Consider the following 448,632-nt stretch of genomic DNA (forward strand, 5'->3'; position numbering starts at 1 on the left):
CGGTCACCGTGGCCCACGCCGCGTCGCTGGACCCGGCTGACCTGCAGGCGGCCATCGGGCATCTGCGCGAGCAGGCCGTCGAGGGGATCGTCGTGATCGCACCGCAGCAGCGGGTTCAGGATGCGATGGGCCAGTTCTCGCTCTCCCTGCCGTCGGTGACCCTGCACGGCGCGGGCGGCGCCGGCGACGAGGGCGTCTTCGTCGATCAAGAGCTCGGCGCACGGCTCGCCACCCGTCATCTCCTGGCGGCCGGCCACCGCCGCATCGCGCACCTGAGCGGACCGGGCGACTGGACGGAGGCGCGCGCCCGGCGCGACGGCTTCCTCGCCGAGATGGCGGCCGCGGACGCCGACGCCGTGGTGTCGCGCGAAGGCGATTGGACGGCAGCCTCGGGCGCCGCCATCGGCGCTGAACTCGTGGCCGACCGATCCATCCGCGCCGTCTTCGCCTCGAACGACCAGATGGCGCTCGGCGTGCTGCATGCTGCGCGGGTCGCCGGGCGGTCGGTGCCGGACGATCTGGCCGTCGTCGGCTTCGACGACATCCCCGAGGCGGCGTTCTTCGCGCCGCCGCTGACGACGGTCCGGCAGGAGTTCGCCGAGCTCGGTCGCCGCTGTGTCGCGCGCCTGGTCGCGCTGCTGGAGGGCGGCGACCTCGCGTTCGAGGAGCCGGTGGCTCCGGTCCTCGTCGTCCGCGACTCCGCCTGACCCGCGCGCACCCTCCGCCGCGCGAGATTTGCGCCAAATCTTCGTCCCGCCGGTGCCCCCCGCCGCCCAGATTCGTGCCGAATGTGCGGAATGCTCGCGCCATTGCGCACATTCGGCACGAATCTGCGCGGCCGCCATGGGAGAAGCGGCGCCACGGGAGAAGGGAAGCAGCGCCCGGGCCAGCGGTGCCCGCGCGGAGTGGCGCGCCGACGGGCAGGTGCCGTACACTCGAACCGTCAATGTGACCGGTCACAAAGGAGTGGATGCCACCATGGTGCCAGCCGACGCCGCCCCCGCGGCTTCCGGAGACGCAGCCGCCGCCCGCGCCCGCGACGCCATCGAGTCGGGGCGCACCGCGCTCGGGATCGAGTTCGGCTCGACCCGCATCAAGGCCTGCCTCGTGGATGCGGACGCCCCGTCGGTCGTCCTCGCCGTCGGCGCCCACGAGTGGGAGAACTCCTACGTCGACCGCCTCTGGACTTACCCGATCGAGGAGGTCTGGTCCGGCCTGCAAGAGGCGTACGCCGCCCTGGCCGCCGACGCACAGGCCCGCCACGGCGTCGCGCCGACAACCGTGGGCTCTCTGGGCGTCTCGGCGATGATGCACGGATACCTCGCGTTCGACGAGGCGGGCGAGCTGCTTGTGCCGTTCCGCACCTGGCGCAACACGAACACGGGAGCGGCGGCGCGTGAGCTGACCGACCTGCTCGGCGTCAACATCCCGCTCCGCTGGTCCATCGCCCACCTGCACCAGGCCGTCCTCGACGCCGAGCCGCACCTCCCGCGCGTCCGGTCCGTCACCACGCTGGCCGGGTACGTGCACCGCCGGCTCACCGGGCGGCACGTGCTCGGGGTCGGGGATGCGTCAGGCATGTTCCCGATCGACCCGACTACCGGCGACTACGACGCCGAACTCGTCGGCCGCTATGACCGGCTCGCCGCCGGCCGCATCCCTCCGCTCCGCGACCTGCTGCCCGAGGTCCTCTCCGCCGGAGAGCCCGCCGGCGACCTGACCGCCGAGGGCGCTGCGCTCCTTGATCCGTCCGGCGCGCTACGTCCCGGCGCGACCCTGTGCCCTCCCGAGGGCGACGCCGGCACCGGCATGGTCGCGACCGCATCCGTCGCACCGCGCACCGGCAATGTGAGCGCCGGCACCAGCATCTTCGCCATGGTCGTGCTGGAGCGTCCGCTGGCCGAGGTGCACGACGAGCTGGATGTGGTGACCACCCCCGCAGGCGACCCGGTCGCCATGGTCCACTGCAACAACGGCGCCAGTGAGCTCGCCGAGTGGGCCGGACTCTTCGGCCGGTTCGCCGCCGCGTCCGGCCGCCCCATCGATCCCGACGCCGTGTTCGACACCCTCCTCACGGAGGCGCTGACCGGCGACGATGACGCCGGCGGTCTGCTCGCCTATAACCACCTCGCGGGCGAGCCCATCGCCGGGCTCACCGAGGGCCGTCCGCTGCTCGTCCGCACGCCGGGCAGCCGCTTCACCCTCGGCAACCTGGTGCGCGCCGAGGTGTACGGCGTGTTCGCCACCCTGGCGCTCGGGATGCGCGTCCTCGCGCAGGAGGGCGTCGCGCTCGACCGGATGCTCGCGCACGGCGGCGTGTTCCGCACCGCCGGCGTCGCCCAGCGTTTCCTGGCGGGCGCCCTCGACGCCCCCGTGTCCGTCGCCCACACCGCATCCGAGGGTGGCGCGTGGGGGATCGCGGTCCTCGCCGCCTACCTGGGCGCACGGGCCGAGGGCGGCCAGGACCTCGACACCTACCTGCGCGAGCGCGTGTTCCGCGACATCGTCTTCGAGACCTCCGAGCCGCAGCCGGAGGATGTCGCGGGCTTCGCCGCCTACCTCGACCGCTACGACGACGGCCTTGCCGTCGAGCGCGCGGCCGTCACCGCCCTCCCCGACACCACCGCCTCCGCCGATCGCCCCACGGAAGGATCCGACCAGTGACCGACGCCCAGACCCCGAAGGACGCAAGCGCCGCGGCCCCGGCCCGCGCGACCGCGGCTCCCACCGAGTCCCCCGCCGTCCGCGCCGTCCGCGAGCGCGTCGCCGCCCTCCACGCCGAGCTGGTGCGCTACCAGCTGGTCGTCTGGACCGGCGGGAACGTCTCCGGCCGCGTGCCCGGCGAGGACCTCTTCGTCATCAAGCCGAGCGGCGTCGATTACGACGACCTCGCACCGGAGAACATGATCCTCTGCACCCTCGACGGCGAGGTCGTCCCCGGGTCGCTCGGCTCCGAGCGGTCGCCGTCGTCGGACACCGCCGCCCACGCCTTCGTGTACCGCAGCATGCCCGAGGTCGGCGGCGTCGTGCACACGCACTCCACCTATGCGACCGCCTGGGCGGCGCGCGCCGAGCCCATCCCGTGCGCCATCACCGCGATGGCGGACGAGTTCGGCGGCGAGATCCCCGTCGGACCGTTCGCGATCATCGGCGACGACTCCATCGGCCGCGGCATCGTGTCGACGCTCACCGGCCACCGCAGTCGCGCTGTGCTCATGCAGAACCACGGCGTCTTCACCATCGGCTCCGACGCCCGCGACGCCGTGAAGGCCGCCGTCATGGCCGAGGACGTCGCCCGCACGATGCACATCGCGCGCCAGGGCGGCGATGTCGTCCCCATTCCTCAGGAGGCGATCGACCGCCTCTTCGACCGCTACCAGAACGTCTACGGACAGACCCCGGAAGGACCCACCGCCTGATGCCGAAGCTCACCACCTCCCTCGACGTCTACGAGGTCTGGTTCCTCACCGGAAGCCAGCACCTCTACGGACCGGAGACCCTCGCGCAGGTCGCCGAGCAGTCCCGCGCCATCGCCGACGAGCTGGGCGCGTCGCCCGACGTGCCGGTGAAGATCGTGTGGAAGCCGGTCCTCACCGACGCCGACGCCATCCGCCGCATCATGCTGGAGGCGAACGCCGACGACCGCGTGATCGGCGTGATCGCGTGGATGCACACCTTCAGCCCCGCGAAGATGTGGATCGCCGGCCTCGACGCGCTGCAGAAGCCGCTGCTGCACCTGCACACGCAGGCGAACGTCGAGCTGCCCTGGGCCGAGATCGACTTCGACTTCATGAACCTCAACCAGGCCGCCCACGGCGACCGCGAGTTCGGCTACATCCTGACGCGCCTCGGCGTGCCGCGCACCACGGTCGCCGGACACGTCTCGAACCCGGTCGTCTCGGCACGCGTCGGCACGTGGATGCGCGCAGCGGCCGGCCGGGCCGCCACCCGCACGCTGAAGCTCGCCCGCTTCGGCGACAACATGCGCTTCGTCGCCGTCACCGAGGGCGACAAGACCGAGGCCGAGCACGTCTTCGGCGTCCAGGTGAACACGTGGGGCGTGAACGAGCTGGCGGATGCGGTCGCCGCGGCGCCGGCCGACGCCGTCGACGCGCTCGTCGCCGAGTACGAGGAGCAGTACGACGTCGCTCCGGAGCTGCGGCGCGGCGGCGACCGCCACCCGTCGCTGCGCGACGGCGCGGCGATCGAGCTGGGCCTGCGCTCCTTCCTGGAGGAGGGCGGTTTCGGCGCGTTCACGACCAGCTTCGAAGACCTCGGCGCCCTGAAGCAGCTGCCGGGCCTCGCCGTCCAGCGGCTGATGGCCGAGGGCTACGGCTTCGGCGCGGAGGGCGACTGGAAGACCGCCGTCCTGGTGCGCGCGGCCAACGTGATGGGCGCAGGCCTGCCGGGCGGCGCGTCCCTCATGGAGGACTACACGTACGACCTGACGCCCGGCGACGAGCGCATCCTGGGCGCGCACATGCTCGAGGTGAGCCCGTCGCTCAGCTCGGTGACCCCGACGCTCGAGGTGCACCCGCTCGGCATCGGCGGCAAGGACGACCCGGTCCGCCTCGTCTTCACGGCGGACCCGGGTCCCGCGGTCGTCGTGGCGCTGTCGGATGTGCGCGACCGTTTCCGCCTGGTCGCCAACGTGGTCGAGGTGGTCGAGCCGTCGGCTCCGCTGCCGAAGCTGCCGGTCGGCCGTGCGGTGTGGAAGCCGCAGCCCGACTTCACGACGTCGGCGACCGCCTGGCTCGAGGCCGGCGCGGCGCACCACACGGTGATGAGCACCGCGGTCGGGGTCGAGGTCTTCGAGGACTTCGCCCGCATGCTGCGCACCGAGCTCATCGTCATCGACGACACGACGACGCTCCGCTCGGTGCGCCGCGACCTCGACGCGAACGCCGCCTACTACCGCCTCGCCCGCGGCATCTGAGGCATCCATCCCAGCGGCCGGAACGGATCCTCCGTTCCGGCCGCTTCGCGTTAACCGGACCCCGCGAACTGGGGGTAATCGGGGTACAAACAATGTCCTCATTAATGGGGACTTTTGGGGATGACAAGCGTAGCCTCAGGCCAGATGAGAAATCCTCATCTCACCCGACGTCCGGGTGGAGTCGCATGAGACGCTCCTGGGGGAGTGCCGGAAACGGCCGTCATGATCGCGCACGCCGCACCCAATCACCGCTGGCATCGCCGTACACCGAAGGAGCCGCGTCGCCGGTCGGTGGTCTCGATCGTCGCGACCACGCTGCTCGCCGTGGCCACCGTCGTGGCGGGCTCCGTGGTCGGCGGAGGGTTGTACTACGCCGGCAGCGTCGCATCGACCTTCAACTCCACGGTGACGCACATCCCGCGCGCCTTCCCGCCGGCCGCGACCCGGCCGACCCCCGTCTCGACCGGCGCCATGAACATCCTGCTCATCGGCTCCGATTCGCGCGGAGACCCGACGACCGTCGGGCAGAGCACCGAGTCCGACCAGCGCTCCGACACCATGATGCTCGTGCACATCGACGCCGACCGCAAAGACGTCTACATCATGTCGATCATGCGCGACCTCTGGGTCCCGATCCCCGGCAAGGGCACGGCCAAGATCAATGCTGCGCTCGCCTGGGGGGGCACTCCGCTGGTGATCCAGACGGTCGAGCAACTGCTCCAGACGCACATCGACCACGTCGCGATCATCGACTTCCAGGGCCTCGAAGGGATGACGGACGCGCTCGGCGGAGTGGATGTGGACAGTCCGGTCGGCTTCACCACGGTCAAGAAGCCGCACTACACCTTCGTTCAGGGCATGAACCACCTCGACGGCGCCCAAGCCCTCGCCTTCGCCCGGGAGCGGTACGCCTTCCCGACGGCCGACTACCAGCGGGTGGCCAACCAGCAGGCGCTCCTGCGGGCCATCGTCGCCAAGCTGCTCAGCCGCGGGACGCTGACCGACCCCGCCGCCGTGACGTCGTTCGCCGGTGCGACCGGCCGATACCTCAGCCTCGACGAGCAGTTCGACCTCCCGACGATGATCGGGCTCGCGGCGAGCATGCGTCTCGACGGCCCCTCCAGCATCCATGCCTTCACCATGCCCACTGCCGGAACCGGAACCTCACCCGACGGGCAGTCGATCGTCAACGTGGATGAGGGATCGCTCCCGGCTCTCCGCTCCGCCCTCGCGGACGATGCGCTCGGGACGTTCACCTCCGTTCACTGAGGCCGGACGGGCTCAGGCCCGGCGCAGCATCCGCAGGCCGGCGGGAACCGACAGGGCGGCGACCGCGGCGACGAACACCACCAGTACCGGCACGAGCGGCCAGAAGATGAGCGCCACGCCGACGAGCAGCACGGGTACCGCCAGACCGATGTACGCGATGAGGAAGATCGCGGCGAGCACCTCACCGCGGCGCTCCGGGGCGGCGAGCGAGGCCGCCGCGGCGATCGCCGAGCGGAACTGGAGACCGACACCGGCGCCCGCCAGCACACCGCTGACCAGGAAGACCGCGAACGAGGCCGTCAGCACGCCGGCCGCGAGGCCCGCGAGCCCGACGAGCATGAGGACGAGGGCCAGGATCAGCTGCGCACGGGAGGAGATCCGGGCGAAGACGATCTGCGAGATCGCCGAAGCTGCGAACACCGCGAACGGAACGAATCCGGCCAGCAGGTGCGAGGTCTGGTGGAGAGTGACGACGAGCACGCTCGGCGCGAGGGAGGTGAACAGCCCGAAGACGGCGAAGCCGGCGAAGGCGGCGACGGCCGCGGCGGAGAACGCTCCTCGCGCTTCGGCCGGCAGCGAGATCCGCTGCGGGCGGTACGCGGGACGCTCTTCCGCGCGCTCCACCGTCTCGGGAACGAGGGCGACGGCGACGGCCGCGACCGCGAGCACGACGAGGAACACCGCGTACGGGAGCAGCAGCGGCTCGGGCAGGAACTGCGCGAACGCTCCGCCGATCAGCGGGCCGAGCGCGAGTCCGCCTGTGTTGACGACCGTGGAGACCGTCCCGGCGGTCGCGGGGCCCTCGTCCGGTCGGGCGACGGCGCGCAGCTCGCTGAGGTGCGCGGTCGCGCTCGCCGTGAGGGCGCCGACGCCGATTCCGGAGAGGGTGCGCGCGACGATGAGGCCGGCGACGTCGTTCCAGACCAGGAAGAGGGCGGCGGAGACGATCTCGATGAGCACGGCGATCAGCACCATCCTGCGTCGCCCGGCGATGTCGCTCAGGTGGCCGATGAGGAAGAGGCTGGCGATGACGCCGACCGCATACGCGGCGAAGATCACGGTCACCACCCAGGTCGGGAAGCCGTCGCGTGCCTGGTAGAAGGCGTACAGCGGAGTCGGAATGGTGGAGAAGGCCATCACGGCGAGGAACGCCGCCGCGATGACCCAGAAGCCGGCGCCATGGCGCAGGCGGAAGGGACGCCGGGTGCTGGTCGGTCCGGTCTCCAGCCGAGGGGTGGAGCCGGTGGGGGCGGAGAAGTCGAGCGTGCTGGTCATGCTTCGATAGTGCTCCTCGGCGAGCATCGAGTCCAACGGAAATAGCCGATGCTGACGATCGATCGGAGCGATCACCGACGCTAGGCTGCATCCATGGACACGCGCCAGCTCGAGTACCTCGTCGCCGTGGCCGACGAGCTCAACTTCACGCGCGCCGCTGCCCGCGTGTTCGCGGCGCAGTCGACCGTCTCGGCGGGCATCCGGAGTCTCGAATCGGAACTCGGGACGGCACTGTTCGAGCGGGACGCACACGGCGTCCGGCTCACCGAGGCGGGCCGGACCGTGCTACCCGAGGCGCGCAGTGCGATCGAGGCCGTGGAGAGGATGCGCGAGTTCACCGACGAGCACGGCCCACTGCGCGGCACGGTCCGGGTCGGCATTTTCACGAACCTGACCACCATCGACCTGCCGGGCATCATGGGCGAGTTCCACCGGCGGCATCCGCACGTGGACCTCCGTCTCGGCCCGTCGCCCAGCGGATCCACCGGCCTGGTGGAGGAGGTGCGCCAGGGGCGGCTCGACATCGCGTTCCACGGTCTGCCCGACGCGGTTCCCGACCTCATCATGCGACCGCTGGTCGACTCCCCGTTCCTCGTCGTGCTGCCAGAGGATCACCCGCTCGCCCGCCGCCGGACTGTCGCGCTCGCCGACCTGGCGGAAGAGGCCTGGGTGGACTCGCGTGCCGGCTTCGGCAACCGCGTCACCCTCGATCGCGCGCTGCAGGCCCTCGGCCTGACTCGTCGGGTGCCCACCGAGTTGTCCGACCTGGGCGAGATTCCGCGCTTCGTCGCCGCGGGACTGGGCGTGGCCGCCTTGCCGGAGCTGACCATCATCCCGGCAGAGGGAGCCGTCGTGCGCCCCCTGACCGAAGCCGTGGACTGGCGGCTCAGCGCCATCGCCCGCCGGCGGCCCGGCCGTGCGGCGGAGGCGCTGCTCGACCTGCTCACCGAGCGGATCGGCGGCCTCTGAGGCCGATCACTCTCCCGCCGCTCGCCGCGGCCGTCGTGTCGGCGCTGTGACGCTCACCGGCCAGCTCACCGGCCCTCACCGCTGCGGACGCGCGTCCGAGCTGAGCTCCGGTTCGTCCTGGATCTCGGCGCGGCGGTCGCCGCGCGTCTTCAGGAGGCTGGCCGTCGCGGCCACTGCGATCGTCGCTCCGATGAAGAGGAGCGAGAACCAGGTCGGGATCTCGGGGATCCACTCCACGCGCCGGCCGCCGTTGATGAAGGGCAGCTCGTTGACGTGCAGTGCGTGGAAGACGAGCTTGACGCCGATGAAGCCGAGGATGACTGCGAGGCCCTGCGACAGGTAGACGAGCCGCTCGAGGAGCCCGCCGATGAGGAAGTACAGCTGGCGGAGTCCCATCAGGGCGAAGGCGTTGGCCGTGAAGACGATGTACGCCTCGCTGGTGAGCCCGTAGATGGCCGGGATGGAGTCGACGGCGAAGACGACGTCGATGAGGCTGATCGCGATGATGGTCAGCAGCATCGGGGTGACGAAGCGGCGCCCGTCCTTCTTCACCGTGAGCCGGTCGCGGTTGTATTCGTCGGTCACGGGCAGGTGGCGGCGGATGAACCGCATCACCCGGTTGTCGGTCGGGTCGGAGTCGTGGGAGCCGAACGCCTGACGCCACGCCAGGAAGAGCAGGAGGGCGCCGAAGAGGTAGAAGACCCACGAGTAGTTCTCGATGAGCCCGGCTCCAACGGCGATGAACGCGCCGCGGAGGATGAGCGCGATGATGATGCCGATCATCAGCACCTTCTGCTGGTACGCCTTGGGCACGGCGAACGCCGACATCAGCAGCAGGAAGACGAACAGGTTGTCGACCGAGAGCACCTTCTCGGTCAGGTAGCCGGCGAAGTACTCGCCGCCGTAGGTCCAGCCGGAGACCATGCCGATGCCGACGCCGAACAGCAGCGCCAGACCGATGTAGAACGCGGACCAGCGGGCCGACTCGCCGATGGTCGGCTCGTGCGGCTTGCGCACGTGCGCGAAGAACTCGTAGACGAAGAACGCGATCGTGACGGCGATCGTGATGATCCAGATGAGCGGGGTGACCTGCACCGGGGACTCCCAAGGGGTAGGCGGAACGTCTCGCCAAGGTCTCCTCCGCCCCGACCGGATCGACGATCTCAGTTCGGGACCAGTGGCCCGGGATGCGATGGCGCATCCGTAATGACGGGCTCACTGCCGACGGGAGTACTCCCCTTGTTGTCCTCCAGCCTACCGGGAATCGTCCTGGCAGAGTTCTGGGAACCCGAAGGGAACTCGCTGCGGCCCAGCGGTCACAGGTCGGTGCCGGTGTGATCCCTCAGCGCGGCGACGACCGCATCCTGGAACGCTCGATCGGTCGCGGCCGGATGCGGTCGCTGCTGCCGCTGGTGGTGCCAGTACGCCGATGTACGGGTCTCCGGGTCTTCGCCCTCGGCGAGCCAGACCTGCGTGCGGTGACCGAGCTCGAGGTCGTCGGGCGCGTTGCGGCCGCCCATCCGCGTGGGCACCCAGCCCGGGTCGACCGCGTTGCTGAACACGCCGGGGCGGAGGCGGGGGAGCGCCGCGGCGAGCGCCGTCGCGATCAGCTTGCTGTCCGAGTACGACGCGGTGCGCGTCCGCCCCGACCAGTCGAGACCGTCGAGCGTCGCGTGGCCGCCGCGGTGCATTCCGCTGCTGAGATAGACGTGGCGTTCGGCCGGGACCAGCGCGGTCAAGAGGTAGGGGGCGACCACGTTGACCGGGAGGATGCCGGCGCCGTCGATCACTCCGGCGTTGTTGATGACCGCGTCCACGCCGCCGGCATCCGCCACCTGATCGGCGAGCGCCCGGACCTGCTCCTCGTCGGAGAGCTCCGCCGCCAGGATCACACCGTCGCCCAGGGCATCCCGGAGTTCGCCCGCCCGGTCCAGGCTGCGGACGTGGCCGACCACGGTGTGGCCGTGCTCCGCCAGCTCGCGTGCGGCACCCAAGCCCAGCCCGCTCCCTGCGCCGGTCACCAGAATCTTCGCCATCTCACGCCTCCTCGTCGCCCTCCACGCTAGACGCGACGACGCGTCATTACGATGAAGACGACCCCCTGCCTTCTCGCCGACCCTGGAGTCCTCCTATGAGCACGTTCTCGGACGAGTCCGCGCACTCGTTCTCCGCGGGTGCCGACCCCGAGCCCGAGAGCGCCGATGACATCCGGCTGACGATCGACCGGGACGTGCTCCGGCAGTTCCAGCAGGCCGTCGACGCGGAAGATTACGACGCCGCGACGGTCGTGGTCCGGGACCACTGGTTCGACGTCGCCATCGGGATCCGGCAGGGCTTCGCGCAGGTCGCCGAGCGCATCCCGGCGGGCGAGCTTCACACCCGGCCACTGCTCATGATGATGCTCGGCATCGCCTACAACCTCCAGCCGAACCGGAGGATGAAGGGGCTGCGTTACTTCGTCGGAGCCGCCCGGGCCGCCCGTCACGGCATCGAGCGGGTGGGGCCCGTCGACCGCGCGCTCATCCTGGCGAGCGAGAGTGCCGCCTACCGCCTGATCGGGCGCCCGCGCCTCGGTATCACGCCGGCGCGCAAGGCCGTCGCCGCACTGGACGGACTCACGCTGGATCAGCGTTCCGCCGTGCAGGCGCTGTCACGCATCTACGCACACGTCGGCACCACCCAGTACTACGCGGGGCAAGTCGAGTCGGCCCTGGAGACGTTCGAGAAGGGCATGGCCGAATCGCCGCCCACTGGCTACTCCTCCGGCTTCGCCAACATCGCGATGGCGGCCGGCATCCACGCGGTGAGGGGCGATATCCACGAGGCGATGGCGTACATCGAACTGGCTCAGGACGAGCAGTGGACCGACCAGCAGCGCTCCTGGTATCCGGGTACGTTCTACCGCGTCGCCGAGGCGGTCGTGGCGCTGGAGCGGTTCGACGCCGAGGAGGCTCGCACGCAGCTGGCGGCGATGGTCCATGATCGCCGGACGATCGAGCACTGGCGCGCCATCGCCGCGACCGAGGCGCTCGTCGATCTGGTCGCAGGCCGACCCTCCGCTGGTCTCGCGGGGATCGACGCCTACGCCGCCCTGCGGGGTGCGGAGGGTCGCGGGACGGCTGCCCGTCGCGAGCTCGCACCGCACCGGGCGTTGCTGCACATCGCGCTCGGCGACCTCACCTCCGCGTCGACGGTCCTGCGGCAGCTCGAGCCGGGCAGCGCCCAGCGCCACGTGGGTCTCGCGCGCGTCGAACTGGCCCTCGGCCGCACCGGCGCCGCGCTCCAGCAGGTGCGCCGGGTCGCCGGAGCACCGCTGGATGCCCGCACGCACGCGGAGGCGCTGGCCCTCGAGGCCGCGGCGCTGCTGCGCTTCTCGAGCGGACCTCGCCGCACATCCGTCGTGGACCAGCTGGGCGAGCTTCTCCGCGCGACCGGCCAGCGGCTCGCCGTCGCGCTGGTGCCGGTCGAGGACTTCCCGCAACTGCTCGGCGCCTTGGAGGGTGCGGGATTCGGCGACGTGCTCGCCGACATCCCCGCCCGCTCCCTCTTGTTGCCGCTCCCGGAGGGTGAGGCGCTGAGCAAGCGCGAACTCGCCGTCCTCGAGGCCTACCTGCGCACCCCGCGCGTGCCTCAGGTGGCGGAGGAGCTCGGCGTCTCCGTGAACACGGTCAAGAGCCAGATCCGCAGCATCTACCGGAAGCTGGATGTGTCCAACCGGGACGAGGCCATCGCCGTCGCGCTCGACCGGCACCTGGTGCGGCTGCCCGACTGACGTTCGTCGACGGCGTCACCCCCAGCGCCGGAGCTTCTCCGGATCGGCCACGATCCACAGATGGTCGACGGCCCCGACAGCACCGTCCGCGACAACGACGGCGAAGACGCGTCCGTCACGGGAGGCGACGAGTCCTGATCGGCCGTTCATCGGCCGGACGTCCAGACCGAGCGATGCAGGGTCGCCGAGCAGGCCGTGCAGGAGCGTCAGGCCCGAGGCGAAGTCGATAGCCACCGGAAGGGATGCGTCGCCGCCGCGGTCGACCACCACGTGGACGTCCGGACCGAGCAGCCGACCCACGGCCGGTGCGTCGCCGGCGAGGTAGGCGTCTCGTAGCGCCGCCGTCAGAGCGGCGGCCGCAGCGGCCGCGTCGGCCTCACGCCGCACCCGCCCGCGTTGCGGCCACCGGGGCCTCCTCGCTCTGTGCGATCGCCTCATCCGTTCGTCCTCCGGCGACGACTTCGTCGCGGGTCAGCGGGCCCACCGGCTCCAAGCGGTCCTCGAAGAACACCCGGGCGAGAGCCGCCCGGAGCCGTTCGGTGGGCCGGAGCCGCCCGTCCTCGTCCGGCCTGGCGTCGACCGGGTGCACGGCGACCGGGCCGGCGAGGCGGTACCGCTCGGCCGCATCCACCGAGCCGTGGACCTCCACGTACTCGCCGCCGGGCAACCGGACGATGCGCCCGGTCTCGTAGCCGTGCAGCAGGATGTCGCGGTCGCGCTTCTGCAGCGCGAGGCACACGCGCCGGGTGACGACGAACGCCACGACCGGGCCCAGCACCACGAGCGCCTGGTAGCCGGCCACCACCGACTCCACCGTGAGGTGGAAATGCGTGGCCACGAGATCGGCGCTCCCCGCGCCCCAGAGCGCGGCGTAGAAGACGATGCCCGAGACGCCGAGGCCGGTGCGCGTCGGCTCGTTGCGCGGGCGGTCGAGGAGGTGGTGGTCGCGGTGGTCGCCGGTCACCCACTCCTCGACGAACGGGTACACAGCGATCGCGAGAAGGTAGAGCCCGACCACCGCGAGGGGGATGAGGATCGCGAGCGTCCAGGTGCGGCCGAGCCACTCGAACTCCCAGCCGGGCGGGACGAGGCGGAGCGCTCCGTCGAGGAAGCCCGTGTACCAGTCCGGCTGGCTGCCCGCCGACGCGTCGCCGGGGGAGGAGGGCCCGTACAGCCAGATCGGGCTGATCGTGACCGTCGCGGCGATGAGGACGATTGCGCCGGTCACGATGGCCAGGAGACCGCCCGCGCGCGCCGCCAGGTTTGGCAGCATCGGGACCCCGACGATCCGCTCCTCCGTCCGCCCCGGGCCGGCGAACTGCGCCGGCTTGTCGAGGTACGCCCGCCGTGCCCGTGCCGCAAGCAGCAGCACGAGCAGCGCCGGCACCACGGCGACGTGGATGGGGTAGAGGTTCTCGATGATCCGCCCCGGGAACTCGCCCCCGAACAGCAGCGCGGACAGCCAGGTGCCGACGACGGGGATGCCGAGAACGATGCCCTCTACGATCCGGAGTCCCGTGCCGGACAGCATGTCGTCCGGGAGCGCGTACCCGCTCCATCCGCCGAGCAGGGCGGTGATCAGCAGGCCGAACAGCAGCACCCAGGAGAGCCGTCGGGGACGGCGGAACGCGCCGGTGAAGAACGACACCGCCAGCTGCAGCATGATCGCGGCCGGGAGCAGGAGGCCCGCCCAGTGGTGCGCCTGGCGCACGAGCAGGCCGCCGGGCACCTCGAACGTGATCGCCAGCGTCGACTGCAGCGCCTTCGACATCTCGGCGCCTGCGAGCGGCACGTACGGGCCGTCGTAGGTCACGCGCGTGCCCGACGGCGTGTAGACGAACATGAGGATGAAGCCGGTCACGAACAGCACCAGGACGCACGCGAACGCGATGACCCCGAACATGTTCGTCCAATGCAGCGGCACGCGCCGAGTCCGGAGTTCGTCGCGCAGTGCGGCGACACGGCGTCCCGCAGCGCTGTTCGAGACGACTCCGGCGAGCCGTGCCGTCGCGGACGGCCGCTGTCTGCGGTCGACGGGCATCAGGCGGCCCTACCGGCGAGCTCTCGCGCGTCGGACGCTTCCGGTACGCCGCCCCCGACGAACGCCCGGCGGGGATGCTGCACCGAGAGCAGCGACACGATGTCGCGCCCGAAGAACACCGCGCTCGCCCAGATCAGCAGCACCCGCACCTTGCGCTCCCAGGTCGGGATCGCGAGCACGTGATACCCGCGGTGCATCACCCAGGCAAGGAAGCCGGTGATGACGATCCCGCGCCACTGGAAGATGCCCGTGCCGAGGCCCAGGGTCGCGACGACCCCGAGGCTGTGGTGCACGTAGTCCTTCGGCTGCTCGCCGCGCAGGGTCGCGACGATGTTCTTCGCCAGCCGTTTGGCCTGCCGCACGGCGTGCTGGGCGTTGGGAACCGTGACGGCGCCGTCGATCGGCGACGCCAGGTCCGGCACCGCCGCGTCGTCGCCGGCCGCCCAGGCGTCCGGCACGATCTTCTCCGGCGTGCCCACTCGCAGGTCGGCGCGGACCATCACCGATCCGCGCGCCGTGACCGGCAGGTCGGTGTGGTTCGCGACGACCGGGTTCGCGCCGTTGCCGGCGGTCCACACGATGGTGTGCGCGTCGAACTCCGCACCGGTCGAGAGCACCAGGTGGCCGCCCTCCGCCGAGACGAGTTGCGCGTCCAGATGGATGTGGGCCCCGCGGCGTTCCAGAGCCCGCACCACCCAGCGTCCCGGCTCGTCGGTCACCTCGGGGAGGATGCGGTTGCGCGCCTCGATCAGGTGGAACGAGAGGTCGGAGAACGTCAGCTCGGGATACGACTTCAGCAGCGCGGTGGCCAGCGAGAGCGTCTCGCCAAACCCTTCGACGCCCGAGAACCCGCCGCCGACGAAGGCGACCGTGAGCAGGCGGCTCCGCTCCCTTCCGGGCGGCAGCACCGAGGCGCGGTCGAAGGCGTCGAGCAGCCGGTCGCGGATGGCGACGGCCTCCTCGACGTGCTTCATGCCGATCGCCTGTTCGGTGATGCCCGGGATGGGGAACGTGCGGGTGACGGCGCCGGCGGTGACGACGATGATGTCGTATCCCAGCGGGAACGGCTCGCCGTCCTTCGGGAGCACCGTCACCGTCTTCGACGCGTGGTCGATCCGGGTCACCGACGCGTGGATGAGGCGCGCGCGCTTGAGGTGGCTGCGGAGCGAGATGGCTGCATGCCGCGCCTCGATCGACCCCGCTGCGACCTCCGGGAGGAACGGCTGGTACGTCATGTACGGCCGGGGGTCGATCACGACGATCTCGGCCTCGTCCTTCCGCAGTTTCTTCTCCAGCTTCCATGCGGTGTAGAAACCGGCGTAACCGCCGCCCACCACGAGGATCCGGCGCATGAGTGCCTCCTGTCCGGCCGATGAATGTGCCTTCACCCGTTAAGACCGGACAGCATCCCCATCTGTGACAGCGGGGCGGGAGCTCATGCCGGGACGGGGAGGCGTTCCAACTTCTGCGGGTTCAGCACCCACTGGAGGCGGCGGATACCGTCGGCCGTGACGTCGAGCGCGATGAAGGCGACCACGGCGCCGTCGCGGACGAGCACGGCCGCTGGGCCGCCGTTGGCCTCGACGAGGTGGACGGTGCCCTCCCAGAACCGGTTCGCGAAGGCGTGGACGTACTTCGCCACCGTCTCGCGGGTGAAGACGGGGATGCGCGACGCGCGGGCGAGACCGCCGCCGTCGGAGTAGCTGACGATGTCGGCGGTGAAGATGCGCTCCAGCTCGGCGATGTCGCCGGACTGTGCGGCGTCGAGGAAGGCCTCCAGCATCCGCTTCTGCTGCGCGTGGTCGACCTCGCGCACGTGCCGTTCCTCTGCGAGGTGCTTCCGCGCCCGGCTGACGAGCTGCCGCGCGGAGGCCTCGGAGCCCTGGATGATCTCCGCGATCTGCGCGTACGGGTAGTCGAAGGCCTCCCGCAGCACGTACGCGGCACGTTCGGTCGGCGTGAGCTTCTCGAGCAGCACGAGCACCGCGAACTCGAGCGCTTCACCGCGCTCGGCACCGAGGGAGGGGTCGGCGCTGGTGTCCACGGGCTCGGGCAGCCACGGCCCGATGTACGTCTCGCGCTTCGCCCGCGCCGACTGAGCCTGGTTGATGGCCAGCCGGGTCGCCGCGGTCGCCAGGAAGGCCGCCGGCTCGCGCACCGCCGAGCGGTCGGTGCGCTGCCAGCGCTCCCAGGTGTCCTGGACGATGTCCTCCGCGTCCGCGACGGTCCCGAGCATCCGGTAGGCGATGCCGAACAGGCGCGGCCGCACCGCCGCGAACGTCGCCGTGGCGGTGTCGAGGTCGTCCTGCTCCACTGGCCCCGTCATGGTGGAATGCTAGTGGCGGTCCTCCAGCCAGCGGGAGAACGTCGTCCCGCCGAACCGGTGGTCGGTGATCGCGGGGTCGTTGCCCGGCGTGAGCGAGCGGTCGTCGACCCGGCCGCCGTAGTATCCGGCGTCGGGATCCGTCGAAACGGTCCGCGGATCGCCCGTCGCGGAGAACAGCCGGCGCGCCAGTTCGTCCAGCCGCAGCGGCTCCGGGCCGGCCAGCTCCACGATCCCGTTCAGGGGCGCGGCGACGGCCACCTCGGCCAGGGCGGCCGACACGTCCGCCGCGGCGATCGGCTGCATCAGCACGTCCGACAGCACGGCCGTGCCATCCTTCGTCGCCCCGTCGGCGAGGGCGCCGATGAACTCGAAGAACTGCGTCGCGCGCACGATCGTGAACGGCACGCCGCTCTCGCGCACGATGCGCTCCTGCATCACCTTCGCGCGCATGTAGCCGATGTCGGGCATGCGGTCGGCGCCCACGATCGAGAGAACGACGTGGTGGCGGACGCCCGCGGCCTTCTCCGCTGCGACGAGGTTGGTGGCGGACCGCTCGAAGAACTCGTGGACCGGGCCGTCCTCGAACGACGGCGCGTTGGGTGTGTCGACGACGACGTCCGCACCCTCGAGGACCGCGGCGAGCCCTTCGCCCGTGACCGTGTCCACGCCGGTCGACGGCGATGCGGCGACGACGTCGTGGCCCGCCTCCTGCAGACGAGAGACGATTCCGCGGCCGATCAGGCCGGTTCCGCCGATGGCGACGATCTTCATGTGCTGCTCCGTTTCTGCGCGGACGCTCCGCGCGTCACCAGCTCTGACCGGACAGGTGCTCGGGATGTGACAGCGACGGGCGAAGTCGTCGCTCAGCGGAGCAGAGCGTGGTGACCGGACACCTCGGCCCCGGCCGGGTCGCCGCCCACCCCGCGAGGGTTCCGGATGCCGGCCGCCGAGATCAGGCCGCCCGCCGCGAGCGCGATGGCCGCCGCACCGGCGAGTTCGTGGAACCCGGCGACGGCCGACATCGCCGCCCCCGCTGAACCGGCGAGGGCCACCGCGACGAGGCCCGCGACACGGGACACCGCGTTGTTCACGGCCGACGCGATCCCGGACCGTGACGGATCGACGGCACCCAGGATGGTCGCCGTCAACGGAGCGACCGTGATCGCCATGCCCAGGCCGAACACGACGACGGCAGGCAACACCTCGGTCAGGTAGTCGGCATCGCGCGAGATCCGCAGCATGAGAGCGAAGCCACCGGCCGCGACCAACGGTCCGACCGTCATCATCAATCGTGGCCCCACCCGGCCGCTGAGGCGGCCGAAGTACGCCGACAGGGCGATCAGCACGATGCTGGACGGGACCATCGCGAATCCGGCGAGGGTCGCCGAGTACCCCGCTCCCTGCTGGAGGAACAGGGCGAGCGCGAAGGTGCCGACGGCGACCCCGCCGTAGATGAAGGCCGTGGCCACATTCCCCACGGTGAAGTCGCGTGCCCGGAAGATGGTGAGGGGCAGCATCGGCTGCGCCGCCCTCCTTTCACGCAGGAGGAAGGCGACGAGCGCCGCCGCGCCGACCGCGAGCGAACCGAGGATCAGCGGCGAGCCCCAGCCGTATCGCGGATGCTCGATCAGGGCGAACACCGGCAAACCGAGCCCGAGCACGCCGAGGCCCGCACCTGCCCAGTCCACCCGGGCGCCGGGCCGGTGGGGAGCATCCGCGGGAAGGGCGCGGACGAGCAGCAGTGCGGCCGCGATGGGGAGGAGGTTGACGGCGAAGACCCACCGCCACGAGAGGACGTCCACTAGCACACCGCCGAGCACCGGCCCCGCGATGCTGGCGAGCGAGGTGATCGCCGTCCAGACGCCGATCGCCCGGCTCTGCGCTGCGCCGCTGAACGTGCCGAGGATCAGGGCGAGGGAACTCGGGACGAGCAGGGCGCCGGCGACGCCCTGCAGCCCGCGAGCGAGCACGAGGATTCCCGAGGTGGGCGCGAGAGCGCACAGGGCCGAGGCGAGCGCGAAGCCCACGAGGCCCCAGAGCAGCACCCGACGGCGCCCGAACAGATCGGAGAGCGACCCGGCGAGGAGGATGACCGATCCGAGCGTCAGGAGGTACGCATCCACCACCCACTGCTGGACGGCGAGGCCGCCACCCAGCTCCCGCCCGATCGCGGGGAGGGCGACCGTCACGACGCTGCCGTCGAGGAAGGCGATGAAGGTCGCCACGACGGCCACCGCCAATACCGTTCGCTGGGGTGCCGTCATCCATCCGCTCATCGTCTGTCGTCCGTTCGTCGTGATGCCGGGAAGGTCCCGGCTCCGGCTTTGACCGGTCGGCCCGCCGTTCTGTGACGAAGGGGCCGAACTGCGACCTGTCACATTCCCGACCCCTGCCCGGTCGTAGTGGGTGACGGCCGCACACGGCCGCCGGTCCGGTCGAGCCGTGAGGTAAGAGCGGGAACACCGGGTTTCAGGCGGCCCGCTCCCCGGGTATGCGCCAAGCAGACCGCGGCTGGTCCCTCCCGCCGCCGGACCTTTCACACCCGTTGCGAGAGAAAGGCGTTCCCATGTCGATGACAGCGCGGCTGCCCTGGCTACCTTCGGTGCTCACGCGGAGGCGACAGCTCGTCAGCGAGTTGCGCGCCGCCACCGCTGCCCGCGATGCCCGACGTGTGCGACGACTCCTCGACCCGGACGTCGCCGTCGTGGTCGACGCCGGGGAGGGCGATCGGGCGAAGGTCCGCGTGGTGCGTGGAGTGGAGGACGCCGCGCTCCTGCTCGCCTACGGCCTCGGCGACCGACAGGGACGGGAGGTGGTTGAGCGCCCGGTGAACGGCCGCCCCGGCCTGCTGCTCCAGCGAGATGGGAAGCCGACCGCGACGATCGCCGTCGATGTCACCGCGGGGATGGTCAGCGTCGTCTGGGTGCGGCTCGACGGCACGGTGCTGCGACGGGGCAACGCCGTACTGCCCGTGTGACGCCGCTGCGGCGACCCCGTCTTAGATGCCCCGGTCGTGCGAGGTCCCGGCGCAGAGGTCGCCGTCCTCATCCAGCACGATGAGGCCCCCGTTCGAGTTGGCCGCGTCGGTCAGGCGGCGCAGCCATTCGCGGTTGATCGCGGGCGGCCGCGGGCTGTCGTAGTGGAAGCGGATGGGGAGCGTGGAATCGAGCCAGATCGTGCTCCGGCCGCTCCCATTGGCCCTCGACTCCCGCCAGGTGAGGGCGAACGACTCTTTGCGCTGGAGCTTGGCGATGATGGCGACCTCCAGGTGTGCGAGGACGACGTCGTCGAAAGACACCCGCGCTGAACCGTCGTAAGCGAGGTACCCCATCGGACCCACCTCCTGGCCCTACCGTATCCATCCCGACCGGTTCCTCGGCCTCCCCATTTCCCGCATCCGGGCTGCCGTGCCTACTATTCGGGGATGAAGAAGCCAGCTCGTATCGAGGACGTGTCGATCGGCGGCGACGCGATCCGCCTCGGGCAGTTCGTGAAGTTCGCCGGACTCCTCGACTCCGGCGGGAGCGTCAAGGAGGCCATCGCCGACGGCGATGTCGACGTCAACGGCGAGGTCGAGCTCCGGCGCGGGCGCCAGCTGCAGGTCGGGGATGTGGTGACCTTCGCCGGTCACGCGGTGCGCGTCGCCCCCTGAGGTCACTTTCCCGGTCGAGGGCGAACGCTGGCCGGCTCACCATCCCTCGGAGGTCGTAGGCCATCGCGACCAGCGACTGATTCGCCTCGGGCCAGCGGTCCGTAGCGTCGAGAAGGTGACCGCATCCCTCTCTCTCCGACCGGCGCGTCCGACGCGCACCGCTCCGCGATCCCTCCCGGCCGTGCTGTTCGTCGTGTACGTCGTCCTCCTGGTCTGGGCCGTGCTGTGGAAGTTCCACCTGCCCGACTTCAGTGGAGACGGCGTGCGCGCCGTCAAGCTCGTGCCGTTCGTCGCGAGCGAGGGGTTCGGCGTCAACCGGCCCTCGGAGATGCTGGCGAACGTCGCCCTGTTCGTTCCCTTCGGCGTCTATCTCGGGGTGCTCGCGCCGCGCTGGCGCGTCTGGCCGGTCGTGCTCGTCGCGGCGTTGACCAGCTGCGCTCTCGAGGCGGCTCAGTATGTGCTTCCGTCGGGGAGCTCGGATGTCACCGACGTCATCCTCAACACGTCCGGTGCTGTCGGAGGCTTCCTCGTCCTGTCGCTCGCCCGGTGGGCATCGCGCGGTCGAGCCGTTCCCGCCGTCTACTGGGTGTGCTTCATCGTCACGGTGGCGGCGGCGCTGTGGGGCGCGTCCTTGCTCGGGTCGCCGCTCCATTCAGTGTCCCCGCTGCCGCCGTTGCATCGCTGACGACGCGCACCGGGCTCGCATGCTCGCCGGCGCCGGCGGCGAACGGTGACGCTGAGTCCTACGCGGCAGGTTCGCCGCCTTCAGGCGGCCCAGGCGCGGAACAGGATCGTCTGCACCGGGATGGTCGTCGGTGCGGGCCCGTACTCCGCGGCGAGCCGGTCGCCCACCGTGCGGACGAGCGCATCCAGATCGCCGGAGCGCGCCCGCACCTGATCGGAGACCGGGTTGCCGCGGATCAGGCCGTCCGCGAAGTCCGGCCACGAGGAGACGGGTGCTTGGTGCGGCAGCACGTCGATGCGGAGCGTGCCGAACCCGCTGTCCTGCGCCAGCCTCCGCAGCCGCTCGACGTCGCTCATCCCGAACGGCACTCGGTAGAAGGGCGGAGGATCGTCGGGGAACGTCTCTGTCAGCAGCCCATCGACGATTGCGGCGAACCGGTTGCGGTCGTGACTGTCCCAGACGCTGAACACGTACACGCCGCCGTCGGTGAGCACGCGCCGCGCCTCGCGGAATCCCGCGCCGACATCCGGCAGGAACATGATGCCGAACTGGCACGCCACCGCGTCGAAGCTCGCGTCCTCGAACGGCAGCGCCTGAGCATCCGCTACCTGCATCCGGGTTCCGGCCGGCACCTTGTCACCCGCCCGCTGCAGCATCGCCTCGTTCAGGTCCGTGAGGACGAGCTCCGCCCCGGGATTGTGCACAACGATCCCTGCCGACGAGATCCCGGTCCCCGCCGCCACCTCGAGGATGCGCCCGGGCGCATCCGACGCCACCGCTTCACCGAGCACGTCGGCGTAGTGGCGGAAGAGCACCGGTCCGAGCCCGGAGTCGTAGAACTCGGGGATGGACCCCTGGAACCGCGCGGCATCGTCGTCCACGGTCGAAGGGTACCGCCGCGCGTGCGCTTCGTAGAGGCTTGTTTGCCGCCCCCGAATGGGGGTCCCCGATCACAAGCCAGTGGACGATATGGTGAATCTGCCTGTGGGTTCGATGCGCGGGCGTTTCGAAGTTCGTCCGTCCTCCGCGGCCGGTCGACGGAGTGCGGGGAGGCCGTCGATGTTCACTCGTGCGCGGGGGGAACGTCGGCGCTTGCGGGCTATCTCTCGGCTGCTCGTCCCCATGATCGCCGTATCTGTCGGTGTCGTCGGGCTTCTCGATGTGGGCGTCACCGGAGGATCCCCCGCTGAAGCCGCTTCGACAGCGATCTCCGACTTCAGCAAGGCGGGGACGGATCTAACGAATCCCTCGACCGCGACGCCGTCGTCCCCGGGTGCAGCGACGGCGGGCGACACGATTCAGTGGGTGCTCAGCTACCGGAACAAGACCGGTGCGGACGCGTCGGTGACCGTCAAGGATGCGATCACGGCCGGGCAGAGCTATGTCGCGAACTCGTTGCAGGTGCCCCCGAACATGACGGGAAGCTTCTCGGGGAACACGGTGTCCGCGACGGGGTCCATCTCGTCCGGAACGACGAGCGGGCAGATCCCCATGTCGACGCCGACGTCGATCAATTTCACAACGCCGGGGGGTGACGGGTACTCCGTCGAGAACTACGGAACGAACGTCTATACGGTGTACCACCACAATTCGTCCGGAACCGTCGTCTTCTGCTCGACGATCTCGAACACGAAATGCGCGAACTGGCCGACGAACGCCTCCGCCAGCTATGTGAGCCCCGTGGCAGGGACGCCCATCGGCACCGGCGCGGCCGGAATGATCTCGGCCCACAACAACGGTTCGTTCATCGTCGGGGGCAAGCTGTACTGGGAGGCCGGGACAACCAGTCCGACGGGCGGCACCTACGGGGTGGGCGTCATGTGCCTCGACCTGACGGCGACCCCTCGGGCGTTGAGCTGCGGCTTCACCCCTCTGGATCAACTGACCACTGCGCCGGGGGCCGCGGCGCCGATCGCCAGCAACGGCCTTCCGGCCGCGGACGGCAACTACTACCTGTTCGACCGTCCCGGCAACATGCTCTGCTTCAACCCTGCGTCCGGTGCTTGCGGCTCGGTCAACGTCACCGGCGGCCGGGTCACCTCCAGTCCGATCAGCGGGATGATCACGGCGGGCAACTATGTCTACGCGACGTTCGTCACAGCAGGCACGCTCTACCTCGCCTGTTATGACGTCTCAGCGCACGCCTCCTGCTCGGGCAGCTATCCGATCAACGAGGGCGCGGCGCCCAACGCCAGTTACCCCGACACGATCGCTCCGGTGCTCGACCCCGCCTCGGGGACGCTGTCAGGCGTGTGCGACCTGGCCAAAGCGTCGTGCTACGCGCCGTCGGGTGCGGTGCTCTCCAATCCCTACCCCGGCATCACCGGGATCGGCTACCCCTCCTCCTCCACCGGTTACGGTGACGGGCTCATCGTCGGCACGAAGTTCTACGCGGCGCCCCGCAACGACATCGTCACGTGCTGGGACTTCTCGCTCCGAGTCGGGAATGGCGCCGTCCCGCGGTGCGCGGGGTTCTCCGGCCCCACCAATGGAAGCAACTACACGGTCCGTGCGCTGACCGGCGATCTCGAGGGATGCGGCGCGGCCGATGGGGACGCGGGCCAGATCAAGATCTTCAACCTCGCCTCCGGCGGCGGCTGCAACGCCGTCCAGGCGGTCTCGGTGAGTCTCTCGCCGTCGACCTATTACTGCGATGGACGAGCAGGCCATGCCTCCGCGTGGGGGGCCGTCACGCTGAACGGCTTGACCGCTTCCGACTACGTCAGTGCGCGCCTTACACTCACCGACGTCAACGGGAACAACGTTCCCGGTTGGGTGGATGTCCCATTCCCGGCCAGCGGGCCACAGAGTATCGACATCTCGTCGATCCCCGTGTCGGGAACGACGGCGACGCTGGCGGCCCATGTCACGATCGCCGGCTCGACGAATCCGACGGCGATGTCATCGGCGCGGCTGTCCATGTCGTGGTCGGGGGATGGGATCCAGATCTGCTATCGGACCACCGTGGCGGCGGTCCCCTGTCTGACGACCGCGCCGGTGTCGAACACCGCGACCGCGGTGACCACCGCCGGCGCCACCACGGATGGGCCGACGGGGAACACCAGCGGGACGGTCACGTTCACGGTCTCGAACCCGCCGTCGGCGTGCCTGCTGCACCTGACGAAATCGGCCTCGCCGAACCCGGCGAGACCGGGAGACACCGTCGCATACACCGTGACGGTGACGAACACGGGCACCGCGCCCTATGCGGCCGCCAACCCGGCGAACTTCACGGATGACATCAGCACGGTCCTCGCGGATTCCTCATTCAACGCGGGAAGTCTGAGCGCGAGCACGGGCGCAGCGAGCTACAACCCGACGAGCCGCGTGATCTCGTGGTCGGGACCGCTCGCCGCCGGGGCGACGGCGACCGTGACGTACACGGTGACGGTGGACGATCCGGACACGGGACCGCACTCTCTAGTCAACCGTGTCGTCACCCCGACAGGGGTGCCGTCGAATTGCGCTGCGGGCTCGAGCGATCCGGCCTGCCAGGTGACCGTGCCGGTGCAGTCGTTCCGGGTGGCGAAGTCGACGACAGCCACCCAGGTCGTCCCGGGCCAGGTCGTGCCGTACACGGTCACGGTGACGAACACCGGGCAGGTCGCCTACACTAACGGGTCGCCGGCGAGCTTCACCGACGACCTGAGCAGCGTGCTCGACGATGCCGCCTTCAACGGTGACGCGACGGCCGGCGCCGGCTCGGTCGCCTATTCCGCGCCGGTGCTTTCCTGGTCCGGCCCGCTCGCGGTCGGTGCCAGTGTGACGATCACCTACTCCGTGACGGTCAACACCCCGGACACGGGAGACAAGGTCCTCCTCAACACCGTGGGGACCCCGACCGGCTCGGGCGGCAACTGTGCGACCAGGTCGACGGACCCCGCCTGCCGCGTCCAGATCCCCGCGAAGACCTTCTCCGTGGCGAAGACCGCCTCCGCACCCGTAGCGGATCTCGGCGGCATCGTCACGTACACGTTGACCGTGACGAACACCGGGCAGTCGGCGTACACCGCCGGTGACCCCGCATCGCTCACCGACGACCTCAGCGGCGTCCTCGACGACGCCACCTACCGCAACGACGCGTCCGCCACCGCCGGGACGGTGAGCTACGCGAGCCCGTCGCTGTCATGGTCCGGGCCGCTCGCGGTCGGCGCGACCGTGACCATCACCTACTCAGTGACGGTGCACGATCCCGACACGGCCGATCATCAGCTCGACAACTCCGTGACCAACCCGCCCGAGTCCGGCGGCAGCTGCGTGCCCGGCAGCACCGACCCGGGATGCCGCAGCATCGTCCCGGTCCGCTCGTACACGGTCGCCAAGACCTCGCCCTCGACGGGAACCGTCTATCCGGGCGACACCGTCGCCTACGTGATCACGGTCACGAACACCGGCGCCGCCGCCTACGCGTCGGGCGACCCGGCCACGGTGAGCGACGACCTCGGCGGTCTGCTGGATGACGCCGTCTACAACGGGGACGCGACGGCGACCGCCGGAACCGTGTCCTACGCCGTCCCGACCCTGACCTGGTCGGGCCCGCTCGCCGTCGGAGGCGCCGTCACGGTCACCTACTCGGTGACCGTCGACAGCCCCGACACGGGCGACGCGACCCTCACCAACGCCGCACTGCCGACGGGCGACGGCGGCCGCTGTGCGGACAACAGGGCGGCGCCCTGTTCACCGGTGGTCCTGCCGGTCGGCTCGTACACCGTGACCAAGACGTCGTCTCCCAGCGGCATCGTCCACCCGGGCGACACGATCATCTACACGATCACCGTGCACAACCCCAGCTCCGGCGACTTCACTGCCTCAGCGCCCGCCGCCTTCAGCGACGACCTGGCCGCGGTGCTGGATGACGCCACGTATGGCAACGACGTCTCAGCGAGCGCCGGATCCGTCGCATACACGGCACCGAGTCTGACCTGGTCCGGCCCGCTGGCCGCAGGCGCAACGGTCACCGTCACCTACTCGGTCACCGTCAGAGACCCTGATACCGGCGACCACCTCCTGACCAACGCCGCCACCCCCAGTACCCCGGGCGGTCTCTGCCCGGGTGGCTCACCTGCGCCGTGCCCCCCGACGGTCAACCCTGTGCAGTCCTTCGGGGTCACCAAGGTCGCGTCGACCGCCGGCCCGCTGCACGCCGGTGACATCGTCAGCTACACCATCAGCGTGGTCAACACCGGCCAGGCGGACTACACCGCCGCAGAGCCCGCGTCGCTCTCCGACGACCTCAGTGACGTGCTCGACGACGCCGACTATCACGGCGATGCCTCCGCGACCTCGGGCACGGTGAGCTACACGCGTCCGACGCTCTCGTGGGCGGGTCCCCTCGCCGTCGGCTCGACCGTGACGATCACCTATTCAGCGACGGTCAAGAGCCCGGACCCCGGCGACCATCTGCTGACCAACGCCGTCGTGACCCCGCCGCGCACGGGTGGCAACTGCAGTCCCGGTTCCGTCGATCCTGCGTGCTCGGTGACCCTTGCAACGCGCGCCTACCATGTCCAGAAGACGACGAGCGCGGCCAGCGTCTCGGAGGGCCAGACGGTGACGTACCGGATCACCATCACGAACACGGGCACGGCACCCTTCACGGCGACCGAGCCGGCCGCGTTCGTGGACGACCTGAGTGCGGTCCTCGATGATGCCACCTATGCCGACGACGCCACCGCAACGTCCGGGACGCTCTCCTACAGCGCGCCCGAGCTCTCCTGGTCGGGAGAACTCCCGGTCGGCGGGAGCGCAGAGGTCACCTACACCGTGACCGTGAACACGCCCGAGAACGGGGACCGTTCGCTCCGCAATACCGTGGCGACGTCCGTCGATGCCAACTGCGCGACCGGCTCCCGCGATCCGGACTGCCGAACCACGTCGGTCGTCGACCCGCGGACGGTGATCTCTGCACCGCCGAGGCCTGAGAGCCCGCTCGCGGGGACGGGAAGCGACAGCCTGCCGCCGACGATCCTCGGTGCACTCCTTGTGGCGGCGGGCCTCACCCTCTTCGCCGGTGCCCGGTACCGTCGTCGCCGTCGCGAGTGCAGCTAGCGCGAGCCTGCGTGGCCGACGCCTCCCTGTGACTCAGCGGAGGTCGCGCCCGGCCATCTCTTCGGCCAGCCGCACGCCGAGGAGTTCGCCGAGGACCGGTCCGAAGCGAGCGAGCGCACGGCGATGGACATCCATCGACGCATCCAGCACGGGCGAAGAGACCGAGCCCGCTCCGGCGAGCGCCGCCACCGCGTCGAGCTCTTCGACGACACGATCGATGCCGAAGGTCGTCAGGTAATCGCCCCGGAACACCGCAGGCAGGTGCTCCGCCAGCGCCGTGCTGCTGCTCGCACTGTCGGCGAGGAGGGCGTGCAGGTGCTGAGGCGCGAGACCGTGGCCTGCGCCGATCAGCAGCGCTTCTCCGGCTGCCACGGCGTTGGCGAACCACAGGGCGTTCGCGAGAAGTTTCACGACGACCCCGTCACTGGGGCGCGGGCCGCACCGGCGAATCCCGCCGTCCGCCGACAGCCGGTTCAGGATGGGCGTGGCACGGCCAACCGCGTCGGGCGCCCCGCCGACGTAGAACGTCAGAGTCCCCGCGGCGGCATCTTCGGGGCCACCTCCCATCGGGGCGGCGACGACCTCGATGTCCTGCTGGGCCGCGGCCTCAGCGAGAGCCGACGTCCTGCCCGGGTCCCCCGACGTGAGATCGATCCAGACCGCTCCGCCGCGGAGTGCCGGGAGCGCGTGGCGCATCACCGCGTCCGTCTCGTCGGGTCCCGGGAGCACGGTGACGAGCACGTCGCTCGACCGCGCGAGCGTCGTGATCGACTCCATCCAGGTGGCACCCGCATGTTCCGCGGCTCCGCGGCGGGCACGATCGATGTCGAACGCCGCCACGGGACCCAGCGCCGTGAGCCGACCGACGATGCCTGTGCCCATCCTGCCGATGCCGATGATGCCGATGCGCTGCTCGTCCATCGAGTCACCTTCCTGTCGCAGGCATCGGCCTGTGCGCCGATCCCGTCGCGCGTCGCCGTTGCAGCAGTGTCGCACACCGCCTGTCGTTACCCGCGCCGCAACAGCGTCCGCCGGACCCCGGTATGCTCCGGACCATGCGAAGTCGGGGGGCACGCGCCGTTGCCGTGATGCTGATTGCTGCCGGAGCGCTCGCGACCGCGGGGTGCTCCAGCTCGGGGTTTCCCCGCTATGCGTCGTGTCTTCCCGCCCGCATGACCGTAGATCCTGCGATCGTCGCGCCGGGTGGCGTCGTGACCGTCTCCGCCGGTCCGCCCGAGTGCGATCTGAACTATGAGCCCGGCCACCAGTACACGATTCGGTTGCGCACTGTCGGGGTGAGTTCGCCACCGATCGCGGCCGATGTGGATCGGGACGGGCGCTTCTCGACGGCACTCCCCATCCCCGCCGACTTCCCGGTGGGCTCGGCGATCATCGAGGTCACGGGGAGCCCGTACGACGAGTGCGGCAAGAACGGGTACGGCTCGTGCGCGGGATACTGGGTGTCCGTCGAGGTGGAATGAGAGCCGCAGAGACTCACACGCCCCCGCCGCCTCCGCCGCCCCCACCGCCGCCGGAGAACCCACCGCCGCCGGTTCCGCCGGACGACGAGCTGCTCGTCATGGTCGTGCTGGAGGAGATCCCGCTGACCATGTGGGAGAGCACGGCCGCGTTGAATGCCGTCTGCCCGGAGTACCAGGTCGGACTCTGCCCGGTCTCCTCGTAGAACCGTCCGACCTCGGCGAGCCACTTCTTCTCCTCGCCGAACAGCACAGCCCAGGGGAGGAGGCGCTCGGTGAGGCTCAGCATCTCCCGCGGGTCGTTCACGGCGACGGGCACGCGCTCCGCCCCCTGCGGTGACTGCAGGTAGCGGATGCGGTCGGCCTCGGCGAGGTGCACGTACATCTCGAGGCCCTCCACGTACTCGCGCAGGGTGCTGCCCGTGGTGCTCAGGGGCGAGTGCGACAGCAGGATGGCGCTGACGATGAGAAGCAGGATGGCACCGATGATGATGCCGACGGGGAGCGCGCCTCCGAAGATGCCCGCGAGACACAGCACCGCGCCGACGATGGCGAGGAGGGTGGCGCCCAACGCAGTGAAGAACACCGCGCGGACCGCCCCGCGCGGTCCCGTCCTCCGGTAGCCGTAGCGGGTGGCGTCCTTGTGCACGCGCTTCAGCAGCGCGGCGATGGCGCGCGCGACACGCGAGTTGGACGAACCGAGTTCGAGCGTCGTCCCGGGCGCGGCCGACGTTCCGAAGAGGGCCTGAAGGAACTGGAGCTCGTCCGTCGTCGGGTCCGCTTGGCGCAATGCCTGGCGGCCGGTCGCCTGGGTCGAGACGAACTCCAGCGTGTACGAGGAGCGGCCGAAGAATCCCGTGCTCTGCAGCACGCGCACCCGACCCGATACAGCGAGGTCGAGCGTTTGGGCCGCGACCACCTTCTTGCCGCCTCCGGCGATGTCCGCCGCGAGGAGGAGCCCTTCCTTCGGCGGAACGTACTCCGGGATGATCGTGCCACGCCCGGGAGCGTCGCGCAGCAGCCGCACGCGCACGACGATCGCGCCGATGAGGGCGAGGATGCCGAGCAGCAGGCCGGCCAGGGCGGCGAAGCCCCAACCGGTGTCGAACAGTCCGTCGGCGCGCGCCGTGAACGTGCCCGCCGCGAACCCGATGGTGAACGTCAGGTTCTCGCGCGGACCGAGCGTGTCGGCACGGAAGCGGAAACCGTCGTCCGTGCGCTCCACCGTCGCGGCATCCGTTGACCCCTGGGCGCCTCGGTACGCGGACGGGTCGCCCTTCAGCGCCTCGGCCAGGTCGGGCGCGAGGTGCACGGTCGCCGTCACGCGGTCGAACGGTTGCGCCCACGCCGTGCCGTTCGTGTCCCAATACAGTTCGTCGTCGCCGGTGTCGCCGAAGTAGCGCGTGACGTTCGTCTGCCGGTAGGTGATGACGTAGGTCTGATCGCCGCGCACGTAGTCTTTCGCCGCGATCGTCAGCGAGAGGATGCCGTCTTCGGAATCGCTCGTATACGGACGCGGCGTCCCGTTCTGGTCGGTGACCGACACGACCTCCAGGTCGGTCGGGTGGCCGTCGTAGTCCTCGACCAGCTGGCGGCGGATGCCGTGGTTCTGGTCCGTCTCGGGGAACCGGGCCACCAGCGTCTCCACGGTGGTGAGCGCCGAATGCCCCTCCGCGTCGCGGCCGAGCCGGTAGTCGCCGTCGAAGCTCGCGAAGGTGAAGTCGTCGACCCCGGTTGGGGCGACGGCGCCGACGGCCGTCGGGGCATCGGCGCTTGCGCTCACGGGACTCCCCGCGAGGATGAGTGAGCTCACTGCCACGGCGAGCGTCGTCGCGATGAGTCGCCCGGCCCATCCCAGCGGCCGTCGGCTTCGAGCGCGGACCTTCATCTCCCTCGCCGTCCTCCGCCGCCGGCGGTTCGCGTCGGCCGCTGGCCCTCCCGGCGGCACGCGTCCCATCCTGACACGGCTGTGTCCGGCGCGGGTCACGCCCGCGAGACCGCCATCGTCTCCCCTGATCCGCGAGCCCCGCACCGTAACCGCTCAAATCGGTTGCAGCGCACGAAGTCACCAGTTAGGGTGGTTACATGCACGCTTTCCCCTGCGGTACGTCCGCTCTCGACTTCGTCGGCACGCTGCGTGCTCGGCGCAACGACGTACCGACGGAGAAGCTGGGCTCGCCGGAGGCGCTCGATGCGTGGTTCCTCGAGGCCGGCCTGATGGATCGGTCCCCCCGCGCCACCACCGCCGACCTCGAGAAGGCGGTCGAGCTCCGCGAGGCCGTGTACCGCGTCGTGCACGCCCGCATGATGGGCGCGCCTCTTGCGGAGGACGACCTTCGCGTGCTCAACTCCCACGCCGCCGGGCGCCCGATCACGCTCCAGCTCGACGAGAGCGGCACGATCGATCGCGCGGCGGACATCGCGGAGGGGCTGTCGCAGATCGCTCGGCAGACCGTCGAGATCGTCGGCGGAACCGAGGGCGACGTGCTCCGCGAGTGCGGCCGCCCCGAGTGCACGCAGGTCTACCTCGACCACTCCCGCGGCCACCGTCGGGAGTGGTGCTCGATGAAGACCTGCGGCAACCGGATGAAGGCGACCGCGTTCCGCGCCCGGCAGAAGCAGCCCGCCGCGACGGCGTGACGCCTAGATTTCGGTGAGCTCACCGCCCGGGCCGAGCTCGAGAGTCATCGTGAGACCGAGTCGGGCGAGGAATCGGTCGTCGTGGCTGACCACGAGCAGTGCGCCCCGGTAGTCGGCCAGCGCATCCACGAGCTGATCCACGCTGCTGACATCGAGGTTGTTCGTCGGCTCATCGAGGATGAGGAGCTGCGCGGGCGGGTCGGCGAGGAGCAGACGCGCGAGCAGGACGCGGAAGCGCTCGCCGCCGCTCAGTGCGCCGACCGGTCTGTCGACCGCGTCGCCCTTGATCAGCAGACGGCCGAGCCGGTTGCGGATGAGCGAGTCGGGGACATCCGGCGCGACCCGGCGGACATTCTCCAAGGCGCCCACGCTTTCGTCGACGCCGTCGAACCGCTGCGTCAGGTAGCCGACCCGGTCGGTGTGCAGCACTCCACCGGCGCGCTCGGGCTCCGCGTCACGGCGGTGGAGCAGCGACTCGAGCAGAGTGGTCTTGCCCACGCCGTTCGCACCGACGACGGCGACGCGCTCCGGCCCCTGAAGAAGGTAGGTGCGGTTGCTCCCGTGCAGCTCCGCGATGCGGCGACCGGCGGGTACGTCGGGGTCCGGCAGCTGCAGGGTGATGCGCTGATCCGGGCGGATGCGCGCCGCGGCCTGTTCGCGCGCCGCTTTGGCCGCATCCACTCGGTCGTCCAGTCCCGAACGCAGTTTGCCCGCGGAGGCCTCCGCGCGCGAGGCGAGCCCGTTCATCAGGATCTTGGAGCCCTTCTTGTTCTCGTTGGCCGTCTTCGCGTTCCTGGCACGCTTCGCCAGCCGGCTCTCCGCCTCGGCGCGCTGCCGCTGCTCCGCTTTGACAGCGTGCTGTGCTGCCGCGGCCGCCTGCACGGCGTTCGCCTGCTGCTGGTCGAGTGCCGCCTTCCACTCGCTGTACGGGCCGCCGAAGGTCGTCAAGCGGCCGCCGTACAGCTCGGCCGTCTGATCCATCCGCTCGAGGAGGTCCAGATCGTGGCTGACGACCACGAGGGTTCCCGGCCAGTCGTCGAGCATCCCGGCGAGGAGGGCCTTCGTCGGGCGGTCCAGGTTGTTCGTCGGCTCATCCAGCAGGGTGATCGGAAGCTCCCGCACCCGCAGACCGGAGATCGCGATCAGCATGACCTCGCCGCCCGAGAGGGTTCTCACCGGGCGGTCGAGGTCGGCCGCCGAGAAGCCGATCGCCTGCAACTGCACCTCCGCGCGCGACTCGATGTCCCAGTCGTCGCCGATGGTGTCGAAATGCTCCACGGAGGCGTCGCCGCCCTCGACGGCCCGGATCGCGTCCAGCACGGGCCCGATGCCGAGGAGGTCGGCCACAGTGGCTGTGTCGTGCCAGGTCAGCGACTGCCGAAGGTAGCCGACATCCCCCGCGGTGGAGATGCTGCCGGTGGATGGGGTGAGCTCGCCGGCGATGAGGCGCAGCAGGGTGGACTTCCCGGCGCCGTTGTCACCGACGAGGCCGGTGCGACCAGTGGTGAACGACCCGGAGACGCCCGAGAGGGCGGCCTGGCCGTCCGGCCAGGAGAAGGAGACGTTGGAAAGAACGATGGCAGACGTGCCAGTAGACATGTGAAGACCTTGACGAGAGAGAGCGGACGAATCAGAACGCAGTCGGCCGCGCGGTGGCGTTTGCAGAAGCCACCGGTGACCGGTGGCTACGCTCTGTCGATCTCGTCAATCAGCACCATGACATGCTACCAAAGCCCGCCGGCCCGACCTCTGGCCTCCTTGCCTCAGCGGCCAGGGGCTCGCGTCACGATCTGCTGGATGGTCCAGCTGTTGCCGTCGGGATCGCTGAATGACGCGTACGTGCCGTAGCTGTCTGTCGCCGGGTGGGGACCGGGGACCCGGTTCGTCTCGTCGGCCCAGTGGAAGATGCCGTCCGCGTCGTGCCAGAGCTCGCTGACCGCGACTCCGTGTTCGATGAGCGTGTTGCGCGCCTCGACGATATCCGGAGTGATCAGGTGCACGCCCTGCGCCGTGCCGGGCTCGGCCGTGGTGAGGTGGTCGCCGAAGATGACGGATGCCGCCGATCCGGGGGGAGTCACCTGAACGACCCGCAGCCCTTTGTCGGTGGAGAAGTCGGCGTCGAGGCGGAAGCCGATCCTCTCGTAGAAGTCCTTCGCGCGGTCGGTGTCGGCGACGGGGATGACCACGATCTCGAGCTTGAGTTCCATGCGCAGAGCCTTTCGATGAATAACTGTTTAGAACGGTTATGACCCTCTCATGCGGTTGCATAACCTGTCAAACCAGTTATTTTGAGCAGCCGGATGTCACCGCCGGGACTCTTCCTCGGCGGTCAGCTCGGCGCGGGCCGGCTCACTCCAGGACGTCAGGATGCGCAGCCCGTCGCTGGACGGGCTGCCGTTCTCTGCGGTCAGCACCATCAGGCGCTGGCCGCTGCCGTCGGGACTCTGCCACGTGTCGCAGTCGAGGGTGAGATCGCCGACCGTGGGATGCCGGTAGTGCTTCGTCCCGTAGGTCGCCGAGTTGACGTGGCGTTCGGCCCACCAGGTGCGGAAGTCGGCGTCGCGGAGCGACAGTTCCCCGACCAGCGCGGCGAGCTCCGGGTCGTCGGGATCTGTCGCCGCCTCCATGCGCAGGGCGGCGACCGCATCGCGGGCGTCGTGGTCCCAGTCGAGGTGCATGGCGCGGACACCGGGATGCAGGAAGAGCAGCCGCAGGTAGTTCCGCTGGGCTGCGGGCACGGCGCCGAAGTCCGTGAACAGCGCTGCGGCCGCACGGTTCCACTGCAGCACGTCGAGGCGGCGTCCGAGCACGAGTGCGGGGGTGTCGGTCAGCTGCTCGAGCAGTCGCCGCATCGCCGGTCGCACTGTCTGGCGGCTCCTTCGCCGCCGAGGGGCTGCGTCGGCCTTGTGCGCGACCTCGTAGAGATAGGCGCGCTGGTCGTCATCCATTCGGAGTGCGCGTGCCAGCACGCCGAGCACCGCCGCGGAGGCTTGGACGCGTCCCTGCTCCAGTCGCGTGTAGTAATCGACGCTGATCGACGCGAGCACAGCCGCCTCCTCCCGCCGGAGTCCAGCGACGCGTCGATGATCTCCCGTCTCCGGGAGGCCGACGTCCTCGGGCCGCAGCCGCGCGCGGCACGCCTTCAAGAACGCCCCGAGCTCGTGGAGCTCCGCCGAATCACTCATGGATTCAGTCTCCCGTCCGGAGCGATCGTGTGGGAGGGAAGGATTCTTCCCCGGCAGATTCCTGCTGCTTACCCCTGACTCGGCGGCGCAACAGCATGGGATCCGTCGCGGCAGCCGCCGCACGGAACCCCATCGAGAACGGACCCACCATGACCACACGAACCGACGTCACCTTCGAGAGCGCTGGCATCCCCATCGCCGCCCACCTCTATGTTCCGGACGGAGCCGTCGCCGGTTCGCCGGCTCTCGTCGTCGGGCATCCCGGTTCCGGGGTGAAGGAGCAGGCCTCGGGCCTGTACGCATCGCGGCTGGCGGACGCCGGCTTCGTGACGATCGCCTACGACGCGGCCTACCAGGGTGCGAGCGGCGGAACTCCGCGCGGTCTGGAGGATCCCGGCCAGCGCATCGAGGACATGAAGGCGGCGGTGTCCTACCTGACGACCCTCGACCTCGTCGATCCCCGGCGAATCGGTCTCCTCGGCATCTGCGCTTCCGGCGGATACTCGCTCGCGGCGACCGCCAGCGACCACCGCATCCGGGCGCTCGCCACCGTCTCGCCTGCCGACGTCGCCCGTCAGTTCCGGTACGGCGCCGACGGCGCCCAGGATCCGGCGGTGTTCCAGGGCATGCTGGATGCGGCGGCCGCCGCACGCACGGCGCAGGCCGCGGGCGAGGATGTCGCCGGAATCCCGCTGTTCCCGGAGACGATCGAGCAGGCGCGCGCCGCTGGAGGCGAGCACGGCGCCGAGGGCTTCGACTACTACTGCACTCCGCGGGCCGCACACGACCGCGCCGCCCGGACGTTCGACTGGTCGAGCGTCGACAAGCTCGCCACCTTCGACGCCTTCACCCAGGTGCCGCTGATCGGCGACCGCCCCCTCCTCATGGTCATGGGCTCACGGGCGGTCACCGCCTGGATGGGGATCGACGCCTTCCAGCGCGCGGTCGGCCCGAAGGAGCTCGTCTGGGTGGACGGCGCGAGCCACGTCGACCTGTACGACCGCGACCCGTACGTGGCGACCGCCGTCGAGCGCCTGGCCGACTTCTACGGTCGCACGCTGGCACCGGCGGTCAGAGAGGGAGCCGATCCCGCTGGCCCATTGCTTTGAAGATGCTGAGTGCACTAGCGTTTTTCTTAATTCGAGCCTATGGGCGGGTTGCGTCACGGGCGTAGGAATGACGGTGCCGTCACGGCACGGGGACGTGGTGCGAGTGATACGACGCCAGGCGAAGGCTCGCGGCCGGAGCGCGAAGGACCACAGCGCAGCTCATCGAGCGGTCGCTGCCGCTCTGGCGACCCTGCTGGCTGTCGCGGGCTTCACCGTCGGCGTCGCGCCCGTGGCCGCGCCACCCGCGGCTGCGGCGTCGACCGGATGCGGCTACGCGAACTCGTCGGCGAACAACGGGAAGTACGCGTCGACGATCTGCTGGTTCGATTTCACGGCCTTCGATGAGACGACTGCACGGCAGGATTCGGGCCAGCCGCTGCAGATCACCCTCGATGGCGGCCTGGTCGCGAGCTTCATCGTGAAGGTGACCAAAGTCGGTACCACCCCCCTGATGAGTTTCGAGAAGCGGTCCACGCCGCTGGAGACGCGATTCGCGTTCGGCACGGATGCGTATCGCGGTATCCCCGGTCTGAACGCGCTGTACAGTCTCGCCGCCCCCGCGGGACTGAAGGCCGCCAAGATCTCCTTCGACAACATCCAGGTCACCGACGCACAGGGCCACCCCGTCGCCGGCTACTCCTTCATCGCCGCCGACGCGGAGGACAACGTGTCGGGGGAGAGCTTCGCCTGGAACTCCGATAAGCCGTTGAAGGAGATCGAACGGCTCGCACCGAACGGCGGCTGGGGCTGCAAGAATCCGGTCGGGATGGGGACGACCTCGGTCACCTGCGCGGGGACCGGATCAGGAGGCACGACGATCGCCGGCGGCAAGTCGACGGCACTGCTCGTCGCCGCCGACTCGCCCACGTCGTTCGCGACGACCTGGGCGACCGGCGCGCGGTCTGCGATCGCGATCGGCGTGCAGACGGCGAAGCTCACTGTGACCAAGCAGGTGACCAGTCGCATCGCTGGCGCGGACGCCTTCACCGTGACGGCGACGAACTCCTCGGGGACCGTCGTCGGTCAGGCGAGTACCGGTACCTCCGCCTCTGCCACCACCGGTGCGCTCGTCGTCGCGCCCGGCGGCACCTACACCGTGGGGGAGACCGCGGCAGCCGGTTCTCCGGCCGACCTGGCGAACTACGCCCCGTCGTGGAGCTGCGTGAATATGGCGGCGACAAGTCCGACGGTGCTGCCCTCCGGGCCGGGACTGACCCAGACCGTGGTCCCGGCTGCGGGTGACGACATCGTCTGCACCGTGACCAACACGGCGAAGAGCACGGGGATCTCACTTCAGAAGATCGCCGCACCGCCAGTGGATGTCAATGGAAACGGCATCACCGACGCCGGCGACACCATCGCTTACTCGTTCCAGGTCACGAACGTCGGTCAGACGGATATCGAGACGGTGGCCATCGCCGACAACAAGGTCAGCACCGTCACCTGTCCAGCCGGCCCCGTGGCGCCCACGGCCTCCGTCACGTGCACGGCCGACGATCCCTATCTGATCACCGCGGCGGATGTGACGGCCGGCGCCGTCGTCAACACCGCCACCGCGACGGCTCACCCGCTGGGCTCCGCGACAATCCTGACCTCGAACCCGTCCTCGACCAGCACCCCCACGGTCGCTCCGGCCCCCGCTCTGAAGCTCACCAAGTCGGCGTCCCCGTCCACCTCCGCCTCCTACGTCGCCGGGCAGCTGATCACGTACAGCTTCGTCGTGCGCAACACCGGAAACGTGCCGGTCGACGGCATCACCATCGACGACAGCACCTTCACTGGGACGGGAACGCTCAGCGCCCTCGACTGCCCCGCCGGGTTCGGGACGCTCGCCCCGAACAGCGAGGCGACCTGCAACGCCACCTACACCCTGACCCAGCCCGATGTGAACGCGGGTCAGCTGAGCAACTCGGCGACCGCGACGGGCGTTCCGAACGGCGGTCCCGCGACCGTCACGACCGCGCCGTCCGGGGCCGTCATCCCGATCGACCCGGCCGCAGCCGTCACACTGACCAAGCGGGCGAACCCCAGCACGGCCGAGTTCCCAGGCGACGTCATCACGTACGAGTTCGACGTGACCAATAGTGGCAACGTGACGCTCAGCGATGCAGCGATCACCGAGACGGCCTTCTCCGGAACCGGAGGCCACCCCGCGCCGGCCTGCCCGCCCGGATCCTTCATTCCCGGACAGACGATCACCTGCACCGCCGCTTACACGCTCACGCAGGCGGATGTGAACGCGGGCACGGTCACGAACACGGCGACCGCTTCCGCGACTGCTCCGAGCGGACCGAACCCCGTCTCGGCGGCATCCACCGCGACCGTCATCATCGCCGCAGACCCTTCACTCGCCCTGGTGAAGACGGCTGCTGTCGCCGGGAGCGGGGTCGCAGGCGACGTGGTGACCTACTCGTTCGTGGCGACCAACACCGGCAACGTCACCCTCACGGGCGTCGCGATCGACGAGACGGCCTTCAGCGGCACCGGCTCTCTTACCGGGATCGTCTGCCCGGACCCGACACTGGACGCCGGCGAATCGACCACCTGTACCGCGACATACCCGCTGACTCAGGCGGACGTGAACGCGGGTTCCGTGACGAATACGGCGGTGGCGACCGCGACCCCCGTCGGGACCTCGGCCGACATCGTGTCGCTGCCCGCGCAGGCGGTCGTGGCTACCCGGTCGGAGGCCGGCATCACGTTGCAGAAGTCGGCGAGCCCCGGTTCGGCGGCATCCGCGGGCACGGTCGTCACCTACTCGTTCGTCGTCACGAATACGGGAACGGTCGACCTCGCCAACCCGTCCGTCGACGAGACCGCCTTCACCGGAGCGGGCACGCCCCCGACGGTGACCTGCCCGCCGGCGCTCCTGCACCCCGCGGGCACGGCGACGTGCACCGCCTTGTACACCCTCACGCAGGCCGACGTGGATGCGGGAAGCGTCGCGAACACGGCGACCGCCACCGCGACCGCTCCGTCGGGCATCGCGGCACCCGTATCCGCCTCCTCCTCGGCGACCGTGACGATCGCGCCGGCGCCCGCCCTGACCCTGGTCAAGTCCGCCTCACCCAGCACCGCGGCGGACTTCACCGTCGGCCAGGTGGTCACCTATTCCTTCGCGGTGACCAACACCGGCAACGTGACGCTCACCGATGTCGTGGTCACCGAGGGCTCCTTCACCGGGACGGGCACCCTGCCGCCTGCTACCTGCCCGGCCGGCGCGGCAGTGCTCGCGCCCGGACAGCAGGTCGTCTGCACCGCGGAATACACACTGACGCAGGACGATATCGACGCCGGCTCGGTGACGAACGCCGCCACTGCCACCGCGGACCCGCCGGGCACCACGCTTCCGCCAGTGTCCCCCGGTTCGTCTGTCACCATCCCGGAGTTGGCGAAGCCGGCGCTGAGCATGGTCAAGACGACGCCGACGACCGCGATCACTACCGCGGGCCAGGTGGTCGGCTACACCTTCACGATCACGAACACCGGCAATACGACCCTCAGCGACCCGAAGGCCGTCGAAGGGTCCTTCAGCGGCACCGGGAAGATGTCCGCCCCGGACTGCCCGGCCGTCCCGCTGGTCCCCGGCGCGACCACGGTGTGCACGGCGTCCTACACGGTCCAGCTCGCCGACCTCACCGGCGAGCCGCTCGTGAACACCGCGATCGCGTCCGCGACCGATCCCGGCGGCGCGACCGTGGGGTCAGCCCCGTCGACCGCACGTATCACCGACGTGGTGGCCGCGCCCATCGCCGCGCAACCGACGCCGTCCGGGCTCGCGTCCACGGGCCTCGCCGTGGGCGGCTCGGTCGCTGCCGCCGCGATACTCCTCTTGTCCGGGCTCGCGCTGGTGTTCGCGCGCCGTCGACGGAGGCTCCTGGCGTAGGCCTCGCGCCTTCCTGGGCCATTCAGGGGTGCCCGAGCGGGGCCTCGGCTTCTAGCCTGTGCGCATGGCAGAAGAGGTCGAACGCGAGCACCGGTCAAAGCTCACCGAAGCAAAGGGATTGGTCCGCCGACATTTTCAGGAGATCTGGAACGATCGCCGGTTGGACGCGTGCGACGAGCTGATGGCGGACGACTTCTTCGAGCACGCCCCCGCCCCGTTCAGCCAGACCCCGCCCGGCCGCGTGCACGGCCCGTCGGCGATGCGCGGAACGGTCGCCTGGCTGACCGGCCAGTTCCCCGACCTGCGAATGGATGTCGAAGCTCTGATCGCCGAGGACGACGTGGTCGCAGCGCGGGTGGTGGCGCGCGGGACGTTTCTCGGGCAGACCGCCGGCGGCCCGCCGCCGACGGGCAGGTCCTTCGAGGCGCGACAGACGCACTGGTTCCGCGTGGCGGGGGGTCAGCTCGTCGAGCACTGGGCGACGCGCGACGACCTGACCACCATGATCCAGACGGGGATCGTCCGCCCGCCGGCCGGAGGCCCCCCGGCGTGAGCGCCTCGCGGAGACCGACAACTGGTGTCACGTCTCGCGCTGATTGGGCATTTTTAAGCTAGTTGGGCGCGCGCCGGCCCAAGCTCGCGCATGGTCTGCTCGTTTCGTCTTTCAGTGCTGCCGCCTGCAGTGGACAAGGCGAACGGCGATGCGACCGGCCCCGCTTGTCCGCAACTGAGATGCTCAAGTCATGAGTGCTCTTTCCGAGGTGGCTGGTCGGTACAAGCTTGCTTCGTATTGGTGGTTGGCGAGTGAACTGGTGCGACGCAATCCCAAGCTCGAACTGAGGGAGACGTATCCGAACGACGGGTTCTACGACTGTCTGTCGCTGTTCGGGGATGGCTCTCACGGCCCCGTACATATCGACTTGAACCGTGTTGGCAGCGTGCATGTGCACCCCGACCACATCCACTTCACCGAGGTCGGTGAGTTGATGTCCCAGGAGAATCCTCATGAGGCGGTCAAGCGGATCGAGGAAGTCGCTGGTCTGACGCCCGCGATCAAGGCTCCGGCGAGCAGCGCTCGGGTCGTGACTCTGCGGGTAATGGCGGCCCTCATGAATTACCTGGTCAACGATCGGTCACGATGGGACCTGAGGATGCTGACACCCGGCTCCTCTGGCTATGCGATCCCGATTCTCGACACGATTGGCATGGATCAGAACAAGTCGCCGTTACCTGAAGTGTTTCGCGACGTTGCCGATTTCCACGCATTCCTGATGAGTTCGCGCTTCGCAGAGTTTTTCGTGCCGGGCCGATTCTGGGCGCTCAGACGCGGCGACGACGTGGTGGCCGTGTTCGATACCCAAGGGTTCGTGCACACCGCAGACGCACGAACGGCCTTGCGTCCTTTGTACGCGCGCACGGGACGCAACATCACGCAAACGATGGTGACGGCGCTCGCAGGCCTCCTGCCCTAGGTTGTCGTAGTCGCCGACCGTGGGCCGTACTCGCCGACGCGCCTCCCCAATCCTGGGGCCACGGCCCACCGATCACCCTTCGCCCCGGCATGATTGCTGTTATGCGTGAGGAAGAGGATTTCGAGGCCGCACTGACCGAGGAGGCGGAGGCGACGACTGACCGAGCCAATGTCGCCCTGTACGGCGCCACCGGCGCAGGCAAGTCGACCCTGCTCAATGCCATCTTCGGCGAGCAAGTGGCTGAAACCGGTGTCGGCGAGCCAGTGACCGACAAGACGGAGTTGTACGTCAACGCCGCCGGAACTCTCGCCGTCTACGACGGCGCCGGCCTCGAGATCGGGGACAAGTCTCCGATCCGGGACATTGCACGACGGCTCGGCCGTAACCGTAAGGGCGACTTGGCTGCACTCATCCATGTCGCCTGGTACTGCGTGAACAGCAGGACGGATCGACTCGAGGAGGGACAGCGGAACGTCATCGAGAAGATCGCCGCGCATGGGATCCCGGTCGTCCTCGTTCTGACGAAGGTCAACGTGCGCGACGGGCAGGTTGACCCGGCGGCGCAGGCTCTTGCAGACGCGATCGAGAACATGAAGCTGCCCATCGTCACCGGCCGTCCGGTGATGACATCTGCCGTCGATGACAAGTTCAACGGCACTGGCCAGTACGGGCTCGAAAGTCTCCTCGACGTCACGTACCGCGTTGTGCCAGAGGCCCAGCGCATCGCCCTCGCCTCGGCGCAGAAGATCGACCTTTCGATCAAGGCGCGCTACGCGCGGTCCTGGATCGCCGGTGCAGTGGCCTTCGCAGGCGGCGTGGGCGCCACCCCGATTCCGCTTGCAGACGCGGCGCTCCTCGTCCCGGCACAGGCCGCCCTCATGGCGAAGATCGCGGGCATCTATGACATCCCGAAGGAGAAGGCGGCCAAGTTGCTGGCGGCCACGCCAGTCGCGGCTGCCGCGGGCGGCAAGATCGCTGCAGCCAACCTGATCAAGCTCGTACCGGGAGTCGGTCTCATGATCTCGGCCGGAGTCGCAGCGGGCATCACCGGTGTGCTCGGAGAGAGCTGGCGCGTCACCACGGAGAGGATTTTCAAGGGCGACATCGACCTCGACAATGTCGAGAAACTGGTCGACTTCGCGAAGATGTTCGCGGAAAACGTCAAGAACGGCACGGGCGCCCGGGAAGCCGATCCCGTGAGCCCACTGGCGCTGGGAGAAAATGAAGCGTGATTACGGGAGAACTGAAGAGCAGGGTCAACCGCGTCTGGGACGCATTCTGGGCCGGAGGGATCAGCAACCCGCTCGAAGTGATCGAGCAGATCACCTATCTGTTGTTCATCCGGCGCCTCGACGACCTGCAGACGCTCGCCGAGAAGAAGGCGCGGGTCACCGGCGCGCATGAGCGCAGCATCTTCGGCCCCGACCAGCAGCACCTGCGCTGGAGTCACTTCAAGAACGCTGAAGCCGACCAGATGTTCAAGGTCGTCGGGGAAGAGGTCTTCCCTTTCCTGCGCAACCTGGGCGGCGATGGGTCCACTTACTCGGAGCACATGAAGGATGCGCGCTTCACCATTCCGACGCCCGCGCTACTGAGCCGCGTCGTGGACATGGTCGCGGAGATCCCGATGGACGAACGCGACACCAACGGCGACCTCTACGAGTACCTGCTCTCGAAGATCGCCTCGGCCGGTACCAACGGTCAGTTCCGCACCCCGCGGCACATCATCCAACTCATGGTCGACCTCATGGCTCCGCAACCCGGCGATGAGATCGTCGATCCCGCGTGCGGCACGGCCGGTTTCCTGGTGGCAGCCAGCGAATACGTGCGGGAGCATCACGCGGACGCGCTGCTGGACGCGACTCAGCGAAAGCACTTCCACGAGTCGATGTTCCACGGCTACGACTTCGACCAGACCATGCTGCGCATCGGCTCGATGAACATGCTGATGCACGGCGTGGAAGCCCCCGACATCCGCTACCAAGACTCCCTATCCGGTGGTGCGGACGTGGCGAAGTTCAGCCTGATCCTCGCGAACCCGCCCTTCGCCGGCAGCGTGGATGCGGAGGGCATCGCCAAGGACCTCACCCGGGTCGCGAACACCAAGAAGTCTGAGCTGCTCTTCCTCGCGCTCTTCCTCAAGGTGCTCAAGCCTGGCGGCCGCGCCGCGGTCATCGTCCCGGACGGCGTGCTCTTCGGCTCGACCAAGGCGCACAAGGCTCTGCGCCAGGCACTGATCGACGACCAGAAGCTGGATGCCGTGATCAAGCTGCCCAGCGGTGTGTTCCGCCCGTACGCAGGAGTGTCGACGGCGATCCTCTGCTTCACCAAGACGGACTCAGGCGGCACGGACGACGTGTGGTTCTACGACGTGCAGGCCGACGGCTTCTCCCTCGACGACAAGCGCAACCCGGTGGAGGCGAACGACCTGCCGGACGTGCGCGCCCGCTGGGTCGAGCGCGCCGGCTCGGAGCGCTCGCGGGAGCGCACGGAGCAGTCGTTCACCGTGCCCAAGGCCGACATCGTCGCGCAGGGTTACGACCTGTCGATCAACCGCTACAAGGAGGTGGTGCACGACGAGGTCGAGCACCGCGACCCGATGGAAATCCTGGCCGACATCGAGACGCTCAACGCGGAGATTGAGGCCGGGGTCGCGGAGTTGAAGGGGCTGCTGGCGTGACAAGACTTGGTGAGATGCTCCGGCCGGTGGACGACCCAGTACGCGTCGATGATCCGGCCACCGTGAAACTCATCTCGGTGAGGCTGCACGGTAAGGGCGCTGTACAGCGAACGATCGGCGACGGCAAGGCGCCGAAGCCATTCATCGGCAACCGCGGTAGGGCGGGGCAGTTCGTCTTTTCGCGTATCTGGGCGCGTCGGGGCGCGATGGCCGTTATCCCAGCGGAGCTCGACGGCGTGGTTGTCACCAACGAGTTCCCGATCTTCGAAATAGATCGAAGCACGTTGAACCCAACCTTTCTTAGTTTCTTCGTGCAGACGCCTCGGTTCCGTCGTGAACTTGAACGGATCAGCGCGGGAGCCTCCGGACAGAACCGTGTGAAAGAGGCTTCATTTCTTGCCCTAGACCTCGCCATCCCGTCACTCGACGAGCAGCGCCGCATCGCCGCCATCCTCGATGCTGCTGACGTGATCCGCGCGAAGCGCGAGGCCACCCTCGCCCGCCTGGACGCCCTCCGTTTGGCGCTCTTCGTGGATATGTTTGGAGGCCTTGAGGCATCGGTGCCGTTCGGCGAGTTAATCAGCGACGGCCCCACCAATGGGCTCTACAAGCCAGCGGCCGACTACGGATCAGGCTCACCGATTCTCCGCATCGACAGCTTTGACGCGGGAGTCATTCACGCCGAGCGATGGCAGAGAGTCCGCCTGTCAGAGAGCGAGACATCTCGCTTTGGCCTTCAGGCCGGCGACATCATCATCAATCGGGTGAACGCCCTATCGCATCTCGGTAAGTCAGCTCTCGTCCGGCGCCTGGAAGAACCTTCTGTCTACGAGTCCAATATGATGCGTCTTCGAGTGGATTCCGGGAAGGTGTTGCCAGGATTCATCGTGGCTTGGATGCAGACGGATTCATACAAGCGACAGGTGCTACGCAAGGCGAAGAAAGCGATCAACCAGGCAAGTATCAACCAGACGGACGTGCGAAGCCTGATGTTGGCCGTCCCAACCCTCGACTCCCAGCGGACGTTCGCAGCTCGCGCAGAGCGCATCGACGCCCAACGCGACGCCGTTCAGCGCGCCCTCGCCGCCGACGACGAGCTGTTCGCCTCCCTACAATCACGGGCGTTCTCTGGGAAGCTCTGACCGTGAGTAACTTCGCGTTCGTTCGCGACGCCCTGCCTGAGCTGCATGCCGAGTGCGCCCATGCGGAGTCGTATCTCACGACCGATCCGCGGTCAGCGTGCTTCTACGGTCGCCGGGTGGTCGAGCAGCTGGCCGACTACCTCTTCGATGTCATGGGGTTGCCTCTTCCGTATCGTGACGATCTGGCGGCCAAGACGAATGACCCGGCGTTCAAGGCGAAAGCCGGACCGGCGGTCGTGGGCAAGCTGAACCTCGTCCGACGGCTGGGCAACGACGCAGTGCACAAGGCGGCTCCGCCGTCCACACGCGACGCGCTCGGCGCATTGCGTGAGGTCTTTCACCTGATGGTCTGGGCCGGGCTCCACTACTCGGCACGTCCAGAGGCGGTTCCCACCGGTGCGCAGTTCGATCCGTCCCTTGCCGAGAAGGCAGCCCCGCTGACGCGTGATCAGGTGCGGCAGCTGGCCGCGAAGTTCCGTCAGCAGGACGAAGCGCACGCGAAGGCGCTCGCCGAACGCGATGAGCTCGCCGCCGCCAAGGACGCAGAGATCGAGGCACTGAAGGCGCAGATCGCCGCCGCCCAGGCCGCCGCGAAACCGGACGACCACGACTATGACGAGGCAGCGACACGAGACCTCTTCATCGACCTCCTGCTGCGCGAGGCCGGCTGGCAGGTGCTTGGGTCGGACGCTCCCGGCCCGTTCAGCGACGCGGCGTCGGTCGAATATCGCGTCGCGCCCGTCCCGAGCCCGCAAGGCTTCGGATTCGCGGACTACGTCCTCTGGGGTCCCGATGGTCTACCGCTGGCGGTCGTGGAAGCCAAGCGGACGAGGAGATCGGCTCAGGCCGGCCAACGCCAGGCAGAGCTGTACGCCGACGCGCTGGAGGGGATGACGGGGCGCCGCCCGGTCATCTACTACACGAACGGCTATGAGCACTGGCTCTGGGACGACGCAGCCGGATACCCGCCACGAGCCGTCTCGGGTTTCATGACCAAGGACGAACTCGAGCTCGCGGTGCAGCGCCGACAGACACGACTCCCGCTCTCGTCGGCCATGGTCGACGGCGCCATCGTCGAGCGGCCGTATCAGCTTCGCGCCATCAAGGCGGTCGGAGGCGCCTTCGACAAGAAGGAACGTTCGGCACTTCTCGTGATGGCGACCGGCTCGGGTAAGACGCGCACCGTCATCGCGCTGGTCAAGCAGGTTCAGGAGCGTGGCTGGGCGAAGCGGGTGCTGTTCCTCGCCGACCGCACCGCGTTGGTGAAGCAGGCGGCCCGCGCGTTCCGGGAGCACCTCCCCGGCTCCACCACTGTCGACCTGGTTACCGAGAGAACCGCGGAGGGACGCGTTTACGTCTCGACATACCCGACCATGATGAACCTCATCGACGAGGTAGACGACCGAGGCCGCCGATTCGGCCCTGGCTATTTCGACCTCATCGTCGTCGATGAGGCGCATCGCTCGATCTACGCCAAGTACGGTGCGATCTTCCGGTACTTCGACGCCATGCTGGTGGGCCTCACCGCAACGCCGAAGGATGAGGTGGATCACAACACCTACCGCCTCTTCCACCTCGAGAACGGCGTCCCCACCGACGCGTACGGCCTGGACGAAGCCGTCCACGACGGCTACCTCGTGCCGCCTCGCGCCATCGCGGTTCCGACGAAGTTCATGCGCCAGGGCATCCGGTACGACGACCTGACCGAGGAGGAGAAGGACCAGTGGGACAGCGCCGACTGGGGCGAGGACGGCGTGATTCCGTCCGAGGTCGGTGCGGCCGAGTTGAACAGCTTCCTCTATAACGACGACACCATCGACAAGGTACTGGAGACGTTGATGACGCGCGGGTACCGCGTCGCTGGCGGTGACCGGCTGGGCAAGACCATCATTTTCGCCGCCAACCAGCGGCATGCCGAGCGCATCAAGGAGCGTTTCGACATCGCCTATCCGGAGTCCGCGGGTAAGTCGGCGCAGGTGATCACTTACCAGGCTTCGTACGCGCAGTCGTTGATCGACGACTTCTCCCAGCCGGGCAAGCAGCCTGACATCGCGATCAGTGTCGACATGCTCGATACCGGTATCGACGTTCCCGAGGTGCTCAACCTTGTCTTCTTCAAGGCGGTCCGGTCCAAGGCCAAGTTCTGGCAGATGATCGGCCGGGGAACCCGGCTGAGTCCCGACGTGTTCGGGCCTGGTCAGGACAAGCGGGACTTCCTGGTGTTCGACTTCTGCGGCAACCTCGAGTTCTTCAGCCAAGACCTCCCGGGAGCGGAGGGGCAGGTTCAGGCGTCGCTGTCGCAGCGGATTTTCGAGGCGCGTGTCGCACTCGTCGGAGCCGTCGGCGATGTCGACCCGAAGCTCCGGGCGGCGACCGTATCCGGCCTCCGCGAGACGATCGCGGGGATGAACCTTGAGAACTTCCTCGTGCGCCCGCACCGGATGGCTGTCGAGCGGTTCGCGTCCGCGCAGGTCTGGGATTCGCTCTCTGCCGCCGACGTCGAGCTCGCTGCATCGCTTGCCGGGTTGCCAAGCGCAGTGCGGGAGAGCGACGAACTGGCGAAGCGACTCGACCTCCTCATACTGCGCCGCCAGCTCGCGCAGCTCGAGGGCGACCAAAGCCATTCCGACCGTCTTCGACGGACCGTTCAGGACATCGCTGCCAGGCTGCTGACCAAGACCGCTATCCCCTCGGTCATGGAGCAGGCGGTCCTGCTCGAAGCGGTCGCAGGCGACGATTGGTGGGTGGATGTGACGGTCGGCATGCTGGAGCTCGCTCGCCTTCGCCTCCGTGGACTCATGCGATTCCTCGAGCCAAGCGGCCGGGACCCGGTGTACGTCGATCTGGAGGATGTGCTCGGCGAGGCCACCGAGATCGCGTTGCCCGGCGTCACTCCCGGAATGGACTTCGATCGGTTCCGGTCGAAAGCCCAGACGTATCTCCGTGCGCATGAAGATCATGTCGCCCTGCAGCGGCTCCGCCGCGGACGCCCGTTGACCGAGACGGACCTGCAGGCGCTGCAGTCGATGCTCGCCGATGCCGGGGGAAACGAAGCGGACATCTCGCGCGCGGAGGCCGAGACCGGTGGCCTGACAGCGTTCATCCGTTCCTTGGTCGGCCTCGACCGCGACTACGTTCGCAGCACCTTCGAGCGCTATCTGGACGGCAGCGCCTTCACGGCCGAGCAGATCCGCTTTGTCGGCCTCATCGTCGAGGAACTCACGAGAAATGGCCGGATGGACCCCGCCCGCCTGTACGAGTCGCCGTACATCGACCACGCGCCTGCGGGGCCGGATTCGTTGTTCCCGGAGTTCGACATCGACGAGATCGTCGGGATCCTGCGGCGGATGAACGGAGACGGCGACAGCGAAGTCGCCTGACGTCCGCCGGCTTCGTATCGCCAACAGAGAGGTTGAGCAATGCCGAATCGCGTCTCGGGAGTCCGAGTATGCAAGACGTGTGGCCAGCATGTGCGGATCGGTGAATCCGGTCGGGTTCCCGCTCACACGAAGAAAGGGAAACCGTGCCTAAGCGCAGGCAAGCTGGCCGGCTCGGTCACCGAGCCCGTCAAAGTCGCCGAAGAACGACAGCGGCGTGCCAAGGAGCAGGTTCTGCGGGACGCGGAGCGCGCCCGGCACGCGGGATCGCTGGCTGAGAGAGCGACCATCCGTGAGTCGGAGCGTGCCGAGAGAGAGCAGCACCGGACGCGCTTGCAGGACGAGCTCGGAGGCTCGCAGAGCGTGCGGGCGTCGAGCGGCGGACTTCCGACCTTGGGGAGGCGCTAGACCCCGGCAAGATCGGCGTCGAGCTCATCGAGGTCCGTCGTATCGAGGTCGTCCGTCGGCGCCATGAGAGCGGTCGACAGCACGTCTTCGACGGGCTCGATCTCGGTGACCTCGACGGCGCGCAGCTTCCGCTCGACCGCGCGCGTTCGTCTGCCCGCCTCGTCGACTGTCTTCTGCGCGGTCTGGAGCTGCTTGCCCAGCTTGTCCCACACCTGGCCGTACTTCTGAAACTCCGTCTTTGCGGCGCTCAGCACCTGCCACACTTCCGAGCTGCGCTTCTCGATGGCTAGCGAGCGGAATCCCATCTGGAGGCTGTTGAGGAGCGACATGAGCGTCGTCGGGCCCGTCACCAGGACGCGCAACTCGCCTTGGAGCTTGCTCGCCAGACCGGGTTGACGCACGACTTCGGCGAACAAGCCCTCCGTGGGGAGGTACATGATGGCGAAGTCGGTTGTCTGCGGCGGGTCGATGTACTTCGATGCGATGATCTTCGCCTGCGCCAGGACGGCACGCTCCAAGCCCTTGCTTGCGGCGTCGATCTCCGCCTTCTCCCCGCGCTCCTGGGCTTCGAGAAGCCGTTCGTAATCCTCCTGCGGGAACTTTGAGTCGATCGGCAGGTACACCGGCCGCTGGTTGTCGTCTCGTCCCGGGAGCCGAACAGCGAACTCGACGCTCTCCTGCGTGCCCGCCTTGATGACGACGTTCTGCTCGTACTGACCGGGAGTGAGGATGTCGTCAAGCTGACGTGACAACTGGACCTCGCCCCAGCTTCCGCGGTTCTTGACGTTCGTCAGGACGCGCTTGAGGCCGCCGACATCGGAGGCGAGATTCTGCATCTCGCCCAATCCCTTCTGAACCTGCTCCAGTCGTTCGCTCACCAGGGCGAACGAGTCGCCGAGACGCTTCTCCAAGGTCCCTTGCAGCTTCTCGTCAACTGTTTCGCGCATCTTCTCGAGCTTGGTCTCATTGCCCTGTCGCATCTTCTCGAGTTCGTCGCGAAGCAGTGACTGGATCTCGATGTGCTTGGCCGCGTGGGCGGCAGTCAGCTCCTGGATCTTGGCGGCGTTCTCACGAAGAGACTCGCTCAGGGTTCCCTGCAGCTTCTCGTCCACCGTGCCTCTGATCAGTTCCAGTTTCTCGTCGAGGAGTGTTCGCTGGGTGTCGAGGCGAGACTCGATAGAGGTTCGGAACTCGGTGTTCGATGCGCCCACCGAGCGGGAGTTGGCGTCCATCCGTTCCGCGATCTCGGCCAGCCCGCTGGTAAGGCTGGCGTCTAGGCGCTTCTGCGCTTCCACCCGCTCGGCGCGGTCGCGCGCGAGTTCGTCCGATTGCGCCTGTGACGAGCTCATCAGACGCTGCTCCAGTTGCTGCTGAACGCCCATGATGACCTCACGAAGCTCGTGCCGCTGAGCAGACAGGTCACTTCGCAACTCGCTCTTCAATGCAAGGGCGTCCTCGCGAACGGGCGCCAGGTCGGTCGCTTGGCCCTGACGAGAGCGGAACGAAACGATGAGCACGCCCAGGACGATGAGCAACAGAACGTTGACGACGCCAAACGTTGCAACAAGCATTTCCACCACGGACTCCAATCGCGAAGGCTCAGTGCTTTGAGCAGTGGATCAGCTTATGGGCAGCGTGCGACATTGCAAGCGCTTGGCTCGGTGGCGCGCCGAAGGCGGCGCTGGATCGTGCAGAGAATCCCCTCAAACGGAACCAGAGACGAGTTTCCGCTGACTAGTAGCGATGACGTGGTGCGTCTGGATGCTTGTCGCCCAGGCCCAACAAGACTGTGAAAAGCCCAGATAGCTCAAGAACTGACAACTGGAGCGAGTGACGGGAATCGAACCCGCGCTATCAGCTTGGGAAGCTGAGGTTCTACCATTGAACTACACTCGCACGGCCCGGAATCCCAGTAAAACACTGGGAAGTAAGGCTGCCGCCCAGACTACCCGCTCAATGGTTATTGGCCAAACTCACCGTTTACTCACCGCTTTGAGAATGGTGACAGCCGGCGAGCCAGCTCGTCGATGTCTTAAACGACTCCGCGACGGTGGCTCGGCGCTATCGGCTGGAACAACCGAGTGTCCTCGTTCCCGCGCATGGTCAAGAGGCTGGCGCACCTGCGAAGAATGCGACCGCCTGCTTGACCTGAGAGTTGATGCTCCAGGTGCCGCCCGGAATCGCGGTGGCGGGCACGATTACGCAGACGACCCCCGTCGCTGTCGCGCCGCCGTACATCGTGCCGAGGCTTCCGTAGTTCACCTCCGGTGAAGCAGGCGTGCATCCCTGATCCTGGTAGGTGTTTCCGTCGTTGCCGACGTAGGCGATACGGAAGCTGCTACCCGGGTCCGCACCGTTAGCCACCTCGGGGGTGTTCGCCAAGGAGATGGTGAACTTCGTCTTCACGTAGGTCTGGCCGGCCAGCGGCGACTGGTTGAACTGGTTACCCGCGATTACCTCAGCGGTGGCGTCCGGGTTCGTGGCCTGACCGGTGAACGTCCAGACCGAGGCCGGGTCGTATTTGCCCGGGGTGCCGACGGGGAACGGGTTCGCTCGACTGCCGAGAGCGGCCTGCGGCGCGGGCGTCGGTGTGGGGGTAGGCGTTGCGGAGGGGCTCGCAACGTGAGACGAGACCGCGACCGGCCCGTTCACCGCACACCCTGACAACGCGAGCGTCACGGTGGTGAAAGCCGCTGCGGTGGCGAGGCTGTGAGTCTTCATAGGATCGATCGTATGAGTAGGTGACGAATCCTCGGCAGTCCCCGTACGGGTGCCCGACGTCGGACGTCTATGTCGCGTTGCCCGCGTCTCTTTCAGCGCCCGAACCTTCCGGTAGTGCGTCTGGATTCCCACCGCTCGAGTTGGTGCAGCTCCGCCTGTGAGTGACCAACCGCCGACATGGCTTCCTTGATGCGCGCGAGCGAGAGGCCCTCGGCGGCGGCGCGTTCTAGCAGCCTAGGCATCATCTCGTCGGCTTGCCCGTTTCGATCCCACCCGTTGTTACCGATGAAGTGCAGCGACTCGAGGAGCTCGTGCTGATCCTTGGTGAACCCGATCCAAGAGACGTGCGCGGGCGGAGGTGTCATGGATACATTCTCTTGTCTAAACGTCCCCAAGCGGATCCCTTACAGCGACTCCCACGATGCAGCTAGTGACCATAGTGTCGTCCGCTCGCGGGATCGGCTTCTACCGGTGCTTCTTGTTTCTGGGATTCAACCGTTTCGTCGCCCTCCGGGCAGACGGTGGCACGGGACGCCCCATGACCTCGACTGGCACAAGCCCGATAGTCTCTCCGAGCGCATCAAGCTCGCGATGTTCGCCGGGCGGAGCGTTGTCATAGCGAACGGATCGGATGTTTCCGCGCTGATCGAACAGGACCATCAACGCTCGATCGGATTTGATCTGATGCTTCTTAGCCGTTCCGTATGTCGCTAAGGAACGGCTGGCATCGCTAGGGGACATTTTCGTGGGCATGGTACCGATGAAGAGAGTTGGGTAGCCCCAGGCGCCAGCCAGCCCGACGAAGTAGTGGTGGGGCCGGCTATCAGCTTTGGTCGCGGCGATCAGATCGTTGATCCCTCGCGCGAGTCGTTTTTGCGATTCCCCGACGAGATTTAGTAGATCTGCCGAGAAGCGGAACCACCCCGGCTTGTTACCGTCCTGCAGAAAATCGACGAGTTCAAGCACGCTGCGGTGGGATTCGAACTTGGGTTTGGGTGATGGCTCACGTACTGACCCTTCGTTGAAGTAGATCCATGCGTCAAGTGGATCGGTGTGCGTCATCACCCGCGTCGGAACGGCGTTGCTGCGATATCTTTGCCGATCGCCGTTGGTTGGGCGGCGCACGCCCAGGAACTCCTCGCTGATGCGATCCGGATCAGGCTCCACGTATTGTTGCCCCGATAGGAAGAGCATGAACAGGTCCAGTTCATCGATGGCCCAATAGTTCAGCGAGACTTCAGACTCGGTGCGGCGTCGAAGGTAGAGCAGGAATTCTGCCGGCCGATCGAGCACCTCCGAGATGATCGCGAGGTCATGGAGAGAGACGATCCACGGGAACCGATCGGACTTGATGACATTGCCGCGGACCAACTCGTCCAGCGCGGTCCCCAGCGGCCCCATATCGTCGAGGCAAACCGCAACCGATCTCACCTCCCGGACCGCCGACAAGTCGAGCCACGTTTGGTCCTCAAGCCAGAGCCCGCCGTTGGTGCGGATTAGCCCCTCGAGCCGCAGGGCCTGGTCCGTAGCGTCGCCCACCGTGGCTCTAAGGTCACCAGTCAGTCGCTGGACATGGCCCCCTCGAGCCTGATGTGAGACGCTCCGCCCTTTGACTTCGACGCAGATCGCGACATCTTCGACGAGGAACAGGGCGTCGGCCTCCGTCTGCTCGGCGATTGACGTGATGTTCGTTGCGGCCGACGACAATTCGCCACGACTCACCCCGGGGTTGGGTCGGAAGTACTTGAGGTTCACGTGCGCCGGATCCGTGCCGAGCAGTTCGGTCATATACCTGATGGACGACTGCTCACTTACGATCATCCGGTGCTTCTCATACCGCCGCCATCGTGCCGCGTGGCCCTTGAGCCCCGCCTCGACCACCTGACAGAGACAATCAGTCCCAATCGGGACGTTCATTGTGATGTAGTTGCCGGCACCGTCGGTGATTAGGGACGCACTCCGGAAAGGATTATCTCCGGCAAGGAACGACGCGACCGCAGCGACCGGATCGCCCTCCCCGCCTAACGCGACGCTGAAGCGTTCCAAAACCCGCTCGACACGGCCCAAGGGGACTGCAGAGGCATCGGCGATCTCGGCTGCAGTGAAACTCGCCCGCTCTCCAGGGAAGAACATCAGATCGTCCGCCGCCGCCCTCCCCTGCTCGACCCGTTCCGGCGCCTGGTCGCGTCGACCGCTCGCCTCCCACTCCCCAGAAACTTCTCCAAGCGTGTCTCGGGCCGCGAAGAAGCGATCCAGATAAACAGTTCGGATTGCCTCGCGAACTAGCAGAAAGTCCTCGTACGCAAAGCCGAGGGATTCCACCAGAAGCGCGCCGAGGTGCTCGCTGCTGAACAGAGCATGGTTCAGTCCGTCGTGGATGTGCGCGTACTGCTTGAACTTCACATTGAGCTCGTGGCCCACGTAAGTGGCGGCCAGGCTCGTCAAAGGGCCAAACTTCTCGGCCTGCCCGTCCGACAAGAGCATGAACTGCCCCAGGCTGAGCAATGTCCCCGTCCTGTCATGGATGTCGGGTATCGCTCTTGCCGGGTGCGCTGCGCGCGGATCGACGCCTGGCGGCACGCGCATTCCTCGCGCCAGCAGAATCAATGCGACGAGCTCGACAGCCGCGGGTCGCTGATCTGAAAGACTCTCGCGGTAGCCCTCGAGCACGATCGGGGTCTCGCGGAGCCGCATCAGTTCGATGACATCGAATGCGTCCGCCTTACGGACGGCCTTTGCAATAGCTTCGACTTGTTCGCGTATTACGTCTGGTCCACGCGCTACCAGGTCAGCAAGCGTCTCACCGGCGCGAAGGCTTGCCAGGGATGACGCCATGCTCTGGATAGCGAACTCCAAACCTTTTTCGTCGGCGGAAATGATCCGTCTATCGGGGCCGCTGTCGTTGTGGTTTGCCACTCCAGTCACTTTCGTTTGGTTGCTGAACGTTAGCGTGGGCCGCCGACAGTGTTTGGGCCATCGCATCTCCAAGCGAGCGCTCCATCTGTTCGTGCCCGTGCGTGTCATCTACGAAACGCTCACCTCGTCGATATAAGACGACGCGAAGAGCGCGAGCGCGAGCGCAAGTCGCGGGGCAACTTCACACTTTGACGAACAGAACTTGAGTTGAGGCCGGGGGTGTCAGGCACACTGGAGGGGTGGAGCGCGAACCACCCCGACCGAGGCCCTCTGGAGTGTCGGACGAAGAAGCAGTTGAGTTGTGCAGAGAGTGGATGATCTATCTCGGCGCAGCTGACTCGGTCGTGGCCGCTGGGGCCGCACGAAACTCATGCGATCTCTATAGCTCTCGCTACCTGGGCTGGGTTGATAACAGCCGTGGAAACCTCGACGTCGATGCTGTGGAGAAGGCTGCGGCGTTGGCAGCTACAGATGGGCGTCAGCCGCTCATCTTCTTGCGCGGCGGTGTGCGCCCAGTCGCGCAAGAACGGGCCGACGTTCTTGGGGTGGCGCTCCTCAATTATCGGGAACGGGACCGAGCGCTCGACGGCAGAAGCCGTCTCGGGCGGGAGATCATCGCGACGGGGCTGGCCGAGTAACGGCCGGGCTGTCGGATCATCGAGACAATGTGGGCGACGGTGCGCCGACGGTCGCCAATGGTCGTGCGGCGCCGTTCCTCGCGGCACGGGCCAGTTCCTCCCGAGCGGCGAGTCGAGACTTCTCGATGGTTTCTTCTCTTAGCTGTCGCTGCATCGTGGCAGCCAGTTCCGTCCTTGCGGCCTCGACCGACGAGGCGATAACGACGGCATCGTTTCGCGACCGTCCGCGAGTAAGCCCGACGTAGAGGCCGGCGGCGTCGACGCCGGGACCAACAATGGCACGATCCGTGGTTTCGCCTTGGACGCCGTAGACAGTGCTGGCGTAGCCGAGGTGAAGATTGGCGCTTGCGTATTCGCGTGTGATCCGCCGCAGCGAGCTTGAGTCGGAAGTGCACGCCAGTGTGAGGTGCTCGTCCGTGATGCTCCTAATGATCCAGTTCTGGCGATTCTCTACTCCGGACGCATTGTCGTTCCTGCGGGTCTGAACCACATCGCCAACCAACACAGGCTGCCCCGACTGGCCCACTGCGAATGTTCGTGTGTCCAAAGCCCCAGACTCGATTCTCCGTGCCTGAATCGCTTCGTTGACCCGTTGAGCTTCTGCGTGCGTACCCGTCACTAGCGCGATCGTCTGCGCCTTGCGCGATGACTCGAGCCATGCGGCAACCATCGTTTGGTGTGCTTCAGCTTCGCTCGTGACGAGCATGAGATGCCCCGCCTGTTCGATCTCTTCTGCGATCGCGCGAGACTCCGCGAGACCACGTGAGTCGCGTATACGCGCGGACAGGTCGGCCCATTCTGGGTCGCGGAACCGGTGGATCTCGGTGAGTTCGATCTTCTCAAAGGCGGACCGGCGGAAGAGAGCCATCGCGCCGGAGTGCCCAACGGGGAGGGCCTGGTAGTCGTCGCCGACGACTGCGACGGTCGCGCCCGTACGGTGGATGACGTCGATGAGCGCGTTAGCGGCTTCGAGGTCGAGCATGCCGGCCTCGTCGACAACGATCCGATCACCAGGGCGGATCCGGGTTCGTGGGCCCCGGTAGTACTGCCCGGTCGTGGGGTCGGTGTCGCCGGGCTGGAGCAATTTCCATTCCGTGTTACCGGCGATGCCGGTGTTCCATCGCCAGCCGTAGTCATGAAGGAGCTGGTGGAGGCTGGAGGCGGCGCTGTGGGTTTCGCGTCCGGCGACGGTGGAGGCCTTCTTGGTGGGGGCGACGATGATCATGTTTCGCCCGTGGCGGCGCAAGGTAGCGCCGGCGACTTTGAGCATGGACGTCTTGCCCGTGCCAGCCCCCCCGGTGATGGCGACGACGGATGCGGTCCCGGCAATAGCCGATGCGCCATCGGTTTGATCGTTGTCCAGGAGTCGCTCGGGGTCGAGCACGTGAGCGATAGCGGTGATTTCCTCGACGGGGGCCGCGGTGCCGGGCGCGGAGAGTGCTTCGATTCGGTTGGCGATCGTGGCCTTCAGTGCAGCGGTGGAGGTGGCCATTCTGGACTTGATGTGTGAAGGAACATCGGGCTGGTCGAGCAGCGTGACGGTGTGTGCTCGTGCGGCGGCGATGACCTGCTCGGCTATGGTCGCGAGTTCTGTGAGTTCGGCGATGACGCCGGTCGCCGCGAGGGCGCGGAGTGCGCCGGCGCGGACGTCCATCAGGCTGAATCGGCCACCGGTGCCGGTTGCTCGAGCGTCAGCATCGACGATGGCTTTGGCGGCGAGGAGCTCGATGTCGAGATCCTCGATCGATGCCCAAGCCGCCTCGATACGAGGGCGCGCCGAAAGGAGCGCGGGGTCAACGGCAGCGAGTTCTTCGCGGACGAGCGCGGCCCAGTCGTCTTCGTTCAGATCGCCGGGCTTGTTGGGTCGGTTGGCTGCCCACGCCCACCGGTCGATCTGGTTCAACACGTCGTGGGAGGGTTCCTGTCCGGGGTGATGCTGCTTCCACCAGGCGGTGCGGGCGATCTTGTTGGCTTCGATCTGCGCGGACCGCTTCGACAACGGTCGCACCAGGTGCTGCAACTGGGCGATTTCCCCACTCTCGTTAAGGGTGAAGCCTTTCGCTGCCAGAGCGGTGGCCCAGGCGGGGTCGGTGCGGGCGGCGAGGTCGCCTTCGGCATTGATGACGTTCTGGAACCGCAACGCAACCCGAGTGTCCACGTTCGACCACCTCCCGTCGAGGCCTTGGACTTTCACGTTCAACCACAGGTGCCGGTGCTTATGCGGATCCAGCGAGCGGGAGCGTTCATGCTTGAGCTCGACCACCTCGACCCGAGCGAGGTCTTCCCTGATGCAGCCGCCCTTCCCACGCCGAGCGTTTAGCTCCTCCTGCCAGAGGTGGATGATCCGGTCCCTCAGTCGGTCCTGGAGGTCCTCGTACGCAGCGTTCAACTCCGGATCCAGCATCGCCGCAATGCTGAACGACTTCGGCGCGTTGATCGTCGCGTCCAACACCAGATCCGCATTGGGGGAGGACATCTCGAACCCGCGATGCTCACCGGTGAGTGGGTCGCTGCCATCGACCCAGGTGCGCAGCTGCTTCCGGGTGAGCAGATCATCGCGGATGGACCCGTCCTCCACGACGTACCGGGTCATCACCGCACCCGCGTAATCCGCCGCCGCGAGCACCCCTTCCGCGGTCTTCGCCGTCAGGTGCGAGTCGCAGACACCGCCGAACGCATAAGCGATCGCTTGCCTCACCCCCTGTGAGGCAACCCCTCGTTTCCACCGCGCCACACCCCCGCGCATGCCGCCCACGATACTCGCATTCCACAAAAAGTGCCTGCGTGCATTCACTCTTTTGCTGTTCGGCTCTGTCTCCCTTCTCTCGGCGTCGTCCTCACTTCGTTCGCTACTTTGTCGGTCTCGTCCGTGTCGCTTTTATCTCTACTTCGACTTGGTGCTTCCTGCTTCGTCTGTCGCCTATCCAGAAGCGCTCGCATCCTGAGTTGACGCGTTTGAGCATGAGGAAACCCCGGACCATTTGGACCGGGGTTTCCTGAGCGGGACTTATGCGTGGTGCTCGATGGCTTCTGCGATGGTGTGCGCTGTTCCGAGCACGCGCACGGCAGTCGCGCGGATCGCGTTGGTGTCTTCATCCGCCCAGCCCGTGATGTATCCGATGCTGTAGGCGCTGGTGTCGAACCCGTTCATGCCGCCGACGATGTATGCGACTGATTCGGCTTCGACCTCCATCTGTCCGCGGTGCGTGCGGTAGTCGTCGATGTCGTCGATGTGGCGCAGCTCGATGTGCGCGGTCTCGTGAATGAGAGTCTTAGCCGACTGTTCGGGGGCAAGGTCTTTGGCGAGGACGACGCGACGCCGCTCAGGGTCGGTGTACCCGCTCGCGATGGTGAGCGGCTCGCGTTGGATGCCCCATCCGTGGCCCGTTAGATAGCGGGTCAGGGGGGCGATGAGGCCGTGGTCGTCGTCCCCGATCAGCCGTCGGGTTGGGTCCTCGGGGAGCGGCTCCGCTCCCTCGATCGGGTCGGTCTGTGTGATGTCGAAAACGGATAGTGTGGGGAAGGACCGGACTACGCGTTCGTCGTCCTCGGTCGCTTTCTTCTGGTCGTCATCGTGAGCGAATCTCTTCTCCCGGTATCCGAAAATCTTGATCGATTTCTCGCCCCGGCGTACTTGTCGTCCCTTGGCCTGCCACTGACGAAATCCGGCGACATTGGTCGCCTGCGGGTTCTGCGACAAGATCAGCAGGACGTTGTTGAGGCTGTAGGTGTGGAAGGAGCGGGCGAACTCTAGGAACGCGCGCCACTGGCCGCTGTCGCTAAGTTGCTGGACTTGCTTCACGATCGACGCCTGCAGTGCCTCCGCCTCGGTCCGTCGATCTTCTGCGCTCCTTGTGGTGCTCTTGCCGCCCATGACCCCGACCTCCCTGATCGCTCTTCTTGCCGTTCCGGCACAGGGATCAAGAGCGAGCGGAAGCGGCGCAGTGCCCTGAGGAAGCGGTTGCTAAGCGCAGGGAGCGAAGCGAGCGCAGTCTGCAAATAGCGAGCGGAGGGAACGGAGCCGTCGGAGGTCGCTATGATCGGCTGCCGGATCGGAAAGAAGCCCAAGGGGGCAGCACGCCGAGGGTGTCCCGCCCAGGCCGCTTGTCCTCGTGAAGGCCGTTCCTCAGTTGCGTATGCGCCAGGAGTGAGTGCGGTGTACTCGAGGTGTCAGGGCGTCCAGAGTGGCGTCCACTGCACTCCCATGTCCGCGGTCGCAAAAATCCCGCGGTCTGTGGCGAGAATGACGCGGTCGTCGGTAGCGGTGAGCGCTTGGGCTGTCCCCGGCAGGACCTCGCCGCGGGTCCACGCGGCTCCGGCGTGCTTCCAGAGGTATCCGTCTGGCCCGATGCCGTAGACGGTGCCTTTGCCGGCAATGGCGAGCTGGTTGAGGATGGGGGCGCTGGTGTCCGTTTTGAATGTGCGGCCGCCGTCGGTGCTGATGGCGACTCCGGCTCGGGTGGCGGCGTAGATGGTGTCAGCCTTCCCGGGGTAGGCGGCGAGGTCGGTTGCTTCCAGAGTTGCGCCAACGGACCAGGTGTCGCCGCTGTCCTGGCTGTGCAGGAGCGCACCGGAGGCTGCGTCGACGCCGTAGAGCTGAACCGTCGTATCGACCCGGGCGGAGGTGAGTGCGTGGAAGTCGGTACGTCCGCCGAGTGATGTGTTGGTCCACTCATCGGCGTCGCCGGAGACGCGCATCAGTCCAACATTGGGCGCTTGGAAAGCTGCCGGGGAATCACTGCCGGGGTGCCCTGAGGCGAACGTGGTGTCGCCGACGGTGGTGAATGACATGGCATCGAAGCGTGCTCCGCCGAGCGGCCCAGTCAGCTCCGTTCCGCCGGCGATCTCGGGGAGGCGGTAGATGCCGTCGTGTGTTGCGACAAGAACGCGTTGCTTGTCGTCGATGGCGAGGTCGTGGACATGGGCGAGCGCGGCGACTGGATCGACGGTCCGCTGGGATGGTTCGCCGGTCGGGAGAGTGCACCCGGTGAGCAGCAGCCCGGTAACGATTAGACCTGCAGTCAGGGCAAAGCGGATGGGGGCGCTCACGAGCCGACCTTCTCTTTCATGTAGGGGTACGGGTCGATGAAGGCGCGATCGCGCATGATTCCGAAGTGGAGGTGGGCGCCGGTGCTCATGCCGGTGCTGCCAACCTGTCCGACGATGTCGGTGACTCGGACTTGGTCTCCGACATTCACGCGAAGGGAACCGGCGAGCATGTGAGCGTAGAGGCTGCTGATCCTTTCCCCGTCGATGACATGGTCGATGATCGCGTAGACGCCGAGTTCGCCGCTGGGGTTGCCGATTTCTGAGACCACACCGTCCGCGATGATTTGGATGGGGGTGCCGCGGCCTGGGTTCATGTCGATGCCCTGGTGCTTGGAGGAGCAGCCGGCGCAGGGTGCGCTGCGGTATCCGAACCCGTCGCTGATGGGCACGCCCTGAGTGAAGGGCCACTGGACCGGGGAGGCCGGGTTGTTGGTGAACGTATCGGCCGTGGAAGCGTAGCCGCCGGTCAGCGCTTGAGGGGCGGGCACGAGTGGTGGGGGTGGTGGTGGCGTGGTGACTGTGTAGCCCTCGCGCGTGATCGCCACGCCGGTCGCGTCCGCGTTGATGCTGACGGTCTGGGCTTGCTCGAGCACGCGGATCACGTCGATAGCGTCCGGTTCGGCAGAGTCGGCGAAGGCGGGGAGGGCAAAGGGTGCGGCGAGCAGAGTGGCGGCCGCGGTGGCGATGATGGTCTGCCAGGGTCGGTTCTTCCGGCGCGCGGATTTCGGCGCCACGTTGCGGCGCTGCGATCGAAGATCGCGTCTGCGTGAGTACGAAGGGGTTGGGGAGGTCATGGCTCTTCCGACGGGAGGCGAGGGGAGGAAAAGGACGGGTGCCGCCGCTGCAGGGGGGATTGGGGGATGCGGCGACACCCGCCCGTCGGTGGGACGGACTACAGGCTGCTGAGCAGGTCCTTCATCGTGGCGATCTCGGCGGTCTGATCTGTGACAATCTTCTTCGCCAGGGCCACGGCATCCGTGTTCTTCCCCGTCTTGACTTCCTCGTTCGCCATCTCGATGGCGCCCTGGTGATGCTGAATCATCTGAGTGAGGAACAACTTGCTTGCGTCCGCACCGGAGGCGTCCTTGAGGTCCCTCATGTCGGATTCGGACATCATGCCGCCCATGTCGTGGGACATGCCCATGGACACGTTCCAGCTGTTCAGCCAGCCGTTCATCGTGTCGATCTCCGGCTGCTGCGCGGCCTTGATCTTCTGCGCCAGCTCGGTGACCTTTGCGTCGACGCCGGTCTTGGCAAGGACCATGTCGGACATTTCGATGGCCTGCTGGTGGTGCATGACCATGTTCTGGGTGAACGATACGTCGGCGTCGTTGTGCTCGCTCGTGGCGGTGCTGGTGGCGGAGGATCCGCCCATGTCCATTCCGGAGTGACCGCCGGTGGTGGGGCTGGAGCAGCCAGCCAGGATGAGGGCGGTGGCCAGGGCGGCGCTGGAGGCGAGCGCCATCGTCTTGATCTTCATGTGCGTACTTCTCTCTTGCTCGAAAACTGATTCGTCAGACCGGCCGGTGGGCAGGCCTCGGTGCCCGGAGCAGGGCCGGGGACGGTCGAATCAGGTTCGGCTGATGGAGAGAACGTGAAGAGAGGGTGGTGAGGGAGGCGCCAGTACGGCGGGGAGGGCGGCGGTCAGCGCGGCGACGAGCCGGTGCAGGTCGTTGCCCCATCGGCTGAAGATCACCCGCAGGGTAACGACTAGCGTGAGCACGAGTAGTGCGAGCAGGCAGACCATGTTCGCCATGTTGTGGCCGGAGTCGCAGGTGCCGTTACAGTCGCTCGTTGGGCCGGGCATGCCCGTCATGGCGTTGTCGGCAATGGCGGCAGGATGTACTGCCGCCGTTGCGGTGGAAGCCACCGCGGCGTGGTCGTAAGTCGCTGCGGCGGTGGCGTGGTGGGTGATGTGGTCTCCGGCGACCGTGGTGAGCGTGTGCATGGCGAGGAGACCGACGACGATGCCGGTCACGGCGAGCAGCAGCACGACGATGCGCTGCATCCCGCTGAGCCGTGGCAAGCGGATGCTGTTGCTGACCACGACACCTCCTACGACGTTTCGACCGGATTCACGGTTCAGGGTACAGGCCCACGGGCGACGATGTTCTGGGAGTACGAGGACGCACGCGACGGCCGTGTACGGGTGGCGCTCCTAGGAGCGAACGAGCCGGGCGATGGCGTCGCTGGCTTCCTTGATTTTCGCCTGTCCTTCCTCGCCGCCGAGTAGGACGGCGTCGGCGACGCAGTGTTTGAGGTGGTCGTCGACCAGGCCGACGGCGACGCTCTTGAGGGCGGAGGTCAGCGCCGAGATCTGGGTGACGATGTCGATGCAGTACTGCTCTTCATCGACCATCCGCGCGATTCCGCGGGCTTGTCCCTCGATGCGGCTGAGGCGGCGCATGTAGCTGGCTTTGTCGGTGATGTAGCCGTGTTCGTGTTCGTGTTGTGTGGCGGTTGCGGTGTCGTTCATGGAGCGCTCCAAGGAGGGTTAGATGCGGGAGGCGGGTTGCGGGGTCTCAGGCAGAGTACGGGATCGTTCGAGGGCGGTTCGCGCGCTTGTCTCGGGTCGCAGGTCGAGTCGGCGCAGCAGTTGGGCGTTAAGCGCGACGACGATCGTGGACAGGGACATCAGGATGGCGCCGACGGACATCGGGAGGACGAAGCCGATCGGCGCGAGGACGCCGGCAGCGAGCGGCACGGAGATGAGGTTGTAACCGGCCGCCCACCACAGGTTCTGCTTCATCTTGCGGTAGCTGGCCCGGGAGAGCTCGATGACCGAGAGCACGGAGCGGGGGTCGTCGCTGGCGAGGATGACTCCTGCGGAGGCGATGGCGACATCGGTGCCGGCGCCGATGGCGATGCCGACGTCGGCTTGGGCGAGGGCGGGGGCGTCGTTCACGCCGTCGCCGACCATCGCCACCTTGCGGCCTTGGGCCTGGAGTTCTTTGACCTTGGCGGACTTGTCCTCGGGTCGGACTCCGGCGAAGTACCGGTCGATGCCGAGGTTGGTCGCGACTGACTTGGCGACAGCGTCGGCGTCGCCGGTGATCATCACGACCTGCACGTGCTGCGCGTGCAGCGCGTCGACGGCCTGCCGGGACTCCTCGCGGATCTCGTCGGCGAGCTTCAGCGCGCCCGCCACTTGCCCGTCGACGAGGACGTGCAGGATGATCGCGCCATCCTCCCGCCAGGCGTCGGCGACTCGAAGTTCCTCAACGCCCGCCTCATTCAGTAGGTTGGGGCCGCCGACCTGGATATGGTGGCCGTCGACCGTCGCCGACACCCCGACGGCCGGCGACGACTCGAAACCGCTCGCCGCACTCACCTGCAGGTTGCGTGCCGCGGCGGCGTTGACGATCGCCCGCGCGAGGGGGTGCTCGGAGTCTGCTTCGGCCGCCGCAGCCAGGGCCAGCAGCTGATCAGAGGTGGTGCCGTCGGTGGTCTCGATGGCGGTGACGGTGGGTTCGCCCTTGGTCAGGGTGCCGGTTTTGTCGAACAGGACCGTGTTGACGGTGCGCATGCTCTCCAGGGCAAGGCGGTCCTTCACCAGGACGCCACCGCGGGCGGCGCGTTCGGTGGCGATGGAGACCACCAGCGGGATGGCCAGCCCGAGTGCGTGCGGGCAGGCGATCACCAGAACGGTGATGGTCCGTACGACGGCCTCATCGGGGAGCCCGATCATCGTCCACACCAGCGCGGTGATGACGGCGGCGCCGAGGGCGAACCAGAACAGCCATGCGGCTGCGGTGTCAGCGATCCGCTGGGCCCGAGAGGAGGAGTTCTGCGCGTCGCTGACGAGGCGCTGGATGCCGGCGAGGGCGGTATCGTCGCCGACAGCTGTGATCTGGACACGCAGGCCGGAGTCGGTGGCGACGGTGCCGGCGACGACGGCGTCGCCGACGTCACGGCGGACGGTGCGGGATTCGCCGGTGATCATCGACTCGTCCATGCTCGCCGACCCGGAGACGATCCGCCCGTCGGCGGGGATGCGCCCGCCGGGGCGGACCACGACCACATCGCCGACCTGAAGGTCAGAGGGGGCCACCTGCACGGTGGTGTCGCCCTCCACACGCTCCGCCTCGTCGGGTAGCAGGGCGGCGAGCGAGTCGAGGGCGGAGGTGGTTTGCGCTAGGGATCGCATCTCGATCCAGTGCCCGAGCAGCATGATCACGATCAGGAGCGCGAGCTCCCACCAGAAGTCGAGTTCGTGATCCAGGATGCCCAAGCTGGCGCCCCAGGAGGCCAGAAACGCGACCGTGATCGCCAGCGCGATCAGAAGCATCATCCCTGGCTTGAGGGCTCGCAGTTCGCTGACCGCGCCGGTGAGAAAGGGTCGGCCGCCCCACGCGTACATGACGGTGCCGAGGACTGGTGAGATCCATGCCACCCAGACCGCGTCCGGCAGCGGGTATCCCAGGATCATGGCGAACATCGGAGAGAATCCGACAACGGGGATGGCGATGATCAGCATGATCCAGAACAGCCGCCGGAACTGGCCGACGTGGTCACCGTGTCCGGCGTGGCCGCCCATCCCGCCGTGTCCGGCCTTGTCATGTCCGGAGTGCCGGGTCATGTCGTGTCCAGCGTGCTGGCGCGCGTCGTGTCCGCTGTCACTCAAGTCTCCGGCGTGCTGCTGGTGAACAGATTCGGTGCCGGTTGGAATGACGTGGCCGGCGTGGTGGTCGTGCCCGTTGTGGTCGGTCATGGTGTTAGCCCTTCACTTGGGTGATGTGCTGGAGTCCGCCTGTGCCGGGCGGTGACGGTTACGCGGCGACGTAGCGTGCGGGATCAGCGTCGAAACGGGGTGCGCAGCCGGCGCAGCAGAACCAGTACCGCTCACCGTGGTAGTCACGGTAAAGGCCGGCTGCTTCTGCTTTCGCCTTGCTGACGGTGCTGCCCTTCATCACGACGCACTCGGTGAGGTCGTCTGCGCCGGCGCCGCCGAGGAGGTTGGTGGCCCCGGCGGGCATGGCGGCGTCGTCGTGGTGGTTGCTGGTGGTGCTGCAGCAGCTGTCGCTCATGGTGGTGTTCCTTTTCGTGGGTGGTCAGGCGGTCTCGAGGACGCGGGTGGGGGTGTTGGTGGTCGGAGTGGTGGCTGTGCCGCGGGGGCGGAAGCTGCGGAGGCGGAGGCTGTTGCTGACGACGAAGACGCTGGAGAATGCCATCGCGGCTCCGGCGATCATCGGGTTGAGCAGGCCTAGAGCGGCCAGGGGGATCGCGGCGACGTTGTAGGCGAACGCCCAGAACAGGTTGGTCTTGATCGTGCCCAGCGTTCGACGGGCCAGGCGAACCGCATCAGCGGCGGCCCGCAGGTCGCCGCGGACAAGCGTGATGTCGGCCGCTTCGATAGCGACGTCGGTGCCCGTCCCCATCGCGAGGCCCAGATCGGCGGTTGCGAGGGCTGCCGCATCGTTCACGCCGTCACCCACCATCGCCACGGTCTTGCCTTCGGCCTGGAGCCGGCGGATGGTCTCGGCCTTGTCTTTGGGGAGCACGTCGGCGATCACCGTTTCGATACCGACGGCGTCGGCGACCTCTCGGGCGACGGTGGCGTTGTCGCCGGTGAGAAGGATCGGAGTGAGCCCGATCTGCTTGAAGGCAGCAACCGCCTCATGGCTGGTCGGTTTGACGGCGTCAGCGACTACAAGCAGGCCGCGGGCTTCGCCGTCCCAGGCCACACTGACGACCGTCCGGCCGGCCGCTTCCGCAGCGTTCTTGGCGGCGGTGAGGGCGTGGTCGAGTGTGATCGACCAGCCCTCGAGAAGGGTGGCGCGGCCCACCAGCGCGAGGTGGCCATCAACGACGCCTTGCACTCCGCGGCCCTCGATGTTCACGAAGGATTCCGGAACTGGAAGCGTGCCGCTCCGATCCGTCGCTGCGGCGGCAACGGCGCGGGCGATGGGGTGCTCCGATGCTGCTTCGACGGCGCCCGCAACGCGCAGGAGCTCGGTCTCGTCGACCCCCGGAGCCGTCACGACGTCTATCAGTGTCATTTTTCCGGTGGTGACGGTTCCGGTCTTGTCCAGCACGATGGTGTCGACGGTGCGGGTGGACTCCAGTACTTCCGGTCCTTTGATCAGGATGCCGAGCTGCGCGCCGCGACCCGTCCCGACCAGCAACGCTGTCGGGGTGGCCAGGCCGAGTGCGCATGGGCAGGCTATGATCAGCACGGCCACCGCGGCGGTGAACGCTGCAGCGACCGGGTGGCCGGTGATCAGCCACGCGGCCAGAGTGATCACGGCAATGCCGAGTACAATGGGCACGAAGATTCCGGAGATTCGATCGGCGAGGCGCTGCACCTCGGCCTTGCCGGACTGGGCATCCTCGACCAGCTTGGCCATCTGAGCCAGCTGGGTGTCGCTACCCACCCGGGTGGCCCGCACGAGCAGGCGGCCGCCGGCGTTGACGGTCGCACCGGAGACCGTATCCCCGACGGTGACCTCGACCGGCACCGATTCGCCGGTCAGGAGGGACATGTCGATCGCGCTAGCACCGTCGATGACGACACCATCCGTGGCGATCTTCTCGCCGGGCCGGATGATGAATTCGTCACCGACCTGCAGCTTCTCGATCGGGATGCGAGTCTCTTGACCGTCCCGCAGGATCGCGACGTCCTTCGCGCCCAACTCCAGCAGCGCTCGCAACGCGGCGCCAGCCTGCCTCTTGGACCGCTTCTCGAAGTAGCGCCCGGCCAGGACGAACGTGGTCACCCCGGACGCGACCTCAAGGTAGATGTTTCCCGCACCGTCGGAGGCAGCGACAGTGAAGCTGAACCCGTGGGTCATACCCGGCATCCCAGCGGTGCCGAAGAACAGCGCATACAGCGACCACGCGAACGCCGCGAGGGTGCCGATCGAGACGAGGGTGTCCATGGTCGCCGCCCTGTGGCGGGCGTTGATGAAGGCGGCCTTGTGGAACGGCCACGCGCCCCAGACCACGACGGGTGCAGCGAGGGCGAGCGAGAGCCACTGCCAGTAGGTGAACTGCAGAGCGGGGATCATCGCCAGCGCGATGACCGGAACCGACAGCGCTACGCTTCCGATCAGGCGGTTGCGCAGTCCGGTCAGCTCCGGGTCGTCGTCTTTCTCCGCTGCGCCCGGCTCCGCAGTGGGCAGCGCTGCGGTATATCCGGTCTTCTCGACCTCATCGATGACCGCCGTGACATCCATGCCGGCCGGAATCGTAACGCGAGCTTTTTCAGTGGCATAGTTCACCGTCGCCGTCACGCCGTCGAGCCGGTTCAGCTTCTTCTCGATCCGCATGGCGCACGACGCGCAGGTCATCCCGCCGACCTCGAGTTCAAGGGTCGATCCGCCGGCGGCGGTGGTGGGAGATGCTGACACGTTGGGCTCCTTGCGGTGGTGAGAAGAGGTCTAGGTATTACTTGCGGACGGCGGCGTAGCCGGCCTCGTCGACCGCGGCGAGCACCGCCGCGTCGTCCACTCCGGTTCCGGTAGTGATGTGCAAGATGCCGTCGCTCGCGGAGACCTTCACGCTGTCCACGCCGGCCACCTGACCGACCTCGGTGGACACGGCACGCTCGCAGTGCTCGCAGGTCATCCCTGTCACCTGGTAGTCGATTGTTTTCATCGTTCCTCCATCGATTCGTGCATACCCGGGGAGGGTATCACCGCTTACCAACAGGATACCCCTGGACGGTATTCCCGCAAGTCGCGATTGCGGGTGGAAAACGGCGATGTGGCGGGTACCGTCGCATGCGCAGGCGGGATCAGTGAAGAGGAAGGGCAGTCACCATGTCGACCGCAACGCGAATGCTCGAGACATATCCGGCGGATCTCGGAGGCGTGGACCGCGACAAGCTGGGCAGCTGTATCGAGGCATGCATCGAGTGCGCACAGGCCTGTACAGCCTGCGCGGATGCATGCCTCAGCGAGGAGATGGTCGCCGAGCTCATCAAGTGCATCCGGACGGATCTCGACTGCGCAGACATCTGTGCTTCGACCGGCAATGTCCTCTCCCGTCATACCGAATATGACGCCAACGTCACGCGGGCGGCGCTTGAATCGTGCCGCACCGTATGCGGCGCCTGTGCGGATGAATGCGAGAAGCATGCCGACATGCACGAGCACTGCCGAATCTGTGCTGAGGTATGTCGGCGCTGCGAACGGGCGTGCGCCGCACTGCTCGCCGCTATGTGATAGCGGCGTGGCGAAGGCGCCATCCCCATTGGCACCGCGCACGGGCGGTTGCATGAGAGAACCTTCTTTTCGATGAAGCGCTGGCACGAACCAGTGTCTGTGCAGTGGCGCGTCTCGCCGCTTTATGCGGTGATTGGCTACCCCGGGTTCTGCCCTGACGGTGCCCGCGCTCGGAAGACGCCGGCCGTGCAAGCTGACAGCAACATCCATGCTCCCGCGTACGTGAACGCAGCGGCCGGAGAGACTGTCGCATAGAGTGCCCCCGCAACAACCGTTCCGACGATGTTCCCCACTGCCTGGATTCCTCCGACGACGCCGAATCCGCTGCCTCTGAGCTCATCCGGGAGTATCCGAGCGATGAGAGCGGACTCAGCTGTCTCGGCCAGGCCGATGCCCGCTCCTGCGAGCAGGAAGCCCGCGACGGCGAACCCCCAGTGGATCGAAGCGTGGGCGATGAGCCCGTACGCGAGGACATAGGCGATCGCCCCCGACGCGAACACGCGCCGCGGCCCGACGCGGTCGAGCCAGAAGCCTCCCAGAAGGGCGATCAGGGCGGCGACGGCATTGTGGCCCGCGTAGAGCAGGATCGCGAGCGAGGCAGCGTTTGCGAACCCGAGGGTCGTGAACAGGTCCGTCGCCCGCAGGATCAACAGCGTGGTTGCGAGATTGCCGCACTCGAAGAGCAGCACGGGCAGAAGCGGCCTTCCGATCCCGGCGCGGCGGAGCCCCCGAACGTCCAAGCGCATTGGGCGACGCACTCCCGTCGTGGGTCCTCTCGCTTCACGGGCGGCGACGATGATGGCGATGGCGGCGAGCATCCCAGGGACGAATGCGAACCAGATCGCCGGTCGAAGACCGAGCCACGCGACGAGCACAGCCGCCAGGAGCGGCCCTACCACGGCGCCGAGGTTGTCGCCCGCGCGTTCAAGACCGAACGCCCGTCCGAACGTATTCGGTCTGGCAAGGGAGCCGAGGAGCGCATCCCGGGCGGGTGATCGCACCCCCCGAGCTGCCCAGGCGAGGGCTCGAAGCACCCCCACCTGCCAGACCGCTGTGGCGAACCCGAACGCGGCGGTGGCTGCAGCGGTGACGATGTACCCACCGGTGGCGAGCTTGCGCCGCCGTGCAGGGTCGTTGGCGAGCGGGCCGCCGATCACTTTCATGGTGCCCGTGAGTGCGTCGCTGATGCCCTCGATGAGGCCGAGAGTTGCTGCGCTGCCGCCGAGGACGGAGGTGAGGAACGCGGGCATGACGCTCGTCGCGATTTCATGGCCGGCATCCGAGAAGAAGCTGGCCGCACCGATGGAGGCGACTCCCGGCGTGAGCCACTTCGCGTCCTCGTCCTTGCGAGCGTTATGCGGCGATGTCACCGGCTCTCCTTCAGTCCAAACGAGGGGGAGCGCCTCGGTGTGAAGGCGCTCCCCCTCTCACTCCCGCGCCGGGTCACGTGGATAACCCGATGTGGGCGGAAGTGTTCTCAGGGCTCCAACGCCACCTCGGGTGCGTGGGTGGGAGCCAGCTCGAGACCGTAGGGGAGGGACTTGTTGTCCAGCTCGATGTCGAGCAGTCGGTTGTACTTGACGACGCGCTCTCCTCTGGCGGGGGCGCCGGATTTGATCTGCCCGGTTCCTGTTCCGACGACGAGGTCGGCGATGAAGGCGTCGGTTGTCTCGCCGGAGCGGTGGGAGACCATCGATTGCATGCCGAGTCGACGGGCGGTTGCGATGGCGTCCAGCGTGGAGCTGACAGTGCCGATCTGGTTGGGCTTGATCAGTGCCGCGTTGGAGTAGTGGTTGCGGGCGCCGTCGGAGATTCGCCGGGGGTCGGTCACGTAGAGGTCGTCGCCGACGAGTTGTGTGCGGTCGCCGACGGCGTCGTAGAGCAGCTTCCATCCGGCATGGTCGTCTTCGGCGAAGCCGTCCTCGATGGAGCGCAGCGGGTACTCGTCGAGGAGCTTGATGTAGTAGTCGACGAGCTGGTCGCGACCCAGGAGCTTTCCGGCGATCTTGTACTTTCCTTCCCGCTCGTAGAAGCCGTTCGCTGCAGGGTCGATGGCGATTGCTACGTCGTTCAGACCGGGGGTGTACCCGGCGTCCTGGATGGCTTGCACCAGGAGTTCCATCGCTTCTTCTGGGCTGGCAATGTCGGGGGCGAAGCCGCCTTCGTCGCCGAGGCCGGCGGTGTGGAATCGAGCCTTCACCCGGGCGGCGAGGGCGTGGTAGATCTCTGCTCCGGCCTCCACTGCGGCTGCCTCGTCCGCGGCCCCGACGGGGGCGATCATGAACTCCTGGAACTCCAGCGGGTTGGCCGCGTGAGCGCCGCCGTTGAGTACGTTGAAGTGCGGGACGGGGAGTCTCTGCGCACTGTCGGTGACCCGAGCAAGCCACACATGCAGCGGAACTTCCGAGGCGTGTGCGAAAGCGCGGGCTGCGGCGATGGACACCGCCACCACCGCGTTGGCGCCGAGGCGAGCGAGGTTCTCGGTTCCGTCGAGTGTGCGGAGGGCATCGTCGAGTTCGCGCAGCGTCGTCCAATGGCGGGCCGCGAGCAAGGGCGAGATCTCCGCCTCGACGCCGGCGACCGCACGGTGGACGCTTCGACCGGAGTACGAGGGCCCGTCATCCCGGAGCTCGACGGCTTCATACGCCCCCGTCGATGCTCCGGCGGGCGCGGAGGCAGAGACCCGCGTGCCATCGTGCAGGTGGAGCGTGACCGAGACCGTTGGGTAGCCGCGGGAGTCGAGGATCTGGCGGGCGGTGACTTGCTCGATAGCGACCGGGTGCGTTTCGGGGTGGCTGATGTAGTGGCCCTGGTGGGCGGCGTCGATGTGGCCGGTGTAGCCGTGCTCGTGCATGGTGTCTCCTATCTCCAGGCGTGCGTGATCGCGTGAGATAGGGACTGTTGTCGGCATCGAAGTTGGTGTCGGCGAGCCCCACCGCCGAAGCGCCGAAGCGCTGGTTGGGAGTGTGGCACACAATCGCGGAAAACGGAACACCGTGCGGATGGTTTTCTCATACCAGCCAGCCGATCCACAGGCCGAGCCCCGCGGCGAGCAGAGCGCCGGCGAGCATGCCGACACTGTTCACGGCTGCGGCACGATACCGGCCCTCCTGCGCGAGACGGACGGTCTCGAAGCTTGCGGTGCTGAATGTGGTGTACCCGCCGAGCAGTCCCACTCCGATGATGGCCCGCCACTCCGGTGCAAGCAGCGCCAAGGTGGCGAGACCGGTTACGAGCCCGAGCAGGAACGACCCCGAGATGTTGATGATGGTCGTGCCGAGTGGGAACGGGATCGTCACTCGTGACTTCACGATGCCGTCGACGACAAGTCGGCTGGCCGCGCCCACTCCACCGGCGGCGGCGACCGCGAGGGCAACCAGGAAGCCGGTCATCGGGTCCCTCCGCTCGCGCGGCGGTTGATGGCCGTGCCGAGGGCGATGCCGGCGAGCGAGGCGAGCGCACCGACGAGGAGGGTCGCGACGGCGTACGCGATGCTTCCCGCGATGTTGGAGGCGACGATGAGTCCATCGGTGTCGACAGCGAAGGAGCTGTAGGTCGTGAACCCGCCGAGTACCCCTGTCCCGACGAAGAGCCGCACAACTCGTCTCATGCCTTGGTCCGGCCCCCGGGAGAGACAGGCGAGAAGCCAGCCCAGGGCGAACGCACCCACCACGTTGATCGCGAAGGTGATCACGGGGATCCCGTCGACGGTCGGAACTGAAAGCGACAGGAGATAGCGGATCGTGGTGCCGATGGCGCCGCCGGCGAACACGAGGCCGATGTATCTCCAGTGGAGGTGGACAGGGCGTGTCCGCCTCGCCGGGACATCGTCGGCGACGACGTCGGGATCGACGGGCATGGTGTGGCTCTCGGTATTCAGGAGCCGGCTCCTTTCACGACGGGACACCATTCAGGTACCCCCTTGGCTTCGAAGGACATCCTCGGCGTAGGCCGCCGCCTCGGGGTCGAGGTAGGTTGCCGACCGCAGCCGGAAGCGGCCGCGACTCAGCTCGAACCGGCAGCGCAGCGGGTGACCGGTTGGAATGTTCAGCTGCTCGACCTGCTCGCGCGTCAACTGCTGCACCACGAACAGCAACGCGCGCAGGGAGTTGCCGTGCGCGATCACCAGGATCGGGCGGCCGGCGCCGGCCGCAGGGAGAAGTACATCGTCGAGAAACGGTGTGATCCGGCGTACGACATCGGCGAGAGATTCTGTGGCTGTGAGCGCCTGGGACGGCAGCCGATTGAACGGCGGCCTGCGACGGAGTCGGGCCATCTCGGCCTCCGACATCGGCGGCGGTGCGACGTCGTAGGAGCGTCGCCACTCCCGGTAGCGTGCCTGGCCTGCACGTCGGGCGACCTCCGTCTTCGAGAGTCCGGTCAGGGCCCCGTAGTTGCGTTCGTCGAGTCGCCATTCGACTTCGGCCCGCGGCAAATCCATGACCGCGCCCATTTCCTGCGCGGTCTCGATTGTTCGCCGCAGCGCTGAGCAGAACGCCCGAGTGGGACGGACGCCGGCTTGCGCCAGGAGCATCGCAGCGCGTCGCGCTTCGTCCCGGCCGAGTTCACTCAGCCCCGGGTTCAGGACACCGGTGAATAGTCCTCGCGCGTTGGCCGTGCTCTCACCGTGGCGGAGCAGGTAGACCTCGGCGACCCGTTCCCTCACTCCCACGGCAAGGCTCGGCCATCGTCGACCGGGGAGAGCGGTACGACGAGGACGGGTCGGTGTTGCCGGTGAGCGAGATGAACAGCGACGGAGGTCCGGAAGAACTCGCGCATGCTGGTGCGCAGCCCGGCCTCGTGGGTTCCCACGACGATCATCCGGGCATCGAGCTTCTCCGCAAGGTGGCCGAGGGCACGCGCGGGATCGCCGGCGAGAGTGCGTGTGCTCCAGGAGACCCGCGTCCCGGCGAGCAGCTTCTCGATCCGGCGGGTCAGTGCAGGATCGAAGACATCCTCCTCGAACTCCGGCAGATCAGGGTCGATCGGAACGGAGCGGACCGTGCCGTCGGCCCCTTCGTCGACGGCATAGCGGTTCGGGTCCACCGTCGCGCAGACCAGGTCACAGCTCAGGTCCTCCGCCAGGCGCGAGGCGACGACCAGGACGGCGTCCGCGAGATCCTTCGCCACTCCGACGAGGATTACGCCGTGCGGGGGCGGTTCGGGCCTGTGATCGGTCATCGTGCTCCTATCTCCGGGCGCACGGGCGTGCGCGTCTCCTGAGATAGGGACCGTTGTCGGCGAAGCCGAGGTTGGTTGCGGCGAGCCCCACCACCGCGACGGCGAGCCGTCAGATCCCATCATGCCAGAACTGGTGGCGGGTACAAGTCCGGATGCGACGGTGTTATGGTTACGGCACGCACCACGGTGATGAGGCTCACCGGCAACCGCGGGTCCCCGCTGATGGCTTCTACCTGAATGTGACGCTGCACGCGTCCGGGTAGAGGAGCGCCGATGACCGACCGCGAGGTAACGCCCACCAGTCTGCTGTTCCCAACCGGCCAGCCGAAGCAGCTGGCGGAAGAACAGCCGGGATGCTTCCCTGATCTCGGCCTGGATCAGATCGTCACCGACGTGCTCGGCGACGACCCACTAGAGCTCGCCCCGGTGTTCTGGACGGCGGCCGATGCACCCACGGTCGAATACCGCCACGGCGTTTTCTCCGACCTCGACACCCCAGAGGTGATCGCCGCCTGCCGCACGTTTGTCGCCGGCATGGCGGCGGTGCGTGAAGCTCTCGGCCTCGCCCGGAGATTGCGGTATCCACGTCAGGCCCAGCGGGTTCTGTTGGATGCCGCCCGTCAATACGCCGGCGTCGTAGGCACCGCCGCCGATGCTCTGACCAGGTGCCCGCTCCGCTCGGAAGCGTTGCAAGCCGCCGCACAAGTACTCGCCGAGTATGTTCGCTCTGAGCCATTCACACGCCTGAGCATGGATGCCCGCTCGGTCGCTGCACAACTGGACGCGGTCAAGTACGACTTCCACATTCAAGGCGGAAGCGTCACCGTTCTGGCAGACGCAAGCGGCACGGATCAGAGTGCTGCTGTCGCCGGCGCCTTCGCCCGCTTCAAAGAGACGGACGCGGGTTCGCATCGCACACGGTTCGTAGACACTGTCGAGATGAACCGCGTCGAAGCGGGCGTCCTCGACCTCGTTGCGGAAGTCTTCCCCTCCGCATTCCAAGCGCTCGAACGCTTCGCCGGCGAGCATGCCGCATTCCTAGCCACGACTGTCGCGCGATATGAACGCGGACTGCACCTGTACCTTTCCGTCTTGGATCACCTGAAGGCGGCGGCCGGAGAGACACTACCTACCTGTTTGCCCGAACTCACCACGGACCGAAGCGTGCAGGTCGTCGACGGCTACGACCTGCAACTCGCCGCCCAACCGAAAACCCGCGCGTCCATCGTCCCGAACGACATCCGTCTTGCGCCGGGCGAGCAGTTCCTTGTCGTCACCGGGGCCAACCAGGGTGGCAAGTCGACCTTCGCCCGCGTGTTCGGTCAGCTGCACTGGATGGCCGCGCTCGGGTTCCCGGTCGCCGCACGCACCGCACGGCTGGCTCGCTTCGATCTTCTACTGACGCATTTTGAGCGTCAGGAGGACCTCGCTCTGCTGCGAGGCCGCCTCGAAGACGACCTCATCCGCGTACGGGACATCCTCGAGCGCGTTACCTCAAACTCCATCGTCATCGCGAACGAGCTCTTCAGCTCGACCACCGCCCAGGACGCGCTCTCCCTGAACGAACGCGTCCTCCACGCGCTGCTCGACGCCGGCGCCATTGGGGTCACGGTCACTTTCCTGGACGAGCTGGCGGTGATGACGCCGTCAGTGGTCAGCGTCGTGGCCGAGGTCGCTGCGGACGACCCCACGCGCCGCACATTCCGCATTGTCCGCCGGCCACCGGATGGGCTCGCGCACGCCACCGCGATCGCCGAGAAGTACGGATTATCGCCACAGCGCATCCGAGAACGGGTCCTCTCATGAGGCCGCGACTGCTGTATCGCGACCGTGACGCCACGGTCGAATACCAACCTGATGAGCTTGCGCGCGACCGATTCGTCGACCTCGCGCTTGGCGCTCTCGTGCGGGCGATGGCCCACGACGATACGACCGTCGAGACCGTCGCGACGGCGATGCTGCACCAACCGCTCAACGACCCAGCCGCCATCGCCTACCGACAGGCGGCGGTGCGGGACGCCCTAGCGAATTCCGAGACGATCCTGGAGCTCTATCAGGCGCCGAAGCACGCCCTGGACGAGGTCAAGAAGGCATACGGATGGGGACTGTTCACGCCCGCCGGGGTGGTGCATCACTCCATCGAGGTGCTCCGCATCCACGTTCGGCACCTCCAAGCACTGCGCGAACTCGCACGCGCGAACGCCGCGACATTCCAGTCGCAGGCGTTCACCGATTTCTTCGCTGCACTCGAACAGGACGTGTCGGACGAGTGGCTCGAGCAAGTCACCGTGCTGCTCACTGAGTTGACCTTCCCCCACGGCGTCGATGCAGCCGCCACGCTCGGCACCGCGAACAAGGCCACCGGTATCACCCTGACTCGGCCACCGCTGACCCGACCCCCGCTCCTGGTGCGCCTGGGGTTCCGACGCCCCGACCACACCTTCACCCTTCCCGACCGTGACGAAGCAGGATACAAGGCGCTCAGCGAGCTCAAGGACCGCGCACTGGACCCGGTCGCGGACGCGCTCGGCCAGGCGGCCGATCACCTCACCGGCTTCTGGAACGCCCTACGGACAGAGGCAGGTTTCTTCGTCGGCGCGTGCAACCTTCACAATGCGCTGAATTCCTTCCAAGAGCCCGTTGCATTGCCAACCTTCCACGCGTCCCCGGGATTCACCTGCACCGGTCTCTATGACGCGGCGCTGGTCCTGTTGTCCGGGTCACCGGTCGTCGGGAACACGCTGGACCTGAACCACACCACCGTGACCGTCATCACCGGCGCGAACAGAGGAGGCAAGTCCACCTTTCTCCGCAGCCTCGGCCAGGCCACCTTGCTAGCGCACTGCGGCCTGTTCGTGCCGGCCGAGTCCTTCTCCACAGCCTTGCGCACCACCATCCACACCCACTTCACCCGCGAGGAAGACGCCGCGCGAACCAGCGGTCGCCTCGACGAGGAACTGGCACGCATGAGCGCCACCGTCGATGCAGCCCAACCGGGCGGGCTCACCCTGCTCAACGAGTCCTTCGCATCGACCAACGAACGCGAAGGCTCAGAAATCGCCCGAAACGTCATCGGGGCGCTCCGGGACAGCGGAGTCTCCGTCGCCTTCGTCACCCACTTGTACGAGTACGCGAGCCGTGCTCACGAGGAGAAGCGAACGGACACCGTCTTCCTCCGTGCCGGCCGGGAGGACGACGGACACCGGGACTTCCGCATCCAACGGGGCGTCCCACTGCCCACCAGCTTCGGCGCCGACCTGTATGAACGGATATTCGGGACGACACTGGACCCCGACGAACTGCAACCGACACTCCCATCCCAGGGAGCGAGATGAACGACGGCCCGCACCCGCTCCTCCTCGTCCGGCACGGCCAGACCGCCCTCAACGCCGAAGGCCGACTGCGCGGGCTCGCCAACCCGCCCCTCGACGAGACCGGCATCGCCGAAGCGCGTGCTGTTGCCGAAGCGCTCGCCTCTCGTGGAGTCGTGGAAGTTCGCTCCAGCCCCCTCGACCGCGCCGTCACAACAGCGCGGATCATCGCTGAACGCTGCGGTTGCGCGGTGGAGACCGACTCAGCGTTCAACGACCGCGACTACGGGCCTTGGACGGGCCAGGTCAAGCAGGAGGTCGTCGCAGAGTTCGGTAGCGTCGACGCCGCTCCGGGCGTGGAGCCCCTCTCCCGTATCCTCGAGCGGGCCATGTGCGCGCTCGATCGGCTTGCGGGAGCGTCCGACGGGGCGGTGTGCGTCGTCACCCACGATGCGGTCATTCGACCGCTCCTTGAAGCCATCGACCCGGCAAGTCGGACCGCACGTGTGCGTACGGGATCCTGGAGCGAACTGCTGCTCGAGCACGGCGTGTGGTCGGTTGTGCAGCTGGACCAGGAGCCGATTCTCGGCACGGCGTGAGGTTTCGCGCACAACTGACCGCCTTCCTCGGGCCCGTCGCCCCGTCTTGTTCCGATCTGCGTCGATCAGCGTCCCGGGAGGACATCGAGAACTCGCTGGACCGCGGAGGTCTCGCGGTCGCCGCGCCAGATCGCGGTCAGGGGCCGCACGATCCGCATTCCGCGCAGAGTCACCCGGCGGAGGACGCCGGTGGCGAGCTGCTCGCGAACCGCCAAGATGCTCAAAACGGCGGGGGCCTGCCCGGCGGCGGCTGTGGAGCGGATGGCGCCGGCTGTCGACAGCTCTGCGGCCGGGTCGACCGGCGGGTGCCCGGCTTCGGTCAGGGCACGCTCGAAGGCGAGGCGGGTGCCGGAGCCGCGCTCGCGGGAGAGCACGGGAGTGGAGGCGAGTTCAGCGACTGTGACGCCGGATCGTCGGTTCGCCCACGGGTGCGTCGCACCCACGACGACGATCAGCTCGTCGGTGGCGAAGTTCTTGAAGGCGAGGTCGTCGGGGATGTCGGGTGTCTCGATGAACCCGATGTCGACGTTGCCGGCACGGACGCTCTCCGCAACGGTGGCGCTGTTCAGTGCGATCAGCTCGATCCGGAGAGCCGTATCGGCCGTGCGGAGTGCGACGATCCAATCGGGTGCGAGGTGCTCGGCGATCGTCAGGCTGGAAGCGATGCGCAGACTCGTGGACGATGTCGACCGGAGCGTGGTGGCCGCCCATGTGAAGCGGTCGGCGGCTTCCAGCAGCGGTAGGGCCCATTCCGTCACCAACACCCCGGCTTCGGTCAAGGAGGTCCCCTGCGGCGTCCGGTGGAGGAGCGTGATGCCGATCTCTCGTTCCAGCGAGGCCATCCGCGCCGACACCGCCTGCTGCGAGACGCCGTTCTCGCGGGCGGCGCCGGAGAGGCTCCCGGACCGTCCGATCTCGGTGAGCAGGCGAAGGGTGTCGATGTCGACCCGATTGGACATGCGACCCCCCGATACAAGAACGCCTTGTGACGTTACAAGCGTAGGCCCGTCGCGCTCGACCGCGATGACCGACAGTCTGGAAGCATGAAATCGGTCACCCTCTCGCCGGCGCCGGCGCCGGTCGCATCGCGACGGTTGCTCCTTCGCGACCTCGTGCACCCAGCGCAGGCGTTCTCGAACATCACCCCGAACTGGTTCGCGTCGGTTATGGGAACCGGTATTGTCGCGAACGCGGCTGCGACTCTCCCGATCATCGCGCCGGTGCTGCGCATTCCGGCGACCATCGTCTGGGCAGTCGCTGCCCTGTTGCTGGTGGCACTTGTGGGCGCTACGGCGGTTCATTGGCTCCGCCACCGCCAGACGGCGCTCTCTCACCACCTCAACCCGGTGATGGCGCACTTCTATGGCGCCCCGCCGATGGCGATGCTGACGGTCGGCGCGGGAACACTGCTGGTGGGGAAAGACGTGATCGGCCTCCCGGCCGCCGTGACCGTCGACTCGGTGCTGTGGGCCATCGGAACTGTGCTTGGCCTGTTCAGCGCGATCGCGGTGCCCTACCTCACGTTCACGCGGCACGAGATCGCCGAAGACTCGGCTTTCGGCGGGTGGCTGATGCCGGTCGTCCCGCCGATGGTCTCAGCGGCGACGGGTGCGCTGCTGCTGCCGTACGTCCCCGCCGGCCAGCCCCGACTGACGATGCTGCTCGCGTGCTATGCGATGTTCGGCCTGAGCCTTGTGGCTTCGGTGATCGTCATCACCTTGATCTGGGGGCGCCTCGCCCGGCACAAGGTCGGTGCGGCGGCGGCCGTCCCGACACTCTGGATCGTGCTCGGGCCGCTCGGGCAATCGATCACTGCCGCGAACCTTCTCGGGGGAAACGCCCACCTCGTCTTCTCCGGGACCTTCGCTCGCGGCCTGGAGCTGTTCGGCATCGTCTACGGCGTCCCGGTCCTCGGCTTCGCACTGCTGTGGGCCGCGCTGGCGGGTGGGATCACACTCCGGACGGCGCGCGAGAAGCTGCCGTTCTCGCTGACCTGGTGGTCGTTCACCTTCCCGGTCGGGACCTGCGTGACCGGCATCACCGGCCTCGCCCTCCACACCGGGTCTGTGGTTCTCCAGGGGCTCGCGATCATCGCGTACGCAGGACTTGTCACGGCGTGGATCACAGTCGCTGTGCGCACCTTCCACGGCAGCGTCATCCGGGGGACTCTCCTTGCCCCGCCGATGCCGGTGGCATGAAGGAGGCCGCACCTCGACCCATGGACACGGCACTCACCAGTTCGAAGACGCAACGAGAGCGGGATCCGCACGTGGCGCCGCTCAACCGACTGGTGGAATCGTGGCGGTCAGCAGACACCCGACGATTCGTTCCGTGGTTCGACCCCGATGACGGTGGGGTGAACGCCCGGGTGCTGGTCCTGCTGGAGCGGCCTGCGCCCAGCACAGTAGCGGCGGGCTCGAAGGGCTTCAGCTCTGAGGACAACGCATCCGCAAGCTCGCGTGCATTCCGGGCGGCGCGGATGGCGGCAGGCGTGGATCGCGGAGACATCCTACGGTGGAACATCGTTCCGTGGGTTTCGACGGGTAGCCTGTCGCCGCTCCGGATCGCGGAGATCGACGAGGCGCGGGACGCGCTGCATGTGTTGCTGTGTGCGCTTCCGCGGCTTCGCGGCATCGTCGCCCTCGGCTCTGCGGCGCTCGCCGGCAGCATGCGCTATCTCACCCTGCACGACGGGCCGGTGGTGCTGCCGGTCTTCGCGGCACCGCACCCGTCGCCGGCCAACGCCGCGCGCCGTGCCGAGCGGCCCATCCGTATCGCCAACGCGCTGCGTCGTGCCCGCGACTGCTCCGATTGACAGTGTGCCACCGGCGACCGGAATGGGATGGTCGCCAGGGGCACCGGATCATGGGTCCGCAGCTGTGACTGCGACTGAGGGCTCGTACACAGTGGAATGGATCGAGCGGAAGAGGTGACCGCCGCGGTTAAGCTTCCAGAGCCGCGCTTGCGGAGTCCGCCGAGAGGAGTCTGCCGATGAAGACCAGCATCCCCAGCCCGCCGCCGGAGTGGGCTCAGTTCCAGCTCGGGCCCGTGACCATCCATACCTACGCACTGTGCATCCTCGCCGGTATCGTCGCCGCGGTGCTCATCACCGGGCATCGGCTCGGCCGGCGCGGAGTGCAGCGAGGGGTGGTGCTGGATGTCGCCCTCTGGGCGGTGCCGCTCGGCATCATCGGCGCTCGGTTCTACCACGTCTTCACTCACGTCGGCGACTATTTCTTCCCCGGCGCGAATCTGTGGAACGTTCTCGCGATCTGGGATGGCGGAAACGCCCTCTACGGTTCGCTTCTCGGCGGCGCTCTCGGCATCCTGATCGCGTGCCGCCGGACCGGACTGCGGTTCTGGGCGTTCGCCGACGCACTCGCGCCCGCTCTCCTGGTCGCTCAATCGCTCGGTCGTTTCGGCAACTATTTCAACCACGAACTCTTCGGACTGCCCACCACCCTGCCGTGGGGACTGCAGATCGAGGCAACGAACGCGAAGTTCCCGCCCGGGCTGCCGGCGGGAACACTCTTCCACCCGCTGTTCCTTTACGAGATCATCTGGAACCTGGTCGGGGTGGCGCTCATCCTGTTCCTCGAGCGCAGCTTCCAGCTGCAGTGGGGCAAGGTTCTCGCGCTCTATCTCATCTGGTACGGGTTGGGGCGCAGCTGGCTGGAGGCGATCCGGATCGACCCGACCTCCGACGGGTTCCTCGGCATACCGGCCAATGTGTGGGCATCGTTCGTCGCGGTCGTGATCGGTGTTGTGCTCTTCATCGTGCAATCCCGTCGCCACCCAGGTGTCGAGCCGTCGCCGTTCACCGTCCGGGACTCGCCCGCCGCCGCGGGGCTCTCCTCCGCCGTGATCACGGCTGGGGCTGAAGCGCAGGCGCAGCGCTGACTGCGCACGTAAGAAGCAGCTCCCGGAGGCACGGTCACGGCTTCTCGGCGGACCGGGACCGGGGATGCGGTTCGTGCGCGTTTTTACGGGCGCACGTACGCCCAGCCCTCGCGCTGGCGTATGACCAGGTGGGCGACTCCACTCGGCACGACCACCGCGCCGGGCAGGAGCCGCTCCCGGGCGATGTTTGCACCGCTGAGGGTGTTGCCGCATGCGTCGACCGTCAGGCCGCGATCCTGCAACCCGCGGACGTCCTCGCTGTGCGGGCTGCCCTCGAGGAGGAGGTCGATCCCGGCTCCGTGGACGACGAGCTCGACCCGAGTCTGCGGGCCCAGAGTATCGAGCAGGTTGCCGAGATTTCTCAGCACCGACGCGTGTTTCGCCGGGTCGCCTTCGTCGAGGTGGACGACGACGCCGGTGCTGGATTCCGTCACGGTCTCAGGCGAGCGTCATGAAGAGCTTTTCGAGCTCTTCGACGGTCATCGGATCGGTGGTGTCCTCCGGGTCGTTCAGGCATTTCTGCATGGCGGTGGAGATAATCTGAAAGCCGGCCTTGTCGAGTGCGCTGGAGACCGCGGCCAGCTGGATGACCACGTCGCGGCACTTGCCGCCGCCCTCGACAGCAGCAATCACGGCGTTCAACTGGCCCTGTGCGCGGCGAAGCCGATTCAGGACGGGCTTGATGTCGGCTGGGGTGGTGTTCTCTGCCACGGTGTCCTACTCTCTGCGTACCCACCAGGGTATAGCGACCGCTCAGGCTTGGGCGGCGGGGGCCGAAGTCGATGACCGAATGCTCTAGGACGCTCCTTCGCGCTCAGCCTCGGCCGAAGAGGCGTCCCAAGAACCCGCGGCCGGAGACGGCCGCCCTCTCGGCGTCGGTGTGGGTGCCGTTGCACCACTGGTTTGCGGGCACAGCGCGGCGCACGTCGGAGACATGCTGCCCGCAACCGCTCCAAGTCGTCTTGCCACAGACCTTGCAGGTGACGGGATAACACATGGATTCATCCTCTCGATGAGCGGCTTCGGGTCGGTGCAAATATACCCTCCCCCGTATAGTACGATACCCGGGAGGGTATAACAAACGACTCTCGGGAGGAGCTCGCAGAATGAGAACGATCATCGTCGGCGGCGTCGCCGGAGGCATGTCGGCCGCCACCCGGCTGCGCCGGCTGGATGAGACGCGCGAGATCGTCGTCTTCGAGCGCGGCCCCTACGTCTCCTACGCGAACTGCGGCCTCCCGTACTACGTCGGCGGGGTCATCCGCGACCGGTCGTCGCTGCTGCTGCAGACGCCGCAATCACTGGCGTCCCGGTTCCGGCTGGACGTCCGCACCGGGCACGAGGTGCTGGCCGTCGACGCCGCGCGGCGCACGGTCACGGTGCTCGACGCCGCGAGCGGCGAGACGTCGACCGAGGGCTACGACGAGCTGATCCTCGCGGTCGGCGCGTCCGCGCGGGAGGCGGCGGGGCACCCCGGCATCCCCACGCACACGCTGCGCACGGTGGAGGACGTCGACGCGATCGGCGCGCTGGTGGCGTCGGCGGCCGACAACCCCTCTGCGCTGGTGGTGGGCGGCGGCTTCATCGGGCTGGAGGCCGTGGAGAACCTGGTCCGCCGCGGCATCCACGTCACGCTCGTCCAGCGCGGTCCGCACCTCCTCAGCCCGCTGGACGCCGAGATGGTGGCGCCGTTGGAGGCGCAGTTGCGCAGCCACGGCGTCGACGTGCGCACCGCCGTCACGATCGACGCGGTGGAGGGCGGCGTCGTCGTGCTCGACGACGGCAGCGCGCTGCGTCCCGACTTCATCGTCGACGCGTCCGGCGTGACGCCGAGCGTGGACCTCGCGCGCACCGCCGGCCTGCGGCTCGGCCCGACCGGCGGGATCGCGGTCGACGCGCAGAACCGCACCAGCGACCAGCACATCTTCGCGGTCGGCGACGGCGTCGAGAAGGTCGACGCACTGTCCGGCGACGCGGCCCTGGTCACGATGGCCGGCCTGGCCAACCGGCACGGCCGCTCGGTCGCCGACGTGATCGCCGGCCACGACGAGCGGAACACCCCCGCACTGGGCACCGCGATCGTGAAGGTCTTCGACACGGTGGCCGCGAAGGTCGGCTGGAGCGAGCGGCAGCTGGCGTCCGCCGGGCACAAGCACCGCGTCATCCACACCCACCCGACCTCGCACGCGACGTACTACCCGGGGGCGCAGCCGATGTCGATGAAGCTGCTGGTCGACCCGGTGACCGACCGGATCCTCGGCGCCCAGATCGTCGGCGGCGAGGGCGTGGACAAGCGGATCGACGTGATCGCGGTGGCGATGGCGGGCGGCATCACGGCATCCGGGCTCGCCCGCCTCGAGCTCGCGTACGCGCCGCAGTTCGGCTCGGCCAAGGACCCGGTGAACCAGCTGGGCTACGTGGCCGACAACCTCCGCACCGGCGCCACCCGGGCGATCCAGTGGCACGAGCTTGACGCTGCGGTCGCGGCCGGTGCGACCCTGGTAGACGTCCGCACCGGGGGAGAGTACGCGGCGGGCGCGATTCCGGGAGCGCTGAGCATTCCTGTCGACGAGCTGCGCGACCGGCTCAGCGAGTTGCCGGCCGGACCGGTCGTGGTGCACTGCCAGGTGGGGCAGCGCGGGCACACCGCTGCCCGCATCCTCGCCCAGCACGGCTTCGAGGTCGTCAACCTCGACGGCGGCTACCGCACCTGGGTGGCAGCGTCCGCCGAGTCGGGCCGCCGATTGGATGCGGTGTGATCGCGGTTGCGTGTGGTGAGCCGGCGGTTTTCGTCGTCACATGCGCTCCTTGATTCCGGCCCGGATGAGCAGCCAGTTGACGGGGTAGGCGGTGGCGAATCCGAGCAGCATGGCCCACTGCATGGCGAACCAGAATTCGGGGGAGTCCACCGGCGCACGGCCGCCGAACAGGGCGGGAAACAAGAGGAGCTGGACGAGCGCCATCGCGCCGTACATCCCGACCTGCCAGGAGGTAATGGAGGCGGCGTCGGCTTTGAGCGCTTCGGTCAGACCCTTGCGGAGCCCGAGCCCGCGCATGGGAGCGATGGCGAAGTACTGGAAGACGATGCCGAGTCCGAAGGCGAGGATGAAGTCGAGGATCCAGACGGCGAACATCTTGTCCTGGAAGAGCCAGCCCCAGCCGAGGCGACGGCGACGGCCGGGAACAGGAAGGCCACCCATTCGGCGATGAGGTCTCCAAGGGCGCAACCGGCGCCACAGTGGTTGGCGCCGGTGCCGACGGCCACGGCCATGGGGGTCTGCGCGTCGTCGGAGTTCGCGGCGGGCGTTCGGCCCCAGCGGAGGTAGCCCCCCAACCAGAGCACCCCTCCGAAGAGCATGGACACCGGCCAGACGACGTTCATGACGGCCATCTTCTGAGGACGCCGCATCACGTCCACGGTCACGCCGAGCGCACAGGCGATCCCGAGGGACAGTGAGGCCCAGGCGATGAGGTTGAGCCACGTGGGGAAGTCGCCGAGCGCAGGTGTCATACCTTCCTCCTTACCCGGATGTCGAGTCGAGTTGTACCCATTGAGATCGCCCGCCGTCCCAGGGCCACCAGCCGCTCCTGCTATCGATCTGCGGCGGTTGGGCGGCCTTGAGATTCAGGCGACCGGGATGCGCAGCTCGACCACCGTGCCGCTCACTCCCGTGGAGGCTACCCGGACGTCGCCACCGTGCCCGGTCGCGATCTCGCGCACGAGGGCAAGTCCTATGCCGTAGCTGGAGCGCTCGTGTCGCGGGTTGTTCGGCTGGGCGCGGGCGAATCGGTCGAAGATCCGGGACGGGTCGATGCCGGCGATGCCGGTACCCTGATCGGCGACACGGAGGAGCGCGTCGTGACCGTCGCGAGCCACCGTCACGGTCACCTTCGTACCGGCCGGTGAGTGGGCGAGGGCGTTGTCGATCAGGGCCGTCGCGCAGCGCTGGATACTTGATGCCGGGACGCGGGTAGCCAGGAGCGCCTGCCGTTGGAGCACGAGTTCCACCCCTGCCTCGGCCGCAAGGACCTGTAGCGCCTCGACGGCGCGTTCGACAGCTTCCGTGAACGATGACGGCGGCGTGTCCGTGGCTGGGCTGGTGCCAGCAGCGAGCAGCAGGTCGTTGACGACCTCGATGAGGTTGTGTGCGTCAGCGCGGAGCTTGGCGACCGTAGGTGCAGACGGGTCGTCTGGAGGCAGGCTCCGCTGGAGTGTTTGCAACCGCAGGTCGAGGACGGCGAGTGGTGTGCGGAGCTCGTGGCTGACATCCGCCACGAAGTCGCGCTGGAGCTGGAGGGCGCGCCCGAGTGGCCGCACTGCCCTGCGTGTCACGATCAGGCTCATCATGCCGGCGACAATCACGGCCAGGACGCCGACGACGATCAGAGCCGCCATCGCTTCGGTCGTGTCGATGTAGATCTTGTGCTCGCCGGGCTTGGGCGGCTCGTTGACCTCCGAGGGTCGGAGCTCGTCCAGGATGACGAAGAAGGCGATGCCGATGACCGCCACCGCCAGGGCTCCGGAGGCGAGGGTGAGCTGCAGCCCGACGATCCTTGACGCCCGTCGGACCTCACGTGAATCGCTCTGACGGGCGTCGCTCACGGCTGGCCCAGCCGGTAGCCCTCGCCACGCACCGTGGTGATCATTTCGGGGTCGGTCTTTCGGCGCAGGTAGTGCACGTAGGTGTCCACAGTCCCAGGCTGTTCGTCTGCCTGGAACACCGCGTCCAGGATCTGGGATCGGCTGAAGATGCGCAACGGGTTCTCGGCGAAGAGCTTCAGCAGCGAGCTTTCGCGTTCGGTCAGCTGAATGCGGTCATCGTAAGGGGAGTAGATGCAGCGGCTGTCCGGGAACAGCCGCCATTCGCCGATGGTCAGCTCACGGCCTTCACCGGTGAACGTCCGCGTCAGGGCGCGCAATCGTGCTAGCAGTTCGTCGAACTCGAACGGTTTGACGAGGTAGTCGTTGGCTCCAGCGTCGAGCCCCTCGACCCGATCGTTCAGAGCGCCGAGGGCTGTCAACATCAGGATGGGGGTCACGATGCGCCGCTGGCGGAGCATCCGGACGATGTTCGCGCCGCCCATTCCGGGAAGGCGACGGTCGAGGATGATCGCGTCGAAGACACCGGTGAGGCCGTGCTCCAGGCCGGACGGTCCGTCGCTCACCCGGACCACGTCGTAAGTCTCGGCGAGCATGTCCTCGATGAGCGGGCCCAGCTGCGGATCGTCCTCGACCAGGAGGAGGCGGAGGCGATCGTCATCCATGGTTTCAACCTACCGCCGCGGCCCGAAGACGCCTCTAAGACCCCGACCCGACGGCGGCTTAGAGATTGCTTAGTGGCGAGCGGATTGACTAGCTCGGCATGTCCTCGAGAGGAGCCCACATGAATCCCCCCCTGCTGCGCACGCCCCGTCATTGGGTCGTGTGGACCGTCGGCCTCTTCGCGGCGACCTTCCTCCTCGGATTCGCTGCGAAACTGGTCCCGGCGCTCCGGCTCGACGGTCTCGCCGCGTCGGTGAATGCGGTGAACTCCCCCCTCCTGGATCGCACAGCCCTGCTCCTGGACCAGCTGGATCACGTGCTCGTCGCCGGATGCATCCTCGCGGTCGCCTTCGTCGTCGTCCTCTTCGTGAAAGGTTGGCGAAACGCTCTTGCGGTCTGCCTGGTCGCCGGCTTCGGATGGATCACGACGCTGGTCGTCAAGGCGATCGTCGCCGAGCCGCGACCGACAGCCGCTCTCGCGCATCAACTGGCCGTCGCCCCGTCGACGCTCAGCTTCCCGAGCGGGCATGTCGTCTTCGCCGTCTCGCTCACCGCTGCGCTGGCGATGGTCTGCCGCAGCGCCGGGTCGCGCGGCGTGGTGATCGTCGTCGGTGCCATCTTCGTGTTGCTGGTCGCGTGGTCCCGGCTGTATGTCGGAGTGCACTATGGCGCGGACGTGGCCGGATCCTTTCTGAACGGCGTCGCCGGGGCCATCCTGTTCGCCGGGCTGTGGAACCTGGTTGCCGCACGTCTGCTCGTCGATCGTCGGCGACAGGTCCCGATCTCGTCGTGACGCGGCCTTCGTACTGAGGCCGGCCCCGACGATCCAGCCCCCCCCGACAGAAGGGATCGAAATGATCTCGCACGCTTCCATCCCGCTCCTCGATGCGTCGACCTGGCTCCACGCTTTCGGTCCATGGGTCCTCGTCGGCATCGCTGTCGTCGTCTTCATCGAGTCCGGGTTGCTCTTCCCCTTTCTGCCGGGTGACTCGCTTCTGATCACTGCAGCTATTCTGGCGCCCCAGCTCGGCATCCAGGTCTGGCAGGTTGCTGTCGTGGCCGCGGTCGCTGCCTTCGCGGGCGACCAGGCCGGCTACTGGCTCGGAAAGCGATTCGGGAGGCGGTTGTTCAAGCCGGATGCCCGTGTCCTGAAGACCGAGCGGCTCGAAGCCGCAGAGGCGTTCTTTGCGAAGTACGGCGGACCCTCGCTGCTTCTCGGCCGCTTCGTCCCCTTCGTTCGCACCTATGTGCCGCTCTCGGCCGGGATCGCCGCCATGCCGTACCGAAGGTTCCTGATCTGGAATGCGCTCGGCGGCGTCGCCTGGGTGGCGGTCATGGTCCTTCTCGGGATCCTGCTCGGCGGGATACCGTTCATCGCGAACAACATCGACGTGCTGATGATCGTCGTCGTGGCAGTCTCCGTGCTTCCCGTCCTGATCAGCGCGCTGCGTCGCCGCGCCAGGACGCGCCGCGACGCCCGCCTCCGCACAGAGAGCGGGCACGCCGACACGTCCAAGATCTCATAGCGACGGATGCATCGAGACCCGTGGCCCGCCCGACGTAGGCTCGGCCAGTGCTGATCCTGCGCGAGTTGCTCCCTACCCTGTTCGGAGTATCCGTCCTGGCGCTCATCGCGACGGCCGTGCTCGCTGGTTACCGTGTCCCTCACCGGTGGGCTCCGCTGTTCGCCATCGTGCGCGGCGCCGCCCAGCTCGCCATCATCAGCCTCGTGCTCGCTGGCGTGATCACCAACCCGCTTTGGGTCGCGCTCGCGCTCCTGGTGATGTTCGGTGTGGCCGCAGCCACCGCGACGCACCGGGTGGGCTGGTCGGGCGACCACGCCTTCATGATGGTTACCGCGATGGCTGTGGGCGTGGTGGTCACCCTCACCATCGTGTTCGCATCAGGAGCGCTCACGTTCTCCGCCCGCTACGCGCTCGCGATCGGCGGCATCATCATCGGTAACGCGATGAGCATCGCCACCCTCAGCGGCCGCCGCTTCACCGAGGCGGCCGGCGACCGCTGGGACGAGGTCGAAGGATGGCTCGCGCTCGGAGCCACACCCCGTCAGTCCACGCAGCAGTTGGCGCGCACCGCGGTGTACTCGGCGCTCATCCCCTCGGTCGATCAGACCAAGACCACAGGTCTCGTCACGCTCCCCGGTGCGTTCGTCGGAGCCATCTTCGGCGGCGTCTCACCGCTGGAGGCCGGCCGGTTCCAGGTCGTGGTACTTGCGGCCATCATGTGCGCGGGATCGATCACAGCGGTCACGGTCGCAGCCTGGCTCGCGCCGGTGCGAGTTCGTCCTCCGTCGCTTCGGTAATGCCCTTCGCCGTCAGAGAAGGACCTCCGCGGCTGAGCACGTAGACCCGTCAGCGCAGCTGATGCTGCGCCACTGAGGCCCCGGGAGCCCGCCGATCTGCCGCGAGATAAGCCCGAAGGGCGCGTGGCAGACCGGCGGGAACGACAACGTGCGTCAGCGATCACGATGACGGACCCGGACAGGTCACCAACAGCCACCACAACCGTGCTGCGGTGGCAGCCCCATCAACTTCACCAGCCGCTGTGACCGCGGGCATCGATGTGACAGCAGACCAATGTCGTCGGGTGCTGTTGTGGGTGGAGCCGCCCGCGGGCGGCGCTGCGTCAGCCGTCTTGTTTGTCTTTCCGCCGGCCGATCGTAGCTCGTTCCGGTGCTCCGTGCCGGGCTTTCGCGGCATATCCTCACTCGCTTCGCTCCCTCCGGTATTCCACGGTCCTGGCACTGCGTCACCTCCCACTCGCTCTCGATCTCTCCGCCCGAAGGCAAACAAGAACGAGAGACAGGGGAGTGATCATCATGCGGGTAATCGTCATGGACACCAGAAACATGCGTCCGGAACTGCAGAGTGGGCTGATCGGTGTGGTCGGCTCGTTCAGCCCGAGCCTGGAAGAGAAGAAGGAGTGCGTCGAGACCGTCAGCCGCTATGCGATGGATGGATGGGCGATCGCAGCCGACCCGCTCACGCCGATCGGACGATTGGCAGCGCTGACGGCAGAGGCGGCGTGCGTTCCATTCGTTCGCCTCAACGACCCTCGCCGACCCCAGCAGCGCGCGCGTAACATGGGGGCCACGCGTAGTCCCGAGCGGGATTCCGCTGACCTCGACGGATCGCCGTTTCCCGCGCTGACACCCGAGCTCCGCAACGGCGGAGCCGGGCCGACTGGCTCGCGTATCGAGAACGGGGGTCGCTGATCATGTCCCGTCCTCCTTTGGTCTCCGAGACGTGGGGCACCGTCACCACGCGCATGCTTACGCAAGGCCGCTGGGCCGCGCGTGCCCGCTATCGCGACGTCGATGGTCGCACACGACAGATCGAACGCATCGGGCGCACCAAACAGAAGGCCGAAGCACTTCTCCGAGAAGCGATGCGGGATCGCATCAAGCCGCTCGGCGACGGCGAGCTCAACCCGGAGACCCGGCTCGCCGACCTGGCGATCGTCTGGTGGGACGAGTTCAGCCACACCTCCCGCTCGAACGGAACACTGCGTCGTTACGAGGCGGTCCTGGACAAGTACGTCGTGCCGAATCTCGGCGGTTGGATGATCCGTGAGGCCTCCGTCTCGATGTTGGATCGGTTCATCAAGCAAACCGCCCGGCTGAACGGCTACTCGAACGCGAGCATCGCCGTCGTCCTGCTCACAGGGATGTTCGCCATGGCCGCCCGGCATGATGCCATCGAGGCCAACCCGATGAAGTCGGTCGCGCCCGTTATAGAACCGGACCACGAGGTAGCCACGTTCACGCTCGAGGACGTCGCAGAGCTGAGGGAGATCCTCGCTCGTTGGGACGCCGGCCTCGACGCGTCCGGCCGTCGCCGCGGTACCGACCTTGCGGATCCGGTGGACTTCTTCCTTGGCACGGGGTGCCGACCGGGTGAGGTGTTCGCGCTGATGTGGGAGGACGTCGACTTCACCATTCAGCCGTTCACGGTGGACATACACCGGACCATGGCGAAGAACCGTGAAGGCCGCTGGACCGTTCAGAACAAGACAAAGACCGGAGGTGGACGCCGCCTCTTCCTGCCCACCTTCGTCGGGAAGATGCTCCTCCGTCGACGGGTCGAGTCGTTCTCAGAGCTCGTCTTCCCGTCCTCGACGCTCACGCCGCGCATCCCGGACAACTTCCGTCTTCAGTGGCACATCGCTCTGAAGGGAACGCGGTTCGAAGGGCGGGTGCCGAAAGAGTTCAGATCCACTGTCGCGACCGCGATCCGCGACGCGGCCGGTCTCGAGCGGGCGCAACACCAGCTGGGCCACTCGACGTACGCGACGACCGAGCAGTCCTACCTCCCACGGGTGGTGCAGGTGCCCGACTCGACGGCGATCCTCGAACGCTTCAATGTGCGCGGCGATTCAGGAGCCGGGCTGTCGTAGCTCACCGTTTACTCACCGCTTTGGGCGTGATCCACGGCGTTTCGTCGACATCACAGGAGTACGTCAATAGTAGGAAAAGCCCCGATCAACGGGCCATAACAGGTCGAGGGGGACTCTCTGATATCCAGAGTGGTAGAAGCTGAGGTTCTACCATTGAACTACACTCGCGCGGCCCGCGAATCCCAGTAAATCACTGGGATGTCAGGCTGCCGCCCAGACTACCCGGTCGACGGTTTTTGGCCAAACCCGGCCGAGCACCGGCCGCGTGTCTTCACACCTTGCGCGCCTCGATGAGGTGCCGGCTCGAGTACGTGACGAACACTCCGTCGCGCCGGATCACCTCGTCGAGCTCGCGCAGCCGGTCGCGGTACGCATCGACGCTGAAGCCGGGCACCCACCAGATGACCTTCCGCAGCAGGTAGACGACCGCGGCGATGTCGAAGATCTCGATGCGCATGCGCGCCGTCTGCAGGTCGACGATCTCGAGGCCGGCACGCCGCGCGGCCGCTGTCTCGTCGTCCGGGTGACGCCCGCGACGCGCGTCGGGTAGGGGGCCGAGGAAGAACTCGATGAGCTCGAAGGCGCTGGCCGGTCCGACGTGCTGAGCGAAGTAGGTACCGCCCGGCGCGAGCACCCGGGCGATCTCCTCCCACCAGATCGTCGCGGGGTGGCGGCTGGTGACCAGATCGAACGCGTCGTCGGCGAAAGGAAGCGGCGGCTCATCGGGGTCGTGCACGACGACGACTCCGAGGGGATGCAGCAAGCGCGTCGCCTTGACGACGTTAGGCGGCCACGACTCCGTGGCGACGGCCGTCGGCGGAAACGTGCCCGCCTGCGCCAGCACTTCTCCGCCCCCGGTCTGGATGTCGAGGGATGCCCGCGCGTCGGCCAACCGTTCCGCGAGGCGGCGCGCATAACCCCAGGGAGGCCGCTCCTCGGTCGCGCGCCCGTCGAGCCACGAGAAGTCCCATCCGGTGACGTCGACGCTCTCGCTTAGAGCGATCAGCTCCTCGAAAGTCGGTTCTCCCATACGAGGATCATCGCAGGGCGGGTCCGTCGATGGTCGTCAGTCCGCCGCGTCCTGCACCTCGTTCTCCAGCTTCTCCTCGTCGACGGCGATCTCCCTCTTGGTGATGCCGGTTGCATTGGTCAGCAGTCGTTCGATCTCGCCCGCCTCGCTGGGATCGACGACGACCACGATGCCGGAGCTCCCCGCGTGCAGGGTCTCGCTGATCGCCTTGAGGTCTTGCGCGGACGACTTCTTGGAGATGTGGCCGGCGAGCGCGCCGATGCCCGCCCCCGAACCGCCGCCCACGAGGAGCGCGCCCCCGAGCGCGACGGCCGGGAACAGCGCGACGACCAGGCCGCCGGCGAGCCCGATGGCGAGGCCCTTCCTGCCGCCGTGGTGCTTTCCGCCGTCGTCCCGCTTCGGGATGGAGACCTTGCCCTCCTTGTCGCGCACCACCACCGCCGCGTCGAACGAGGCATGGTGACCACGCTCCTTGTAGTGGGCGTGGAGACGGTCGAAGTCGGCCACCGCCTCGTCCTCGCTCGCGTACTGGGCGGCGATCGCCACATACGGTTGATCGGTCATTTTCGTTCACCTTTCCGTTGATTCGACACTCAGTCGTCCGGGGTCTCGACCTGCTCGAGCTTCTCGCCGTCCGGCACGGTGCCCGGCACGGTCTTCTCGTAGAGGAAGGCCGCCGCCTCCGGCCACGCGCTCGCCTCCGCCAGCCGGTAGACCGCGACGGCCTGGGCCCCCGCGTAGGTCGTCGCGGCCCGGATCAGCGCGGGCGGAGCGGAACTGACCACGGGGAGCTGAGCGCTGAAGTCGTCCTCATCCTCATCCGGGTGCAGGAAGAGGGCTCGGTACGTCTCAGCGCTCACGCGACACCTCCGGGCGGCTAACGGCGCAATTCGCGCCCGTGCACCGTGACCGCGTAGATCACGAGCACGTCGAGGGCGATTGCGATGATCGACCACCACGGCTGCGCAGGCAGCGACATCACATGCGAGACGGCACTGACTGCGGCGATGATCACGACGACGACGCGTGCCCAGGTGGCTCCCTGGAGAAGGAAGACACCGGCGAGCAGCAGCAGCACGCCGACGATCAGTGTCCACCACCCCCACGCCGCCACATTGAACGACGCAACGCCGCCGCCGGAGCCGACGAAGTAGGCCGTATTGGGGCCAATGATCGCCATGATCCCGTAGAACAGGTCGATCGCCGCCCCGATGAAGAGCATGACCGCCGCGAAATAGGCCCAACCGACCCAGCCGGTTGTTCTGACGTCCGACATCTCGCACCTCCCAGTGATCCTGTTGGCGGAATGGTGCGCCCCCCGGAGTGCTTCTGGCTATGCACCACTTCGCCGGACCCGGGTGAATCGGCGGCAAATTGATGTCTAGCCGCGGGAGGCCCGGGAGGTTCACACTTCCGCCATGAGTGAAGCCGACATCACGGCGCCCACCACACTCGGTCCCGGCTGCGTTCCGGGTGGGATGCCGTTGAAGATCCATCTCGGCGAACCGGAGTACGCCGCCCTGGTCCGCATCGCGCAGCATCGGCACACGACCGCAGCGAAGATGGTGGAGGAGCTGGTGCTCCACGCCCTCGCGCGGGCCGACGTCCCGCCGCCCGTGCAGGGGCCGATCAAGCGCCCGCACACCACCTACGACGACGCTACCCAGGGATTCCGCCGAGACTGAGCGCACCAGAAGAGACGGCCGAGAACGACGGGTGCGCGACCACGCCCACCCGATAGGCTGGCCACGTGCTTCTCTCCGATCGCGACATCAAGGCCGAGCTGGGTGCCGGGCGGATCTCTCTGGAGCCGTTCGAGGCGGAGATGGTCCAGCCCTCCAGCATCGACGTGCGGCTCGACCGGTTCTTCCGGCTGTTCGACAACCACAAGTACCCCTTCATCGACCCGGCAGAAGACCAGCCGGAGCTGACGCGGTTCGTCGAGGTGGATGCGGACCAGCCGTTCATCCTGCACCCCGGCGAGTTCGTGCTCGGGTCGACGTTCGAACTGGTGAGCCTCCCCGACGACGTCGCAGCGCGGCTGGAGGGCAAGAGCTCGCTCGGCCGGCTGGGACTGCTGACCCACTCCACCGCCGGGTTCATCGACCCCGGTTTCTCAGGTCACGTGACACTGGAGCTCAGCAACGTCGCGACGCTCCCGATCAAGCTGTGGCCGGGAATGAAGATCGGCCAGATGTGCTTCTTCCGCCTGTCGTCCGCCGCCGAGCGGCCGTACGGATCGGCGGAGTACTCGTCCCGGTATCAGGGGCAGCGCGGGCCGACGGCGTCCCGGTCGTACCTCAACTTCCACCGCACCGACGTCTCCACCACCGAGGCGGGTCGTCCCGCCTGACCCGCACGCCGACCGAGAGGGGCACCATGAGCGAGACCACCGACGCGGCCTTCGCACGGGCCCTGATCAGTTCGGGTCCGATGCCGGAGAACCCGCAGCGGATGCACCTGTTCGGCCGTCTGGTCGGAAGCTGGACCGCCGACGTCCGGCTGCTCGACGAGCGGACCGGCGTGTGGAGCGAGTCCACCGACGAGTGGATCTTCGCGTACACGCTCGGCGGCCGGGCGGTGCAGGACGTCCTCGTCATCCGCGACGAGAACGACCCGGAAGGGACCCGCGGGCGCGGGTCGACGGTCCGTGTGTACGACACAGCTCTCGGCGCCTGGCGGGTCAGCTGGTTCGGGGCGGCGGCCGGTGACTTCTGCACCCTCGTCGCGACGCCGTACCGTCGCGACGGCATCCGGCAGGACGGCACCCAGACCGACGGGCGTCCTATCCGCTGGAACTTCTCCAACATCACCGACGATTCGTTCGAATGGGACGGGTGGGTCTCCGACGACGAGGGCCGCACCTGGTGGCTCGAGCAGCACATCGACGCCACCCGCACGGGATGAGGTCCGAGCGGTGTTCGACGACTTCGACGCGCCGCAGCTCGACCGCTCGGTCTGGCTGCCGCACTACCTGCCCGCATGGAGCTCGCTCGCCGAGACGCGCGCGAACTACCTGATCCACGACTCCCACCTGGAGCTGAGCATCCCGCCGGAGCAGGGACTGTGGTGCCCGGACGACCACCAGCCCCCGCTGCGGGTCTCGGGGATGCAGACGGGCAACTTCTCCGGACCGGTCGGTTCGACTGTCGGGCAGCAGCCGTTCCGTGCGGGGCTGCGGGTGCGGGAGGCGCAGGAGGAGTTCCGAGGCTGCCTGGTCGACCGCGGAACGGTCGGCATGCGCGCCTCTCTCTATCTCGGTCAGCGGTCGATGGCATCGCTCTGGCTCGTCGGCTTCGAGGACGAATCGGAGCGCAGCGGCGAGCTCTGCGTGATGGAGGTGTTCGGCCGCGACGTCGAGGAGGACGAAGCGCTGGTCGGGATGGGTTTCCACGCGTTCCGCGACCCGCGCCTCGCCGAGGATTTCGAGCGCATCCGACTGCCGATCGACGTGACCGAGCCGCATGCGTACGAGGCGCACTGGGACGGAAACGAGGCGACATTCCGGGTGGACGGCCGAGTGGTGCGGAGGCTCGATGCGCCCCCACAGTATCCGCTCCAGCTCATGCTCGCGGTGTTCGACTTCCCGGAGTGGCCGGACGACCGCGCGGGCGGCGGGGTGTTCGTGCCGACACTGTCCGTCGACCGGGTGTGGGCGAACTGATTCGTGCCGGCAGGGATGCCCGTCCGGGCATACGACCAGCTAGTTATCCACAGTCAATTTCACAGGTGGAAAATATGAGCAGGACTCACAGCTGACCCGAAGCTTCGAGACTCTGGTCGGCGTACAGCGCCGGGAGCTGCAGGGTCAGCCAGGGGCTGAACGCCCACGGCGTCTCGTCGACGGCCGAGAGCAGCGAACGCGGATCCGCCCAGGCCCACTCGGCCACCTCGTTCGCGGCCGGGGAGAGCTCGCCGACGATGGTGGCCGTGTAGACCGGGCACACCTCGTACTCGACGATGCCGGCCGCATCCACCGCGCGGTAGCGGAAGTCCGGCAGCGCGATGGTCAGGTTGTCGATGCGGGCGCCGAGCTCGTGCTCCGCGCGCCGGACGACCGCATCCTCGATCGCCTCGCCGGGGCCGGGGTGCCCGCAGAACGAGTTGGTCCAGACCCCGGGCCACGTCTTCTTCGTCAGAGCGCGGCGGGTGACCAGGATGCGACCCTCCCCATCGAAGAGGTGGCACGAGAAGGCGAGGTGCAGGGGAGTTGCCTCCGTGTGCACCGTCGCCTTATCCGCCGTGCCGATGGGCGTGCCGTCCTCGGCGAGCAGCACGACCTCTTCGCGGGGTGGCGTCATGCGTCCATACTAGGCGCGCCATCCTGCGACCCCACCGGGCGTCCCGGCTGCCAGCCCAGGTTGCGCGCCATGGTCTCGAGCGTGCTGATCGTGGTGGCGTAGTCCTGCTCGGAGATGCCGTTCGCGAGCTCGGCGCGCACGGACTGGACGCGAGTGAAGGCCTCGTCGTGAGCGGCGCGTCCCTCATCGGTCAGCGTGGCGCGGTCGCCGTCGAACCAGACCCAGCCGCGCTCGACGAACTCGGCGAGGGTGCGGTGGATGCGGTGGGCGCCCCGGCGTCCGCCGCGGCGATCGCGGTCGAACGCGTGGTGCCGGTGGCCCCACGTTCCGCCGAAGTCGCGAGCGGGACCCGGGAACGGGTATCCGCCGGGGAAGGGGCCGCCGGCGTGCGGCGGGTAGGGGGCCGCGAACGGCAGCCCCGCGCGGGCGGTGCCGAAGGCGAAGCCGCGATCGAAGCCGCGCTCGTAGCCGCGCTCGAAGGCGTTCGGGTGGTCGTGGCCGCCGTGGTGGTGATGTTCGTCGCCGTGGTGGTGATGTTCGTCGCCGTGGTGCTGGTGCTGGTGCTGGTTGCCGTGCTCGGGGGAGGGGGCGGCGGGGCGCTCGTCGCGCGGCTCCTGGCCGCGCCATCCCGGGTGGAACCCGTGGCCACGGCCGAAGCCTCGCCCGTACCCGCGGTCACCGGGCTTCTCCGGTCGGCCGCCTCGGCTGCCGTGCGGCATCCGGGCAGCGAGCTCGTCCGGCGTCGCCGGACCGTCGGCGAGGGTGTGCAGGATGCGCCAACTTCCGCGGCGGAGTCCCAAATCGGCCAGCGCGTCGCGCATGCGGTCGTGCAGTCGGCCTTCGATCACGCCGAACCAGTATCCGGGCGGCGTCTGTGCTGGTGGTGTCTGTGCAGATGGTGTGGAGTCGTCGATGTTCGCCATCGTGGACTCTCCTTTCGATGTATGTACTGTTACAAGTAAATGTATAGTTACATGCATGAGCGATGGACGTCAAGAGGATCAGTCGATTCCGCCAGAGGCGGACATCGTCGCCCTGGTCGAGAACGCGCTGCTCGCTGTGCGCCGCGACCAGTCGCGGAGGCGCCCGCCGTGGGCCGAAGGCATGCCCCACGGTCACGGCCACCACGGCGGTCGCGGCGGCCATTGGGGCGGCGGGCCGTTCGGCGCCGGCCCGTTCGGGACCGGGCCCTTTGCACCGGGGGCGGGCGCGGCGGGCGCGGCGCCGAGTGGTTCCGGCGTGCCGGGCGGCGCCCCCTTCGGCGACTCCGCGCGTCCCGGACCCGGCCGCCGGAGCCGCGACGGCTCCCTCGGCCGTATCGCCCGCGTGCGGATGCTCGAGGCGCTGGAGGCGGCAGAGGCCGAGGGTCGCAACCTTTCGGTGAGCGGGGTGGCCGGGGCGATCGGTGTCGACCAGCCGCGCGCGAGCCGCCTGGTGCAGGAGGGAGTGGAGCGGGGCCTCGTCCGTCGGGTGCCGGACCCGTCCGACGCCCGGCGCGCGCTCATCCAGCTGACCACCTCGGGCAAGGCGCAGCTGACCGAGTTGCGATCACACCGCCGGTCCGCGGTGGAGGCCGCGCTGTCGGCGTTCACGCCAGAAGAGGCGCGCACCTTCGCCGAGCTGTTCGACCGCTTCGTCCGGGCGTGGCCGCGCCCCGGCGAGACCGAGTCTGAGAGCTGACCGGGCCCTCTTGCCGCCGCACCGGCCGCTCCCTATCCTGGGGCCCTCCCGGCTCGCGGGCGACGGCGCACCCGGTCGCATGGACCGCCTCTCCTCGCTGCGCTGACGATGGTCGTCGAGCGGTCGGGGAACCCAGAGACGAGACGTCCGATGACCGATAGCGCCGCTTCCTCCCCCACCGTCGTGCTCGTGCACGGCGCCTTCGCCGACGCCGGCAGCTGGGCGGGGGTGGTCGAACTGCTGCTCGCCGAGGGCGTGAAGGTGCAGGCGCCCGCGAACCCGCTGCGCGGCCTGGCCGCCGACGCCGCCTACGTCCGCAGCGTGATCGAGCAGATCGAGGGTCCGGTGCTGGCCGTCGGCCACTCCTACGGCGGTGCCGTGATCACGAACGCCACGACCGGTCTCGCCAACGTGCGCGGCCTCGTCTACGTCGCCGCGTTCGCGCCGGACGAGGGGGAGGCGCTCGGGGATGTCGAGGCCGGCTCGACGGACAGCGTGCTGAACGCGGCGCTCAAGCCGGCGACGTATCCGACCGACGGCGAGCCCGCTCCAGAGCTCTACGTCGACCCGGCGCGGTTCCACGAGGCGTTCGCCAGCGACCTGCCGCCGGACCAGTCGGCCGTGCTCGGGGCGTCGCAGCGGCCCGTCGCCGCGGCCGCTTTCGCCGAGAAGACGGGGTCGCCCGCGTGGAAGACCCTCCCGTCGTGGGCCGTCGTCGCCTCGGGCGACAAGGCGGCCGGCGCCGACGTGATCCGCTCCATGGCCGAGCGGGCGGGCGCCGACGCGATCGAGCTGGAGGGCTCGCACGTGATCATGATCTCGCAGCCGCGCGCCGTGACCGACCACATCCTCCGCGCCCTCAAAGCGGTCTCGTGATGTCGGATGCCCTCGCCGGCAAGCTCCGTCGGACGGAAGTGCAGCATCAGCCCTCCTCGATCCCCGGGCGCGAGATCGTGCAGGTGCTCACCGAGATCCCGGTGGGCGTGGAGTCGGGCTGGCACATCCATCCGGGTGAGGAGGTCGGCTACATCCTCGCCGGGTCGGTCGAGATGCGCATCGACGGCAGGCCGACGCTGCACCTGAACGCGGGCGACGGTTTCCTCATCCCACCCGGAACGCCGCACAACGCGCTGGATGTGGGGCCGGGCACGGGCGAGATGCTCTCGACGTACATCGTCGAGGTGGGGGAGCCGCTCGCGGTCTTCGTCGACGAGGGCTCTCCCGTCACGGGCTGAGCCGCCCCCGCCCACTGCCACAGTCGGAAATCCCGCCGGTCTCGCTCCGTATCTCCATCCGCACCGCGGTGGGTCGGATTTTCGAACGTTTCATACCTACGGAAGCGCCGCAGTGTCCGTCGCTGGCGGGCGGTGGGCCCGCCCGGCGGGTGGATGCGCCCGGCGGGTGGATGCGCCCGGCCGGAGATTCCGCCCGAACCGCCCCGCATCTCCATCCGCACCGCGGTGGGTCGGATTTTCGAACGTTTCATACCTACGGAAGCGGGCGACGTAGACGAGGCGCCCGACTCAGGCGGCCGACCGGCGCGGCGCCCGCACGGGAAGGAGCAGCGCGAGCCCCGCCGCCAGCACGAGCACGATCGCGAGGATGCCCCAGTACTGCGCCCCGCCGACCGCCACGAACACCGCGAACAGCGTGGGCGCCAGGAACGACACCGCGCGACCCGTCGTCGCGTACAGGCCGAACACCTCACCCTCGCGGCCGGCCGGCGTGACCCGTGCGAGGAACGTGCGGCTGGCCGACTGCGCCGGCCCGACGAACAGGCAGAGCACGAGGCCGCCGACCCAGAACGCGGCGGCGCCGAGGTCGTGCGTGAAGAACACCGCCAGGCCGGCGACGATCAATCCGATCAGCGACGTCACGATGACCGACTTCGGGCCGAATCGGTCGTCGAGCCGCCCTGAGAGCAGGGTGCTGACGCCGGCGACGACGTTGGCCGCGATGGCGAAGATGATGACCTGGCCGCTGGTGAACCCGAAGGTGCCCTGCGCCAGGATGCCGCCGAAGGTGAACACGCCGACCAGCCCGTCCCGGAACAGGGCGGACGCAATCAGGAAGAGGACCGTGTTGCGGCTCTCCTTCCACAGCTTGCCGATATCGCGCACGAGCACCGCGTACGACCGGAAGAAGCCGACGCGCGGAGTGCGCGCGTTCGGCGGGATCTCGGGCACGACGAACAGCACGGGGAGCGAGAAGATCAGCGTCCAGGCCGCCGCGATCAGCGCGATGATGCGGATGTTGAGGCCGTCCTCGGTCGGAACATGCAGCAGGCCGCCCGAGCCCGTCACCATCCCGAAGTACACGATGAGGAGCAGGACGATGCCGCCCAGATACCCGGCCCCCCAGCCGAATCCGCTCACGCGCCCAACCGTCTTCGGCGTCGACACCTGCACCAGCATCGCGTTGTAGTTGACGGTCGCGATCTCGTAGAACACGGTCCCGATCGCCACAAGCGCCACGCCGAGCAGGAAGTACGACGGTTCGCCGACGACGAAGAACATGGATGCGGTGACCAGCACCACCACGCCGGTGTTGACGCCCAGCCACAGCTTGCGGCGCCCCGATCCGTCCGTGCGCTGGCCGAGCACGGGCGCGAGCAGGGCGACCACCGCCCCGGCGATCCCGACGCCCCACGCCAGTCCGCTCGACAGCACGGCGACGGCGGCGTCGTACGCAGCGTGCGCCGGTCCTGAACCGCTCGTCTCGGCATCCCGAGCGGCAACGATCGACGGCGAGACGAAGAGGCTGCTGGTCAGGTAGACGGTGAACACGAAGGTCGTGATGACCGCGTTGAAGGCGGCGCCGCCCCAGTCCCAGGCGGCCCATGCCACCACCCAGCCACGCGGGATGCGGCGATCGGTGGCGCTGTCGGCGAAGAGCGGGCTCGTGGTCGTCACCAGGGCGTCGCCGTCGACGCCGCGGGGTTCGGCACCTGTCATAGCCACAGCGTAGGGCGTGGCGGGGAACGGCCGGTGAACGGCGCGGCTCCGCGACCGCACGGGCGGCCTTTGGGTGGCCGCACGGATTCAGCTCACCGCTGGGCCACCGGTATCGTGACGAGCACCCGACCCGTGGAGGTTCCATCGTGAGCACCGCCTCGTCCGCCCCGAACCCGTACGCCTGGGTACGGCACCTGCTGCCCCGCGTGGTGATCGGCGCGCTGATCGCCGCCGCCCTCGTCGGCGTCTACGCCGTCATCCTCGGCCGGTTCGACGACACCTGCTGGCGGCTGATCGGCACCATCGCCCTGTTCGTCTTCTTCGCCCTGATCTCCTGGTACGACGCCGATGTCTCGGCGCGCCGGGCGCCGTGGTTCGGCGCGGTCAGCGTCGTCACGTCGGTGTACCTGTTCGGGATCGGGCTGTGGAAGGTGTGGGCACCGGACGTGCAGCCGGCCGACGGCGTGTACGGGGCCGACGGCTACGACCCGTGGTGGCAGCCGTTCTCGTGGTTCCTGCTGGTACTGGTGACGCGGATCGGCCTGCTCCACATCCACCTGGTGCTGAACACGCAGCGCCGGTTCACCGGGCCGATCATGAGTAAGGTGACGGTGGCGACCCTCGTGCTCGTCGGGTTGCTGACCGCCGGACTGTCGCTGCCGCTGATCTGGACGCACGTCGACTTCGGCGAGACGTACTGGCGTCTGGTGGCCGTGGTGGCGATTCTGGATGCTCTCGGCACGGTGCTCATCCCGCTCACGTACTCGCTGTTCGGGCCGAAGGCGGTGCGTCCCGCGCCCGCGCCCTATGCCGGTCCGGGCGCGATGCCGTACGCGCCGCCGCCGATGCAGGCTCCGGCCGAGGGCTCGACGTTCGCGCCGCCCGCAGCGCCGGCTGCGACTCCCGGCTGGACGCCGTCCGCGCCGCCCGCCCCAGCGGCAGCACCCGCACCCGCCGCCGCTCCCGCCTCCGCCTACCCGCGCCTCGATGCGTCCGCCGGACTCCGCCTGGAGTGGCCGCGTTACATCAACGGCCAGCCGCTCCCCGCGCGTCCCGACGGAACACCGGACTTCACCGGGGTGGTCGGCTACTGATCGCTCAGCGCGACGCGGGGAGGCTGTAGACGGTTCCCCGGTCGTCGCCGCGCACCTGCCGGTGCAGATCTTCCATAGTGAGGTCGAGCTGGTTCGCGGTGCCCGCCGCCGCGGTGAGGTCGCGCAGCAGTCTTGCCGGCACCTCGCCGTCGTACTTGTAGTAGATCTTGTGCTCGAGGCTTGCCCAGAAGTCCATCGCGACGGTCCGCAGTTGGATCTCGACCGGTACCAGCACCGGCCCCTCACTGAGGAAGACGGGCACCTCGACGATCACGTGCAGACTCTTGTACCCGTTCGACTTCGGGTGTGCGATGTAGTCCTTCACCCGCAGCACCCGCACGTCGTCCTGCGCGGTCAGCAGGTCGAACACCCGGTACACGTCCGAGACGAAGCTGCACACGATCCGGATGCCGGCGATGTCGGTGATCGCCTCCCGGATCGCTTCGAAGCTCGGCTCGCAGTTCTTGCGGATCACCTTCTGCTCGATGCTCTCCGGCGACTTGAGGCGGCTCGAGATGTGCTCGATCGGGTTGTAGTCGTGGAGCTCGGCGAACTCCTCGCGGAGGATGCTCACCTTGGTCGAGATCTCGTCGATGCCGAACTTGTACGGCATGATGAACCGCGCGAAATCGTCCCGGAACGCCTGCACCTCGCTGAGTGTCGCGGGGTCGATGTTCTGCAGCGCCTCGATGGCGCGAGTGGAGAGGAGCGGGGCGGCGGCGGGATCCGTTTCCATAGTCCCGACGCTAGCGACGGTGCTTGTGCGGCCGGTGTGAATCGCAGCCCGCGCAGTCCGGCGACGGGCAAGACCTTCCACGGCCGCCCGCCGGTTCACAGCACGTCTCAGCGCCCGCGTGCGGGACGCCGGACATCCCGGCGCTTGCGGAGACTGTGCCCGACGAAGGCGAGACCAACGAGCGCCATCGCCAGTCCCGGCCAGGCGCTGATGGGCGGCCGCCCCCCGGTGGTCGCGAGCGCCGAGACGGCAGGTCCGCCCTGCTGCGCGTCTGCCGACTGCCCGTCCGCGGGGCCCTCCACCTGCGGGTCGCCGGGCGATACCGGCGGGATGAGGACCGCGGGAGCGACAGGGATGCTCACCCCCGCCGGCTCGGACGCTACGTGCAGCCCGAAGAGTGTGTCGCCGGTCGCTCGCGCGATGTTGTCGACCGACCCGGCGGCGGCATCCCGCTCCGACACGATGTGTGGACGTCGCGCGTGGCACACCGTCGTGGCGCCGGGGGCGAGCACGGTGACGTCGCACTCCACCGCCCCTCCGAGCGGGTCGGTTACCGCGACGCCGGCGATGGTGGTGGCCCCCGTGTTGCCGACCACGAATGACCACTCGATGCTGGTGCCCACCACCACCCGGCCGTGCTGATCGGCGGCGTCCGGCGTGCCGGTCTTGGTGAGGCTGAGGGCGGAGACGGGCGCGAGCACCGCGACGCTGGTGGATCTGCTGACCGGCACGGGCGCTCCCTGCGGGTCGACGGCCGTGGCCTCGGCGGTGTTGGCGATCGTCGTCGCGCCCGAGTCGATGTCCGCCTGGTCCACGGAGTAGGTCCCGGCGCAGGTCGCGGACTCCCCGGGGCTCAGCGACTGCGCACCGAGTGCCGAGCAGTCCAGGATCACCGCACCGTGGCCGTCGAAGGCGACCTCGGTCAGGACGAGCGATGAGAGGGTCACGTTCCCGGTGTTGGTCAGGACGAAATGATAGGTGAGCGCGTCCCCGGAGACGAAGACGGCAGGCACCGGCCAGGCGGAGGTCACGGTCTTCTTCAGCTGAATGGCGGGCGCGGCGGCCGGTACGCCGAGCTGCGCGGTCGACGGGTCGGTTCGCAGTCCGGTGTCGGTCGCGTCCATCGCGGTCGCATGCGCCGTGTTCGCGATCAGCGATTGAGCGTCCACATCATCCTGGGTGACGGTGTAGACGGCGGTGCAGACCAGCTGCTGGCCGGCGTAGAGCGTCTCCTCCGGACATGTAGGGTCCGGCGCGGTTCCTGTTCCGCTGAAAGAGTCCTCGACTACCGCGATCGAGTGCAGTGCTTCATTGCCGGTGTTCGTGATCGTGTAGCGGTAGGTCGCCTGCGCCCCGGCGCCGGCGGTCGCCGGGGTCACAGTCTTCTCCAGCGTCGCCGACGCGAAGGGCGCGGCCGGCACCACGACCGTGCTCGGGGCCGAGGCCACACGCGCACCGGTCGTGGTGGTAGCCGAGGCGACGGCGTCGTTGCGGAGCGCACCCGCCGCGACATCCGCCGGCGTGATGGTGTATTCGGCGGTGCAGGTCAGCTGATGGCCCACCGGGAGGGGGGCCACGAGACCAGGACAGGAGGGCACGGGCGCCGACCCGCTGCCCGTGAATTGCGTCTCGTCGACGGAGACGTCCGTGAGCGGGACGTTGCCCGAGTTGGTCACGACGAAGAAGAAAGTGATGGTGTCTCCGGCCACATACTGCTCCTCCGTTGTCACGCTCGACGACTTGACCAGGGTCAGCGCTGGGGTCGCCGCGTCCACCCCGAGGGTCGCGGAGGCCGGTGCGGCATTGCCGACTCCGTCCGCCGTGCTGACCGCGCCCGCCGGGATGGTGTTGACGTAGGTCCCGGCCGTGTCCGAGGTCACCTGCACCTCGATCGTGCAGGACCCGGGGAGGGTCGCGGTCGCGGCGGGGATCGTCCCGCCGCTCAGCCGCACTTCGGATTGCCCGGGCGCGGCCGACAGGACTCCGCCGCAGGTGTTCGCCGACGGTCCCGCTGAGACCACCACCCCGGGCGGAAGGCTGTCCGTCAGCTCCATCCCGATGAGAGGCCCCGTGTTCGGGTTGGTCAGCGCGATGCTGAGTGTGGCCGAGTCGCCGGCGACGATGTGCGCAGGGGTGAAGGCCTTGGTCACCGAGGGTGCGGCAGAGAACTGCAGCACCACCAAGCCGTTTCCTCCCGCCTGCAGACCGCCGCCGCCGGTTCCGACGCCAGAGACATAGTGCCGGTCGTCCGTGTGGGCGGGCGCAGCGCCCGTCGCGGCGATCGTGAAGCCGCCCTGGACCCCACCCACGTAACCCGAACCGCCGCCCCCGGCACCTTCCTGCGCACAACCGTAACCATTGCCCGCGCCACCCCCTGCCCCGAAGTAGCCGCCGCCTCCGCCACCGCCTGCCCCGGCGTTCGACCGGGAGGACGGGCCGCCCGCACCTCCCAGGTACCGGGTGCCCGCGCTTCCGCCCCAACCGGCGGCACTGATCCCGCCTGCGCCTCCTGCGTCTTGGGTCCCGCCCCCGCCGCCGGCGCCCGGCACGGGCTTGCAGCCGCCGCTGCCGCCCGGACCGTTGCCGCCTCCGCTCTCGCCGACGAGTCCCCCTCCTCCTCCTCCGTTGCCGATCGGTGGGATCACGGCCGTCGCGCCGCCCTTGCCGCCTCCTCCGCCCGCGGTGATGGCGTCCGCGCCCGCCTGCAGTTGCACCGCCGACCGACCGCCTCCGCTTCCACCGCGATAGGAGCTGTAGGGGTCCGGGCCGCCGGCCCCGCCGCCGCCGTACGCACCGACCGGTGCGGCGCTGCTGCGTCCGGACGACCCGCCGGAACCGACGATCACGAGCAGGCTGTCGCCGGGAGAGACGGCTAGCTCGCCCTCCGCGTAGCCGCCTCCTCCACCGTGGTTCACGGTGCTCGGCTGCGCTTCTCCGCCGCCGCCCGCCCCCCACAGCTTGATGAGGATGCTGCTCACGCCGTCGGGGACGTCGAAACGCTGGTCGACGCCATGCGAGGCGAACACGACGCAGGATGCGAACCCGGGGTCGGGTGCGCAGGCCGGCCCCGCGGCGCCTGCAGGCGACCCGACGGACGCCAACGCACCGGCGACGGAAAGAGTGGCGGCGAGTGCGACACCGATGCGGGCGACTGTGGATGCCAGCGTGCTCACCATACGTCTCCGCTTCGAATGTGGAGCAAGCCTACGGGATGGCGCGGGTCGCCTGATAGCAGGCGGCGTCGGGCCTATGGTGTCGCTATGGCTCACACCCTCACCGGAGACGCCGACCTGTTCCTGCCGGAGTTCGACGACCCGCCCGCGGAGCCGGGCGGCCTGCTCGACGAGTGGGTCCGCCGGGCGAAGGAGCGCGGGGTGCGTGAGGCGCTCGCGGCGACCCTCGCGACCACCGACGAGGACGGCGCGCCCGACGCGCGTACCGTCGCTCTCAGACGCGTGACGGCCGAGGGTGTCGAGTTCGGCACATCGTCGGACAGCAGGAAGGGGCGCCAGCTCGCCGCCGACCCGCGCGCAGCCGTGGTGCTGTACTGGCGCGAGCTCCTTCAGCAGGTCCGCGTCACCGGTCGCGTCGAGCGGCTCGGCGACGCCGAGTCCGACGACCTCTTCGCGCGTCGCACCCGCGAGGCGCAGGCCGCCACGATGGTGAGCGAGCAGGATGCGCCCCTCGACGACCTCGACCAGCTCCGCGCCGCGGTCCGCGACGTCCTCGCCGCTGACGGTCCGATCGGCCGTCCGGAGCACTGGTACGCCTACCGTGTCGTCCCCGACCTGATCGAGTTCTGGCACGGCAGCCCGGACCGCCTGCACCGTCGCCTCCGCTATGAGTGGGCCGACGGCGGCGGGTGGACGGTCGCGCGCGTCCAGCCGTAGCGGTCCGGGGTGGAAGCGGTGCCTGCCTCGGTGCGCCCGGTCCTCATCCTGTACTGCGGGCTGCCCGGAGCCGGCAAGACGACGGCTGCGCGCGAGCGCGAACGGGAGACGGGGGCAATCCGGTTCAGCACGGACGAATGGATGGCCGACCTGGGCCTCGAGTACTTCGACCCGCTGCGCGACCGGCTCCAGGCGCGGCTCGATCGGCTGTGGCGAGACCTGCTCGAACACGGGCAGAGCGTCATCCTCGAAGACGGCTCGTGGACGCGGGCGGAGCGCGACGAACTCCGGTGGGTCGCGCGGAGCTCCGGCGCGATCACCGAGTTGCACGTCTTCGACATACCCGTCGAGGAGCTGTGGCGGCGACTCGAAGGGCGGAACGCGGGTCCCGGACACGGCGAGGTGCCGATCACTCGAGAGCTGCTCGACGAATCCCGGGCGCGGTTCGAGGCCCCGGACGAGGCGGAATGCGCGCTGTTCGATTGCTGCGTCGTGCACAGGTAGCGCGTCGATTCGCGAGCCGGGATGGGAATACGACTCCGCTCTCCAAAGTTGAGTCTGGTGTACTCAAGTTTTGGCCTTGACGTCTTGACAGCATCCCCATGCGGATGACAGTCTTGAGTCGTCGAGGCTCAAGTCTTGACCACAGACTTTCACGGCCACAAGCCAGCAACAAAGGAGAGAAGCACACATGTCACGTGCAGTAGGAATCGACCTCGGAACCACCAACTCCGTCGTCTCGGTGCTCGAGGGCGGCGAGCCCACGGTCATCGCGAACGCGGAGGGCTTCCGCACCACCCCGTCGGTGGTCGCCTTCACCAAGGACGGCGAGGTCCTCGTCGGCGAGACCGCGAAGCGCCAGGCGGTCACGAACGTCGACCGCACGATCTCGTCCGTGAAGCGCCACATGGGCACCACCTGGACGCAGGAGATCGACGGCAAGAAGTACACGCCGCAGGAGATCTCGGCCCGCATCCTGCAGAAGCTGAAGCGCGACGCCGAGCAGTACCTGGGCGACACCGTGACCGACGCGGTCATCACCGTCCCGGCGTACTTCAACGACGCTGAGCGCCAGGCCACCAAGGAGGCCGGCGAGATCGCGGGCCTCAACGTGCTCCGCATCATCAACGAGCCCACCGCTGCCGCGCTCGCGTACGGCCTCGACAAGGGCAAGGAGGATGAGCTCATCCTCGTCTTCGACCTCGGTGGCGGCACCTTCGACGTCTCCCTGCTCGAGGTGGGCAAGGACGACGACTTCTCGACCATCCAGGTGCGCTCCACCGCCGGTGACAACCGTCTCGGCGGCGACGACTGGGACCAGCGGATCGTGGAGTGGCTCATCAAGCGCTTCAAGGACTCCACCGGAGTCGACGTCTCCAAGGACAAGATCGCGCTGCAGCGCCTGAAGGAGGCTGCAGAGCAGGCCAAGAAGGAGCTGTCGTCGAGCATGTCGACCAGCATCCAGCTGCCGTACCTGTCGCTCACCGAGAACGGCCCGGCCAACCTCGACGAGACGCTCACCCGCGCCCAGTTCGAGCAGATGACCAGCGACCTCCTCGACCGCACCAAGAAGCCGTTCCAGGACGTCATCCGCGAGGCCGGCATCAAGGTCTCCGACATCGCGCACGTCGTGCTCGTCGGTGGATCGACCCGCATGCCCGCCGTCTCGGAGCTCGTGAAGCAGGAGACCGGCAAGGAGCCCAACAAGGGCGTGAACCCGGACGAGGTCGTCGCCGTCGGCGCCGCCCTGCAGGCCGGTGTCCTGAAGGGCGAGCGCAAGGACGTCCTCCTCATCGACGTCACCCCGCTGTCCCTCGGTATCGAGACCAAGGGCGGGATCATGACCAAGCTCATCGAGCGCAACACGGCCATCCCGACCAAGCGCAGCGAGACCTTCACCACGGCCGACGACAACCAGCCGTCCGTCGCGATCCAGGTCTTCCAGGGTGAGCGCGAGTTCACCCGCGACAACAAGCCGCTCGGCACCTTCGAGCTGACCGGCATCGCCCCGGCTCCCCGCGGCATCCCGCAGATCGAGGTCACCTTCGACATCGACGCCAACGGCATCGTGCACGTGTCCGCCAAGGACAAGGGCACCGGCAAGGAGCAGTCGATGACCATCACCGGCGGGTCCAGCCTGCCGAAGGAGGACATCGACCGCATGGTGCGCGAGGCCGAGGAGCACGCGGCGGAGGACAAGAAGCGCCGCGAGTCCGCCGAGACCCGCAACCAGGCCGAGCAGCTCGTCTACTCGATCGAGAAGCTGATCAAGGACAACGAGGACAAGCTCCCCGAGGACGTCAAGAACGAGGTCCAGGGCGACGTGGACGGCCTCAAGACCGCCCTCGCCGGCGACGACGACGAGGCGGTGAAGACCGCGTACGAGAAGCTCAGCTCCAGCCAGCAGAAGCTCGGCGAGGCGATCTACTCCTCGGCGCAGCCGACCGAGACCCCGGCCGGTGAGGCGGGCGACGGCCAGCAGGCCGGCGAGTCCTCCTCCGACGATGAGGACGTCATCGACGCCGAGGTCGTCGAGGACGAGGAGAAGAAGTAATCATGTCGGACCAGAACGGCGGCTCCCCGGAGCCAGAACGCGAGGATCCGATCATCCGCGACAAGCGGAGGATCGACCCCGAGACCGGGAAGGTCCGGCAGCCCGAGGGTGAGCAGAGCGACGACGGCTCCGACGCCGGCGAGCACGACCTCGCGCACGAGGAGCTCGTCGACGTCGGACCGGCCGAGAGCCAGGAGGAGGGCCCCATCCTGAGCGATGACGACCTCGACATCCTCTCCGGCCAGACGACCGCCGAGCAGCTCGCGGCCGAGCGCCTCGCCGACCTCCAGCGGGTGACCGCGGAGTACGCGAACTACCGCAAGCGCACCGAGGCGAACCGCGAGATCGAGCGCGAGCGCGCGGTCGGCGACGCGGTGAAGGGGCTCATCCCCGTGCTCGACGACCTCGAGCGCGCGGAGAAGCACGGCGACCTGGGGGAGGGCAGCGCCTTCTTCACCATCGCCGCGAAGCTCCGGACCGCGGTCGAGCGCCTCGGCCTCACCCCCTACGGCGAGAAGGGCGAGCCCTTCGACCCGCAGATCCACGAGGCGATCTTCCAGCAGCCCACCCCCGGCGTGACGGCCGACACCGTCGCCGAGGTGGTCGAGACCGGCTACCGGCTGGGCTCCACCACCGTCCGGGTGGCGAAGGTCGTCGTCGCGGTGCCGGCCTGACCCGGCGACACGGCGCACGGCATGGCGGAGCGGCGGGGAACGGTTCCCGCCGCTCCGCTCGGCCCGTGCGCGCTCGATCTTTCATGCAGACTTCATCCACGAACACCGACAACGACTTGAGAGGAGGCGCCCGTGGCTAGCCAAGACTGGTTCGACAAGGACTTCTACAAGGTCCTTGGCGTCTCCAAGGACGTCAGCGAGGCGGACCTCAAGAAGACCTACCGCAAGCTCGCCCGCAAGTACCATCCCGACTCCAACCCCGGCGATGCCGCCGCGGAGGCGAAGTTCAAGGAGATCAGCGAGGCCTACTCGGTGCTCAGCGATCCGGAGGAGCGCAAGGAGTACGACCAGATCCGCGCCATGGGGACCGGTGCCCGGTTCACGGCGCCGGGGTCCGGCGCCCAGGGCGGCTTCGACGACGTCTTCGGCGGGATGTTCGGCCAGGGCGGCGCGGGCGGTCAGCGCCAGTATTTTCCAGGAGGAGGGGGGTTCCAGCAGGGCGGCGGCGACTTCGACGACGTCTTCGGCGGGCTCTTCGGCAACGGCCGGTTCGGCACGACGACCGGCGGATTCCGCGGCTACGGCGGCCCGACGCGCGGCCGCGACGTGACCGCACACACCACCATCGACTTCGTGACCGCGACGCGCGGCGAGACCATCACGCTGCAGGCGTCCGACGGCAAGCCCATCAAGGTCAAGATCCCCGCCGGTGTGGCCGACGGCCAGAAGATCAAGCTCCGAGGCAAGGGACAGCCCAGCCCCGACGGCGGGGAGGCGGGGGACATCGTGCTCACCGTCTCGGTGCGCAAGCACCCCGTCTTCGAGCGCGACGGCCTGAACCTCCGCGTCAACGTCCCGGTCACCTTCGCTGAGGCCGCGCTCGGCGCGACCATCGAGGTGCCGACGCTCGGCGGCGAGCCCGTCAAGCTGCGTGTGGCGCCGGGCACCCCGAGCGGCCGCGTGCTGCGCGTCAAGGGGCGCGGCGTCGAGACCAGCAAGGGCACCGGCGACCTGCTCGCCGTGGTCCAGGTCGCCGTCCCGTCGCACCTGTCCGCCGACGCCAAGGAGGCGCTCGAGGCGTTCGCCGCGAAGCTCCCCGACGAGAACCCGCGCGACGACATCCTGGCCAAGGCCCGGAGCTGACGATGGACGAGCACAGCCAGGTCTTCGTGATCTCGATCGCGGCGGAGCTCGCGGGCATGCACCCGCAGACGCTCCGCCAGTACGACCGGCTCGGACTCGTCAGCCCCAGCCGGACGGCCGGCAAGTCGCGCCGCTACTCCATGCGCGACATCGAGAAGCTGCAGGAGATCGCCCGCCTCGGCTCGGAGGGCGTCAGCCTGGAGGGCATCCGCCGCATCCTCGAACTGGAGGACCAGGTGGGGGAGCTCCGCGGCCGCGTCCGGGAGCTGGAGAGCGCCCTCGCGGACGAACTCCTGAACCGCCCCGGCCGCCGCGTCTTCGCGGCCGGCTCCGAGGGCGAGGTCGTCTCGATGCGCGCCGGGACCCGCGTGCGCCGCAGCAACCAGCTCGTCGTCTGGCGCCCCCTCGAGCGCTGACCTCTTCCGTCGAAGTGCACGTCGTGGCTGCTAAATCCCCGAAATAGCCGCCACAACGTGCACTTCGGTGCCGGGGTCAGAGCGAGGAGACGCCCTGGCCTACGTAGAGGGTGTTCTGGATGTTGTGCGCCTCGGTCGCGGCGATGTCGTCGTCGATCCCGGCCCGCACCTCGCGCATGAGCTTGTGCAGTTCGGCGTGCTTCTCCGGGAGCCGTGCGTGGCCGGTGCTGTCCCACAGGTTCGACACCGGCAGCGTGTCACCGGCCTCGACCGCGAGCGTCCACTCCTCCGTTGTGGCGACGGCGGCGAACTCCGACTGCATCGTCACCAGCACGCTGCGGTGGAGGGCGTCCGCCGAGATGGCGCCGGCCTCGTTGACGAGGTCGAGCGTGCCCGTGGCATCCGACAGGAACTCGACGGTGAACCCGAGCTCGGACGCATCCCGAGCCGTCCCCGCGCAGCAGTGCTGCGTCATGTAACCGGCGATGGTGACCGTGTCGACAGCGTTCGCACGCAGCCAGCTCTCAAGATCGGTGCCGGGGAACGCGGAGACGCTCCCCTTGGTCACCACGTGCGCGGACGTGCGGTCGATGATCGTCTCGTGCAGCGCGGCGCCGTCCGAGCCGCGCGCGAAGACCGGCGACCCTTCGTCCTCGATGTGCTGCACGACGACGACCGGCACCCCGTGGTCGTCGGCCGCGTCCCACGCGACCTCGATGTTGGGGATGGATGTCATCAGATCCGGGTAGCAGATCTTCAAATTGCCGGTGACGTACTCGTTCTGCAGGTCGATCACGATCAGCGCGCGCTTCATGGCTGAACTCTAACCCTCGCCGTCCCACGGCTGGTCTAGGCTTTTGCTCGGCCGCCCGCGCCCACAAGGCGCACCGGCGGCCGAGCGATGAAGCACACCGACTCCCACGAGGAAGCGACGATGAGAGCCCTGTTCAAGAGCGAGGCCGGACCCGGCCTCGAACTGGTGGATGTCCCCGAGCCCGAGATGGGTCCGGAGGATGTCCGGATCCGCGTTCTGCGCACCGGCATCTGCGGCACCGACCTGCACATCCAGCGCTGGGACGACTGGGCGGCGTCGGCCGTGAAGGCCCCGCTCATCCCCGGCCACGAGTTCTTCGGCGAGGTCGTCGAGGTCGGACCGCTGGTCCGCGATGTGGAGGTCGGCGACCTGGTGTCCGGCGAAGGGCACATCGTCTGTGGCACCTGCCGCAACTGCCGAGCCGGCCGCCGTCAGATGTGCATCCGCACCCAGGGTGTCGGAGTGCAGCGCGACGGCGCCTTCGCCGAGCAGCTCGTCCTTCCCGCCACGAACGTCTGGGTGCACCACAGCGCCATCGAGCCGGAGGTCGGCGCCCTGTTCGACCCGCTCGGCAACGCCGTCCACACCGCGCTCGCCTTCCCGGTCGTCGGCGAGGATGTCCTGGTCACGGGATGCGGTCCCATCGGCCTGATGGCCATCGCGGTCGCCCGCCACGTCGGCGCTCGCTTCATCGTCGGCACCGACATCAGCGCTCAACGGCTCGAACTCGCGCGCGGGATGGGCGCCGACTTCACCGTGGACGTGTCGCAGCACGACATCCACGAGGCGCAGAAGGCGCTCGGGATGCGCGAGGGCTTCGACGTCGGCTTCGAGATGAGCGGCGCCCCCACCGCGCTGCCGTCGATGATCGAGAACATGAACCACGGCGGCCGCATCGCGATGCTCGGCCTGCCGTCGTCGCAGATCGCCGTCGACTGGGGCATCGTGGTCACCCACATGCTGACCCTCAAGGGCATCTACGGCCGCGAGATGTTCGAGACGTGGAACGCCATGGGCGCGATGCTGCAGACCTCGGTCGAGCTGCACGACGCGATCGCGTCGATCGTCTCCGACCGCTTCCCCGCCCGCGACTGGGAGAAGGGGTTCGCCGCCGCTGCGTCCGCAGGTGGGGGCAAGGTCATCCTCGACTGGACGGAGGTCTGAACGTGTACGGAGCATTCCGGGAGCACATCGCGACGCAGCTGCAGGAGATCGAGGAGGCCGGCCTCACCAAGCGCGAGCGCAGCATCCACGGCCCCCAGTCGGCGCTGATCACCGCCGACGGCCAGGAGGTGCTCAACTTCTGCGCCAACAACTACCTCGGGCTCGCCGACCATCCGGCCCTCCGCGACGCCGCCAAGACGGCGCTCGACGATTGGGGCTACGGGATGGCGAGCGTGCGCTTCATCTGCGGCACCCAGGAGCAGCACCTCGAGCTGGAGCGGCGGGTGTCGCGGTTCCTCGGCACGGAGGCGACCATCCTGTTCTCCTCCTGCTTCGACGCCAACGGCGGCGTGTTCGAGACGCTGTTCGGCCCGGAGGACGCCATCGTCTCCGACGAGCTGAACCACGCATCCATCATTGACGGCATCCGCCTGTCGAAGGCCCAGCGGTACCGCTACAAGAACCGCGACCTGGCCGACCTGCGGGCGCAACTGGAGGCGGCGCGGGATGCGGGAGCGCGCTTCACGGTCATCGTCACCGACGGCGTCTTCTCGATGGACGGATACATCGCCCCGCTCGCGGAGATCTGCGACCTGGCGGACGAGTTCGGCGCCCTGGTCTTCGTCGACGACTCGCACGCGGTCGGTTTCGTCGGGGAGCACGGCCGCGGCACGCCCGAGTTCTGCGGGGTGTCCGACCGCGTCGACATCTACACCGGAACCTTCGGCAAGGCGCTCGGCGGCGCCTCCGGCGGCTACGTCTCGAGCCGCCGCGAGATCGTCGACATGCTGCGCCAGCGCTCGCGGCCGTACCTGTTCTCGAACACCCTCGCGCCGTCCATCGTCGCGGGCACGCTGGCGGCGCTCGACCTGCTGGAGCAGTCCGACCACCTGCGGGCGCAGCTCGTGGCCAATGCGGAGCTGTTCCGGCGGCTGATGACCGAGGCGGGTTTCGAGTTGCTGCCGGGCGCGCATCCCATCGTCCCGGTCATGTTCGGGGATGCAGCGCTCACCGCGCGCATGGCCGACGAGATGCAGCGCCAGGGCGTCTACGTGACCGCCTTCTCGTACCCGGTGGTGCCGAAGGGCCGCGCGCGCATCCGCGTGCAACTGTCGGCGGCGCACACGGAGGAGGAGATCCGCCGCTGCGTGGATGCGTTCGTCGCGTCGCGGGAGGCCGTCGCCGCGTAGCGGGCACCGCCGCGCGCTCCGTCTGCGGTCGCGGGGTCTGCCTCCCGCGTGCTGTCTGCGGTCGCGGCGGTCCGCTCCGGTGACGAACGGAGGTCCTGGCGGTGGGACCGCCCGCGATGTCCTCCGTTCCCTGCATCGGCCCGGCGCGTCGGGCGGGATCGCCTCCGTTTCCGACCAGCCGACGAACCGGGCCGCGTTCCCGCCGCGGCCGTGTCCGCCGTGGAAACGGAGGAGAAACGCCCGGTCCGGCCGCTCAGCTGCGCGAAAGGGAGGAGTCGCGGCGAGGGAGGGCGCCTATCCTCCTCCGTTTCGCGTTACGACGCGCGGCGCGCGAAAGGGAGGAGTCGCGGCGAGGAAGGGCGCCCATGACCTCCGTTTCGCCGGGCGCAAAGCGCCGGACCGGCTCAGTCGTCGAGCGACGCGCGCGGCCGGCGCAGCGTCACACCGCGGCGGGCAAAGAACAGGGCGAGCGTGATGATCAGGAACACCGCGAGCACCGACAGGTCGACCATTGCGACCGTCCCGCCGACCGCCGCCGCCTGCGTCAGACCGCACGCCCGGCCGGTCTGGTCCGCCGAGCAGAGGAACCGGTCGCCCTGGCCTGTCGCGCCGGCCTTCACCCACGGTCCGATCAGCTGGTTGTAGCCGGTGGCCAGGCCTTTCACCAGGGTCGGACCCGAGTGGCCCTCGCCGGGGACCGCCCAGTAGGTGACCTTCCAGCCGGCGTTCTCGGCGGCAGTCGCCGTGTCCTCGACCTGCTGCCGGAAGTGCGGGTCCTCCGCACCGGCGACGAAGATCCCGACCGTCGGCTGGGGGTAGTCGTTGGCCGCGAGGATGTTCACGGGCCAGGTCTTCTCGTACGCCACCTGGTCGCCGCCGAAGTAGCGGTCGCGGGTGACGGCCGGCCGGTACTCGCCCGGCTTGTCCGGCCCGGACACGTCGATGACCGCGCCCCACTTCTGCGGATACTTCGCACCGAGGTATGCCGCGCACTCGCCGCCGTGCGAGAAGCCGGCGATCACCCGGTCGGCGCGGTCCGGCGACGCAGGGAGGTTCGCGTCGATCCAGGCGGGGACATCCTGCGACAGGTAGGTGTCGAGCTTGCCCCCGGGGGTGTCGGCGCATGGCGGGTTCTTGTCGACGGCGCCGAGTTGGTCGACGACGAGCACGAACGGCGCCTGGTCGAGCCGCTGCTGCCCGAGGCTGTGCAGCGCATCGAGCGTGGCGCCGAGCGTCGGGTTGCCGGGCTGCCCCATCATCATCTCGACGACCGGACGCGTGCCCGACGGGTCGCGCAGCCAACCGGGCGGCACGAACAGGTGCGCGGCCCGCGCCTCGAAGCCGGACCGGGTGGCCGGGATGCGCACCGCCAGCTGGTAGCCCTCGGCGAGGGTCTTCGCCGTGATGGGGATGCTGCGGCCGGCGACGATGGGCCGGGCGAACGCCGGCTGCACGGCGACCCCGACCACTCCGACCGTCAGCACGACTGCGACCGCGGCGACAGCGATGCGCACACCCCGCCGTCCGGCGGACTGCAGCGCATCGCCGATCGCGAGCGGCAGCACGGTCGCGGCGAGCAGCACGGCGAACCAGCCGACGCCGGTCAGATCCGGGCGCGGGAGCAGGACGACGCCGAGCACGACGACGGCGAGTCCGACGAGCTGCCCGGCGATCACCGCGATGACGGTCGCGGTCGCGCGGAACCTCCAGGCCCGGCGCGCGAACCGGTACGCCGGGTACGCGCCGACCACGACGAGGGCGGCGGCGAGCCAGGCGAGCGCGGACATCCTTGTCAGTCTAGGTGCGCCCGCGTCCGCGGTCCGGGAGGGGCCCGCTTCGGGCGTACGGTTGCTCAGGAAGGAGGCGCGATGATCGTCGACAACGCCGTATACGTAGACGGCATCCGCACCGATCCGCCGTCTCTCGAGGAGACCAGCGAGACGGTGCGCGATCGCGGAGGCTTCGCGTGGATCGGGCTCTACCGGCCGAATGAGAGCGAACTGGCCGCCGTAGCGAAGGAGTTCGATCTGCCGCCGCTCGCCGTCGAGGACGCCCTCTCCGGTCACCAGCGCGCCAAGATCGAGAAGTACGGCGACATGCTCTTCGTCGTGCTGCGACCGGCCAGCTACGTCGATGAGACGGAGAAGGTCGAGTTCGGGGAGGTGCACGTCTTCCTCGGCGACGACTTCGTCATCACGGTCCGGCACTTCGAGACACCCGATCTTGCGCGCGTCCGCAAACGGCTCGAGGGTGACGCCGCGCTGCTGGCGCACGGTCCCATCGCGGCCCTGTACGGCATCCTCGACGAGATCGTGGACGAGTACGCGCCCGTCGTCGCCGGGCTCGAGGACGACATCGACGAGATCGAGGATCAGCTGTTCTCCGGCGACCGCGGGGTGTCGCGGCGCATCTACGAGCTGTCCACCGAGGTGATGCACTTCCAGCGCGCGGTGGACCCGCTGAAGGATGTGCTGCGCAGCCTGCGCGAGGGGCTGATCGCTCACGAGGCCGACGAAGGGCTGCGGGATGCGTTCCGCGACATCGAGGACCACGTCCTTCGCGTCACCGAGCGCGCGGACGGCTTCCGTCAGATCCTGCAGAACGCGCTCAGCGTGCACACGGCGCTCGTGGGCCAGCGGCAGAACGACGAGGTGAAGAAGATCTCCGGATGGGCGGCGATCCTGTTCGCCCCGACCCTCGTCGGCACGGTCTACGGCATGAACTTCCGCGTGATGCCCGAGCTGCACTGGGCGTTCGGCTACCCGTTCGCGCTCCTGCTGATGGTCGGGATGGGCGTCGGCCTCTACGTCGTCTTCAAGCGGAAGGGCTGGATCTAGCCCCGCGTCATCCCACCGCCACGCGAACACGCTCGTAGCGCGCGCGCAGGCCGTCGAGGAGGGCGGAGAGCCCGGTCTCGAAGGCCGCATCCGCCGGCGCGGTCGCGGTCGCGTCGAGTGCGCGGGCGCGCGCCGCGTATGCCGAGGCGAACGACGGGACCTGGTCCTGTGCTCCCGACGGGTCGAACATGTCGGCGGGTGCGACGGCGTCGAGCGCCGACCCGAGGATGAACGACTCGACCGCGACAAGCGTCGGCAGTACCTCGGGCTCGGGCCAGCCCGCGCGCACCATCGCGGCGACGACCGTGTCGTACATATGCATCGTACGCAGCGCGCCGGTGAGCGGGAGGATGGCGAGGAGCGCGATCGTCGGCGGGTGGGTGGCGAAGGCGAGGCGATACGAGTGCGCCCAGTCGAGCATCGCGGCGTCCCACGGGAGCGTCTCGAAGGCACTGACGTCGATGCGGTCCGAGATGAGCTCGCGGACGCCGGCGATGACGTCCTCCTTGCCGTCGACGTGGTTGTAGAGGGCGCTGGGCCGCACGCGGAGCGCCTGCGCGAGCCGCACCATCGTGAAGCCGTCTGCGCCCGATTCGTCGAGCAGTCGGAGGGCGGCCTCCGCGATGAGATCACGGGTCAGCACGGTCGTCTTCGGGCGCCCCACTCGACGCGCCGGGCGATCGATCTCGGCCATCCTCTTCCCCTCCGGCTCGATCACACCCTAGTATCTGACGAAATAAAAGAACGCCGTTCATTTATCCGTAACACGGAGGTTGCATGAGCACGACCGTCTTCACCGGTGGCACCATCCTGAGCAGCTATCGCTCCGACGCCGTCGAGCACACCGCGGTCGCGGTCGAGGACGGGCGCATCATCGCCGCCGGCGCCGAGGCCTTGGCCCTGCGCGACACGGCGGACGAGGCGGTCGACCTGCTCGGCGGCGTCCTCGCGCCCGCGTTCGGCGACGGTCACGCGCATCCCCTGCAGGGAGGACTGGAGAAGCTTGGGCCGCAGGTGCGGAGCTGCGCGTCGGTCGACGAGATCGTCGCGTGCGTGCAGGAGTGGGCGGACGCGCATCCCGAACAGGAGTGGATCTACGGCGGCAGCTACGACGCGACGCTGGCGCCTGAGGGGATGTTCGACGCGCGCTGGCTCGACGCCGCCGTCCCCGACCGGCCGGTCGTGCTGCGGGCGTGGGACTACCACACGGTGTGGGTGAACTCCGAGGCGCTGCGCCGGGCCGGGATCGACGCGAGCACGCCCGAGCCGGCGCTGGGCCGCATCCCGCGCCGGGCCGACGGGTCTCCGCTCGGCATCCTGCAGGAGCCCGGGGCCGTCGACCTCCTGATCCCCGCCGAGCCCGGCCGGACGCACGACGAGCGCGTCGAGGCCCTGCGGCTGGCGACCGCCGAGTACGCCGACCTCGGGATCGCCTGGGTGCAGGACGCCTGGGTCGAGCCGGCCGAGGTGGAGGCCTACCTCGAGGCGTCCGCACGCGGGCTGCTGTCGACGCGGGTGAACCTCGCCCTGCGCGCCGATCCCGTGCGCTGGCGCGACCAGGTGCCCGAGTTCGTCGAGTCTCGCCGCCGCGTCGAAGAGCTCGACGACCCGCTGCTGACCGCGGGCACCGTGAAGGTCTTCGTCGACGGCGTCATCGAGAACCACACCGCGGCGATGCTCGCCGACTACACCGACACCCCCGGAGACCGCGGGCTCCCCAACTGGGATGCGGCCGAGCTCACCGCGGCGGCTGTCACGTTCGACAAGCTCGGCTTCCAGTTGCACCTTCACGCGATCGGCGACGCGGCGACGCGGACCGCCCTCGACGTCTTCGAGGCGGTCGAACGCACCAACGGCGCACGCGACCGCCGGCCGGTGATCGCGCACGTCCAGGTCGTCGACCCGGCGGACCTCCCCCGCTTCGAGCGCCTCGGCGTCATTGCGAACTTCGAGCCGCTCTGGGCGCAGCTCGACTCGATGATGCTCGACCTGACCATCCCGCGCCTCGGACCCGAGCGCGAACGGCTGCAGTACCCCATCCGCACGCTCCTCGAATCGGCGACCGTCTCCTTCGGGAGCGACTGGCCCGTCAGCAGCGCCGACTGGCGGCCCGGCGTCGCGACGGCGGTCACCCGCCAGACCGAGCAGCGGATTCCGGAAGCCGGATGGACCCCCGCCGAGCGCATCCCGCTCACCGACGCGCTGGAGGCCTACTCCTCCGGCGTCGCCCGCCAGGCCTTCGCGCAGCATGCGCGCGGTGAACTGCGTCCGGGGTCCTCCCCGGACCTGGTCTGGCTCGACACCGACCCGCGTCACGTGGACCCGCACGACCTGCGATCCGTCCGCGTACTCGGAACCTGGGTCGCCGGCGTCCGCCGCGCGACCACCGTACGGAGCTGATACCCACCCCCGATTGCACCACTCCATCCCAGAGAGGCAGCACCACATGACCACGACCGACCTGCCGCCCCAGCCGCGGCTCAAGAGGGCGCTCGGCCCGACAGCCCTCGTGCTGTTCGGCCTCACCTACCTCGCCCCTGTCACCGTCTTCACGACCTATGGCATCGTGACGCAGTCGACCGACAACCACCTGCCCTCCGCCTACGTCGTCGCGCTGGTCGCGATGCTGTTCACGGCACTCAGCTACGGCGCGATGGCGCGTGCGTTCCCGGTGTCCGGTTCGGCGTACACGTACACCCAGCAGACGTTCGGCGGTCACGTCGGCTTCCTGACCGGGTGGACGCTGATGCTCGACTACCTGTTCCTGCCGATGATCAACTTCCTGCTGATCGGGCTGTACCTCAACACGCAGTTCCCGGACGTCCCGGGCTGGGTGTTCGCGCTGGCGTCGCTGCTGCTGGTGCTGCTCTTCAACGTGCTCGGAATCACCCTGGTCAACCGGCTCAACGTCGCGATCGTGGCTCTGTCGGTGCTTCTCGTGGTCGTGTTCGCTGTGCTCGCCATCAAGGAGCTGCTGACCAACCCGTCGTCCGAGACGCCGAGTCTGATCGAGCCGTTCCTGCCCGGCAAGGGCGGCCTGGGTCCGATCTTCGCGGGCGCCGCTGTGCTCGCCCTGTCGTTCCTCGGCTTCGACGCGGTATCGACCCTGTCGGAGGAGGCGAAGAACCCGAAGCGCGACATCCCGCGCGCAATCCTGCTCACCACTCTCATCGGCGGCGCGATCTTCATCGTCGTCTCCTGGCTGGGCGCCCTCGTGTACCCGGACTGGCGCGACTTCGCGGAGGTCGACTCGGCCGGCGTCGACCTGATGGCCAAGGTGGGCGGCACGTTCTTGACGTCGTTCTTCGTCGCCGTCTACGTGGTCGGCGCGTTCGGATCGGGAATGACGACCCAGGTCAGCGTCTCGCGCATCATCTACTCGATGGGCCGAGATGGGGTGCTCCCGCGCATTTTCGGCACGCTCCACTCGCGGTTCCGCACGCCGTGGGTGGCCGCGCTCGCGGTGTCCGTCGTGTCGCTCCTGGCGCTCGTGCTGACCCTGGATCAAGCCGCGACGATGATCTCGTTCGGCGCGCTGGCGGCCTTCTCGATGGTCAACCTCTCGGTGATCAAGCACCACCTGTTCCCGAAGGGCGGGCGCACCGCTCCCTCGGCGGGCGAGCGGGTGCGCTACGGCGTGCTGCCCGCGATCGGGTTCGTCCTGACCGTCTGGCTGTGGACGTCGCTCACGGCCACCACCTTCATCGTTGGCCTGTCGTGGATGCTCGTCGGTGTGATCTACCTGGCCGTCCTGACGCGCGGATTCCGCCGTAAGCCGCCGACGATGGACTTCTCGGAGAAGGAGGAGCTGGAGCAGGAGGCCGCCCGGGCCTCCTGAGCCCCTCCCCTGATCCGCGCGGGGTCACGCCCTCCGGTCGCCTCTGATTGACTTGGGGGCGTGACCTCCGCGACGCCCGACTTCCCGTATGACCGCCTGCGGCGGTGGCCGGACGTCGAGGCGCCGAACCTGTTCGCCGCGGACGCCGCCGACCGCCTGCTCTCGGACCTCGCCGGCGATGCGGTGCTGCAGCCGGGTCTCGTGGTGTTCGGCGACGGTTACGGAGCGCTGACCCTCGCGGCCGCCGCTCGCGGCGCCCACGACATCCGCGTGCACCAGGATGCCCTGACCGGTGAGCGCGCCCTCGACGCGAACGCCGCCGAGCTGGGGCTCAGCGGCACGTACGAGCACCGGCCGCTCGATGAGACGCTCGTGCGCGGAGCGCGCACCGTCCTGCTCCGGCTGCCCCGCAGCCTGGACGCCCTGGCCGAGATCGCGACACTGATCGCCGAGCACGCGCGGGCTGACGTGGTCGTCTACGCGGGCGGAATGCTGAAGCACATGACCACGGCGATGAACGACGTGCTCGCCGAGGTCTTCGGCTCCGTGGAGGCGTCACTCGCGCGCCAGAAGGCGCGGGTGCTGACCGTGCGCGAGCCGCATCCCGCCGCCGCCACCGTGCTCGACCGCTGGCCGGAGCGCGCCCGCGATGCAGCCACGGGGCTGTGGGTGTGCGCGCACGGGGCGGCGTTCGCGGGCGCGTCGATCGACATCGGAACGCGCTTCCTGCTCGGCGTTCTCGATGCGGCCGTCCCGGAGGCGCGCACGGCGATCGACCTCGGCTGCGGGACGGGCGTGATCGCGTCGGCGCTCGCCGTTGCGCGTCCCGGCCTCCGCGTCATCGCCACCGACCAGTCGGCGGCTGCGGTCGCGTCGGCCGCCACGACGGCGACGGCCAACGGCGTCGCGGAGCAGGTCGCCGTCGCCCGGGATGACGGGCTGTCGTCGCAGCCGGACGCCTCGGCGGACCTCGTGGTGCTGAACCCGCCGTTCCACATCGGAGGAGCCGTCCACACCGGGATCGCGCACCGGCTCTTCGCGGAGGCGGGCCGGGTGCTGGTTCCGGGCGGTGAGCTCTGGACGGTGTGGAACTCGCACCTCGGCTACCGCGCGGCGCTCGAGCGCGCGGTCGGCCCGACGCGGCAGATCGCCCGCAACCCGAAGTTCACGGTCACCGCGTCGCGCAAGCCGGCCTGACGGGACGTCTCAGCTGCGCAGTACCTCGCGGACGCCGGAGACGACCATCCCCCCGGCGCCCAAGCCGAGGGCCTTGTCGGCGGCCGCACGCGACGGGACGATGTGCGCGAGCACCGGCTTGCCGCTCCCGGTGAAGGTCCGCCAGGCGTCCTCGCCGCCGTTGTAGTCGAGCCCGAGCCAGCTCCAGCGCTCGGCGGTGGAGGCGAACAGCTGCGGGTCGGAGGCGAGTTCCGCCCCGTAGTAGTACCCCCAGGTGCGGAAACCGCGGCCGCCCGCATCGACGGGCCACTCGCGGGCGGTGCAGTAGCCCTTGGCGACGAACGTGTTGGTTGCATGGTCGACCGTCGCCATGAGCGCGAAGAGCTCACCGAAGTGCTCGACGGGGACCACCTTCGGGTCGACGAAGATCGTGTGCGTCGCGGCATAGGCGGCGATGAGCTCCTCGAAGCGAAGGTATGGCTGCGGAGCCTGGCGTGGATCGTTCGTTTCGGCGGCCGAGATGCGGTGCTGCCGGACCTCCTTCCAGGTGTGCTCCGCCGCGACGAATCCGGACGTGCCCGAGGTGCGGTCGAGCGTCTCGTCGTGCAGCCCGAACCAGACGCCGTCCGACGTGCGGGCCAGCGAGATCTCGAGCGCGTTGACCCCGGCCGCCACCGAGTTGCGGTACGCCTCCATCGACATCTCCGGCCAGTCGAGGGAACCGCCGCGGTGGGCGACCGTGAAGCCCTTCCGCTCGATGAGACGGTCGACCAGGAGGCCGTCCTCCGACCCGCGGAAGATCCGCGGAACGACATACGCACCGCCCGCGACGGCTGCCGCGCCGAGAACACCGCCGACGACGCCGCCGATGAGGGCTCTCCGCGAGACGCGTCGGGCAGGCGGGGCGGCGGTCTCCTCGTCGTCGGGCATGCGCAACCCTAGGCATCCCGGTCGTCGCCGATCAAGCGACCCGCTCGGGGGGTGGAGCATGGTGTCGAGCGGGAAAGGCAACCCGTTCCGTTGCGGATTTGGATATTCACAACGTTTTCAGGGTGCGATCAGTAAAACGGCAACCGAATCCGTCGTCATTCGCTTGTCCTTCAGGCCGGATGTTGCTAACGTCCCCCTGTCGCACACCGACGTCGCGCCCCCGCCCGTCGACCAGCGACCCTCGAAGCCAGGGAGAGCAATGACGCAGACCAGTTCCCGGCCGGACGCCTCGCACGGAGGCGACGCCGACCACCACCGGGGAGACCACCACGCCCTCGCGGCCGACGGCGTGAGCGCCGCCGGATCCATCGTGATGGCCGTCGCGGGCAGCGCACCCGCCTACTCGATCGCCGCGACGACGGCGACCCTCGTCGGGGCCGCCGCCCTCGGCGCTCCCGCAGCGCTGCTCTGGTGCGGCATCCCGATGCTCGGCATCGCCTGGGCGTTCCTGTACCTCGGACGGCTCGACGTGAACGCGGGCGCCGCCTACTCGTGGGTCGCACGGGCGCTGCACCCCATCCTCGGCTTCCTCTCCGGCTGGGCGCTGGTCATCTCGGCGACGATCTTCATGGTCGCGGGAGCGCTGCCCGCCGGGGCCATGACGGTCACGCTGTTCGCTCCGGAGCAGGCCGAGAACGTTCCGCTCATCACCGGTGTCGGCGCGCTCTGGTTCCTCGTCATGGCGGCGTGCGTACTGTTCGGCGTGCACGTCACCGCGCGGGCACAGTGGATCATGTCGGTCATCGAGGTGGGCATCCTCGTGCTCTTCGCGGTACTGATGATCGTGCGGGCCGCCACCTCGGCTCACGCCGGACCGTCGTTCTCGTGGGACTGGCTGGGCTTCCAGCACCTCACCGGCCAGGGAGTCTTCGTGTCGGCCGCGCTGGTCGCGGCCTTCTACTTCTGGGGCTGGGATGTGTCCGCCAACCTCAACGAGGAGACGAAGGACGGCCACAAGAACGCCGGGTCGGCCGGCATCATCGGTGTCATCATCGTCTTCCTGCTGTTCGAGATCTTCACGATCGCGACGCTGGTGATCCTGCCGCAGAAGACGATCGAGGAGCACAGTGCCAACGTGCTGTCCGTGCTCGGCGACGCCGTGTGGCCGGGCATCGGCGGAAAGGTGCTGGTGATCGCCGTCGCGCTGTCGACCATCGCGACGCTGGAGACCACGCTCATCCAGGTCACCCGGACGCTGTTCTCGATGGGACGCGACAACACCATCCCGAAGGCCTTCGGCCGCATCCACCCGAAGTGGCGCACGCCGGCCTTCGCGACGCTCGTCGTCGTCGGGGTGTCGATCGTGCTGTTCGTCGGATCGAACTTCGTCGGCAACGTCGGCGAGATCATGAACAACGCGATCCTGTCCATCGGCATCCAGATCGCGTTCTACTACACGCTCGCCGGAGTGGCCGTGGTGGTCGCCTACCGGAAGGTGCTGCTGAAGTCGGTGAAGAACTTCCTCCTCATCGGGTTGTGGCCGGCGGCCGGCGCGGTGTTCATGGGCGTGATGTTCGTCATGGGGATCGTGCAGAACTTCCAGGACGACGCGATCGTCGTCAACATCCTCGGGCTCGGGCTGATCGTGCTCGGTGTCGTGCCGATCGTGCTCTTCTACCGCAAGGCGCGCGGGTACTACACGCGGCGCCCGCTCGAGCTCCCCGACGAGCTCGACGCCGCTGCCCCCGCGAACGTCGACGACCGGGACCCCGCCGCTCGCTGACCCCCCGGCGCTCAGGCGGGGGCGACGGTGGGGGACGGGAGGGGACGCGGGCGGAAGGTGAGGATGGCGGCGGCGGCCAGGAGCGCCGCGACGGCGATCGTCCAGCCCGCGGCGAGGAAGGCGCCGTCCGGACGGACGATCGACTGCCCCGCGAGCGCCTGCACGGTGACGAGAGGGAGCACGGCCGCGTAGGCGGCGGTCGCCACGACGACGAGGCGCGTGCGCACCCGGTCGTCGGCCAGGGGATGCCAGCGCCGGCCGAGCCACCCGAGCAGCACCGCGAGCAGCGGCAGCAGCTGCAGGGCGTGCATCCCGATGAAGTGCGGGATGCGCAGGTCGCCGCCGACGGTACTCCAGCCCAGCACCGGGAGTCCCGGTCCGCCGTCGGCGAGTCCGACAGTGTGGGCGCCGGCGATGCCCCGGAAGTCGGCCAGCTGTGCGGCGGTCGGCCCGGTCATCAGGTAGGCGAGCCCCATCCCGGCCAGCGCGAGCAGGGCGCCGGCGCGCACGGCGAGGGTCGTCGACCGCGTGCTCAGCCGCAGGAAGAACACCGCGATCGTGGTGACGAACGTGCACACGTAGAGCGTGGTGATGGAGATCGCCATGACGCCCCAGACCGCGCTCGCGAGAGGCGTCGAGACGTTGAAGTGGCTCGTCGTCCCTGCGGCGGCGGCACCCACGATCAGCACCTGCTCGACGATGAGAGCGACGGCGACGACGGTCCCTGCGGCGTGCGCGATCCGGCGCCACCGCGGCAGGTGTGCGATGAGCCAGGCCCAGGTGACGCTGTACAGCAGGATGGAGAGGGAGAACTTGAGCGGCTTGGCCCACGCCTCCATACCGGTGATCTGGCGCGGGTCGACCAGCAGTCCGACGAGGCAGACGATCGTGCTGACGATCATCAGAGCGGCCACCGTCATCAACGGACGGTGCCAGGCGAAGACGGCCTTCATGAGCTTCTTCTTCTTTCTTCGGTGACGACGGCCTGCGCCATACGACGCAGGCCGAGCGAGAGGGTGTCGCCGAGCACGGTGCCGATCACCATGAGCTCGGTCATGCGCGACGGGTCGGGCAGGGTGGCGACCGCACCCAGGTCGGCTTCGGCGTGGATGCGGGCGGCGGCGGCGTAGCGGTCGAGATAGTCGTCCGGGAGAGGGAACCCCGAGCCGGCGAACGCGTCGATCACGCGGGCGGCGATCTCGCGGCCGATGTTGTCGTCGCAGTCGGTCCATCCGGCGCGGGCGGCTAGCGCATCCACTCGCGCGAGTGCCTCGGGCGTCGGTTCGGCGACGTCCGAGACGGCGGAGCGCGAGAGCGCCTGCTGCGCGACGTCGAAGGTGTGGGCGATGGGGGCGCCTGGCTCATCCAGTGCGTTCAGGATGGTCTTGACGGAGGCGATGGACAGCTTGCCCACCTCGAGCATGGCGCGGATCAGCCGCAGCCGACGCTGGTGCTCCTCGCTGTAGATGGTGCGGTTGCCGCCCACGCGTTCGCCCGCGGGCAGCAGCCCTTCCCGCACGTAGTACTTGATCGTGGCGGCGGGAGTCGAGGAGCGTTCGGCGAGTTCGGTGATCAGCACGGCCTGATAGTAACACTACCGGTAGTGGCGCTACCAGTGGGGGAATGGATCAGGCGCTAACGTGGGAGGACCCGAGGCGAGGAGACATCGTGGGCAAGACCGTGCTGTACGCATCCGTGTCGGTGGACGGCTTCATCGCCGACGCGGACGACCAGCCCGGGCCGCTGTTCGACTGGTTGCTGGGCGGAGACGTGCCGTTAGACGACAGCGGCGTGTTGAAGGTGTCGCAGGCCTCGTACGACTACGTCCGGCCCTACTGGGACGGGATCGGAGTGACCATCGTCGGTCGCCACGTCTTCGACATGACGGACGGGTGGGACGGGGTGCCGCCGGGCGGCGTCGAACACGTCGTCGTCGTGACCCACCGGGGCCGGCCGGAGGGCTGGTCCCCCGACGCCCCGTTCACGTTCGTCGACGGCATCGAGGCGGCCATGCGCACAGCCCAAGGACTCGCAGGGGACCGCGTGGTCGAGGTCGCAGCGGGAGCTGTCGGCGGCCAGGCGCTCGCCGCGGGTCTGATCGACGAGGTCCGGATGGATGTGGCACCCGTCGTGCTCGGCGCCGGGAAGCGCTTCTTCGGGTCCGTCGCAGCGCAGCATCTCCTCGAGGGACCGGAGGACGTCGTCCAGGGCGACGGCGTGCTCCACCTGCGCTACCGCGTGCGTCGGTGACGATGCGCTGATCCGGAGCCGGACGCCCGCGTCACGCCTCGTCGTGCTTGCGGCGCGACGGCGAGTCGAGCAGGGACAGGACGAAGAGCAGCGCCAGCAGGGCGAAGATGCTGAGCGCCGCGATGAGGTCGCTCCAGGTGAAGGGGATGAGCGCGCCGTCGATCGAGAGGACGAAGACCGTCTCGACCACGCCGAACGCGATGAAGAACAGTCCGAGCAGCACGCGGGTCGTCCGGATGTTGCGACCACGGCGGTGCACCTCCACGCGCCGCAGCTCCACCATCAGGGTCAGCAGCAGCAGCGGCAGCACCTGGGCCAGGGTCGCGGCCGTCTGGCTGTCCATCAGCACCACGCGCAGGTCGGCCGGATCCACCATGGCGACAGGCTACCGCCCCGTCGGCGTCGTGGTCCCCGGCTGGGGCACCATCATGGGCGCGCATCCCGCCAGGATGCGGTCGATCGCGTCGTGCTCGGCCGGTGCGACCCACAGGTGATACCGGGCCTTCACGGCGACCTGCGCCGCCACGTACTCGCACCGGTACGGCTTCACCGGCGGAAGCCAGGTGGCCGCATCCCCGTCGGACTTCTTCGCGTTCGTCGGCCCGTCGACCGCGACGAGGTTCAGCGGATCGTTCGCGAGCTGCCGCCGTTGCTCGAAGGTGAGCTGCTGGGCGCCGGTCTGCCAGGCGTTGGCGAGCGGTACGCGGTGGTCGATCTGCACCTCGGCCGAAGTCGCGACGCCGCGGCGGAAGCTGATCGTCTTCCCGGTGTACGGGTCGTGGAGGGTGCCGGAGGTGACCTTGCAGGGGCCGTCCCGGACGATGTCGGTCAAATCGCGGGCGAGGATGAGGTCGCGCGTCGAGCACGCCTGCCCGGGCAGATCCCACGCCGGTCCGAAGTCGCCGACCCGGTCGTACCCCGTCTTCGGCGCCTTGCCCTTCACTGGGAGCGTGGCCAGCAGCGCTCGGGCGTCGATGGACCCGGCCGGCGCCGCCGACGCTGGCGCGGTCGCCGGCGGAGCCGACAGCGCTGACACCGGCGGAGTCGCAACCGTGCCCGCCGGCTCCGCGGCGCTCACGACGACGGAGCACCCGGCCAGGAGCAGAGTGGCGGCGACAAGCGCGGAGGCGGACAGCCTCCGCCTCGTCCGTTCTTGATCCGTCTGGCGCACGAGATGCGATCCTATGGGCCGCCTCCGACACCGGGCGGCGGCACGCCAGGGGTCGACGCGAAGCGTTTCCCGAGGGGGGACGATCGCGACCCGTTCAGGCGCCAACGTGGAGCGATCTGTCCGGTGTGACCGCTATGGGCAGGTCATGCGGCTCGCATGATACGTTCCGATATGGCATGAAGAATATGATGACTTTGTTGTCAGAGTGGAGAACGTTCCGATGAAGGTGAGGCAGGACCGGAACGCGTTGGAGCAGACCCACATCGGTGTCCGGAAGTCGGCCGACACCGTCCGAGAGAACTGGAGCGGCGTGGCCGCCCGGGCCGCCGCCGCTACCCACGAGGCCCTCCTTGCCAGTATTCTCGCCAAACGCGCTGCGCTCGAGAGTGCGCTCTCCGCTTGCCAGGCGTACCAGGACGCGCACGAGGACGTGAAGGATCGGGCGCGGGTCTGGGTGGAACAGCTGGCCGCGGCCCGCCAAACGATCGGTTCGGCGAACGCCATGGTCACGGGGCCACTGACTGCACCGGGCATGGGCGACCTGATCGCGTTGGCGACACGGAGCAAGACCGCCGCCCTCGCGGAAGAGGCGGAGGCCTTGGCTCGACTCAAGACGTTGTACATGACCAGAGTCGAAGCGCGAGCGGCGTTCCGTGCCGCGATCAGCGATATCATCGACGCGTCGGCAATCAGCGCACGCGTGATCGACAAGCAGAAGCCACATCCCCAGCCGAAGCCGAACAACTCGACGCCCTGGGAGCTCGGACAGCAGTGGCTGACCGGAACCGGGCCGCGTCACCAAGAGTTCACCGACGACGATCCCTTCACCATGATGCTGCGCGAGCACGACCACGTCAGAGCAGTGGAAGACAGACTCCGGAAAGCTTTGAAAGCAGGCACACTTCGTGTGGGCGAGATCCCGGAGGACTTCTCGTACCATTTGGGCGGCGCTGACGGGGCCGGAAAGTACGTGGCGGACTACTCCACTCTTGCCACAGGTGGGGCAACGGGGAACCTTGCGGTGACTTTCTTGGGATCCTACGAGCTCCATCCCGAGGTGCTGTCGATCAACCCTGATGGAAGCGCGACGGTCCGATTTGTCGTGACCAACGAATCGGACATCCAATCGGCTACTCATCCCCCCGTGATCGGCTATACGGACTGGTGGAGTCAGCTAATCGGGAACCCTCTCGACTCGGTGTTCAAACACCTGGGACCGATGGCGCCGACGAGTCAGACCATCACCTGGACCGAACCAATCCGGCCGACGAAGTGACGTACAAGCGCACGTGCTTCGGTGTCATGGCACTGGTGTTGATGGCTGTTCTTCTTGTTGGTTGTAGTGTTCAGTCGGTCCATCGCACGGACGTGATCGGGTTGTGGAAACATCCTGCGGACACGAGTCAATCGGTCGATATTCGGCAGGACGGAACGTTCTTGATTCGCAACGTCTCGAAGGGGGCGCTCAGCGGTAAGGCTCCTGCCGCGTCGGCCCCGTATACGCAGATCGGCACGTGGCAGCTCGAGCGGCATCGCGGAAGCCACAGGTCTTACCTCTTGTTGCTGGGGGTGGATGGCTCCGATCATTCCTTCATCTCCACGTTTGAGATCGTCGGCTCTGGCGCGAGTCTTACCATCTACTTGCCGCTCGGCGGTCGCTATGAAGGGCGGCGATTCGAGTTCACGCGGTGAGGTGCGCACGAAACGCGGCGCATCCTCGGCCTTCCCGTTAGCGGCCCTGGCGCGACGTCGCTTTCCACCCGCAATTCGTCGTCCGCCGGGGGCCAGCTTTCGGCTCAGAAATCGGAATATCCCCTCGCCGATCAAAGTTGAGCCTAGTAGACTCAAGTTTGCCCACAGAGAACTGGGAAAGGAACCACATGGCGAACATGCAGGGTGCGCCCTCCACGCAGGAGGAGGCGAAGAGCGCTCTCGAACAGTACGGCGTGAACCTCACGGAGATCGCCAAGAGCGGCAAGCTCGACCCGGTCATCGGGCGGGATGCCGAGATCCGGCGTGTCAGCCAGGTGCTGACCCGTCGCACTAAGAACAACCCCGTGCTCATCGGCGAGCCCGGCGTCGGAAAGACCGCGGTCGTCGAAGGCCTCGCCCAGCGCATCGTCGCGGGGGATGTGGCCGACTCCCTCAAGGGGAAGCAGCTGGTCGCACTCGACCTCTCCGCGCTCGTCGCGGGAGCGATGTACCGCGGGCAGTTCGAGGAGCGGCTGAAGGCCGTCCTCAAGGAGATCAACGACGCCGAGGGCCGGATCATCACCTTCGTCGACGAGCTGCACATCCTGATGGGTGCAGGCGGCGGGGAGGGTTCGGTCGCGGCCTCCAACATGCTGAAGCCGATGCTCGCCCGCGGTGAGCTGCGCCTGATCGGCGCGACGACCCTCAACGAGTACCGCGAGTTCATCGAGAAGGATGCGGCCCTCGAGCGGCGCTTTCAGCAGGTCTACGTCGGCGAGCCGTCCGTGGAGGACACCGTCGCGATCCTCCGTGGGCTGAAGGGCCGCTACGAAGCCCACCACGGCGTGACCATCGAGGACTCCGCCCTCGTCGCCGCCGCATCCCTCTCGAACCGGTACATCACCGCCCGGCAGCTGCCGGACAAGGCGATCGACCTGATCGACGAGGCCGCCTCCCGGCTGAAGATGGAAATCGACTCGGCGCCGGTCGAGATCGACACCCTGCAGCGCCAGGTCGAGCGCATGAAGCTGGAGGAGTTCGCCCTCAAGAAGGAGAAGGACGACGCCAGCAAGGAGCGCCTCGCGCAGCTCCGTGAGCGCCTTCACCAGCAGGAGGACGAGCTGGAGGAGCTGCAGGCCCGGTGGCGCGCCGAGAAGGCATCGCTCAACCGCGTCGGCGAGCTGCGGTCGCAGCTGGAGGAGGCCAAGACCCGGCGAGACGTCGCCCTGCGCGACGGCCGGTACCAGGAGGCGTCCCGCATCGAGTACGAGACCATCCCGGGCATCGAGCGGGAGCTTGCGGAGGCCGAGCAGGCCGAGCACGAGCACCCGCGCATGGTGAACGAGCAGGTCACGGCCGACGACATCGCCGCCGTCGTCGCGGCGTGGACCGGCATCCCCGTCGACCGCCTCACCCAGGGCGAGACCGAGAAGCTGCTCAATCTGGAGCACGAGCTGGGCCGCCGCATCATCGGTCAGAAGAAGGCCGTGCAGGCGGTGTCGGATGCGGTGCGCCGCACCCGCGCGGGCATCTCCGACCCCGGGCGCCCGACCGGCTCCTTCCTGTTCCTCGGCCCGACCGGTGTCGGCAAGACGGAGCTCGCGAAGGCCCTCGCGGCGTTCCTGTTCGACGACGAGAAGGCCATGGTCCGCATCGACATGAGCGAGTACGGCGAGAAGTTCTCCGTCTCGCGGCTCGTCGGCGCCCCTCCCGGATACGTCGGCTACGAGCAGGGCGGTCAGCTGACCGAGGCCGTTCGTCGTCGTCCGTACTCGGTGATCCTGCTCGACGAGGTCGAGAAGGCGCACCCGGAGGTCTTCGACGTGCTGCTGCAAGTGCTCGACGACGGCCGGCTGACCGACGGCCAGGGCCGCACGGTCGACTTCCGCAACACCATCCTGGTGCTCACCTCGAACCTCGGCAGCCAGTTCCTCGTCGACCCGACGTTGAACCCGACCGAGCGCGAGGAGGCGGTGCTTCAGATGGTGCGGCAGGCGTTCAAGCCGGAGTTCGTCAACCGACTGGACGACATCGTCGTCTTCTCCGCCCTCACACAGGAGGAGCTGGGCGAGATCGTCGAGCTGGGCATCGACCACCTGATGCAGCGCCTCACCGAGCGGCGCCTGGAGCTGGCGGTCACCCCGGACGCCCGGGCGTGGCTGGCCGAGCGCGGGTATGACCCGATTTACGGCGCCCGTCCGCTCCGCCGGCTGATGCAGCGCGAGATCGAGGACCGTCTCGCCACCGCGCTGCTCGCCGGCGAGGTGCGCGACGGCGACCTGGTCCGGGTCGACCTGGATCGCGATGCCGACCACCTGACGGTCGCGGCCGTCCGCGAGTAGTACGCACGACGAAGGGCCCCCACCCGATCCGACGATCGGCTGGGGGCCCTTCGCGTAGGCTCGAACCATGCGTGCTGCTGTCATCCACGGAGAGCGCGATGTGCGCCTCGAAGACGTCCCCACCCCCACCCTCTACACCGGTTCGGGCTCCGACGGCCTCGACGCCGTCGTCCGCGTCGTCGCGGCCTGCGTCTGCGGCAGCGACCTGTGGCCCTATCGCGGCGTGACGCCGACGGCCGAGCCGCGGCGGATCGGTCACGAGTTCGTCGGAGTGGTCGAGGAGGTGGGCGAGAACGTCCGCACCATCCGGCCGGGCGACTTCGTCATCGCGCCGTTCTACGACTGCGACATGACCTGCGTGAACTGCCGCAACGGCGTCAGCACGTCGTGCCTGCACGGCGGCTGGTGGGGCGCCCAGGACCGCATCGGCGGCTTCGCGGACGGCGGCCAGGGCGAGTACGTGCGCGTGCCGCACGCCGACGGGTCGCTCGTCGCCACCCCCGAGTACCCGCGCGCCGAGCTCATCCCGAGCCTGCTGACGCTGTCGGATGTGATGGGCACCGGGCACCACGCCGCGGTCTCCGCCGGAGTCACCGAGGGGAGCACGGTCGTCGTGGTCGGCGACGGCGCCGTCGGGCTGTGCGCTGTGCTGGCCTCCGCGCGGCTGGGCGCGTCGCGCATCGTGGCCATGTCGCGGCACGAGACGCGGCAGGCGCTCGCGCGCGAGTTCGGCGCGACCGATATCGTCGCCGAGCGCGGCGACGCGGGTGTCGCGGCGGTCAAGGAGTTGTTCGACGGGATCGGCGCGGACTGCGTGCTCGAGGCCGTCGGAACGAAGGAGTCGATGGACCAGGCCATCCGCTCGGCCCGTCCGGGTGGCATGGTCGGTTACGTCGGGGTTCCGAACGGCGGCCCGGAGCTGCCGGTCCGCCCGCTGTTCCAGAGCAACATCGGCGTCAACGGCGGGGTCGCGCCCGTGCGGAACTACGTGGAGGACCTGCTTCAGGACGTCTGGTCGGGCGCCATCGAGCCGGGTCGCGTGTTCGACCTCGAGGTGCCGCTGACCGACATCGCCGAGGCGTATGCGGCGATGGATGAGCGCCGGGCGATCAAGACGCTCGTGCGCCCGTAAGGGCCGCCACAGTAGGGTCTGACGCAGACAGAACGGCGCCCGCCGGAGGATGAACACATCCCGGCGGGCGCCGTGTCGTTTGCGGTCCGGAGCGGATCAGCCGTGCACTTCGGCGATCTCGTCGAGCGGGCGGCGGCTGCGCGGCGCGGCCTCGCGCGTCCGCAGCGGCTCAGGCAGCGTCTCGGCGTCGCCGAGCACGCCCAGTGCGGTGACGGAGACCGGCACGAAGCGCTCGCCGAGCTGGAAGGCCTCACGCAGCGCCTCGGCGTCGAAACCGCCCATCTGGTGCGCGTGGAGCCCGTCGTGGTGGGCCTGGATCGTCAGGTGCGCGACGGCCTGACCGAGGTCGTAGGTCGCCCACCGGCGCTCCTTGCCCTCCTCGTCGACGACCTCGGCGGCCGCGACGATCAGGACGGCCGCGGATCCGGCCCACACGGTGTTGAAGCCGGCCAGGTTGGCGACGATCGTGTCGAAGGCCTCGGTGCCGCGCCGCGCGACGATGAAGCGCCACGGCTGGGTGTTCGCGGCCGACGGCGACCAGCGCGCCGCCTCGAGGGCGGAGCGCAGCGTGATGTCGTCGATCCCGATCGAGGGGTCGAAAGCGCGCGGGCTCCAGCGCTCGGCGAGTGCGGGGAGCAGCGGGGCGGACGTCTCGGCGACGCGCGCGGTGGCTTCGGCGATGGACATGGAACTCCTCCAGGGTGTTCGTTCAGGATCTCTCGGCTCCATTGCCTGGCTATGTCCATGTAAACGCATCGGATCCGAGGAAATTCCCGCTGTCTATCCGCGGCGGCATGGCGCACGGGATGCTGTGCCCGACCGCAGGTTTGGGCGGTTCAGACCGAGAGGTGGATGCGATGTCCGAGGTGCAAGTCCGTTCCGGATGGGTGGGGTGGGCGCTGTTCGCAGCGGTGCTCCTGCTCATCGCCGCGATCCTCGACGTGTTCTACGGGATCGTCGCCCTGCTCGGGCCGTCGACCGGGTATTTCGTGTCGTCGTCGGGCATCCAGACGTTCAGCCTCACGGCGTGGGGATGGTGGTCGATCGTGCTCGGCCTGCTCATGCTGATCGCCGGCCTGTCCCTCATGCGCGGCGCCCTGTGGGCCCGCATCTTCGCGGTGTTCATCGCGGCTCTCCACGCCATCGGGCAGCTGATCACGTTTCCGGCCCAGCCGTGGTGGTCGATCGCGATGGTGACCGTCGACCTCCTCATCATCTACGCGGTGACCGTGCACGGAAGGGAACTGCGGCGCAACTGACGGCGCAACCGACCGGGGGGAGACAGGGGGCGAACGCCCGTCGGCACACCTGCCGACGGGCGTTCCGTGTGAACGGCACATGTCGCACGTGTAAAAGTTCGTAACATTCAGAAAGCCCCCCGACGACCCTCCTCCGGGGTACAAGATTCACGCATCCCGGGCGTGCCGCGCTTCACCCTGGGGTGAAGTCGACATGCGTGCATTTCTGGCTGCTGATCGGCCTCTCTATCTCGCGACTCTCGTTGAGAGGTGCTCATCACGGATGCCCTCCCGGCTGTCCGCGTGTCTGCGGACACCACCCCGAGGGGGACGACGCGACACGCTTAGGATGCCCGTTCCACCCCCACTTGCGGGGGCGCTCCCACGCCCCGTAGAACTGACCTCACCCGAACCCGACCAGATCCCCAGTGCTGTGGATGCCACCCCCACCCCACCGTGAGAGGTCCCGTCCGTGTTCATCTTCCTGTTGCAGCTCCGCCACATGCTGGGCGGGCATCCCGAGTTCTACCTCTTCGCGATCTACTCGGCGCTGATCTGGGTCATCTGGATCGTCAAAGTGCTCATGTCCCGCCGCTACCGCGCCTACACCGGCGAGTTCACCGGCACGACCAGCGTGGTCGTCCCGGTCGTCGACGAGCCGCTCGACCTGTTCCGCGACGTCCTCGGACGCATGGTCGAACAGAAGCCGGGCGAGATCATCGTCGTCATCAACGGCGCCCCCAACCCCGAGCTCGCCGAGGTGTGCGAGGAGTTCGCGCCGCTGGTGCGCTGGGTCCACACGCCCATTCCGGGCAAGCGCAACGCCGTCATGATCGGCACCAAGATGTCGACCGGCGAGATCACGGTCCTCGTCGACTCCGACACCATCTGGACCGAGGGCACGCTGGCGGAGCTCGTCAAGCCGTTCGCGGACGACCGCGTCGGCGGCGTGACCACCAAGCAGCGCATCCTGGAACCCACCCGCAGCTGGATCACCCGTTGGGCGGACTGGCTGGAGAACTCGCGGGCCCTCTACTCCATGCCCGCGCAGAGCGTCGTCGGCCAGATCGGCTGCCTCCCCGGCCGGACGATCGCCTTCCGCCGCTCGATCCTGATGCGGGTCATGGACAAGTTCATGACCGAGAAGTTCCTCGGCGTCTTCCTCGAGGTCTCCGACGACCGGACGCTGACGAACCTCACGCTGAAGGAGGGCTACCGCACCGTCTACCAGCACACCAGCCTCGTCTACACGGACGCCCCGCTGAAGGTGAAGAAGCTCTTCAAGCAGCAGCTCCGCTGGGCGCGCGGCAGCCAGTACAACACCCTCCGCATGCTCCCGTGGATGCTCGGGCACGCCCCGGTGCTGGCGTTCTTCTTCGTGATGGACATCATCCTTCCGTTCATGCTGGCCGGTGTCATCGGCGGCTGGATCTACCGCTCGATCACCGGCGGCGGCTACAACTTCTACGAGGGCTTCCTGAAGTCCTACGGGATCGAGGGCGGCATCCTCACCGTCGTGGCCCTGATGGTCGCGTCGTCGGTGATCAGCATGTCCATCCGGCAGATCCGCCACCTCTCCGAGAAGCCGAGTGACTTCTTCCGCCTGCCGGTGTTCATCATCGTGTCGACGTTCTTCCTCATGCCGATCCGCCTGATCGGGTTCTTCCGGATGGCGCACGCCAGTGGATGGGGCACCCGCGCCGGCGCCTATGCCGGCGGTCCCGCGGAGATCAGCTCCGAGGAGGAGATCGCGGCGCACGCCACCGCGGCCGCTCCGTCGGGTCACACGCCCGCCCTGCTGCCGGACTCCGTCGGCGGGATGACCACCGCGACGGCCCTGGCCACCCGCACGCAGCTCGCCACGCGGGCCGAGGTGAAGGCGGCAGCGTCCGCTCCCGCCGCCAAGCCCGCGAAGGCCAGCCGCCGCAAGCTCAACCCGCTCGCCGCCATCCCGTACCTGATCGGAATCGCGATCCTGACCCTGGAGGCTCTCTTCCTTGTCTGACCAGACCGCCCCCGCACGGGCCGCCGCCTGGTGGTCCCAGTCCAAGTCCCGCTCGCAGGCGACCGCCGTGGCCGCCCTCGTGCTCACGGCCGTCCTCGTCGGGATCTCCGCCTACGTCTGGGTGTCGCCGACCGGCGCTCCGCTCCGCAAGGCCGTCGACCAGGCGGCGACGGCCGTCACCCCCTTCGCGGCCCAGAACGCCGAACTCAAGCGCAATCTCGACAAGGCCACCGAGACGATCGCCTCGCAGAAGGGCAAGCTGACCGCGCTGCAGAAGGCGACCCTCGCCGCCCAGGCCGCTGCCGCCAAGCAGCTCGCCACCGCCCAGCAGAAGGCCGCAGCAGCCGAGAGCCAGCTCGCCAGCGTGAAGGCGCAGCTGTCCGCCGCCCAGGCGAAGGGCACCTCCGGCTCGACCGCGTCGGGCTCCACCGCGTCCGGTCACAGCGGCTCCGGTTCGTCCGGGTCGTCCGGCGGAGACGCCGCCGCCCCGATCACCGCGCCGGCCCGCGCCGACCTGGTGAACCCCGCCAAGCGCTACTACGGCATGTACACCGAGCAGGCCCCGTTCAACTGGGCCACCTTCGACGCGACGAGCTCGAAGGTCGGCGTCTCACCCAACATGGTCGGCTACTTCAGCGGCTGGGATGAGACCTTCCGCGCCAACGCCGTCACCCGCTCGTGGCAGCAGGGCAGGATGCCGATGATGACCTGGGAGTCGCGGCCCATCGACGCGGGCAACGACACCGTCAACGCGCCGGCGTACTCGCTGCCGAACATCATCCGCGGCGACTTCGACTCGTACCTGCACCAGTACGCCAAGGACATCGTGGCCACCGGCCTGCCGCTGGCGATCCGTCTCGACCACGAGATGAACGGCGTCTGGTACCCGTGGGCCGAGACCGACGGTCAGGGCAACTCCATCAACGGCAACAGCGCGGGCGACTACGTGAAGATGTGGCGCCACGTCCACGACGTCTTCCAGCAGGAAGGGGCCAACAACCTGGTCGTCTGGGTCTGGGCGCCGAACATCGTCAATAACCTGCCTGCCGCGCACAAGGCGCCCGGCTACCTCCAGTCGCTGTACCCGGGCGACGCGTACGTCGACTGGGTCGGACTCTCCGGCTACCTGCGCCCGCCGTACAAGCCCGACAACGACTTCAGCTTCGACTACACGTTCAAGACGAGCCTGAACGAGCTGCGCTCCATCACGAGCAAGCCGATCATCCTCGCCGAGGTCGGGGCGTCGGAGACGGAAGGCCACAAGGCCGCCTGGATCACCTCCTTCTTCCAGGCGCTCGCGAAACCGGAGAACGACGACATCATCGGCTTCTCGTGGTTCAACCTCGCGGTGACCAGCTACGTCGAAGGCGTCCGCGCCACCAACGACTGGCGCATCGACTCCCGGGCGGACTCGCTCTCCGCCTTCATCACCGGCCTGACCAGACCTGAGGACGACTTCGCCCTCACTCCCGCTCTCTGACCACCAGAAAGGACGATCGCCATGACCGCTCCCAAGAAGTCCAAGGACCAGCCCGCTCCCCGCATCAGCGTGATCGGCACCGGCTACCTCGGCGCCACCCACGCGGCCGCCATGGCCGAGCTCGGCTTCGACGTCGTCGGCGTCGACACCGACCCGCGCAAGGTCGAGGAGCTGAAGGAGGGACGCGCTCCCTTCTTCGAGCCCGGCCTCCCGGAGCTCATCCGCCGGAACGTCGCCGCCGGGCGCCTCACGTTCACGACCGACCTCGCCGAGGCCGTCGCCGTCTCCGATGTGCACTTCATCTGCGTCGGCACGCCCCAGCAGTCGGGCTCGTTCGCGGCCAACCTCTCCTACGTGGAGGCTGCGGCCCGCGGCATCGCCGAGCACCTCACCCACGACGGGCTCATCGTGGGTAAGTCGACGGTGCCGGTCGGGACGGGCGCGCGGCTCCGCGCGATCATCGCGGACGCCGTGCCCGCAGGGATCGACGTCGAGCTCGTCTGGAATCCTGAGTTCCTGCGCGAAGGCAAGGCGGTGGACGACACCCTCTCGCCCGACCGTCTCGTGTTCGGAGGAACCTCCGCGAAGGCCGAGGCCACCCTCCGCCGCATCTACGAGAAGCCGATCTCCGAGGGCTGCCCGGTCCTGGTGGCCGACCTGCCGACGGCGGAGCTGGTGAAGGTCAGCGCCAACGCCTTCCTCGCCACGAAGATCTCGTTCATCAACGCGATCGCCGAGGTCTGCGACGCAGCCGGGGCGGATGTCTCGCTGCTCGCGGACGCCCTCGGCCACGATGTGCGGATCGGCCGCCAGTTCCTCAACGCCGGCCTCGGCTTCGGCGGCGGGTGTCTGCCGAAGGACATCCGCGCTCTCATGTACCGCTCCAACGAGCTTGGTGCGCACGCGGCGGTCGGCCTGCTGCAGCAGGTGGACGAGATCAACATGGGTCGCCGTCAGCGGGTCATCGACCTGGCTCTGAAGGCGCTCGGCGGTTCGGTGCTCAACCGTCGCATCGGCGTGCTGGGTGCGGCCTTCAAGCCGCACACGGACGACGTCCGCGACTCGCCCGCGCTCAACGTGGCGGCGGCACTGCACCTCCGCGGTGCACAGGTCGTGGTCTACGACCCGCAGGCCCGCGAGACCGCCCAGCGGCTCTATCCGACTCTCGGGTATGCCGACTCGATGGAGGAGGCCCTCACCGGAGCCGACCTGACGGTCGTGCTCACCGAGTGGGACGAGTTCACGACGGCCGACCCTGCCGCCCTGCGTGAGCTGGTCCGGGGCCGGACGGTCATCGACGGCCGCAACTGCCTCGACGCCGCCGCGTGGAACCGCGCCGGGTGGAGCGTGCTCGCGATGGGCACCGTGCCCGAGCTCGCCCCGCTGGCCGACGACCTCGCCGCCCTCGCCCCCGTCCGCTGACCCGACCCCGTCCCCACCTTTCGTCGAGGTGCACGTCGTTGCGCAGTCGCACGGCGTGTCGACCGCAACAACGTGCACCTCGGCGAGGAAGACAAGGAGAACGACCATGACCAGTTACGTGACGAAGGCGGTTATTCCGGCGGCGGGATTGGGAACGCGCTTCCTGCCCGCGACCAAGGCCATGCCGAAGGAGATGCTCCCGGTGGTCGACAAGCCGGCCATCCAGTACGTCGTCGAGGAGGCCGTCACCTCGGGCCTCAACGACGTGCTCCTCATCACCGGCCGCAACAAGAACGCGCTCGAGAATCACTTCGACCGCAACGCGGAGCTCGAGGACGCCCTCGAGAAGAAGGGCGACCGCGACAAGCTGCTCAAGGTCAGCTACTCCACCTCGCTCGCCGACATGCACTACGTGCGGCAGGGCGACCCGAAGGGCCTCGGGCACGCGGTGCTCCGCGCCAAGATGCACATCGGGCACGAGCCGTTCGCCGTGCTCCTCGGTGACGACATCATCGATGCCCGGGACCCGCTGCTCGCGCGGATGCTCGAAGTGCAGCACGCGCTCAACACGACCGTCGTCGCCCTGATGGAGGTGCCGCCGGAGTCCATCCACCTCTACGGCGCCGCCGCGGTGGTCGAGACGGACGACGAGGATGTGGTGCGCATCACCGGCCTGGTCGAGAAGCCCAGCCGCGAGAACGCCCCGTCGAACTACGCGGTCATCGGCCGGTACGTCCTGCGGCCGGAGATCTTCGACATCCTGGAGAAGACGGAGCCGGGCAAGGGTGGAGAGATCCAGCTGACGGATGCGCTCGAAGGGCTCGCGACCGCTCCGGCGTGGACGGGCGGCGTGCACGGCGTCATCTTCCGCGGCCGTCGCTACGACACCGGCGATCGGCTCGACTACCTGAAGGCGATCGTGCAGATGGCCGTCGCTCGGGAGGATCTCGGTCCCGAGCTCCTGCCGTGGCTCAAGGAGTTCGCTATGAACGCAGGGCCGGCAGAGACCGCGCCGATCCCGACCTTCCCCGCGCTCCCGGTCGCCGTTCCTGCGCCAGCCGCGGCCGCCGCGCCCAAGCCTCGGGTCAAGACCGCGGCCGCCAAGGTCGCTCCGACGCGCGAACTGGTGCCCGCTCCCGTCGCCTGACGGCCAAGCGCGCCTTCGCATCGGCCCGAGCCGTGACCACTATCACGACTCGGGCCGAGTCGCGCACGCGTCGCACGTCGGCTAGTCGAGACCCAGTCGCTTGAGCGTGTGCTTCTCGCTGTGGCCGGGGTCGGTCTCGATCTCGTCGATCGCGATCGGGATGCTGGGCCCGACCGCCAGCCAGACGAAGCCGTCGCGGTGCACCAGCGGGACGAGATCCGTCGTCCCGTCGCGCAGCAGCGTCCTGACGCGCTTGAGCAGCGCGTAGCCCTCGGACGGCTTGGTCACGTAGGTCTTCCGCCGATAGTGGATGACGTGGGCGACGGTCTTCGCGCTCAGCCCGGCGATCTCGCTCTCGGTCAGCGCTTCCGCGGCCGGGCTGTCGGCCAGGGACTCGGTTCGGGTGTCGGTCATGCGACGCACGGTACGCCGCCTGCGCTAGCGTCGACAGGTGCTCCTCCCTGACGCCGCCTCCCTCGACCGCCTCGCCGACCAGGGCTGGCCGGCGCTCGAGCGCGAGCAGCTGGAAGGGTGGACGCTGCGAGCCTCCTCCGGCGTCACCAACCGGGCGAACTCGGTGCTGACGTCGGGCGCCGTCGACGACCTCGACTCCGCGGTGGATGCGGCCGAGCGCTGGTACGCGGCACGGTCCCTCCCTCCGGCGTTCCAGGTGAGCCCCGCGTCGTCTCCCGCCCTGGCCGATGTGCTCGGCCGACGCGGGTATCGCGACCACTCGCCGACGGACATCCTCGTCGCCGGCCGTGCCGCCGCCGCGGTGCCCGCGGTCGATCCCGCCGTGCGGATCACCGACCGTCCCGACGAGGCGTGGCTCGACACCTGGTGGTCCGTCGATGGCCGGGGCGGAGCCGCCGAGCGCGATGTCGCCGCGCGCATCCTCCGCGGCGGCCCGGCTCTGTACGCCGAGCACGGCGACCCGGCCGCGCCGGACGCCGTCGCCCGGCTCGCGCTCGTGGGCGGGTGGGGAGGGCTCTACGCCGTCGCAACGCGGCCCGCGGCCCGACGCCGCGGGCTCGCCCGCACGCTCGTCCAAGCGCTCGCCACCGCATCCGCCGAGCACGGCGTCCACGGCCTGTGGCTGCAGGTGCTCGCGGACAACGCCGTGGCTCACGCCCTCTACGCGCCGCTGGGCTTCCGGCCGGCGTCGCACTACTCCTACTGGTCCTGACCCCCGCCGAGTGGGTGGGCCAGGTGGGGGGGAGCCGCCCCCGCCCCCCCAACCGCCCCCCAAAAGCGGGGGGGCGCGCCCACCCCCCCCCCCCCGCCCCCGGGGGGGGGCCCGGGGGGGGGGGGGGGGGGGCGGGCGCGTGTGCCCCCCCGCCCCGGGGGGGCGGGGGGGCGGCCCCCCCCCCCCCCCCCCCCCCCCCCCCCACGAATCTGGCGGGATGCCGCTAGACCTCCGCGGCGCGCTCCGGGCGGTAGGAGGCCAGGAAGGTCCCTGCGTACAGCGCGGCCGCCACGAGGAAGCCCACAGCCATCACGTACGAGGCCCAGTCGCTTCCGATCGCGATCGTCAGGACGCCGGCGAGAAATGTGACCGCCATCACGATCAGACCCCACAACGCGAGACGTTCGCCGACACCGGCCGCCCGGGCCGCGAGCAGGACGCGGACGCTCACGACGACGAGTCCGATGGCGATCAGGATGTGCAGGATGACGATGATCGTGTCGACCACACGGACGAACGTGCTGTCCGGCTCCCCGATCAGGTTGGCCGCCATGCCGAGCAGATACTGAACGGCGAGGGCGGTCAGAGCCTCCCGGGAGCGGCGACGGAGGTGCGCGGCGGGAGTCACCGCGGCGGCGGATGCAGACATGAACGCTCCTCGAGGAGAGAGACGGTTACGGCGTCGGCGTCATTCTGCTCTTCCCCGGCTCCACGGCACCAGGGGCGATCACGCGCCGAAGATCGCCCGCAGCTGCTCGATCGGGGCCTTGGGGCGGCGGTCCTCGAAGACCAGCCCGTTCGTCTCCTGACCGGTGTCGGCCAGCTGCGTGTAGCAATAGCCTGCGAGAGGAGCGGACGAGCGCACGGCGCCGACGAGGGCCCGCAGGCGCTCCACGAGGTCCGCGGTGCTGGTCGCCGTCGAATAGCCCCAGGCATCCTCCGGCCCGTTCTCGGTGAACGAGATGCCGCCGAACTCCGTCAGCATGATGGGGGCGTCGAGCCGCTGCTCGACGTCGACCACCAGTCGGCGGCCCGGGAGCGTGAACGGCGCCCCGAGAATCCCCTCGCGCGTCGCGTAGCGCTCGCGCACCCGCTCCGGGTCGTGGTCGTAGTCGTGGATGGACAGGATGTCGGACGCCGCGTGCTCCCAGCCGTCGTTGGAGATGACCGGCCGGCTCGGGTCGACCGTCTTGGTGAGGTGCACGAGCGCCTTCGCGTACGACACCATCCGCGGGTCGTGGGCGACGTGCTGCACGCCCCAGCTCTCGTTGAGCGGAACCCAGGTGACGATCGAGGGATGCGACCGGTCGCGGTCGAGGATCGCCGACCATTCGGCGATGCTGCGTCGCACGGCCTCCGGGCTGAACGCGTACGCCGCCGGCGCCTCGCCCCAGACGAGCAGGCCCAGCTTGTCGGCCCAGAACAAAAAGCGGGGGTCTTCGTACTTCTGGTGCAGGCGCGTGGCGTTGAAGCCGAGGTCGAGGATGAGCTGGGCCTCGGCGCGCAGGGCGTCCGCGCTCGGCGCCGCCGAATGCGACTCGGGCCAGTAGCCCTGGTTCAGCACGGAACGCAGATAGAGGGGTCGGTCGTTCAGCAGGAACCGGCCGCCCTCGACCGCGGTAGACCGCAGCCCGAAGTAGGACGCGACGACATCGCCCGCACCCTCGGGGCCCTGCAACGTCACCGTCGCATCCAGCAGCGTCGGGTGCGCGGGCGACCACAGCAGTTCCTCGTACGCCTGCCCGTTGGTCTGGCGGTGGATGCGGAACGGGATCTCCACCTCGCGTCCGGCGATCGCGGTCTCGACGCTCGCGAGCGGTTCGCCGCCCAGCTGTACCGTGATCCGTGCGGTCGTGCCTGCCGGTGCCGACCGGCTCAGGCGGAGCTGCGCCGTGACCTCGCCCGCGGGCACGTCGGTCACCCAGTGCAGCTGCTCGACGCGGAGTGCGGCGGCCGCCTCCAGCCAGACCGGCTGCCAGATCCCGGTGGTGCGGTGGTACCAGATCGAGTGCGGGTGGTGCCGCCAGTCCTGCTTGCCGCGCGGCTGCGCGACGTCGGCCGGGTCGTCCTGCGCCCGCACGGTGACCGAGAAGTCGCCGTCGCCGACGAGGTCGGTGATGTCGAGGGAGAACGGGGTCGAGCCGCCTTCGTGCCGTCCGGCCGATCGGCCGTCGATCCAGACCTCGCAGGCGTGGTCGACCGCGCCGAAGTTCAGCAGCAGGCGCTCGCCCGCCGGCACCTCGTCGCGCAGGACGGTGCGCTGGTACCAGACGACCGGGTGGAAGCCCGTGTCGCCGACGCCCGACGCATCCGACTCGAACGGGAAGGGAACCTGGATGACGCCGCCCAGCGACCGGGACGACTCCCAGTGCTCGCCCAACCCGCGGTCGTCGTCGTCGAACGCGAAGGTCCACGGACCGGAGAGGTCGAGCCAGTCGGCCCGGACGAGCTGCGGCCGCGGGTAGCGGCCGTCCTGGGCGGTGGCCGCATCCGTGCGGCGTTCCTCGGTGAGCATCCCATTAGCATGCACGATTCGTGCAGCGCTGTAAAGTCGGAAAATCCGCGGGTCAGGGGAGGGTCGGTGCGCTCTCGCGGGTGACCAGCGAGAAGGGCGCGAGCTCGTGGCGGCCCATGCCGTCGAAGCCGCCGACGCGCTCCAGCAGCATCTCCACCGCGCGGGATGCGAGACCGCGCATGTCCGGCGCGACCGAGGTGATCGACGGGTAGGTGACCGCCGTCATCGGCGTGTTGTCCCATCCCGTCACCGCGACGTCGTCGGGCACGTGGATGCCGCGCTCCTGCAGGGCGCGCAGGGCGCCGATGGCGGCGAGGTCGTCGCGGCAGACCAGGCCGTCGAAGCGCAGGCCGGCGTCGAGTGCGGAGCCGACGGCGCGCACGGCGTTGCCCGCAGAGACGGCGATGCTCGAGATGAGCAACTCCGGTTCCGGAGTGATGCCCGCATCCTCGAGCGCCTGCTGATATCCGGCGATGCGGAGCTTCGACGTGCGCGTCGGCCGGACGCTCTCATGCCCGGCGAACGCGATGCGCTTCCGCCCGAGCGACAGCAGGTGCTCCGTCGCCGTACGGGCGGCCTCCACGTTGTCGATCATGATGCGGTCGACGGTGAGCGGAGCGGCGTTCTCGCCGAGCACCACGAGCGGGATGTCGGTGCGCGACTGCGCCAGCTCGGCGGAGTTCATGACGCTCGGCTGGAAGATCATGCCGTCCACCAGTCCCGACTCACCGGCGGAGACGACAGCGCGCTCCCCCTCGATGGTCCCCTCGGTCTGCTCCAGCAGCACGCGGTATCCGCGGCGCTCGGCCTCGTCGGCGACGACGCGCGCCAGTTCGGCGAAGTAGGGCAACGTCACGTCGGCGAAGGCCAGGGCGAGCAGGCCGGTGCGACCGGTCGCGAGCCGCCGGCCCATGATGTTGGGGCGGTAGCCGAGCTCGTCGATCGCGCGCTGTACGCGCTCCCGCATCGCCGGGCTGACGTGCGCGTAGTTGCGGACCACGTTCGAGACGGTCTTCATGGACACGCCCGCGTGCTCCGCCACATCCTGAAGCCTGACGGCCATGGCGCCTCCTTCCGCGTCATCGATCGCGTGCCTGCGGGGTCACTCTACAGGGAGCCGCCCAATGCAGACATTGTGAGGTTGACACGCTGTGTTCAGCGCTGTAAATTCGCCAAGCATGCCGAGTGTATCCGGCTCCAGCACCACCGATCACGCCGCCGGCCCGATGGAAGGGCAGCGTGAGAGGCTCACTCAAGGGAGAGATCACATGAAAAAGCGATTCGCCGCACGTGCGATCGCAGTGGCGGTCACCGCGGGCCTCGGGCTCGCGCTGACGGCCTGCGGAAGCAGCAGCTCCGGAGGTGGCGGAGACGTCTCCTCCGCCGACTACACCGGACCGAAGGTCAACATCAGCTTCTGGAACGGCTGGACCGGCGGTGCCGCTCCCGTGCTCGTGCCGAAGCTGATCGAGAAGTTCAACTCCGAGCACAAGAACATCGTTGTCAAGGATGTTCCGATGGAGTGGGCGGACATCGCCCGCAAGATGCCCCTGGCCGTGAAGGCCGGCAAGGGCCCGGATGTCGCGGTCGGCCACGGCGACGACATCGCCACCTATGCGGCCCAGGGCCTCGTGCTCAAGGCGGACAGCATCGTGAAGTCCCTCGGCTACAAGGCGAGCGACTTCCCGGAGGGGCTGCTCGACGCCGGCAAGTACAACGGCAGCCAGTACGCCGTGCCGTGGAGCATCACGCCGCTCGGCCTGTACGTCAACAAGGACGTGCTCCAGTCGGCCGGAGTCGACCCGAACACCATTCCGCAGGACAAGGACTCGTACCTGGCGGCGCTCGAGAAGCTGAAGGCCGCGGGCGTCCAGGGTGAGTGGGTGGACGGTTACGTCTTCACCGGAACCTTCGAGTTCGAGAGCCTCCTCTGGCAGTACGGCGGAGACCTCTTCAACAAGGATGTCTCGAAGGCGACCTTCAACTCGGAGGCGGGCGTCAAGGCGCTCACCTGGATGACCGACCTGATCAAGAAGGGCTACAGCCCGGCCGACGTGGCCCAGGACGGCAACATCAACGCCCTCATCGCCGGCAAGACCGCCTTCAACTGGAACGGCGTCTGGCAGACGACCAACACCGCGTTCGACAAGCTGAAGTGGCAGGCGGTCGCCGTGCCGCAGATCGGCGACGAGAAGGCCGTCTGGTCGAGCTCGACCCACTGGATGTTCATGAACAACAAGGGTCAGGACAAGAACAAGACCGCCGCCGCTGCGACGTTCGTCAAGTGGATGAACGACAACTCGGCGGACTGGCCGAAGACCGGTGAGCTGCCCGCCAAGAACTCGGTTCGCGACGACCCGAAGCTGGTGCAGACCTACCCCAACTTGAAGCCGTTCCTCGACGAGCTGCCCTACGCGCACTACGAGCCCATCGCACCGGGCATCACCACGGTGGAGGCGACGATCACCGTCGCGGTGAACGAGGCCATCACCGGCAAGAAGGATCCGAAGCAGGCTCTGGACGACGCGGCCGCCAAGGCGGACACCCTGCTGAAGCAGAACAAAGAGAAGTACGGTGACTGACACCGCTTCGATCGTGGCGCCCCGGGAGACCGGGGCGCCACGCCCGTCCCGCTCCGGCAGGAAGGCCGGCAAGCGGCCCGGCGCCCCCCGGCGCACCGGCGTCGCCTACCTCTTCCTGGCGCCGTTCCTCATCCTGTTCATCGTGTTCGTCCTGGCGCCCGCGGTGTTCGGCCTGTGGATCAGTCTCACGAACTGGAGCCCGTTCCGGGCCACCCAGAAGTTCATCGGACTCCAGAACTACATCGACCTGTTCACCGCCGGCAGCGCGACGTCGGGTGACTTCTGGCAGTCGATGGCCGCGACCGGCATCTTCACGCTCGCCAGCGTCCCGTTCCTGTTGCTCATCCCGCTGCTGATCGCGGTGCTGCTCAACCAGAGGATCCGCGCCGGCTCGTTCTTCCGCGGCGTCTTCTTCGCCCCCTACGTGCTCGGCGTCGCCGTCATCAGTGTCATCTGGAAGTACCTCCTCGACACCCAGTCCGGCATCATCAACCACCTGCTGGGGATGATCGGCCTGCCCGACAACCTGCCCTGGACGGTCGACGTGCCGTGGGTGTGGGTCACGCTGGCGGGCGTCACCGTGTGGTGGACCATGGGCTTCAACACCGTCATCATCCTCGCCGGTCTGAAGGGCATCAGCCCCGATCTCTACGAAGCAGCCGCACTGGACGGCGCAGGCGCCTGGCGCCAGTTCATCAGCGTGACGCTGCCCGGCCTCCGCCAGGTCATGACCTTCGTCATCACCATCACCATCCTCGCGAGCGCGAACATGTTCGGTCAGTCGTTCCTCATCACGAAGGGCGGTCCGGGCAATACGACCCGCACGGCGATCATGTACATCGCCGACCAGGGCCTGTCGCAGAACAACCTCGCGGCTGCGGCGGCGATGAGCTACGTGCTGTTCGCCTTCCTCGCGATCATCAGCATCATCAACTTCCGCCTCCAGCGGGAGCGGGCAGAGAAGAGCGCCTCATGACGACGACGGCCCCCGAGAAGACGGAGACCCCGCGGGTCATCCGCGCCCGGCGCAAGCAGACACCGCAAGCGGCGGCCCGCAAGACCCTGCTCTACGCCGTGCTGATCGTCCTGGCGCTGGTGGTCATCCTCCCGCTGGCGTGGATCCTGCTGACCTCGTTCAAGACCGACGGCGACGCCATCCGCAACCCGTACTCGGCGATCCCGAACCCGTTCTCGACCGAGGCCTACACGACGCTGGCCAGCGGTCAGCAGCCGGTGTTCCGCTGGTTCCTGAACAGCCTCGCGGCCGCCGCGCTGCAGACCGTGCTCATCCTGATCACGGCGAGCATGGCCGCCTACGCCCTCGCGCGCCTCGAGTTCTGGGGCAAGCGCATCGTCTTCGGCCTGATCATCTCCACCCTGCTCGTCCCGCCGGTCATCTTCCTCATCCCGAACTACCTGATCGTGCAGAACCTCGGGTGGCTCGACACGCTGTGGGCGATCACCATCCCGGGTGCGGCCAGCGCGTTCGGCGTGTTCTTCCTCCGGCAGTTCTTCGTGGGACTTCCGGCGGAGATCGAGGAGGCGGCGCGGATCGACGGAGCGGGTGACATCCGGATCTTCCTGCAGATCGTGCTGCCGCTCGCACGCCCGGCGCTCGCGACGCTCGCGGTGCTGAGCTTCCTCGCCAACTGGAACGACTTCCTGTGGCCGGTGTACGTGCTGCTCAGCCCGGAGAACCTGACGCTGCAGCCCGGTCTGTCGCAGCTGCAGGGCGCGTACTCCACGCACTACGCCATCGTGATGGCGGGTGCCGTGATCGCGTCGGTGCCGGTGCTCATCCTGTTCTTCTTCGCGCAGAAGCAGATCGTCGAGAGCGTCGCCACCAGCGGGGTCAAGGGGTGAGGATGCGCCGCCCGGCCGCCGTCGCCGCGACGATCATCGCTCTGGCGGCGTCGCTGGTGGGATGCTCGGCCGGCTCCGAGCCCAGTGCGTCGCCGTCGACCGAGGTCGCACCCTTCCAGATCGACAGCGACTTCCCTGATCCCGGCGCGCTCGTCGTCGGCGACCGGGTGTACGCCTACGCCACGAACACCGCGGCCGTGAACGTCCAGGTCGCCACATCTGACGACATGAAGACGTGGACGCTGAGCGACGAGGATGCGATGCCGCAGTTGCCGTCGTGGGCGATCAAGGGAAAGACCTGGGCCCCCGGCCCGGCTCAGCTCGGCGACGGGCGGTTCGCCCTGTACTTCACAGCATCGGACGCCGCCAGCAAGTTCCAGTGCATCGGCGTCGCGTTCGCCGACCGTCCGGAGGGGCCATTCACCTCGACGGCGGACAAGCCACTCGTCTGCCCGGAGGACGAAGGCGGTGCGATCGACGCCAGCGTCACCGCCGACGAGAACGGCCAGCGCTACCTGGTGTGGAAGAACGACGGCAACTGCTGCGGCTACGACACGTGGATCTCGGCCCAGCCGCTCTCGGCCGACGGCGCCTCGCTGACCGGGGAGCCGACCCGGCTGATCAAGCAGACCGAGTCGTGGGAAGGCCAGCTCGTCGAAGCGCCGGTGATCGTGCGGCACGACGGCGAGTACGTGCTGCTCTACTCGGCCAACAACTACGCCGACTCGTCCTACGTGACCGGCGTCGCCACGGCGAAGAGTCTGCTCGGCCCGTACACCAAGGAGAAGGAGCCGCTGCTCTCGACCCCCGGCTCGAAGGGGCGCTACCTCGGCCCCGGCGGCGAGGACCTCGTGACCTTCCAGGGCAAGGACTGGATGCTGTTCCACTCGTGGGACGAGGCGTTCGCCTACCGCGGCATGCACGCCGTCCCGGTGACGTGGAAGGGCGGACTGCCGGAGCTCGCGCCGTGACCGGTGACATCCTTCGCGTGGCCCGGCACTGGGGTCCGGTGTGGGAGGGATACTTCGCGGACCCGTTCGTGCTGCGCCTCCCCGACGGCGGCTACGTGGCGTACGGCACCCACCCGGACGCCGACGGGGACCGCGTCTTCGAGGCGCTGCGCTCGCCCGACCTGGCGCAGTGGGAGAGTGCCGGGGCCGTGCTGGAGCGCGTCGACGACGCCCTCGGCGCGGACTACTGGGCGCCCGAGGTGGCCCACGCGCATGACGCCTACTGGATGTACTACTCGGTCGGCCGCGGCATCGAGGGCCACCACCTGCGCGTGGCACGTTCGGACTCTCCTGTCGGCCCCTTCCGAGACGTCGGCGTCGACCTGACCCCCGACGAGCTCTTCGCGATCGACGCGCACCCGTTCCAGGACGCCGACGGCCGCTGGTACCTCTACTTCGCGCACGACGTGCTCGACCACGAGCGCCCGGGAACCCACCTCGCCGTCGCCCCGCTCGACGAGGGGATGACGGCCCTGGCCGGACCGCCCCTTCCGGTGCTCGCGCCCAACGCCGACTGGCAGCTGTACGAGCGCGACCGTCTCATCCACGGTCGCCGCTTCGACTGGCACACGCTCGAGGGGCCCGCGGTGGTGCATCGCGACGGCCGCTACTGGCTGACGTACTCCGGCGGTGCGTGGACGGGGCCCGGGTACGCCGTGGGCGTCGCCGCCGCCGACCATCCACTCGGCCCATGGAGCCACGTCGACCAGCCGCCGCTCCTGAAGAGCGGGGGCGACCTGCGGGGTCCCGGCCACAACTCGCTCACCGTCGCGCCGGACGGCACCGACGTGATCGCGTTCCACTCCTGGAACGCGGATGCGACGGCGCGTCAGCTGCACCTGGGCGCCCTGCGCATCGAACAGCACGCGCGGAGCGGACAGCCCGCGCCGATCACCACCTGAGAGGAACGACGACCATGGACGACGCGGTTCCGCACGTCACCCCCACCCTTCCCGACACCTCCGGCCTCGAGCCCGAGTTACAGCAAGCCGTGGAGACGATCTACACCGACGGCATCATCGGGAAGAAGGCCGCATTCTCGACCGAGTGGGCCGACCGCCTGCGCGAGGACATCGAGGTCGCCTTCGACGAGGCCCTCGGCCGCCCGGGCGGCGCGGTGGGTCGCGGCACCAAGCGCTACTACGTGGAGATCCACCCGGAGCAGATGCGCGGGTGGCTCGAGCTGGTCGACCACCCCTGGGTGCGCGGCGTCTGCGAGGCCGTGCTCGGCCCCGACTACCAGATCGTGGAACTCGGCTTCGACGTGCCGGGCCCCGGCGCAAAGGACCAGCCGTGGCACCGCGACTTCCCGATGCCGGAGGAGACCATCCGCACCGGGCGCCTGACCTCGCTCGCCTTCAACCTGACCGCCGTCGACACCGCGGAGGACATGGGTCCGTTCGAGATCGCTCCCGGCACCCAGTGGGACCTGCCGGTGGGCTTCGAGCACGACATGTTCCCGTCGTCGGAGCTCTACCCGCGCTTCCTGGAGCGGGCGGTGCGCAAGTATCCGCAGCGCGGCGACATCTCCGCTCGCTCGGCGCTCACCCTGCACCGCGGCACGCAGAACACGTCCGACAGGTCGCGTCCCGTGCTCGTGCTCGGCGTCGACGCGCCCGGCGCTGGGAACGCTGAGCACCACGACATGGCCGTCACGCACGGCTTCTACGAGTCGCTGCCGGAGCGGGTGCGGCGTCACCTGGTGTGCCCGGTCGTGGATGATCTCACGCCGATCACGCAGAAGCACACCATCGAGGGACTGATGATGGGCGACGCCTGACGGAGCGTGTGCTCGCGAGGTGCTGTGCCTCTGCCGTTAAACCACGATGCCGGGCTGCGGGAAGACTAGGGTTTCTTCTCACGGCCCGGCATACGTTTCGGGGTTACGCCGGATGGATATTCGGGTTCCTCCGCCGCTCTTCGAGACTACAGGAAAAGTCCTCGTTGTGTAGGTCGAATGGAGGACATATTTGTACCCCGGTCTGTCCCCAGTGCGAGGGGCAGGTCTGCGTCAGGCCGCGAGTTCCTGCGTCAGAGCAGCCACGAAGGCGTCGATGTCCTGTTCTGTGGTGTCGAAGGAGCACATCCACCGCACCTCGTTGTTCGCCGCATCCCAGTCGTAGAACCGGAAATGCTCCCGCAGCCGGTCGGCGACCCCGGCCGGCAGGGTCGCGAAGACGCCGTTCGCCTCGGTCTTCTGGCTGAAGCCGACGCCCCGGATGCTGCCGTCGTCGATGCCCGCCTCCAGTGCCGTGCGCAACCGGGTCGCCATCGCGTTGGCGTGCGAGGCAGACCGCAGGTACAGGTCGTCGGTGAGCAGTGCGATGAGCTGCGCCGAGATGAACCGCATCTTCGACGCCAGCTGCATGTTCAGCTTGCGGAGGTAGACCATCCCCTCCGACGCCTGCGGGTTGAGCACGACGACGGCCTCGCCGTACAGCATGCCGTTCTTCGTCCCGCCGAAGCTGAGCACATCCACTCCGGCGTCGGTCGTGAACGCCCGCAGCGGCACGCCCAGGGTGGCCGCCGCGTTCGCGATGCGGGAGCCGTCCATGTGCAGCTTCATGCCGAGCGCGTGGACGTGGTCGGCGATCGCCCGGACCTCCTCCACCGTGTACGCGGTACCCAGCTCGGTCGTCTGCGTGATGGACACGACCAGCGGCTGGGCACGGTGCTCGTCTCCCCAGCCCCACGCCTCGCGGTCGATGAGCTCCGGGGTCAGCTTGCCGTCCGGCGTCTCGATCGGGAGCAGCTTGATGCCGGCCACCTTCTCGGGGGCACCGCCCTCGTCGGTGTTGATGTGCGCCGTCTTCGCGCACACGACGGCGCCCCAGCGCGGCAGCATCGACTGCAGGCCGACGACGTTCGCCCCGGTTCCGTTGAACACCGGATACACCTCGACGCCCTCGCCGAAGTGCTCGGCGAACACTTCGTGCAGGCGGGCCGTGTAGACGTCCTCGCCGTAGGCGATCTGGTGGCCGTTGTTCGCGGCCGCGATGGCGTCGAGGATCTCGGGGTGCACGCCCGCGTAGTTGTCGGAGGCGAAGCCGCGGAGGGTGAGGTCGTGGAGTTGAAGCGTCACGACTCCATCCTTCCAGGCTCGAGGGGGATGCGTCGGCCGTTGACCGCCGCCGCCTCCTGCTCCCACAGGCGCACGACCTCGTCTCCGAGCTGCGGCTCGAGGCCCTCCAGGGTCTTCACGACGAAGACGGTCGCCGCCGACTGGGGCGCCTGCTTGGCGAAGCCCTGCGCGATCGCTCGGACCCAGGCGTCCGCCGCCGCCTTCGCCGCAGCGTAGTTCGCACCGCCCGGGTACGGCTTCTCGACCGCGGTCGACGAGACGATCGCCAGCCGTCCGGCGGGCGAGGCGGCGAGGTCGTCGAAGAAGATGCGGGTGGTGTTGCGGAGGGTGCGGAAGCCTCGCTCCAGGAACTCCCAGTCCTCGTCGCTCTGGCCCGCGATCCCGCCGCCGCCGCGCCAGCCGCCCACGAGGTGGATGAGGCCGTCGATGTGCCCGAACTTGAGGTGGACGCGCATGGCCAGCTCGGCCACCGCATCCCGGTCGGCGAGATCGCACGGTCGCGTCTCGACGCCCGGGACGGCGGCGGCCAGCGCATCCAGCGCCTCCTGCCGGGTTCCGACCGCCAGGACGGTCGCGCCGGCCGCGACCAGCGCACGGGCGACCGCCTCGCCCGACGCGCTGGTGGCGCCGGCGATCAGCACCAGGCGGCCGCGGGCGGAGTCCGCGCCGAGCGGCCCGGCCTCCGAAGAGGGCCGGGCCGCCTGGTCCGCCGAGAGGGCGTCCGTCATGCCGCGTCCGTGGTCCCGGTGATGCCGGCCGTCGACTCGATGACGGTCGCCATCTTCTTGTTCAGCGCCTCGTAGAACATCGAGAGCGGGAACTCGTCGTCCAGCACCTGGTCGGTGTAGCCCTTCGGCGGCCCGGCCAGGACCTCGTCCGACAGTCCGCGAGCCCAGTTGGAGGCGGGGTGCGGGGTGAGGGTCTCGGTCAGCATCTCGTAGGCGGCCAGCCAGTGCGCCACCTTCGGCCGGTCGATGGAACGCCAGTACAGCTCGTTGATCCGGTCGCTCAGCGCGATGACCACGTCCGGAACGTTCTCCCAGTCGATGGTGAGCTGGGTGTCCGTCCAGTGCAGGACGTCGTGCTGGTGCATCCACGCGAACAGCAGCTGGCCGCCGAGCCCGTCGTAGTTGCGCACGCGGCTGCCGGTGATCGCGAACCGGAAGATGCGGTCGAAGATCACCGCGTACTGCACCAGGTGCGCGTGGTCGCGGATGGCGCGCTGCGCCTCCGAGAGCTCGGCGTCGGGCAGAGCGCTGAGCTCGCGCTCGAGCTTCACCGACTCGCGGAACGCGGTCAGGTCGCACCGCAGCTCCTCAAGCGAGTACAGGAAGAACGGCATCCGCTGCTTGATCATGAACGGGTCGAACGGCAGGTCGCCGCGCATGTGGCTGCGGTCGTGGATGATGTCCCACATCACGAAGGTCTCCTCCGTGAGGTGCTGGTCGTCCAGCATCGCGGCCGCGTCGTCCGGCAGCTCCAGCTTCGTGATCTCCGCGGCGGCGCGGACCACGCGGCGGTAGCGTGCCGCCTCGCGGTCCTGGAAGATCGCGCCCCAGGTGAACGCCGGGATCTCGCGCATGGCCACGGTCTCGGGGAACAGCACAGCCGAGTTGGTGTCGTAGCCGGGCGTGAAGTCGACGAACCGCAGGGCGACGAACAGCTTGTTGCCGTAGTCGCCGGCCTCCAGCTCCGCCACGAACTCCGGCCAGATCACCTCGACCAGCAGCGCCTCGACGTGGCGGTCGGAACTGCCGTTCTGCGTGTACATGGGGAACACGACCAGGTGGCCGAGCCCATCCACGCGGTGCTGCTGCGGCTGGAACTCGTTCAGCGAGTCGAGGAAGTCGGGGACGCCGAAGCCCTCGTCGGCCCAGCGCGTGAAGTCGCGCTGCAGCGCAGCCAGGTAGGACGCGTCGTGCGGGAACGCCGGTGCGAGTGCGGCGATCGAGTCGACGATGGTGCGGACGTGCTCGGCGGCTGCCGGGCGGTCGGACTCCTGCTCGACCGATCCGTCCTTCACCTGAAGTGCCTGCAGCGCGACGGCGGCGTCTTTGAGGCGCAGCCAGGCGGGATCGTTCGCGACCTCGCGGACCGGGCGGCCGTCCTCGACGACCTCGGGCTCCCCGACAATGGCGTCTGCGGTGAAGTGCTGGACGAATTGAGACATGACGAACCTCCCGTCGTTGGTCGGCCGCTCGCACGCGGCAGTGGTGTGGACGTTTAGAGCCTATCCGGGGATCGCGAGCGTTTTGTTGTCTATTCCGGCGGAAAACTGCGCCGATTGCTGGGGATGCGCAGCGAATCGCTAGTCGGCCGCCGGGTAGACGAGATGACCGTCGACGACGTGGGCGTGCGGGTTGAGGACGGCCGGACGCACCGACCGCTTGGAGAGGATGTCGAACACCTCGACGCCCGCGGTGATCAGGGCGTCGGTGACGAGGCGCCGATGGCACCGCCAGGGCACGGCCTCACTGCACATGATCGCCGGCCGGAACTCCTGGGCCAGCGCGAGCAGCTCGTCCATCCCCTCCGCGAACTCGGCGGTGGCCATGTAGTCCGCATACGCGCGGAACGCCGCGACCTGCCAGTACCCGTTCGGGCTCTCCGTCCCGGCCGGTGTGTGACGCCGTCCGCCCAGCTTCTCCAGCCAGCGGTAGCCGATGCCGGGCGGGAGCGCCTCGACGATCGCGTCCTGGTTCCACTGGGGGAGGCGGCGAGACGACGGGAAGTGGCGGATGTCCACCAGCATCGTCACGTCGTTCTCGCGCAGCATCCCGAGCACCTCCGCGAACGCCCGGTTCGAGTGCCCCACCGTGTACACCACGCTCACGCCCCGCACCCTACGCCCGCCGATCCTCCCTCCGCCCACCGTCGAGTCCGCACATCTTGCACACTGAACGCCGCGCGGGCGTGCAAAGTCTGCGGACTCGACGGTGGGGCGGAGGCGGGAGCAGACGCGCGGGGCGGACGCTGCGATGATGGGGGGATGGCGAGAACGGTTCGCGGGGCGCGTGTGCTCATCACCGGGGCGGCGTCGGGCATGGGGAGGCTGTACGCCGAGCGCGCCGTGCTCGAGGGCGCACGAGCGGTCGTGCTCTGGGACCGCGACGAGGCAGCGCTCAGCGAGTTGACGCATCGGCTGCGGCGCGAGGTGCTCGCCGGGCGCACAGCAGCGGCCTGGGGAGCGCCGCCACGGTCACCGAGCTCGGCAGCCGGGAAGGCATCCACCAGCGTGCTGCCTTACGTCGTCGACCTCGCGGAGCTCGGGGCGATCGCGCAGAGCGCCCAGGCGGTCCGCAAGGAGCTCGGCGGCATCGACATCCTCATCAACAACGCCGGCATCGTGCGCGGCAAGTACTTCTGGGAGCACGACAACGGCGACGACACCCGCCCGACCATGCAGGTCAACGCTCTCGCCCCGATGTACGTCACGCGGGAGTTCCTGCCCGGGATGCAGCAGAGCCCCCGCGAGGCCCGCATCGTGAACATCGCGTCGGCCGCCGGCACGATCTCCAACCCGCGCATGAGCGTCTACGCCGCGAGCAAGTGGGCGGTGATCGGCTGGAGCGACAGCGTCCGCCTCGAACTGCAGCAGCAGGGCTTCGGCCACGTGAAGGTCACGACGGTCGCGCCGAGCTACATCGACACGGGGATGTTCGAAGGCGCCCGCGGGCCGCTCCTGACCCCGGTGATGAGCCCGGGGTACGTCGTCGACCGCGTGTGGCGGGCGATGCTCGCGGGTCGCCCGATGCTCATGCTGCCGTGGACGGTCGGGCTGGCGCGGACCCTCCGCGGGGTGCTGCCGACGCGTGCGTGGGATGCCGTCGCAGGCCGCGTCTTCGGTGTCTACGACTCCATGGAGGGGTTCACCGGGCGGCAATAGCGGACGCCGGGACTCCCTTTTCTGTACGAACTCACATACAGTGGCTCCCCGAGCGAACGTCGAAGGGAGCCGATCGTGAGCGATCCGTCGTGGACCCAGGTGGTCAAGACCGTCGAGCCGGAGCAGCCGGAGCTGAAACGGGCCCTCGGGCCGGGGCTGCTGCTCCTGTTCATCGTCGGCGACATCCTCGGGACGGGCGTGTACGCCCTGACCGGGCAGGTCGCGGCGGAGGTCGGCGGCGCCGCGTGGCTGCCGTTCCTGCTGGCGTTCGCCGTGGCGACCGTGACCGCTTTCTCCTACCTGGAGCTCGTCACGAAGTACCCGCAGGCCGCGGGCGCCGCGCTGTACACGCACAAGGCGTTCGGCATCCACTTCTTCACGTTCATCGTGTGCTTCATCGTCATGACCTCCGGCATCACGTCGGCGTCGACGGCATCGCGCGCGTTCGCGGTGAACCTCACGGTCGGCTTCGGCATCCCCGACGACAACGTCACGACGCTGCTCATCGCCCTCGCCTTCATCGTGCTCATCATGCTGGTGAACCTGCGCGGTGTCTCCGAGAGCGTGTGGCTGAACGTGGTGCTGACCCTCGTCGAGCTCTCCGGTCTGCTGCTGGTGATCTTCATCGGCCTCTGGGCGATCGGCGGCGGCAACGCGGACTGGTCGCAGGTGGTGGCGTTCGAGACGCCGGAGGACAAGGGCGTGCTGCTGGCGGTGAGCACGGCGACCTCGCTCGCGTTCTTCGCGATGGTCGGCTTCGAGGACTCGGTCAACATGGCAGAGGAGACCAAGGACCCGAGCCGGATCTTCCCGAAGATGATGCTGAGCGGTCTGGGCATCGCCGCGGTCATCTACGTGCTGGTCTCGATCACGGTCGTCGCGCTGGTCCCCATCGGCGAGCTGGCCGGCAGCGAGACCCCGCTGGTGCTGGCCGTCGAGGCTGCGGCCCCCGGCTTCCCAATCAACGACCTGCTGCCGTTCATCTCGATGTTCGCGGTGGCCAACACCGCCCTCATCAACATGATGATGGCGAGCCGTCTGCTCTACGGCATGAGCCGGCAGAACGTGCTTCCGCCGTTCCTGGCGAAGGTGTCGCACACGCGCCGCACGCCGTGGACGGCCATCCTGTTCACCACCGCGCTCGCCGTGGCCCTGATCATCTACGTCTCGCTCGACCCGAAGGGCTCGATCGTCGCGCTGCTCGGAGGCACGACATCCCTGCTGCTCCTCGCGGTGTTCGCGGTCGTCAACGTGGCCGTGCTGGTGCTCCGCAAGCAGCCGGTGGACCACAAGCACTTCCGGTCGCCGACGGTGCTGCCGATCATCGGCGCGATCACCTGTCTGTACCTGGTGTTCCCGTGGACCTCCGGTCGCCCGGTCGGCCAGTACACGATCGCGCTCGGCCTGCTCGGCATCGGCATCCTGCTGTGGGTGGTCGAGCGGATCTACTCCGCGGTCGCGCGACGCCGGACGACCCACGAGAAGGTCGACTCGACGCGCTGAGGCGTTAGCGGCGCCTGATCGCGGTCGGGATCAGGCGTCGCCGGCGCGATGACCCGGGTCGCCGCGCTCGATGATGGCCGCCGGGTCGAGGTCGTCCTCCGGCGGCACGGGGATGTCTCCCACGTCGTCGGGTCCGCCGGTGCCCGGGCGCACGGCTGCGCCGTCCGACTCCTCCTGCTTGACCTCGGTCTCGCGCTCGCTCGCTGGGCTGTAGGAGCGGTCCTTCGCGGTCTGGTCGGCGTCGCTCTGGTGCTCGTCGGGGGCGTCCGGTGTCGCGTTCATTCGAGGGACGGTACGCGCACATCCCGGGCCGCCCAAGCCCCTGACGAAGGCAGCGGGCGGGTGTTGCGTGAAGGTACACGAATGGAGGTCGATGGATGTCTTTCCCTGAACAGCAGCAGCAGCCGCCCGGAACCACCGACGCGATGGAGCCCCGCCCGGACCACGGCGAGGAGAGCTACCGTGGCAGCGGCAAACTGACCGGCAAGGTCGCTCTCATCACCGGCGCGGACAGCGGCATCGGCAAGGCGGTCGCGATCGCCTACGCCCGCGAGGGCGCCGACGTCGCCATCTCGTATCTGAACGAGGACGACGACGCGGAGGACACCGCCAAGTGGGTGCGGGAGGCGGGGCGGAAGGCGCTCCTGCTCCGCGGCGATGTCTCCGACCCGCAGCACTGCCGCGACATCGTGGCGAAGACGGTGGAGGAGCTCGGCGGCATCGACGTGCTCGTCAGCAACGCCGCCTACCAGATGACCCGCGAGTCGCTGGAGGAGATCCCCGACGAGGAGTGGGACCACACCATCGCGACGAACATCTCCGCCTTCTTCCACCTGGCGAAGGCGTCCGTGCCGCACATGAAGCCGGGCGCGAGCATCATCGGGTCGTCGTCGGTGAACTCCGACATGCCCTCCCCGACACTGCTTCCGTACGCGGCGACGAAGGCGGCCATCGCGAACATGACGGCGTCGCTCGCACAGCTGCTCGGGGACAAAGGCATCCGGGCCAACAGCGTCGCACCCGGTCCGATCTGGACGCCGCTCATCCCCTCGACCATGCCGGAGGAGAAGGTGAGCCAGTTCGGGAGCGATACCCCGCTGGGGCGGGCGGGGCAGCCGGCCGAGCTGGCGCCGGTCTATGTGCTGCTCGCATCCGACGACGGCTCGTACATCTCGGGTGCGCGGATCGCCGTCACCGGCGGGCGCCCCATCCTCTAGGACGCAGACAGAGAGAACGGCGCCGGTGCAGATCGCACCGGCGCCGTTCTCGTCGCTCCGGGGGGAGGAGCGGACGGATCAGACCGTCTCGCCGCGGTCCACCTCGCCGCGCCAGGCGCCCGTCTCGGTGCCCTGCGACTCGATGAACTTCTTGAAGTTCTCGAGGTCCTTCTTGACGGCGTGGTCGTCGAGGCCGAACACCGACCCGATCTTCTCGAGGGCGTCGGACGGCGCCCACTCCAGCTGCACCGTCACCTTCGTCTCGGTGTCGGAGAGACGGTGGAATGTGACGACGCCCGCGTGCTCGGTGTCGCCGGCGACGGACTTCCACGCCACGCGCTCGTCCGGAAGCTGCTCGGTGATGACCGTGTCGAACTGGCGCTCCGCACCGCCGATCTTCACCCGCCAGTGGTTGGTGGTGTCGTCGACCTGGCGGATCTCCTCGACCTCGTCGAGGAAGTGCGGGAAGGACTCGAACTGGGTCCACTGGTTGTACGCCGTCGAGACCGGCACGTTCACGTCGATGGACTGAGTAACTGCAGCCATTACGGCTCCTTTCGCTTTCTTCTGGGTTCTGGGCCGACGGTAGGCCCGGCACCGGATGGGTATAGACCCTGGACTTCACAGGTGGATCGTGCGACGGGAAGCGCGCTGCAAGGTCTTGCGACCCGGCGAGATCGGGGTACGCGTGGACTCGTTCACTCACGAGCGGAAGGAGACGGACATGGCCGATCGGCCCATCCAGATCGACGTGCAGAAGTACCTGAGCGGGGTCGACTACCCCGCGAGCAGAGCCGACCTCGTCGGCAGGGCGCAGGGCCAGGGAGCGCCGAAGGAGGTCATCGACGCGCTCGAGGGCCTGCCCGACCGTGACTTCGAGAGCCCGGTGCAGGTGACGGAGGGCATCAGCGACAGCTGACGAGCGGATGCGGCACGCCGCCCCGGGAGGCAGCACTCAGCGGGGCGGCGCTCAGCCCCAGCGGCGCGCCGTCCACCGCTCGAACAGGCCGAGCAGCGAGTCGGTGATGATGCCCAGGATCGCCAGCAGGATGATCGCCAGGAAGAGCCGGTCGGTGCGGCCGTTGTTCTGCGAGTCGATGAGCAGGAAGCCGAGCCCCATCGACGACGCGATCAGCTCAGCGGCGACGAGGAACAGCCACGCCTGCGCCATCGCGAGCCGGAGACCGGAGATCACCGACGGCAGCACGGCAGGGAGCTGGACGGTCGTCAGCAGCCGGACGCCGTTCAGCCCGAACGCGCGTCCCGCCTCCACCAGGTGCCGGTCCACGTGGTTCAGCGCGGCGGCCACGGTCGTGTAGACCGGGAAGAACGCGCCGATCGCGATCAGGATGATCTTCGAGTCCTCGCCGATCTTGAACCACAGGATCAGCAGGGGAACCCAGGCGAGCGACGGAACCGCCCGGATGGCGGCGAGCGTCGGGCTGAACAGCACATCCGACCAGCGCGACAGACCCACCAGAGCCCCGAGCAGCAGCCCGAGACCCGCCCCGAACGCGAAGCCGATCAGCACGCGCTGGGTCGAGATCGCCACGTACTGCCCCAGCAACCCGCGCTGCGCGAGGTCGACCGCGGCCTCCCACACCATCGCCGGCGAGGGCAGCTGCGACGACGTGAACGCACCGGAGGTCGACGCCAGCTGCCACATGGCGAGCAGCACGACGGGGATGATGAATCCCGCGGCGATCCTCACCCCGCGGCGCGACAGCGGGGACGTGCGGACGGCCGCCGTCGTGACGACCTCCGGTGCGCTCTGGACGGTCATGGGATGCGTCAGCCTCCGATGGCGCTCGGGTCGGCCTTCTTCGCGAAGGTCGGGTCGAGCAGCGAGTCGAGTGCCTTGTCGATGTCGGTCTGGGACTTCACGTCGCCCGACTCGACGAAGATCGGGCCGACCTTCTTCAGCACGGCCAGCTGCGCCTTGCCGGGGATGTTCGAGACGTCCAGGTTGGTGCGCTCGGTGATCACCGTGGTGGCGACGGCCGGGTCGATGCCGGCGACGTCGGACAGGATCGTGGCCGTCTCGTCCGGGTGCTTCTCGGCCCAGGCTCGGGCGTATTCGTAGGTGTTCACGACGGTCTGGGCGACATCCGGCTTGGAGTCGAGGAACGACTCCGTGGCGTTGAGGAAGCCGTAGGTGTTGAACTTCACGTTGCGGTAGATGAGCTTCGCGCCCGACTTCTCGGCGTTGGCCATGATCGGGTCGAGGCCGCTCCACGCGTCGACCGAGCCGTTCTGCAGGGCGGCCCAGCCGTCGGCGTGCTGGAGGTTCTGGATGGTGACGTCCTTCGCGGAAAGACCGTTCGCCTCGAGCGCCTGCAGCAGGAAGAAGTACGGGTCGGTTCCCTTCGTGGCCGCGACCTGCTTGCCCTTGAGGTCCTTCACCGACGTGATGGTCGAGTTCGGGCCCACGACGATGGCCGACCACTCGGGCTGCGAGAAGATGTCGATGGTCTTGATCTGCGAGCCGTTCGAGCGGGCCAGCAGCGCCGCCGAGCCGGCGGTCGAGCCGACGTCGATGGCGCCGGAGCGGAGGGCCTCGTTCGCCTTGTTGGAGCCGGCGGACTGCACCCAGTTGACCGTGATGTCCTGCTTCTTCAGTGCCTTCTCGAGCCAGCCCTCCTTCTTGATGACGAGGCTGAGCGGGTTGTAGGTCGCGAAGTCGATGTTGAGCGTGCCGCCCTTCGTCACTCCGGCGGAGTTGGTGGCGCCGGAGGCGGCGCCCTCTCCGGCGACGCAGCCGGTCAGCAGCAGGCTGGCGGCCGCGACGATGCCGGCGGCAGCGGTCAGGATGGTGGGTCTGCGGCGCATGATGCCTCTCTCGGGGGTGTGGGGGAGCGGGTGGTGCAGCTGTGGTGATGCGATGGCGGGTGCGGTTCAGTACGGGAAGACGGGGACGGTCACCCGTTGCTCGTCGCGGGCGCGGCCGTGACGGTCGATGCCGAGGCCGTCGAGCAGCTCGGCCCGCAACTGGGCGAGCTCGGCGGAGCCGCGGTCGCGCGGTCGGGTGCCGGGCACGGTCGTGACGCTGCGGATCGTGGAGCCGGGCTGACCGTCCTCTGCGCCGAGCAGGACGACGCGGTCGGCGAGCTGCAGGGCCTCGTCGACGTCGTGGGTGACCAGCAGGATGGTGGCGGGCGCCGCAGCATGGATGTCGAGAAGCAGGTCCTGCATCTTCAGACGGGTGAGCGCGTCCAGAGCGCCGAACGGCTCGTCGAGCAGGAGGACGCCGGGGTTGCGGGCCAGAGCACGGGCGAGCGACGCGCGCTGCGCCATGCCACCGGACACCTCCCGAGGTCGGAGGGTCGCGGAGCCCGTCAGTCCGACGAGGTCGAGAAGCTGGGCGACCCGCTGCCGCCCGGCGTCGCGGTCGAGGCCGCGGGGCAGGCCGAGCGCGACGTTGTCGGCGAGTGACCGCCAGGGCAGCAGCCGCGGCTCCTGGAACCCGACGGCGCAGCGGGCGTCGAACCCTGCGACCGTGGATCCGTCGATCAGGGCGGCTCCGCCGGTGGGCGCGTCGAGTCCGCCGGCGATGCGCAGCAGGGTCGACTTGCCGCATCCACTCGGGCCGAGGATCGCGACGACTTCGCCCGCGCGGATCCCGAGGGACACATCCCGAAGCACCGTACGCGTGGTCGGAGCGGACGCCTCGCGCTCACGATCGCCCTGGGTGCGCTTCCGGGAGCGCCGGTTCGGCGCCGGGAACGAACGCGCGACGCCGTCGAACTCGACGGGGTAGGCGGAGGACGAGGCGGTCATGGTGCTCTGACGCTACCGACGCGAGCCACGCGCCCGCTGGCCCGGCGCAACGCTTCGTAACGAAAGTTGGCGCGGCCGGTTCGGATGCGGTGGAGGAACGCGACTAGAGGGACGCTCCCGGCACGCCGGAGATGACGAGCGCCGCACCGCCGACCCACACGCCCACGGCGAGCAGGATGCCGACGATCGGGACCCAGAAGGCGATGCGCCGGACGATGAGCAGCACGACCGCGACGATCACGGTGATCAGGGTGACCACGCCCGGTCCGAACAGCGCGATGACGAAGCCGATGCCCATGCGATCGGTGTCGCACACCGTCGACGCCCCACAGGGGTCGCTCGCGAACGCGAGGAAGAACGCGGCGAACGTGAGGATGGCGGCGACGACGACCGCGAACACCAGCAGGATGATCGAGGTCACCAGATCCCAGACGACCACCGGCCGGCGCGCAGGCGCGGGCGGCGGGAAGCCCGGCTGAACCGGGTATGCGGAGTAGCCGGGTGGCGGCGGCGTGCTCATCGGTGCTCCGTCAGCCGAAGATCATGGGTCGGTCGTCATCATCGTCGGCCGCCGCGACGGGCGCCAGTTCGACCAGCACGGGCACGTGGTCGCTGGGGGCGTCGCCCTTCCGCTCGTTGCGATGGATGCTCGCATTCACCACCCGGTCGGCGAACGCGCGCGAGCCGAGGATGAAGTCGATGCGAAGCCCCTCGTTGCGCGGGAATCGCAGCTGCTTGTAGTCCCAGTACGTGTAGCCGTCCGGCACGATCGGCCGGACGACATCGGTCAGACCGGCCTTCTCGAACGCTGCGAACGCCGTCCGCTCCGGCGGTGAGATATGGGTCGAGATGCCGGGCACCAGGCTCGGGTCGCCGACGTCGGAGTCGAGCGGGGCGACGTTCCAGTCGCCCATGAGGGCGAGTTGGAGGGTCGGGTCGTCGGCGAGCCAGTGCTGGGTGTCGGCGGCCAGCGCTGCCAGCCAGTCGAGCTTGTAGACGTAGTGCGGGTCGGCGAGCGACCGGCCGTTGGGCACGTACAGGCTCCAGAGCCGGATGCCCTCGACCGTTGCGCCGATCGCGCGGGCCTCCTTCGGCAGGTCCGGCCCGTCATGGTCTTTCAGGAAGCCCGGCATGTCGGGGAAGCCGATTGTCACGTCCTCCAGCGGCAGGCGGCTGGCGATGGCGACGCCGTTCCACTGGTTCAGGCCGTGCAGAACGACCTCGTAGCCCGCGTCCTCGAACGGCTGGTAGGGGAACTGCTCGGGCTTGCACTTGATCTCCTGCATGGCGAGCACATCCACGTCTTCGCGGACCATCCAGTCGACGACGCGGCCCACGCGGGTGCGGATCGAGTTCACATTCCAGGTCGCGACGCGCATGCTCCGATCGTATCGGCCGCCGCCGACGTCGCCCGAGTCCGGAGGCATCGGTGGAACCAGGACGCCTGTGGAGAACTCCCGAGGCGCGGCGGGTTCCCCTCTAGAATCGTGGATGTGACCGACGCACGACAGCAGCTCATCGACTACATCGCCGCCGAGGCCGTGTTCCACGGCGACTTCACGCTCACCAGCGGCAAGAAGGCGAGCTACTACGTCGACCTGCGCAAGGTCAGCCTCGACCACCGCGTCGCGCCGCTCATCGGCCGCGTCATGATCGACCTCATCCGTGACATCCCCGACGTCTTCGCCGTCGGCGGCATGACGATGGGCGCCGACCCCGTCGCCGCGGCGATCCTCCACCAGGGCGCCGCTCAGGGCCTCACCTACGACGCGTTCGTCGTGCGTAAGGAGCCGAAGGACCACGGCCGCGGCAAGCAGGTCGAAGGCCCCGACCTCGAAGGCAAGCGCGTGATCGTGCTCGAAGACACCTCCACGACCGGCGGCTCCCCGCTCAAGGCCGCGGAGGCGCTGCGCAAGGTCGGCGCCGAGATCGCCGCCGTCGCCGTCGTCGTCGACCGCGACACCGGAGCCCGGGAGGCCATCGAGGCCGCGGGCTACCCCTACTACGCCGCCATCGGCCTGAAGGACCTGGGGCTGGCATAGTGTCCGACGAGCGCGGGCGGGGCGCTGCGGACGACGAACGTCCGTACGAACGACAGGATGCGCCCGAGGTTCCGGCCGAGCAGTCGGAGGCGGAGGAGCCCGAGTTCGGCAGCGCGGACTGGCTGCTGCAGCAGTTGACCGGCGGTCGTCACGTCGACCGTCCCGCCGATGCGCCCGTCGCGCCCGCCGCGCCCGAGGCTGCGGCAGGCGACGCGGAACCCGCAGCCGTCGCGGATGCGGGTCCTGCGCCGGTCGCGCCCGCAGCTCCGTTTGAGGCGGATGCCGCTCCCATTGCCGCATCGTCCTCGTCAGCACCCGATGTGCCCGCGTCGGACGAGCCGTCGCCGTTCGACGAACTGCTCGGCAGCGCCATCGAAGAGCCCGAGGTCGTCGAAGAGCAGCCGACCGAGTTCCCGGTCGCGTTCAACTGGAACCTCACGCCGGGGGTCGGAGGGGATCCTCTGGTCGAGCAGGAGGAGACGCTCGGACCGGCGGAGGCCGGCACGGCTCCCTTCGCCGCGGCGACGAGCGAGTCGGAGCCGGCGCGGGCCGATCCGACGACGACAGCGCTCTTCGAACCGATCGGAGGCGGGGCGTCGCCGACCGAGCCCGACGGGCAGGCCGAGCCGGCCGAGCGAACCGAGCCGACCGAGCCGACCGAGCCCGACGGGCAGGCCGAGACCATCGCGGCCGAACCGCCCGTCCCTGGGGCCGACGCCGCTCCCCCGCTCGTGCCGCCCGTCTTCCGGTCGACCTTCGTAGAGCCGAAGACTCAGAGTTCTGCCGGGATCTTCGCCCCGCTCGCCACACCCGAGGAGCCGTCGACGGACGAGACGTCCTCGACCGATTCCGTCTCCGGATCGCCGGAGGACGAACCGCCCGCCGCCGTCCGCTCCTGGGTGATCGAACCCGCGCTGCCGACGCCCGCGCCCGAACCCGAGAAACCGCGGACCATCTTCGACCCGCCGGAGATCCCCGCTGACGACGAGGACGAGACGGGCGAGCCGGAGAGCCATGGTCTCGCCGCTCTGCTCGGCTTCGGAGCTCCCGAGTCCGATGCTCCGTTCGGCCGGTCGGTCATCGGAGACACGACGAGCGTCATCCCGATCGACCCGTCCGCGTTCACCCGTCCGCCTGCCGCCTCCGAGCCGCCGGCCATGCCTCTCGCCGACGCGATCCTTCCGCCTGCCGAGGACTCGCCCGCGGCCCAATCGCCGTTGCACCAGCCGGTCCTTCCCCCGATCGACGCGGCGGCGCTCTTCGAGCCACCGGTCGAGACGCCGGCGCACCAGCAGGACGCTGCACAAATCGCCGACCTGCTGCGGGCGTCCCACGAGGAACCGGAACTCGCCGCGCCGCCCGCGCCGCCGTCGGCGTATGAGCCGCCTGCAGTGTTCAGCGCCCCGGAGGACGTCGACACTCCGACGCAGCAGCTCGACACCTCCGAGATCGCAGCCCTGTTGCGTGACGAGCCCGTCGAATCCCTGCCGTCGGCTCCGGCGTTCCCGGCCGCGGAGGCCGAACTGGCGATGGGTGGGCTGCCGTCGCCCGCCACCAGCCCGATCGACGCCGAGAGCATCGCCAGCGCCTCGGAGCCGGAGCCGTTCGCTTTCGCGTCGGCGACTCCCGAAGCCGACGACGACGCCGGCGCCGGCGCCGATGCTGCACCCGACGACGTCGAGGCAGAGGAGTCCGACGGACTGGCCGAGCTGTTCGGCGAGGCGGCAGAGGAGCCCCAAGCCGGCCCCGTACTCCCGACCGACGCCGACCTGCTCGCCGAGCGCGGCGACGAGAGCCCGAACGAGCCGATCGACGAAGCGCCGGAGGCCGCGGCCGGAGTCGAGGGGCCGCAGCTGACGGCGACCACGCCTTTCACGTTCACGCAGGCCGTTCCCGTCGAGTTGCCCGACGCGACGGCCGTCGCCGCGGAACCGGCCACCGGCCCGGCGCGGGAGCTGCCGGTCGCCGCGGGCGCGACGACCGCGGCCGCCTCCGCCGCGACGACCGGGCAGAGCGGGGCGGCTGCAACCAGTACCCCCGCCTCAGCATCCACCGCTGACACCACTGCCGTCCCGACCCGCCCGGGCGGCGGCGACTTCTGGAACTCGCGCAACAACCGCATCCTCCTCATGGTCGGCGGGGCACTGGCCGTCGTGCTGGTGCTCATCGGCCTCTTCGCGATCGGGACACGCATCCCGTCGTGGCTCGGTGCCGCGAAGCCAGCACCGGTGGCCGCCACCCCGTCCACCTCGGCGAAACCCAGCACGACCCCGACACCGACGCCCACTCCCGTGCCCACAGTGACGCCCAAGCCGGCCGCCGCCGTCGGCCCCGGCACGCACCCGTGGGATGCGCTGGGCGGCGGCGAGTGCATCCAGCCCTTCACGACGGTGTGGGCGGAGGAGTTCGCCGTCGTCGACTGCGCTTCTCCGCACACCGCGCAGCTCGTCTACACCAACCTGCTCTCGGCCGACCCTGCTGCGCCGTACCCCGGCGCGGACGCGCTCGCGCAGCAGATCCCGGGCCTCTGCACGGCGGGCGGCATCGTCGACCTCGGAGCCGCGGGCGCCTACCCGGACCTCCAGGTCGTCGGCTCCTTCCCGGCCACGGAGCAGCAGTGGAAGGACGGCCAGCGCTCGTACTACTGCTTCGCCACCCGCGCGAGCGGCGAGCCGCTCACCTCGTCGGTCGCCGGTCCCGGCCCTGCTGCCTGAGCGACCCGGACGTCAGCCCTCCGCGCCGCCCGTCGCGGACAGCGATGCCTCGTACCGCGCGAGCGCGCCCGGCGGGTTGATTCGTCGCGCTGATGCGACCAGCTCCTCCTCGGTGTCGTGACCGGGCGTCGTCACGTTCAGCACCACCGCGTCACGCGAGACGCCAACGCCGAAGAACCCCTCCGCGTCCAGGTCCGCGAGGGCTCCCGCCATGGCGTCGTGCAGGTCCGCGTTGAGCTCCGGCGAACGCTCGTACGGGCTTCCGAGCGCGTCGAACAGCGGCTCCACCTCGGCGAACAGCCGGTCGCCGTACAGGTCGTAGGGGGAGTCGTTGACCGCCCAGCGCAGCTCGTCCGCATCCACATCCAGACCCTCAGCTCGGCACCGCTCGACCGCGCGCTCCAGACCCTCGAGCGAGCACGCGGTCGGGGCCGGTCTGTGGGCGAGCGGCGTGGTCCAGAGGCCGAAGTAGTAGAAGGTCTCGGAGCGGCGTTCGGCACGGAGCGCGGTCCACGCCGAGCGGGCCGCCGCGCGGAGGGCGGAACGGATGTGCGCGACGTCGTCCACGGTGGAGCTCAGAGTCCCGTGCGCCGGGCTGCTCAGAGCTCGGTCTCGATGGGTTCCCGCACGACGAGCTCGTCGACGCCCCGCAGCACCTCGTCCGGCCGGAACGGGTACCGCTCGATCTCGGTGCGATCACTGATCCCGGTCAGCACCAGGATGGTGTGCAACCCGGCCTCGATGCCGGCCACGACATCCGTGTCCATCCGGTCGCCGATCATGGCGGTGTTCTCCGAGTGCGCGCCGATGCGGTTCATCGCCGACCGGAACATCATCGGGTTCGGCTTGCCGACGACGTAGGGGTCGCGGCTGGTCGCCTTGGTGATCATCGCCGTCACCGCGCCCGTGGCGGGGAGCGGACCCTCGGCACTGGGCCCGGTGGCGTCCGGGTTCGTGGAGATGAACCGCGCGCCCTTGCCGATGAGGCGGATCGCCTTGGTGATCGCGTCGAACGAATAGCTGCGCGTCTCCCCGACGACGACGTAATCCGGGTTCGTGTCCGTCATGATGAAGCCGGCCTCGTGGAGGGCCGTGGTCAGCCCCGCCTCGCCGATCACGTAGGCCGTGCCGCCGGGCATCTGCGACTTGAGGAAGTCGGCCGTGGCCAGTGCCGAGGTCCAGATGGACTCCTCGGGCACGTCGAGGCCGGAGGTGCGCAGCCGTGCCGCCAGGTCGCGCGGCGTGAAGATGGAGTTGTTGGTGAGCACGAGGAACGGGGTGCCCTGGTCGCGCCACTGCTGGATGAGGTCGGACGCTCCGGGGAGGGCCTGGTTCTCGTGGACGAGGACGCCGTCCATGTCGGTGAGCCAGCATTCGATCTCGTCGCGACGCGTCACGTGGGACCCCTTTCACCGGGAAGCGGATGCTTCCAGCTTAGGGGCCGCGCCTCTCTCGCGGTGAGGCGGGCGGCCGCGGTGGATACGCTGAACCTGTGGATGAGACGGCGAACCCGACGCACGAACTGACGACCAACGGTGTCGGTCCGTGGCCGGGAGAATGGCCGGACGACCCGCGTTTCGACGCCGAACTGCTGCGCCACGGCGACACCCGCAACGTGATCGACCGCTACCGGTACTGGACCATGGAGGCGATCGTCGCCGACCTCGACGAGCACCGGCACCCGTTCCATGTGGCCATCGAGAACTGGCAGCACGACATGAACATCGGGTCGATCGTCCGGAGCGCCAACGCGTTCGCGGCCGACACCGTCCACATCATCGGGCGGCGGCGCTGGAACAAGCGAGGTGCCATGGTCACCGACCGCTACCAGCACGTCGTGCACCACGACGATGTCGCCGGGTTCGTGGCATGGGCGCGCAGCGAGGGTCTCCCGGTGATCGCGATCGACAACGTGCCCGGGTCGGTCAGGATCGAGACCTTCTCGTTCCCTCGGGAGTGCGTGCTGCTGTTCGGGCAGGAAGGACCGGGTCTGTCACGGGATGCGCTGGCCGCGGCCGACGCGGTGGTCGAGATCTCGCAGTTCGGCTCGACCCGCTCCATCAACGCGTCTGCGGCGGCGGCCGTGGCGATGCACGGCTGGATCCGCCAGCACGTTCCGTTCGACTAGCGGTTCGCCCGCCGCCAGACGAGTTTGAGCCCGGACCAGTCCTCGTCCAGCGCCGCGACTTTGACGTCCACCAGTCCGCGCTCGAGCGCTGCGTCACGGATGAGGTTCTCCGAGATGTCGCTCACGTGCCCGGCCGCTTTCCGCGGCCAGGCCGCCCACACCATCCCGTCGGGGCGGATGCGTCCCCCCCAGGTCGTCGAGCTCGCTCAGGAACGCCGCCGCCTCCCGGTAGAACGCCAGGATGAGTCCACTCGGCCCCTCGTCGGTCCACTCCACGTCGGGCCCGTCGTCGAGGGGGATGCTCCACCCCGGGTCGGCGTGGAGCACGGCGGCGCGCATCCCGGGCTTCAGCCCCAGCTTCTTCCAGAGCGGCGTGCCCGAGTAACCGGCGGATGTCATCGCGGCCATCCGGCGTCGTCGGCGATGCGCTGGATCGCCGCGGCATCCAGGTCGTACACCGTCTCGCCGTCGTCGGGCGCCGGCGCGGACACCAGGTGCGCCCGGATCGGGCCGTCGTCGGGCAGCTGCACCCAGGCGAAGCCGGCCCCCCGCACGGCACGCTCCCGCGGCGCCGGCCAGAGCACGTCGGTCGTGTTCGCGACCGCGGGTGCGACCACGACAGGGATGCCCGCCGGTCCCGCCTCGGTGATGAGGCCGTGGTGGTAGTGCCCGGCGAGGATGAGCCGCACATCCCCTTCGCTGAGCGTGTCGAGCAGCGGCTGGGAGTCCACGAGCCGCAGCGACTCGAACAGCACGGTCGTCGGCGTCACGGGCGGGTGATGGAGGACGACGATGGTGCCGCTCTCCGAGCGAGCGGCGAGCAGGTCGCGCAGGCGGTCGAGCTGCGCCTCCTCGACGCGGCCGTACCCGGCGAGCGGAACGCTCGTGTCGACGGTCACCACGCGGAAACCCCGCACGGTCGTCTCGGTCTCGCGCGCCCCCAGAACCTCTTCGAACCCGTCGGGGAGGTCGTGGTTGCCCATCGCGTAGACGACGGCCGCTCCGCGCTCGGCCGCCCACGGCTCGAGCGTGGCCTTCAGCTTCCGGTACGACGCCGCCGAACCGTCGTCCGACAGGTCTCCCGACGCGACGATCAGGTCGACCTGCTCGAGCGACGACGCACGCGCCAGCACGCGATCGAGCGCGGCCAGCGTGTCCACGATCCCGTAGTGCAACCGGCCGTCGCCGTACAGATGCGTGTCGGAGAGGTGGAGGATGCGCAGCGTATCGGTCACGCCGCCACCCTAGCGCCGGCCACTGTCGCCGGACGCCGTCCCCGACGCCGCCGCGCGGGGCGCCGTCGCGTCACTCGGTGTCGAGCGCTTCGATGATCGAGTCGACCGCGGTGATCAGGTTGTGCAGCGCCTGCCGCTCGATCGAGTCCTCCGGCAGCTTCTGGATGTCGTAGCTGGCGGCGCTCGCCGCCTGCCGGGCCTGCGCGAGCGCTGCCTGGACTTCGAGATCGGCCATGTCGTCCTCCTCGGTTCGGGTGCTGTCTGCCGCCACCCTAGTGCGGGCGGCGGCCGGACCACCAGAGGTGCGCTGCCCCCCTGGTCCGCCTACCCGATGAGCGACGGGCGCAGGTCGCGCAGCGTCCGGAAGTGGGTCATCCGCGTCACGCCGATGGCCGCGATGAGCAGCGCGATCAGCATCCACAGCGCCAGCACCCCGGCGTCCGCCCAGGCCGTCGCCGGGTTGCCGCCGTACATCAGCTGCCGGATGCCGTCGACCGCGTACGACATCGGCAGCACGTGGTGCAGCGACGCCAGTGGCCCGGGGAGGGTCTGCCAGGGGAACGTGCCGCCGGCGGTGACGAGCTGGAGCACCATCAGCACGAGGCCGAGGAACTGTCCGACGCTGCCGAGCCAGACGTTGAGCGCGAGGATGATCGCCGCGAACGTGATGGACGCCAGGCCCATCAGCCCGTACATCCCGACCGGGTTGTCGATGCGGAACCCGAGCGCGCCGGAGACGATCGCGAACAGCCCGATCATCTGGATCGCCCCGAGAAGACCCGGGGTGAGCCAGCCGGCGAGGGTGATCTTCACGGGCGAGTGCAGCGCGGTGATCGCCCGGCGAGAGACCGGCTTCACGATGAGGAACAGCGCGTAGATGCCGATCCACGCGGCCAGTGCGACGAAGAACGGTGCGAGGCCGGCGCCATATGTGCCCGCGGAGGTGATCGAGTCGTTCTTCAGGTTCACCGGGTCGGCGATGGTGGACGCCTGCTTCTTCTGCAGGCTGGGCGAGTTGTCCGGGATGCGGTCGACGCCCTGCTTCAGCCCGTCGCGCAGCGTGGTGGTGCCGTCGTGGAGGGTCGTCAGACCGTCGCGCAGCTGGGCGGCGCCGCTCGCGGCGGTCGAGGCGCCGGAGGCCAGCTGGGAGGCGCCGGAGGCGGCCTGCTGCGAGCCCGACGCGACCTGCGACGCCCCGCCGGCGACCTGGTCCGCACCGGCGGAGAGCTGGTCGATCTGACCGACGGCGCCCTGGATCTGCTCGTTGCCGGACTGCACCTTCGTGTCGAGGTCGCCGAGTACCGCCTTCACCTCGGCGAGCTGCGCCTCCGTCGCCCCGGCGGCCGCCAGCCGATTCAGCAGGTCCTGCTGGGCGGCGGGTGCCGCCGCGGCGATCTGGGCCGCCGCTGCGCCCGCCTCGTTCGCCTTCGCGGCCAGCTGCTGGTTGCCCGCGGCCACCTGGGCCGCGCCGTCGCTCACCTGCTGGGCGCCGGACGCCAGCTCACCGAGCTTGCTCGCGAGCTCCTGAGAGCCGGAGGCGAGCTGCGACGTGCCGTCCGCAAGCTGCGAGGCCCCGGACTGGGCTGTGGCGCTGCCGTCGACCAGCTGGTTCGCGCCGTCCACGGCCGTCACCAGGTTGGAGCGGATGTCGGCGAGCCCGACGAGGAACTGCTTGGCCGCCTGCTCGTTCACCTGCTTGACGATCGACGTGCGGATCTTCTCCGCCGCCTGCGTGCCGATCGTGGAGGCGAGGTAGCTGTTGGTGTCGTTGGTCGTCAGCGTGACGACCGCGCGATGCGGGCTCGTGCCGGAGGCGGAGTCCAGTGCGGAGGAGAAGTCCTTCGGGAAGGTGATGCTGAAGTCGTACTTCGAGTCGTCGACCCCGCTCGCGGCGGAGCTCTTCTCGACGCGGTGCCACTGGAACGAGCCGTCCTCGATGAGCTGGTCGGCCACGTCGTCGCCGTAGTTGACGGTCTTGCCGTCGACGGTCGTGCCCGCGTCATCCACCACGATGGCCGCCGGGATGCGGTTCAGGTTCGCGTACGGGTTCTGGTTGGCCCACAGGTAGAGGCCTCCGTACAGGACGGGGACGCACATCAGTGCGATGAGCGCCACGATCGACATCGGGCTGGCGGTGAGACGGCGGAACTCCGCCGCGATCATCTGCGGGATCTTCATGCGCCTTCTTCATTCGGCTGGGTCACGATCAGGTCCGGGAGATCGTCGGTGTCATCCCGGCCGGGGTCTTCGTCAAAGGTGTTCGGGCCGGTCTCGTCCATTCGGGAGACCAGGGAGGCGGCGGCGATGGCCGCGGCGGAGGCGTCGCCGGCGACGATGAGCACGGCGATGTCGCGGCCGGCCAGCTCGCGGGCGAACCGCCACCATTCGACCGGGTCGCCTCCGTGCCGGTCGGGGGAGACGATGACCAGCGCATCCACGCCCTTCCGGAGCAGTGCGAGCTCGGCCATCAGCCGGATGCGCACGGTGGGCGGCACGGTGCCGATCGAGGAGCGCGCCCACTCGGAGGCGCCGAGCTCCTTCAGGGAGCGGGACACCGCGACGGGATGCGACGCCCGCCCGGCGAACATCAGCTCCTCGGCGACGATGCCGGCGACGGTCACGTCCGAGGCCGGCTCGGAGACGTCGGGGGCGTCGATGAGCGCGATCCTCCGGCGCATCGCGGAGTAATCGGTGCTGCCGTCGATCGTGACGCTGCCGGCGTCGGGCCGCATCCGCCCGGAGGCGATCAGCCCCAGGACGGTCGGCCGCTGTTCGGTCTCGGCGCGGGCGAGGGACGCGCGGCCGGTCTCGAACGTCGCGGACGTCGGCGGGAGGGCCGCACCCTTGGTGACCTGATCGAGCACGACCTTCATCGCAGCGCACCTCCGTCGTTCGTCTCCGTGGGCGTGAAAGCGAGTTCGGGAGTCGAGGCGATCAGCTCGCCCGCCTCGCGCCAGCTCATCCCGGCGGCGCCGAGCCCCGCCAGCATGACCAGGCGGTGGCCGGCCTCGGGGCTGAGTCGGGCGCGGGTGGCCTCGTCGAGCACCGAGACGGCGGCGTTCTCGATGAGGCGCGTCGTGGTCTCGCGGTCGAGGTCGGTGCGGATGCGGCCCGACTCCATGCCGCGCCGCACGGTGTCGCGCAGGCGCTCGCGCGCAGGGTCGAGGGCCGTGCCGACCATCTCGCGGTGCGGACCGCGGACGGCCAGCGCCGCGCTGACGCGGACGTGCTCGACCTCGGCCCACAGGGTCGCGCCGAACAGCGCGATCTCGACGAGGGGGTCGGGATGCGACACAGGGTCGAGCAGGGCGGCGAGCCGACGGGCGCCGCGGGTGAACACCTCGACCAGCAGCTCGTCGCGGGTGGCGAAGTGCCCGTAGACAGCGCGGCGGCTGAGGCCGGCGCGGGCGGCGATGCTCTCGAGCGACGCGTCGATGTCCTCATTGAGGGCGATGGCCGCGGCTCCGAGGATGGCCTCGCGGTTCGCCGTGGCGTCGCGTCTCGGTGCGCGGGTGGAGGGGGTGGGCATGCATCCAGTGTACGCCCTTCTTGCACAGTTGTGTGCAACTTTACGGGTCGCGATAGGATCGAGTGCGACGGTCGTCCGCGTGGCGCCGACGTGTTCCAACCACCGAGAGGACGTGAGACGTGCCCGCGATCGTGATCATCGGCGCCCAGTGGGGTGACGAAGGCAAAGGCAAGGCGACCGACGTCCTCGGCAGCCGGATCGACTACGTCGTCAAGTTCAACGGCGGCAACAACGCCGGGCACACGGTCGTCGTCGGCGACGAGAAGTACGCCCTGCACCTCCTCCCCTCCGGCATCCTGACCGAGGGCGTCACGCCCGTCATCGCGAACGGCGTCGTGGTCGACATCGAGGTGCTGTTCGAGGAGCTCGACGCCCTCATCGCCCGCGGCGTCGACGTCTCGCGCCTCAAGGTCAGCTCGAACGCGCACGTCATCACCTCGTACCACCGCACCATCGACAAGGTGACGGAGCGCTTCCTCGGCAAGCGACAGATCGGCACCACCGGCCGCGGCATCGGCCCGACGTACGCCGACAAGATCAACCGCGTCGGCATCCGCATCCAGGACATCTTCGACGAGAACATCCTCCGTCAGAAGGTCGAGGGCGCCCTCGACCAGAAGAACCACCTGCTCGTGAAGGTCTACAACCGCCGCGCGATCACGGTCGACGAGGTCGTCGAGCAGCTGCTCGAGTACGCCGAGCGCCTGCGTCCGATGGTCGTCGACAGCTCCCTCCTGCTCAACCAGGCGCTGGAGGAGGGCAAGTACGTGCTCTTCGAGGGCGGCCAGGCGACCATGCTGGATGTCGATCACGGCACCTACCCGTTCGTCACCTCCTCGAATTCCACCGCCGGCGGCGCTGCGACCGGCTCGGGCATCGGCCCCAACCGGATCGACCGCGTCATCGGCATCGTCAAGGCGTACACCACGCGCGTCGGCGCCGGTCCGTTCCCGACCGAGCTGTTCGACGAGTGGGGCGAGTTCCTGCGCGAGCGCGGCTTCGAGTTCGGCACCACCACGGGCCGTCCGCGCCGCACCGGCTGGTACGACGCCCCTGTCGCCCGCTACACCGCGCGCGTCAACGGGGTGACCGACTTCGTGCTCACCAAGCTCGACACGCTCACCGGCATCGACCGCATCCCGGTCGCGGTCGCCTACGACGTCGACGGCGTGCGCCACGACGAGGTGCCCGCCTCGCAGAGCGACTTCCACCACGCGAAGCCGATCTACGAGGAGTTCCCCGGCTGGACCGAGGACATCAGCGGCGCCCGCACGTTCGAGGACCTCCCGAAGAACGCGCAGGACTACGTGCTCACCTTGGAGCGCCTCTCCGGCGCGCGCATCTCCGCGATCGGAGTCGGCCCGGCCCGCGACCAGATCGTGGTGCGCCACGACCTGATCGACTGAGTCAGGCGCGGGCCGCGCGGCCCGCGATCCGGCGATCCAAGGCGCTGAGTTCGTCGATGATCGCGGTGACCGCCCAGACCCGATTGCGCTGCCGGTTGGTGATGGGGTGGATGATTCCCGCCTTCTCCAGCCGATCGAGCGCGTCGTAGACCGTCGAAGTCGGGCGGCCGATGCGATCCTCGGCGGTCTCCGCGTCGAACACGGGGTGCTCGAGAAGACCGTCGACGAGCGCCGCGAGCGCACTTCCGGGTCGGGGCGTCACCATCGTCGACCACTCGCTCGGCAGCTCCCGGATCGCCCGGATGGAGACGAGGGATTCCTCCGACGCGATCCGGGTCGCGCGCGCGAGTTCGCGGACGATCGGGCCGGCGTGACCGGCGCGGTACTCGGTCAGCAGATCGAAGTAATGGCTCTGCTCTGCGGCAAGTGCAGAGGCGATGGGGGGTGTGGCGACAGTGGTGAGGCCGCGCCGGCGGAAGATCGCGCCGATGAGGGCGCGGCCGATGCGGCCGTTTCCGTCCGTGAACGGGTGAATGGACTCGAACTGCGCGTGCGCGATGGCGGCCTGAGTTATGACCGGAACGTCGTCGCGGTTGGCGAAGTGAAGAAGGTCGGCCATGAGGGTGTCGAGGCGTTCGGGAGTCGGCGGCACGTGCACGGCGTCGATCGGCGAGAAGTCGCTTCCGCCGATCCAGTTCTGCATATCGCGCATCCGACCGGCGTAGGCGCCCTCTGCCGGGTCGTCGACCATCAGTGCGCGGTGGGCCGTGAGCAGCGACTCCATCGAGATGACACCGGTGCGACCGGCCTCCGCGGTCATCGCGCCGATCGCTCGCGCTGCGGAGACCATCGCGCTGGCGCTGCTGTTCGCGCGGACACCGGCCAGGGCGCGAGCGAAGTCCTCCGTCGACGCGTCGATGTGCTCGATCTTCGAGGAGGCGATCGACTCGGTCCGGATCAGGAAGGTCGAGATCGCCGTCGCACCCGCTCGGGAATCGGCGTCCAGCTCGGCAAGCGCCCTGATGGCGCCCTCCTGGTCGACTTGTGCCGCGGGGTCACTCGTCAGGGCCAGTCCGCCGATGAGCGGTGGGACAGTCGCGTCGACCGAGGCCAGCGTCCGATCGGTACGCGAGCCTCGGCCACTGCGATTCCGCCACGGCACCGTCTCCACGCCGTGAGCGGGCCAGTCGTCATCCATGTTCCGAATATATGGCAGAAACCGGAACAACGAGGAACTTATTCCGGTTTGGCGGCCGTATTTCGGAATAACCAAGGGCTATTCCGGGCTACCGGACCACGACGCCCGTCAGAACCAAGTGCTCAACCGCGGCGGGACGGCCGTGCGGAAGAGGCGGTCCAGCGCATCCACGTCGCCCTGGATGCGACCCGCCAGACCGAGCCCGCGCGCCAGGCCGTGCCCGAGGTAGACGCTGCCGAGGGACGCGACCGGCAGGGTGACATCGGCCGCGTCGTCGGTCGGGGCGACTTCGGCGTGTCCGTCTGTCACGGTGAGCCGGAAGCGGCCGGCGGCGAGGCCCAGGTCGTCCGTGACGTCGAGCACGAGGGAGCCGTCGCGTTCGTACGTCCGTGCCCGCAGGGCCGCGGGAACGTCGAGGATGCGCACCCAGAGGTGGTCCTCGAGGTCGGTGACCCGCGCGCCCCGGATGTCGGAGACCAGAGCGGGGAGGGACTCGTCGACCCCGCGCGTCCACACCTTCACCGTGGCGACCAGGTCGAGGTCGAGCAGGTAGCGCCAGAGCGCGGTGAGCGCCTCATCCGTCGCCGCCGCCAAGTAGTTCACCTCGACGGTGTGCCGCGTGAAGTCGTCGTCGCCCTTGACCACGTACGAGACGAAGCCTTCCGGCTCGCCCGACGGGGAGTCGTAGCGCACGAGCCGGTATTTGTCCGCGTCGGAGCTGCCCTTGAGCGGACCGATCAGACGGTGGGCCAGGTACGGCTCCAGCCCGATTTCGCCGGGCCGGCCCGCCATCACCGCATCGAGGACGCGCTCGCCGGTCTCGCGGTACTCCTCCGGCTCGGCGAAAGACAGACGACCGGGCGTCTCGGCACCCGCCCAGCGGACGCGCTTGGTGTCCACGTTCCAGGCGGTCGCGAAGGTCGCGGGGCCGAATCCCCAACGCCCGTAGATGACCGATTCGGAGACGGTCAGAATGGCGAGCGGCACGCCGACCGCGTGAGCGGTGCGCAGTTCGCCGCCGAGGAGGGCGCGGGCGATGCCTCGCCGGCGGTGGGTGGGCGCGACGGTGACGGAGCTGATGGCCCACGATCCGATCCGCTCGCCGCCGGGAACGGTGAGCGGCGCGACCCAGGAGTTCACGGTGCCGACCGGCTCGCGGGCGGGGATCGCGTCGTCGTAGACGCCCGTGGTGCGACGGCCCCCGAGGTAGCCGCGCGCCTCCTCCAGCACCTCGTCCTTCGGGCGTTCGCCGTGAAAACCGCGGAAGTCAGCGCGGATCCAGCCGTCGAACGCGGCGGGGTCGGCGGTGTCGACGAGAGTCAAGCGGAGTCCGCCCGCCTCGAGGTCGCTCGCAGAGGTCGGGTCGATGGGCTGGGTGAGGTAGTCCATCCCTTCACCGTATCGGGCCGGGCGTGACAGCGGCAGGTCTGCGGTCGGCTAGCGTGGAGGCATGAAGGTGCGCGGTCTCATCCAGAGCAGCGAGACGCAGGAGCTGACGGCGGAGGCGGACGACGCGCAGTCGGCCCGTGCGCTCATCGAGGAGCAGGTGCCCGAGGGGTTCGACCTGCTGCAGGTGCACAACGCGATGCCCCGCGGCGGTCGTGTGATCGCGAAGGCGATCATCCGCGAGGCCGCCATCGAGGAGATCGAGGCGGAGGGCGCCGACTACGCCGCCGCCCGAGACGCGCTGCGCGCCCGGATCCCGTCCACCCACCGTCTCCTCTCGATCGTCCCGCTCGACTGACCCCTCGCCCCCCACCGTCGAGTCCGCAAATTTTGCACGCTCGGGGGCTCCGAAGCGTGCAAAGTTTGCGGACTCGACGGGGGGCGGAAGCGGGTCAGAGGCGGAAGGGCTGCGCGGCGGCGCGCTCGAAGAGCGGCCAGAGGGCGGCGCCGAGGCGCGGGGAACGGGATGCCCGGGTCGCCGGCGCGTGCACCGGAGCGCCCTTCGTCCACAGCGCGGGCCCGAGGTAGTCGCCGCCCGAGATGGTCGGGTCGAGCACCGCGCGGACGGGCACATGCGCGCCCGCGTCCTTGCCCTGCGTCCACGCCGCCTGCAGGTTGTCGGCGAACCGCTTCAGCCGCGACGGCTGGTTGACGCCGCGGATGCCGGGAGTCCGCCCCGAGGTCGAGTAGCCGGGATGCACCACGATGCTCTGCACGTCCGCCCCCGCTGCCCGCAGCCGGCGATCGAGCTCGAACCCGAACACCTGCGCCGCGATCTTGGAGCCCGCGTAGGCGCGCCACGCGGTGTACGACCGCTCGAGCTGGAGGTCGTCGACACGCACACGACCGAGTCGCGACGCCAGCGACCCCAGCGTGACGATGCGTGACCCTGGGGTCTGCTGCAGGGCCGCGAGGCTGCGGGCGACCAGGCGGAAGTGCCCCAGGACATTCGTGGACAGCACCAGCTCGTTGCCGTACTCGTCCGTCTGCCGGGTGCGCGGCGGGTGCACGATTCCCGCGTTCAGCACCAGCGCATCCACCCGCTCGTAGGCCAGGAGGGCGTCGGCCGCCGCGTCGATCGATCGTCGGTCCGTCACGTCCAGCGGCAGTGCCTCGACCCGGGCACTCGGCACGCGCCGGCGGATCGCCGACACCGCGGCTTCCGCGCGCTCGGGGTCGCGGCAGCCGAGCACCACCCGGGCGCCGGCCCCGGCGAGCTGCTCGGCGGTGAAGTACCCGACGCCCGCGTTCGCACCCGTGATGACGACCGTGCGTCCACTCGAGTCCGGCAGGGGCGACGCATCCCAGTCCATCCGCTACTTGCCGTTCTCGCCGGCGATGCGCTCGTGGTGGTGGATGACCTCCGCGATGATGAAGGTCAGGAACTTCTCCGCGAAGGCGGGGTCGAGGTGGCTCTCCTCAGCCAGGGCCCGGAGGCGCTGGATCTGCTCCTTCTCGCGCTCCGGGTCGGCCGCCGGGAGCCCGTGCTCGGCCTTGAGCGCACCCACCTGCTGCGTGAACTTGAACCGCTCCGCGAGCATGTGGATGACCGCGGCGTCGATGTTGTCGATGCTCTGCCGGATGCTGTGCAGCTGCTCAAGCGCAGCCGCCACGTCGCTGTTTTCGGGCATGCTTCGACCCTACTGGGTCACAGACTGGGCGACGGCTCCGCGAGCACCCGCGTGAGAACCGGCCGCGTGGCCCGCAGAGCCGCCCACACGAGCAGCACGCCGGCGGCCAGGCACGCCGCCACCGTCACGAGCGTGAGCGGGGACAGCAGGAGGCTCATCCCGGTGAGCGGCAGCACCACGACCGCCGCCGTGACCGCCGACCCGATCGCGGTCACCCGCAGGGGCGACAGGACGGCGCGGCTGCGCGCCGCGTTCATCTCGGCGACGGGCATCCCGATCCGGTCGAGGCTCACGTAGAGGTCGCGGCGGTCGAGGATGGCGGCCGCCTGGTTGACGCCGGCCGAGCACGCGACCATCAGGAACGACGCGATGACGGTGATGAGCACGCCGGTGCGGATGTCCGCGACCAGCAGCCGCGACTGCGGGTCGCCCGAGTCGCCCGCCGCATCCATCAGGGCGACGCCGACGCCCGCGAACACGGCCATGAAGCTGGTCATCGCGACACCGGATACCTGTCGCCAGGCGGCCTTCGGCGACTCGAGCACCGCGCGAGCCGCCAGCAGGCGTCGGGCGGTTCGCGCCCGACGGGCCTGCCCGGAGGCGACCAGCCGCAGGACCCACGGGCCGATGAGGTTCAGAACGGCGATGCTCCCGCCGAACCCGACGGCGAGCACGGCCATCACGATCCCGATGTCGGCCACGGCCCGCAGCGCGGTCATGGCGACAGCGACGACGGCCACCACGCCGACCGTGATGAGGACGCGTACCCAGTGCACCCGCGGCGCCTGCTGCCGCGTGCGCACGCCGAGGGGAGACAGGATGACGCCGCGCAGCCCGACGACGGCGCTGACCGCGGCCAGGACCCCGATGCCGGCGACGGCGACGGCCACCGACAGCGGGGACAGCAGGATGGACATCCCGAGCGGCTCGCCGCGGAACGGGATGAGCGCCACCAGTGGCGAGACGAGCAGCGCCACCAGGGCACCGGCGATCGCCCCGACGAGCGCCAGCACGGTCGATTCGATGACCGTCAGCGCGGTCACCAGGGCCGGTGTCGCACCGAGCAGCCGGAGGCTCGCGAGCCGGTCGTCCCTCCGCCGCGCCGAGAGCCGTGCGGCGGAACCGCCGAGCGCGACGAGCGGCACCACGAGCAGGGAGAGGGCGATGACCGCGAGCACCTGGTAGAGGCCGGCGATGTCGTCCGTCCACGAGAAGAACGCCTGAGCGCCACCCGCGACGATCAGGAGCAGCGCCGTCACGACAGCAAAAGCCACGATCGGCAGGATGACGGTGGAGCGGGCGGAGACGCTGCGCCGTCCGAACAGCCACGCGAGTCGCAAAGTCGTCATCGGGCGCTCACCTCGTCCACGATGCGCCCGTCGGCGAGGCGGAGGACGCGCGAACACCGTGCGGCGACGGTCTCGTCGTGCGTGACGACGACCAGCGACCGGCCGCGATCCGTGGTCGAGCGGATGAGCGCATCCATCACCTCGGCGGATGTCTGCGAGTCGAGGGCGCCGGTCGGCTCGTCCGCGAACACGACGGCGGCGCCGGTGGTCTGTGCCCGGGCGATCGCCACGCGCTGCGCCTGGCCGCCGGAGAGCTGGCCGATGCGGCGCGTCTCGTACCCGGCGAGGCCCAGGGCGGCGAGCCACATCGCGGCCGTCTGCTCGGCGGCGCGGCGGTCCGTCCCGGTCAGCATCAGGGGCAGTGCCACGTTCTCGATCGCTGTCAGCTCGGGCAGGAGCAGCCCCTGCTGGAACACGAACCCGAATGCCTCGCGCCGCAGTCGCGACCGACCGGCCTCATCCAGCGTCGTGATCTCGAGCGGGCCGGTCGCGGTCGCCAGCGATACCGATCCGCTGTCGGGCGTGACGATGCCGGCCAGGCAGTGAAGCAGCGTGGTCTTACCCGATCCGGATGCGCCCATGATGGCGACGGACTCGCCGGGGGCGACCCGGAAGTCGACGCCGGCGAGCGCGACGGAGGGGCCGTAGGACTTGGTGAGTGCGGTGGCGACGATGGCCGGCGGCGCAGCAGCGGGAACTGAGGTCATGCCTCCAGCCTGGCCGCGGGACGGAGAGCAGGCATCGGCCCGGAGACTCATCGCTGCGCAGCCGTGTCATCCGGAGGATGTCATCCCGCGGTACCACGTCAGCCTGCGGCGACCCGGCCGACCTTCTCCGTCTTGTCCCAGCGTGCCTCCGCGCCCGCGAGTTCCTTGAGGTACGAGTCGAATGTGATCGCGCACAGCAGGGACCCGTATCCGGCCAGGTAGATCAGCGCCGGCGACAGCCACCGGCCGGCGCGGACCTTCTCCGCCTTGCGCGCGAGCCAGGCGACGACCATGGAGAACGGGATCCAGATGTAGATCGCGAGCGTGATGGTGAACAGGCCCGGCTCACTGAGGGTCACGCCGAACAGGGCGGGGAGCCACACCAGCATGACCGGCGGGAACAGGGCTGTGATCATGACGAGCATGTTGATGATGCCGGGGAACAGCAGGACGTGACCCAGCTCGTGCCTGGTCGACCTCCCGTCGGTCTGCGCTCCCAGGATGAGGACGAAGAGGTAGGCGAGCGCGGCCGAGATCCACAGGATGCGGAACACCGTGGTGGCGACCCCGTCCTGCAGGAACAGCAGCCCGGCGAGGCCGATCGACGACAGGATCATGATCAGCGGGAGCAGCCACAGGCTGAACCAGACGATGCCGAAGCTGATGCCGCCCAGGTGGTGGAGGCGGGACGGCCGGAACCACACTTTGGAGTACCGCGCGGTGACCGTCACGTTGCCGCGCGCCCAGCGGAGCCGCTGCTTCCAGAGGGCGTCGACCGCGCGGGGCTCCTCGGCGAGCACGTGACCGTGCGGTTCGAAGACGACCTTCTTGCCGAGCAGCTGCGTCTCGAACGTGGTGATCGTGTCCTCCGCCAGCGAGGACGTGTCGATGCGGCCGCCGATCGCGAGCAGGTTCTCGCGGGTGTGCAGCTGGGCGCCGCCGGCAAGGCACGCCTGCGCGCCCAGCACGTTCTGCGCGCGACGGGCCGCCGGCTGCGAGAGCACGTACTCGACGCTGATGAACTTAGTGAGGTAGTTGCGGTCGCTGCTGCCCTCGCTGATGTACGCCGACACGGCGCCCACGTCGGGGTCGGCCAGGTGCCGGGTCATGCGCCGCAGCGACTCGGGGGTGTAGATGACGTCGGCGTCCATGATGAGGAGCGCCTCCATCCAGTCGTCCTCCAGCACCTTCGCGATGCCGTGGTTGAGGGTGTGCGCCTTGCCCTGGCCGCCCTGTTCCCGGCGGAGCAGGTGGACGTTGCCCGGATACAGCTCGGCCCGGGCGCGGACGACGTCGGGGGTGTCGTCGGTGCTCGCGTCGTCGACCACGTAGATGCGCAGCGCCTCGCGCGGATAGTCCAGCTTCATCAGGCGGTCGATGGATGCGCCGATCACCGCTCCCTCGTTCCACGCCGGAACGACGATCGCTACGCGCGGGAGGTAGGGGGCGGCCTTCTTGTAGTGGTTGATCCAGGCGTGGAAGGGGATGACGATGAAAGTCGCGGCCGCGGCGATGACCGGGATGAGCCCGGTGAGCGCCAGGATGAGGCACACGATCACGCCGATCGTATGCAGCACGCTGAGAATGTCCAACCCCAAGACCTCCCTGTTCTACCCCGACCCTATCGCCCCGGCCCCGCGCGGCAGCGAGCCGCAGGGCGGGTGGCGCGGCGGCGTGTTCGCGAGGGGAAAGGCACGCGGCCGTGCGGGACGTTGATCGGGCTCCGGTCGCTCGTTAGGGTGAGTCGAGTCGAGTCGAGTCGAGTCGGTCCGGGTTTCGGGTGCAGAGGGCCGGCCTCAGGGGGGCGTCATCCAGTCATGAGCGGTGCGACGACGCTTCGGCCGACGGACGAAGCCCTGCTCCGCGTCACGACGCTCGACGAGAGCGACCGCCCGGTGCGTCTTCTGACGGACGACTGGAAGTTGGTCGACGAGCTCGACGTCGCCGTCGAGCGGGCGCGCTCGCCGTTGCGTCGCGCATCGATTACCGCGCGCCTCGGCGACGCGGCGGTCATTCTCATGGCGTTGGCCGCCTGCATTATCGTCGGCATTTCGGCCGTTCCGAACCCAGCGAAACGGCCGATCATCGTCGCCGTTTTCGTGCTGGCGGCGGGTATTGAACTAGTCCGCCTCGAGTATCCGGGCTACCACAACAAGCGGGCACGGATGCGGGGGCCGAGCAACGCGCGTCCGGTCTACTTCGCGGGCGGTTCGCCCTACTCCCGCCGCCGGCTCGTGCTCGGTCGGCGTTGCCTCTTCCTGATCTCGGAAGACGGTCGCATCTCCCAACTCCCGTGGAGCGACATCTCGGTGGTCGGGCTGGATTTCCGCATGTCCGGAGCCGTGATGGTGATGGCGGTGGACGGTCGATTTCTCCCGCTGGCGACCTCCGGGCGCGTCGGCGGTGCGTTATCGCTGGTGTGGGGCGGAAATTGGTGGGGTCGGCACGAGCAGTTCCGGACGTCGCTGAAGGACGACCTGGAACGCACCGGCGTACCCGTCGCCGTCATCGACTGGTCGGCTGTCGCGATCTGAGCCTTGCCTGGCCGCACACGACGACGCGCCCCGGTCGCCCGGGGCCCGTCGTTCCGTCATGCTGCGCTACTTGCGCGTGCCCGGCAACGTCCCGCCCGCGGCGAGGCGCATGAGGTCGGAGCCGAGGTCGATGCCCAGCTCGTTGCCGCCGTTCGCGGGCGGCGCGGTCGATGCGCTTGCCGAGGGCCTTGTCCTGCCAGTCCTCGGTCGATGCGAACACCGAGGTCGGCGTGGTCATCGTCCGGAGGAAGGCGAACAGCGACCGCATCTCGCCGTCGACGACGAGCGCGTGACGGGCGGTGCCCGCGGTCGCGCCGAGCACGACCGGCTTGGCGATCAGCAGGTCGTTGTCGAGCACCTGGAAGAACGAGGTGAACAGCCCGCTCGGTCCCGCCTTGTACACCGGGGCCGTCGCGATGATGCCGTTGCTCTCTTACGGGACCGACTGACTCGGCTTCGCCATCTCGTCATCGCCGTCGCGTTCATCGGCCCGCTGCGCGATCCGATCGGCGACATCTGGGTGCTGCGCTTCGGGATGATCGCCTGCGTCATGGTGATCCCGTTCCCCTTGATCGCAGGCACGGTGCGCGGCATCCCGTGCGGCTGGCAGCTGGCCACACCGCTCCCGCGATCTGAACACCCCTTCGACCGGTGAGTCCCCGCTGAGCATGCGCAGCGTCGAGCGTTGCTCAAAAAAGTCCACGGCTCGGCGTCATGAACTGAGGCTGGCTGTGTCTAAAGGAGTAACAGGCCTAACCGACCAGGAGTAGTGAACTGCCGACCGTTCCGGTTTGCCGGGTGACGGACAACCCCAGTTCATTTCGTTCGGTGTTGAACGAAGAGAAAGACTCAATGAAGAAGTTTCGTGTACTGATGCCAGCCGCAATGCTGGCCGGGGTCTGCGTTATCGCGGCAAGCCTGACCGGGTTCGCCGCGCTGGACGCTGAGGAGGTCAACGCAGTGGATGCGGTGGCCGCGATCCAAGGTGTCGCGCCTGAGTCGCTTTCCGGCCTTGCCGCGACGAGTAGGGACAGCGTCACCGCCGCGGCTGCCACCGTCGAGGGCGGCAGGGTCGTGGTCCCGGCTGACCCGACCGACGGTCTCTCGCTCGGGGACTCGGTTCAGATCGGGTTGCCGTTTGCCCAGCACGCGTCCGACGCGACGGACTCGCAGCTTCCGGGCGTCGTGGCGTACGACAACAAGAACGGCTCGACCACCGTCCCGCTCATCAAGGCTGACGGAGCCCTGCAGATCAATACGGTGATCGACAATGCCAACGCTCCGAGACGGTACGACTACCCGATCGGCGTTCCCCAGGGGGCGACCCTCACGCAGGATGCGAACGGTACTGTTGCGGTTGTCGCAGCGGACGGGTCGCCGCTGCGGGTTTTCGGTGAAGCCTGGGCGAAGGACGCCAACGGCAGCCCGGTGCCGACCCGCTACGAGGTGCACGGGAGTACCCTCACCCAGGTGGTCGAGTTCAGCGAGCACACAGCGTTCCCCGTCATCGCTGACCCGTCGACCGGTGTGTACTCGTACAACTGCGTGCTTCAGAACGGCAGCAGCTACTTCCTCAAGCCGGGGACCGCGCTCAACACATGCAAAGGTTCGTATCTGCAGAAGTACATCAACGGCGCAAAGGTCCAGACCATCGCGCTTACTGGCTACGGGACCCCCGCGAACCCCGAAGCGTTCGGCACCCCCGACTGTTACATTGCGATCGGTGTTGGGCTGGGAACGCTCTATGGTCCCGGCTGGTTGGTCCGCTTCCTTTCCGGTGCGATCGGATACGTTGCTACCCAGGGACTGCCCAATATCACTGCTTGTCGAGGATGAAGAATGAGTAAGTCGCATGACCTTCCCCGTTGGATGAGGTGGTCGTTTGGTTTGCCACGGCTCTGGACCGGATTCGCTTGGCTTGGTCTTGCAGCATGCGTGACCGTCTTTGGTATCACGGCCAACAACACCGCTTCGTATGTTTTCGCGGGGTTGGCCTGCCTGTTTGGTGTGATCTTTATCGTCATCGCCACTCACGATAAGAAGTACAGGGTTGGGCGATACCGGCGTCTCGACTGACCGCCTGTCACCGCGCAGCCAGCCCCCTGGACACGTTGTCCGGAGGGACTGTGCTGTTTCTACTACCATGCGCGAGCTGGTGCCGAGGCCGGCCTGTGGTGCGCATCTCCCCGGCTGCGATTGCAGCTGCGATGGGAAGGGCGGAAGTTCGCGGGAGATTCCTCGTACTGCGGGTGGATGCTGACGGGGAAGTAGTGGTCCGGCTCGAAGGCGTCGTAGCCGTCGCGCAGCAGGTAGTCGATAGCTCCTCCGCACGGCCAGCAGCGGGCGGCTTGGCACAGCAGCCGAAACTCGGTGCGCAGCATGGCCATGCGCCTACCTCGCCTACTGGCTCGCCCGGCGCCTGGAACGCGAACAGGCGCCCGCCCGCGAGGGCGAGCGCCTGCCGGTCGCCGGTCAGCGGGTGGTGGGAAGCGTTCCGCCGGCGGCGAGGCGCATGAGGTCGGAGCCGAGGTCGATGCCCAGCTCGTTGCCGCCGGCCGAGCCGAACTCGTGCTGGTAGCTGTCCCACGAGGTGTCCGTGATCTTGGACTCGACCTCGGACTCCATCAGCACGACCAGTTCACGGGCGGCGCGGTCGATGCGCTTGCCGAGGGCCTTGTCCTGCCAGTCCTCGGTCGACGCGAACACCGAAGTCGGCGTGGTCATCGTCCGGAGGAAGGCGAACAGCGACCGCATCTCGCCGTCGACGACCAGCGCGTGACGGGCGGTGCCCGCGGTCGCGCCGAGCACGACCGGCTTGGCGATCAGCAGGTCGTTGTCGAGCACCTGGAAGAACGAGGTGAACAGCCCGCTCGGCCCCGCCTTGTACACCGGGGCAGTGGCGATGATGCCGTCGGCCGACTTCAGCGCCTCGATCGCCTTGGTGAACTTCGGTCCCAGGTGGCCGGACGCGAGGGCGGCGCCCAGCTCCGGCAGGAGCTCGCGCAGGTCGAGGTTGAGCGTCTCGACCGTGCGGCCGTCGCGCTGGGCGGCGGCCTCCACGCGCAGCGCGAGGCGGTCGGCGAGCATCTTGGTGGACGACGGGTCGCTGACGCCCGCGTTCACCACGACGACGCGGAACGGCCGCAGGTCTGATGTGTTCATGGTCTGTCCTTGTCTCGATCGATGGTCGGTGGATGCTGCCCGGCGTCAGAGCGCCGGGTAGCTCACCTCGACCTGCTCGTCGGTGTCCTGGTAGGGGGAGGCGCCGGTGACGTTGTCTCCGCGGTTCGCGTTCGGGCGCGGCTGGCGCGGGTCCGCGTCGCCGTACTTCGCCTTCACGAGGGACGCGTGGGTGGGGGCGTCCGGCGTCTCCGGGTCCTTGCGCGCCTCGGTCTCCTTGCGGAGGACGGGGATGACGTGCTCGCCGAGCAGGTCCAGCTGCTCGAGCACCGTCTTGAGCGGCAGGCCGGCGTGGTCCATCAGGAACAGCTGGCGCTGGTAGTCGCCCGCCCACTCGCGGAATGTCAGCGTCTTGTCGATGACCTCCTGCGGGCTGCCGACGGTCAGCGGGGTCGCGTCCGTGAACTCCTCCATCGTCGGACCGTTGCCGTAGACCGGGGCCTCGTTGAAGTACGGGCGGAACTGGTTCTTCGCGTCCTGCGAGTTCTTCGCGATGAAGGCCTGGCCGCCGAGTCCGACGATCGCCTGCTTGGCGGTGCCGTGGCCGTAGTGCTCGAAGCGCTCGCGGTAGAACGCGATCAGACGCTGGAAGTGCTCTTTCGGCCAGAAGATGTTGTTGGCGAAGAACCCGTTGCCGTAGAACGCGGCCTGCTCGGCGACCTCCGGGGTGCGGATGCTGGCGTGCCAGACGAACGGCGGCACGTCGTCGAGGGGGCGCGGCGTGGAGGTGAAGCCCTGCAGCGGCGTGCGGAAGCGTCCCTCCCAGTCGACGACGTCCTCGCGCCACAGGCGGTGCAGGAGGTTGTAGTTCTCGAGCGCGAGCGGCAGGCTCTGACGGATGTCCTGGCCGAACCACGGGTACACCGGGCCGGTGTTGCCGCGCCCGACCATGAGGTCCATGCGGCCCTTCGACAGGTGCTGGAGCATCGCGTACTCCTCGGCGATGCGCACCGGGTCGTTCGTGGTGATCAGGGTGGTGGATGTGGTGACCGTGAGCCGCTCGGTGAGGGCAGCGATGTGGGCCAGCAGGGTGGTGGGCGACGAGGAGAAGAACGGCGGGTTGTGGTGCTCGCCGATGGCGAAGACGTCCAGCCCGACCTCCTCCGCGTGCTTCGCGATCTTCACGATCGCGTCGATGCGCTCCGCCTCGCTCGGCGTCTCACCGGACACGGGGTCGCGGGTGATGTCGCTGACGGAGAAGATTCCGTACTGCATGACTGGCTCCTCAGGTTTGTTCTCGCCGTTTCTATGCAAACGCATACAACGCGACAGGGGGCGAGGTATTCCCATCCTGGCGCGCGCGGTCGCATGGGGGTAGGCCGGCGGTGTGAAACCGCAGGTCAGAGGGCTTGAGGATCGAGGTTCAGCGACTGATTCTCGAGCAGGTTGAGGCTGCCGTCGTACGCGCGACCGCTCGGGTTCAGCCAGAGCAGGTCCTGCGAGGTGATGCCGAACCGCTGCGCGACGCCGTCGAACGTGTCTCCGGCCGCCACCACGTACCGCGCGGGAGCACCGGAGGGGGTGGTCTCCGCAACGCCCCCTGCCGCGCCCGCACGCGCCCCGCCGTCGACGGGATGCACGTTGGTCGCGCGCTCGGGGATCGACCAGCGGACGGTGTTCACCGCGAGCACCTTGTCCGGGCCGAGCTCCACGGGGACGCCGTCGGGCGACGCGACGGACGAGTAGGTCACCAGGGTGCCGAGGTATGACGGGTTGCCGACGTAGCCCAGCGGGACCGTCGAGGCGGCGGCCGCGCCGGCCGTGGGGCCGCCGAGGGCGTGGTCGGCGACGCCATGCCAGGTGAGGCCGTCCCCGACCTGCGGTGGGACGTCGAGCAAGGTGACCGAGACGGGCACCGGGACGCTCGAGGTGAACCCGCTGTACTGGATCGAGTACGTGTTGTCGCCGTTCGACACGATCCGGTAGTGGAAGTGGATGCTGCCCTTGGGCGACGCGACACTCGCCTCGGCGACGGTGGTGCCCGACGGGACGGGAGCGAGCGTCGGTGGCGGAGGCGGCGGTGCCGTCGGCGTCGGTGTCGCGCTGGGCGTCGGCGACGGCGGCGCGGAGTGCGTCGGCTTCGGCTTCGCCGTCGTGTGCCGCGCGACCGGCTTCGCCTGCGCCCCTCCGTCGAAGAGCGCGCAGCCGGACAGCGCGATGGCGAGCGCGACGAGCATCCCCGCGGCCGCAACGGTGCGATCGCGCCTATTCGTTCGAAACATGTTCCCCCCTCCGGGAACGCTACCAAATACCGGCTGGCCGGATCTCATCCATCCGTGTCCGATTCCCGCACGCGCGGGGTCGGTGGCACCCGCTAGCGTCGACTGGGTGAAGGTCGCTGTGCAGTTCGTCGCCATGGGGCTCGTGTGGGGCGCCAGCTTCCTGTTCATGAAGGTGGCCCTCGAGGGCGTGAGCTTCGGCCAGGTCGCGTGGGCGAGGCTCGTGTTCGGTGCGCTGACGCTGGGCATCATCGCGCTCATCATGCGCGCGCGACTGCCGCGGGAGCCGATCGTCTGGCTGCACTTCACGGTGGTCGCGGTCACCTACTGCGTCATCCCGTTCCTCCTGTTCGCATGGGCCGAGCAGTACGTGTCCTCCAGCCTCGCGAGCATCTACAACGCCGTCACGCCGATCACGACGGCGATCCTCGTCACCGCCGCGTTCCGGGTCGAGAAGCTCAACCGTGACCAGGTGCTCGGCGTGCTGATCGGTGTCGTCGGCGTCGTCGTGGTGGTCGGGCCCTGGGCGGTGGATGCGCTGGCCGGCAGCCTCTGGGGCCAGCTCGCCTGCCTCGGAGCGGTCACGTGCTACGGCTTCAGCTTCGGCTACATCCGCACGTTCATCAGCCCGCGGGCGGTGTCCGCGACGACGAGCGCACTCATGAACATCGGGCTGGCGGCGGTCATCATGATCCTGCTGACGCCGGTGGTGGCGTGGCACCCGATCACGTTCAGCTGGCCGGTGCTGCTCTCCCTGCTGGCGCTCGGCGCCCTCGGGACGGGCGTCGTCTACATCTGGAACATGAACGTGCTGCGCGCGTGGGGCCCGACGGCGACGTCGGGTGTCACCTACGTGACGCCGGTGGTGGGCGTGGCCCTCGGCATCCTCGTGCTCGGCGAGCACCTGACGTGGAACGAACCGGTGGGCGCCGTGATTGTGTTCGCCGGCATCCTGCTCACCCAGCAGCGCGTCCGGCTGTTCACCCGCCGTCAGGCCGAGCTGGCCGCCCAGGAGGCCGCGGCGCGTTAGCTGTGGGCGCGGAGGAAGGCGATCGTCGCATCCAGCGCCGTGTGCGCCTCCGCGAACTTCAGGTGGAACTGGTACTCGTGCGGCAGCGCGGGCTCGTGGTCGGCGGGCCAGAACAGCTCGGTCACGTCGACGCCCTTCGCGCGCAGGGCGGCGGCCATCGGCACGGACTGCGTCCAGGTGAGGCCGTCGCCGTTGCCGCCGGAGATGTAGGTGGGCGGGAAGGCGGGGGTGACGTGCTGGATGGTCGACATCGTGGACCCGACATAGGTCTGGGACCAGTCCTTCGTGCCGCTGTACGACCACAGGGCCGTCTTGAAGCCCCAGCCGTCGATCCCGGTCAGGCTGGCGAGCGCGTCGAGGTCGTAGACGCCGCAGTTGAGCACGACGGCCGACAGCTGGTCCGGCTGGAGTGCGGGTGCGATCCCCATCAGGTTCGCGTATTCGGGGCTGGTGGTCAGGACGGCGAGCTGGCTGGCGAGCTGCGACCCGGCGGAGTCGCCGGCGAGGATGATGCGGCTGGGGTCGATGCCGAGCGTCTCGGCGTGCGCGTCCAGGTACGCGAGCGCGTCGTTGAGCTGTCGGACGGCGGTCGGGTAGGTCGCCTCGGGTCCGACGGTGTAGTTGAGGCCGACGGTCGTGAACCCCTGGTCGGCCAGGATGCGCAGGTAGGGGTCGACATTGGAGCTGGCGCCCGAGATCCAGGCGCCGCCGTGGATCCAGACCACGGTGGGGAGCGGGTCGGTGGCGCTGCCGGGGCGGAAGATGTCGAACGTCGTGTCGGGCGAGCCGGGTGCGTACCGCAGGCCGGTCTGGGCCGTCACCCCGGTGGTGGGCACGAACGGCTTCATTTCGGCGACCGTCTCGGCGGCGCCCTTCTCGAAGACGCTGCGGATCGCGAGGGCGGACGGCCACGGTGACGACGACGCGAGGCTGGCGAGGATGAGCACGCACAGCAGCACGATGGCGGTGACGGACACGACGCGGCGGGCCCGCCGTGAGAGCAGTGGAGGCGTCGGCAGCTCGTCGGCGCGGGCACGGGTCATGCCCTCACCGTAGCGACCCCCGCCGCCTGCTCCGGAGTTTTTCGCCCTCAGACCGCGTGTCGGGGGCGAAAAACTCCGGAGCGGATGGCTGGGGAGGTGGTGCGGGGTTACGCGACCGTCGGGCCGAAGCGCTCGGGGAGCGTCGAGCGGTGCACGCCGCGCAGCTCCTCCAGGCCGATCGTGAAGAGGTCCTGCACCTCGAGCACGGGCTGGGCGCCGACCTCGGCGTCCGTCACGCCGATGCGGAGCGCGGGGATGCCGCGACCCTCGCACAGGCCGCGGAACTTCACGTCGTCCTCGCGCGGGACGGTGACCAGGACGCGTGCCGTCGACTCCGAGAAGAGCGCGGTCGCCGCATCCACCCCGTCGCGCTCCTCGATCTCGGTGAGCCACACGCGGGCGCCGACGCCGAAGCGGATGACGCTCTCGGCGAGGGCCTGCGCCAGGCCGCCGTCCGCGAGGTCGTGGGCGGACGAGACCAGACCCTCCAGCGAGGCCGCGTGCAGCGCCTCGGCGAGCGAGCGCTCGGCGTCCAGGTCGACCGCCGGCGGGTGGCCGCCGAGGTGGCCGTGGATGGTGCCGGCCCAGGCCGAGCCGTCCAGCTCCTCGCGGGTGACGCCGAGGAGGTAAATGTTCTCGCCCTCGTCCTGCCAGCCGCTCGGGATGCGGCGGGCGACGTCGTCGATCACGCCGAGCACGCCGACCACCGGGGTCGGGAAGATCGGGGTGTCTCCCGTCTGGTTGTAGAAGGAGACGTTGCCGCCGGTGACCGGGATCTCGAGCTCCAGGCAGGCGTCGGAGAGTCCCTCGACGGCCTCCGAGAACTGCCACATGACCTCGGGGTTCTCCGGGCTGCCGAAGTTGAGGCAGTCCGTGACCGCGACGGGCACCGCGCCGGAGGCGGCGACGTTGCGGTACGCCTCGGCCAGCGCCAGCTTGGCTCCCTGCTTCGGGTCGAGCTGGCAGTAGCGGCCATTGGCGTCGGTCGCGATGGCGAAGCCGAGGCCCGACTCCTCGTCGACGCGGATCATGCCCGCGTCGTCGGGGAAGGCGAGCGCGGTGTTGCCGCCCACGAAGTAGTCGTACTGGTCGGTGACCCAGCCCTTATCGGCGAGGTTGGCACTGCCGAGGAGGGCGAGCGTCTGCTCGCGCAGCTCGTCGCCGGTCGTCGGGCGGGCGAGCACAGAGGCCGAGTCGTCCTGCAGCGCGTCGATCCAGGTCGGGTAGGCGACAGGACGCTCGTAGACCGGACCATCGACCGCGACGGTGCGCGGGTCGACGTTGACGATCTCCTCGCCCTTCCAGTTGATGACGAGGCGGCCGGTCTCGGTGACCTCGCCCAGCACGCTGGTCTCGACATCCCACTTGGCGGTGACGGCGAGAAAGGCGTCGAGCAGCTCCGGCTTGACGACGGCCATCATGCGCTCCTGGCTCTCCGACATGAGGATCTCCTCAGCGGTGAGGCTCGGGTCGCGCAGGAGCACCTTGTCGAGCTCGATGAACATCCCGCCGTCGCCGTTGGAGGCGAGCTCGCTGGTTGCGCAGGAGATGCCGGCGGCGCCCAGATCCTGGATGCCCTCGACCAGCTTGTCGCGGAACAGCTCCAGGCAGCACTCGATAAGCACCTTCTCGGCGAACGGGTCGCCGACCTGCACGGCCGGACGCTTCGTCGGGCCGCCCGCGGAGAACGTGTCGGACGCGAGGATGCTGGCCCCGCCGATCCCGTCGCCGCCGGTGCGCGCACCGAACAGCACGACCTTGTTGCCCGCGCCGGACGCGTTCGCCAGGTGCAGGTCCTCATGGCGGAGCACGCCCACCGAGAGGGCGTTGACCAGCGGGTTGCCCTGGTACACCGGGTCGAAGTAGGTCTCGCCGCCGATGTTGGGCAGGCCCAGGCAGTTGCCGTAGAAGGAGATGCCGGAGACGACGCCGTGCACGACGCGCGCGGTGTCCGGGTTGTCGATGGCGCCGAAGCGCAGCTGGTCCATCACGGCGACCGGGCGGGCGCCCATCGAGATGATGTCGCGAACGATGCCGCCGACGCCGGTCGCGGCGCCCTGGAACGGCTCGATGTAGGAGGGGTGATTGTGCGACTCCACCTTGAAGGTGACCGCCCAGCCCTCGCCGACGTCCACGACGCCGGCGTTCTCGCCCATGCCGACCATGAGGTTCTTCTTCATCGCCGGGCTCACTTTCTGCCCGAACTGCCGCAGGTAGATCTTCGACGACTTGTAGGAGCAGTGCTCCGACCACATCACCGAGTACATCGCCAGCTCGCCGCTGGTCGGGCGGCGGCCGAGGATCTCGCGGATGCGCGCGTACTCGTCCTCCTTGAGCCCGAGAGCCGCGAACGGCTGCTCCCGCTCCGGGGTCTCGATCGCGTTCGCGACGGTGTCGACGACGTGGGCGGTGGCGGTGTCGGTCACGCGGGCACTCCAGGCTGGGCGGGGCTGGGCGGGGATGTGCTCCAGTCTACCGGGCGTCACGCCGGGCAGAACTCGCTCGGAATGACAGACACAGGGCTCACCATGATCACGTCGACGCGGTCGTGAAGCGTCCTGAAGACGATCCACGTGCCCGCGCTGTCCTGGAGTCCGTAATTGTCGGCCACCTCGTTGTACGTGCCGGTGAGTGCGATCCCCGGGTAGGCGGCGAGCAGCTCCTCTGTCGTGCTTCCGATGCCGATGCCCCGATCGGTGCGCGGCGTCACGGGAGCCGGGTCGCCGTAAATCGTGAAGTTGTAGTTCAACAAGAGCGAATCCACTGTGTCCGGCTGCTGCTGCGGCGAGAACGCGGAGATGCCCAGATGATCCGATGCTACGAGGTCGACCTGCCGGGGTTTGCATCGCTCATCCGTCTCATCCGCGAAGCCTGATGCGGCGGAAGGGACCGACACGATCGGCATCGACAGCCGGAAGGGGCCGACTCCGTTGAAGTCGATCGTCCAGGTCGATGGGTCCGCGGGATCGGGGGCGGCCGCCGTCGGAGTCGGGGTCGGCGTCGGCGTGGATGTCGGTGTCGGCGTCGGCGTTACCGTCGGCGTCGGCGACGTGGTCGGTGCGACCGGCGCGGGGTCGAACAGCCCGGTGCCGAGCGCGTACGCGACCGAGCCGCCGGAGATGGTCAGGGCGAGCACGACGAGCGTCGCCACGAGCGCGGTGCGCTTGCGGCCGCCGGCACGTCCGGGGTGGGCGGCCGCGTTGTCGACCACGAGTTCGCGGATCGCCGCCTTGCGGCGCGGGTCGAAGGTCGGCTCGTCGCTCATCGCTCTCCTCCGTTCATCAGTTCTGCGAGTCGGGACTTGGCCCGGGACAGGCGCGACTTCACGGTTCCGGGCGCGATCCCCAGCGCCTCGGCCGCCTCGGCTGTGCTGAGTTCTTCGAGCACGCAGAGAGTCAGGATGTCCTGGTCGCGTCTCGGCAGTGTCGCGAGCGCCGTGCGCAACGCGGCGCGGCGCGCATCCCGGTCGATGCGGTCGTCCACGGCGGCCGCGTGATCGGGAGAGTGCTCCGGGGGTGGCAGCTGTCGCAGGCCGTCCCGATACCGCCGCGAGGCACGTGCGTAGTTGCGGAAGACGAAGTTCGTCATCACCAGCAGCCAGCCGATGACCGAGCCGTTCACGACCCGCATCGAATACCGCCGGCGCCACGCCTCGAGGAACACGACAGCGGTCACGTCCTCCGCGTCGTGGATGGATGCGGTCAGCCGGACGGCCTGGCGGAACACGCGGTCGTGGTGCAGGTCGAACAGTGCCCCGAACGCGTCCGGATCTCCGGCGTTCACGCGTTCAAGCACGTCCGGCTCGTCGATTCGGATTCCCCTCACATCTATGAAGTGTCCACGACGGAGGTCGCGGTTCCCGAATGTGGTGAAAGCGAGCCGTCGGGCGGTCGGCGTCCCACGCTAAGGTGTCCCGCGAGGAGGCCGCCATGTATGTCCGACGCCTGTCGAAGGAGACCGAGGAGCTGTTCCGCTCAGTGGTGCCGGACGCTCCGGACGCGCCCAGCGGGGCGATGCGCGAATCGGCGCATCCCTCCGACAATCGCGAGCCGGGCGCAGAGTGACCGGCATCCGCGAGGCTGTCCACCGAGATCCGATCTGGCGTCGGCGACAGGGTGGAGGTCGATGCCGACTTCCTCGTGCGGAGGGTCGTACATCCGTCTGGTCGTTACGTGTTCCGCGTCCATTTCGTACGGCCGGAGTCGCGGTTCCGTGAAGAGGTCGTTCGCGAGTTGACCGAGCGAGGTGCACTCGTGGAATGGTCATCCGCCGGAATGTTCGCAGTCGACGCACGGGATGCGGGGCACGCCCAGCAGATCGCGGATTATCTGGCTCAGCAGGAGCACCTCGGCCGACTCGCCTACGAGACGGGGAGGACACAGTGACGGAGACGAACCGCAGGGAGAGGAGCCGAAATGAAAAGTGCCCACGTGGTCTCTGAGGACAGCGATCTGTTCGAGAAGTTCGCATCGATGCTCGCCGAGAACGGCGGTCACCGCACTCCGGATATGGCCCAACTCGTCGATGCCGAGGGCCGCATGCTCACCGTGTTCGCCATGACGTCCGACGAGTGGCTGGCGGAGTTGCAGCTGCCTCCGGAAACGCCGGAACGCACTGTGGGGCGTCCGCCTGTGTCGCCGCTCTCGTCACTCACTGCCTGCACGGTGGAGTGTCGTTGGGAGACGGTGTTCGTATCCTGGGTCCAGCGGCTTGCGCAGCAGAGTTCGGCCGACGTGTGGGTGCTCGACGGGGATGACGTGCTCTGGGCATCCGACCAGCTCGACGCCGACGGGTTGCGCCTGTGAGCGGTACTAGCCGCGGCGGCCTTTATGACAGAGGGCGCACCTCGGACCACGATTCGACGATTTTGGGGCGGCAATGACGACGTTTCGGATGCTGTCGGCCGACACCATCGAGGACCCGTCCGGATCGACCGTCCAGATCCTTGGCAGAACCGGTCTGCGGGTCACACTGCATGGCGACACGTACACGATCGACTCCGAAATGCTCGCGCTACCGATGAGCATCGTGTTGTATCGGAACTCGGTCGCGCCCGAGGCTGCAGACAGGTCACCTGGAGTGTTCCAGCTGGCCGTCGATGCACTCACCTGGGCCGGGTTCGCGGTCGAGACGATCTGAATGAGCGTCTACTACCTCAGCTCCTTTGACAGCGCGCTGTTCGAGGCCGTTCGGCGATGCACAGTGATCACGGCGCTCGCCTTCGATACCGGCAGATCGGCGCTCCTGGTCGACCTGGATCCCGCGGTCGTCGGGCAGCACTTCAACGTCGGAGAAGATCTGCGCCGCTTCATTCTGACATCGCGGTTCCACGGCGACGATGTGGCGGCAATCGACCGCTTTCCGTTCTTCGCGTACATCTGTCTGCCCAAGAAGGGATGGCCGGAGCTCGAGACTCCTCTGCACGCCGCCGATATCGATATCGTCGGCTGGGTCGAGCTCTACCGCACAGCGACGGACGCCTCGGCGCACCGGTTCGACCCGTAGACCGTGAGGACGAAGAGGAAGACGCATCGGAGGGTGGCAGTGTCGCATGAACTCGACTTCGGCAACGCGATGGCGGATGTGACGGCCGCGATTCTCGCGTCTGGCACCGACCGGATCTATTCGGTGCTCATGGCCGCCGGCGGTCGCTTCAGCGACCTCATGGAGTCCCGCCACGGTCCCGCGGCCTACCGAGTCTGGATGAACATCAGCGACCTTGTCGACGACCCCCGCGGTCCGCTGTCCGAGGAGGAGGCGCTGTCCGTCGCAACGCAGGCGGCACGAGAATGGCAGACACTCGACACCCGGTCGCACGAAGAAGTGGACGACTATTTCGCCCGCTGGTCTGAGAGAGTCTGACGTCGTTGTGCAACGGGCGGTTCTGCGCGGGTAAGCCGGATGGCCGTGCCACGACGCCCCGCGCTATCGTGTTCCGCGAGGAGGCCGCCATGCACGTTCCGCGCCCGTCGAAGGAGACCGAGGAGCTGTTCCGCTCGGTGGTGCCCGACGCGCCGGATGTGCGCGTCCGGCCGATGTTCGCCAACCTGGCCGCGTTCGTGAACGGCAACATGTTCGCCGGGCTGTTCGGCGATCAGGTCGGGGTGCGCCTGCCCGACGCGAGGGTGCTGGACGAGCTGCTGGCGATCGACGGCGCCGGGCCGTACGGGCCGCCCGAGCGGCCGATGGGTGGGTACGTCGCGATGCCGGAGGCGTGGAAGTCGGAGCCCGACCGGCTGCGCGAGTGGATCGGCGTGGCGCTGGATCAGGTCAGGGCGATGCCGCCCAAGGCTCCGCAGAGCCCCGCGGCGAACTGAGCCGTTACGCCTCGACGAGCGCCGAGCGGATGACGGAGGTGAAGAACGTCAGGCCGTCCGTGCCCGAGCGCATCGCGTCGGGGGTGTCCGGGCCGAAGCCGGGCTCGACCGCGTGCTCGGGGTGCGGCATGAGGCCGACCACGTTGCCGCGCTCGTTGCGGACACCGGCGATGTCGTCGAGCGAGCCGTTCGGGTTGACGCCCGCATAGCGGAAGACCACGAGGCCCTCGCCCTCGAGACGCGCCAGCTCCTCGGCCGACGCGATGAAGCCGCCCTCGCCGTTCTTCAGCGGGATGACGATCTCCTGGCCCTGCTCGAACCCGCTCGTCCACGGCGTCTGCGTGTTCTCGACCGTGAGGTGCTGGTCGCGCCGGATGAAGGTGCCGTGGTCGTTGCGGATCAGGCCGCCGGCGACGAGATGCGCCTCCGCCAGCATCTGGAAGCCGTTGCAGATGCCCAGCACGGGCATCCCCTTCTCGGCCGCGTCCACGACCTCGGTCATGATCGGCGAGAGGGAGGCGATGGCGCCGCAGCGCAGGTAGTCGCCGTAGCTGAAGCCGCCCGGCAGCACGAGGGCGTCGACGCCCTGCAGGTCGTGCTCGCCGTGCCACAGCGCGACCGGCTCGGCACCGGCGAGACGGACCGCGCGCAGTGCGTCGCGGTCGTCGAGCGAGCCGGGGAAGGTGATGACGCCGATGCGCATCAGGCGTCCACCTCGGCGGGGTAGTGGATGCCCACCACGTCTTCGATCACGGAGTTGGAGAGGATCTCGTCCGCGATCTCCTGCACCGTCGCGCGGACCGCGTCGTCGATCGGGCCGTCGACGGTCAGCTCGAAACGCTTTCCGACGCGCACTCCGCTGACGACGCCGCGACCGGTGCGGGCGAGCGCTCCGGCGACCGCCTTCCCCTGCGGGTCGAGCAGCTCAGCCTTGGGCATCACTTCAACAACGATTGTCGGCACGGGGACACTCCGCTCACTCGGGCGCAAAGGGTGGGGGTTTCGCGTCGATTCTACCGTGCGGAGACGGGGATGCGGTCCGGTGCCGCGACAGCTGCTGCGTGGGAGACGGCGCGCTCCTCCAGCTCTGCGCGCAGTCGGCGGAACAGCTGCGCGGAAGCGGCTCCGGGCCAGTCCGGCGCGATGGCGGCGGCGGGGAGTCCTGGGTCGCGGTATGGGATCACGCGCCACTCGTCGAGGGCGCGCATCCAGGTGGCGAAGGCCTGGGCGTCGTCGAGGGGATGCGGCAGGTCGCCGAACCGTGCGAGGAACGATTCGTGCGCGGCGCGGATCGCCGGCAGGTCGTACCAGCGGGCGAGCCCGGCGGCGAGATCTCCGCGCGGGGCGGCGTCCGCGAACATCGCCACGACCGGCGAGCCGGACGGGTGAATGTCGGCCGACGACACCGACACAGCGGCCGTCAGCTCCGCCTCCAGCTCTCCCTCCAGCGCCGCCGGCGCGACCCACAGGCCGTCGGCGACCGTGCCGCAACCGAGCGCGGCGAGGCGGCGGCGCAACCGGTCGCGCGAACCGCGAGCCCGTTCCGGGAAGGACAGCGAGAGCAGCAGCCAGCGGGATGCCTCGACGCGCTCGCCGAAGATGCGGGCGTCTCCGCGCTCCAGCATCGGAACGGCGGCGGGATCGAGCGCGTACCCGGCGACACCGCCCAGGGGCTCCCGCCGCAGGACGCCCCGCGCGCACAGCCGCGCCAGGCTGGACCGGGCCGTCGCCGCGGGCACGCCGAGCGCATCCATGAGCCGGACGGCGCCCGCCGCGCTCGTCCAGCCGCCGATCGGGCGCAGGACGCTGCCCACCACGGTGCGCAGCAGCGCTGTCGCGCTGCCGCTGGCGGCCTCCGGGTCATCGCGGACGACGGCGGCGACGTCAGTCATGCGTCAGTTCGCCGAGGGCGTCGCGCACCGCGGCCATCCCGGCGCAGACCTCCTCGAAGCTGGTGCTGAGCGGCGAGAGGCCGACCCGCAGGCCGTCCGGATCGCGGTAGTCGGGGATGACGTCGCGCTGCCACAGCAGCGAGGTGACCTCACGCATGGCCGGGTGGCTGAGCGTGACGTGGCCGCCGCGGCGAGAGGGGTCGCGCGGCGACGCGAGCGTCACGCCGAGCGGGGTCAGCCATTCGTCGGCGAGGGCGACGGCGAACTCGGTCAGCGCGACGGACTTGGCCCGCACGGCGTCCATCCCGGCCTCCTCGATCATCGCGATGGTGTCGCGCATGGCGAGCATCCCGACGATGGGAGGCGTCCCGCTGAGGAAGCGCCGGATGCTGTCGGCCGGCACGTACTCCGGGCCCATCAGGAAGACGTCGCTCGCGCCCATCCACCCCTGGATCGGCTGAGCGAGCCGCGGGATGAGCCGCGCGTTCACGTAGCCGAAGGCGGGCGAGCCGGGGCCGCCGTTGAGGTACTTGTAGGTGCAGCCGACGGCGAGGTCGACTCCGGCGGCGTCGAGTTCGATCGGCACCGACCCGGCGGAGTGGCAGAGGTCCCACAGCACCAGCGCGCCCGCGTCGTGGACGATGCGCGTGATGGCGGGCAGGTCGGCCAGGAAGCCGGACCGGTACGCGACCTGGCTGAGCACGACGAGGGCGGTCTGCGGTCCGACGACCGCGGCGACCTGCTCCGGCGTCACCCCCGCCTCGGTGTCCGCCTCGATCCACACCAGGCGCAGGCCGCGCTCGCGAGCGATGCCGTCGAGCAGGTAGCGGTCGGTCGGGAAGTTGTCCGTGTCGAGCACGATTTCGCTGCGCTCCGGCAGGCTGTCGACGGCCGCCCGCGCCAGCTTGTAGAGGAGGACGGTCGTCGAGTCGCCGATGAAGGTCTGACCCGGCGCTGCGCCGAGCGCGGCACGGCCGAGGTCGTCGCCGATGACGAACGGCAGTTCCATCCACTCCTCGTCCCACCCGCGGATGAGCCGGTCGCCCCATCCCTCCGTGAGGAAGCGCTGGATGCGCTCGATGCTCGCACGGGTCGGACGGCCGAGCGAGTTGCCGTCGAAATAGGCGGTCACCGTGCTCGTGCCGTCGTCGATGCCGGCGAAGCGCGTGCGGAAGGCCGCAAGCGGGTCGGCCGCATCCAGGGCGCGGGCGGCGGTCAGCGGGTCCGGCGAGAGGACAGCGGGAGGGGCGGTGTCGAAGTCGGTCATGCGTGATCCTCAGGAGTGGAGGGGCGAGGGGATGCGGTGGGAGCCCCAGCATCGTCGGTGCCGTCGGCCGCCGCGCGGGTGAGCGCGCGAGCCGTCAGCCCGCGGGCGGTGGCGAGCCAACCGGGGAGGGCGTCCGGCTCAGCGGGAGGCGGCGTGGGGAGCCAGGCCAGGCGCGGGCCGATGGTCGGCGCGACGTGGTCGTCGGGGTGGCGCAGGCCGGCGATGGACCGGATCAGGGCGTGCGGCTCGACACCCGCGCCCAGCATCCCGCGCAGCTCCCGCTCGTTCACGCCGACGGCGAGCGGGCCGTTGCCGAGGTCGGTCCCGTAGAGGACGAGGCCGCCGGCGCGCGCGAACCGGCCCAGGTTCTCCGAGGCGATGCCGTGCTGCTCGGTGGGATCTCCCCAGCCGTGGATGTCGAGGGTGCTGACCCAGCCGATGCCGCGGCGGACGCACTCGGCGATGAGTTCGTCGTCGACGCGCTCGGTGAACGGCGCGTGGGCGAGCTGGTCGGCGCCGGCCCGGACCGCCCGCGCGGTCTGGCCCGCGCCCTGCACGTGGACCGTGACCGGAACGCCCTGCGCGTGGGACTCCGCGACGATGCTGTGGAGAACGCGATCGTCCACAGTTTCACCGGCCTCAGTGTTGAGGGTGACCTTGATGCGGGAGGCTCCCATCATGATGTTCGCCCGAACCGCAAGCCGTGCCTCCCGCTCGCCGCCGACCTCCGTCGAGGAGCCCGGCGGCCCCCACCCGGCGTTGACCGGGTAGCCGCCCTTACACGTGATGAGCGATCCGACGATCGCGACGGCCGGGCGCGTCAGGTCGTCGGCGAGCCAGCCGGCGGCGACGGCGGGAACCCAGCCGAGATCGATCGCGTGGGTGATGCCTCCGGCGAAGACGGCGTGCTGGTCGGTCAGCCCGACGTGAGTGTGGTGGTCGGTGAGTCGTGGGAAGAGCGTGCCGCCGAGGTGGTGGTGCGCTGCCCGCGACGGGATGTCGTTGACCGGGTGGAGGCGCTCGCCGTCGCTGCGGAAGGTTGTGGCGCCGAGGAACCGGTGGCCGTTCCAGACAGCGTCGACCGTGAGGTAGGCGTCGGTGCCTGCGGGGGAGTCGGTGCCGCCGGGGTAGTCGCTGCCGCCGGGATGCGCGGTGGCGGCGGGGTGCGCCGTAGCGGCGGGTTGCTCGCTCATGCGGGCGCTCCGATCTCGGTGCGGACGGCGTACAGCTCGGGGAAGAAGGTGAGTTCGAGCGCCTTCTGCAGGAAAGCGGCTCCCGTCGACCCGCCGGTCCCGGTCTTCATGCCGATGGTGCGCTGCACGGTTTTCAGGTGGCGGAAGCGCCAGAGCTGGAAGTTGTCCTCCAGGTCGACGAACTCCTCGCAGGCCTCGTACTCGGGCCAGTGGTCGTTGGCGTGCTCGTAGATCTCGCGGAAGACCGGCACCAACTCCGGAGAGAAGACGTGTGCCTGCGTGACGTCCCGCTCCAGCAGCGAGGCCGGCACGGCGAAACCGGCACGCGCCAGATAGCGCAGGAACTCGTCGTAGATGCTGGGCGCATCCAGCAGCTGCGCGAGGAGGGCGTGGGCGGCCGGGTCGCTCTCGAAGACGCTCAGCATGCGGCGGTTCTTGTTGCCGAGCACGAACTCGACGGCGCGGTATTGGTACGACTGGAAGCCGGACGAGTTGCCGAGGAACCCGCGGAACTCCGCATACTCGGTCGGGGTGAGCGTCGCGAGCACCGACCACTGCTCGGTGAGCGTGCGCTGGATGTGCTTCACGCGGGCGATCCGCTTGAGCGCGGGCGACAGGTCGTCGGCGCGCAGAAGGTCGCGCGCCGACTCGAGCTCGTGGAGCACCAGCTTCAGCCAGAGCTCCGTCGTCTGGTGCTGGATGATGAACAGCAGCTCGTCGTGGTGCTCCGGGCGGCTCACCGGGCGCTGCGCGCTGAGCAGCGTGTCGAGCTCCAGATAGGAGCCGTACGACATCCTCTCCCGGAAGTCGGTGACGATGTCGGGATCGAACTCGCGGGTGTTATCGCCATCGGCCATGCTGCAATTCTGCGCCGACCGCCGCAAAACTGCAACAGGTTGCCTCGTGCCGCCTACGCAGGAGTCACGCCCGCCTCGGTCGGCGTTTCGCCTGCTTCGGTCGGCATCCCGGGCCCCTTCGCCACAAATCTCCACGCGCACGGCGGTGCGTCGGAGATTTGAGCGCCTTTCTCCGACCGGAGTCTCCGACCGGGGCAAGCCCCGGCGCCCGAGCGCCGGCGCCCGAGCCCCGACCCCCGAGCCCTGACGCCCGAGCCCCGACGCGCCGCGCGCACCCGCCGTCCGCACCCCGTTCACCCCCGCGTTACCTCCAGTTGCGACGACCGTCGCACCGGGCTCCTAGCGTGGCGCACTGACCCACGAACTAGGCACGCGGTGAGCGGGGACGCAGGGAGGCTCCGGATGGGCAGGCACTACGACCTCGCGGTGGTCGGCGCCGGGATCGTCGGACTCGGGCATGCCGTCGCCGCGCTCCGGCGAGGACTGACCGTCGCCGTGATCGACCGGGCGTCCGGCGTGCAGGGCGCGTCCGTCCGCAACTTCGGCCATCTCGGCATCACGGGTCAGGAGGGCGAGGCTCGCGCCTACGCCGAGCTCGCCCGCGAGCTGTGGCTGACGCTCGCGCCGGAGGCCGGGTTCTGGCTGCGCGAGTCGGGCAGCGTCGTGGTGGCACGAGCGGATGACGAGCTCGCCGTGCTGGAGGAGTTCCGCGAGCGGCGCGGCGGCCACGACGTCCAGCTCCTCACGCCCGCCGAGGTTCGGGAGCGCATCCCGGTCGCCGACGGCGTCCCGGTGGGCGGGGCGCTGCTCCCCTCCGACCTGCAGATCGACCCGCGGGAGGCCGCGGCGGCCATCGCTCGCTGGCTCGATGCCCACGGCGTGGACTTCTTCTGGCAGACCGCGGCCGCCGGGGTCGAGCCGGGGCTGGTCCGCACGCCTCGCGGACGCGTCGCCGCCGACGCCGTGGTCGTCGCCGTCGGGCATGACGTCGACCACCTGTTCCCGGGCATCGCGGAGGCGCACGGCATAGAACGCTGCGGCCTCGACATGATGCTGGTCGAAGCCGCTCTCGACCTGCCGCTTGCGGCGCCGGTGCTCACCGGCTGGTCCCTGGTCCGCTATTCCGGCTTCGCGCGGACGCCCAGCGCCGAGGCTGTGCGCGAGCGGCTCGCCGTCGAGCAGCCGGCGCTGGCGGCGATGGACGTCAACCTCATGTTCACGCAGCGGCCGGACGGCACCCTGATCGTCGGCGACACGCACGCGCGCGGGGCGGATGCGTCGCCGTTCCAGCACGAGGAGGCGTTCGCCCTCCTGTTGGAGCAGACGCGCGAGCTGTTCGGCGTCGCCGACCTCCGGGTGCGGGAGCGCTGGCAGGGCGTCTACGCCGCCGCACCCGACGAGTTCCTGGTGGCCGCTCCGGCCCCCGGCGTCCGCGTCGTGTCCGTCACGACCGGCATCGGGATGACCACCGGCCTCGGCCTCGCCGACCGCGTCGTCGACGAGCTCTTCTCCGACGCCCCCGGCGCGCTGATCCCCGCGGGCGCCGCCCGCGTCCGCTAGACCGCACCACCGCAACGAAAGGCACCATCGTGACCCCAGACGGATGCATCACCAGCGAGTTCGACGACGTGACGGTCGACGTCGAGCCGGTCCGCGGCGGGATTCCTGCGGGGGCCGGGCTGTCCGAGGAGGAGTGGGACGACCTGGACGACCTGGAGGACGGCCTGGACGAGGGCGACGCCGACGACCGTGACGAGGACGACCTCGCCGACCTGGAGCTGGTGGTGCTCGATCTCGCGGGCACGACCGTCCTCGACGACGGCCTCGTGCAGCGCGCGTTCGAGCGCGCCGTCGACGCCGCGGGCCTGGCGGAGACCCCGAACCAGCGGGTCGCCGCCCTCGAGGTCGTCCGCGAGGCGATGGGGCAGTCGAAACTCGCCGTCTTCCGCTCCCTCAGCACGGACGAGGACCAGGCGCAGCACGCGGACGCCGTGTTCGAGTCGACGTATGCCGAGCTGATCGCCGCGGAGGGTCTGCAGGCCGTCCCGGGCGCGGAGGACCTCATCCGCCGGTTGCGCGCGACGGGCGTCAAGGTGGCGCTGACCACCGGCTTCTCGCGCCGCACCCGCGATGTCGTCCTCGACGCCCTGGGCTGGCGCGACCTGGCCGATGTGACGCTGACGCCGGCGGAGGCGGGTCGCGGTCGCCCGTATCCCGACCTTCCGCTGACGGCCCTGCTGCGCACGGGCTCATCCAGTGTCGAGGGGATGGTCGTGGTCGGCGACACCGCGAGCGACATCGCCTCGGGGATCGCCGCGGGCGCGGGTCTCGTCGTCGGGGTGCTGACGGGCGCGCACGACGAGCAGACCCTGTTGGACGCCGGCGCCGACGCGGTGCTCCCGAGCGTCGCCGACCTGCCGGAGCTGCTGGGCTACGAGGTCGAGCGCGACGCGGCATCGGGACACGGCATCCGGTGACGATCAAAGCGGTGACCCCGCGCGTCGTCGAGCCGCCGGCGCGCCTGGGGATGGGGGTCAGCGTGTATCCGTCGGCCACGGCCATGGTGTGGCCGGGCGACGCGCACACGCACGAGGCGGTGGCCGTACCCGGAGTGCGCCTGGCGCCCGGGGACGTGCTGGTCGAGGTCGAGCTGGCGACGGTCTGCGGCACCGATGTGGAGGCCGTCCTCGGTCATCGCCGGACGCAGGCGCCCCTCGTGCTCGGCCACGAGCAGGTCGGCCGTGTCGTCGCGCTCGGCCGCGGCGGCGCGAAGACGACGGACGGGCACCGCGTCTCGCTGGGGGAGCGGATCGTCTGGTCCGCCGCCGTCCCGTGCGGACGCTGCGTGCGCTGCCGCCGCGGCCTGCAGCAGCAGTGCCTGAGCCTGCAGAAGTACGGACACGAGCGGATGCGCCGCGGCTGGGAGCTGTCGGGCGGCTTCGCCACGCACACGCACATCCTCGACGGCACACCGCTCGTACGCGTGCCGGAGGACATCCCGGCCGAGGTTCTCGCGCCGGCGTCGTGCGCGACCGCGTCGGTGGCGGCGGCGATCGAGGCGGCCGCCGAGCTCGTCCCGCTGGAGGGCGCCCTGGTGCTGATCGCCGGCGCGGGGATGCTCGGGCTGACCGCGACGGCGATGGCCGTCGAGGCCGGTGCGCGCGTGGTCGTGAGCGAGCCGATTCCCGAGCGCCGCGAGTCCGCCCTGGCTTTCGGCGCGTCGGGCGCCGCCGACCCGGCCGCGCCCGCGGGGTCTCCGACGGGACTGGCCGCCGTGCTCGCCAAGACGGGCGGCCGCACGCCGGCCCCGACCGTTGCGCTGGAGCTCTCCGGCAGCCCGTCCGCGGCGCGCTCCCTGCTCGGCGCATTGGACGTGGGCGGCGTCCTGGTGCTCGTCGGACAGTCGGCCCCCGGGCCCGATCTCGGCGTCGCGCCCGACGCTCTGATCCGGCGGCTGCTCACCATCCGCGGCGTCCACAACTACGCCTCCCGCAACCTGGAGCAGGCCGTGCGGTTCCTCGCCGACGCCTGGCAGCGCTACCCGTTCGCCGAGCAGGTCGGCGAGACGTTCGCGCTCGCCGACGTGGATGCGGCGCTCGCCGCCCGGACGCATCCTCGCGTCGCCGTGCGGCCGTAGCCTGGGGTGGTGTTCGACCGATTCTTCGACATGATCCGGGCTGTCCCGGTGCCGGCCGACGCCGAGCTGCTCTACGGCGACGACGAGCTCGGCCGCCTGCGGGAGCGCAACCTGCGCCGCTACCTCGCGGTGCCGCACGCGCCCATCCTGCTTCTCGGCGAGGCCCCCGGCTGGCGCGGGATGACGGTGACCGGCGTGCCGTTCACCTCGGTCCGCGAGGTGGATGCGGGCGTGCTCCCCGGTCTGGAGCTCCCGCCGAACCCGCAGGCGCCGTGGGAGGCGTCCAGCCGGGTCGTCTGGGAGACGATGCGCGACTGGCGCGGGCCGCTGCCGTTGTCGTGGCCGATCTACCCGCACCACCCGTTCGTCGCCGGCAGACCGCAGACGAACCGTACCCCGCGGTCGTCGGAGGTGCGCGAGGGGGCGCCGGTCGCGCTGGAGCTGATCCGGGAGCTGGGCGTCGAGACGATCGTCGCGGTCGGCCGCAAGGCGCAGGGGGCGCTCGCCGAGGCGGGCATCGAGGCGCCGGCCGTGCGGCATCCCGCACAGGGCGGGGCGCGGATGTTCTCCGAGCAGCTGATCGCGCTCAACCGGGCGATGCTCGACGCCGGCTGAGCGCATCCCGCGAGGTCGGCGGGTCAGTCGAGCGCGACGGCTTCGCGGTGCTGCCGCGTCTTCTCCAGGTACACCGCGGCGTTCTGCGCGATGCCCTGCAGTTCGTCGTCCGTCAGCTCGCGGCGGACCTTCGCCGGAACACCCGCGACGAGCGACCGTGGGGGGATGTCGGCGCCCTGCGTGACGACCGCTCCGGCGGCGACGAGGGAGCCGGTCCCGATGCGGGCGCCGTTGAGGATGGTCGCGCTCATGCCGATGAGCACGTCGTCCTCGATCGTGCAGCCGTGGAGTACGGCGTTGTGGCCGACGGAGACGCGCTCGCCGACGGTGAGCGGGAAGGCCGGGTCGACGTGGGCCGAGACGTTGTCCTGGAGGTTCGAGTCACGTCCGATGACGATCGGCGCGTTGTCGGCACGCGCGACCGCGCCGTACCAGACGCTCGCTCCGGGATGCAGCGTGACGTCGCCGATGAGAGTCGCGCCGGGCGCCACCCAGGCGTCCTCGGCGACCCGGGGCGAGCCTCCGTCGGGGAGGGCGAAGAGCATGGGATCTCCTTCCGGCCGTCGTGTCCACGGTACTTGACCCGCATTCACCCATGCCGTATATTCCAACTGGAATAATCAACCGAACAACATTGAGAGCATGTCCGAACCTCGCACCCTCACCCCCCTCGCCGTCGCCGCGCTCGCGCTGCTCGCCGAGGGCCCGTCGCATCCCTACGAGATGTACCAGACGCTCATGCAGCGCTCGGAGGACCGGCTGGTCAAGGTGCGGCCCGGCTCGCTGTACCACACCGTCGACCGGATGGAGGCGCACGGGTTCGTGCGCGCCACCGGCACTGAGCGCGAAGGCAACCGGCCGGAGCGCACCACCTACGAGATCACAGACGCGGGCACCCGTGCGCTGGGCGAGCGCATCACCGAGATCATCGGAACGCCCACCAACGAGTACCCGGAGTTCCCCCTCGGCCTCGGCGAGGCGCACAACCTCCCCGTCGAGACCGTGATCGCGCTGCTCCGCAAGCGCGTGGCCTTGATCCGCGCCGACACCGGGGTGCTGGATGGCGCTATCGCCGACCTGACGCAGCGCGGGGTGCCGGCCAAGTACTGGCTGGACGTCCGCTACCAGCGGGCGATCACCGCCACAGAAGCGGATGTGCTCGAAACCCTGATCGCAGACCTCCAATCGGGCGCCGTGTCGTGGTCCGAAGAAAAGCATTGAGAGAAGACTCATGGAACGTCAACTGAAGCCGTGGCCCGCCCTCTGGGCGCTCGTCATCGGGTTCTTCATGATCCTGATCGACACCACCATCGTGTCGGTCGCGAACCCGTCGATCATGGAGGGCCTGAAACTCGGCACCGACTACAACGCCGTCATCTGGGTGACGAGCGCGTACCTGCTCGCCTACGCGGTGCCGCTACTCATCACCGGCCGTCTGGGCGACCGGTTCGGCCCGAAGAACCTCTACCTCATCGGACTCGTGGTGTTCACGCTGGCCTCCGCCTGGTGCGGTTTCGCCGGGTCCATCGGCTTCCTGATCGCCGCGCGTGTGGTCCAGGGTCTCGGCGCCGCGCTGATGACGCCGCAGACGATGGCCGTCATCACCCGCATCTTCCCGCCCGAGCGCCGTGGTGCCGCCATGGGTCTGTGGGGCGCCGTCGCCGGCGTCGCCACCCTGATCGGCCCGCTGCTCGGCGGCGTGCTGGTCGACAGCCTGGGATGGGAGTGGATCTTCTTCATCAACGTCCCCGTCGGCGTCGTGGCGTTCATCCTCGCGATGCGTCTCGTCCCGAAGCTTCCGACGCACTCGCACAGCTTCGACGTGCTCGGCGTGATCCTCTCCGGCGTCGGCATGTTCCTGCTGGTGTTCGGCATCCAGGAGGGCAGCACCTACGACTGGGGCGTCATCTGGGGTCCGATCTCGGTGTGGGGGCTGATCATCGCCGGCATCGTCGTGCTCGCCGCCTTCGTCGTCTGGCAGGCCTTCAACAAGAAGGAGCCGCTGCTCCCGCTGCCGCTGTTCCGCGACCGCAACTTCTCGCTGTCGAACGGCGCCATCACGACCGTCGGTTTCGCGGTGACCTGTATGGCGCTGCCGCTGGTGTTCTACTTCCAGACCGTGCGCGGCCTGACGCCGACCGAGTCCGCTCTGATGCTGGCGCCGACGGCCATCTTCTCGGGCGTGCTCGCGCCGTTCGTCGGCCGGCTCATCGACAAGGTGAACCCGCGCAACATCGCCACCCCGGCGCTCGTGCTGTTCGCGTTCGCGCTGTTCCTCTACTCGCGGATGCTGTCGCCGGACGTGAACATCTTCCTGCTCCTGATCCCGAGCGCACTGATGGGTATCGCGATGTCCGGTGTCTGGGGACCGATCTCCACCACGGCGACGCGCAACCTGCCGATGAACCAGGCAGGCGCGGGCTCGGGCGTGTTCAACACGACCCGCCAGATCGGCGCGGTGCTGGGAAGCGCATCCATCGCCGCCCTGATCGAGGGACGCCTCGCCGTCGACCTGCCGAAGATCCCCGGCGGTGCGAACGCCAGCGAGGCGGCCGCGGGGACGGAGCTGCCGCAGGCGCTGCACGCCGGGTTCACTCAGGCCATGTCGGAGGCTCTGCTGCTCCCGGCGGCCGTCGCCTTCCTCGGCGCGCTGGTCGTCGTCTGGTGGGAGCGGCCGAAGCCGCCCGCGTGGGCGCGTCAGGCCGGAGGTGCCGGTGCGGGTGCCGCTGCTGCGGGCGCGGGTGCGCCTGCCGCTGAGGGGGCACCAGTCGCCGCGGGCGCGACAGCCGAGTCCGCCTCGGCGCCCACACACGGCGCGCATGCCGCCCCGGTTCCAGTGGATTCGACCCCGCATGGCGCGCACGCCGCTCCGGTGCCGCCCGCGACGGACCTCGCCCCCGGCGACGAGCCGCCGCACGGACTCCACGCGGCGCCCGTCACCGACTGACGCCGACCGACACGGAAAAGGGAGGAGGTCGCAGCCACCCCGGCTGCGACCTCCTCCCTTTCGCGTTCCCGCCGGCGAGTCAGGCCGTGATCTCCTCCGCTTCCGTCACCACGCGCACCGCGTTCGCCCACGGATCGTCGAAGCCGAGCGACCGGCCGTCATCGCGGGTCTGCACGCCGTAGTGGCGCATCCGCTCGGCCAGGGCTCCGACGTCGTCTTTCGAGGGCAGCTTCAGCTCCACCTCGCCGAGACCCAGGGCGAGCCGGCGGCGGCCGGCGCCCCGACTGTTCCACGTGTTCATGGCCATGTGGTGGTGGTAGCCCCCGGCGCTGACGAACAGGGCCGAGCCGCCGAGGGATGCGGTGGCCTCGAACCCGAGCCGGTCGACGTAGAACTCGCGGGCCGTCGCGACGTCTCCGACCGAGAGGTGGACGTGGCCGACGGAGGCGTCGCCGAACACCGGCGTCCCGTCCGCACCCGTCGCCGCCTCAGCGAGCGCGACCCCGCGCTCCGTCAGGTGTTCGTTGAGGAAGGCGTTCGGGTCGAGGTACAGCGTGCCCATCTCGACCTGGCCGTGCGTCCAGCTCCACAGCGAGCGGTCGCGGTCCCAGTACAGCTCGACGCCGTTCCCCTCCGGGTCCGTGAAGTAGAACGCGGTGCTGACCAGGTGGTCGGCGCTGCCGGTGAAGGTGCCCGGTGCGCGGCGGGCGACCGAGTACACGGCGGCGGCCAGGGTCTCCGGGGTGTCGAACACGATCGCGGTGTGGAACAGCCCGGCCTCGCCGGGGCCGGCGTGCTTCAGCTCGGGGGCGTGCTCGAGCACGACCGCCGGGGTCGCTCCGCGCCCGAGCACCACGCGGCCGCCCTCGGCGGCCAGGACGCTCAGGGTGACGGCGTCACGGTAGTACGCGGTCATCCGGCCGAGGTCGGCGACGCGGAGGGTCACCGCGCCCATCGCGGAGTCGGCGGGGAGGAGTTCGGTCATGGTGGGGACAACACCCCAGGTCACCGGGGTATTTCTCGCCTTCGCCGACAGCGGTCCGGGTGTCAGGTCTCGATCGCTCCGCCGGTCTCGGCGAGGTAGCGGCGCAGGGTGAGCCCGGGGTCGTCGGCTTGCATCCGGCGGTAGCGGGCGAAGTCGAGCTGGTCGCGCAGAGAGGCACCAGAACGCATCCGCTCGGCCTGGGCTCCCTCGACCGATTGGATGCGCGCCGCCTCGGCGAAGAGCACGTCGCGGTCCGCGGCGCCGATCACGAGCACTCCGTCGTCGTCGGCCGCGATCCAGTGCTGCGGCGTGACGGCCACCCCGTCGAGGAACGCCGAGCGCATCGCCGTCCCCGCCGGCGGCACGCGGCGCGGACCGAAGGGATGCGCACCGCGGCTGAACACGGGCAGCCCGATCTCGCGCAGCTGGGCGGTGTCGCGGTGACGTCCCCAGATGACCGCACCCGACATCCCGGCCGTCGCGGCCTCCAGCAGCATGAGGTCGCCGACGCACGCCTCGTCGTCGCGGCCGCCGTTGTCCACGACGAGCACGGCGCCCGGGGGAGCGTCGTCGATCGTCTCCAGCAGCACGTCGACGCTTCCCAGATGCGTCACGGGAGCGGCGGCACCGGCGAAAGGCCGGCCGGGGAGCAGGGCGACGAGGTCGACCGGAGCCGTCGCGACGGCGATCCCGAGACGCACGGCGGCGTCGGCGATCGCGGCGGTCGCGGGAGGTGCGGAGGAGGGGGCTGCAGCATCCATGTCGCGACGCTATACCGCGCGGCATGCGCGGTCGGGCATGCGAGCGTCCGAGCGGACGGGCGGCGCTGCGTCCTACTCGCCGGTGAGCCGCTCCAGAAGCTCGCGGTAGCGCGCGGCCGTGCGCTCGACGATGTCGCCGGGGAGCTCGGGCGGCGTCCCGGTCTTGTCCCAGTTCGCGGCCAGCCAGTCGCGCACGATCTGCTTGTCGAAGCTGGCCATCCGCTCTCCCGCCGTGGTCCCGGTCGCGTAGGCGGCCGCATCCCAGTAACGGCTGGAGTCGCTGGTCAGCACCTCGTCGGCGAGCGTGATCTCGCCGGTCGTGCGGTCGGCGCCGAACTCGAACTTGGTGTCGGCGATGATGATGCCGCGCGCCTCGGCGATCGCGGCTCCGCGCGCGTACACGTGGAGGGAAAGGCGCCGGAGCTCGTCCGCGACCTCGGGCCCGACCAGCTCGACCGTGCGCTCGAAGCTGATGTTCTCGTCGTGCTGGCCGATCGGCGCCTTCCACGCGGGCGTGTAGAGCGGCTCCGGAAGCCGATCGCCGTTCTGCAGCCCGGACGGCAGCGGGATGCCGCACACGCTCTGCGACGCGCGGTACTCCGCCCAGCCGCTGCCCGTGAGGTAGCCGCGGACGACGCACTCGATCGGGAACATGTCGAGCGGCTTCACCAGCATCGAGCGGCCGGCGACCTCGGCCGGGATGCGCTCGACGACGGTGTCGCCGACGAGGGTGTGATCGGGAATGAGGTGGTTCGGCACGTCATCCAGCTGGTCGAACCACCACAGGCTCAGCGTCGTGAGCAGCTCGCCCTTCGCCGGGATGCCGGGCTCCAGGACGTGGTCGAACGCGCTCACGCGGTCGCTCGCGACGACGAGCACGCTGTCCGTGTCGGCGAGGCTGGATGCGCCCTTGGGCACGTACAGATCGCGCACCTTGCCTGAGTAGACGTGGACCCATCCCGGAAGTTCGCTCACCCGTCCATCGTAGAGCGAGCGGCGAACTCCCCGGGTGGGATCGCTAGGCGAGCAGCTTGGCCTTGGCGGCCGCGAACTCCTCGTCAGTGAGCACGCCCTGCGTGTGGAGCGTCGCCAGCTGCTGCAGCCGCGTCATCATGTCGTCGGCCGGAGCCGCCTGCTGCTGCATCGCCGCCTGCTGCTGCATCGCCGCCTGCTGCTGCATCGCGGCCTGCTGCTGCGCCTGCGCCTCCTGGGCCGCCTGCTGCTGCTCGTATTGCTCCTGCTCGTACTGGTTCTGGTACTTCTGCTGCTGGTGGTGCTGCACGCCGCCGGCGACCGCCGTCGCGGTTCCCGCGACGACCGCCGTGCGCGCCGCCATCCCGATCAGTCCCGGCCGTCCCATTCGTCTCAATGGCATGGTGTCCTCCTCAGCCTTCCGTGGTCTCGAGCTCGTCGTAGGCGTCGGCCGCGACCGCGTTGAGCACCGGCGCGGGGATGCGCTCGCTGTGCAGCACGACGCCGCCGGACTGGAAGAACCTGCTCGCCAGGTCTTTCGCCCAGAGGTGCTCGATCACGAGGATCGCCCCCGTGGATCCCGGCTCCAGGAGCTCGGCGATCTGCTGCACGTCCTCGTCCCCGGCGAGCCCGGTGGCGTCGAGCGTGATGTCGGTCATCCCGATCTGGTCGCCGATCTCCTCCAGCTCGATGATGTCGACGCTGCCGTCGTCGTGGCGTTCGACGAAGACCAGGTCGAGCAGTCGCACCGTGCCGTTCTCCACCAGGTCGAGGATCGCTTCGACGACTCCCGCAGACGGTCGATCGGTGTCGAACTGGGCGACCATGAACTCCGCCGGACCGTACTCGAATTCGGCCATTTCATCCTCTTCTCCGCGGCCCACCCCGCTGTCACGCGCACCATACTGCGGCGCGGAGAGGCCCGGCAATGCACCACTTGCGCGGATCGGGGAGCGGCGTCATGTGCCCGGTCACATTCCTAGAATGGGGATGTCGATCGGAGCGGAGGGCCGCCCGACGACCAACCGGGAGGACCTCGATGGCCGAGAAGAACTGGGCGGGCAACTACGAGTACCAGGCGGAGCGCATCGCCCGGCCGGGCACGATCGACGAACTGCGCGACCTGGTGCTGAGCGCCCCCGCAGTGCGTGCCCTCGGCAGCAGGCACTCGTTCAACGACCTGGCCGACACTCCCGGTCTGCTGATCAGCACGGCCGGTCTGCCGGGCGACATCCGCATCGACGAGGCCGCCCGCACGGTCACCGTCGGCGGCGGGGTCCGCTACGGCGACCTCGCGCGGGAGCTGCAGGACGCGGGATGGGCGCTGCACAACCTGGCGTCGCTCCCGCACATCTCCGTGGCGGGGGCCATCGCCACGGCGACGCACGGCTCGGGCGACCGCAACGGCAACCTCTCCACTGCGGTGGCCGGGCTCCGCATCCTGACCGGCTCCGGCGAGCTGGTCGAGCTGCGGCGCGGCGACGAGGGGTTCGAAGGAGCCGTCGTCGGTCTCGGCGCGCTCGGCGTCGTGACGGACGTGACGCTCGACGTCCGGCCGACCTACGATGCGCGTCAGCGGCTCTTCGGCGGCGTGCCGTGGGAGGCCGTGATCGACCGGTTCGACGAGGTCACGTCCGCGGCCTACAGCGTGAGTCTGTTCACCACGTGGGATGAGGAGGCCGTCTCGCTCGCCTGGCTGAAGGAGCTCGACGGGGTCGAACCGCTGATCGAGGACGACTTCTTCGGGGCTCCGGCGCTGACCGAGCCACGGCACATGATCCAGACGATGGATGTGCGCAACACCACGGAGCAGCTCGGTGTGGTCGGGCCGTGGAGCGAGCGGCTGGCGCACTTCCGGTTCGAGTTCACGCCGTCGAACGGCGCGGAGATCCAGTCGGAGTACCTGGTGCCGCGCGCCCGTGCCGTCGAGGCGATCGAGGCCGTGCGTGCGCTGGCTCCGGTGGTGGCTCCGCTGCTGCAGATCTCGGAGATCCGCACGGTCGCGGCCGACGACCTGTGGTTGTCGAGCGCGTACCAGACGGACGCGGTCGGCCTCCACTTCACGTGGTTCCGCGACCAGGCGGGCGTGGAGGCCGTGCTCCCGCAGCTCGAGGCCGCTCTGCTGCCCCTCGGCGCGCGTCCGCACTGGGGCAAGCTCTACGTCGACCGCGACCGCGTCGTCCCGTCCCTCTACCCGCGCCTGGCCGACTTCGCAGCGCTCGCGCAGCGGTTCGACCCCGACGCCCGCTTCCGCAACCCGTTCCTCACCCGCCTCCTCCCCTAACCCCCCCGTCCCAAGCCAACAGCTCCTGAGTTTTTCCGCCCTTTCGTCGCGAAAAGGCCGAAAAACTCAGGAGCTGTTGGCTTGGGGGGAGGGGTCAGGAGACGCGGGCGGCGATGTCGGTGCGGTACTGGGCACCCTCGAGGTGGATGCGGTCGAGCGCCGCGTAGGCACGGGAGCGCGCCTCGGCGAAGCCGGTACCGCGCGCGACGACCGACAGCACACGTCCGCCGGTCGCGATCAGTTCACCGGTGGCCTCGTGGCGCGCCGTCGCCGCGTGCGCAATTGTCACCTCGGGCACCGCCGCCGCTTCACCGAGGCCCGTGATCGGCCGCCCGGTCTGCGGCGCCTCCGGGTATCCCTCGCTGGCGAGCACCACGGTGACGGCCGTGTCGAGCGCGAACTCCGGTCGGGGCAGTCCGCCGAGGCCGCCGGTCGCCGACGCGAGCAGCAGCGTCGACAGCGGGGTCACGAGCCGCGGGAGCACGACCTGCGTCTCCGGGTCGCCGAACCGGGCGTTGAACTCGATCACGCGGATGCCGCGGTCGGTCAGGATCAGCCCGCAGTAGAGTAGGCCGATGAACGGCGTCTGCTCGCGCGCCATCGTGCGGACGGTCGGCAGCGCGATGGTGTCGATGACCTCGTCCACGAAGCCGTCCGGCAACCAGGGCAGCGGCGAGTAGGCGCCCATCCCGCCGGTGTTCGGGCCCGCGTCGCCGTCGAGCAGGCGCTTGTAGTCCTGCGCGGGCGAGAGCGGCAGCACGTCGTGCCCGTCGCTGAAGAGGAAGAGTGAGACCTCCTGCCCGTCGAGGAACTCCTCGACCAGCACCCCGCCGTGCCGCAGCCAGTGCGTCGCGTGCTCGACGGCCGCATCCCGATCCTCGGTGACGAGCACGCCTTTGCCGGCTGCCAGCCCGTCGGCCTTGACGACGTACGGCGCACCGAACTCGTCGAGCGCGCGCTCCGCCTCGGCCAGGGTCTCGGCCCGCACAGCCCGCCCGGTCGGCACGCCGGCCGCATCCATGATGCGCTTCGCGTACGCCTTCGAGCCTTCGAGCTGAGCGGCCGCCTTGCCCGGTCCGAACACGGGGATGCCGCGGGTGCGCAGCGGGTCGGCGACGCCGGCGACGAGCGGCGCCTCAGGGCCGATGACGACCAGTTCGATGTCGTTCTCGAGCGCGTACTCTGTGACCGCGACGCCGTCGAGCGGATCGAGCGACGTCTCCACCCGGACGTCCTGTGCGATCCCGGCGTTCCCGGGCGCCGCCACGATGTCGTGGCGCACCTCCTCGGCGAGCAGCGCGGTGATGATGGCGTGCTCACGGGCACCGGAACCGAGGACGAGAATCTTCACGCCACCATGCTAGAGGGAGTGGATGCGGCGCTCCGGCTTCAGGCGTGCGCGGTGGAAGGATGGATGCCATGGCGAGAGCGAAGATCGCGGACGAGGTCGGCGGCCCGGCCGTCCGGGCGGCCGTCGCGGGCGGCGCCGACCGCAACACGACGGCGACGGCCGTGCGATACCTGCTGCAGCTGCTGGCGGAGCGCGCGCCGGGCAACACCGTCGAGGTGCGCGTGCCGCCGTTCGGTGCGGTGCAGTGCATCCCGGGTCCGCGGCACACGCGCGGGACGCCGCCGAACGTCATCGAGACGGATGCCGCCACCTGGCTGGCACTGGCGTCCGGTTCGGTGACGTGGGACGAGGGGATCGCGTCCGGCGCGGTGCACGCATCCGGCCAGCGGGCATCCCTCGAAGGACTCCTCCCGCTGCGCTACTGAGCCGGCGGGCCGCGCGGCCGGGGTATCGTCAGCCCACCCCGCGCACCCCGCCCAGCACGCCCACGATCGCGGCGACGAGCAGCAGCAGCGCGAATCCACCCGCCACCGCCGGGCCGAGTGCGGCGGCGATCCGGGATGCGGTGCCCGGGCGGTTCGAGGTGCTCATACCCAATCAGACGAGCGCGACGACGGGTCATGACGGCCGACGGCCGCTCAGGTTCAATCTGGGAGAATGAAGGCATGAGCGACACCCCCGAGGACCGGCAGGGCCCCGACCCGCAGGTTGAGGAGACCGTCACACCCGCCGAGGTCCGCGTGCGACGCTCGCCGCGCTACTTCCGCTTCATGATCACCGGCGCCATCCTCTTCGCCATCGTCGCCCTCGTCCTCACCTTCTCCTTCCCCGAGAACCCGACGTACGATCGCGGCTCCGTCTTCGGCTTCCTGCTCGCGATCTGCGTCACGGTCGGCGTCGCCGTCGGAGCGATCGTCGCTCTCGTGCTCGACCGGGTGACCGCCCGTCGAGCGCGCAGCGTGCAGGCGGATAGAATCGACGTGCGCGTCCCCGAGCCCGGGTCGTCGCCCGAGCGGCGTGAGGGCTCGCAGCCGGAGCCCGGCACGAACGACACCAGCACGAGCGACACCCAGAGCTGAACATCCCGACTTCCTGAAAGGGGTCCGCTGTGGCCGGAGGCGACGGTCTTCTCAGTCACGATCTGCTACCCGGCGAGAAGGGGCCGCAGGACGCCTGCGGTGTCTTCGGCGTCTGGGCTCCCGGTGAGGAGGTCGCCAAGCTCAGCTACTTCGGGCTCTACGCGCTCCAGCACCGCGGCCAGGAGTCGGCAGGCATCGCGACGAGCGACGGCGACAAGATCCTGATCTACAAGGACATGGGCCTCGTCTCGCAGGTGTTCAACGAGAACGCGCTGAACTCGCTGCCCGGCCACATCGCCGTCGGCCACACGCGCTACTCCACCACCGGAGCATCCAGCTGGCAGAACGCGCAGCCGACCCTCGGCTCCACGGCGAGCGGCACCGTCGCCCTCGGCCACAACGGCAACCTGACCAACACGGCAGAGCTGATGCAGCTCGTCCACGAGCGCTATCCGCAGCACGACGGCGAGCTCAGCCGGGGCAACACCACCGACACCGCGGTCGTGACGGCCCTCCTCACCGGAGACCTGGACCACACGCTCGAGTCGACCGCCCTGGAGGTGCTTCCGCGACTGCGCGGCGCCTTCTGCCTGGTCTTCATGGACGAGCACACGCTGTACGCCGCCCGCGACCCGCAGGGCGTGCGCCCGCTGGTGCTCGGTCGCCTCGAGCGCGGCTGGGTCGTCGCCTCGGAGACCGCCGCGCTCGACATCGTCGGTGCCAGCTTCGTGCGCGAGGTCGAGCCGGGCGAGCTGATCGCGATCGACGAGAACGGCCTGCGCAGCCAGCGCTTCGCCAGCGAGAAGCGTGCGGGATGCGTCTTCGAGTACGTCTACCTGGCTCGTCCCGACACCACCATCTCCGGCCGCGGCGTCTACGAGGCCCGCGTCGAGATGGGCCGCCAGCTCGCGCGCGAGCACGCGGTCGAGGCCGACCTGGTCATCCCGACGCCCGAGTCCGGCACCCCGGCGGCAATCGGCTACGCGCAGGCGTCCGGCATCCCGTTCGGTCAGGGCCTCGTCAAGAACTCCTACGTCGGCCGCACCTTCATCCAGCCGTCGCAGACCATCCGCCAGCGCGGTATCAAGCTGAAGCTGAACCCGCTGAAGGAGGTCATCAAGGGCAAGCGCCTGATCGTGGTGGACGACTCCATCGTGCGCGGCAACACGCAGCGCGCGCTGGTGTCGATGCTCCGCGAGGCCGGTGCGGCCGAGGTGCACGTCCGCATCTCGAGCCCTCCCATCACCTGGCCGTGCTTCTACGGCATCGACTTCGCCTCGCGCGCAGAGCTCATCGCCACCGGCCTGGGGGTGGAGGAGGTGCGCCAGTCGATCGGCGCCGACAGCCTCGGCTACCTCTCTGAAGACGGCATGATCGACGCGACCGAGCAGCCGCGCGAGCTGCTGTGCACCGCGTGCTTCACCGGCAAGTACCCGATCGAGCTCCCGGACGCGCACCACCTGGGCAAGAACCTGCTCGAGCGTCCGGAGGTCAGCCCGACCGACGACGGCTCCGACGCGACGTCCGATGGATGCGAGCCCGGCCCCGACTCGGAGCTCGAGCCGCTGCTCAGCTTCGGCGACCCCGGCCGCCAGGAGTAGAGCAGCCAGGAGCGCCCCCGCTTTTCCGGTGCCCGCAGGCCCCGGATACGATGGACCGGTGACCGACTCCGCCGCCTCCTCGTCCGCCTCCTACGCCGCCGCCGGCGTCGACACCGCTGCGGGCGACCGGGCCGTCGAGCTGATGAAGGCGGCCGTCGGCCGCACCCACGGACCGGAGGTGCTGGGCGGCGTCGGCGGCTTCGCGGGCCTGTTCGACGTCTCGTTCCTGAAGGACTTCGACCGTCCGCTGCTGGCCACTTCCACCGACGGCGTCGGCACGAAGGTCGCCATCGCGCAGGCGCTCGACAAGCACGACACGATCGGTCAGGACCTGGTCGGGATGGTCGTCGACGACATCGTCGTGGTCGGAGCGCGTCCGCTGTTCATGACCGACTACATCGCGTGCGGCAAGGTGGTCCCGGAGCGGATCGCCGCGATCGTCGCGGGCATCGCGACCGCGTGCGCGGAGACGGGCACCGCCCTCGTCGGCGGTGAGACCGCCGAACACCCGGGCCTTCTGGGGCCGGACGACTACGACGTCGCTGGGGCCGCGGTCGGCGCGGTCGAGGCGGATGCCGTGCTCGGCGCCGACCGGGTGCGGGATGGCGATGTCGTGCTGGCGATGGCGTCATCCGGTCTCCACTCCAACGGCTACTCGCTGGTCCGCCACATCCTCGCCGCGCGCGGCATCGGGTTCACGGACCACTCCGCCGAGTTCGGCGGTGTCGTGGGCGAGGCCCTGCTCGAGCCGACGCGCCTCTACACGGGGCCGCTGCTGCGCGTGCTGCAGGACCCGGCGCTCGACGGCGCCATCCACTCGCTCAGCCATGTGACGGGCGGGGGCATCGCCGCGAATCTCGCCCGCGTCCTCCCGGTCGGCTCGTGGGTCGAGGTCGACCGGTCCACCTGGTCGCCGACGCCGGTCTTCCGCATCCTGAGCGATCTCGCGGGCAGTTCGCTCGAGTCGAGCGAGGGCACCTGGAACCTCGGCATCGGGATGTTCGCGGTCGTCGCACCGGAGGCCGCGGATGCGGTCGCGGCGGCGATCACGGCCGACGGCATCCCCACCTGGCGCGCCGGTGTCGTCTCGACGTCCGCGCGCGACCTGACCGGGTTCGAGCAGGGCGCCAAGGGCGTCGACGGCGGCGCCGTGCGCCTCGTCGGCTCCTACGCCGGCTGAGCCCACGTCACCCTTTTTGGTCGGAGCGCGGACGGGCGCCGTCCCGCTAGAGTGACGCGTGTGAGCCGACCGCACGCCCGCTTCCGCCTGGCGTCCGCGCTCACCCTTCTGGCTCTCTCCGGTTTGGGGATCGCCGCCGCAGCCTCTCCGGCGCTGGCGGATCCGTCCGTGTCCGCGCCTCCCGCGCCCACGCCCCCCGCGCCGGCTGATGCGCTCACGCCGCTCGTCGATTGCGTGCAGGATGCGCCGCTCGGTACCGTCGCCGCGCGAACGGTCGTGCTCGGCTACCGGTCGACGGCCTCCGTGCCGATTTCCCTTCCCGCGGGAGGCGGCTCGAACGACCTCACGGGCGGCACCGCCGACCGCGGCCAGCCGGCGACCTTCGGGCCGGGCGAGCACCACGGCGTCTGGCTCCTGACCCTGGATGCCGCTGCCGAGCCCACGCTCGGCTGGCGCTTGGGCGCGACGACCACCGACTTCGCCGCCGCACCCGCCTGCACGGCGGCGACCGCGGTCACTCTCAGCACGCCGACGAAGGTCGCGGCGGGCGGCACGGCCGCCGTGTCGGCGACGGTCACCCGGATGCTGCTCGCTGCGCCCGGATCCGGCTCGGTCGCCTTCTCCCTCGACGGGGGGACCCCGGTGGTCGCGCCGGTCTCCGCGACCGGCGTCGCGCGCGCCGACATCCCGGTGACCGCCGCCGGTACGCACAGCCTCACGGCGACGTTCCAGCCCGAGCAGTCGTCCGGGCTCCTCAGTGCGGTCGGAACCGCGACGTTCACCGCGACGGCTCCGAGCGCCCCGCTGACCGTCGCGACCGACTCGGTCGTCGCGGGAAGCACCAGCGTCCTCGTCACGGTCGCCCGCGCCTCCGGTGCGGGCGATGCCACGGTCGATGTCATGACCGCCGACGGCACCGCCCGTGCGGGCGCCGACTACACGGCGCTGGCCACCACGGTCGCGCTGGCCGACGGTCAGACGACGGCCACGGTGCGGGTGCCGCTCGCCTCACGCCCGGCGGGGTCGCCCGCCGCGACGTTCTTCGTGCTGCTGCAGCGCGCATCCACCTCCGTGACGACGGCGTCGGCGACCGTCATGCTTCCTGCCGTCGCCGCTGTGGCGCCGGCGACGGCAGCAGCCGCAGGCACGCACGGCGGTGGCAGTACGCCGGCGGCAGCCTCGTCCGTGCTCCCGCCCGACGACCCGACGGCCGCCGGACCCGGCGCGACGATGGCCGCCGGGGAGGACCTCGCCGTGCTGTTCGGCGGCATCCTGCTCACCGCGGGCGGCATCCTCGGTGTCCTCGGACTCGTGCGTGCCGCCGGGATGCGCGAAGCACGGGCATGACAAACGTCACCCCCAGATCCTGACACCCGCTCTGCTCTCCGCCGGACGGCCGTCGGCACTCTGGAGAGGTGAACGAGACACCCGCCATCCACCTGTCCGGCCTGCGCAAGACCTTCGGTGCGCTCACGGCCGTCGACGGCGTCGACCTGAGCATCCGCCCGGGCGAGGTCGTCGCCCTGCTGGGCCCCAACGGCGCCGGCAAGTCCACGACCATCGACCTCGCACTCGGCCTCGCGCGCCCGACCGCTGGCCGGGTTGAGCTCTTCGGTGCACCGCCGCGCCAGGCGGTCGCCGCCGGCCGCGTCGGCGCGATGCTCCAGGGCGGCGCGCTGCTGCCGACCCTGACCGTGGCCGAGTCGGTGGCGCTCGTCGCGGCGGCGCACCGGCACCCTCTCAGCGTCGCCGAGGCGCTCGAGCGCGCGCGCTGCACGGAGATCGCGCGTCAGCGCGTCTCGAAGCTGTCCGGCGGCCAGCTCCAACGCGCACGGTTCGCCGTCGCCGTCGTCTCCGACCCTGACCTCCTGTTCCTCGACGAGCCGACCGCAGCGATGGATGTGGAGGCGCGACGCACCTTCTGGCAGTCGATGCGCGAGTTCACCGATGCCGGGCGGACGGTCGTGTTCGCCACCCACTACCTCGACGAGGCGGACGAGTACGCCGACCGCATCGTGATGATGGCCCGGGGGCGGATCGTCGCCGACGGCACGCCCGCCGAGGTCAAGGCCGTCGTGTCCGGCCGCCGTATCCGCGCCACCGCCGCCTTCCCGGAGACGTCCGCGAGCAACGCGGCCCTCGCCGGTCTCCCCGGCGTCCGCAGCGCAGACCGCCGCGGCGACGTTCTGACCCTCGTCAGCGACGACTCCGACGCCACCCTGCGGGCACTGCTCGCCACGCACGACGACATCCACGACATCGAGGTGACCGCGCACACCATGGACGAGGCCTTCCTCGCCCTCACCGAGGCGCGCGACACGGAAGGAGCACTCTCATGAGCATCGCCTACCTGGGGCGCGAGTCCCTCCGCCAACTGAAGAACATGCGTGCCATGATCTTCACCCTCGCCGTTCCACTGGTCATGCTGTTCGCCTTCGGGGGCACGTTCGGCGGTGCCGGGCAGGTGGACGCGACGACGCACCTGCCGTGGCTCGTGGTCACGACCATCCAGGTCGCCGCCTACGGCGGGATGATGTCGGCACTCTCGCAGGCGTTCCAGATCGTCACCGAGCGCTCCATCGGCTGGAACCGGCAGCTGCGGATCACGCCGCTGAGCGGCATGGGCTACCTGGTGTCCAAGCTCGTCGCCGCCCTGGCGCTCGCCCTGTTCAGCATCGTCGTCATCATCGGCGTCTCCATCGCGCTGTACCATCCCGACCTCTCCGTCGGCAGCTGGCTGCTCGCCGGGCTGGCGATCTGGTGCGGTGTCATCCCGTTCGCGCTGCTCGGCATCCTGATCGGGCAGTTCGCCAAGCCGGAGTTCGCCCAGCCGCTGTTCATGGCCGTGTTCATGGGCATGGCCGTATTGGGCGGCCTGTGGATCCCGCTGCAGGTGTTCCCCGCCTGGGTGGCGGACGTGGCGCGGGCCGTGCCGTCGTACTGGCTCAACCGGGTCGGTCAGCTCGGCGCGCTGCAGAGCGGCGACGCGCTGACGCCGGCGATCGTGCTCACCGCGTGGGCGCTGGGTCTGGGAGCGCTCATCGTCTGGCGCTACCGGCGCGACGCGGCGCGGGGCTGAGCGTCGCCGGGCCGCTGGCTAAGGTAGCAACGTGTTCTCGCGTGAAGTGCCGGAGGTCCGTCCGGTCGGATGGCGCGCCCGGCTCCTCCACCCGGCCGCGTACCGCTGGTATCCGGGGGCGACGATCGGCCTGCTGTACCAGGCCTCGGTGCTCGTCGGGCTGTGGACGGCGCAGGGCACTCTCGCCGAGAAGCTGGGCATCACCGCCCTGCTCGCCGTCGTCTACCTCGGCTTCCTCGTGCTCCCGCCGCTCCTCTGGTGGGAGACGGAGCGCCGGCGACTGGTCGGGATCGGCCTCTATTTCGTGCTCACGCTGACGCTCTTCCCGCTGATCGGTGTCGTCGCCTGTTGGACCTGGGTGTACGTGGCGTGCGTCGCGGGCATGGTGGTGTCGCGCACCCCGATCGCGTGGGCGATCATCGGGTCGCTCGGCGGCGTCCAGCTCATCGTGCTGACGGTCGCCGGAACCGTGGAGGACGACTGGTTCATCGCGCTGGTCACGGTGTCCATCGGCGTGATGATGAGCGCATTCGCCCGACAGATCGACGCCCTCCGACGGCTGCGCAACGCGCAGGGCGAGATCGCCCGGCTGGCCGTCATCGAGGAACGCGCCCGGTTCTCCCGCGACATGCACGACGTGCTGGGGCACTCGCTCACCGTCGTCACGGTCAAGTCGGAGCTCGCCCGGAGGCTCATCCCCGTCGACCCGGATCGGGCGGCGGAGGAGATCGCCGACATCGAGCGTCTCAGCCGGTCGGCGCTGGCCGACCTGCGCGCCGCTGTCGCCGGGTACCGCGAGATGAGCCTGTCGACCGAGCTGGCTGCTGCGCAGGCGGGGCTGGCGGCCGCCGACATCCACGCGCACCTCCCCCGCAACGGTGAGGAGGTCGACCCGGAGCTGCGCGAGCTGTTCGGCTGGGTGCTGCGCGAGGGCGTCACCAACGTGATCCGCCACTCCGGCTCGCGCAACTGCTGGGTGACCGTCGGACCGGAGAGCCTCGACATCGAGGACGACGGGCGCGGCCCGCACGGGAGCGGGCCGGAACCGGCGCCGGTGGGGGCGGAGGTCTCGCCCTCCGCGCGCGACGGATCCGGCCTCGCCGGGCTGAGCGCCCGCGCCGCGCAGGTCGGCGCCAGGATCGGGGTCGGATCCGGACCCCGCGGAGGCACCCTGCTGAGCGTGAGGAGGGCCGTGTGACCGACACCATCCGGCTGTTGCTGGCCGACGATCAGGCGCTGGTCCGCGGCGCGCTCGCCGCCCTGCTCGACCTCGAACCGGACCTCGAGGTGGTCGCGCAGGTCGGGAGGGGCGACGACGTCGTGGATGCGGCCCGCGCATCCCGAGCCGATGTCGCGCTGCTCGACGTGGAGATGCCCGGCGCCGACGGCATCCAGGCGGCGGCACAGCTGCGGGCCGCCGTGCCCGGGTGCCGGTCGCTGATCGTGACGACGTTCGGGCGGCCGGGCTACCTACGCCGCGCGATGGAGGCAGGCGCTTCGGGGTTCGTCGTCAAGGACACCCCGTCGGGTCAGCTCGCGGATGCTGTGCGCCGGGTCGCCTCGGGGCTGCGGGTGGTCGACCCCACGCTCGCGGCTGAGTCGCTCGCGTCCGGAGCGTCACCGCTGACAGTTCGGGAGGCCGAGGTGCTGGAGGTCGCAGCCGAGGGTGGGACGATCTCGGACATCGCCCGCCGGCTGCACCTCAGCGACGGGACGGTCCGGAACCACCTCTCGAGCGCGATCGGGAAGACGGGCGCGCGCAACCGTTCCGAGGCCGTGTCGATCGCGACACGACAGGGCTGGCTCTGAGCCGCGAAGGATCGCAGCTCAGCACGGGCGGCCGGCGCTAGGCGCGCTTCGGAGTGCCCGTCTCCTCGTCCTCGTCCTCGTACTCGTAGGTGTCGTCGGACTCGGTCTCGTCCTCCGCCTCGTACTCGGCCCACTTCGCGTATTGCTCGTCGTCGCCATGGGAGTGGCCGGTCAGCTCACGCTCCAGAGCGTCGTAGTTCACATTGGGACTGAACGACTTCAACTGCCGCGCGATCTTGGTGTGTTTTGCCTTCTGACGGCCGCGCCCCATGCGTGACCCCCTTTTGGTCCCAGCCCGGGCGAGAGAGGCTCCCCGGGGATCGAATAGAAACAGTGAAAACTAGCATGGAGTTTAGCATGCGGACATCGCGGACCCCCGAGTTCCCGCACAGCGAGAAGTGATGGGATGAGCGTGTGAGCACGACCAGGACCGAGACCCAGGTGGTGGTCATCGGCGCGGGCCAGGCGGGGCTCGCCGTCGCCTACTATCTGCGGCGGTTCGAACTGGCCCCGGGCGACGATTTCATCGTCTACGACCGCGGCCCGGTGACGGGTGGAGCCTGGCAGCACCGGTGGGATGCGCTCAAGCTCGGCAGCGCCCATCACGTGAACGATCTGCCGGGGATGTCCGAGCTGGGTCTCAGCTTCGACACGGCCGACCGGTCCCTCCCGGCGCGCGACATCGTCGCCGGCTACTACCGCCGCTACGAGGACTACTTCGGCCTGCAGGTACAGCGTCCGGTGACTGTGCACAGCGTCTCCGACCGGGGCGCGGACCTCATCGTGGAGCACAGCGCGGGCGAGACGGCGACGCGCATCGTCGTGAACGCCTCGGGAACCTGGGGCTCGCCGTTCGTGCCGTACTACCCGGGCATGAACGACTTCGCCGGACGTCACGTCCATACGTCCACGTACCGCTCGGCCGACGAGTTCGCGGGTCAGTCGGTGGTCGTGGTGGGGGGAGGCACCAGCGCGATCGGGTTCCTGCTCGAGCTGGAGGGCGTCGCAGACGCCCTGACCTGGGCGACGAGGCGGCCGGTCGACTTCCGCGACGAGTCGGAGCTGACGATCGAGGGCGGGGTCGCCGCGGTGGCGATGCAGGATGCGGCGGCGCGCGCCGGCCAGGCTCTGCCGTCGATCGTGAGCGGCACGGGCGTCCCCCGCACGCGGCGGATCGCCGCCGGGATCGAGCGCGGCGTGCTGACCGAGCGGCCGATGTTCACCCGCATCGAGAAGGACGGCGTGCGTTGGCCGGACGGCTCGTTCACCCGCGCGGACGCGATCATCTGGGCGACCGGCTTCCGTCCGGAGCTGCGTCATCTCGCCCCGCTGCACCTGCGCGAGAAGACGGGCGGTCTGACCGTCGCGTCCGGTGCCTCCTGGCAGGATTCGCGCATATTCCTCGCCGGGTATGGTCCGCAGGCGTCGACGATCGGGGCCAACCGGGCCGGCCGGATCATCGCGCGCCAGATCATGGCGCAACTGTAGGCGGCGACTCTGGCCCGGCGGGGACTTGCCGCGTCAGGCGGTGACCAAGCGAGGCCGGCCCGCGAAGCGGAGACCCTCGACCTGGATGCCGCCCGCCGTCTCGTCCGGGTCGACCACGAAGCGGCCTTCCGGGGCGTCCGCACGCAGGCCGAGCCGGGCGCTGAGCACGGCCACCGCGGCCGCTGCCGACCACGCCTGCGGCCGGCACGCTGCGGGGTAGGGGATGGGCGCGCTGGTCTGCGAGGCGCTGTCGCCGGAGTGCAGCTCCGGCATCCGGTAGCCGAATCCCGCCGCCGCGGCGAGGAGCCCATCCGACAGCTGCGCGGCCTCGGCGCGGAAGCCGTCGCGTGCGAGCCCGCTGATCGCGATGGCCGTGTCGTGCGCCCAGACGGAGCCGCCGTGGTAGCTGAGCGGCCAGTAGCCCGCCGAGTCCGTCGACATCGTGCGCAGGCCGTAACCGGATGACAGCTCCGGAGAGACGAGGCGTCGTGCGACCAGCTCCGCCTGCTCGGCATCCAGGATTCCCGTGCCGAGGAGGTGGCCGATGTTGCTCGTGACGGTATCGACCTTCCGCTTCGCCGCGTCGAGCGCCACCGCGGGGTACGCGCCGGCCGGATCGGCGATCCAGAAGGCCTCGGCGAAGCGCTGCTTCAGGTCGGCAGCCCAGCCGCGCCAGGCGTCGCCTCCTGGGCGGCCGAAGGCATCGAGCAGTGCGGCGCCGCCGACGGCGGCCTCGTAGGCGTAGCCCTGCACTTCGCAGAGGGCGATGGGGCCGTCGGCCAGCGTGCCGTCACGCCATTGGATCGAGTCGCCGGAGTCCTTCCAGCCCTGGTTGGCGAGGCCGTGCCCCGTGGTGTCGATGTACTCGAGGAATCCGTCTCCGTCGCTGTCGCCGTAGTCGCGCATCCACGCCAGGGCGGCCTCCAGGTGGGGGAGCAGCGCCTCGACTTCGGCAGGCGGCATGCCCCAGCGCCAGGCGTCGTGCAGCAGGCAGATCCAGAGCGCCGTCGCATCGACGGTGCCGTAATACAGCGGCGGCAGTACGACGCCTTCGCCGGGGATCACGAGCGCGCCCGGCCGCAGCTCGTGCATGATCTTGCCGGGCTGTTCGGCGGTCTCCGCGACCGTCTCCGTGCCCTGGTACGCGGCGAGCACCCGGAGCGTGGACGCCGCGATCTCGTGGCCGAGCGGCAGCAGCATCCGCGCCGCCCAGAGCGAGTCGCGGCCGAACAGCGTGAAGAACCACGGCGCGCCGGCCGCCAGGAAGACGTCGTCGGGGTGCTCGACCGTCGACATCCGCAGCGACTGGAGGTCGGCGACAGCGCGGTCGAGCCAGGACGCCAGGCGGGAGTCGCCGGTGGCGGCGCGGAAGGCGGACCACTCCAGCGAGGGCGCGGCGCCCGCCACGACCGCGGTCGGGTCGTCGACGCTGGTGCTCCACTCCACCACGGCCTCTCCGTGTGCCGGCACGTCGACGTCCCAGAGAAGGGTGACGCTCTGCCCGTCGACGGCCACGCGTGCGCCCTCAGCCGACACCCGCGCCGTGACCGGACCGCTGCCGAGGAGGGCGGCCGCACCCTCGATCCGATCGATGGTCACGGGATGCTCGCTCCCGGACAGTCCCGCCTTGATCTGCTGCATGGGGCTGAAGTCGGCCCGCAGCTCGACTTCGACGGTGGTGCGGAGGTCGTCGCCCAGGGCATTGCGCACGGTGATGCGCTCGCCGAGCGACCCGGCAGCGACCGTCCGTCGCTGGTCGATCCGCACCCGCGGATCCGCCGTCGCATCGTCGATCCCGCGGGCGAGGGCCGTGAATACCGCCGTTGCGGCATCCAGCGACGCGGTGGCGATGTGCTCCGGTACAGCCCCTCCGACGGTGAGGAGGGACCGATCGAGCACCCGGAGGTCGGAATGGTAGAAGCCGTGGATGCCGTGCCCGTCGATGCGCCCGTCGGAGGCCGACCAGGCCTGGGAGGGTGCGGTCAGCACCACGACGCTGTCGTGGAGGAGCGGCTGGAGGGGCTGGGTCATCGTGGAGGTCGTGCCTTCGTGATCGTCGCCGAGAGCGGGAGGGGCGTCGGCGGAGTGTTCGGTCGTGCGGTCGTCGGTGGGTGCGGATGCGTCGGAAGCGTGGGGGACGGGCGGGCGGCGGTCGGTTCCCGTGTCGGAGCTCATGCGGCCACCTTCTCGCCGAGCAGGCGGGGCACGAGCCGTTCCTCGCGGACGCCCTCGCCGGCGCGGGTGAGTTGCCAGGCGGAGACGCCGGGGCGTTCGGCCACGATGTCCACGAGCGAACGGCCCCGGTAGACGAGGCCGACCCCTTCATCGAGGGCGTAGCCGTCGGGAAGTGTTCCATCGGCCACAGCGCGCTGGTGCGTCGGCCGCCGTCGTGGATCGGAGTCGTAGTGGACGGCCAGCGACCCGGGGACGAGGCCGATCCCGTCGCGGACGGCGGAGATGTCGGGGCCGTACGAGGAGGTCGTTCCGCCCTCGTGCCAGCAGAGCGCTCCCGCCGAACCTCCGGCGAGCACGACTCCACGGTGCCACGCCTCGGTCAGGATCCGGTCGATGCCGTGCGCCCGCCAGACCGCCAGGAGGTTGACGAGGCTTCCGCCGCTCACCCAGACGACGTCCTGCGATAACAGGTGCGCGCGCACGTCGGCGACGTTGGGATGCGGGAAGAGCCGGAGATGCGTCGCCTCGACTCCGGCAGCGCGGGCCGCCTCGAGTTCCGCCCCCTCGACGTGACGCTGGTCGCCGCCCGCGGTGTTGATGTGGGTGACGCGCGGGGCGCGGCCGTGCACCTCGGCCAGCTCGATGGCGTGGTGCAGCAGCGGCCCGTACACCGAGTCGGTCCACTCGCCGCCGTTCAGCCCGCCGCAGGTGGCGAGAATGGTCGGTTCGGGTGCTGTCATTCCTTCACCGCCCCCTCGCTGGAGTTCATGATCCGCCGCTGGAAGATGAAGAACAGCACCGCGACGGGGATGGTCATGATGGCCGCTGCCGCCAGTTTGAGCGGGTACTGACTGCCCTGGCTCAGCTGACCGCTGGCGAGCCCGGCGACGCCCTTCGTCAGCGTCGTCAGCGAAGGGCTCTGCGTCGAGACGATGAAGTGCGCCAGCTCGTTCCACGACCCCTGGAAGGACAGGATGATGATCGTGATGAGGGCAGGCCGGGCCATCGGGAGCACGATCGACCAGAACACGCGGAACGTGCCCGCTCCGTCGATCCTGGCCTGCTCCTCGACGCTCGCCGGGATGGACTCGAAGAAGTTCTTCATGATGAAGACGCCGGCGGCGTCGGTCAGCAGCGGCAGGATCATGCCCGTGTAGGAGTCGTAGATGCCCAGCTGGTTGATGACGAGGAACTTGGGGATGAGGAGCACGACCATCGGCACGGACATCACCGCGACCAGCGCAGCGAACACGACGGTGCGCCCGCGGAAGTGCAGGCGGGCCAGGGCGTATCCCGCGAGCGAGTCGAAGAACACCCGGCCCAGCGTGACGAACACGGTCACCACGGCCGAGTTGGCGAACCAGATCGGGAAGTCGGAGTTGACGAACAGCTTCGTGTACGCGGCCGTGGTGAACGTCTGCGGGATGAGCGACACCGGGTTCGCCGTCGCCTCGGCGTCCGGCTTGAACGACGTGGCCAGCTGGATAAGGAACGGCATGATGTACACGACCGCCAGCGCGATCAGGATCGCGTACGTCACGGACGTGGCGACGATGGTCGCGGTCGACCGCCTCCGACGCGGACGAGCCGGCGGCGTCGGAGCAGGCGCGGTCGAGCGCTCCACCTGGATCGTGCTGGAGCTCATCGGATCGCTCCCTTCCGCTCGGAGTCGTCGCCGCGAGACGACGGGACGCTGCTCGGAGCGCCTCCCGCCGCCGTGCCGGCCGCCAACGCGGGCTGGTACAGCCGCATCCGTCGCTTGGAGACCGTGCGCTCGCGCAGGATCCACCGCTGCAGCAGGGTGAACACGACGATGATGACGAAGAGGATGAAGGCGATCGCGGCGCCCTGTCCCCATTCCTGGTTGACGAACGACGTCTGATAGGAGAGGTACGCGGGCGTCAGCGTCGTCTTGCCGGGTGCCCCACGGGTCCCGGTGTAGATCTGGTCGAACACCTGCCAGCAGCCGATGAGCCCGAGCGTGAGGACCGTGAAGAGCGTCGGCCGCAGCTGCGGGAGGGTGATCCTCCAGAAGCGCTGCCAGCCGTTCGCGCCGTCCATCATCGCCGCCTCGGTGATGTCACCGCCGAGGTTCTGCAGCGCCGCGAGGAAGAGCAGCATGAACGTGCCGCTGGTGGTGAAGACGGCCATGATGATGTACGCGGTCATGGCGACGGACGGGCCGCCCAGCCAATCCCACCAGGTGACGCCGAGCGCCGTGTTCTGGGTGAGCGCGGCCGGGCCCTGCGTGACGCCGAAGACGGCGAGCAGATCGTGGATGATGCCCGAAGGGTCGTTGAACCAGTTCGGCCCGTGGATGCCGACCCACGACAGCACCTTGTTGACGGCGCCGCTCGTGCTGAACAGGAAGAGCCACAGGACGGTGATGGCGACGGAACTCGTCACGGACGGAAAGTAGAACGCCGTCCGGAAGAACCCGCGACCGCGCAGGACCGCTCGGTTCACCAGGACGGCCAGCCCGAGGGACACCGCGGTCTGGATCGGGACGACCAGGACGACGTACCAGGCGTTGTTCTTGAGCGACATTCCGAAGTCCTGCTCGGCGAGACCGCCGCCGGCGAGGAGCTTCGCGTAGTTGTCGAAGCCGACGAAGTTGACGTCGGAGGCGAAGGGGCTGCCCCGGCCGCCCCAGTCGGAGAAGCTGACCCACAGCGCCATGAGCACCGGGATCACCAGGAAGACGCCGAGCAGCAGGATGACCGGGGCGGTGAACAACCACCCCGAGGCGGCCTCGCCGCGCCGCAGACCGGTGCGACGAGGCCGACTCGTGGTTGTGGACATGGCGGGAGGCTTCCTTACTTCAGCAGAGCTTCGAGGTTCTTCTGCGTGGCGTCGAGGATCGCCTTCGGGTCGCCGGTGCCCAGCGACTCGAGCTTGCTGTTCAGGTCGGTCACGACATCGGCCGACCCCTTGGCCGTCGGCACGCCCTTGGCGTAGTCGGCGGCGTTCAGGAAGGGCACGAGCTCCGGGTTGGCGGACTTCCACTCGTCGGCGGCCGACTTGATCGACGGCATCGGTCCGAAGGCCTTCGAGAAGGCGAGCTGGTCGTCCTTGCTCGTGAGCTTCTCGACGAGCTTGAGCGCAGCGGCCTGGTTGGGGCTGTCGGCGGCGATTCCCCAGCAGTTCGTGAACTGGAGGGTGCCCTGTCCGGCCGGGCCCTGGGGCAGCTCGGCGACCTTGTACTTGATGTTCGGGAAGTCGGACTTGAGGGCGCCGGTGATCCAGTTGCCCTCGATCGTCATCGCCGCGAGGCCCTTGCCGAACGCCTCGCCGCCCCAGCCGGCGCCGAGGTCCTTCGCGTACTTCAGCTCACCGCCGTTGAGCATCTTCTTCACGAAGTCGAGCGCCTGGACGTTGGCGTCGCTGTTCGCGGTGGCCTTGGTGCTGTCGTCGTTCATCAAGTTGCCGCCGGCCTGAACCATGAAGGATCCGACCCGGGCGTACTCGCCCGAGATGCCGAGCCCCACCTGGCTGCCGGTGGTGAGCTTCTTGGCCACCGACTCCAGCTGGTCCCACGTCTTCGGGATGTCGGCGTCGCTGAGGCCCGCGGCGCTCCACGCGTCGGTGTTGATGATGAGCTGCAGGGTCGAGAAGTCCTTCGGCGCGCAGTAGAACTTGCCGTCGTAGGTGAACGACTTCACCAGGCTCGGGTAGAAGTCGCTCTTGTTGCTGAGCTGGTCGCCGTAGGCGAGCAGCGAGCCGTTGGAGGCGTAGCCCGCCAGCGCATCGGTGGAGAGGTAGAAGACGTCGGCCGGCTTCTTCGCCGCGAAGCCCTGCGAGAGCTGCTGGTTGAGGTCGCTGGCGGCGACCACGGACGCCTTGGTGCCGGAGCTCTTCGACCAGTCGGAGACCGCCGACTTGACGGCCGCGGTCTCGGCGTCGCCGGACGATCCGATCATGACGGTGAGGGCCTTGTCGGACGAGGTCAGCTTGCCGGTGTCGCCGCCGCTGCTGCCGCCGCTGAAGCCGGACCCGCAGGCCGTGAGGGTGAGCGCTGCCGCGGCGGCGACGACGCCGCCCGCGAGCCAGCGATGGGTGATCTTGCGCATTCGTGTCTCTCCTTGATGTGAGTGTGCCCGGTGGGCGGGGCGCACGCGTGCAGGGTGGGGGAGGTCGTGGACAACCCGGTGGATGGTGCTGGTTGTGAACAACTCGGCGTGCGGCGTGGAGGCGCTCATGCGACGCAGCAATGCGTGCATTCTCGACCTCCTCGTCACAGCCCGTCCGTCACACCCGTCGTTTGATCGATCAAATTTTCACCTGCTACGGTGACTTTGAACGATCAAAGCGGGATGCTTGTCACACTAATCACGAGGTTCACGGGGTGTCAAGCAGACCAGTAGGGTCATATCCAGCCGCTGGAGGAGGGAGTCGCTATGGGTGCGCAGCCGACCGTCAGCGATGTCGCCGGGGTCGCCGGGGTGTCCCGACAGACGGTGTCGAACGTCCTGAACGCGCCCGAACTCGTCCGCCCGGAGACGCGGGAGCGCGTTCAGGCGGCCATCCACTCGCTCGGTTACCGGCCGCACGCCTCCGCCCGCCGCCTCCGCACCCAGAAGAGCTCGACCATCGGCATCCGTCTCGATCCGATCACGCAGGACGGCATCTCTGGCAGCATCCTCGACCGCTTCCTGCACGCGCTCACCGAACGCGCCGACCGGCAGGGCCTGCGGATGCTGCTGTTCACCGCCGACGGACCGGACGACGAGATCGAGCAGTTCCGCCGGCTCTCGGACGCCGCGGACGTGGACGCGTTCGTCCTCACCTCGACCTTCCACGGCGATCCGCGGACGGAGTGGCTGATCGAGCACGGTCAGTCCTTCGTGACCTTCGGCCGGCCGTGGGGGATCGACGACATGACCGATCCCGAGCACCTCTGGGTCGACGTGGACGGGCGCTCGGGCCTCCGCGACGCCACTGCCCACCTGCTCGCCCAGGGCCGCAGGCGCATCGGGTTCATCGGCTGGCCCACCGGATCCGGTACCGGCGACGATCGCCGCGAAGGCTGGCTCGAGGCGATGCGCGAGGGCAGCGGACTCACCGAGGAGGAGCTCCGCCTGCTGGAGGTCTCCGCCAAGGACCGCGTGCCGTTCGGCGCCGAGGCGATCCGCCGGTTGGAGGCCCGGGGCGGAACGGTCGACGGCGTCGTGTGCACGTCGGACTCCCTCGCGCTCGGCGTGCTCACCGCCGCGGGCGGTCGCATCCCCGTCGTGGGCTACGACGACACCCCGGTCGCGGCGTCCCTCGGCTTTTCCAGCGTGGCCCAGCCGCTCGACGAGGTCGCCGCGGGGGTGCTGGAACTGCTCACGGGCGCGCACGGCGGCCGGGTCCGCCCCGGCGAGGAGGTCGCCGATCCGCGGCACCGGCTGGTCGCACCGCGTCTGGTGGTGCGCGACGGGCCACCGCTGATCGGCCCGCGCTGAATCCCGCGCTGACGCCGCCCGAAACCCGCGTGTAACGCGCCGTGGAGACAATGGAGTCATGTCTCCACAAGAGCCGCTTCTGGATGCGTCACGAGCGCGCCGCCTCCCCGTCACCGTCTCCATCACCCGCCGCGTCGACGGCAACCGTCTCGCCGAGGTGACCCACTGGGTCCAGTCGGGTGTGAACCTCGCGAACACGTACGAGGGCTTTCTCGGCTCCGGTTGGGTGCGCGCGCACGCCGACTCGGACGAGTGGCACATGCTGTACCGCTTCGCCGACGCCGACACGTTGGAGGCCTGGGAGGCGTCCGACGACCGCGCGGAGTGGCTCTACGAGGGCCGCGAGCTGGTGGAAGTCGCCCGGGTGGAGCGCCGCACGGGCATCGAGGGCTGGTTCGACGCGCCGCAGCCGGGCGTTCCCGCCGCTCCGCCGCGCTGGAAGCAGGCCGTGACGATCTGGCTGGGATTCTTCCCGCTGTCGCTCTTGTTCACGACTCTCGTCACCTCTTTCGTCCCGGCCTGGCACGAGCTGTGGCCGATCGCGACCGTGCTGATCACCACGCTGTGCCTGACGCCGACCATGACGTACCTTCTTCTGCCGTTCGTCACCCGGCTGCTCCAGCCGTGGCTGCGACGCTAGCCGCCGCCCGCTCGCCACGCCGCCGCGCGCCGGCTCAGGGTTCTCCCTGACCGCTCCCTGAATCGACCGATTCCTGCCGTCGAAGCCTTGCATCCGCTGCACTCGCGATATATCGTGATCCCGTCAACAGTCGCGATATAACGCGAGTCACCGACGGCCCCGGCATGGGCCGGAAGAGAAGGAGCAGGAAGCATGGCACAGGAGAAGTGGCTGATCCAGCCGGGCGAGAGCCGCACGATCGACATCGAGGTCGTCCGCGCCCTCAAGGTTGGCTTTATCGGCGGCCAGATCGACATCGTCGGTCATGACGAGCCGGGAGCGCGTATCGAGGTCCACTCGGTCACCGGCCGTGACCTGAAGATCGTCGTCGACGGCGACCGCCTCGAGATCGACCACCCGCAGCTGCGGTGGGACAACTTCATCGAGGTCTTCAAGTCGATGCGCTCCAGCGCCCGCGCCGACGTCAGCGTGCTCGTGCCACGCGATGTCGAGCTCAAGTTCGGTGTGGTCTCGGCCGCAGCGCTGGTCTCGGGCCTCAACACGGACGCCCGCCTGAGCACCGTCTCGGGCGACGTGGTCGCCGACGGCCTCAGCGGCGACATCGAGCTCAACTCGGTCAGTGGCGAGTTGTCCGTCCGTGACCACAAAGGCCGCATCAGCGCTCACACCGTCTCGGGCGACGTGACGGCGACCGGCGCCATCCGGCGCTTCTCGTCCGACGGCGTCTCCGGGGACGTGATGCTCGACGTCACGGGCACCCCGGACGACATCGCCATCAACACCGTCTCCGGCGACACGACCATCCGCATCCCAGAGGCTGTCGGCGCCCGCTATCGTGTCAACACGGTGTCGGGCAAGGTGCAGCTCGACAACATGACCGTGGTCGGCGGCATGGGAAGGGGCTACACCGGCACGTCCGGCACGCTCGACGGTACGTGGGTCGAGATCAGCGTCAACTCGGTCTCCGGTGACGCCGCGGTGCTCCGCAGCGCTGCCGCCGAGCGGGGCGCGGAGGCGTCGGCGTGACTCCCGTCTTCTCGCACGGCAGCCTCCGGCTGTACCTGCTGAGCCTGCTGGACGAGGCGCCGCGACACGGCTACGAGCTCATCCAGGCGCTGACCGAGCGCTTCGGCGGCACCTACAGTCCGAGCGCCGGCACGATCTACCCCCGGTTGGCGAAGCTGGAGGAGGAGGGCCTGGTCACCAAGGCCACCGAGGGCCGGAAGACGGTGTACGAGATCACCGACGCCGGCCGGGCCGAGCTCGAGGCCCGCCGGCCGGAGCTGGACGCGATCGAGGAGGAGGTCACCGACTCGGTGCGCCGCCTGGCCGACGAGGTTCGTGCCGGGGTGAACGACGCGATGCGCACACTACGCGCGGAGCTCGCCTCCGCCGCTCGCGAGGCAAAGCGCAACAGCTCGCGGGTCGACCCGCGTCAGGAAGCACGCGACGCCGGAAAGGATGCGCGCGCGGCGGGCAACGCAGCCGCACGCGAAGCCGAGGCGGCGCTCAACGAGTTCCGTCAGCAGCTCCGGACGGACCTGCGCTATCAGGCCGCTCGCGGCGCCCTCCCAGCGGACATCGTCCCGCTTCTCAAGGACGAACTGGATCGCGTGCGACGCGTGCTCGTCGAGGCGATCGGGCGTCGCTGACGGCCCCATCGTGGCTTTGGGAAAGAGTCAGTAAATGCTCATTCGGCTCCCAGTGAGACCTCTGCGGGTCGTTCCGCCGCGGCAATCCGCGGAGGAACGCCTCGGGGAGGAGCAGCCCCCAGTCTTTGCAGAACGGCAGGGTTCGCAAGGCCCGACGCGCCGACTTGACAGTGGATTGCCAGCGAGTATGCTCGCCACTCGTGACAAATGAGGGGAGATCCCCGAAGCGCTGGTTGATCGGCGACCCGCTTCCGAGTGAAAAGCTCGAAGGGCAGCTGCTCCCGAAGCACCTCGCGCTACCCATCTTCGCCTCCGACGCGCTGTCGAGTGTCGCGTACGCCCCGCAGGAACTCCTGATGATCCTGCTGCTCGGCGGTCTCGCCTTCCTGACGTTCGCGCCGTGGGTCGCCGCGGCCGTTGTCGTGCTTCTGGTCACCGTCGTCCTCAGCTACCGCCAGCTGGTGAAGGCCTACCCCTCGGGCGGCGGCGACTATGAGGTCGCCCACAAGAACCTCGGCGAGAAGGCCGGCCTGATCGTCGCCTCCGCGCTCCTCGTGGACTACGTGCTCACCGTCGCCGTGTCGGTCGCATCCGGCGTCGACAACGTCATCTCGGCCCTGCCCTTCCTTGCGCCCTGGCGCGTCGAGCTGGCCATCCTCTGCGTCGTCATCATCGCCGCCATCAACCTCCGCGGCGTGCGGGAGTCGTCGAAGGCGTTCGCGCTGCCGACCTACATCTTCATCGGCAGCATCGTCCTGATGATCGTGACAGCCCTCGTCCGCACGGTGTTCGGGGACGCCCCGGTCGCCGAGTCCGCGGGCTACCAGGTGCACTCCGACTCCCTCACGCAGGCGGCTGTCGTGCTGCTCCTGCTGCGCGCCTTCTCGAGTGGATGTTCGGCCCTGACCGGTGTGGAGGCGGTCGCCAACGGCGTGCCCGCGTTCCGCACCCCGAAGATCCGCAACGCGCGCATCACCCTGGGCCTCATGGGCGGCATCGCGATCACGCTGTTCGCCGGCCTGACCGCCACCGCGCTCATCAGCGGCGTGCACTACGCGGAAAACCCCTGCGACCTGCAGGGATGGGCGCAGTGCGCCACCCAGCCCCAGCGCAGCCTCATCGCCCAGATCGCCGCGGCGACCTTCGGCAATAACACGTTCTTCTTCTTCCTCGTTCAGGCCGCGACGGCGGTCGTGCTGCTGCTCGCCGCCAATACCGCCTTCAACGGCTTCCCGCTGCTCGGCTCCGTGCTTGCGCGCGACTCGTACGCGCCCAAGGCGCTCAACACCCGCGGCGACCGCCTCGTGTACTCGAACGGCATGATCATCCTGGCGCTGGCCGCCACGGTCCTGCTGGTCGTCTACCAGGCGAACCTGACCCAGCTCATCCAGCTGTACATCATCGGCGTCTTCGTCTCCTTCACCCTCGGTCAGTCCGGGATGGTGAAGCACTGGATCACGCTGCTGCGGTCGGGAGGCCAGACCGGCCGAGAACGCACCGGCATCATCCGCTCGCTCTGCATCAACGCGTTCGGCGCCTGCCTGACCGCGATCGTCCTCATCGTCGTCACGATCACGAAATTCACGCACGGCGCGTACCTCGTCTTCATCTTCATGCCGATCCTGTGGTTCCTGATGCTCGGCGTGAACCGCTACTACCGCGACGTCGAGAAAGAGGTCGAGGTCGACCCGGTGACGACGTTCGGCAGTGTCGGCGACCACGCCATCGTCCTCATCGGCAAGATGCAGAAGCCGGCGCTGAAAGCGCTCGACTACGCGATCGCCGCGCGGCACGACTCGATCGAAGCGGTGCATGTCTCCATCGACGAGGAGGCCACGCAGAAGCTGCAGCGGCAGTGGGTCGAGCAGAACATCCACGTTCCCCTCACCATCATCGAGTCGCCGTATCGCGAGTTCGGCGTCCCGCTCATCAAGTACATGAAGCACCGGCGCGAGGAGCACGGCTCCGAGGTCGTGACCGTCTACCTGCCGCAGTACATCGTCGGCCACTGGTGGGAGGCCCTGCTGCACAACCACCGCGCACGGCGCATCAGCAAGCAGCTCATGCTGTGTCACGGCGTCACTGTCGCGCTCGTCCCGTGGCTGCTCGACTCGTCGTCCCTCATCTACGGCCGGCGCTCGCGCCCGCTCCCCGGCCAGGACCGTCGCGGCGAGCCGGTGCGCCCCGTCGCACGCCGGCCGCTCGTTCCCGCCTCGAAGGCGCACACGCGCATCCACATCCACCCCGTGCCGATCACGATCGGGGAGCCCCAGGAGAGTGCCGAGGCCGTCGCTGCGACGATCCCGGAGCCGCAGCCCGAGGGCGGTCAGGGGCCTGCCGCGACCGCCGCGGGCGCCGGGACGCCTCAGAAGAAGGTGCCGGCGCGCGCCAAGCGCTGAGCCGGCCGCGCCTCAGGGGCGCGCGCTCGCCGGGAACGCGACCAGCGGTCCGTGGCCGGGCAGCACCACCTCGGCGTCGCACAGCACCAGTCGGCGCGCACTGAGCGCGGCTTCATCGGCGTCGTGCTGGAAGAACGCGGGCAGCTGCTGCAGCTCGCCGCTCTCGCGCAGCAGCGGGTGGCCCGTCACGATCGCGTCGCCGGTCAGCAGCGCGCGCGACGTCGGATCGAAGAAGCAGACGCTTCCCGTCGTGTGGCCGGGAGCGGCGACGAGCTGGAGGGTGTGTCCCGTGCCGAGGGCGACCTCGTCTCCCTCGAGCGCGACGGCGTCCTTCACTCCGACATCGCCGAGCCCGCCGGCGCGCACCGCGGCGATCGCCCAGCGGACGGTTCCGCGCTTCAGGGCGGAAGGAAGCAGGTCGGCGACCGTCACCTGCTCGGTGATGTCGCGCCGGACGTTCGGCAGCTCTGCCGGTGCCGCCGCGACCACCACACCGCGCTCGGCGGCGAATTGCGCGCTCGCCCCGAGGTGGTCCGAGTGTCCGTGCGTGATCAGGATGCGCGTCAGGTCGGCCGGGTCGGCGCCCGCGAGACGGATCGACTCCTCGACGAGCGGGCGGTCGGCCGGGTAGCCGCAATCGACCAGCTCGACCGCTCCATCGCCGTGGAACACGGTCCAGTTCGAGAGCGGACCCTCGACGAAGAGGATGCCGGGAGCGACGCGGGTCGTCGAACGGATGCTGCTCACCGGATCACTGTAGCCGGGCCGCTTGACCTTGACGTAACGTCAACTCCTAGCGTGGATGACGCACCGCACGGAAGGAGGAAGACATGGACTGGTCCATCCAGGACATCGCGCGGATCGCCGGCACCACCAGCCGCACGTTGCGCCACTACGACGCCATCGGGCTGCTGAAGCCGAGCCGCGTCGGCGGCAACGGCTACCGGTACTACGACCGCGACTCCCTCGTGCGGCTGCAGCGCATCCTGCTTCTCCGGGAGCTCGGTCTCGGCCTCGACGCCGTCGGCCGGGTGCTCGACGACCGCACGGATGCGGTGCCCGCCCTGCGCGACCACCTTGCGTGGTTGCAGGCGGAGCGGGAACGGCTGGCACGGCAGATCGCGTCGGTCGAGTCGACGATCCACGCAGTGGAGGAAGGAGAGGAGATCGTGGCCGAGCAGATGTTCGACGGATTCGATCACACCCAGTACAAGGACGAGGTCGAGCAGCGCTGGGGGAAGGACGCCTATGCGGCGTCGGACCGCTGGTGGCGCAGCAAGACCGCGGAGGAGCGTGCCGAATGGCAGGCTCGGCAGGAACGGCTCGCGGCCGACTGGCAGGCCGCCGCGGCTGCCGGCGTCGCACCGGAGTCGGACGAGGCGCAGGCGCTCGCGAAGCGTCACGCCGAGTGGCTGGCCGGCATCCCCGGAACACCGGGGTACGGCACCGGCGCACCGACCGCCGCGTACCTGACCGGCCTCGGTGAGATGTACGTCGCCGACGAGCGGTTCGCCGCGAACTACGGCGGCACCGAGGGCGCCGCCTTCGTGCGCGACACCCTCCGCATCTACGCCGCCGCCCACCTCGCCTGACCCCCTCGCCCCGCCCCAAACAATCAGCTCCTGAGTTTTTCGCCTAATTCGGCTCGAAAAGGGCGAAAAACTCAGGAGCTGTTGGCTTGAGAGTGCGGGATCAGCCGTCAGGGGTGTCGCGGGCGGCCCATGATGCGGTCGTCCAGCCAGTGGGCGGCGATTCGGCGCGACGGGCGGTCTGCGCGCTCAGCGCGCGGAGCGCGCGGTGCGCGATCGGGCTGCGGCCCGTGGACGAGGGGGGAGTCGGCCCGGGATGCGCGCTCGTGCGCCGCCCGGTCGGATTCGAGCAGGATGCCGTCGCGCACGTCGAAACGGACGGCACCCTGCTCCTCCTCGAGGCCGGCCGACTGCTCGGCCGTTCCCTCGAGTTCGCTCTCCAGCCCTGCCGCAGCCGTTGCAGCGTCCTGCGGCAGGCGGATCGCGAAGAAGGGGAGGGTGAGGCTGCACAGCGGGCCCACCAGGAGCGCGAACGCGAGCGTCCCCACCCCGACGTTCCCTCCGAGCGCCCACCCGATGATCAGCACGGTGACCTCGATGGCGGTACGCACCATCCAGATCGGCCGGCCGGTGCGGGCGTGCAGGCCGGTCATGAGCCCGTCGCGCGGGCCGGGGCCGAGGCGAGGGCCGATGTACAGGCCGGTGGCCACGGCGAGCAGAAGAAGGCCCGCCACAAAGAACAGCACCTGCGCCCACAGCTCCGTCTGCTGCGGCAGCAGGTCGAGGCCCAGCTGGGCGCTCGGGCCGACCAGCAGCACGTTGAGGACGGTGCCGAGACCCGGACGCTGACGCAGCGGGATCCAGAACGCCAGCACCACGAGCCCGACGATGTTGGTGACGAAGCCGAACGGGATGCCGGTCTTGAGCGAGAGGCCCTGTGCGAGGACGTCCCACGGCGACAGGCCGATCCCGGCGCGCACCATGAGCGCGATCGCGATCCCATAGAGGAAGAGTCCGATCAGCAGCTGCACGAGGCGGCGGGTGAGAAGAAGTCGGGTGGCCATGGGCACAATCCAATCGCAACGATTGGACTCGCAACAAGATGCCAATTCGACTAAAGTGGCCTGCATGTCGGATGCGCAACTCACCGCCCGCTCGCTGGAGCACCTCCTCGGAGCGTGGCGGACGGCAGGCGCCAGCTACCAGGCCCTCGCCGACCGCATCCGGCTTCTCGTGCTGGACGGGCGCATCCCGATCGGCACGCGCCTCCCCGCGGAGCGCGACCTCGCGGGCAAGCTGGAGCTGAGCCGTACCACGGTCGCTGCCGCCTACCGCCAGTTGCGCGAGGCCGGCTTCATCGACAGCGTCCGGGGCTCCGGGAGCGTCGCGCGTCTCCCCGGGCCGGCCCTTCCGCTGCCCGCGGTGGGCGGTGAGGGCATGCTCGACTTCACCAAGGCGTCCCTCCCGGCCGCATCGACGCTCGCAGCCGCGGCCCGTGCCGCCGCGGAGGAGCTGCCCCACTTCCTGTCCGATCCGGGCTACGACCCGGTCGGGCTGCCGCACCTGCGCGCTGAGATCGCCGCCCGCTACACCAGCCGCGGCCTTCCCACCACGCCGGACCAGATCCTGGTGACCGTGGGTGCGCAGCAGGCCATCGCCCTCATCGCCCGCACGTTCCTGGGCCGTGGAGACCGCGTCGTCATCGAGGTGCCGACCTACCCGCACGCCATCGAGGCGATCCGCCTGGCGGGCGCACGGCTGGTGCCGATCACCGTCACCGCTCCGGAGTCCGGACCGCACCGCATCGGCGACGAGCCCGACGGCTGGGATGTGGAGGCGATCGAGCAGACGTTCCGCCGCGCCAATCCAGCGCTCGCGTACCTCATCCCCGACTTCCACAACCCGACGGGCGCCACCATGTCGCCCGAGACGCGGGAACGGGTGCTCGCGGCCGCCGCGGGCCACGGGGCGATCGTGGTCGCCGACGAGACCACGGCAGAGCTCGACATCGACCGGATCGGCGAGTTCCTGCCCATGCCGACCTATGCCGACTCCGCGGCCGCCGGCGCCCCGGTGATCATGATCGGGTCGGCCAGCAAGACCCTGTGGGGCGGCCTGCGGATCGGCTGGATCCGCGCCGAGCGCTCGCACATCCAGCGCCTGATCGCCGCGAAGCCGGCCACCGACCTCGGCACGCCGGTGATCGAGCAGCTGGTCGTCGCGCGGATGATCCCGCAGCTCCCGGAGATCATGGAGGAGCGGCGCGAGCAGCTCCGCCGCGGGCGCGACAACGTCCGCCGGCTGGTCGCGGAGACGTTCCCCGACTGGACGATGCCGGTCCAGCACGGAGGCCTGACGGCCTGGGTGGGGATCGGCGCGCCGGTCAGCTCGGCGCTCGCCCTGGCCGCGCGCAGCCACGGCCTGCTGATCGCCGCAGGCCCGCGGTTCGGTATCGACGGCGCGTTCGAGCGGTTCCTCCGCATCCCGATCACCTACACCCCGGACGAGTACGCGCGCGCGTTCGCCGCCCTCACCCGGGCGTGGGCGGTCGCGGCCAACGAGCCCGTCCCATACTTCGACTCCGGCGCGCTGCCCAGCGTGGTCTGACCCGGGCGGGCGGCGGCCGCCGGGCACTCCCGGCGGAGTAGCGGGATGTCGTACCCAGGCATGAAGAAACCGCCCACCCTGTGATGTCATACTTCCCCTGCGCCAGCGTCGGCGCGGTCCTGAAACCGTCGTCCTCGAGGGGAAACCTGTGCACTTCCTCGCCGTCCTGAGCATGAAGAACCGTGCCCTGATCGCGCTCGTCACGATCGTCGCCGCGGTCTTCGGCGGGCTCGCCCTGACCAACCTCAAGCAGGAGCTCGCGCCGTCGATCTCGTTCCCGCAGCTGGTGGTGCTCTCCAGCTACCCGGGCGCATCGCCGGAGGTCGTGAACAACGACGTCAGCACGCCGGTCGAGGCCGCCATCCAGGGCGTTCCCGACCTCGACAGCACGAGCGCGGTCAGCAGCACCAACCAGTCCATCATCACGGCGAAGTTCACCTACGGGACCGACCTCGCCACCGCCGAGCAGAAGATCGACCAGGCGGTCAACCGCATCAAGTCGACCCTGCCGTCGGGCGTCGAACCGCAGGTTCTCTCGGGCAGCATCGACGACCTGCCTGTCATCCAGCTCGCGGTCACCGGCGGCGACGACCAGCGCGCCCTCGGCGACGACATCACGAAGCTCGTGCTCCCGGACGTCAAGGATGTGAAGGGTGTCAACGACGCGCAGCTGGTCGGCGAGATCGGCCGCCGCATCGCGATCACCCCGGACCCGGCGAAGCTCGCCGCCGCCGGCGTCTCGTCGTCGGCGATCAAGGATGCGCTGCAGCAGAACGGCGTGCTCATCCCGGGCGGCGACATCACCGAGAACGGGCAGACGCTGTCGGTCCAGTCAGGGACGCAGCTGTCGTCGGTGGAGGACATCGCGGGGCTGCCCCTGATCCGGACGGTGACGGCGGAGGACCGCACGGGTGCCGGAGGGTCGGGCGCCGGCGGTGCGGGCGGTACGTCCGGTGCTGCGGGTGCGGCCGGTGCCGCCGCAGACGTCGCCTACCCGAATACGCCGCCGACGATCGGCGACGTCGCGACCGTCGCCGAGACGGACGACCCGACCACGTCGCTCTCGCGCGTCGACGGAAAGCCCGCCCTGACGATCGCGGTCACCAAGCTGCCCTCCGCCAACACCGTCGAGGTCTCGCACGCGGTCAACGACCTCATCCCGAGCCTGGAGAAGAAGCTCGGCTCCGGTACGAAGATCACCGTCGTCTTCGACCAGGCGCCGTTCATCACCCAGTCGATCAACTCGCTCACCGAGGAGGGGCTGCTCGGTCTCGCGATGGCGGTCATCGTCATCCTGGTCTTCCTGCTGTCCGTGCGGTCGACGCTCGTGACGGCCATCTCCATCCCGACCAGCGTGTTGATCACATTCATCGTCATGTGGGCGACCGGCTACACACTCAACATCATCACGCTGGGCGCTCTGACGATCGCGATCGGGCGCGTGGTGGACGACTCAATCGTCGTGATCGAGAACATCAAACGGCAGCTGGTGCCGGGCGCAGACCGCGCGGTGACCATCGTGCGCGCCGTGCGCGAGGTCGCGGGGGCGATCACCGCATCCACGATCACGACCGTCGCGGTGTTCCTGCCGCTCGCATTCGTGGGAGATGTGACCGGCGAGTTGTTCCGGCCCTTCGCCCTGACCGTCACGATCGCGCTGCTGTCGTCGCTGCTCGTCGCCCTGACGATCGTGCCAGTGCTCGCGTACTGGTTCCTCCGGGCGCCGAAGGCGCACAAGCACGACGGCGGCCCCGAAGTCGAAGCCGCTGCACTGTCGGTGGAGGAGGCGGCAGCATCCGGCATCGACGAGCTCGAGCATCCATCGCGGCTCCAGGCCGGCTACCTGCCGATCATCCGCTGGACGCTCAAGCGCTCGGGGCTGACCATCACCGCGGCGGTCCTCGTGCTCGTCCTCACGCTCCTCACGGTGCCGTTGCTGAAGACGAACTTCCTCGGGTCGAGCGGGCAGAACTCCCTCACCGTCACGCAGACCCTCGACCCCGGTGCGAGTCTCCAGTCGAAGGACGACGCGGCGAAGGTGGTCGAGAAGAAGCTGCTCGCCACCGACGGCGTCGAGACCGTCCAGGTCTCCATCGGCTCCAGCGGCTCGTCGCTGCGTGACGCGTTCACCGGCGGGGGCGGCGGTGGCACGACGTTCTCGATCACGACCGACCCGGACGCCGACCAGGAGAAGCTGCAGAACACCATCGAGGACGAACTGGGCGGCATCAAGGACCAGGGAGAGCTCACCCTCTCGGCGTCCAGCGGCTTCGGCGGCTCCACCGACATCCAGGTGGACATCGCCGCCAGCAGCAACGCCGACCTGCAGAAGGCGACGGACTCGGTAGTCGCCGAGCTACGGAAGAAGTCGTCGCTGAAGCAGATCACCGACAACCTGAGCGCATCCCTGCCCTACGTCTCGGTGGACGTCGATCGATCCAAGGCCGCAGCGGCCGGACTCAGCGAGGTGGCCGTCGGCACGATCGTCTCGCAGGCGGTCCAGCCCACGCAGGCGGGTTCCGTCGCTATCGACGACACCACGCTGAAGATCTACCTGCAGAGCGACAACCCGCCGACGACCGTCGCCGGGCTCGCGCAGCTGCCCATCCCGACAGCCGGGGGAGTCGTGCCGCTGGACACACTCGCCAGCGTGAAGGAGGTCAAGGGCCCGGCAACGGTGACCACCCAGCGCGGGCTCCGGACCGCGTCCGTGAGCGCCACCCCGGCAACGGACAACCTGACCACAGCGAACGCCGACGTCAACGCGGCGCTCAAGGCGGCGGACCTGCCCGCGGGCGCGACGGCCAAGATCGGTGGTGTCTCTTCGAGCCAGTCGGATGCCTTCCAGCAGCTGGGCCTCGCGCTCCTCGCGGCCATCCTCATCGTCTACATCGTCATGGTGGCGACGTTCCGCTCGCTGCGGCAGCCGCTGCTGCTGCTCGTCTCGGTACCGTTCGCGGCGACAGGCGCCATCCTGCTCCAGCTCGCCTCGGGCATCCCGCTCGGCGTCGCGTCGCTGATCGGCCTGCTGATGCTGATCGGAATCGTGGTGACCAACGCGATCGTGCTCATCGACCTGGTGAACCAGTACCGACGGCGCGGTCTCGCGGTGGCGGACGCGGTGGCCCACGGTGCATCCCGCCGACTGCGCCCCATCCTGATGACGGCGTTGGCCACGATCGCGGCGCTCACCCCGATGGCGATCGGCCTGACCGGACACGGTGGCTTCATCTCGCAGCCGCTCGCGATCGTCGTCATCGGCGGACTCATCTCCTCGACCGTGCTGACGCTCGTCGTGCTGCCGACCCTGTACAACCTGGTCGAGGGGCGACGAGAGCGGAAAGAGGCGCGGAAGGCGGCGAAGGCCGCGGCCGGCGGTGGCTCGGGCGACGGCGGTCCCGGTGACGGTGGCGCCGGGGATGGCGATGCGCCGGTGACGGATGGTCCGAGCGGCCCGTCGGGTTCGGACAGGGAGGGTGCGCCCTCCGCCCCTCAGCCGCCCGTCTTCACTCGGCCGGCAGGAGGGACGCAGGTCTGATCGGACGGCCGCGTCCGGTATCCCAGACGGGCATGCCGGACGCGGCCGCTGCGTTTGCGCCGCCCGTCGCTAGGGTCGCGGGTATGAGTGCACATGGACTCTCCGTCGACCCGCTGTGGCCGCGCGCAGGCGACTGGCCACCGCTCGGGGCGGATGGCGCGGACCTGACGCTGATCGGCATCCCGACGCAGGAGACGTCGCTCTCGCTGACCGGTGCGGGCGCGACGCCGGCAGCCGTGCGGGATGCGCTGCGCCGCTACTCGGCGTTCGCGCCGGTAGAGGATCTTGAGGCGCTGCGCTTCGCGGACGCCGGCGACGTCGCGTCGCCCGACGGCCCGGACGGGCGGGAACGTGCGCGTGCGGCGATGGCGGAGGCCTCGTCCCGGTCGCGACTGACCGTCGCGGTCGGCGGCGACAACTCGCTCACGGTTCCGGCGGCGCTCGGATCGTTCGGCGGCGACCTCGGGGCGGCGGGGCTGATCACGCTCGACGCGCACCACGATCTTCGCGACGGATCGTCCAACGGCTCTCCGGTGCGTGAGCTCATCGAGGCAGGGCTCGACGGCCGGCGCATCGTGCAGATCGGCATCGCCGACTTCGCGAACTCGGCCGCCTACGCCCGCCGCGCGGCGGACTATGGCATCACGGTGTTCCTCCGCGACGAGCTGCATACGCGTCCGCTGGACGACGTCATGGCGGAGGCGCTGGAGGTCGCCGGGGCGGGCGGCGGTCCGGTGCATGTCGATCTGGACGTCGACGTCTGCGACCGCTCGGTGGCTCCGGGGTGCCCGGCGTCCGTTCCCGGCGGCCTCGCGGCCTGGGAGCTGCGCCGCTTCGCGCGGCTCGCGGGCGCATCCCCGCTGGTCCGTTCCCTCGACATCGCGGAGGTGGATGCGACTGCCGACGCCCCCGACCAGCGCACGGTCCGCCTCGCGGCGCTCCTCGTCCTCGACGCCGCCGCCGGCCTCGCCTCCCGCTGACCCCATCCCGCGCTGCCAAGCCAACAGCTCCTGAGTTTTTTGGCCCTTTCCGCCCGAATCATGCGAAAAACTCAGGAGCTGTTGGCTTGGTTCAGAGGCGGAGGGTGCGGTCGATGAGGGGGACGCCGGGACGGTAAGCGAGGTGGATGTGGCTCGGGGCGCGGAGGACCGCCAGGTCGGCCCGTCCTCCGGGGCGCAGGTGCCCGACGTCGTCCCGACGGAGCGCGGCGGCGCCGCCGAGCGTCGCCGCCTGCAGTGCCTCGGCCGGCGTCAGGCCGAGCTCGCGAACGGCGAGGGCGATGCAAAACGGCATCGACGACGTGAATGACGACCCCGGGTTGCAGTCGCTCGCGAGCGCGACGGTCGCGCCGGCGTCGAGCAGGCGGCGTCCGGACGGGTAGGGATGCCGCGTCGAGAACTCGACGCCGGGCAGCAACGTCGCGACGGTCCGGGAGGCGGCCAGCCGCTCCACATCGTCGTCGGTCAGGTAGGTGCAGTGGTCGACGCTCGCCGCATCCAGCTGCACCGCGAGGGCGACGCCATCTCCCGGGCCGAGCTGGGCGGCGTGGATGCGCACGCCCAGCCCGCGTGCGGCCCCCGCCCGCAGGATCCGCTCCGACTGCTCGACGCTGAACGCGCCGGTCTCGCAGAAGGCGTCGATCCAGCGCGCGTGGGGGGCGCACGCTTCGAGCATCCGGCCGGTGACGAGATCGACGTAGGCGTCCGGGTCGTCGGCGTACTCGGCGGGGACGACGTGCGCACCGAGGAAGGTGGTCTCGTCGGTCACTTCGCGCGCGAGCCGGAGCAGGCGTTCCTCGTCGGCGACGGTCAGCCCGTAGCCGCTCTTGATCTCGAACATGGTCGTGCCCTGCGCGTGGAGTTCGGCCACCAGCCCGGCCAGCCGGGAGCGTAACTCGTCGTCTGTCGCGGCACGCGTCGCTGCGACTGTGGACCGTATGCCGCCCGCGGTATACGGCCGCCCGGCCATGCGCGCCTCGAACTCGTCGGCGCGGTCGCCGGCGAAGACGAGGTGGGTGTGCGAGTCCACGAACCCCGGGATCACCGCGGCGCCTTCGACATCGATGACGCTGTCCGCATCCGATCGGGGGGCTGCGGGCGAGGGTCCTGTCCAAGCCACTCGGCCGTCGACGGCGAGGACGGCTGCATCGCGAACCAGCCCGAGGGGTCCGGGATGCGCCGGATCGAACGTCGTCAGCTCACCGATGCCGGTGACCAGGGTGGCTGTCATCGGCCTTCGCGCATCGGGATGCGCAGCCCGCGCTCCTCCGCGACCTCGACCGCACGTTCGTATCCCGCATCCACATGCCGCATCACGCCCGTGCCCGGGTCGTTCGTCAGCACGCGCTCGATCTTCTCGGCGGCCAGGGGTGTGCCGTCGGCCACGACGACCTGTCCGGCGTGGATGCTGCGGCCGATCCCGACGCCGCCACCGTGGTGGAGCGACACCCAGGTCGCGCCGGACGCCGTGTTGAGCAGCGCGTTGAGGAGGGGCCAGTCGGCGATCGCATCGGAGCCGTCCGCCATCGACTCCGTCTCCCGGTACGGCGAGGCGACCGAGCCGGAGTCGAGGTGGTCGCGTCCGATCACGACCGGTGCGGACAGCTCACCGGAGGCGACCATCTCGTTGAACCGGAGGCCGGCCAGGTGCCGCTCCTTGTATCCCAGCCAGCAGATCCGGGCGGGCAGTCCTTCGAAATGCACCTTCTCGCCCGCCTGGGTGATCCAGCGGCGCAGGTGCTCGTCGTCGGGGAACAGGTCGAGCACCGCGCGGTCCGTCGCGGCGATGTCGGCCGGGTCGCCCGAGAGCGCGGCCCACCGGAACGGTCCCTTGCCCTCGGCGAAGAGCGGCCGGATGTACGCGGGCACGAACCCGGGGAAGTCGAACGCCCGGTCGTAGCCGCCCAGCTGGGCTTCCGTGCGGATCGAGTTGCCGTAGTCGAAGACCTCGGCACCGGCGTCCTGGAAGCCGACCATCGCCTCCACCTGGGCGGCCATCGATCGGCGGGCGTCGTCCGTGAAGCCTTCGGGGTCTGCGGCTGCGCGGTCCCGCCACTCCTCGACGGTGTAGCCGACGGGAAGGTAGCTCAGCGGGTCGTGCGCGCTGGTCTGGTCTGTCACGATGTCGATCGGCACGCCGCGGCGGAGCAACTCGGGGAAAACCTCCGCCGCGTTTCCCACCATGCCGACGGAAAGTGCGCGGCGCTCGTCCTTGGCCGCCAGGGCCTGCGCGACGGCGTCGTCGAGGTCGTCCGCCAGCAGGTCGAGGTAGCCGTGGTCGACGCGACGCTGCAGGCGGGTGCCGTCCACATCCACGATGAGCACGGCGCCGCCGTTCATGGTGACCGCGAGCGGCTGCGCTCCGCCCATGCCGCCGCATCCACCGGTCAGCGTGAGCGTTCCGGCGAGGGTGCCGTCGAACCTCTTCCGCGCGACCGCGCCGAACGTCTCGTATGTGCCCTGGAGGATGCCCTGCGAGCCGATGTAGATCCACGAGCCGGCGGTCATCTGGCCGTACATCGTGAGGCCCAGGGCCTCCAGCCGGCGGAACTCGGGCCACGTCGCCCAGTCTCCGACGAGGTTGGAGTTGGCGATCAGCACGCGCGGAGCCCACTCGTGCGTCCGGAACACGCCGACCGGCTTTCCGGACTGCACCAGCAGTGTCTCGTCGGCCTCGAGGTCGCGGAGGGTGCGGACGATCGCGTCGAACGCCTCCCAGCTGCGGGCCGCGCGGCCGGTGCCGCCGTAGACGACGAGGTCGTCTGGACGTTCAGCCACCTCGGGGTCGAGGTTGTTCATCAGCATCCGCAGCGGAGCCTCGGTCTGCCAGCTCTTCGCGCTGAGCTCCGTGCCTCGCGCCGCGCGCACCGGTCGGGCTCCATCCATGGTTCTCGTTCCTTTCGTTGCCCCGTCCCCAGCCATCCGCTCCTGAGTTTTTCGGCCGAATCGTTCTGATTCGTGCGAAAAACTCAGGAGCTGTTGGCGTGGGTCCGGGTGAGGGGGTCAGGGGAGGTGGGCGGCGGCGCGGAGGGCGCCGGAGGTCACGAGGGCGTAGGCGGCCTCGATCTCGGGGGAGAGGTGCCGGTCGGGACCGGGACCGGGGACGGCCGTGCGCAGTGTCGCGATGACGGCTCCCGTAGCGGGGCCGGGCTGCAGCGGGGCGCGCAGGTCGGCTCCCCGGGCGGCGGTCATGACCTCGATCGCGATCACGCGGGCGAGTCCGTCGATGGCGCGGCGCAGTTTACGTGCGGCCGCCCATCCCATCGACACGTGGTCCTCCTGCATGGCCGACGAGGGGATGCTGTCCACCGACGCGGGCGCGGCCAGCCGCTTCAACTCGGAGACGATCCCGGCGGCCGTGTACTGCGCGATCATCAGACCGGAGTCGACGCCGACCTCGTGCGCGAGGAACGGCGGGAGACCCTGGTTGCGCGCCGGGTCCAGGAACCGGTCGGTGCGGCGCTCCGACATGCTGGCGACGTCGGCGACGGCGATCGCGAGGAAGTCGAGCACGTACGCGACCGGCGCTCCGTGGAAGTTGCCGTTCGACTCCACCCGCCCGTCGAGGGTGAGCACCGGGTTGTCCACGGCCGAGGCCAGCTCGCGCTCGGCCACCAGCTCCGCGTGCGCGACGGTGTCGCGTGCGGCGCCGTGCACCTGCGGAGAGCACCGGAGCGAGTAGGCGTCCTGCACCCGGGTGCACTCCGGTCCCTTGTGGCTGGCGACGATCGGGGATCCGGCGAGCAGCGCGCGCAGGTTCGCCGCCGAGACCGCCTGGCCGGCCTGCGGCCGCAGCCGCTGCAGGTCGTCGGCGAACACCGCATCGGTGCCGAGCAGCGCCTCGACGCTCATCGCGGCGGCGATGTCGGCGTCGGTCAGCAGGCCGTGGAGGTCGTGAATGGCGAGCGCGAGCATCCCGAGCATCCCGTCGGTGCCGTTGATGAGCGCGAGGCCCTCCTTCTCGGCGAGGACCACGGGCTCGATTCCCGCGGCGGCGAGGGCGTCGGCCGCGTCGACCAGTTCGCCGTCGACTCGCACGCGGCCCTCGCCCATCGCCGCCAGGGCGCAGTGGGCAAGCGGCGCGAGGTCGCCGGAGCACCCGAGCGAGCCGTACTCGTGGACGACCGGCGTGATCCCCGCATTGAGGAGGGCGGCGTAGGTCTCGACGGTCTGGGGCCGCGCACCCGTGCGCGCGGTCATCAGCGTGGACAGGCGCAGCAGCATGAGGGCACGGACGACCTCGCGCTCGACCTCGGGACCGGATCCGGCCGCGTGCGAGCGCACGAGGCTCGCCTGCAGCTGCGCTCGGCGATCGGCGGGGATGAATGTGGTGGCGAGCGCGCCGAAGCCGGTCGAGATGCCGTAGTGCGGCTCGGTGTCGTCGGCGAGGGCATCCACGATCGCGCGGGAGGCGGCGACGCCGGCGAGGGCGTCGGGGTCGAGTTCGACGCGGGCGTCGTGGCGGGCGACGGCGACCACGTCGTCGATGGTGAGCGGTCCGGCGCCGACGGTGACGGCGGTCTGGGTCTGGAGCATGGTCCGATCCTCGCGCCGCGCGGGCGTGAGCGCTCCAGCTGTAGGCTGCTCGGTGTCCGGGATCCCAGACACGGGCGCGGCTACCGGCGAGGGAGGTGGATGCGGTGAGCAAGGTCCCCGCGGCGGAGAACACCCTGCGCGTCCTCGCCTACCTCGGAGCCCAGCGCGGCCCGGCCCCGGCAGCCGCCATCGCGTCCGCGCTCGGGCTGCCGCGCTCGACCGTCTACCACCTGCTCGCCGTGCTGACCGAGCACGGTTTCGTGCTGCACTTCCCCGAGGCGCGCCGCTACGGCCTGGGCGTCGCCGCCTACGAGCTGTCGAGTGCGTTCTCCCGTCAGCAGCCGCTGAGCCGGCTCGGCCGGCCGATCGTGGCGGCGCTGGTCGATGCGATCGGCGAGTCCGGGCACGTCGCCGTGCTCCACGGTCGCGACGTCGTCTACATCGTCGAGGAGCGCGCGCCCCGGCGGCCGCGGCTGGTCACGGACGTGGGGGTGCGACTTCCGGCCCACCTGACGGCGAGCGGACGCGCACTTCTCGCGACCCTGCCACGTGAGCAGCTGCGTGCGCTGTACCCGGATTCCGGCGCGTTCGAGGATCGCACGGGCTCCGGTCCGCACTCCTACGCCGAGCTGCGCCGAGTAGTGACCGAGTCCCGCGAACGCGGCTACGCGACCGAGGACGGCGACGTCACACCGGGCTTCGCCTCGGTCGCGGTGTCTGTGCGCGACCATGCCGGCTGGCCGGCCGCGGGCATCGCGGTCACGTTCCCGCGCGACAACGTCCCGGCGGAAGGATGGGATGCGCTCGCCGCCCGGGTGCGTGAAGCGGCGGCCGAACTGTCGCGGCGCATCCGCGGCAGTTGACGGCGGCCGGCGCGACGGAGGTCAGCGCGTCGGTACAGCGAGCGACTTGGCGTAGCAGACCGACCACGGGTCGCCGGCGTACGCGCCGAAGTTCGGGATGCGCTCGTAACCCGAGCGCTCGTACAGCGCGATCGCCGCGTGCTGCAGCGGACCCGTCTCGAGCCGCAGCTCTGCGATGCCTGCTTCTTCGGCGGCGGACTCGATCGCGCCGAGCAGACGGCGGGCGAGGCCCTGACCGCGAGCGTCTTCGTGCACGAACATCCGCTTCAGCTCGGCGCGGGCGAGGGCGTCGCTCCTGGATCCGTCCGCACCCTCGGCGCCGTCGACCACCAACGCGGCGATGCCCAGCGCACGCCCGTCCACGCGTGCGACGAACACGGTGACGCCGGGACGCTCGAGCTCGGACACATCCAGCAGGTAGCAGCTCTCGGCCGGGTACAGCGCGAACGCGAACTCGTCGCTCAGGCGCAGCAGTTCCTCGACCTCCGGCTGTCGGGCCGGTTCGGGGCGGATCTCGATCGGCATGCGTCGATGCTAGCCGCGGCGTGTGACGCCGGTGTTTCCGAGACCTCGTCGAGACGCACACGGAAGCGGGCCGACGGCTTCCCGCCGCCGGCCCGCCCACGCGAGAACCCGGTGTCAGGCCCGGCTGGGCGTCCGGTTCTCGGCGCTGACCATCCAGGCGTACTGTTCGAGCCGCTCGATGATGGCGTGCAGCAGGTCCGCAGAGGTCGGGTCCTCCTCATCCACGTCGTCGTGGACGTCGCGCATCGTGCGGACGACGGCCTCGAGGCGCTCGGTGATCAGATCGACGGTCTCGGTGGTGTCGACCTCGCCGTTGGGGAACTCGGGAAGGCTGGTCTGCTCGGCGACGGTCGCGCTGCGGCCGTCGGGGGTCGCGTGGAGGGCGCGGAGGCGCTCCGCGACGTCGTCGCTGAACTCGCGGGCGGCTTCGACGATCTCGTCGAGCTGGAGGTGGAGGTCACGGAAGTTGCGTCCGACGACGTTCCAGTGCGCCTGCTTGCCCTGCAGGTGCAGCTCGATCAGGTCGACGTGCACGCGCTGGAGGTTCTGCGCCAGCTCGGTGGAGGCGACGAAGCCGTGCTCGGCATGCTCGCGGCGGGTCGGGGCGACGCCGACGGCGGCCGTACGACGCACGGAGGCGGTCTTCGGCGCGGTCTTCTTCGCGGTGCTCTTGGTGCTCGTCTTGGTCTGGCTTGCGGCCACGATGGGTCCCTTCCGTTCGATGGACGACCCTGACGGTAGGCCGATGCCGACGGTTGGGGAAGCGGGTTGACATCTCCGGGAACCCCTTGGCACTCTCTGGGCGAGAGTGCTAAAATCTGTGGTCGAAAAGAGAGTGCAAAGGGCCTCTCATCAGGTGATCCAGAAGAAAGGGGTACATCCAATGGCCATGTCGTTCGATCCTTTCTCCCAGCTGGACCGGATCGCGCAGAGCATCTTCGACACCAGCCGCCAGCCGCGCATTATGCCGGTGGACCTGTTCCGTGAGGGTGAGCGCTACATCCTGAACGCCGACCTCCCCGGCGCCGATCCCGCGTCGGTCGACGTCGACGTCGACGGGCACCTGCTCACCATCCGGGCGGTCCGCAGCGCGGCCGACCGCGACGGCGCCCGCTGGCTCGCCCAGGAGCGTCCGTACGGCGCCTACATGCGTCAGTTCACGATCGGCGACGACGTCGATCCCGACGGCATCACCGCGTCGTACGACAACGGTGTGCTCAGCGTGATCATCCCGGTCGCCGAGAGGGCGAAGCCGCGAAAGATCGCCGTGGAGTCGTCGGGCTCCAGCGAGACGAAGGCGGTGTCGGCCGGCTGATCGGGCCGGCCTCAGCGCACCAGCGGAGGGCGCGTCGTCACTGGGCGGCGCGCCCTCGCGCAACCCACTCCAGGCGCCGGAGCGTCTCCGCGTTGCGCACGTGGAGCATGCTGTCGGCGAGCACGTCCGGGATGAGGGTGACCGGTCCGGTGTACGGGAACTCCTCCATCCGGACCACGCATCCCCCCGCACGAGCCTTCACGTCGATGATCACCCGCTCGGAGCCGAACGGGCGTGTCTTCGCCTCGAGGACCATCCGGCGTGGCGGATCCCACTCGTCGATGCGCGTCTCGTCGTTGAGGACGAGCGGCCACACGCCGATGGAGTGGTGGAGGCGTGACCCGACGGCCGGATAGCGGCTGTCGGCGGCGCGCAGTCGCGAGGCGCCCACGACCCAGGTCGGGTACACCCAGGGGTCGGCGAGGACGGCGAAGACCTGCTCGGGCGTGCAGGCCATACGGCGGACGTTGACAGACATGTTCACTGCTCCGGAAGCTCGTGGGGGTGGACGGGGTCGGGCAGCGCGGCGACGGGCCGCGCGATCGTCTGGCCGGGTCCCGGCGCCAGGTCCGGCATCCGGGTGAAGCCGAACTCATGGCGCAGGGCGCTGCGCGCGGCGTAATAGCCGCCGAGTCCGTGCACACCGGGGCCGGGCGCTGCGGACGACGAGGCGAGGTACAGCCCTCGGCCCGGCATCCGCCACGGGTCCGTCGAAAGCACGGGACGGGCCACCAGCTGACCGAAGTCCGGCGCGCCGGCCGAGATGTCGCCGCCGATGTAGTTCGGGTCGTGCTGCTCCATCTGCACCGCGTTCTTGGTCGCCGTCCCGATGATCAGGTCGCGGAAGCCGGGGGCGAACTCCTCGATGCGCCGGATGATCGCCTCCGTCTGGTCCTCCGTCGAACCGCGCGGGACGTGGGTGTACGTCCACAGGACGTGCTTGCCGGCAGGTGCCCGCGTCCCGTCGAACAGCGACGGCTGGGAGACCAGGACGTACGGTGCGTCGCTGTGCCCTCCGGCGGCGACGGCGTTCTCGGCGCGGGCGACCTCCCCGCGCGATCCTCCGAGGTGCACGGTGGCGGTCTCGTACAGGTCCGGATTCGTCCACGGCACCGGGCCGGAGAGCGCGAAGTCGGCTTTGAACACGCCATTGCCGTCGCGGAACCGGGAGATGCGCCGCAGATAGCTGCTGGGCAGCCGGTCGCCGGCCAGCTGCGCGGCGTGCTTCACATGCGTGTCGAAGACGACGACGCGCGCGTCGGGCAGCTCGGCGAGAGACTCGACGGGGGTGTCGGTGACGACCTCGCCGCCGTGGGCGACGATGTCGGCGACCATCGCGTCCGCGATCGCCTGGCTGCCGCCGACCGGGATGGGCCAGCCGCGTGCGTGCGCGTAGGTCGCCAGCGTCATTCCGGCGGCCGCTCCTGCGACGCTCGGCAGGGGGACCGTCGTGTGGGCGAAGACCCCGGCGAGCAGGGCGCCCGGCGCTTCGGTGCGGAACGGCAGGTCCCACCACGGGCCACCCTGCGCGATGGCGGTCAGCCCGAAGCGGGCGGCCACGAAGGGGTGCCTTGGCACCTGCAGCAGCTGTGAGCCGGTGAACTGGGCCACGGCGTCCGCGTGTTCGACCAGCGGGCCGAGCAGGGCGCGCCAGGCGGGGCCGTCGACGCCCAGCGCATCCACCGTGCGGTCGAGGTCGAGGTAGGCCATCGCGACCCGGCCGCCTGCCAGCGGATTGCCGTACGAGGCGGTCGGCACGACGAACGGCACGCGCTTCTCCAGGCCGAACCTGCGGAAGAAGCCGGATGCGAACGCCAGCGGATGGACGGCCGAGCAGACGTCGTGCCGGAAGCCGGGGAGGGTGAGCTCCTCGGTCCGCAGGCCGCCGCCAACCGTCGCGTTGCGCTCGTACACCCGCACCGACAGACCGGCGCGCGCGAGCGTGACGGCGGCGGAGAGACCGTTCGGCCCCGACCCGATCACGACGGCGTCGAGCTTGCCCGCTGCAGGCCGGTTCCCCGAGGACGTGTTCGCGGAGGGAGCGCTCATACCTCCCTGTATACCCCGCACCTCGGCGCACACGGAGAGGGATCAGCAGTCCGTTCCCAGCATCCATGCACTATCGTTGGGAGGTCGGCTCTTGACACTGCGCAATCTGCGCGGATGGGTTTGTCAGTCAAGTGGGCCGGTTCCGTACCCGATCGGCGGTACGGATCACACAATCGTGAACGGCCCCGGACACAGTTCGCCCGGGAATCATTCGGTGCGCTGCGGCGTGCCGCCGAGCACTCGACATGAACCCAGGAAGAACATCCATGCCCGGATACAACAACGACCGACGATCGCAGAAGCCGTCCCGCGGCGGAGCGCCCAAGAGCAGCAGCAACCCGAGCCCCAAGCACCGCGGCTACCGCGCGGAGGAGCCGGCCTCCGGCAAGAAGGCCCGCTGGAGCGCCGACGAGCGTGCCGCGCGCGGCCGTTCCACGTACGGAACCCGCGACGACAGCGCCGGCCGCGGCCGCACCGAGCGCCCGAACTGGGAGCCTCGCGGCAAGGACGCCCGTCGTACCGAGCGGGTGTGGGAGGAGCGCGCGCCGCGTCAGGACCGCCCTCGCCGCGACGGCGACGACCGTCCCCGCCGCAGCTTCGACGACCGTGCCGAGCGTCCGCGTCGTGACTTCGGTGACCGTTCCGAGCGTCCGCGTCGTGAGTACGACGACCGTCCGCGTCGCGATTTCGGTGACCGTTCCGACCGTCCGCGTCGTGACTTCGGTGACCGTACGGAGCGTCCGCGTCGTGAGTACGACGACCGTCCGCGTCGCGATTTCGGTGACCGTACGGAGCGTCCGCGTCGTGAGTACGACGACCGTCCCCGTCGCGACTTCGGTGACCGCGCCGAACGTCCCCGTCGCCAGTTCGACGACCGTGCCGAGCGTCCGCGTCGTGAGTACGACGACCGCCCGCGTCGCGACTTCGGCGACCGCAACGAGCGCCCGCGCCGTCAGTTCGATGACCGCGCCGAGCGACCGCGCCGCGACTCCGACTTCTACCCGTCGCGCGACGAGAAGCCGGCCTTCACGCCGACCGATGACGTCGTGCTCGAGCGTCTCGAGGCGGAGGCCATCCAGGCCGAGGACGTCGATGGGGTGACTTTCGCCGACCTGGGCCTCGGCGGCAACATCGTCCGCGCCCTCGCCGAGCTGGGAGCCGACAAGCCGTTCCCGATCCAGGCCGCGACCCTGCCGGACGTCCTCGCCGGCAAGGACGTGCTGGGCCGAGGCCGCACCGGCTCGGGCAAGACCATCGCATTCGGCGCACCGCTCGCGGAGCGCCTCATGCAGCTGTGGGCCGACTCCGGCAAGGCCGGCGGCAAGCGTCAGCTCGGTCGTTCGCCGCGCGCGCTCATCCTGGCCCCGACCCGCGAGCTGGCGCTGCAGATCGACCGCACGGTGCAGCCCATCGCCCGCAGCGTCGGTCTGTTCACGACTCAGATCTACGGCGGCGTGCCGCAGGGCCGTCAGGTGGGTGCGCTCCAGCGCGGTGTCGACATCGTCATCGGCACCCCCGGGCGCATCGAGGACCTCGTCGAGCAGGGCCGTCTGGACCTCAGCGAGGTGCAGATCACGGTCCTCGACGAGGCCGACCACATGTGCGACCTCGGCTTCCTCGAGCCGGTGCAGCGCATCCTGCGTCACACGGCCGAGGGCGGCCAGAAGCTGCTCTTCTCAGCGACCCTCGACTCGGGTGTCGCGCAGCTGGTCGACGAGTTCCTCGTGAACCCGGCCGTGCACGAGGTGGCGGGCGAGGACCAGGCGTCGTCGACCATCGACCACCGCGTGCTCGTGATCGAGCACCGCGACAAGGGCGCCATCATCGAGCAGCTCGCGGACCGCGACGGCAAGACGTTGGTCTTCGCCCGGACCCGTGCGTTCGCCGAGATGCTGGCCGAGCAGCTGGAGGACGCCGGCATCCCCGCCGTCAGCCTCCACGGCGACCTGAACCAGTCCCGCCGCACCCGCAACCTCGCGCAGCTCACCAGCGGCCGCGTGAATGTGCTGGTGGCGACGGATGTGGCCGCCCGCGGCATCCACGTCGACGACATCGACCTGGTCATCCAGGCCGACGCTCCGGACGAGTACAAGACGTACCTGCACCGCTCGGGCCGCACCGGCCGTGCCGGCAAGCAGGGGACGGTCGTCACCCTGATCCCGAAGCACCGCCAGCGCCGCATGAATGACCTCCTCGGCCGCGCCGAGATCGAGGCCGACTTCGTGCCGGCCGCCCCCGGCGACGACGTGCTCCTCACCTTCGCGCAGTAACCCGCGCGGGCTTCCCTTCGCCCACCGCTGGCTTCACGGATTCGTGGAGCCAGCGGTGGGCGGAGTCCGTTAACGAGCCGGACGGCCATTGCGGACAGTCCCGGGCATCGATCCGGGCTGCCTTCATCCCGCGTGTGATATGTTGCGTTGGAACGTGTATTTCAATGAAAGGTGGTCCCCGTGGCCGTAATCAGTGTCACCCCCGAAGAGCTCAAGACTCAGGCGCAGGTCTACTTGACCGCGAAGAGCGAGATCGAGGCTGCGGTTCAGAAGGTCAACAGCATGAACGGCACGATCGCCGAAGAGTGGAAGGGTGCTGCGTTCGAGGCGTACCTCAACCAGTACGACCAGCTCGCCAAGAGCGTGCAGCAGTTCGAGCAGCTCCTCGAGAGCATCAACCAGCAGCTGGTCGCCTATGCCGACACCGTGGCCGAGCGCGATGCTCAGGATGCGCAGAGCTTCGGCTTCTGACGCCGGCGTCGCCCGCCGCGCCGGGGTGGCCGGGCTGGCCCTCATGATGGGTCTTAGCCTGGCTCCCCCCGCGGGCGCGGCGGCCTGGGCCGACACGGGATCCGAGCCTGGCGTCGGCCCAGGTGCCGACGGCAGCCTGCAGTTGCTTCCCGAGGTGATCACCAACGACCGCGTGAGCGCCGGGGGATCGATCGACTTCCCAGTGCGCGCTGAGCTCTTCCTGACGCCGATGAACGAGCGCGCCGCCTCCCGAGAACTCGCAGAGGCATCCATCCCGCACGTGATCGAGGCGACGGACTTCGCCCCGCATGCGAATCCGCTCTTCCTCCGGGACTACTCCGGCACGAGAGAGCGGTTGTTCGAGAGCTACACCCCCCGAGAACTCCCCGCCGAGACGATCGATCAGGCCTCCCAGAGCAACGACCTCTGGTACACGGTGATGATCGTCGCGGCCCTTCCCCTGACCCTGCTGATGGCGTTCATCGGCTGGAAGACCGCGTCGAGACGACGGAGGACCCATGGCCGATCGGCACATTGACGTCAGCATCGACTTCAACTCCCAGCAGCTCGACCTTCGCGTTCCGGCGGCCGTCACGATGGCGCGCCTGACCGAGTTGATCAGCACCGTGCTCGACGAGCACGGCATCATCATGCCCAGCGACTGGTACCTCGCGGTGAAGGACAAGCCGCTGCGTCTCGGCGCGTACGACGTCCCCGGGGACTTCCCGATCGGCGACGGAGACGTCCTCGCGGTCGTCACGCGTTCGCCGGCGACCTCCCCGAGCGCGTAGCGGATATCGCTGCATCGGAGCACGGGCACATCGTCCGATGGCGGCTCAACAGACAGCCGCAGTGCCGCTGTGTAGTGCTCCGGATCGGCACGAATCTCGGCTGCCGAGGATCGCGTGCGGGCCGATCGTCTAGTGAAGATTCCCGGCGCCCGACGCTCGCTGCTCGAACTGGGCCTGCATCCACCGCTCGGCTCCCTCGGTGAACGCTTCGTCGCCGATCTCCTCGCGCCAGGAGGGGCCGACGACTTCGCGCAACAGGCGCACGATCAGGCGAGCCGTTCGGAGTCGCTTGCAGCCGCTGGAAGATATCCGGGCTGGGAGAGTGGTCCCTGCGTGCTCCCGCACCGCCGCCCAGACGCGCGGCCACACGGCCTCCCACTCGAAAGTCGGTGAGACCTCCTCACGGCGGGAGCCACGGCGATGGGAGTGTCGACGAGCGCGGGCGGGAGATCGTCGCCGGCCGGTTGAGGCTGCCATGCCTCCCGCACCCACAGCCCTCGACTCGTCGCTCCCATCCTGGCTGCCGGCACGAGAACCGAAAATCGGTGGTGCGCGAGCCGACGATCAGCCGCGCGTTCGCTTGCGGCGCCAGGAATTCAGCACCGTCAGCAGGCCCCCGATCAACGAGCCCGCGAGGAAGACGGGGATCCATGTGTAATCGAACGCCGGCGCGGTTGCCGCCGCTTTGGGCGTGCTGTTCGTGGTCGTGATGGGATTCGCGAACGAGTCGTAGATCTTCGCGGGATCGGCGCCGTTAGCGCGCGTATTGGCGAGCACGGTGGAGAACCTCTCGCTGTAGTCGCTGCTCGTCGCCAGGGCGGAGCTGCCGGTGGAGATCGTTCCGCTCATCGCGTCAAGGACCGCCTGAGTCTCGGTCTGCGTTTTCTGAACACTCGAGACGAGTTCGTCGAAATCGGCCGAGTTGTCCGTGATGATCCGCGCGCTGGCGGCGACGCTCTTGGCGTTCGCACTCGTCGTGGCCACCAGTTGCGAGAGAGTGGCGTGGAGCGCCGGCCCCGTCTTCTCGTCCAAGTACAACTCCGAGAGACCCGGATCCTGGTCGTTCCAGGCGGTCGTCTTCAGCTGGATCACCGTGTTGGACTTCGCTTCCCACAGAGCAGGAGAGGCGTTGACGCTGGTGACCGCTGCGGCGAACCACTGCTCTAGGGCCTGCACCGATCCCGAGAAGTAGCCCTCGGGCACGCTAAGCCCGTTCAGAGTCGCGACGTTGTCGGAGGCGGAGGCCAGTTGCCTTCTGACGGCGTCTATCTGCGTGACGATCGCAGCGATGTTGTCGTGGCCGAGGGTCCGGTAGCTATCCACATCTGCTGCGCTGAGATACTTCTCGATGTCTACGGCGTCGATGGTGCCATACCGGTTGGCGACGGATTCTTCGCTGTGACCGGCGATGTCCCCGGTGGCTCCCACCGCGCTCGTGAAGGTCTCGAGGGTGTCGTCGGGCGCACCGTAGAGGAACTGGATGAGGTTCGCCGCGGTCCGGATGTTGCCGAGGTACTCCGTGATGGTGACGAAGTCGTCGCCCGCGATCCGGCTCTTGACGGCATCGTGGGGGACGAGGATGTAGACATCCGTCCCGAGACTCGTGGGCGGCACGGGCTCTGCGACCGTGGTGTCCTGCGCCGTGTACGAAAGGGTGGCAGTGCCGGCGATATCCTCCAGGTCGATCGTGTACGTCAGGCTCACCGTCATCGGGGCGGTTCCCTCGCTGTTGTCGAGGGTCGCTGAGTCGTTGGCCTGGTCGACCGTCACGCAGTTCGGCGTCGCCTCTGCGCAGGCGGGGGCGCCGGCTCCGAGGCCGACCGTCATACGAGAGGCTTCTAGTGACTCGGGGAGATCGACGCTCACCACGTAACGCGATCCGGCGGGAACCGTGACGGGCAGCGTCTTGGTGGCTGACTGCTCCGCGGGCTCCGGCGGCGTAGAGACGACATTCAGCTGCGGCGCCGGCGCGCCGCCCGGACTCTCCTTCGCAAAGTGCTGGATGAGGTCTAGCTGGTCGATGTACGACTGGGGCTCGAACGCGCTATGTGCCGCCTTGAGTGCGCTGAACAGCTCGGTGTACTGCGCGGGATCCGTCGGAATCCTCCCGACCAGGTCCCGGATCTTGTCCTCGTAACTCTTCACCGACGCTGCAGCGGAGCCGCTTGCACTGAACGTGTTCGACAGCTTCTGCGCGAGCGCACTTCTCGCCATCTCAGGCGTTAAGGTCTCGAGGCTGACGTTGTAGTTGCTATCCGTGATCGGCATCGTGACGCCGAAGTACTCGGAAAGCAGGCGGGCCTCCAAGCTCATGAGGTCGTCGCGGGACGTGATGAGTTCGCCCTGCTGACGCGTGAGCGACTGTTTGACCACTTCCACGCGCTCATTGGCCGAGTTGGCGATTCCGTCGTACTCCTGAACCTTCGCCCTCAGGGACGCGAGCATGCCCGTGTTGTTACCCGACGCGTCCGTCGACGAGAAGCCGTCAAGCCCGCTCCAGCCGTCGCCGCCGGAGAACAGCCCGTCGATGTGCTCGGAGAACGCCTGGTCGTAGTAGTTCTTGTCGGATGCGCCCTGATCGGTGAGGGCGGTGTTGCCGTTCGCCACATTCGTCTTCGCGATCTGTTCCTGCTGGCTGAAGTACTCGGAGAGCGACGGCTGCTGCCGACCCAGAGAGTCGCTGACGGATGTCAGGGTGTCGGTCGTGTTCGTGGTGAATCCGTTCTGCGCCGACACCCACGCGCTGTTTAGCGCGCGCAGCACCGTCGCCATGTCGATGCTGCCGTCGTAGCTCTTCGCCGTCTTCTCGAGGTCGGGGCGGAGCGTGTTGGAGACACTGTCGAGGAGCGCGGTCTGGCTGGAGACGACGGACTCCATGTTGACCTGGGCCCCGGAGATGTTCGAGGCGACGCTCGCGAAGTACATCTGCACGATCCGGGAGTTGAAGTCGCGGATGATGGTGAACATCCGGCTTTCGAGGCGCTCCCGGGAGAGCTCGTCGTCGCCGATGACGCGGTAGTCGATGGTCGCCTTGACCGGATTCAGGTCCTGCAGGGTCAGCAGATCATGCGAGAAGGTCCTGGGAAGCACGACGACAGCGCTCACCGTCTCATCGGCGAATGCTCTCTCCGCGACGCTTCGTGAGACGACCTGCCAGTTGTTCTGATCGGCGTTCGAGACGAGGCTGACGAACTCCTTGCCGAACAGGTAGGTGGCGCCGTTGAAGGTCGCGGGTTCGTCCTCGTTCACCAGGGCGATCGTCTGCCGGTCTGCAGGGGCGGCCGCCGTGGCTGCGCTGAGCACGTTCGTCGACGCGGCGAGGAGGAGCGCCAAGGCCACGGTGCCGATGCTGATCAGAACCTTCTTGAGCATGTCGATCCCCCAGTGAGTAGGCGTCGAAGTTGATAAGGATGTGACCTTATCAGGTTATGATCTGTTATATGTCTGTACTGTTACTTCTGACGTACGACCGATGAGGTGCGATGGCACCGCGACGAGGTGGGTAGGTATGAGGGTTTTCGATGGGCGCGAGACGCTGGAGTTCGAGCGCACCGGCGAGACGGTCCGGGTGATGCTGGCCGGCGCTCAGATCCGCATGGACTCCATCGACGTTGTGCGGCACCATGTCGCCCTCGACGAGGAGGTTCCCGAGCAGTTCCAAGCCATCGTGACGTATCGGGTTCCGGGCGGCGCCCGCACCATCCGCCAAGCGGCTTCGGCGGCTCGCACGCGGCTCGAGAAGCTGCAGACGGCTCAGAAGCTGGCCGCCTTGCGGCCTTTGGCCGGCAAGTTCCGGATTCCCTTCCTCCATCCCGAGAACATCGTGATCACCGGGGCAGGCGCCTCCGTCATGCACAGCGGCCTCGTCGGGATCCTCGCGCCGATGGCCTTCGACGACGCGCTGTTCCTCAAGGGGTACAAGGCGCTCGTGCTGAGCATCATGCATCCGCGTCTGCCGTTCGAGAAGCTCATCGATGGCACGGCGACTCTGAAAGACGACTTCAGCAAGCGGATCGCCTCCTGCGCGACCGTGGACGACATCGCTCCGTTCATCGACGCGGAGCTGGCGGCGGAGACGTTGAAGGCGGCGCGCGAGACCGTGTCGGTTCGGAAGCTCCGTTACCGGCTCACCACAGTGCTGGGAGTCGTCGCCGTCGTGGTCGCATCGGTGTCGGGCTGGTGGGCGTACGAATCCGTGGTGGTGGCTCAGCCGCGGCAGGAAGCGATCATCACGGCCCAGTCCGACTTCCTGACCAGCGACTATGCGCAGACGCTGGAAGACCTCAGGGAATACGGCCCGAACGACCTGCCCAAGTCTGCCCGCTACGTCCTGGCGGTCAGCTCGGTCAAGCTGACGAAGCTGACGGCTGTCCAGAAGCAGGCCGTACTGAACAACATCTCCACGAAGACGGACGACAACACGCTCGACTACTGGATCCACCTCGCGCGCGGAGACCTGGAAACGGCGCTCAATCTCGCGCAGAACCTCGGTGACGACCAGCTGACCCTGCTCGCGTACACGGACCTCTACGAGGCGACCAAGCTCGACACGTCGATGGAGGGCGCGCGCAAGCAGGAACTTCTCGACGAGTATGCCAAGAAGATCGAAGAGCTGACCGCACGGCTCGGAGCGACCCGATGAGCGCGGGTCCCGGCACCGACTTCTTCGCGCTCGCGGCAACAGGGCCGTCGGATGGTGGCCTCCGCGACGATCGGTTGATCCCGCGAACCGTCCTGTTCTCCGTCTATGTGCTCGGCGCCGAACTCGTGACGATCCCCTTGACCGAGGACCGGCCGTCTGCCGTCTTCGGCGATCTCACGCTCGGAGTGATCAACGACCGCCTGTTCATCAACGGCGCCGCCGTTCCGGCCGGCGTGACCGAGTGCAACGACCACATGCTCCTCGTCGTGCACGCTCGTCGCGTCGAATCGACGCACCTGGTGTTCGATCCCGACGACCACTTCGTCATCGGTGGCTCCGAGATCGCGAGCGTCAGGACGCCAGGCGACAGCATGCTCGCCATTCATGGCGACGCCGTGATCGCTCGCCCCGGCAGTGGCTTCCTCTACGTGAACGAGCGACTCACGGATGAACGGGAGATCATCCACCGGGCCGCGGTTGGCGATCGCGTCTTGACCGCGGACTACCTCCTCGAGAGGCGGCCGACCCAGTGGAGGGTGACTACTTTCGCCGAGGGCGCTGCGCTGAACCGAAGCGCGTTCCTCGAACAGGAACAGCACGACGAGTTCCCGCCCGACTTCCCCGACTATCGCCGGAGCCCTCGGATCACCCTGGAGGCCCCGACCGACAAAGTGCAGGTGCACAAGATCGCGCCGGCGCAGAAGCCCGACAAGAACAGCATCCTGAAGGCTCTTCTCCCACCTCTGGGGATGGTCGCCGTCGGCGTCGCCACCACCGTGCTCTCCGGGCGCAATCCGCTGATGATGCTGGGGATGGCCATCCTGAGCCTGCTGACGGCCGCCTTCACGGTGTCTCAGTTCGTCGGCGATCGGCGTCAGCGCCGGAAAGAGGACGACGCTCGACGGGACGACTACGAGCGTTACCTCGTCACTGTCACGGCGTCGCTAACGCGACTGTCCGAACAGGAGAAGAGCGTCCGCGATCACAACGCGCCCAGTCCCGACGCGCTGGTGCGGATGGTTGCGGCGTACGGCCCGCGGATCTACGAACGGCTTCCGAACAATAAGGACTTCCTCGACGTCTCCCTGGGAACCGGAGACGCCCCGTCGTCGCTGACGGTCACCTCGGACGCGAACGACAGAGACGACGACGCAGACACTCGGCGGGTGGCCGAGCTGGTCGACCGGTTCTCGACGCAGCGGAACGTTCCGATCACGCTGAGCCTCCGAGCGCAGACGCTCGGGCTGGTCGGCACGGATGACGCCGTGCGCACCGCTGCGGCGAGCCTCTTGCTCCAGCTCGCGGTCTTCCAGTCCTATCGCGACGTCAACTTCATCGCCCTGGTTCCTGCGAAGTCGTATCGAGAGCACTGGCATCCGTGGCGGTTCCTCCCGCACTTCACGATGCAGGGGCTGAACGTGCGCGGGCTGATCCATAACGCGAAGACCCGGGACATGATCCTGAACAGCTTCACCCAGATCCTCAGCAAGCGCAGACAGGCGCTGAGCCAGGCCGGTCGGGAGAAGCCGGTGTTCTCCCCGCACTACGTCCTGTCCATCCTCGATGACTCCTATCTCGCAGGCCATGGCATCAACGAGTTCCTCGCGGAGGACATGTCGGAGCTGGGCGTCACGGTCATCTGGTGCCGGGAGGACCGCAAGCAGCTTCCCGAGACGGTGTCCGCGCTCGTCGAGTACCGCAATCGGAGCGCCGGTGTGCTCGTCAATGACGACCGCGTGTATGTGGCTCGGGACTTCGTCCCGTATACGACTCCGGCTGACAGGGATCTCGCTTTGCGGAGACTCGCGAACCTGACGCACGTGGAGGTCGAGAAGAACGCCATCCCGAAGGCCGTCAGTTTCTTGGAGATGTATGACGTCAAGGAGGTCGACGACCTGGGCGTCGCCGAGCGTTGGGCCGGCGCGGACACCTCCAAGACCCTCGCCGTGCCCCTCGGTCTCCGGGGGAAGGACGACCTCGTCGAGCTGAATCTTCACGAGCGCGCGCACGGCCCGCACGGACTCGTCGCTGGTACGACCGGCTCCGGAAAGTCTGAGATCGTCCAGTCCTACATCCTGTCGCTCGCCGTGAACTTCGCGCCGGAGGACGTCGGCTTCCTCCCCATTGACTTCAAGGGCGGTGGGATGGCCAATCTCTTCGCCGGTCTGCCTCACCTTCTCGGGTCGATCACCAACCTCGACGGCGCAGCCTCTGCTCGCGCGCTCGCCTCCATCCGCGCCGAGCTCCAGAAGCGCCAGCGGCTCTTCGCGCAGTTCGACGTCAACCACATCAACGGGTACACCCGGCTGTACAAGCTCGGAAAGAGCGCTGACGAGGTGGAACGGGGCACGAAGTACCCGGCTCTGCCGATGCCGCACCTCTTCCTCATCTCAGACGAGTTCGCAGAGCTCAAAGCGAATCAGCCGGAGTTCATGGAGGAGCTGGTATCGACAGCGCGGATCGGGCGCTCGCTCGGCGTCCACCTGATCCTCGCGACGCAGAAACCCAGCGGAGTCGTGAACGACCAGATCTGGTCGAACAGCCGCTTCAAGCTCGCGCTCAAAGTAGCCGATGTCTCCGACTCGCAAGAGATCATCAAGACTCCCGACGCGGCGAGCATCGTCGAGCCCGGACGCGCCTATCTCCAGGTCGGGAACAACGAGATCTACGAGCTGTTCCAGTCGGCCTGGTCGGGGGCCGACTACGACCCGGGCAAGACCGAGAAGAAGACGGTCGATGAGCGTATCTACCTGATCAACGACTTCGGGCAGTACGAGCTGTGGACCCGCGATCTGTCCGGCGACGAGGCGGCACAGGAGGCGCGGAAAGAGAAGGTGAGCGAGCTCGACGCGGTCGTCGAGCATCTGGCGGCGCTCGCTGCGGAGTCGGGGGCCGTCCTCCCGGAGAAGCCGTGGCTGCCGCCGTTGGGGAGCCGGATCCCGACTCCTCCCGTCGACGCAGAGCCGGGCATCCCCCTCGGTCTGCTCGACATCCCCAGCAAGCAGGCGCAGGAGGTGTACCGCTTCAGTCTCGCTGAGGCCGGGCACACGGCCGTCTTCGGCAGCCCGGGGTACGGTGCGTCGACCCTGCTCCAGACGCTGGTGACGAATCTGGCCCGGCAGAACAGTCCCGAGCAGATGCAATTCGTGCTGCTGGACCTGGGAAACAACGGACTGCTCCCATTGGCGCCCCTTCCGCATGTCGCAGACATCGTGACGTTGGAGGAGGAAGAGAAGTTCCAGAAGGCCATGGACCGGATCGCGGGCGTGCTGGCCGACCGGAAGAGCCTCCTCCGCAGCGTCGGCGTGGCCACCCTCGCTCAGTACACGGTCAAGACCGGCCGGTCGCTCCCGACCCTGCTGAACGTCCTCGACGGCTACGACGGCCTCGCCCAGGACAAGCGGAAGGAGGCGATCGACGCCCAACTCATCCAGGTCCTACGAGAGGGTGCGGCACTCGGCGTCTACCTGGTGCTGACGGCGAATCGCGCGAACTCGATGCGCATGAACATGACCAGCAACATCCCGACCTCGATCGCCCTCTATCTGAACGACGAGGCGGACGTCGCGGCCCTCTTCGGCCGCGATCGGGTCATGCAGGCCGAGATTCTCGGCCGCGGCCAGCTCCAGCTCGAGACTCCGACCGCGATCCAGATCTTCCTGCCCTGCGACGGAGCGGACGATGCGGCCGTTCTGGACGCCCTGGAGAAGGAGGTCGCCGCCATCGGCGAAGCGTGGACGGGCGCGCGCCCGGAGCGGATCCCGATGGTGCCGCAGGAGCTGACGGTGGAGGCGTTCCGCGACGTGGCGTCGGTGAGCACCCTCGAAGACGCTGGTGGAGTCGCATTCGGGTTGTCCAAGGCGACCACCGGCGCGATCGGGTTCCTTCCGCGGTCGCAGCCCTTCTTCCTGTTCGCGGCGCGCGACGATGATCAGGAGCTGCTGTTCCAGGACGTCCTGCTCGCGCAGGGGGGTCGGGCCGGAAGGGAGTTCATGATCGTCGACTTCGATGAGTCGTTCGACGAGACGTTGGGCAAGGTCCCGCTGCCCACCAACTTCAGCCACGTAACCGCCAAGGGCGATGCGAACGAGATCGTCGCCGGCATCGTCGCGTACCTGGGACTCACCAAGCAGAAGACGCAGGGCACTCCCATGGTGCTGGTCATTGCGAACCTGGCGGATTTCATCGTCAAGACGGGACTGAAGCCAGAGGATTTCGCGCTCGCGCTGCGGAACGCTCCCAAAGCGGGGCTCGATTTCATGATCTTCAGTCGCCATGACTACGTCGCCAAGTCGTTCGAAGCCGTACCGAAGATGCTCAGGGAGCTCAAGTTCAGCGGGCTTGTGGGGGCGCGAGCCTACGACAGCCCACTCGTGAAGAGCATGGGGAATTCGAATGAGGCCGAGCCGAGAGTCGACGAGCCGTTCTTCGTTCTCCGGGGCGGCAGCGCCTGCGAGAAGGTCAGGGTGCCCAGAGTGGGCGGAGCAGTGACATGACCGAGATTCCCGAACTGCTTCCGTTGGGGAGCGCCGTCTCGATCCAAGGCGATGACGGCGTCTACATCATCATCGCGCGCGGTTTCCAGAAGTCGGCCGAGGGGTTTTTGGCTGGGTATAAGGCGTTTCCACATCCGTCCGGCGCGCTTGCTGGCGTGAAGGAGATCGTGATCCGGCAGACGCAGATCGTCGAGGTTGTGCACCGGGGACACGAGACTCCGGAGGACGTGGTGTTCGCGAAGAAGCAACTCGAGAACGCGAAAACCCCGCCTGCCAAGCAACCCGACCCTGTCGAACCGGATCTGACGATCGATCTCACTCGACCTGACGATCCCCCTGCTGCGCCGCAACCCGGAGCGGGCGCCGGCGTGGGTGCGGTGGCCAACCCCAGGGACCCGTTCAGCGAACTACGGATTAAAGGAAAACGGAAATGACACCAAAACCACGCGAACAGGTCGAGAGCCGTGAGTTCCTCCCCTTGGGGAGCATCGTCATCCTGAAGGGCTCGGTGAAGAAGCTTCTGGTTGTCTCGCGCGGCTCGATCGTCGAGCGCGCCTTCTTCGACTACGGCGCCTTCCTGTATCCGGAGGGCATGATCGACACGAACATCGCGTACTTCAACCACGAGGACATCCTCAAGGTCGTGCACGAGGGCTACTCCGACGATGACAACGACCTGGTGCTCGAGATACTGAACGACGCGTACGCCCGGTTCCAACTGCAGGGGCACCGTGTTGCGACTGCGACTGCAACTGCGCCCGGAGCCGCGGCTGAGCCTCCGCTAACGACGACTGCGAGCAATACGGACTTGTTCGCGAGCGTCCGCGATGGGATGGACGACGATGCGTGACGAGCAGGCACTGGCTCGCGTCCGCGAGTTGGAGGCCCTCATCGGCCGGCTGCAGAAGGTCCGCGATGCGGTGTCCAAGGTGAACGTCAGCGCGTACGAACACGCCGGCGCCGGCCTATGGGCTGGGCAGAAGCGCAACCAGTTCAAGCATGGGTTCGACACAGCCAAGTCGAGCCATTCGCGGATCGGTCAACAGATCGAACAGGCCATCGATGACTGCAAGAGCAAACAGCGCAGTCTTGCCTACTCCATCAACGTGCTCGAGCATCCTGTCCTTGCGGCGGAGGCTCTCGCGGTGGCTTTGGGTTGATCGTGCTCGACAGAAACGGAGGATAGGGATGGCCACGAGAGGTATCCAAGAGGGCTTTCACGAGGAGACGCGGAAGGTCTCGACACTCACATCACGGGTCGCGGAGGTCACAGACGGGTGGGATCGGGGAGAGCCCCTGAACGTTCCCGGTGCAAAGGCCGTCTCGGAGATCTACGCGAGCCTGTCGACTCTGATTGCGACCTACGGAGCGCTGGCGCAGAAGGACACGAAAGAGTTCGAAAAGTTCGGTGTGCGCATTGAGGTGCAGGATCGTGAGGACGCGAAGCAGTGAGTGTTGTGGAGTTTTCTGCTGATGCGTGGCAGGCGTCGTCGCCGGGGTTGCAGACGGGGATCGCCGGTCGCATGGAGGCGGTGGGTCAACTGCAGCAGGGGCTGGAAGCGTTGGCGGCGTCGGAGAAAGTCAGCGGGCAGGGTGCTGATGCGATGCGGGCCTATATCGGCGAGGTGCACGTGCCGATCGTGCAGTTGCTGCAGCTGGGTTTGTCAACGTTCCACACCGCGATCGGGGTGTATTGGGCCGGGTACGGGCAGGTGGATTCCGGCGGGAACTTCCGGCTGGTGCGGGATGAGTTCCAGGCGCATCTGGCCCAGCTGGAGGGCGGGATGGAGCAGCTGCGTGGGTTCGCGACCCAGCTGCGCGGCATCGCCGCGGACGCCTCGCATCTGGTCTCGCTCGGTGGCGCGGGCGCGGGCGCGGTGGAGCAGACGGTGAACGATCTGCAAGGCATGCATGCCATTGCCAAGGGGCAGAAGGAGACCTGGGAGGCGTATGAGGCCTCCGATCCCGGGTTCGGGCAGGTGAAGGACCTGATCGCGCAACTGGCCGGCATCGTGAACAACGTCGGCGCGCTCACGGTCGGGCAGGGCCGCTCCTACACCGCAGGCAGCTTCACCCTGACCCTGCAGCAGTTGGGGCCGCTGACTTCCGGGATGCTGGATTACTGCACGCAGAACCAGAAAGCCGCGACCGCCGGGTGGGAGAGCATGTTCTCCGGCTACGCCAAGGACATCGAGGCCGCGGAAGCAGCCCGGCGGGAGCAGGCCGGCTGGGACCTGATCTGGGACGGGTTGCAGATCGTCGCCGGCGCCGTGGTCACCGTCATCGGGCTCGGCTTGACCCCGTTCACCGGCGGGGTCTCCCTCGGCCTCACCCTCCTCGGCGGCTCCCTCCTGATCGGTGGCATCAACAACGCCATCAACCACGCCTCCATCGCCACCACCGGCAACGAACTCAACCTGGTGGGGATGGCGGGCCAGGCTGTGGATGAGTGGTGGACCGCCAACGCGGTCAAGCCGGCCGCGGCCTCCGGGAGTTGGGGACTGGAGTTCCTGGCCGGTGTCGGGTCGGGGGTGGTGCACGTGATCAGCGACGCGGGTCAGTTCAGTGTGCATGAGGCCGGGATGGGTGTGACGGCGCTATTCACCGACCCGCGCGCGTGGGCGCAGGCGTGGGACCAAATCACCACCACCGTCGGCCAGGTGGCCGCGTTCAACCCGTCGGTGATGGGCGAACTCGCCGGGGCGTTGCTTCCCGGCGCCGCGGCGCTGAAAGCCGCGCGGGCGGCGGGCGTGGTCGGCAAAGCCGGCGAACTCGCCGGCGGACTCGGCAAGACGGTGAAGATCGTCGAGCCAGGCAAGGCTGTCAGCGCGCCGAGCCGGATCAGAGCCTACGTGGGCGCAGTCGCCGCCGACATCAAGTCGCAGTTCACTGCGCCTCGGAAGGCTGCGTGGGTTCCGCATCCGGATACCCCGTCCAAGCCCAGCGACAAGTTCTATGGTCAGCCGAAAGCTGACCATGGTGTTCATCGACCGTATCCCACCATTAATGACGTCAGCAGGAGCAGCTTCGATCTGGTCTCCGACCCCGCCGCACCCTGGGGCCGTGCCCCGAACGACACCCCGTACACCAAGGCCGAATACGAGGAACGGTTCACCGAGGCCAAAACCGATCCGATCACCGGCGATCACTGGGATAGGTATCCGCCGAACGACGGTGCAGTCCCTGGAACCCGCCGTGATTACCGCGACCTCGCCGCGTATATCCGCGACTGGGGCAGCGCCCTGGATCGTATCGGCAAGGACAACGGAAACTTTCTCGGCGTGATGAGAGACGGCCAGCCCGCCTCATTCGAGCAACGATCCCTCCCGGTAAACTCTCTCGAACAGCGGTACCACTCCTATCGCCTGGCGGAAGAATGGCCGCCTGGGACGGAAAACTGGAGTATAGAACACTCCAAAATCGCTCGCGCTTTCGGCAGACCCGGCGGCGGGCACCAAGTACTCGTTCGAGATCAAGAAGGCAACAAGGTGACCGTAAAAAAGCTTCTGGATAGGGGAGTACTGATGCCTGGTGGTTTGTCCAAATGACCATTCGCCATTCTGATATCCAAGCGATGGTCGACGGAGTAAATTCGCTGGCCTTACCGGCTGGATTGCCCGGTAGTTTCTGGCGGGAGTTTGATGCTTGGCTGTTCGCCACTTCGGGTGCCGAAATTCGGATCTTCCTCCGGGCTGTTGACGACCGCCTGGTCCTCACTCACGCGGAACGATCCGATACCAAAGAGGTCCTGGTGTTCTCCACCTCGTTGCTCGCCGACATGGAGAAGTTTCTCACCTATTTCCTCTGCAGTAGTCTCCGCGAGGACAAGCGCCTTCCGAGGCTGTTGGTCGTGTCGATCCCTGTCACCATTGACAAGGTGGCCCCGGGATTTACCATCACAAAAGCTGATGGACCGGGGTATGAGTTGCACCACCGTGGAGAAAGCGTTATTCGAGGCGGAGACGATGTAGAGCTTGTCAACTTCTCGCATTATGTGAGCTTGAGCACCGAGGAGATTCGCCAATCGGCACTTGACCCGGAGGGGAAGCCGCACTTCATGGTGGCGGCGTGGTCGTAGCAGCGCGGTAAACAGGGGTGCTGTCCATCTGTCGGTAAATGATCTGAGACGGATTGCAGATCGTCGCCGGCGCAGGATGACTCTCATTGGGTTGGGGTTGGCGCAAACCGGCCGCGCCAGACGTGTCGTTCGGTAAGGCTCAGGAACTAAAAAAGTCCCTGATGAGCGCGCCCCTGAGTCGAGGCCTTCCTGGCTACGATCCGACAGGTGACTCGACTGGGACCGGTTCTTAGACGAGTACTTGGACGGGTTCGACAGGAAGGGCACGCCCCGATGGCATGGCCCGATGACCCGCCTCACGCAAACGGCTTCGCAAATGAGATAACCAATCCTCCCGGAACGCCATTTGAGAGGCTATCGCTGCCGCCCGATCGCCTGGGAGGAAACACGACGGTAGTCCGTTACGAGGTTCTGAAGCCTCTGCCCGTCGATGTGCGTCTCAGTGAGATCGCACCTGGATTCGAGCGACGAGGAGGCGGCACGCACTATCAGTTCCGAGGCGGCATTCGGAAGTATCTGGACCTAGGTTATTTGAAGGTGATGTGATGAACCACGAGCAATACATCAAGAATATGTCGTCGATCGGTTACTCGCGAGAGCAGCTGAGGATCAGATCTGGCTCGCGAGGAACATTTCCAACCTGGTCCTGCGCACCTTCAACTTCTTGCCGGTCGGTGATGGGATTTATACAAAGAATGTTACGAGTGGGCTACTTCCGACAGGATGCCGAAGACCTCATTCGCCTCGCGAAGGATTCGTCTGACGTCGCACTAAGGATCAACAACTTTGTGCCAAGGGCGGACGGCCTTACGAAATATGGATTTCCGATGAACGAGATTTCTTCTTTCGCGCTCGGAAAGAGCGCGGTGAGTTCCTCGGAACCTTGAGTGACGCGTATGAATACGTCTTCGAGCAGAAACGGAATTGGCGAGAAAGCAGGCTCGTGCTCGAGACGCGCGTGAGTAAATCGGCTGGCTCTGACCTACTTCAGCCGTTGCGGCGCGGCGCTGCTATCGGGGCTGTCCGACGAACCATGGAAAAGCCATTGACGCTGGCGCTTAACGGCGAGTCCGGCTTGGCATCAGTCCGGGCGAGGCAACGGCCTTACGTCGGAGCCCATCGGTGACGTGGAAAGCAAACTTCGTTCGAAAGATGCTTCGGGCTGACTACCGGCTGGACGACGCGCTCTTCGGAAGTGTCGCTGACACGCGCGGAGCCGTGAACACGGCTAGGCGTTATCTCGAGGCAGACAAAGCCCGGCGAAGCAAGTACGTCGGGGACAGGTGTGTCTACCTCTTCAATAATTGTCTGGTGGCGCTCATTCTCGGCGGATTGAGCCTGGGTTTGCTGCTGCGGACAACCGGCGTCACTTCGTCCGCGCCATCGGGAAATGGTGTGACGACCGGCCTGATTGTGGCGGCCATTCTGTTTTTGTTGTTCTCTGCGAGTTGTTGGTTTGCGCTCAAGTCGCACTCTTGGCTTCGGTGGATGGTCCGCTATTGGAACGCTCCGATGATGCCGCGAAAAGGAGGGATGACTCAGAGGCCGGGGAAGAAGTTCACCAGCAAAAAGATGTGCTCGCCGGCTCCAACCCGATGGAGGCTTGATGTCCCTCCGGTCGGTCCATCCGACATGGTCGACCTGGCGCGCGAATGGTTCGTAGGCGAGTTCATCCGCAAGCACATCAAGGCGGACTATCGGCCAGGAGATCGCGTCTTCCTGTTATTCGTACGAGGCCCCGTCTGGCAGTATCCGGAGGAGTACTTGAGCGACGACGCCAAGGTGGGCCGCGCGGTCATGATCATGACGAGACTCTTGCCGATTGCGTTGGCATTGGGGGTGCTCTACGGAATATCGCCGTCCAACATCAGCAGTGATCTCCCACCTGCAAGCCATCTCGCTATGGCCGTCATTTACTACATTGGCCTGTGGATGATTCTTATCGGCCAGTCCTTTCTTCGCTGGATGGTCCGCAACTGGAACACAAAGGCACTCGATCTCTAGGTCCTATGAATCGAAGAGAGGGTGCAGGGGCTTGATGAGACTGTGGATCTGCCCGCAGCTCTCATCTCTCCGGCGCGCTCCACGTCGAAGTCGCCGGGAAGTCCTCGTCCCGCCGCCCCGGCGGCAGCAGCGTGAAACGGCCGTCGTCGTCGGGGTCGGTGCTCGCGGCCCGGGCGAAGGCTTCGAAGGCCTGAGTGGCGGCGGCCCGCTCGGACGGGGGCATTGCGGCGAGGACCTCGGCGATCGCCTGGCGTGGGTGGCCGATGACGCGCTCCACCAGGCGGCGGCCGGCGCGCGTGGGGGTAAGGCGGACGTAGCGGCGGTCCTCGGGGTCCTCGCGGCGCTCGGCGAGGCCGGCCTGGACGAGCTTGTCGCTGAGGCGGGTGGCGTTGGAGGCGTGCACACCGAGCTCGGCGGCGACATCGCCGAGCGTGCGGGGTCCGCGCCGGGCGATGAGGACGAGGACTCGCAGCTGTGGCGAGGTGACGACGTCCTCGACTTCCATGACCGAGCGGGCGGCTACGCGCATCAAGACGTCGGCGGCGCCCAGGGCGGCCTCCACCTCCAGATCTTCGCTCACGCGTCCTTTCTACCCTGGATCCGTCTTCACCGCCCCGAACGGCCTCGACGGTGAGATAATTGCGTTATCGCAATCAAAGAGGAGGCGGTGACCATGGTGCAGGAGAACGCGCGGGACGGGCTCGAAGGCCGCTACACGCAGGCTGATCCGGAGGCGCCCGAGCCGCGGGGAGTCCACGGGCAGTACACCGAGAGCGGCGGGGTCGGACCGGAAGCGGACGTGACCGGGACGTACATCGGTGCCGAGCGCGACGGTGAAGTGCCGCTGGTGCGCAGCACGCACCAGCGCGCGGGCAACTACCCCAAGGCCGAGCATGAGCACGATCGGCACGGTCACGACCAGAACGAGCACAACCGGGACGAGCGCTAGCAGCGCGCCGGGATCACCCCTCGTCGTCGCCGTGGTCCCGGTGCAGCACCCCCTTGACGCGCTCCACGCCCTCGGTGACGAGCGAGGTGGCCGAGTCCTTGATGGCGCCGAGCCCGTCGGGGTCGCCCTTCAGCAGCGCGAAAGCCGTGTTCTTGGCGAACTCCGCTGTGATGTGCGGGGGGAGGGGCGGCACGTTCTTGCTGGTGTGCGCGTCGATCAGCGTGACGCCGCGGTGGGCGAATGCGGCATCCCACGCGGCGGCCACATCGTCGTCGTCGGTCACGGTGATGCCGTTGAAGCCGAGGAGGCGCGCCCAGCCGGCGTAGTCGACCGACTCGACGGACTGTGCGGCCTCCCAGACGGGGTTGGCGTCCTCGGTGCGCATCTCCCACGAGACCTGCGTGAGGTCATCGTTGTGCAGCACCAGGACGATGAAGGTCGGGTCGGACCACCGTGACAGGTACTTTTTGATGGTGATCAGCTCATTCATCCCGAGCATCTGGAACGCGCCGTCGCCGATGGTGCAGACGACCGTCCGGTCCGAATACGCGAACTTCGCCGCCTCCGCGTAAGGCATCGCCGCGATCATCGTGGCGAGGCGGCCGGAGAGGTCGCCGAGCATCCCGTCGTGAAGCCGGATGTAGTGGCCGTACCAGTCGGCGGTGGTACCGGCGTCGGCGGTGACGATCGCACCGGCGGGGAGCCTCTTGTTCAGCTCCGCGTACACCCTCCGTGGGTTCACCCCGTCGTCATAGGTCTGCTCAGCCTGTGCAGCGAGCTCGTCGTCCCACTTCTGCATGTCGTCGACGACCTTCTCCTGCCACGAGAGGTCCTCCTTCTGCGTGAGCAGGGGAAGAAGGCCGGTCAAGGCGGTCTTCACGTCCGCCCAGATGCTCACCTCGGTCGGATACCGCAGGCCGAGATGCTCCGGCCGCAGGTCGATCTGCACGGCCCGGGCCTGACCGGTCGCCGGCAGGAACTGCCCGTACGGATAGTTGGTGCCGAGCAGCACGAGCGTGTCGCACTCCTTCATCTGGTGGTAGCTCGGCCGGGAGCCGAGGAGCCCCAGCTCCTGGGTGTGGAACGGCACGTCCGACGGCACGACCTGCTTCCCGCGGAGGGACGTGATGACCCCGGCGCCGGCGAGCTTCGCCGCCTCCAGCACCTCCGCCGTCGCACCGTTCGCCCCGGCGCCCACCAGGAACGTGACGCGCTCGCCGGCGTTGATCAGATCGGCGGCGGCCTGCAGCTGCTCCAGCGGGGGAGCGATGGCAGTGGATGGCGCCACAGCACTCGAACGCGACTGCCACATCTCCGGCCCCGGCTCCACCATCTTCTGTCCCTGCACGTCGTGCGGAAGGATGATCACGCACGGCTGCAGCCGGGTGATCGCGATCCGGAACGCGGTGTCGACGACGGCCTGCGCCTGCGCGGGCGACACGATCGTCTGCACGTAGGCGGCCACATCCGAGAAGGTCCGCTCGAGGTGGCTCTCCTGCTGGTTGAACGTGCCCAGCGAGTCGAGGCCCTGCTGGCCGACGATCGCGACGACGGGCTGGTTGTCCATCTTCGCGTCGTACAGGCCGTTGATGAGGTGGAACCCGCCGGGGCTCGACGTGGCGACGCACACTCCGACCTCACCGGTGAACTTCGCGTGGGCCGTCGCCATCAACGCGGCGATCTCCTCGTGCGTCGGGCGGATGTACTCCACACCCTCGCCGGCCCGCTCCGCCTTGCCGAGAGCGCCGTCGAACTCCCCGATCCCGTCGCCGGGGAATCCGAACACCCGCCGCACGCCCCACTCCCGGATCCGCTCGATCACGAACTCGCTCACCGTCGTCATGCTGTCTCTCCTCTTCGCGCTACCGGTCGTTCGCGCGCACACGGCCATCCAACGCCCCGTGACTCCCGGGTCAACGGGGTCGGACGACGTCGGTCAGATCTTCTCCTGCGCGGCTGCCGCCTCACGGAACCGCTCCCGCGGCTCCTGCACCGTCCCCACCGGCGCCGCATCGCGTGGGGTGATGCCGTTGCCGACCCAGCCGAGGATGAGCCGGAACCGTCGGGACGCGCTGGGCAGGGCGATCGCGTGGTAGACCTTGTCGACGGCCCACGCCGCGACGCCGCGGAGGGGGATGCCGCGGACCACGGCTGCTCCGCGCATCCCGCTGTAGCTGGCGAGCGTCCCCAGCGAACGGTGACGGTACTCGGTCAGGCTCTCCCCGGCGATCGACCGCCGCAGGTTGTCAGCGAGCACCCTCGCCTGGCGGATCGCGTTCTGCGCGTTCGGCGGGTAGTAGGCGGGCTGCTTCTCGGCCGTGAGATCGGGCACCTGGGCGTCGTCGCCGAGCGCCCACACCCCGTCGAGGGGCGTGCCGTCGTCGCGCACGGCCTGCAGGCTGGCGTTGCACTGAACGTGCCCCTTGGGGCCGCGAGGCACATCCGCTCGGTCGAGCACCGGGTTGGGGGTGACGCCGGCCACCCATACGAGTGTGTCGGTGGGATGCGTCTCACCGTTGCTGAGCACGACGTCGCCGTGCTCGCAGCTCTTCACCTCGGTGTGGAGGAGCACCTGGATGCCGCGCTTGCGCAGCAGCCGCAGCGTCCAGGCGGAGAGCTGCTCGGGAAGCTCGGCAGCGATTCGGCCGGCGACCTCGACCAGCAGCCAGTTCATCCGCTCGCCGTCGAGCTCCCGGTAGCGGTCCAGTTCGGCCGCCGCGACACGCTGCAGTTCCGCGATCGCCTCGACGCCCGTGTACCCGCCGCCGACGAACACGAACGTCAGCGCCCGCTTCCGCTCGGCGGCGTCGCCGGTGGCGGCGGCGAAGCGGATGCGCTCCAGCACGTGATCCCGCAGATAGGCCGCCTCCTCGACGCTGGAGAAGCCGATCGCTGTTTCCACGAGCCCAGGGATGGGCAATGTCTTGGTGACGGCGCCCAGGGCGAACACGACGTGGTCGTAGGCGATCGCCCGCTCGGTGCCGTCGAGGGTACGCACGACGGCGACCCGGGCGCCGGTATCCACCGACTGGAGCGCCCCCGCAATGAGTTCAGCGTTCTTGAGCGGGCGGCGCAGCGGCACCACCGAGTCTCGCGATTGGGTCTCGCCGCCCGCCACCTCCGGCAGCAGCGGCTTGTACGTCAGGTACGGCTCCGGCTCCACGACGGTCAGGCGCACCCGGTGGGCCGCGGCGTCGCGACGCAGCTCGCGCGCGAGGGTGAACCCGGCGAATCCTGCGCCGAGGATGAGGATGTGCGGTTCCGTCATCGCTCTCGCTCCTTTCGTCCTCCGGTTGAGATGCGGGTGCGGTCGCCCTTCGTCAGAGCCCCACGCTGCCGTGCATGATGCCGCCGTCGACGAAGACCGTCGTCGCGGTCATGTACTTCGCGGCATCCGAGACCACGAACGCGACGACATCCCCGATCTCGGAGGGTTCGGCGACCGTGCGGAGGGGGATGGAGTTCTCCAGCTTCTGGCGCAGCGCGTCATCCTTCATCGTGGCCGCGTTGATGGGCGTGTCGACCGCGCCGGGCGCGACGCTGACCACACGGACGCCCTGAGGTCCGAGCTCGACACCGGCGGTGCGCGTGAGCATCCGCATCCCGCCCTTCGATACGCAGTAGCTGAGGTTTCCGGGCATCGGCCAGTCCTCGTGGACCGAGGACACATTCACGACCACCCCGCCGGTTCCCTGCTGGATGAACCGTTTCGCCGCGCGCTGCGTCCCGAACACCGCGCTCGTGAGATTCACGGCCATCACCTTCGCGAAGGTCTCCTCGTCCACCTCGAGCAGGCTGTGCCGCAGCTCCATGCCCGCGTTGTTGACGAAGGCGTCCAACCGCCCGAACTCGTCCACCGCCGTTCCGATCAACTTGTCGATGCCCGCGGTCGTGGTGACGTCGGCCTCCACTCCGATGGCGCGACCGCCCGCCGCGACGATGTCCTTGACCAGGTCGGCGGCGTCCTCCGGGCGCGAGACATAGTCGATCACGACCGCCGCTCCCGCGGCGGCCAGAGAGCGGACGATCGCCGCCCCGATCCCGCTGTTTCCGCCGGTGACGACGACGCTCTTCCCGTGCAGGTCCACGAGCACCTCCCTCGATCAGCCACCATTGAACGCTTCGCTTGCGTGATTGCAACGGTTCCTGCGAGGGTCCGCAGGCGAAAGCATCGCCGATCCGGACGCGCTGTACGTCATGTCGACGCTCGCACGTCCGCGTGGACGGTGTGGCGGGTCACAGGTGCTTCGGAAGCCGTATTGTCATGATGGGCCACACCCGTTTCAGCGAAGATGAGACCCGTTTCAGCGAAGAAGAGGAGCGCCATGAGCTACGCCGTGACCAATCCCGCCACCGGCGAGACGGTCAAGACCTTCGACACCATCAGCGACGCCGACCTGGAGGCGGCGATCACGTCCGCCGACAACGCCTTCCGCACCTGGTCGCGGTCGACGACCGGGCAGGAGCGTGCCGCACTGATCCGCCGTGTCGGTGAACTCCACGTGGAGCGCCGGCAGGAGCTCGCCGAGATCATCGTGCGAGAGATGGGCAAGCCGGTCGAGCAGGCGCTCGCCGAGGTCGACTTCGCCGGCGCGATCTACGAGTACTACGCAGACCACGCGGACGAGTTCCTCAAGGACGAGCCGATCCAGCTGCTCGACGGCGACGGCTCGGCCGTCGTCCGGCGCTCGCCGCTCGGTGTGCTGCTCGGGATCATGCCGTGGAACTTCCCGTACTACCAGGTGGCGCGGTTCGCCGGACCGAACCTCGTCATCGGGAACACCATCCTGCTGAAGCACGCCGAGCAGTGCCCGGAGTCGGCCGCCGCGATCCAGCAGATCTTCCTCGACGCGGGCTTCCCCGAGGGCGCGTACGTCAACATCTACGCCAGCCACCCGCAGATCGAGACCGTGATCGCCGACCCGCGCGTGCAGGGCGTCTCGCTCACCGGCTCCGAGCGGGCCGGCGCGAAGGTCGCCGAGATCGCCGGCCGCAACCTGAAGAAGGTCGTGCTGGAGCTCGGCGGATCCGACCCGTTCATCCTGCTCTCGACCGACGACCTGGATGCCGCGGTGCAGAACGCAGTGGATGCGCGCCTCGACAACAGCGGCCAGTCCTGCAACGCCGCCAAGCGCTTCGTCGTCATCGACGAGCTCTACGAGCCGTTCCTGGAGAAGTTCACCGCGAAGCTCTCCGAGGTGGAGGCGAGCGACCCGACGAGCGAGGACTCGGCCCTCGGTCCGCTCTCGTCGCTGAAGGCGGCGGAGAACCTCGACGAGCAGGTCAAGCGTGCTGTGGACAACGGCGCGAAGCTGGTGCGCGGCGGAGGCCGCAACGGCGCCTTCTTCGAGACGACGGTGCTCACCGACGTGACGCCCGACAACCCCGCCTCCAAGGAGGAGTTCTTCGGTCCGGTCGCCCAGGTGTACCGCGCGAAGGACGAGGACGACGCCGTGCGCATCGCCAACGACACCCCGTTCGGGCTCGGCTCGTACCTGTACACGACCGACAAGGAGCAGGCGTCGCGCGTCGCTGACCGCATCGAGGCCGGAATGGTGTTCGTCAACGTGGTCCTAGCCGACGGCGCCGAACTGCCGTTCGGCGGCGTGAAGCGCTCCGGTTCGGGGCGCGAGTTGGGCCGGTTCGGTGCAGACGAGTTCGTCAACAAGAAGCTGATCCGCGTGGGGAACGACTGGTAAGCGGACCAACGCGAAAGGGCCGGGCGTCTCAGACGCCCGGCCCTTCGTCGTTCGCGGTCAGTTGAAGGTGACCACGACCTTGTCGTCGTCGATCTTGATGTCGGCGCTGATGTAGCCGGCCTCGCCCGTGAGGTTCTCGCTCGCCGGGTTGCCGCTGAAGTCCGAGCCGGTCATCACGGCCGAGAACTTCCCCGGGCCGATCTTGAACTGGTAGTACGAGTCGGAGTCGTCGCTGATCTCGACCTTCGGCGACTCGTCGACCTTCACGGCCACGGTGGACTTCGAGACGGACATGTTGCTCGGGTAGCTGAGGTCGATGCCGCAGTCCTCCACGTCGTAGTAGGCCGTCTTGGTGGCGCACTCGGCGTAGTGGGCGTCGACCTGCTTCTGCACCTCGTCGAGATAGGCCTGCGACGGGGTCAGCTTGAGGTCCTTCACCTGATACGAGTCGGCGGCCACCGTCAGCTTGGGGGAGCCGGCCAGCTCGTAGTACTTGTTGGGCGCCTCCATGCTGTAGACGCCCGGGTAGGCGACCACCTCGGAATCCTTCGACGTCAGCGAGTGGTCGGCACCCGGAACCGCGTAGCCGGGGATGCTGGACGACACGAACGGGAGCTGGTAGGTCAGACCACGGCTGACGTACCAGCCCTTGTCGTCCTTATCCAGCTCGATGGTCCCGCGGTAGGTCTTGCCGGCGAGCTTGTAGGCCACGCTCACCTGGGTGAGGTCGGAGCTGCGGCTCGACAGCGTGCGGCTCACGACCGGGGCCGTGATGTGCTGGGCCTTGCCGAGGACGGCGTTGGTCAGAAGGAAGTTCTCGTCCTCCGAGGAGTCGACCCGGGCCAGCTTGTTGGCGGCCGACGCGTTGCCCTTGGCGATGTCGTTCAGGTAGTCCTGCGCGACGGCCTTCGCGCCGCCGCCGCCCAGAAGGTTGGCGATCAGGACGATCGCGACGATCACCACGGCGGCGAAGGCGACGGCACCGCCGATGACCCACCAGACCCAGCGCGGGACGGCCGGCTTCTTCTTCTCGCCGGCGGGCGGCGCATACGGGTTGGGCTGACCGCCCGGGTAGGGCTGCTGGCCGGGCGCGGTCGTGTAGGCGGCCTGCTGCTCGGGCGCGACCGGCTGGGTCGGCGGAACGGGCTGTTCGGGTGCGGCGGGCTGTTCGGGTGCGGCGGGCTGCTCGGGTGCGGCGGGCTGCTCGGGTGCTGCGGGCTGCTCGGGTGCTGCCGGTTCGGACGCGGCCGGTGTGCCCTCCGGAGCCTTGTCGTGGTCGTCTGCGGGCACGGTCGGGTCGCTCAATATTCCCCCTCGATGATGTGATGATGATCGGATACCGCCCGAGACATGGGCGTCGATCAGAAACTTTTCAAGAATATCAGTTCTCGGTCCACAATCCAGTCCTCCGCCGGGCGAAAACGAGGGATTCGCGCGCTCGAGGCCGATGTCCTGTAGTCTTGCGGGAACCCGGTCAGCCGACGACGTCTCGCACCGGGTCGATTGAGCGCACCGTCCTCGGGTCGTGTGCGCATGTGTACCCGCGGTCACGGCCGCGAAAAAGGAAAAGTATCTCACCCTCCGTCCGGCTCCATCAGCCGTTCAGCTCTCCGGCGAGGGCCACTCCCTCCCCGACGAATCGTCACGACTGCTCCATTCCGTCGTGGCGCTCAGCCGTCCGCGCTCTCCGCGCGGCGAACGGGACCGTCACGGTCCCCAACACCAAATAAGAAGGAAGAATACGATGGCCACAGGTACCGTCAAATGGTTCAGCACGGAGAAGGGCTACGGCTTCATTGCCCCGGATGACGGCACGGCCGACGTCTTCGCCCACTTCAGCGAGATCGCGTCGCAGGGCGAGTTCCGCAACCTGGCCGAGAATCAGAAGGTCGAGTACGAGGTGACCCGCGGCCCCAAGGGCCTCCAGGCATCCAACATCCGACCGGTCTGACCGGTCCCGATGCGGGGCCGGTTCGCCGGCCCCGCATCGATCCCAAGCCCCTTCGGGCATATCTCGGTGCTGGCGCCCAGGAACGGCGCATATGCTTCGAGAATCTAGGGCGAAACGTCCAACACCTCGGCTGGGAAGTCGTCTGACACAGCGGAGGTCAAGCGTGACCGCAACCGTTCTCGGTCCGATCCGGACCACCAAGCCCCGCTCCGGACGGCCGTCCGTGACGAGCACGTACAGCGAACTCCTGTCTGAGGTTCGCAGCGAGGGTCTCCTCGAACGTCGCCGGGGCTTCTACATCACCACGTTCGTGGTCCTCATCCTCGCGCTTGTCGGCGCATTCGCCGGAATCGTCCTGCTGGGCGACTCGTGGCTCGTCCTCCTGATCGCCGGAGCACTCGGCATCATCTTCACCCAGCTCGCGTTCGTGGCGCACGAGGCCTCACACCGCCAGGTGTTCGACTCCGGCCCGGCCAACGACCGCGCCGGGCGCTTCCTCGCGACCTGGATGGTCGGCATGAGCTACCACTGGTGGATGACGAAGCACACGCGCCACCACGCCAACCCGAACACCATCGGGAAAGACCCCGACATCGCCCGCGACACGATCTCGTTCACCGAGACCGACGCCGCCCGGGCCACGGGCATCCTCCGCGCAGTGACGCGTCGCCAGGGCTACCTCTTCTTCCCGCTGCTGCTGCTCGAGGGCGTCAACCTCCACTTCACGTCGCTGCGGACGCTCTTCAGCAAGTCGCCCGTCCCCGGCCGCGGCCGTGAGCTCTCGGCCATCTTCATCCGCTTCGGCATCTACCTGAGCGCGATCTTCCTGCTGATGCCGGTGGGGGTCGCCTTCGCGTTCCTCGGCGTGCAGCTCGCCGTGTTCGGCCTGTACATGGGAGCATCGTTCGCCCCCAACCACAAGGGCATGCCGCAGCTGCCCGAGGGCTCGCGCGTCAGCTTCCTCGACAAGCAGGTGCGCACCTCCCGCAACATCCGCGGCGGCTGGTGGATGAACATCCTCATGGGCGGTCTCAACCACCAGGTCGAGCACCACCTGTTCCCGAGCATGCCGCGGCCGCACTTGGCTCGTGCTCGCGAGTTGACCATCGCGCACTGCGCCGCGAACGAGGTGCCGTACACCGAGACCTCGCTCGTCCGGTCGTACACCATCGTCGTCCAGTACCTGAACCGCGTCGGCCTCGCGGCCCGCGACCCGTTCGACTGCCCCGCCGCCGGCGCCTACCGCCGAGCCTGACCTTCCGTCCGCACCCCAACCGGACATCGCTAAGCCACCGAACGTGCGTCTTGGCGTACGGTGATGGCTGGAGGTGCCCGATGGGATACATGGTCTACGACAGCAGCACGATGATCACGTTCGAGGATCGCGTCCTCGCGCACCTCGAAGTGGTGATCGTGTCGAAGCTGCGCCGCAAGGAGTCGTTTGCTCTGAGCTGGCGCGAGACCGCGGAGAACGGCGACGGTCGTTCGACCGTCTGGATCGATCCCTCCATCCCCCTGCGTTTCCGGTTCAGCGGATCACGACCGCCGGCGCTCGACCGCGACTGGATCGAGCGTCTCGCGGCCGCGGCAGCCAGCTCATCCGGCTTGATCGCCGTGGATGAGGACGGCCAGCCGGTCGTCGGGTCCACCCACGAGCGGGGCCTCTAGCCGGTCCGTTGCCCCGCGACCGGCGCTGTCTCTCGCTGGACCGTGCCCCACGCTAGCGTGTGCCTGCGGCGACACGGCGTCGCGGGCAGGGGACTTTCGATGCATCCGACCGAGCTCACTCTCGGCACCTGGTCGCTCTCCGGCGGCGGCACCCTCATTGACCTCGTCGCCGCGACCACTAACGCTCTGAACGGCGCGCTGCTTGCTCGGCGGCCGGATCATTACCGCAGCTACACCTTCGTCGGCATCATTCTGATGGCCGTCATCGGCGGCATCGCCGGCGGGGTGATCCGGGATGTGATCCTGCAGGAGACGCCGTCAGCCTTCGTCAACCCGGCCTACCTCGTGTTCAGTGTGACGGCGGGTGTGGTGGGCTACCTCCTCGCCTACGCGGACGGTCAGCTGTTCCGCGAGGGGCTCTTCCAGTTGATGACGTCGTTCTCGCTGCCCTGGTACGCCATCATCGGCGCGCAGAAGGCGACGGAGGCGGGTTACCCTATCGTGGGTGCCCTGGCCATCGCCGTGATCGCGCCGACCGCGGGCCGCTATCTGATCGACGTGACCAGCGGTGTCACTCCCAAGCAGTTCGTCCGCAGCGAGTGGTTCGTCGCGACGGCTGTCGGTACCGGGCTCGTCTGGATCGTGCTGTCGGAGTCGGGCGTCCCGTACTGGCTGAGCGTCGCGGGCGCCTTCCTTCTCGGCTTCACCTTCCGGGTGCTGGCGCTGTACCTCGGATGGGAGGAGCCGGTCGCGCGCGGGCCCAAGGGGCTCAAAATGCACGCAGACCGGCGTCCGCTGCTCGGTCGGAAGCTCTCGGGGCGGTCACAGGAGGAGCTCCGCGTGCTGGGGCTCACGGTCGACGAGGAACCGGGCGCCTGAGCGATATGGCAGCTCGGCGGTCGGTCGAATAGCGCGGTGTCACTCCGGGATCTGCGTCAGCGTGTGCCGGGCCAGCGCGGCCATGCGCGGATTGTCGTCCGACGCTATGGCCAGAGCCGACGCCATCGTCACCGCCCAACCGCGCGCTCGCGCCCAGGTCGCCGCATCCGGCGTGACGGGAAGGGCGCGGCGAAACCGCTCGCGCGCGTCCCGATCGAAGGTCAGCCACGCGGTGGCGAGATCCGTCGCCGGGTCGCCGGACGTGACGTCGCCGAAGTCCACGACGGCGACCAGGTCGCCATCGTGGCCCAGCAGCAGGTTGCCGGGGTGCAGGTCGCCGTGGAGGAGCAGGGGCGGTCCGTCCCAGGCAGGCGCGTCGAGGGCCTCACGCCACGCCTGTTCGAGGTCGGCGACCTCCATTCGTCCGGACAGCGAGCGGAGCCGGGTCGCGACCGCCTCGCGGCGTGCGGCGAGCGGTATTCCGCGCACCGGATTGTTCGGCGCCTCGGGGGCGGGCACAGCGAGCTCGCCGAGGAAGCGCGCGAGCGGCTCGGCCAGGCCGACGCGGCCCGCGGCGCCGACGGACGCGCCGTCGACGCCGTCGAACCACTCGACGACGCTCCACGGCCAGGGGAAGGTCGGGGACGGGGCCCCGACGCGGACCGGGACGGGAACGCGGACGCTCACCCGTTCCGCGATCCCGGGGAGCATGCGCTGCTCGTGCTCGATGAGGTGCGCGGCGGCCTCACGGCGCGGGACGCGGACCGCGAGGCGGTCGCCGAGGCGGTACAGCTGGTTGTCCCAGCCGTCGCTGACCAGGCGGAGTTCGCCCTGGAGGTCGGGATGCTGCTCCGCGAGCAGTCGGGCGACCAGCGCCGCGTCAGTGGTGATGTCGGCGGCGGGTGTGTCACTCACCCGCTCGACCGTAGCAGGCCGTCCAGGGAGTGGCGCAAGGGCGCTCAAAATGCTCGGATACTGCCATGAACGAGCAATGGAGTTGCATTCAGCGCCAAATTCATGCGGGTTCTTTGTGAAAGCATGTCGATCGGAGGTTCCATGACTCAGCAGCCCGCTCAGCCCCACGACCGCATGCACGCGGTGACGCCGGAGACCCGTGAACTGGTCGACCTGGTGCTCGACTACTCGCGCCGGCGCATCCTCAGCGAGGACACCCCGCTCGACAAGCCGCTGCCGGAGTACGAGCTGCGCCGCCTGGCCGGGCAGACCGTCTCCGAGAACGGCATCGGGGCCGAGCGCGCGCTCGCCCTCTTCGAGCATGTCCTCGCCCCCGCATGCATCACCACCGACCACCCGAGCTACCTGTCGTTCATCCCGACGGCCCCGACGAAAGCCGCCACCGCGTTCGACCTCGTCGTCTCGGCCAGCGCCGTCTACGGCGGCTCATGGCTGGAGGGATCCGGCGCGGTGTACGCGGAGAACCAGGTGCTGGCGTGGCTGGCGGCCGAGTTCGGGCTGCCCGCGACCGCCGGCGGCGTCTTCGTGCAGGGCGGGACCCTCGGCAACCTCTCCGCCCTGGTGGCGGCGCGGGATGCGGCCCGCACCGAGCGCGGCAACCCGGCCGGCCGCTGGGTGATCGTCTGCAGCTCCGAGGCGCACTCGTCGGTCTCGTCCGCGGCCCGGGTGATGGATGTGGACGTCGTCGCCGTCTCACCGGGGGAGAGCGGTGTGCTCAGCGGCGACGCGGTGCGCCCGGCGCTCGAGGAGTACGGCGACGCGGTGTTCGCGGTCGTCGCCACCGGCGGCTCCACGAACTTCGGCATCGTCGACGACATCGCATCCATCGCCGCGCTGAAGTCGGACTTCTCGTTCTGGCTGCACGTCGACGGCGCCTATGGACTCGCGGGGATGCTGTCGCCGCTGGCCCGCGACCGATTCGACGGCGTCGAGAACGCGGACTCGGTGATCGTCGACCCGCACAAGTGGCTGTTCGCGCCGTTCGACGCCTGCGCGCTGATCTACCGCGACCCGGAGGCCGGGCGACGCGCGCACACCCAGCACGCCGAGTACCTCGACACGCTGACCGAGACGACGGAGTGGAGTCCCTCCGACTACGCAGCGCACCTCACCCGCCGGGCCCGCGGGCTGCCGTTCTGGTTCTCGCTGGCATCGCACGGAGCCGGCGCCTACCGCGACGCGGTGACCGCATCCATCCGGCTGGCCGAGCGCGTGGCCGAGGAGATCGAGCGGCGCGACGGCTTCCGCCTTGTGCGCCGGCCGCAGCTCTCGGTGGTCGTGTTCGAGCGCGAGGGGTGGACCAAGGAGGACTACGCGATGTGGTCCGCTCGGCTGCTCGAGGAGCAGCGCGCGTTCGTCACGCCGAGTTCGCACGCGGGCCGGCCGAACACCCGTTTCGCCATCCTGAACCCGCTGACCACGTTCGACAACCTGGTGGGCATCCTCGACTCGATGGAGTGAGCCCGCTCCACCGCGCGAAGAAGACCCCGTGCCGGGTGGCACGGGGTCTTCCACGTTTCCAGAAGGGAGGGTGTCAGACGATATCGTCCGACTCGCCCGTCCGGCGCGTCACGCGCTCGCCCGTCGCAGGATCGACGGCCGTGCGGGTGGTGGCGACGGAGGTGCGACGCCGAGTGAGCAGCACGATCCCGATGATGATGCCGATGACGCCGGCGAACATCAGGATGTAGCCCACCAGGTGGAGATCGATCCAGGCCACCTGGACGTTGAGCGCGAACGCGAGGATCGCGCCCACCACGACCAGGAAGATGCCAGCGCCGAGGCTCATCCGGTAACCTCCGGGCCTAGACCCGTCGGCTCCCGGTGAGCAGTCGCACGAGCCAGACGATCACAGCCAGGACGAGCAGGATGATTCCCACCCAGAGGAGGAAGTTCAGAGACTGCACGAACCCTCCGGTGAGCAGCAGGATGATCGCGATGATGGCGATGATGATGAGCAGGATGTTCATGGAGAAGTGTCCTTTCCTTGACGCGCTCCACACAACAACTACTTCAATTGCCTAGCAATCCCCTTGACTTCAGGTTCGTTTCGGCCTAGCGGCGGCGCGCTCGGCGGCGATGCGGTCCACGGTCTGCCGCATCTTGGTAAGGAAGCGCGTGACGGTCTCGGCTTCGTCGGGGCTGAGCTCCGCGGTCGCCGCGGCGATCTGCTCCTGCGCCGCCGCCAGCATCGGGCCCGTGTCTCCCTGTGCGGCGAGTGTCGGGACGAGCTCGACGGACCGCTTGTCGACCGTGCTCTGTCGTCGCTCGACGAAGCCTCCACGCACCAGCCGGTCGATGAGGAGGGTGGTGGATGCGCTCGAGACGCCGAGATACGCGCTCACATCTTTCGCGAAGGTCGGGCGACCCGCGGACGTGTTGTCGAGGATGAGCCGGAGGGCGAGCAGGTCGTTCTCGCCGATCCCCATGGCCGCCCCGGTGCGGCGTCGCATCGCCGCCTCGGCCGCACGGTAGACCTGCAACGCCTCGAGCACGGCCGTGTCCGGCCGCGGCGTCTCCGGTTCGTGCTTCACCTTGTCCAGTCATGCCCTCCCTGCGCGACCGCGCAACGGGGGTGGACCCGACTGTCGGCGGATTCACGGCCTGGGATCCTGCGCGTATGCTCGCGCAGTGGACGAACGAGTACTTCTCGACCGCTACGAGCTGGAGGACCGGCTCGGTCGCGGCGGTATGGCGACGGTCTTCCGCGCGCACGATCGGCGCCTGGACCGCGAGGTCGCCGTGAAGGTCTTCACCTCCGGCGCGGCCGTCGACGATGCGCGGCGGCGCACCGAGGCGACGATGCTGGCGCGGCTGAGTCATCCGCATCTGGTGGCGCTTCACGATGCGCACCTGGCGGCGGACGGGGACGCGACCCCGAGCTTTCTGGTGATGGAACTCGTCGACGGAGAGGACCTCCGCTCGCGGCTCGAACACGGACCGCTTCCCCCGGACGAGGTGGTCGAGATCGCGGTCGGGATCGCGGAGGCGCTCGTCGTCGTCCACGAGGCGGGGATGGTCCATCGCGACCTGAAGCCGGGCAACATCCTGCTCGCCGACGCCCGTGTTCCCGGCGGACGGCCGGTTGTGAAGCTCGCCGACTTCGGCATCGCGCACCTGATCGGCTCGGAGCGCATCACGACGGTCGGCACGGTGATCGGCACCGCGGGGTACCTGAGTCCGGAGCAGATCTTCGGTGGCGAGCCGGGACCGGCGGCGGACATCTACTCACTCGGCCTCGTCGTGCTGGAGGCGCTGACCGGCGTCCGAGAGTTCCCCGGCACGCCCGTGGAGGCGGTGGCCGCCCGCTCGGCGCGCGACCCGCGCATCCCCTCGTCGCTGCCGGAGGACTGGCGCGGACTGCTCGGCGCAATGACCGCGCGGGAGCCGTCGATCCGGCCCACCGCCTGGGAGGTCGCGGTGATGGCACGGGAACTCGCGCCGCAGCTGGCCGGGTGGCGACCGGACGAGCCGACGGTGGCGACGGTCGCCGTCGTCGGGGCGGCAGCGGGAGTGGCAGCAGGTGCGGCAGCGTCGGCGACTGTCGACGCGGAAGCGGACGACGCCGCGCCGACGCGCATCCTCCCGGCGTCGACGCGTGGGAGGCGTGCGCGCTCGCAGGACCGGCGCCACCGCGGTCTCCTCGTGGGCGGTGTGGCTGCGGCCGCCGTCGTGGTGACCGCGTCGGCACTCGCGCTCGGCACGATGATGGCGCCCGCCGCACAGCCGGAAGGGGTCACCACACCACGGCCGACGCCCAGCGTGACGGCGCCGCCCACGACGGTGGCCCCCGCGACGACGACGGAGACGACCGAACCGACCGAGCCGGTCGTCACGTCTCCGAGCGAGGATCCGGCTCCGACTGTTCCGGCACCGGGTCCGGCTGACGACAAGGGTCCGGGCAAGGACAGGGGGCCGGGCAAGGACACACCGGGCGGTGGCCCGGGAAAGACCGGCGGCAAGGGCAAGGGCTGACCCTCCGTACCGCTTCCGCCATCGGCGATCCGCCGGTACTGTCGGGGAATGCCCGAGCAAACGAGGACCGCCGCGATCGTCGTGAACCCGGTGAAGGTGGATGCACCCGCCCTGCGCGAGGCGCTCCGAGCCGCCGAAGAACGGCACGGCTGGGCGGAGACGCTCTGGATCGAGACCACCGAGGACGACCCGGGCGCCGGGCAGACCGAGCAGGCGCTCGAGCGCAACGTGGATGTCGTGATCGCTGCCGGCGGTGACGGAACGGTCCGCACGGTCGCCGAGAAGCTCCAGGGCACCGGAGTGCCGCTGGCACTGCTGCCCTCCGGCACCGGCAACCTGCTCGCGCGGAACCTGAACCTCACGCTCGACGACGTGGGCCACGCCCTCGACTCGGCGTTCGACGGGGACGACCGGTCCATCGATGTCGGTGTGATCGAGCTGCGTGACGGGAGCGGGCCGAAGCGCAAGCACTCCTACCTGGTGATGGCCGGCGTCGGGATCGACGCCCAGATGATCGCCGCCACCGACGACGACCTCAAGGCGCGCCACGGCTGGCTCGCCTACGTCAAGGCGATCGGCACGGTGCTGCGCGACAAGAACGAGCTCCGCCTGCGTTACCGGCTCGACGACAAGGGGGTGCGCTCCGTGCGCGCCCACACCGTCCTGATCGGAAACTGCGGGTCGCTGCCCGCGAACATCCTGCTGCTTCCCGAGGCAGCCGTGGATGACGGGGAGTTCGACATCGTCGTGCTGCGACCGGAGGGGTTCGTCGGCTGGGTGCAGATCGCCGTCAAGATCTTCTGGGAGAACGGCGTCCTCCGGCGCACCACCGTCGGTCGGCGGCTGATGGGCGCCGACAAGGAGGTGCGTGCGATGAACTACCTCAAGGGCCGCGAGTTCGTGATGCGGCTCAGCCGCCCGCAGGAGGTGGACCTCGACGGCGACCTGTTCGGCCGCGCGTCCGCGCTCCGCACCTGGGTCGACCCGTCGAGCCTGACGGTGAAGGTGCCGCGCTCCGAGTGACCGGCGGCACCTCCACCCCGTGACTCAGGCTCGGGCGAGCAGCTCCAGCGTGTCGACCACGCGGTTGGAGAACCCCCACTCGTTGTCGTACCAGGCGACGACCTTGACGTGCCGTCCGTCGACGCGGGTGAGGGCCGCGTCGAAGATCGACGACGCCGGCTGGCCGGTGATGTCGCTGGACACGAGGGGCTCGTCGGCGTAGTCGAGGATGCCGCGCAGTGGTCCGTCGGCGGCCGCACGATAGGCGGCCAGCACCTCGTCGCGCGTGACGTCGCGCTCGACGGTCGTGTTCAGCTCGACGATGGAGCCGACCGGGACGGGCACGCGGATGGAGTCGCCCGACAGCTTGCCGTCGAGCTGCGGGAGCACGAGACCGATCGCCTTCGCGGCGCCGGTCGTGGTGGGAACGATGTTCACTCCGGCGGCGCGGGCACGACGGAGGTCGCGGTGCGGGCCGTCCTGCAGGTTCTGCTCCTGCGTGTAGGCGTGAACGGTGGTCATGAAGCCGTGCTCGATGCCGGCGAGGTCGTCCAGGACGGCCGCGAGCGGGGCGAGCGCGTTCGTGGTGCAGGAAGCGTTGGACACGATGACGTGCTGCGCGGGGTCGAACGCGTCGGTGTTCACGCCGTAGGCCAGTGTCACGTCGGCGCCGTCGGACGGCGCGCTGACCAGCACGCGCTTCGCGCCGGCGGTGAGGTGTGCCCGGGCGGCCTCGGCGGAGGTGAAGCGTCCGGTGGACTCGAGCACGACATCCACGCCGAGCTCGCCCCACGGGAGGTCGGCGGGCTCGCGCTCGGCTAGCACGCGGATGCGGCGGCCGTCGACGACGAGAGCGTCCCCGTCGACCTCGACGGTACGGCCCAGGCGGCCGAGGGAGCTGTCGTACTTCAGGAGGTGGGCTAGGGTGGCGGGCGCCGTCAGATCGTTGATGGCGACGACCTCGAGGTCCGAGTCGCGCTTGAGGAGGGCGCGGAGGGTGTTGCGGCCGATGCGGCCGAAACCGTTGATGGCGATGCGGGTCATGCTGTTCCTTTCGTGGGACCGCATCCATGCTCCGGTGTCGGCGGGCACGGCGAAAGTGGCTTGGAAGACAGTGGGCGCAAGCATCACGCCAGAGTGATTGCCATCATGCGCAAGAATCTCGCCACGCCGCGAGTCTGCGGCACGAGCCCGCTCAGGCCGAGAACGTACGGCGGTACTCCGTCGGCGAGGTTCCGAGGATGCGCTGGAAGTGCATGCGGAGGTTCGCCGCCGTGCCGAGGCCCACCTGCGCCGCGATCTGGTCGACGCCCAGATCGGAGCGCTCCAGCAGCTCCCGCGCCAGGTCGACGCGGGCGCGGAGGACCCACTGCATCGGGGTGTAGCCGGTGTCCTCCACGAACCGCCGCGAGAAGGTGCGGGCGGAAACGCGGGCGTTGCGCGCGAGGCTCTCGAGCGTCAGCGGCTCGGCGAGGTGCGCGAGCGCCCACTCCCGGGTCTCGGCGAACAGGTCGCCGAGAGGCTCAGGAACGCTGCGCGGGACGAACTGCGCCTGCCCGCCGCTGCGGTAGGGCGCCGCGACGAGGCGGCGGGCGACCCTATTCGAGAGGCCAACGCCGTGGTCGCGCCTCACCAGGTGGAGGCACAGGTCGATGCCGGAGGCCGCGCCGGCCGAGGTGAGGATGTCGCCCTCGTCGACGAAGAGCACGTTCTCATCCACTCGCACCAGCGGATACCGCTTCGCCAGCTGGCGCGTGTAGTGCCAGTGCGTCGTCGCGCGCCTGCCGTCGAGCAGGCCGGTCGCCGCCAGGGCGAAGGCCCCGGTGGAGATCGCCGCGAGGCGGGCGCCGCGCTCGTGGGCGGCGAGCAGCGCATCCACCACGGCGGCGGGCGGATCGGTCGTCGCCGGCGTGCGGTAGCCGGGCACGAACACGGTGTCGGCGCGCTCCAGCGCCTCGAGGCCCTCCGCCACGTGATACGAAAGGCCATCGCCGCCGGTGATCAGACCCGGCGCCGGACCGCACACACGCACCTCGTACGGCATGCTCGGCCGGTTGGAGAACACCTGGGCCGGGATGCCGACGTCGAGTGGCTTCGCGCCCTCCAGCACGAGCACCGCGACGACGTGATTGCCGCTCACGACCGCGCGGTGACGATCTGCAGCAGGGCCGCGCGGAACGCCGCCGGGTCGTCGACCGCCGGGAAGACCTCGTCCTCCAGGCCGCGGACGCCCTCGAACGCCGATCGGCCGGCCTCCGTGATGGCGAGGACGTGGCGGCGCCGGTCGCCCGGGTCGGGGGCCCGGGTCACCAGGCCCTCGCGCTCCAGGCGGTCGACCGTGCGCGACATGGTCTGCGGCTCGACGTGCGCCATCCGCGCGAGATCGGATTGGGAGTCGAAGCCGAGTTCGAGCAGGTGCAGCACGATCAGCCCGGCATGGGTGAGCCCGCGCTCCTCCAGGGCGTCCGCCCAGGCGCGCTCCACGGCGCGGGAGGCGGCACCGAGCAGCCGGCCGAGCGGCCAGTTCTCGGGGCGGTGCTCCTCCGCCTCCGCCGCGTGCGCATCCATACCCTCATCGTACGGATGTCTCGGGCCGGCCGGGGAAGCGCGGCCCGGCCCGATGCGCTCGGGTGTTCGCCTCAGTCGGTACCGGAGTCGAACGCGGCGCCCTCGGAGCTGAGGTCGATCTCGCGCGAGAGCTCCTCATTCACGGGCTCGACGCCCTCGAGGATCGACCGCGCGCGGCCCTCCTCCAGCTCGCCGACCAGAGCGCCGGTCGGACCGCCGATGAGCCCGGCGGCGGCGTACTGCTCGAGCCGCGAACGGGAATCGGCGATGTCGAGGTTGCGCATGGTCAGCTGGCCGATACGGTCGCCGGGGCCGAACGCCGAGTTGCCGACGCGCTCCATCGACAGCTTCTCCGGGTGGTAGCTGAGGCCCGGGCCGGTCGTGTCGAGGATCGTGTAATCGTCGCCGCGGCGCAGGCGCACGGTGACCTCGCCGGTGATGGCGGAGCCGACCCAGCGCTGCAGCGACTCGCGCAGCATCAGCGACTGCGGGTCGAGCCAGCGGCCCTCGTACATGAGGCGGCCGAGGCGGCGGCCCTCGTTGTGGTAGTTCGCAACCGTGTCCTCGTTGTGGATGGCGTTGAGCAGCCGCTCGTACACGATGTGGAGCAGGGCCATGCCCGGCGCCTCGTAGATGCCGCGGCTCTTGGCCTCGATGATGCGGTTCTCGATCTGGTCGGACGCGCCCAGGCCGTGGCGGCCGCCGATGGCGTTCGCCTCGAGCACCAGGGCCACCGGGTCGTCGAACTCGACGCCGTTGATCGCCACCGGGCGGCCCGCTTCGAAGCGGACGGACACGGTCTCGGGGATGACGTCGACGTCGTCGCGCCAGGCCGCGACGCCCATGATCGGGTCGACGATGTCGAGCCCGGCATCCAGCTCCTCCAGGCGCTTCGCCTCGTGGGTGGCGCCCCAGATGTTCGCGTCGGTCGAGTAGGCCTTCTCGCTCGGATCGCGGTACGGGAAGCCGCGGGCGACGAGCCACTCGCTCATCTCGGTGCGGCCGCCGAGCTCCTCCACGAACGCGGAGTCGAGCCACGGCTTGTAAATGCGCAGGCGCGGGTTGGCGATGAGGCCGTAGCGGTAGAACCGCTCGATGTCGTTGCCCTTGTAGGTGGAGCCGTCGCCCCAGATCTCGACGCCGTCCTCCATCATCGCGCGCACCAGCATGACGCCGGTCACCGCGCGGCCGAGCGGTGTGGTGTTGAAATAGGTCTTGCCGGCCGAGCGGATGTGGAAGGCGCCGCACTGCAGGGCGATGAGGCCTTCCTCGACGAGCGCGCGCTTGGCGTCGACGAGCCGGGCGATCTCCGCGCCGTACTCCTTCGCGCGGCCGGGGACCGCGTCGATGTCGGGCTCGTCGTACTGGCCGATGTCCGCGGTGTACGTGCAGGGCACGGCGCCTTTCTCGCGCATCCAGGCGACCGCGCAGGAGGTGTCGAGACCTCCCGAGAACGCGATGCCGACTCGTTCACCGACGGGCAGACTGCTCAGAACCTTGGACACGGCAACCAGCTTATCGGCCGGGGCCCGTCGGGGAACGTCAGTGGCGGCCGTCGAGACCCGGGTGCACACCGGCCCGGTAGCCAGCCGCGGCGACGAGGCGGGTGAGGGTCGCGACGAGCGCTGCGCGTTCTCCCGCGTCGAGGGGCGCGAGCATCGCCTCCTCCTGCTCGTCGGCCAGGCGATCGCCGGCCTCGAGCACGGCGCGCGCCGCGGGAGTGAGGTGGATGGCGTACGCGCGGCGGTCGTCCGGGTGGCGGCGACGCTCGACCAGGCCGCGCTCCTCCAGGTCGTCGATCATCCCGACCATGGAATTGCGGTGCAGGCCGAGGGCGGTGGCGAGCTCCTGCTGCGTGCGGCCCTCCTGACGGGCCAGATGCACGAGCACCCCGAACCGGTTCGGGGTGATGCCGAGCGGGGCGAGAGCCGCGGTGAAGCGCTGGGCGCTCTGCAAACCGAGTTGCGACACGAGGAAGCTGGCCCGGGTCTCGAGCGCGGGCACAGCCTCGGGCCGCGGGGTCTCGGAGGACGACATCCCTCGATCGTACCAACGGGTGATTGCACGGTAGTGTGATTATCATCTACCATGCCTACATGAAGCTCACCGTGTTCGGCGCCAGCGGGCGCACCGGCAGCCAGCTCGTCCGGCGAGCGCTGGATCGAGGCGACGAGGTCGCGGTCGTCCTCCGCCGCCCGGCCGAGATCGACCCGCGAGTCACCCCGGTCATCGTCCCCGACCTCTCCGATACGGCCGCCGTCCGGGACGCGATCGCCGGGTCGGACGCCGTGCTCTCCGCGATCGGCCCGCGATCCCGCGCGGATGCGCCCGTCGTAGCGCCCGCCACGCGGGCGATCCTCGCCGCCCACCCCGGCCGCATCGTCGTCATCAGCGCAGCGCCGGTCGCACCTCCGCCCGCGGACGACAGCTTCATCAGCCGACGCGTTGCCCTGCCCCTCATCGGTCGCGTGCTGCGGCCGGTGTACGACGACCTGCGCGAGATGGAGGCCGAGCTCGCTGCCTCGGACAGCGTGTGGACGGCATTCCGGCCGCCGATGCTCACGAACGGGCCCGCGACGGGTCGGTATCGAACGCGCATCGGCGGTTCCGTCCCTCGCGGCATGACGGTGTCCCGGGCGGATCTCGCGGCGGCGATGCTGGCGAGCCTGGGCCGGGCGGACACCGAGCGCGCCGCCGTCGGCATCGCCCGCTGAGGCACCGCGCTCAGCCGCGGCCGGGGCCTCAGCCGCGGCCGTCGGGCGACTGCGGCGGGCAGGTGCCGCCGGGGGCGGTGCGCAGCTCGAAGTGCCAGGCCTCGTTCGCGTAGACCTGGCACAGGCCCCACTCGGCGCCGAAGCGGTTGAGGTAGTCCATCGCGCCCGCGTCGGCGATGTCGACGGCCTCGCCGCGGACGTGGGCGGAGTCGCTGCCGCGCTTCACCCACTTCTCCGCCTCCTCCTCGCTGCCGTACTGCTTCACCGCCTGCGCGAACAGGTGCTCCTGGTAGCGCTCGGAACGCCAGCCGTCGGCGATGGTGATGGCGGAGCCGCTGCCCTCGGCCTCCATCGCGGACTGTGCCTCCTCGAGCGCAGACCGCAGCGCCGGGTCGAGCCGGGTGACCGCGGGAAGGTCGCTGTCGAGAGGCAGCGAGGAGCCGTCCGCGATGTACCCGTCGTCATCGGTGAGGCCGCCGCTGCCGAGCACCGATCCGCCCGCACTCGCCGGCTGGGCGAGGGAACCGGTCGGCGCAGAGGTGCAGCCCGCGAGTGCGGCACTGAGGACGATGGATGCGGCCGCCACCGACAGGGCGGCCCCGAACAGTCGGGACTTCGAGGAGTACATGCTCCCAGCCTCGCCGCGTGGCGCGGACGGGCGCGTCCCCCGCGAGGCCCATCCGCATCCACCGTGCGACGGACCCCGGAGCCTGTGATGCGTGCTACCCGAGGCGGGGAGTGCGCGGCGGCTCGGTGCGCCGCTCGCCGGTCGCCTCGAACGCAGACGCCAGCGCGAGCAGCCGGGCGTCGTCGTACGCGCGGCCGGCGAAGGTGAGGCCGACCGGCATCCCGATGTCGCTCATCGTGCCCATCGGTACGGTCACGGTCGGGATGCCGAGGTGCCGCGGCACGAGGTTGCCGTTCGCGACCCAGACGCCGTTGCGCCAGCCCAGGTCGGCGGAGGCCGGGTTCACGTCCATGTCGGCCGGCCCGACGTCCGCCACGGCCGGGAAGACGACGGCGTCGAGACCGAGCCCGTCCATCCACTCCTCCAGGTCGACGCGCCGGGTCTCCTCGAGTCCGCGCACGCCGTCGGCCAGCTCGGGGATGTCCGCGAGCGTCGTGCCGGGATGCGCGCGCACCCAGGCCGGGTAGTCGGCGATGTCGTCCTCGAACCCGTCGTAGCGGTCCGGCAGGGCGCCCTCCGGGTGGGGGAAGATGCGCTCGCCATCGACGTCGGCGAGCGCCCGCAGGGCCGGGTCGCCGTTCGCGGCGAGGAAGTCGTCCCACGCCCACGCCGACAGGTCGACGATCTCGCGCCGCAGGAACTCGGCGCTGACCAGGCCCCGCGTGGCGATGGAGGGTGCGCCTCTTCGATCGCCCTCGTAGTTGCTGACCACCGGGAAGTCGACCTCGACGACCGTCGCTCCGGCCGCCTCCAGGTCGCGTCGGGCGCGCTCCCACAGCGCGATCACCGACGCGCGTGTCTCGATCGGCTGTCCGGTGGCGCCGCCGATGCCGCCGTGACCGCTCGGTCCGCCCTCGCCCGTGCCCGTCTCCGGGTCGGCGTTGATGTACATCCGCGGCACCCCGAACCGTCGCCCGGCCAGGCTCGCGCTGCCGGCGAGGTCGGGATACGACGCGGGCCGCAGCTCCGACGCCCGCGGGATCGAGACCCACGGCTGCGCCCGCCAGAAGTCGCCGCGGGTCTCGGGGTCGTCGGCCACGATCACGTCGAGAACCTCGAGCAGGTCGGCTACGGTGCGCGTGTGCGGCACCACCACATCCATCGTCGGCACCAGAGGCCAGTTGCCGCGCACGGAGATCACGCCGCGCGACGGCGTGTAGGCGCAGAGGGCGTTGTTGGATGCGGGGGCGCGGCCCGACGACCAGGTCTCCTCACCGAGGCCGAATGCCGCGAAGCTCGCGGCCGTGGCCGTGCCGGAGCCGTTCGACGACCCCGACCCGAACGCAGCGGTGAGGTAGTCGCCGTTGTACGGGGACTCGGCGCGACCGTAGACGCCGCGCTGCATCCCGCCGTTCGCCATCGGCGGCATGTTGGTGAGGCCGAGGAGGATGGCGCCCCCGGCGCGCAGGCGCTCGATCGTGAACGCGTCGCGCTGGGCGACCAGGTGCTCGAACGCCGGGGAACCGGCCGCTGCGGTGAGCCCGCGCGCGAGGTAGCTGTCCTTCGCGGTGTACGGGATGCCGTCGAGCGGCCCGAGAGTCTGGCCGCGCGACCGCCGGGCGTCGGAGTTACGCGCCTCTGTGAGCGCGTCCGGGTTGCGGACCACCACCGCGTTGAGCCGCGGGCCGGCCGCGTCGTACGCGTCGATCCGGGCGAGGTACGCGGTGACCAGCTCCTCGCTCGTGGTCTCGCCGGCCTCCAGCGCTCGCCGCAGCTCGGCGATGGGCGTCTCGACGACGTCGAAGGTCATCGGGCGTCCTGCGGCTCCGCGGCCACCGCGGGCTGCTGCTGGGTGATGCAGTGGATGCCGCCGCCGCGCTGGAAGATCGGGCGCGAGTCGACCATCGTCACCCGCCGGCCGGGGTACGCGGCCTCGAGGATCTCGGTGGCTTCCGCGTCGGCGCGCTCCTCGCCGAAACCGCACGCCACGATGCCGTCGTTGACGACGAGGTGGTTGACGTAGCTCCAGTCGACGAAGCCCTCCTCGTCCCGGAGGGTGGCGGGGGCGGGCAGGTCGATGATGTCCCAGCTGCGTCCGGCCGCATCCGTCGTTCCCTCGAGGAGAGCGCGCAGCTCGCGTGACACCAGGTGGTCGGGGTGCTCGGGGTCGCGCTGCGTGTGCAGCAGCAGTCGGCCTGGGGAGGGGATGGTGGCGACGATGTCGACGTGGCCGTTGGTCCCGAAGTCGTCGTAGTCGCGGGTGAGTCCGCGCGGCAGCCACACGGCGTGGGTCGCGCCGATCGTGCGGGCGAGCTCGGCCTCCACACGCTCCTTGTCCGCGTAGCGGTTGCGCCGCGGGTCGAGCTGCACGGTCTCGGTCAGCAGCACGGTGCCTTCGCCGTCGACGTGGATGCCGCCGCCCTCGTTGACCAGGAGCGAGCTGATCAGCTCGGCGCCGGTGCGCTCGGCGACCAAGCGGGCGATCTCGGCCGACTTGTGCCACTCCGCCCACTCCGGGTCGCCCCAGCCGTTGAACGTCCAGTCGACGGCCCCGAGCACACCCGGCCGCTCGTCGTCGACCACGAAGGTGGGGCCGAAGTCGCGCATCCAGAACTCGTCGAGCGGGGCTTCGACCTGTTCGACGTGGCTGCCGAGCATGCGGCGGGCGCGGTCGCGCTCGGTGGGGTCGACGACCATCGTGATCGGCTCGTACTCGGCGATCGCGTGGGCGACGGCGGTCCACGACGCGTAGGCCTCCTCGGCTGATGCGACGTCGTCGCCGAGGGTCAGGCCGGCGCGCGGGAAGGCCATCCAGGTGCGCTCGTGCGGTGCGGTCTCTGCGGGCATGCGCCAGGTCATGGGTGTCCTCCGCGGTCGACGACGATTGTTGATCGAATGATCAATATCTGAAGCGACCGTACCTATACTGGGCGGACCATGTCAAGAGCACCCCGTCGCCCGCCTGCGGAACGTCGCGCCGAACTCTCGGCCGCCGCTCGCGACCTCGCGCTCACCGACGGGCTCACCGCGGTGACCATGCGCGGCGTCGCCGGTCGCGCCGGGGTCGCTCCCGCCCTGGTTGCGCACTACCACCCGGTGATGGATGAGCTGGTCGCCTCCGCCTTCACCGCGGTCGTCGCCGCCGAACTGGAGGAGGTGCGTGCCCTCCTCGATCGTGAAGACGACCCGACGGCCCGTCTCGCCGCGCTGCTGCGGACGCTGCTCGACGGCACCCGCGACGATGTCACCCTCGTCTGGGTCGAAGCCTGGGCGCTCGGCCGACGGAACGAGGCGCTCGCCGCCGCGGTGCGCGACCAGATGGATGCGTGGCAGGCGCTCCTCCTCGACGTCGTCGAGCGCGGTGTCGCAGCCGGGGTCTTCCGCACAGAAGATCCGGCGCAGGCCGCGTGGCAACTGCTCGGAATGATCGACGGACTCAACGCGCAGGCCCTCGTTCGCTGGGGCGCGGGCGGCGAGCGCGGGCCGGTCCTGGCTCACGCGGTCGAGGGACTTCTCGGCCTCCGCCGCGGCGCGCTCGACGCCGCAGCGGCCCCTGGTGCCGCCGCCGAGTCGTGAGCGCTCAGCCGATCCAGGCGAGCAGCTCCGCGCGGAACTCGTCCGGCTTCTCGATGTGGGCGGAGTGGCCGCAGTCCTCGAACACGACCTCGCGCGTGGTGCCGCCGGCCGCGGCGTAGCGGTCGAGCACCGCCCGGGTCTGCACGAGCATCGGCTGGGGCGGCGCCACTTGGTCGCCCGGCCATCCGGGGATCACGCCGGCGGCGCCCAGCTGGTTGAGGTCGAAGAAGGACGCATCGCCGACGATCGCGTCGACCGCGCCGTGGATCCACAGGAGGGGCGGCTTGGCCGGCGCATCCACGATGCCCGAGGTGTCGAAGTACGTCGGCGCCAGGGTGTTGAGGATGCCGCGCGTGCCCGGCGCGAAGCCCGGCCAGTGCTCGGACGCGCTCGCGTCGCCGGGGTAATTGTCGGGGCCGGTCGCCGTGGAGAGCATCGACTCCACCCAGAGATCCTCGTACTCGGAGACGAACCCGGGCGCGACGTAGGAGGAGCGGTAGACCGCGCGCGGCGACGTCGGCGATTCCTCGCCGGTGTCCCCGGCGGCCAGGCGCGCCACGAAGTCCGGGTTCGCGCCGCCGCCTCCCGTGCCCGACGCGTCGGGGTTGAGCAGGCTCCCGTCGGCGGCTGTGCCGCCGAAGCCGTACGGAGAGACAGGGGAGACCAGGGTCAGGCTCGCGACGAGGTCCGGCCGATCGAGCAGCAGCTGCATGACCACACCGCCGCCGAGACTCCAGCCGACCACGTGCACGGCGCCGAGACCGAGCTCATCCGCGACGGCCGCGACGTCGTCGGAGAAGTCGCGGACACCGCGGGTCGCATCCACCGGGAGGGTCTCGCTGTCGCCGAACCCGCGGAGGTCGACCGCGAGCGCGCGCAGGCCCTCCGGCAGCGACAGCATGAGCGGCTGCCAGAACAGTGACGACGAGACGTTTCCGTGGACGAACAGCACGGTGCGGAGCGGGTCGCCCGCGGCCGGGCGCTCCAGCACGTTGGCGGTGTAGCGAGAGGTGCGGACGGCGCGGGCGTCGATGCCGGGCAGCAGCGTTCCACTCATTGGGGTGTCTCCTTCGGGTCGAGGACGGGGAGGACCTGCCGCAGGCCGGCATCGGTCATGAGGATCGTGTAGTGGTTGACGTCGTCCGCCTCGTGGATGCGCATCGCGGGCAGCCGCTCCCGCCACTCGGCGACGACGGCGGGGTCGTAGAGGGGCGGTCCGTCGAGGAGGCCGCGCGGCGCGCGCACGACGTCGATCGGAAGGCGGAGGGCGGCCAGCGCCTCGGCGTAGCCGGCCGACCCGTCGAGCTCGAGCGCGTTCACGGACACGGCGTCGGGGTCGGCGCTCGACCGCAGCTCCGGCGCATCGCCGATCAGGTCGTACGCGACGTAGTCGGCGATCGCGGCGTTCCACCACGGACCGATCGCGGGATGCCGCCGCCAGAACGCCTCGTACTCCTCCGGCGACGCGAACCGCATCCGCAGGCGCTCGAGCGCCGGGCCGAGGATCACGGCCGGGAGGTCCTCGGGTGGGACGCCCTCGGGTGCGGGGACGGGCAGGCCGCCGTCGATCAGCACCAACCGCTCGACCCGATCCGGGTGGCGTTCGGCGAAGCGGACCGCGACGAAGCCGCCCATGGAGTGACCGGCGATGACGACCCGGTCGACCGCGAGCGCATCCAGTGCTCTGGCCAGATCGTCGGCGTGCTGCGTGAGCTCGAAGGGACCGGGGAGCCCGGAGCTGCGGCCGCGCCCGCGCAGGTCCGGCGCGATCAGCCGGCGGTTCGGCAGCGCGTCCGCGGCGAGCAGCCAGGCACGGTGGCTGGCCGTGATGCCGTGGATGGCGAGGATCGGCATCCCCTCGGCGTCCGGATGCCACACACCACCGGCGAGGTCGCCGCCGTCGACCGGAACCGCGAACGGCGCGTACTCCGTTGCGGTCGTCACCGGGCGCTCCACCCGCCGTCCATCGTGTAGCTGGCGCCGGTGACCATGCCGGCGTCGTCACCGGCGAGCCAGAGCGCCAGGCTCGCCACCTCGGCCGGCTCCACCAGGCGCTTGATAGACGCCTCGGTCAGCATCACCTTCTCGACCACCTCGTCCTCCGGGATGCCGTGAAGACGCGCCTGGTCGGCGATCTGCTTCTCGACGAGCGGGGTGCGGACGTAGCCGGGATTGATGCAGTTGGAGGTGACGCCGTGCGCCCCGCCCTCGAGCGCGGTCGTCTTGGAGAGCCCCTCCAGGGCGTGCTTGGCGGTGACGTAGGCCGACTTGAACTCGGACGCCCGCAGGCCGTGGACGCTGGAGATGTTGACGATCCGGCCGAATCCCCGCTCGTACATTCCGGGCAGCGCCGCGCGGATGAGGAGGAACGGCGCCTCCACCATGATCCGCAGCATCAGGGCGAACGTCTCCGGCTCGAACTCGGGGATGGGGCGGACGTGCTGGATGCCGGCGTTGTTCACGAGGATGTCGACGTCCACCGCCGCGTCGGCCAGCTCGCCGGTCTTCGACAGGTCGACCTCCCAGGCGTCGCCGCCGAGCCGCTCCGCGACCTCACGCGCCGCGTCGCCGTTCAGGTCGGCGATCGTCACCCGGGCCCCGGCGGCCGCGAACGCCTCGGCGCACGCGAGGCCGATGCCGCTGGCGCCGCCGGTGACCAGCGCGCGCCTCCCCGTGAGATCGGTCATCGATGACGCTCCTTCCCGCCGGGCCAGCGGCCCCGGGCCGCGGATCGCCGTGCGCTCCTCGCCGCACTCTAACGCGGGCGCTCGGAACGGGGAAGAGCGGCGGCCGGTTCGCGTGCTGCTCAGCGGTAGACGAGGCCGATGCGCTCCCGGATGGCGTCGAGCGTGCCCATGATCGCGACGGACTGCGAGAGCGGCAGGCGCACATCCTCTCCTCCGCCCGCCGCGATCAGGCGCTCGATCGCTCGTGCCTGGTACTGCATCCCGCGCCCGTCGATACGCGACTCGTAGGTCTCGATGACGTGGCCCGTGGGGTCGACGACCCGGAAGGAGGTCGGCGCGTAGAAGGTCGCGGCGAGCTCGACCCGCGCGTCCGTCCCGACGATGGTGGCACTGTTGTCGCCGGCGGCGTCCAGTTCGGTGGTGAGAGCCGCCTGCGCACCGCTCTCGTAGCCGAGCAGGATGGACGTCTGGCGGTCGACGCCGGTCGCGGTCGGTGTGGACAGAGCGAGCACCTCGTTCGGAGCGCCCAGCACATCCCAGGCGAACGACACGGGGTAGATGCCGAGGTCGAGCAGCGCGCCGCCGCCGAGGGCGGGATTCAGCATCCGGCCGGCCGGGTCGGGGTTCGTGAGCTGGGAGTGGTGGGCGACGACCGAGCGCAGCTCGCCGAGGGTCCCGTCGCTGATGATCTCCTGCAGGCGTTCCATGTGCGGCAGCCACCGCGTCCACATCGCCTCAAGTGCGACGAGCCCGCCGGCGCGGGCGGCGTCGGCGATCTGCTGCGCCTCGGCCTGGTTCATCGTGAACGGCTTCTCGACGAGCACGTGCTTGCCGGCCGCGAGGGCGAGCAGGGCGTTGGGGGCGTGCTGCGGATGCGGCGTGGCGATGTAGACGACGTCGACGTCCGGATCGGCGACGAGCTCCTCGTAGCTGCCGTGGGACCGGGGCACGGCGTGCGCGGCGGCGAATCGGGCGGCGGACTCTGGGGTGCGGGAGCCGACCGCGGCGACGGTGTGGCCGTCGAGCTGCAGGTCGCGGGTCATGGCGGCCGCAATGCCGCCCGTTCCGAGGATGCCCCACGCGGGGGAGGAGGTCGTCATGCGGTCATCGTACCGATGGGGGCGCGTGGACGTTCGGCGGTCGGTCGTCCGGAACGGAGGTGGATCGGGCCGCCGGCGTCGAAACATCCTCCGTTTCCGGTGATTCATCGGCGCGGCGGCGGGAACCTCCTCCCTGTCCAAGAGGCCGAGCGGGTGGGCGGAAAGGGAGGAGAATCGGCGCGGCGCGCCGTCACGAAGCCGGAATCGGAGGAGGTTCTGGCCGCGGTGGGCCTGGAATCCTCCGTTTCGCGCATGGGGGAAGGGGACGGAGGCGCCAGGCGTCAGGCGACCGGGAGGCCGACCGCCTCCTCGGCGTGGTGGCACGACACCTCGCGCAGCGGGATGCCGGGACCGTCGAGCGGGCGGAGCGGCGGGACCACCGTGCGGCACTCGTCGGTCGCCATCCAGCAGCGCGGGTTGAAGCGGCAGCCCGACGGCGGATCCACCGGCGACGGCGGCTCCCCGGCGAGGATGCGCCTCTGCGCCAGGCGGCCCCGGCCCTCGCGGGTGGCGGTCGGCGTCGCCGACAGCAGCGCCTGGGTGTAGGGATGCGACGGGCTCTCGTAGAGCACGTCGGTGTCGCCGAGCTCCGCGATCCGGCCCAGGTACATGACGGCCACGCGGTCGGCGATGTGCCGGACGACGGAGAGATCGTGAGCGATGAACACGATCGACACCCCGAGGCGGCGGCGGATGTCGCCCAGCAGGTTGATGACCTGCGCCTGCACCGACACGTCGAGGGCGGAGACCGGTTCGTCGCAGACCAGGACGTCCGGGTCGAGCGCCAGAGCGCGGGCGATGCCGATGCGCTGACGCTGGCCGCCGGAGAACTGGTGCGGGAAGCGCGTGAGCATGTCCTCGCCGAGTCCGACCAGCTCCAGCAGCTCCACCGCCCTCGCGCGCCGAGCGGACCGGTTCATCGCGTGGGCCGCGGCGATCGGCTCGGTGACGATGTCGAGCACCGTCATGCGCGGGTCGAGGGAGGCGTACGGGTCCTGGAAGATCATCTGCACCCCCTCGCGGAGGTGCTTGCGGTCGCGCCGGCGGCCGCGGCCCACGTCGGTGCCGCGGTACGCGAGCGTGCCCTCGTCGGGACGTTCGAGGCCGACGAGCATGCGCGCGAGAGTCGACTTGCCGCATCCCGACTCCCCGACGATGCCGAGGATCTCGCCGGCGTGCAGGTCGAGCGAGATGCCGTCGACCGCCGAGACGGTCGCCGACCGCAACGCGGAGCCGGTCGCGAAACGGCGGACGAGGCCGTGCGCGCTGAGGACGACCTCGGTTTCCGGGGCGGTCGGTTCGCCGGCGCGGGAGTCGACGACGGTGCGGGTATCAGGGGACGAGTTCACCGATGAGCTCCTCGGATCGGATACAGGCCGCCCGCCGACCGGGGGCGACCTCTTCGAGCGGGGGACGGACGCTGCGGCAGGCCTCGACGGCCAGGTGGCAGCGGGGATGGAACGAGCAGCCGGACGGGACGCGCGCCGGACTCGGCGGCGACCCGGGGATGGTGAGCAGGTCCGACCCGCGCTGTGCCGCCTGCGGAACCGACCGCAGGAGAGCCTCCGTGTACGGGTGGGCCGGGCGGGCGAACACCGTGTCGGCGTCTCCCGACTCCACGATCCGGCCGGCGTACATGACGGCCACCCGGTCGGCGACCTCCATGACGACGCCCAGGTCGTGCGTGATCAGGAGCACGCCCATCCCGAGCCGGTCGCGCAGCGAGCCAAGCAGGTCGAGGATCTGCGCCTGCACGGTGACGTCGAGCGCGGTCGTCGGCTCGTCCGCGATGAGGAGTTCCGGCTCCAGGGCGATGGCCATGGCGATCAGGATGCGCTGACGCATGCCACCGGAGAACTGGTGCGGGTAGTCGTCGACCCGGCGCTCCGGGGCGGGGATGCCGACCAGCGCGAGGAGTTCGGCCGCGCGGGCGCGCGCCTCCTTCCGGCCGGCGCCGCGGTGTACGCGGAAGAGCTCGCCGATCTGGTCGCCGATCGTCATCACCGGGTTGAGCGCCGAGAGGGCGTCCTGCAGGACGAGCGAGATGCGCTCGCCGCGGAGCCGCCTGCGCGCCTCCTCGCTCACGGACAGCAGGTCGACGTCGCCCAGGCGCAGCACGTCGGCGGTGACCCGGGTGTTCTCCTCGCCGAGGCCCATGATGGCCCGCGCGGTGACCGACTTGCCCGAACCGGACTCGCCGAGGAGCGCGACGAACTCGCCCCGGCCGACGCGGAGGTCGACCTCGCGAACCGCGGGGATGTCCGGTCCGCCGCCGGTGAAGGCCACGGAGAGATTGCGTACCTGCAGCACGTCGGTGCTGTGCGCGTTCGATGTGTCCACGTCGACATCCTCGCATGTGAGTCGTTTCCGGAATGTTTCAATCAGGAAACATCCCTGCCGAATTTTCAAATCAATGTTGACACAGCTGCCGGATATCCGCGAGATTGGCTGCTGTTGCGCCTGATTGCGCAGCGGCCTCAACCTCACCAGGACGAAGGAGACAGCGTGCTCGACCCCGCCCCGCGCTACACGGGCTACACCGCATACGACTACCTGGAGGCCGGCAAGGACTACCGCGAGTTCCGCTACGCCAAGCAGATCAACCGGGTGCCCGAGTACGCCGGCCTCGACCTCAGCGACGACCAGGCGGAGCGCACGACGCGCCTCCTCTCCGAGTCGACGGTCATCTCCCTGCACGACCACGTGCAGGTCTTCCCCGAAGACATGACCCAGCTCCGCGACCACATCCGCCAGGGCCGCGAACCAACCGGCTACGAGGGCCTCTCGCGCTCCGGCATCACGGCGGTCTTCGACAACGGGATGGACGGCACCTGCTGCATCTCGAGCGACGCCGGCTGGAAGTACCAGGACGTGCTCTTCGACCTCGGCGTCCGCATGGCCGACCTGGCCCACCAGGATTTCGTCATCAAGGGCGAGACGATCAAGGACATCGAGTACGCCGCCGAGACCGGGCGCATCGCCCACATCTTCGCCCTCGAAGCGGCGACCCCGATCGAGAACGAGGTCGACCGGCTCGACGTGCTGTACGGCTTCGGGGTGCGCCAGACGGGCATCGCGTACTCGGAGGCGAACTACCTGGGCTCCGGGCTCAAGGAGCGCGGCGACGGCGGGCTGACGTACTTCGGCGAACGCGCCGTCGAGCGGATGAACAAGCTGGGCATCGCGATCGACGTCTCGCACTCGGGCGACCGGACGGCGGTGGATGCGATCAAGGCCTCCACCAAGCCGGTCTTCATCACCCACGCCGGAGCGCGCGGCCTGTGGCCGACGAACCGCATGAAGACGGACGAGACGATCATCGAGTGCGCGAAGCGCGGCGGTGTCATCGGTATCGAGGCCGCTCCGCACACGACGCTCTCGCCCCAGCACCCGCGTCACTCGCTGGAATCGGTCATGGACCACTTCCAGTACTGCGTCGACCTCGTCGGTCTGGAGCACGTCAGCTTCGGACCGGACACGCTGTTCGGCGACCACGTCGGCCTGCACGACGCCTTCTCATCCAACCTGTCCCTCGGGCAGGCGCACGGGACGGTCGACTACGAGAAGGTCGAGTACGTGGACGGCCTCGAGAACCCGGCCGAGGAGTTCTACAACATCATCGGCTGGCTGGTGAAGCACGACTACTCCGACGACGAGATCCGCGCCGTCGTGGGTGGCAACACTCTTCGGGTCCTGAAGGAGGTGTGGGTCTGATGCGCCCACGGAAGATCGCGGTCGCGGCGGCAACACTCGCCGTCGCGGCCCTGGCACTCAGTGCGTGCGCGCCGAGCGCGCCGCCCGCGGCGAGCTCCGCCACGGCCGGCTCGGCGACGCTCACGATCGCCACGACGACCGATGTCGTCAACTACAACCCGCTCGTCGGCAACAGCCGCAGCGATTACTGGATCACCAACCTCATGTATCCGCACCTGCTGGAGATCGCGAACGACGGCTCGAAGAAGCCGCAGCTCGCCACCAAGTGGGGCTACGTGAACGACACCACCGGGTACTACGAGATCCGCGACGACATGAAGTGGAGCGACGGCCAGCCGCTCACCGCGGAGGACGTCGCGTGGACGATGAACGCGGTGAAGAAGGACAAGCCATCCGGCACCTTCTACGGCCAGCTCGCCAACCTCGACACGGCGAAGGCGGTGTCGAAGACGCGCGTCGAGTTCACCCTGACCAAGCCGGATTCGTCGATCGTCGACGAGATCGGCTTCTGGGGCAACATCGTCCCGAAGCACGTCTTCGAGAAGGCCGACTCCGTCGCCACGTTCCCGAACGACGGCAAGGACGGCGGCTGGGTCAGCGCCGGACCGTACAAGCTGTCGGCGGTGCAGGTGGGGCAGAGCTACACGCTCGACCGCGTCGACGACTACCCGCTGGTCGAGGGCGGCACGCCGCTCTCCGCCAAGGTCGTGTACCGGGTCTTCCCGGACATCAACACCGAGATCCTCGCGCTGCAGAGCGGTGAAGTGGATGCGATCGCCAACGCGCTGCCCCCGGCGCAGGTCGCGAAGCTGAAGTCGACGAGCGGCATCACGGTCACCGAGGCGGTCGGGCTGGGCTACGCCCACATGACCTACAACATGAAGAACCCGGTGCTCGCGAAGCTCGAGGTGCGTCAGGCGCTCGCCCACGCGGTCGACTACGACGCGATCCGCAAGGTCGTGCTGCAGGGTCAGGCCGTGTCGACCGGGTCGAGCCCGCTGATGCCGGTGCTGAAGGACTACTACGACAAGTCCATCAAGGAGTACTCGTTCGACACGGATGAGGCGCGGTCGCTGATGGAGAAGGCGGGATACACGGCCGGCTCCGACGGGATGTTCCCCGTCAAGTTCCGGCTGATCTACTCCCTCCAGGACAGCGTCACCTCGCAGTGGGCGACCCTCGTCAAGGACAGCGCGGCGAAGGCGGGCATCCCGATCGAGCTCCAGGGCACCGAGCGGAACACCTACCTCGCGATGACCAACAAGGGCGACTTCGACATCTACGCCGGCAACTTCGCCATCATGGACGACCCGGTGACGAACATGACGCTCGCCTACCTCCCCGGAGGCGCCATCAACTACACCTACGTCGACGACGCGAAGCTCAACGACCTGATCGCCCAGGGCGCCGCGACCACCGACAAGAAGGAGAAGGTGAAGCTGATGCGGGAGGCCGCGAAGATCGTGCGGGACAACGTGTACGACAACATCATGTACACGCAGAACCTGTACTTCGCGTCCAGCTCGAAGTGGACCGGGTTCGTCTCGAAGCCCAGCGAGCTCCTGTCCATCGTCAACCCGGTCTCGGTCGCCAGCGCGCACCCGACCGGCAAGTAGCCGAAAGCGAGGCCGACCCGCGTGTCCCGGTTCCTGTTCCTGCTCCCGAGGCTCGGGAGGGGTGTGCTCACGATCTGGTTCGCCGTGACCGTGACGTTCCTCCTGCTGCGCCTGCTGCCCGGAGACCCGGCGCTGGCGGTCGCCAGCCCGAACATGACCGAGGACACGCGGGCGGCCCTGCTCCAGCAGTACGGGCTCGATCAGCCGCTGATCGTGCAGTACGGCATCTATCTGTGGCAGCTCGTCCAGGGAAACCTGGGGGTCTCGTTCACGCAGTCGATTCCTGTGCTCGACGTGCTGATGCAGCGACTCCCGTGGACGCTGCTGCTCACCGGCACCGCTCTGGTGCTCACGGTGGCCGTCGGCATCCCGCTCGGGGTGCTGGCGGCCTCCCACCGCGGCCGTTTCCTCGACAAGGTCGTGCAGATCGTCGGCGTCACCGGCCAGTCCATCTTCGTCCCGAGCATCGGCGTCCTGCTGCTGTTCGTGTTCGGGCTGATGCTGCACTGGCTGCCGATCGGCGGAGCGTACGACCAGGACGCCTACGGGTTGGCTTGGTACGGCTCGGTGGCCAGCCATCTCATCCTGCCGGCGGTGTCGCTCATGCTGGTGCAGCTCGGCTCGTACGTGCTGACCATGCGCTCGACCCTGATCGACGCGCTGGGGGAGGACTACACGACCCTGGCTCGGGCCAACGGCCTCCCGTACCGCCGGGTGCTGTGGAAGCACGCGCTGCGGAACGCGTTGCTCCCGACCACGACGCTGATCGGGCTCCAGCTGGGCTTCCTCGTCGGCGGCGCCGTCCTCACCGAGACCGTGTTCGCCTACCCGGGCATCGGCCGAGGGATCTACGAGGCGGTCACGCAGCTCGACTTCCCGGTGCTGCAGGGCGCGTTCCTGATGCTCGCCATCACGGTCGTGGTGGCGAACATGATCACCGACACCGTCTACGGATTCCTCGACCCGAGAGTGAAGAAGGCATGACCCAGGCAGCAGTCACCGAGGCCGCGGTCGGCATCGAGCCGGTCGCTCTGGAGAACGGCCGCGCGGCCGCGCAGACCTGGCGGGCGTTCCGCCGGGAGCCGCTCGGGATGCTGGCGCTCGCCGTCCTCATCCTGCTCACCATCGTCGCGATCGCGGCCCCGCTGATCGCCCCCTATCCGCCGAGCTACGGCGACCCCGTCCTCGCGCCGCCGAGCGGTGCCCACTGGTTCGGCACCGACAGCCTCGGCCGGGATGTGTTCGGCGAGGTGGTCTGGGGGTCGCAGCAGAGCATCCTGGTCGCGGTGGCGGCCTCCGCCATCGCCATCGTCGTCGGGACCATCGTCGCCGTCGCCGGCGCGTACTTCCGGCGGCTCGACGGCTTCATCAGCGTCGTCGTCGACCTGACGCTGTCGCTCCCGGTGCTGCCGCTGATGATCCTCATCGCCGCGCTGGTCGGACCGAGCACCACCACGATCATCCTCGTCGTCGCCGCCTTCTCCTGGCCGGAGGTCACGCGGCTGGTGCGCTCGCAGGCGCTGACCGTCGTGCGCCTGCCGTACGTCGACGCCGCCCGGCTGATGACCTCCTCCCCGCTGTGGATCATCGTGCGGCACGTGGTCCCGGCGGTCACTCCCGTGATCGTCGTCTCGGTCGTCGTCACCGCCTCGCGCGCCGTGCTCTCCGCCGCCGGCCTCGCCTTCCTCGGGCTGGGCGATCCGAATGTCTGGTCGTGGGGGCGCATCCTCTACGAGGCGCAGCAGTCGGGCGCGATGTCGAGCGCCTGGTGGCTGACCCTGTTCCCGTCCATCGCGATCCTGCTGCTCGTGCTCTCGGCGACGCTGCTGTCCATCGCCTACAACGACGCGCGCAACCCCAAGTCGCGTCGCCGCTGATCCGAAGGAGACCCGTGTTCCGCACCCGGCTGACCGCCGACGCGCTCGACCGCATCCAGGACCGCGTCCGCTCCCGGCTCGTCGCCGACGGGCTCGACGCCCTGCTCACCGACTCGCCGGAGGACGTCGCCTACCTGACCGGCTTCTTCCATCATCCGAGCGAGCGTCCGGTGGCTGTGTGGATGGATGCGGAGGGCCGCACGGTCCTCCTCGTCCCCGAGCTCGAGCGGGAGAACGCGGAACGCCAGTCCGCCCGAGCCGACGTGGTGTCCTATCCCGAGTTCCCCGGGGTCCTCCCGCCGTTCCGCGCGCTCGCAGACCGGGTGGGGCCGGCCGGCCGCGTGGGGTTCTCGACCGGGATGATGTGGGAGCGACAGGCGGCCGCGTTCGCGGAACTCGACGCAGGCGAGGCCGTTGCGACGCCGCTGGTCACCGTGGCGCGCTCCGTGAAGCTGCCCGAGGAGGTCGCCCTGCACGCCGAAGCGGCGCGCATCACCGACCTGATGCTCGAATCCGGCGTCGCCCTGATCCGCGAGCGCGTCTCGGCCGGCGGCGAGCTGCCGACCGAGGCGGAGCTGGCCTCGCACGTCGGCGGTGTCGGCGTCTCGACGATGTACGCCGAGCACGACGATGTCGTCGTCGTGTCGCCGCTCGCGGGCGGTCTCGTCTACGCGGGCGCGAACTCCGCCTACCCGCACGGGCTGCCGTCCGGGTACCGGCTGCGGCCCGGCGACACCTTCATGCTCTCGCTCGGCTGCGCCGTCGGCGGCCGCTTCGTCGAGGGGGAGCGCACCTTCGTGCTGGGCACGCCGACCGCCGACCAGCGGCGCTACCACGACGCCGTCCGGTTCGCGCAGGCCACAGGCGCCTCCGCCATCCGGCCCGGCCGCGAGTGCCGCCAGGCGAACGCCGACTGCCTCGACGTCATCCGGGAGGCGGGCCTCGGCGAGTACCTCCGCCATCGGCAGGGGCACGGCATCGGGCTCGGGATGCACGAGCCGCCGTGGCTGGAGGACGGCGACCCGACGCCGCTCGAAGCTGGGATGATCGTCTCCAACGAGCCGGGCGTCTACATTCCCGGGCATGCCGGTTACCGCATCTCCGACTCCATGCTGGTCACGGAGGACGGCGCGACGCCGCTGACCGCGTTCCCCCGCGACCTCGACCACTGCACCATCGACCTCTGAACCACCGATCTCCGAACCACCGCACCACAGCACCGCCATCGAAAGGAACACCGTGACAACAGACGTCTCCCCCGAGTTCGCCGCCGCGACCACCACCGCGCAGTTCGTCGAGATCAACGGCAATCGCCTCGCCGTCGAGGTGCTCGGACCGGAGGGGGCGCCGGTGATCATCACCCACCACGGCGCACCCGGTCTCGGTTCGCGCGCGGAACCGCGCGCCAGCTTCGGGCGCCTGGCGGACGAGTACCGCGTCGTCGTGTTCGATGCACGCGGCTCGGGCGAGAGCGAGGGCAACGGCGAGTTCAGCCACGAGCAGTGGGCGGCCGACATCGACGCGCTGCGCGAGTGGATCGGCGCCGAGCGGATCGTCATGGCCGGCGGCTCGTACGGCGGCTTCATGTCGCTGGAGTACGCGACGCGGTACCCGGACCGGGTGCTCGCCCTGGTGCTGCGCGACACGGCCGCCGACAACTCCCACTCGGAGCTGTCCCGCAAGAACGCGCTCGCCTCCGACCGGGTGACCGTCGACATGGAGAAGTTCGACCGCATCGACGAGGGTCGCGTGCGCGACAACGACGACCTCCGCGACTGCTGGCGCGAGATCCTCCCGCTGTACGACTACGTCTACGACCCGGAGGCGGTCGAACGGAAGGTCGAGGCCACCCCGTACCGCTACGAAGCACACAACTACGCCTTCTCGAAGAACCTTCCGACCTATGATCTGAAGGGGGCGCTCCCGGGGATCACCGCACCCACGCTGGTGACCGTCGGGCGGACCGACTGGATCACGCCGGTCTCGTGCTCGGAGACGATCGTGTCGCTCATCCCGGATGCGCGGCTGGCGATCTTCGAGAAATCGGGTCACTCTCCCCAGATCGAGGAGGCGGAGGCATGGACGGACACGGTGCGGGGATTCCTGCACGAAGTGGTGCCGCCGGTGCGGAGCGCGGCGTCCGAGTGAAGGCGCTCGACACCCTCGACGACCTCGACCGCCGCATCATCGTCGCGCTCCAGCACGACGGACGAGCGAGCTGGACCGCGATCGCGGACATGGTCGGCAGCTCCTCCGCCACCGTCGCCCGCCGCGGCCAGCAGCTGGTGCAGGACGGCGTCGTGCGGATCGCCGTCGTGCCGGCGCTCGGCAGCTCCGGGCAGGTCGACACCTTCCTGGTGCGGCTGAACTGCCGCCCGGGCACGCAGCTCGAGGTCGCGGCAGCGCTCGTGGAGCACGCCGACGTCCGCTTCCTCACGCTGGTGACCGGGCAGTACGACATCATGGCCGAGGTCGTGGTGACGGGAGGCGCTGCTCACTACCCGCAGCTCATCCAGCAGCTCCAGTCCATCGCAGGCATCAAGCGCTGGCGCAGCGACCTCATCATGCACGTGCACAAGGTGCGGCACGACTGGAGCCGGCAGCTGTTCGCCGAGACGATGAAGCTCCCGCAGGAGGACGAGAAGGCGTCGCTGGTCGACGCCGAGATGTGCGAGCCCGACCACCTCGACGAGGCCGATCGCCGCATCCTCGCCGCCCTCCGCGACGACGGCCGCGTCACCTTCCAGGCCATCGGCGACCGGACGGGCATGAACGAGTCCAGCGTGCGGCGCCGCTTCGACCGGATGCGCGCGAACCACTGCCTCGACATCCTCACGCTCGTCCCCGCGGCGGCGCTCGGGATGGGTGCGGAGACGCTGCTGCTGGTCAAGGTCGCGCCGTCCCGGCTGGAGGCCGTCGCGCAGGAGCTCTCCGGGTATCCGGCCGTGCGCTACCTCGCCTCGTTGCTGGACGACAACTCCCTGTTCTGCGAGCTGATCACGCCGTCCGTGGGGGAACTGAACCAGTTCATCTCGCACACCCTCTCGGTGCTCGAGGGCGTCGAGGGCTGGACCGGCGCGATGGAGCTGCTGTACCTCAAGCGCGGCTTCATCGAGACGCCGTGGTGGCGGGCGCAGGTCGGCTACGCCGACGAGGCGGAGCGGCGGGAGGCGGCGCGCCTGCGGGCGTGACGCTCGCGTCCGCGTCCAGCGCGGTCGGCTCCGTCGGTGCGGCTGAAACGGAGGAGATCCCGCACGTCCGACTCCGCGCATCCTCCGTTCGTGGCGAAACGCCGCGCGTCGCCATGGGAACTCCTCCCTTTCCACGGCCGCCGGGGCACCTTTCCCGCGTCCGCGAGGTGGCGGGAAACGGAGGAGTTTCGGTCCGACACTCCGGCGGAATCCACCAAACGGAGGAGTTCCCGAGCCGATCGGACCCGGAACTCCTCCGTTTCGGTGCGAGGGCGAGGCGGGTGCGGGACGGTCACTCGCGGAGGAGGCCGCGCAGCGTTTCGATCGTGTCGGCCTCGCCGGCGTCCTTGTCGTCGCGGTACCGCTTGACGCGGGCGAAGCGCAGGGCGATGCCGCCGGGGTAGCGGCTGGATCGCTGCACGCCGTCGATCGCGATCTCGACTACCGTCGTCGGCGCGACCCAGACCGTTCCGGCCGTTCGGCGCACCTCGATCTCCTGGAAGTGCTCTGTTTGCCAGGCGAGGAGCTTGTCGGTGAGGCCCTTGAAGGTCTTGCCGACCATCACGAAGCCGCCCGGCTCGCCGAAATCGCCCTCCGGATCGCGGGCGCCGAGGTGGATGTTCGACAGCAGTCCCTGCCGCCGGCCCGACCCCCACTCCACGGCGAGCACGACAAGGTCGTACGTGTGCACGGGCTTCACCTTGACCCAGCTGGACCCGCGCCGGCCCGCCGCGTAGGGCGAGTCGATCGCCTTCACGACCACGCCCTCCTGCCCGGCGGCGAGGGCGTCACGCGAGACGCGCTCGGCCACCTCGGGGTCGGCCGTGACCTCGCCGGGGATGCGATGGTCGCCAGCCACGCGCTCCAGTTCCGCCAGCCGGATGGACAGCGGCTCGTCGAGCAGGTCGCGGCCGTCGACGTGCAGGATGTCGAAGAACCAGGGATGCAGCACCGTCTCCCGCAGGGCGTCCGGACCCTCAGTCGCAGGCTCCTTCGGCGCTGGGGTCGCGGCGTCGCTTCGCGCCGCCCCTGAGCTCCACCGCGCAAATCGCGACATGGTGTCCTGGAACGGCCGAGGCGCTCCGTCCTCATCGAGCGACAGGGTCTCTCCGTCGAGGATCACGTCGCGCACCGGCAGTCGCCGCGCCACTTCGACCACCTCCGGCAGGCGGTGGGTGATGTCCGCGAGGTTGCGGGTGAAGACGCGGACCTCGTCGCCGCGCCGGTGCACCTGGATGCGCGCGCCGTCGAGCTTGTACTCGACCGACGCCTCGCCGGTCGTCGCGAGGGCCTCCGCCGCGCTCGGGGCTGACGCCGCCAGCATCGGGAGCACGGGCCGGCCCACGACCAGGCCGACCGCATCGAGCTCCTCCGCAGTGCCGGTCAGCGCCAGGCGGGCGGTCTCGCCGAGGTTTCCGGACAGCATCGCGGCGCGGCGAACGCTGTCGCCGGGGCGGTCCGCGGCCCGGGCGATCGCATCCATCAGCACGCCTTCGAGTGCCCCGGTGCGCATCTCGCCGAGGAGCACGCGCGCGATGAAGTCCTGCTCGCGTGCGGTGGCCCGCGCTGTGAAGTCGCGGAGGGCGCGGTTGCGCTCTCCGGCCGAGCCCGATCCCGACAGCGCCGCGAGGCGGTCGAGCAGCGCATCCAGATCATCGACGGTCAGAGAGGACTCCGACGCCGGCTCGCCCATGGCGCCGCTGAGCCCGCGCCAGCCGACGCCGACGCGCCCCTGCCGGGCCTTGCCGACGAGGAACCCGACGGCCGGGGCGATCTCCTCCGGATCGAGGTCGGCGAGAAGCGCCGCGAGCGCATCCACCTTCGCCAGCCGGGACCGGGTGGATGCGACGGTCTCGGCCGTCGTCACGAGCGTGTCGAGGAGCACCTCCCCATACAACCACCGGCCTCCGACGTCGTGCGGTCGAGCCGGTCCTAGGCTGACGACATGAACACGGTCCACAACCTCGACGCCGCCTTCGCCCTCATCCCGGAGCCGTGGCAGCCGCACCGCCTCGCGAGCGTCAACGACTACGACGTGAAGGTGGCGCGCCTGCGGGGTGAGTTCGTCTGGCACGCGCATCCCGAGACCGACGAGCTGTTCCTCGTCATGGAGGGACGGCTCACCATCCAGCTGCGCGACGGGGATGTGGAACTCGGTCCGCATGATGTGTTCGTCGTCCCGCGCGGCGTCGAGCACTGTCCGAAGGCCGACGAGGACGCGCTCGTCGTGATGGTCGAGCCGCAGGGGACGGTCAACACCGGCGACCGTCCGGGCGAGCGCACCACCGAGGTGCGCGAACTCGCCGACGGGGCCTGACCGGACGCAGCGCGGGCCGCCCCGATCGGTGCGGGCTCAGGCCCGTGCGTCCTCCCGGACGACGGGCTGCGATCCGCTGGCCTCGTTGAGGGTCTGCCCGGTCGTCTCCGGGGCCGTCACCTGCGACACGAGTGCGCCGATCACGCAGACGACCGCCGCGATGATCATGCACCAGCCGGTGCCGATGGAGGCGATGCCCACCGGCAGCAGGAAGGTGCCGGCCGCCGCTCCCACCCGGCTCGCCGCTGCCGCCACTCCGACGGCCGAGCTGCGCACCTCGGTCGGCATGATCTCGATCGGGTAGACCGCCGACAGGTTGCCCTGCAGCGCGTTGAAGAAAGCGAAGACGGCGAAGCACGCGATGGTGACCCAGGCGGGCGCCCCCGACCACACGCCGACGACCGCGAGCGCCGCCGCCATGATCCAGAACGGCGGGATGAGCTGCTTGCGACGGCCGATGTGCTCGATGGTGAGGGCGCCGACGAGGGCGCCGATGGTGGCCAGGCCGTTCACGCCGATGGTGCCGGCGGCCGGGTTGGTCAGGTTGAGCGACTTCAGCACGACCGGCGCGAAGGTGAAGATCGCGAAGTAGGGCGCGACGTTGCACGCCCAGAAGACGCTGATGAACAGCAGCCGGCGAAGGTTCTGCCCGTGGAACAGGGCGCGGTATCCGCCGCGCGACTCCTGCTCTGCATCCATCCCTTCGGCGGCGAAGTAGTCGGCGCCGAGGTTCTTCTCCACGATCTCGTCGGCCTCCGCCTGGCGGCCGCGTCCGATCAGCCAGCGCGGCGACTCCGGGATGCCCATGCGCACCACCCACGCACCGATCGCGGGGATGACGCTGGTGGCGAGCACCCACCGCCAGTCGGCGCCCAGCGCGACCATCGCATAGGCGACGACGACGGCCACCAGGAAGCCCCCGTACCAGCACACGAGCAGAGCGGAGAGGCGGCGCCCCCGGTTGCGGTTGGGCGCGAACTCGGCCAGCATCGCCGCCCCGATCGCATACTCGGCGCCGATCGCGACACCGAGCAGGACGCGCACCACGAACAGTTGCCACGGCTCGGTCACGAGCGCTTGCAGCACGCCCAGCACGATGAAGCAGCCGATGTCGATGGTGAACATGCGCTGCCGCCCGAACCGGTCGGTCAGGTAGCCGGCGAGGGGTGCGCCCACGAAGATCCCGATCAGCGAGGACGCACCGATCAGGCCGGCCTCGACCGGCGACAGGTGCAGTGCGGTGGTGATGGCCGGGAGCACGACGCTCAGGATGCCGAGGTCGAAACCGTCGAGTCCCTCGCCCCAGGCGGCGCTCAGGTTGATGCGGCGGACGAGGGACCGGCGGCGCTGTTCGATGCTCACGAGCCGACACGGTGGCCGGAAAACCGGGTGGACGGTAGGGGTTGCCTTTTCGGGCTGTGCGCATCCTGTGTTCGTTTCCCCACCCCTGGTTGACCGCTTTGCCTCTGGCTGAGGGGCGCCCACGATATCGTCATCTCAGACACGCCACTTCGGGAGACGGGCCTTCGCATGCCGAGACAGGAGCGCGCGGAGCGCACGCGCCTCGCCATCCTCGACGCCGCCGCCGCGGAGTTCGACGAACACGGCTATGAGGGTGCGCGCCTGGAGCGCATCGTCGAGCGGACCGGCGCGACCAAGGGTGCGGTCTACTTCCACTTCCGCTCCAAGCTTGACATCGCTCGCGCGCTCGTGGCCGAGAAGTACGCGAACTGGCCGGTGATCATCGGCGAGGTCGAGGAGTCCGGGCTGCGTGGTCTGCCCGCCGCGCGGGAGCTGACGCGCCGCGTCGGTGCGCTGCTGGCCTCAGACGTGCGCGTCCGTGCCGCCATGAAGCTGTCGCAGACCGTGCTGCCGCCGTCTGCCGACGAGAATCCCTACGCGCGCTGGGTCGCGGTGCTCTCGCGTGTCCTGGGGCAGGAGACCGAGGACCGCGGCGGCCCGGACGTGGACACGCGAGCCGTCGCGACCGTCGCGGTGCACGGCATCTTCGGGGCGTACATGATCGCGGACGAGCGCGGGACACTCGACGGGCTCGCGTCGGACATCGACAGGATCTGGGAGGTCCTCACCGTTCCCTTCGATCGCTGAGCCCGATTTGCACTCAAACCGGTAAGTCCGTATGTTTTGCGCGGGGACACCGACGACACTCGGCGTCGTCACTGGGGGAGTACGCCCCGTCTCGTTGCGAGTCGGGGCGTACCCCGACCCCGCCCCCACGCTTGCCGCAGTCAGGCCGACGGGTCCGCGTCCCGCCTCGCTGCGCGATGACGCAGGATCCGGCGCAGCACCAGCCAACCGAGCACCAGACCGACGGCGACGTACACGACGATGTCGATGTACTCCGTGTACCGCTCGACGAGGTGGTACTGAGTGCCGAGGGCGAACCCGGCGCCGACGAGGATCGCGTTCCAGAGCAGCGTCCCGGCGAGGGTGAACGCCGCGAACCGGCCGAACGGCATCCGTGTCGCGCCCGCCGGAAGGGAGATCAGGCTCCGCACCAGCGGCACGAGCCTCCCGAAGAAGACGGCGCCGCGTCCGTGGCACTTCAGCCAGTCGGCCGCCTTGGTGAAGTCCTCCTCCTCGACCAGCGGCAGCCGCGACAGCAGGCGGACGGCGCGCTCCTCGCCCAGCCTGCGGCCGAGGACGTAGAGGATCGCGGCGCCGGCGAAGCTGCCGAGCGTCGCCGCCAGCAGCACGAGCGCGACGTTGAGCGAGCCCTGATAGGCGAGGAACCCGGCGAACGGCAGGATGACCTCGCTCGGGATCGGCGGGAAGACCACCTCCGCCAGCGAGCAGAGTCCGACGCCGATCTCGCCGAGGGTGGTCATGACACGGGCGGCGAGGCCGGCGATACCGCCGAGTTCGGAGGGGTCGGTCTGCGTCTGGAGCGGGGACGCGGCGGCGGGCAGGGCGAGCAGGTGTCCTGTCATGCCGACGACGGTACCCGCGACTCGATGGGAAACGCGTGGATGTGCGGGGGCCTCACAGGCCGCACCGGTCACCTCTGCGGGGGATCCGCCCGCGGGCGGTGCACGCGCGCGAGTGCCACCAGGCTGCCGAGGCCGTCCGCGGTTCCCGGCCAGTTGCGCTCGAGCGCGTCGTAGCCCGCGGTCCGGCGCTGTTGCACGACCAGGACCGCCACCAGGGCGACCCACATCACGGCCAGGGCGAGCACTCCTATGGCCGTCCAGATCCGCCCGGGCACCGTGTTTATGGGCCCGACGGGCTCGTCGCGTCCGGAGTCACTTCGAGATGCAGCTCGTCGAGGGTGCGCAGGTGCTCCCTGGCGTGCTCGCGGGCGGCCGTCGCGACCCGGTGCGCGTCGCGCAGACCGACCGCGTCCACAGCGAGCTCGGCGCTGCCGTGCAGCCGGTGGCCGACCCACCGCAGCTGCACCCGCGGTACAGCCACGACACCCGGCGTCTCAGCCAGGGCGTGCTCCAGCTGCTCCACCAGCTCCGGCTCGACGCCGTCGAGCAGCCGGCGGCCGATGCTGCGCACGGTGCCCCACAGCAGCACGACGATCGCGGCCGAGATGAGCACACCGACGATCGGATCGGCGAGAGGGAAGCCGAGCATGACGCCGAGCGCGCCGAGGACGACGGCGAGGGAGGTGAAGCCGTCGATGCGGGCGTGGACGCCGTCGGCCACCAGCGCAGCCGAGCCGATGCGCCGACCGACCCGGATGCGGTAGATCGCCACCGCCTCGTTGCCGGCGAACCCGATGAGGCCGGCGACGACGACCCAGCCCAGGTTCTCCAGCGGCTGTGGATGGAACAGCCGGTCGATCGACTGCCAGGCCGCCACGATCGCGGACAGGGCGACGACAGCGATGATGAACAGCCCGGCCAGGTCCTCCGCCCTTCCGTATCCGTAGGTGTAGCGGCGGGTGGCGACCCGGCGCCCGAGCACGAAAGCGACCCAGAGAGGGACGGCCGTGAGGGCATCGGAGAAGTTGTGCACGGTGTCGGCCAGCAGGGCGACGGAGCCGCTGAACGCGACGATCACCGCTTGCAGCAGCGTGGTCGCGAGCAGCACGAACAGACTGATCTTCAGGGCGCGGACGCCTTCGGTGCTCGCCTCCATCGCGTCGTCGATCGAGTCGGCCGCGTCGTGCGAGTGCGGGACGAACATCCCGTAGAGGAAGCCGCGGAACCCGGTCGGGTGCTGGTGGCCGTGGTCGTGCGCGTGGTCGTGATCGTGGTCATGCGGGTGCGCGTGGTCGGGCGCGTGATGCGTGTGTGCCTCGTGGGTCACGCGGTTACCTCGTCCTCTGCCGTCGCCGCCGCATGGTGGTGGCGCGGGGTGCCGCCGAGCGAGTGCTCGGCCTGGAAGATCGCGTCGCTCACGAGCCGGCTCGCGTGCTCGTTCTCCAGACGGTAGAAGACGCGCTGGCCGTCCTGCCGGGTGGCGACGATCCGCGCCAGCCGCAGCTTCGCCAGGTGCTGCGACACCGCTGCGGGCTGCTTGTCGAGGATGTCGGCGAGATGGTTCACCGACAGCTCGCCCGCATCCCGGAGCGCCAGCACGATGCGCACCCGCGTCGCGTCCGCGAGCATGGCGAAGACCTCGACGGCGAGTTCCACGTACTGACTGTCGGGGAGACGCCCGCATATCGGCTTATCTGCATGCATACGCAGATTAAAGCGCGCCTCGGCGCGACGGGCAACTCGCGCCGCCGGCCGCTACGGTCGCAGCGTGGAACGGCCCGCCGTGATCGTCGTGACGAGTCCGTACGCGAAGACACCCCCGCCGACCCAGGTGAGCACGTGGAGCCAGGACGGCCCGCCGTTCAGATCCCACATGACCCCGCCGACGAGGAAAAGCACTCCGACGATCATCAGCGTCACGCCGATGCGCCGAAGCTTGGCGGGCGGCTGTTCCGTGAGCTGTTCATCCATGTGGACCCCCGATATCGTCTCGAAGCCCCATCATCCCGGCGCCGCCGCCCACCGGGGCGAAGACCCGCCGGGCCGCCCGCTGAGCGCGCTCAGCCCACCCGCACCAGCGTCTGCTGCCATCCGGTCGACCCGTTCGGCGCGATCGGCGTGCGCTTCTGCTCCTGCATGCGGCCCGCGCGGTCGGTGGCGCGCACGGCGAGTGTGTGGCTGCCGGGGGTGGCGTCCCAGTCGAGCGACCACTGCACCCACGTGTCGGCGTTGATCGGGGTGGAGAGCTTCGCCTGTTGCCAGTCGCCGCCGTCGATCCGGACCTCGACGGTGCGGATGCCGACCGTCTGCGCCCACGCGACACCGGCGATCTTCGTCGGCCCGGCCGAGAGCGGCTTGTCCACCCGCGGGGTGTCGATGCGGCTGGAGAGCTTGATCGGGGCTTTCGCGCTGTAGCCGCGGGGCGTCCAGTACGCCTGGTCGTTGGCGAAGGTCGTCACTTTCAGCTCGGTGAGCCACTTCGTCGCCGACACGTAGCCGTAGAGGCCCGGCACCACCATCCGCACCGGGAACCCGTGCTCGAGGGGGAGCGGTTCGCCGTTCATCCCGATCGCGAGGATGGCGTCGCGACCGTCGTCGGTGAGCGCATCCAGCGGCGTGCTGGCGGTGAAGCCGTCGACGCTGCGCGACAGGACCATGTCGGCTCCCCGGCGCGGACGGGCGAGGGCGAGGATGTCGCGGACCGGCACGCCCAGCCACCGCGCGTTTCCGACCAGGTTGCCGCCGACCTCGTTCGACACGCAGGTGAGGGTGACGCCGTACTCCGCCGGACGCATGTCGACGAGGTCCTGGAAGCTGAGCTCCACGCGCTTCTCGACCATCCCGTCGATGGTGAGGCGCCAGTTCGCCGGGTCGACCGACGGCACGGTGAGGGCCGTGTCCACCCGGTAGAAGTCCCTGTTCGGCGTGAAGAGCGGGCTGATGCCCGGGACGTCGAGTTCGGCGCCGGCGGGTACTTTCAGCTGCGAGGCCGGGGTCGGGAGCTTCAGTGCCGAGCGGACCGCCGCGATGGATGACGTGGCAGCCGACCCCAGCCGCGACCCGACCCCGGCGACCAGGGCTCCCGCCGCTGCGACCGAGGTGAGCACCAGGAACCGGCGGCGGTCGACGCCGACCCCCTCCGCCTTCGCGGTCCCGTCCCGCCACGCGTGAAGCCGGCCGATCAAGAGCCGCAGCACCACCGCTCCGAGCATGGCGCCGACCGCGGCGGGCAGGAAGCCGAACGGGCTGGCGCCGGTGCGGGTGAGTGTCGCGACCACGGCCGCGACCCCCGCGAGGGCGAAGAGCGCGACGCCGACCCACCGGCGCCACCACTCCAGCACCCCGGCGACGGCGGCGGCCACGAATACCGCGAGGCCCAGGCTCGCCAGCAGGAAGAGCTTGTCGTTCGACCCGAACAGGTCGATCGCCAGCTCCTTCGCCCAGCGGGGGACGACGTCGATCACGAACGAGCCGACCGCGACGATCGGGCTCGCGTCGCGCACGGTCAGCAGGGCCACCAGTTCGGCCGCTCCGAGGAACACGCCACCGCTCACCGCCCCGGCGAGTGCGGCCAGGGCGATGGTGCCGATTCTCTTCTTCGCTGACATGCCTGGAGTTCGTGGCGGAGAGGCCCCGCGGATTGGTTCCAATCCGATTCGCCGCCGGGGCCGAACCCCTGATGACCGCCCCGCAGCGGCCGCAACGATCGTCACCATCCCTCGAAGGAGAAGAACCATGCGATCCACAGCTCGTCTCGCAGCGGCAGCCATCCTGGCCGCAGCCGCCCTCGCCCTCACCGCCTGTTCGTCCGGCTCGGGCAGCTCCACCTCCAGCGACTCCGGCTCCTCGATGAGCAAGTCCACCCCGTCCGCCTCGACGATGGACCCGGCCGCCGACCTCGTCGGCCCCGGCTGCGCGGCCTACGCCAAGCAGGTCCCGTCGGGTGCGGGTTCCGTCTCCGGCATGGCCGAGGACCCGGTGGCCACCGCGGCCAGCAACAACCCGCTGCTGACGACGCTCGTCGCGGCCGTCTCGGGCAAGCTGAACCCGCAGGTGAACCTGGTCGACACCCTGAACGGCGGCGACTTCACCGTCTTCGCTCCGGTCGACGACGCCTTCAAGAAGATCGACCCGGCGACCATCGACTCGCTGAAGACCGAGGCGGGCACGGCCACGCTGACCTCGATCCTCACCTACCACGTGGTGCCCGGACAGCTGGCGCCGTCCGACATCGACGGCACCCACAAGACCGTCGAGGGCGGCGACGTCACCGTCACCGGCTCCGGCGACTCCATGAAGGTCAACGACGCCAACGTCATCTGCGGCGGCGTCAAGACGGCCAACGCGACCGTGTACCTCATCGACTCGGTCCTGATGCCCCCGGCCAAGTAACTCCCGGCATCAGCCCGCCCCCGGCGCGGCCGTGCAGCCTCCCCGCTGCACGGCCGCGCCGTCTGTGTACGGGCCGTAAGCTGCCTCCATGCGCGTGGGCGGACTCCGAGTGGATGCGATCTCCGACGGCGCGTTCGTCGCGCGTCCGAGCTACTTCGGCGACCGGGTGCCCGCGACGGCCCGGCCGGACGTCTTCGACCGCGACGGGGCGGCGTGGCTCCCGATCGGCTGCTTCCTCATCCGCGAGGAGCAGGGCGAGACGGATGGTGCGGCGGCTGTCGTCCTGGTGGATGCCGGACTCGGCCCCGCCCTCGACCCGATGCCCGACGGGATGATGCTGATCGGCGGCCAGCTGCCGACCGGACTGCGCGCGGCGGGCATCCATCCGGCCGAGGTCACCGACATCGTGATCACGCACTTCCACATGGACCACGTCGGCTGGCTGTTCGGCACGGATGCACAGCCCACCTTCCCGAACGCCCGTCTCTGGTTCGGCGCGGGCGAGTGGGCGCACTTCGTCGAGGGCCGGGGCGAGATGGCGCCGCACATCCGGGCCGGCTTCCGCGCGCTCGGGGGAACACTGACGCTGCAGCCCGTCGACACCGAGGTCGTCGTCATGCCCGGAGTCCGGGCCGTGCCGGCACCCGGACACACGCCAGGACACCTGGCCGTGGTGGTCGAGTCGCGCGGTGAGCGGCTCCTCCTGCTGGGCGACGCGATCACGATCCCGCAGCAGCTGGCCGAAGAGGGCTGGCACTCCCTGGGCGATGTGGACGCGGCCCGCGCCGAGCGCACGCGTCAGGGACTCTGGGAGCGTCTCGTCGAGCCGGGCACGACCGGCGTCGGCGCGCACTTCCCCGAGCTGCGGAGTGGGCGGCTTGTGGGCGGGGAGTGGTCGCCCGTCGGCGGGTAGCCGACCTCGGATTCGTCGCGCGTCACTCGGACAGGAAGCCGCTGAGCGCTTTCGTCAGCTTCGCGCGGGCCGTCTCGTCGTCGATGGTGGCCGGCCGGTCGCCCGGCTGAGTGCCGTAGTCGCCGAACTGAGCGTGATCCATGCCGTCGATCTCCACCATCCGTGCGTCCTCCGGCAGCAGGTGCCGGTTCGCTGCGATCTTGGCGGGCGTGCTCAGGCCGTCGCGGCTGCCGCCGATCGACAGCACGCGCAGATCCGTACCGCTGAGGTCGTTGGCGCAGTAGGAGCCGAACAGGATGAGTCCGGTCACCTCCGGATCCTCGGCCAGCTGGCAGGCGCGGACGCCGCCGAGGGAGTGGCCGCCGACGTACCAGTCGGTCACCTCGGGAGCGTGAGCGGTGAACGTGGAGAGCGGCCGCTGGTCGAAGAACGCGAGGTTCAGCGTCGGCTTCGTGATGACGACGGTGAGGCCCGTCTCGGCGACGACGCCCGAGAGTTTGTTCAGGTAGGCGTACGGGTCGACGAGCGCGCCGGGGACGAACACGAGGCCGTCGCCGGAGGGTGTGCCGGTCGGCTCCATCACGACCGACTCGCCCGCGTCGTCGATCGTGACGGCGGGGTTCCGCCACGCCTCGAGCGCCGCGGAGCGATCGCCCATCATCGGCGTGGACGCCCAGGCGAGGAAGCCCACCACGACCAGCACGAGGACGCCGAGGACCGCGCCGCCTGCGATGAGGATGCGGCGACGGGTTCCGCTGGACCGGCTCACGAATCCAGCGTAGCCCGACCATAAGCCTGCTGACTAATGTCCTAGCAAGGGAGTTTGGGTCCTCGCGGTTAGGCCGACGCGCTCCACTGCTGGCCGGGCCGGTAGGAGCCGAAGCTCCACTCGCGCCCGCCGGGGTCGAGCACCCGCGCGCGACGGCTGCCCCACTCCGTCTCCTCGGGCGGGAACACCACCGTGGCGCCCGCGGCGACGGCGCGCGCGAACATCCCGTCCACGTCCTGGGTGACGAGGTACAGACCGACGCCGGTGGAAGCGCCGACGAGCGGCGGGACGTCGTAGGGCGCATCGTCCGACGCCAGCATCACGACGGTGTCGGCCCAGCGCAGTTCGCTGTGAACCACGGTCCCGTCATCCCCGGACTGCAGCTGGAGCACGTCGAAACCGAGTGCTTCGAGCCAGGCGATCGCGGCCGGGGCGTCGCGATAGCTGAGGGTGACCGCTGACGAGATCATGGTTCCTCCCGGCCCGTCGGGCTGGTCAGTCGTTCAGGACGGAGGACGGCGGTCGCGCCTGCAGGTCGGCGCGGATGCCGTCGAGGACGGCGTGCACCGAGACGCGCTTGGCCTCGGTGTCGACGATGTTGGCGGGAATGGTGACGACCAGGCCGGAGCGGTAGAACGCCCGCACGCGGAAGCCGCCCTGCCAGGATGACTCCATGCTGTTGTCGCTCTCCGTCCCGCCGGAGAGCTCGAAACGCAGCAGGCCGGAACGGCTCTCGACGCGCGTCACCACCTGGGCACCCGGGGTGCTGTCGTCGATGACCTCGGCGGCGACCACGGTGTGCTCGGTGAAGATGCCGACACGCAGGGTGACGGTGGAGAGACCGGAGGCGATGGCGGCACCGAGGTAGATGATCCGGGCGTCGCCCACGGCGAGCTCGAGCTGGCGGATCAGCGCCGGGTACCACTCGGGGTTCCCGCCGAGCAGGTCCTTCAGCCCGCGCTCTCCGTCGAGGAGCTCGCGCAGCTGGTCCTGGATCGCCGCAGTGTCCGTCATGGCCTGCCCTTCGGTCGCCACTGAGGCGCGGCGGGAGCCGCGTCTCTGCTCAGCATATCGCTAGCCAGGCTAGAGGAGCGATGGTCTACAGATTCTCAGACAGCGGGGGATGCAGCGACCTTGTACTGCGCTCCGCGGTGCGTGTCGGGCAGTCGGTCGCCCGCGCCGTGCAGCTTGTTGCGCAGCGTCCCCGGCGCGTACTCCTCGGGGTACGCGCCCCGCTTGCGCAGCTCCGGGATGACGTACTCGACGATGTCCTCGAACGTTCCGGGCGTGATGGCGTACGCGAGGTTGAAGCCGTCCACGTCGGTCTCCTCGACCCACTCCTGCAGCTGGTCCGCGATCTCGGCGGCCGAGCCGACGATGAAGGGGCCGAGGCCGCCGATGGCGCCGTTGCGGCCGATGTCGCGCACGGTCCACTCGCCGCCGTCCTCGTTCGGCCGCTGGAAGTTCGCGACGGCCGACTGGATGGCGTTGCTGTCGACGTTGCCGATCGGCTCGTCCAGGTCGTACTGCGAGAGGTCGACGCCCATCCACCCGGACATGAAGACGAGCGCGCCCTCGTCGCTGGTGTACTGCAGGAAGTCCTGGAACTTGGCCTGCGCCTTCTCGCTGGTCTCGTCGGTGATGATCGTCAGCAGCGTGTAGATGCGCGCCGAGTACCGGTCGCGGCCTGCGGCCTCGAGGGCGTCGCGGAGCTTGCCGACGGTCGCCTTCAGACCCTCCTTGGTGGACGCCGCGACGAAGATCGCCTCCGCGTTCTCCGCAGCGAACGCGATGCCGCGCTTCGATGCGCCGGCCTGGTAGATGACCGGCGTGCGCTGCGGGCTCGGCTCGGAGAGGTGGATGCCCGGCACCGTGAAGTGCTTGCCGCGGTGGCCGATCTCGTGCACCTTCGACGGATCGGTGAAGACACCGGACTCGCGGTCGCGGATGACCGCGTCGTCCTCCCACGACCCCTCCCACAGCTTGTAGAGCACCTCGAGGTACTCGTCGGCGTGGTCGTAGCGGTCGTCGTGCTGCAGCTGGTCGTCGTGGCCCATGTTGCGGGCGGCGGAGGGCAGGTATCCGGTGACGACGTTCCAGCCGACGCGGCCGTTGGTCAGATGGTCGAGCGTCGACATTCGGCGGGCGAACGGGTACGGGTGCTCGTAGGCGGTGCCCGCGGTGATGCCGAAGCCCAGGTTCTCGGTCACCAGCGCCATCGCCGAGACGAGCAGGATGGGGTCGTTCACCGGCACCTGCGCGCCGTGACGGATGGCGGCCTCGTTGCTGCCGCCGTACACGTCGTAGGTGCCGAGCACATCGGCGATGAAGATGCCGTCGAAGTTCCCGCGCTCCAGCAGCTTTGCGAGCTCGGTCCAGTAGGTGAGGTCCTTGTAACGCCACGCCTGGTCCTCGGGGTGCCGCCACATACCGGACGACTGGTGGGCGACGCAGTTCATGTCGAACGCGTTGAAGCGGATCTGCCTGGTCATGGGTCCAGGATGAGCGAACCCGGCCCCGCCCGCACGCGCGCCGTCATGGTGCGTAACGCGCGCCGGCCTCAGTTGCGTTGATGGAGGTGCTGCCGGGTCAGCTCCGCCAGCTCCTCGTCGCTCAAGTCGTCGTAGCGCTTGCCCTCGGTGCGCTCCAGGCGCATCCATCGGACGAACAGCAGGACGAGCACGGGCACGTCGGCGACCTCGGCGATGAACCAGAGCAGGTCGCCGGAGAGGTGCTGGTCGTGCAGGGGAGTGGGGAACCAGAACGGCATGCGCCCGACGATCGCCGGTGCGTGGTCGAGGATGCCGTCGTTGAGTCGCAGCAGGAGGCCGGGGATCGCATCCAGCACCAGCTCGACGAACGCGAGCAGGAACTCCACCGTGATGAAGAACCCGGTGCGGACGACGGAGTGGGCGACGATCGGCAGCACCAGCAGCACTCCGACGAGCGGGGTGAGGACGGAGATGGTCCACTCGGACCACACCGAGTCGCGCAGCACGGCGGCGAGCGGCGTGAGGAAGACGAGGAACACCGCGCACGCGAACGCGGGGGCGGCGATGGCGTTGCCGAACGCGCGCACCGGCCGGGAGCGCATCACCCGGTCGGTGCGGCGGCGGCCGGCGGGGCCGAGCGCCACGCGCGCAAGGGCGACGGGCCTCCCGAGGGCGAGGAACGCGGGGACGACGAAGAGCAGGAGCGCGATCCGGGTCGTGAAAGCCCAGCGGAGGTCGGTGCTCTCGGCGCCGAGGAACCCGAACGAGATGACGGCGTACGACCCGAGGCCGAGCAGCAGGAACGCGGCCGTCAGGCGAAGCGGCCAGCGGCGGCCCCGGCGATGGAGCCGGAGGACGCCGCCCAGGTACAGCACGGCCGCCGCACAGAGCAGCGCAGCGGCGGCCGGGTCGAACGACCAGGTGGTGAGGAAGACGGCGACGGGGGGCGTGAGCGGCTCCGATCGGTGACGGGCCTCCCCATTCTCATCCCAGGTCGGGAGCGCGATCCGGCCGCAGGCCTCCGTCTGAGAGGAACATCAGTCCGACTCAGAGGACTCCCGGTGGGATCGGGCCACGACCCCCTTAGGCTCGATCCCGGTCGCGCGGACTTCGGGCGATGGGGTGCGGGTCGTGAGACGGACGAGGTCTGGATGACGGGCGGCGAACGACGGCGGGCTCTGGAGCAGGAACGGGCCGAGCGGAGCGGTCGCACCTCGCGGAGTCGTGGCGCGCGACCAGCGTCGGCACCGCGCTCCTCACGCCGCGGGATCGCACTCGGCGCCTCGGGCGCGACCATCGCACTCCTCGCCGGCATCGCCATGGCGCCGCCGGCCGTCGCTGAGCCCATCGACATCGTGACGGCCGCCGCCAGCGGGCGCGCGGCGCACCAGGCTATGACCGTCTCGGCGATCGTGGCGTCCGCCCGCATCGACCGCGACGACCCCGTCGCCTCGGCGGTCGCCGGCATCATCGCCGGTCACGGCGGCGCGGCGGGCGAGCGGGCCGCTGGGGCGATCGTCTCCGCCCTCGCCCTCGGCGGCGCGCGCGAACAGATCGTCGCCACAGCGCTCAGCTACCTCGGCGACCCGTACGTGCTCGACGGCTCGGACCACTCCGGCATCGACTGCTCCGGACTGGTCATGGTCTCGTACGCCGCCGTCGGCATCCCCCTCGGGCATCTCGTCCACCTGCAGGACGATGCCGGGCGCCCGATCAGCGAGAGCGATGCCCAGCCGGGCGACCTGGTGGTGTTCGACGACGAGGAGCACATCGCGATCTACCTCGGCGACGGGATGCTCATCCAGGCGCCCGAGGAAGGCCGCCCGGTCGAGATCACCACCGTCTGGCAGGGCGTTCCCCACCACTTCACGCGCCTGCTGCCCTGAGCGGCCTGCATACTGGTCGCATGACCGTCGCCAGCCTGCTCGCCTTCGCCGGCCTCTGCCTCGTGCTCGCCCTCACACCCGGACCGGACACGTTCCTCGTCCTCCGTTTCAGCCTGGCGCGGCAGGGCGCGGGCATCGCGGCGGCTGCGGGCACCGCGCTCGGGTCGCTGGTGTGGGCGGTCGCGGTGGCCCTGGGGCTCGCCGCCGTACTCGAGCAGTCGGCCGAGGTCTTCCGCATCCTCAAGATCGTCGGCGGCCTGTACCTGATCTACCTCGGCGTCGCCGCCTTCATCGCGAGCCGGAAGGGCACGGCGCACGGCGTCGAGCCGACCGCCCGCCGCACGGGGCTGCGTTCGGGATTCACGGCGGGGATGCTCTCCACGATGATGAACCCGAAGGTCGGTCTGTTCTTCCTGGCCATCGCGCCGCAGTTCGTCCCCCACGACGGCTCGACCATCGCCAGCACCCTGCTGCTCGGCGCGATCGTCGCCGTGGTCGGCTCGCTCTACCTCGTGGTGGTCGCGCTGCTGGCCGGCCGCGCCGTCGCCTGGCTGAAGCGTCCGGCTGTCACGACGTGGCTCGAGCGCATCTCGGCCGGGATCCTGGCCGCGCTCGGGATCGGGACGATCGCGCTCAGCGCGGAGTCGTGAGCCCGAGCGTACCCAGGAGCTCGCTGACGCGTGCACGATCCTCGGCGCCGAGGCCGAGGATCGGACGGGGCAGGCAGGAGCGCGATGCCCAGCCGAGCTCTTCGGCGATAGCAGCGGTCACACGGAGGCTGCCGTACGCCGCGAAGAGCGCCCAGAGTCCGTCCCACTCGTGCGAAAGCGCCTCCGCCCGCGCGGCGTCGCCCGCCCGAGCGGCAGCGGTGATCGCCGCCGGATGGTCGGGCAGCGTGCCGGCGATCACGGAGTACCAGGCGTCGCATCCCGCGTTCAGTCCGGCAGCGCCCGATGCATCGCCGGAGACGCCGATGGTCACATCGCCAGGCACGATCGAACGCAGGTGGTCGATCCGAGCGCGCGCCGCGACCGGATCGGCAGGAACCCCGGGGATCTTGATCGACGCGACCGTGGGCAGTGTCGCGATGCGGGCATAGAGATCGTCCGTGAAGGTGAAGTGGGTCGTTGCGGGGTTGTCGTACACGATCATCGGCACCGAGAGGTCGGCGTCCACATCCGCATAGAGGCCGTAGACGTCGTCGGCGGTCAGCGCCTGGTAGGTCATCGGCGCCAGGAGCACCGCAGCGGCACCGGCCGATTGGGCGTCCTCCACGTATTGCCGCACGTGGCTGGTCCGCAGGCCGCCGATGCCGGCGAAGACCGGGGTGTCGCCGGCCTCGGCGACGGCGGCCGACACGACGGCGCGGCGCTCCTCGCGCGAAAGGTAGGCGTACGACCCGGTGGAGCCGAGCGCGGTGATCGAGTCGACCGGCGCGGCGGCCAGCCGTCGCACGATTGCGCGGAACGCGCGTTCGTCGAGTCGGTCACCGGCGAGGGGCGTGAGGGGGAAGGCGCTGAGGCCTTCGAGGGAAGGGTCGACCACATCCCGACGGTATCGGCAAAGGGGAGGGATCCGCGATCCCTCCCCTTCGTGCCCTCGGCGTCGTGCGAGCGCGTCTGCCGGTCAGACCTGCGGAGCACCGTCCGGGCGGCGACGGCCGCGGGTCACGAACAGGTAGCCCGCGATCAGCAGGGCCAGCGCGATCACCACGATGAGCGGCGCGACGATCGAGCCGGTCGAGGCGAGCGAGCCCGCGGAGGTGGATCCGGCGGTCACCGCGCCGTTGCCGCCACCGGTCGACCCCCCGGCCGATCCGCCGGGCAGGGCGCCGGAGGGCTGGCCGTCAGCGGTGACCTCGAAGTTCACCGTCACCGACTTCCCGCTCTGCGAACCCGTGATCGTGATGGTGTGGGCGCCGAGGTCGGTCGGTGCGGTCGCCGTGATGGCGGCCGATCCGCCCAGCACGTCGGTGCGCGGCAGCGCGACCGGGTCGGACTGCATGACCCCGGTGACCTGACGGTCGCCGCGGAAGCCCGCCAGCGTCGCCGTGATCGGGTCGCCCGGCTTCACCGTCGTCGCGCTCAGCGTCACCGAGGCGCCGGCGCTGAGGGCCGCGTAGTCGCGGTTCAGCTCCAGTGCGCGGGCGATCGTGAAGAACGTGTCGGACTGGTCGGTCAGGCCGACGACGTCGGCAGCACCGGGACCGTACCCGGCGATGCGCAGCTGGGCGCCGGTGTGCTGCTGCGAGCCCCCGGCGGCCGCGGTGCCGTAGGCGACCTTCATCACGGTGCCGTCGGCGGTCGTCAGCGCGGTCGAGAGGGTCGCCGGCGGGGTGCTGTCGACGATCTGGCTGGTGTGGGCGTGGTCGGCGGTCACGATGACCAGCGTGTTGCCGTCCTTCTTCGCGAACGCGAGCGCCGCCTGCACGGCCTCGTCGAGGTCGACGGTCTCGCCGATCTGACCGCACGCGTCGGCCGAGTGGTCGCGCTTGTCGATGCTGGCGCCCTCGACCTGGAGGAAGAAGCCGTCACCGCCCGGCTTGTCCAGGAGGGAGATCGCCTTGTTCGTCAGCGACGAGAGCGAGAGGTCGGTCGCCAGCCGGGCCGGGTTCGGGGTGCAGGTGACCGGCGCCTGGTCCGCGCCGCCGACGGTCGCCGTCGTCGAGGCGTAGCGGGTCGGGAAATTGCCGGGGGTGAACAGGCCGAGCAGCGGCTTCTGCTGGTTCGCCTCCGTCACACCCGCCAGGCCCGCGGCGTCGCCGACCACCTGGTAGCCGCGCTCGGCGGCCTGGTCGAACAGCGTCTTGTCCTTCCACTGCCCGGCCTTCGCGGTCTGCGTGAAGGAGGTCGAGCCGCCGCCCAGGGTGACGTCGGCGCGGGCGTCGAGCAGCTGCTCGCTGATCGAGCCGAGGCCGCCGTTCTGCAGGGCGTCGGAGCCGCACGATGCGCTGTCCGGCCCGTAGCAGGAGCGGGCGCCGACATGCGCGACCTCCACGGCCGGGGTCGCATCCTGGATCTCGGCGGTGCTGACATTGCCGGTGCGCAGTCCGTTGGCGCGGGCCAGCTCCAGCAGGGTCGCCTGCGGCTTGCCGTCGATGTCGACGGAGATCGCGTTGTCGTAGGTCTTGGTGCCGGTCGCCCACGCGGAGCCGGTCGCGGCGGAGTCCGGCACGTAGTCCGGCTTGCCCTTGTTCGCGCCGTCCTTGTACACGGAGTAGGTCGTGTACTGGCCGGTGAGCGGCAGGGCGTCGATGCCGGGCAGCATGCCGCCCGCGCCGTACTGGTAGTTGCGGGCGACCGTGATCTCGCTGTCGCCCATCCCGTCGCCGATGAGCAGGATGACGTTCTTGGCGGGCCCGTTCACGATCGACTGGCGGAGCGCCGTCGTGGAGTCGTCGGGGTTGCGGGCGGCGCCGCCGTTGTCGGAGGTGGCGGCCAGCGCGGGCGCGGGAAGCAGCGCGGCGGCGAGCACGCCGGAGGCGGCGATGAGCACGGCGCCGCCCTTCCAGCGCGAAGCGGAACGGAACATGCGGACGGGTCCTTTCAGTCGAGTGACCGGACCATCCGACCGGGTCGCGGTGACGCGCGGATGAACCTGAGAGAGCGTTCATGTGAACTCTCACAGCATGCCGCGCAGTGCACCTCAGGCGCCGAGTTCGCGCCGCATCAGCCAGCGCACCCGCCCGCCCGAGTGGGCGTCCGTGGCCAGCACGCGCGAGAACCCGTGCTTCTCGAAGAGCTCGACCGTTCCGACGTAGCCGCTGATCACATCCACGCGCTCACCGCCGGTGTCGACCGGGTAGCCCTCGACCAGCGCGGCACCGGAGGCGCGGGCGTGCTCGACCGCGCCGTCGAGCAGGTCGTGCATCAGGCCGCGTTTGCGGAACCCGCCGCGCACGACGAAGCACACGATCGACCACGGATCGCGCTCCTCGTCGAGGTGCGGGATGGTGCGGGAGTTCATCAGCCGGCGGTAGGTCGACTTCGGGGCGACCGAGCACCAGCCCGCGACCTCGCCGTCGAGGTAGGCGAGCACGCCCGGGCCGGGCTCCGAGGAGCACTCCGTGCGCATGTACTCGATCCGTCCGGGCATGTCGAGGCGGGAGTCGCGGTAGGACATGCAGACGCATCCACCGCCGCCGGGTTTTCTCGGGACCATGAAGGTCGCGAAGTCGTCGAAGCGGCCGGTGGCGGGGAGGACGTCGATGGCCATGTCGGAAGTGTATTCCGGGCCACCGACTACGCCAGGCTGGACTCCGTGCTCGCGGCACCGGCGAGCGCCTCGCCGCGCAGACCCAGCTCCGGGAAGGCGAGCAGCACCATGTCGACGAGCTCCTCCAGCGGACGGGTGAGCGCGTCGGTGACGGGGAGGCCGAGCTGGGCCTCGTGCTCGGCGATCGTGTCGTCGATCCCGGCCGCCGTCAGGCCCTCGTGGTTGATGGTGACGCCGATGACGCTGGTGTCGCTGAACGCCTGGATCAGGGCGATCTCGCTCGCGGCCGTCGGCATCGGCATCATCGGGAAGTCGCCCAGCATCACGCGCCCGGGGGCGTGCTGGAGGATGACGCCCTCCGGCCGGCTACCGCGCAGGATGGCGCCCGAGCTGAGGTAGGCGGGGTGGCTCAGCGCGCCCTGGCCTTCGACGATGATGACGTCCGGGTCCTCCTCCTCGAACGCGGCGACGACCTGCGCCTCCACCTCGCCGGAGCAGAACTGGGGGATGGTGGCATCGAGCGCGACTGCGTACCGGGCCCCCTGGATCAGCGCCGTCTGCCCGGTCCCGACCATCACGGCGCGAATGCCCTGCGCGTTCAGCGCCTGGGTGAGCAGCGTGGCCGTGGTGCGCTTGCCGACCGATCCGTCCGTGCCGAGCACCGCGATGCGGGGGCACGTGACGTCGAAGATGCGGCCGCTGAACAGCGTCAGCTCCGCGATCTCCTTCGGCCGCCGCACGTCCTCGATCGTCACACCGGCCACGAGGGCGGCGGCGACGAACTCGGCGTCGTCGTTGAGGTACTCGTGCAGTCCGTTGACCAGGTTCATCCCGCGGTCGATGCCGTCGAGGAGCACGGCGCGGTGGTCGGCGGTCAGCCGGCCGTCAGTGGGCGCCATCCCGAAGATGAGGGTGTCGGGGATGAAACCCGCGCGATCGAGGGAGGCGTCCAGGCTCGCGAGCACCGGGATCCCGTTGGGCACCCCGTCGAGGAGCCGGCCTGCGTCTTCGCCGGCGCAGGTGCTGTCGATGACGCTGAGGATCTCGTACTTCTCGGAATGACGGACCAGACCGTTGGCGGTCTTGCCGTCGAGCCTCCCGAACAGGCCTTCGCAGTAGACGACGGCTTCAACGGACGCGGGCATGGCGCTCCTCTTGTATGCACAGAGGAGGCGACGGGATCGTGGCCGGACCCGGGGGTCCTTCTGTCAACGAGGCGTCTTCCCTGAAGTCGGCACAGTGCCGACTCGGGAACCATAGCAGCGCGACCTGGGCGCGGCGCACGGGAGGGGCCGCACGAACGCGTCCGTGCGACCCCTTCCGTGACTCCCGCTGGTGACTCAGCGCCGCGGATCGTTGCGCCCCGGCGTGCCCGCAGCGAGAGCGAGCGTCTGCTGCAGGGCGGTGTACTCGGGCTTGGGCTGGAGGCTCTCGTCGTAGATCGTTGCCGCGCCCTCGCCCGGGAAGACATCGGGCACCCACGAGTACGCGTCGCCGATGCCCCACACCGTGTACGACAGGCACGCCCGCACCGCCAGGCAGGCCTGGAGAGTGGAGGTGAACCCGCCGATCTGGGCGTTCTGCTCCACCGGGGTCACCGGCAGCGTCGTGCGCACATCCACCTCGGTCTCGGCGACCTTCAGCCCCAGTGCCGCGAAGCGCTGGAGGTTGTTCTGCAGGTCCGGGAGCGGGTACTGGGTGTCGAGGTGGGTCTGGAAGCCCACGCCGTCGATCGGCACGCCCTGCGCCGTGAGGTCCTTCACGAGCTGGTAGACGGCGTTGCTCTTGGGGCCCGTGTACTCGATGTTGTAGTCGTTGTAGAACAGCAGGGCCCGCGGGTCGGCCTGGTGCGCCCAGCGGAAGGCGTCGGCGATGTAGCCGGGCCCGAGCTTCTGCAGCCAGATGGTGTCGCGCAGCGTTCCGTCGTCGTTGAACGCCTCGTTGACCACATCCCACTGCCAGACCTTGCCCTTGAAGTGGGTGACTTCGTCCACGACGTGCTTCTTGAGGAGCGCGCGCACCTCGTCGGGGGTCATCGACGGCGCCGCGGCGTTCAGCCACGCGGGCAGCTGGCTGTGCCAGACCAGGGTGTGCCCGCGCACGAGCTGCCCGTTCTGCTGCGCGAAGGAGACGAGGTCGTCGGCCGCCGACCAGTCGTACGTGCCCTGCGTCGGCTCGACGACCTCCCACTTCATGACGTTCTCGGGAGTGACGCTCGAGAACTGGGACGCAGCGATCGCCCGGTAGTCGGAGTTCGTGGCGAGCAGATCGGTGTTGATGGCGGCGCCGATGCGCAGCCCCGACTGCGACGCCAGGGCGCGCAGGGAGTCGGGTGCCGCAGGGGTGTGGTGGGACGGTGCGGACGGTGGGGTGGTCCTGGCCGCGAAGGCGGCTCCCTGGGAGAGGATCACTGCTCCGGCCCCGATCACTGCAGCAGTGATGAGACCGGCTCGAAGACGGATTGACACGCGGATACTCCTTTGTATGCGTCGGACGTCGCGGCTCTGCGGCGTCCTCACCGGTTTTGTTGCATCATCCAGCAAAACCGTGACCCATACGGGTGTCAAAAGTTTTGGAAAAGTCTTCTGCTTGGTCGGATTGCGTGTGTGCGAGGGGTCGCCGGGGGAGGGCGCGGCCGAGCCGGCCCTCCCCGGCGCACTCACTCCCGGGCCGTGTGCGTCCGAGCGCGTCGGCGCAGCACGATCAGCAGGCCGCCGCCGATCAGCAGCGCCAGGGCGATCAGCCCGGCCACCGGACTCACGTCGGACCCTGTCGAGGCGAGGGCCGCCGGATCGCCGGCCGACACCGCGGTTCCGGCGGCCGTCACGCTGAAGGCCGCCGTCGCGACGACCGTCCCGCCGATCGCTGCGGTCACGGTGTGCGCGCCCGCGGGGACCGCCGGCACCGTGAAGGCGAAGGTCAGCGTCCCGTCGGATGCAGCGGTCGCCGTGCCGACGGTGACCGGCGTGGAGTTGAACACGAACGTGACCTGGGCGCCCGGCGTGAAATGCGTTCCGGTGACGGAGACGCGGTCCCCGACCGCGCCAGAGCCTGCGGACAGCGCGATCGCCGCCGGGTCCGTCGCCGGTCCCGAGACGCCCTGGCCGCCCAGCTGCAGGTCGCACGCGATGCGTCCGCTGTAGAGGGCGTGACCCTCCGTCGGGCTGCCCGGGCCGGTGCCGTACACGCCGTCGTCCGACCACAGGGCCTCGCGCGTCCCTCCGCCGCAGGTGGACGCCGGGGCGAGGGCGAAGCCCTCCAGGTTGTCGTTCGGCAGACCGGCGGGGCGGCTGTAGACGACCTGCGGAACGATCGTTCCCGTCCCGTCGACCTTCAGAACGGTGGAGGAGACGCCGCAGGTGTTGTCGCAGAGCGCCCAGATGCGCTGGGTGGCGGCGTCGAACTGCACGTCCATCACGTGGCCCATCTTCGTGTCCACGACCGCGACCCGGTGGAAGGTGTGGTCGCTGTTGAGCGCGTAGGCGTACAGCTTTCCGTCGTTCTCCAGCGCGGCGAAGTAGAGGCCGGTGCCGTGCAGCGGATAGTCGGCGGGCTTGTACGTCGTGCCGGTGGACTGGTCGAGGAAGCCGTTAGCGGTGAGGTAGCTGTCCGGCACGAAGGTCACGCCCTCGAAACCCAGGTTGGCCTCCGTCTTGTTCCCGGCGTGAAGCTCCGGGAACTCCGCGGTCAGGTTCCACTGGTCGGTGGCGACCAGCGTCGTGGCCGACGAGGTCGGGTCGATGCGGAGGATGGAGTTGAGCGGGATGGTGTTGGCGGCGTTGTTGCGCTCGGTCGTGACGTAGAGCGCTCCGTCCGGTCCGACCGTGAGCCCCTCGGAGTCCGGCTGGTTCGTCGCGGTGTCGCTGCTGCCCGGGAAGAAGATCTGCTTGCCCGCGCCCCAGCCGTTGGCGGTGTCGGCCACCCAGAAGCCGTTCTCCTTCACCATGCGGAACACCCAGCTCTTGTTCTTGACGCTGTAGAGCACGTTCGCGTTGGTCGGGTCGAAGACCAGGCCGCTGACGTCACGGCCCTCCGGACCGGTCGTGGTCTCCCATGCGCAGAGCGAGTCGGCAACCGAGACGGTGGCGCTTCCCGGCCAGGCGACGGGAGTGCCCGCGCCGGCGGGGAGGGTGCCCGTGCCGGACGGCGCCTCGGGCTGACAGGTCAGCGTGTTGCCGCCGCCGTTGCCGCCGTCGGCGGGGTTGGTGAGCACGTTCTGGCACGCGGCGGCGTTGGAGGCGCCGAAGCTCTTGGTCGCCACCGAGGCGAAGGATCCCGTGCCATCAGGGCAGCGTGCGAACGCGCCCGCTCCGAACTCATTGCCCTCGTCGGTGCCGGCTTCGCCTGCCGTGTAGTCGACGGAGTCGACCAGGGTGCCGGCGGTGCCTCCGGTGCCGTCCGGCAGGTAGAGCTTGACGCCGTCCCCGCCGCTGCTCAGCCCCTTGGTGGAGGAGAAGTACGCGTAGCCGTGAGCGGGCACGACCGTCGTCGGGGTCCCGTCGGCGAGGCTGGCGGAGAAGGTCGTGGCGGCCGTCGCTGCCCCGCTGTCGATCTGCAGCCAGCCGGTGATGTCCACATCCACCGACCCGCTGTTGACGAGCTCGATCGCGTCCCCGACCGGGGTGGCGGTGTTGTCGGACGACACCTCGTTGATGTGGATGCCCTTCCACGCCGGCTGCGCCGGGGCGAACCGGCTCTTTCCCGGCGAGCCGAGGTCACCGCTGGCCGACGCCCATGAGCCCTCCGCGTCGCCGACGGCGGAAAGCTGCCACTGCGAGGCATCGTTGGCCCCGAGCGCCGCGGCCGTCGTGGGCACGCCCGACTTCCCCTGGGTGCGCGGGCCCTTGACGGTGCCCGTGCCCTGGTCGTTGTAGGTGAGCCGGTCGACGAGGTTCGCGACCGCATCCGGGCCGTCGAAGAGGTTGATCTCGTCGGCGCGGCCGAGGCCGGTCGTGTTCCCGGCGAGCACCTTCACGTCGGCGCCGAGCGACCATTCGGACCGGAAGGCGGCATCCGCCGACTCGGTGATGATGGCGGATTCGCCGGACGCCAGCGTCCCGAGCCCGTCCAGCGGGACCGTGCCGGGCGTCTGGCTGTCGTCATCGAAGGACCAGCCGGTCAGGCTGACCGGCGTCGTGCCGAGGTTGGTGAGCTCGATGAACTCGCCGCCGGTGGTGCCGGGGCTGTACATCCACTCGGTGATCCGCACATCGGGCGTCGACGCGGCCTGCGCGGCGGTGGGGAGGGCGAACGCCAGGGTGCCGGCGGTCGCGGTGGCGGCGAGGACCGCCACGGTTCGGGTTCTGAGAAGTCGCACAGGGACGGAAGCTACCGAAGCCGGCCGTATGGGCGGGAAAGGGGAGGTGAACGGATGGGGAAGCGGACGCCGGTTATATAGTTGACGCATATAAACAACCGAATCCTCACGTACTCCCGCGCACTCTGACAAGGACACCCGTGGCCCGCACCGGCATCTTCACCAAAGACCACCCGCACTACCGCTGGGTGGCACTCTCGAACACCACCCTCGGCATGCTCATGGCGACGATCAACTCGTCGATCGTCATCATCTCGCTGCCCGCCATCTTCACCGGCGTCAAGCTCAACCCGCTCGAGCCGGGCAACGTCTCCTACCTGCTCTGGATGCTGATGGGCTACATGCTCGTCACCGCCGTGCTCGTCGTCATGTTCGGTCGGATGGGCGACCAGTTCGGGCGCGTGCGCATCTACAACCTCGGGTTCGTCATCTTCACGCTCGCCGCGATCGCGCTCTGCCTCGACCCGTTCAGCGGCGGCCCTGGCGCGATGTGGCTGATCGTCTGGCGGTTCGTCCAGGGCGTCGGCGGCGCGATGCTGTTCGCCAACTCGACCGCGATCCTCACCGACGCCTTCCCGGCCAACAAGCGCGGCTTCGCCCTCGGCCTCAACCAGGTCGCGGCCATCGCCGGAAGCTTCATCGGTCTCATCCTCGGCGGGGTGCTCGCCGAGATCGACTGGCGTGCGGTGTTCTTCGTCTCGGTGCCGTTCGGCGTGATCGGCACCATCTGGTCCATCAAGTCGCTGCACGAGGTCGGCCAGAAGAACCCCGGCCGCATCGACTGGCTCGGCAACGCCACGTTCGGCATCGGGCTCATCGCCCTCCTCACCGGCATCACCTACGGCATCCAGCCCTACGGCGACTCCAGCCAGGGATGGGGCAACCCGTGGGTGCTCGGAGCGATCGTCGGCGGCATCGTGCTGCTCGCGCTGTTCGTCGTCGTCGAGCGGAAGGTGCCGGCGCCGATGTTCGACATGCGGCTGTTCCGCATCCGGGCGTTCTCTTCGGGTATCTTCGCCGGGTTCCTCGCCGCGATCGGGCGCGGCGGACTGCAGTTCATGCTGATCATCTGGCTGCAGGGCATCTGGCTGCCGCTGCACGGTTACAGCTACGAGTCGACGCCGCTCTGGGCCGGCATCTACATGCTGCCCATCACGATCGGCTTCCTCGTCGCCGGTCCCATCTCGGGCGCCCTCTCCGACAGGTTCGGGTCGCGGGCGTTCGCGACGGTCGGCCTGCTGCTGGTGGCGGCGACCTTCGTCGGGCTGCTGCTCATCCCGGTGAATTTTGAGTACTGGCAGTTCGCGGTGCTGACCGGTCTCAACGGCATCGGATCCGGCCTGTTCTCGTCGCCCAACCGCACGGCGATCATGAACAGCGTTCCGGCGAACGAACGCGGCGCCGCATCCGGGATGGCCGGTGTCGCGCTCAACGCCGGAAGCTCGCTGTCGATCGGCATCTTCTTCTCGCTGATGATCGCAGGGCTGTCGGTCGCGCTGCCGTCGGCCCTCACCAACGGGTTGACCTCGCACGGGGTCCCCGCGCACATCGCCGCGCAGGTCGGCAACACCCCGCCCGTCGGCAGCCTGTTCGCCGCCTTCCTCGGCTATAACCCCATCCAGAGCCTGCTCGGGCCGACGGGAGTTCTCACCGCACCGCACGTCGACGGGGCCACCCTGACGGGCAAGGAGTTCTTCCCGCAGCTGATCTCCGGGCCCTTCCACGACGGCCTGGTGGTCGTCTTCATCGCCGCCGCCGTCATGAGCGTCATCGGCGCCGTCGCCTCCTTCCTGGGCGGGGCCAAGTATGTTCATGAGGAGGCCGTCGCACCCGAGCGGCTGGCCACCGAGGAAGGCGAGGAAGTCGGTGCCCACCGCGCATGAAGCTGACGAGCGGCCGGCGGCCGGCCGCGACGACGATGTCCCCGGCCGCCTGGCCCTGGCTGTCGGGCGGCTGAACCGCCGCATCCGGTCGTCCACCGGAGGGCTCAGCCACGGGCAGCTCTCCGCCCTGTCGACCATCGTCCGCAACGGACCGCTGCGCCCGAGCGAGCTCGCCGCCATCGAGGTGGCGGCGGCACCGACGATCACGCGCATCGTCGCCGAGCTCGAAGCCCGCGGTCTGGTGGAGCGCACCCCGGACCCGCAGGACCGCCGGTCGCTGTTCGTGTCCGGCACGGATGCGGGAACGGCGCTGCTGCTCGAGGCGCGGTCGGACCGCGCCCGGGCTGTCGCCGGCATCCTCGCCGAGCTCAGTCCGGAGCAGGTGGATGCCGTCCGCGCCGCTCTCCCCGCGCTGGAGCAGGCCGCGCAGGTCACTCCGCCCCCTCCGGCCGTGTCCTGACCCGCTGAGGTGCACGTAGTTGCGCGCGACACGCCGGTTGCGGCCGCAACGACGTGCACTTCGGGGGCCTGGTCGAGGGCGCGGGTCAGGTGAGGGAGAGGAGCGCGGCGGCGGCCACGGCCAACACGAGGCCGACCCACTGGACGGGCGCGACCCGCTCGCGCAGCACGACGGCGGCCAGCAGGATAGTGCCCGCCGGATAGAGCGCGACGAGCACCGACATCGTGGTCAGGTCGCCGAGCCGCAGGCCGAGCAGGATGAGGACGTTGGCCGACGCGTCGAGCGCACCTCCCGCCGCGGCGATGCCGGTTCCGCGCGGTTCGAGGTGGGGCGGATGCCCGTCCACCCGATGCCGTCGGCGGAGCAGGAGGACGCCGACGAGCGTCCACATCACGGCCCCGTTCACCGCGCGGTTGGCGATCAGCGGCACGACCCCGGAATCCCCGGGCGTCTGGTCGAGCAGGATGAGGAACACGCCGATCATCGCACCGGCCCCGACCGCCATCAGCAGGGCGCGGGCGGTCGGCCGCACGGCGCCCTTCTCCGGGACGAAGCCGACGAGGACCACGGCGACCAGCGCCATTCCGATCGCCACATAGCCGACGACGCCGAACCGGTCGCCGCCGAGGAGGCCCCACGCCATCGGCACAACCGCGGACACCAGGGCGGTCAGCGGCGACAGGATGCTCATCGGCCCGATCGCGAGGCATGCGTACAGCAGCCCGACGGCGACCGAGCCGACCAGCCCGGAGAGGGCGCCCCAGCCGAGGGCGGCTGCCGACCAGTGGCCGCCGGTGAACGGCAGCGCGAGAAGGAGCAGGAGCAGGCCGCTGACGGCGCCGACGGCGGTCGTGCGGACCGGGCCGACGCGTCGGGCGGCCACGCCGCCGAGGAAGTCGGCGGAACCGTAGACGACGGCGCTCAGCAGCCCGAGGACTGCGGCCGGCATCAGCTCCCGGCCAGCCGGTACGTGTGGAGGACGGCCCCGGACTCGAAGCGACGCAGCTCGGTGAGCTCGAACGTCCACTTCTCGCGGTCGTCGGGGAAGATCCGGATGCCGCCGCCCACCATGACCGGATAGACGAGCAGTCGCAGCTCGTCGACGAGCCCCCAGACGAGCAGCGAGCGGACGAGGGATGCGCTGCCGGCCACCAGAAGCGGGCCGCCGTCGCCATCCTTCAGCGACTGGACGGACGCCCGGACGGGCACGTCGAGGGCGGTCGCGTTCCAGCCCAGCTCGGCCGGGCGCGAGGTGGCGACGGCCTTGGGCATGCTGTTCATCTTGTCGGCGAACTCGCCGTCACGCGGGGGCCACGCCTCAGCGAACTGCTCGTAGGTGCGGCGGCCGAGCAGCAGGGATTCGGCCTCCAGCACCTCCTGCAGCTTGAACGCGCGCAGGTCGTCGGAGCTGAACGGGATCGTCCATCCCGAATGCCGATGGGTGGGCTCGCCACCGGGAGCCTCGACTACTCCGTCGAGCGTCATGAACTCGGTCACGATGAGCCGCCGCATGTCCGCGATGGTACCGGAGGCCGGCCTGTGGATGCGGAGTTCTCCACAGATCTGCTCAGCCCGGCCGATCGTCGGCGGCCCCGGATACGATCGAGGGATGAGCTTCACCGACGGCTGGATCCCCGACGACAGGGATGCCCCTCCCCTCGACGAGGAGCCGCCGATGCCCGAGTTCGGCGACCCGTACGCGGGTGCGCCGTGGCCGGGCGAGGAGCCCGCTGGGAGCGGCGGTGCCCCGGGCGTCGCGGTGCGCGCGGCGCCGGTCGTCCGCTCGACGCCGCCGCGGTTCGCGTCCGCCGCCGAGGCCTTACGCACGGTGTTCGGGTACGAGGAGTTCCGCGGGCAGCAGCAGGCGATCATCGAGCGCGTGGCGGCCGGCGGCGACGCCGTCGTCCTGATGCCGACCGGTGGCGGCAAGAGCCTCTGCTACCAGATCCCGTCGCTGCTGCGCGAGGGCACCGGCGTGGTCGTCTCCCCCCTCATTGCTCTGATGCAGGACCAGGTGGATGCGCTCACCGCGGTCGGTGTGCGGGCGGCCTTCCTCAACTCGACGCAGGATGGAGCGGCGCGGTCCGCCGTCGAGCGTGCGTACCTGTCGGGCGAGCTCGACGTGCTCTACGTCGCGCCGGAGCGGCTGTCGTCGGAGTCGACCAAGCGGTTCCTCGAGCGCGGCAGCATCGCGCTGTTCGCCATCGACGAGGCGCACTGCGTGTCCCAGTGGGGGCACGACTTCCGGCCGGACTACCTGGCGCTCTCCGAACTCGCCGACCGCTGGCCGGACGTGCCCCGAATCGCGCTCACGGCGACTGCGACCGAGGCGACGCACAAAGAGCTCACGTCCCGCCTCAAGCTCGAGGGCGCCGAGCACTTCGTCTCCGATTTCGACCGGCCCAACATCCAGTACCGCATCGTGCCGAAGGTCGAGCCGCGCAAGCAGCTGCTCGACTTCATCACCAGCGAGCACCCCGGCGACGCGGGCATCGTCTACGCCCTCTCGCGGGCGTCCGTCGAGAAGACGGCAGAGTTCCTCTCGTCGCACGGGCTCACGGCGCTGCCGTATCACGCCGGGCTCGAGGCCTCCCGTCGCGCGCAGACGCAGTCGCGGTTCCTGCGCGAGGAGGGCGTGATCGTCGTCGCCACCATCGCCTTCGGCATGGGCATCGACAAGCCGGATGTGCGGTTCGTCGCCCACATCGACCTGCCCAAGTCGGTCGAGGGCTATTACCAGGAGACCGGTCGTGCCGGGCGTGACGGCCTCCCCTCGACGGCGTGGCTCGCCTACGGACTGCAAGACGTCGTGCAGCAGCGCCGCATGATCGACGACTCCCCGGGCGACCTCGCGCACCGGCGGAGGATGACGCAGCACCTGGATGCGATGCTCGCGCTCTGCGAGACCGTCCAGTGCCGCCGCATCGACCTGCTCGGCTACTTCGGGCAGCCGTCCGGCCCGTGCGGCAACTGCGACACCTGCCTGACGCCGCCGGAGAGCTGGGACGGCACCGTGCCGGCGCAGAAGCTGCTCTCGACGGTCGTGCGCCTGCAGCGCGAGCGCAACCAGCGTTTCGGTGCCGGGCACCTGATCGACATCCTCCGCGGCAAGCGGACGCGGCGCGTGGAGCAGTATGGGCACGATCGGCTGTCGACGTGGGCGATCGGCGACGACCTGTCCGAGAGCCAGTGGCGCGGTGTCATCCGGCAGCTGATCGCCAAGGAGCTGTTGAAGCCCGAGGGCGAGTACGGAGTGCTCACCATCACGCCGGCGAGCGCGGAGGTGCTTGCCGGCACGCGTCCGGTGGTGATGCGCCGCGAGCCGGACCGTCCCGAGCGCGCGCCGCGCGCCTCCCGCAGCACGGCGTCCGCCGACCTCGCCGCCGCCGACCAGCCGCTGTTCGAGGCGCTTCGCAGCTGGCGAGCCGGCCAGGCCCGTGAGCAGGGCGTCCCCGCGTACATCGTCTTCGGAGACGCCACCCTGCGCGCTGTCGCCTCCGCGCGCCCGGCCTCCCTCGCCGAGCTCGACGGGATCACCGGCATCGGTGCGAAGAAGCGCGAGGCGTACGGCGAGGCCCTCCTCGCGGTCGTCGCGTCCGCCTGACCGCGTCGCCGCAGAGACCCCTTTGCGCCCGGCGAAAGGCGGGGTATCGTCCGTCGTTCCGGGCGGTCATCAGGGAATCTTTTCCTGCCCGCCCGCGTTATGACATTGAACGATTACTGCGGCGATCTCGGAGGAGGAAGTAGTAGATGGCACGAATGATCGAAGAGCTCGAGGACGAGACCGGCGCCGTCATCAAGTACAAGCGTCACGTGAACGGTCGAGGCCTGGTCTCGCCGTCCGCGCGGGTGGCCGAGTCGGCCTACATCGAGCCGACCGCCTACGTGGAGGCCGACGCGCGCGTCGGCATGGAGGCGTACGTCGGAGCCGGCAGCTGGATCGACAAGGGCGCCACGGTGGGCGACCGCACCTTCGTGGGCGCCAACGTCCACATCGGTGCGGGCTGCATCGTCGGCAGCGGCGTGAAGATCGGCAGCGGAGCGAAGCTCGGCGAGAACGCGATGGTCGGCAACGGCGCGCGCATCGAGCGCGACACCCAGGTGGCCGCCGGTTCCGTCATCGAGCTGAAGGGTGCGGCCGCCGCACGCGCGGCGCTCACCACGCCGCTCCGGTCGCCGCGACCGCAGCAGCGCGACCTGCGCGCCGCGCGCACGCCGCGCACCCCGCGTCGCGCGGCCTGACCGCGAGCTCTCCACGAACGCCGCCCCGGTTGCCCGGGGCGGCGTTCTCGCGTTCCAGACTCCTTGTGCAGGCTGTCACGCCGCAGGCAATCGGTTTTGGAGGTTTCCACAATCGGGCGGAGGGGCGTCCGACGCGCGATTTGTAGGCGGCGCACCGACGTTTTCCGGTTGCGCGCGGCCGGTCGTAGCGTGGCGGAATCCACGATTTTCGTTAGGAGAGGTCATGGTCGACACTGCCGAACGCGTCCCCAGCGCGACCCCCGCATCCGCCCCCGCCACCGCTCAGGCACCCGCTCCGGCCACTGCGCCCGGTGTCACGCCGCGCGTCGACGTCGAAGCCCTCGGCCGTCAGTTGCTCGGCCAGTGGGCGGAGGCGCGACTGGCGTCGCGCGCGCTCTCGTCGCGCCCGGAGATGCAGAAGGTGGAGGGGCTCTCGGTCGCGGACCACCGCAAGCGCGTGTTCGAGCAGCTCAAGCTGCTGGTCGAGAACGGGCAGGTGCATCGCGCATTCCCGAAGTCGGTCGGGGGCCAGGAGGACAACGGCGGGAACATCGCGGCCTTCGAAGAGCTGGTGGCCGCCGATCCCAGCGTGCAGATCAAGTCCGGAGTGCAGTGGGGCCTCTTCGGCTCCGCGGTCATGCACCTCGGCACCGAGCACCACCACAAGAAGTACCTGCCGGCGATCATGTCGCTGGATGTGCCGGGTGCCTTCGCGATGACGGAGACGGGGCACGGGTCGGATGTGGCGAGCGTCGGCACGACCGCGACCTACGACCCGGAGACGCAGGAGTTCGTCATCGACACCCCGTTCCGCGGTGCGTGGAAGGACTACCTCGGCAACGCGGCGGTCGATGCCACCGCGGCGGTCGTGTTCGCGCAACTGATCACGAAGAACGTCAACCACGGCGTGCACGCCTTCTACGTCCCGATCCGGGATGCGAACGGCGACTTCCTCCCGGGGATCGGCGGAGAGGACGACGGACAGAAGGGCGGCCTGAACGGCATCGACAACGGCCGCCTGCACTTCAGCGGCGTCCGCATCCCGCGGACCGACCTGCTGAACCGCTACGGCGACGTCGCGGAGGACGGCACCTACAGCTCGCCCATCGAGAGCCCGGGACGTCGCTTCTTCACCATGCTCGGGACCCTGGTACAGGGTCGGGTATCGCTCGACGGCTCGGCGGTCATCGCCTCCAAGATCGGTCTGAAGATCGCGATCACCTACGCGGATCAGCGCCGCCAGTTCACGGCGGGCAGCCCGACCGACGAGGAGGTCATCCTCGACTACCAGCGGCACCAGCGCCGCCTGCTCCCTCGCCTCGCGACCACGTACGCGGCGAGCTTCGCCCACGAGGTCTTCCTGCGCAAGTTCGACGACGTCTTCAGCGGCGCGCATGACACCGACACCGATCGGCAGGACCTCGAGACGATCGCCGCGGCGCTCAAGCCGCTCAGCACGTGGCACGCGCTCGACACGCTGCAGGAGGCGCGCGAGGCCTGCGGCGGCGCCGGCTTCCTCACCGAGAACCGGCTCACCTCGCTGCGTCAGGACCTGGACATCTGGGTCACCTTCGAGGGCGACAACAATGTCCTGCTGCAGCTCGTCGCGAAGCGCCTTCTGACCGACTACAGCCGCAAGTTCGCCAAGGCGGACGCGGGAGCGCTGGCCCGGTACGTGGTCACCCAGGCGGCCGGCAAGGCGTATCACGGCACGGGGCTGCGCTCCGTGGCCCAGACGGTGCGCGACTTCGGGTCGACCGCGCGGTCGGTGAACTGGCTGCAGGAGCCGGCCACGCAGCGCGAACTGCTGACCGGTCGCGTGGAGACCATGATCGCGCAGATCGCCGGGCGGCTGCGCCCCGCATCCAAGCTGGGCAAGAAGGCCGCGGCCGAGCTGTTCAACTCGCAGCAGAACGAACTCATCGAGGCGGCTCGCGCCCACGGCGAGCTGCTGCAGTGGGAGGCGTTCACGGATGCGCTGGAGCAGGCTCCCGACGCGGGCACCAAGCAGGTGCTCACCTGGCTGCGCGACCTGTTCGGCTTCGGCCTGATCGAGAAGCACCTCGCCTGGTACCTGATGAACGGACGCCTCTCGCCCCAGCGGGCGCAGGCGGTCTCGGCGTACATCGACCGGCTGCTCACGCGCATCCGCCCGCACGCCGTCGACCTGGTGGATGCGTTCGGCTACGGCCCGGAGCTGGTGCGCGCGAAGATCGCGTCGGGCGCCGAGGCGGAGCGTCAGGCGGAGGCCCGCGCCTACTACGCCGAGCGCCGCGCCGCCGGCACCCTCCCCACCCCCGAGAAGTCCCAAAAGAAGCGCTGACCCAGCCCCCGTCCCCACGCCGACAGCTCCTGAGTTTTTCCGCGGATTCCGCCCGGATCGCTGGAAAAACTCAGGAGCTGTTGGCGTGGGAGGCAGGGGTCAGAGGAGGCCGAGGGCGCGGACAGCGTCGCGCTCCGCGACGAGCTCGGCGACGGAGGCGTCGATCCGCTCGCGCGAGAAGGCATCGATCGCGAGGTCGGGCACGATCTGCCACGCTCCCTCGACCGACCGGACCGGGAACGACGACACCAGACCCTCGGGCACGCCGTAGGAGCCGTCGGAGACGATGGCGGCGCTGGTCCAGCGGTCTCCGGTGCCGTTGACCCAATCGTGGATGTGGTCGATCGCCGCGCTCGCCGCCGACGCCGCCGACGACGATCCGCGCACGTCGATGATCTCGGCGCCCCGCTTGGCGACCCGCGGAATGTACTCGTCGGTGAGCCAGCGCTCGTCGACGAGCTCGGTGGCGGGCCGGCCGTCGACGGTCGCGTGCGTGACGTCGGGGTACTGGCTGGCCGAGTGGTTGCCCCACACGATGACTCCGTCGATCGAGCGGACGGGCACGTGCAGGTGCCGCGCGAGCTGCGCGACGGCACGGTTGTGGTCGAGGCGGGTCATCGCAGTGAAGCGCTCCGCCGGCACGTCGGGGGCGTGCGCGCTGGCGATGAGCGCGTTGGTGTTGGCCGGGTTGCCCACGACGAGCACGCGAACGTCGTCAGCCGCCCCGGCGTTGATCGCCTCGCCCTGCGGGCCGAAGATCGCGCCGTTCGCTTCGAGGAGGTCGCTGCGCTCCATCCCCGGCCCCCGCGGGCGCGCGCCGACGAGCAGCGCGACGTTCACGCCGTCGAAGGCCGCGCGCGCGTCGTCGGTCACGTCGATGCCGTGCAGCAGTGGGTAGGCGCCGTCCTCCAGTTCGAGTGCGGTGCCCTCCGCGGCCCGCAGGCCTGCCGGGATCTCGAGCAGCCGCAGGTGCACGGGCGTCTCCCGCCCGAGGAGCTGCCCGGAGGCGATGCGGAACAGCAGGGCGTAGCCGATCTGTCCGCCCGCCCCGGTCACGGTCACGTTCACTGGGGGTGTGGATGCGCTCACGCTGCCGAGCCTAGACCGCAGCCGACGCGCCCGGGAGTCGCGGGTCGCGGCGTACCGTGTGCGCCATGACGTTCGATCCGAATGCCGACATCAGTGGTGGTCGGGTGCGCCGGCGCGGGCGCACCGCCGGGATCGCGGCGGGGGGTGTCGGCCTCGGGGCGGTGGTCATCCTGCTGGTCTCGCAGCTGTTCGGCGTCGACCTGACCGGGCTCGTCGGCGGGGATGCGGGCGGCAGCACCCAGCAGATCGGCACGGGCGACCAGGCGGTCGACTGCTCGACGGGCGCCGAGGCGAACGCCAGCGTCGACTGCCGCATGAAGGGCGCTGCGGCGTCGCTCGAGGCGTACTGGTCGAGCGAGCTGCCGGAGCTCGGCGCGACGTACTCGTCGCCCGAGTTCATCCTCTTCGACGGCCAGACGGGCACGGGATGCGGTTCCGCGACCAGCGCTGTCGGGCCGTTCTACTGCCCGCCCGACCGCACCCTGTACGTCGACACCGGCTTCTTCGACGAGCTGCGCTCGCGATTCGGCGCGAGCGGCGGGCCGCTGGCCGAGATGTACGTGGTGGCGCACGAGTGGGGGCACCACATCCAGAACATCGGCGGCATCATGGAGCAGCACAGCAGCCGGGAGACCGGTCCGGCGTCGGACAGCGTGCGCACCGAGCTGCAGGCGGACTGCTTCGCGGGAAGCTGGGCGGGCGCCGCATCCACCACCGACGACCCGAGCGGCCGGCCCTTCCTTGAGCCGATCACGGACGAGCAGATCGCCGACGCCCTGAGCGCGGCGGCGGCGGTGGGCGACGACCGCATCCAGCAGGCCTCGACCGGACGCGTCGACCCGGAGGGCTGGACGCACGGGTCGGCGGAGCAGCGGCAGCGCTGGTTCACCACCGGGTTCCGGCAGGGTGCGGCGGCGTGCGACACGTTCTCCGTCCCGGCGTCGCGGCTCTGAGCCGCTAGCCTCAACCCATGCGGAGCCTGTACCCCGAGATCGAGCCGTACGACAGCGGGATGCTGGACGTCGGCGACGGCCAGCAGCTGTACTGGGAGGTGAGCGGCAACCCGGAGGGGAAACCGGTCGTCTTCCTGCACGGCGGCCCGGGCGGCGGGACGACCCCGGCGCACCGCCGGCTGTTCGATCCTGAGCGCTACCGCATCGTGCTGTTCGATCAGCGAATGTGCGGCCGCAGCCTCCCGCACGCCAGCGAGCCGGACGCCGACCTCAGCGTCAACACGACCTGGCACCTGGTGGACGACATCGAACGCCTGCGCGAGCACCTCGGCGTCGACCGCTGGCAGGTCTTCGGCGGCTCGTGGGGCAGCACCCTGGCGCTGGCGTACGCGGAGACGCATCCCGAGCGCGTCGCCGAGCTCGTGCTGCGCGGTATCTTCACCCTGCGCGCGCAGGAGCTCGACTGGTTCTACGAGGGCGGTGCGTCAGCGCTCTTCCCCGACCTCTGGGAGGGGTTCCTGGAGCCGGTGCCGGCGGGGGAGCGGTCGCATCTGATGCGTGCGTACAACCGTCTGCTGTTCGATACCGACCCGGCCGTGCACGTTCCCGCCGCCGTCGCCTGGTCGCGCTGGGAGTCGTCCACGATCACCCTGCTGCCGCGCCCGGAGCTGGTGGAGGCGTTCACCGAGCCGACCCATGCCGTCGCCTTCGCGCGCATCGAGAACCACTTCTTCGTCAACGGGGGCTGGTTCGAGGAGGGCCAGTTGATCCGGGACGCGGAGAAGCTCGCCGGCATCCCGACCGTGATCGTGCAGGGCCGGTACGACGTGTGCACGCCGCCGATGACCGCGTGGGATCTGCATCGCGCGCTCCCGGAAGCGGACCTGCGGATGATCCCGGATGCCGGGCACGCGTTCGACGAGCCGGGCATCCTGGATGCGCTGATCGAGGCGACCGACCGCTTCGCGAGCGCGGACGAGGACTCAGCCGGCTAGAACCGCGAGCGCCTTCCGCAGCTGGGTGGACGACGTGGTCATCGTGTACGGGAAGTACACGACCTCGACGCCGACCGCGGCGAACTCGCGCTCGAGCCGCATCCCCTTCTCGGTGCCGCGCCAGTCGTCGCCCTTGAAGAACACGTCGAACCGCAGTTCGCGCCAGGTGTCGAGCTTGTCGGGGACGGTCTCGGCGACCGCCTCGTCGACGTAGTCGATGCTCTGGACGATCTCCAGCCGCTCCGCGAGGGGGATGACGGGGGTGATGCCCTTGGTGAGCTCGAGCATCTCGTCGGAGACGACGCCGGCGATCAGGTAGTCGCACTGGCTCTTGGCGTGTTTCAGGATGTTCAGGTGTCCGATGTGGAACAGATCGAACGCCCCTGCGGCGTAGCCGACGCGTCGGGTCACGGGCTTCCCCCCTTGGTTTGAGATTTCCTCACCTATTCTGTCGGAATAGTGAGGATTTGTCACCAAGAGATCTCGAGGTGCGCTGGATGTGCCCTGTGCGGGTGTCAGCCCGCCTGTGCGGCCTCCAGGAGCGCGGGCGCGATGCGTTGTACCAGCGGGTCGATCTGTCCCAGCGCAGCCTGATACGCGGCGTCGCCGCGACCGTACGGATCGAGGATGTCGCCCTCGTCGTATCCCCGGCGGGTGGGCGAGCCGAGCGAGCGGATGCGGAGGGCCGGACGGTGCGCGGCCGCCCATGCGACGAGCTCGCGGAGGTCAGAGCCCTCGGGCGCCCCGACGATCGCGTCGGCGAACTCCGTCAGGGTGAAGGCGCGGCGCACGATCCGCGGCTCGTGCTCGGTCACCCAGGCGAGATGCTGCTGCGTCGCGGTGAGCACCAGGTCGGATCCGGCGAGCAGCTGCCGATCCGCCTGCCGGGCCACGAACTCGGAGACGTCTATCCCGCGGTCCTCCAGCAGCCGGTCCATGGGTGGGTTCACCGGCCAGCCGCGCTCGGCGTGCGTCCCGGCGGAGTCAACGTGGAAGCGCGGATCGGACTCGAGCGCCTGAGCCAGCAGGAACTCCATCGCGGGGGAGCGGCAGATGTTCCCCGTGCAGACGGTGAGGATGCGGAAGGTGTCGGAGCCGGGCATACAGCCATTCTTCCGGAAAGGACCTGGATGGATCCGGCGGCACCGAAGCGCCCGGCTGGGCCACCCGAAAGGGGGGGTATATCGCCATAGCGTGTCGACAGGGACGCGCGATAGATTTAACGGTTTTGGTTCGCGGACTCGCAGGAGCTCGTGCTAGCTTCTTCTCAGCTCCGCGCAGAAGGCCTGGTCTCACCTCTGTGTTTTTCTGTTCGCGAACTATCAGTATTGGAAGACAGTCCATGGTCCGCAAGGCCAGACACCGCCTCACCAACACCCAAAAGTCCCCCGCTCCCCGCATCTTCACCCGCAACATCGTCGTCACCTCCGTGGCGACGGTCGCCACCGCCGGTATCGCCGTCTTCGGCCTGCCGGCGATCACGGCGTCGGCTGCACCCTCCAACTACGTCGTCGGCAGCCAGCTGGTCTCCGACGACTTCTCCCGCGTCACAGCGGGTGGATGGGGCAGCGCGCCGGTCGGCGGCGTCTACCGGACCACCGGCACGACGCCCTTCTCGGCGACCGGCGACGCCGGCAGCATGACACTGCCGCGTCCCGGCTCGTCGCTCACGGCGACCCTGCCACAGGTCACCGCCGGTGACGTCACGACGTCGGCGACGATCGACGTCCCGCGCATCCCCTCCGGGGGTAACGGCATCTTCGCCGGTGTGCAGACCCGCGTCGCCGCCGGCTCGTACTATCAGGCCAACATCCGGGTGAACGCCGCAGGCGCGCTCACCCTCACGATCCTCCGCATCAACGGCTCCACGGCCGACCAGACGACGGTCGGCAAGGAGATCCGGGTCGCGACCGGCCTCAAGGCCGGGGCATCGGTGCACCTCGAGTTCCAGGCTACCGGGTCGAACCCCGTCCATCTGCAGGCTCGCGCCTGGCCTGAGGGCCAGGCGAAGCCGGACTGGCAGTCCGTCGCCGACGACTCCAGCGCGAAGCGGCTGACCTCCGCGGGCAGCCTCGCCGCCTGGTCGTACGTCTCCGGCTCGACGGCCGCTCAGCCTGTCGCGTTCGACACGCTCGCGGCGTCGACGCTGAAGCCGGTGGAGGAGACCCCGACGCCGACTCCGACGCCGACCACCACTCCGACGCAGACGCCGACCCCGACGCAGACGCCGACCCCCCAGCCGAGCGAGCCGACCGCACCGGTCGACCCCGCGCCGCCGGTCACCCCGCCGACGCCGCCGCAGCCCGCTCCGACCGGCGACCCGTCGATCGACACGTCCGGCACCCGCTTCCCGACGGGCGCGGCCGCCATCGGCAGCACCGCGTACGCGGTTCCCGCCGGCGCCCTGCTCGTGGCCCCGAACGGCTCCGACACCGGAGCGGGGACGGCATCCAGCCCATTCCGCACCGTGCAGCACGCCATCGACGTCGCCGGCAACGGCGCGACGATCGTCCTGCGCGCCGGCAGCTACCACGAGTCGCTGACCGTGCCCGCGACGAAGAAGCTGACCATCCAGTCGTACCCGAAGGAGGCCGCCTACCTCGACGGCAGCTCCGTCGTGAAGGGCTGGACGCAAAGCGGAAGCACCTGGGTCGCCGGAGGCTGGAACCACGTCTTCGACTCCAGCCCCACCTACACCCGTGGCGCCGGTGACGGCTCCACGCCGGGCTGGCAGTGGCTGAACCCGTCGTACCCGATGGCAGCGCACCCCGATCAGGTCTGGGTCGGCAACGCCGCCCAGCAGCAGGTCGCGAGCCGGTCGCAGGTCCGCCCGGGCACCTTCTACTACGACACCGCGGGTAAGACGCTCGTGCTCGGAACCAACCCGGGCAGCCAGGAGGTGCGCGCGAGCGACCTGCAGAAGGCCATCAGCGTCCAGTCCGCCGGCTTCGTGCTGAAGGGCGTCGGGGTGCGCCGCTACGCGCCCTCCGTCCCCGACATGGGTGCGGTCACCGCGTGGAAGGGCGGAGCGCTCTTCGAGAACGTCTCCTTCACCGACAACGCCACGACCGGTGTCTCGCTGGGCGGCGACGGCAACACGCTGCGCTCCGTCACGGCGGCCCGCAACGGCCTGCTCGGCGTCCACGCGAACTCGTCCGATCACCTCACCCTCGACGGCGTGCTGGCGGCGGACAACAACTCCGAGCACTTCAACACCTCGCCGGTCTCCGGAGGCGTGAAGATCACGCGGTCGCGGGTCATCGAGGTCCGCGACAGTGCGTTCCTCCGCAATCAGGCAGCCGGACTCTGGTTCGACGAGTCGGTCTACGGCATGACGATCGCGCACAACGACGCCATCGGCAACGCGGGCAACGGCATCTCGCTCGAGATCTCGTCGACCGCGACCCTGGTGGACAACGTCGCGTCGCGGAACACCTCGGCCGGCATCAAGCTGAACAACATCAGCTCAGCCAAGGTGTGGAACAACACGCTCAGCGACAATGCGCGCAACCTCGACATCACGCAGGACTCGCGTCGGGGCAACAATGCGTCGGACGCCGGTCACGACCCGCGCCAGGCGTTCCCGGACCCGACCATGACCTGGATCACCGGGCCGGTCACCATCCGGAACAACGTCATCTCCGGCGGGACGGGTAACTGCCTGCTGTGTGTCGAGGACTACTCGCACCAGCTGTCCGCCGAGCGGATGCAGATCAGCAGCGACTACAACCTGTACCGCCGGGCCTCGGCTTCGTCCCCGTCGTGGGCCGTGATCTGGTCCCGCGGCGCCGGTGACCCGGCCGTGTACTCCAGCTACTCGGCGTTCACGTCGGCGACCGGGCAGGAAGTGCACAGCACCGTGGCGGAGAACGCGCCGTCGCTCGCGCCCTCGCAGCTGATCGCGTCGGTGGTCGGCACGGCCACGGCCCTCCCCGGCGACCTCGCGTCGCTGATCGGGAAGCCGGCCGGCACCGTCCACGTCGGCGCCTGGTAACAGCGGGGCGCCCGCAGCGCGGGTTCCTCTAGAGCACGTCCTCTCGGCCGTCGTCGGGCACTTCCGCCCGACGGCGGCCGAGGTCGTGTGTGACGTACCAGAGGTTGGGCAGCACCTGGCAGACCAGGACGCTGATCGCGGAGCCGATGATCGGGCCGCCCGCACCGATGACGCCGATCAGCCACCAGGAGAGCACGAGGTTGAGCGGCACACTGGCGAGGATCGGCCACACCTGGAAGGTGAGGCCGCGCTTGTCCGTCATGTACATCCCCGCCGGATACTTCGCGGCCTGCAGCGCGACGAACACGACGAACCCCCCGACCAGCCACGGGTCGAGGGTGAACCTGTCGCCCGCGATGAAGTGGGTGAGCAGCGGCGAGAGCGCGGCGAGCAGCAGCCCCAGGCCGAGGCCGCCGGCGAGGAACCACATGGTCGGCTTCATCGGCGACTCGATGCGCGACTCCGATCGGGCCCGCGCGTAGATCGGCCAGAGTGCGACGCCCGCCGCGGCGATGGTCTGCACGACCAGGCCGAACAGCTGGGAGGCGAGGTTGTACTGCGCGAGCTCGGTACCGGTGGTCAGGTGGCTGAGCAGGAGGCGGTCGGTCTGCATGGCGATCGGGAGGGCGACCATCTGCACGAGCATCGGCCAGGCGACGCCCATGGCGGGAACGCCCGGATAGCGCCGGGGGAACGGCACCTCCCGGAGGGCTTTGCCGATCTGAGGACGGATGAGCCGCGCGGCGACCAGGAGGCAGATCAGCGACGCGAGGCCGTTGGCGATGTACGAGAGAACTGCGAGGAAGCTGCCCGCCGGAGCCGACAGGGCCACCAGGGTCGCGAGCCCGAGGAACATCGCCGGGGCGACGACCGCCTGGCTGGCGGTCTGGGTGCTGGTGCGGCCGAGCCCCACGAGCACGCGCGAGCCCACCGTGAGCGGCAGCACCAGCGCGAAGGTGCCGAGGCACAGGAACGCGGCGAGGCTTCCGCCGTCCGGCAGCAGCGCACCGCCGAGGATGGCCGGCCACCAGCCGAGCAGCGAAATCACGAGGCCCACGCCGACGATCGCGGCGGCGGAGCACAGCAGGATGCGGAAGGCCGTCACGATCGTGCTGCGGACCAGACGGTCGGACGCCGGTTTGTCGGAGCCGGCCACGGCGTTGATGACGACGGCCGCGATCCCGAGGTCCGCGAACGGCAGCAGGGCGGGCAGCGCCGCGAGCAGGCCGTACTGGGCGTAGGCGTCGGTGCCGAAGTTCTGGATGATGAGCCGGCTGTTGACGATGCCGATGAGTCCGGAGATGCCCATCACGACGACCTTGATCACCGCCGTCGATCCGACGGCGCGCACCATCCCGGTCCGCTGCGGCTTCAGGGTGGTCATGCCGGCACCTGCTCCTCGAACAGGGCGCGACCGGCGGCGATGCGGCCGTCGACGGCGGGGAGGGCGGAGCGGATGTCGGCGGCCGTGCGGTGGCGGGCGAGCGCCGCATCCACCCCGTCGGCGATGCGCGCCGCGTCGGCGTCCCCCGGCAGGACGATGTGGCCGGCGTCGATCAGGAACTCGGCGATGCCGGTCTCGGACGTGGTGACGACCTCGCAACCGTGGGCGAGGGCTTCCACCAGGGGAAGGCCGATCTGCTCGCGCCAGTCGCCGACCCGCCGTGACGGCAGCGCGAGGACGTGCGCGCGGAGCAGTTCGGTGTGGATGACGTCCCTGGGCGGATCGACGAGGAGCCGGATCGACGGGTCGGCGTCGGCCGCGGCCTGCGCCTCGTCGAGCATCCCGCCCGACCCGATCAGCGTCAGCGTCGCGTGCGGGCGCCGGGAGCGGATGGCCGGCCAGGCGGCGAGCACGTCGCCGAATCCCTTGCGCGGAGAGAAGGCGCCGAGGAAGACGACGCCGTCGGGATCGCGCTGGACGGTCCGCTCGGCGTCGCAGCGGCACGGGCTCGGGAGCGCTTCGACCGTCAGCTGGCGCCGCGGGCGGCGGACGAAGGTCTCGCCGTAGAGGTCGCGGGCGCCGGGCGTCCCGTAGACGACGGTGTCGAGACGGTGCCAGACGTAGGCGCTCAGGATCCGCTCGACGGCGCGGCGCAGGCGGCTGCGGAAGCGCGGCGGGCGGGCGGCGAAGGGGTCGAGGTTCTCGATCGCGTACGTGGCGACTTCGGCGCGCGGCGCGCCGAACAGGCGCTTGAGTCCCAGCGCGGCGAGCACGGCGGCGGTCCGGGGGAGCGAGTCGAGGTAGAGCGGCTCGTCGACCTCGACCCGCGTGATCCTGCTGCGGAGGGCCATCCGTGCTGCCGCGAGGTTGCCGGCCTGCGCGAGCTCGATACCGGACGCGAGCTCAGGATCGAAGTCGTAGCGCTTCACGCGGTACACGATGGCTGCGGGGTCGAGCTCGTGGGCGCGCTCGAGGTGCACGCTGCGCACCTGGTCGTACAGGCGGACGTGCTGATGGTGAAGTGTTGGCGCTTCGCTGGCCACGGGCAGCTCCGGGGTCTGGTCGGGGCCCTCGAGTCGGGTGTCGGGCCTCTGCTGAGCGAGTCTAGACAGGCGGAGGCCAAATAACGAGATATTCTCAAAAATGCACCCAGTCTTGGGGGTCGGCGCTGGCTCTGACCGCGGAACGGCCCCTAGGGTGGATCGCACCATGACCGAGCCCGAGCGAATCGTCGTCCAGCAGTCCTTCCCGGATCCGAGGCCCACTACCAACCCGTACATCGTGATGCTGCGTGACGCGCTCACGTCGACGCCAGGGCTCGAGGTGCGCACGTTCTCGTGGCGGCGCGCGCTGCTCGGCCGCTACGACGTGTTCCACGCGCACTGGCCCGAGATCCTGGTTTCGGGGCAGAGCCGGATGAAGGCGCTCGTCCGCCAGGGGCTCACGGTCGTGCTCATCCTCAAGCTCCGGGTCACGCGGACGCCGATCGTGCGCACCGTCCACAACCTGCACCTGCCGGACGGCATCTCGCGGCGCGAGCGCGCCATCCTGCGCTGGTTCGACCGGCGGACCACGCTGCGCATCCGGCTCAACCCCACCACACCGTTCCCGGACGGCACGGCCTACGAGACGATCCTGCACGGCGACTACCGGGAGTGGTTCGGCCGCTATCCGCGTCCGGCGCGCGAACGCGGGCGGCTGGGCTACTTCGGGCTCATCCGCCGCTACAAGGGGGTCGAGCAGCTCCTGGAGGTCTTCGCCCGGATTGCAGGAGACGACCTGCGGCTGACCGTCGCGGGCAAGCCGTCCACCGAGGAGCTCGCTGAGACGATCCGCGCCCTCGCCGACCGCGACGAGCGCGTCCGGGTGCAGCTGAGCTTCCTGCAGGACTCGGAACTGGCCGACCTGGTCGGGCGCAGCGAGCTGATCGTGCTGCCGTACCGCGACATGCACAACTCGGGAGGGGTGCTCACCGCACTGTCGCTCGACCGGCCGGTGCTCGTGCCCGACAACGAGACGACGGCCGCGCTCGCCGACGAGGTCGGTCCCGCGTGGGTGAGCCGGTACGCCGAGCTCACTCCCGAGGTGATCCGTGCGGCCGCCGAGCACGCCCGCGGCGTCGAGGGCCGGCCCGACCTGAGCGCGCGTTCGTGGGCGGACGCGGGGCCGCAGCACGCGACCGCGTACCGGCGGGCGATCGACCTCGTGCGCGGCGGGCGCCGCCGCGGTCGCAGCGGGGAGCAGACCGTCAGCTCCTGAACCGGGCCTCCCGGACCAGGCGCCCGTTCGCGGCCGCGGCGCCGAGCGAGGTGAGACGCAGCCCGCGCGCCGCGTAACCGGCCACGACCTCGGGGAGGAGCGTGGCGTGGTCGACCGCGGGGGCGGGCCCGTCGTCGACGCCATCGACCGCGTCCGCGTGCCCGTCGTGCCCGAGGATGATGGCGCCGCGTTCCGCAGACAGCGCGAGACGGAGGCGCTCGTCGTGTGGGGCGTCGCGCCAGTCCGCCAGCGTCGGTCCCCACAGCACCGGCTCCATGCCCGCGGCCTTCACGGCACGCCAGGAGCGCAGGCTCTGCGCGCCGTAGGGCGGCCGGAACCAGTGGATGGGGCGCCCGGCGAGGTCCTCCAGCTCGGCGCGCGCGTCGCGCATCCGGCCGGCCAGTGCATCGGGCGGCAGGGTGGTGAGGCGGCGGTGGTCCGGGCCGTGCAGGGCGAGCTCGTGACCGCCGCCGAGGATGTCGTCGAGCAGGCCCGGGTCACGGCGGGTGCGGCTCAGCAGCACGAAGAAGGTCGCCGTGGCTCCCGCGTCGGCGAGGGCGGACAGCACCGTGGAGGTGCGGAACGACGGGCCGTCGTCGAACGTCGCGACGACCACCGGCTCGTCGGTGCGGACGCGCATGACGGACCCCACCGGAGCGCCGGCGCGGCGGACGAGGGCGATCGCCCGGTCGCGGACGCTCACTGCGGAGTGCCCTGCGTGGTCCGCGCGTACTCCTGGTAGACGCCGCCGAACGCCGCCCACACCATCCCGGCCCCCCGGTATGCGGCGCGGGAGCCGCGTGCCTGATGGCCGGGGGAGCGGAGGAGCAGGCCGAGCGCAGTCCTGGCCACGCCGAGGACCACACGCGCGGCGCCACCGACGGCGGCGCGGACCCGGGCGACGGCGCGGCCGGCCGGACCGCCGGCCAGGCGCACGCTGACCACGGCGGTCGAGTTGCCGTGACTCCACGCCCGTCGGAGCACCCACCGGCGGCTGATCCGCGCGGACGGCACCAGGTCGGTGATCACCGACTCGTTGCACCACACCATCCGGTAGCCGGCGTGAGCGAGCTGGCGGCTGAACAGGGTGTCCTCCCCGCCGCTCAGACCGAGGTCGAGCGCGAACCGCACGCCGCTCTCGCGCACCTGATCGAGGTCGAGCAGGAGGTTGCCGGCCGCGGCGACGTGGAGCGGCGTGCCCGTCGGCAGGGAGCGCCGCACGAAGAACCGGCCCTCCTCGATCCACCGCCCCGGCGGTCGCTCGAACTCCGCGACGACCCGGCCGGAGACGAGGGCCGGCTCGGAGATGCGCCACACCCGGACGAGCTCGCGCAGCCAGCCGGCGTGGGGGTGCTCGTCGTCGTCGATGAAGGCGAGCAGTCGCGACCCTGCGCTCTCGTCCAGGGCGCGGTTGCGCGCGGCAGCGATACCGGGCTGCGGCTCGACGACGTACCGCACGCCGGCCTCCTCGGCCGCCGCGCGTCCGCTCGCACCGGGGTCGTTGTCGACCACCAGGACGTCCGTGGTCGTGGTGCCGGCCGCATCCAGATCGTCGGCCTGCGCCTTCAGCAGGGGCAGCAGGACCCGCAGTTCCTCGGGCCGATGGAACGTCGGGACGGCGATCGTCACGGGCAGGCGCTGGTCGGTCATCGAGTTCTGGTCCTCGCATCGGGTGGCGGAGTCACCATGCTCACACAGGTATAGGCTTCACGCCAGCGCCCGGACGGGGGCGGCCGGCAGGAGGGGAGCAGGATGGCGTTCGAGGGGTTGGCCGTGATCGTCGTCGGCTACGGCTCCTCCGGATTGCTCGCCGGCAACCTCGCTCCGCTGACCCGGCGGCTGGAGGGTGCGCGCACGTTCGTCGTCGACAACCGCACCTCCGACGCGGAACGCGAGGCCATGCGCCGGCTCTCCGCGGCCGAGGGGTGGGACCTGCTCGAGCCCGCGGAGAACCTGGGCTTCGGGCTCGGAATGAACGCAGCGGCGGAGCGTGCCATCGCCGCCGGCGCCACCCGCCTGCTGCTCCTGAACCCGGATGCGACGATCGAACCGGCGGATGTGTCGGCCCTGCTCGCCGCGGCCGGCGACGACCCGCTCGTCCTGCTCGCGCCGCGCGTGCTCCGGCCCGACGGGTCGGTGTGGTTCGACGGGTCCGACCTGCACCTCGGGGACGGGCGCATCACGGCGACCCGCAACCGCGAGCGGCTCGGCGTCCGCGATGCCGAGCAGTGGCTGAGTGGCGCGTGCCTCGTGGTGACCGCCGAGCTGTGGACGCGGATCGGCGGGTTCGGTGACGGCTACTTCCTGTACTGGGAGGACGTCGAGCTGTCGTACCGTGCGCGACGAGCGGGAGGCCGCGTGGAGGTCGTGGAGGCCGCGACGGCGGTGCACGCCGAGGGCGGCACGCAGGGCGACGGTCACGCGACGAGCGGCGAGGCCAAGTCCACCACGTACTACTACTTCAACATCCGGAACCGGCTGGTCTTCGCGGCGCGCAACCTCGACGCGGCGTCGGTGAAGCGGTGGCGGCGGGCCAGCATCCCGATCGCGTACGAGGTGCTGCTGCAGGGCGGACGCCGCCAGTTCCTGCGGTCGCCGGCCCCGATCGCTGCGGCCTTCCGGGGCATGCGCGACGGCCTGCGGGCCTCCCGGGCTACACGCTCCGAGTGAAAGTCCCCCGAACAGGGGAGCAACAGTTGAGGATTTCTCGTCATAGACTGTGAGGGCAACAGAGACCCGACCCTGGTGCACACCGAAGACCGAGATACGTGGATTCTCGCCCGCCCGTCACGGTCATCGCTTCCGTCGTCGGGTTTCTCCGTACCGACCGACGAGAACGAGAGAAGCCGATGCAGAGCAAGGCGAGGCGATCAGGGGAACCGCTCAGCATCGCCATGGTCGGCACGCGCGGCGTGCCCGCCCGGTACGGCGGCTTCGAGACCGCCGTCGAGGAGGTCGGCTCCCGGCTGGCCGAGCGCGGTCACCAGGTCGTCGTCTACTGCCGCCCGGCCGACGGAGAGCGCCCCGCCGAGTACCGCGGGATGGAGCTGGTCCACAAGGGCGCGATGCACCGCCGCTCGCTCGAGACGCTCAGCCACACCGGACTCTCGGTCGCGCATCTTCTTCGCCACCGCACGGACGTCGCCCTGGTCTTCAACGCGGCCAACTCGCCGTACCTCCCGCTGATCCGTGCCGCCCGCATCCCGGTCGCCACCCATGTCGACGGCCTCGAGTGGAAGCGCGACAAGTGGAAGGGGACGGGCCGCCGCTACTACCGGCTCGCCGAATCCGCGGCCGTCCGCTGGTCCGACGGGCTCATCGCCGACGCGCAGGGCATCTCGGACTACTACCGCGACGAGTTCCACACGCCGACCCGGCTGATCGCCTACGGCGCTCCCCGCGTGGCCGACGAGTCCGACCTGCTGGCGGGGCTCGGACTGGAGCCGCAGGGGTACCACCTGCTGGTGGCCCGCTTCGAGCCGGAGAACCACGTCCACACCATCGTCGACGGGTATCGCCGCAGCGGCGCCCGGCTCCCGCTGATCGTCGTCGGTTCCGCCCCCTACGCGGACGCCTACACGGCCCGGGTCCACGAGCTCGCGGACGACCGCGTGCGGTTCCTCGGCGGGGTCTGGGACCAGCGCATGCTCGACCAGCTCTACGCCAACGCCTTCAGCTACCTGCACGGCCACTCGGTGGGCGGGACGAACCCGTCGCTGCTCCGTGCGATCGGCGCCGGAGCCCCGACGCTCGCCTACGACGTCGTCTTCAACCGCGAGGTGCTCGGCGACAGCGGCGCCTATTTCACCACCGAGGCGGATGTCGCCCGCGTCGTCGAGGCCGCAGAGGCCGACCCTGAGGGGCACCCGGCCCGCCGGGCGGCCACCCGCGCCCGCGCCGCCGGATACGACTGGGACGACGTGGCCGACAAGTACGAACTGCTCTGCCGCGACCTCGCCGATGGCGTGCAGGTGCGCGCACGACGACCGCTCACCGTCCAGCGCGTCGGCTCCGCCTCGCGCTTCACCGGAGAGGCGGTGGAGTCGTGACCGGCGGAACGCTCGACGGCGCGACGACCCGAGAGACCTACGGCTCCGTCCTCCGTCGGCTCGCCGCCGCGCAGAAGCCGGCCGCCCGCAGCGCCCCCGCCTACTCCCGGTTCGTCAACCGCCGGCTCGGCCGGTACCTGACGGCATGGGCCTACCGCGCGGGCCTCACTCCGAACGGCGTCACGGCGATCAGCGCCGCGTGGACGTTCGCCGCCCTCATCCTGCTCGTCGTGTTCCCGCCCTCCTGGCTGCTGGGCATTGGCGTCGCGCTCATGCTCCTCATCGGCTACGCCTTCGACAGTGCGGACGGTCAGCTCTCCCGGCTGACCGGGCGCAGCAGCCCGGCCGGCGAGTGGCTCGACCACATGGTCGACGCCGCGAAGGTGGTCAGCATGCCGCTGGCCCTCGGTCTCGGGCTCTACCTGCACGACGCGGTCCCGGTGGCGTGGCTCCTCGTCCCCCTCGTCTCCGCGGTGATCTCCTCCGTCCTCTTCTTCGGGATGATCCTCACCGAGCAGCTGCGGCGCCAGCACGGCCGGGTCTCCCTGGCCGCCGATGCGCCCGGCCGCCCCTCCTGGATGCGCGCGGTGCTCGTCCTCCCCATGGACTACGGGGTGCTCTGCCTCTCGTTCGTGCTGCTCGGCTGGCTTCCCGGCTTCCTCGTGCTGTACACCCTCATCGTCCTCGCGACGACGCTCTTTTTGTTCGCCGCAGCCGTCACCTGGTTCCGCGAGCTCCGTTCCGAAGGAGGCCGGCCATGACGTCGGACGACAACACCACCCCGCTGCCCACGCCGGACGACCAGACTCCGGAGGACCGGAATCCGGAGCAGAAGGGCCGCTGGACGCGCAAGCGGATCGGACTCGTCGCGCTCGCCACGGTCGGCGGTCTCGCCATCGTGGCCGCGATCGTGATCGCGTCCGTGTACTCGTTCTCGCGGCCCGCCGGCGGCCCGGTGCCCAACGCGCTCAAGCCGGCGGCGACACAGCTGCCGCGGCCGACGGACAGCGCGGGATCCGCGCCGTCGACCTCCACCCCCTCCGACGTACCGAAGGGGTCGCCGGCCACGGCCTCCCCGGCGAAGCCCGGCGAGATGGATGCGCGCTTCGGCGGCGTCGTCGCCCAGACCGCCGAGGTCAAGCAGGATGTGAAGACCCCCTCCGGCCTCACCGCGAACGTCGTCTCCGTCGAGTCCTACACGGCGACCGCCACCCGCCCCGGCGAGGTCAGCGGACCGGCCGTGAAGGTGACACTGCGCCTGACCAACGGCACGGGGGCGGCATTCCCCCTCTCGACGGCGACGGTCAACGCCTACTACGGTTCGAGTGCGACGCCCGCAGCGCCGGTCGCCGGCGACTCCGCCGCCAAGCCGTTCACCGGATCCCTCCAGCCCGGAGCATCCGCGACGGCGGTGTACGTCTTCACGGTGCCGGCGGACGAGGACGGAGCGGTCACCGTCACCCTGAGCGACCAGGCGGGCGCCCAGCTCGTGGTGTTCCAGTGAGCGCGGCGGAGGACCGGGTGGCCGAGGGGGAGAATCGATGAGCTCCAAGCAGTACGCGCAGGCGTTCCGGCGTTTCTGGTACGTCGTCGTCATCGCGACGATCGCGGGGGCGATGCTGGGCTTCGGGCTGTCGCAGCTGGCGGTCAAGAGCTACACCGCGACCTCGGGGCTGTACTTCTCGCTCAACTTCGGCGGTTCCGCGAACGACCTCAGCCAGGGCTCCACGTACACCCAGAACCAGATGCTGTCCTTCGCCCAGCTCGCCGAGTCGCCGGTCGTGCTCAGCCCGGTGGTCGACCAGCTGGACCTCGCCATCACGCCGAGCCAGCTCGCCGACTCGATCTCCGTCAGCACGCCGCAGAACACCGTCATCCTCGAACTCGCGGTGACGGACACGAGCCCCCGGCAGGCGGCGGACATCGCGAACGCGGTGGCGGCCAGCCTGTCGAGCACGGTCGAGCAGATCGCACCGAAGACCGCGCAGGGCGCGGCGACGGTGTCCGTCCGCGTGATCGAGCACGCCGCCGTCCCCAAGTTCGCGTCCTCGCCGAACACCCGGCTGAACGTGCTCTCCGGCCTCCTCCTCGGCCTCATCGCCGGCGCGCTCATCGTGGTGCTGCGCGCCACGTTCGACACGGGCGTCCACAACGCGGAGACGGCGACGGAGGTCGCGAAGGCCCCGCTCGTCGGGTCGATCCAGCGCGAGCGGAACAAGGACGGCGTCCCCGTGCTCGTCTCTGCGCCGCTCTCCAATGCGGCGGAGGCCTATCGGCAGCTGCGTTCGAACCTCGAGTTCGTCACACTCGGCTCGCCGACCCGATCGTTCGTCATCACGTCGTCGATCCCGTCCGAGGGCAAGTCGCTGATCTCCTCCAACCTCGCGCTCGCGCTGTCCGAGACCGGCCAGCGGGTCCTGCTGATCGACGCCGACCTGCGTCGTCCGGCCATCGCCGGGTACACCTCCCTGTCGGGCAACGCCGGGCTGACGTCCGTGCTCGCGGGCCGCGCCGAGTTCGACGACGTCGTGCAGCGCTGGGGCGCGGGCGACCTGGACGTGCTCGCCGCCGGTCCCATCCCGCCGAACCCCAGCGAGCTGCTCTCCTCGCGGGCGATGAGCGACCTGCTGGAGCGCCTGCGCGCCCGCTACGACGTGATCGTCATCGACACCGCGCCGCTCGGCTCGGTCGCCGACGCATCCATCCTCGCCCGCCAGGTGGACGGCGCCCTCGTGGTCGTCGATCGCACCCGGGTGCGGAAGCAGCAGCTCGCGCAGACCGTCGACTCGCTGCAGAAGTCGGGTGCGGCCGTGCTCGGCATCGTGCTCAACCGCGTCGCGTCGGGCAAGGAGCGCAACGCCTACTACATGGCGGAGCAGCCTCCGCGCCGGCTCGGCCTGCCCGGTCGCCGCGGCGGCGCTGCGGCGGAATCCGGTGAGACGGCGGCCGAGGCGGATGGCACGGCGAAGCGCCCCACGAAGGGCCGGGCGGCGGAGGGTGAGCCGGCCGAGGACACCCCGGCGCCCGAAGCCTCCTCGGACTCGGCGCCCAGTCACAGCGCCTCCTGACCCATGAGCTTCCTCAGCGGCGCGCTCGTCGACCGGCTGCTCCTGCTGGCCGTCGCGCTCGGCGTCGCCGTGCTCGGCTTCCTCGTGCTGCGCCGCGCGCCGCGCCTGGCGGTCGCCACCTGGACCGTCTCGCTGTGCTTCGTGCCGATCTGGCTCGGGTTCGGCATCGGCTTCAACGGCAACTACTACCTTCCGCCGGCCACCGCGGCGGCCCTGTTGGTGGTCGCTGCGTTGCTGCCCGTCCGCCGCTTCCGGCTGAGCTGGATGGATGCGCTCATGACGCTCGTCGTGGTGGCCGCGCTCACCTCCATCCTCGCCGGGAACGCCGGTATCGCCCTGGGGGCCGCGATCATCGTGGTGACGTACTTCGTCGCCGGCTACATCGTCGGCCGCGTCGCACCGTTGCGCGTCGACCCGGCGTGGGTCCACGGCGCCATCGCCGTGTGCTTCACCATCGTCGCGGTCCTCGCCATCATCGAGGGACTGACGCACTGGAACCCGTTCGTCCTGATCAAGTCCGGCAACTCGCTGTACTCGATCTGGGGCACCATCCAGGAGCGCGGCGGTGTGCCTCGGGCGGAGGGCGCGTTCGGGCACAGCATCGCGCTGGGGGCGAGCCTCGCCATGGCGGTGCCGATCACCCTGGCCGCGCCGTTCCGCCTCTGGGTCCGCGGCCTGATGGTGCTGACGATGCTCGTCGCGACCGTGTACACGTTCAGCCGGATCGGGATGATCTGCTCGCTTCTCGGCGTCGCCCTGTCGGTGCTCTTCATGCGGGATGCGATCTCGCGTCGCGCGCGCATCGCCATCACCACGATCGTGGTCGTGGCCTCGGCCATTGTCTTCCCGCTGGTCTCCGCCGTGTTCGACGACGCAGGCGCGGAGGCCTCCGACAGCGCGGACTACCGCGGCGACCTCGTCTCCCTGTTCGGGACGATGAACCTCGTCGGCGTCGCGGGCTCTGCGCAGAAGAACTCGGCCGGCTCCCTCTACTTCGGCAACTTCCGGTCGATCGACAGCCAGCTCATCCTGACCGGGCTGACCAATGGGATCATCGTGCTGATCGCGATCGCCGTCGCGCTCGCCTTCGGCGTCCTCCTGGTGCTGAGGGGGAAGGCGTCGCCCGCGACGATCGCCCTCGTGGCGCAGATCCCGGCGTTCGCGACGGTCGCGCTGATCACGCAGTACTCGATCTTCGTGTGGTTCGTCGCGGGCCTCGCGGCCACCACGCAGCTCGCGCCGGACGCCAGCAGGCCGCTCGTGCTCGGGCGGCCGACGCGCGTGCCGCAGCCGGAACCGGATGCACTCCCGGCCGGTCGCGGCTGATCGGCGCTCCGGCTGATCCGCACGCGCGTCTTATCGGTACGTCGCGCGATCAGTGCCGGGCGACGGCCCGCACGAGCTCCGCGATGCGCCGGCGGTACGACTCCGGGCTGTGCTTGCGCCGGGCGGTCTCGGCGTCGTCGTCGAGGAGCGGGGCCGATGCCTCCCACCCGGCGATGGTGCGCTCGAGCGCGTCGGCCAGCGAGGTCGCGTCGCCCGGCTCGACGGTGACCGTGGTGCGGTAGCCGTCGGTCGCCTCCAGCAGTCCGCTGGTCGCGCTGGCGATGACCGGGCGTCCGCTGAGGATGCCCTCGACCGCCGTGTTGCCGAACGGCTCGTCGGCGACCGACGGCACGAGGACGACGTCGCCGGTGCTCAGGAAGTCCCAGACGGACGGCTGGAAGCCGCGGAAGGAGACGCGCGACTGGAGGCGCTTGGCCTCCACCTTGTCGCGCAGGTCGCGCTCGTACCACTCGTAGCCGGGGAAGACGGCGCCGACGAGGTCGAGGTGGGCGGGGATCCCCCGGGCGTCGAGCTCGGCGATCGCATCGATGGCGACATCGACGCCCTTGCGAGGGGAGAGGCGCCCGATGTAGGTGACCCGGAGGTCGCCGTCGAGCTCCGGACGGGCCGGGCTGCGGGTCTCGGGACCCGGCACGGCGTTGTAGACGATGTGGGTGCGGCGGCCGAGGGCCGGGAAGGCGCTCTCGAGCACGCCGACGCTGAAGCGGCTGTTCGCGATGACGCTCTCCGCCAGCAGCAGTGGCGCCGAGAGGACGCGCTTCACCAGGCGGGATGCGGTGGCCTCGCCCTCGTGGACGTGCGCGACGACCGGCACACGGGCCAGTCGGGCGAGCCCGATCCACAGCGGGATGGTGACCGTGTTCACGTACACGGCCGCCGGCCGCTCACGGCGCAGCAGCGCGGAGCCGGACCGGATGCCGCGCGCCGTTGTCGCGGCGAAGCGGAGGAAGCCCCGCGGTCGCAGGACGCTCTTGCGGAGGACGGGCGAGGGGCACAGCTCCACCCGTGCGCCCCTCCGCCGCAGTTCGGCGACGAGGGGGCCGTCACCGGGGACCGCCACCACGACGTCCCAGCCGTCGTCGACCAGCCCGCTCACGGACTCGAGGAGCACCCGGTCGGAGCCGTACAGCTCCGAACCGGGGTGCGCCACGAGGATGGTGCGGCGAGCTCTGCTCGCTGCGCTCACGGGACCGGAACCACCGCGAAGTTGTCGAACCGGGTGGTGACGGGGATGTCGGTCGCGGTGCCCGAGATGTAGGTGCGCAGCCCGGTCGTACCGGCCACCTGGAGGGCGGCGGTCGTGTCGGTCGTGCTGAGCATCCAGTTCGCGGGCTCGGTGCCGCCCGCGGCCCACACCTTGGCGCGGACGGTGGTCGGCGAGGTGCCGAACACCTGGACCCGCACCTTGAGCTGGTCACCCGCGAGAGCGGTCAGCCCGGTGATATTCGCGGCCTGGAGGGTGGTGGAGCCCTGCAGCAGCTGGAGCTGCACGGCGCCTCCCGCCTTCACCCAGACGCGGCCCTCGTAGTCCGTCGATCCGACCATGCGGCCGATCGCCGAGTAGTAGATGCCGCCGCCGGTCGCCGCCTTGTCGGCGGAGATGGTGACCGTCACATCCGACCGGGTCGAGGTGACCGAGTTGAGGAGCGCCGTCTTGGTGGATCCAGCCGCCGCCACCTGCTGGCCGAGGCCGTTGGTGGTGTTGAAGCTGGTCGCGCCGCCCGAGAGCGTCCACGCCCCGCCGATGTCGGCGGTGCCCCACCCGTTGGCCGTCGTCCGCTCGAAGCCGTCCTGAGCGATCGCGTTGGGTGCCGGTGCGGTGGCCGTCACGGTCTTGGTGGCCGTGGCGATCCCTCCGCGGTTGTCCGTCACCGTCAGTGTGATCGTGTAGGTGCCGGCTGCCGCGTAGGTGTGGCTGTCGGTGGCTCCGGTCCCGGTGGCGCCGTCACCGTACGCCCAGGCGTACGAGGCGATGGTGCCGTCCGGGTCGGCCGATGCGCTGCCGTTCACCGAGACCTGCAGGTTGCTGGCCGTCGCCGTGAAGGAGGCGGTCGGCAGCTGGTTCGGCGGGACGGTGGTGGTGACCTGGTGCTGGACCTGGTTGGTCGCTCCCTTGTCGTCCGTCACCGTCAGGGTCACGGTGAACGTGCCGGCCGTTGCGTAGGCGTGGGTCGTGGTCGCGCCGGTCGCCGTCGCTCCGTCTCCGAAGTCCCAGGCGTAGGAGGCGATCGTGCCGTCCGCGTCGGTCGAGCCCGAGCCGTCGAACGCTGCCGACAGGTTGGTCACCGACGAGGTGAACGCGGCCGCAGGCGGCTGGTTCGGCGGCGGAGCCTGCACCGTGATGTCGTGCAGGACGCTCGTCGGCGTTCCCTTGTCGTCCGTCACCGTCAGCTTCACCGTGAAGGTGCCCGCGGCGGCGTAGCTGTGGGTCGCGGTCGCACCGGTCCCCGTCGCTCCGTCTCCGAAGTCCCAGGCGTAGGAGGCGATGGTGCCGTCCGGGTCGGACGATCCGGATGCGTCGAACGACGCGTTCAGGAAGGTCGCGTTCGAGGTGAAGGCGGCCACCGGGGGCTGGTTCGGCGGCGGGGCGGTGACGCCGACGTTCTGCGTCGTCGCGTTGGTCGCGCCCTGGTTGTCGGTCACCGTCAGCGTCACGGCGTAGACGCCGGTGCCGTTGTAGGTGTGCGACGCGGTCGCTCCCGTGCCGGTCGAGCCGTCACCGAAGTCCCAGGCGTAGGAGGCGATGGTGCCGTCCGGGTCGGTCGACGCCGACGCATCCACGTTCACCGTGAGGACCGAGGTGCTCTGCGTGAACGAGGCCACCGGGGTCTGGTTCGGCAGGGTGCCGGTGGTCGCCAGGCTGTAGTGGTTGGCCACATCCTGAGCCGACAGCACCGAGGAGTAGACCGCGGCCTCATCCAGCGTGCCGTTGAAGTACGGGCTGCTCGAACCCCAGGTGTTGTCCCCGCCGATGCGCCAGTAGCCGTTGTATGCCTGGGCCGCGGTCTGCGGGTTGGTCCCTACGAGCTGGCCGTCGATGTAGAGCTTCATGCCGTCGGCGCCCTGCGAGGCGACCACCTGGTGCCACTGGTTGTTGTTCAGCGGATTGGGGGTGGTGATGGTGTTCGTCTGGCCGGTCCACGTGCCGAACACGATCCGGCCGTCGTCCTGCATGTAGACGTGACGGTCGTAGCTGCCCGACAGGCCGGTCTGGGCGTCCCCGAACCCGATCAGCTTGCCCCCCTTCGTGGTGCTGGTCTTGAACCAGATCTCCTCGGTGTAGGTGGTGGGGTTCGCGAACTGCTGGTTGCTCGTCACGAGGCTTCCGCCGGAACCGAAGAGCGGGGTGTTGAACTTCACCGCCTTGTCCGCGGTGCCCGGGAGGACGCCGGTCTGGTTCTTCGTGGTCGCCGTTCCGGAGTAGGTGCCGTTGTTCGTGTACGCGTCGGCGCTGTTGGCCGTCGATCCGCTGGTCTCGTCGAGACGCCAGAAGATGTCGGGGTTGCCGTTGTACACCGCGGCGCCGTAGGCGTCGGCCGGTGCCGGCGCCAGGGGCGACGGCCGTCCGGAGGCGACGTACTGGTTCACGACGGTGGTGCGGTCGAGGACGGTCGGGTAGATCGCGACCTGCCCGATGCTGCCGGCGAAGAAGTTGCTCGCCGGCTGGTTGGTCCAGCCGCCGATGTTGTCTCCGCCGACCCGCCAGTAGCCGGTGTAGCCCTGGCCGCTGGTCACATCGGTGCGGGAGCCGGCCAGCTTGCCGTCGATGTACAGCCGCATACCGTTGGCGCCGAGGGAGGCGGTCACCTGGTGCCACTGCCCGTCGTTGAGGCCGGCGGCGCTGTTCAGCGTCTGGACCGATCCCGGGTAGACACCGAAGAAGATGCGCCCGTTGTTGTCCATGTAGACGTGACGGTCGTAGCTGCCGGAGGTGCCCGTGTTGGCGTTGCCGAAGCCGATGATCTTGCCGCCACTGGTCGTCGTGGTGTTGAACCACGCCGAGACGGTGAACGTGTCCGGTCCGGTGATCGCGGTGGGCGTCACGGCCAGGCTGGTGCTGCCGTTGAACGTGCTCGCCGTGACTCCGGAGATCGGTCCCGCGGCGCCCTGGGTGATCGCGGTCTCCTGCAGGTCGCTGAAGCCGATGTGGTCGAACGCGGTGGTGCCGCTCGCCTCGTCCAGCGGCCAGTAAGCGGATGCGCCCGCCTGCTTCACCGAGTCGGCGTAGGGTCCGCCGCTGTTGGTGGCGGCGACCGTGACCGCGTTGGTGTCACGCGACGTGGTGTTGTTGAACGGGTCGTAGACCTTCACGTGGTAGATCGGGTGACTGCCGGGTGTGAGGCCCTTGTCGGTGAATCCGATCATCGGGCGCGTGTAGAAGTTCGAGCGGACCGTCGTCTGGTAGACGGGCGTGGTGCCCGCGTCGCGGTAGACCTTGTACGTCAGGTAGCCGTTGTCCATGTCGTAAGTGGCCGCGAAGCTGACGCGCACCTCTCCGGCGTTGAACGACGCCGCCGTCGGCGTGAGCGGGATGCCCTGCGGGCCGACCTTGTTCGGTGCGGACGACGGGACGGCGAAGCGGGCGAGGCCCTGCTGCGCGATGCCGTTCACGGTCGGGAACTCGCCGCCGTAGACGACGTACTTGCTGTTGCCCGAGACGCTCCAGGTGGCCTGGCTCTGACCGGTGAAGGTGCCGACGGTCCACTTCGGGAACCAGTCGAGCAGCGACGGGGAGGGCGTGCCGGCCCAGTTGTAGTAGCCGTACGGGTCAGCGGTGATCGTGCCGGTCGCGGCCTTGCTGAACGCGATCGAGTTGTAGAACGTCCACTGGGGGCTGGTCTGCGGGAAGCCGCCGATGTTGCCGCAGTAGTGCGGGTGGCCGGCGACGTACAGCGGGCCGTTGTCGCCCTGCGGGTAGATCGAGTACGTGTCTCCGTGGCAGTCCTCCACCCAGTTGATCGACCCGGTGTTCGGGTCGGCCGAGAAGCTGCCCTCGAGGTTGCCGCCCTGGCCGAAGACGTAACCCGAGCCGTAGATCCGGTCGCTGGTCGCGTACAGGGCGGTGATGCTGGCCTGCGTGCCCGCGTTGCGCACCGTCTGGTTCGCAGCGAAGGGGAGGATGGCGGCGGTGCTGGCGTCGACTGCGGCGAGGCCGTAGTTGGCGACTCCGCCGATGTTCTGGAATCTGCCGCCGACGATCAGCTTGGAGCCGTCCTTGGTCAGCGTCAGCGCATCCACCGCGGCGTCCGCGTTGGCCTGCCAGTTGAGGGTCGATCCGTCGGTGGCGCTCACCGCTCCGACGTACGCGCGGGCGACGCCGTTGATGGTGGATGCATCGCCGCCGGTGTAGACGACGGTGTTGGATGCCGCGACGGCGCGCGTCTGCGACTCCATGATCGGGCGGAACGCGCTGATGATCGTGTTCGTCGCGGTGGAGAACGCGGCCAGGCGGTAGTAGCCCTTGCCGTCGATCGAGGTGAAGTCGCCCACCACGTAGATGCGGCTGCCGTCGGGCGATGCGGTGATGCCCAGTGCCTGCGCGTTCAGGTTCGGCGCGAACGGGAGGAGCGCGCCCGTGGTGATGTCGTACGCGAGGAGGTTGTTGCGCGGAACCTCGTTCGTCCCGGCCGGCGACCCTGCCGGACGGGCGGAGGTGAACTTGCCCGCGACGTAGACCGTGTTGCCCACGACCGTCTGCGCCCACGCGACGCCGTTGATCTGCGGCGTCGGGAGCACGTCGTCGCTGACGGTGATCGGGGTCGCCGGGTTCGTCGGGTCGGGTGGGGCCGTGTCCGCTGCGGCGGGCTGCGCGATGGCGAGGCCGCCGAAGACCAGGCCGATCGCCGTGAGGACGGCGGTCAGGATGCCCAGTGAGCGAGAGCGTGGGCGTTGTGTTGTGCTCATGACAACCTCGGTGTCTTTCGGTCGGGGGAGGGAGCGAGGAGGTTGGGTGCGGGGGCGCATCAGTACGCCCCCACGGGATGTGTCAGCACCTTCACGGTGCGCCACATGATGACGAGGTCGCCGGTCAGCGACCAGTTCTCCACGTAGTAGAGGTCCAGGCGGACGCTCTCCTCCCAGGAGAGATCGGATCGACCGTTCACCTGCCACATGCCGGTGAGTCCCGGCTTGATGTAAAGGCGGCGGTGGACGTGGTTCTCGTAGCCCTCGACTTCGGAGGGCAGCGGCGGGCGCGGGCCGACCAGGCTCATGTCGCCGAGGAAGACGTTGACCAGCTGCGGCAGCTCGTCGAGCGAGAACTTGCGCAGGTAGTGGCCGACACGGGTCACGCGAGGGTCGTTCTTCATCTTGAAGAGGAGTCCCTGGCCGTCGTTCTTCTCCTGCAGGGCGGCGAGGCGCGCCTCCGCGTCGATGACCATGGAGCGGAACTTGTACATCGTGAAGCGCTCGCCGTTGCGGCCGACCCGCTCCTGCGCGAAGAAGACGGGGCCGTTGTCGTCGAGCTTCACCAGCAGGGCGATCGCCAGGAACAGCGGAGAGAGGAGCAGCAGCGCGAGGCCGGAGGCGAAGAAGTCGAATGCGCGCTTCAGCACGTGCTTGCCGCCCTCGAACTGCGGGATCTCCACGTGGATGAGGGGGAGGCCCTCGACGGGACGGAAGTGGATGCGCGGACCCGCGACATCGGTGAGCGGCGAGGCGAGCACGAGCTCGGTCGCCGTGCCCTCCAGCTTCCACGCCAGCTTGCGGACGAAGTCCCCGCTGCTGAGGGCGCGGCCGGCCACGATCACCGTGTCCGCGCCCAGCCGCGCCGCAGCGTCTGCGACCCCCGACAGGTCGGAGACGATCGGTACCTCACGCTCGGGGCCGGCGATCCGGCGCCGCATCTCGGCATCCTTCTTCGCCCCCTTGCGCTTTCCTGTGTCGAGAGCGGCACCCACGACGTTGTAGGCCGCTCCCGACTTCTGGTGGATCTGGCGGACGACGTAGTCGACGTCGTCGAAGCGCCCGACGACGAGCGCGCGCGAGAGGTAGTGGTCGAAGATGCGCTGGCGGATGAGCCAGTGGCGCCACAGCCAGCGCGAGAACAGGACGCCGGCGAGCCCGGCGGGCAGCGCGACGATGAAGTAGCCGCGCGCGATGTCGACCTTGGCGACCAGGAAGAGGATGGCCAGCAGGCCGAAGGTCGTCGCGGTCGCAGACACGACGCGACGGTATTCGGAGACGCCGAGCCCGACGACCCGCGCGTCGCGCGTGTGGTAGACGGAGAGCGTGAAGAGCCAGGTCGCGGCGATGATGAACGACAGGTAGAGGTAGTCGATGTGGAAGACCGCCGACGGAGCCGACGCGTCGTCGAAGCCGAAGCGCACGAAGACCGCGCCGATCGTGGCGGCGAGGATGATGGCCGTGTCGGTGGCGAGCAGACGGTAGCGGTAGAGACGGGCCCAGTTGCGCTCGGAGCTCAGTCCGCGCAGCGCGCTGGGGGCGACCGGGGCGTGGAGGCGCGGGCGGATGACAGTCATGCCAGGGCCTCCACGGGACGGCCCACCGGGGAGCCGACGGCGGCTGGGGGGAAACCGTGGTCTCGAACGGCTTCACCGCCGCCGACTCCGCTCAGGGGGTGACGGTCGTGGAATCGCGCGCGCCGAGCGCTCCCCGTTCGGATGGGGTTGAGTGCGGGTAGCGCTCGGCGTGGCGAATTCGGGTACACGTTTGTCACCTGCGGGTCGGGTTGGTGCATCTTCGGGTGGTGTGGACGATCGGAGTTCCAGTACCGTTAAGTGACTGTTCCTCACCTATCCACAAAAGTGAGAATACATCGTTTTCACAGCTTCGCGTCACCCGCTTTTGGGGGTGAAAATTCCTCAACTTCGGTCCGCGAACATCCCAGCCGGTCACATGTCGGCCGTCGCGCCTAAGCTGGCGGCATGTGCGGCAGGTTCGCGATGGACGACAAGGTCAACGCCGAGATCACCGAGTTCGTAGAGGCGACCGGGCGCCGGCCCGAGGAGTGGACGGCGAACTGGGAGGCCGACTACAACATCGCGCCGACCGACGACATCCCGGTGCTCATCGACTCCCCGAAGACCCGGGAGCTGCGATTCGAGCGCGCGCACTGGTCGCTCGTGCCCTCGTGGTCCGACACGTTGAAGCTCAAGTTCCCGACCTTCAACGCCCGGGCGGAGGAGATCGCCGAGAAGTCGACGTGGAAGAAGCCGGTGCAATCGCACCGCGCGATCGTCCTGGCGCGCGGCTACTACGAGTGGCAGGGGCCGAAGGGCAGCAAGACGCCGTTCTTCATCCGCTACCCGGAGGGCCGTCTGATGGGCTTCGCGGGGTTGTACTCGTGGTGGCGCGACCACAGCAAGGCCGACGACGACCCCGACCGCTGGGTGCTGACGGCCACGATCCTCACGTCGGACGCCGTGCAGACGCTCGCCGACATCCACGACCGCAACCCCGTCATCCTCCCGGAGGAGATGTGGCAGCACTGGATCGACCCCTCGATCGTCGGCGACCAGGCGCTCGTCGACGAGGCGGTCCGTGCGGGCGTCGCCGAGGCGGAGACCCTGCGCTTCGACCAGGTGGCGCCGTTCAAGACGTCCGACGACGGCCCCCAGCTCATCCAGCCGGTCGACGCGGCCTGACTGGCGCGACCGTCGTCCCCGCCCGAACCGCCCTCGGCCGTGCGGACCACCTTCGGTCGGTGATCTGTCGCCTTCGGTCGGAGAATCAGCCGCATCCGCGCCGGGACTCCATCCCGGCCGCGGTCGGTCGGAGATTCGGGACCGATTCTCCTACGGAAACGCGTCCGTGCTGAGGGAAGCGACTACCGGGTCAACTCGATGATCGCGCTGCGGTGCGTCTCGATCCGGCGCCCGGTCTCCGCGAAGCCGAGTGACTCCAGCTCGCCCAGCCCCCAGGTGTCTTCGACGCCTTCCACATCCACCTCGATCAGCCACACCCGTTCGACGCCGTCGAACCGGCCGCGCTTCGCCGCCTGGTCGACGGAGTAGGCGCGATCCGCCCACCAGGTGTTGCGGTCGTACGGCACATGGAGCGTCACATCCTTGAGGCCGCGGAATCCGTCCGGGTACGTGCGCATCGCCAGGCGGGGCCGCTGCGACGGCTTGGCCGACTCGTCGAACACGACGGCGTCGGCCGGCCCCGCGTTCGCGGCCATCGCCGCGCTGACCTCCGCCCAGTCGCTGTCGTTCTTGGCGTACGGCCCACGCTGGAGGGCATAGACCGGCGCGCACAGTACCGCGAAGGCGACAGTGGCGCCCGCCGTGATCGCGACCGTCCGCCGCGCATCCCGCCCGAGCATCCGGCCGAGCACCAGGATCCCCTCTGCCACCAGGAGCGCCGCCGCGGGCGCGGCGAAGGTGGAGTAGCGCCCGGTGTACATCGGAAACGCCAGGTTCACGAGCAGCATCGCCCCCGTCGGCAGGAAGAGCCAGGCGGCGCCGACGAGCCGGGTCGAGAGAGTGCGGGGCCCGGCGGGCAGGGGAAGCGCAGCACCGGAGGTGCGCAGCCGCCACGCGCGCCAGGCGGGCCACAGGGCGAGCCCGATGAGCGGCCACGCGGCCACCGCGACCCACGGCATCCCGAACCAGAGGAAGAAGTACCAGGTGGACGCCTCTTCCGGCGCGCCACTGAGGTAGGCGATCTGGCCGCGCTCGAGGTAGGCGACGACCGCCAGCGGTATGACGGAGAGCAGTGCGGCGCCGGCCGCGACGGCCCACCTCCGCAGGGTGTCCCGCGACGCGCGGGCGAACAGCAGGATGGCGGCGTGCGCGACGAGGAGCGTCACGGAGTAGAGGAAGAGGTATGCCGCTACCGCCGTTCCGACCGCGTAGAGCAGCCACGCGAGCCGTCGCGCGCCGGGTGCGAGCCGGCGGCCGCCGCCGTCGACCAGCCACACCAGCAGGAGGGTGAGCCAGGCGGCCGCCGCTGCCGTGAAGGCGTACGAGCGCGCCTCTTCGCCGGCATAGGTGAGCCGGGGGAGGACGGTGGCGACGACCCCGGCGACCACCGCGGCCCGTGCTCCGCCACGGCGACCGGCGAGCAGCGTCACCGCCGCGACCGCGGCGCCGACCGCGAGCGCGCTCGGCAACCGCAGGGCGAACGCGCTCTCGCCGGCCAACCGGATCCAGCCGTGCATGAAGAGGTAGTAGACGCCGTGCACCGCATCCACGTGCAGCAGCATCCCGAACAGGCTGCCGAGCGGGCGCTTCGCCGAGAGCAGCGTGGCCGCCTCGTCGCCCCACAGCGACGGCACCCAGCTGAACGCGGCGCAGAGGATGGTCGCGACGAGCCCTGCGGCGACCGCGATCGTCCACGGCCGGACCGCGCGCAGCGGCAGGCCGGCGCGGAGATCCGGTTCGACGAGGACGGTCATATCTACAGCTTCTAATCGCCGGACGAGTACCCCGCCCAGATAAGCAGACAACGCTGGGCGAACCCCGGGCGAGCACTTCGGAAACTCATAGCCGGGACGCGATGGGCGCGGACGAGCGTTACCGGACCCCGGGCGTTCCAGCAGCTCACGCCGGGCGCCCGGGGTCCGCCCCACACACGCCGGGAAACGTCGGACGCCTCGGGGCGCCGCCAGCACATCCAGCGTGCTCGCGGCCGACGTTAGGCCTTCCGGGCGCGGGCGGGCAGGGGATGACGGGGGCGGGATGCGGTGGTACTCGCTCTGCTCAGCGCTGCCGGTCGTCGTTGTCGTCCCGGCGGTTCTGGAGGAAGTCTTCGCGCTCTCGGGTGTGCTGCGCCGACAGCTCGTCGAGTTCTTCTTCGAAGCCGGCGATCACGCGGGCCGCTTCGTGCACGTTCTCTTCGAATCCGTCGGACACCCTCTGGAACTCCTCGCGGAACTCCGGATCGTGGACGACACCCTGCTGGGTGGCGAGGGTGTAGAAGTCCTCCTGCATGCGGTTCATCTGCATGCGGTAGTTCGTCACGTAGTCCTCGGCCTGTTGCACCCGCTCCCTGGCCGTGCGGATCGCGTCGTCGTGGGCCTGCTCGAGCTCGCCGAGCGTCCTGTAGTCGGTCATGTGATGCTGTTCACTCCGTGCGCGTAGTCGAGCTCGGACATGATCCGGCCGACACCTTCTTCGACCTTCTTGGCGACGAGTCCGGCCAGCACCGAGTTGCTGACGGCCATACCGGCCGTGCGCCCGGCGATCTCCATGGTCCCCGCTTCAACCGCGACCCAACTCGCCGCCCTGATGGCGGTGTACCTCCCGTGCACCATAAGCGGCAGGACCGCGTTCAGCAGGCGCACGGCAGCATCGTTGACGAGCGCGTCGATGCCGCACTGGATGCCTTCCACGACGTCCTGGATGCCGCTCCGGAGCCCGCCGATCAGGTCACCGAGATTCGCGCCGGCGAGATCGGCGCTGTTCCCATCCGTTCGGTACATCACGTCCTCCTTTCCGGGCCTAGTGCCCGAAGTAGCTCCCTGCCCACTGGGCATCTTGTGCGTACGCGTTCTCGACGGCGCCGACGATGCCGGTCGCCAGCTGACCCAGCAGGGTGAGGTGGTCGTCCACTCGCCGGTTCGCTGTGTCGACGGCGTGCTCGTCGACGTTGTGCTGCACTTGCAGTCGGTGGGTGGCAACGCAGTTCTCGATGTCCCGCTCTCGGAGGAATGGGATCATCGCCACGGCGTCCTTCGCCTCGCGCAGGCCGAGTTCCATCTGCGAGGCGAGCCCGAGATTCACCGCTTTGATGTTGTTGAGCGGAGCCTGCATGTGGATGAACTCGGAGGCGAGGGCTGTGGCGGCGAGCGTATCGACGAGCACCATCAATCCGGAGACCGCCATGCCATGGACCCCACCGATGTATGGATCTCGGAGCAGGCCCATGGTTCCGGCCATCGCCAGCGCCAGGGGGTGACGGAGATCCGCGGGTAAGACGAACAGCACGTTCTCGCTGATCTCGACGAAGTCTCGTCCCGAAACACCGGCGCCGATCACCTCACCGGACGTCGCGTCGAAGAAGAACCCGGTGGAGATGTTGTGGTAGTCGAGGAACCCGAGCCCTTGCATGCTCTTGACGTAGATTGCGGAGCCCGTGCCGTTGGCGAGGGAGTTCCCGACCACGTCCCATTCGTTGATGAAATTACGGAGAGGGTTCTTGCCTTCGGCGATCTTCTTCAGAACCCAGGCCTTCGCCTGCGGCGACAGATGGTCCCAGGGGTCCGGGCCGTTGAACGTCGTGGACGACAAGTGCAGCTCGGCCGCCACAAACAGCGCCAGATACCCGCCGAGCGAGTGTCCCACGGTCTCGAAGGTGGCTTCAGGATGCGCTTTGCCGAGCTGTGCGCGCACCTTCTGGGCATACTCGATCGCCTGCGTGGCCTGCGTACCCGACGCGATCTGACCACCGATCACCAGCTGAGCATCCGCGCCGATGTCGGCGTGATGACCCGGGTTGGTCCCGGCGTAGGAGATGTACACCTGCGAGTAGTCAGGCTTGCCGTTCACCACGGGAACCACGGTCATCGCCTGAAACCCGGTGACCGGGTCGCTCACCGGCGGCGGCTCCACCACCTCGAACTTCTGACCCGGCTTGCCCGGGGGATGGAACTGCTGCCCCAAACCATAAGGCGGGTCCGCCCACAGGGGATCTGCCTTGTAAGCCGTGTCGGCGATAGCGGCCGACTCTTCTGGCGTCGTCATCCCACGATCTCCGACGAGCCGTCGCTGAAGATGACTGGGACCGGGGACGGTGTCGCCTGGGGATTCGGATCGGGTAGAGGATCCCCTCCCACGACCTGGAGCCCTAGGTTCTCACCATATTCCTTGCCCGCAATAGTGACGGTCGCGTACGCCGACCAGTAGCCCGTGCCGCTGTAGCGGCCCTCCTGGGTGTACCTGATCCGTTCCGTTTCCGGCCAGTCTTTTATGAACAGGAGCGCCGCCTTCTTCTGATTCGCGAGGTTCGTCGCGGTAGAAGCCTGTTGGTTCACTGCACTTCCTCCAAATATCGAGCACGACGTCAATGCGAAAACGACCGCTACGGCAACACTCACGCTCGTGAGTAGGCGCCTGCGATGACCGTTTCGAGGTGGATTCTTCCTTCGGAAATGAGTTCTCAAGGTCGCACCTTCTCGAAAGGCGCTTGTCTTCGTAGCTGAGTCACCGGGCCCCGCTCCCTTGTCGTATGTCAGCACTCCGCTTGCGACTTCATCGGCGCTCACCGCAGTACCTCCGCGCTTCCGCCGCTATACGTGATGGCAACGGAGGCCGACGTCCCTGATCGCTTCGCCGTCGGCATTGGTTCGCCGCCGTACGACCACTTCTCGAGCCCGAGGATTTCTTGGTATTCCAGGCCGTCAATCGTCACGACCGCGTTGGCCGCCCACGAACCGCCGCCGCCGACCGCACCGTCCTGTGTGAAAGTAATTGCTTCCACCCCCGGTTGAGTAGCGAGCAGCGCCTGGGCGGCCTTCCTTTGGTTCGCACGGTTGCTCTGCTCAGGCTCGGCGCCTCCTAACGAGCACGAAGTCAGGAGAATAAGTGCCGTAGCGGTAAGAGCAATCGACATCACCACCGGTTTGAGCGCCCACGCGATGCGCAGAATGGCGCCTCGGAAGAATCGGCTCATCCAGGGGATATAGAAGGTCATCGAAGCGCCTCCGATGTGCCGTCGCTATAGACGACCGTTGAGCGCGTTGGCACGGTACCGGGCATCAGGCGCGGTAGCGGATTACCTCCAGCCCGCTCGGGTCCCAGAATCTCGTCGTAATCGACGCCGTCGATTGTGACGACAGCATTGGCTGCCCACGAGCCACCTCCACCGACGCTGCCTGGCTGTGTGAACCTGATTTCCTCGACGTCGGGTCGATAGCTCAACAAACTGAGCGCTGCCTTCTTCTGATTCGCGAGGTTCGTCGCGGTCGTGGCCTTCAACGCAACGGAGCCGAACGGCGAACACGACGTCAACGCCACCGCGACGGCGACCGCGACGGCGACAGCAAGACCGAGAGCGCGCGGCGGCCGAGCGCGCGATCCGGTGCGGCGGTGTACGGCAAGCATTCTGCCGCCTTCCATGAGCGACTCGTGTTCCTTGTCACGATATCTCAGCCGAAATCTGGCCGCTCATGGATGGCCGCAATTAATGCATCACACCTTCCCGCGCCGCGCCCCCGCCCACAGGTCGACGCCGGCGTCGGTGGCGTGCTCATCGATCTCCGCGAGCTCCTCCGGCGAGAACTCCAGGTTGCCCAGGGCCGCAACGTTCTGCTCCAGCTGGTCGACGCTGCTGGCGCCGATGACGAGAGAGGTCACGCGGTCGTCGCGCAGAGCCCAGGCGAGCGCCAGCTGCGCGAGGGTCTGCCCGCGCCGCTCCGCGATCCCGTTGAGCGCGCGCAGGCGTGCGACGGCGTCGTCGGTGAGCCAGTCGGAGTCGAAGGAGGTGCCGGCGCTCGCCCGTGAACCCTCCGGGATGCCGTTCAGGTACTTGCCCGTCAGCATCCCCTGCGCCAGGGCGGTGAACCCGATGACGCCGACGCCCAGCTCGCCGACGGTGTCGAGCAGACCCTCGGTCTCGATCCAGCGGTTGAGCATGGAGTACGACGGCTGGTGGATGAGCAGGGGGGTGCCGAGGTCGCGCAGGATCTCGGCGGCTCGGCGGGTCTCCTCCGGTCCGTACGACGAGATGCCGACGTAGAGGGCCTTGCCCGACCGGACGGCAGTGTCCAGCGCCTGCATCGTCTCCTCCAGCGGCGTGGACGGGTCGGGCCGGTGCGAGTAGAAGATGTCGACGTAATCGAGGCCGAGGCGCTGCAGCGACTGGTCGAGGCTCGCCAGCATGTACTTGCGGCTGCCGCCGCCCTGGCCGTACGGGCCGGGCCACATGTCCCAGCCGGCCTTGCTCGACACCACGATCTCGTCGCGGTACGGCCGGAGGTCCTCCGAGAGGATGCGGCCGAAGTTGATCTCCGCCGCGCCGTAGGGCGGCCCGTAGTTGTTGGCCAGGTCGAAGTGGGTGATGCCGAGGTCGAAGGCGCGGCGGACGATGGCGCGCTGGGTCTCGAAGGGGCGGTCGTTGCCGAAGTTGTGCCAGAGCCCGAGCGACAGGGCGGGCAGGTCGAGTCCGCTGCGTCCGGTGCGGCGGTAGATCATGTCGTCATAGCGGGAGGGGTTCGCAACGTAGGCCATGCATCCAGACTCGCGGACGCGGACCATCGCTGTCCAACATCCCGTGCAGATCGGATCCATCGGTTGCGCTGCTCGATCGGGAGGGTGTCAACCCCTTGCCGCTGCGGTGGGCTGGGCGCTGGCTGGTGGCATGACCGATGAACTGACCCCCAGCGACGACGCGACCGCCCCCGGCCAGCCGCAGGGCGCTCCGGCGCCCACCGACACCCCGGTGCACGACCAGCCCACGGCGGCAGGCCAGGCACCTGCTGGCGGCGCGCTGGACGGAGAGAACGACCTCCCCGCCGACGACGAGACCGCCGACACCCTCCAGAACGACGCCCTCCTCGACGAAGAACAGCCCTGAACTGCTGCGGCCCGCGCCCCGGCTGCACCCAGCTCGGCTGGCTACGGTCGGAGATCCGCGCCTAGACGCCCCCAATCTCCATCCCCACCGCGGAACGTCGGAGATGTGAGCGCTTTCCACCTACGCAAGCCCCCTGCACAAACGGCAGCGGCGGCCGCGCCACAGGGCACGGCCGCCGCTTCGCGGTCGGGGAACGGGGTCAGGTCCGGCTCGCACCTCGTCTGAGCCATCCGACGATCGCGGTGATCACGAAGAACACCAGTCCGAGGATCGCCAGCCACAGCAGGCCCTTGATGGCGAACCCGAGAATGGCGAGCACCGCCCAGATCACCAGCAGGATAATGATGAGAGCTATCATGCCTTCATCTGACTCCGGTCCGCGCGTCTCGTCAACATCTGGGGGCGGGCCTTGCGGCGCGGAGCGGTTCGTGGCAAGACGATCGACGGGCGCCCGTCAGCGCACCGGCAGCTTGGTGTCGTCCTGGTGGTACAGGAAATCCTCCAGCGGGTACGGCTTGTGCTCGATCGCGGCGGCGATCGCCAGCTGAGCGATCACCGTCTCGACGATCGCGCGCTCGAACACCCCGAGGCCCGCGGGCAGCGGTACCACGGTGAGGTTGGCGTGCCCGGCGGCCGGGATCGTCGTGGGATCGGCCGCCGTCACGAGCACGACGGGCACCCCCGCATCGAGAATCGACGACGGAATGCTCACCTCCCGGCCGTCGCCGAAGATCACGAGGGCGTCGTCATCCGACAGCACCTCCATCGGACCGTGCAGGTACTGGAACGTCTCGAAGGCGGCGCTCGGCGTGCGGAGCCCCTCCCGGACCATCAGCGACAGCTCGGCGGCGGCGGTCAGCGACGCACCGCGACCCACGACGTCGATGGTCTTCGCCGCTGCGAGGACGCGCCCGACCGTTTCGGCCGCTTCGGCGTAGTCGCGCAGCACGTCGGCCACCCGGCCAGGGATGCGTTGCGCCTCCGCCGCGCCCGCGCGCATCCCGACGTGGTCGAGCAGCAGGGCGTACGCCAGCAGGGTCGCCGTGAAGCCGCTGGTGTACACCGGGGAGTCGGGGAACCCGCCCAGGCCGAGCACCGCATCCACGTCGTCCTTGATCGGCTGGTCGGGGAAGTTGCTGATGCCGATCCGCGTCCCGGCGGCGAGCTTCCGCGCAGCCGCCAGGGGCTCGGGGCTGCGGCCCGACTCGGAGACGACGATGTTGTGGTCGGCGCGCACGACGGCGAGCCCGTCGGCGACGTCGGAGGCGACGACACCCGATGCGGGATGCCCGGCGGCCGCGAGGGCGGCGACGAGCGCGTGCGACGAGTTGAGCGATGCGCCCATGGCGACGACGGCGACGCTGTCGCCCGCCTCCCACTGGGGGAGTGCCGCGCTCGCGAGGTCCCGGAGCACGGTCTCACGCGCTCGGGCGAGGTTCTCGGGCTGAGCGTGCATGGCGTCGACGAACGAAGCGGTGGGTTCCATGGAAGTCCTTCTGTCGGTGGTCGGAGGTGGTCTGGGGTGGTTGGTGGGAAGGCGGCTCAGCCCTTGACGGCGCCGGCGGCCATACCGCTGACGACGTAACGCTGGAAGATGAGGGCGACGACGATCGGCGGCAACGCCGCGAGGATGCCGCCCGCCGCCACCAGCCCGAAGTCGGTCGTGTAGCGGCCGGCGAACTCGCTGATGGCCACCGGCAGGGTCTTCGCCGCGTTGGACGAGGTGAAGATCAGCGCATACATGAACTCGTCCCAGGCCAGCAGGAACGCGAACATGATGGCCGCGAAGATGCCCGGCCGGGCGGCCGGAAGCACCACGCGGAACAGGGCGCCCAACCGGGAAGCGCCGTCGATGCGCGCCGCCTCCTCCAGCTCTTCCGGGATGGTCAGGAAGTAGTTGCTGAGGATCCAGAGCACGAACGGCACCACCAGCGAGCAGTCCACGATGATCAGCCCGATCACGGAGTCCAGCAGCCCGAGCGAGTTCAGGATGAGGTACAGCGGGATCAGCAGGGCGATCTGCGGCAGCATGTACGTCGCCAGGAACAGGATGAGCACCGCCTGCCGGAAGCGGAACCGCAGCCGGGCGAACGCGTACGCGCCCAGGATTCCGACGATCATCGAGACGGCGACCGTGCCGACCGCGACGATCGTCGTGTTGGCCAGCGCCGCCCGGAAGGTCGCACCGACGCTCTCGGCGCCTCCCCGGAAGATCAGCTCGTACCGGCTCCAGTCGAGCGTGTCCGGGATCCACTGCAGCGGGGTGGAGATGAGGATGCGCTGCGGAGTGACGCTGGCGAGCACCATCCACCCGAAGGGCAGCAGGATGACGACGGCGACGACCAGAGCGGCCAGGTGGATGAGGATCGAGTTGCGGGTCGTGCGCTTCACAGCAGGCTCATCTCGGATCGGCGCAGCATGCGCAGGTAGACGAAGGTCAGCACCAGGATGACCAGCACGATGATGTACGAGAGCGCCGCTCCGACCCCGAAGTTCTGGTCCGAGAACGCCGTCGTGTAGGCGTAATAGGCGACGGTCTGTGTACCGTTCACCGGGCCGCCGCGCGTCATCGCGTAGATGATGTCGAACACCTTGAACGCCTCCACCGTGCGCAGCACCAGCACGATCGAGATCGAGGGCACGAGCATCGGGAGCACGATCGTGCGGAAGATGCGCGGCCAGCTGGCGCGGTCCACCTTCGCCGCCTCGTACAGTTCGTTCGGGATGGACGTCAGCCCGGCGAGCAGGAAGAACGCCACCAGCGGGGTCGTCTTCCACACGTCCGCGATGATCACCATGTTGAGGGCGAGCGTCGGGTCGCCGAGCCAGGCCTGGTACTGGTCGATGATCCCGAGCTGGGTGAGGGCCGCGTTGAGCGCGCCGTACTGCGCGTTGAAGATGCCCTTCCACATCGCCGCATTGACGATGGTCGGGATCGCCCAGGGGATGATCACGACGGCGCGGAACAGCCAGCGCGCTCGCAGCTTGGCATTGAGGAGGCCGGCGACGATGAGCCCGAGGACGAGCTCCAGCGCTGTCGAGACGAGGGTGAAGTACAGCGTCCGCCCCATCGCGGCCCAGAAGCCGGGAGCGGTGAGGACGTCGATGTAGTTCTGCAGGCCGACGAACGGGGTGTCGGTCGCCAGCGCCGAGTTCACCTCGAAGAACGAGATGAGGAGGGTGCGGAGGATCGGGTAGACGATCACCCCGAACACCGCGACCGCGGCGGGCAGCAGCAGCCAGAAGGCGAGCCGCCCCTGGTTGTCGCGCCTGCGGCGGTCGCGTCGCCCGCGCGTGGTGGGCGCGCGCCGCTCCGTCTCGACTCCGGCGACCGACACGCCGCTCATCCGAGGGTCTCGTTCGCGGACTTCACCGCGTCGTCGAGGGCCTGCTGCGGCGACTTCTTGCCGAGCAGCGCGTTCTGCAGCTCGACCTGGATCGCCTGCGACACCGAGTTGTAGTTCGGCACCGGTGGACGCAGGATCATCGAGTCGTAGGCCTTTCCGGCGGCCGCGAAGACCTCCGGGTTGGTCTTGGTGATGTCCGGCTTGGTGTAGCTCGACTTCCAGTTCGTCATCGAGCTCTTGACGTACTTGTCCTGCACGGCCTCGCTGGTCATGTACTCGATGAACTTCCACGCGGCGAGCTGGTGCTTCGACTTGGCGCCGATCGCCAGCGCCATGGAGCCGTTCACGCCCGGGTTGTCCCCGTTGGGGCCCGCGGGCGGCGGGGTGACGGCGATCTGGCCGACGACCTTCGAGATCGACGGGTCGTTCTGGTCGCGGAAGGTGGACTCCCAGTTGAGCTCCATGGCGGTCTTGCCGGCGGCCATCGACTTGTCGGTGTCGTCCTCGAGGAACGTGGTCGACGCCGGGTCGGTGAGTCCCTCATCCAGCGACTTCTTCATGAACTCGAGCGCCTGCACACCCGCGCCCTTGTTGATGGAGAGCTTGCCGCTCGAGTCGGTGAACTGGCCGCCGTACGCGCCGAGCAGCTCGGCGTAGTCGCAGACCAGAGCCTCGGCCTGCGCCCAGCTCCAGGCGATCGGGTACTGGACGACGCCGGCGTCCTTCAGCTTCTTCGCCACGGCGAGCACGCCGTCCCACGTCTTCACGTCGTCCGCGGTCGCGCCGACCTTCGCGAGCATGTCCTTGTTGTAGAAGAACAGCTTGGTCGACGGGCCCCACGGCACGCCGTAGTACTTGCCCTTGTACTCGGCGCTGGAGAGCGCGCCGCCGAGCATGTCGCTCTTCCACGAGTCGGGGAAGCGCTTCGTGACGTCGGTGATGATGTTCTTGGAGGCGAACTCGGCCGGCCAGATCACGTCGAGGTGCACGACGTCATAGGTGCCCGCGGGTGCCGAGGTGACGATCTTGTCGTGGAGCGCCTCATACGCCACGAAGGTCGGCTTGACGGTGATCTTGGGGTTCTTCTCCTCGAACGCCTTGATCATCGCGTTGACGTCGGACTCCGAGTAGCCGGCCTGCTTCATGAACAGCGCGTTGATCGTTCCGGTGCCGTCGCCCTCGCCTCCCGACGAGGTCCCGGCGCCCGTCACGCTGCACGCGCTCAGGGCGAGCGCCGCCGTCGCCGCGAGCGCGAGGCCCGCGAGCGTGCGGTGACGCCCGGTGGATGTGATTCTCATGACTTCCTCCGTGATGGTGTTGGTGGTGCGAAGGGGACAGCGGTGGCCGCCTCCGTGAGCCGCCGGGCGAGCGCGAGTGCGCCGCGCACCGGGGGGACATCCAGCAGGTGGATGGAGTGGGTGAGCCCGCGGGCGCGCAGCCGCTCGCCGAGGGCGTCGAAGAGCCGGGGCTGGTGGCTGACCACGCCGCCGGCGCAGACGACGTCGGTGCCGGCCGCCCCGCGGCGGTGGACGAGCTCGACGCTGCGGGCGAGTTCGTCGGCGGCCGCGTCGATGACGCGTGCCGCCCGGATGCTGCCCGCGTCGGCCGCGGCGAACACGGAGGGAGCGGCCGCGCCCCAGACGGTGACGCGCGGGCGGACGGTCAACGCGTTGGAGAGGCCGACGATCTCCTCCACGCCGAAGTGCGCGTACAGGGCGTCGGCGAGGGCGTCGCGCGGCTCGTCCTCGTCCACGGCCTCGAACAGGGTGCGCACCGCATCCCGGACCAGTGCCGGTGCACTGCCCGGGTCGTTGAGGATGTAGCCGTAGCCTCCCGCGCTCACCAGCGTCCCGTCGGCGCGGCGCCCGACGACCTTGCTCCCGGTGCCCGCGATGACGGCGATGGCCTCGTCGTACCCGGCGGCGGGGCCGACGAGTTCGACGTCGTTGACCGCGAGGGCCGGACCGGCGTGGAGCGCGGCGAGCGTCTCCGAGAAGGCGAGGGTCTGGCCTTCGCTGTCGAGCCCGTGTGCGCCGACGACCAGGGGAGCGGAGGCGGCGCCGGGAACGTCGTCGAGCAGGGCGAGGAGTCCGCGCACGTTCTGCTCGGAGTGGAGGTCGCCGCCGTGCTGCCAGTCGGCGGTCTGCACCGACCGGTCGAGGAGCGCGGCGCCGGCGTCGTCCTCGACGCAGACATGCGTCTTGGTGCCGCCGATGTCGATTCCGACGATCACGTCTGCTCCTCTGCGTCGCTGAAGGGATGCCTCTTCTTTCCTATCGGAGTGAGAAGAAGTGCGTCAAACCTAAGCGACGCTGCGCACCTACGTCAAGAGCTCCGGGCGGTTTTCCGATTCGTGCCGAATGTGCGGAATGGCAGCGTCAGAACGCACATTCGGCACGAATCTGCGAGGGGGAGTGTTAGAAGGCGAGGTAGGCGAAGCCGTTGACCTCGGCCGCGGCGAGTTCCGCCGCGCCCAACAGCACCGCATCCTCTCGGTGGGTGGCCGGCTCGATGCGCGGCACCCGGATGATGCGGCCGCGCAACCGCTCCTGGATGCCCGGGATGACCGTGTCCGAGCTTCCGACGAAACTGCTCCCCACCACTACGAGCTCCGGATCGAGCACGATCACGAGGGCCGCCACCGCGATGGCCACCATGTCGAGGATCTCGTCGGCGAGCTCTTGTGCGTCGGCGTTGCCGTCGCGGGCCAGCTCGAACACGTCCTCGGCGGTCAGCGACCCGCCGTCCGGCAGGGGGATGCCGCGCTCGCGTGCCCGCTGGGTGAGCGCGAGCGATCCGATGCGATCCTCGAGATCGCCGCGCGCGTCGTACGACCGCTCCAGCGAGGACCGCTCCATCAGCAGGTAGCCGATCTCGCCGGCCTCCGCCCGCGCGCCCCGGTGGAGTTCGCCGTTCGCGACGATCCCGGCGCCGAGGCCGTTCTCGAGGAACAGCGCGACCAGGCTGGAGAGGCCGCGGCCCGCACCGGTGTGGAGTTCGCCGAAGGCCAGCGCGTTCGCGTCGTTCTCCACCACCACGGGCAGGGCGGTCCGCTGCCGGAGGAGCGTGCCGAAGGGGACGCCGGTCCAGCCGAACTCCGGCATCGTGCCGACCACGCCATCCGGCTGTTGCACGACCCCCGGCACGGCGATCCCGACCGCGAGGCAGGGCGTGCCCATCGAGTCGGCCGTCGCGATCAGGTCGTCGAACAGCCGGAACACTTTGCGCAGCTGGCGATCCTGGTCCGCTGCGCGTTCTGGCGACTCCGTGTCCGCCGCCGCCGGGTCCCCCGCCTGCCGTGCGCCTAAGGGAACGGAGCGCCGGAACACGATCTTCCCGTCGAAGTCCACCAGGATGCCCGTGACCGTCTCCGCGCGGAGCTGGATCGCTGCGACAAGGCGCGAGCTCCCGGCGTAGCGGAGCAGCACCGAGGGCCGGCCGCCGGTCGACGGCTCCTGGCCGGCTGCGACGACGAGCCCGTCCTCGATGAGGGCAGCTGTCAGCCGATTGATGGTGGCCGGGCTCAAGCCCGTCTTGACGCCGAGCTGCTGCCGGGAAAGCGCCCCCGACTCGCGGAGGGCTTCGATGATGGCCGTCTGGTTGACACGCGCCAGAGTGCTGGTGGTCGCTGTCGCGCGCGTCCGTTTGGCCACCGGCGCCTCCTCATCCCGAACCGGACTCTCGGGCCGCCCTGCGCGGCCTGAGCAAACTTTACTATCGCAGTGGATGGATCTGGCTGTGCGATGAACCCCTCGGACGCGCGCCGCTCACCTCAGCATCCGACGTGACCGCGCAGCGAGATGCCGCCGCCCATAAAGCCCGCGTCCTGAAGGGCTTTCGAGATGTGGTCCGACAGCACGCCCGAGAGCATCACGGCTTCGCTCTCGCCGCGGTCCTTCTCGACCTGACGTTCCTCGGCGCCCAGCTCGTCCAGCGAGACAGGCTCTGCCTCCCAGTTGGTGGAGAGCAGGAGTTTCCGGGCCGCCGCGATGCGCTCGTCCGTTTGAGCGTCCGCGGTCGCCTCGTCGCGCTCGACTGCGACTTGCACGCAGCCGGGCGCGGTGCTGCCGTCGCTCAGCAGGAAGGTGCGGTGCACAGTGAGGTCGTACGTCTCTGCCGGTGCGCTCCGGGTCGGGCTCGACGTCGGTGAAGCGATCGCGGTGGCGGCCACCGACCGCTGGTCGAGATCGGCGCATCCGGCCAGCGCCGTGGTGATGCCCAGAGCCATGGCGATCCCCAGGGCAGCCATCGCCCCAGCACCCCGCTGTCGTGCGTGCATCCGTCTTCCCCCTTTCGGGCCCCGTCGGGCCTTCCCCGCGGGTCAGCATAGCGCCGGGCCGCTCGCTCTTCGGCCTCAGGCGTCGTCGCCGAACCCGCGCGCGAGGAGGTCGAACAGCGCGCTCGCCCGTGGCTGCTGGGCCGCCGCGACGTCGTCCGCCGGTTCTCCCGCGATCAGCCGCTGCGCCGCATTTACCAGGAGCACCGAATACCCCCCGATGAACATCGCGGCGAACAGGGCTGCGTCGCCGTCGAATGCAGCATCCGCGTCCAGGTCCTCGGCGAGCCCCTGCTGCAGCTCGCCGGCGAGCTCGCGGGCGCGGGCGACCAGGGCGGCGGAACCGCCGACGGTCCGGAAGAACGGAACAGAGCGGGCGTCGAGTCCGGAGAGGGGATGCCGCTCCTCGACCAGCCGCAGCGTCGCCTCCCTGAGCGAGGCCAGCACGCCGGTGCCGCTCGCGCGGTCCCGGACCGCCGCGCGCAACACGGCCTCGGCGTCGGCCGAGCGATCGAGGTAGAGGTCCTCCTTGCGGGGGAAGTGCTTGAACACGGTCACGCTGGACACGCCGGCTTCGCGGGCGACGTCCGCCACGGTCACGGCGTCGAAGCCGCGTTCGGCGAAGAGCCCGGAGGCGATTCCGGCGATGCGGGCACGCGTCTGCGGGCCGCCGCGCTCGCTGGTTCTGGGCATGAAGGCGTCGTCCTTCCGTGAATATCTTGTGTCACTAAGTTTAGTCGCATAACCTAGTCACATGTCCTCTGAGCAGACCGCTCCCATTGTCCCCGAGTCGCCCCTCCCCGCCGGCCGCCACGCTCCGCGCTCCCTGCGCGACGCGTGGATGGCCCTCACCGGCCTCTCCGCCGTCTTCCTCTTCGAGATGCTCGACAACTCGATCCTCAACGTCGCCCTTCCCACCATCGGCCGCGAACTCCACGCGTCGACCGCCGGCCTCCAGTGGGTGACAGGCGCGTACACGGTCGTCTTCGGCGGCTCCATGCTCGCCTTCGGCGCCATCGCCGACCGGTACGGCCGACGCCGGGTCATGCTCATCGGCCTCGCCCTGCTCGGTCTCGCCAGTCTTGCGACCGCATTCGTCTCGACGACGGAAGAGCTGATCGCCGTGCGCGTCGGCATGGGCATCGCGGCCGCGATGACGACGCCCGGGTCGATGGCGCTGGCGTTCCGGCTGTTCGCGGCGGACGACCTGCGGGTGAAGGCGATGACCGTCATCTCGACGGTCGGACTGGTCGGGCTCGCGATCGGACCGACGGTCGGTGGCTTCGTCCTCGCCGTCGCCCCGTGGCAGGTGCTCCTGCTGGTCAACGTCCCCATCGCGGCCCTGGCGATCGTGGGCGTACGGCTCGGCATCCCCGCCGACGACCCCGGCGGGCTGCATCGTGACCCCATCGACCTGGTGGGAGCGGCGCTGGGCACCGCCGCGATCGTGCTCGCGCTGTTCGCACCGACGCTGTTCGTGGAGCAGGGCCTCGGCGCCTGGATGCCGTGGCTCGTCACGGGGGCGGCCGTCGCCGCGGCGGTCCTCTTCGTCGTGCGGCAGCGGACCGCACGCCACCCGCTCCTCGAGCTGCCGCTGATCGCGCATCCCCTCGTCTCCAGCGGGCTGGCGTTCAAGGCGGCCGCCGCGATCGCCACGGCGGGACTCGGGTACCTCGTCACGCTGCAGCTGCAGCTCGACTGGGGGTGGCCTCCCGCGCTCGCGGCGCTCGGGATGCTGCCGCAGGTCGTCGTCTTGCTCGCGGGAGGGGCGGTCATCACCCCGTTCGTGCGCCGTGTCGGGATGGACCGGGCGGCCTGGATGAGCGCCGCCGCCGTCGTCGCCGGCCTCACCGTCTACGCCGTGTTCGGCCGCTTCGGGTACGGCTGGATCGCGGTCGCCCTGGTGCTGGTGGCGGCGGGTATCCGGGTCGTCGGCGTGGTCGCCGGGACCAATGTGCTCCGGGGCCTTCCGGAGAGCCGGACCACCATCGGAGCGGCGCTCACCGACACTGCCTCCGAAGTCGCCTCGGGCGTCGGGCTCGCCGTCGCGGGGACGGTGCTCGCGGGGTTGTTCGCGGGGAGCATCGCGACGGCGGGATGGTCGCCGGAGCAGACGGCGCAGTTCCGCGAGGCCGTCACCGTCGCGGGGCTCGCGCTCATCGTGGTGGCGGGTGCGCTCGTGCTCTGGGGCTTCCTGCGTGCGCGGGGTGGCGCGGCAAGGCCCGAGGCGCCCGCCGCATCCTGACACCGCTGCGATGCCGTGCCGCGTCCCACGAACACGGGCCACTCGTATTGGGGCGCGCAGCGCAGCCGAACGGAGGTCTACCGTGGGCGGCATGTTCCGGTTCCCTCGTGAAGCGATGCGCCGGCGGCGGCCAGACCCCGCCGTCGGCTCGTTGCTCGCGGGCGCGATGGCGGGCGGCATCCGTGACATCTACGGTCACACCGTCACGTATGTCCCGGAGGACCTCGTCTACGTCGAGCGGCTGTTCACCGACCTGCGCACCGACGATGGTTTCGTGGGCGACGAGTTCACCTTGCAGAGCCTGGGCTGCCTGATCGGTGAGATCCTGGTGCGGACCGACGGCGGACGGTGGAGCAGCGCGGCGCCACGGCGCGGAGTACCGGAGGACGCCGGGCTTGCGGTGGTGCTCCCGAACGGGCGGACGGTGAACCCGATCCGCGCCGCCTACGACCGCGCCGGCCGCGGGGCCGACTCGTCCGTCATCCGCTTCCGTCAGGTCGCACTGGCCTCCTGACGCTCCGGCGGTTACTGCCTAGCCGACGCGCGGCGGCCGTGCTCATACTGGCGCCGTGAATCCCGCGCATCGACTCCGCCCCAGTTCTGGACGCGCCGTCGCCGGACGCGCCATCGCGGGCGCGTCGGCGCTCCTGCTGGCGCTCGCCGCCCTGGCGGGCTGTGCATCGTCGAGCGCCTCCGACTACACCGGGACGTGGACGTCCGACCATCCCGCCGGCACCAGCCTCGACCTGAAGGACGGCGGCCAGCTCAGCGGCGACGACGGTTGCAATTCGCTGACGGGGACCTGGAGCGAGTCGAAGGGGTCGATCACGTTCGGCGCGCTGGCCGCGACGCAGAAAGCGTGCGCCGATGTCGATCCGTGGCTGTCGAAGGCCGCGAGCGCGCGCTCTGACGGCGACACCCTGAACGTCTACGACGAGGCCGGGACGCAGATCGGCGTGCTCGACCGCAAGTGATCCGCCGGGGTCATCCCTCGACGTGGATGCGCAGCCGCTCGAGCGCCGCATCCCACCGTGACGATGCCTGCCGCAGCAACTCGCCGGCCGACGCGAGGGCCGCCGGGTCGACCCGCCAGAGCCGCTCCCGCCCGTGCCGCTCGCTGTGCACCAGCCCTGCCGCGTCGAGCACCCCGAGGTGCTTCTCGACCGCCTGCCGCGTCACCGGGCGTTCGGATGCGAGCCGCGCGGCCGTCCGCGGGCCCGTCTCGCCGAGGGCGAGCACCAGCCCCAGCCGGGTGGGGTCGCCGAGGGCCGCGAACACCGGCGCTGCCGCCTCGAGTGTCGCGGTCACGGGCGTTCCAGGGACGTGCGCTCGAGATAAGCGCTGAGGAGACGGGTCTGCGCCTCCCAGCCGCCGTCGTTGCTCTCGCGGGCCTGATCGCGGATGTCCTCGGGCAGTGCCCCGAATCCGTCTTCCGTGATGGTGACGCGGACGCCGTCACCCTCGGTCGCCAGGCGGAACTCGACGGTCGTCAGCACGTCGGAGCCGGGCGCCGGCTGCCAGCGGAAGGCGAACCGCGTCGGCGGCTCGATCGCGATGACCTCGGCCGCGATCGGGGATCCGCGGTGCGGCTCCTGCGCGGCGGCGACCTCGGCGTCGACCGTCGTGGGGACGATCCGCCCGGTCGTCGTCCGGCCCACCTCGAACGGTCCGTCGAACTCCGCGCCGAACCACGCCCCGAACTCCTTGGAGTCGACGATGGCAGCCCACACCCGCTCCTGCGCCGCGCGGATGAGGATGCTGCGCTCGATATCCACCATAATAGGCAACCTCCCGGTTGCCCTTTCTAGCACACTTCCGTCTCTTCGGCACCCCGTTCACTCCCGCCGGACCCCGGGCGTACGGTTCAGCGCATGAAAGTCGTGTTCACTGGTTGGCTCGTGGGAATCATCGTCGGTCTGGCGCTCATGTTCGCCGTCGTCATCTCGGGACGGTAACGGGATGAGACTTCGCGAGCACGGCCTCAGCATCGCGTTCGCCGCGCTCTTCCTCGCCGCCCTGATCGGGCAGTCCGTCGCGGGGCTGTTCCAGTTCAACCAGGATCAGCTCTCGCATGGCGGCAGCACGGAGTCCTGGCTCGCATTCGTCACCTCGTCCGACTTCGTCGTGGACGTCGCCGAGAACTGGCAGTCGGAGTACCTGCAGTTCTTCCTGCTGATCCTGGCGACGATCTGGCTCGTCCAGAAGGGGTCGCCCGAGTCGAAGAAGCCCGGCGACGAAGGTCTCGGAACGGATGAGGAGCAGCTGGTCGGCCGGCACGCGCGGCCCGACTCGCCGAGCTGGGCGAAGGCGGGGGGATGGCGCAGCGCGCTGTACTCCAACTCGCTCCTGATCGTGATGGGGGCGATCTTCCTGCTGTCGTGGCTGCTCCAGTCGCTGGCGGGCCAGGTCGTCTACAACGCCGAGCAGGTGGAGCACCACGAGGCGATGGTGAGCTGGGTGCAATACCTGGTCTCGGCGGACTTCTGGAACAGGACGCTGCAGAACTGGCAGTCCGAGTTCCTGGCGGTCGGGAGCATGGTCGCGTTCTCGATCTACCTCCGGCAGCGCGGCTCCTCCGAGTCGAAGCCCGTCGGAGCGCCCCACCACACGAGCGCCGTCGACGCCGAGTAGCCCGCCCCCGCCCCGCGGCTCCCCATCTCCACTCCCACCCCCACCATCGAGTCCGCAAACTTTGCACGGTCCCCCGCGCACCGCGTGCAGAGTTTGCGGACTCGACGTGGGCGGAGAGGGGTGGGCGACGGCGAGAGGTGCCGAGTAGGGTGTGGCCGAGGGAGGAGGCCGCGTGCGGGTGACGTCCTGGCTCCGACGCCACGATCCGGGCTTCAGTGCGCTGCGTCGTGCGGCCCGCGCGGCCATCGCGGTGCCTCTGCTGTTCCTCCTCGGCAGCCGGGTCATCGGCAATCCCGAGGTCGCGCTCTTCGGCGCGTTCGGCGCCTTCGCCATGCTGCTCTTCGTCGACTTCGGCGGCCCGCTGCGTGAGCGGGTGCAGGCGCACGCGGCTCTCGCCATCACGGGAGCGGTGCTCGTCTGCCTGGGCACGCTCGCGTCGTCCCCGATCTGGCTGTCCTCCCTCGCGATGGCCGTGGTCGCCCTCGTCGTGCTGTTCGCGGGTTCGGTGAGTTCCGTCATCGCGTCGGCCGGCACCTCCCTGCTCCTCGCCTTCGTGCTGCCGGTCACCCTGCCGGGAACCGTCGCCGACATCGGCCCGCGCTTACTCGGGTGGGGGATCGCCGCGGTCGTCGGACTCATCGCCATCACCCTTCTCTGGCCGGCGCCGGCCCGCGAGCCGCTGCGTCTTCCCGCCGTCGAGGCCTCCCGCGCGCTCGCCGCCCGCATCCGGGCCGAGCTCCCGATGATGGGGGATGCCGCCGAGATCGCGGCCCTGCGCGAGCGCACGGCCGCTGCGGGGGATACCGCGGTCGGCACACTGCAGAGCGTCTTCCTGGCCACCCCGTACCGCCCGACCGGCCTGAGCGCGCCGGCGCGGACCGTCGTCCGGCTGGTCGACGAGCTGAACTGGCTGAATGCGGTGATCGGCCAGATGGTCCGCCATCGGGCCGCACCGCCCGACGGGGTGGATGCTGCAGGTCCGCGCTCGGCGACGGCCGCGGCAGCGCGGCTGGGAGCGGCGGCGGCCGATGTGCTCGAGGAGGGCGCCCTCGTTCTCGCTCAGCACGCCGCGGATCCCGCAGCACTGGAGTCGGCGCTCGACCGCCTCGCGCTCGAACGGGCGGCCGTTGAGCAGACGACGCTCGCCGTCTCTCCCGTAGGGCGCACTCCCGCCTCCGATGAGCAGGCCGAGCGATTCGTGGCCGCCCTCGACCCCGGGTTCCGAGCCCAGGAGCTCGCCTACGCCGTCGAGACCGTGGCGGGCAACATCGCCCTGACAGCACGGGCGGAGCGTCGCACCTGGTGGCAGCGGATGCTGGGTCGGCAGCCGGGTGATCTGAGCGGTCCGCTGGCGGCGGCGACGGAGCGGGCGTCGGGGTTCGTCGGCTGGAACTCTGTCTGGTTGCGCAACAGCATCCGCGGTGCGATCGGACTCGGCCTCGCCGTGCTGCTCGCCAAGGCAACCGGCGTCCAGCACTCGTTCTGGGTCGTGCTCGGAACGATGTCCGTCCTGCGTTCGAGCGCGCTCAACACCGGGCAGACGGCGCTCCGGGGTGTGCTCGGCACGGTCGTCGGCGTGATCGTCGGCGCGGCCGCGCTGTTCGTCATCGGCGGGAACCCGGTCGCGCTGTGGCTGGTGCTCCCCGTCGCCATCCTCATCGCGGGGATCGCGCCCGCGGCGATCTCGTTCGCCGCCGGTCAGGCCGCGTTCACGGTCGTCCTCGTCCTGCTGTTCAACGTCATCGCGCCGACGGGATGGACCGTGGGCCTGATCCGCATCGAGGACATCGCCCTCGGCTGTGCGGTCAGCCTCATCGTCGGCGCCCTGTTCTGGCCGCGCGGTGCCTCCGCCTCACTGCGGACGGCTGTCGGGGATGCGTATCTGGCCGGCATCGACTACCTCCGTGCCGCCGTCGAGTTCGGACTGGCGCGCTGCGACCCGGCGACCCCGCGTGGCGCCGAGCCGCGGCAGCAGTCGCTCAGAGCTGCGGCGGCATCCCGTCGGCTGGACGACGCCTTCCGCACGTACCTGACGGAGCGGGGTGCCAAGCCCCGTCCCCTCGCGGAGGTGTCGGCGACCGTCACCGGCGTCGCGGGCATCCGGCTCGCGGCCGACGCGATCCTGGAACTGTGGCGCGGTCAGTCCTCCGAACCGTCGGCTGCTCCCAGTGCTGCCGCCGCACACGCGACCCTCGACGGGCAGGTCGACCGCCTGGAGGACTGGTACCGCGCTCTGGCGTCGGCCCTCGAGTCCCGCGCCGACCTGCCGACGCCGGCGCCACCGGATCCCGTCGCCGACCGCTCTCTGGCCTCCGCTGTGCTGGGTGAGCTCGACCATTCGACGGCCGGCGCCGCGACGGCCGTCCGCATCATCTGGACCGCCGACTATCTGGAGGTCGTCCGTCGCCTGGAGCGCGCGATCGTCGAGCCGGGTGCTCCGCCCGTGTAGACCGCGCGCCCGCAGCCGGCGCTCGCAGTCGCGTCTAGCCGCGGACCATCGCCCCGGTGGATGATCTGCCCGACACCACCGCGACGAGGGGATGCAGCATGCAGCAGAACGATCCGGCTCCGTCCATCCGAGAGGCCCACCGGGCAGCGAACGCAGCGCTCCCGTTCTCCGACGACGCGGACTTCGCGGCAGCAGAACGCGGCTTCCTCGGCACCCTGGACGATCCCGCCATCCGCGACGCGTCCGGCACGGTGGTCTGGGACACCTCCACCTTCGGCTTCCTCGACGGGGATGCTCCGCTCACGGTCCACCCGAGCCTCTGGCGTCAGGGGAAGCTCGTGCTGAAGAACGGCCTGTTCGAGGTGACAGAGGGTCTGTACCAGGTGCGCGGGCTGGACCTGTCGGTGATGTCGTTCATCGAGGGGGACTCCGGCGTCATCGTCGTCGATCCGCTGCTCACGAAGGAGACCGCCGCCGCCGCACTCGGCCTCTACCGGCGACACCGCGGCGACCGCCCGATCGTCGCGGTGATCTTCACCCACAGCCACCTGGACCACTTCGGCGGGGTGCTCGGCATCGTCAGCGGGGAGGAGGTGGAGGACGGCCGCGTCGAGATCGTCGCCCCTGCTGGGTTCATCGAGCACTCCATCTCGGAGAACGTCTACGCGGGCACGGCGATGGCGCGGAGGGCCGGCTACATGTACGGCGCAGCCCTCGACCGCGGTCCGTCCGGGCAGGTCGGGGCGGGCCTCGGCCTGACCCTGTCGACGGGGGAGACGACTCTGCTCGTGCCGACGATCGATGTCGCCGAGACCGGCGAAAGGCTCACCTTCGACGGGGTGGAGTTCGAGTTCCAGCTGGCCCCGAACACTGAGGCGCCGGCGGAGATGCACTTCTTCATCCCGCGCTACAACGCGCTGTGCATGGCCGAGAACGCGACCCACAACCTCCACAACCTGCTGACCCTCCGCGGTGCCCTCGTGCGCGACCCGCACGTGTGGTCGGAGTACCTCACCGAGGCGATCGAACGCTACGGCGACCGCGCCGACGTGCTGTTCACCTCCCACCACTGGCCCACCTGGGGGCGGGAGGAGCTGGTCGCCTTCCTGCGCATCCAGCGCGACCTCTACGGGTACCTGCACGACCAGACCCTCCGGCTACTGAACCGGGGACTGACCGGCACGGAGATCGCCGAGGAGCTGACGCTGCCGCCCGCCCTGGAGCGGGAGTGGAGCACGCGCGGTTATTACGGGTCCGTCTCGCACAACGTCAAGGCGATCGCGCAGCGCTACCTCGGCTGGTTCGACGGCAATCCGGCGCGACTCTGGCCGCATCCTCCGCAGGCGCTCGCCGAGCGGTACGTGAGGGCGCTCGGCGGCGTCGAGCGCGTCGTCGAGCTGGCGCAGGCCGCCTATGACGACGGTGATTTCCGCTGGGCGGCGACCCTGCTCGACCATGCCGTGTTCACCGAGCCGGACAGCGCGCCCGCGAAGTCCCTCTACGCGGACACGCTCGAGCAGCTCGCCTACGGTTCGGAGAACGCCACCTGGCGCAACTTCTTCCTCTCGGGGGCGACCGAACTGCGCGAGGGCAACTTCGGCACGCCGACTGCCGCGAACGCCCCGGCGGTGCTCGCCGAGCTGACGCCGGAGCAGATCTTCGACTCCATCGCCATCACCGTCGACGGCCCGAACGCGTGGGAGCTGGACCTCTCCCTCGAGGTCGTCTTCAGTGACCTCGGCCGCACCTTCCACCTGACTCTGACGAACGGCGTGCTCATCCACGTCGAACGCCGCGCGCCGGGCGACGTGCCGCTGCGTCTCACGATCACCAAGCCGGACTTCCTGGCGCTGCTGGGCGGGGATCCGTCGCCGGCGAGCATGTCGGTGGAGGGCGACGCCGGTGTGCTGCAGCAGTTGACGGCGGTGCTGCAGCGTGGGGACCCGGGCTTCAACATCGTCCTGCCGTAGTGCGGTCGCCGCGCGGTCTCACGCGCGGCGCGCCGACCGCCGTTCCGACCGCTCCGAACGTTCCGGCCGCGCCGGCACGGGGTCCGCGGACCCTCCGACGATCTCGCGGGGCAGGTTGCGCGAGAAGAACAGCGCGCCGCACGACACCAGGGCCAGCGCCGCGAACGACAGCTCCAGCGACCGCAGCTGCGACGTCTCGTACAGTCCGGCCAGAGCTTTCGCGTCATCGTCGCCGAGTCCGGCGTCCGTCGCGATCTTCGGCACGTCCGCGACGGCGACCGGGGTGATGCCCTCCTGGGTGCGCTCTTGCACCGTGCTCTTGACGTCGTCGGGCAGTGTGCTTTCGGCCACCGCCCCGGCGAACACGCTCGAGAGCGACGCGATCATCACCGAGCCGATCAGCGCTGTGCCGAGCGACGATCCCAGGTTCTGGAAGACGCCCTGGATGCCGCCGGCCTCGCTCAGCTGGGTGGGCCCGACCGCCGACATCGTCACGTTCCCGAGCTGGGAGGCCAGCAGACCGAGCGCGGCCCCGGCGATGAACATCCCGGTGGCGAACAGCCAGTTGTTGAGTTCCACATCCACCGAGCCGAGCAGGATGAGACTGGCCACCACCAGCGTCAGCTGGCCGATCCGCGCGATCAGGCGCGGGGAGAACCGTTTCGAGAACATGGTGCCGAGGACGGAGAACAGGACGAGGGAGATCGAGAGCGGGAAGACGCGGATGCCCGTCTCCAGCGCATCCAGCCCCAGCGTCAGCTGCAGGTAGATCGGGACGATGAAGAACAGCCCGGCCGTCACGGTGTACTGGATCGCGAGACTGCCGACTCCCGCTCGCAGCTGCGAGATCCGCAGAAGCGAGACGTCGAGCAGCGGGGGCCGGCCGCTGGCGACGAGCCGCCGCTGCCGGACGAAGAACAGCCACAGCAGGACGCAGCCTGCCGCCACCAGATAGGGCACCGGAGACAATCCCAGCAGCGTGTACGGGGCTCCGGCGCCGGCGAGGATCCAGCCCCAGCTCTTGGTCTGCAGCAGGGCGTAGACGATGAGCACCAGACCGGCGGCGGAGAGCAGGACCGAGAGGATGTCGATGCGGATGCGCGAGCGCGTCCCATGGTCGCCGACGAGGAAGCTGAACACCAGGACGACCGCCATGATGACGACCTCGCCGGCGAAGACGTACCGCCAGCTCGCGTAGGTGGTCAGGAAGCCGCCGATGAGCGGACCCGCCGCCACGGCCGCCCCCGACGACGCCCCGATGACGGCGAAGGCGGTGACCCGGGCGTGCCCCTGGTAGTTGTCGGCGATGAGGGCTGCGATCGCCGGGATGACCAGCACGGCGCCGAGCCCTTCGACGATGGACCAGCCGAAGAAAAGCACGACGATGTTCGGGCTGAGCGCTGTCGTCAGCGACCCGATCGCGTAGACGATGGACCCGATGATGAGGGCGCGCTTGCGGCCCCACACATCCCCGAGCTTCGCGCCGAGCAGCATGAACGCCGCCATCGTCAGCGTGTAGAAGGTGATCGCCGTCTGCATGGCGGCGATGGTCGTGTCGAGGTCCGCCACGACGGTCGAGATGGACACGTTCATGACCGTGCTGTCGAGCACCATGACGAACTGCGCGGCCCCCAGCACCGTCACCGCACCCCAGCGTCCTGCCATGGCCGCACCTCCCGCGCTCCCGGTGGCCGCATGCTAGCGCCGCGCGCGTGTCGCCGGACACCCGCGGTTTGCGGGCATCCTCAGCCCGGACGCCACGAGCGAGCGTCTCGGCGCCGTTATCGCGCGGACGTGCTGTCCCGGCTCCCCGCCGGGACATGCTCCAGACCCAGGCCGGGCTGACCGTAGGTGCCGACGACCTCCGCGATGACGATCCGGTAGGCGCCGATCCACCGGTCGTGCAGCCGCTTGGCCTCGCGGTGCGTGTCCATGCCGATGAGCTGCTGCAGCGCCTCGCGCGTCTCCCAGTAGTAGACCTCCGCGTGCAGGCCGGTATCCTCGTTGCCCCACGCCTCCTCGCCGAGGAAGCCGGGGATGGCGCGGGCGCGCTCCGCGATCTCGTCGTTCAGCCGGTGGAAGTCGTCGTCGCAGGGCTTCGCTTCGAAGATGAAGGTCGACGTGTACATGGGCAACTCCTTCGTCGCGATGATGCTAGCAACGACGTTCCTGGCGACGTCACCGCCCGCCGATGACCCCGAGCAGGTGCGCGGCGTCCGCCGCGACGGCATCCCGCGCCGGGCGGAGGTAGCGGCGCGGATCGATCGCCTCGGGGTGGGCCGCGAGTGCACCGCGCAGCGCTTCGGTGAACACCGCATTGAAGCGCGTGCCGACGTTGACCTTGCGCATACCCGCGCGCACGGCCTCACGGACCAGCTCATCGGACACGCCCGACGAGCCGTGCAGGACCAGCGGCACGGACACGCGACTCCGCACCGCGCGGATGAGTGCGAGGTCGATCATCGCGGACTGTTCGGTCATCGCATGGGAGCTTCCGACCGCCACGGCGAGGCCGTCCACGCCTGTTCGCGCGACGAACTCGGCGGCCTCGTCCGGGTCGGTGCGGGCGGTCGCGGAATGAACGCCGTCCTTGCCGCCGACCTCCCCGAGCTCGGCCTCGACCCAGATGCCCGACTCGTGCAGTTCGGACGCCAGGGAGGCGGTGCGCTCCACATTCTCGGCGTAGGGGAGGCGTGACCCGTCGAACATGACCGACGTGAAGCCGAGGGCGGCCGCCTCCCGGATCAATCCCGGATCGTCGGCATGGTCCAGCTGTACCGCGATCGGGACCGACGCGTTCCGGGCAGCGCCCAGGATCGCAGACCCGACCGGCTCGAGCGCACCGTGGTAGCGAACGGCGTTCTGCGACAGCTGCAGGATGAAGCCGGAGGAGCGCTCCTCGGCGGCCGCGACGAACGCCTCCAGATGCTCGGTGAGGATGACGTTGAACGCGGCGACCCCCGTCGATCCGTCGACAAGGAGATCGGCTGGTGACACCAGACTCATGCCCGCGCTCCCGCTCGGACCGGACCGCGACCGGCGCCCGACCGCTCGACGGCGTCGGCGATGCAGTCGAGCTCCGCGGGTTCGAGGTCGAGGGACGCGGCGGCGATCCAGTCGTCGATCTGCGCGGGCACCCGCGCGCCGACGATCGCACCCGTCACCCCGTCGAACGCGAGTGTCCACGCCACGGCGATGGCGCTCGTGGAGACGCCGCGCTCGCGAGCGACCGCCGCCAGCGCATCCACAACGAGGAGATTGCGTCGCAGGCCTTCCCCGGTGTGGTCCGGGCTGTTCCGGCGCCAATCCGTCTCGGACAGCCGCGCGGAGCGCTCGGCTGTGAACGCCCCGGTCAGAAGGCCGGACTCCATCGGCGCGTACGCGATGACCCCGGTCCCGTTGGCCGCTGAGGCAGGGATGATGTCGGCGGCCGCCTCGCGATTGAGCACCGAGAAGGGCGGTTGCATCGAGTCGACGTGGGCAATGCGCTCGGCCGCGGTCAACTCCTCGACACTGTGATTGGACAGCCCGATCGCGCGCACCTTCCCGGCATCGCGGAGCTCGGCGAACACCGGCCAGTAGTCCTCCACCGTGTACGCGTCGAGCGGAGGCCAGTGCATCTGGTAGAGGTCGATCCGCTCGACGCCCAGGCGGCGGAGCGAGTCGTCGACCTCCCCACGGATGCGGGCCGGGTCTCCCGTGCGGGTCGGCTCACCTCGCGGGTCGGCGTCGTCCCAGCCGAGACCCGCCTTGGTGAAGACCAGCGGTCGGTCGGCTTCAGGGAAGTCTCGCAGCACCGCGCCGACCAGCTCTTCGGCCAGGCCGCGTCCGTAGACCGGGGCGGTGTCGATCCAGTTGATGCCGGCTTCCACGGCAGCCCGTGCGCTGGCGAGGGAGTCGGCCTCGTTCTGCTCCCCACGGCCGGAGACCCAGGCGGCCCCTCCCATGGCGAGCGAGCCGAAACCGAGACGGGTGAGGTGAAGGTCGGTGGTCCCGAGGGGTCGGGTGGGCAGTGACGTGCGCATAGTGGTTCCCTTCGAAGGCGCGAGACGGGCGGTGGATCGGGTCAGCGGATGACCGAGGCGGCCAGCGGCTCGAAGCGCTCGTAGACCGCGCGGTAGGCGACGCGCAGGCGGTCTTCGACGGCGATGGTCGACGACGGCTGAGCCGGCGCCTGCTCGCCGGTCACGGCTCGCTGGGCGAGCACGGCGGCGCCGAGCGCCGGCGACTCGGTCTCGGTGCTGATGGAGAGCGGCGCGGGAGTCAGATGGGCCCGCACCTCGCGCCAGACGGCACTCTCGCACGGGACTCCTGCCGCGGTCACGGCCGTGATCTCGTGACCGGAGACATCCGCCAGCTCGACGTCCAGGTCGAAGGCCGCGCACGCGAGCCCTTCGAAGAGCGCGCGGAGCACGGTCGGGCCGTTGGCGTCCGTCCCCACCCCGAGCAGCCAGCTCCGGGTGTCGGTGTCGATGCCCGGGACGAGCACCGCTCCCCGTGAACCGATCGGGCATTCCGCCAGAGCGGCCGTCTCGTCGTCCGGCGACTGGCCGGCGAGGCCGAGCAGCGTCCGCCAGTGCCGGTAGAGGTGACCGGAGGGCAGCTGCCGGTGCAGGTAGAACCGCGCGCCGTCCACGAATCGGCCGACGCCGATCCCGGCCGGCAGCGGGTCATCCGGAAGGCTGTCGACGATCAGGCAGTGCGCCTCGGAGGTGCCGGCCGACACGTAGAGCTCGCCGTCGCCGCGCACGCCGATGCCGTACGCGCCGCAGAAGTGGTCGTGACCGGCGAGGACGGTGGATGCGGAGGCCGGGATACCGAGACGGCCGGCGAGCGTGGCGTCCAGCGTTCCGACCGCGCTACCGGTGGGCAGCAGCGGGGGCAGGAGGGAGGAGTGCCAGCCGGTGGCTTCGAAGACGTCGGGCAGCCAGCGGGCGTCGCGCACGTCGAAGAACCCGGTGCGGGAGGCGTGCGAGTGGTCGACCGCGTAGTGGTCGCCGCCGACGAGTCGTTCGGCGACGTAGCCGCTCAAAGTCGTGACAGTCGCGACCTCTTCCGTTGCGACGTGCTCGCGTGCCCACCGCAACTTCGCCCAGGAGAAGGAGGGGTCGAGACCGGCCTCGAGGGCAGCGGAACGTCCGGCGGTCTGGTGATACCAGGTCGGCATCGGCGTCAACGGCGTTCCGTCGGCACGGACCAGCACGACCTCCTCGCTGAGCGAGGTGATCCCGAGCCCAGCGACGCGCGCGAGTTCCTGCTCCGTGAGTCCGGCGAGAACGCCGCCGAGCGCGTCCACGACCGTCCGGACGACCTCGTCGGCGTCGCGCAGGTCTCCATCGGGCGTCGGGATGACCGGCGTCGGCCGGGCGACGACGTGACGTTCGTGCGTCGCGGTGTCGTAGGTCAGCGCCTTCGTACGGGTCGTGCCGATGTCGACACCGAGGAAGATCATGGACGGGCGCCCAGCCGCTCGGTCTGCTTCGGCCGCTCGGTCTGCTCCAGCCGCACCGAGAGCGGCTCGACGCGGGCGTGCGTGCGAGCGAGGAGATCCGAGAGGTCCGGGTCCGGCCCGATGTCCGGGATGAGCACGGCGGCGTTCGCGCTCGCCGCGGCCGCGCCGACGCACAGGGCTGTGGCGAGCTCTGCGCCGTCGGCGATCGAGGCGGTGAAACCGGCGAGGAAGCTGTCGCCCGATCCGGTGGCGTTCTTCGTCTCGACGGCCGGTGCGCTCACGTCGAAGACGTGTGTGGCCGTCACCGCGAGCAGCCCGGAAGCGCCGAGCGTGACGATGACGAGTGCGACACCGGTGTCCACGACCGACTGCATCGCCGCCACCAGCCGCGACCGGTCGCCCTCGTCGGTGATGTCGTCAGGGACGTCAGGAGCGAGGGCGGTGAACTCCTGGGCGTTGCACTTGATCGCCCAGGGGATCGCCCCGGCAGCGTCGAGGAGCGCCGCGCCGTCCGCATCCACGATGGTGCGTGCACCGCGTGCGTGGCCCAGCGCAATGAGCGAGGCGTAGAAGTCGTCGCCGGCGCCACGCGGCAGGCTGCCGGTGAGGACGAGCAGGTCCCCCTCACGCAGATCGTCGGCGAGCGACGAGGTGAGCGCTGCCACCTCCGCGGGGGAGACGGTCGGCCCCGGCTCGTTGATGACCGTGGAGAGACGTGTGCGCTCATCCACCAGGATCGTGTTGATGCGGGTGTCATCGCTGATCTCGGTATGGCGGTCGCGTATGCCGAGCTTCTGGCACTCGTCGCGCAGGTAGCGGCCGATCGCTCCGCCGAGGAAGCCGTAGGCGCTCACGTCGTGCCCGAGGCGGCGCAGAGCACGCGCGACGATGAAGCTCTTCCCGCCGGCGCGTGGGCTGCTGAGGTGAGCGCGGTTGACCTCATGGGGACGGAACTCGAAGAGTTCCTCGGTACGGTCCATGGCGGGGTTCGGGCCGACGACCAGGATCGCGGGTACGGGGACGGAGCCCGAGGGGGCCTCCGGTCGTTCGCCTTCGGATCGTGTCATCCGCCGTCCTCCCCATTCGTAAACCAAAACCAAAGCAAACAAAGCAAAGCACAGCGAGAACGGAGCCGTCAAGAATCAACCAAAACCGTAAGATGTGAAGCGCTCGGATGGAACGGGCGCGAACAGGGAGGCGACATGACGTCGATCGACGACGAGGAGCGTCTGTCGGGACCGGAGCGGCAGCGACTGCTTCTCGAGACGGCCCGGCAGCACGGACGCGTGCGCGTCAACGCGGCCGCGAAGTCGCTCGCCGTCACGCCGGAAACCGTGCGGAAGGACCTAGCGGCCCTGCAGGCGGACGGCCTCATCGTGCGCGTCCACGGAGGGGGCATCCCGGTGGAGACGCCGGCGTTCGAGCCCGGGATCACGGCGCGCACCGAGTGGACGGCTGAGAAGGAGCGGATCGCGCGTGCCGCGGTCGACGAGATCCCGGCCGGCGGCGTCATCTTCATCGAGACCGGCTCGACGACGGCCCACCTGGCCGACCTCATCCCCGCGGATTTCCCCGTCACCGTCGTCACGAACTCGCTTCCCATAGCCCAGTCGCTGGCCACCCGTTCGACCGCCGCGACGGTCGTGATCCTGGGTGGGCGGGTGCGTTCCGTGACCCTCGGGAGCGTCGACTCGCTGGCCATCAGAAACCTCGAGGACCTCTTCGTCGACGTCGCGTTCCTCGGCACCAACGGCCTCAGCCTGGAGCGCGGGCTCACCACGCCCGACATCGCGGAGGCCGAGACCAAGCGCGCCGCCCTCCGGTGCTCCAACCGCCGCGTCCTGCTCGCCGATCACAGCAAGGTCGGACGCGTCTCGTTCTGCCGCTATGGCGAACTCTCGGACATCAACCTGCTCATCACCGACACGGGTCTGTCGGTCCAGCAGGCGGCGGAGCTCGAGGCCGTCATCGGTCGCGTCGCACGCGTCTGACTCGACCCGCTTCGCAACCCGCCGTCGTGCGGCGTTCTGTTACGTTCTGATTACCCCCTTGTTTCCGCTTGACTAGTTCCGGTTTGCTGTGTTTGACTTCCGTTACTTCGCCGCCGGACCCCAAGAAAGGGACCGGCCGAAAGGTGAAGCCGGTCGTTTTCAGTGAGGAGCGAAGTGGACGCGCAGGTAGGCGTAATCGGTTTGGGAGCCGCGGGAAGTGCCGCCCTCTGGCGTGCGGCGGTGCGCGGAGCGGATGTGATCGGGTTCGAGCAGTTCGGCTCAGGCCACGACCGCGGCTCGTCGCACGGCTACTCCCGCGTGTTCAAGTCGGTCACGCCGCAGGGGCCGCAGGAATCCGCCCTGGCGCAGCGGGCCGTCGGCCTGTGGCGGGACCTGGAGTCGGAGAGCGGCGAGTCCATCCTGCACATGACCGGAGGCCTCTCCATCGGCCGTTCCGACGGACCGCTGATCGCCGGCCTCGAGAAGGTCGCCGCTGAGACCGGTCTGCCGCTCGAGTACCTGGACGAATCGGAACTGCGCCGCCGCTTCCCGCAGCACGTCATCGAGCCAGGAGACATCGGGGTGATCGATCCGGCGAGCGGCTACCTCCAGCCGGAACTCGCCATCCGCACCGAGTGGATGCTCGCGCGGAAGCATGGCGCCCGTGTGGTCGACGCGGCCGTGCTCGAGGTGATCCCGCAGGCCGATTCGGTGCTCGTCGTCACCGCTGAGCGCACCTGGGAGGTCGGGACGGCGATCGTCGCCGCGGGGGCCTGGCAGCGCACGCTCCTGCCCTTCCTCCCGCTGGAACTGACCCCCCGCCGGGCCACGCTCTCCTGGTTCACGCCGAAGGCCGGCCGCGAGTCCCTCTTCACCGCGGAGGCGTTCCCCGCCTTCACGCACGAGGCGATCGGCGAGACCGGTTGGGGCCTCCCCGAGTTCGACGAATACGGCGTCAAGATCGGCCTGGACTTCACCGAGGGCTACGAGATCGTCGATCCCTCGGCGAACAAGAAGGAGGTCGAGGACTGGGAGCTCGCCCGGGTCCGCCGCTTCGTCGCCGAGACCCTGCCCGACCTCGAGCCCGTCCCCGCCTACTCGGGCGGCTGCATGATCACGATGACGCCGGACGAGGAGTTCACCATCGGCATCCCCGCCGACCACCCGCGGCTCGTCGTCCTGTCGGCGTGCTCGGGCCGCGGCTTCAAGATGTCGGCCGCCAACGGGGATGTCGCCGCCCAGCTGGCGCTGACCGGCGAGACCGACCTCGACCTCAGCCTGTTCTCTCCCGACCGGTTCTCGGCGGGAGCCGCCCCCAGCACCACGTCCACCACCACCATTGGAGCAACGAAATGAAGCGACTCACCAGAGCATCCCTCGCTGCAGCGGTCCTGACCGCGGCGCTCGTCGCCACCACCGCGTGCTCGAGCGGTTCCAGCGCCGGAACCGAATCGACCGCCGGAAGCGCGACCTCGAAGTACGAGACCATCAAGCCGGGTGTCATCACCATCGTCACCAGCAGCGACCTCACCCCCTTCGCCTACATCAAGGACAAGAAGTGGGTCGGCGTCGACATCGCGCTGGTCGAGGAGGCGGCGAAGAACCTCGGGCTGAAGGTCGACATCACGGGCCGCGACTTCGACACCCTCATCCCGCTGGTCGCCGGCGGTCAGGCCGACATGACGATGGGGTCGATCGCCGACACCGACGTCCGCCGCAAGACGGTCGACTTCACCCTCCCGGACATCATCGGCAACAACGCCCTGGTCGTGCCGAAGAACTCGGACATCAAGACAGAGGACGACGTCGACGGCAAGAAGATCGGCATCCTGCAGTCGAGCCAGGCGCTGCAGTACGCGCAGAAGTACTGGACCAAGGCGAACATCGTCACCTTCCCGTCCAACAACGCGGCGCGGCTCGCGCTCTCCGGCGGCGGCCTCGACGGCATCCTCGTCGACCCGCAGAACGCGAAGGCGTACACCAGCCAGTTCGGCTTCAAGGTCGCGCTGTCGGCGGTCAACCCCGAGGACCGCGGCGGAGCCTGGATCCTCAACAAGAAGGCCACCAACCTCCGGGTCGCGCTCAACGAGCAGCTGCGCACGTTCCTCGCCGACGGCACCACGCAGAAGATGCTCGAGAAGTGGAACCCCGCCGACGACGCCCAGCCCGTCATCGACTGGCTGAAGAAGTACTACGCGGCCCACCCCTCCAACAAGTACTCGGTCGAGTAACCGGACGCGCACCCGGGCCGGCCAAGGGAGAACGACATGGACATCATCAACGGCTTCTTCAACTGGGACCAGATCACGGCGATCCTCCCCGACCTCATCATCACGGGGCTCCCCAACACGCTCCTCCTCGCCATCGGCGCGATGATCCTCGGCACGATCGTCGGCATCGTGATCGCGGTGGCGAGCCTGTCGAAGCGGGCGTGGCTCCGCATCCCGGCCCGGGTGTACGTCGACCTCATGCGCGGACTGCCGGTCATCCTCACGATCTTCCTGCTCGGGCAGGGGCTCCCGCTGATGGGCGTGCGGATCTTCGGCGACAGCTCGTACCCGTACGGCATCCTCACCCTGGGGCTCATCGCCGGCGCGTACATCGCGGAGATCTTCCGCTCCGGCATCCAGGCGCTGCCGGCCGGTCAGCTGGAGGCGGCGCGGGCGCTGGGCATGCCGCACGGGATGGCGATGCGGCTGATCGTCATCCCGCAGGGTGTGCGCAACGTCCTGCCCGCGCTGACGAACCAGTTCATCGCGACGATCAAGGACTCCAGCCTCGTGTACCTCCTGGGCTTCACGGTGTCGGAGCGGGAGCTGTACCGCATCGGCCAGGATGCGGCGCAGCAGACCGGCAACCTCTCGCCGCTCGTCGCCGCCGGGATCATGTACCTGATCATCACCATCCCGCTCACGTACGTCGTCAACTGGATGGACAAGCGCTTCAAGACCGGCCGCAAGCCGGAGAACGCCATGACCGGCGAGGCCGACGCCGCCAACCTGGCGCCGACCGCTCCGGTGTCGGCGCAGCAGCGGGAAGGAGCGGACAAGTGACGCAGATCGACAGCCGGCCCGAACAGAAGGACGTGCGACTCACCATGGCAGCAGAGACGGCGATGACGGCACCGGTGAAGGCCGGTCGGGTGGCCGTGGAGGGAATCCACAAGCGCTTCGGCCCGCTCGAGGTGCTGAAGGGCATCGACCTCGAGATCGAGCCGGGGGAGGTGGTGTGCATCATCGGCCCCTCGGGTTCCGGCAAGTCGACGCTCCTGCGTCTGCTGAACCGGCTGGAGGATCCGAGCGCCGGTCGGGTGATCGTCGACGGTGAGGACATCACGGCGCCGAAGACGAATATCGACGCGGTGCGCAGCCGCATGGGGATGGTGTTCCAGAACTTCAACCTGTTCCCGCACATGACCGTTCTGGAGAACATCACGATCTCCCTGCGCAAGGTCAAGCGGATCGGAAAGGCGGAGGCCGAGCGGATCGCGGTGGAGCGTCTGACCGAGGTCGGGCTCGCTCACAAGGCCTCGTCGCGCCCCGCCCAGCTGTCCGGCGGTCAGCAGCAGCGCGTCGCCATCGCCCGCGCGCTGGCGATGGACCCGGAGCTCATGCTGTTCGACGAGGTCACCTCGGCGCTGGACCCGGAACTGGTCAAGGGTGTTCTGGATGTGATGACCGGTCTCGCGAAGGCAGGCATGACGATGGTCGTCGTCACCCATGAGATGGGCTTCGCACGTCGGGTGGCCGATCGGGTCGTCTTCATGGACGGGGGAGTCATCGTCGAGCAGGGTGCTCCGGCCGACATCTTCGACCATCCCCATTCGGAGCGGTTGAAGCGGTTCCTGTCCCAGGTGTTGTGACCGTCACGGGTGTTGTGACCGTCACGACGGCGACGGCGACGACGGCGGCGGCCCGGCCACGTCCGGGCCGGCGGCCGTCGCGGACCCCGGCCCGATCGGCTCCACCGGCTCAGGGTCCGTCTGCACCGTCCTAGTGTCCGCGGGGTCCTTCTGGCGGCGGCTCGCGAACAGGAACGGGATGCCGATCAGCTCGACCACTCCGCCGATGACGAGCGACGTGCCGTAGCCCCACAAGTCGGCCGCGCGCCCGAGGGCCGGTTGGATGAACACCCCGCCGAGGCTGCCGAACAACGAGTCGAACGACAGCACCGTCGCGCGCTGCTTCGAGGGGATCATGTCGTTCAGGTAGGCCTGACGCACCGGACCGGCCAGCGCGAACACGAAGCCCCAGATCACCAGCAAGACGATCGCGAGCCAGAAGAGGCTGGTCAGCCCCAGCACCACGAGGACCAGGATGCTCGTCGGCGATGCCCCGATCACCGTCGTGGTGCGCTTCGCGAACAGGCCCCGGATGCGCGGGGCGAGCACCCCGCCCGCGACCTGAGCCAACGAGAGGATGGCGGCGGCCAGGCCGGCGATCGAGTACGCGGTCGTGTCCCCGTAGAGCTCCAGCAGGTACGGCTGCAGCGCGTAAAAGGCGTAGATGCCGACGCCGGAGGCGAACGGCGCCGACAGGATCATCCAGCGCACCGACCGCTTGCGCAGCCCGTGATCGATCGATTGCTTCAGCACGTTCCTGGTCGCCGCGACCGGGCCCATCGAGTGGTCGGGGGTGAAGCCGAGGTCTTTCATCACGATGGCGGCGAACACCAGCATGACGACCAGCACCCCGGCTCTGAGAAGGAACGGCACGCCGAGGTTGGTCGCCTGGGCGATCACCCCGCCGAGAACCGACCCGGCGAACATTGCGATGCCGGTGACCACCAGGCCGCGGCCGAACACGGCCTCCAGGCTCCCGGTGTACTTGGCGAACGCCAGGGCGTCGACGAGCCAGGCGTCCACCGCACCGGAGAAGAAGGTGAAGCCGAGTCCCAGGAGCACCGACACGATCGCCCACCAGACGAACGGGGCGTGCCAGAGCCACAGCATCCAGTACAGGCCGGTGGTCACCGACAGTGTGATCGTCCCCAGCAGGTACGAGGCCTTGCGGCCGATCGTGTCGGCGACGACACCCGTCGGGATCTCGAAGATCACCATCCCGGCGGTGAAGAACGCGTTCGCAGCGAACGCCTCGAAGTTCGAGAGCCCGGCGTCGAGGAGGAAGAGGGTGTTGATGCCCCAGATGAACGACGCAGCCAGCGTGTTGCCGAGCATCAGGGTCAGGTAGACGCCCTGCACCCGGCGAGCCGCCGGATTCACGGCCCGCGACCGATCGGTTCATCCCGGCTCGTCACTCCGGCATCATGGACCCGATCGGGTGGTCATGGCTACGACCGATGTGCGCGGGCAGACCACGTCATCGCATGGTTCCGTGAGCCTCTGGTTCGAGCATCGTAGGCCGAGTCGCATGCTGTTCGGAGTCAAATAGTAGACACGGGTCCATGAGTGACTCCCTTCGCGCCGATCCTCCGTTGGGCGGCACGCTCGCCTACATCGACTCGGTGATCCCGGCCCTGGTGCCGAGCGAGCAGCGGGTGGCGCGAGCGATCCTCGAGAGCCCGGAGGATGTCGCGATGATGTCGGCCGCCGATCTGGCCGCGCGGACCGGAACCTCCAACGCCACCGTCATCCGCGCCTCGCAGAGCCTCGGATTCAAGGGATTCCAGCATCTGCGCCTGCTGCTGTTGCGTGACATGCCGTCGCGGCCGAGCAGGAGGTCGTCGACCACGAGGGCGCCCCGCGCGAATGGCTGCCGTCGATGTTCCGCGCGGCGGGGGAGGAGCTGGCCAACGCCCTCGCTCCGCTCGACTTCGACGAGTTCGACCGGGCGGTCGCCGCGATGGCGGGTGCCCGGCGGCTGCTGATCATCGGAGAACATGGGCGGTCACACGCCATTTCGACGGCCTCGCCCGCTCAACGAAAAGCCCCCGGATTTCGCGTTGGACCGGGGTTCTCTCTGGTGGCTCCGACCGGCATCGATCCGGTGACCTTTCGATTTTCAGTCGAAATGAGGCGTGACAAATGGTCCCGTACGGGAGACCTGCCACGAGAACGTTCCATGCGACCGGTTGCGGACGCCCCCGAACGTGGCGGCGGTGCACCACGCCAACCTTTTGAGGCGGCCGAAGGACGAGCAATGCGCACGACTTCCGACCGTGGTTCCATCTTGTGGCGACCGGTGCACGCTCCTATGTTCTTGTGTGGAACGGCACGGTGGTCTGAGGCGACCTGCCTCTCTCGTGTCGGCGGGAGCGGGAGTGCGCAATGGATGACATGAGCGGCATGATGTCGATGATGAGCGAGACGGCCCAGGGGCCGATGGCGGGCATGGACATGACGGTGATGCAGCGATGTATCGAGGCGTGCGCGGCGTGTGAGCAGGCCTGCACGATGTGCGCCGGCTCCATGTCGGCGGACGGGATGTCGGGTTCGGCGATGTGCATGAGCTGCGCCGAGATGTGCAACACGATGATGCGGATGATGCTTCGCCCGATGCCGACGAACGAGGGCGACATGGCCGCGATGATGGCCATGCTGCAGGCGACGTCGGCGATGTGCCGTGCGTGCGCGGCCGACTGCGGTGCCATGGGCGACAGCGCGAGCGCGGCGATGTGCGCTCAGGTGTGCATGAACTGCGCGGACGCCTGCGACGCGATGATGGCGTCGATGAAGCCCATGATGGCGATGTGAGCGCTGCGGGCCCGCCCTGGGCCCACCGGCTCAGGACTGCGCGAGGCTGACGTTGAGGAGTTCGTCCCCGGCGGCGAGCACGCCGTAGAGCGCGTGCACGGCGACGGGGCTGCCGGGCGTCAGCACATCGCGCAGGTCGTCGAAGTGCCAGCAGCGGAGGGTTTCCCCCGTGAAGCCGGCGAGGTCGATCCAGCCGTCCTCGCGCGCCGAGACGACGAACGCGTCGACCCAGTGCGACGGCGTCGAGATGGCGGCCTGCCGCGCGATGGGGTGGAGGGCGTAGCCGTCGTCGAACATGCCCGCTCCCTGCCCGGAGGCGGCCCGGAGCAGGGCGTCCTGTGCGGTGGGGCTGGGCTGACGGGTCACGGTGTCCTTCTCGTCTGTCGATCGCGGTGTACCGAGGATAAAAGGGGATGCGAGTCCGCGTCATCCGAGCCGTCACACGGTGAAACACTCGGCCGCGACGCGGGTCCTCTCTACGCCAGCGCCGCCCGCAAGGTGGTCGCCGCCTGCACGAGTTCGCGGGTGTACTCCTTCTTCGGGGAGTGGATCACCTCGTCCGCCGGGCCCTCCTCCACCACCCGGCCGGCGTTGAGCACGACGATCCGGTCGGCGAGCGAACGCACGACGGCGAGGTCGTGGCTGACGAACAGGTACGCGACGCCCGTCCGATCCCGGAGGTCCGAGAGCAGGTCGAGGATCCTCGCCTGAACTGACACGTCCAGCGCCGAGGTGACCTCGTCGCACACGACGAGCGGCACGGGCCCTGCGAAGGCGCGCGCGATGGCGACCCTCTGTTTCTGGCCGCCGGAGAGTTCGTGCGGGAGCTTGTCCAGCGTGTGGCCGGGGAGTCCGACGGTGTCTGCGAGTCGCACCGCGTCCGTGTCGCCGCCGAGCAGGCGGATGGAGCGCGTGAGCACCTGGCGCACCGTCCGCCTCGGGTTGAGCGACGCATCCGGGTTCTGGAACACCACCTGCACCGGGATGCGTGCCGTCGTGTGCACGATCCGCTCGCCCTGATGCGAGGTCAGCCCGGCGGCGATCCTGCCGAGCGTCGACTTGCCGCTGCCGGACTCGCCGACCAGGCCGACGATCTCGCCCGCGCCGACGGTCAGGGAGACGCTGTCGAGCGCCCGCTTGCGCCCGAAGTCCTTCCGCACGTCGCGCAGCTCCAGCAGCGGCGAGGGGGCACCGGGCCGACGTGAGGTGCCGCCGTCCAGCGAGGGGAGGGCCGCGACGAGGTCGCGCGAGTACGAGTGCGTGGGCCGCGTGAGCACGTGAGTCGCCTCCGCCCTCTCGACGATCCTGCCGCGCTGGAGCACGGCCACCTCGTCGCAGTGCGACGCCACCAGCGGCAGGTTGTGGCTGATCAGCAGCGTCGCGAAGCGCTTCTCCCGGCGCAGGCGCTCGATCAGGGCGAGGATGCCCGCCTCCACCCTGCTGTCGAGTCCGGTCGTCGGCTCGTCGAGGATCAGCAGCCGCGGGTCCGTCGCCAAGGCCATCGCGATCACCACGCGCTGCTGCTGCCCGCCGGAGAGCTCATGCGGGTAGCGGCGGACGATCTCCTCCGGGTGGGGAAGGTCGACGTCGCGGGCCGCGTCGATCGCGGCCGCCCGAGCCTCAGCGCGCGAGGTGCCGCCGACGCGGAACACCTCGGCGAGCTGCGCGCCGACGGTCGCGGTGGGATTCAGCGCGAGGCCGGGCTCCTGATAGACGACCCCGATCGAGTCGGCGCGGTATCGCCGCAGGCCCTCCCTGTCCAGCAGCAGAACACTGTCGCCGGCGACCTCCAGGCAGTCGGCGGCGACCGTGGCGTTGGCGGGCAGGTACCGGGTGAGGGCAAGCGCGATCGTGCTCTTCCCCGACCCGGACTCGCCGACCAGGCCGTACGACTCCCCGGCGTGGATGGTCAGGTCGACATCCTCGACCACGCGTCGGCGGTCGCCGTCGATCGTGTAGTCGACGTGAAGACCCTCGACGCGGACGACGGGTTCGCTCACCGGTCCAGCACCTCCTTCAGGTTGTCCGCGATCAGGTGCACGGCGACGACCAGGGACGCGATCGCGGCGGCGGGGAACAGGACGGTCCAGCTCGCACTCTGCAGGTAGGCGCGGTTGTCGCTGATCGCGAGGCCCCAGTCCGGAGACGGCGGTGACGACGCGAGCCCGAGGAAGGACAGCGACGACGACAGGAAGATGGCCGCCGCCAGGCTGAGGGTCGCCTGGACGAGGATGGTAGGGAAGACGTTCGGCAGCAGCTCCCGGAGCAGGATGCGAGTGGTCGACTCCCGCTGCAGCTTGGCCGTCACGATGTACTGCTTGCCCATCTCGGTGAGCACCGCCGCGCGGACGATGCGCGCGATGCCGGGCGCGAACACCAGCCCGACCGTGAGGATGAGGGTCGGCACGCCCGCGCCGAACGCCCCGACGATGACGAGCAGGAAGATCAGCGTCGGCAGGGCGAGGAACACGTCGAAGACACGCATGAAGGCCGCATCCACCCAGCCGCGCCGATAGCCGGCGATCAGGCCCATCGTGCTGCCGAGCGCCGTCGCCAGGATGACCCCGGCCGGCCCGATGGCGAGCGCGGGCTCGGCGCCGGCGAGCGCGCGCGCGAACACATCCCGGCCGATGTCGTCGGTGCCGAACCAGTACGCGCCGGAGGGGGCGGCCAGCTGGTGGCCGGTGTCCGCGAACGGCTGCAGCCCGAACCAGCGCCAGCCGACGGCCGCGACGACCCAGAACAGCACGACGACCGCACTGACGACGAAGGTCGGACGCCGCAGCAGGCGCACCACCACCCCGCGCCGGATGCGCGTCTCTGCCGTGGTGAGGGCGGCTGTGCCGGGCGTTCCCGTGGCGGTCAGCCGGAGGTCTTCGATCGCCATGTCACTCCCTCGAGTCGAATCGGATGCGCGGATCGACGAGCGCGAAGACGACGTCCGTCAGCAGCAGCGCGAGCAGTGAGATGACGCCGGTCACCATGACGCCGGCTTCGAGCAGCACGATGTCCTTCTTCTGGGTGGCGGTCACCAGCAGGGCCCCCAGCCCGGGGTAGCCGAACAAGGACTCGACGATGGCGGAGCCGCCGAGGAGCGTGCCGAGGTAGATGCCCAGCAGCGAGATCGTCGGCACGAGCGCGTTGCGGGCGACGTGCGAGCGCACGACCTGGGCGGGCCGAAGCCCCTTGAGCACGGCCGTCCGGTGGTATTGGGAGGTGAGGGTGTCGAGCGTGCCGGTCCGCACCATCCTGACGAGTACGGCGAGGTACGCGAGGGCGAGCGTCACGGCGGGCAGGATCATCGCCCGCAGGTGCAGCAGCGGGTCGGAGGACAGCGCGTCCGCCGCGGAGCTGACCGGCACCCAGCCGAGCCAGACCGCGAACACGATGAGGAACACGATGCCGATGACGAACTCCGGCACCGCGGACAGCGACATCAGCACGATCGTGATCACGCGGTCGGTCCGCTTGCCCTCCCGGTAGGCCTGCACCGCGCCGAGCGCGATCGCGACCGGCACCATCAGGGCGAAGGCGAGGGCTCCCAGCAGCAGGGAGTTGCCCAGGCGGCTCAGGATGAGCTGCGAGGCGGGCTCCGCGTACACGATGCTGGTGCCCAGTCGCCGGTGAGGAAGCCGCCGAGCCAGTGCAGGTAGCGCTCGACGATGCCGCCGTCGAGCCCGTGCTCCGCGTTCCACGCCGCCACCTGGGCGGCCGTGGCGTACGGGCCTAGCGCGTTCCGTCCGGGATCGCCGGGGACGACCTGGACCAGCCAGAACACGAGCACGGACACGACGAGCAGCACGAGCGGGATCTGGACGGCGCGCCGCCCGATCACGCCCGCCAGCGCGAGATGGCGCGGCGGGAGCGACGACAGCCCCCGCCGCCGCGCCGGATCGCGGTCGCGGAGACGGGGGCTGGTCGTTGTCATGTCGGTCGTCCTCTCGGCGGGTCAGCCCGTGATCGAGATGCCCTTGAAGGAGTAGCCGGTGTAGAAGTCGAGAGCGCCGGGGAACTGCCCGTGCACCCGCTTGTTCTGCAGCACCTTGGCCTTGGCGAAGGTCGGCACGATGACCGCGAGGTCGTTCCACTCCGTGGAGGCGATCTCGTTCACCAGCTTCTGCCTGGTCGCTTCGTCGGTCGCCTTGTCGTACGCGGCCGAGGTCGCCTCCAGCTGCGGGTTGGAGTAGTGGGAGGCGTTCCACGCCGCCCCCGCGGTGAAGATCAGCGAGATGTACTGCGACGGCGCGCGCACCGCCCAGTTCGTGATCGTCAGTGGGGCGTTCAGCCAGGGCGAGTCGGCGCCGTCGGCGTAGTACTGCTCGCTGGTGAGCACCTTCAGCCCGACCTTGAAGCCCGGGACGGCGTTGAGCTGCTGCTGCAGCACCTCGCCGTAGAGCTTGTTGTCGGTGGTGATGTCGAACGACACCGTCTTGCCGCCGAGCAGCTCGGCGACCTTGGCCGTGTCCTTCTCGCGCTGGTCGAGCCCCTGCGGCTGGACCGGGTAGTCCGGGAAGTACACGGTGTCGTTCGCCACGACCGCGTTGCCGCCGTAGACGTTCTTCACCAGGCCCTTCCGGTCGATCGCCCACGCCACGGCCTGGCGCACCTTCGGGTCGGTGAAGGGGGCGGCGGTGACGTTGAGGAAGATGCCGTCGAACTTGTTGTAGCCCGAACTGACCTCGGTGTAGTCGGAGGCCTTGACGGCGGCGGCGACCTCGCTGGTCTGGTCGATCCTGTCGATCTCACCGGCCTGGAAGGCGAGCAGCTCGGCCTGGCTGTCGGCGTAGACCTTGAGCTCGACCCCGGCGACCTTGACGTCCTTCGCATCCCAGTACTTCGGGTTCTTCGAGAACTTCGCGCCCTGGCCCGGCGTGTACTTGTCGAGCACGAACTGGCCCGCGCCGACCGGATGCTTGAGCCAGTTCCCCGGGGTGTAGCCGGCCGGCAGGATGGCGGTGTTCGCGCCGGTCAGCAGCCGCGGGAAGTCGGAGAACGGGCGGTCCAGCGTGAAGGTCACGGTCTGGTCGTCGGACCCGACCGCGACGGACTTCAGGATGCCGTCGAACGAGCTCTTGCCCGGCGACGTGCTGTCGGCCGCCGTGATCGCCTGGAACGTCGAGACGACGTCCTTCGCCGTCACCGGAGTGCCGTCGTTGAACTCGGCGCCGTGGCGCAGGTCCACGGTCCAGGTGAGTCCGTCCGCGGACGGCTTCCACGACGTGGCGAGGCGCGGGACGAGGGCGCCCTTCGCGTTGAGGCTGATGAGCCCCTCCTGGGCAAGGCCGGTGAGCAGCATGGCGTTGTAGTCGGCGGCCGTCAGCGGGTCGATGTCACCGCCCGGGTCGGAGATCGGGATGCGGTAGGTCCCGATCGCGCCCCCGGTGGACGAGGACGACGCGGGGGTGGTCGCGCAGCCGGCGAGCAGCACGACGGCCGCGGCGACGGTGGCGGCGAGCGCAGTGATGCGCTGTCGGGGGATTGTGGTGGGGGTGGTCATGTCCGGGTTCTCCTGGTGGGGGATAGGGGTCAGGCGGGCACGCCGTCGACCGTCAGGTCGAGGCGCTCTGTGTAGAAGGCGATGCGCCCTGCGATGGCGATCACGTCGGTGGACGGCTCGCCGTAGGTCCAGGCGATGTCGTCGAGAGCTCCGTCCGCGGTGCTCCAGTAGCCAGTGGTGTGGCCCTTGTACGGACACTCGGTCAGCGTCGTGGCCGGGGCGAGGAGGTCGAAACGCACGTGCTCCGGCGGGAAGTAGTAGCGCGGGATGAGGCCGGTCTCGTACACCACGACCGTCTCGTCGCTGTCGGCCAGCACGACGCCGTCGCGCGAGACCGTGACGCGGCGGCTGCTCGGCAGGGCGTCCACCCGGCTGAACGGGTCTCGGGGGTGGGCGAACACGGGCTGCTCCTCCTCCAGCCAGCGGTCGAGCACGCCGGGGAACCAGCTCACGCCGAGGAAGCCGGCGAGCTCCGGGGCCGGCCAGCGCCAGGCCGCATGCTTCACGACCCGGTCGCCGACGTGGAGGTCGAACCACTGCGCCGGCGGCCGGCGCGGCCGGTAGTAGCCGAGGTCGCCCTCCGGCGCATCCGTCTCGACCAGCAGGTCGGTGCGCACGTCCTCGAGCGGGAAGCCGTACTCGGGCACCTTGTGGCGCGGCTCCCAGACGAGGAGCTGGCGGTGGCTGTCCACCACGGCCGTGCCGTCCACGAAGCCGCGGACCCAGCGCTCGCTGGGGTGGAAGCTCCACACGTCCGGGTAGGCGGGGAACCGCTGCACGAGGGTCTCGGTGACCGGCGGTAGCCAGGTCTGTTCGTTCGACATGGGGAGAACCCAAACCCGTCGTGTCCGTGCGGCGCCAGCCCTGGCGACACACAACGACATTTCCGACACACGGCGAAACACGGCGAGACGGAGCGGCCGCCGCCGTGTCTACAGTGGCGGCCTTCCACGAGAATCGGAGCCCCGCCGTGACTGATCGGATCGTCGACGCGCCCCTGCAGCTCGGCCTCTTCGCGCACTTCGCCGAGGAGTCGAGCGAGGCCGAGTCGTACCTCGAGTTCCTTCGCCTGTTCGAGCATGCCGAGAAGGCCGGCTTCGGCTACGCCTGGGTCCGGCAGTTCCACTTCCGCAGCTCCGGGAGCACCCGCTCCGGCGGCCTCCCGTCGCCGTTCGTGCTGCTGGCCGCGCTCGCCGAGCGCACCGAGCGGCTGCGTCTCGGCACGGCCGCGATCACCCTGCCGCTGGAGGACCCGGTGCGCGTCGCGGAGGATGCGGCGGTGCTGGATGCGATCAGCGGCGGCCGGCTCGAGCTGGGGGTCGCCAACGGCGTCGGCGCCCCGGGAACGGCCGAGGCGCTCGGCCGGTCGCTGCCGGAGGACCGCGACGACCGCCGGCAGCGGTTCCTCGACGCTCTCGACGTGCTGCTCGGCGCGCTCCGCGGCGATCCGCTGACGGCCGACGGACACACCCTCGCCCCGGTCGCGCCGAGCCTGACGGAGCGCATCTGGGAGGCGACCCTGACCGCGGAGAGCGCCCGGGCCGCGGGGGAGCGCGGCTACGGCGTGCTGGTCGGCACCACGCAGACGGTGCCGGCCGAGACGACCGCCGCCGCCTACCTCGACGGGCTCCCGCCCGGGGCCCTCCCACGGCTCGGTCTGTCCACCCTGGTCCTCCCCGCCCGCACCCGGGAGGAGGCGCTGCGCGGCGCAGAGGAGGGCATCGAACGCAAGTGGGCGTGGGGCAAGGACTTCCTGCCTCCAGCGACGACACTGGCCGAGAAGGCCGCGTCGCTCGGGCTGCATTACGGCACGACGGACGACATCGTGGAGTCGATCGCCACGCATCCCGCCTTCCGGTCCACGACCCACCTTCAGGTGCAGCTGGAGCTGGTCTACGGCAGCTTCGCGCAGCGCCACGACGCGCTCGATCAGTTCACCGCCGAGATCGCGCCGGCCCTCGGCTGGTCGTCGCCCGCTCTCGTGGGGGTCGGACGATGACCGCGCGGCATCCCCTCGTCCTCGGCGCCGGGCTCTTCTACCCGGGCGGGGAGCACATCACCGGCTGGCGGTCGCCCGCCGCGGAGCCGACCCGCTACCTCGAGCTGGACTACTACGCGGACTTCGCCCGCACGGCGGAGGCCGGGCGGTTCGCCACGGTGTTCCTCGCCGACGAGCTGTACGTCTGGGACCGTTACGACTCCGGCGTCGACCACGGCGTCAACATCCGCCCGGAGCCGCTGACCCTGCTCTCCGCGCTCTCGCAGCTCACGACCAAGATCGGCCTTGCGGCGACCATCTCCACCACGTACAACGAGCCGTACCACGTCGCCCGCAAGCTCGCCTCGCTCGACTACCTGAGCGACGGCCGGGCCGCCTGGAACCTCGTGACGAGCGCGAGCGACGAGGAAGCGCGCAACTTCGGCCGCGACGCCAACCTGGATCACGAGGTGCGCTACCGGCGCGGCGAGGAGTTCGTCGAGGTCGTGCACGGCCTCTGGGACAGCTGGGACGACGACGCCTTCCCGCACGACAAGGCGACCGGCATCTTCGCCGACCGGGACAAGGTCCACGTGCTCGGGCACGAGGGCGAGTTCCTGTCGGTGCGTGGGCCGCTCAACATCCCGCGGCCGCCGCAGGGACACCTCCCGCTGTTCCAGGCGGGCGCTTCCGAGGCGGGACGAGCGCTCGCCGGCCGCACGGCGGACGCCGTGTTCACGCTCGGCTCGGACGATCTCGACGAGGGGCGGCGGCTCTACAAGGACTACAAGCTGCGCGCCCGTCGGGCGGGACGGGACCCCGAAGCGGTGAAGGTGCTGCCCGCGCTACAGCCGATCATCGGCCGGACGCAGGCCGAGGCGGAGGAGAAGCTGCGCCTGCTGGAGGAGCTGACGCCGGAGCGCGTCGCCCTCGACCTGCTCTCGCACTGGCTCGGGGAGGACCTCGGCCGGCGCGAGCTCGACGAACCGTTCGTCTTCGACGCCGACCCGGAGGGCTTCAACCAGTCGAAGTCGCTATATGCATCCATCCTGAAGGTGCTGGGCGAGCGAGAGTTCACGCTGCGCGAGCTCTACCGGGAGGTGCTGCGCCGGCGCTTCGTCCTCGGCACGCCGGACTCGCTGGCCGACCGGCTGGTCGAGGCGTACACGGAGCGGGCTGCAGACGGCTTCATCCTGATGTTCCCCACGCTGCCGGACAGCCTCTCCGACTTCGTGACCGAGATCGTCCCGCGCCTGACCGACCGGGGCGTGTACCCGGCCGAGTATGCCGGGGACACACTGCGCGAGCACCTGGGGCTCGCCCGACCGGAGAGCAGGTACGCTGCATGACCAGACGCATCCACCTCGGCGCGTTCGCCTTCCACCCGGGCGGCGCGCACGTCACCGGCTGGCGGCACGAGACCGCACGGCCCGACCGGCACCTGACGATCGACCATTACAAGCACTTCGCGCAGACCGCGGAGCGCGGTGTCTTCGACACGATCTTCCTGGCCGACGGACTCTACTTCTGGGATCGCCACCCTTCCGGCGTCGACCACTACGGGCAGCTGCGGCTGGAGCCGCTCACGCTGCTCTCCGCGCTGTCCGTGCACACGAAGCACATCGGCCTGGCGGCGACGATCTCGACCACGTACAACGAGCCGTACCACGTCGCTAGGGCGCTGGCCTCGCTCGACCACCTGAGCGGCGGACGCGCCGCCTGGAACCTCGTCACCTCCCGCTACGACGAGGAGGCGCGCAACTTCGGCGGCGACAGCCACCTCGACCACTCCCGCCGGTACGAGCGCGGCGAGGAGTTCGTCCGCACCGTCGAGGAGCTCTGGGACAGCTGGGACGACGACGCCTTCCCTGCCGACAAGGAGAGCGGGATCTTCGCCGACCGCTCCCGCCTGCGCACGGCCGATCATCGCGGCGAGTTCTTCACGGTCCGGGGTCCGCTCAACATCGCACGGCCCGTGCAGGGCTACCCGGTGCAGTTCCAGGCCGGCGGCTCGCCGGCCGGTCAGCACCTCGCCGCCGTGACCGCGGACGCGGTGTTCGCCGGGTACCGCCCGCTGCCGGAAGCGCAGGCGTTCTACCGCGGGCTGAAGGAGCAGGTGGGCGACGCAGGGCGCGACCCGGACGCGTTCCACATCCTCCCGACCCTGCAGCCGGTGGTCGGGCGCACGCGCGCCGAGGCGGAGGACCTGGCCGAGAGCCTCCTCGCCTCCACGCCGGACGCGCTCATCGTCGAGGACGTGTCGCACTCGATCGGGCAGGACCTCACCGGCCGGTCGGCCGACGAGCCGTTCGAGTACGAGCAGCAGATCGACACCTCGAACGAGTCCCGGTCGCCGAACCGCCGCGTCGACGCCCTCCGGGCCCCGACCGGCTCGCGGACCCCGCGCGAGGTGTATGCACGGACGTTCCGGGAGGGGATCGTCGTCGGCACGGCGACCGACATCGCGGACGAGATCGAGGAGCGGGTGGAGGGTCGCGCCGCCGACGGCTTCATCGTCCAGTCGCTCACGCTGCCGTACAGCCTGGACCGCTTCGTGGAGCTGGTGACGCCCGAGCTGCAGCGCCGTGGGCTCACCCCCGAGCAATACACGCCGGGCACCCTGCGCGACCGCCTCGGGCTGAAGCGCCCGGAGCGGAGCGGGGCGCTGTCAGTGGGGGTGTGACCCGGTTCCCGGCTCGCGCCGGTCGGCCTCGGGCTCGGTCCGGGCGGCGTGCTCACGTCGCTCGGACGGCCCGGGATGCGGCCATCCGATGAGCCGCACGTCGTCTTCTGGGCAACCGTCCCGGGTGCCGACGCGCTCGGTCAACGGTCGTGCGCAGACCCACCAGTGATCCAGGCTCATGGCGATCCTCCTCCGGCGATGTGGAGGCAGGCTACGCCGATGGGAACGCCGTGTCGCCCGCGCCCGTCACAAAGCGAAAAGTCGCAGCGCGGCGAGCCGGGCCAGTTGTGCGGAGAGCTCGGCGGAGTAGGCATCCGCGTGGCTGCCCGGCACCTTCCAGAGCACCGCCTGCACGCGCGAGCCGCCGTCGGCGGCGGAGACGAAGAACTCGAGCTCCGATCCGGGGAAGACGACCGGGCTCTCCTGCACGGCATCCCAGGCGATGAGCAGCCGCCTCGGGATCACGACGTCGAGGATGTGACCGGAGGCGCTCCTCCCGTCGCGCACGATCTCAAGCGAACCACCAGGGCGGAGGGAGACCTCGGCCCGATCGGCGAACCAGCGGCCGAGGAGCGAGGGTTTCGTCAGCGCGTCGAACACCACCGCCGGGGCGGCCGCCACGGTCGTCTCGGCGCGCACTTCGGCGACGTCGTCGTTCGCGAGCATCTCGTCACCTCCGACGCGACGGCGGGAGTCGAACCCGCAACGCCCCTGGTCTGCTGCCGGGGCCCGGGACCGCCCGGATCGCCGCGATGCGACCACGTTAGGAGGAGCCGATCACGACGACCAGGAAACGTTGCGAAAGATGAACCGGCGTAAAGCGGCGTAACACGGGTGCACGCCACTGGCGCGGTGGGGCGCATGATGAGCGCCACCTGTCCCGTGCCCTGAGCACCCGTCGGAGGAGTGTCCATGACCGAGCTGCGAGCCGCAGAATCCACCGCCGTCGACGAGCAGCCGGCCGCCCGGTTCCCGCTGGGCCTGACCGCCGACGAGTTCAAGCTCGCGTTCCGCAACCATGCCGCGGGTGTCGCGGTCATCACTGCGGACGATGGAGAGGGCCCGGTCGGGCTCACCGCGACGAGCGTCTTCTCGGTGAGCGCCGAGCCTCCGTTGCTGGTCTTCTCGATCTCGGCGCACTCGTCGAGCGCGCCGACCCTGCTCCGGGCGGAGAACGTGGTGGTCCATCTGCTGGCGGAGGACCAGCTCGACCTGGCGCAGCTGTGCGCCACGAGCGGGGTCGACCGGTTCGCCGACGCCGGCATCTGGACCCGGCTGGTGACGGGCGAGCCCTACTTCCCCGCCGCGCACGCGTGGATCCGCGGTCGCGTCGTCGACACGATGAGCGCGGGGAACTCCACCATCGTGGCGGTGCACGCGCTGCAGTCGCACGTGCGCGAGGAGGCGGCAGCGCCGCTGGTCTACCACAACCGCACGTGGCACAGCCTCGGCAAGGCGTCGCGGCTGCCCGTCTGACACAGGGCGACCCGAACTTGTCAACAAGCCGCGGCGGCGAATAGAGTCGGCGGGCCACCCGCCGAAAGGACCGCCCTCGCCCATGCCCGCCGACGCCGTCGCCTCCACACTGCCCGCAACCCGCGCCGCCGGGCCCGCCCGCCGGATCGACGAAACCTGGATCCGCGCACTTCCGAAGGCGGAGACGCACGTGCACCTCGAGGGCAACTTCGAACTGGTGGATCTGCTCGACCTCGCCAAGGCCGCAGGGGAGCGCCTGCCCGGCCCCGCGGCCACGCTGTTCGACGTGTCGACGCACGACGCGAGCGACGGCTCCGGCGACCTCGCGGACTTCCTCCGGTTCCTGGACTGGGAGTGCGGGCTCGTCCGCACCGCCGAGCAGGCGGCCCGGCACGCCTACACTTTCGCCGCCCGCCAAACCGCCTCCGGCATCGGCTACACAGACGCCATCATCAACCCGACCCATTGGGGAGCGTGGGCGGGACGCGTCCCCGAGCTCTTCGACGCGCTGGCGGCCGGACTCGAGCAGGCGGAGCAGGACGGCCTGGCCGAGGTCCGCCTCTGCTACTCGCTGCTGCGCCAGCAGTCGGCCTCCGAGGCCCGCGAGGTCGTCGAGTGGCTGCGCGACGCGCGCCCCCGTCGCGTCGTCGCCCTGTCGATCGACGGCGACGAGCGGTCGGCGGGACGCGTCAGCGGCCGGTTCGCCGAGGCGTTCTCGCTGGCGAAGGAGGCCGGTTTCCGGCGGACGGTGCACGCCGGGGAGTCGAGCGGGCCCGAGGGCGTGTGGGACGCCATCCAGTTGCTCCACGCCGAGCGCATCGACCACGGGGTGCGGGCGGTGGAGGACCCGGAGTTGCTGCGCTACCTTGCCGACACGCAGATCCCGCTGGGTGTGTGCCCCCGGTCGAACGTCGTGCTTGGCATCTACGACGACTGGCGGGACCACCCGCTCGTCGAGCTGCGCGACGCGGGCGTCAACGTGACGATCAACACCGACGACCCGGCCCCGCTCGGCACCACGCTCGAGGCCGACTGGGCGGTGTGCGCGGAGACCTTCGGGCTCGATCAGGACGACCTCGTCGGCTTCGCCCGGGCCTCGATCGCGGCGAGCTTCGCCGACGACGCCACGAAGGCCCGGCTCGAGGCGGGCCTGCGCCCGTCGGCGCTCAGCCGCTAGATTCGGAGACTGTGACCGACCGCAGCCTCCACAACCAGCTCCTGCGCGAGGTCAGGGAGGCGGCGGCGGCCAACGCACCCCTCCCCGGTGAACTGGAGCTGACCGCCCGGCTCGGCTGCACGCGTCAGCAGCTGCGCAACGCCCTGGCGGAGCTGGAACGGCAGGGCATCCTCCGCAGGCGGCAGGGTGCACCGACCACGGTCGACCAGGTGGGCCTGCGCATGAGCGTGCGGCTGGAGGACCAGTTCGAGCACACGGTGCTGCTCTCCCGCATGGGCTACGAGGCCGAGGTCGAGATCCTGCGGTCGGAGGTGGAGCCGCTCCCCCCGTCGATCGCCGCGCTGCTCGACGCGGAGCCCGGCAGCCCTGCGCTCCGCAGCGTCAAGCGCTGGCGTGCGGACGGCCGCCCGGCGATGCTCGCCTCCGGCTACCTGCTGCTGCCCGACGGCGCCCCGCGGGAGCTCGACGACTCCGTGTTCACCGCCGTCACGCAGGTGTGGAACGAGTCCCTGGTCTGGGAGGTGGCGACACCGGGTGCAGCGGCTCTCGACGCCGGGCAGGCCGCCCTGCTGGAGCGGCCGGAGGGCACGCCGGTGATGACGTTCGAGCTCATCGGCGTCTCCGTGAGCGGACGCCGGCTGTTCTACGCGTTCGAGCACCACCTCCCGGAGGTCGTCCGCTATTCGTTCGCCCGCACGGTTCGGCCGCCGTGGGACGGGGTCTGAGCCTCTGATCCGTCGCTCGCGGCGGAGTGTGGCGTTTTGTTTCGGGTCGTATCGCGCCGATCGCGTGGGCTGGGCAAACTTATCGACAAGTTGCGCACCCACATTCCGTGACTGCCCCCTCACACCCGACGAAAGGCGCCCGCCATGAAGCTGCGCTCCCTCCTCACTCCGTTGCTCGCCGTTCCCGTCGTCGCCGTGCTGGCCGCCTGCTCCTCGGGGGCGTCGGCCGGCGGCGACGCGACCTCCGCCCACGAGTTGAAGGTCGCCGTCGTGCTCGGCGGCCTGGCCAACGACGGCGGATTCAACCAGTACGCGGCCGACGCCGCCCACGCCCTCGAGAAGAAGGGCGAGATCAAGGCCCAGATCCGCGAGTCCGTGACGAGCTCCTCCGACGCTGAGGCGGCGTTCCGCCAGTACGCCTCGCAGGGCTACGACCTCATCATCGGCTGGGGCCTCGATTTCGCCAACTCGGTCTTCACCGTGGCGAAGGAGCAGCCGAAGGCGCACTTCGTCGCGACCGGTTCCGTCGACATCCTGAAGAAGGCCACCGCCAACGTCGAGACCTGGACGTACGCGAGCGACCAGCAGGGCTACCTGACCGGCTGGGTGGCGGGCAAGTCCGGTCTCTCGCCGGTCGGCGTCGTCGACGGCCAGCTGGCGCCGTTCAACGAGACCACGTACAAGGCGCTGACCGTTGGCCTCAAGGCCGCGAACCCGTCGGCGACCGAGCTCAAGCCGATCTTCACCGGCAGCTGGGAGGACCCGGCCCTCGCGAACCAGGCCGCGAAGGCGCAGATCGCGGCCGGCGCGAAGCTGATCGTCACCGGCGCGGAGGGCTACACCCCCGGCGTGCTCTCCGCGGCCAAGGCGGCCGGGATCGCCACCCTCGGCGCCTCGAGCACCTCCTCCTCGGACGCGAAGCAGGTCAACATCGGCCTGGTGAAGCTGGACTTCACGCCCACCCTCGAGGAGATCGTCGGTCACCTCGACAAGGGCGACTTCGGCAAGCACTCGTACACGTCGACGATCGCCAACAAGGGCCTGATCCTCGCCGACATCAACGCGGTGGATGCCGCGCCGCAGCTGCCGAAGGACATCGCCGCGCAGGTCGACGAGCTCGCGAAGAAGCTCGCCAGCGGCGAGGTGACCATCCCGTCGGTCGGCTGATCGAACCGGACCGGATCCCGATGTCGTCCGCACTCGCGCTCCTGGGCGTCTCCAAGTCGTTTGGAGGCGCCCAGGTGCTGCACGATGTCGAGCTGCGGCTCGAGGCGGGCAGCGTCCACGCGCTGGTCGGGGAGAACGGTGCGGGCAAGTCGACCGCCTTGAAGATCATGGCCGGCCTGGAGCGGCCGACGGCAGGCACCGTCGCCGTCGGCGCGGAGCCGGTGGCCTTCGCCGGCCGCCAGGCCGCGATCGAGCGCGGCATCGGCCTGGTCGCGCAGCAGCTCAGCCTCATCCCCGAGCTGACCCTGGCCGAGAACCTCATCCTCGGCCAGCCGGAGCGCATCGCCCGCCGCGGTCGCGCCGCCCGGCTGCTGCGAGAGGCTGCGGACCAGGCCGGACTGGCCGTCCGCCCCGACGTGCGCGTGCGCGAGCTCGGTCTCGCGCAGCGACAGCTCGGCGAGTTGGCCATCGCGCTGGCGCAGGGGGCGCGCATCCTGCTGCTCGACGAGCCGACTTCGGCCCTCGGGCCATTCGAGACCGCCGCCCTGTTCGACCGGGTGCGGGCACTCGCCCGGAGCGGCTACTCCGTCCTGCTCATCACGCACCGGCTGGACGAGGTCCGCCAGGTCGCCGACGACGTGACGGTGCTCTCGCACGGCAGGGTGACCCTTGCTGCGCGCGTCTCCGAGGTCACCGACGACGAACTGGTGCGCGCGATGGTCGGGTCGGTCCCCGCCGTCCCGCGGCGCGTCCACGACCTGGCGGGGGAGACCCGGCTGCGGCTGGAGGGAGTCTCGGCCCAGGGCGCGGGCGCCCGGATCGACGGCATCGACCTGGATGTCCGCGGTGGTGAGATCGTGGGCGTGCTGGGTGTCGCCGGCAACGGCCAGACCGCCCTCGCGGAGGCGGCGGCCGGCGTCCTGACCTTGGCCTCCGGCGCCGTTCTCGTCGACGGCGCCCCGGTCGGCGGCCGCCCCGAGAAGGCGGCCGAGACGGGGCTGGCCTATGTTCCGGAGGCACGCGAGCAGGCCGTGCTGCCGGATGCTCCGCTCACCCGGTCGGCCGTGCTGCGCACCCTGGGCAGCGGCCGCCGATTCCTCCGCCATGGGCTGATCGACTGGAAGGCGGCGCGGTCGTTCACCTCGGCGCTGCTCGAGCGTCACGATGTGCGCCCGGCGGACCCCGACCTGCCCGCCCGGGCGTTGTCGGGCGGCAATCAGCAGAAGCTTCTGGTCGGTCGCGAGCTCGACGGGAGCCCGGCCGTCGCCGTGCTGCACGGCCCCACCCAGGGACTCGACCTGCACGCTGGCGCGGTCATCCGCGGCGAGATCCGCTCGGCGGCCGCAGCGGGCGCCGCCATCCTGCTGGTCAGCGCGGACACGGACGAGATCCGCGAACTGGCCGACACCATCCTGATCCTCTCGAAGGGACGCATCGTGGACCGGTTCGAGGCCGATGAGTTCGACAGCACCCGCGTCGGCCGAGCGATGGCCGGGCTCACCGGCGCTGCCGCGGACGGAGTGCGCGATGAGTGACCTGCTGGCGTTCGCGCGTCGTCGTCGCGGCTACCTGATCGCGCTCCTGTACGTGGTCGCGGGATTCGCGGTCGTGCTCGCCCTGGTCGCGTCGACAGGAGGCGATCTGGGCGTGGCCCTGAGCGGCTGGTTCACGGGCGCTTTCGGCGACGGCTACAACCTCACCCAGACCCTCGCCGACGCGACACCGCTCGCCCTCGTCGCCATCGGAGTCTCGGTCGCACTGCGTGCCGACGTGATCACGATCGGCGCCGAGGGCCAGGCGATCGTCGGCGCCGTCTTCTCGACCGCGCTCGCCCTCCTGCTCGGCCCGTCGGCCAGTCCCGTCGTCGCGCTTCCGCTCGGCGCCCTCGCCGGCGTGGTCGGGGGCGTGCTGTGGGCGATTCCCGCCGCCGTCGCGAAACTGCGCTGGGGCGTCACCGAGATACTGTTCACCCTGCTGGCCAACTATCTCGCCGTCTCGCTGCTGACGTACCTGTTGCGGACGGTCCTGCGGGATCCGGCGACCAACGCGAGCCCGCAGAGCCCGCCCCTCCCCGTCCCGTCGCAGCTGCCGATGCTGCCGGTCGCCGGCCGCATCCATATCGGCATCGTGCTCGTCGCGGTGCTGCTCGTCGCACTGTGGTGGTGGTCGCGGACGCGCCAGGCGTTCGTGCTCGACGTCTACGGCTCGCGGCCGCTCCTGGCCGCCCGACTCGGGCTCACTCCCCGTCGTGCCGTGCTCACCGCCATGATCGTCTCCGGTGCTACGGCGGGCCTGGCCGGCTGGATGCAGGTGGCGGGAGTGACCCAGCGTCTCGAGCCCGACGTCTCAAGCGGCATCGGGTTCGCCGGCCTGGCGGTGGCCGTCCTCGGCCGCGGAAACCCGATCGGCATCGCGCTGGCGGCCGTGGTCTACGCCTCGCTCGGGACGGGGGCGGCCGGCGTCCAGATCGTCACGGGCACCGTCCCGACCGCCATCGGCACCGTGACCCAGGGCATCCTGCTCCTCACCGCGGCGCTGGCGCTCGCGGCCGTCAAGATCACCGGCCGGGAGCGCGCCGACTCCGTCGCCGCCAAGGCGGAGGTGGCCGCATGAGTCCGGTCGACTTCTGGACCGTCGTCCTATCGGGCGCCCTGGCACTGTGTGCGCCGATCGTCATCGCGGGCCTCGGCGAGATCTTCCTCGAACGCACCGGCGGCTTCAACGTCGGCATTGAGGGGATGATGCTGCTCGGAGCGGTTCTCGGCGTCCTCGGCTCCCACCTGGGCGGAGTGTGGACAGGGGTGCTCGCCGGCATCCTGGCCGGGCTCGTCCTCGGTCTGCTCATGGGGGTCGCGTCTGCGCTCGCCAAGGCGGACATCATCATCGTCGGTATCGCGATCGGCCTCCTCGGCACCGGACTCAGCGTCTTCCTCTACCAGGCGATCAACCCGGCCGGTCACACCAACCAGACGGTGCAGACGCAGCCGCCGCTGCACCTGCCGCTCATCGAGTCCATTCCGGTGATCGGTCCCGGTCTCGCGGGAGCGGGCGTGTTCTTCTACTTGTCGCTCGTGCTCGTGGTGCTCTCCTGGCTGGTCCTCGACCACACCCGCTTCGGCCTGCGCCTCCGGGCGGTCGGCGACGACGAGGCCGTCGCGCGGACCCGCGGCATCGCCCCCGTCCGCTTCCGCGTTGTCGCCGCGATCGTCGCCGGGGGATTCGCGGGGCTCGCGGGAGCGACCGTCCCGCTCGCCGAGATCGGCACCTTCTCGCCGGGCATGACCGGAGGCACGGGCTTCATCGCCCTCGCCGTGGTCATCATCGGCCGACGGACGCCGGCCGGCCTGATCGCGGGCGCGCTGCTCTTCTCGTTCTTCAACAGCCTGGCGCTGCTTGAACAGACCCAGAGCCTCGGTCTGCCCGTCGAACTCTTCCAGGCCCTGCCGTACCTCGCGACGCTCTTCGTGCTCTGCGTGGTCTCCCGCCGGGTCTGGCGGCGGTCGCGCGCATCGCGCTCCGTCACCTCCCCTCTGCCCTCCGCTGCACCCGAACCCGAAGGAGTCCGATGACCGCCCCCACCAGCCTGCACGACCTTCCGCCCCGCGAGAGAGAGCTGCTCCACGCGGTCGCCGAGCTGGCCACCGGCTTCGAGGCGGAGGCCGCCGGCTACGACGACCGCGCCGAGATCGCGGTCGGCAACCTGACCGCAGTGCACGACGCCGGGCTCGACGCCGCCGTCCTGCCGGAGCACCTCGGCGGAACCGGCCTCAGGTACCAGGCCTTCGGCGAGGCGGTGCGCCTGCTCGCCGCCGCCGATCCGTCGACCGCCACCATCGTGACCATGCACACCGGTGCGGCGGTCGGGCTCGCCGAGCTGACCCGCGAGCGCCAGGGGAGCTTCTTCGCCGACGAGCTGCTGGCCGGGAAGCGCTTCGCCAACGCGCTCTCGGAGCCCACCAGCGGCAACCGGTTCCTCAACCCCCAGCAGGAGGCGCGCCCGGCCGACGGCGGCTGGCTGCTCGCGGGGACCAAGCGGTTCGTGTCGGGCAGCGAGATCGCCGACTACCTCCTCGTCAATGCGCTCGTGGACGGCGTGCCCACCTTCTTCGCGGTCATCCCCGACGAGACCGTGACGATCATCCCGATCTGGGACACGCTCGGCCTGCGTGCGACCCGCAGCCAGCTGCTGTCCTTCGACCACACCCTGCTGCGGGAGGAGTTCCGCGGCCGCTCGCCGCAGCCGGGCGACTTCGCCGCCGTGCCGGCCGGGCTGCCGGCGATCTCGCTTGGCATCGCCGACGCCGCACTGGGTGCGCTCGTCGACCACGCGCGCAACCGCGCCATCCTCGGCAAGCCCCTCTCCCATCAGCAGTGGATCCAGCACGAGGTCGCCGACGCGCAGTCGAGGCTCGAGGCGGTGCACGCCTTCTTCCAGCGCACGCTCGCCGAAGCGGACGCCGGCCGGCCGGAGTTCTTCTCCAACCTGTCGCGTGCCAAGTACCTCGCCAACAAAGTCGCGGTCGACGTCGCCCAGCTCGGGGTCCGCGTGGGCGGAGCCTCCGGGTACCTGAAGCAGTCGCCGATCCAGCGGCACCTCCGCAACGCGCAGGCCGGCCAGCTCATGGCCTACTCGACCGAGGTGCTCGCGACGGAGATCGGCAAGGAGGTGCTCGGCGTCGAACCCGAGCCGGCGGACGAGGCGGAGGTGGCCTGATCGTGGCGGACCGGCAGCGGATGATCTTCAACGCCTTCAACATCTTCTCCGTGTCGCACCACGACCAGGGGATGTGGGCGTGGCCGGGCAGCGAGCAGCTACGGTACAACGATGTCCACTACTGGGCGGACGTCGCCAGGCTGCTGGAGCGCGGTCGCTTCGACACCCTGTTCTTCGCCGACGTGCTGGCGCCGTACGAGACCTTCGAGGGCTCGCGGGAGCGGGCGGTGTACAGCGGGATGCAGTTCCCCATCAATGACCCGGGCGAGCTCATCCCGGCGCTGGCGTACGCCACCGAGAACCTGGGCTTCGTGCTGACGCAGAACATCCTCCAGGAGCCGCCGTACGCGTTCGCCCGCAAGATGTCGACGCTCGACCACCTCACCCGCGGCAGGATCGCCTGGAACATCGTGACCACCTTCCTGCCGGGGGCGGGCCGCAACCTCGGCTTCGGCGGGCTGCCCGAACATGAGGACCGGTACGCGCGTGCCGACGACTACATCGACGTCGTCTACAAGCTCTGGGAGGCGTCGTGGGAGGACGACGCCGTCGTCCGCGACACGGCACGGCAGCAGTACTCCGATCCGGCGAAGGTCCACGAGATCAACCACGTGGGCCCGTTCTACGACGTGGTGGGGCCGCACCTGACCGAGCCGTCGCCGCAGCGCACGCCATTCCTCATTCAGGCCGGGGTCTCGCCGCGCGGCCGCGACTTCGCCGGGCGCAACGCCGAGGGGCTGTTCATCAACGCGCTGAACCCGCAGGAGGCAGAGCCGGTGGTCCGGGACGTGCGCGCCGCGGCCGTGCGGCACGGTCGCCGCGCAGACGACGTAAAGCTGTTCGGCATCCTCGGCTTCGTGGTGGGCAGCACCGAGGAGGAGGCGCGGCGGCTGCACGAGGAGATCACCGACTTCCAGAGCATCGACGCCAACCTCGCCAAGCAGAGCGTTTTCCTCGGCTACGACTTCAGCAGGCTCGACCCGAAGGAGCCCATCGGCGAGATCGCCAAGCGGCCGGAGGGCCAGGAGGGCATCGTCGGCAAGCTGATCGCGATGTCCCCGAACCCCCGGTACACGATCGGCGAGCTGGTCCGCTGGTTCGGCAACCTCCGGGTCGTCGGCACGCCGGAGCAGATCGCCGACCACGTCGGGGCCTGGAACGACGCGGGTGTCGACGGCATGAACGTCCAGTACGTGGTCTCGCCGGGTTCGTTCGAGGACTTCGTCGACCACGTCACGCCGGTGCTGCAGAAGCGCGGGCTGATGCAGTCGGAGTACCGCGAGGGCACCCTGCGCGAGAAGGTGTTCGGCAAGGGCCCGTTCCTCCCCGACGAGCACCGCGCCCGCGGGTTCCGCCGCGCCGCGTTCGGCGAGGGGTGAGGTCGCGCCTCAGAGCCGGAGCGCTCCGGACGCGGTGACGACGCCCGAGCCGGAGATGGTCACGCGCGCGTTGTCGACCGTCACGGATATGAGGCTCGGCCGGCCTAGGGCGTGCCCCTGCTCGATGAGCGTCGGCACGCCCGCAACGGCCTCGCCGTCCCGGACGAGCCGGGCGGCGAGCGGGCCGGCCGCCGTGCCGGTGGCGGCGTCCTCGGCGATCCCGACGGTCGGGTTGAAGAAGCGCGCGTAGGCCGCGGCCGCGCCGGATGTCGTGTATACGTAGCAGCCCTCTGCTCCGGCGCCGGCGAGCACGGCCTTCAGGGCGCGCGTGTCGGGCCGTGCGGCGTCCACGGCGTCGGTCGAGACGAGGGGAACCAGGAGGTGCTCCGCGCCTGTCGAGCCGACCTCGGGACGCCCGACGATTACTGCCTCCGGAACTCCCAGCGCCGCGGCAAGGGGCGCAGTCTCGGCAGGCCCTGGGGTGAACAGAGCCGGAGACTGGTCCATGGACACGCTCACCCGTCCGTCCTCCCTGGTCACCCGGACCGGCAGGAGGTCGTCCCCGATCTTCTGAACGTACGATCGGCCGGCGGCCACCCGCCCCGCGTCGGCGAGCCAGAGCCACGCTCCCATGGCGTTGTGGCCGGCGCCGAAGACCTCGCTGCCGTCGGGGGTGAAGGACCGCAGCCGCACCTCGGCGCGTTCGTCGGCCGGCGAGACGAGGAAGGTCGTCTCCGACTGGTTGAACTCGCGCGCGATGGCTCGCATCGTGGCCTCGTCGAGCGGATCAGCGTCCGGCACGAGGGACAGCGGGTTGCCGGTGAGCGGCCGGTCGGCGAACACGTCCACCCAGAAGAACGGGACATCCATGCAACGATCCTCCGCCTCAGCCGCCGGTCGTGGCCCGCAGTCCCACCGGCGTGTGCTCCCTTCGCCAGGTCGCGAAAGTGCCGTTGAGTTCCCACTCGCCGATCGACCGGGCTCGCTGCCGCGCGGGGTTGTGCGACGAGAGGGTGCGGGCGTTGCGCCAGTGCCGATCGAGCGCGAAGCCGTTGCCGACGGCGCTGGCGCCGCCGACCTCGAACAGCTCGGTGGTGGCATCCAGCACCAGCTTCGGCAGGATCTGCTGCACGCGGAACACGCTGAGCGCGGCCTCGCGGAATGCGTCGTCCGATCGGCCCGCGCGCGGAGGTCGTCGAGGTCGTGCGCCGCCGACAACACCAGTTGTAGTCAAAAATGTAGTCAAACGATGTTTCGACTGCCTTGACGGGCAAACAAGAAAACCCCCGGATTCTAATCAGACCGGGGGTTCTCTCTGGTGGCTCCGACCGGCATCGATCCGGTGACCTTTCGATTTTCAGTCGAACGCTCTACCAACTGAGCTACAGAGCCAGGGGATGCGTGCACATCCACCTAGACGGAAGCCCTTCCTACTGGAAGGGCTTGTCGCCGTGGCGACCCTGACGGGACTTGAACCCGCGACCTCCGCCGTGACAGGGCGGCACGCTAACCAACTGCGCTACAGGGCCTTAGTGTGGTGCTTTTTCAATTATCTGGTGCTGCTCAATACTAGTGGACACCGTTCGGCGTGACCCCAACGGGATTCGAACCCGTGCTACCGCCGTGAAAGGGCGGCGTCCTAGGCCGCTAAACGATGGGGCCGGATTGTCTCGAATTGCTTCCGCTTTCCGATGACCACCGACGCATAAGCATACGGAAGTGCGACAGAGAATGCGAATCCGGCTCGGATCCCGGGCGGGTCGGGCGCCCGGCGGCCCGTTGCCGGTTCGCGCAACGCCACTGCGAAATCCGAGGATGGGGCGGAAGCGCGACATAGTCTGCGACCCAGGCGGTCCCCCGGCCGCTCGTGCGGATGCACGCCGACCCCCCTCATTCCGGCCTCCGACCAGGCCGGAAATCGCCATGTTGATAGAGTGACGCATGTTGACAGTGGGGCACGTGTGACTCGCGTGACGGACGTCGACGCAGAAGTGAGCGGGCCGAGAAACATCATGAGACGCGAAACGACCAGCCGAACGGTTTCCCCGACCACCCGCGGTTCACGCCGCCGGGCGGTGATCGGTGCCCGCGCGACGCGAGCGATCGCGGCCCTGATCGTCGGCGTGGTGGCCTCGGTCGGCGCCGTCTCCGCCCCGGCGTACGCGGACAACTACCCCAGCTGGCAGGACGTCCAGGCCGCGAAGGCCAACGAGTCCGCCGCGTCGGCGCAGGTGACCCGCATCAACGGTCTCATCGCCCAGCTCAAGCAAGAGGTAGCCGATACCCAGGCGGCCGCCGTGAAGCGCGGCGAAGAGCTCGAGGTCGCCCAGGCGAACTTCGATCAGGCCGCCATGAAGGCCCTCGACCTGCAGTCGCAGGCGGCCGCCAGCCAGAAGAAAGCGGATGACGCGAGCGCCCAGGCGGGCAAGCTCGCCGCGCAGCTCTACCGCACCGGTGGCCGGAATTTGACCGCCAACCTGTTCCTCTCCGGCAACAACGCCACCTCGAAGAGCCCGGAACAGCTCCTCTCCGACCTCGGCAGCATGTCGAAGCTGGTGGAGCAGTCCAACAAGGTCTACGCCGACGCCAAGGCCGCACAGAATACGGCGAAGTCGCTGTCCGACCTCGCGGTCGTCGCCAAGGCCGACCGCGAGCGCCTTCGCGTCGTCGCCGAGGCAGCCATGCAGGCGGCGATCGAGGCGGCGAAGGCAGCGCAGGACAAGCTTGCCGAGCAGCAGAAGCAGATCGTCATCATGCAGGCGCAGCTCGCTGCGCTCAAGGACGCGACCGCCAAGACCGTCGCCGGCTACGAAGCCGGTGTCGCGGCGGCCGCCGCCGCAGCAGCCGCCCGCGGCTCCGGGGGACTCCCGGGCGGTTACGTCGGACCGCAGGGCTGGGCCGTGCCCGCTGCCGGACCGATCACCGACGGCTTCGGAGCGCGTCCCTCACCGGGCGGGGTCGGCAGCACCTACCACCTGGGCATCGACATCGGCGCCTCGTGCAACGCACCCATCTACGCGGCCCATGACGGCACCGTCGTCTACGCCGGACCGAACGGCTCGTACGGCAACTTCGTCCTCATCGACAACGGCGGCGGCATCCAGACGGGATACGCGCACATCCGCAACGGCGGCATCCTCGTCGGCATCGGCCAGCAGGTCGGCGCCGGTCAGCCCATCGCCCGCGTCGGCACCACCGGCGCCTCCACCGGCTGCCACCTCCACTATGAGGTGCGCGTGGGCGGCGAGAAGATCGACGGGATCCCGTTCATGAGAGATCGGCAGGCACCCCTTGGCTAACGAGAACGAGAAGAGCAGCCGCGTCCGCCCCGGCCTTGCCATCGGCGCGGGCGTCATGGGAGCGGTCACGGCATCCATCGGCATCGTCGCGCCTGCGCAGGCGGTCGACTACCCGTCGTGGAACGACGTCCAGCAGGCCAAGAACAACGTCGCCAACCAGCAGGCGATGATCGACAACATCACGAAGCTGATCGACGGCCTCCAGTCGAGTGTGGATGCCGCCCGCATCGCCTCGGAGAAGGCGGCAGAAGCGTACTTTCAGGCGAAGGACGCCCTCGACGCGGCGACGGCCAAGGCCGCCGACCTGGAGAAGCAGGCGGGAGCCGCGGCAGAGAAGGCCAAGACCTCCAAGATGCGCGCCGGGCTCCTGGCATCGCACCTGGCCAAGTCCGGCGGAGGCGACGTCACCACGGACCTGATGCTCAAGGGTGGCGGGTCCGGCGACGCCGCCGACAAGCTCCTGTTCCAGCTCGGGACGATGAGCAAGCTCACCGAGCAGTCGAAGGCCGTCTACGAGCAGGCGACGAAGGACAAGAACACCGCCGACGCGCTGACCGCCCAGGCGAAGTCGGCCAAGACGGAGCGCGAGTCGCTGGCAGACGAAGCCGACAAGGCTCTGGCCGCTGCTCAGGATGCGCAGGCCAAGGCCCAGGCGGCCCTCGCCACCCAGCAGCAGAAGTCGACCGAGCTCGTCGCCCAGCTCGCGACGCTCAAGAACACCTCGGCGCAGACCGAAGCGGCGTACCTGCAGGGTGAGCAGATCAAGGCCCAGCAGGAGGCCGCTCGGCGTGCGCAGGAAGAGGCGCAGCGCCAGGCTGCGGCCGCGGCAGCGGCTGCAGCGGCGGCCCGTCCGCCCGCGTCGTCGGGCGGCTCGGCGCCGTCCGGCGGTGGGGGAGCGGCTCCGGCGGCCCCGAACGGCAACGTCGTGGACACCGCGATCGCCTACGCCCGCGCCCAGCTCGGCAAGCCGTACATCTTCGGCGGCGAAGGGCCGGGCGGATACGACTGCTCGGGCCTGACCATGAAGGCGTACGCGTACGCCGGCGTCTATATCGGCTCCCACTCGGTCAACAACCAGTACTACACCGCCGCCGACAGGGGCCAGCTCGTCTCGTACAGCGCCAAGCAGGCCGGCGATCTGATCTTCTGGGGCGACGGTCCCGGCGACTTCTACCACGTCGGCATCTACATCGGCGGCGGCAAGATGATCGCGGCTCCGACCGAGGGCGACGTCGTCAAGATCCAATCCGTCTGGGGTTCACCCTGGCGCCTCGTGGCCCGTCCCAGCGCCTGACCCAAGCAAACAGATCCGGAGTTTTTCGGCCTATTTCCGCGGAAACGACCGAAAAACTCCGGAGCTGATGGATTCGCTGGGGTCAGTGGCCCTCAGCAGCGAGCTTGGCGATCGCCTTCTGGATGAGGCCGTCGGCCTCGGCGGCGTCGCCCCAGCCCTCGATGTTCACGAACTTGCCCGGTTCGAGGTCCTTGTAGCGGGCGAAGAAGTGCTCGATCTCCTTGCGGGTCTGCTCCGGGATGTCGTCGACGTCCTGGATGTGCTGCCAGCGCGGGTCCTTGTACGGCACGGCGATGATCTTCGCGTCGCCGCCCGCCTCGTCGCTCATGTTGAGCACGGCCACCGGACGGACCTTCACGCCGACGCCCGGGAACACCGGGTACTCGAGCAGTACGAGCGCGTCCAGCGGGTCGCCGTCGTCGCCCAGGGTGTTCTCGAAGAAGCCGTAGTCGGTCGGGTAGACGAAGCTGGTGAACAGCACGCGGTCGAGGTACACGCGACCCGTCTCGTGGTCCACCTCGTACTTGTTGCGGCTCCCCTTCGGGATCTCGATGACGACGTCGTATTCGGCCATTCCGTACTCCTTAGCTCTCGGCAAAACCTGCACTAACGTTACTGGATGCACCTCGACGGATCGGAGGCCGGGCAGGCCTCGCCCGACCCGCAGCGCCGCCCGCGCCTGACCCCGCCGATCGCCGACGCGCGACGCGCCGTCCGCACCGCGCTCGCCGCAGCGGCCGCCCTGCCGGAGGCCGACCCGCACGACGACCACGGCCCGGAGCGACCGGCGCCCCTTAGACCCGGAGCCCTCGTGCTCGTCGGTCTGAGCGGGGGAGCGGACTCGCTCGCGCTCGCCGCCGCGACGGCCTTCGAGGCGCCCAGAAACGGCTTCCGCGCCGGCGCCGTGATCGTCGACCACGGCCTCCAGCCGGGTTCGGATGCGGTGACCGCGCGAGCCGCCGACCAGGCCACCGCCCTCGGCCTCGACCCCGTGCTGGTCGAGCGGGTGACCGTCGAGCGGGAAGGCGGCCCCGAGGCGGCGGCACGCGCGGCCCGCCACGCCGCCTTCGACCGGGCCATGGCCGCGACCGGCGCCGAGCGCATCCTGCTCGCCCACACCCTCGACGACCAGGCCGAGACGGTCCTGCTGGGCCTCGCCCGCGGTTCCGGTCCGTCGAGCCTCCAGGGGATGCTGCCGGACACCGGCCGCCTGCTGCGTCCGTTCCTCGGTCTCCGCCGGAGCCGGACGCGCGCGTTCTGCGCCGACAGCCGCCTGGAGCCCTGGGACGACCCGCACAACGACGACCCCTCCTACACGCGCGTGCGCGTACGCACGGAGGTCCTCCCGGTGATGGAGCGCGAGCTCGGCCCCGGTGTCACCGAAGCCCTCGCGCGGACCGCCGAACAGCTGCGTGAGGACGACGAGGCGCTCGACGGCCTGGCCCTGGAATGGGCGCTCGAGCTGGTCAGCCAGACCGACGACGGCGCGGTAGCACTCGACGTCCGAGGGCTGGCGGCCGACCCGGCGGCGCTCCGCCAGCGCATCATCCGGCTGGTCGTCTCCGCGGAGTTCGGGATCTCCCTCACGCGCGCCCACACCCTCGCGGTCGCGGCCCTCATCACCGACTGGCACGGGCAGGGACCGGTCGACCTGCCAGGCGTTAGAGTGGTCAGGCAGAACGGGCTGCTCACGTTTCACCCCACCACGTAAGGACAGCGCCTCCCCCATGGAACTCACGGACGTTCAGAACGACCTGACCGAGATTCTGATCACCGAGGAGCAGATCCGCTCCCGCATCGCCGAGCTCGCCCGGGAGGTAGAGCAGGACTACGCCGGCAAGGACGTCCTGCTCATCGGCGTCCTGAAGGGCGCGGTCATGGTGATGGCCGACCTGTCCCGCGAGCTCCGCATCCCCGTCACGATGGACTGGATGGCCGTCAGCTCGTACGGCAGCGGCACGCAGTCCAGCGGGGTCGTCCGCATTCTCAAAGACCTCGACACCGACCTGAGCGGAAAGACGGTCCTGATCGTCGAGGACATCATCGACTCGGGCCTCACGCTCTCCTGGCTGCTGTCGAACCTGCGCAGCCGCGGGCCGGAGTCGATCGAGATCTTCACCCTGCTCCGCAAGCCGGATGCGGCGCGCGTCGAGATCGACGTGAAGTACGTCGGGTTCGACATCCCGAACCAGTTCGTGGTCGGCTACGGCCTCGACTACGACGAGCGCTACCGCACCCTCCGCGGCGTCGGCATCCTGGCGCCCGCCGTCTACAGCTGACGCCAACGGGCCGCGCGCAGACCGCCCAGAGCGAACACGCAGCCGACCCACAGCGCCTAGGCGGTACTGTGGTCGCACCATGAACGTCAAGAAGATCTTCCGCGGCCCGATCCTGTATGTCGTGCTGGCGATCATCATCGTCTGGATCGGCTCGAGCCTGATCACGATGTCGGGCTTCAAGAGCGTGTCGACGCAGAAGGGCCTGGAGTACCTCTCCCAGGACAAGGTGTCGAGCGCGAAGATCGTGGACGGTGAGAACCGTGTCGACTTGACGCTCAAGGAGCCGGACGGCAATCTGGGCAACCAGGTGCAGTTCTACTACGTCACCCCCCGCGGCGAGGATGTCGTGAAGGCGGTCGACGACGCGAACCTCCCCAAGGGCTACGACGACGAGGTCCCGCAGCCGAACTGGTTCGTCAACATCCTCGGCTTCCTCATCCCGGCTCTGCTCATCGGCGTGTTCTTCTGGATCATGATCTCCGGCATGCAGGGCGGCGGGAACAAGGTCATGCAGTTCGGCAAGTCGCGGGCGAAGCTCGTGACCAAGGAGACGCCGAAGGTCACCTTCGACGACGTCGCCGGGTCGGACGAGGCCATCGAGGAGCTGCAGGAGATCAAGGACTTCCTGAAGGAGCCGGCCAAGTTCCAGGCGGTCGGCGCCCGCATCCCGAAGGGCGTGCTGCTGTACGGCCCTCCCGGAACCGGTAAGACCCTGCTCGCCCGCGCCGTCGCGGGTGAGGCCGGTGTGCCCTTCTACTCGATCTCCGGTTCGGACTTCGTCGAGATGTTCGTGGGTGTCGGCGCGAGCCGCGTCCGCGACCTGTTCCAGCAGGCGAAGGAGAACTCGCCCGCCATCATCTTCATCGACGAGATCGACGCGGTCGGCCGTCACCGCGGCGCCGGGCTCGGCGGCGGTCACGACGAGCGCGAGCAGACGCTGAACCAGCTCCTGGTGGAGATGGACGGCTTCGACCCGAAGACCAACGTCATCCTGATCGCGGCGACCAACCGTCCCGACATCCTCGATCCTGCGCTCCTGCGCCCCGGTCGCTTCGACCGCCAGATCGGCGTGGATGCGCCCGACATGCTCGGCCGCAAGAAGATCCTTGAGGTGCACGGCCGTGGCAAGCCGCTGGCGGCGTCGGTCGACCTCGAGGTGCTCGCCCGCAAGACGCCGGGCTTCACCGGAGCCGACCTTGCCAACGTCCTCAACGAGGCCGCCCTGCTCACCGCCCGCTCGAACGCCCAGCTGATCGACAACCGCGCGCTCGACGAGGCCGTGGATCGCGTCATCGCCGGTCCGCAGAAGCGCACCCGGGTCATGAAGGACCAGGAGAAGCTGATCACGGCGTATCACGAGGGCGGGCACGCGCTCGCCGCCGCGGCGATGCGCCACACCGATCCCGTGACGAAGATCACCATCCTGCCGCGCGGCCGCGCCCTCGGCTACACGATGGTGCTCCCGCTGGAGGACAAGTACTCGGTCACCCGCAACGAGCTCCTCGACCAGCTCGCGTATGCCATGGGCGGCCGCGTCGCCGAGGAGATCGTCTTCCACGACCCGACCACCGGCGCATCCAACGACATCGAGAAGGCGACCTCCATCGCCCGGAAGATGGTCACCGAGTACGGCATGAGCGCCGACATCGGATCGGTCAAGCTGGGCCAGGCGAACGGCGAGATGTTCCTGGGTCGCGACATGGGCCACCAGCGCGACTACTCCGAGCGGATCGCCGAGCGCGTCGACGCCGAGGTGCGCGCCCTCATCGAGAAGGCGCACGACGAGGCGTGGGAGGTGCTCAACGACAACCGCGCGGTCCTCGACCGCCTGGCCGCCGCGCTCCTCGAGCACGAGACCCTCGACCACAACCAGATCGCCGAGATCTTCGCCGACGTGAAGAAGCTGCCCGAGCGCCCGCAGTGGCTCTCCAGCGACAAGCGCCCGATCTCGGACGTCCCGCCCATCCCGTTCCCCAGGGCCCCGATCGACGCGGGCGCGGTGGACGGTGGCGTCGACTCTGAGCCGCCGGCGACCAAGCCGAAGCGTTCGCCAGCGATCAAGCCGCGCCCGGCGACCGCCTAGGGCCGTCGCGCGCATGAGCGGCATCGATCGTCCGCGCATCGAAGCGGCCGTCGCCGAGATCCTCGCCGCCATCGGCGAGGATCCGTCGCGTCCGGGCCTAGAGAGCACGCCGTCGCGTGTGGCGGACTCGTATGCCGAGTTCTTCGCCGGGATCGGCCGGGATGCCGCTGCCGACCTCGGTGAGCCGGTGCCGCTCGAGCAGGGCCACCAGGCCGACACCGTGCTGCTGCGCGACCTCGAGTTCCGCTCCGTCTGCGAGCACCACCTCCTGCCGTTCATCGGGGTAGCCCACGTCGCGTACCTGCCGGGCGACAGCGTCATCGGGCTGGGGCGCATCCCGCGCGTCATCGAGACGCTCGCGTCACGGCCGCAGATCCAGGAGCGGCTGACCGAGCAGATCGCGGACACCATCGAGCAGGGCGCCGCCGCCCGCGGCGTGCTCGTCGTGCTGGACGCCGCGCACTCGTGCGTCACGACGCGCGGCGCACGGCAGACCGGGAGCACGACGGTGACCGTCGCCGCGCGCGGCGCGTACACCGACCCCGTGGTGCGCGCCGAGCTCATTGCGTTGATCGGACGCGGCGTCAAGTGACCCTCATCATGGGCGTCCTCAATGTGACGCCGGACTCGTTCAGCGACGGCGGGCTCTGGCTGGAGCCCGACGCCGCCATCGCCCACGGCCTCGACCTGGTCGCGCAGGGCGCCGACCTGGTCGATGTCGGTGGCGAGTCCACCCGGCCCGGAGCCGCGAGTGTCGACCCGGGCGACGAGCAGGCGCGAGTCGTCCCGGTGATCCGCGAGCTGGCCTCCCGCGGGGTGACCGTCAGCGTCGACACCCTCAACGCGTCCACCGCCCGGGCCGCGGTCGAGGCGGGCGCCGCCATCATCAACGACGTCTCCGGCGGCCTCGCCGACGAGCGGATGCCGGACGTCGTGCTCGAGACGGGTGCCCAGTACGTCGCGATGCACTGGCGCGGACGACTCGACGCTGCCGACTCGCGGGCCGTGTACGAGCACACGGTGGCGGAGGTGCGGTCCGAACTCTCCGCGCGCGTCACCGACCTGGTGCGGCGCGGCATCGACCCGGCCAAACTCATCCTCGACCCCGGTCTCGGCTTCTCGAAGAACGCACGCCACAACTGGCAGGTCCTCGCCGGGCTGCACGAAATCGAGACGCTCGGCTATCCGGTGCTGATCGGCGCATCCCGCAAACGGTTCCTCGGCGCCCTGCTGCCCGAGGGGGCGCCGGCGGAGGCGCGCGACGCCCCGACCGCCGTCATCTCGGCGCTCGCGGCGCAGGCGGGCGCGTGGGCCGTCCGGGTCC

431 protein-coding genes, 4 tRNA genes and 1 riboswitch (2 of these 436 only partly in view) are annotated in these 448,632 nt (G+C 69.4%); of the genes, 207 read left to right on the forward strand and 228 right to left on the reverse strand.

What is annotated here, in order from left to right; translation table 11 throughout:
- The 5 genes from ACF1AJ_RS15290 to ACF1AJ_RS15310 all read left to right on the forward strand — a co-directional run.
- Positions 1-707 carry the 3' portion of a LacI family DNA-binding transcriptional regulator gene (locus tag ACF1AJ_RS15290; RefSeq protein WP_391508115.1) on the forward strand. 292 nt of this gene lie to the left of the window's left edge, so the window shows 707 of its 999 coding nt (coding positions 293-999); its start codon lies off the left edge, out of view; the stop codon is at positions 705-707.
- A 271-nt stretch (positions 708-978) separates the two neighbouring features.
- Entirely contained in the window at positions 979-2,664 is a 1,686-nt protein-coding gene (locus ACF1AJ_RS15295) for a xylulokinase (RefSeq protein ID WP_391508774.1), read from the forward strand.
- Positions 2,661-3,419 carry an L-ribulose-5-phosphate 4-epimerase gene (locus ACF1AJ_RS15300; RefSeq protein ID WP_391508116.1) on the forward strand — a complete coding sequence of 253 codons (759 nt, stop codon included), beginning with the start codon at positions 2,661-2,663 and terminating at the stop codon, positions 3,417-3,419. The genes ACF1AJ_RS15295 and ACF1AJ_RS15300 overlap by 4 nt, the downstream gene beginning before the upstream one ends.
- Positions 3,419-4,936, forward strand: coding sequence for an L-arabinose isomerase (gene araA, locus ACF1AJ_RS15305; protein WP_391508117.1), 1,518 nt, complete (start codon positions 3,419-3,421; stop codon positions 4,934-4,936). The genes ACF1AJ_RS15300 and araA overlap by 1 nt, the downstream gene beginning before the upstream one ends.
- Before the next feature lie 222 nt (positions 4,937-5,158).
- Positions 5,159-6,205, forward strand: a complete 1,047-nt coding sequence (locus ACF1AJ_RS15310) for an LCP family protein (RefSeq protein ID WP_391508118.1) — start codon at positions 5,159-5,161, stop codon at positions 6,203-6,205.
- A 12-nt stretch (positions 6,206-6,217) separates the two neighbouring features.
- Here ACF1AJ_RS15310 and ACF1AJ_RS15315 read toward each other — a convergent pair whose 3' ends face one another.
- Positions 6,218-7,480 (reverse strand): MFS transporter, encoded by a 1,263-nt coding sequence (locus ACF1AJ_RS15315; protein WP_391508119.1) that lies wholly within the window; start codon positions 7,478-7,480, stop codon positions 6,218-6,220.
- A 93-nt stretch (positions 7,481-7,573) separates the two neighbouring features.
- On the opposite strand from ACF1AJ_RS15315, the gene ACF1AJ_RS15320 reads away from it, so the two are divergent.
- The gene (locus ACF1AJ_RS15320; protein ID WP_391508120.1) at positions 7,574-8,449 is read left to right on the forward strand and encodes a LysR family transcriptional regulator; all 876 of its coding nucleotides are present in this window, start codon (positions 7,574-7,576) and stop codon (positions 8,447-8,449) included.
- A gap of 75 nt (positions 8,450-8,524) precedes the next feature.
- On the opposite strand, the gene ACF1AJ_RS15325 is transcribed toward ACF1AJ_RS15320, so the two are convergent.
- Both ACF1AJ_RS15325 and ACF1AJ_RS15330 read right to left on the reverse strand, forming a co-directional pair.
- On the reverse strand, positions 8,525-9,544 hold the full coding sequence (locus ACF1AJ_RS15325) for a TerC family protein (RefSeq protein ID WP_391508121.1): 1,020 nt from the start codon (positions 9,542-9,544) through the stop codon (positions 8,525-8,527).
- Between the two features lie 221 nt (positions 9,545-9,765).
- Complete coding sequence (locus ACF1AJ_RS15330; RefSeq protein ID WP_391508122.1) at positions 9,766-10,485, reverse strand: SDR family NAD(P)-dependent oxidoreductase; 720 nt, start codon at positions 10,483-10,485, stop codon at positions 9,766-9,768.
- A gap of 95 nt (positions 10,486-10,580) precedes the next feature.
- Here ACF1AJ_RS15330 and ACF1AJ_RS15335 point away from each other — a divergent pair, with 95 nt between their 5' ends.
- On the forward strand, positions 10,581-12,221 hold the full coding sequence (locus tag ACF1AJ_RS15335) for a response regulator transcription factor (RefSeq protein WP_391508123.1): 1,641 nt from the start codon (positions 10,581-10,583) through the stop codon (positions 12,219-12,221).
- 15 nt (positions 12,222-12,236) lie between these two features.
- Here ACF1AJ_RS15335 and ACF1AJ_RS15340 read toward each other — a convergent pair whose 3' ends face one another.
- The 6 genes from ACF1AJ_RS15340 to ACF1AJ_RS15365 form a co-directional block, all read right to left on the reverse strand.
- Positions 12,237-12,608, reverse strand: coding sequence for a hypothetical protein (locus tag ACF1AJ_RS15340; protein ID WP_391508124.1), 372 nt, complete (start codon positions 12,606-12,608; stop codon positions 12,237-12,239).
- Positions 12,598-14,262 (reverse strand): cytochrome bc complex cytochrome b subunit, encoded by a 1,665-nt coding sequence (locus ACF1AJ_RS15345; RefSeq protein ID WP_391508125.1) that lies wholly within the window; start codon positions 14,260-14,262, stop codon positions 12,598-12,600. Before ACF1AJ_RS15345 ends, ACF1AJ_RS15340 begins: the two co-directional genes overlap by 11 nt.
- Entirely contained in the window at positions 14,262-15,614 is a 1,353-nt protein-coding gene (locus tag ACF1AJ_RS15350) for an NAD(P)/FAD-dependent oxidoreductase (protein WP_391508126.1), read from the reverse strand. The genes ACF1AJ_RS15345 and ACF1AJ_RS15350 overlap by 1 nt, the downstream gene beginning before the upstream one ends.
- A gap of 83 nt (positions 15,615-15,697) precedes the next feature.
- Positions 15,698-16,588 (reverse strand): RNA polymerase sigma-70 factor, encoded by an 891-nt coding sequence (locus ACF1AJ_RS15355; RefSeq protein ID WP_391508127.1) that lies wholly within the window; start codon positions 16,586-16,588, stop codon positions 15,698-15,700.
- 9 nt (positions 16,589-16,597) lie between these two features.
- A complete protein-coding gene (locus ACF1AJ_RS15360) occupies positions 16,598-17,359 on the reverse strand; it encodes an SDR family oxidoreductase (protein WP_391508128.1) in 762 nt (253 codons plus the stop codon).
- Positions 17,360-17,451: 92 nt separating this feature from the next.
- The gene (locus ACF1AJ_RS15365; protein WP_391508129.1) at positions 17,452-18,852 is read right to left on the reverse strand and encodes a DHA2 family efflux MFS transporter permease subunit; all 1,401 of its coding nucleotides are present in this window, start codon (positions 18,850-18,852) and stop codon (positions 17,452-17,454) included.
- Positions 18,853-19,154: 302 nt separating this feature from the next.
- Here ACF1AJ_RS15365 and ACF1AJ_RS15370 point away from each other — a divergent pair, with 302 nt between their 5' ends.
- A complete protein-coding gene (locus ACF1AJ_RS15370; protein ID WP_391508130.1) occupies positions 19,155-19,565 on the forward strand; it encodes a hypothetical protein in 411 nt (136 codons plus the stop codon).
- Between the two features lie 21 nt (positions 19,566-19,586).
- Here the strand turns inward: ACF1AJ_RS15370 and ACF1AJ_RS15375 are convergent, their stop codons facing one another.
- The gene (locus tag ACF1AJ_RS15375) at positions 19,587-19,919 is read right to left on the reverse strand and encodes an ATP-dependent DNA ligase (protein WP_391508131.1); all 333 of its coding nucleotides are present in this window, start codon (positions 19,917-19,919) and stop codon (positions 19,587-19,589) included.
- A 93-nt stretch (positions 19,920-20,012) separates the two neighbouring features.
- On the opposite strand from ACF1AJ_RS15375, the gene ACF1AJ_RS15380 reads away from it, so the two are divergent.
- Positions 20,013-20,240, forward strand: a complete 228-nt coding sequence (locus ACF1AJ_RS15380; RefSeq protein WP_391508132.1) for an RNA-binding S4 domain-containing protein — start codon at positions 20,013-20,015, stop codon at positions 20,238-20,240.
- A gap of 115 nt (positions 20,241-20,355) precedes the next feature.
- Entirely contained in the window at positions 20,356-20,925 is a 570-nt protein-coding gene (locus tag ACF1AJ_RS15385) for a VanZ family protein (protein WP_391508133.1), read from the forward strand.
- A gap of 80 nt (positions 20,926-21,005) precedes the next feature.
- On the opposite strand, the gene ACF1AJ_RS15390 is transcribed toward ACF1AJ_RS15385, so the two are convergent.
- A complete protein-coding gene (locus tag ACF1AJ_RS15390; protein WP_391508134.1) occupies positions 21,006-21,806 on the reverse strand; it encodes a class I SAM-dependent methyltransferase in 801 nt (266 codons plus the stop codon).
- A 241-nt stretch (positions 21,807-22,047) separates the two neighbouring features.
- Here ACF1AJ_RS15390 and ACF1AJ_RS15395 point away from each other — a divergent pair, with 241 nt between their 5' ends.
- Positions 22,048-26,973 carry a hypothetical protein gene (locus ACF1AJ_RS15395; RefSeq protein ID WP_391508135.1) on the forward strand — a complete coding sequence of 1,642 codons (4,926 nt, stop codon included), beginning with the start codon at positions 22,048-22,050 and terminating at the stop codon, positions 26,971-26,973.
- 33 nt (positions 26,974-27,006) lie between these two features.
- On the opposite strand, the gene ACF1AJ_RS15400 is transcribed toward ACF1AJ_RS15395, so the two are convergent.
- On the reverse strand, positions 27,007-28,047 hold the full coding sequence (locus ACF1AJ_RS15400; protein ID WP_391508136.1) for an NAD(P)-dependent oxidoreductase: 1,041 nt from the start codon (positions 28,045-28,047) through the stop codon (positions 27,007-27,009).
- 98 nt (positions 28,048-28,145) lie between these two features.
- Here ACF1AJ_RS15400 and ACF1AJ_RS15405 point away from each other — a divergent pair, with 98 nt between their 5' ends.
- Complete coding sequence (locus ACF1AJ_RS15405) at positions 28,146-28,454, forward strand: hypothetical protein (protein WP_391508137.1); 309 nt, start codon at positions 28,146-28,148, stop codon at positions 28,452-28,454.
- 13 nt (positions 28,455-28,467) lie between these two features.
- On the opposite strand, the gene ACF1AJ_RS15410 is transcribed toward ACF1AJ_RS15405, so the two are convergent.
- Positions 28,468-30,234, reverse strand: a complete 1,767-nt coding sequence (locus tag ACF1AJ_RS15410; protein WP_391508138.1) for a DUF2207 domain-containing protein — start codon at positions 30,232-30,234, stop codon at positions 28,468-28,470.
- Between the two features lie 302 nt (positions 30,235-30,536).
- Between ACF1AJ_RS15410 and ACF1AJ_RS15415 the strand changes: the two genes are divergently transcribed.
- Positions 30,537-31,091 (forward strand): CGNR zinc finger domain-containing protein, encoded by a 555-nt coding sequence (locus tag ACF1AJ_RS15415; protein ID WP_391508139.1) that lies wholly within the window; start codon positions 30,537-30,539, stop codon positions 31,089-31,091.
- Between the two features lie 3 nt (positions 31,092-31,094).
- Here ACF1AJ_RS15415 and ACF1AJ_RS15420 read toward each other — a convergent pair whose 3' ends face one another.
- From ACF1AJ_RS15420 to ACF1AJ_RS15430, 3 genes are all read right to left on the reverse strand, one after another.
- Positions 31,095-32,690 (reverse strand): ABC-F family ATP-binding cassette domain-containing protein, encoded by a 1,596-nt coding sequence (locus ACF1AJ_RS15420; protein WP_391508140.1) that lies wholly within the window; start codon positions 32,688-32,690, stop codon positions 31,095-31,097.
- Positions 32,691-32,854: 164 nt separating this feature from the next.
- The gene (locus tag ACF1AJ_RS15425; protein WP_391508141.1) at positions 32,855-33,298 is read right to left on the reverse strand and encodes a VOC family protein; all 444 of its coding nucleotides are present in this window, start codon (positions 33,296-33,298) and stop codon (positions 32,855-32,857) included.
- Positions 33,299-33,394: 96 nt separating this feature from the next.
- Entirely contained in the window at positions 33,395-34,276 is an 882-nt protein-coding gene (locus tag ACF1AJ_RS15430; RefSeq protein WP_391508142.1) for a helix-turn-helix transcriptional regulator, read from the reverse strand.
- A 149-nt stretch (positions 34,277-34,425) separates the two neighbouring features.
- On the opposite strand from ACF1AJ_RS15430, the gene ACF1AJ_RS15435 reads away from it, so the two are divergent.
- From ACF1AJ_RS15435 to ACF1AJ_RS15470, 8 genes are all read left to right on the forward strand, one after another.
- The gene (locus tag ACF1AJ_RS15435) at positions 34,426-35,385 is read left to right on the forward strand and encodes an alpha/beta hydrolase (RefSeq protein ID WP_391508143.1); all 960 of its coding nucleotides are present in this window, start codon (positions 34,426-34,428) and stop codon (positions 35,383-35,385) included.
- Positions 35,386-35,488: 103 nt separating this feature from the next.
- Positions 35,489-39,271: a beta strand repeat-containing protein gene (locus tag ACF1AJ_RS15440; protein ID WP_391508144.1), complete on the forward strand. Its 3,783-nt coding sequence runs from the start codon at positions 35,489-35,491 to the stop codon at positions 39,269-39,271.
- 64 nt (positions 39,272-39,335) lie between these two features.
- Positions 39,336-39,824, forward strand: coding sequence for an ester cyclase (locus tag ACF1AJ_RS15445; protein WP_391508145.1), 489 nt, complete (start codon positions 39,336-39,338; stop codon positions 39,822-39,824).
- Between the two features lie 190 nt (positions 39,825-40,014).
- Complete coding sequence (locus tag ACF1AJ_RS15450; RefSeq protein ID WP_391508146.1) at positions 40,015-40,743, forward strand: hypothetical protein; 729 nt, start codon at positions 40,015-40,017, stop codon at positions 40,741-40,743.
- Positions 40,744-40,844: 101 nt separating this feature from the next.
- Positions 40,845-41,975: a GTPase family protein gene (locus tag ACF1AJ_RS15455; protein WP_391508147.1), complete on the forward strand. Its 1,131-nt coding sequence runs from the start codon at positions 40,845-40,847 to the stop codon at positions 41,973-41,975.
- On the forward strand, positions 41,972-43,423 hold the full coding sequence (locus ACF1AJ_RS15460; RefSeq protein WP_391508148.1) for an N-6 DNA methylase: 1,452 nt from the start codon (positions 41,972-41,974) through the stop codon (positions 43,421-43,423). Before ACF1AJ_RS15455 ends, ACF1AJ_RS15460 begins: the two co-directional genes overlap by 4 nt.
- 26 nt (positions 43,424-43,449) lie before the next feature.
- A complete protein-coding gene (locus tag ACF1AJ_RS15465) occupies positions 43,450-44,565 on the forward strand; it encodes a hypothetical protein (RefSeq protein ID WP_391508149.1) in 1,116 nt (371 codons plus the stop codon).
- A 2-nt stretch (positions 44,566-44,567) separates the two neighbouring features.
- Positions 44,568-47,945 carry a DEAD/DEAH box helicase family protein gene (locus ACF1AJ_RS15470; RefSeq protein WP_391508150.1) on the forward strand — a complete coding sequence of 1,126 codons (3,378 nt, stop codon included), beginning with the start codon at positions 44,568-44,570 and terminating at the stop codon, positions 47,943-47,945.
- Between the two features lie 401 nt (positions 47,946-48,346).
- Here the strand turns inward: ACF1AJ_RS15470 and rmuC are convergent, their stop codons facing one another.
- The 5 genes from rmuC to ACF1AJ_RS15495 all read right to left on the reverse strand — a co-directional run bounded on the left by rmuC (position 48,347) and on the right by ACF1AJ_RS15495 (position 53,987).
- Positions 48,347-49,930, reverse strand: coding sequence for a DNA recombination protein RmuC (gene rmuC / locus ACF1AJ_RS15475; RefSeq protein WP_391508775.1), 1,584 nt, complete (start codon positions 49,928-49,930; stop codon positions 48,347-48,349).
- A gap of 242 nt (positions 49,931-50,172) precedes the next feature.
- Positions 50,173-50,246: transfer RNA gene (locus tag ACF1AJ_RS15480), tRNA-Gly, on the reverse strand.
- Between the two features lie 207 nt (positions 50,247-50,453).
- Positions 50,454-51,071, reverse strand: coding sequence for a hypothetical protein (locus ACF1AJ_RS15485; RefSeq protein ID WP_391508151.1), 618 nt, complete (start codon positions 51,069-51,071; stop codon positions 50,454-50,456).
- Positions 51,072-51,163: 92 nt separating this feature from the next.
- Complete coding sequence (locus tag ACF1AJ_RS15490; protein ID WP_391508152.1) at positions 51,164-51,436, reverse strand: hypothetical protein; 273 nt, start codon at positions 51,434-51,436, stop codon at positions 51,164-51,166.
- A 100-nt stretch (positions 51,437-51,536) separates the two neighbouring features.
- Positions 51,537-53,987: a hypothetical protein gene (locus ACF1AJ_RS15495; RefSeq protein WP_391508153.1), complete on the reverse strand. Its 2,451-nt coding sequence runs from the start codon at positions 53,985-53,987 to the stop codon at positions 51,537-51,539.
- Between the two features lie 275 nt (positions 53,988-54,262).
- Here ACF1AJ_RS15495 and ACF1AJ_RS15500 point away from each other — a divergent pair, with 275 nt between their 5' ends.
- Entirely contained in the window at positions 54,263-54,625 is a 363-nt protein-coding gene (locus tag ACF1AJ_RS15500; RefSeq protein ID WP_391508154.1) for a hypothetical protein, read from the forward strand.
- A 16-nt stretch (positions 54,626-54,641) separates the two neighbouring features.
- On the opposite strand, the gene ACF1AJ_RS15505 is transcribed toward ACF1AJ_RS15500, so the two are convergent.
- The 11 genes from ACF1AJ_RS15505 to ACF1AJ_RS15555 all read right to left on the reverse strand — a co-directional run bounded on the left by ACF1AJ_RS15505 (position 54,642) and on the right by ACF1AJ_RS15555 (position 67,270).
- Entirely contained in the window at positions 54,642-57,323 is a 2,682-nt protein-coding gene (locus ACF1AJ_RS15505; RefSeq protein ID WP_391508155.1) for an AAA family ATPase, read from the reverse strand.
- 309 nt (positions 57,324-57,632) lie between these two features.
- On the reverse strand, positions 57,633-58,499 hold the full coding sequence (locus tag ACF1AJ_RS15510; RefSeq protein ID WP_391508156.1) for an ArdC-like ssDNA-binding domain-containing protein: 867 nt from the start codon (positions 58,497-58,499) through the stop codon (positions 57,633-57,635).
- A 296-nt stretch (positions 58,500-58,795) separates the two neighbouring features.
- Positions 58,796-59,674 carry a WD40/YVTN/BNR-like repeat-containing protein gene (locus ACF1AJ_RS15515; protein WP_391508157.1) on the reverse strand — a complete coding sequence of 293 codons (879 nt, stop codon included), beginning with the start codon at positions 59,672-59,674 and terminating at the stop codon, positions 58,796-58,798.
- Entirely contained in the window at positions 59,671-60,468 is a 798-nt protein-coding gene (locus ACF1AJ_RS15520; protein WP_301209979.1) for a M23 family metallopeptidase, read from the reverse strand. The genes ACF1AJ_RS15515 and ACF1AJ_RS15520 overlap by 4 nt, the downstream gene beginning before the upstream one ends.
- Before the next feature lie 98 nt (positions 60,469-60,566).
- Positions 60,567-61,154 carry a DUF305 domain-containing protein gene (locus tag ACF1AJ_RS15525; RefSeq protein WP_301209978.1) on the reverse strand — a complete coding sequence of 196 codons (588 nt, stop codon included), beginning with the start codon at positions 61,152-61,154 and terminating at the stop codon, positions 60,567-60,569.
- Positions 61,155-61,244: 90 nt separating this feature from the next.
- Complete coding sequence (locus tag ACF1AJ_RS15530) at positions 61,245-61,721, reverse strand: DUF6153 family protein (RefSeq protein ID WP_391508158.1); 477 nt, start codon at positions 61,719-61,721, stop codon at positions 61,245-61,247.
- Positions 61,722-61,832: 111 nt separating this feature from the next.
- The gene (locus ACF1AJ_RS15535; protein ID WP_391508159.1) at positions 61,833-62,150 is read right to left on the reverse strand and encodes a metal-sensitive transcriptional regulator; all 318 of its coding nucleotides are present in this window, start codon (positions 62,148-62,150) and stop codon (positions 61,833-61,835) included.
- Between the two features lie 18 nt (positions 62,151-62,168).
- Positions 62,169-64,385 (reverse strand): heavy metal translocating P-type ATPase, encoded by a 2,217-nt coding sequence (locus tag ACF1AJ_RS15540; RefSeq protein WP_391508160.1) that lies wholly within the window; start codon positions 64,383-64,385, stop codon positions 62,169-62,171.
- 58 nt (positions 64,386-64,443) lie between these two features.
- Positions 64,444-64,701, reverse strand: coding sequence for a YHS domain-containing protein (locus ACF1AJ_RS15545; protein ID WP_391508161.1), 258 nt, complete (start codon positions 64,699-64,701; stop codon positions 64,444-64,446).
- Positions 64,702-64,725: 24 nt separating this feature from the next.
- Positions 64,726-66,963, reverse strand: a complete 2,238-nt coding sequence (locus ACF1AJ_RS15550) for a heavy metal translocating P-type ATPase (RefSeq protein ID WP_391508776.1) — start codon at positions 66,961-66,963, stop codon at positions 64,726-64,728.
- 97 nt (positions 66,964-67,060) lie between these two features.
- Positions 67,061-67,270 carry a heavy-metal-associated domain-containing protein gene (locus tag ACF1AJ_RS15555; protein ID WP_391508162.1) on the reverse strand — a complete coding sequence of 70 codons (210 nt, stop codon included), beginning with the start codon at positions 67,268-67,270 and terminating at the stop codon, positions 67,061-67,063.
- Between the two features lie 164 nt (positions 67,271-67,434).
- Between ACF1AJ_RS15555 and ACF1AJ_RS15560 the strand changes: the two genes are divergently transcribed.
- A complete protein-coding gene (locus ACF1AJ_RS15560; protein WP_391508163.1) occupies positions 67,435-67,839 on the forward strand; it encodes a four-helix bundle copper-binding protein in 405 nt (134 codons plus the stop codon).
- Between the two features lie 137 nt (positions 67,840-67,976).
- On the opposite strand, the gene ACF1AJ_RS15565 is transcribed toward ACF1AJ_RS15560, so the two are convergent.
- The 6 genes from ACF1AJ_RS15565 to ACF1AJ_RS15590 form a co-directional block, all read right to left on the reverse strand.
- Entirely contained in the window at positions 67,977-69,209 is a 1,233-nt protein-coding gene (locus ACF1AJ_RS15565; protein ID WP_391508164.1) for an MFS transporter, read from the reverse strand.
- A gap of 107 nt (positions 69,210-69,316) precedes the next feature.
- Positions 69,317-70,693, reverse strand: coding sequence for a phosphopyruvate hydratase (gene eno, locus ACF1AJ_RS15570; protein WP_391508165.1), 1,377 nt, complete (start codon positions 70,691-70,693; stop codon positions 69,317-69,319).
- A 157-nt stretch (positions 70,694-70,850) separates the two neighbouring features.
- Positions 70,851-71,231, reverse strand: coding sequence for a fluoride efflux transporter CrcB (gene crcB / locus ACF1AJ_RS15575; protein WP_301209970.1), 381 nt, complete (start codon positions 71,229-71,231; stop codon positions 70,851-70,853).
- Positions 71,228-71,698, reverse strand: coding sequence for a fluoride efflux transporter FluC (locus tag ACF1AJ_RS15580; protein ID WP_391508166.1), 471 nt, complete (start codon positions 71,696-71,698; stop codon positions 71,228-71,230). The genes crcB and ACF1AJ_RS15580 overlap by 4 nt, the downstream gene beginning before the upstream one ends.
- A gap of 51 nt (positions 71,699-71,749) precedes the next feature.
- Positions 71,750-72,505 (reverse strand): 2,3-bisphosphoglycerate-dependent phosphoglycerate mutase, encoded by a 756-nt coding sequence (locus ACF1AJ_RS15585; RefSeq protein WP_391508167.1) that lies wholly within the window; start codon positions 72,503-72,505, stop codon positions 71,750-71,752.
- A complete protein-coding gene (locus tag ACF1AJ_RS15590; protein WP_391508168.1) occupies positions 72,502-73,020 on the reverse strand; it encodes a universal stress protein in 519 nt (172 codons plus the stop codon). Before ACF1AJ_RS15590 ends, ACF1AJ_RS15585 begins: the two co-directional genes overlap by 4 nt.
- A 176-nt stretch (positions 73,021-73,196) precedes the next feature.
- Positions 73,197-73,259: riboswitch (Fluoride riboswitch) on the forward strand.
- A 34-nt stretch (positions 73,260-73,293) separates the two neighbouring features.
- On the opposite strand from ACF1AJ_RS15590, the gene ACF1AJ_RS15595 reads away from it, so the two are divergent.
- Genes ACF1AJ_RS15595 through ACF1AJ_RS15605 form a run of 3 tightly spaced genes read left to right on the forward strand, consistent with a single transcriptional unit; the run spans position 73,294 to position 76,930 of the window.
- Entirely contained in the window at positions 73,294-74,826 is a 1,533-nt protein-coding gene (locus ACF1AJ_RS15595) for a hypothetical protein (RefSeq protein WP_391508169.1), read from the forward strand.
- Positions 74,823-76,355 (forward strand): hypothetical protein, encoded by a 1,533-nt coding sequence (locus tag ACF1AJ_RS15600; protein ID WP_391508170.1) that lies wholly within the window; start codon positions 74,823-74,825, stop codon positions 76,353-76,355. Before ACF1AJ_RS15595 ends, ACF1AJ_RS15600 begins: the two co-directional genes overlap by 4 nt.
- On the forward strand, positions 76,352-76,930 hold the full coding sequence (locus ACF1AJ_RS15605; RefSeq protein ID WP_391508171.1) for a histidine phosphatase family protein: 579 nt from the start codon (positions 76,352-76,354) through the stop codon (positions 76,928-76,930). The genes ACF1AJ_RS15600 and ACF1AJ_RS15605 overlap by 4 nt, the downstream gene beginning before the upstream one ends.
- A gap of 65 nt (positions 76,931-76,995) precedes the next feature.
- On the opposite strand, the gene ACF1AJ_RS15610 is transcribed toward ACF1AJ_RS15605, so the two are convergent.
- Entirely contained in the window at positions 76,996-77,889 is an 894-nt protein-coding gene (locus ACF1AJ_RS15610) for a LysR family transcriptional regulator (RefSeq protein WP_391508172.1), read from the reverse strand.
- Between the two features lie 84 nt (positions 77,890-77,973).
- Between ACF1AJ_RS15610 and ACF1AJ_RS15615 the strand changes: the two genes are divergently transcribed.
- The 3 genes from ACF1AJ_RS15615 to lgt all read left to right on the forward strand — a co-directional run bounded on the left by ACF1AJ_RS15615 (position 77,974) and on the right by lgt (position 80,830).
- On the forward strand, positions 77,974-79,128 hold the full coding sequence (locus ACF1AJ_RS15615; protein WP_391508173.1) for a TDT family transporter: 1,155 nt from the start codon (positions 77,974-77,976) through the stop codon (positions 79,126-79,128).
- 20 nt (positions 79,129-79,148) lie between these two features.
- Positions 79,149-79,745 (forward strand): uracil-DNA glycosylase family protein, encoded by a 597-nt coding sequence (locus tag ACF1AJ_RS15620; RefSeq protein ID WP_391508174.1) that lies wholly within the window; start codon positions 79,149-79,151, stop codon positions 79,743-79,745.
- A 176-nt stretch (positions 79,746-79,921) separates the two neighbouring features.
- Positions 79,922-80,830 (forward strand): prolipoprotein diacylglyceryl transferase, encoded by a 909-nt coding sequence (gene lgt, locus ACF1AJ_RS15625; protein ID WP_391508175.1) that lies wholly within the window; start codon positions 79,922-79,924, stop codon positions 80,828-80,830.
- 83 nt (positions 80,831-80,913) lie between these two features.
- On the opposite strand, the gene ACF1AJ_RS15630 is transcribed toward lgt, so the two are convergent.
- Entirely contained in the window at positions 80,914-81,264 is a 351-nt protein-coding gene (locus ACF1AJ_RS15630) for a DsrE family protein (protein WP_391508176.1), read from the reverse strand.
- Between the two features lie 4 nt (positions 81,265-81,268).
- Entirely contained in the window at positions 81,269-81,541 is a 273-nt protein-coding gene (locus tag ACF1AJ_RS15635; protein ID WP_301209958.1) for a metal-sensitive transcriptional regulator, read from the reverse strand.
- Positions 81,542-81,936: 395 nt separating this feature from the next.
- Between ACF1AJ_RS15635 and ACF1AJ_RS15640 the strand changes: the two genes are divergently transcribed.
- Entirely contained in the window at positions 81,937-83,589 is a 1,653-nt protein-coding gene (locus tag ACF1AJ_RS15640) for an FAD-dependent oxidoreductase (protein ID WP_391508177.1), read from the forward strand.
- Between the two features lie 36 nt (positions 83,590-83,625).
- On the opposite strand, the gene ACF1AJ_RS15645 is transcribed toward ACF1AJ_RS15640, so the two are convergent.
- From ACF1AJ_RS15645 to ACF1AJ_RS15655, 3 genes are all read right to left on the reverse strand, one after another.
- The gene (locus tag ACF1AJ_RS15645; RefSeq protein ID WP_391508178.1) at positions 83,626-84,030 is read right to left on the reverse strand and encodes a DUF4396 domain-containing protein; all 405 of its coding nucleotides are present in this window, start codon (positions 84,028-84,030) and stop codon (positions 83,626-83,628) included.
- Between the two features lie 425 nt (positions 84,031-84,455).
- Positions 84,456-85,433, reverse strand: a complete 978-nt coding sequence (locus ACF1AJ_RS15650) for a sensor histidine kinase (RefSeq protein WP_391508179.1) — start codon at positions 85,431-85,433, stop codon at positions 84,456-84,458.
- The gene (locus ACF1AJ_RS15655; protein WP_391508180.1) at positions 85,430-86,095 is read right to left on the reverse strand and encodes a response regulator transcription factor; all 666 of its coding nucleotides are present in this window, start codon (positions 86,093-86,095) and stop codon (positions 85,430-85,432) included. Before ACF1AJ_RS15655 ends, ACF1AJ_RS15650 begins: the two co-directional genes overlap by 4 nt.
- Before the next feature lie 119 nt (positions 86,096-86,214).
- Between ACF1AJ_RS15655 and ACF1AJ_RS15660 the strand changes: the two genes are divergently transcribed.
- The 5 genes from ACF1AJ_RS15660 (at position 86,215) to ACF1AJ_RS15680 (ending at position 90,509) form a co-directional block, all read left to right on the forward strand.
- Positions 86,215-86,886, forward strand: a complete 672-nt coding sequence (locus ACF1AJ_RS15660; protein ID WP_391508181.1) for a phosphatase PAP2 family protein — start codon at positions 86,215-86,217, stop codon at positions 86,884-86,886.
- 61 nt (positions 86,887-86,947) lie between these two features.
- Positions 86,948-87,619, forward strand: a complete 672-nt coding sequence (locus tag ACF1AJ_RS15665) for a DedA family protein (RefSeq protein WP_391508182.1) — start codon at positions 86,948-86,950, stop codon at positions 87,617-87,619.
- A gap of 47 nt (positions 87,620-87,666) precedes the next feature.
- Positions 87,667-88,416: an ABC transporter permease gene (locus ACF1AJ_RS15670; RefSeq protein ID WP_301209950.1), complete on the forward strand. Its 750-nt coding sequence runs from the start codon at positions 87,667-87,669 to the stop codon at positions 88,414-88,416.
- Between the two features lie 507 nt (positions 88,417-88,923).
- Positions 88,924-89,328, forward strand: coding sequence for a hypothetical protein (locus ACF1AJ_RS15675; RefSeq protein WP_391508183.1), 405 nt, complete (start codon positions 88,924-88,926; stop codon positions 89,326-89,328).
- Positions 89,329-89,501: 173 nt separating this feature from the next.
- Positions 89,502-90,509, forward strand: a complete 1,008-nt coding sequence (locus ACF1AJ_RS15680; protein WP_391508184.1) for a tyrosine-type recombinase/integrase — start codon at positions 89,502-89,504, stop codon at positions 90,507-90,509.
- A 271-nt stretch (positions 90,510-90,780) separates the two neighbouring features.
- Here ACF1AJ_RS15680 and ACF1AJ_RS15685 read toward each other — a convergent pair whose 3' ends face one another.
- The 4 genes from ACF1AJ_RS15685 to ACF1AJ_RS15700 are packed head-to-tail and all read right to left on the reverse strand — an operon-like array spanning position 90,781 to position 92,815.
- On the reverse strand, positions 90,781-91,539 hold the full coding sequence (locus ACF1AJ_RS15685; protein WP_391508185.1) for a class I SAM-dependent methyltransferase: 759 nt from the start codon (positions 91,537-91,539) through the stop codon (positions 90,781-90,783).
- A gap of 36 nt (positions 91,540-91,575) precedes the next feature.
- The gene (locus ACF1AJ_RS15690; RefSeq protein ID WP_018192467.1) at positions 91,576-92,103 is read right to left on the reverse strand and encodes a DUF1269 domain-containing protein; all 528 of its coding nucleotides are present in this window, start codon (positions 92,101-92,103) and stop codon (positions 91,576-91,578) included.
- A gap of 29 nt (positions 92,104-92,132) precedes the next feature.
- The gene (locus ACF1AJ_RS15695) at positions 92,133-92,399 is read right to left on the reverse strand and encodes a hypothetical protein (RefSeq protein WP_391508186.1); all 267 of its coding nucleotides are present in this window, start codon (positions 92,397-92,399) and stop codon (positions 92,133-92,135) included.
- Positions 92,400-92,416: 17 nt separating this feature from the next.
- On the reverse strand, positions 92,417-92,815 hold the full coding sequence (locus ACF1AJ_RS15700) for a hypothetical protein (RefSeq protein WP_391508187.1): 399 nt from the start codon (positions 92,813-92,815) through the stop codon (positions 92,417-92,419).
- Between the two features lie 142 nt (positions 92,816-92,957).
- Between ACF1AJ_RS15700 and ACF1AJ_RS15705 the strand changes: the two genes are divergently transcribed.
- From ACF1AJ_RS15705 to ACF1AJ_RS15720, 4 genes are all read left to right on the forward strand, one after another.
- Entirely contained in the window at positions 92,958-93,224 is a 267-nt protein-coding gene (locus ACF1AJ_RS15705) for a hypothetical protein (RefSeq protein ID WP_029042926.1), read from the forward strand.
- A 65-nt stretch (positions 93,225-93,289) separates the two neighbouring features.
- Complete coding sequence (dcd, locus tag ACF1AJ_RS15710) at positions 93,290-93,892, forward strand: dCTP deaminase (RefSeq protein ID WP_018192463.1); 603 nt, start codon at positions 93,290-93,292, stop codon at positions 93,890-93,892.
- 26 nt (positions 93,893-93,918) lie between these two features.
- The gene (locus tag ACF1AJ_RS15715) at positions 93,919-94,446 is read left to right on the forward strand and encodes a hypothetical protein (protein WP_391508188.1); all 528 of its coding nucleotides are present in this window, start codon (positions 93,919-93,921) and stop codon (positions 94,444-94,446) included.
- Between the two features lie 10 nt (positions 94,447-94,456).
- Entirely contained in the window at positions 94,457-95,203 is a 747-nt protein-coding gene (locus tag ACF1AJ_RS15720; protein WP_391508189.1) for a glycoside hydrolase family 16 protein, read from the forward strand.
- 85 nt (positions 95,204-95,288) lie between these two features.
- Here ACF1AJ_RS15720 and idi read toward each other — a convergent pair whose 3' ends face one another.
- Together idi and ACF1AJ_RS15730 are read right to left on the reverse strand one after the other, a co-directional pair.
- Positions 95,289-95,840 carry an isopentenyl-diphosphate Delta-isomerase gene (idi, locus tag ACF1AJ_RS15725; RefSeq protein WP_391508190.1) on the reverse strand — a complete coding sequence of 184 codons (552 nt, stop codon included), beginning with the start codon at positions 95,838-95,840 and terminating at the stop codon, positions 95,289-95,291.
- The gene (locus ACF1AJ_RS15730; RefSeq protein ID WP_391508191.1) at positions 95,837-96,763 is read right to left on the reverse strand and encodes a hypothetical protein; all 927 of its coding nucleotides are present in this window, start codon (positions 96,761-96,763) and stop codon (positions 95,837-95,839) included. Before ACF1AJ_RS15730 ends, idi begins: the two co-directional genes overlap by 4 nt.
- 55 nt (positions 96,764-96,818) lie before the next feature.
- On the opposite strand from ACF1AJ_RS15730, the gene ACF1AJ_RS15735 reads away from it, so the two are divergent.
- From ACF1AJ_RS15735 to ACF1AJ_RS15745, 3 genes are all read left to right on the forward strand, one after another.
- A complete protein-coding gene (locus ACF1AJ_RS15735) occupies positions 96,819-97,520 on the forward strand; it encodes a MarR family winged helix-turn-helix transcriptional regulator (protein ID WP_391508192.1) in 702 nt (233 codons plus the stop codon).
- 150 nt (positions 97,521-97,670) lie between these two features.
- Complete coding sequence (locus ACF1AJ_RS15740; protein WP_391508193.1) at positions 97,671-98,396, forward strand: alpha/beta fold hydrolase; 726 nt, start codon at positions 97,671-97,673, stop codon at positions 98,394-98,396.
- The gene (locus ACF1AJ_RS15745; protein ID WP_391508194.1) at positions 98,396-98,755 is read left to right on the forward strand and encodes a cupin domain-containing protein; all 360 of its coding nucleotides are present in this window, start codon (positions 98,396-98,398) and stop codon (positions 98,753-98,755) included. Before ACF1AJ_RS15740 ends, ACF1AJ_RS15745 begins: the two co-directional genes overlap by 1 nt.
- A gap of 288 nt (positions 98,756-99,043) precedes the next feature.
- Here the strand turns inward: ACF1AJ_RS15745 and ACF1AJ_RS15750 are convergent, their stop codons facing one another.
- Positions 99,044-100,474 carry an MFS transporter gene (locus ACF1AJ_RS15750; RefSeq protein WP_391508195.1) on the reverse strand — a complete coding sequence of 477 codons (1,431 nt, stop codon included), beginning with the start codon at positions 100,472-100,474 and terminating at the stop codon, positions 99,044-99,046.
- Positions 100,475-100,620: 146 nt separating this feature from the next.
- Here ACF1AJ_RS15750 and ACF1AJ_RS15755 point away from each other — a divergent pair, with 146 nt between their 5' ends.
- Positions 100,621-101,568, forward strand: coding sequence for a hypothetical protein (locus ACF1AJ_RS15755; RefSeq protein ID WP_391508196.1), 948 nt, complete (start codon positions 100,621-100,623; stop codon positions 101,566-101,568).
- Between the two features lie 4 nt (positions 101,569-101,572).
- Here ACF1AJ_RS15755 and ACF1AJ_RS15760 read toward each other — a convergent pair whose 3' ends face one another.
- Both ACF1AJ_RS15760 and ACF1AJ_RS15765 read right to left on the reverse strand, forming a co-directional pair.
- Positions 101,573-102,304 (reverse strand): GTP pyrophosphokinase family protein, encoded by a 732-nt coding sequence (locus ACF1AJ_RS15760; RefSeq protein WP_391508197.1) that lies wholly within the window; start codon positions 102,302-102,304, stop codon positions 101,573-101,575.
- Between the two features lie 107 nt (positions 102,305-102,411).
- Positions 102,412-105,480: a hypothetical protein gene (locus ACF1AJ_RS15765; protein WP_391508198.1), complete on the reverse strand. Its 3,069-nt coding sequence runs from the start codon at positions 105,478-105,480 to the stop codon at positions 102,412-102,414.
- An 84-nt stretch (positions 105,481-105,564) separates the two neighbouring features.
- Between ACF1AJ_RS15765 and ACF1AJ_RS15770 the strand changes: the two genes are divergently transcribed.
- The 6 genes from ACF1AJ_RS15770 (at position 105,565) to ACF1AJ_RS15795 (ending at position 110,981) form a co-directional block, all read left to right on the forward strand.
- Positions 105,565-106,194 (forward strand): pyridoxal 5'-phosphate synthase, encoded by a 630-nt coding sequence (locus ACF1AJ_RS15770; protein WP_391508199.1) that lies wholly within the window; start codon positions 105,565-105,567, stop codon positions 106,192-106,194.
- A 9-nt stretch (positions 106,195-106,203) separates the two neighbouring features.
- Positions 106,204-106,698, forward strand: coding sequence for an AAA family ATPase (locus ACF1AJ_RS15775; RefSeq protein WP_391508200.1), 495 nt, complete (start codon positions 106,204-106,206; stop codon positions 106,696-106,698).
- A 187-nt stretch (positions 106,699-106,885) separates the two neighbouring features.
- Complete coding sequence (gene dnaK / locus ACF1AJ_RS15780; RefSeq protein WP_309854668.1) at positions 106,886-108,748, forward strand: molecular chaperone DnaK; 1,863 nt, start codon at positions 106,886-106,888, stop codon at positions 108,746-108,748.
- Positions 108,749-108,750: 2 nt separating this feature from the next.
- Entirely contained in the window at positions 108,751-109,422 is a 672-nt protein-coding gene (locus ACF1AJ_RS15785) for a nucleotide exchange factor GrpE (protein WP_391508201.1), read from the forward strand.
- Between the two features lie 132 nt (positions 109,423-109,554).
- Positions 109,555-110,565 carry a DnaJ C-terminal domain-containing protein gene (locus tag ACF1AJ_RS15790; RefSeq protein ID WP_391508202.1) on the forward strand — a complete coding sequence of 337 codons (1,011 nt, stop codon included), beginning with the start codon at positions 109,555-109,557 and terminating at the stop codon, positions 110,563-110,565.
- Positions 110,566-110,567: 2 nt separating this feature from the next.
- Entirely contained in the window at positions 110,568-110,981 is a 414-nt protein-coding gene (locus tag ACF1AJ_RS15795; RefSeq protein WP_018192448.1) for a heat shock protein transcriptional repressor HspR, read from the forward strand.
- 76 nt (positions 110,982-111,057) lie between these two features.
- Here ACF1AJ_RS15795 and ACF1AJ_RS15800 read toward each other — a convergent pair whose 3' ends face one another.
- On the reverse strand, positions 111,058-111,795 hold the full coding sequence (locus ACF1AJ_RS15800) for a cysteine hydrolase family protein (protein ID WP_391508203.1): 738 nt from the start codon (positions 111,793-111,795) through the stop codon (positions 111,058-111,060).
- Between the two features lie 120 nt (positions 111,796-111,915).
- On the opposite strand from ACF1AJ_RS15800, the gene tdh reads away from it, so the two are divergent.
- Positions 111,916-112,959 carry an L-threonine 3-dehydrogenase gene (gene tdh / locus ACF1AJ_RS15805; RefSeq protein WP_391508204.1) on the forward strand — a complete coding sequence of 348 codons (1,044 nt, stop codon included), beginning with the start codon at positions 111,916-111,918 and terminating at the stop codon, positions 112,957-112,959.
- Positions 112,960-112,961: 2 nt separating this feature from the next.
- Complete coding sequence (locus tag ACF1AJ_RS15810; RefSeq protein WP_391508205.1) at positions 112,962-114,149, forward strand: glycine C-acetyltransferase; 1,188 nt, start codon at positions 112,962-112,964, stop codon at positions 114,147-114,149.
- 404 nt (positions 114,150-114,553) lie between these two features.
- Here the strand turns inward: ACF1AJ_RS15810 and ACF1AJ_RS15815 are convergent, their stop codons facing one another.
- Positions 114,554-115,936 carry an alpha/beta hydrolase gene (locus ACF1AJ_RS15815; RefSeq protein ID WP_391508206.1) on the reverse strand — a complete coding sequence of 461 codons (1,383 nt, stop codon included), beginning with the start codon at positions 115,934-115,936 and terminating at the stop codon, positions 114,554-114,556.
- Positions 115,937-116,017: 81 nt separating this feature from the next.
- Here ACF1AJ_RS15815 and corA point away from each other — a divergent pair, with 81 nt between their 5' ends.
- Entirely contained in the window at positions 116,018-116,986 is a 969-nt protein-coding gene (corA, locus tag ACF1AJ_RS15820; RefSeq protein ID WP_391508207.1) for a magnesium/cobalt transporter CorA, read from the forward strand.
- A gap of 7 nt (positions 116,987-116,993) precedes the next feature.
- On the opposite strand, the gene ACF1AJ_RS15825 is transcribed toward corA, so the two are convergent.
- Positions 116,994-117,680: a TetR/AcrR family transcriptional regulator gene (locus ACF1AJ_RS15825; protein WP_391508208.1), complete on the reverse strand. Its 687-nt coding sequence runs from the start codon at positions 117,678-117,680 to the stop codon at positions 116,994-116,996.
- Between the two features lie 83 nt (positions 117,681-117,763).
- On the opposite strand from ACF1AJ_RS15825, the gene ACF1AJ_RS15830 reads away from it, so the two are divergent.
- From ACF1AJ_RS15830 to ACF1AJ_RS15840, 3 genes are read left to right on the forward strand one after another with little or no spacing between them, the layout of a single operon-like run.
- A complete protein-coding gene (locus ACF1AJ_RS15830; protein WP_391508209.1) occupies positions 117,764-119,386 on the forward strand; it encodes an amidohydrolase in 1,623 nt (540 codons plus the stop codon).
- A 46-nt stretch (positions 119,387-119,432) separates the two neighbouring features.
- Entirely contained in the window at positions 119,433-120,824 is a 1,392-nt protein-coding gene (locus ACF1AJ_RS15835; RefSeq protein WP_391508210.1) for an APC family permease, read from the forward strand.
- Between the two features lie 60 nt (positions 120,825-120,884).
- A complete protein-coding gene (locus ACF1AJ_RS15840) occupies positions 120,885-122,021 on the forward strand; it encodes a class I SAM-dependent methyltransferase (protein ID WP_391508211.1) in 1,137 nt (378 codons plus the stop codon).
- A gap of 9 nt (positions 122,022-122,030) precedes the next feature.
- Here the strand turns inward: ACF1AJ_RS15840 and ACF1AJ_RS15845 are convergent, their stop codons facing one another.
- Complete coding sequence (locus ACF1AJ_RS15845; RefSeq protein ID WP_391508212.1) at positions 122,031-122,930, reverse strand: glycerophosphodiester phosphodiesterase; 900 nt, start codon at positions 122,928-122,930, stop codon at positions 122,031-122,033.
- Positions 122,931-123,189: 259 nt separating this feature from the next.
- On the opposite strand from ACF1AJ_RS15845, the gene ACF1AJ_RS15850 reads away from it, so the two are divergent.
- Positions 123,190-124,713 (forward strand): APC family permease, encoded by a 1,524-nt coding sequence (locus tag ACF1AJ_RS15850; protein WP_391508213.1) that lies wholly within the window; start codon positions 123,190-123,192, stop codon positions 124,711-124,713.
- A gap of 11 nt (positions 124,714-124,724) precedes the next feature.
- Here the strand turns inward: ACF1AJ_RS15850 and ACF1AJ_RS15855 are convergent, their stop codons facing one another.
- Positions 124,725-125,666, reverse strand: a complete 942-nt coding sequence (locus tag ACF1AJ_RS15855) for a hypothetical protein (RefSeq protein WP_391508214.1) — start codon at positions 125,664-125,666, stop codon at positions 124,725-124,727.
- A complete protein-coding gene (locus tag ACF1AJ_RS15860) occupies positions 125,663-126,292 on the reverse strand; it encodes a MerR family transcriptional regulator (RefSeq protein ID WP_391508215.1) in 630 nt (209 codons plus the stop codon). The genes ACF1AJ_RS15855 and ACF1AJ_RS15860 overlap by 4 nt, the downstream gene beginning before the upstream one ends.
- An 89-nt stretch (positions 126,293-126,381) precedes the next feature.
- Here ACF1AJ_RS15860 and ACF1AJ_RS15865 point away from each other — a divergent pair, with 89 nt between their 5' ends.
- The gene (locus ACF1AJ_RS15865; protein WP_391508216.1) at positions 126,382-126,963 is read left to right on the forward strand and encodes a dihydrofolate reductase family protein; all 582 of its coding nucleotides are present in this window, start codon (positions 126,382-126,384) and stop codon (positions 126,961-126,963) included.
- A 31-nt stretch (positions 126,964-126,994) separates the two neighbouring features.
- On the opposite strand, the gene ACF1AJ_RS15870 is transcribed toward ACF1AJ_RS15865, so the two are convergent.
- Both ACF1AJ_RS15870 and ACF1AJ_RS15875 read right to left on the reverse strand, forming a co-directional pair.
- Complete coding sequence (locus ACF1AJ_RS15870) at positions 126,995-127,339, reverse strand: hypothetical protein (RefSeq protein WP_391508217.1); 345 nt, start codon at positions 127,337-127,339, stop codon at positions 126,995-126,997.
- A 9-nt stretch (positions 127,340-127,348) separates the two neighbouring features.
- Positions 127,349-128,134 carry an HNH endonuclease family protein gene (locus ACF1AJ_RS15875; protein WP_391508218.1) on the reverse strand — a complete coding sequence of 262 codons (786 nt, stop codon included), beginning with the start codon at positions 128,132-128,134 and terminating at the stop codon, positions 127,349-127,351.
- A gap of 220 nt (positions 128,135-128,354) precedes the next feature.
- Here ACF1AJ_RS15875 and ACF1AJ_RS15880 point away from each other — a divergent pair, with 220 nt between their 5' ends.
- The 4 genes from ACF1AJ_RS15880 to ACF1AJ_RS15895 all read left to right on the forward strand — a co-directional run bounded on the left by ACF1AJ_RS15880 (position 128,355) and on the right by ACF1AJ_RS15895 (position 133,300).
- The gene (locus ACF1AJ_RS15880; protein WP_391508219.1) at positions 128,355-129,410 is read left to right on the forward strand and encodes a hypothetical protein; all 1,056 of its coding nucleotides are present in this window, start codon (positions 128,355-128,357) and stop codon (positions 129,408-129,410) included.
- A 26-nt stretch (positions 129,411-129,436) separates the two neighbouring features.
- Positions 129,437-129,826, forward strand: coding sequence for a hypothetical protein (locus tag ACF1AJ_RS15885; RefSeq protein WP_391508220.1), 390 nt, complete (start codon positions 129,437-129,439; stop codon positions 129,824-129,826).
- A gap of 188 nt (positions 129,827-130,014) precedes the next feature.
- On the forward strand, positions 130,015-132,168 hold the full coding sequence (locus ACF1AJ_RS15890) for an ATP-dependent Clp protease ATP-binding subunit (RefSeq protein ID WP_391508221.1): 2,154 nt from the start codon (positions 130,015-130,017) through the stop codon (positions 132,166-132,168).
- A 67-nt stretch (positions 132,169-132,235) separates the two neighbouring features.
- The gene (locus tag ACF1AJ_RS15895; protein ID WP_391508222.1) at positions 132,236-133,300 is read left to right on the forward strand and encodes a zinc-dependent alcohol dehydrogenase family protein; all 1,065 of its coding nucleotides are present in this window, start codon (positions 132,236-132,238) and stop codon (positions 133,298-133,300) included.
- Between the two features lie 96 nt (positions 133,301-133,396).
- On the opposite strand, the gene ACF1AJ_RS15900 is transcribed toward ACF1AJ_RS15895, so the two are convergent.
- The gene (locus tag ACF1AJ_RS15900) at positions 133,397-133,987 is read right to left on the reverse strand and encodes a nitroreductase family protein (protein ID WP_391508223.1); all 591 of its coding nucleotides are present in this window, start codon (positions 133,985-133,987) and stop codon (positions 133,397-133,399) included.
- Between the two features lie 170 nt (positions 133,988-134,157).
- Between ACF1AJ_RS15900 and ACF1AJ_RS15905 the strand changes: the two genes are divergently transcribed.
- From ACF1AJ_RS15905 to galU, 5 genes are all read left to right on the forward strand, one after another.
- The gene (locus ACF1AJ_RS15905) at positions 134,158-134,559 is read left to right on the forward strand and encodes a hypothetical protein (RefSeq protein WP_391508224.1); all 402 of its coding nucleotides are present in this window, start codon (positions 134,158-134,160) and stop codon (positions 134,557-134,559) included.
- A gap of 451 nt (positions 134,560-135,010) precedes the next feature.
- Entirely contained in the window at positions 135,011-136,543 is a 1,533-nt protein-coding gene (locus tag ACF1AJ_RS15910) for a glycosyltransferase family 2 protein (protein ID WP_391508225.1), read from the forward strand.
- Positions 136,536-138,023, forward strand: a complete 1,488-nt coding sequence (locus tag ACF1AJ_RS15915; protein WP_391508226.1) for a glycoside hydrolase family 26 protein — start codon at positions 136,536-136,538, stop codon at positions 138,021-138,023. The genes ACF1AJ_RS15910 and ACF1AJ_RS15915 overlap by 8 nt, the downstream gene beginning before the upstream one ends.
- Positions 138,024-138,044: 21 nt before the next feature.
- Entirely contained in the window at positions 138,045-139,445 is a 1,401-nt protein-coding gene (locus ACF1AJ_RS15920) for a UDP-glucose dehydrogenase family protein (protein WP_391508227.1), read from the forward strand.
- 106 nt (positions 139,446-139,551) lie between these two features.
- On the forward strand, positions 139,552-140,592 hold the full coding sequence (gene galU, locus ACF1AJ_RS15925) for a UTP--glucose-1-phosphate uridylyltransferase GalU (RefSeq protein ID WP_309854586.1): 1,041 nt from the start codon (positions 139,552-139,554) through the stop codon (positions 140,590-140,592).
- A gap of 81 nt (positions 140,593-140,673) precedes the next feature.
- On the opposite strand, the gene ACF1AJ_RS15930 is transcribed toward galU, so the two are convergent.
- The gene (locus ACF1AJ_RS15930; RefSeq protein WP_391508228.1) at positions 140,674-141,006 is read right to left on the reverse strand and encodes a hypothetical protein; all 333 of its coding nucleotides are present in this window, start codon (positions 141,004-141,006) and stop codon (positions 140,674-140,676) included.
- A 37-nt stretch (positions 141,007-141,043) separates the two neighbouring features.
- Between ACF1AJ_RS15930 and ACF1AJ_RS15935 the strand changes: the two genes are divergently transcribed.
- Entirely contained in the window at positions 141,044-141,778 is a 735-nt protein-coding gene (locus ACF1AJ_RS15935; RefSeq protein ID WP_391508229.1) for a GNAT family N-acetyltransferase, read from the forward strand.
- A gap of 223 nt (positions 141,779-142,001) precedes the next feature.
- Here the strand turns inward: ACF1AJ_RS15935 and ACF1AJ_RS15940 are convergent, their stop codons facing one another.
- From ACF1AJ_RS15940 to ACF1AJ_RS15950, 3 genes are all read right to left on the reverse strand, one after another.
- A complete protein-coding gene (locus tag ACF1AJ_RS15940; RefSeq protein ID WP_391508230.1) occupies positions 142,002-142,427 on the reverse strand; it encodes a hypothetical protein in 426 nt (141 codons plus the stop codon).
- Between the two features lie 78 nt (positions 142,428-142,505).
- Positions 142,506-144,293 (reverse strand): glycoside hydrolase family 2 protein, encoded by a 1,788-nt coding sequence (locus ACF1AJ_RS15945; RefSeq protein ID WP_391508231.1) that lies wholly within the window; start codon positions 144,291-144,293, stop codon positions 142,506-142,508.
- Between the two features lie 52 nt (positions 144,294-144,345).
- Positions 144,346-145,356 carry a LacI family DNA-binding transcriptional regulator gene (locus ACF1AJ_RS15950; RefSeq protein WP_391508232.1) on the reverse strand — a complete coding sequence of 337 codons (1,011 nt, stop codon included), beginning with the start codon at positions 145,354-145,356 and terminating at the stop codon, positions 144,346-144,348.
- 205 nt (positions 145,357-145,561) lie between these two features.
- Here ACF1AJ_RS15950 and ACF1AJ_RS15955 point away from each other — a divergent pair, with 205 nt between their 5' ends.
- The 6 genes from ACF1AJ_RS15955 to ACF1AJ_RS15980 are packed head-to-tail and all read left to right on the forward strand — an operon-like array spanning position 145,562 to position 151,528.
- Entirely contained in the window at positions 145,562-146,875 is a 1,314-nt protein-coding gene (locus ACF1AJ_RS15955; protein ID WP_391508233.1) for an ABC transporter substrate-binding protein, read from the forward strand.
- On the forward strand, positions 146,868-147,851 hold the full coding sequence (locus ACF1AJ_RS15960; RefSeq protein WP_391508234.1) for a carbohydrate ABC transporter permease: 984 nt from the start codon (positions 146,868-146,870) through the stop codon (positions 147,849-147,851). The genes ACF1AJ_RS15955 and ACF1AJ_RS15960 overlap by 8 nt, the downstream gene beginning before the upstream one ends.
- Positions 147,848-148,738 carry a carbohydrate ABC transporter permease gene (locus ACF1AJ_RS15965; RefSeq protein WP_391508235.1) on the forward strand — a complete coding sequence of 297 codons (891 nt, stop codon included), beginning with the start codon at positions 147,848-147,850 and terminating at the stop codon, positions 148,736-148,738. The genes ACF1AJ_RS15960 and ACF1AJ_RS15965 overlap by 4 nt, the downstream gene beginning before the upstream one ends.
- Positions 148,739-148,740: 2 nt before the next feature.
- Positions 148,741-149,709: a glycoside hydrolase family 43 protein gene (locus ACF1AJ_RS15970; RefSeq protein WP_391508236.1), complete on the forward strand. Its 969-nt coding sequence runs from the start codon at positions 148,741-148,743 to the stop codon at positions 149,707-149,709.
- Positions 149,706-150,650: a glycoside hydrolase family 43 protein gene (locus tag ACF1AJ_RS15975; RefSeq protein ID WP_391508237.1), complete on the forward strand. Its 945-nt coding sequence runs from the start codon at positions 149,706-149,708 to the stop codon at positions 150,648-150,650. Before ACF1AJ_RS15970 ends, ACF1AJ_RS15975 begins: the two co-directional genes overlap by 4 nt.
- Before the next feature lie 14 nt (positions 150,651-150,664).
- Positions 150,665-151,528 carry a phytanoyl-CoA dioxygenase family protein gene (locus ACF1AJ_RS15980; RefSeq protein ID WP_391508238.1) on the forward strand — a complete coding sequence of 288 codons (864 nt, stop codon included), beginning with the start codon at positions 150,665-150,667 and terminating at the stop codon, positions 151,526-151,528.
- A 231-nt stretch (positions 151,529-151,759) separates the two neighbouring features.
- Here ACF1AJ_RS15980 and ACF1AJ_RS15985 read toward each other — a convergent pair whose 3' ends face one another.
- The 4 genes from ACF1AJ_RS15985 to ACF1AJ_RS16000 all read right to left on the reverse strand — a co-directional run bounded on the left by ACF1AJ_RS15985 (position 151,760) and on the right by ACF1AJ_RS16000 (position 155,663).
- A complete protein-coding gene (locus ACF1AJ_RS15985; protein ID WP_391508239.1) occupies positions 151,760-152,830 on the reverse strand; it encodes a threonine aldolase family protein in 1,071 nt (356 codons plus the stop codon).
- The gene (locus tag ACF1AJ_RS15990) at positions 152,827-153,558 is read right to left on the reverse strand and encodes an SDR family oxidoreductase (protein ID WP_391508240.1); all 732 of its coding nucleotides are present in this window, start codon (positions 153,556-153,558) and stop codon (positions 152,827-152,829) included. Before ACF1AJ_RS15990 ends, ACF1AJ_RS15985 begins: the two co-directional genes overlap by 4 nt.
- Entirely contained in the window at positions 153,555-155,000 is a 1,446-nt protein-coding gene (locus ACF1AJ_RS15995; protein WP_391508241.1) for a DUF6421 family protein, read from the reverse strand. Before ACF1AJ_RS15995 ends, ACF1AJ_RS15990 begins: the two co-directional genes overlap by 4 nt.
- A 138-nt stretch (positions 155,001-155,138) precedes the next feature.
- The gene (locus ACF1AJ_RS16000; protein ID WP_391508242.1) at positions 155,139-155,663 is read right to left on the reverse strand and encodes a DUF488 family protein; all 525 of its coding nucleotides are present in this window, start codon (positions 155,661-155,663) and stop codon (positions 155,139-155,141) included.
- Positions 155,664-155,819: 156 nt separating this feature from the next.
- On the opposite strand from ACF1AJ_RS16000, the gene ACF1AJ_RS16005 reads away from it, so the two are divergent.
- Positions 155,820-156,716 carry an SDR family NAD(P)-dependent oxidoreductase gene (locus tag ACF1AJ_RS16005; RefSeq protein ID WP_391508243.1) on the forward strand — a complete coding sequence of 299 codons (897 nt, stop codon included), beginning with the start codon at positions 155,820-155,822 and terminating at the stop codon, positions 156,714-156,716.
- Between the two features lie 75 nt (positions 156,717-156,791).
- A complete protein-coding gene (locus tag ACF1AJ_RS16010; protein WP_391508244.1) occupies positions 156,792-158,219 on the forward strand; it encodes an APC family permease in 1,428 nt (475 codons plus the stop codon).
- A 30-nt stretch (positions 158,220-158,249) separates the two neighbouring features.
- On the opposite strand, the gene ACF1AJ_RS16015 is transcribed toward ACF1AJ_RS16010, so the two are convergent.
- Complete coding sequence (locus ACF1AJ_RS16015; RefSeq protein WP_391508245.1) at positions 158,250-158,501, reverse strand: hypothetical protein; 252 nt, start codon at positions 158,499-158,501, stop codon at positions 158,250-158,252.
- Positions 158,502-158,596: 95 nt separating this feature from the next.
- Here ACF1AJ_RS16015 and ACF1AJ_RS16020 point away from each other — a divergent pair, with 95 nt between their 5' ends.
- A complete protein-coding gene (locus ACF1AJ_RS16020; RefSeq protein ID WP_391508246.1) occupies positions 158,597-159,436 on the forward strand; it encodes an SDR family oxidoreductase in 840 nt (279 codons plus the stop codon).
- Between the two features lie 78 nt (positions 159,437-159,514).
- Here the strand turns inward: ACF1AJ_RS16020 and ACF1AJ_RS16025 are convergent, their stop codons facing one another.
- Positions 159,515-159,982, reverse strand: a complete 468-nt coding sequence (locus ACF1AJ_RS16025; protein WP_309854532.1) for an SRPBCC family protein — start codon at positions 159,980-159,982, stop codon at positions 159,515-159,517.
- 178 nt (positions 159,983-160,160) lie between these two features.
- On the opposite strand from ACF1AJ_RS16025, the gene ACF1AJ_RS16030 reads away from it, so the two are divergent.
- Entirely contained in the window at positions 160,161-160,355 is a 195-nt protein-coding gene (locus ACF1AJ_RS16030) for a DUF2795 domain-containing protein (RefSeq protein WP_391508247.1), read from the forward strand.
- A gap of 51 nt (positions 160,356-160,406) precedes the next feature.
- Here the strand turns inward: ACF1AJ_RS16030 and ACF1AJ_RS16035 are convergent, their stop codons facing one another.
- The 5 genes from ACF1AJ_RS16035 to ACF1AJ_RS16055 all read right to left on the reverse strand — a co-directional run bounded on the left by ACF1AJ_RS16035 (position 160,407) and on the right by ACF1AJ_RS16055 (position 164,592).
- Positions 160,407-161,219 carry an ABC transporter permease gene (locus tag ACF1AJ_RS16035; protein WP_391508248.1) on the reverse strand — a complete coding sequence of 271 codons (813 nt, stop codon included), beginning with the start codon at positions 161,217-161,219 and terminating at the stop codon, positions 160,407-160,409.
- A gap of 8 nt (positions 161,220-161,227) precedes the next feature.
- Positions 161,228-162,265, reverse strand: a complete 1,038-nt coding sequence (locus ACF1AJ_RS16040; RefSeq protein ID WP_391508249.1) for an aliphatic sulfonate ABC transporter substrate-binding protein — start codon at positions 162,263-162,265, stop codon at positions 161,228-161,230.
- Positions 162,266-162,331: 66 nt separating this feature from the next.
- A complete protein-coding gene (locus tag ACF1AJ_RS16045) occupies positions 162,332-163,213 on the reverse strand; it encodes an ABC transporter ATP-binding protein (RefSeq protein WP_391508250.1) in 882 nt (293 codons plus the stop codon).
- Between the two features lie 103 nt (positions 163,214-163,316).
- The gene (locus ACF1AJ_RS16050) at positions 163,317-163,733 is read right to left on the reverse strand and encodes a hypothetical protein (protein WP_309854517.1); all 417 of its coding nucleotides are present in this window, start codon (positions 163,731-163,733) and stop codon (positions 163,317-163,319) included.
- A gap of 10 nt (positions 163,734-163,743) precedes the next feature.
- Complete coding sequence (locus tag ACF1AJ_RS16055) at positions 163,744-164,592, reverse strand: exodeoxyribonuclease III (RefSeq protein ID WP_391508251.1); 849 nt, start codon at positions 164,590-164,592, stop codon at positions 163,744-163,746.
- Between the two features lie 114 nt (positions 164,593-164,706).
- On the opposite strand from ACF1AJ_RS16055, the gene pyrE reads away from it, so the two are divergent.
- Complete coding sequence (pyrE, locus tag ACF1AJ_RS16060; RefSeq protein ID WP_391508252.1) at positions 164,707-165,255, forward strand: orotate phosphoribosyltransferase; 549 nt, start codon at positions 164,707-164,709, stop codon at positions 165,253-165,255.
- Positions 165,255-167,969 carry a hypothetical protein gene (locus ACF1AJ_RS16065; RefSeq protein WP_391508253.1) on the forward strand — a complete coding sequence of 905 codons (2,715 nt, stop codon included), beginning with the start codon at positions 165,255-165,257 and terminating at the stop codon, positions 167,967-167,969. The genes pyrE and ACF1AJ_RS16065 overlap by 1 nt, the downstream gene beginning before the upstream one ends.
- A 12-nt stretch (positions 167,970-167,981) precedes the next feature.
- On the opposite strand, the gene ACF1AJ_RS16070 is transcribed toward ACF1AJ_RS16065, so the two are convergent.
- Both ACF1AJ_RS16070 and ACF1AJ_RS16075 read right to left on the reverse strand, forming a co-directional pair.
- The gene (locus tag ACF1AJ_RS16070) at positions 167,982-168,536 is read right to left on the reverse strand and encodes a DUF4303 domain-containing protein (RefSeq protein WP_391508254.1); all 555 of its coding nucleotides are present in this window, start codon (positions 168,534-168,536) and stop codon (positions 167,982-167,984) included.
- 32 nt (positions 168,537-168,568) lie between these two features.
- Positions 168,569-169,366 carry an HAD-IIA family hydrolase gene (locus tag ACF1AJ_RS16075; RefSeq protein ID WP_391508255.1) on the reverse strand — a complete coding sequence of 266 codons (798 nt, stop codon included), beginning with the start codon at positions 169,364-169,366 and terminating at the stop codon, positions 168,569-168,571.
- Between the two features lie 95 nt (positions 169,367-169,461).
- Here ACF1AJ_RS16075 and ACF1AJ_RS16080 point away from each other — a divergent pair, with 95 nt between their 5' ends.
- Positions 169,462-170,097: a TrmH family RNA methyltransferase gene (locus tag ACF1AJ_RS16080; protein WP_391508256.1), complete on the forward strand. Its 636-nt coding sequence runs from the start codon at positions 169,462-169,464 to the stop codon at positions 170,095-170,097.
- Here the strand turns inward: ACF1AJ_RS16080 and ACF1AJ_RS16085 are convergent.
- The 7 genes from ACF1AJ_RS16085 to ACF1AJ_RS16115 form a co-directional block, all read right to left on the reverse strand.
- The gene (locus ACF1AJ_RS16085; RefSeq protein ID WP_391508257.1) at positions 170,094-170,222 is read right to left on the reverse strand and encodes a hypothetical protein; all 129 of its coding nucleotides are present in this window, start codon (positions 170,220-170,222) and stop codon (positions 170,094-170,096) included. The two genes, ACF1AJ_RS16080 and ACF1AJ_RS16085, sit on opposite strands and share 4 nt — an antisense overlap.
- Complete coding sequence (locus ACF1AJ_RS16090) at positions 170,191-170,496, reverse strand: hypothetical protein (RefSeq protein WP_391508258.1); 306 nt, start codon at positions 170,494-170,496, stop codon at positions 170,191-170,193. Before ACF1AJ_RS16090 ends, ACF1AJ_RS16085 begins: the two co-directional genes overlap by 32 nt.
- Positions 170,493-171,332 carry a metallophosphoesterase family protein gene (locus ACF1AJ_RS16095; RefSeq protein ID WP_391508259.1) on the reverse strand — a complete coding sequence of 280 codons (840 nt, stop codon included), beginning with the start codon at positions 171,330-171,332 and terminating at the stop codon, positions 170,493-170,495. The genes ACF1AJ_RS16090 and ACF1AJ_RS16095 overlap by 4 nt, the downstream gene beginning before the upstream one ends.
- A gap of 70 nt (positions 171,333-171,402) precedes the next feature.
- The gene (locus tag ACF1AJ_RS16100; RefSeq protein WP_309854491.1) at positions 171,403-171,567 is read right to left on the reverse strand and encodes a hypothetical protein; all 165 of its coding nucleotides are present in this window, start codon (positions 171,565-171,567) and stop codon (positions 171,403-171,405) included.
- A gap of 89 nt (positions 171,568-171,656) precedes the next feature.
- Positions 171,657-173,510 carry a YhgE/Pip family protein gene (locus tag ACF1AJ_RS16105; RefSeq protein WP_391508260.1) on the reverse strand — a complete coding sequence of 618 codons (1,854 nt, stop codon included), beginning with the start codon at positions 173,508-173,510 and terminating at the stop codon, positions 171,657-171,659.
- A complete protein-coding gene (locus ACF1AJ_RS16110; protein WP_391508261.1) occupies positions 173,507-174,205 on the reverse strand; it encodes a hypothetical protein in 699 nt (232 codons plus the stop codon). The genes ACF1AJ_RS16105 and ACF1AJ_RS16110 overlap by 4 nt, the downstream gene beginning before the upstream one ends.
- A complete protein-coding gene (locus tag ACF1AJ_RS16115; RefSeq protein ID WP_391508262.1) occupies positions 174,202-174,861 on the reverse strand; it encodes a TetR/AcrR family transcriptional regulator in 660 nt (219 codons plus the stop codon). Before ACF1AJ_RS16115 ends, ACF1AJ_RS16110 begins: the two co-directional genes overlap by 4 nt.
- Positions 174,862-174,980: 119 nt before the next feature.
- Between ACF1AJ_RS16115 and ACF1AJ_RS16120 the strand changes: the two genes are divergently transcribed.
- Positions 174,981-176,267, forward strand: a complete 1,287-nt coding sequence (locus ACF1AJ_RS16120; RefSeq protein ID WP_391508263.1) for an adenylosuccinate synthase — start codon at positions 174,981-174,983, stop codon at positions 176,265-176,267.
- 1 nt (position 176,268) lies between these two features.
- Here the strand turns inward: ACF1AJ_RS16120 and ACF1AJ_RS16125 are convergent, their stop codons facing one another.
- Both ACF1AJ_RS16125 and ACF1AJ_RS16130 read right to left on the reverse strand, forming a co-directional pair.
- Positions 176,269-177,465 carry a Fic family protein gene (locus ACF1AJ_RS16125; RefSeq protein WP_391508264.1) on the reverse strand — a complete coding sequence of 399 codons (1,197 nt, stop codon included), beginning with the start codon at positions 177,463-177,465 and terminating at the stop codon, positions 176,269-176,271.
- Between the two features lie 108 nt (positions 177,466-177,573).
- Complete coding sequence (locus tag ACF1AJ_RS16130) at positions 177,574-178,854, reverse strand: GNAT family N-acetyltransferase (RefSeq protein WP_391508265.1); 1,281 nt, start codon at positions 178,852-178,854, stop codon at positions 177,574-177,576.
- A 61-nt stretch (positions 178,855-178,915) separates the two neighbouring features.
- On the opposite strand from ACF1AJ_RS16130, the gene ACF1AJ_RS16135 reads away from it, so the two are divergent.
- On the forward strand, positions 178,916-179,209 hold the full coding sequence (locus ACF1AJ_RS16135) for a hypothetical protein (protein ID WP_391508266.1): 294 nt from the start codon (positions 178,916-178,918) through the stop codon (positions 179,207-179,209).
- A 94-nt stretch (positions 179,210-179,303) separates the two neighbouring features.
- Here the strand turns inward: ACF1AJ_RS16135 and ACF1AJ_RS16140 are convergent, their stop codons facing one another.
- From ACF1AJ_RS16140 to ACF1AJ_RS16160, 5 genes are all read right to left on the reverse strand, one after another.
- The gene (locus tag ACF1AJ_RS16140) at positions 179,304-180,224 is read right to left on the reverse strand and encodes an SDR family NAD(P)-dependent oxidoreductase (protein WP_391508267.1); all 921 of its coding nucleotides are present in this window, start codon (positions 180,222-180,224) and stop codon (positions 179,304-179,306) included.
- A 3-nt stretch (positions 180,225-180,227) separates the two neighbouring features.
- Positions 180,228-180,542 (reverse strand): chorismate mutase, encoded by a 315-nt coding sequence (locus tag ACF1AJ_RS16145; RefSeq protein ID WP_309854470.1) that lies wholly within the window; start codon positions 180,540-180,542, stop codon positions 180,228-180,230.
- Positions 180,543-180,559: 17 nt separating this feature from the next.
- Positions 180,560-181,891: an FtsX-like permease family protein gene (locus tag ACF1AJ_RS16150; protein WP_391508268.1), complete on the reverse strand. Its 1,332-nt coding sequence runs from the start codon at positions 181,889-181,891 to the stop codon at positions 180,560-180,562.
- Positions 181,888-182,598, reverse strand: coding sequence for an ABC transporter ATP-binding protein (locus ACF1AJ_RS16155; RefSeq protein WP_391508269.1), 711 nt, complete (start codon positions 182,596-182,598; stop codon positions 181,888-181,890). Before ACF1AJ_RS16155 ends, ACF1AJ_RS16150 begins: the two co-directional genes overlap by 4 nt.
- Positions 182,599-182,696: 98 nt before the next feature.
- Positions 182,697-184,175: a glycosyltransferase gene (locus tag ACF1AJ_RS16160; RefSeq protein ID WP_391508270.1), complete on the reverse strand. Its 1,479-nt coding sequence runs from the start codon at positions 184,173-184,175 to the stop codon at positions 182,697-182,699.
- A gap of 240 nt (positions 184,176-184,415) precedes the next feature.
- Here ACF1AJ_RS16160 and ACF1AJ_RS16165 point away from each other — a divergent pair, with 240 nt between their 5' ends.
- Positions 184,416-185,132, forward strand: coding sequence for a hypothetical protein (locus tag ACF1AJ_RS16165; RefSeq protein WP_391508271.1), 717 nt, complete (start codon positions 184,416-184,418; stop codon positions 185,130-185,132).
- Here ACF1AJ_RS16165 and ACF1AJ_RS16170 read toward each other — a convergent pair.
- On the reverse strand, positions 185,104-185,535 hold the full coding sequence (locus ACF1AJ_RS16170; RefSeq protein ID WP_391508272.1) for an NAD(P)H-dependent oxidoreductase: 432 nt from the start codon (positions 185,533-185,535) through the stop codon (positions 185,104-185,106). The genes ACF1AJ_RS16165 and ACF1AJ_RS16170 overlap by 29 nt on opposite strands.
- 395 nt (positions 185,536-185,930) lie before the next feature.
- On the opposite strand from ACF1AJ_RS16170, the gene ACF1AJ_RS16175 reads away from it, so the two are divergent.
- Positions 185,931-186,968 (forward strand): hypothetical protein, encoded by a 1,038-nt coding sequence (locus ACF1AJ_RS16175; protein ID WP_391508273.1) that lies wholly within the window; start codon positions 185,931-185,933, stop codon positions 186,966-186,968.
- A gap of 302 nt (positions 186,969-187,270) precedes the next feature.
- Here ACF1AJ_RS16175 and ACF1AJ_RS16180 read toward each other — a convergent pair whose 3' ends face one another.
- From ACF1AJ_RS16180 to ACF1AJ_RS16195, 4 genes are all read right to left on the reverse strand, one after another.
- Positions 187,271-187,513 carry a hypothetical protein gene (locus ACF1AJ_RS16180; RefSeq protein WP_391508274.1) on the reverse strand — a complete coding sequence of 81 codons (243 nt, stop codon included), beginning with the start codon at positions 187,511-187,513 and terminating at the stop codon, positions 187,271-187,273.
- A gap of 91 nt (positions 187,514-187,604) precedes the next feature.
- The gene (locus tag ACF1AJ_RS16185; protein WP_354477386.1) at positions 187,605-188,294 is read right to left on the reverse strand and encodes a CE1759 family FMN reductase; all 690 of its coding nucleotides are present in this window, start codon (positions 188,292-188,294) and stop codon (positions 187,605-187,607) included.
- A 45-nt stretch (positions 188,295-188,339) separates the two neighbouring features.
- Complete coding sequence (locus ACF1AJ_RS16190) at positions 188,340-189,527, reverse strand: LLM class flavin-dependent oxidoreductase (protein WP_391508275.1); 1,188 nt, start codon at positions 189,525-189,527, stop codon at positions 188,340-188,342.
- 125 nt (positions 189,528-189,652) lie between these two features.
- The gene (locus ACF1AJ_RS16195; RefSeq protein ID WP_391508276.1) at positions 189,653-190,534 is read right to left on the reverse strand and encodes a LysM peptidoglycan-binding domain-containing protein; all 882 of its coding nucleotides are present in this window, start codon (positions 190,532-190,534) and stop codon (positions 189,653-189,655) included.
- 106 nt (positions 190,535-190,640) lie between these two features.
- Between ACF1AJ_RS16195 and ACF1AJ_RS16200 the strand changes: the two genes are divergently transcribed.
- Entirely contained in the window at positions 190,641-191,561 is a 921-nt protein-coding gene (locus ACF1AJ_RS16200) for a DMT family transporter (RefSeq protein WP_391508277.1), read from the forward strand.
- Here ACF1AJ_RS16200 and ACF1AJ_RS16205 read toward each other — a convergent pair.
- The 4 genes from ACF1AJ_RS16205 to ACF1AJ_RS16220 form a co-directional block, all read right to left on the reverse strand.
- On the reverse strand, positions 191,558-192,604 hold the full coding sequence (locus ACF1AJ_RS16205) for an alpha/beta hydrolase (RefSeq protein WP_391508278.1): 1,047 nt from the start codon (positions 192,602-192,604) through the stop codon (positions 191,558-191,560). The genes ACF1AJ_RS16200 and ACF1AJ_RS16205 overlap by 4 nt on opposite strands.
- 107 nt (positions 192,605-192,711) lie before the next feature.
- Complete coding sequence (purL, locus tag ACF1AJ_RS16210; protein ID WP_391508279.1) at positions 192,712-195,030, reverse strand: phosphoribosylformylglycinamidine synthase subunit PurL; 2,319 nt, start codon at positions 195,028-195,030, stop codon at positions 192,712-192,714.
- A gap of 56 nt (positions 195,031-195,086) precedes the next feature.
- Positions 195,087-195,869 (reverse strand): hypothetical protein, encoded by a 783-nt coding sequence (locus tag ACF1AJ_RS16215; protein ID WP_391508280.1) that lies wholly within the window; start codon positions 195,867-195,869, stop codon positions 195,087-195,089.
- A complete protein-coding gene (locus ACF1AJ_RS16220) occupies positions 195,866-196,399 on the reverse strand; it encodes an RNA polymerase sigma factor (protein WP_391508281.1) in 534 nt (177 codons plus the stop codon). Before ACF1AJ_RS16220 ends, ACF1AJ_RS16215 begins: the two co-directional genes overlap by 4 nt.
- A 134-nt stretch (positions 196,400-196,533) precedes the next feature.
- Between ACF1AJ_RS16220 and ACF1AJ_RS16225 the strand changes: the two genes are divergently transcribed.
- The 7 genes from ACF1AJ_RS16225 to ACF1AJ_RS16255 all read left to right on the forward strand — a co-directional run bounded on the left by ACF1AJ_RS16225 (position 196,534) and on the right by ACF1AJ_RS16255 (position 198,921).
- Positions 196,534-196,668: a hypothetical protein gene (locus tag ACF1AJ_RS16225; protein WP_391508282.1), complete on the forward strand. Its 135-nt coding sequence runs from the start codon at positions 196,534-196,536 to the stop codon at positions 196,666-196,668.
- Between the two features lie 51 nt (positions 196,669-196,719).
- Positions 196,720-196,989, forward strand: a complete 270-nt coding sequence (locus ACF1AJ_RS16230) for a DUF4265 domain-containing protein (RefSeq protein WP_391508283.1) — start codon at positions 196,720-196,722, stop codon at positions 196,987-196,989.
- A gap of 30 nt (positions 196,990-197,019) precedes the next feature.
- The gene (locus tag ACF1AJ_RS16235; protein WP_391508284.1) at positions 197,020-197,409 is read left to right on the forward strand and encodes a hypothetical protein; all 390 of its coding nucleotides are present in this window, start codon (positions 197,020-197,022) and stop codon (positions 197,407-197,409) included.
- A 73-nt stretch (positions 197,410-197,482) separates the two neighbouring features.
- On the forward strand, positions 197,483-197,743 hold the full coding sequence (locus tag ACF1AJ_RS16240; RefSeq protein WP_391508285.1) for a hypothetical protein: 261 nt from the start codon (positions 197,483-197,485) through the stop codon (positions 197,741-197,743).
- Positions 197,744-198,109: a hypothetical protein gene (locus tag ACF1AJ_RS16245; RefSeq protein WP_391508286.1), complete on the forward strand. Its 366-nt coding sequence runs from the start codon at positions 197,744-197,746 to the stop codon at positions 198,107-198,109.
- A 39-nt stretch (positions 198,110-198,148) separates the two neighbouring features.
- Positions 198,149-198,466: a hypothetical protein gene (locus ACF1AJ_RS16250; RefSeq protein ID WP_391508287.1), complete on the forward strand. Its 318-nt coding sequence runs from the start codon at positions 198,149-198,151 to the stop codon at positions 198,464-198,466.
- Positions 198,467-198,555: 89 nt separating this feature from the next.
- Positions 198,556-198,921 carry a TfoX/Sxy family protein gene (locus ACF1AJ_RS16255; protein ID WP_391508288.1) on the forward strand — a complete coding sequence of 122 codons (366 nt, stop codon included), beginning with the start codon at positions 198,556-198,558 and terminating at the stop codon, positions 198,919-198,921.
- A 4-nt stretch (positions 198,922-198,925) separates the two neighbouring features.
- Here ACF1AJ_RS16255 and purQ read toward each other — a convergent pair whose 3' ends face one another.
- Genes purQ through kynA form a run of 6 tightly spaced genes read right to left on the reverse strand, consistent with a single transcriptional unit; the run spans position 198,926 to position 204,130 of the window.
- Entirely contained in the window at positions 198,926-199,624 is a 699-nt protein-coding gene (gene purQ / locus ACF1AJ_RS16260; protein WP_391508289.1) for a phosphoribosylformylglycinamidine synthase subunit PurQ, read from the reverse strand.
- Complete coding sequence (gene purS / locus ACF1AJ_RS16265) at positions 199,624-199,884, reverse strand: phosphoribosylformylglycinamidine synthase subunit PurS (RefSeq protein WP_029042938.1); 261 nt, start codon at positions 199,882-199,884, stop codon at positions 199,624-199,626. The genes purQ and purS overlap by 1 nt, the downstream gene beginning before the upstream one ends.
- 50 nt (positions 199,885-199,934) lie before the next feature.
- On the reverse strand, positions 199,935-200,813 hold the full coding sequence (locus tag ACF1AJ_RS16270; RefSeq protein ID WP_391508290.1) for a PaaX family transcriptional regulator C-terminal domain-containing protein: 879 nt from the start codon (positions 200,811-200,813) through the stop codon (positions 199,935-199,937).
- Positions 200,806-202,080 carry a kynureninase gene (locus ACF1AJ_RS16275; protein WP_391508291.1) on the reverse strand — a complete coding sequence of 425 codons (1,275 nt, stop codon included), beginning with the start codon at positions 202,078-202,080 and terminating at the stop codon, positions 200,806-200,808. The genes ACF1AJ_RS16270 and ACF1AJ_RS16275 overlap by 8 nt, the downstream gene beginning before the upstream one ends.
- Positions 202,077-203,273 carry a hypothetical protein gene (locus ACF1AJ_RS16280; protein ID WP_391508292.1) on the reverse strand — a complete coding sequence of 399 codons (1,197 nt, stop codon included), beginning with the start codon at positions 203,271-203,273 and terminating at the stop codon, positions 202,077-202,079. Before ACF1AJ_RS16280 ends, ACF1AJ_RS16275 begins: the two co-directional genes overlap by 4 nt.
- On the reverse strand, positions 203,270-204,130 hold the full coding sequence (gene kynA / locus ACF1AJ_RS16285; protein WP_391508293.1) for a tryptophan 2,3-dioxygenase: 861 nt from the start codon (positions 204,128-204,130) through the stop codon (positions 203,270-203,272). Before kynA ends, ACF1AJ_RS16280 begins: the two co-directional genes overlap by 4 nt.
- A 402-nt stretch (positions 204,131-204,532) precedes the next feature.
- Here kynA and ACF1AJ_RS16290 point away from each other — a divergent pair, with 402 nt between their 5' ends.
- From ACF1AJ_RS16290 to ACF1AJ_RS16305, 4 genes are read left to right on the forward strand one after another with little or no spacing between them, the layout of a single operon-like run.
- Entirely contained in the window at positions 204,533-205,690 is a 1,158-nt protein-coding gene (locus ACF1AJ_RS16290; RefSeq protein WP_391508294.1) for a TIGR03364 family FAD-dependent oxidoreductase, read from the forward strand.
- A 29-nt stretch (positions 205,691-205,719) separates the two neighbouring features.
- Positions 205,720-206,607, forward strand: coding sequence for a phosphonatase-like hydrolase (locus ACF1AJ_RS16295; RefSeq protein WP_391508295.1), 888 nt, complete (start codon positions 205,720-205,722; stop codon positions 206,605-206,607).
- Complete coding sequence (locus ACF1AJ_RS16300; protein WP_391508296.1) at positions 206,604-207,767, forward strand: alcohol dehydrogenase catalytic domain-containing protein; 1,164 nt, start codon at positions 206,604-206,606, stop codon at positions 207,765-207,767. Before ACF1AJ_RS16295 ends, ACF1AJ_RS16300 begins: the two co-directional genes overlap by 4 nt.
- A gap of 9 nt (positions 207,768-207,776) precedes the next feature.
- Positions 207,777-208,382 carry a uracil-DNA glycosylase gene (locus ACF1AJ_RS16305; protein ID WP_391508297.1) on the forward strand — a complete coding sequence of 202 codons (606 nt, stop codon included), beginning with the start codon at positions 207,777-207,779 and terminating at the stop codon, positions 208,380-208,382.
- Positions 208,383-208,405: 23 nt separating this feature from the next.
- Here ACF1AJ_RS16305 and ACF1AJ_RS16310 read toward each other — a convergent pair whose 3' ends face one another.
- Positions 208,406-208,927 carry a gamma carbonic anhydrase family protein gene (locus ACF1AJ_RS16310; RefSeq protein ID WP_391508298.1) on the reverse strand — a complete coding sequence of 174 codons (522 nt, stop codon included), beginning with the start codon at positions 208,925-208,927 and terminating at the stop codon, positions 208,406-208,408.
- A gap of 97 nt (positions 208,928-209,024) precedes the next feature.
- Here ACF1AJ_RS16310 and ACF1AJ_RS16315 point away from each other — a divergent pair, with 97 nt between their 5' ends.
- Both ACF1AJ_RS16315 and ACF1AJ_RS16320 read left to right on the forward strand, forming a co-directional pair.
- Positions 209,025-209,603, forward strand: coding sequence for a PadR family transcriptional regulator (locus tag ACF1AJ_RS16315; RefSeq protein ID WP_309854390.1), 579 nt, complete (start codon positions 209,025-209,027; stop codon positions 209,601-209,603).
- 10 nt (positions 209,604-209,613) lie between these two features.
- Positions 209,614-211,329 carry a DHA2 family efflux MFS transporter permease subunit gene (locus tag ACF1AJ_RS16320; protein ID WP_391508299.1) on the forward strand — a complete coding sequence of 572 codons (1,716 nt, stop codon included), beginning with the start codon at positions 209,614-209,616 and terminating at the stop codon, positions 211,327-211,329.
- A gap of 79 nt (positions 211,330-211,408) precedes the next feature.
- Here the strand turns inward: ACF1AJ_RS16320 and ACF1AJ_RS16325 are convergent, their stop codons facing one another.
- The 5 genes from ACF1AJ_RS16325 to ACF1AJ_RS16345 form a co-directional block, all read right to left on the reverse strand.
- On the reverse strand, positions 211,409-212,314 hold the full coding sequence (locus tag ACF1AJ_RS16325) for a VOC family protein (RefSeq protein WP_391508300.1): 906 nt from the start codon (positions 212,312-212,314) through the stop codon (positions 211,409-211,411).
- A gap of 62 nt (positions 212,315-212,376) precedes the next feature.
- Positions 212,377-213,075: an RraA family protein gene (locus ACF1AJ_RS16330; protein ID WP_391508301.1), complete on the reverse strand. Its 699-nt coding sequence runs from the start codon at positions 213,073-213,075 to the stop codon at positions 212,377-212,379.
- 72 nt (positions 213,076-213,147) lie between these two features.
- Complete coding sequence (locus ACF1AJ_RS16335; protein WP_391508302.1) at positions 213,148-214,050, reverse strand: phosphoribosylaminoimidazolesuccinocarboxamide synthase; 903 nt, start codon at positions 214,048-214,050, stop codon at positions 213,148-213,150.
- 43 nt (positions 214,051-214,093) lie between these two features.
- Positions 214,094-214,435, reverse strand: coding sequence for an SHOCT domain-containing protein (locus tag ACF1AJ_RS16340; RefSeq protein WP_391508778.1), 342 nt, complete (start codon positions 214,433-214,435; stop codon positions 214,094-214,096).
- Between the two features lie 25 nt (positions 214,436-214,460).
- On the reverse strand, positions 214,461-214,907 hold the full coding sequence (locus tag ACF1AJ_RS16345; RefSeq protein ID WP_391508303.1) for a DUF6325 family protein: 447 nt from the start codon (positions 214,905-214,907) through the stop codon (positions 214,461-214,463).
- 179 nt (positions 214,908-215,086) lie between these two features.
- On the opposite strand from ACF1AJ_RS16345, the gene ACF1AJ_RS16350 reads away from it, so the two are divergent.
- Positions 215,087-216,331, forward strand: a complete 1,245-nt coding sequence (locus ACF1AJ_RS16350) for an FAD-binding protein (protein ID WP_391508304.1) — start codon at positions 215,087-215,089, stop codon at positions 216,329-216,331.
- A gap of 94 nt (positions 216,332-216,425) precedes the next feature.
- On the opposite strand, the gene purD is transcribed toward ACF1AJ_RS16350, so the two are convergent.
- The gene (purD, locus tag ACF1AJ_RS16355) at positions 216,426-217,682 is read right to left on the reverse strand and encodes a phosphoribosylamine--glycine ligase (RefSeq protein WP_391508305.1); all 1,257 of its coding nucleotides are present in this window, start codon (positions 217,680-217,682) and stop codon (positions 216,426-216,428) included.
- Between the two features lie 68 nt (positions 217,683-217,750).
- Between purD and ACF1AJ_RS16360 the strand changes: the two genes are divergently transcribed.
- On the forward strand, positions 217,751-218,107 hold the full coding sequence (locus ACF1AJ_RS16360; RefSeq protein ID WP_391508306.1) for a sterol carrier family protein: 357 nt from the start codon (positions 217,751-217,753) through the stop codon (positions 218,105-218,107).
- A 28-nt stretch (positions 218,108-218,135) separates the two neighbouring features.
- Here the strand turns inward: ACF1AJ_RS16360 and ACF1AJ_RS16365 are convergent, their stop codons facing one another.
- On the reverse strand, positions 218,136-218,273 hold the full coding sequence (locus tag ACF1AJ_RS16365; RefSeq protein ID WP_391508307.1) for a hypothetical protein: 138 nt from the start codon (positions 218,271-218,273) through the stop codon (positions 218,136-218,138).
- 74 nt (positions 218,274-218,347) lie between these two features.
- Here ACF1AJ_RS16365 and ACF1AJ_RS16370 point away from each other — a divergent pair, with 74 nt between their 5' ends.
- The 8 genes from ACF1AJ_RS16370 (at position 218,348) to ACF1AJ_RS16405 (ending at position 226,430) form a co-directional block, all read left to right on the forward strand.
- Positions 218,348-218,761: a hypothetical protein gene (locus tag ACF1AJ_RS16370; protein WP_391508308.1), complete on the forward strand. Its 414-nt coding sequence runs from the start codon at positions 218,348-218,350 to the stop codon at positions 218,759-218,761.
- Between the two features lie 29 nt (positions 218,762-218,790).
- On the forward strand, positions 218,791-220,362 hold the full coding sequence (gene purF, locus ACF1AJ_RS16375) for an amidophosphoribosyltransferase (protein ID WP_309854366.1): 1,572 nt from the start codon (positions 218,791-218,793) through the stop codon (positions 220,360-220,362).
- Between the two features lie 58 nt (positions 220,363-220,420).
- Positions 220,421-221,542: a phosphoribosylformylglycinamidine cyclo-ligase gene (purM, locus tag ACF1AJ_RS16380; RefSeq protein ID WP_391508309.1), complete on the forward strand. Its 1,122-nt coding sequence runs from the start codon at positions 220,421-220,423 to the stop codon at positions 221,540-221,542.
- 60 nt (positions 221,543-221,602) lie between these two features.
- Complete coding sequence (locus ACF1AJ_RS16385) at positions 221,603-222,889, forward strand: Calx-beta domain-containing protein (protein ID WP_391508310.1); 1,287 nt, start codon at positions 221,603-221,605, stop codon at positions 222,887-222,889.
- 68 nt (positions 222,890-222,957) lie between these two features.
- Positions 222,958-223,881 (forward strand): ABC transporter ATP-binding protein, encoded by a 924-nt coding sequence (locus tag ACF1AJ_RS16390; RefSeq protein WP_391508311.1) that lies wholly within the window; start codon positions 222,958-222,960, stop codon positions 223,879-223,881.
- On the forward strand, positions 223,878-224,621 hold the full coding sequence (locus ACF1AJ_RS16395) for an ABC transporter permease (protein ID WP_391508312.1): 744 nt from the start codon (positions 223,878-223,880) through the stop codon (positions 224,619-224,621). The genes ACF1AJ_RS16390 and ACF1AJ_RS16395 overlap by 4 nt, the downstream gene beginning before the upstream one ends.
- A gap of 31 nt (positions 224,622-224,652) precedes the next feature.
- On the forward strand, positions 224,653-225,819 hold the full coding sequence (locus tag ACF1AJ_RS16400; RefSeq protein ID WP_391508313.1) for a sensor histidine kinase: 1,167 nt from the start codon (positions 224,653-224,655) through the stop codon (positions 225,817-225,819).
- The gene (locus ACF1AJ_RS16405) at positions 225,816-226,430 is read left to right on the forward strand and encodes a response regulator (protein ID WP_391508314.1); all 615 of its coding nucleotides are present in this window, start codon (positions 225,816-225,818) and stop codon (positions 226,428-226,430) included. Before ACF1AJ_RS16400 ends, ACF1AJ_RS16405 begins: the two co-directional genes overlap by 4 nt.
- A 37-nt stretch (positions 226,431-226,467) precedes the next feature.
- Here ACF1AJ_RS16405 and ACF1AJ_RS16410 read toward each other — a convergent pair whose 3' ends face one another.
- Positions 226,468-226,701 (reverse strand): DUF3073 domain-containing protein, encoded by a 234-nt coding sequence (locus ACF1AJ_RS16410; RefSeq protein WP_309854348.1) that lies wholly within the window; start codon positions 226,699-226,701, stop codon positions 226,468-226,470.
- A 143-nt stretch (positions 226,702-226,844) separates the two neighbouring features.
- Between ACF1AJ_RS16410 and ACF1AJ_RS16415 the strand changes: the two genes are divergently transcribed.
- Positions 226,845-227,918: an NAD(P)-binding domain-containing protein gene (locus tag ACF1AJ_RS16415; RefSeq protein ID WP_391508315.1), complete on the forward strand. Its 1,074-nt coding sequence runs from the start codon at positions 226,845-226,847 to the stop codon at positions 227,916-227,918.
- Between the two features lie 33 nt (positions 227,919-227,951).
- On the opposite strand, the gene ACF1AJ_RS16420 is transcribed toward ACF1AJ_RS16415, so the two are convergent.
- Genes ACF1AJ_RS16420 through ACF1AJ_RS16440 form a run of 5 tightly spaced genes read right to left on the reverse strand, consistent with a single transcriptional unit; the run spans position 227,952 to position 234,163 of the window.
- Positions 227,952-230,093, reverse strand: a complete 2,142-nt coding sequence (locus ACF1AJ_RS16420) for a glycogen debranching N-terminal domain-containing protein (RefSeq protein ID WP_391508316.1) — start codon at positions 230,091-230,093, stop codon at positions 227,952-227,954.
- Entirely contained in the window at positions 230,090-230,833 is a 744-nt protein-coding gene (locus ACF1AJ_RS16425) for a Type 1 glutamine amidotransferase-like domain-containing protein (RefSeq protein WP_391508317.1), read from the reverse strand. The genes ACF1AJ_RS16420 and ACF1AJ_RS16425 overlap by 4 nt, the downstream gene beginning before the upstream one ends.
- Positions 230,830-231,738 carry a carbohydrate ABC transporter permease gene (locus ACF1AJ_RS16430; protein ID WP_391508318.1) on the reverse strand — a complete coding sequence of 303 codons (909 nt, stop codon included), beginning with the start codon at positions 231,736-231,738 and terminating at the stop codon, positions 230,830-230,832. Before ACF1AJ_RS16430 ends, ACF1AJ_RS16425 begins: the two co-directional genes overlap by 4 nt.
- A complete protein-coding gene (locus ACF1AJ_RS16435) occupies positions 231,735-232,895 on the reverse strand; it encodes a carbohydrate ABC transporter permease (protein ID WP_391508319.1) in 1,161 nt (386 codons plus the stop codon). Before ACF1AJ_RS16435 ends, ACF1AJ_RS16430 begins: the two co-directional genes overlap by 4 nt.
- A gap of 14 nt (positions 232,896-232,909) precedes the next feature.
- On the reverse strand, positions 232,910-234,163 hold the full coding sequence (locus tag ACF1AJ_RS16440) for an extracellular solute-binding protein (protein ID WP_391508320.1): 1,254 nt from the start codon (positions 234,161-234,163) through the stop codon (positions 232,910-232,912).
- A 327-nt stretch (positions 234,164-234,490) separates the two neighbouring features.
- On the opposite strand from ACF1AJ_RS16440, the gene ACF1AJ_RS16445 reads away from it, so the two are divergent.
- From ACF1AJ_RS16445 to ACF1AJ_RS16465, 5 genes are all read left to right on the forward strand, one after another.
- Positions 234,491-235,537 carry a LacI family DNA-binding transcriptional regulator gene (locus ACF1AJ_RS16445; RefSeq protein WP_391508321.1) on the forward strand — a complete coding sequence of 349 codons (1,047 nt, stop codon included), beginning with the start codon at positions 234,491-234,493 and terminating at the stop codon, positions 235,535-235,537.
- Positions 235,538-235,595: 58 nt separating this feature from the next.
- Positions 235,596-236,177: an antibiotic biosynthesis monooxygenase gene (locus tag ACF1AJ_RS16450; RefSeq protein WP_391508322.1), complete on the forward strand. Its 582-nt coding sequence runs from the start codon at positions 235,596-235,598 to the stop codon at positions 236,175-236,177.
- Between the two features lie 192 nt (positions 236,178-236,369).
- Entirely contained in the window at positions 236,370-237,203 is an 834-nt protein-coding gene (locus ACF1AJ_RS16455; protein WP_391508323.1) for a DUF4097 domain-containing protein, read from the forward strand.
- Complete coding sequence (locus ACF1AJ_RS16460; protein ID WP_391508324.1) at positions 237,200-237,829, forward strand: PadR family transcriptional regulator; 630 nt, start codon at positions 237,200-237,202, stop codon at positions 237,827-237,829. The genes ACF1AJ_RS16455 and ACF1AJ_RS16460 overlap by 4 nt, the downstream gene beginning before the upstream one ends.
- A gap of 233 nt (positions 237,830-238,062) precedes the next feature.
- Positions 238,063-240,228: an APC family permease gene (locus ACF1AJ_RS16465; RefSeq protein ID WP_391508779.1), complete on the forward strand. Its 2,166-nt coding sequence runs from the start codon at positions 238,063-238,065 to the stop codon at positions 240,226-240,228.
- A gap of 12 nt (positions 240,229-240,240) precedes the next feature.
- Here ACF1AJ_RS16465 and ACF1AJ_RS16470 read toward each other — a convergent pair whose 3' ends face one another.
- The gene (locus ACF1AJ_RS16470; RefSeq protein ID WP_391508325.1) at positions 240,241-240,975 is read right to left on the reverse strand and encodes an MBL fold metallo-hydrolase; all 735 of its coding nucleotides are present in this window, start codon (positions 240,973-240,975) and stop codon (positions 240,241-240,243) included.
- An 83-nt stretch (positions 240,976-241,058) separates the two neighbouring features.
- Here ACF1AJ_RS16470 and ACF1AJ_RS16475 point away from each other — a divergent pair, with 83 nt between their 5' ends.
- Positions 241,059-241,820 carry a MerR family transcriptional regulator gene (locus tag ACF1AJ_RS16475; RefSeq protein WP_391508326.1) on the forward strand — a complete coding sequence of 254 codons (762 nt, stop codon included), beginning with the start codon at positions 241,059-241,061 and terminating at the stop codon, positions 241,818-241,820.
- Between the two features lie 107 nt (positions 241,821-241,927).
- On the opposite strand, the gene ACF1AJ_RS16480 is transcribed toward ACF1AJ_RS16475, so the two are convergent.
- Positions 241,928-242,821, reverse strand: coding sequence for a YitT family protein (locus ACF1AJ_RS16480; RefSeq protein WP_391508327.1), 894 nt, complete (start codon positions 242,819-242,821; stop codon positions 241,928-241,930).
- A 64-nt stretch (positions 242,822-242,885) separates the two neighbouring features.
- Between ACF1AJ_RS16480 and ACF1AJ_RS16485 the strand changes: the two genes are divergently transcribed.
- The 3 genes from ACF1AJ_RS16485 to ACF1AJ_RS16495 all read left to right on the forward strand — a co-directional run bounded on the left by ACF1AJ_RS16485 (position 242,886) and on the right by ACF1AJ_RS16495 (position 248,882).
- Positions 242,886-244,364 carry a PLP-dependent aminotransferase family protein gene (locus tag ACF1AJ_RS16485; RefSeq protein ID WP_391508328.1) on the forward strand — a complete coding sequence of 493 codons (1,479 nt, stop codon included), beginning with the start codon at positions 242,886-242,888 and terminating at the stop codon, positions 244,362-244,364.
- A gap of 148 nt (positions 244,365-244,512) precedes the next feature.
- Positions 244,513-247,902 carry an efflux RND transporter permease subunit gene (locus ACF1AJ_RS16490; RefSeq protein WP_391508329.1) on the forward strand — a complete coding sequence of 1,130 codons (3,390 nt, stop codon included), beginning with the start codon at positions 244,513-244,515 and terminating at the stop codon, positions 247,900-247,902.
- Positions 247,903-247,985: 83 nt separating this feature from the next.
- Complete coding sequence (locus ACF1AJ_RS16495) at positions 247,986-248,882, forward strand: arginase family protein (protein WP_391508330.1); 897 nt, start codon at positions 247,986-247,988, stop codon at positions 248,880-248,882.
- Positions 248,883-248,973: 91 nt separating this feature from the next.
- Here the strand turns inward: ACF1AJ_RS16495 and hutI are convergent, their stop codons facing one another.
- The 3 genes from hutI to hutH form a co-directional block, all read right to left on the reverse strand.
- On the reverse strand, positions 248,974-250,131 hold the full coding sequence (hutI, locus tag ACF1AJ_RS16500) for an imidazolonepropionase (protein WP_391508331.1): 1,158 nt from the start codon (positions 250,129-250,131) through the stop codon (positions 248,974-248,976).
- Positions 250,128-251,786 (reverse strand): urocanate hydratase, encoded by a 1,659-nt coding sequence (gene hutU, locus ACF1AJ_RS16505; RefSeq protein ID WP_391508332.1) that lies wholly within the window; start codon positions 251,784-251,786, stop codon positions 250,128-250,130. The genes hutI and hutU overlap by 4 nt, the downstream gene beginning before the upstream one ends.
- A gap of 117 nt (positions 251,787-251,903) precedes the next feature.
- Entirely contained in the window at positions 251,904-253,436 is a 1,533-nt protein-coding gene (gene hutH / locus ACF1AJ_RS16510) for a histidine ammonia-lyase (protein ID WP_391508333.1), read from the reverse strand.
- Positions 253,437-253,540: 104 nt separating this feature from the next.
- Between hutH and ACF1AJ_RS16515 the strand changes: the two genes are divergently transcribed.
- The gene (locus tag ACF1AJ_RS16515; RefSeq protein WP_391508334.1) at positions 253,541-254,299 is read left to right on the forward strand and encodes an IclR family transcriptional regulator; all 759 of its coding nucleotides are present in this window, start codon (positions 253,541-253,543) and stop codon (positions 254,297-254,299) included.
- Between the two features lie 21 nt (positions 254,300-254,320).
- On the opposite strand, the gene ACF1AJ_RS16520 is transcribed toward ACF1AJ_RS16515, so the two are convergent.
- Complete coding sequence (locus ACF1AJ_RS16520; protein ID WP_391508335.1) at positions 254,321-254,824, reverse strand: GNAT family N-acetyltransferase; 504 nt, start codon at positions 254,822-254,824, stop codon at positions 254,321-254,323.
- A gap of 114 nt (positions 254,825-254,938) precedes the next feature.
- Positions 254,939-255,526 carry a Dps family protein gene (locus ACF1AJ_RS16525; protein WP_391508336.1) on the reverse strand — a complete coding sequence of 196 codons (588 nt, stop codon included), beginning with the start codon at positions 255,524-255,526 and terminating at the stop codon, positions 254,939-254,941.
- A gap of 181 nt (positions 255,527-255,707) precedes the next feature.
- On the opposite strand from ACF1AJ_RS16525, the gene ACF1AJ_RS16530 reads away from it, so the two are divergent.
- Positions 255,708-256,139, forward strand: coding sequence for an Hsp20/alpha crystallin family protein (locus ACF1AJ_RS16530; RefSeq protein ID WP_018192313.1), 432 nt, complete (start codon positions 255,708-255,710; stop codon positions 256,137-256,139).
- A 37-nt stretch (positions 256,140-256,176) separates the two neighbouring features.
- Here ACF1AJ_RS16530 and ACF1AJ_RS16535 read toward each other — a convergent pair whose 3' ends face one another.
- A complete protein-coding gene (locus tag ACF1AJ_RS16535) occupies positions 256,177-256,623 on the reverse strand; it encodes an SRPBCC family protein (protein WP_391508337.1) in 447 nt (148 codons plus the stop codon).
- A complete protein-coding gene (locus ACF1AJ_RS16540) occupies positions 256,620-258,188 on the reverse strand; it encodes a phytoene desaturase family protein (RefSeq protein ID WP_391508338.1) in 1,569 nt (522 codons plus the stop codon). The genes ACF1AJ_RS16535 and ACF1AJ_RS16540 overlap by 4 nt, the downstream gene beginning before the upstream one ends.
- Before the next feature lie 266 nt (positions 258,189-258,454).
- Here ACF1AJ_RS16540 and ACF1AJ_RS16545 point away from each other — a divergent pair, with 266 nt between their 5' ends.
- The 4 genes from ACF1AJ_RS16545 to ACF1AJ_RS16560 all read left to right on the forward strand — a co-directional run bounded on the left by ACF1AJ_RS16545 (position 258,455) and on the right by ACF1AJ_RS16560 (position 261,720).
- Positions 258,455-260,458, forward strand: a complete 2,004-nt coding sequence (locus ACF1AJ_RS16545) for a DEAD/DEAH box helicase (protein WP_391508339.1) — start codon at positions 258,455-258,457, stop codon at positions 260,456-260,458.
- Between the two features lie 180 nt (positions 260,459-260,638).
- On the forward strand, positions 260,639-260,929 hold the full coding sequence (locus tag ACF1AJ_RS16550; RefSeq protein ID WP_309854265.1) for a WXG100 family type VII secretion target: 291 nt from the start codon (positions 260,639-260,641) through the stop codon (positions 260,927-260,929).
- Positions 260,907-261,467, forward strand: coding sequence for a hypothetical protein (locus ACF1AJ_RS16555; protein ID WP_391508340.1), 561 nt, complete (start codon positions 260,907-260,909; stop codon positions 261,465-261,467). The genes ACF1AJ_RS16550 and ACF1AJ_RS16555 overlap by 23 nt, the downstream gene beginning before the upstream one ends.
- A complete protein-coding gene (locus ACF1AJ_RS16560) occupies positions 261,448-261,720 on the forward strand; it encodes an EsaB/YukD family protein (RefSeq protein WP_391508341.1) in 273 nt (90 codons plus the stop codon). Before ACF1AJ_RS16555 ends, ACF1AJ_RS16560 begins: the two co-directional genes overlap by 20 nt.
- 129 nt (positions 261,721-261,849) lie before the next feature.
- Here the strand turns inward: ACF1AJ_RS16560 and ACF1AJ_RS16565 are convergent, their stop codons facing one another.
- On the reverse strand, positions 261,850-261,975 hold the full coding sequence (locus tag ACF1AJ_RS16565) for a hypothetical protein (protein ID WP_391508342.1): 126 nt from the start codon (positions 261,973-261,975) through the stop codon (positions 261,850-261,852).
- 309 nt (positions 261,976-262,284) lie between these two features.
- The gene (gene esaA / locus ACF1AJ_RS16570; RefSeq protein ID WP_391508343.1) at positions 262,285-265,092 is read right to left on the reverse strand and encodes a type VII secretion protein EsaA; all 2,808 of its coding nucleotides are present in this window, start codon (positions 265,090-265,092) and stop codon (positions 262,285-262,287) included.
- Between the two features lie 136 nt (positions 265,093-265,228).
- On the opposite strand from esaA, the gene essB reads away from it, so the two are divergent.
- From essB to ACF1AJ_RS16620, 10 genes are all read left to right on the forward strand, one after another.
- Entirely contained in the window at positions 265,229-266,362 is a 1,134-nt protein-coding gene (gene essB, locus ACF1AJ_RS16575; protein ID WP_391508344.1) for a type VII secretion protein EssB, read from the forward strand.
- Entirely contained in the window at positions 266,359-270,858 is a 4,500-nt protein-coding gene (essC, locus tag ACF1AJ_RS16580) for a type VII secretion protein EssC (protein WP_391508345.1), read from the forward strand. Before essB ends, essC begins: the two co-directional genes overlap by 4 nt.
- A complete protein-coding gene (locus ACF1AJ_RS16585; protein WP_391508346.1) occupies positions 270,855-271,292 on the forward strand; it encodes a DUF4176 domain-containing protein in 438 nt (145 codons plus the stop codon). The genes essC and ACF1AJ_RS16585 overlap by 4 nt, the downstream gene beginning before the upstream one ends.
- Entirely contained in the window at positions 271,289-271,708 is a 420-nt protein-coding gene (locus ACF1AJ_RS16590; protein WP_391508347.1) for a DUF4176 domain-containing protein, read from the forward strand. Before ACF1AJ_RS16585 ends, ACF1AJ_RS16590 begins: the two co-directional genes overlap by 4 nt.
- Complete coding sequence (locus ACF1AJ_RS16595) at positions 271,701-272,018, forward strand: hypothetical protein (protein WP_391508348.1); 318 nt, start codon at positions 271,701-271,703, stop codon at positions 272,016-272,018. The genes ACF1AJ_RS16590 and ACF1AJ_RS16595 overlap by 8 nt, the downstream gene beginning before the upstream one ends.
- A gap of 28 nt (positions 272,019-272,046) precedes the next feature.
- Entirely contained in the window at positions 272,047-272,310 is a 264-nt protein-coding gene (locus ACF1AJ_RS16600; protein ID WP_391508349.1) for a hypothetical protein, read from the forward strand.
- Positions 272,307-274,406 (forward strand): glycohydrolase toxin TNT-related protein, encoded by a 2,100-nt coding sequence (locus ACF1AJ_RS16605; protein ID WP_391508350.1) that lies wholly within the window; start codon positions 272,307-272,309, stop codon positions 274,404-274,406. The genes ACF1AJ_RS16600 and ACF1AJ_RS16605 overlap by 4 nt, the downstream gene beginning before the upstream one ends.
- Positions 274,403-274,936 carry an Imm61 family immunity protein gene (locus tag ACF1AJ_RS16610; protein ID WP_391508351.1) on the forward strand — a complete coding sequence of 178 codons (534 nt, stop codon included), beginning with the start codon at positions 274,403-274,405 and terminating at the stop codon, positions 274,934-274,936. The genes ACF1AJ_RS16605 and ACF1AJ_RS16610 overlap by 4 nt, the downstream gene beginning before the upstream one ends.
- A gap of 273 nt (positions 274,937-275,209) precedes the next feature.
- Complete coding sequence (locus ACF1AJ_RS16615; RefSeq protein WP_391508352.1) at positions 275,210-275,482, forward strand: TNT domain-containing protein; 273 nt, start codon at positions 275,210-275,212, stop codon at positions 275,480-275,482.
- Positions 275,483-276,247: 765 nt separating this feature from the next.
- A complete protein-coding gene (locus ACF1AJ_RS16620; protein WP_391508353.1) occupies positions 276,248-276,940 on the forward strand; it encodes a hypothetical protein in 693 nt (230 codons plus the stop codon).
- Positions 276,941-277,001: 61 nt separating this feature from the next.
- Here the strand turns inward: ACF1AJ_RS16620 and ACF1AJ_RS16625 are convergent, their stop codons facing one another.
- Complete coding sequence (locus ACF1AJ_RS16625) at positions 277,002-277,520, reverse strand: MarR family winged helix-turn-helix transcriptional regulator (protein ID WP_391508354.1); 519 nt, start codon at positions 277,518-277,520, stop codon at positions 277,002-277,004.
- 87 nt (positions 277,521-277,607) lie between these two features.
- Here ACF1AJ_RS16625 and ACF1AJ_RS16630 point away from each other — a divergent pair, with 87 nt between their 5' ends.
- Positions 277,608-277,889 carry a hypothetical protein gene (locus ACF1AJ_RS16630; RefSeq protein WP_391508355.1) on the forward strand — a complete coding sequence of 94 codons (282 nt, stop codon included), beginning with the start codon at positions 277,608-277,610 and terminating at the stop codon, positions 277,887-277,889.
- Between the two features lie 13 nt (positions 277,890-277,902).
- Here the strand turns inward: ACF1AJ_RS16630 and ACF1AJ_RS16635 are convergent, their stop codons facing one another.
- From ACF1AJ_RS16635 to ACF1AJ_RS16645, 3 genes are all read right to left on the reverse strand, one after another.
- Positions 277,903-279,732 carry a thiamine pyrophosphate-requiring protein gene (locus ACF1AJ_RS16635; RefSeq protein WP_391508356.1) on the reverse strand — a complete coding sequence of 610 codons (1,830 nt, stop codon included), beginning with the start codon at positions 279,730-279,732 and terminating at the stop codon, positions 277,903-277,905.
- Positions 279,733-279,825: 93 nt separating this feature from the next.
- Complete coding sequence (locus ACF1AJ_RS16640; RefSeq protein ID WP_391508357.1) at positions 279,826-281,157, reverse strand: NAD(P)/FAD-dependent oxidoreductase; 1,332 nt, start codon at positions 281,155-281,157, stop codon at positions 279,826-279,828.
- Positions 281,158-281,209: 52 nt separating this feature from the next.
- Positions 281,210-281,977 (reverse strand): glucose 1-dehydrogenase, encoded by a 768-nt coding sequence (locus tag ACF1AJ_RS16645; RefSeq protein ID WP_026307302.1) that lies wholly within the window; start codon positions 281,975-281,977, stop codon positions 281,210-281,212.
- Positions 281,978-282,214: 237 nt separating this feature from the next.
- Here ACF1AJ_RS16645 and ACF1AJ_RS16650 point away from each other — a divergent pair, with 237 nt between their 5' ends.
- Complete coding sequence (locus ACF1AJ_RS16650) at positions 282,215-283,588, forward strand: NAD-dependent succinate-semialdehyde dehydrogenase (RefSeq protein ID WP_309854201.1); 1,374 nt, start codon at positions 282,215-282,217, stop codon at positions 283,586-283,588.
- Positions 283,589-283,645: 57 nt separating this feature from the next.
- Here ACF1AJ_RS16650 and ACF1AJ_RS16655 read toward each other — a convergent pair whose 3' ends face one another.
- Entirely contained in the window at positions 283,646-284,893 is a 1,248-nt protein-coding gene (locus ACF1AJ_RS16655) for a hypothetical protein (protein WP_391508358.1), read from the reverse strand.
- A gap of 439 nt (positions 284,894-285,332) precedes the next feature.
- On the opposite strand from ACF1AJ_RS16655, the gene ACF1AJ_RS16660 reads away from it, so the two are divergent.
- From ACF1AJ_RS16660 to ACF1AJ_RS16675, 4 genes are all read left to right on the forward strand, one after another.
- Positions 285,333-285,539: a cold-shock protein gene (locus ACF1AJ_RS16660; RefSeq protein ID WP_018192289.1), complete on the forward strand. Its 207-nt coding sequence runs from the start codon at positions 285,333-285,335 to the stop codon at positions 285,537-285,539.
- A 163-nt stretch (positions 285,540-285,702) separates the two neighbouring features.
- A complete protein-coding gene (locus ACF1AJ_RS16665) occupies positions 285,703-286,794 on the forward strand; it encodes a fatty acid desaturase family protein (RefSeq protein WP_391508359.1) in 1,092 nt (363 codons plus the stop codon).
- A gap of 80 nt (positions 286,795-286,874) precedes the next feature.
- Positions 286,875-287,207 (forward strand): ATP-dependent DNA ligase, encoded by a 333-nt coding sequence (locus tag ACF1AJ_RS16670; protein WP_391508360.1) that lies wholly within the window; start codon positions 286,875-286,877, stop codon positions 287,205-287,207.
- A gap of 99 nt (positions 287,208-287,306) precedes the next feature.
- Complete coding sequence (locus ACF1AJ_RS16675) at positions 287,307-288,086, forward strand: TRIC cation channel family protein (RefSeq protein WP_391508361.1); 780 nt, start codon at positions 287,307-287,309, stop codon at positions 288,084-288,086.
- A 39-nt stretch (positions 288,087-288,125) separates the two neighbouring features.
- Here ACF1AJ_RS16675 and ACF1AJ_RS16680 read toward each other — a convergent pair whose 3' ends face one another.
- Complete coding sequence (locus tag ACF1AJ_RS16680) at positions 288,126-289,001, reverse strand: aminoglycoside phosphotransferase family protein (protein ID WP_391508362.1); 876 nt, start codon at positions 288,999-289,001, stop codon at positions 288,126-288,128.
- Between the two features lie 123 nt (positions 289,002-289,124).
- Between ACF1AJ_RS16680 and ACF1AJ_RS16685 the strand changes: the two genes are divergently transcribed.
- Complete coding sequence (locus ACF1AJ_RS16685) at positions 289,125-290,522, forward strand: pyridoxal phosphate-dependent decarboxylase family protein (protein ID WP_391508363.1); 1,398 nt, start codon at positions 289,125-289,127, stop codon at positions 290,520-290,522.
- Positions 290,523-290,595: 73 nt separating this feature from the next.
- Here the strand turns inward: ACF1AJ_RS16685 and ACF1AJ_RS16690 are convergent, their stop codons facing one another.
- From ACF1AJ_RS16690 to ACF1AJ_RS16700, 3 genes are all read right to left on the reverse strand, one after another.
- Complete coding sequence (locus ACF1AJ_RS16690; protein ID WP_391508364.1) at positions 290,596-290,850, reverse strand: DUF6458 family protein; 255 nt, start codon at positions 290,848-290,850, stop codon at positions 290,596-290,598.
- A gap of 16 nt (positions 290,851-290,866) precedes the next feature.
- On the reverse strand, positions 290,867-291,031 hold the full coding sequence (locus tag ACF1AJ_RS16695) for a hypothetical protein (protein ID WP_167552371.1): 165 nt from the start codon (positions 291,029-291,031) through the stop codon (positions 290,867-290,869).
- Positions 291,032-291,100: 69 nt separating this feature from the next.
- Entirely contained in the window at positions 291,101-291,595 is a 495-nt protein-coding gene (locus ACF1AJ_RS16700) for a MarR family transcriptional regulator (protein ID WP_309854177.1), read from the reverse strand.
- A 97-nt stretch (positions 291,596-291,692) separates the two neighbouring features.
- Here ACF1AJ_RS16700 and ACF1AJ_RS16705 point away from each other — a divergent pair, with 97 nt between their 5' ends.
- Both ACF1AJ_RS16705 and ACF1AJ_RS16710 read left to right on the forward strand, forming a co-directional pair.
- Positions 291,693-293,036 carry a serine/threonine-protein kinase gene (locus ACF1AJ_RS16705; protein ID WP_391508365.1) on the forward strand — a complete coding sequence of 448 codons (1,344 nt, stop codon included), beginning with the start codon at positions 291,693-291,695 and terminating at the stop codon, positions 293,034-293,036.
- A 48-nt stretch (positions 293,037-293,084) separates the two neighbouring features.
- Positions 293,085-294,059 (forward strand): diacylglycerol/lipid kinase family protein, encoded by a 975-nt coding sequence (locus ACF1AJ_RS16710; RefSeq protein WP_391508366.1) that lies wholly within the window; start codon positions 293,085-293,087, stop codon positions 294,057-294,059.
- 24 nt (positions 294,060-294,083) lie between these two features.
- On the opposite strand, the gene gap is transcribed toward ACF1AJ_RS16710, so the two are convergent.
- The 5 genes from gap to ACF1AJ_RS16735 all read right to left on the reverse strand — a co-directional run bounded on the left by gap (position 294,084) and on the right by ACF1AJ_RS16735 (position 298,643).
- Positions 294,084-295,082 (reverse strand): type I glyceraldehyde-3-phosphate dehydrogenase, encoded by a 999-nt coding sequence (gap, locus tag ACF1AJ_RS16715; RefSeq protein ID WP_391508367.1) that lies wholly within the window; start codon positions 295,080-295,082, stop codon positions 294,084-294,086.
- 151 nt (positions 295,083-295,233) lie between these two features.
- On the reverse strand, positions 295,234-296,178 hold the full coding sequence (locus ACF1AJ_RS16720; protein ID WP_391508368.1) for a GlxA family transcriptional regulator: 945 nt from the start codon (positions 296,176-296,178) through the stop codon (positions 295,234-295,236).
- Positions 296,175-296,606: a MarR family winged helix-turn-helix transcriptional regulator gene (locus ACF1AJ_RS16725; RefSeq protein WP_391508369.1), complete on the reverse strand. Its 432-nt coding sequence runs from the start codon at positions 296,604-296,606 to the stop codon at positions 296,175-296,177. The genes ACF1AJ_RS16720 and ACF1AJ_RS16725 overlap by 4 nt, the downstream gene beginning before the upstream one ends.
- A 71-nt stretch (positions 296,607-296,677) precedes the next feature.
- A complete protein-coding gene (argG, locus tag ACF1AJ_RS16730; RefSeq protein WP_391508370.1) occupies positions 296,678-298,111 on the reverse strand; it encodes an argininosuccinate synthase in 1,434 nt (477 codons plus the stop codon).
- A 37-nt stretch (positions 298,112-298,148) separates the two neighbouring features.
- Positions 298,149-298,643 carry a MarR family winged helix-turn-helix transcriptional regulator gene (locus ACF1AJ_RS16735; RefSeq protein WP_391508371.1) on the reverse strand — a complete coding sequence of 165 codons (495 nt, stop codon included), beginning with the start codon at positions 298,641-298,643 and terminating at the stop codon, positions 298,149-298,151.
- Between the two features lie 59 nt (positions 298,644-298,702).
- Here ACF1AJ_RS16735 and ACF1AJ_RS16740 point away from each other — a divergent pair, with 59 nt between their 5' ends.
- On the forward strand, positions 298,703-299,320 hold the full coding sequence (locus ACF1AJ_RS16740) for an NAD(P)-dependent oxidoreductase (RefSeq protein ID WP_391508372.1): 618 nt from the start codon (positions 298,703-298,705) through the stop codon (positions 299,318-299,320).
- A 28-nt stretch (positions 299,321-299,348) separates the two neighbouring features.
- On the opposite strand, the gene ACF1AJ_RS16745 is transcribed toward ACF1AJ_RS16740, so the two are convergent.
- The 3 genes from ACF1AJ_RS16745 to ACF1AJ_RS16755 form a co-directional block, all read right to left on the reverse strand.
- Positions 299,349-299,948, reverse strand: a complete 600-nt coding sequence (locus ACF1AJ_RS16745) for a M15 family metallopeptidase (RefSeq protein WP_391508373.1) — start codon at positions 299,946-299,948, stop codon at positions 299,349-299,351.
- A 94-nt stretch (positions 299,949-300,042) separates the two neighbouring features.
- Entirely contained in the window at positions 300,043-301,758 is a 1,716-nt protein-coding gene (locus tag ACF1AJ_RS16750) for an amidase (RefSeq protein WP_391508374.1), read from the reverse strand.
- Positions 301,755-302,807, reverse strand: a complete 1,053-nt coding sequence (locus tag ACF1AJ_RS16755; protein WP_391508375.1) for an agmatine/peptidylarginine deiminase — start codon at positions 302,805-302,807, stop codon at positions 301,755-301,757. Before ACF1AJ_RS16755 ends, ACF1AJ_RS16750 begins: the two co-directional genes overlap by 4 nt.
- 78 nt (positions 302,808-302,885) lie before the next feature.
- On the opposite strand from ACF1AJ_RS16755, the gene ACF1AJ_RS16760 reads away from it, so the two are divergent.
- Positions 302,886-303,524: a TetR/AcrR family transcriptional regulator gene (locus tag ACF1AJ_RS16760; RefSeq protein ID WP_391508376.1), complete on the forward strand. Its 639-nt coding sequence runs from the start codon at positions 302,886-302,888 to the stop codon at positions 303,522-303,524.
- Positions 303,525-303,528: 4 nt separating this feature from the next.
- Here the strand turns inward: ACF1AJ_RS16760 and ACF1AJ_RS16765 are convergent, their stop codons facing one another.
- The 6 genes from ACF1AJ_RS16765 to ACF1AJ_RS16790 form a co-directional block, all read right to left on the reverse strand.
- The gene (locus ACF1AJ_RS16765) at positions 303,529-304,581 is read right to left on the reverse strand and encodes an alpha/beta hydrolase (protein WP_391508377.1); all 1,053 of its coding nucleotides are present in this window, start codon (positions 304,579-304,581) and stop codon (positions 303,529-303,531) included.
- Positions 304,578-305,468 carry an alpha/beta hydrolase gene (locus ACF1AJ_RS16770; protein ID WP_391508378.1) on the reverse strand — a complete coding sequence of 297 codons (891 nt, stop codon included), beginning with the start codon at positions 305,466-305,468 and terminating at the stop codon, positions 304,578-304,580. Before ACF1AJ_RS16770 ends, ACF1AJ_RS16765 begins: the two co-directional genes overlap by 4 nt.
- Positions 305,465-306,211 carry a 3-hydroxybutyrate dehydrogenase gene (locus ACF1AJ_RS16775; RefSeq protein ID WP_391508379.1) on the reverse strand — a complete coding sequence of 249 codons (747 nt, stop codon included), beginning with the start codon at positions 306,209-306,211 and terminating at the stop codon, positions 305,465-305,467. Before ACF1AJ_RS16775 ends, ACF1AJ_RS16770 begins: the two co-directional genes overlap by 4 nt.
- A 119-nt stretch (positions 306,212-306,330) precedes the next feature.
- The gene (locus tag ACF1AJ_RS16780; RefSeq protein WP_391508380.1) at positions 306,331-307,311 is read right to left on the reverse strand and encodes a Gfo/Idh/MocA family protein; all 981 of its coding nucleotides are present in this window, start codon (positions 307,309-307,311) and stop codon (positions 306,331-306,333) included.
- 281 nt (positions 307,312-307,592) lie between these two features.
- On the reverse strand, positions 307,593-308,660 hold the full coding sequence (locus ACF1AJ_RS16785; protein WP_391508381.1) for an ABC transporter ATP-binding protein: 1,068 nt from the start codon (positions 308,658-308,660) through the stop codon (positions 307,593-307,595).
- Entirely contained in the window at positions 308,644-309,651 is a 1,008-nt protein-coding gene (locus ACF1AJ_RS16790) for an ABC transporter ATP-binding protein (RefSeq protein WP_354477142.1), read from the reverse strand. The genes ACF1AJ_RS16785 and ACF1AJ_RS16790 overlap by 17 nt, the downstream gene beginning before the upstream one ends.
- Positions 309,652-309,816: 165 nt before the next feature.
- On the opposite strand from ACF1AJ_RS16790, the gene ACF1AJ_RS16795 reads away from it, so the two are divergent.
- From ACF1AJ_RS16795 to ACF1AJ_RS16825, 7 genes are read left to right on the forward strand one after another with little or no spacing between them, the layout of a single operon-like run.
- A complete protein-coding gene (locus ACF1AJ_RS16795; protein ID WP_391508382.1) occupies positions 309,817-311,025 on the forward strand; it encodes a dipeptidase in 1,209 nt (402 codons plus the stop codon).
- Positions 311,025-312,641: an ABC transporter substrate-binding protein gene (locus ACF1AJ_RS16800; protein ID WP_391508383.1), complete on the forward strand. Its 1,617-nt coding sequence runs from the start codon at positions 311,025-311,027 to the stop codon at positions 312,639-312,641. Before ACF1AJ_RS16795 ends, ACF1AJ_RS16800 begins: the two co-directional genes overlap by 1 nt.
- Before the next feature lie 21 nt (positions 312,642-312,662).
- The gene (locus tag ACF1AJ_RS16805) at positions 312,663-313,625 is read left to right on the forward strand and encodes an ABC transporter permease (RefSeq protein WP_089877920.1); all 963 of its coding nucleotides are present in this window, start codon (positions 312,663-312,665) and stop codon (positions 313,623-313,625) included.
- Complete coding sequence (locus ACF1AJ_RS16810; RefSeq protein ID WP_018192259.1) at positions 313,622-314,518, forward strand: ABC transporter permease; 897 nt, start codon at positions 313,622-313,624, stop codon at positions 314,516-314,518. The genes ACF1AJ_RS16805 and ACF1AJ_RS16810 overlap by 4 nt, the downstream gene beginning before the upstream one ends.
- Positions 314,519-314,532: 14 nt before the next feature.
- Complete coding sequence (locus ACF1AJ_RS16815) at positions 314,533-315,705, forward strand: M24 family metallopeptidase (RefSeq protein ID WP_391508384.1); 1,173 nt, start codon at positions 314,533-314,535, stop codon at positions 315,703-315,705.
- A gap of 52 nt (positions 315,706-315,757) precedes the next feature.
- Complete coding sequence (locus tag ACF1AJ_RS16820; RefSeq protein WP_309854117.1) at positions 315,758-316,666, forward strand: alpha/beta hydrolase; 909 nt, start codon at positions 315,758-315,760, stop codon at positions 316,664-316,666.
- Positions 316,597-317,709 (forward strand): Lrp/AsnC family transcriptional regulator, encoded by a 1,113-nt coding sequence (locus ACF1AJ_RS16825; RefSeq protein ID WP_231371233.1) that lies wholly within the window; start codon positions 316,597-316,599, stop codon positions 317,707-317,709. Before ACF1AJ_RS16820 ends, ACF1AJ_RS16825 begins: the two co-directional genes overlap by 70 nt.
- 292 nt (positions 317,710-318,001) lie before the next feature.
- On the opposite strand, the gene ACF1AJ_RS16830 is transcribed toward ACF1AJ_RS16825, so the two are convergent.
- The gene (locus ACF1AJ_RS16830; RefSeq protein ID WP_391508385.1) at positions 318,002-319,594 is read right to left on the reverse strand and encodes an ATP-dependent DNA ligase; all 1,593 of its coding nucleotides are present in this window, start codon (positions 319,592-319,594) and stop codon (positions 318,002-318,004) included.
- Positions 319,595-319,654: 60 nt separating this feature from the next.
- Between ACF1AJ_RS16830 and ACF1AJ_RS16835 the strand changes: the two genes are divergently transcribed.
- Entirely contained in the window at positions 319,655-320,026 is a 372-nt protein-coding gene (locus ACF1AJ_RS16835) for a cupin domain-containing protein (protein ID WP_391508386.1), read from the forward strand.
- Positions 320,027-320,062: 36 nt separating this feature from the next.
- Here ACF1AJ_RS16835 and ACF1AJ_RS16840 read toward each other — a convergent pair whose 3' ends face one another.
- Positions 320,063-321,388, reverse strand: coding sequence for an MFS transporter (locus ACF1AJ_RS16840; protein ID WP_391508387.1), 1,326 nt, complete (start codon positions 321,386-321,388; stop codon positions 320,063-320,065).
- Between the two features lie 168 nt (positions 321,389-321,556).
- Between ACF1AJ_RS16840 and ACF1AJ_RS16845 the strand changes: the two genes are divergently transcribed.
- The gene (locus ACF1AJ_RS16845; protein WP_391508388.1) at positions 321,557-322,135 is read left to right on the forward strand and encodes a TetR family transcriptional regulator; all 579 of its coding nucleotides are present in this window, start codon (positions 321,557-321,559) and stop codon (positions 322,133-322,135) included.
- Positions 322,136-322,275: 140 nt separating this feature from the next.
- On the opposite strand, the gene ACF1AJ_RS16850 is transcribed toward ACF1AJ_RS16845, so the two are convergent.
- From ACF1AJ_RS16850 to ACF1AJ_RS16875, 6 genes are all read right to left on the reverse strand, one after another.
- Positions 322,276-322,977 (reverse strand): DedA family protein, encoded by a 702-nt coding sequence (locus ACF1AJ_RS16850; protein WP_391508389.1) that lies wholly within the window; start codon positions 322,975-322,977, stop codon positions 322,276-322,278.
- A gap of 68 nt (positions 322,978-323,045) precedes the next feature.
- Positions 323,046-323,252: a hypothetical protein gene (locus tag ACF1AJ_RS16855; protein WP_391508390.1), complete on the reverse strand. Its 207-nt coding sequence runs from the start codon at positions 323,250-323,252 to the stop codon at positions 323,046-323,048.
- A gap of 5 nt (positions 323,253-323,257) precedes the next feature.
- Complete coding sequence (locus ACF1AJ_RS16860; protein WP_391508391.1) at positions 323,258-324,304, reverse strand: cation diffusion facilitator family transporter; 1,047 nt, start codon at positions 324,302-324,304, stop codon at positions 323,258-323,260.
- A complete protein-coding gene (locus ACF1AJ_RS16865; RefSeq protein WP_391508392.1) occupies positions 324,301-324,681 on the reverse strand; it encodes an ArsR/SmtB family transcription factor in 381 nt (126 codons plus the stop codon). The genes ACF1AJ_RS16860 and ACF1AJ_RS16865 overlap by 4 nt, the downstream gene beginning before the upstream one ends.
- A gap of 51 nt (positions 324,682-324,732) precedes the next feature.
- Positions 324,733-324,948, reverse strand: coding sequence for a hypothetical protein (locus tag ACF1AJ_RS16870; RefSeq protein WP_391508393.1), 216 nt, complete (start codon positions 324,946-324,948; stop codon positions 324,733-324,735).
- Between the two features lie 89 nt (positions 324,949-325,037).
- Positions 325,038-326,585: a molybdopterin-dependent oxidoreductase gene (locus ACF1AJ_RS16875; protein ID WP_391508394.1), complete on the reverse strand. Its 1,548-nt coding sequence runs from the start codon at positions 326,583-326,585 to the stop codon at positions 325,038-325,040.
- A gap of 127 nt (positions 326,586-326,712) precedes the next feature.
- On the opposite strand from ACF1AJ_RS16875, the gene ACF1AJ_RS16880 reads away from it, so the two are divergent.
- On the forward strand, positions 326,713-327,369 hold the full coding sequence (locus ACF1AJ_RS16880; RefSeq protein WP_391508395.1) for a fasciclin domain-containing protein: 657 nt from the start codon (positions 326,713-326,715) through the stop codon (positions 327,367-327,369).
- 88 nt (positions 327,370-327,457) lie between these two features.
- Complete coding sequence (locus ACF1AJ_RS16885) at positions 327,458-328,282, forward strand: MBL fold metallo-hydrolase (protein ID WP_391508396.1); 825 nt, start codon at positions 327,458-327,460, stop codon at positions 328,280-328,282.
- A gap of 22 nt (positions 328,283-328,304) precedes the next feature.
- Here ACF1AJ_RS16885 and ACF1AJ_RS16890 read toward each other — a convergent pair whose 3' ends face one another.
- The 5 genes from ACF1AJ_RS16890 to ACF1AJ_RS16910 all read right to left on the reverse strand — a co-directional run bounded on the left by ACF1AJ_RS16890 (position 328,305) and on the right by ACF1AJ_RS16910 (position 332,418).
- Positions 328,305-329,051: an alpha/beta hydrolase gene (locus ACF1AJ_RS16890; protein ID WP_391508397.1), complete on the reverse strand. Its 747-nt coding sequence runs from the start codon at positions 329,049-329,051 to the stop codon at positions 328,305-328,307.
- Between the two features lie 68 nt (positions 329,052-329,119).
- Complete coding sequence (locus tag ACF1AJ_RS16895; protein ID WP_391508398.1) at positions 329,120-329,521, reverse strand: VOC family protein; 402 nt, start codon at positions 329,519-329,521, stop codon at positions 329,120-329,122.
- A 25-nt stretch (positions 329,522-329,546) separates the two neighbouring features.
- On the reverse strand, positions 329,547-330,065 hold the full coding sequence (locus ACF1AJ_RS16900) for a hypothetical protein (protein ID WP_391508399.1): 519 nt from the start codon (positions 330,063-330,065) through the stop codon (positions 329,547-329,549).
- Between the two features lie 95 nt (positions 330,066-330,160).
- Positions 330,161-331,543, reverse strand: a complete 1,383-nt coding sequence (locus ACF1AJ_RS16905) for an LLM class flavin-dependent oxidoreductase (RefSeq protein WP_391508400.1) — start codon at positions 331,541-331,543, stop codon at positions 330,161-330,163.
- A gap of 68 nt (positions 331,544-331,611) precedes the next feature.
- Complete coding sequence (locus ACF1AJ_RS16910; RefSeq protein ID WP_391508401.1) at positions 331,612-332,418, reverse strand: cytochrome c oxidase assembly protein; 807 nt, start codon at positions 332,416-332,418, stop codon at positions 331,612-331,614.
- 276 nt (positions 332,419-332,694) lie between these two features.
- Between ACF1AJ_RS16910 and ACF1AJ_RS16915 the strand changes: the two genes are divergently transcribed.
- Together ACF1AJ_RS16915 and ACF1AJ_RS16920 are read left to right on the forward strand one after the other, a co-directional pair.
- Complete coding sequence (locus ACF1AJ_RS16915; protein ID WP_391508402.1) at positions 332,695-333,429, forward strand: C40 family peptidase; 735 nt, start codon at positions 332,695-332,697, stop codon at positions 333,427-333,429.
- 20 nt (positions 333,430-333,449) lie between these two features.
- On the forward strand, positions 333,450-334,079 hold the full coding sequence (locus tag ACF1AJ_RS16920) for a LysE family translocator (RefSeq protein WP_309854054.1): 630 nt from the start codon (positions 333,450-333,452) through the stop codon (positions 334,077-334,079).
- On the opposite strand, the gene ACF1AJ_RS16925 is transcribed toward ACF1AJ_RS16920, so the two are convergent.
- The 6 genes from ACF1AJ_RS16925 to ACF1AJ_RS16950 all read right to left on the reverse strand — a co-directional run bounded on the left by ACF1AJ_RS16925 (position 334,063) and on the right by ACF1AJ_RS16950 (position 342,937).
- Positions 334,063-334,974 (reverse strand): dihydrodipicolinate synthase family protein, encoded by a 912-nt coding sequence (locus ACF1AJ_RS16925; RefSeq protein WP_391508403.1) that lies wholly within the window; start codon positions 334,972-334,974, stop codon positions 334,063-334,065. The two genes, ACF1AJ_RS16920 and ACF1AJ_RS16925, sit on opposite strands and share 17 nt — an antisense overlap.
- Positions 334,975-335,055: 81 nt before the next feature.
- Positions 335,056-336,960, reverse strand: coding sequence for an alkaline phosphatase (phoA, locus tag ACF1AJ_RS16930; protein ID WP_391508404.1), 1,905 nt, complete (start codon positions 336,958-336,960; stop codon positions 335,056-335,058).
- A 114-nt stretch (positions 336,961-337,074) separates the two neighbouring features.
- Complete coding sequence (locus ACF1AJ_RS16935; RefSeq protein ID WP_391508405.1) at positions 337,075-337,644, reverse strand: GNAT family N-acetyltransferase; 570 nt, start codon at positions 337,642-337,644, stop codon at positions 337,075-337,077.
- A gap of 26 nt (positions 337,645-337,670) precedes the next feature.
- Positions 337,671-338,789, reverse strand: a complete 1,119-nt coding sequence (locus ACF1AJ_RS16940; RefSeq protein WP_391508406.1) for a DUF1611 domain-containing protein — start codon at positions 338,787-338,789, stop codon at positions 337,671-337,673.
- Between the two features lie 195 nt (positions 338,790-338,984).
- Positions 338,985-340,112 (reverse strand): endo-1,4-beta-xylanase, encoded by a 1,128-nt coding sequence (locus ACF1AJ_RS16945; RefSeq protein WP_391508407.1) that lies wholly within the window; start codon positions 340,110-340,112, stop codon positions 338,985-338,987.
- A gap of 191 nt (positions 340,113-340,303) precedes the next feature.
- Entirely contained in the window at positions 340,304-342,937 is a 2,634-nt protein-coding gene (locus tag ACF1AJ_RS16950) for a lamin tail domain-containing protein (protein WP_391508408.1), read from the reverse strand.
- A gap of 164 nt (positions 342,938-343,101) precedes the next feature.
- Between ACF1AJ_RS16950 and ACF1AJ_RS16955 the strand changes: the two genes are divergently transcribed.
- On the forward strand, positions 343,102-344,844 hold the full coding sequence (locus ACF1AJ_RS16955; RefSeq protein WP_391508409.1) for an MFS transporter: 1,743 nt from the start codon (positions 343,102-343,104) through the stop codon (positions 344,842-344,844).
- Positions 344,828-345,304, forward strand: a complete 477-nt coding sequence (locus ACF1AJ_RS16960) for a MarR family winged helix-turn-helix transcriptional regulator (protein ID WP_391508410.1) — start codon at positions 344,828-344,830, stop codon at positions 345,302-345,304. Before ACF1AJ_RS16955 ends, ACF1AJ_RS16960 begins: the two co-directional genes overlap by 17 nt.
- A gap of 85 nt (positions 345,305-345,389) precedes the next feature.
- Here the strand turns inward: ACF1AJ_RS16960 and ACF1AJ_RS16965 are convergent, their stop codons facing one another.
- A complete protein-coding gene (locus ACF1AJ_RS16965) occupies positions 345,390-346,253 on the reverse strand; it encodes an EamA family transporter (RefSeq protein ID WP_391508411.1) in 864 nt (287 codons plus the stop codon).
- Complete coding sequence (locus ACF1AJ_RS16970; RefSeq protein ID WP_391508412.1) at positions 346,253-346,816, reverse strand: dihydrofolate reductase family protein; 564 nt, start codon at positions 346,814-346,816, stop codon at positions 346,253-346,255. The genes ACF1AJ_RS16965 and ACF1AJ_RS16970 overlap by 1 nt, the downstream gene beginning before the upstream one ends.
- Positions 346,817-346,913: 97 nt before the next feature.
- Between ACF1AJ_RS16970 and recQ the strand changes: the two genes are divergently transcribed.
- The 3 genes from recQ to ACF1AJ_RS16985 all read left to right on the forward strand — a co-directional run bounded on the left by recQ (position 346,914) and on the right by ACF1AJ_RS16985 (position 351,869).
- Positions 346,914-348,908, forward strand: a complete 1,995-nt coding sequence (gene recQ, locus ACF1AJ_RS16975; RefSeq protein WP_391508413.1) for a DNA helicase RecQ — start codon at positions 346,914-346,916, stop codon at positions 348,906-348,908.
- Positions 348,909-349,054: 146 nt separating this feature from the next.
- Positions 349,055-349,546, forward strand: a complete 492-nt coding sequence (locus ACF1AJ_RS16980; RefSeq protein ID WP_391508414.1) for a DapH/DapD/GlmU-related protein — start codon at positions 349,055-349,057, stop codon at positions 349,544-349,546.
- 223 nt (positions 349,547-349,769) lie between these two features.
- On the forward strand, positions 349,770-351,869 hold the full coding sequence (locus ACF1AJ_RS16985) for an acyl-CoA dehydrogenase (protein WP_391508415.1): 2,100 nt from the start codon (positions 349,770-349,772) through the stop codon (positions 351,867-351,869).
- Positions 351,870-351,968: 99 nt separating this feature from the next.
- On the opposite strand, the gene ACF1AJ_RS16990 is transcribed toward ACF1AJ_RS16985, so the two are convergent.
- A complete protein-coding gene (locus tag ACF1AJ_RS16990; protein ID WP_391508416.1) occupies positions 351,969-352,958 on the reverse strand; it encodes a malate dehydrogenase in 990 nt (329 codons plus the stop codon).
- A 65-nt stretch (positions 352,959-353,023) separates the two neighbouring features.
- Here ACF1AJ_RS16990 and ACF1AJ_RS16995 point away from each other — a divergent pair, with 65 nt between their 5' ends.
- Both ACF1AJ_RS16995 and pip read left to right on the forward strand, forming a co-directional pair.
- On the forward strand, positions 353,024-353,911 hold the full coding sequence (locus tag ACF1AJ_RS16995; protein WP_391508417.1) for a neutral zinc metallopeptidase: 888 nt from the start codon (positions 353,024-353,026) through the stop codon (positions 353,909-353,911).
- Positions 353,912-353,928: 17 nt separating this feature from the next.
- Positions 353,929-354,906 (forward strand): prolyl aminopeptidase, encoded by a 978-nt coding sequence (gene pip / locus ACF1AJ_RS17000; protein ID WP_391508418.1) that lies wholly within the window; start codon positions 353,929-353,931, stop codon positions 354,904-354,906.
- On the opposite strand, the gene ACF1AJ_RS17005 is transcribed toward pip, so the two are convergent.
- The gene (locus ACF1AJ_RS17005; protein WP_018192205.1) at positions 354,895-355,317 is read right to left on the reverse strand and encodes an adenylyltransferase/cytidyltransferase family protein; all 423 of its coding nucleotides are present in this window, start codon (positions 355,315-355,317) and stop codon (positions 354,895-354,897) included. The genes pip and ACF1AJ_RS17005 overlap by 12 nt on opposite strands.
- A 104-nt stretch (positions 355,318-355,421) precedes the next feature.
- Positions 355,422-356,009, reverse strand: coding sequence for a hypothetical protein (locus tag ACF1AJ_RS17010; protein ID WP_391508419.1), 588 nt, complete (start codon positions 356,007-356,009; stop codon positions 355,422-355,424).
- A 239-nt stretch (positions 356,010-356,248) separates the two neighbouring features.
- On the opposite strand from ACF1AJ_RS17010, the gene ACF1AJ_RS17015 reads away from it, so the two are divergent.
- Complete coding sequence (locus ACF1AJ_RS17015) at positions 356,249-358,900, forward strand: right-handed parallel beta-helix repeat-containing protein (RefSeq protein WP_391508420.1); 2,652 nt, start codon at positions 356,249-356,251, stop codon at positions 358,898-358,900.
- A gap of 28 nt (positions 358,901-358,928) precedes the next feature.
- Here ACF1AJ_RS17015 and ACF1AJ_RS17020 read toward each other — a convergent pair whose 3' ends face one another.
- Positions 358,929-360,284: a lipopolysaccharide biosynthesis protein gene (locus ACF1AJ_RS17020; protein ID WP_018192202.1), complete on the reverse strand. Its 1,356-nt coding sequence runs from the start codon at positions 360,282-360,284 to the stop codon at positions 358,929-358,931.
- Positions 360,281-361,387, reverse strand: coding sequence for a glycosyltransferase family 4 protein (locus tag ACF1AJ_RS17025; protein ID WP_391508421.1), 1,107 nt, complete (start codon positions 361,385-361,387; stop codon positions 360,281-360,283). Before ACF1AJ_RS17025 ends, ACF1AJ_RS17020 begins: the two co-directional genes overlap by 4 nt.
- Before the next feature lie 166 nt (positions 361,388-361,553).
- Here ACF1AJ_RS17025 and ACF1AJ_RS17030 point away from each other — a divergent pair, with 166 nt between their 5' ends.
- Positions 361,554-362,603: a glycosyltransferase gene (locus tag ACF1AJ_RS17030; protein ID WP_391508422.1), complete on the forward strand. Its 1,050-nt coding sequence runs from the start codon at positions 361,554-361,556 to the stop codon at positions 362,601-362,603.
- Here the strand turns inward: ACF1AJ_RS17030 and ACF1AJ_RS17035 are convergent.
- Both ACF1AJ_RS17035 and ACF1AJ_RS17040 read right to left on the reverse strand, forming a co-directional pair.
- The gene (locus ACF1AJ_RS17035) at positions 362,593-363,306 is read right to left on the reverse strand and encodes a polysaccharide deacetylase family protein (protein WP_391508423.1); all 714 of its coding nucleotides are present in this window, start codon (positions 363,304-363,306) and stop codon (positions 362,593-362,595) included. The two genes, ACF1AJ_RS17030 and ACF1AJ_RS17035, sit on opposite strands and share 11 nt — an antisense overlap.
- Positions 363,303-364,253 carry a glycosyltransferase family 2 protein gene (locus ACF1AJ_RS17040; protein ID WP_391508424.1) on the reverse strand — a complete coding sequence of 317 codons (951 nt, stop codon included), beginning with the start codon at positions 364,251-364,253 and terminating at the stop codon, positions 363,303-363,305. Before ACF1AJ_RS17040 ends, ACF1AJ_RS17035 begins: the two co-directional genes overlap by 4 nt.
- 102 nt (positions 364,254-364,355) lie before the next feature.
- Between ACF1AJ_RS17040 and ACF1AJ_RS17045 the strand changes: the two genes are divergently transcribed.
- The 6 genes from ACF1AJ_RS17045 to ACF1AJ_RS17070 all read left to right on the forward strand — a co-directional run bounded on the left by ACF1AJ_RS17045 (position 364,356) and on the right by ACF1AJ_RS17070 (position 371,046).
- A complete protein-coding gene (locus ACF1AJ_RS17045; protein WP_391508425.1) occupies positions 364,356-365,273 on the forward strand; it encodes a glycosyltransferase in 918 nt (305 codons plus the stop codon).
- A 179-nt stretch (positions 365,274-365,452) separates the two neighbouring features.
- Positions 365,453-366,652 carry a DUF1972 domain-containing protein gene (locus tag ACF1AJ_RS17050; RefSeq protein ID WP_391508426.1) on the forward strand — a complete coding sequence of 400 codons (1,200 nt, stop codon included), beginning with the start codon at positions 365,453-365,455 and terminating at the stop codon, positions 366,650-366,652.
- Positions 366,649-367,413 carry a CDP-alcohol phosphatidyltransferase family protein gene (locus ACF1AJ_RS17055; protein ID WP_391508427.1) on the forward strand — a complete coding sequence of 255 codons (765 nt, stop codon included), beginning with the start codon at positions 366,649-366,651 and terminating at the stop codon, positions 367,411-367,413. Before ACF1AJ_RS17050 ends, ACF1AJ_RS17055 begins: the two co-directional genes overlap by 4 nt.
- A complete protein-coding gene (locus tag ACF1AJ_RS17060; protein ID WP_391508428.1) occupies positions 367,410-368,156 on the forward strand; it encodes a hypothetical protein in 747 nt (248 codons plus the stop codon). Before ACF1AJ_RS17055 ends, ACF1AJ_RS17060 begins: the two co-directional genes overlap by 4 nt.
- A gap of 37 nt (positions 368,157-368,193) precedes the next feature.
- On the forward strand, positions 368,194-369,720 hold the full coding sequence (locus ACF1AJ_RS17065; RefSeq protein ID WP_391508429.1) for a polysaccharide biosynthesis tyrosine autokinase: 1,527 nt from the start codon (positions 368,194-368,196) through the stop codon (positions 369,718-369,720).
- 3 nt (positions 369,721-369,723) lie between these two features.
- Positions 369,724-371,046 carry a hypothetical protein gene (locus ACF1AJ_RS17070; RefSeq protein ID WP_391508430.1) on the forward strand — a complete coding sequence of 441 codons (1,323 nt, stop codon included), beginning with the start codon at positions 369,724-369,726 and terminating at the stop codon, positions 371,044-371,046.
- 49 nt (positions 371,047-371,095) lie between these two features.
- On the opposite strand, the gene ACF1AJ_RS17075 is transcribed toward ACF1AJ_RS17070, so the two are convergent.
- Genes ACF1AJ_RS17075 through ACF1AJ_RS17085 form a run of 3 tightly spaced genes read right to left on the reverse strand, consistent with a single transcriptional unit; the run spans position 371,096 to position 378,548 of the window.
- Positions 371,096-372,253 carry a glycosyltransferase gene (locus tag ACF1AJ_RS17075; protein WP_391508431.1) on the reverse strand — a complete coding sequence of 386 codons (1,158 nt, stop codon included), beginning with the start codon at positions 372,251-372,253 and terminating at the stop codon, positions 371,096-371,098.
- Positions 372,250-376,971: a PKD domain-containing protein gene (locus ACF1AJ_RS17080; protein WP_391508432.1), complete on the reverse strand. Its 4,722-nt coding sequence runs from the start codon at positions 376,969-376,971 to the stop codon at positions 372,250-372,252. The genes ACF1AJ_RS17075 and ACF1AJ_RS17080 overlap by 4 nt, the downstream gene beginning before the upstream one ends.
- Positions 376,972-377,030: 59 nt before the next feature.
- The gene (locus ACF1AJ_RS17085) at positions 377,031-378,548 is read right to left on the reverse strand and encodes a sugar transferase (RefSeq protein ID WP_391508433.1); all 1,518 of its coding nucleotides are present in this window, start codon (positions 378,546-378,548) and stop codon (positions 377,031-377,033) included.
- Positions 378,549-378,953: 405 nt separating this feature from the next.
- On the opposite strand from ACF1AJ_RS17085, the gene ACF1AJ_RS17090 reads away from it, so the two are divergent.
- Positions 378,954-379,673: an SOS response-associated peptidase gene (locus tag ACF1AJ_RS17090; protein ID WP_309853942.1), complete on the forward strand. Its 720-nt coding sequence runs from the start codon at positions 378,954-378,956 to the stop codon at positions 379,671-379,673.
- 182 nt (positions 379,674-379,855) lie between these two features.
- Here ACF1AJ_RS17090 and ACF1AJ_RS17095 read toward each other — a convergent pair whose 3' ends face one another.
- The 8 genes from ACF1AJ_RS17095 to mgrA form a co-directional block, all read right to left on the reverse strand.
- Positions 379,856-381,427 (reverse strand): hypothetical protein, encoded by a 1,572-nt coding sequence (locus ACF1AJ_RS17095; protein ID WP_391508434.1) that lies wholly within the window; start codon positions 381,425-381,427, stop codon positions 379,856-379,858.
- A gap of 304 nt (positions 381,428-381,731) precedes the next feature.
- A complete protein-coding gene (locus ACF1AJ_RS17100; RefSeq protein WP_391508435.1) occupies positions 381,732-382,085 on the reverse strand; it encodes a hypothetical protein in 354 nt (117 codons plus the stop codon).
- Positions 382,082-382,453, reverse strand: coding sequence for a hypothetical protein (locus tag ACF1AJ_RS17105; protein WP_391508436.1), 372 nt, complete (start codon positions 382,451-382,453; stop codon positions 382,082-382,084). The genes ACF1AJ_RS17100 and ACF1AJ_RS17105 overlap by 4 nt, the downstream gene beginning before the upstream one ends.
- A gap of 19 nt (positions 382,454-382,472) precedes the next feature.
- The gene (locus ACF1AJ_RS17110; RefSeq protein ID WP_391508437.1) at positions 382,473-383,714 is read right to left on the reverse strand and encodes a hypothetical protein; all 1,242 of its coding nucleotides are present in this window, start codon (positions 383,712-383,714) and stop codon (positions 382,473-382,475) included.
- On the reverse strand, positions 383,711-384,004 hold the full coding sequence (locus tag ACF1AJ_RS17115; RefSeq protein WP_391508438.1) for a hypothetical protein: 294 nt from the start codon (positions 384,002-384,004) through the stop codon (positions 383,711-383,713). The genes ACF1AJ_RS17110 and ACF1AJ_RS17115 overlap by 4 nt, the downstream gene beginning before the upstream one ends.
- Positions 384,005-384,231: 227 nt before the next feature.
- A complete protein-coding gene (locus ACF1AJ_RS17120) occupies positions 384,232-384,663 on the reverse strand; it encodes a hypothetical protein (protein ID WP_391508439.1) in 432 nt (143 codons plus the stop codon).
- Complete coding sequence (locus ACF1AJ_RS17125) at positions 384,660-385,073, reverse strand: hypothetical protein (protein ID WP_391508440.1); 414 nt, start codon at positions 385,071-385,073, stop codon at positions 384,660-384,662. Before ACF1AJ_RS17125 ends, ACF1AJ_RS17120 begins: the two co-directional genes overlap by 4 nt.
- A gap of 87 nt (positions 385,074-385,160) precedes the next feature.
- Complete coding sequence (gene mgrA / locus ACF1AJ_RS17130; RefSeq protein ID WP_391508441.1) at positions 385,161-386,198, reverse strand: L-glyceraldehyde 3-phosphate reductase; 1,038 nt, start codon at positions 386,196-386,198, stop codon at positions 385,161-385,163.
- 130 nt (positions 386,199-386,328) lie between these two features.
- On the opposite strand from mgrA, the gene ACF1AJ_RS17135 reads away from it, so the two are divergent.
- Positions 386,329-386,544 (forward strand): hypothetical protein, encoded by a 216-nt coding sequence (locus tag ACF1AJ_RS17135; protein WP_391508442.1) that lies wholly within the window; start codon positions 386,329-386,331, stop codon positions 386,542-386,544.
- Between the two features lie 199 nt (positions 386,545-386,743).
- On the opposite strand, the gene ACF1AJ_RS17140 is transcribed toward ACF1AJ_RS17135, so the two are convergent.
- The 9 genes from ACF1AJ_RS17140 to ACF1AJ_RS17180 form a co-directional block, all read right to left on the reverse strand.
- Positions 386,744-386,902 (reverse strand): hypothetical protein, encoded by a 159-nt coding sequence (locus ACF1AJ_RS17140; RefSeq protein ID WP_020076764.1) that lies wholly within the window; start codon positions 386,900-386,902, stop codon positions 386,744-386,746.
- A 96-nt stretch (positions 386,903-386,998) separates the two neighbouring features.
- Complete coding sequence (locus ACF1AJ_RS17145) at positions 386,999-388,030, reverse strand: SIS domain-containing protein (RefSeq protein ID WP_391508443.1); 1,032 nt, start codon at positions 388,028-388,030, stop codon at positions 386,999-387,001.
- Positions 388,031-388,086: 56 nt separating this feature from the next.
- Positions 388,087-388,935: a carbohydrate ABC transporter permease gene (locus ACF1AJ_RS17150; RefSeq protein WP_391508444.1), complete on the reverse strand. Its 849-nt coding sequence runs from the start codon at positions 388,933-388,935 to the stop codon at positions 388,087-388,089.
- A complete protein-coding gene (locus ACF1AJ_RS17155) occupies positions 388,932-389,891 on the reverse strand; it encodes a carbohydrate ABC transporter permease (protein WP_391508445.1) in 960 nt (319 codons plus the stop codon). Before ACF1AJ_RS17155 ends, ACF1AJ_RS17150 begins: the two co-directional genes overlap by 4 nt.
- Entirely contained in the window at positions 389,888-391,189 is a 1,302-nt protein-coding gene (locus tag ACF1AJ_RS17160; RefSeq protein ID WP_391508446.1) for an extracellular solute-binding protein, read from the reverse strand. Before ACF1AJ_RS17160 ends, ACF1AJ_RS17155 begins: the two co-directional genes overlap by 4 nt.
- The gene (locus ACF1AJ_RS17165) at positions 391,186-392,124 is read right to left on the reverse strand and encodes an N-acetylglucosamine kinase (RefSeq protein ID WP_391508447.1); all 939 of its coding nucleotides are present in this window, start codon (positions 392,122-392,124) and stop codon (positions 391,186-391,188) included. Before ACF1AJ_RS17165 ends, ACF1AJ_RS17160 begins: the two co-directional genes overlap by 4 nt.
- Positions 392,125-392,308: 184 nt before the next feature.
- Complete coding sequence (locus tag ACF1AJ_RS17170; RefSeq protein ID WP_391508448.1) at positions 392,309-393,544, reverse strand: ROK family protein; 1,236 nt, start codon at positions 393,542-393,544, stop codon at positions 392,309-392,311.
- A 119-nt stretch (positions 393,545-393,663) separates the two neighbouring features.
- Entirely contained in the window at positions 393,664-394,119 is a 456-nt protein-coding gene (locus ACF1AJ_RS17175) for a hypothetical protein (RefSeq protein ID WP_391508449.1), read from the reverse strand.
- A gap of 126 nt (positions 394,120-394,245) precedes the next feature.
- Positions 394,246-394,860, reverse strand: a complete 615-nt coding sequence (locus tag ACF1AJ_RS17180; protein WP_391508450.1) for a TetR/AcrR family transcriptional regulator — start codon at positions 394,858-394,860, stop codon at positions 394,246-394,248.
- A gap of 148 nt (positions 394,861-395,008) precedes the next feature.
- Between ACF1AJ_RS17180 and ACF1AJ_RS17185 the strand changes: the two genes are divergently transcribed.
- The 3 genes from ACF1AJ_RS17185 to ACF1AJ_RS17195 all read left to right on the forward strand — a co-directional run bounded on the left by ACF1AJ_RS17185 (position 395,009) and on the right by ACF1AJ_RS17195 (position 397,386).
- On the forward strand, positions 395,009-396,412 hold the full coding sequence (locus ACF1AJ_RS17185) for an MFS transporter (protein WP_391508781.1): 1,404 nt from the start codon (positions 395,009-395,011) through the stop codon (positions 396,410-396,412).
- A gap of 91 nt (positions 396,413-396,503) precedes the next feature.
- Entirely contained in the window at positions 396,504-396,926 is a 423-nt protein-coding gene (locus tag ACF1AJ_RS17190) for a hypothetical protein (RefSeq protein WP_391508451.1), read from the forward strand.
- A gap of 55 nt (positions 396,927-396,981) precedes the next feature.
- A complete protein-coding gene (locus tag ACF1AJ_RS17195; protein ID WP_391508452.1) occupies positions 396,982-397,386 on the forward strand; it encodes an META domain-containing protein in 405 nt (134 codons plus the stop codon).
- Between the two features lie 10 nt (positions 397,387-397,396).
- On the opposite strand, the gene ACF1AJ_RS17200 is transcribed toward ACF1AJ_RS17195, so the two are convergent.
- Together ACF1AJ_RS17200 and ACF1AJ_RS17205 are read right to left on the reverse strand one after the other, a co-directional pair.
- Positions 397,397-397,720: an ArsR/SmtB family transcription factor gene (locus ACF1AJ_RS17200; protein WP_391508453.1), complete on the reverse strand. Its 324-nt coding sequence runs from the start codon at positions 397,718-397,720 to the stop codon at positions 397,397-397,399.
- Positions 397,717-398,190 carry an SRPBCC domain-containing protein gene (locus ACF1AJ_RS17205; RefSeq protein ID WP_391508454.1) on the reverse strand — a complete coding sequence of 158 codons (474 nt, stop codon included), beginning with the start codon at positions 398,188-398,190 and terminating at the stop codon, positions 397,717-397,719. The genes ACF1AJ_RS17200 and ACF1AJ_RS17205 overlap by 4 nt, the downstream gene beginning before the upstream one ends.
- A 181-nt stretch (positions 398,191-398,371) precedes the next feature.
- Here ACF1AJ_RS17205 and ACF1AJ_RS17210 point away from each other — a divergent pair, with 181 nt between their 5' ends.
- From ACF1AJ_RS17210 to ACF1AJ_RS17220, 3 genes are all read left to right on the forward strand, one after another.
- Positions 398,372-399,043, forward strand: a complete 672-nt coding sequence (locus ACF1AJ_RS17210) for a DUF6766 family protein (protein WP_391508455.1) — start codon at positions 398,372-398,374, stop codon at positions 399,041-399,043.
- A gap of 178 nt (positions 399,044-399,221) precedes the next feature.
- Complete coding sequence (locus ACF1AJ_RS17215; RefSeq protein WP_391508456.1) at positions 399,222-401,492, forward strand: FUSC family protein; 2,271 nt, start codon at positions 399,222-399,224, stop codon at positions 401,490-401,492.
- 56 nt (positions 401,493-401,548) lie between these two features.
- Positions 401,549-403,462 carry an alkyl/aryl-sulfatase gene (locus tag ACF1AJ_RS17220; RefSeq protein ID WP_391508457.1) on the forward strand — a complete coding sequence of 638 codons (1,914 nt, stop codon included), beginning with the start codon at positions 401,549-401,551 and terminating at the stop codon, positions 403,460-403,462.
- 18 nt (positions 403,463-403,480) lie between these two features.
- Here ACF1AJ_RS17220 and ACF1AJ_RS17225 read toward each other — a convergent pair whose 3' ends face one another.
- The 6 genes from ACF1AJ_RS17225 to ACF1AJ_RS17250 all read right to left on the reverse strand — a co-directional run bounded on the left by ACF1AJ_RS17225 (position 403,481) and on the right by ACF1AJ_RS17250 (position 409,981).
- Positions 403,481-405,127 (reverse strand): MFS transporter, encoded by a 1,647-nt coding sequence (locus ACF1AJ_RS17225; protein WP_391508458.1) that lies wholly within the window; start codon positions 405,125-405,127, stop codon positions 403,481-403,483.
- A 116-nt stretch (positions 405,128-405,243) separates the two neighbouring features.
- The gene (locus ACF1AJ_RS17230) at positions 405,244-405,591 is read right to left on the reverse strand and encodes an antibiotic biosynthesis monooxygenase family protein (RefSeq protein ID WP_391508459.1); all 348 of its coding nucleotides are present in this window, start codon (positions 405,589-405,591) and stop codon (positions 405,244-405,246) included.
- Between the two features lie 49 nt (positions 405,592-405,640).
- Positions 405,641-406,468 carry a class II fructose-bisphosphate aldolase gene (locus tag ACF1AJ_RS17235; protein ID WP_391508460.1) on the reverse strand — a complete coding sequence of 276 codons (828 nt, stop codon included), beginning with the start codon at positions 406,466-406,468 and terminating at the stop codon, positions 405,641-405,643.
- Positions 406,465-407,487: an aldo/keto reductase gene (locus tag ACF1AJ_RS17240; protein WP_391508461.1), complete on the reverse strand. Its 1,023-nt coding sequence runs from the start codon at positions 407,485-407,487 to the stop codon at positions 406,465-406,467. The genes ACF1AJ_RS17235 and ACF1AJ_RS17240 overlap by 4 nt, the downstream gene beginning before the upstream one ends.
- A 41-nt stretch (positions 407,488-407,528) precedes the next feature.
- The gene (locus ACF1AJ_RS17245; RefSeq protein ID WP_391508462.1) at positions 407,529-408,914 is read right to left on the reverse strand and encodes an L-fuculokinase; all 1,386 of its coding nucleotides are present in this window, start codon (positions 408,912-408,914) and stop codon (positions 407,529-407,531) included.
- Positions 408,911-409,981 carry a 1-phosphofructokinase family hexose kinase gene (locus ACF1AJ_RS17250; RefSeq protein ID WP_391508463.1) on the reverse strand — a complete coding sequence of 357 codons (1,071 nt, stop codon included), beginning with the start codon at positions 409,979-409,981 and terminating at the stop codon, positions 408,911-408,913. The genes ACF1AJ_RS17245 and ACF1AJ_RS17250 overlap by 4 nt, the downstream gene beginning before the upstream one ends.
- A 135-nt stretch (positions 409,982-410,116) precedes the next feature.
- Between ACF1AJ_RS17250 and ACF1AJ_RS17255 the strand changes: the two genes are divergently transcribed.
- The 5 genes from ACF1AJ_RS17255 to ACF1AJ_RS17275 all read left to right on the forward strand — a co-directional run bounded on the left by ACF1AJ_RS17255 (position 410,117) and on the right by ACF1AJ_RS17275 (position 414,767).
- Positions 410,117-410,905 carry a DeoR/GlpR family DNA-binding transcription regulator gene (locus ACF1AJ_RS17255; protein WP_309853865.1) on the forward strand — a complete coding sequence of 263 codons (789 nt, stop codon included), beginning with the start codon at positions 410,117-410,119 and terminating at the stop codon, positions 410,903-410,905.
- A gap of 174 nt (positions 410,906-411,079) precedes the next feature.
- Complete coding sequence (solA, locus tag ACF1AJ_RS17260; protein WP_391508464.1) at positions 411,080-412,261, forward strand: N-methyl-L-tryptophan oxidase; 1,182 nt, start codon at positions 411,080-411,082, stop codon at positions 412,259-412,261.
- Positions 412,258-413,136 (forward strand): ABC transporter substrate-binding protein, encoded by an 879-nt coding sequence (locus ACF1AJ_RS17265; protein ID WP_391508465.1) that lies wholly within the window; start codon positions 412,258-412,260, stop codon positions 413,134-413,136. Before solA ends, ACF1AJ_RS17265 begins: the two co-directional genes overlap by 4 nt.
- Before the next feature lie 36 nt (positions 413,137-413,172).
- On the forward strand, positions 413,173-413,958 hold the full coding sequence (locus ACF1AJ_RS17270; protein ID WP_391508466.1) for an amino acid ABC transporter permease: 786 nt from the start codon (positions 413,173-413,175) through the stop codon (positions 413,956-413,958).
- A gap of 44 nt (positions 413,959-414,002) precedes the next feature.
- Entirely contained in the window at positions 414,003-414,767 is a 765-nt protein-coding gene (locus tag ACF1AJ_RS17275) for an amino acid ABC transporter ATP-binding protein (protein WP_391508782.1), read from the forward strand.
- Between the two features lie 21 nt (positions 414,768-414,788).
- On the opposite strand, the gene ACF1AJ_RS17280 is transcribed toward ACF1AJ_RS17275, so the two are convergent.
- Positions 414,789-416,126, reverse strand: a complete 1,338-nt coding sequence (locus ACF1AJ_RS17280; protein WP_391508467.1) for an MFS transporter — start codon at positions 416,124-416,126, stop codon at positions 414,789-414,791.
- Between the two features lie 182 nt (positions 416,127-416,308).
- Here ACF1AJ_RS17280 and ACF1AJ_RS17285 point away from each other — a divergent pair, with 182 nt between their 5' ends.
- Positions 416,309-416,731 carry a MurR/RpiR family transcriptional regulator gene (locus tag ACF1AJ_RS17285; protein WP_391508468.1) on the forward strand — a complete coding sequence of 141 codons (423 nt, stop codon included), beginning with the start codon at positions 416,309-416,311 and terminating at the stop codon, positions 416,729-416,731.
- A 400-nt stretch (positions 416,732-417,131) separates the two neighbouring features.
- The gene (locus ACF1AJ_RS17290) at positions 417,132-417,557 is read left to right on the forward strand and encodes a hypothetical protein (protein WP_391508469.1); all 426 of its coding nucleotides are present in this window, start codon (positions 417,132-417,134) and stop codon (positions 417,555-417,557) included.
- A 30-nt stretch (positions 417,558-417,587) separates the two neighbouring features.
- Here the strand turns inward: ACF1AJ_RS17290 and ACF1AJ_RS17295 are convergent, their stop codons facing one another.
- The 7 genes from ACF1AJ_RS17295 to ACF1AJ_RS17325 form a co-directional block, all read right to left on the reverse strand.
- Positions 417,588-417,923 carry a hypothetical protein gene (locus tag ACF1AJ_RS17295; RefSeq protein ID WP_391508470.1) on the reverse strand — a complete coding sequence of 112 codons (336 nt, stop codon included), beginning with the start codon at positions 417,921-417,923 and terminating at the stop codon, positions 417,588-417,590.
- A gap of 110 nt (positions 417,924-418,033) precedes the next feature.
- Positions 418,034-419,557, reverse strand: a complete 1,524-nt coding sequence (locus ACF1AJ_RS17300) for an ATP-binding cassette domain-containing protein (RefSeq protein ID WP_391508471.1) — start codon at positions 419,555-419,557, stop codon at positions 418,034-418,036.
- Positions 419,554-420,444 (reverse strand): ABC transporter permease, encoded by an 891-nt coding sequence (locus ACF1AJ_RS17305; protein WP_391508472.1) that lies wholly within the window; start codon positions 420,442-420,444, stop codon positions 419,554-419,556. Before ACF1AJ_RS17305 ends, ACF1AJ_RS17300 begins: the two co-directional genes overlap by 4 nt.
- Position 420,445: 1 nt before the next feature.
- Entirely contained in the window at positions 420,446-421,159 is a 714-nt protein-coding gene (locus ACF1AJ_RS17310) for an ABC transporter permease (RefSeq protein WP_391508473.1), read from the reverse strand.
- A complete protein-coding gene (locus tag ACF1AJ_RS17315; RefSeq protein ID WP_391508474.1) occupies positions 421,126-421,485 on the reverse strand; it encodes a hypothetical protein in 360 nt (119 codons plus the stop codon). Before ACF1AJ_RS17315 ends, ACF1AJ_RS17310 begins: the two co-directional genes overlap by 34 nt.
- Before the next feature lie 21 nt (positions 421,486-421,506).
- Positions 421,507-423,054 carry an ABC transporter substrate-binding protein gene (locus ACF1AJ_RS17320; RefSeq protein WP_391508475.1) on the reverse strand — a complete coding sequence of 516 codons (1,548 nt, stop codon included), beginning with the start codon at positions 423,052-423,054 and terminating at the stop codon, positions 421,507-421,509.
- Between the two features lie 29 nt (positions 423,055-423,083).
- Entirely contained in the window at positions 423,084-423,878 is a 795-nt protein-coding gene (locus ACF1AJ_RS17325; RefSeq protein WP_391508476.1) for a DUF427 domain-containing protein, read from the reverse strand.
- Between the two features lie 146 nt (positions 423,879-424,024).
- Between ACF1AJ_RS17325 and ACF1AJ_RS17330 the strand changes: the two genes are divergently transcribed.
- From ACF1AJ_RS17330 to ACF1AJ_RS17340, 3 genes are read left to right on the forward strand one after another with little or no spacing between them, the layout of a single operon-like run.
- Positions 424,025-425,053 (forward strand): LLM class flavin-dependent oxidoreductase, encoded by a 1,029-nt coding sequence (locus tag ACF1AJ_RS17330; protein ID WP_391508477.1) that lies wholly within the window; start codon positions 424,025-424,027, stop codon positions 425,051-425,053.
- A complete protein-coding gene (locus ACF1AJ_RS17335; protein ID WP_391508479.1) occupies positions 425,050-426,381 on the forward strand; it encodes an LLM class flavin-dependent oxidoreductase in 1,332 nt (443 codons plus the stop codon). The genes ACF1AJ_RS17330 and ACF1AJ_RS17335 overlap by 4 nt, the downstream gene beginning before the upstream one ends.
- Positions 426,378-427,715: an NtaA/DmoA family FMN-dependent monooxygenase gene (locus ACF1AJ_RS17340; RefSeq protein WP_391508480.1), complete on the forward strand. Its 1,338-nt coding sequence runs from the start codon at positions 426,378-426,380 to the stop codon at positions 427,713-427,715. The genes ACF1AJ_RS17335 and ACF1AJ_RS17340 overlap by 4 nt, the downstream gene beginning before the upstream one ends.
- On the opposite strand, the gene ACF1AJ_RS17345 is transcribed toward ACF1AJ_RS17340, so the two are convergent.
- Positions 427,701-427,895, reverse strand: coding sequence for a hypothetical protein (locus ACF1AJ_RS17345; RefSeq protein ID WP_391508481.1), 195 nt, complete (start codon positions 427,893-427,895; stop codon positions 427,701-427,703). The genes ACF1AJ_RS17340 and ACF1AJ_RS17345 overlap by 15 nt on opposite strands.
- Before the next feature lie 66 nt (positions 427,896-427,961).
- Positions 427,962-428,381 carry an SRPBCC domain-containing protein gene (locus tag ACF1AJ_RS17350; protein ID WP_089914641.1) on the reverse strand — a complete coding sequence of 140 codons (420 nt, stop codon included), beginning with the start codon at positions 428,379-428,381 and terminating at the stop codon, positions 427,962-427,964.
- A 246-nt stretch (positions 428,382-428,627) separates the two neighbouring features.
- Here ACF1AJ_RS17350 and ACF1AJ_RS17355 point away from each other — a divergent pair, with 246 nt between their 5' ends.
- The 9 genes from ACF1AJ_RS17355 (at position 428,628) to ACF1AJ_RS17395 (ending at position 438,353) form a co-directional block, all read left to right on the forward strand.
- Positions 428,628-429,191, forward strand: coding sequence for a flavin reductase family protein (locus tag ACF1AJ_RS17355; protein ID WP_391508482.1), 564 nt, complete (start codon positions 428,628-428,630; stop codon positions 429,189-429,191).
- Between the two features lie 82 nt (positions 429,192-429,273).
- Entirely contained in the window at positions 429,274-430,368 is a 1,095-nt protein-coding gene (gene add / locus ACF1AJ_RS17360) for an adenosine deaminase (protein WP_391508483.1), read from the forward strand.
- Positions 430,369-430,379: 11 nt separating this feature from the next.
- Positions 430,380-431,093, forward strand: a complete 714-nt coding sequence (locus ACF1AJ_RS17365; RefSeq protein ID WP_089914632.1) for a GntR family transcriptional regulator — start codon at positions 430,380-430,382, stop codon at positions 431,091-431,093.
- Positions 431,094-431,237: 144 nt separating this feature from the next.
- Positions 431,238-432,260, forward strand: a complete 1,023-nt coding sequence (locus ACF1AJ_RS17370; protein ID WP_391508484.1) for a BMP family ABC transporter substrate-binding protein — start codon at positions 431,238-431,240, stop codon at positions 432,258-432,260.
- A gap of 20 nt (positions 432,261-432,280) precedes the next feature.
- Positions 432,281-433,795 (forward strand): ABC transporter ATP-binding protein, encoded by a 1,515-nt coding sequence (locus ACF1AJ_RS17375; protein ID WP_391508485.1) that lies wholly within the window; start codon positions 432,281-432,283, stop codon positions 433,793-433,795.
- A complete protein-coding gene (locus ACF1AJ_RS17380) occupies positions 433,788-434,873 on the forward strand; it encodes an ABC transporter permease (protein ID WP_391508486.1) in 1,086 nt (361 codons plus the stop codon). The genes ACF1AJ_RS17375 and ACF1AJ_RS17380 overlap by 8 nt, the downstream gene beginning before the upstream one ends.
- On the forward strand, positions 434,870-435,829 hold the full coding sequence (locus ACF1AJ_RS17385; RefSeq protein ID WP_391508487.1) for an ABC transporter permease: 960 nt from the start codon (positions 434,870-434,872) through the stop codon (positions 435,827-435,829). The genes ACF1AJ_RS17380 and ACF1AJ_RS17385 overlap by 4 nt, the downstream gene beginning before the upstream one ends.
- Entirely contained in the window at positions 435,826-436,974 is a 1,149-nt protein-coding gene (locus ACF1AJ_RS17390) for an acyl-CoA dehydrogenase family protein (protein ID WP_391508488.1), read from the forward strand. The genes ACF1AJ_RS17385 and ACF1AJ_RS17390 overlap by 4 nt, the downstream gene beginning before the upstream one ends.
- Positions 436,975-436,976: 2 nt before the next feature.
- On the forward strand, positions 436,977-438,353 hold the full coding sequence (locus ACF1AJ_RS17395) for an LLM class flavin-dependent oxidoreductase (protein ID WP_391508489.1): 1,377 nt from the start codon (positions 436,977-436,979) through the stop codon (positions 438,351-438,353).
- Between the two features lie 9 nt (positions 438,354-438,362).
- On the opposite strand, the gene ACF1AJ_RS17400 is transcribed toward ACF1AJ_RS17395, so the two are convergent.
- The 5 genes from ACF1AJ_RS17400 to ACF1AJ_RS17420 all read right to left on the reverse strand — a co-directional run bounded on the left by ACF1AJ_RS17400 (position 438,363) and on the right by ACF1AJ_RS17420 (position 440,015).
- Positions 438,363-439,223, reverse strand: a complete 861-nt coding sequence (locus ACF1AJ_RS17400; RefSeq protein ID WP_391508490.1) for a PhzF family phenazine biosynthesis protein — start codon at positions 439,221-439,223, stop codon at positions 438,363-438,365.
- A 16-nt stretch (positions 439,224-439,239) separates the two neighbouring features.
- Positions 439,240-439,485, reverse strand: coding sequence for a hypothetical protein (locus tag ACF1AJ_RS17405; RefSeq protein ID WP_391508491.1), 246 nt, complete (start codon positions 439,483-439,485; stop codon positions 439,240-439,242).
- A gap of 184 nt (positions 439,486-439,669) precedes the next feature.
- Positions 439,670-439,745, reverse strand: a tRNA-Phe gene (locus ACF1AJ_RS17410).
- Positions 439,746-439,805: 60 nt separating this feature from the next.
- Positions 439,806-439,882: transfer RNA gene (locus ACF1AJ_RS17415), tRNA-Asp, on the reverse strand.
- Between the two features lie 60 nt (positions 439,883-439,942).
- A tRNA-Glu gene (locus tag ACF1AJ_RS17420) sits at positions 439,943-440,015 on the reverse strand.
- Between the two features lie 350 nt (positions 440,016-440,365).
- Between ACF1AJ_RS17420 and ACF1AJ_RS17425 the strand changes: the two genes are divergently transcribed.
- The gene (locus tag ACF1AJ_RS17425) at positions 440,366-441,652 is read left to right on the forward strand and encodes a peptidoglycan DD-metalloendopeptidase family protein (RefSeq protein ID WP_391508492.1); all 1,287 of its coding nucleotides are present in this window, start codon (positions 440,366-440,368) and stop codon (positions 441,650-441,652) included.
- Positions 441,645-442,946, forward strand: a complete 1,302-nt coding sequence (locus tag ACF1AJ_RS17430) for a C40 family peptidase (RefSeq protein WP_309853849.1) — start codon at positions 441,645-441,647, stop codon at positions 442,944-442,946. The genes ACF1AJ_RS17425 and ACF1AJ_RS17430 overlap by 8 nt, the downstream gene beginning before the upstream one ends.
- A gap of 82 nt (positions 442,947-443,028) precedes the next feature.
- Here the strand turns inward: ACF1AJ_RS17430 and ACF1AJ_RS17435 are convergent, their stop codons facing one another.
- On the reverse strand, positions 443,029-443,520 hold the full coding sequence (locus ACF1AJ_RS17435) for an inorganic diphosphatase (RefSeq protein ID WP_391508493.1): 492 nt from the start codon (positions 443,518-443,520) through the stop codon (positions 443,029-443,031).
- A 45-nt stretch (positions 443,521-443,565) separates the two neighbouring features.
- Between ACF1AJ_RS17435 and tilS the strand changes: the two genes are divergently transcribed.
- The 5 genes from tilS to folP form a co-directional block, all read left to right on the forward strand.
- Positions 443,566-444,657 carry a tRNA lysidine(34) synthetase TilS gene (gene tilS / locus ACF1AJ_RS17440; protein ID WP_391508494.1) on the forward strand — a complete coding sequence of 364 codons (1,092 nt, stop codon included), beginning with the start codon at positions 443,566-443,568 and terminating at the stop codon, positions 444,655-444,657.
- A 16-nt stretch (positions 444,658-444,673) separates the two neighbouring features.
- Positions 444,674-445,225 (forward strand): hypoxanthine phosphoribosyltransferase, encoded by a 552-nt coding sequence (gene hpt, locus ACF1AJ_RS17445; protein ID WP_391508495.1) that lies wholly within the window; start codon positions 444,674-444,676, stop codon positions 445,223-445,225.
- 79 nt (positions 445,226-445,304) lie between these two features.
- Positions 445,305-447,308, forward strand: a complete 2,004-nt coding sequence (gene ftsH, locus ACF1AJ_RS17450) for an ATP-dependent zinc metalloprotease FtsH (protein ID WP_391508496.1) — start codon at positions 445,305-445,307, stop codon at positions 447,306-447,308.
- A 13-nt stretch (positions 447,309-447,321) separates the two neighbouring features.
- Positions 447,322-447,900, forward strand: a complete 579-nt coding sequence (folE, locus tag ACF1AJ_RS17455) for a GTP cyclohydrolase I (RefSeq protein WP_391508497.1) — start codon at positions 447,322-447,324, stop codon at positions 447,898-447,900.
- Positions 447,897-448,632 carry the 5' portion of a dihydropteroate synthase gene (gene folP / locus ACF1AJ_RS17460; RefSeq protein ID WP_391508498.1) on the forward strand. Its footprint extends 68 nt past the window's final position, so the window shows 736 of its 804 coding nt (coding positions 1-736); its start codon is at positions 447,897-447,899; its stop codon lies off the right edge, out of view. The genes folE and folP overlap by 4 nt, the downstream gene beginning before the upstream one ends.

Origin of the sequence: Leifsonia sp. NPDC014704 (assembly GCF_043083605.1) — a bacterium.
Classification (GTDB): Bacteria; Actinomycetota; Actinomycetes; order Actinomycetales; family Microbacteriaceae; genus Leifsonia.

Bases quoted from the DNA above. Each gene is read 5' to 3' on its own strand.
- ACF1AJ_RS15295 (WP_391508774.1), top strand. From the start codon at position 979: ATGGTGCCAGCCGACGCCGCCCCCGCGGCTTCCGGAGACGCAGCCGCC.
- araA (WP_391508117.1), top strand. From the start codon at position 3,419: ATGCCGAAGCTCACCACCTCCCTCGACGTCTACGAGGTCTGGTTCCTC.
- ACF1AJ_RS15310 (WP_391508118.1), top strand. From the start codon at position 5,159: ATGATCGCGCACGCCGCACCCAATCACCGCTGGCATCGCCGTACACCG.
- ACF1AJ_RS15315 (WP_391508119.1), bottom strand. From the start codon at position 7,480: ATGACCAGCACGCTCGACTTCTCCGCCCCCACCGGCTCCACCCCTCGG.
- ACF1AJ_RS15320 (WP_391508120.1), top strand. From the start codon at position 7,574: ATGGACACGCGCCAGCTCGAGTACCTCGTCGCCGTGGCCGACGAGCTC.
- ACF1AJ_RS15330 (WP_391508122.1), bottom strand. From the start codon at position 10,485: ATGGCGAAGATTCTGGTGACCGGCGCAGGGAGCGGGCTGGGCTTGGGT.
- ACF1AJ_RS15335 (WP_391508123.1), top strand. From the start codon at position 10,581: ATGAGCACGTTCTCGGACGAGTCCGCGCACTCGTTCTCCGCGGGTGCC.
- ACF1AJ_RS15345 (WP_391508125.1), bottom strand. From the start codon at position 14,262: ATGCCCGTCGACCGCAGACAGCGGCCGTCCGCGACGGCACGGCTCGCC.
- ACF1AJ_RS15350 (WP_391508126.1), bottom strand. From the start codon at position 15,614: ATGCGCCGGATCCTCGTGGTGGGCGGCGGTTACGCCGGTTTCTACACC.
- ACF1AJ_RS15355 (WP_391508127.1), bottom strand. From the start codon at position 16,588: ATGACGGGGCCAGTGGAGCAGGACGACCTCGACACCGCCACGGCGACG.
- ACF1AJ_RS15360 (WP_391508128.1), bottom strand. From the start codon at position 17,359: ATGAAGATCGTCGCCATCGGCGGAACCGGCCTGATCGGCCGCGGAATC.
- ACF1AJ_RS15365 (WP_391508129.1), bottom strand. From the start codon at position 18,852: ATGACGGCACCCCAGCGAACGGTATTGGCGGTGGCCGTCGTGGCGACC.
- ACF1AJ_RS15370 (WP_391508130.1), top strand. From the start codon at position 19,155: ATGTCGATGACAGCGCGGCTGCCCTGGCTACCTTCGGTGCTCACGCGG.
- ACF1AJ_RS15375 (WP_391508131.1), bottom strand. From the start codon at position 19,919: ATGGGGTACCTCGCTTACGACGGTTCAGCGCGGGTGTCTTTCGACGAC.
- ACF1AJ_RS15380 (WP_391508132.1), top strand. From the start codon at position 20,013: ATGAAGAAGCCAGCTCGTATCGAGGACGTGTCGATCGGCGGCGACGCG.
- ACF1AJ_RS15395 (WP_391508135.1), top strand. From the start codon at position 22,048: ATGATCGCCGTATCTGTCGGTGTCGTCGGGCTTCTCGATGTGGGCGTC.
- ACF1AJ_RS15405 (WP_391508137.1), top strand. From the start codon at position 28,146: ATGACCGTAGATCCTGCGATCGTCGCGCCGGGTGGCGTCGTGACCGTC.
- ACF1AJ_RS15415 (WP_391508139.1), top strand. From the start codon at position 30,537: ATGCACGCTTTCCCCTGCGGTACGTCCGCTCTCGACTTCGTCGGCACG.
- ACF1AJ_RS15420 (WP_391508140.1), bottom strand. From the start codon at position 32,690: ATGTCTACTGGCACGTCTGCCATCGTTCTTTCCAACGTCTCCTTCTCC.
- ACF1AJ_RS15425 (WP_391508141.1), bottom strand. From the start codon at position 33,298: ATGGAACTCAAGCTCGAGATCGTGGTCATCCCCGTCGCCGACACCGAC.
- ACF1AJ_RS15430 (WP_391508142.1), bottom strand. From the start codon at position 34,276: ATGAGTGATTCGGCGGAGCTCCACGAGCTCGGGGCGTTCTTGAAGGCG.
- ACF1AJ_RS15435 (WP_391508143.1), top strand. From the start codon at position 34,426: ATGACCACACGAACCGACGTCACCTTCGAGAGCGCTGGCATCCCCATC.
- ACF1AJ_RS15445 (WP_391508145.1), top strand. From the start codon at position 39,336: ATGGCAGAAGAGGTCGAACGCGAGCACCGGTCAAAGCTCACCGAAGCA.
- ACF1AJ_RS15450 (WP_391508146.1), top strand. From the start codon at position 40,015: ATGAGTGCTCTTTCCGAGGTGGCTGGTCGGTACAAGCTTGCTTCGTAT.
- ACF1AJ_RS15455 (WP_391508147.1), top strand. From the start codon at position 40,845: ATGCGTGAGGAAGAGGATTTCGAGGCCGCACTGACCGAGGAGGCGGAG.
- ACF1AJ_RS15485 (WP_391508151.1), bottom strand. From the start codon at position 51,071: ATGAAGACTCACAGCCTCGCCACCGCAGCGGCTTTCACCACCGTGACG.
- ACF1AJ_RS15490 (WP_391508152.1), bottom strand. From the start codon at position 51,436: ATGACACCTCCGCCCGCGCACGTCTCTTGGATCGGGTTCACCAAGGAT.
- ACF1AJ_RS15510 (WP_391508156.1), bottom strand. From the start codon at position 58,499: ATGGGCGGCAAGAGCACCACAAGGAGCGCAGAAGATCGACGGACCGAG.
- ACF1AJ_RS15520 (WP_301209979.1), bottom strand. From the start codon at position 60,468: ATGACCTCCCCAACCCCTTCGTACTCACGCAGACGCGATCTTCGATCG.
- ACF1AJ_RS15525 (WP_301209978.1), bottom strand. From the start codon at position 61,154: ATGAAGATCAAGACGATGGCGCTCGCCTCCAGCGCCGCCCTGGCCACC.
- ACF1AJ_RS15535 (WP_391508159.1), bottom strand. From the start codon at position 62,150: ATGAACGACACCGCAACCGCCACACAACACGAACACGAACACGGCTAC.
- ACF1AJ_RS15540 (WP_391508160.1), bottom strand. From the start codon at position 64,385: ATGACCGACCACAACGGGCACGACCACCACGCCGGCCACGTCATTCCA.
- ACF1AJ_RS15545 (WP_391508161.1), bottom strand. From the start codon at position 64,701: ATGAGCGACAGCTGCTGCAGCACCACCAGCAACCACCACGACGACGCC.
- ACF1AJ_RS15550 (WP_391508776.1), bottom strand. From the start codon at position 66,963: ATGACCTGCGCGTCGTGCGCCATGCGGATCGAGAAGAAGCTGAACCGG.
- ACF1AJ_RS15555 (WP_391508162.1), bottom strand. From the start codon at position 67,270: ATGAAAACAATCGACTACCAGGTGACAGGGATGACCTGCGAGCACTGC.
- ACF1AJ_RS15560 (WP_391508163.1), top strand. From the start codon at position 67,435: ATGTCGACCGCAACGCGAATGCTCGAGACATATCCGGCGGATCTCGGA.
- eno (WP_391508165.1), bottom strand. From the start codon at position 70,693: ATGCACGAGCACGGCTACACCGGCCACATCGACGCCGCCCACCAGGGC.
- crcB (WP_301209970.1), bottom strand. From the start codon at position 71,231: ATGACCGGCTTCCTGGTTGCCCTCGCGGTCGCCGCCGCCGGTGGAGTG.
- ACF1AJ_RS15580 (WP_391508166.1), bottom strand. From the start codon at position 71,698: ATGCCCGTCGATCCCGACGTCGTCGCCGACGATGTCCCGGCGAGGCGG.
- ACF1AJ_RS15590 (WP_391508168.1), bottom strand. From the start codon at position 73,020: ATGACCGATCACAGGCCCGAACCGCCCCCGCACGGCGTAATCCTCGTC.
- ACF1AJ_RS15595 (WP_391508169.1), top strand. From the start codon at position 73,294: ATGACCGACCGCGAGGTAACGCCCACCAGTCTGCTGTTCCCAACCGGC.
- ACF1AJ_RS15600 (WP_391508170.1), top strand. From the start codon at position 74,823: ATGAGGCCGCGACTGCTGTATCGCGACCGTGACGCCACGGTCGAATAC.
- ACF1AJ_RS15605 (WP_391508171.1), top strand. From the start codon at position 76,352: ATGAACGACGGCCCGCACCCGCTCCTCCTCGTCCGGCACGGCCAGACC.
- ACF1AJ_RS15610 (WP_391508172.1), bottom strand. From the start codon at position 77,889: ATGTCCAATCGGGTCGACATCGACACCCTTCGCCTGCTCACCGAGATC.
- ACF1AJ_RS15615 (WP_391508173.1), top strand. From the start codon at position 77,974: ATGAAATCGGTCACCCTCTCGCCGGCGCCGGCGCCGGTCGCATCGCGA.
- ACF1AJ_RS15620 (WP_391508174.1), top strand. From the start codon at position 79,149: ATGGACACGGCACTCACCAGTTCGAAGACGCAACGAGAGCGGGATCCG.
- lgt (WP_391508175.1), top strand. From the start codon at position 79,922: ATGAAGACCAGCATCCCCAGCCCGCCGCCGGAGTGGGCTCAGTTCCAG.
- ACF1AJ_RS15640 (WP_391508177.1), top strand. From the start codon at position 81,937: ATGAGAACGATCATCGTCGGCGGCGTCGCCGGAGGCATGTCGGCCGCC.
- ACF1AJ_RS15645 (WP_391508178.1), bottom strand. From the start codon at position 84,030: ATGGGTGGCCTTCCTGTTCCCGGCCGTCGCCGTCGCCTCGGCTGGGGC.
- ACF1AJ_RS15655 (WP_391508180.1), bottom strand. From the start codon at position 86,095: ATGGATGACGATCGCCTCCGCCTCCTCCTGGTCGAGGACGATCCGCAG.
- ACF1AJ_RS15660 (WP_391508181.1), top strand. From the start codon at position 86,215: ATGAATCCCCCCCTGCTGCGCACGCCCCGTCATTGGGTCGTGTGGACC.
- ACF1AJ_RS15665 (WP_391508182.1), top strand. From the start codon at position 86,948: ATGATCTCGCACGCTTCCATCCCGCTCCTCGATGCGTCGACCTGGCTC.
- ACF1AJ_RS15680 (WP_391508184.1), top strand. From the start codon at position 89,502: ATGCGGGATCGCATCAAGCCGCTCGGCGACGGCGAGCTCAACCCGGAG.
- ACF1AJ_RS15685 (WP_391508185.1), bottom strand. From the start codon at position 91,539: ATGGGAGAACCGACTTTCGAGGAGCTGATCGCTCTAAGCGAGAGCGTC.
- ACF1AJ_RS15690 (WP_018192467.1), bottom strand. From the start codon at position 92,103: ATGACCGATCAACCGTATGTGGCGATCGCCGCCCAGTACGCGAGCGAG.
- ACF1AJ_RS15700 (WP_391508187.1), bottom strand. From the start codon at position 92,815: ATGTCGGACGTCAGAACAACCGGCTGGGTCGGTTGGGCCTATTTCGCG.
- ACF1AJ_RS15705 (WP_029042926.1), top strand. From the start codon at position 92,958: ATGAGTGAAGCCGACATCACGGCGCCCACCACACTCGGTCCCGGCTGC.
- ACF1AJ_RS15715 (WP_391508188.1), top strand. From the start codon at position 93,919: ATGAGCGAGACCACCGACGCGGCCTTCGCACGGGCCCTGATCAGTTCG.
- idi (WP_391508190.1), bottom strand. From the start codon at position 95,840: ATGACGCCACCCCGCGAAGAGGTCGTGCTGCTCGCCGAGGACGGCACG.
- ACF1AJ_RS15730 (WP_391508191.1), bottom strand. From the start codon at position 96,763: ATGGCGAACATCGACGACTCCACACCATCTGCACAGACACCACCAGCA.
- ACF1AJ_RS15735 (WP_391508192.1), top strand. From the start codon at position 96,819: ATGAGCGATGGACGTCAAGAGGATCAGTCGATTCCGCCAGAGGCGGAC.
- ACF1AJ_RS15740 (WP_391508193.1), top strand. From the start codon at position 97,671: ATGACCGATAGCGCCGCTTCCTCCCCCACCGTCGTGCTCGTGCACGGC.
- ACF1AJ_RS15745 (WP_391508194.1), top strand. From the start codon at position 98,396: ATGTCGGATGCCCTCGCCGGCAAGCTCCGTCGGACGGAAGTGCAGCAT.
- ACF1AJ_RS15750 (WP_391508195.1), bottom strand. From the start codon at position 100,474: ATGACAGGTGCCGAACCCCGCGGCGTCGACGGCGACGCCCTGGTGACG.
- ACF1AJ_RS15760 (WP_391508197.1), bottom strand. From the start codon at position 102,304: ATGGAAACGGATCCCGCCGCCGCCCCGCTCCTCTCCACTCGCGCCATC.
- ACF1AJ_RS15765 (WP_391508198.1), bottom strand. From the start codon at position 105,480: ATGGTGAGCACGCTGGCATCCACAGTCGCCCGCATCGGTGTCGCACTC.
- ACF1AJ_RS15770 (WP_391508199.1), top strand. From the start codon at position 105,565: ATGGCTCACACCCTCACCGGAGACGCCGACCTGTTCCTGCCGGAGTTC.
- dnaK (WP_309854668.1), top strand. From the start codon at position 106,886: ATGTCACGTGCAGTAGGAATCGACCTCGGAACCACCAACTCCGTCGTC.
- ACF1AJ_RS15785 (WP_391508201.1), top strand. From the start codon at position 108,751: ATGTCGGACCAGAACGGCGGCTCCCCGGAGCCAGAACGCGAGGATCCG.
- ACF1AJ_RS15795 (WP_018192448.1), top strand. From the start codon at position 110,568: ATGGACGAGCACAGCCAGGTCTTCGTGATCTCGATCGCGGCGGAGCTC.
- ACF1AJ_RS15800 (WP_391508203.1), bottom strand. From the start codon at position 111,795: ATGAAGCGCGCGCTGATCGTGATCGACCTGCAGAACGAGTACGTCACC.
- tdh (WP_391508204.1), top strand. From the start codon at position 111,916: ATGAGAGCCCTGTTCAAGAGCGAGGCCGGACCCGGCCTCGAACTGGTG.
- ACF1AJ_RS15815 (WP_391508206.1), bottom strand. From the start codon at position 115,936: ATGTCCGCGCTCGCCTGGCTCGCCGCCGCCCTCGTCGTGGTCGGCGCG.
- corA (WP_391508207.1), top strand. From the start codon at position 116,018: ATGATCGTCGACAACGCCGTATACGTAGACGGCATCCGCACCGATCCG.
- ACF1AJ_RS15825 (WP_391508208.1), bottom strand. From the start codon at position 117,680: ATGGCCGAGATCGATCGCCCGGCGCGTCGAGTGGGGCGCCCGAAGACG.
- ACF1AJ_RS15830 (WP_391508209.1), top strand. From the start codon at position 117,764: ATGAGCACGACCGTCTTCACCGGTGGCACCATCCTGAGCAGCTATCGC.
- ACF1AJ_RS15835 (WP_391508210.1), top strand. From the start codon at position 119,433: ATGACCACGACCGACCTGCCGCCCCAGCCGCGGCTCAAGAGGGCGCTC.
- ACF1AJ_RS15845 (WP_391508212.1), bottom strand. From the start codon at position 122,930: ATGCCCGACGACGAGGAGACCGCCGCCCCGCCTGCCCGACGCGTCTCG.
- ACF1AJ_RS15850 (WP_391508213.1), top strand. From the start codon at position 123,190: ATGACGCAGACCAGTTCCCGGCCGGACGCCTCGCACGGAGGCGACGCC.
- ACF1AJ_RS15855 (WP_391508214.1), bottom strand. From the start codon at position 125,666: ATGAAGGCCGTCTTCGCCTGGCACCGTCCGTTGATGACGGTGGCCGCT.
- ACF1AJ_RS15870 (WP_391508217.1), bottom strand. From the start codon at position 127,339: ATGGTGGATCCGGCCGACCTGCGCGTGGTGCTGATGGACAGCCAGACG.
- ACF1AJ_RS15880 (WP_391508219.1), top strand. From the start codon at position 128,355: ATGAAGGTGAGGCAGGACCGGAACGCGTTGGAGCAGACCCACATCGGT.
- ACF1AJ_RS15885 (WP_391508220.1), top strand. From the start codon at position 129,437: ATGGCACTGGTGTTGATGGCTGTTCTTCTTGTTGGTTGTAGTGTTCAG.
- ACF1AJ_RS15890 (WP_391508221.1), top strand. From the start codon at position 130,015: ATGGCGAACATGCAGGGTGCGCCCTCCACGCAGGAGGAGGCGAAGAGC.
- ACF1AJ_RS15895 (WP_391508222.1), top strand. From the start codon at position 132,236: ATGCGTGCTGCTGTCATCCACGGAGAGCGCGATGTGCGCCTCGAAGAC.
- ACF1AJ_RS15900 (WP_391508223.1), bottom strand. From the start codon at position 133,987: ATGTCCATCGCCGAAGCCACCGCGCGCGTCGCCGAGACGTCCGCCCCG.
- ACF1AJ_RS15905 (WP_391508224.1), top strand. From the start codon at position 134,158: ATGTCCGAGGTGCAAGTCCGTTCCGGATGGGTGGGGTGGGCGCTGTTC.
- ACF1AJ_RS15920 (WP_391508227.1), top strand. From the start codon at position 138,045: ATGACCGCTCCCAAGAAGTCCAAGGACCAGCCCGCTCCCCGCATCAGC.
- galU (WP_309854586.1), top strand. From the start codon at position 139,552: ATGACCAGTTACGTGACGAAGGCGGTTATTCCGGCGGCGGGATTGGGA.
- ACF1AJ_RS15930 (WP_391508228.1), bottom strand. From the start codon at position 141,006: ATGACCGACACCCGAACCGAGTCCCTGGCCGACAGCCCGGCCGCGGAA.
- ACF1AJ_RS15940 (WP_391508230.1), bottom strand. From the start codon at position 142,427: ATGTCTGCATCCGCCGCCGCGGTGACTCCCGCCGCGCACCTCCGTCGC.
- ACF1AJ_RS15945 (WP_391508231.1), bottom strand. From the start codon at position 144,293: ATGCTCACCGAGGAACGCCGCACGGATGCGGCCACCGCCCAGGACGGC.
- ACF1AJ_RS15950 (WP_391508232.1), bottom strand. From the start codon at position 145,356: ATGGCCGTCAGGCTTCAGGATGTGGCGGAGCACGCGGGCGTGTCCATG.
- ACF1AJ_RS15955 (WP_391508233.1), top strand. From the start codon at position 145,562: ATGAAAAAGCGATTCGCCGCACGTGCGATCGCAGTGGCGGTCACCGCG.
- ACF1AJ_RS15965 (WP_391508235.1), top strand. From the start codon at position 147,848: ATGACGACGACGGCCCCCGAGAAGACGGAGACCCCGCGGGTCATCCGC.
- ACF1AJ_RS15970 (WP_391508236.1), top strand. From the start codon at position 148,741: ATGCGCCGCCCGGCCGCCGTCGCCGCGACGATCATCGCTCTGGCGGCG.
- ACF1AJ_RS15980 (WP_391508238.1), top strand. From the start codon at position 150,665: ATGGACGACGCGGTTCCGCACGTCACCCCCACCCTTCCCGACACCTCC.
- ACF1AJ_RS15990 (WP_391508240.1), bottom strand. From the start codon at position 153,558: ATGACGGACGCCCTCTCGGCGGACCAGGCGGCCCGGCCCTCTTCGGAG.
- ACF1AJ_RS15995 (WP_391508241.1), bottom strand. From the start codon at position 155,000: ATGTCTCAATTCGTCCAGCACTTCACCGCAGACGCCATTGTCGGGGAG.
- ACF1AJ_RS16005 (WP_391508243.1), top strand. From the start codon at position 155,820: ATGGCGAGAACGGTTCGCGGGGCGCGTGTGCTCATCACCGGGGCGGCG.
- ACF1AJ_RS16015 (WP_391508245.1), bottom strand. From the start codon at position 158,501: ATGAACGCGACACCGGACGCCCCCGACGAGCACCAGAGCGACGCCGAC.
- ACF1AJ_RS16020 (WP_391508246.1), top strand. From the start codon at position 158,597: ATGTCTTTCCCTGAACAGCAGCAGCAGCCGCCCGGAACCACCGACGCG.
- ACF1AJ_RS16025 (WP_309854532.1), bottom strand. From the start codon at position 159,982: ATGGCTGCAGTTACTCAGTCCATCGACGTGAACGTGCCGGTCTCGACG.
- ACF1AJ_RS16030 (WP_391508247.1), top strand. From the start codon at position 160,161: ATGGCCGATCGGCCCATCCAGATCGACGTGCAGAAGTACCTGAGCGGG.
- ACF1AJ_RS16035 (WP_391508248.1), bottom strand. From the start codon at position 161,219: ATGACCGTCCAGAGCGCACCGGAGGTCGTCACGACGGCGGCCGTCCGC.
- ACF1AJ_RS16040 (WP_391508249.1), bottom strand. From the start codon at position 162,265: ATGCGCCGCAGACCCACCATCCTGACCGCTGCCGCCGGCATCGTCGCG.
- ACF1AJ_RS16045 (WP_391508250.1), bottom strand. From the start codon at position 163,213: ATGACCGCCTCGTCCTCCGCCTACCCCGTCGAGTTCGACGGCGTCGCG.
- ACF1AJ_RS16050 (WP_309854517.1), bottom strand. From the start codon at position 163,733: ATGAGCACGCCGCCGCCACCCGGCTACTCCGCATACCCGGTTCAGCCG.
- ACF1AJ_RS16055 (WP_391508251.1), bottom strand. From the start codon at position 164,592: ATGCGCGTCGCGACCTGGAATGTGAACTCGATCCGCACCCGCGTGGGC.
- ACF1AJ_RS16090 (WP_391508258.1), bottom strand. From the start codon at position 170,496: ATGACATCCGCCGGTTACTCGGGCACGCCGCTCTGGAAGAAGCTGGGG.
- ACF1AJ_RS16100 (WP_309854491.1), bottom strand. From the start codon at position 171,567: ATGGCCGATCTCGAAGTCCAGGCAGCGCTCGCGCAGGCCCGGCAGGCG.
- ACF1AJ_RS16105 (WP_391508260.1), bottom strand. From the start codon at position 173,510: ATGAAGATCCCGCAGATGATCGCGGCGGAGTTCCGCCGTCTCACCGCC.
- ACF1AJ_RS16110 (WP_391508261.1), bottom strand. From the start codon at position 174,205: ATGAAGGTCGTGCTCGATCAGGTCACCAAGGGTGCGGCCCTCCCGCCG.
- ACF1AJ_RS16115 (WP_391508262.1), bottom strand. From the start codon at position 174,861: ATGCCCACCCCCTCCACCCGCGCACCGAGACGCGACGCCACGGCGAAC.
- ACF1AJ_RS16125 (WP_391508264.1), bottom strand. From the start codon at position 177,465: ATGGATGACGACTGGCCCGCTCACGGCGTGGAGACGGTGCCGTGGCGG.
- ACF1AJ_RS16130 (WP_391508265.1), bottom strand. From the start codon at position 178,854: ATGGACTACCTCACCCAGCCCATCGACCCGACCTCTGCGAGCGACCTC.
- ACF1AJ_RS16135 (WP_391508266.1), top strand. From the start codon at position 178,916: ATGAAGGTGCGCGGTCTCATCCAGAGCAGCGAGACGCAGGAGCTGACG.
- ACF1AJ_RS16140 (WP_391508267.1), bottom strand. From the start codon at position 180,224: ATGGACTGGGATGCGTCGCCCCTGCCGGACTCGAGTGGACGCACGGTC.
- ACF1AJ_RS16145 (WP_309854470.1), bottom strand. From the start codon at position 180,542: ATGCCCGAAAACAGCGACGTGGCGGCTGCGCTTGAGCAGCTGCACAGC.
- ACF1AJ_RS16150 (WP_391508268.1), bottom strand. From the start codon at position 181,891: ATGACGACTTTGCGACTCGCGTGGCTGTTCGGACGGCGCAGCGTCTCC.
- ACF1AJ_RS16155 (WP_391508269.1), bottom strand. From the start codon at position 182,598: ATGACCTCAGTTCCCGCTGCTGCGCCGCCGGCCATCGTCGCCACCGCA.
- ACF1AJ_RS16165 (WP_391508271.1), top strand. From the start codon at position 184,416: ATGAGCGGTGCGACGACGCTTCGGCCGACGGACGAAGCCCTGCTCCGC.
- ACF1AJ_RS16180 (WP_391508274.1), bottom strand. From the start codon at position 187,513: ATGCTGCGCACCGAGTTTCGGCTGCTGTGCCAAGCCGCCCGCTGCTGG.
- ACF1AJ_RS16185 (WP_354477386.1), bottom strand. From the start codon at position 188,294: ATGAACACATCAGACCTGCGGCCGTTCCGCGTCGTCGTGGTGAACGCG.
- ACF1AJ_RS16190 (WP_391508275.1), bottom strand. From the start codon at position 189,527: ATGCAGTACGGAATCTTCTCCGTCAGCGACATCACCCGCGACCCCGTG.
- ACF1AJ_RS16195 (WP_391508276.1), bottom strand. From the start codon at position 190,534: ATGTTTCGAACGAATAGGCGCGATCGCACCGTTGCGGCCGCGGGGATG.
- ACF1AJ_RS16205 (WP_391508278.1), bottom strand. From the start codon at position 192,604: ATGACCCGTGCCCGCGCCGACGAGCTGCCGACGCCTCCACTGCTCTCA.
- ACF1AJ_RS16215 (WP_391508280.1), bottom strand. From the start codon at position 195,869: ATGAGCGACGAGCCGACCTTCGACCCGCGCCGCAAGGCGGCGATCCGC.
- ACF1AJ_RS16225 (WP_391508282.1), top strand. From the start codon at position 196,534: ATGTATGTCCGACGCCTGTCGAAGGAGACCGAGGAGCTGTTCCGCTCA.
- ACF1AJ_RS16235 (WP_391508284.1), top strand. From the start codon at position 197,020: ATGAAAAGTGCCCACGTGGTCTCTGAGGACAGCGATCTGTTCGAGAAG.
- ACF1AJ_RS16240 (WP_391508285.1), top strand. From the start codon at position 197,483: ATGACGACGTTTCGGATGCTGTCGGCCGACACCATCGAGGACCCGTCC.
- ACF1AJ_RS16245 (WP_391508286.1), top strand. From the start codon at position 197,744: ATGAGCGTCTACTACCTCAGCTCCTTTGACAGCGCGCTGTTCGAGGCC.
- ACF1AJ_RS16255 (WP_391508288.1), top strand. From the start codon at position 198,556: ATGCACGTTCCGCGCCCGTCGAAGGAGACCGAGGAGCTGTTCCGCTCG.
- purQ (WP_391508289.1), bottom strand. From the start codon at position 199,624: ATGCGCATCGGCGTCATCACCTTCCCCGGCTCGCTCGACGACCGCGAC.
- ACF1AJ_RS16270 (WP_391508290.1), bottom strand. From the start codon at position 200,813: ATGACTGACGTCGCCGCCGTCGTCCGCGATGACCCGGAGGCCGCCAGC.
- ACF1AJ_RS16275 (WP_391508291.1), bottom strand. From the start codon at position 202,080: ATGACCGACTTCGACACCGCCCCTCCCGCTGTCCTCTCGCCGGACCCG.
- ACF1AJ_RS16280 (WP_391508292.1), bottom strand. From the start codon at position 203,273: ATGAGCGAGCAACCCGCCGCTACGGCGCACCCCGCCGCCACCGCGCAT.
- kynA (WP_391508293.1), bottom strand. From the start codon at position 204,130: ATGGCCGATGGCGATAACACCCGCGAGTTCGATCCCGACATCGTCACC.
- ACF1AJ_RS16290 (WP_391508294.1), top strand. From the start codon at position 204,533: ATGGGCAGGCACTACGACCTCGCGGTGGTCGGCGCCGGGATCGTCGGA.
- ACF1AJ_RS16310 (WP_391508298.1), bottom strand. From the start codon at position 208,927: ATGCTCTTCGCCCTCCCCGACGGAGGCTCGCCCCGGGTCGCCGAGGAC.
- ACF1AJ_RS16315 (WP_309854390.1), top strand. From the start codon at position 209,025: ATGTCCGAACCTCGCACCCTCACCCCCCTCGCCGTCGCCGCGCTCGCG.
- ACF1AJ_RS16320 (WP_391508299.1), top strand. From the start codon at position 209,614: ATGGAACGTCAACTGAAGCCGTGGCCCGCCCTCTGGGCGCTCGTCATC.
- ACF1AJ_RS16325 (WP_391508300.1), bottom strand. From the start codon at position 212,314: ATGACCGAACTCCTCCCCGCCGACTCCGCGATGGGCGCGGTGACCCTC.
- ACF1AJ_RS16330 (WP_391508301.1), bottom strand. From the start codon at position 213,075: ATGGATGCTGCAGCCCCCTCCTCCGCACCTCCCGCGACCGCCGCGATC.
- ACF1AJ_RS16340 (WP_391508778.1), bottom strand. From the start codon at position 214,435: ATGGGACGGCCGGGACTGATCGGGATGGCGGCGCGCACGGCGGTCGTC.
- ACF1AJ_RS16345 (WP_391508303.1), bottom strand. From the start codon at position 214,907: ATGGCCGAATTCGAGTACGGTCCGGCGGAGTTCATGGTCGCCCAGTTC.
- ACF1AJ_RS16350 (WP_391508304.1), top strand. From the start codon at position 215,087: ATGGCCGAGAAGAACTGGGCGGGCAACTACGAGTACCAGGCGGAGCGC.
- ACF1AJ_RS16360 (WP_391508306.1), top strand. From the start codon at position 217,751: ATGGCGAGAGCGAAGATCGCGGACGAGGTCGGCGGCCCGGCCGTCCGG.
- ACF1AJ_RS16365 (WP_391508307.1), bottom strand. From the start codon at position 218,273: ATGAGCACCTCGAACCGCCCGGGCACCGCATCCCGGATCGCCGCCGCA.
- ACF1AJ_RS16370 (WP_391508308.1), top strand. From the start codon at position 218,348: ATGAGCGACACCCCCGAGGACCGGCAGGGCCCCGACCCGCAGGTTGAG.
- ACF1AJ_RS16395 (WP_391508312.1), top strand. From the start codon at position 223,878: ATGAGCATCGCCTACCTGGGGCGCGAGTCCCTCCGCCAACTGAAGAAC.
- ACF1AJ_RS16410 (WP_309854348.1), bottom strand. From the start codon at position 226,701: ATGGGGCGCGGCCGTCAGAAGGCAAAACACACCAAGATCGCGCGGCAG.
- ACF1AJ_RS16420 (WP_391508316.1), bottom strand. From the start codon at position 230,093: ATGAGCTCCGACACGGGAACCGACCGCCGCCCGCCCGTCCCCCACGCT.
- ACF1AJ_RS16425 (WP_391508317.1), bottom strand. From the start codon at position 230,833: ATGACAGCACCCGAACCGACCATTCTCGCCACCTGCGGCGGGCTGAAC.
- ACF1AJ_RS16430 (WP_391508318.1), bottom strand. From the start codon at position 231,738: ATGAGCTCCAGCACGATCCAGGTGGAGCGCTCGACCGCGCCTGCTCCG.
- ACF1AJ_RS16435 (WP_391508319.1), bottom strand. From the start codon at position 232,895: ATGTCCACAACCACGAGTCGGCCTCGTCGCACCGGTCTGCGGCGCGGC.
- ACF1AJ_RS16440 (WP_391508320.1), bottom strand. From the start codon at position 234,163: ATGCGCAAGATCACCCATCGCTGGCTCGCGGGCGGCGTCGTCGCCGCC.
- ACF1AJ_RS16445 (WP_391508321.1), top strand. From the start codon at position 234,491: ATGGGTGCGCAGCCGACCGTCAGCGATGTCGCCGGGGTCGCCGGGGTG.
- ACF1AJ_RS16450 (WP_391508322.1), top strand. From the start codon at position 235,596: ATGTCTCCACAAGAGCCGCTTCTGGATGCGTCACGAGCGCGCCGCCTC.
- ACF1AJ_RS16455 (WP_391508323.1), top strand. From the start codon at position 236,370: ATGGCACAGGAGAAGTGGCTGATCCAGCCGGGCGAGAGCCGCACGATC.
- ACF1AJ_RS16475 (WP_391508326.1), top strand. From the start codon at position 241,059: ATGGACTGGTCCATCCAGGACATCGCGCGGATCGCCGGCACCACCAGC.
- ACF1AJ_RS16480 (WP_391508327.1), bottom strand. From the start codon at position 242,821: ATGGCCACCCGACTTCTTCTCACCCGCCGCCTCGTGCAGCTGCTGATC.
- ACF1AJ_RS16485 (WP_391508328.1), top strand. From the start codon at position 242,886: ATGTCGGATGCGCAACTCACCGCCCGCTCGCTGGAGCACCTCCTCGGA.
- ACF1AJ_RS16495 (WP_391508330.1), top strand. From the start codon at position 247,986: ATGAGTGCACATGGACTCTCCGTCGACCCGCTGTGGCCGCGCGCAGGC.
- hutI (WP_391508331.1), bottom strand. From the start codon at position 250,131: ATGACAGCCACCCTGGTCACCGGCATCGGTGAGCTGACGACGTTCGAT.
- hutU (WP_391508332.1), bottom strand. From the start codon at position 251,786: ATGGATGGAGCCCGACCGGTGCGCGCGGCGCGAGGCACGGAGCTCAGC.
- hutH (WP_391508333.1), bottom strand. From the start codon at position 253,436: ATGCTCCAGACCCAGACCGCCGTCACCGTCGGCGCCGGACCGCTCACC.
- ACF1AJ_RS16520 (WP_391508335.1), bottom strand. From the start codon at position 254,824: ATGCCGATCGAGATCCGCCCCGAACCGGCCCGACAGCCGGAGGTCGAG.
- ACF1AJ_RS16530 (WP_018192313.1), top strand. From the start codon at position 255,708: ATGGCCATGTCGTTCGATCCTTTCTCCCAGCTGGACCGGATCGCGCAG.
- ACF1AJ_RS16540 (WP_391508338.1), bottom strand. From the start codon at position 258,188: ATGAGCGCTCCCTCCGCGAACACGTCCTCGGGGAACCGGCCTGCAGCG.
- ACF1AJ_RS16545 (WP_391508339.1), top strand. From the start codon at position 258,455: ATGCCCGGATACAACAACGACCGACGATCGCAGAAGCCGTCCCGCGGC.
- ACF1AJ_RS16555 (WP_391508340.1), top strand. From the start codon at position 260,907: ATGCGCAGAGCTTCGGCTTCTGACGCCGGCGTCGCCCGCCGCGCCGGG.
- ACF1AJ_RS16560 (WP_391508341.1), top strand. From the start codon at position 261,448: ATGGCCGATCGGCACATTGACGTCAGCATCGACTTCAACTCCCAGCAG.
- esaA (WP_391508343.1), bottom strand. From the start codon at position 265,092: ATGCTCAAGAAGGTTCTGATCAGCATCGGCACCGTGGCCTTGGCGCTC.
- essB (WP_391508344.1), top strand. From the start codon at position 265,229: ATGAGGGTTTTCGATGGGCGCGAGACGCTGGAGTTCGAGCGCACCGGC.
- essC (WP_391508345.1), top strand. From the start codon at position 266,359: ATGAGCGCGGGTCCCGGCACCGACTTCTTCGCGCTCGCGGCAACAGGG.
- ACF1AJ_RS16585 (WP_391508346.1), top strand. From the start codon at position 270,855: ATGACCGAGATTCCCGAACTGCTTCCGTTGGGGAGCGCCGTCTCGATC.
- ACF1AJ_RS16590 (WP_391508347.1), top strand. From the start codon at position 271,289: ATGACACCAAAACCACGCGAACAGGTCGAGAGCCGTGAGTTCCTCCCC.
- ACF1AJ_RS16595 (WP_391508348.1), top strand. From the start codon at position 271,701: ATGCGTGACGAGCAGGCACTGGCTCGCGTCCGCGAGTTGGAGGCCCTC.
- ACF1AJ_RS16600 (WP_391508349.1), top strand. From the start codon at position 272,047: ATGGCCACGAGAGGTATCCAAGAGGGCTTTCACGAGGAGACGCGGAAG.
- ACF1AJ_RS16610 (WP_391508351.1), top strand. From the start codon at position 274,403: ATGACCATTCGCCATTCTGATATCCAAGCGATGGTCGACGGAGTAAAT.
- ACF1AJ_RS16615 (WP_391508352.1), top strand. From the start codon at position 275,210: ATGGCATGGCCCGATGACCCGCCTCACGCAAACGGCTTCGCAAATGAG.
- ACF1AJ_RS16635 (WP_391508356.1), bottom strand. From the start codon at position 279,732: ATGACGACGGTGAGCGAGTTCGTGATCGAGCGGATCCGGGAGTGGGGC.
- ACF1AJ_RS16640 (WP_391508357.1), bottom strand. From the start codon at position 281,157: ATGACGGAACCGCACATCCTCATCCTCGGCGCAGGATTCGCCGGGTTC.
- ACF1AJ_RS16650 (WP_309854201.1), top strand. From the start codon at position 282,215: ATGAGCTACGCCGTGACCAATCCCGCCACCGGCGAGACGGTCAAGACC.
- ACF1AJ_RS16660 (WP_018192289.1), top strand. From the start codon at position 285,333: ATGGCCACAGGTACCGTCAAATGGTTCAGCACGGAGAAGGGCTACGGC.
- ACF1AJ_RS16670 (WP_391508360.1), top strand. From the start codon at position 286,875: ATGGGATACATGGTCTACGACAGCAGCACGATGATCACGTTCGAGGAT.
- ACF1AJ_RS16675 (WP_391508361.1), top strand. From the start codon at position 287,307: ATGCATCCGACCGAGCTCACTCTCGGCACCTGGTCGCTCTCCGGCGGC.
- ACF1AJ_RS16685 (WP_391508363.1), top strand. From the start codon at position 289,125: ATGTCGATCGGAGGTTCCATGACTCAGCAGCCCGCTCAGCCCCACGAC.
- ACF1AJ_RS16690 (WP_391508364.1), bottom strand. From the start codon at position 290,850: ATGAGCCTCGGCGCTGGCATCTTCCTGGTCGTGGTGGGCGCGATCCTC.
- ACF1AJ_RS16695 (WP_167552371.1), bottom strand. From the start codon at position 291,031: ATGAACATCCTGCTCATCATCATCGCCATCATCGCGATCATCCTGCTG.
- ACF1AJ_RS16710 (WP_391508366.1), top strand. From the start codon at position 293,085: ATGCCCGAGCAAACGAGGACCGCCGCGATCGTCGTGAACCCGGTGAAG.
- gap (WP_391508367.1), bottom strand. From the start codon at position 295,082: ATGACCCGCATCGCCATCAACGGTTTCGGCCGCATCGGCCGCAACACC.
- ACF1AJ_RS16725 (WP_391508369.1), bottom strand. From the start codon at position 296,606: ATGGATGCGCACGCGGCGGAGGCGGAGGAGCACCGCCCCGAGAACTGG.
- ACF1AJ_RS16735 (WP_391508371.1), bottom strand. From the start codon at position 298,643: ATGTCGTCCTCCGAGACCCCGCGGCCCGAGGCTGTGCCCGCGCTCGAG.
- ACF1AJ_RS16740 (WP_391508372.1), top strand. From the start codon at position 298,703: ATGAAGCTCACCGTGTTCGGCGCCAGCGGGCGCACCGGCAGCCAGCTC.
- ACF1AJ_RS16745 (WP_391508373.1), bottom strand. From the start codon at position 299,948: ATGTACTCCTCGAAGTCCCGACTGTTCGGGGCCGCCCTGTCGGTGGCG.
- ACF1AJ_RS16750 (WP_391508374.1), bottom strand. From the start codon at position 301,758: ATGACCTTCGACGTCGTCGAGACGCCCATCGCCGAGCTGCGGCGAGCG.
- ACF1AJ_RS16755 (WP_391508375.1), bottom strand. From the start codon at position 302,807: ATGACCTGGCGCATGCCCGCAGAGACCGCACCGCACGAGCGCACCTGG.
- ACF1AJ_RS16760 (WP_391508376.1), top strand. From the start codon at position 302,886: ATGTCAAGAGCACCCCGTCGCCCGCCTGCGGAACGTCGCGCCGAACTC.
- ACF1AJ_RS16765 (WP_391508377.1), bottom strand. From the start codon at position 304,581: ATGAGTGGAACGCTGCTGCCCGGCATCGACGCCCGCGCCGTCCGCACC.
- ACF1AJ_RS16775 (WP_391508379.1), bottom strand. From the start codon at position 306,211: ATGACCGATCTCACGGGGAGGCGCGCGCTGGTCACCGGCGGCGCCAGC.
- ACF1AJ_RS16780 (WP_391508380.1), bottom strand. From the start codon at position 307,311: ATGACGACCTCCTCCCCCGCGTGGGGCATCCTCGGAACGGGCGGCATT.
- ACF1AJ_RS16800 (WP_391508383.1), top strand. From the start codon at position 311,025: ATGCGCCCACGGAAGATCGCGGTCGCGGCGGCAACACTCGCCGTCGCG.
- ACF1AJ_RS16810 (WP_018192259.1), top strand. From the start codon at position 313,622: ATGACCCAGGCAGCAGTCACCGAGGCCGCGGTCGGCATCGAGCCGGTC.
- ACF1AJ_RS16825 (WP_231371233.1), top strand. From the start codon at position 316,597: ATGGACGGACACGGTGCGGGGATTCCTGCACGAAGTGGTGCCGCCGGT.
- ACF1AJ_RS16835 (WP_391508386.1), top strand. From the start codon at position 319,655: ATGAACACGGTCCACAACCTCGACGCCGCCTTCGCCCTCATCCCGGAG.
- ACF1AJ_RS16845 (WP_391508388.1), top strand. From the start codon at position 321,557: ATGCCGAGACAGGAGCGCGCGGAGCGCACGCGCCTCGCCATCCTCGAC.
- ACF1AJ_RS16850 (WP_391508389.1), bottom strand. From the start codon at position 322,977: ATGACAGGACACCTGCTCGCCCTGCCCGCCGCCGCGTCCCCGCTCCAG.
- ACF1AJ_RS16865 (WP_391508392.1), bottom strand. From the start codon at position 324,681: ATGCATGCAGATAAGCCGATATGCGGGCGTCTCCCCGACAGTCAGTAC.
- ACF1AJ_RS16870 (WP_391508393.1), bottom strand. From the start codon at position 324,948: ATGGATGAACAGCTCACGGAACAGCCGCCCGCCAAGCTTCGGCGCATC.
- ACF1AJ_RS16875 (WP_391508394.1), bottom strand. From the start codon at position 326,585: ATGTCAGCGAAGAAGAGAATCGGCACCATCGCCCTGGCCGCACTCGCC.
- ACF1AJ_RS16880 (WP_391508395.1), top strand. From the start codon at position 326,713: ATGCGATCCACAGCTCGTCTCGCAGCGGCAGCCATCCTGGCCGCAGCC.
- ACF1AJ_RS16885 (WP_391508396.1), top strand. From the start codon at position 327,458: ATGCGCGTGGGCGGACTCCGAGTGGATGCGATCTCCGACGGCGCGTTC.
- ACF1AJ_RS16895 (WP_391508398.1), bottom strand. From the start codon at position 329,521: ATGATCTCGTCAGCGGTCACCCTCAGCTATCGCGACGCCCCGGCCGCG.
- ACF1AJ_RS16900 (WP_391508399.1), bottom strand. From the start codon at position 330,065: ATGACGGACACTGCGGCGATCCAGGACCAGCTGCGCGAGCTCCTCGAC.
- ACF1AJ_RS16905 (WP_391508400.1), bottom strand. From the start codon at position 331,543: ATGACCAGGCAGATCCGCTTCAACGCGTTCGACATGAACTGCGTCGCC.
- ACF1AJ_RS16915 (WP_391508402.1), top strand. From the start codon at position 332,695: ATGACGGGCGGCGAACGACGGCGGGCTCTGGAGCAGGAACGGGCCGAG.
- ACF1AJ_RS16920 (WP_309854054.1), top strand. From the start codon at position 333,450: ATGACCGTCGCCAGCCTGCTCGCCTTCGCCGGCCTCTGCCTCGTGCTC.
- phoA (WP_391508404.1), bottom strand. From the start codon at position 336,960: ATGTTCCGTTCCGCTTCGCGCTGGAAGGGCGGCGCCGTGCTCATCGCC.
- ACF1AJ_RS16935 (WP_391508405.1), bottom strand. From the start codon at position 337,644: ATGGCCATCGACGTCCTCCCCGCCACCGGCCGCTTCGACGACTTCGCG.
- ACF1AJ_RS16940 (WP_391508406.1), bottom strand. From the start codon at position 338,789: ATGCCCGCGTCCGTTGAAGCCGTCGTCTACTGCGAAGGCCTGTTCGGG.
- ACF1AJ_RS16965 (WP_391508411.1), bottom strand. From the start codon at position 346,253: ATGCCGGCCGCAGTCCTCGGGCTGCTGAGCGCCGTCGTCTACGGTTCC.
- ACF1AJ_RS16970 (WP_391508412.1), bottom strand. From the start codon at position 346,816: ATGCGGCGGCTCATCGTGACCGAGTTCATGACGCTCGACGGAGTAGTC.
- recQ (WP_391508413.1), top strand. From the start codon at position 346,914: ATGAGCTTCACCGACGGCTGGATCCCCGACGACAGGGATGCCCCTCCC.
- ACF1AJ_RS16980 (WP_391508414.1), top strand. From the start codon at position 349,055: ATGGCACGAATGATCGAAGAGCTCGAGGACGAGACCGGCGCCGTCATC.
- ACF1AJ_RS16985 (WP_391508415.1), top strand. From the start codon at position 349,770: ATGGTCGACACTGCCGAACGCGTCCCCAGCGCGACCCCCGCATCCGCC.
- ACF1AJ_RS16995 (WP_391508417.1), top strand. From the start codon at position 353,024: ATGACGTTCGATCCGAATGCCGACATCAGTGGTGGTCGGGTGCGCCGG.
- pip (WP_391508418.1), top strand. From the start codon at position 353,929: ATGCGGAGCCTGTACCCCGAGATCGAGCCGTACGACAGCGGGATGCTG.
- ACF1AJ_RS17010 (WP_391508419.1), bottom strand. From the start codon at position 356,009: ATGCCCGGCTCCGACACCTTCCGCATCCTCACCGTCTGCACGGGGAAC.
- ACF1AJ_RS17015 (WP_391508420.1), top strand. From the start codon at position 356,249: ATGGTCCGCAAGGCCAGACACCGCCTCACCAACACCCAAAAGTCCCCC.
- ACF1AJ_RS17020 (WP_018192202.1), bottom strand. From the start codon at position 360,284: ATGACCACCCTGAAGCCGCAGCGGACCGGGATGGTGCGCGCCGTCGGA.
- ACF1AJ_RS17030 (WP_391508422.1), top strand. From the start codon at position 361,554: ATGACCGAGCCCGAGCGAATCGTCGTCCAGCAGTCCTTCCCGGATCCG.
- ACF1AJ_RS17040 (WP_391508424.1), bottom strand. From the start codon at position 364,253: ATGACCGACCAGCGCCTGCCCGTGACGATCGCCGTCCCGACGTTCCAT.
- ACF1AJ_RS17045 (WP_391508425.1), top strand. From the start codon at position 364,356: ATGGCGTTCGAGGGGTTGGCCGTGATCGTCGTCGGCTACGGCTCCTCC.
- ACF1AJ_RS17050 (WP_391508426.1), top strand. From the start codon at position 365,453: ATGCAGAGCAAGGCGAGGCGATCAGGGGAACCGCTCAGCATCGCCATG.
- ACF1AJ_RS17060 (WP_391508428.1), top strand. From the start codon at position 367,410: ATGACGTCGGACGACAACACCACCCCGCTGCCCACGCCGGACGACCAG.
- ACF1AJ_RS17065 (WP_391508429.1), top strand. From the start codon at position 368,194: ATGAGCTCCAAGCAGTACGCGCAGGCGTTCCGGCGTTTCTGGTACGTC.
- ACF1AJ_RS17070 (WP_391508430.1), top strand. From the start codon at position 369,724: ATGAGCTTCCTCAGCGGCGCGCTCGTCGACCGGCTGCTCCTGCTGGCC.
- ACF1AJ_RS17080 (WP_391508432.1), bottom strand. From the start codon at position 376,971: ATGAGCACAACACAACGCCCACGCTCTCGCTCACTGGGCATCCTGACC.
- ACF1AJ_RS17085 (WP_391508433.1), bottom strand. From the start codon at position 378,548: ATGACTGTCATCCGCCCGCGCCTCCACGCCCCGGTCGCCCCCAGCGCG.
- ACF1AJ_RS17090 (WP_309853942.1), top strand. From the start codon at position 378,954: ATGTGCGGCAGGTTCGCGATGGACGACAAGGTCAACGCCGAGATCACC.
- ACF1AJ_RS17095 (WP_391508434.1), bottom strand. From the start codon at position 381,427: ATGACCGTCCTCGTCGAACCGGATCTCCGCGCCGGCCTGCCGCTGCGC.
- ACF1AJ_RS17100 (WP_391508435.1), bottom strand. From the start codon at position 382,085: ATGACCGACTACAGGACGCTCGGCGAGCTCGAGCAGGCCCACGACGAC.
- ACF1AJ_RS17105 (WP_391508436.1), bottom strand. From the start codon at position 382,453: ATGTACCGAACGGATGGGAACAGCGCCGATCTCGCCGGCGCGAATCTC.
- ACF1AJ_RS17110 (WP_391508437.1), bottom strand. From the start codon at position 383,714: ATGACGACGCCAGAAGAGTCGGCCGCTATCGCCGACACGGCTTACAAG.
- ACF1AJ_RS17120 (WP_391508439.1), bottom strand. From the start codon at position 384,663: ATGACCTTCTATATCCCCTGGATGAGCCGATTCTTCCGAGGCGCCATT.
- ACF1AJ_RS17125 (WP_391508440.1), bottom strand. From the start codon at position 385,073: ATGCTTGCCGTACACCGCCGCACCGGATCGCGCGCTCGGCCGCCGCGC.
- mgrA (WP_391508441.1), bottom strand. From the start codon at position 386,198: ATGGCCTACGTTGCGAACCCCTCCCGCTATGACGACATGATCTACCGC.
- ACF1AJ_RS17135 (WP_391508442.1), top strand. From the start codon at position 386,329: ATGACCGATGAACTGACCCCCAGCGACGACGCGACCGCCCCCGGCCAG.
- ACF1AJ_RS17140 (WP_020076764.1), bottom strand. From the start codon at position 386,902: ATGATAGCTCTCATCATTATCCTGCTGGTGATCTGGGCGGTGCTCGCC.
- ACF1AJ_RS17145 (WP_391508443.1), bottom strand. From the start codon at position 388,030: ATGGAACCCACCGCTTCGTTCGTCGACGCCATGCACGCTCAGCCCGAG.
- ACF1AJ_RS17155 (WP_391508445.1), bottom strand. From the start codon at position 389,891: ATGAGCGGCGTGTCGGTCGCCGGAGTCGAGACGGAGCGGCGCGCGCCC.
- ACF1AJ_RS17160 (WP_391508446.1), bottom strand. From the start codon at position 391,189: ATGAGAATCACATCCACCGGGCGTCACCGCACGCTCGCGGGCCTCGCG.
- ACF1AJ_RS17175 (WP_391508449.1), bottom strand. From the start codon at position 394,119: ATGGCTCTGGGCATCACCACGGCGCTGGCCGGATGCGCCGATCTCGAC.
- ACF1AJ_RS17180 (WP_391508450.1), bottom strand. From the start codon at position 394,860: ATGCCCAGAACCAGCGAGCGCGGCGGCCCGCAGACGCGTGCCCGCATC.
- ACF1AJ_RS17185 (WP_391508781.1), top strand. From the start codon at position 395,009: ATGGCCCTCACCGGCCTCTCCGCCGTCTTCCTCTTCGAGATGCTCGAC.
- ACF1AJ_RS17190 (WP_391508451.1), top strand. From the start codon at position 396,504: ATGTTCCGGTTCCCTCGTGAAGCGATGCGCCGGCGGCGGCCAGACCCC.
- ACF1AJ_RS17205 (WP_391508454.1), bottom strand. From the start codon at position 398,190: ATGGTGGATATCGAGCGCAGCATCCTCATCCGCGCGGCGCAGGAGCGG.
- ACF1AJ_RS17210 (WP_391508455.1), top strand. From the start codon at position 398,372: ATGAGACTTCGCGAGCACGGCCTCAGCATCGCGTTCGCCGCGCTCTTC.
- ACF1AJ_RS17225 (WP_391508458.1), bottom strand. From the start codon at position 405,127: ATGGCAGGACGCTGGGGTGCGGTGACGGTGCTGGGGGCCGCGCAGTTC.
- ACF1AJ_RS17230 (WP_391508459.1), bottom strand. From the start codon at position 405,591: ATGTACACGTCGACCTTCATCTTCGAAGCGAAGCCCTGCGACGACGAC.
- ACF1AJ_RS17235 (WP_391508460.1), bottom strand. From the start codon at position 406,468: ATGAGTCTGGTGTCACCAGCCGATCTCCTTGTCGACGGATCGACGGGG.
- ACF1AJ_RS17240 (WP_391508461.1), bottom strand. From the start codon at position 407,487: ATGCGCACGTCACTGCCCACCCGACCCCTCGGGACCACCGACCTTCAC.
- ACF1AJ_RS17245 (WP_391508462.1), bottom strand. From the start codon at position 408,914: ATGATCTTCCTCGGTGTCGACATCGGCACGACCCGTACGAAGGCGCTG.
- ACF1AJ_RS17250 (WP_391508463.1), bottom strand. From the start codon at position 409,981: ATGACACGATCCGAAGGCGAACGACCGGAGGCCCCCTCGGGCTCCGTC.
- ACF1AJ_RS17255 (WP_309853865.1), top strand. From the start codon at position 410,117: ATGACGTCGATCGACGACGAGGAGCGTCTGTCGGGACCGGAGCGGCAG.
- ACF1AJ_RS17265 (WP_391508465.1), top strand. From the start codon at position 412,258: ATGAAGCGACTCACCAGAGCATCCCTCGCTGCAGCGGTCCTGACCGCG.
- ACF1AJ_RS17270 (WP_391508466.1), top strand. From the start codon at position 413,173: ATGGACATCATCAACGGCTTCTTCAACTGGGACCAGATCACGGCGATC.
- ACF1AJ_RS17275 (WP_391508782.1), top strand. From the start codon at position 414,003: ATGGCAGCAGAGACGGCGATGACGGCACCGGTGAAGGCCGGTCGGGTG.
- ACF1AJ_RS17285 (WP_391508468.1), top strand. From the start codon at position 416,309: ATGAGTGACTCCCTTCGCGCCGATCCTCCGTTGGGCGGCACGCTCGCC.
- ACF1AJ_RS17290 (WP_391508469.1), top strand. From the start codon at position 417,132: ATGGATGACATGAGCGGCATGATGTCGATGATGAGCGAGACGGCCCAG.
- ACF1AJ_RS17305 (WP_391508472.1), bottom strand. From the start codon at position 420,444: ATGGCGATCGAAGACCTCCGGCTGACCGCCACGGGAACGCCCGGCACA.
- ACF1AJ_RS17315 (WP_391508474.1), bottom strand. From the start codon at position 421,485: ATGACAACGACCAGCCCCCGTCTCCGCGACCGCGATCCGGCGCGGCGG.
- ACF1AJ_RS17320 (WP_391508475.1), bottom strand. From the start codon at position 423,054: ATGACCACCCCCACCACAATCCCCCGACAGCGCATCACTGCGCTCGCC.
- ACF1AJ_RS17325 (WP_391508476.1), bottom strand. From the start codon at position 423,878: ATGTCGAACGAACAGACCTGGCTACCGCCGGTCACCGAGACCCTCGTG.
- ACF1AJ_RS17335 (WP_391508479.1), top strand. From the start codon at position 425,050: ATGACCGCGCGGCATCCCCTCGTCCTCGGCGCCGGGCTCTTCTACCCG.
- ACF1AJ_RS17340 (WP_391508480.1), top strand. From the start codon at position 426,378: ATGACCAGACGCATCCACCTCGGCGCGTTCGCCTTCCACCCGGGCGGC.
- ACF1AJ_RS17345 (WP_391508481.1), bottom strand. From the start codon at position 427,895: ATGAGCCTGGATCACTGGTGGGTCTGCGCACGACCGTTGACCGAGCGC.
- ACF1AJ_RS17350 (WP_089914641.1), bottom strand. From the start codon at position 428,381: ATGCTCGCGAACGACGACGTCGCCGAAGTGCGCGCCGAGACGACCGTG.
- ACF1AJ_RS17355 (WP_391508482.1), top strand. From the start codon at position 428,628: ATGACCGAGCTGCGAGCCGCAGAATCCACCGCCGTCGACGAGCAGCCG.
- add (WP_391508483.1), top strand. From the start codon at position 429,274: ATGCCCGCCGACGCCGTCGCCTCCACACTGCCCGCAACCCGCGCCGCC.
- ACF1AJ_RS17370 (WP_391508484.1), top strand. From the start codon at position 431,238: ATGAAGCTGCGCTCCCTCCTCACTCCGTTGCTCGCCGTTCCCGTCGTC.
- ACF1AJ_RS17375 (WP_391508485.1), top strand. From the start codon at position 432,281: ATGTCGTCCGCACTCGCGCTCCTGGGCGTCTCCAAGTCGTTTGGAGGC.
- ACF1AJ_RS17380 (WP_391508486.1), top strand. From the start codon at position 433,788: ATGAGTGACCTGCTGGCGTTCGCGCGTCGTCGTCGCGGCTACCTGATC.
- ACF1AJ_RS17385 (WP_391508487.1), top strand. From the start codon at position 434,870: ATGAGTCCGGTCGACTTCTGGACCGTCGTCCTATCGGGCGCCCTGGCA.
- ACF1AJ_RS17390 (WP_391508488.1), top strand. From the start codon at position 435,826: ATGACCGCCCCCACCAGCCTGCACGACCTTCCGCCCCGCGAGAGAGAG.
- ACF1AJ_RS17400 (WP_391508490.1), bottom strand. From the start codon at position 439,223: ATGGATGTCCCGTTCTTCTGGGTGGACGTGTTCGCCGACCGGCCGCTC.
- ACF1AJ_RS17425 (WP_391508492.1), top strand. From the start codon at position 440,366: ATGAGACGCGAAACGACCAGCCGAACGGTTTCCCCGACCACCCGCGGT.
- ACF1AJ_RS17435 (WP_391508493.1), bottom strand. From the start codon at position 443,520: ATGGCCGAATACGACGTCGTCATCGAGATCCCGAAGGGGAGCCGCAAC.
- tilS (WP_391508494.1), top strand. From the start codon at position 443,566: ATGCACCTCGACGGATCGGAGGCCGGGCAGGCCTCGCCCGACCCGCAG.
- hpt (WP_391508495.1), top strand. From the start codon at position 444,674: ATGGAACTCACGGACGTTCAGAACGACCTGACCGAGATTCTGATCACC.
- ftsH (WP_391508496.1), top strand. From the start codon at position 445,305: ATGAACGTCAAGAAGATCTTCCGCGGCCCGATCCTGTATGTCGTGCTG.
- folE (WP_391508497.1), top strand. From the start codon at position 447,322: ATGAGCGGCATCGATCGTCCGCGCATCGAAGCGGCCGTCGCCGAGATC.